The sequence below is a fragment of the Roseateles sp. So40a genome, assembly GCF_048081605.1.
Classification (GTDB): Bacteria; Pseudomonadota; Gammaproteobacteria; order Burkholderiales; family Burkholderiaceae_C; genus Roseateles.
Map to the genome: position 1 here is coordinate 5,132,728 of NZ_CP182288.1, position 452,677 is coordinate 5,585,404.

General features: G+C 68.6%; 399 protein-coding genes, 1 tRNA gene, 1 other RNA gene, 1 pseudogene and 1 riboswitch (2 of these 403 running past the window's edge). Of the genes and pseudogenes, 211 read left to right on the plus strand and 191 right to left on the minus strand.

Annotation, left to right across the window (positions count from 1 at the left end; genetic code table 11):
• Positions 1 to 1,562 carry the start of an L-glutamate gamma-semialdehyde dehydrogenase gene (locus tag ACNI65_RS23420; protein WP_416759793.1) on the minus strand. Its footprint begins 2,026 nt before the window's first position, so the window shows 1,562 of its 3,588 coding nt (coding positions 1-1,562); the start codon lies at positions 1,560 to 1,562; its stop codon lies off the left edge, out of view.
• Positions 1,563 to 1,676: 114 nt separating this feature from the next.
• On the opposite strand from ACNI65_RS23420, the gene ACNI65_RS23425 reads away from it, so the two are divergent.
• Positions 1,677 to 2,147 carry an Lrp/AsnC ligand binding domain-containing protein gene (locus ACNI65_RS23425; RefSeq protein WP_416759795.1) on the plus strand — a complete coding sequence of 157 codons (471 nt, stop codon included), beginning with the start codon at positions 1,677 to 1,679 and terminating at the stop codon, positions 2,145 to 2,147.
• 140 nt (positions 2,148 to 2,287) lie between these two features.
• The gene (locus tag ACNI65_RS23430) at positions 2,288 to 2,641 is read left to right on the plus strand and encodes a hypothetical protein (RefSeq protein ID WP_416759796.1); all 354 of its coding nucleotides are present in this window, start codon (positions 2,288 to 2,290) and stop codon (positions 2,639 to 2,641) included.
• A gap of 40 nt (positions 2,642 to 2,681) precedes the next feature.
• On the opposite strand, the gene ACNI65_RS23435 is transcribed toward ACNI65_RS23430, so the two are convergent.
• Together ACNI65_RS23435 and ACNI65_RS23440 are read right to left on the minus strand one after the other, a co-directional pair.
• Entirely contained in the window at positions 2,682 to 4,967 is a 2,286-nt protein-coding gene (locus tag ACNI65_RS23435) for an EAL domain-containing protein (protein ID WP_416759797.1), read from the minus strand.
• A 185-nt stretch (positions 4,968 to 5,152) separates the two neighbouring features.
• Complete coding sequence (locus tag ACNI65_RS23440; protein WP_416759798.1) at positions 5,153 to 7,213, minus strand: FAD-dependent oxidoreductase; 2,061 nt, start codon at positions 7,211 to 7,213, stop codon at positions 5,153 to 5,155.
• A gap of 238 nt (positions 7,214 to 7,451) precedes the next feature.
• Here ACNI65_RS23440 and ACNI65_RS23445 point away from each other — a divergent pair, with 238 nt between their 5' ends.
• On the plus strand, positions 7,452 to 8,741 hold the full coding sequence (locus tag ACNI65_RS23445) for a DUF4397 domain-containing protein (protein WP_416759799.1): 1,290 nt from the start codon (positions 7,452 to 7,454) through the stop codon (positions 8,739 to 8,741).
• Between the two features lie 145 nt (positions 8,742 to 8,886).
• On the opposite strand, the gene ACNI65_RS23450 is transcribed toward ACNI65_RS23445, so the two are convergent.
• The gene (locus ACNI65_RS23450; RefSeq protein ID WP_416759801.1) at positions 8,887 to 10,179 is read right to left on the minus strand and encodes a type II toxin-antitoxin system HipA family toxin; all 1,293 of its coding nucleotides are present in this window, start codon (positions 10,177 to 10,179) and stop codon (positions 8,887 to 8,889) included.
• A gap of 7 nt (positions 10,180 to 10,186) precedes the next feature.
• A complete protein-coding gene (locus ACNI65_RS23455) occupies positions 10,187 to 10,471 on the minus strand; it encodes a helix-turn-helix domain-containing protein (protein ID WP_416759802.1) in 285 nt (94 codons plus the stop codon).
• Positions 10,472 to 10,649: 178 nt separating this feature from the next.
• Here ACNI65_RS23455 and ACNI65_RS23460 point away from each other — a divergent pair, with 178 nt between their 5' ends.
• From ACNI65_RS23460 to ACNI65_RS23470, 3 genes are all read left to right on the plus strand, one after another.
• Positions 10,650 to 11,396: a hypothetical protein gene (locus tag ACNI65_RS23460; RefSeq protein ID WP_416759803.1), complete on the plus strand. Its 747-nt coding sequence runs from the start codon at positions 10,650 to 10,652 to the stop codon at positions 11,394 to 11,396.
• 155 nt (positions 11,397 to 11,551) lie between these two features.
• Complete coding sequence (locus ACNI65_RS23465; protein ID WP_416759804.1) at positions 11,552 to 12,040, plus strand: GFA family protein; 489 nt, start codon at positions 11,552 to 11,554, stop codon at positions 12,038 to 12,040.
• 95 nt (positions 12,041 to 12,135) lie between these two features.
• Entirely contained in the window at positions 12,136 to 13,722 is a 1,587-nt protein-coding gene (locus tag ACNI65_RS23470; RefSeq protein ID WP_416759805.1) for a thioredoxin family protein, read from the plus strand.
• 144 nt (positions 13,723 to 13,866) lie between these two features.
• Here ACNI65_RS23470 and gstA read toward each other — a convergent pair whose 3' ends face one another.
• The gene (gene gstA / locus ACNI65_RS23475) at positions 13,867 to 14,475 is read right to left on the minus strand and encodes a glutathione transferase GstA (RefSeq protein WP_416759806.1); all 609 of its coding nucleotides are present in this window, start codon (positions 14,473 to 14,475) and stop codon (positions 13,867 to 13,869) included.
• Positions 14,476 to 14,633: 158 nt separating this feature from the next.
• On the opposite strand from gstA, the gene ACNI65_RS23480 reads away from it, so the two are divergent.
• The 4 genes from ACNI65_RS23480 to ACNI65_RS23495 all read left to right on the plus strand — a co-directional run bounded on the left by ACNI65_RS23480 (position 14,634) and on the right by ACNI65_RS23495 (position 18,830).
• Complete coding sequence (locus ACNI65_RS23480) at positions 14,634 to 15,143, plus strand: MaoC family dehydratase (RefSeq protein ID WP_416759807.1); 510 nt, start codon at positions 14,634 to 14,636, stop codon at positions 15,141 to 15,143.
• Positions 15,144 to 15,208: 65 nt separating this feature from the next.
• Positions 15,209 to 16,834, plus strand: coding sequence for an alpha/beta hydrolase (locus tag ACNI65_RS23485; protein ID WP_416759808.1), 1,626 nt, complete (start codon positions 15,209 to 15,211; stop codon positions 16,832 to 16,834).
• Positions 16,831 to 17,655: an ATP-binding cassette domain-containing protein gene (locus ACNI65_RS23490; protein WP_416759809.1), complete on the plus strand. Its 825-nt coding sequence runs from the start codon at positions 16,831 to 16,833 to the stop codon at positions 17,653 to 17,655. Before ACNI65_RS23485 ends, ACNI65_RS23490 begins: the two co-directional genes overlap by 4 nt.
• Complete coding sequence (locus ACNI65_RS23495) at positions 17,652 to 18,830, plus strand: ABC transporter permease (protein ID WP_416759810.1); 1,179 nt, start codon at positions 17,652 to 17,654, stop codon at positions 18,828 to 18,830. Before ACNI65_RS23490 ends, ACNI65_RS23495 begins: the two co-directional genes overlap by 4 nt.
• Positions 18,831 to 18,835: 5 nt before the next feature.
• Here ACNI65_RS23495 and ACNI65_RS23500 read toward each other — a convergent pair whose 3' ends face one another.
• Positions 18,836 to 19,081 (minus strand): hypothetical protein, encoded by a 246-nt coding sequence (locus tag ACNI65_RS23500; protein WP_416759812.1) that lies wholly within the window; start codon positions 19,079 to 19,081, stop codon positions 18,836 to 18,838.
• 335 nt (positions 19,082 to 19,416) lie between these two features.
• Between ACNI65_RS23500 and ACNI65_RS23505 the strand changes: the two genes are divergently transcribed.
• From ACNI65_RS23505 to ACNI65_RS23520, 4 genes are all read left to right on the plus strand, one after another.
• Positions 19,417 to 20,109, plus strand: a complete 693-nt coding sequence (locus ACNI65_RS23505) for a helix-turn-helix transcriptional regulator (protein ID WP_416759813.1) — start codon at positions 19,417 to 19,419, stop codon at positions 20,107 to 20,109.
• Positions 20,110 to 20,236: 127 nt separating this feature from the next.
• Complete coding sequence (locus ACNI65_RS23510) at positions 20,237 to 20,425, plus strand: hypothetical protein (RefSeq protein WP_416759815.1); 189 nt, start codon at positions 20,237 to 20,239, stop codon at positions 20,423 to 20,425.
• 52 nt (positions 20,426 to 20,477) lie between these two features.
• Positions 20,478 to 21,725 (plus strand): HlyD family secretion protein, encoded by a 1,248-nt coding sequence (locus ACNI65_RS23515; RefSeq protein WP_416759816.1) that lies wholly within the window; start codon positions 20,478 to 20,480, stop codon positions 21,723 to 21,725.
• Entirely contained in the window at positions 21,718 to 23,901 is a 2,184-nt protein-coding gene (locus ACNI65_RS23520) for a peptidase domain-containing ABC transporter (RefSeq protein WP_416759817.1), read from the plus strand. Before ACNI65_RS23515 ends, ACNI65_RS23520 begins: the two co-directional genes overlap by 8 nt.
• Positions 23,902 to 23,916: 15 nt before the next feature.
• Here the strand turns inward: ACNI65_RS23520 and ACNI65_RS23525 are convergent, their stop codons facing one another.
• Together ACNI65_RS23525 and ACNI65_RS23530 are read right to left on the minus strand one after the other, a co-directional pair.
• A complete protein-coding gene (locus ACNI65_RS23525; protein ID WP_416759819.1) occupies positions 23,917 to 24,918 on the minus strand; it encodes a Bug family tripartite tricarboxylate transporter substrate binding protein in 1,002 nt (333 codons plus the stop codon).
• A gap of 53 nt (positions 24,919 to 24,971) precedes the next feature.
• Positions 24,972 to 25,244 (minus strand): YkgJ family cysteine cluster protein, encoded by a 273-nt coding sequence (locus ACNI65_RS23530; RefSeq protein WP_416759821.1) that lies wholly within the window; start codon positions 25,242 to 25,244, stop codon positions 24,972 to 24,974.
• On the opposite strand from ACNI65_RS23530, the gene ACNI65_RS23535 reads away from it, so the two are divergent.
• From ACNI65_RS23535 to ACNI65_RS23555, 5 genes are all read left to right on the plus strand, one after another.
• On the plus strand, positions 25,186 to 25,332 hold the full coding sequence (locus tag ACNI65_RS23535) for a hypothetical protein (protein WP_416763710.1): 147 nt from the start codon (positions 25,186 to 25,188) through the stop codon (positions 25,330 to 25,332). The genes ACNI65_RS23530 and ACNI65_RS23535 overlap by 59 nt on opposite strands.
• Before the next feature lie 94 nt (positions 25,333 to 25,426).
• Complete coding sequence (gene mnmG / locus ACNI65_RS23540; RefSeq protein WP_416759822.1) at positions 25,427 to 27,394, plus strand: tRNA uridine-5-carboxymethylaminomethyl(34) synthesis enzyme MnmG; 1,968 nt, start codon at positions 25,427 to 25,429, stop codon at positions 27,392 to 27,394.
• Positions 27,395 to 27,463: 69 nt separating this feature from the next.
• Entirely contained in the window at positions 27,464 to 28,117 is a 654-nt protein-coding gene (gene rsmG / locus ACNI65_RS23545; RefSeq protein ID WP_416759824.1) for a 16S rRNA (guanine(527)-N(7))-methyltransferase RsmG, read from the plus strand.
• 47 nt (positions 28,118 to 28,164) lie between these two features.
• Positions 28,165 to 28,938 (plus strand): ParA family protein, encoded by a 774-nt coding sequence (locus ACNI65_RS23550; protein WP_416759826.1) that lies wholly within the window; start codon positions 28,165 to 28,167, stop codon positions 28,936 to 28,938.
• Positions 28,939 to 28,951: 13 nt separating this feature from the next.
• Positions 28,952 to 29,761, plus strand: coding sequence for a GNAT family N-acetyltransferase (locus ACNI65_RS23555; RefSeq protein ID WP_416759827.1), 810 nt, complete (start codon positions 28,952 to 28,954; stop codon positions 29,759 to 29,761).
• Positions 29,762 to 29,788: 27 nt separating this feature from the next.
• Here the strand turns inward: ACNI65_RS23555 and ACNI65_RS23560 are convergent, their stop codons facing one another.
• Together ACNI65_RS23560 and argC are read right to left on the minus strand one after the other, a co-directional pair.
• Positions 29,789 to 30,232, minus strand: a complete 444-nt coding sequence (locus ACNI65_RS23560; protein ID WP_416759828.1) for a GNAT family N-acetyltransferase — start codon at positions 30,230 to 30,232, stop codon at positions 29,789 to 29,791.
• Positions 30,233 to 30,240: 8 nt separating this feature from the next.
• A complete protein-coding gene (gene argC, locus ACNI65_RS23565; protein WP_416759830.1) occupies positions 30,241 to 31,206 on the minus strand; it encodes an N-acetyl-gamma-glutamyl-phosphate reductase in 966 nt (321 codons plus the stop codon).
• Positions 31,207 to 31,285: 79 nt separating this feature from the next.
• Between argC and ACNI65_RS23570 the strand changes: the two genes are divergently transcribed.
• The 5 genes from ACNI65_RS23570 (at position 31,286) to ACNI65_RS23590 (ending at position 38,072) form a co-directional block, all read left to right on the plus strand.
• Positions 31,286 to 31,855, plus strand: coding sequence for an RBBP9/YdeN family alpha/beta hydrolase (locus ACNI65_RS23570; protein WP_416759831.1), 570 nt, complete (start codon positions 31,286 to 31,288; stop codon positions 31,853 to 31,855).
• A gap of 28 nt (positions 31,856 to 31,883) precedes the next feature.
• Positions 31,884 to 32,792 carry a ParB/RepB/Spo0J family partition protein gene (locus tag ACNI65_RS23575; protein ID WP_416759832.1) on the plus strand — a complete coding sequence of 303 codons (909 nt, stop codon included), beginning with the start codon at positions 31,884 to 31,886 and terminating at the stop codon, positions 32,790 to 32,792.
• 416 nt (positions 32,793 to 33,208) lie between these two features.
• A complete protein-coding gene (locus ACNI65_RS23580; RefSeq protein WP_416759833.1) occupies positions 33,209 to 35,131 on the plus strand; it encodes a PrkA family serine protein kinase in 1,923 nt (640 codons plus the stop codon).
• A 29-nt stretch (positions 35,132 to 35,160) separates the two neighbouring features.
• Complete coding sequence (locus tag ACNI65_RS23585) at positions 35,161 to 36,450, plus strand: YeaH/YhbH family protein (protein ID WP_416759834.1); 1,290 nt, start codon at positions 35,161 to 35,163, stop codon at positions 36,448 to 36,450.
• 113 nt (positions 36,451 to 36,563) lie between these two features.
• The gene (locus ACNI65_RS23590) at positions 36,564 to 38,072 is read left to right on the plus strand and encodes a SpoVR family protein (protein WP_416763689.1); all 1,509 of its coding nucleotides are present in this window, start codon (positions 36,564 to 36,566) and stop codon (positions 38,070 to 38,072) included.
• 11 nt (positions 38,073 to 38,083) lie between these two features.
• On the opposite strand, the gene dgt is transcribed toward ACNI65_RS23590, so the two are convergent.
• The 3 genes from dgt to ACNI65_RS23605 all read right to left on the minus strand — a co-directional run bounded on the left by dgt (position 38,084) and on the right by ACNI65_RS23605 (position 41,222).
• Complete coding sequence (gene dgt, locus ACNI65_RS23595) at positions 38,084 to 39,466, minus strand: dGTP triphosphohydrolase (protein ID WP_416759835.1); 1,383 nt, start codon at positions 39,464 to 39,466, stop codon at positions 38,084 to 38,086.
• Positions 39,467 to 39,499: 33 nt separating this feature from the next.
• A complete protein-coding gene (locus ACNI65_RS23600) occupies positions 39,500 to 39,673 on the minus strand; it encodes a hypothetical protein (protein WP_416759836.1) in 174 nt (57 codons plus the stop codon).
• 136 nt (positions 39,674 to 39,809) lie between these two features.
• Positions 39,810 to 41,222 (minus strand): FAD-binding oxidoreductase, encoded by a 1,413-nt coding sequence (locus tag ACNI65_RS23605; RefSeq protein WP_416759837.1) that lies wholly within the window; start codon positions 41,220 to 41,222, stop codon positions 39,810 to 39,812.
• 198 nt (positions 41,223 to 41,420) lie between these two features.
• Between ACNI65_RS23605 and ACNI65_RS23610 the strand changes: the two genes are divergently transcribed.
• Both ACNI65_RS23610 and ACNI65_RS23615 read left to right on the plus strand, forming a co-directional pair.
• Positions 41,421 to 41,723, plus strand: coding sequence for a hypothetical protein (locus ACNI65_RS23610; protein ID WP_416759839.1), 303 nt, complete (start codon positions 41,421 to 41,423; stop codon positions 41,721 to 41,723).
• 64 nt (positions 41,724 to 41,787) lie between these two features.
• Entirely contained in the window at positions 41,788 to 42,408 is a 621-nt protein-coding gene (locus ACNI65_RS23615) for a cob(I)yrinic acid a,c-diamide adenosyltransferase (RefSeq protein ID WP_416759840.1), read from the plus strand.
• Here the strand turns inward: ACNI65_RS23615 and ACNI65_RS23620 are convergent, their stop codons facing one another.
• Positions 42,409 to 43,389, minus strand: a complete 981-nt coding sequence (locus tag ACNI65_RS23620) for a helix-turn-helix transcriptional regulator (protein WP_416759841.1) — start codon at positions 43,387 to 43,389, stop codon at positions 42,409 to 42,411.
• 149 nt (positions 43,390 to 43,538) lie between these two features.
• Between ACNI65_RS23620 and ACNI65_RS23625 the strand changes: the two genes are divergently transcribed.
• On the plus strand, positions 43,539 to 44,624 hold the full coding sequence (locus ACNI65_RS23625) for a hypothetical protein (RefSeq protein WP_416759842.1): 1,086 nt from the start codon (positions 43,539 to 43,541) through the stop codon (positions 44,622 to 44,624).
• A gap of 36 nt (positions 44,625 to 44,660) precedes the next feature.
• Here ACNI65_RS23625 and ACNI65_RS23630 read toward each other — a convergent pair whose 3' ends face one another.
• From ACNI65_RS23630 to ACNI65_RS23665, 8 genes are all read right to left on the minus strand, one after another.
• A complete protein-coding gene (locus ACNI65_RS23630; protein WP_416759843.1) occupies positions 44,661 to 44,879 on the minus strand; it encodes a hypothetical protein in 219 nt (72 codons plus the stop codon).
• 15 nt (positions 44,880 to 44,894) lie between these two features.
• Positions 44,895 to 45,377 (minus strand): PIN domain-containing protein, encoded by a 483-nt coding sequence (locus tag ACNI65_RS23635; protein ID WP_416759844.1) that lies wholly within the window; start codon positions 45,375 to 45,377, stop codon positions 44,895 to 44,897.
• Positions 45,374 to 45,730 (minus strand): hypothetical protein, encoded by a 357-nt coding sequence (locus ACNI65_RS23640; protein ID WP_416759845.1) that lies wholly within the window; start codon positions 45,728 to 45,730, stop codon positions 45,374 to 45,376. The genes ACNI65_RS23635 and ACNI65_RS23640 overlap by 4 nt, the downstream gene beginning before the upstream one ends.
• Before the next feature lie 4 nt (positions 45,731 to 45,734).
• The gene (locus ACNI65_RS23645; RefSeq protein ID WP_416759846.1) at positions 45,735 to 46,253 is read right to left on the minus strand and encodes a GNAT family N-acetyltransferase; all 519 of its coding nucleotides are present in this window, start codon (positions 46,251 to 46,253) and stop codon (positions 45,735 to 45,737) included.
• A gap of 175 nt (positions 46,254 to 46,428) precedes the next feature.
• Positions 46,429 to 47,091, minus strand: a complete 663-nt coding sequence (locus tag ACNI65_RS23650) for a PolC-type DNA polymerase III (protein ID WP_416759848.1) — start codon at positions 47,089 to 47,091, stop codon at positions 46,429 to 46,431.
• On the minus strand, positions 47,088 to 47,402 hold the full coding sequence (locus ACNI65_RS23655; RefSeq protein ID WP_416759850.1) for a nucleotide pyrophosphohydrolase: 315 nt from the start codon (positions 47,400 to 47,402) through the stop codon (positions 47,088 to 47,090). Before ACNI65_RS23655 ends, ACNI65_RS23650 begins: the two co-directional genes overlap by 4 nt.
• Before the next feature lie 394 nt (positions 47,403 to 47,796).
• Positions 47,797 to 48,444, minus strand: a complete 648-nt coding sequence (queE, locus tag ACNI65_RS23660) for a 7-carboxy-7-deazaguanine synthase (RefSeq protein WP_416759851.1) — start codon at positions 48,442 to 48,444, stop codon at positions 47,797 to 47,799.
• On the minus strand, positions 48,441 to 49,589 hold the full coding sequence (locus tag ACNI65_RS23665) for a 6-carboxytetrahydropterin synthase (protein WP_416759853.1): 1,149 nt from the start codon (positions 49,587 to 49,589) through the stop codon (positions 48,441 to 48,443). Before ACNI65_RS23665 ends, queE begins: the two co-directional genes overlap by 4 nt.
• A gap of 214 nt (positions 49,590 to 49,803) precedes the next feature.
• Between ACNI65_RS23665 and ACNI65_RS23670 the strand changes: the two genes are divergently transcribed.
• Both ACNI65_RS23670 and ACNI65_RS23675 read left to right on the plus strand, forming a co-directional pair.
• A complete protein-coding gene (locus ACNI65_RS23670; RefSeq protein WP_416759854.1) occupies positions 49,804 to 50,325 on the plus strand; it encodes a type II toxin-antitoxin system RelE/ParE family toxin in 522 nt (173 codons plus the stop codon).
• On the plus strand, positions 50,306 to 50,638 hold the full coding sequence (locus tag ACNI65_RS23675; protein WP_416759856.1) for a helix-turn-helix domain-containing protein: 333 nt from the start codon (positions 50,306 to 50,308) through the stop codon (positions 50,636 to 50,638). The genes ACNI65_RS23670 and ACNI65_RS23675 overlap by 20 nt, the downstream gene beginning before the upstream one ends.
• A 96-nt stretch (positions 50,639 to 50,734) precedes the next feature.
• Here the strand turns inward: ACNI65_RS23675 and ACNI65_RS23680 are convergent, their stop codons facing one another.
• Positions 50,735 to 51,775, minus strand: a complete 1,041-nt coding sequence (locus tag ACNI65_RS23680; protein WP_416759857.1) for a S1/P1 nuclease — start codon at positions 51,773 to 51,775, stop codon at positions 50,735 to 50,737.
• Between the two features lie 184 nt (positions 51,776 to 51,959).
• Between ACNI65_RS23680 and ACNI65_RS23685 the strand changes: the two genes are divergently transcribed.
• From ACNI65_RS23685 to ACNI65_RS23715, 7 genes are all read left to right on the plus strand, one after another.
• Positions 51,960 to 52,178, plus strand: coding sequence for a TOBE domain-containing protein (locus ACNI65_RS23685; RefSeq protein WP_091729700.1), 219 nt, complete (start codon positions 51,960 to 51,962; stop codon positions 52,176 to 52,178).
• Positions 52,179 to 52,236: 58 nt separating this feature from the next.
• Entirely contained in the window at positions 52,237 to 52,857 is a 621-nt protein-coding gene (locus ACNI65_RS23690) for an RBBP9/YdeN family alpha/beta hydrolase (protein WP_416759858.1), read from the plus strand.
• Between the two features lie 103 nt (positions 52,858 to 52,960).
• The gene (locus ACNI65_RS23695) at positions 52,961 to 53,410 is read left to right on the plus strand and encodes an SRPBCC family protein (RefSeq protein WP_416759860.1); all 450 of its coding nucleotides are present in this window, start codon (positions 52,961 to 52,963) and stop codon (positions 53,408 to 53,410) included.
• Positions 53,411 to 53,743: 333 nt separating this feature from the next.
• The gene (locus ACNI65_RS23700; RefSeq protein WP_416759862.1) at positions 53,744 to 55,984 is read left to right on the plus strand and encodes a protein-disulfide reductase DsbD family protein; all 2,241 of its coding nucleotides are present in this window, start codon (positions 53,744 to 53,746) and stop codon (positions 55,982 to 55,984) included.
• Positions 55,985 to 56,132: 148 nt separating this feature from the next.
• Entirely contained in the window at positions 56,133 to 56,735 is a 603-nt protein-coding gene (locus tag ACNI65_RS23705; RefSeq protein ID WP_416763690.1) for a redoxin domain-containing protein, read from the plus strand.
• 113 nt (positions 56,736 to 56,848) lie between these two features.
• Complete coding sequence (locus ACNI65_RS23710; protein WP_416759863.1) at positions 56,849 to 58,081, plus strand: MFS transporter; 1,233 nt, start codon at positions 56,849 to 56,851, stop codon at positions 58,079 to 58,081.
• 157 nt (positions 58,082 to 58,238) lie between these two features.
• Positions 58,239 to 63,698, plus strand: a complete 5,460-nt coding sequence (locus ACNI65_RS23715) for a diguanylate cyclase (protein WP_416759865.1) — start codon at positions 58,239 to 58,241, stop codon at positions 63,696 to 63,698.
• A 36-nt stretch (positions 63,699 to 63,734) separates the two neighbouring features.
• On the opposite strand, the gene ACNI65_RS23720 is transcribed toward ACNI65_RS23715, so the two are convergent.
• The 4 genes from ACNI65_RS23720 to ACNI65_RS23735 all read right to left on the minus strand — a co-directional run bounded on the left by ACNI65_RS23720 (position 63,735) and on the right by ACNI65_RS23735 (position 70,400).
• Positions 63,735 to 64,628: a TIGR02285 family protein gene (locus ACNI65_RS23720; RefSeq protein WP_416759868.1), complete on the minus strand. Its 894-nt coding sequence runs from the start codon at positions 64,626 to 64,628 to the stop codon at positions 63,735 to 63,737.
• A gap of 731 nt (positions 64,629 to 65,359) precedes the next feature.
• Positions 65,360 to 66,319, minus strand: a complete 960-nt coding sequence (locus tag ACNI65_RS23725) for a sulfate ABC transporter substrate-binding protein (RefSeq protein WP_416763691.1) — start codon at positions 66,317 to 66,319, stop codon at positions 65,360 to 65,362.
• A 180-nt stretch (positions 66,320 to 66,499) separates the two neighbouring features.
• A complete protein-coding gene (locus ACNI65_RS23730; RefSeq protein ID WP_416759869.1) occupies positions 66,500 to 69,277 on the minus strand; it encodes a TonB-dependent receptor plug domain-containing protein in 2,778 nt (925 codons plus the stop codon).
• Between the two features lie 175 nt (positions 69,278 to 69,452).
• A complete protein-coding gene (locus ACNI65_RS23735; RefSeq protein ID WP_416759870.1) occupies positions 69,453 to 70,400 on the minus strand; it encodes a CysB family HTH-type transcriptional regulator in 948 nt (315 codons plus the stop codon).
• A gap of 209 nt (positions 70,401 to 70,609) precedes the next feature.
• On the opposite strand from ACNI65_RS23735, the gene ACNI65_RS23740 reads away from it, so the two are divergent.
• The gene (locus ACNI65_RS23740; protein WP_416759871.1) at positions 70,610 to 71,557 is read left to right on the plus strand and encodes a hypothetical protein; all 948 of its coding nucleotides are present in this window, start codon (positions 70,610 to 70,612) and stop codon (positions 71,555 to 71,557) included.
• Positions 71,558 to 71,598: 41 nt separating this feature from the next.
• Here ACNI65_RS23740 and ACNI65_RS23745 read toward each other — a convergent pair whose 3' ends face one another.
• The 5 genes from ACNI65_RS23745 to ACNI65_RS23765 are packed head-to-tail and all read right to left on the minus strand — an operon-like array spanning position 71,599 to position 76,465.
• Positions 71,599 to 72,522: a CysB family HTH-type transcriptional regulator gene (locus ACNI65_RS23745; protein WP_416759872.1), complete on the minus strand. Its 924-nt coding sequence runs from the start codon at positions 72,520 to 72,522 to the stop codon at positions 71,599 to 71,601.
• Between the two features lie 52 nt (positions 72,523 to 72,574).
• Positions 72,575 to 73,648 carry a sulfate/molybdate ABC transporter ATP-binding protein gene (locus ACNI65_RS23750; RefSeq protein WP_416759874.1) on the minus strand — a complete coding sequence of 358 codons (1,074 nt, stop codon included), beginning with the start codon at positions 73,646 to 73,648 and terminating at the stop codon, positions 72,575 to 72,577.
• Entirely contained in the window at positions 73,645 to 74,535 is an 891-nt protein-coding gene (gene cysW, locus ACNI65_RS23755; RefSeq protein ID WP_416759875.1) for a sulfate ABC transporter permease subunit CysW, read from the minus strand. Before cysW ends, ACNI65_RS23750 begins: the two co-directional genes overlap by 4 nt.
• Position 74,536: 1 nt before the next feature.
• Positions 74,537 to 75,418, minus strand: coding sequence for a sulfate ABC transporter permease subunit CysT (gene cysT / locus ACNI65_RS23760; protein ID WP_416759876.1), 882 nt, complete (start codon positions 75,416 to 75,418; stop codon positions 74,537 to 74,539).
• A 54-nt stretch (positions 75,419 to 75,472) separates the two neighbouring features.
• Positions 75,473 to 76,465, minus strand: coding sequence for a sulfate ABC transporter substrate-binding protein (locus ACNI65_RS23765; RefSeq protein ID WP_416763692.1), 993 nt, complete (start codon positions 76,463 to 76,465; stop codon positions 75,473 to 75,475).
• Positions 76,466 to 77,011: 546 nt separating this feature from the next.
• Here ACNI65_RS23765 and ACNI65_RS23770 point away from each other — a divergent pair.
• Together ACNI65_RS23770 and ACNI65_RS23775 are read left to right on the plus strand one after the other, a co-directional pair.
• The gene (locus ACNI65_RS23770) at positions 77,012 to 77,515 is read left to right on the plus strand and encodes a GAF domain-containing protein (protein ID WP_416759877.1); all 504 of its coding nucleotides are present in this window, start codon (positions 77,012 to 77,014) and stop codon (positions 77,513 to 77,515) included.
• Positions 77,512 to 77,910 (plus strand): response regulator, encoded by a 399-nt coding sequence (locus tag ACNI65_RS23775; protein WP_416759879.1) that lies wholly within the window; start codon positions 77,512 to 77,514, stop codon positions 77,908 to 77,910. Before ACNI65_RS23770 ends, ACNI65_RS23775 begins: the two co-directional genes overlap by 4 nt.
• Before the next feature lie 15 nt (positions 77,911 to 77,925).
• Here the strand turns inward: ACNI65_RS23775 and ACNI65_RS23780 are convergent, their stop codons facing one another.
• Entirely contained in the window at positions 77,926 to 78,720 is a 795-nt protein-coding gene (locus ACNI65_RS23780; RefSeq protein ID WP_416759881.1) for a glycosyl transferase, read from the minus strand.
• A gap of 268 nt (positions 78,721 to 78,988) precedes the next feature.
• On the opposite strand from ACNI65_RS23780, the gene ACNI65_RS23785 reads away from it, so the two are divergent.
• The 4 genes from ACNI65_RS23785 to ACNI65_RS23800 are packed head-to-tail and all read left to right on the plus strand — an operon-like array spanning position 78,989 to position 82,774.
• Positions 78,989 to 79,936: a TauD/TfdA dioxygenase family protein gene (locus tag ACNI65_RS23785; protein ID WP_416759882.1), complete on the plus strand. Its 948-nt coding sequence runs from the start codon at positions 78,989 to 78,991 to the stop codon at positions 79,934 to 79,936.
• On the plus strand, positions 79,933 to 80,949 hold the full coding sequence (locus tag ACNI65_RS23790) for an ABC transporter substrate-binding protein (RefSeq protein ID WP_416759883.1): 1,017 nt from the start codon (positions 79,933 to 79,935) through the stop codon (positions 80,947 to 80,949). Before ACNI65_RS23785 ends, ACNI65_RS23790 begins: the two co-directional genes overlap by 4 nt.
• 2 nt (positions 80,950 to 80,951) lie before the next feature.
• Positions 80,952 to 81,884: an ABC transporter ATP-binding protein gene (locus ACNI65_RS23795; protein ID WP_416759884.1), complete on the plus strand. Its 933-nt coding sequence runs from the start codon at positions 80,952 to 80,954 to the stop codon at positions 81,882 to 81,884.
• On the plus strand, positions 81,881 to 82,774 hold the full coding sequence (locus ACNI65_RS23800) for an ABC transporter permease (protein ID WP_416759885.1): 894 nt from the start codon (positions 81,881 to 81,883) through the stop codon (positions 82,772 to 82,774). Before ACNI65_RS23795 ends, ACNI65_RS23800 begins: the two co-directional genes overlap by 4 nt.
• Here the strand turns inward: ACNI65_RS23800 and ACNI65_RS23805 are convergent.
• From ACNI65_RS23805 to ACNI65_RS23825, 5 genes are all read right to left on the minus strand, one after another.
• Entirely contained in the window at positions 82,749 to 82,871 is a 123-nt protein-coding gene (locus ACNI65_RS23805; RefSeq protein ID WP_416759886.1) for a hypothetical protein, read from the minus strand. The two genes, ACNI65_RS23800 and ACNI65_RS23805, sit on opposite strands and share 26 nt — an antisense overlap.
• On the minus strand, positions 82,868 to 83,179 hold the full coding sequence (locus ACNI65_RS23810; RefSeq protein WP_416759887.1) for a hypothetical protein: 312 nt from the start codon (positions 83,177 to 83,179) through the stop codon (positions 82,868 to 82,870). The genes ACNI65_RS23805 and ACNI65_RS23810 overlap by 4 nt, the downstream gene beginning before the upstream one ends.
• Entirely contained in the window at positions 83,176 to 83,976 is an 801-nt protein-coding gene (locus ACNI65_RS23815; protein ID WP_416763693.1) for an amino acid ABC transporter permease, read from the minus strand. The genes ACNI65_RS23810 and ACNI65_RS23815 overlap by 4 nt, the downstream gene beginning before the upstream one ends.
• 25 nt (positions 83,977 to 84,001) lie before the next feature.
• Entirely contained in the window at positions 84,002 to 84,712 is a 711-nt protein-coding gene (locus tag ACNI65_RS23820) for an amino acid ABC transporter permease (RefSeq protein ID WP_416759888.1), read from the minus strand.
• Positions 84,713 to 84,802: 90 nt separating this feature from the next.
• The gene (locus ACNI65_RS23825) at positions 84,803 to 85,639 is read right to left on the minus strand and encodes an ABC transporter substrate-binding protein (RefSeq protein WP_416759890.1); all 837 of its coding nucleotides are present in this window, start codon (positions 85,637 to 85,639) and stop codon (positions 84,803 to 84,805) included.
• A gap of 164 nt (positions 85,640 to 85,803) precedes the next feature.
• On the opposite strand from ACNI65_RS23825, the gene ACNI65_RS23830 reads away from it, so the two are divergent.
• From ACNI65_RS23830 to ACNI65_RS23855, 6 genes are all read left to right on the plus strand, one after another.
• Entirely contained in the window at positions 85,804 to 86,829 is a 1,026-nt protein-coding gene (locus tag ACNI65_RS23830) for an isopenicillin N synthase family dioxygenase (protein WP_416759891.1), read from the plus strand.
• 192 nt (positions 86,830 to 87,021) lie between these two features.
• Positions 87,022 to 88,440: a pyridoxal-phosphate dependent enzyme gene (locus tag ACNI65_RS23835; RefSeq protein ID WP_416759892.1), complete on the plus strand. Its 1,419-nt coding sequence runs from the start codon at positions 87,022 to 87,024 to the stop codon at positions 88,438 to 88,440.
• A complete protein-coding gene (locus ACNI65_RS23840) occupies positions 88,437 to 89,642 on the plus strand; it encodes a trans-sulfuration enzyme family protein (protein WP_416759894.1) in 1,206 nt (401 codons plus the stop codon). Before ACNI65_RS23835 ends, ACNI65_RS23840 begins: the two co-directional genes overlap by 4 nt.
• A gap of 277 nt (positions 89,643 to 89,919) precedes the next feature.
• The gene (locus ACNI65_RS23845; RefSeq protein WP_416759895.1) at positions 89,920 to 90,864 is read left to right on the plus strand and encodes a LysR family transcriptional regulator; all 945 of its coding nucleotides are present in this window, start codon (positions 89,920 to 89,922) and stop codon (positions 90,862 to 90,864) included.
• 108 nt (positions 90,865 to 90,972) lie between these two features.
• Positions 90,973 to 91,686 carry a Bax inhibitor-1/YccA family protein gene (locus tag ACNI65_RS23850; protein ID WP_416759897.1) on the plus strand — a complete coding sequence of 238 codons (714 nt, stop codon included), beginning with the start codon at positions 90,973 to 90,975 and terminating at the stop codon, positions 91,684 to 91,686.
• A gap of 7 nt (positions 91,687 to 91,693) precedes the next feature.
• Positions 91,694 to 92,092 (plus strand): hypothetical protein, encoded by a 399-nt coding sequence (locus tag ACNI65_RS23855; RefSeq protein WP_416759898.1) that lies wholly within the window; start codon positions 91,694 to 91,696, stop codon positions 92,090 to 92,092.
• 24 nt (positions 92,093 to 92,116) lie between these two features.
• On the opposite strand, the gene ACNI65_RS23860 is transcribed toward ACNI65_RS23855, so the two are convergent.
• The 3 genes from ACNI65_RS23860 to ACNI65_RS23870 form a co-directional block, all read right to left on the minus strand.
• The gene (locus ACNI65_RS23860) at positions 92,117 to 92,758 is read right to left on the minus strand and encodes a glutathione S-transferase family protein (protein ID WP_416759899.1); all 642 of its coding nucleotides are present in this window, start codon (positions 92,756 to 92,758) and stop codon (positions 92,117 to 92,119) included.
• A 45-nt stretch (positions 92,759 to 92,803) separates the two neighbouring features.
• Positions 92,804 to 93,364 carry a GNAT family N-acetyltransferase gene (locus tag ACNI65_RS23865; protein WP_416759900.1) on the minus strand — a complete coding sequence of 187 codons (561 nt, stop codon included), beginning with the start codon at positions 93,362 to 93,364 and terminating at the stop codon, positions 92,804 to 92,806.
• Between the two features lie 64 nt (positions 93,365 to 93,428).
• The gene (locus ACNI65_RS23870; protein WP_416759901.1) at positions 93,429 to 94,481 is read right to left on the minus strand and encodes a Gfo/Idh/MocA family protein; all 1,053 of its coding nucleotides are present in this window, start codon (positions 94,479 to 94,481) and stop codon (positions 93,429 to 93,431) included.
• 200 nt (positions 94,482 to 94,681) lie between these two features.
• On the opposite strand from ACNI65_RS23870, the gene ACNI65_RS23875 reads away from it, so the two are divergent.
• A complete protein-coding gene (locus ACNI65_RS23875; protein WP_416759902.1) occupies positions 94,682 to 96,901 on the plus strand; it encodes a M3 family metallopeptidase in 2,220 nt (739 codons plus the stop codon).
• Positions 96,902 to 96,992: 91 nt separating this feature from the next.
• Here ACNI65_RS23875 and ACNI65_RS23880 read toward each other — a convergent pair whose 3' ends face one another.
• A complete protein-coding gene (locus tag ACNI65_RS23880; RefSeq protein ID WP_416759904.1) occupies positions 96,993 to 97,610 on the minus strand; it encodes a DUF2242 domain-containing protein in 618 nt (205 codons plus the stop codon).
• Between the two features lie 86 nt (positions 97,611 to 97,696).
• The gene (locus ACNI65_RS23885; protein ID WP_416759905.1) at positions 97,697 to 97,981 is read right to left on the minus strand and encodes a hypothetical protein; all 285 of its coding nucleotides are present in this window, start codon (positions 97,979 to 97,981) and stop codon (positions 97,697 to 97,699) included.
• 201 nt (positions 97,982 to 98,182) lie between these two features.
• On the opposite strand from ACNI65_RS23885, the gene ACNI65_RS23890 reads away from it, so the two are divergent.
• The 3 genes from ACNI65_RS23890 to ACNI65_RS23900 all read left to right on the plus strand — a co-directional run bounded on the left by ACNI65_RS23890 (position 98,183) and on the right by ACNI65_RS23900 (position 99,297).
• A complete protein-coding gene (locus tag ACNI65_RS23890; RefSeq protein WP_416759906.1) occupies positions 98,183 to 98,377 on the plus strand; it encodes a hypothetical protein in 195 nt (64 codons plus the stop codon).
• A 37-nt stretch (positions 98,378 to 98,414) separates the two neighbouring features.
• The gene (locus tag ACNI65_RS23895; protein ID WP_416763694.1) at positions 98,415 to 98,729 is read left to right on the plus strand and encodes a BON domain-containing protein; all 315 of its coding nucleotides are present in this window, start codon (positions 98,415 to 98,417) and stop codon (positions 98,727 to 98,729) included.
• Between the two features lie 136 nt (positions 98,730 to 98,865).
• Positions 98,866 to 99,297: a response regulator gene (locus tag ACNI65_RS23900; RefSeq protein WP_416759907.1), complete on the plus strand. Its 432-nt coding sequence runs from the start codon at positions 98,866 to 98,868 to the stop codon at positions 99,295 to 99,297.
• Here ACNI65_RS23900 and ACNI65_RS23905 read toward each other — a convergent pair.
• Positions 99,275 to 99,907, minus strand: coding sequence for a response regulator (locus ACNI65_RS23905; protein WP_416759908.1), 633 nt, complete (start codon positions 99,905 to 99,907; stop codon positions 99,275 to 99,277). The genes ACNI65_RS23900 and ACNI65_RS23905 overlap by 23 nt on opposite strands.
• A gap of 45 nt (positions 99,908 to 99,952) precedes the next feature.
• Here ACNI65_RS23905 and ACNI65_RS23910 point away from each other — a divergent pair, with 45 nt between their 5' ends.
• From ACNI65_RS23910 to ACNI65_RS23950, 9 genes are all read left to right on the plus strand, one after another.
• Positions 99,953 to 101,422: a CHASE3 domain-containing protein gene (locus tag ACNI65_RS23910; protein ID WP_416759909.1), complete on the plus strand. Its 1,470-nt coding sequence runs from the start codon at positions 99,953 to 99,955 to the stop codon at positions 101,420 to 101,422.
• Positions 101,423 to 101,624: 202 nt separating this feature from the next.
• A complete protein-coding gene (locus ACNI65_RS23915) occupies positions 101,625 to 102,071 on the plus strand; it encodes a BON domain-containing protein (protein ID WP_416759910.1) in 447 nt (148 codons plus the stop codon).
• A 199-nt stretch (positions 102,072 to 102,270) separates the two neighbouring features.
• Positions 102,271 to 104,391 (plus strand): esterase-like activity of phytase family protein, encoded by a 2,121-nt coding sequence (locus ACNI65_RS23920; protein ID WP_416759911.1) that lies wholly within the window; start codon positions 102,271 to 102,273, stop codon positions 104,389 to 104,391.
• A 90-nt stretch (positions 104,392 to 104,481) separates the two neighbouring features.
• A complete protein-coding gene (locus tag ACNI65_RS23925) occupies positions 104,482 to 105,252 on the plus strand; it encodes a hypothetical protein (RefSeq protein WP_416759912.1) in 771 nt (256 codons plus the stop codon).
• Positions 105,253 to 105,337: 85 nt separating this feature from the next.
• The gene (locus ACNI65_RS23930; RefSeq protein ID WP_416759913.1) at positions 105,338 to 105,793 is read left to right on the plus strand and encodes a universal stress protein; all 456 of its coding nucleotides are present in this window, start codon (positions 105,338 to 105,340) and stop codon (positions 105,791 to 105,793) included.
• 137 nt (positions 105,794 to 105,930) lie between these two features.
• Entirely contained in the window at positions 105,931 to 106,725 is a 795-nt protein-coding gene (locus tag ACNI65_RS23935; RefSeq protein WP_416759914.1) for a hypothetical protein, read from the plus strand.
• 135 nt (positions 106,726 to 106,860) lie between these two features.
• Entirely contained in the window at positions 106,861 to 108,987 is a 2,127-nt protein-coding gene (locus tag ACNI65_RS23940) for a M13 family metallopeptidase (protein ID WP_416759915.1), read from the plus strand.
• Between the two features lie 76 nt (positions 108,988 to 109,063).
• Positions 109,064 to 110,068 (plus strand): hypothetical protein, encoded by a 1,005-nt coding sequence (locus ACNI65_RS23945; protein ID WP_416759916.1) that lies wholly within the window; start codon positions 109,064 to 109,066, stop codon positions 110,066 to 110,068.
• 222 nt (positions 110,069 to 110,290) lie between these two features.
• Positions 110,291 to 111,010: a GntR family transcriptional regulator gene (locus tag ACNI65_RS23950; protein ID WP_416759917.1), complete on the plus strand. Its 720-nt coding sequence runs from the start codon at positions 110,291 to 110,293 to the stop codon at positions 111,008 to 111,010.
• A gap of 102 nt (positions 111,011 to 111,112) precedes the next feature.
• Here ACNI65_RS23950 and ACNI65_RS23955 read toward each other — a convergent pair whose 3' ends face one another.
• The gene (locus tag ACNI65_RS23955; protein ID WP_416763695.1) at positions 111,113 to 111,568 is read right to left on the minus strand and encodes an Lrp/AsnC family transcriptional regulator; all 456 of its coding nucleotides are present in this window, start codon (positions 111,566 to 111,568) and stop codon (positions 111,113 to 111,115) included.
• Between the two features lie 111 nt (positions 111,569 to 111,679).
• On the opposite strand from ACNI65_RS23955, the gene ilvB reads away from it, so the two are divergent.
• A complete protein-coding gene (gene ilvB / locus ACNI65_RS23960) occupies positions 111,680 to 113,476 on the plus strand; it encodes a biosynthetic-type acetolactate synthase large subunit (RefSeq protein WP_416759919.1) in 1,797 nt (598 codons plus the stop codon).
• Here the strand turns inward: ilvB and ACNI65_RS23965 are convergent.
• Both ACNI65_RS23965 and ACNI65_RS23970 read right to left on the minus strand, forming a co-directional pair.
• Entirely contained in the window at positions 113,424 to 115,988 is a 2,565-nt protein-coding gene (locus ACNI65_RS23965; protein ID WP_416759920.1) for a BACON domain-containing protein, read from the minus strand. The two genes, ilvB and ACNI65_RS23965, sit on opposite strands and share 53 nt — an antisense overlap.
• A gap of 183 nt (positions 115,989 to 116,171) precedes the next feature.
• Positions 116,172 to 117,335, minus strand: coding sequence for a mandelate racemase/muconate lactonizing enzyme family protein (locus tag ACNI65_RS23970; RefSeq protein ID WP_416759921.1), 1,164 nt, complete (start codon positions 117,333 to 117,335; stop codon positions 116,172 to 116,174).
• 116 nt (positions 117,336 to 117,451) lie between these two features.
• On the opposite strand from ACNI65_RS23970, the gene ACNI65_RS23975 reads away from it, so the two are divergent.
• From ACNI65_RS23975 to ACNI65_RS23985, 3 genes are read left to right on the plus strand one after another with little or no spacing between them, the layout of a single operon-like run.
• The gene (locus ACNI65_RS23975) at positions 117,452 to 118,384 is read left to right on the plus strand and encodes a LysR substrate-binding domain-containing protein (protein WP_416759922.1); all 933 of its coding nucleotides are present in this window, start codon (positions 117,452 to 117,454) and stop codon (positions 118,382 to 118,384) included.
• A gap of 31 nt (positions 118,385 to 118,415) precedes the next feature.
• The gene (gene pcaC / locus ACNI65_RS23980; protein ID WP_416759923.1) at positions 118,416 to 118,823 is read left to right on the plus strand and encodes a 4-carboxymuconolactone decarboxylase; all 408 of its coding nucleotides are present in this window, start codon (positions 118,416 to 118,418) and stop codon (positions 118,821 to 118,823) included.
• A 42-nt stretch (positions 118,824 to 118,865) separates the two neighbouring features.
• Positions 118,866 to 119,516: a hypothetical protein gene (locus tag ACNI65_RS23985; protein ID WP_416759924.1), complete on the plus strand. Its 651-nt coding sequence runs from the start codon at positions 118,866 to 118,868 to the stop codon at positions 119,514 to 119,516.
• A gap of 3 nt (positions 119,517 to 119,519) precedes the next feature.
• On the opposite strand, the gene ACNI65_RS23990 is transcribed toward ACNI65_RS23985, so the two are convergent.
• From ACNI65_RS23990 to dnaA, 9 genes are all read right to left on the minus strand, one after another.
• A complete protein-coding gene (locus ACNI65_RS23990; protein ID WP_416759925.1) occupies positions 119,520 to 120,221 on the minus strand; it encodes a hypothetical protein in 702 nt (233 codons plus the stop codon).
• A gap of 25 nt (positions 120,222 to 120,246) precedes the next feature.
• A complete protein-coding gene (locus ACNI65_RS23995) occupies positions 120,247 to 120,990 on the minus strand; it encodes an SH3 domain-containing protein (protein ID WP_416759926.1) in 744 nt (247 codons plus the stop codon).
• Positions 120,980 to 121,927 (minus strand): hypothetical protein, encoded by a 948-nt coding sequence (locus tag ACNI65_RS24000; RefSeq protein WP_416759927.1) that lies wholly within the window; start codon positions 121,925 to 121,927, stop codon positions 120,980 to 120,982. The genes ACNI65_RS23995 and ACNI65_RS24000 overlap by 11 nt, the downstream gene beginning before the upstream one ends.
• 159 nt (positions 121,928 to 122,086) lie before the next feature.
• Positions 122,087 to 122,653 (minus strand): DUF3617 domain-containing protein, encoded by a 567-nt coding sequence (locus ACNI65_RS24005; protein ID WP_416759929.1) that lies wholly within the window; start codon positions 122,651 to 122,653, stop codon positions 122,087 to 122,089.
• Between the two features lie 153 nt (positions 122,654 to 122,806).
• Positions 122,807 to 123,952 (minus strand): DUF3883 domain-containing protein, encoded by a 1,146-nt coding sequence (locus tag ACNI65_RS24010; protein ID WP_416759930.1) that lies wholly within the window; start codon positions 123,950 to 123,952, stop codon positions 122,807 to 122,809.
• 100 nt (positions 123,953 to 124,052) lie between these two features.
• Entirely contained in the window at positions 124,053 to 125,078 is a 1,026-nt protein-coding gene (locus ACNI65_RS24015) for a virulence RhuM family protein (protein WP_416759931.1), read from the minus strand.
• A 156-nt stretch (positions 125,079 to 125,234) separates the two neighbouring features.
• Positions 125,235 to 127,760 (minus strand): DNA topoisomerase (ATP-hydrolyzing) subunit B, encoded by a 2,526-nt coding sequence (gyrB, locus tag ACNI65_RS24020; RefSeq protein ID WP_416759933.1) that lies wholly within the window; start codon positions 127,758 to 127,760, stop codon positions 125,235 to 125,237.
• A 107-nt stretch (positions 127,761 to 127,867) separates the two neighbouring features.
• The gene (gene dnaN / locus ACNI65_RS24025) at positions 127,868 to 128,992 is read right to left on the minus strand and encodes a DNA polymerase III subunit beta (protein WP_416759934.1); all 1,125 of its coding nucleotides are present in this window, start codon (positions 128,990 to 128,992) and stop codon (positions 127,868 to 127,870) included.
• Between the two features lie 70 nt (positions 128,993 to 129,062).
• Positions 129,063 to 130,604, minus strand: coding sequence for a chromosomal replication initiator protein DnaA (dnaA, locus tag ACNI65_RS24030; protein ID WP_416759935.1), 1,542 nt, complete (start codon positions 130,602 to 130,604; stop codon positions 129,063 to 129,065).
• A gap of 295 nt (positions 130,605 to 130,899) precedes the next feature.
• Here dnaA and rpmH point away from each other — a divergent pair, with 295 nt between their 5' ends.
• The 5 genes from rpmH (at position 130,900) to mnmE (ending at position 135,270) form a co-directional block, all read left to right on the plus strand.
• A complete protein-coding gene (gene rpmH, locus ACNI65_RS24035; RefSeq protein WP_067065970.1) occupies positions 130,900 to 131,034 on the plus strand; it encodes a 50S ribosomal protein L34 in 135 nt (44 codons plus the stop codon).
• Positions 131,035 to 131,063: 29 nt separating this feature from the next.
• Positions 131,064 to 131,582, plus strand: coding sequence for a ribonuclease P protein component (locus ACNI65_RS24040; protein WP_416759936.1), 519 nt, complete (start codon positions 131,064 to 131,066; stop codon positions 131,580 to 131,582).
• Between the two features lie 27 nt (positions 131,583 to 131,609).
• Positions 131,610 to 131,939: a membrane protein insertion efficiency factor YidD gene (gene yidD, locus ACNI65_RS24045; protein ID WP_416759938.1), complete on the plus strand. Its 330-nt coding sequence runs from the start codon at positions 131,610 to 131,612 to the stop codon at positions 131,937 to 131,939.
• Positions 131,932 to 133,611, plus strand: coding sequence for a membrane protein insertase YidC (gene yidC, locus ACNI65_RS24050; RefSeq protein ID WP_416759939.1), 1,680 nt, complete (start codon positions 131,932 to 131,934; stop codon positions 133,609 to 133,611). Before yidD ends, yidC begins: the two co-directional genes overlap by 8 nt.
• Before the next feature lie 282 nt (positions 133,612 to 133,893).
• On the plus strand, positions 133,894 to 135,270 hold the full coding sequence (gene mnmE / locus ACNI65_RS24055; RefSeq protein ID WP_416759940.1) for a tRNA uridine-5-carboxymethylaminomethyl(34) synthesis GTPase MnmE: 1,377 nt from the start codon (positions 133,894 to 133,896) through the stop codon (positions 135,268 to 135,270).
• Positions 135,271 to 135,315: 45 nt separating this feature from the next.
• On the opposite strand, the gene rsmA is transcribed toward mnmE, so the two are convergent.
• The 3 genes from rsmA to ACNI65_RS24070 are packed head-to-tail and all read right to left on the minus strand — an operon-like array spanning position 135,316 to position 139,912.
• Positions 135,316 to 136,095 (minus strand): 16S rRNA (adenine(1518)-N(6)/adenine(1519)-N(6))-dimethyltransferase RsmA, encoded by a 780-nt coding sequence (rsmA, locus tag ACNI65_RS24060; RefSeq protein WP_416759942.1) that lies wholly within the window; start codon positions 136,093 to 136,095, stop codon positions 135,316 to 135,318.
• Between the two features lie 18 nt (positions 136,096 to 136,113).
• A complete protein-coding gene (locus tag ACNI65_RS24065) occupies positions 136,114 to 137,496 on the minus strand; it encodes a peptidylprolyl isomerase (protein ID WP_416759943.1) in 1,383 nt (460 codons plus the stop codon).
• Positions 137,497 to 137,506: 10 nt separating this feature from the next.
• Positions 137,507 to 139,912 carry an LPS-assembly protein LptD gene (locus tag ACNI65_RS24070; protein WP_416759944.1) on the minus strand — a complete coding sequence of 802 codons (2,406 nt, stop codon included), beginning with the start codon at positions 139,910 to 139,912 and terminating at the stop codon, positions 137,507 to 137,509.
• 231 nt (positions 139,913 to 140,143) lie between these two features.
• On the opposite strand from ACNI65_RS24070, the gene ACNI65_RS24075 reads away from it, so the two are divergent.
• Complete coding sequence (locus tag ACNI65_RS24075) at positions 140,144 to 141,313, plus strand: aminoglycoside phosphotransferase family protein (RefSeq protein WP_416759945.1); 1,170 nt, start codon at positions 140,144 to 140,146, stop codon at positions 141,311 to 141,313.
• Between the two features lie 9 nt (positions 141,314 to 141,322).
• Here ACNI65_RS24075 and ACNI65_RS24080 read toward each other — a convergent pair whose 3' ends face one another.
• The 3 genes from ACNI65_RS24080 to ACNI65_RS24090 all read right to left on the minus strand — a co-directional run bounded on the left by ACNI65_RS24080 (position 141,323) and on the right by ACNI65_RS24090 (position 144,804).
• Entirely contained in the window at positions 141,323 to 142,330 is a 1,008-nt protein-coding gene (locus ACNI65_RS24080) for a LysR family transcriptional regulator (RefSeq protein WP_416759946.1), read from the minus strand.
• Positions 142,331 to 142,387: 57 nt separating this feature from the next.
• A complete protein-coding gene (locus ACNI65_RS24085) occupies positions 142,388 to 143,863 on the minus strand; it encodes a M20 family metallopeptidase (protein ID WP_416759947.1) in 1,476 nt (491 codons plus the stop codon).
• 92 nt (positions 143,864 to 143,955) lie between these two features.
• Positions 143,956 to 144,804: a lysophospholipase gene (locus ACNI65_RS24090; RefSeq protein WP_416759948.1), complete on the minus strand. Its 849-nt coding sequence runs from the start codon at positions 144,802 to 144,804 to the stop codon at positions 143,956 to 143,958.
• A 66-nt stretch (positions 144,805 to 144,870) separates the two neighbouring features.
• Here ACNI65_RS24090 and ACNI65_RS24095 point away from each other — a divergent pair, with 66 nt between their 5' ends.
• Positions 144,871 to 145,857 (plus strand): succinylglutamate desuccinylase/aspartoacylase domain-containing protein, encoded by a 987-nt coding sequence (locus ACNI65_RS24095; RefSeq protein ID WP_416759949.1) that lies wholly within the window; start codon positions 144,871 to 144,873, stop codon positions 145,855 to 145,857.
• Between the two features lie 27 nt (positions 145,858 to 145,884).
• Here ACNI65_RS24095 and metW read toward each other — a convergent pair whose 3' ends face one another.
• The 4 genes from metW to ACNI65_RS24115 all read right to left on the minus strand — a co-directional run bounded on the left by metW (position 145,885) and on the right by ACNI65_RS24115 (position 150,548).
• Positions 145,885 to 146,469 carry a methionine biosynthesis protein MetW gene (gene metW / locus ACNI65_RS24100; protein ID WP_416759950.1) on the minus strand — a complete coding sequence of 195 codons (585 nt, stop codon included), beginning with the start codon at positions 146,467 to 146,469 and terminating at the stop codon, positions 145,885 to 145,887.
• Complete coding sequence (gene metX, locus ACNI65_RS24105) at positions 146,466 to 147,656, minus strand: homoserine O-succinyltransferase MetX (protein ID WP_416759952.1); 1,191 nt, start codon at positions 147,654 to 147,656, stop codon at positions 146,466 to 146,468. Before metX ends, metW begins: the two co-directional genes overlap by 4 nt.
• 166 nt (positions 147,657 to 147,822) lie before the next feature.
• The gene (gene sppA, locus ACNI65_RS24110; protein ID WP_416759953.1) at positions 147,823 to 149,694 is read right to left on the minus strand and encodes a signal peptide peptidase SppA; all 1,872 of its coding nucleotides are present in this window, start codon (positions 149,692 to 149,694) and stop codon (positions 147,823 to 147,825) included.
• 221 nt (positions 149,695 to 149,915) lie between these two features.
• On the minus strand, positions 149,916 to 150,548 hold the full coding sequence (locus ACNI65_RS24115) for a glutathione S-transferase family protein (protein WP_416759954.1): 633 nt from the start codon (positions 150,546 to 150,548) through the stop codon (positions 149,916 to 149,918).
• Positions 150,549 to 150,769: 221 nt separating this feature from the next.
• Between ACNI65_RS24115 and ACNI65_RS24120 the strand changes: the two genes are divergently transcribed.
• The 4 genes from ACNI65_RS24120 (at position 150,770) to ACNI65_RS24135 (ending at position 156,280) form a co-directional block, all read left to right on the plus strand.
• Positions 150,770 to 151,981 (plus strand): YjgN family protein, encoded by a 1,212-nt coding sequence (locus ACNI65_RS24120; RefSeq protein ID WP_416759956.1) that lies wholly within the window; start codon positions 150,770 to 150,772, stop codon positions 151,979 to 151,981.
• Positions 151,981 to 153,114: a M48 family metallopeptidase gene (locus tag ACNI65_RS24125; protein WP_416759958.1), complete on the plus strand. Its 1,134-nt coding sequence runs from the start codon at positions 151,981 to 151,983 to the stop codon at positions 153,112 to 153,114. Before ACNI65_RS24120 ends, ACNI65_RS24125 begins: the two co-directional genes overlap by 1 nt.
• 57 nt (positions 153,115 to 153,171) lie before the next feature.
• Positions 153,172 to 153,849, plus strand: a complete 678-nt coding sequence (locus ACNI65_RS24130) for a glutathione S-transferase family protein (protein WP_416759959.1) — start codon at positions 153,172 to 153,174, stop codon at positions 153,847 to 153,849.
• A 190-nt stretch (positions 153,850 to 154,039) separates the two neighbouring features.
• Positions 154,040 to 156,280 carry a Calx-beta domain-containing protein gene (locus ACNI65_RS24135; RefSeq protein WP_416759961.1) on the plus strand — a complete coding sequence of 747 codons (2,241 nt, stop codon included), beginning with the start codon at positions 154,040 to 154,042 and terminating at the stop codon, positions 156,278 to 156,280.
• Here the strand turns inward: ACNI65_RS24135 and ACNI65_RS24140 are convergent, their stop codons facing one another.
• Positions 156,281 to 156,790, minus strand: coding sequence for a GNAT family N-acetyltransferase (locus tag ACNI65_RS24140; protein WP_416759963.1), 510 nt, complete (start codon positions 156,788 to 156,790; stop codon positions 156,281 to 156,283).
• Positions 156,791 to 156,935: 145 nt separating this feature from the next.
• The gene (locus tag ACNI65_RS24145) at positions 156,936 to 159,806 is read right to left on the minus strand and encodes a polysaccharide deacetylase family protein (RefSeq protein ID WP_416759964.1); all 2,871 of its coding nucleotides are present in this window, start codon (positions 159,804 to 159,806) and stop codon (positions 156,936 to 156,938) included.
• Positions 159,807 to 159,915: 109 nt separating this feature from the next.
• On the opposite strand from ACNI65_RS24145, the gene purB reads away from it, so the two are divergent.
• Complete coding sequence (gene purB, locus ACNI65_RS24150; RefSeq protein WP_416759965.1) at positions 159,916 to 161,283, plus strand: adenylosuccinate lyase; 1,368 nt, start codon at positions 159,916 to 159,918, stop codon at positions 161,281 to 161,283.
• A 30-nt stretch (positions 161,284 to 161,313) separates the two neighbouring features.
• Here the strand turns inward: purB and ACNI65_RS24155 are convergent, their stop codons facing one another.
• The 5 genes from ACNI65_RS24155 to ACNI65_RS24175 form a co-directional block, all read right to left on the minus strand.
• On the minus strand, positions 161,314 to 161,610 hold the full coding sequence (locus tag ACNI65_RS24155; RefSeq protein WP_416759966.1) for a hypothetical protein: 297 nt from the start codon (positions 161,608 to 161,610) through the stop codon (positions 161,314 to 161,316).
• 220 nt (positions 161,611 to 161,830) lie between these two features.
• Complete coding sequence (locus ACNI65_RS24160) at positions 161,831 to 162,406, minus strand: outer membrane beta-barrel protein (protein WP_416759968.1); 576 nt, start codon at positions 162,404 to 162,406, stop codon at positions 161,831 to 161,833.
• Between the two features lie 174 nt (positions 162,407 to 162,580).
• Positions 162,581 to 163,906, minus strand: coding sequence for an ATP-binding protein (locus tag ACNI65_RS24165; protein ID WP_416759969.1), 1,326 nt, complete (start codon positions 163,904 to 163,906; stop codon positions 162,581 to 162,583).
• Positions 163,906 to 164,613 carry a winged helix-turn-helix domain-containing protein gene (locus tag ACNI65_RS24170; protein ID WP_416759970.1) on the minus strand — a complete coding sequence of 236 codons (708 nt, stop codon included), beginning with the start codon at positions 164,611 to 164,613 and terminating at the stop codon, positions 163,906 to 163,908. The genes ACNI65_RS24165 and ACNI65_RS24170 overlap by 1 nt, the downstream gene beginning before the upstream one ends.
• 109 nt (positions 164,614 to 164,722) lie before the next feature.
• A complete protein-coding gene (locus ACNI65_RS24175) occupies positions 164,723 to 165,490 on the minus strand; it encodes a GNAT family N-acetyltransferase (RefSeq protein WP_416759972.1) in 768 nt (255 codons plus the stop codon).
• A 70-nt stretch (positions 165,491 to 165,560) separates the two neighbouring features.
• Between ACNI65_RS24175 and pyrF the strand changes: the two genes are divergently transcribed.
• From pyrF to ACNI65_RS24190, 3 genes are all read left to right on the plus strand, one after another.
• Entirely contained in the window at positions 165,561 to 166,391 is an 831-nt protein-coding gene (gene pyrF / locus ACNI65_RS24180) for an orotidine-5'-phosphate decarboxylase (RefSeq protein ID WP_416759973.1), read from the plus strand.
• A 233-nt stretch (positions 166,392 to 166,624) separates the two neighbouring features.
• Positions 166,625 to 169,876 (plus strand): PAS domain S-box protein, encoded by a 3,252-nt coding sequence (locus ACNI65_RS24185; protein WP_416759975.1) that lies wholly within the window; start codon positions 166,625 to 166,627, stop codon positions 169,874 to 169,876.
• 111 nt (positions 169,877 to 169,987) lie between these two features.
• Positions 169,988 to 171,844 (plus strand): type II toxin-antitoxin system HipA family toxin, encoded by a 1,857-nt coding sequence (locus ACNI65_RS24190; protein WP_416759976.1) that lies wholly within the window; start codon positions 169,988 to 169,990, stop codon positions 171,842 to 171,844.
• A 33-nt stretch (positions 171,845 to 171,877) separates the two neighbouring features.
• Here ACNI65_RS24190 and ACNI65_RS24195 read toward each other — a convergent pair whose 3' ends face one another.
• Together ACNI65_RS24195 and ACNI65_RS24200 are read right to left on the minus strand one after the other, a co-directional pair.
• Positions 171,878 to 173,590: a hypothetical protein gene (locus tag ACNI65_RS24195; RefSeq protein ID WP_416759977.1), complete on the minus strand. Its 1,713-nt coding sequence runs from the start codon at positions 173,588 to 173,590 to the stop codon at positions 171,878 to 171,880.
• Positions 173,587 to 174,813 carry an SPFH domain-containing protein gene (locus ACNI65_RS24200; RefSeq protein ID WP_416759978.1) on the minus strand — a complete coding sequence of 409 codons (1,227 nt, stop codon included), beginning with the start codon at positions 174,811 to 174,813 and terminating at the stop codon, positions 173,587 to 173,589. Before ACNI65_RS24200 ends, ACNI65_RS24195 begins: the two co-directional genes overlap by 4 nt.
• Positions 174,814 to 174,978: 165 nt before the next feature.
• On the opposite strand from ACNI65_RS24200, the gene ACNI65_RS24205 reads away from it, so the two are divergent.
• The 4 genes from ACNI65_RS24205 to ypfH are packed head-to-tail and all read left to right on the plus strand — an operon-like array spanning position 174,979 to position 178,972.
• Complete coding sequence (locus tag ACNI65_RS24205; RefSeq protein ID WP_416759980.1) at positions 174,979 to 175,689, plus strand: response regulator; 711 nt, start codon at positions 174,979 to 174,981, stop codon at positions 175,687 to 175,689.
• Between the two features lie 25 nt (positions 175,690 to 175,714).
• Positions 175,715 to 177,895, plus strand: coding sequence for an ATP-binding protein (locus tag ACNI65_RS24210; RefSeq protein ID WP_416759981.1), 2,181 nt, complete (start codon positions 175,715 to 175,717; stop codon positions 177,893 to 177,895).
• A gap of 20 nt (positions 177,896 to 177,915) precedes the next feature.
• Positions 177,916 to 178,254, plus strand: coding sequence for a thioredoxin family protein (locus ACNI65_RS24215; protein ID WP_416759983.1), 339 nt, complete (start codon positions 177,916 to 177,918; stop codon positions 178,252 to 178,254).
• 16 nt (positions 178,255 to 178,270) lie between these two features.
• On the plus strand, positions 178,271 to 178,972 hold the full coding sequence (gene ypfH, locus ACNI65_RS24220) for an esterase (protein ID WP_416759984.1): 702 nt from the start codon (positions 178,271 to 178,273) through the stop codon (positions 178,970 to 178,972).
• 36 nt (positions 178,973 to 179,008) lie between these two features.
• On the opposite strand, the gene ACNI65_RS24225 is transcribed toward ypfH, so the two are convergent.
• A complete protein-coding gene (locus ACNI65_RS24225; RefSeq protein ID WP_416759985.1) occupies positions 179,009 to 180,790 on the minus strand; it encodes a M14 family metallopeptidase in 1,782 nt (593 codons plus the stop codon).
• Between the two features lie 238 nt (positions 180,791 to 181,028).
• Here ACNI65_RS24225 and ribA point away from each other — a divergent pair, with 238 nt between their 5' ends.
• The 5 genes from ribA (at position 181,029) to ACNI65_RS24250 (ending at position 185,383) form a co-directional block, all read left to right on the plus strand.
• The gene (gene ribA, locus ACNI65_RS24230; RefSeq protein WP_416759986.1) at positions 181,029 to 181,622 is read left to right on the plus strand and encodes a GTP cyclohydrolase II; all 594 of its coding nucleotides are present in this window, start codon (positions 181,029 to 181,031) and stop codon (positions 181,620 to 181,622) included.
• A gap of 115 nt (positions 181,623 to 181,737) precedes the next feature.
• Positions 181,738 to 182,907: a helix-turn-helix domain-containing protein gene (locus ACNI65_RS24235; RefSeq protein WP_416759987.1), complete on the plus strand. Its 1,170-nt coding sequence runs from the start codon at positions 181,738 to 181,740 to the stop codon at positions 182,905 to 182,907.
• Positions 182,908 to 182,913: 6 nt separating this feature from the next.
• Positions 182,914 to 183,438 carry a hypothetical protein gene (locus ACNI65_RS24240; RefSeq protein WP_416759989.1) on the plus strand — a complete coding sequence of 175 codons (525 nt, stop codon included), beginning with the start codon at positions 182,914 to 182,916 and terminating at the stop codon, positions 183,436 to 183,438.
• An 18-nt stretch (positions 183,439 to 183,456) separates the two neighbouring features.
• On the plus strand, positions 183,457 to 184,722 hold the full coding sequence (gene yjjJ, locus ACNI65_RS24245) for a type II toxin-antitoxin system HipA family toxin YjjJ (protein WP_416763696.1): 1,266 nt from the start codon (positions 183,457 to 183,459) through the stop codon (positions 184,720 to 184,722).
• 13 nt (positions 184,723 to 184,735) lie between these two features.
• On the plus strand, positions 184,736 to 185,383 hold the full coding sequence (locus ACNI65_RS24250) for an MBL fold metallo-hydrolase (protein ID WP_416759990.1): 648 nt from the start codon (positions 184,736 to 184,738) through the stop codon (positions 185,381 to 185,383).
• A 17-nt stretch (positions 185,384 to 185,400) separates the two neighbouring features.
• Here ACNI65_RS24250 and ACNI65_RS24255 read toward each other — a convergent pair whose 3' ends face one another.
• Together ACNI65_RS24255 and ACNI65_RS24260 are read right to left on the minus strand one after the other, a co-directional pair.
• On the minus strand, positions 185,401 to 187,008 hold the full coding sequence (locus ACNI65_RS24255; protein WP_416759991.1) for an ATP-binding protein: 1,608 nt from the start codon (positions 187,006 to 187,008) through the stop codon (positions 185,401 to 185,403).
• A 113-nt stretch (positions 187,009 to 187,121) separates the two neighbouring features.
• On the minus strand, positions 187,122 to 188,105 hold the full coding sequence (locus ACNI65_RS24260; protein WP_416759993.1) for a M48 family metallopeptidase: 984 nt from the start codon (positions 188,103 to 188,105) through the stop codon (positions 187,122 to 187,124).
• 35 nt (positions 188,106 to 188,140) lie between these two features.
• On the opposite strand from ACNI65_RS24260, the gene ACNI65_RS24265 reads away from it, so the two are divergent.
• Complete coding sequence (locus ACNI65_RS24265) at positions 188,141 to 188,668, plus strand: flavin reductase family protein (protein ID WP_416763697.1); 528 nt, start codon at positions 188,141 to 188,143, stop codon at positions 188,666 to 188,668.
• Between the two features lie 43 nt (positions 188,669 to 188,711).
• Here ACNI65_RS24265 and ACNI65_RS24270 read toward each other — a convergent pair whose 3' ends face one another.
• The 8 genes from ACNI65_RS24270 to ACNI65_RS24305 all read right to left on the minus strand — a co-directional run bounded on the left by ACNI65_RS24270 (position 188,712) and on the right by ACNI65_RS24305 (position 196,468).
• The gene (locus ACNI65_RS24270; protein WP_416759995.1) at positions 188,712 to 190,229 is read right to left on the minus strand and encodes a hypothetical protein; all 1,518 of its coding nucleotides are present in this window, start codon (positions 190,227 to 190,229) and stop codon (positions 188,712 to 188,714) included.
• Entirely contained in the window at positions 190,226 to 191,146 is a 921-nt protein-coding gene (locus tag ACNI65_RS24275; protein WP_416759996.1) for an ABC transporter ATP-binding protein, read from the minus strand. The genes ACNI65_RS24270 and ACNI65_RS24275 overlap by 4 nt, the downstream gene beginning before the upstream one ends.
• Positions 191,143 to 191,544, minus strand: coding sequence for a GntR family transcriptional regulator (locus ACNI65_RS24280; RefSeq protein ID WP_416759997.1), 402 nt, complete (start codon positions 191,542 to 191,544; stop codon positions 191,143 to 191,145). The genes ACNI65_RS24275 and ACNI65_RS24280 overlap by 4 nt, the downstream gene beginning before the upstream one ends.
• A gap of 139 nt (positions 191,545 to 191,683) precedes the next feature.
• Entirely contained in the window at positions 191,684 to 191,923 is a 240-nt protein-coding gene (locus ACNI65_RS24285) for a hypothetical protein (RefSeq protein ID WP_416759999.1), read from the minus strand.
• A gap of 316 nt (positions 191,924 to 192,239) precedes the next feature.
• Positions 192,240 to 193,316 carry an alkene reductase gene (locus ACNI65_RS24290; RefSeq protein WP_416760001.1) on the minus strand — a complete coding sequence of 359 codons (1,077 nt, stop codon included), beginning with the start codon at positions 193,314 to 193,316 and terminating at the stop codon, positions 192,240 to 192,242.
• A 67-nt stretch (positions 193,317 to 193,383) separates the two neighbouring features.
• Positions 193,384 to 194,385, minus strand: coding sequence for an NADP-dependent oxidoreductase (locus ACNI65_RS24295; protein ID WP_416760002.1), 1,002 nt, complete (start codon positions 194,383 to 194,385; stop codon positions 193,384 to 193,386).
• Positions 194,386 to 194,674: 289 nt separating this feature from the next.
• On the minus strand, positions 194,675 to 195,646 hold the full coding sequence (locus ACNI65_RS24300; RefSeq protein WP_416760004.1) for an alpha/beta fold hydrolase: 972 nt from the start codon (positions 195,644 to 195,646) through the stop codon (positions 194,675 to 194,677).
• A 33-nt stretch (positions 195,647 to 195,679) separates the two neighbouring features.
• Entirely contained in the window at positions 195,680 to 196,468 is a 789-nt protein-coding gene (locus ACNI65_RS24305; protein WP_416760005.1) for an SDR family NAD(P)-dependent oxidoreductase, read from the minus strand.
• 174 nt (positions 196,469 to 196,642) lie between these two features.
• Here ACNI65_RS24305 and ACNI65_RS24310 point away from each other — a divergent pair, with 174 nt between their 5' ends.
• The gene (locus tag ACNI65_RS24310) at positions 196,643 to 197,272 is read left to right on the plus strand and encodes a TetR/AcrR family transcriptional regulator (protein WP_416760006.1); all 630 of its coding nucleotides are present in this window, start codon (positions 196,643 to 196,645) and stop codon (positions 197,270 to 197,272) included.
• 146 nt (positions 197,273 to 197,418) lie between these two features.
• On the opposite strand, the gene ACNI65_RS24315 is transcribed toward ACNI65_RS24310, so the two are convergent.
• The 5 genes from ACNI65_RS24315 to ACNI65_RS24335 form a co-directional block, all read right to left on the minus strand.
• Positions 197,419 to 197,577, minus strand: a complete 159-nt coding sequence (locus ACNI65_RS24315) for a zinc-binding dehydrogenase (RefSeq protein ID WP_416763698.1) — start codon at positions 197,575 to 197,577, stop codon at positions 197,419 to 197,421.
• 125 nt (positions 197,578 to 197,702) lie between these two features.
• On the minus strand, positions 197,703 to 199,139 hold the full coding sequence (locus tag ACNI65_RS24320) for a chloride channel protein (RefSeq protein WP_416760007.1): 1,437 nt from the start codon (positions 199,137 to 199,139) through the stop codon (positions 197,703 to 197,705).
• Between the two features lie 37 nt (positions 199,140 to 199,176).
• Positions 199,177 to 200,055: a hypothetical protein gene (locus ACNI65_RS24325; RefSeq protein WP_416760008.1), complete on the minus strand. Its 879-nt coding sequence runs from the start codon at positions 200,053 to 200,055 to the stop codon at positions 199,177 to 199,179.
• 71 nt (positions 200,056 to 200,126) lie between these two features.
• On the minus strand, positions 200,127 to 202,316 hold the full coding sequence (locus ACNI65_RS24330) for a phosphocholine-specific phospholipase C (protein ID WP_416760010.1): 2,190 nt from the start codon (positions 202,314 to 202,316) through the stop codon (positions 200,127 to 200,129).
• A gap of 10 nt (positions 202,317 to 202,326) precedes the next feature.
• Positions 202,327 to 202,956, minus strand: coding sequence for a PEP-CTERM sorting domain-containing protein (locus ACNI65_RS24335; RefSeq protein ID WP_416760011.1), 630 nt, complete (start codon positions 202,954 to 202,956; stop codon positions 202,327 to 202,329).
• Positions 202,957 to 203,326: 370 nt separating this feature from the next.
• Between ACNI65_RS24335 and ACNI65_RS24340 the strand changes: the two genes are divergently transcribed.
• The gene (locus ACNI65_RS24340) at positions 203,327 to 203,755 is read left to right on the plus strand and encodes a hypothetical protein (protein WP_416760012.1); all 429 of its coding nucleotides are present in this window, start codon (positions 203,327 to 203,329) and stop codon (positions 203,753 to 203,755) included.
• A 431-nt stretch (positions 203,756 to 204,186) separates the two neighbouring features.
• On the opposite strand, the gene ACNI65_RS24345 is transcribed toward ACNI65_RS24340, so the two are convergent.
• From ACNI65_RS24345 to ACNI65_RS24360, 4 genes are all read right to left on the minus strand, one after another.
• Complete coding sequence (locus ACNI65_RS24345; protein ID WP_416760013.1) at positions 204,187 to 206,229, minus strand: acetoacetate--CoA ligase; 2,043 nt, start codon at positions 206,227 to 206,229, stop codon at positions 204,187 to 204,189.
• Between the two features lie 240 nt (positions 206,230 to 206,469).
• Complete coding sequence (locus tag ACNI65_RS24350; protein ID WP_416760015.1) at positions 206,470 to 208,344, minus strand: ABC transporter substrate-binding protein; 1,875 nt, start codon at positions 208,342 to 208,344, stop codon at positions 206,470 to 206,472.
• A 9-nt stretch (positions 208,345 to 208,353) separates the two neighbouring features.
• On the minus strand, positions 208,354 to 210,198 hold the full coding sequence (locus tag ACNI65_RS24355) for an ABC transporter substrate-binding protein (protein WP_416760016.1): 1,845 nt from the start codon (positions 210,196 to 210,198) through the stop codon (positions 208,354 to 208,356).
• 17 nt (positions 210,199 to 210,215) lie between these two features.
• Positions 210,216 to 212,075 carry an ABC transporter substrate-binding protein gene (locus tag ACNI65_RS24360; protein ID WP_416760017.1) on the minus strand — a complete coding sequence of 620 codons (1,860 nt, stop codon included), beginning with the start codon at positions 212,073 to 212,075 and terminating at the stop codon, positions 210,216 to 210,218.
• Positions 212,076 to 212,398: 323 nt separating this feature from the next.
• On the opposite strand from ACNI65_RS24360, the gene ACNI65_RS24365 reads away from it, so the two are divergent.
• The 11 genes from ACNI65_RS24365 (at position 212,399) to ACNI65_RS24415 (ending at position 223,252) form a co-directional block, all read left to right on the plus strand.
• Entirely contained in the window at positions 212,399 to 213,337 is a 939-nt protein-coding gene (locus ACNI65_RS24365; RefSeq protein WP_416760018.1) for an ABC transporter permease, read from the plus strand.
• On the plus strand, positions 213,334 to 214,386 hold the full coding sequence (locus ACNI65_RS24370; protein ID WP_416760019.1) for an ABC transporter permease: 1,053 nt from the start codon (positions 213,334 to 213,336) through the stop codon (positions 214,384 to 214,386). Before ACNI65_RS24365 ends, ACNI65_RS24370 begins: the two co-directional genes overlap by 4 nt.
• A 3-nt stretch (positions 214,387 to 214,389) precedes the next feature.
• Positions 214,390 to 216,084 carry an ABC transporter ATP-binding protein gene (locus ACNI65_RS24375; RefSeq protein WP_416760021.1) on the plus strand — a complete coding sequence of 565 codons (1,695 nt, stop codon included), beginning with the start codon at positions 214,390 to 214,392 and terminating at the stop codon, positions 216,082 to 216,084.
• A 107-nt stretch (positions 216,085 to 216,191) separates the two neighbouring features.
• Positions 216,192 to 217,271 carry a type IV toxin-antitoxin system AbiEi family antitoxin gene (locus tag ACNI65_RS24380; protein WP_416760022.1) on the plus strand — a complete coding sequence of 360 codons (1,080 nt, stop codon included), beginning with the start codon at positions 216,192 to 216,194 and terminating at the stop codon, positions 217,269 to 217,271.
• On the plus strand, positions 217,259 to 218,131 hold the full coding sequence (locus ACNI65_RS24385) for a nucleotidyl transferase AbiEii/AbiGii toxin family protein (RefSeq protein ID WP_416760023.1): 873 nt from the start codon (positions 217,259 to 217,261) through the stop codon (positions 218,129 to 218,131). The genes ACNI65_RS24380 and ACNI65_RS24385 overlap by 13 nt, the downstream gene beginning before the upstream one ends.
• Positions 218,132 to 218,277: 146 nt before the next feature.
• Positions 218,278 to 218,901 (plus strand): lipopolysaccharide transport periplasmic protein LptA, encoded by a 624-nt coding sequence (gene lptA / locus ACNI65_RS24390; RefSeq protein WP_416760024.1) that lies wholly within the window; start codon positions 218,278 to 218,280, stop codon positions 218,899 to 218,901.
• Positions 218,898 to 219,665, plus strand: coding sequence for an LPS export ABC transporter ATP-binding protein (gene lptB, locus ACNI65_RS24395; RefSeq protein WP_416760025.1), 768 nt, complete (start codon positions 218,898 to 218,900; stop codon positions 219,663 to 219,665). Before lptA ends, lptB begins: the two co-directional genes overlap by 4 nt.
• A gap of 14 nt (positions 219,666 to 219,679) precedes the next feature.
• Positions 219,680 to 221,203 (plus strand): RNA polymerase factor sigma-54, encoded by a 1,524-nt coding sequence (locus ACNI65_RS24400; protein WP_416760027.1) that lies wholly within the window; start codon positions 219,680 to 219,682, stop codon positions 221,201 to 221,203.
• Between the two features lie 124 nt (positions 221,204 to 221,327).
• The gene (locus ACNI65_RS24405; protein WP_416760028.1) at positions 221,328 to 222,614 is read left to right on the plus strand and encodes a THUMP domain-containing class I SAM-dependent RNA methyltransferase; all 1,287 of its coding nucleotides are present in this window, start codon (positions 221,328 to 221,330) and stop codon (positions 222,612 to 222,614) included.
• A 77-nt stretch (positions 222,615 to 222,691) separates the two neighbouring features.
• Positions 222,692 to 222,937, plus strand: a complete 246-nt coding sequence (locus ACNI65_RS24410) for a type II toxin-antitoxin system ParD family antitoxin (RefSeq protein WP_416760029.1) — start codon at positions 222,692 to 222,694, stop codon at positions 222,935 to 222,937.
• Positions 222,938 to 222,961: 24 nt separating this feature from the next.
• Entirely contained in the window at positions 222,962 to 223,252 is a 291-nt protein-coding gene (locus ACNI65_RS24415) for a type II toxin-antitoxin system RelE/ParE family toxin (RefSeq protein WP_416760030.1), read from the plus strand.
• A gap of 2 nt (positions 223,253 to 223,254) precedes the next feature.
• On the opposite strand, the gene ACNI65_RS24420 is transcribed toward ACNI65_RS24415, so the two are convergent.
• From ACNI65_RS24420 to ACNI65_RS24455, 8 genes are all read right to left on the minus strand, one after another.
• Entirely contained in the window at positions 223,255 to 224,001 is a 747-nt protein-coding gene (locus ACNI65_RS24420) for a 16S rRNA (uracil(1498)-N(3))-methyltransferase (protein ID WP_416760032.1), read from the minus strand.
• A 3-nt stretch (positions 224,002 to 224,004) separates the two neighbouring features.
• Positions 224,005 to 224,562, minus strand: a complete 558-nt coding sequence (locus tag ACNI65_RS24425; protein ID WP_416760033.1) for an NADPH-dependent FMN reductase — start codon at positions 224,560 to 224,562, stop codon at positions 224,005 to 224,007.
• Between the two features lie 54 nt (positions 224,563 to 224,616).
• Positions 224,617 to 225,180, minus strand: coding sequence for a hypothetical protein (locus ACNI65_RS24430; protein ID WP_416760035.1), 564 nt, complete (start codon positions 225,178 to 225,180; stop codon positions 224,617 to 224,619).
• 85 nt (positions 225,181 to 225,265) lie between these two features.
• Positions 225,266 to 226,939, minus strand: a complete 1,674-nt coding sequence (locus ACNI65_RS24435; protein WP_416760037.1) for a long-chain-fatty-acid--CoA ligase — start codon at positions 226,937 to 226,939, stop codon at positions 225,266 to 225,268.
• A gap of 195 nt (positions 226,940 to 227,134) precedes the next feature.
• The gene (locus ACNI65_RS24440; protein ID WP_416760039.1) at positions 227,135 to 229,060 is read right to left on the minus strand and encodes a sensor histidine kinase; all 1,926 of its coding nucleotides are present in this window, start codon (positions 229,058 to 229,060) and stop codon (positions 227,135 to 227,137) included.
• A gap of 49 nt (positions 229,061 to 229,109) precedes the next feature.
• The gene (locus ACNI65_RS24445; protein WP_416760041.1) at positions 229,110 to 230,531 is read right to left on the minus strand and encodes an NAD(P)(+) transhydrogenase (Re/Si-specific) subunit beta; all 1,422 of its coding nucleotides are present in this window, start codon (positions 230,529 to 230,531) and stop codon (positions 229,110 to 229,112) included.
• Positions 230,532 to 230,535: 4 nt separating this feature from the next.
• Positions 230,536 to 230,886 (minus strand): NAD(P) transhydrogenase subunit alpha, encoded by a 351-nt coding sequence (locus ACNI65_RS24450; protein WP_416760043.1) that lies wholly within the window; start codon positions 230,884 to 230,886, stop codon positions 230,536 to 230,538.
• 13 nt (positions 230,887 to 230,899) lie between these two features.
• Positions 230,900 to 232,018 carry a Re/Si-specific NAD(P)(+) transhydrogenase subunit alpha gene (locus tag ACNI65_RS24455; RefSeq protein WP_416760044.1) on the minus strand — a complete coding sequence of 373 codons (1,119 nt, stop codon included), beginning with the start codon at positions 232,016 to 232,018 and terminating at the stop codon, positions 230,900 to 230,902.
• Positions 232,019 to 232,225: 207 nt separating this feature from the next.
• On the opposite strand from ACNI65_RS24455, the gene ACNI65_RS24460 reads away from it, so the two are divergent.
• Together ACNI65_RS24460 and ACNI65_RS24465 are read left to right on the plus strand one after the other, a co-directional pair.
• On the plus strand, positions 232,226 to 232,738 hold the full coding sequence (locus ACNI65_RS24460) for a hypothetical protein (protein WP_416760045.1): 513 nt from the start codon (positions 232,226 to 232,228) through the stop codon (positions 232,736 to 232,738).
• Between the two features lie 92 nt (positions 232,739 to 232,830).
• Positions 232,831 to 233,325 (plus strand): NUDIX hydrolase, encoded by a 495-nt coding sequence (locus ACNI65_RS24465; protein WP_416760046.1) that lies wholly within the window; start codon positions 232,831 to 232,833, stop codon positions 233,323 to 233,325.
• Between the two features lie 38 nt (positions 233,326 to 233,363).
• On the opposite strand, the gene ACNI65_RS24470 is transcribed toward ACNI65_RS24465, so the two are convergent.
• A complete protein-coding gene (locus ACNI65_RS24470) occupies positions 233,364 to 234,242 on the minus strand; it encodes a response regulator (RefSeq protein WP_416760047.1) in 879 nt (292 codons plus the stop codon).
• 258 nt (positions 234,243 to 234,500) lie between these two features.
• Between ACNI65_RS24470 and mnmA the strand changes: the two genes are divergently transcribed.
• From mnmA to ACNI65_RS24485, 3 genes are all read left to right on the plus strand, one after another.
• Positions 234,501 to 235,628 carry a tRNA 2-thiouridine(34) synthase MnmA gene (mnmA, locus tag ACNI65_RS24475; protein ID WP_416760048.1) on the plus strand — a complete coding sequence of 376 codons (1,128 nt, stop codon included), beginning with the start codon at positions 234,501 to 234,503 and terminating at the stop codon, positions 235,626 to 235,628.
• A gap of 156 nt (positions 235,629 to 235,784) precedes the next feature.
• Positions 235,785 to 237,023: a sensor histidine kinase gene (locus ACNI65_RS24480; RefSeq protein ID WP_416760050.1), complete on the plus strand. Its 1,239-nt coding sequence runs from the start codon at positions 235,785 to 235,787 to the stop codon at positions 237,021 to 237,023.
• 32 nt (positions 237,024 to 237,055) lie between these two features.
• Positions 237,056 to 237,703 carry a response regulator transcription factor gene (locus ACNI65_RS24485; RefSeq protein ID WP_343641342.1) on the plus strand — a complete coding sequence of 216 codons (648 nt, stop codon included), beginning with the start codon at positions 237,056 to 237,058 and terminating at the stop codon, positions 237,701 to 237,703.
• A gap of 1 nt (position 237,704) precedes the next feature.
• Here ACNI65_RS24485 and ACNI65_RS24490 read toward each other — a convergent pair whose 3' ends face one another.
• The 3 genes from ACNI65_RS24490 to ACNI65_RS24500 form a co-directional block, all read right to left on the minus strand.
• Positions 237,705 to 238,166: a hypothetical protein gene (locus ACNI65_RS24490; protein WP_416760052.1), complete on the minus strand. Its 462-nt coding sequence runs from the start codon at positions 238,164 to 238,166 to the stop codon at positions 237,705 to 237,707.
• 80 nt (positions 238,167 to 238,246) lie between these two features.
• A complete protein-coding gene (locus ACNI65_RS24495; RefSeq protein WP_416760054.1) occupies positions 238,247 to 241,552 on the minus strand; it encodes a triple tyrosine motif-containing protein in 3,306 nt (1,101 codons plus the stop codon).
• A gap of 14 nt (positions 241,553 to 241,566) precedes the next feature.
• The gene (locus tag ACNI65_RS24500) at positions 241,567 to 242,328 is read right to left on the minus strand and encodes a response regulator transcription factor (RefSeq protein WP_416760056.1); all 762 of its coding nucleotides are present in this window, start codon (positions 242,326 to 242,328) and stop codon (positions 241,567 to 241,569) included.
• Positions 242,329 to 242,539: 211 nt separating this feature from the next.
• Here ACNI65_RS24500 and ACNI65_RS24505 point away from each other — a divergent pair, with 211 nt between their 5' ends.
• The 8 genes from ACNI65_RS24505 to ACNI65_RS24540 all read left to right on the plus strand — a co-directional run bounded on the left by ACNI65_RS24505 (position 242,540) and on the right by ACNI65_RS24540 (position 248,970).
• On the plus strand, positions 242,540 to 243,172 hold the full coding sequence (locus tag ACNI65_RS24505) for a response regulator (protein ID WP_416760057.1): 633 nt from the start codon (positions 242,540 to 242,542) through the stop codon (positions 243,170 to 243,172).
• 302 nt (positions 243,173 to 243,474) lie between these two features.
• The gene (locus ACNI65_RS24510) at positions 243,475 to 244,296 is read left to right on the plus strand and encodes an alpha/beta fold hydrolase (RefSeq protein ID WP_416763699.1); all 822 of its coding nucleotides are present in this window, start codon (positions 243,475 to 243,477) and stop codon (positions 244,294 to 244,296) included.
• Positions 244,297 to 244,392: 96 nt separating this feature from the next.
• Positions 244,393 to 245,046 (plus strand): hydrolase, encoded by a 654-nt coding sequence (locus tag ACNI65_RS24515; protein ID WP_416760059.1) that lies wholly within the window; start codon positions 244,393 to 244,395, stop codon positions 245,044 to 245,046.
• Positions 245,047 to 245,101: 55 nt separating this feature from the next.
• A complete protein-coding gene (locus ACNI65_RS24520) occupies positions 245,102 to 245,377 on the plus strand; it encodes a XapX domain-containing protein (protein WP_416760060.1) in 276 nt (91 codons plus the stop codon).
• Complete coding sequence (locus tag ACNI65_RS24525; RefSeq protein WP_416760061.1) at positions 245,370 to 247,292, plus strand: amidohydrolase; 1,923 nt, start codon at positions 245,370 to 245,372, stop codon at positions 247,290 to 247,292. Before ACNI65_RS24520 ends, ACNI65_RS24525 begins: the two co-directional genes overlap by 8 nt.
• A gap of 15 nt (positions 247,293 to 247,307) precedes the next feature.
• The gene (locus ACNI65_RS24530) at positions 247,308 to 247,760 is read left to right on the plus strand and encodes a DoxX family protein (RefSeq protein WP_416760063.1); all 453 of its coding nucleotides are present in this window, start codon (positions 247,308 to 247,310) and stop codon (positions 247,758 to 247,760) included.
• Positions 247,757 to 248,443 (plus strand): YoaK family protein, encoded by a 687-nt coding sequence (locus tag ACNI65_RS24535; RefSeq protein WP_416760065.1) that lies wholly within the window; start codon positions 247,757 to 247,759, stop codon positions 248,441 to 248,443. Before ACNI65_RS24530 ends, ACNI65_RS24535 begins: the two co-directional genes overlap by 4 nt.
• A 53-nt stretch (positions 248,444 to 248,496) precedes the next feature.
• Entirely contained in the window at positions 248,497 to 248,970 is a 474-nt protein-coding gene (locus tag ACNI65_RS24540; protein WP_416760067.1) for a RidA family protein, read from the plus strand.
• Between the two features lie 271 nt (positions 248,971 to 249,241).
• On the opposite strand, the gene ssb is transcribed toward ACNI65_RS24540, so the two are convergent.
• Positions 249,242 to 249,793, minus strand: a complete 552-nt coding sequence (gene ssb / locus ACNI65_RS24545; protein ID WP_416760069.1) for a single-stranded DNA-binding protein — start codon at positions 249,791 to 249,793, stop codon at positions 249,242 to 249,244.
• A 241-nt stretch (positions 249,794 to 250,034) separates the two neighbouring features.
• Entirely contained in the window at positions 250,035 to 251,003 is a 969-nt protein-coding gene (locus ACNI65_RS24550) for a diguanylate cyclase domain-containing protein (protein ID WP_416760070.1), read from the minus strand.
• Positions 251,004 to 251,103: 100 nt separating this feature from the next.
• Between ACNI65_RS24550 and recQ the strand changes: the two genes are divergently transcribed.
• A complete protein-coding gene (recQ, locus tag ACNI65_RS24555; RefSeq protein WP_416760071.1) occupies positions 251,104 to 252,972 on the plus strand; it encodes a DNA helicase RecQ in 1,869 nt (622 codons plus the stop codon).
• Between the two features lie 54 nt (positions 252,973 to 253,026).
• Here the strand turns inward: recQ and ACNI65_RS24560 are convergent, their stop codons facing one another.
• A complete protein-coding gene (locus ACNI65_RS24560; protein ID WP_416760073.1) occupies positions 253,027 to 255,222 on the minus strand; it encodes a malate synthase G in 2,196 nt (731 codons plus the stop codon).
• Positions 255,223 to 255,394: 172 nt separating this feature from the next.
• Here ACNI65_RS24560 and ACNI65_RS24565 point away from each other — a divergent pair, with 172 nt between their 5' ends.
• Positions 255,395 to 256,321, plus strand: coding sequence for a LysR family transcriptional regulator (locus ACNI65_RS24565; protein ID WP_416760074.1), 927 nt, complete (start codon positions 255,395 to 255,397; stop codon positions 256,319 to 256,321).
• A gap of 11 nt (positions 256,322 to 256,332) precedes the next feature.
• A complete protein-coding gene (locus ACNI65_RS24570; protein WP_416760076.1) occupies positions 256,333 to 256,788 on the plus strand; it encodes a DUF2214 family protein in 456 nt (151 codons plus the stop codon).
• Between the two features lie 23 nt (positions 256,789 to 256,811).
• Here the strand turns inward: ACNI65_RS24570 and ACNI65_RS24575 are convergent, their stop codons facing one another.
• Positions 256,812 to 257,147 (minus strand): PsiF family protein, encoded by a 336-nt coding sequence (locus tag ACNI65_RS24575; protein WP_416760077.1) that lies wholly within the window; start codon positions 257,145 to 257,147, stop codon positions 256,812 to 256,814.
• A 166-nt stretch (positions 257,148 to 257,313) separates the two neighbouring features.
• A complete protein-coding gene (locus tag ACNI65_RS24580) occupies positions 257,314 to 258,696 on the minus strand; it encodes a serine/threonine-protein kinase (RefSeq protein ID WP_416760078.1) in 1,383 nt (460 codons plus the stop codon).
• Positions 258,697 to 258,781: 85 nt separating this feature from the next.
• Between ACNI65_RS24580 and argS the strand changes: the two genes are divergently transcribed.
• The 11 genes from argS (at position 258,782) to ACNI65_RS24635 (ending at position 271,615) form a co-directional block, all read left to right on the plus strand.
• Positions 258,782 to 260,515, plus strand: a complete 1,734-nt coding sequence (gene argS / locus ACNI65_RS24585; protein WP_416760080.1) for an arginine--tRNA ligase — start codon at positions 258,782 to 258,784, stop codon at positions 260,513 to 260,515.
• The gene (locus tag ACNI65_RS24590) at positions 260,512 to 261,195 is read left to right on the plus strand and encodes an SPOR domain-containing protein (RefSeq protein ID WP_416760081.1); all 684 of its coding nucleotides are present in this window, start codon (positions 260,512 to 260,514) and stop codon (positions 261,193 to 261,195) included. Before argS ends, ACNI65_RS24590 begins: the two co-directional genes overlap by 4 nt.
• Positions 261,196 to 261,292: 97 nt before the next feature.
• Complete coding sequence (locus ACNI65_RS24595) at positions 261,293 to 261,970, plus strand: DsbA family protein (protein WP_416760082.1); 678 nt, start codon at positions 261,293 to 261,295, stop codon at positions 261,968 to 261,970.
• 199 nt (positions 261,971 to 262,169) lie between these two features.
• Positions 262,170 to 263,090 carry an SPFH domain-containing protein gene (locus ACNI65_RS24600; protein ID WP_416760083.1) on the plus strand — a complete coding sequence of 307 codons (921 nt, stop codon included), beginning with the start codon at positions 262,170 to 262,172 and terminating at the stop codon, positions 263,088 to 263,090.
• Positions 263,091 to 263,108: 18 nt separating this feature from the next.
• Complete coding sequence (locus ACNI65_RS24605; protein ID WP_416760084.1) at positions 263,109 to 263,690, plus strand: hypothetical protein; 582 nt, start codon at positions 263,109 to 263,111, stop codon at positions 263,688 to 263,690.
• Positions 263,691 to 263,708: 18 nt separating this feature from the next.
• Positions 263,709 to 263,969, plus strand: a complete 261-nt coding sequence (locus ACNI65_RS24610) for a hypothetical protein (RefSeq protein WP_416760085.1) — start codon at positions 263,709 to 263,711, stop codon at positions 263,967 to 263,969.
• A 66-nt stretch (positions 263,970 to 264,035) separates the two neighbouring features.
• Complete coding sequence (locus ACNI65_RS24615) at positions 264,036 to 264,671, plus strand: TetR/AcrR family transcriptional regulator (RefSeq protein ID WP_416760087.1); 636 nt, start codon at positions 264,036 to 264,038, stop codon at positions 264,669 to 264,671.
• Positions 264,672 to 265,000: 329 nt separating this feature from the next.
• Positions 265,001 to 266,287 carry a solute carrier family 23 protein gene (locus ACNI65_RS24620; RefSeq protein WP_416760088.1) on the plus strand — a complete coding sequence of 429 codons (1,287 nt, stop codon included), beginning with the start codon at positions 265,001 to 265,003 and terminating at the stop codon, positions 266,285 to 266,287.
• A 133-nt stretch (positions 266,288 to 266,420) separates the two neighbouring features.
• Positions 266,421 to 268,508, plus strand: coding sequence for a diguanylate cyclase domain-containing protein (locus ACNI65_RS24625; protein ID WP_416760089.1), 2,088 nt, complete (start codon positions 266,421 to 266,423; stop codon positions 268,506 to 268,508).
• A complete protein-coding gene (locus tag ACNI65_RS24630; RefSeq protein ID WP_416760090.1) occupies positions 268,505 to 270,592 on the plus strand; it encodes a diguanylate cyclase domain-containing protein in 2,088 nt (695 codons plus the stop codon). Before ACNI65_RS24625 ends, ACNI65_RS24630 begins: the two co-directional genes overlap by 4 nt.
• A gap of 42 nt (positions 270,593 to 270,634) precedes the next feature.
• Positions 270,635 to 271,615 carry a Bug family tripartite tricarboxylate transporter substrate binding protein gene (locus tag ACNI65_RS24635; RefSeq protein WP_416763700.1) on the plus strand — a complete coding sequence of 327 codons (981 nt, stop codon included), beginning with the start codon at positions 270,635 to 270,637 and terminating at the stop codon, positions 271,613 to 271,615.
• 88 nt (positions 271,616 to 271,703) lie between these two features.
• Here the strand turns inward: ACNI65_RS24635 and ACNI65_RS24640 are convergent, their stop codons facing one another.
• A complete protein-coding gene (locus ACNI65_RS24640; protein ID WP_416760092.1) occupies positions 271,704 to 272,489 on the minus strand; it encodes an exodeoxyribonuclease III in 786 nt (261 codons plus the stop codon).
• Positions 272,490 to 272,854: 365 nt separating this feature from the next.
• Between ACNI65_RS24640 and ACNI65_RS24645 the strand changes: the two genes are divergently transcribed.
• From ACNI65_RS24645 to ACNI65_RS24655, 3 genes are all read left to right on the plus strand, one after another.
• On the plus strand, positions 272,855 to 275,113 hold the full coding sequence (locus tag ACNI65_RS24645; protein ID WP_416760093.1) for a TonB-dependent receptor: 2,259 nt from the start codon (positions 272,855 to 272,857) through the stop codon (positions 275,111 to 275,113).
• A gap of 202 nt (positions 275,114 to 275,315) precedes the next feature.
• On the plus strand, positions 275,316 to 276,005 hold the full coding sequence (gene pyrE, locus ACNI65_RS24650) for an orotate phosphoribosyltransferase (protein WP_416760095.1): 690 nt from the start codon (positions 275,316 to 275,318) through the stop codon (positions 276,003 to 276,005).
• Positions 276,005 to 276,739 (plus strand): hypothetical protein, encoded by a 735-nt coding sequence (locus ACNI65_RS24655; RefSeq protein ID WP_416760097.1) that lies wholly within the window; start codon positions 276,005 to 276,007, stop codon positions 276,737 to 276,739. The genes pyrE and ACNI65_RS24655 overlap by 1 nt, the downstream gene beginning before the upstream one ends.
• A gap of 71 nt (positions 276,740 to 276,810) precedes the next feature.
• Here the strand turns inward: ACNI65_RS24655 and gatB are convergent, their stop codons facing one another.
• From gatB to gatC, 3 genes are read right to left on the minus strand one after another with little or no spacing between them, the layout of a single operon-like run.
• On the minus strand, positions 276,811 to 278,265 hold the full coding sequence (gatB, locus tag ACNI65_RS24660) for an Asp-tRNA(Asn)/Glu-tRNA(Gln) amidotransferase subunit GatB (RefSeq protein ID WP_416760098.1): 1,455 nt from the start codon (positions 278,263 to 278,265) through the stop codon (positions 276,811 to 276,813).
• A gap of 5 nt (positions 278,266 to 278,270) precedes the next feature.
• Positions 278,271 to 279,773 carry an Asp-tRNA(Asn)/Glu-tRNA(Gln) amidotransferase subunit GatA gene (gene gatA, locus ACNI65_RS24665; RefSeq protein ID WP_416760100.1) on the minus strand — a complete coding sequence of 501 codons (1,503 nt, stop codon included), beginning with the start codon at positions 279,771 to 279,773 and terminating at the stop codon, positions 278,271 to 278,273.
• On the minus strand, positions 279,770 to 280,069 hold the full coding sequence (gatC, locus tag ACNI65_RS24670; RefSeq protein WP_416760102.1) for an Asp-tRNA(Asn)/Glu-tRNA(Gln) amidotransferase subunit GatC: 300 nt from the start codon (positions 280,067 to 280,069) through the stop codon (positions 279,770 to 279,772). The genes gatA and gatC overlap by 4 nt, the downstream gene beginning before the upstream one ends.
• 359 nt (positions 280,070 to 280,428) lie before the next feature.
• Here gatC and ACNI65_RS24675 point away from each other — a divergent pair, with 359 nt between their 5' ends.
• From ACNI65_RS24675 to rodA, 6 genes are all read left to right on the plus strand, one after another.
• Entirely contained in the window at positions 280,429 to 281,472 is a 1,044-nt protein-coding gene (locus ACNI65_RS24675) for a rod shape-determining protein (RefSeq protein ID WP_091731851.1), read from the plus strand.
• Positions 281,473 to 281,526: 54 nt separating this feature from the next.
• Positions 281,527 to 281,608: non-coding RNA, sX9 sRNA (locus tag ACNI65_RS24680), on the plus strand.
• A gap of 40 nt (positions 281,609 to 281,648) precedes the next feature.
• Positions 281,649 to 282,614, plus strand: a complete 966-nt coding sequence (gene mreC, locus ACNI65_RS24685; protein WP_416760105.1) for a rod shape-determining protein MreC — start codon at positions 281,649 to 281,651, stop codon at positions 282,612 to 282,614.
• Complete coding sequence (mreD, locus tag ACNI65_RS24690) at positions 282,611 to 283,132, plus strand: rod shape-determining protein MreD (RefSeq protein ID WP_416760106.1); 522 nt, start codon at positions 282,611 to 282,613, stop codon at positions 283,130 to 283,132. The genes mreC and mreD overlap by 4 nt, the downstream gene beginning before the upstream one ends.
• A gap of 22 nt (positions 283,133 to 283,154) precedes the next feature.
• On the plus strand, positions 283,155 to 285,218 hold the full coding sequence (mrdA, locus tag ACNI65_RS24695; protein WP_416760107.1) for a penicillin-binding protein 2: 2,064 nt from the start codon (positions 283,155 to 283,157) through the stop codon (positions 285,216 to 285,218).
• Positions 285,215 to 286,369, plus strand: coding sequence for a rod shape-determining protein RodA (gene rodA / locus ACNI65_RS24700; protein ID WP_416760109.1), 1,155 nt, complete (start codon positions 285,215 to 285,217; stop codon positions 286,367 to 286,369). Before mrdA ends, rodA begins: the two co-directional genes overlap by 4 nt.
• Here the strand turns inward: rodA and ACNI65_RS24705 are convergent, their stop codons facing one another.
• Both ACNI65_RS24705 and ACNI65_RS24710 read right to left on the minus strand, forming a co-directional pair.
• A complete protein-coding gene (locus ACNI65_RS24705; RefSeq protein ID WP_416760111.1) occupies positions 286,370 to 287,875 on the minus strand; it encodes a sensor histidine kinase in 1,506 nt (501 codons plus the stop codon).
• A gap of 59 nt (positions 287,876 to 287,934) precedes the next feature.
• The gene (locus tag ACNI65_RS24710; RefSeq protein ID WP_416760112.1) at positions 287,935 to 288,606 is read right to left on the minus strand and encodes a response regulator; all 672 of its coding nucleotides are present in this window, start codon (positions 288,604 to 288,606) and stop codon (positions 287,935 to 287,937) included.
• Between the two features lie 317 nt (positions 288,607 to 288,923).
• Between ACNI65_RS24710 and recA the strand changes: the two genes are divergently transcribed.
• The 16 genes from recA to ACNI65_RS24790 all read left to right on the plus strand — a co-directional run bounded on the left by recA (position 288,924) and on the right by ACNI65_RS24790 (position 304,556).
• Positions 288,924 to 289,967, plus strand: a complete 1,044-nt coding sequence (gene recA / locus ACNI65_RS24715) for a recombinase RecA (protein WP_416760113.1) — start codon at positions 288,924 to 288,926, stop codon at positions 289,965 to 289,967.
• 18 nt (positions 289,968 to 289,985) lie between these two features.
• Positions 289,986 to 290,537: a regulatory protein RecX gene (locus ACNI65_RS24720; protein ID WP_416760114.1), complete on the plus strand. Its 552-nt coding sequence runs from the start codon at positions 289,986 to 289,988 to the stop codon at positions 290,535 to 290,537.
• Between the two features lie 419 nt (positions 290,538 to 290,956).
• Entirely contained in the window at positions 290,957 to 292,117 is a 1,161-nt protein-coding gene (gene sucC / locus ACNI65_RS24725; protein WP_416760115.1) for an ADP-forming succinate--CoA ligase subunit beta, read from the plus strand.
• Positions 292,118 to 292,144: 27 nt separating this feature from the next.
• Positions 292,145 to 293,038, plus strand: coding sequence for a succinate--CoA ligase subunit alpha (gene sucD, locus ACNI65_RS24730; protein WP_416760117.1), 894 nt, complete (start codon positions 292,145 to 292,147; stop codon positions 293,036 to 293,038).
• A gap of 196 nt (positions 293,039 to 293,234) precedes the next feature.
• On the plus strand, positions 293,235 to 293,966 hold the full coding sequence (locus ACNI65_RS24735; protein ID WP_416760118.1) for a TerC family protein: 732 nt from the start codon (positions 293,235 to 293,237) through the stop codon (positions 293,964 to 293,966).
• An 18-nt stretch (positions 293,967 to 293,984) separates the two neighbouring features.
• The gene (locus ACNI65_RS24740) at positions 293,985 to 295,055 is read left to right on the plus strand and encodes a serine/threonine-protein kinase (protein ID WP_416760119.1); all 1,071 of its coding nucleotides are present in this window, start codon (positions 293,985 to 293,987) and stop codon (positions 295,053 to 295,055) included.
• Positions 295,052 to 295,846 (plus strand): Stp1/IreP family PP2C-type Ser/Thr phosphatase, encoded by a 795-nt coding sequence (locus tag ACNI65_RS24745; protein WP_416760120.1) that lies wholly within the window; start codon positions 295,052 to 295,054, stop codon positions 295,844 to 295,846. Before ACNI65_RS24740 ends, ACNI65_RS24745 begins: the two co-directional genes overlap by 4 nt.
• A gap of 40 nt (positions 295,847 to 295,886) precedes the next feature.
• On the plus strand, positions 295,887 to 296,543 hold the full coding sequence (locus ACNI65_RS24750) for an FHA domain-containing protein (RefSeq protein ID WP_416760122.1): 657 nt from the start codon (positions 295,887 to 295,889) through the stop codon (positions 296,541 to 296,543).
• 210 nt (positions 296,544 to 296,753) lie between these two features.
• Positions 296,754 to 297,536 carry an MBL fold metallo-hydrolase gene (locus tag ACNI65_RS24755; RefSeq protein ID WP_416760124.1) on the plus strand — a complete coding sequence of 261 codons (783 nt, stop codon included), beginning with the start codon at positions 296,754 to 296,756 and terminating at the stop codon, positions 297,534 to 297,536.
• 305 nt (positions 297,537 to 297,841) lie between these two features.
• Positions 297,842 to 298,285, plus strand: coding sequence for a pilin (locus ACNI65_RS24760; protein ID WP_416760127.1), 444 nt, complete (start codon positions 297,842 to 297,844; stop codon positions 298,283 to 298,285).
• 125 nt (positions 298,286 to 298,410) lie between these two features.
• Positions 298,411 to 299,847 carry an O-antigen ligase family protein gene (locus ACNI65_RS24765; protein WP_416760129.1) on the plus strand — a complete coding sequence of 479 codons (1,437 nt, stop codon included), beginning with the start codon at positions 298,411 to 298,413 and terminating at the stop codon, positions 299,845 to 299,847.
• Positions 299,847 to 300,623 (plus strand): pilus assembly protein, encoded by a 777-nt coding sequence (locus ACNI65_RS24770; protein WP_416760131.1) that lies wholly within the window; start codon positions 299,847 to 299,849, stop codon positions 300,621 to 300,623. Before ACNI65_RS24765 ends, ACNI65_RS24770 begins: the two co-directional genes overlap by 1 nt.
• Before the next feature lie 86 nt (positions 300,624 to 300,709).
• A complete protein-coding gene (locus ACNI65_RS24775) occupies positions 300,710 to 302,524 on the plus strand; it encodes a Wzy polymerase domain-containing protein (protein ID WP_416760132.1) in 1,815 nt (604 codons plus the stop codon).
• A 352-nt stretch (positions 302,525 to 302,876) separates the two neighbouring features.
• Positions 302,877 to 303,626 carry a TIGR04255 family protein gene (locus tag ACNI65_RS24780; RefSeq protein ID WP_416760134.1) on the plus strand — a complete coding sequence of 250 codons (750 nt, stop codon included), beginning with the start codon at positions 302,877 to 302,879 and terminating at the stop codon, positions 303,624 to 303,626.
• Positions 303,623 to 304,084, plus strand: coding sequence for a hypothetical protein (locus ACNI65_RS24785; RefSeq protein ID WP_416760136.1), 462 nt, complete (start codon positions 303,623 to 303,625; stop codon positions 304,082 to 304,084). Before ACNI65_RS24780 ends, ACNI65_RS24785 begins: the two co-directional genes overlap by 4 nt.
• Entirely contained in the window at positions 304,020 to 304,556 is a 537-nt protein-coding gene (locus ACNI65_RS24790; RefSeq protein WP_416760138.1) for a hypothetical protein, read from the plus strand. The genes ACNI65_RS24785 and ACNI65_RS24790 overlap by 65 nt, the downstream gene beginning before the upstream one ends.
• A 146-nt stretch (positions 304,557 to 304,702) precedes the next feature.
• Here ACNI65_RS24790 and moaC read toward each other — a convergent pair whose 3' ends face one another.
• Entirely contained in the window at positions 304,703 to 305,185 is a 483-nt protein-coding gene (moaC, locus tag ACNI65_RS24795; protein WP_416760139.1) for a cyclic pyranopterin monophosphate synthase MoaC, read from the minus strand.
• Between the two features lie 62 nt (positions 305,186 to 305,247).
• Between moaC and ACNI65_RS24800 the strand changes: the two genes are divergently transcribed.
• A complete protein-coding gene (locus ACNI65_RS24800; protein WP_416760141.1) occupies positions 305,248 to 306,831 on the plus strand; it encodes a M48 family metalloprotease in 1,584 nt (527 codons plus the stop codon).
• Positions 306,832 to 306,960: 129 nt separating this feature from the next.
• On the opposite strand, the gene ACNI65_RS24805 is transcribed toward ACNI65_RS24800, so the two are convergent.
• The gene (locus ACNI65_RS24805) at positions 306,961 to 309,852 is read right to left on the minus strand and encodes a TonB-dependent receptor plug domain-containing protein (RefSeq protein WP_416760143.1); all 2,892 of its coding nucleotides are present in this window, start codon (positions 309,850 to 309,852) and stop codon (positions 306,961 to 306,963) included.
• Positions 309,853 to 310,528: 676 nt separating this feature from the next.
• On the opposite strand from ACNI65_RS24805, the gene ACNI65_RS24810 reads away from it, so the two are divergent.
• The 6 genes from ACNI65_RS24810 (at position 310,529) to ACNI65_RS24835 (ending at position 318,071) form a co-directional block, all read left to right on the plus strand.
• On the plus strand, positions 310,529 to 313,159 hold the full coding sequence (locus ACNI65_RS24810) for a TonB-dependent receptor (RefSeq protein WP_416760145.1): 2,631 nt from the start codon (positions 310,529 to 310,531) through the stop codon (positions 313,157 to 313,159).
• Positions 313,160 to 313,258: 99 nt separating this feature from the next.
• Positions 313,259 to 314,485 carry an NAD(P)/FAD-dependent oxidoreductase gene (locus ACNI65_RS24815; protein ID WP_416760146.1) on the plus strand — a complete coding sequence of 409 codons (1,227 nt, stop codon included), beginning with the start codon at positions 313,259 to 313,261 and terminating at the stop codon, positions 314,483 to 314,485.
• 51 nt (positions 314,486 to 314,536) lie between these two features.
• Positions 314,537 to 315,292 (plus strand): class II glutamine amidotransferase, encoded by a 756-nt coding sequence (locus ACNI65_RS24820; RefSeq protein ID WP_416760148.1) that lies wholly within the window; start codon positions 314,537 to 314,539, stop codon positions 315,290 to 315,292.
• An 87-nt stretch (positions 315,293 to 315,379) separates the two neighbouring features.
• Entirely contained in the window at positions 315,380 to 316,576 is a 1,197-nt protein-coding gene (locus tag ACNI65_RS24825; RefSeq protein ID WP_416760150.1) for a sensor histidine kinase, read from the plus strand.
• 30 nt (positions 316,577 to 316,606) lie between these two features.
• Positions 316,607 to 317,419: a LytR/AlgR family response regulator transcription factor gene (locus ACNI65_RS24830; RefSeq protein ID WP_416760152.1), complete on the plus strand. Its 813-nt coding sequence runs from the start codon at positions 316,607 to 316,609 to the stop codon at positions 317,417 to 317,419.
• 376 nt (positions 317,420 to 317,795) lie between these two features.
• Positions 317,796 to 318,071, plus strand: a complete 276-nt coding sequence (locus ACNI65_RS24835; protein WP_416763701.1) for an endonuclease domain-containing protein — start codon at positions 317,796 to 317,798, stop codon at positions 318,069 to 318,071.
• A gap of 320 nt (positions 318,072 to 318,391) precedes the next feature.
• Here the strand turns inward: ACNI65_RS24835 and ACNI65_RS24840 are convergent, their stop codons facing one another.
• The 6 genes from ACNI65_RS24840 to ACNI65_RS24865 all read right to left on the minus strand — a co-directional run bounded on the left by ACNI65_RS24840 (position 318,392) and on the right by ACNI65_RS24865 (position 329,379).
• A complete protein-coding gene (locus ACNI65_RS24840) occupies positions 318,392 to 319,831 on the minus strand; it encodes an efflux transporter outer membrane subunit (RefSeq protein WP_416760154.1) in 1,440 nt (479 codons plus the stop codon).
• Complete coding sequence (locus ACNI65_RS24845) at positions 319,828 to 323,124, minus strand: efflux RND transporter permease subunit (RefSeq protein WP_416760156.1); 3,297 nt, start codon at positions 323,122 to 323,124, stop codon at positions 319,828 to 319,830. Before ACNI65_RS24845 ends, ACNI65_RS24840 begins: the two co-directional genes overlap by 4 nt.
• A gap of 18 nt (positions 323,125 to 323,142) precedes the next feature.
• The gene (locus ACNI65_RS24850) at positions 323,143 to 324,345 is read right to left on the minus strand and encodes an efflux RND transporter periplasmic adaptor subunit (RefSeq protein WP_416760158.1); all 1,203 of its coding nucleotides are present in this window, start codon (positions 324,343 to 324,345) and stop codon (positions 323,143 to 323,145) included.
• Positions 324,346 to 324,784: 439 nt separating this feature from the next.
• Positions 324,785 to 325,057 carry a hypothetical protein gene (locus tag ACNI65_RS24855; RefSeq protein WP_416760160.1) on the minus strand — a complete coding sequence of 91 codons (273 nt, stop codon included), beginning with the start codon at positions 325,055 to 325,057 and terminating at the stop codon, positions 324,785 to 324,787.
• Between the two features lie 168 nt (positions 325,058 to 325,225).
• Entirely contained in the window at positions 325,226 to 326,767 is a 1,542-nt protein-coding gene (locus tag ACNI65_RS24860) for a peptide MFS transporter (protein ID WP_416760162.1), read from the minus strand.
• Between the two features lie 224 nt (positions 326,768 to 326,991).
• On the minus strand, positions 326,992 to 329,379 hold the full coding sequence (locus ACNI65_RS24865; protein ID WP_416760165.1) for a heavy metal translocating P-type ATPase: 2,388 nt from the start codon (positions 329,377 to 329,379) through the stop codon (positions 326,992 to 326,994).
• Positions 329,380 to 329,436: 57 nt separating this feature from the next.
• On the opposite strand from ACNI65_RS24865, the gene ACNI65_RS24870 reads away from it, so the two are divergent.
• The gene (locus tag ACNI65_RS24870; RefSeq protein WP_416760167.1) at positions 329,437 to 329,940 is read left to right on the plus strand and encodes a Cd(II)/Pb(II)-responsive transcriptional regulator; all 504 of its coding nucleotides are present in this window, start codon (positions 329,437 to 329,439) and stop codon (positions 329,938 to 329,940) included.
• Here ACNI65_RS24870 and ACNI65_RS24875 read toward each other — a convergent pair.
• Complete coding sequence (locus tag ACNI65_RS24875) at positions 329,873 to 330,349, minus strand: LysR substrate-binding domain-containing protein (RefSeq protein WP_416760169.1); 477 nt, start codon at positions 330,347 to 330,349, stop codon at positions 329,873 to 329,875. The two genes, ACNI65_RS24870 and ACNI65_RS24875, sit on opposite strands and share 68 nt — an antisense overlap.
• Before the next feature lie 106 nt (positions 330,350 to 330,455).
• On the opposite strand from ACNI65_RS24875, the gene ACNI65_RS24880 reads away from it, so the two are divergent.
• Positions 330,456 to 330,578, plus strand: a complete 123-nt coding sequence (locus ACNI65_RS24880) for a hypothetical protein (protein WP_416760170.1) — start codon at positions 330,456 to 330,458, stop codon at positions 330,576 to 330,578.
• 15 nt (positions 330,579 to 330,593) lie between these two features.
• Here ACNI65_RS24880 and ACNI65_RS24885 read toward each other — a convergent pair whose 3' ends face one another.
• Positions 330,594 to 331,505, minus strand: a complete 912-nt coding sequence (locus ACNI65_RS24885; protein ID WP_416760172.1) for a LysR family transcriptional regulator — start codon at positions 331,503 to 331,505, stop codon at positions 330,594 to 330,596.
• A 109-nt stretch (positions 331,506 to 331,614) separates the two neighbouring features.
• Between ACNI65_RS24885 and ACNI65_RS24890 the strand changes: the two genes are divergently transcribed.
• The 4 genes from ACNI65_RS24890 to ACNI65_RS24905 all read left to right on the plus strand — a co-directional run bounded on the left by ACNI65_RS24890 (position 331,615) and on the right by ACNI65_RS24905 (position 336,355).
• Positions 331,615 to 332,328, plus strand: a complete 714-nt coding sequence (locus ACNI65_RS24890; RefSeq protein WP_416760173.1) for an SDR family oxidoreductase — start codon at positions 331,615 to 331,617, stop codon at positions 332,326 to 332,328.
• A gap of 194 nt (positions 332,329 to 332,522) precedes the next feature.
• Positions 332,523 to 333,665: an HD-GYP domain-containing protein gene (locus ACNI65_RS24895; protein WP_416760175.1), complete on the plus strand. Its 1,143-nt coding sequence runs from the start codon at positions 332,523 to 332,525 to the stop codon at positions 333,663 to 333,665.
• 154 nt (positions 333,666 to 333,819) lie between these two features.
• Positions 333,820 to 334,623: a hypothetical protein gene (locus ACNI65_RS24900; RefSeq protein WP_416760177.1), complete on the plus strand. Its 804-nt coding sequence runs from the start codon at positions 333,820 to 333,822 to the stop codon at positions 334,621 to 334,623.
• 88 nt (positions 334,624 to 334,711) lie between these two features.
• Entirely contained in the window at positions 334,712 to 336,355 is a 1,644-nt protein-coding gene (locus ACNI65_RS24905; RefSeq protein ID WP_416760179.1) for a SulP family inorganic anion transporter, read from the plus strand.
• An 85-nt stretch (positions 336,356 to 336,440) separates the two neighbouring features.
• Here the strand turns inward: ACNI65_RS24905 and ACNI65_RS24910 are convergent, their stop codons facing one another.
• Together ACNI65_RS24910 and ACNI65_RS24915 are read right to left on the minus strand one after the other, a co-directional pair.
• Complete coding sequence (locus ACNI65_RS24910; protein WP_416760181.1) at positions 336,441 to 337,781, minus strand: MFS family transporter; 1,341 nt, start codon at positions 337,779 to 337,781, stop codon at positions 336,441 to 336,443.
• Between the two features lie 79 nt (positions 337,782 to 337,860).
• Positions 337,861 to 338,535, minus strand: a complete 675-nt coding sequence (locus tag ACNI65_RS24915) for a LysE family translocator (RefSeq protein WP_416760183.1) — start codon at positions 338,533 to 338,535, stop codon at positions 337,861 to 337,863.
• Positions 338,536 to 338,809: 274 nt separating this feature from the next.
• Between ACNI65_RS24915 and ACNI65_RS24920 the strand changes: the two genes are divergently transcribed.
• A complete protein-coding gene (locus ACNI65_RS24920; RefSeq protein ID WP_416760185.1) occupies positions 338,810 to 339,133 on the plus strand; it encodes a DUF4148 domain-containing protein in 324 nt (107 codons plus the stop codon).
• 404 nt (positions 339,134 to 339,537) lie between these two features.
• A complete protein-coding gene (locus ACNI65_RS24925; protein WP_416760187.1) occupies positions 339,538 to 340,452 on the plus strand; it encodes a LysR family transcriptional regulator in 915 nt (304 codons plus the stop codon).
• 2 nt (positions 340,453 to 340,454) lie between these two features.
• Here ACNI65_RS24925 and ACNI65_RS24930 read toward each other — a convergent pair whose 3' ends face one another.
• The 4 genes from ACNI65_RS24930 to asd all read right to left on the minus strand — a co-directional run bounded on the left by ACNI65_RS24930 (position 340,455) and on the right by asd (position 345,114).
• A complete protein-coding gene (locus ACNI65_RS24930) occupies positions 340,455 to 340,859 on the minus strand; it encodes a YkvA family protein (RefSeq protein WP_416760189.1) in 405 nt (134 codons plus the stop codon).
• Between the two features lie 34 nt (positions 340,860 to 340,893).
• Positions 340,894 to 342,597 (minus strand): AMP-binding protein, encoded by a 1,704-nt coding sequence (locus tag ACNI65_RS24935; RefSeq protein WP_416760191.1) that lies wholly within the window; start codon positions 342,595 to 342,597, stop codon positions 340,894 to 340,896.
• A 282-nt stretch (positions 342,598 to 342,879) separates the two neighbouring features.
• A complete protein-coding gene (locus tag ACNI65_RS24940) occupies positions 342,880 to 344,199 on the minus strand; it encodes a tryptophan--tRNA ligase (RefSeq protein ID WP_416760193.1) in 1,320 nt (439 codons plus the stop codon).
• A gap of 66 nt (positions 344,200 to 344,265) precedes the next feature.
• Positions 344,266 to 345,114: an archaetidylserine decarboxylase gene (gene asd, locus ACNI65_RS24945; RefSeq protein WP_416760195.1), complete on the minus strand. Its 849-nt coding sequence runs from the start codon at positions 345,112 to 345,114 to the stop codon at positions 344,266 to 344,268.
• A gap of 147 nt (positions 345,115 to 345,261) precedes the next feature.
• On the opposite strand from asd, the gene ACNI65_RS24950 reads away from it, so the two are divergent.
• Positions 345,262 to 346,119, plus strand: a complete 858-nt coding sequence (locus tag ACNI65_RS24950; RefSeq protein WP_416760196.1) for a rhodanese-like domain-containing protein — start codon at positions 345,262 to 345,264, stop codon at positions 346,117 to 346,119.
• A gap of 11 nt (positions 346,120 to 346,130) precedes the next feature.
• Here ACNI65_RS24950 and ACNI65_RS24955 read toward each other — a convergent pair whose 3' ends face one another.
• The gene (locus ACNI65_RS24955) at positions 346,131 to 347,144 is read right to left on the minus strand and encodes an RDD family protein (RefSeq protein WP_416760197.1); all 1,014 of its coding nucleotides are present in this window, start codon (positions 347,142 to 347,144) and stop codon (positions 346,131 to 346,133) included.
• Between the two features lie 110 nt (positions 347,145 to 347,254).
• On the opposite strand from ACNI65_RS24955, the gene ACNI65_RS24960 reads away from it, so the two are divergent.
• From ACNI65_RS24960 to ACNI65_RS24970, 3 genes are read left to right on the plus strand one after another with little or no spacing between them, the layout of a single operon-like run.
• Complete coding sequence (locus tag ACNI65_RS24960; RefSeq protein WP_416760198.1) at positions 347,255 to 348,556, plus strand: UDP-N-acetylglucosamine 1-carboxyvinyltransferase; 1,302 nt, start codon at positions 347,255 to 347,257, stop codon at positions 348,554 to 348,556.
• Complete coding sequence (locus ACNI65_RS24965) at positions 348,538 to 349,488, plus strand: hypothetical protein (protein WP_416760199.1); 951 nt, start codon at positions 348,538 to 348,540, stop codon at positions 349,486 to 349,488. The genes ACNI65_RS24960 and ACNI65_RS24965 overlap by 19 nt, the downstream gene beginning before the upstream one ends.
• A gap of 15 nt (positions 349,489 to 349,503) precedes the next feature.
• Positions 349,504 to 350,421: a pseudouridine synthase gene (locus tag ACNI65_RS24970; RefSeq protein ID WP_416760200.1), complete on the plus strand. Its 918-nt coding sequence runs from the start codon at positions 349,504 to 349,506 to the stop codon at positions 350,419 to 350,421.
• A 36-nt stretch (positions 350,422 to 350,457) separates the two neighbouring features.
• On the opposite strand, the gene ACNI65_RS24975 is transcribed toward ACNI65_RS24970, so the two are convergent.
• Positions 350,458 to 350,943 carry a 6,7-dimethyl-8-ribityllumazine synthase gene (locus ACNI65_RS24975; protein ID WP_416760201.1) on the minus strand — a complete coding sequence of 162 codons (486 nt, stop codon included), beginning with the start codon at positions 350,941 to 350,943 and terminating at the stop codon, positions 350,458 to 350,460.
• A gap of 104 nt (positions 350,944 to 351,047) precedes the next feature.
• Positions 351,048 to 351,220: riboswitch (FMN riboswitch) on the minus strand.
• Positions 351,221 to 351,275: 55 nt separating this feature from the next.
• A complete protein-coding gene (locus ACNI65_RS24980) occupies positions 351,276 to 351,965 on the minus strand; it encodes a hypothetical protein (protein WP_416760203.1) in 690 nt (229 codons plus the stop codon).
• A gap of 152 nt (positions 351,966 to 352,117) precedes the next feature.
• On the opposite strand from ACNI65_RS24980, the gene ACNI65_RS24985 reads away from it, so the two are divergent.
• Positions 352,118 to 353,410: a diguanylate cyclase domain-containing protein gene (locus ACNI65_RS24985; protein WP_416760204.1), complete on the plus strand. Its 1,293-nt coding sequence runs from the start codon at positions 352,118 to 352,120 to the stop codon at positions 353,408 to 353,410.
• Between the two features lie 65 nt (positions 353,411 to 353,475).
• Here the strand turns inward: ACNI65_RS24985 and ACNI65_RS24990 are convergent, their stop codons facing one another.
• Positions 353,476 to 354,294 (minus strand): HDOD domain-containing protein, encoded by an 819-nt coding sequence (locus ACNI65_RS24990; protein ID WP_416760205.1) that lies wholly within the window; start codon positions 354,292 to 354,294, stop codon positions 353,476 to 353,478.
• Between the two features lie 149 nt (positions 354,295 to 354,443).
• Positions 354,444 to 355,205 (minus strand): sulfite exporter TauE/SafE family protein, encoded by a 762-nt coding sequence (locus tag ACNI65_RS24995; RefSeq protein ID WP_416760206.1) that lies wholly within the window; start codon positions 355,203 to 355,205, stop codon positions 354,444 to 354,446.
• A gap of 601 nt (positions 355,206 to 355,806) precedes the next feature.
• Here ACNI65_RS24995 and ACNI65_RS25000 point away from each other — a divergent pair.
• From ACNI65_RS25000 to ACNI65_RS25015, 4 genes are read left to right on the plus strand one after another with little or no spacing between them, the layout of a single operon-like run.
• The gene (locus ACNI65_RS25000; RefSeq protein WP_416760208.1) at positions 355,807 to 356,505 is read left to right on the plus strand and encodes an RNA polymerase sigma factor; all 699 of its coding nucleotides are present in this window, start codon (positions 355,807 to 355,809) and stop codon (positions 356,503 to 356,505) included.
• On the plus strand, positions 356,502 to 357,005 hold the full coding sequence (locus ACNI65_RS25005; RefSeq protein ID WP_416760209.1) for a hypothetical protein: 504 nt from the start codon (positions 356,502 to 356,504) through the stop codon (positions 357,003 to 357,005). The genes ACNI65_RS25000 and ACNI65_RS25005 overlap by 4 nt, the downstream gene beginning before the upstream one ends.
• A 44-nt stretch (positions 357,006 to 357,049) precedes the next feature.
• Entirely contained in the window at positions 357,050 to 358,207 is a 1,158-nt protein-coding gene (locus tag ACNI65_RS25010) for a hypothetical protein (RefSeq protein ID WP_416760211.1), read from the plus strand.
• Positions 358,208 to 358,251: 44 nt separating this feature from the next.
• Entirely contained in the window at positions 358,252 to 360,570 is a 2,319-nt protein-coding gene (locus ACNI65_RS25015; RefSeq protein ID WP_416760213.1) for a DEAD/DEAH box helicase, read from the plus strand.
• A gap of 59 nt (positions 360,571 to 360,629) precedes the next feature.
• Here ACNI65_RS25015 and ACNI65_RS25020 read toward each other — a convergent pair whose 3' ends face one another.
• Positions 360,630 to 360,794, minus strand: coding sequence for a hypothetical protein (locus tag ACNI65_RS25020; RefSeq protein ID WP_416760214.1), 165 nt, complete (start codon positions 360,792 to 360,794; stop codon positions 360,630 to 360,632).
• 207 nt (positions 360,795 to 361,001) lie between these two features.
• On the opposite strand from ACNI65_RS25020, the gene ACNI65_RS25025 reads away from it, so the two are divergent.
• The gene (locus ACNI65_RS25025; RefSeq protein ID WP_416760215.1) at positions 361,002 to 361,433 is read left to right on the plus strand and encodes a thioredoxin family protein; all 432 of its coding nucleotides are present in this window, start codon (positions 361,002 to 361,004) and stop codon (positions 361,431 to 361,433) included.
• A gap of 132 nt (positions 361,434 to 361,565) precedes the next feature.
• Positions 361,566 to 362,942: a leucyl aminopeptidase family protein gene (locus ACNI65_RS25030; protein WP_416760217.1), complete on the plus strand. Its 1,377-nt coding sequence runs from the start codon at positions 361,566 to 361,568 to the stop codon at positions 362,940 to 362,942.
• Here ACNI65_RS25030 and ACNI65_RS25035 read toward each other — a convergent pair whose 3' ends face one another.
• From ACNI65_RS25035 to ACNI65_RS25055, 5 genes are all read right to left on the minus strand, one after another.
• Entirely contained in the window at positions 362,943 to 364,634 is a 1,692-nt protein-coding gene (locus ACNI65_RS25035; protein ID WP_416760219.1) for a GMC family oxidoreductase, read from the minus strand.
• 70 nt (positions 364,635 to 364,704) lie between these two features.
• Positions 364,705 to 366,114, minus strand: a complete 1,410-nt coding sequence (gene creD / locus ACNI65_RS25040; protein ID WP_416760221.1) for a cell envelope integrity protein CreD — start codon at positions 366,112 to 366,114, stop codon at positions 364,705 to 364,707.
• Between the two features lie 57 nt (positions 366,115 to 366,171).
• Positions 366,172 to 367,689: a two-component system sensor histidine kinase CreC gene (gene creC, locus ACNI65_RS25045; protein WP_416760222.1), complete on the minus strand. Its 1,518-nt coding sequence runs from the start codon at positions 367,687 to 367,689 to the stop codon at positions 366,172 to 366,174.
• 6 nt (positions 367,690 to 367,695) lie between these two features.
• Positions 367,696 to 368,397, minus strand: a complete 702-nt coding sequence (gene creB, locus ACNI65_RS25050) for a two-component system response regulator CreB (RefSeq protein ID WP_416760224.1) — start codon at positions 368,395 to 368,397, stop codon at positions 367,696 to 367,698.
• Positions 368,398 to 368,411: 14 nt separating this feature from the next.
• Positions 368,412 to 369,335, minus strand: a complete 924-nt coding sequence (locus ACNI65_RS25055) for a helical backbone metal receptor (RefSeq protein WP_416760226.1) — start codon at positions 369,333 to 369,335, stop codon at positions 368,412 to 368,414.
• Positions 369,336 to 369,656: 321 nt separating this feature from the next.
• Here ACNI65_RS25055 and ACNI65_RS25060 point away from each other — a divergent pair, with 321 nt between their 5' ends.
• Complete coding sequence (locus ACNI65_RS25060) at positions 369,657 to 370,166, plus strand: RNA recognition motif domain-containing protein (RefSeq protein ID WP_416760228.1); 510 nt, start codon at positions 369,657 to 369,659, stop codon at positions 370,164 to 370,166.
• Between the two features lie 85 nt (positions 370,167 to 370,251).
• Here the strand turns inward: ACNI65_RS25060 and ACNI65_RS25065 are convergent, their stop codons facing one another.
• The 6 genes from ACNI65_RS25065 to ACNI65_RS25090 are packed head-to-tail and all read right to left on the minus strand — an operon-like array spanning position 370,252 to position 375,392.
• Positions 370,252 to 371,028, minus strand: coding sequence for an SDR family oxidoreductase (locus ACNI65_RS25065; RefSeq protein WP_416760229.1), 777 nt, complete (start codon positions 371,026 to 371,028; stop codon positions 370,252 to 370,254).
• Positions 371,025 to 371,753, minus strand: coding sequence for an LPS export ABC transporter periplasmic protein LptC (gene lptC, locus ACNI65_RS25070; RefSeq protein ID WP_416760231.1), 729 nt, complete (start codon positions 371,751 to 371,753; stop codon positions 371,025 to 371,027). The genes ACNI65_RS25065 and lptC overlap by 4 nt, the downstream gene beginning before the upstream one ends.
• Positions 371,753 to 372,352: a KdsC family phosphatase gene (locus tag ACNI65_RS25075; protein WP_416763702.1), complete on the minus strand. Its 600-nt coding sequence runs from the start codon at positions 372,350 to 372,352 to the stop codon at positions 371,753 to 371,755. Before ACNI65_RS25075 ends, lptC begins: the two co-directional genes overlap by 1 nt.
• A gap of 44 nt (positions 372,353 to 372,396) precedes the next feature.
• Entirely contained in the window at positions 372,397 to 373,386 is a 990-nt protein-coding gene (locus tag ACNI65_RS25080) for a KpsF/GutQ family sugar-phosphate isomerase (RefSeq protein WP_416760232.1), read from the minus strand.
• A 30-nt stretch (positions 373,387 to 373,416) separates the two neighbouring features.
• Entirely contained in the window at positions 373,417 to 374,733 is a 1,317-nt protein-coding gene (locus tag ACNI65_RS25085) for a sensor histidine kinase (RefSeq protein ID WP_416760233.1), read from the minus strand.
• Positions 374,730 to 375,392, minus strand: coding sequence for a response regulator transcription factor (locus ACNI65_RS25090; protein ID WP_416760234.1), 663 nt, complete (start codon positions 375,390 to 375,392; stop codon positions 374,730 to 374,732). Before ACNI65_RS25090 ends, ACNI65_RS25085 begins: the two co-directional genes overlap by 4 nt.
• A 212-nt stretch (positions 375,393 to 375,604) precedes the next feature.
• Between ACNI65_RS25090 and ACNI65_RS25095 the strand changes: the two genes are divergently transcribed.
• The gene (locus tag ACNI65_RS25095; RefSeq protein WP_416760235.1) at positions 375,605 to 376,354 is read left to right on the plus strand and encodes a phosphatase PAP2 family protein; all 750 of its coding nucleotides are present in this window, start codon (positions 375,605 to 375,607) and stop codon (positions 376,352 to 376,354) included.
• Positions 376,355 to 376,499: 145 nt separating this feature from the next.
• Here ACNI65_RS25095 and ACNI65_RS25100 read toward each other — a convergent pair whose 3' ends face one another.
• Positions 376,500 to 377,771, minus strand: coding sequence for a Glu/Leu/Phe/Val family dehydrogenase (locus ACNI65_RS25100; protein ID WP_416760237.1), 1,272 nt, complete (start codon positions 377,769 to 377,771; stop codon positions 376,500 to 376,502).
• A 280-nt stretch (positions 377,772 to 378,051) separates the two neighbouring features.
• Here ACNI65_RS25100 and ACNI65_RS25105 point away from each other — a divergent pair, with 280 nt between their 5' ends.
• Positions 378,052 to 380,049 carry a cation:proton antiporter gene (locus ACNI65_RS25105; protein WP_416760238.1) on the plus strand — a complete coding sequence of 666 codons (1,998 nt, stop codon included), beginning with the start codon at positions 378,052 to 378,054 and terminating at the stop codon, positions 380,047 to 380,049.
• 194 nt (positions 380,050 to 380,243) lie between these two features.
• Here the strand turns inward: ACNI65_RS25105 and ACNI65_RS25110 are convergent.
• Positions 380,244 to 382,406, minus strand: a pseudogene (locus ACNI65_RS25110) (acyltransferase family protein); the annotation flags it as partial.
• On the opposite strand from ACNI65_RS25110, the gene ACNI65_RS25115 reads away from it, so the two are divergent.
• The 4 genes from ACNI65_RS25115 (at position 382,350) to ACNI65_RS25130 (ending at position 386,668) form a co-directional block, all read left to right on the plus strand.
• Positions 382,350 to 383,105: a histidine phosphatase family protein gene (locus ACNI65_RS25115; RefSeq protein WP_416760239.1), complete on the plus strand. Its 756-nt coding sequence runs from the start codon at positions 382,350 to 382,352 to the stop codon at positions 383,103 to 383,105. The pseudogene ACNI65_RS25110 and the gene ACNI65_RS25115 overlap by 57 nt on opposite strands.
• A complete protein-coding gene (locus ACNI65_RS25120) occupies positions 383,102 to 384,361 on the plus strand; it encodes an acyl-CoA dehydrogenase family protein (RefSeq protein ID WP_416760240.1) in 1,260 nt (419 codons plus the stop codon). Before ACNI65_RS25115 ends, ACNI65_RS25120 begins: the two co-directional genes overlap by 4 nt.
• A gap of 161 nt (positions 384,362 to 384,522) precedes the next feature.
• Positions 384,523 to 386,049 (plus strand): diguanylate cyclase domain-containing protein, encoded by a 1,527-nt coding sequence (locus ACNI65_RS25125; RefSeq protein ID WP_416760242.1) that lies wholly within the window; start codon positions 384,523 to 384,525, stop codon positions 386,047 to 386,049.
• 58 nt (positions 386,050 to 386,107) lie between these two features.
• Positions 386,108 to 386,668 (plus strand): adenine phosphoribosyltransferase, encoded by a 561-nt coding sequence (locus tag ACNI65_RS25130; protein WP_416760243.1) that lies wholly within the window; start codon positions 386,108 to 386,110, stop codon positions 386,666 to 386,668.
• A 261-nt stretch (positions 386,669 to 386,929) separates the two neighbouring features.
• On the opposite strand, the gene ACNI65_RS25135 is transcribed toward ACNI65_RS25130, so the two are convergent.
• Both ACNI65_RS25135 and ACNI65_RS25140 read right to left on the minus strand, forming a co-directional pair.
• Entirely contained in the window at positions 386,930 to 387,325 is a 396-nt protein-coding gene (locus ACNI65_RS25135) for a barstar family protein (RefSeq protein WP_416760245.1), read from the minus strand.
• Positions 387,326 to 387,698: 373 nt separating this feature from the next.
• Entirely contained in the window at positions 387,699 to 389,996 is a 2,298-nt protein-coding gene (locus tag ACNI65_RS25140; RefSeq protein ID WP_416760247.1) for an NADP-dependent malic enzyme, read from the minus strand.
• Positions 389,997 to 390,174: 178 nt separating this feature from the next.
• Between ACNI65_RS25140 and ACNI65_RS25145 the strand changes: the two genes are divergently transcribed.
• From ACNI65_RS25145 to ACNI65_RS25165, 5 genes are read left to right on the plus strand one after another with little or no spacing between them, the layout of a single operon-like run.
• Positions 390,175 to 392,295, plus strand: coding sequence for a two-component system sensor histidine kinase NtrB (locus ACNI65_RS25145; RefSeq protein WP_416760248.1), 2,121 nt, complete (start codon positions 390,175 to 390,177; stop codon positions 392,293 to 392,295).
• On the plus strand, positions 392,292 to 392,948 hold the full coding sequence (locus ACNI65_RS25150; RefSeq protein ID WP_416760249.1) for a response regulator transcription factor: 657 nt from the start codon (positions 392,292 to 392,294) through the stop codon (positions 392,946 to 392,948). The genes ACNI65_RS25145 and ACNI65_RS25150 overlap by 4 nt, the downstream gene beginning before the upstream one ends.
• 37 nt (positions 392,949 to 392,985) lie before the next feature.
• Positions 392,986 to 393,960, plus strand: a complete 975-nt coding sequence (gene thiL / locus ACNI65_RS25155) for a thiamine-phosphate kinase (protein WP_416763703.1) — start codon at positions 392,986 to 392,988, stop codon at positions 393,958 to 393,960.
• The gene (locus ACNI65_RS25160; RefSeq protein ID WP_416760251.1) at positions 393,957 to 394,478 is read left to right on the plus strand and encodes a phosphatidylglycerophosphatase A; all 522 of its coding nucleotides are present in this window, start codon (positions 393,957 to 393,959) and stop codon (positions 394,476 to 394,478) included. Before thiL ends, ACNI65_RS25160 begins: the two co-directional genes overlap by 4 nt.
• A 25-nt stretch (positions 394,479 to 394,503) precedes the next feature.
• Entirely contained in the window at positions 394,504 to 395,004 is a 501-nt protein-coding gene (locus ACNI65_RS25165) for a CinA family protein (protein ID WP_416760253.1), read from the plus strand.
• A gap of 83 nt (positions 395,005 to 395,087) precedes the next feature.
• Here ACNI65_RS25165 and ACNI65_RS25170 read toward each other — a convergent pair whose 3' ends face one another.
• The 10 genes from ACNI65_RS25170 to ACNI65_RS25215 all read right to left on the minus strand — a co-directional run bounded on the left by ACNI65_RS25170 (position 395,088) and on the right by ACNI65_RS25215 (position 405,785).
• Positions 395,088 to 395,345, minus strand: coding sequence for a type II toxin-antitoxin system ParD family antitoxin (locus ACNI65_RS25170; protein WP_416760255.1), 258 nt, complete (start codon positions 395,343 to 395,345; stop codon positions 395,088 to 395,090).
• 462 nt (positions 395,346 to 395,807) lie between these two features.
• On the minus strand, positions 395,808 to 398,222 hold the full coding sequence (locus ACNI65_RS25175; RefSeq protein WP_416760257.1) for a putative bifunctional diguanylate cyclase/phosphodiesterase: 2,415 nt from the start codon (positions 398,220 to 398,222) through the stop codon (positions 395,808 to 395,810).
• Between the two features lie 7 nt (positions 398,223 to 398,229).
• Positions 398,230 to 398,799 (minus strand): methylamine utilization protein, encoded by a 570-nt coding sequence (locus ACNI65_RS25180; protein WP_416760258.1) that lies wholly within the window; start codon positions 398,797 to 398,799, stop codon positions 398,230 to 398,232.
• A gap of 66 nt (positions 398,800 to 398,865) precedes the next feature.
• On the minus strand, positions 398,866 to 399,933 hold the full coding sequence (holA, locus tag ACNI65_RS25185; protein WP_416760259.1) for a DNA polymerase III subunit delta: 1,068 nt from the start codon (positions 399,931 to 399,933) through the stop codon (positions 398,866 to 398,868).
• Positions 399,934 to 399,948: 15 nt separating this feature from the next.
• Complete coding sequence (gene lptE / locus ACNI65_RS25190) at positions 399,949 to 400,458, minus strand: LPS assembly lipoprotein LptE (RefSeq protein WP_416760260.1); 510 nt, start codon at positions 400,456 to 400,458, stop codon at positions 399,949 to 399,951.
• 4 nt (positions 400,459 to 400,462) lie between these two features.
• Positions 400,463 to 403,108 carry a leucine--tRNA ligase gene (leuS, locus tag ACNI65_RS25195; protein WP_416760261.1) on the minus strand — a complete coding sequence of 882 codons (2,646 nt, stop codon included), beginning with the start codon at positions 403,106 to 403,108 and terminating at the stop codon, positions 400,463 to 400,465.
• A gap of 89 nt (positions 403,109 to 403,197) precedes the next feature.
• A complete protein-coding gene (locus ACNI65_RS25200) occupies positions 403,198 to 403,644 on the minus strand; it encodes an ExbD/TolR family protein (RefSeq protein ID WP_416760262.1) in 447 nt (148 codons plus the stop codon).
• Positions 403,645 to 403,685: 41 nt separating this feature from the next.
• Entirely contained in the window at positions 403,686 to 404,330 is a 645-nt protein-coding gene (locus tag ACNI65_RS25205; protein ID WP_416760264.1) for a MotA/TolQ/ExbB proton channel family protein, read from the minus strand.
• A 55-nt stretch (positions 404,331 to 404,385) separates the two neighbouring features.
• The gene (gene dapB, locus ACNI65_RS25210) at positions 404,386 to 405,192 is read right to left on the minus strand and encodes a 4-hydroxy-tetrahydrodipicolinate reductase (protein ID WP_416760265.1); all 807 of its coding nucleotides are present in this window, start codon (positions 405,190 to 405,192) and stop codon (positions 404,386 to 404,388) included.
• Complete coding sequence (locus ACNI65_RS25215) at positions 405,189 to 405,785, minus strand: outer membrane protein assembly factor BamE (RefSeq protein ID WP_416760266.1); 597 nt, start codon at positions 405,783 to 405,785, stop codon at positions 405,189 to 405,191. The genes dapB and ACNI65_RS25215 overlap by 4 nt, the downstream gene beginning before the upstream one ends.
• Before the next feature lie 83 nt (positions 405,786 to 405,868).
• Here ACNI65_RS25215 and fur point away from each other — a divergent pair, with 83 nt between their 5' ends.
• Positions 405,869 to 406,300 carry a ferric iron uptake transcriptional regulator gene (gene fur / locus ACNI65_RS25220; protein WP_416760267.1) on the plus strand — a complete coding sequence of 144 codons (432 nt, stop codon included), beginning with the start codon at positions 405,869 to 405,871 and terminating at the stop codon, positions 406,298 to 406,300.
• 4 nt (positions 406,301 to 406,304) lie between these two features.
• On the opposite strand, the gene hprK is transcribed toward fur, so the two are convergent.
• The 3 genes from hprK to hpf all read right to left on the minus strand — a co-directional run bounded on the left by hprK (position 406,305) and on the right by hpf (position 408,416).
• Positions 406,305 to 407,267: an HPr(Ser) kinase/phosphatase gene (gene hprK / locus ACNI65_RS25225; RefSeq protein ID WP_416760269.1), complete on the minus strand. Its 963-nt coding sequence runs from the start codon at positions 407,265 to 407,267 to the stop codon at positions 406,305 to 406,307.
• A gap of 49 nt (positions 407,268 to 407,316) precedes the next feature.
• Positions 407,317 to 407,787 (minus strand): PTS IIA-like nitrogen regulatory protein PtsN, encoded by a 471-nt coding sequence (gene ptsN, locus ACNI65_RS25230; protein ID WP_416760270.1) that lies wholly within the window; start codon positions 407,785 to 407,787, stop codon positions 407,317 to 407,319.
• 287 nt (positions 407,788 to 408,074) lie between these two features.
• Positions 408,075 to 408,416: a ribosome hibernation-promoting factor, HPF/YfiA family gene (hpf, locus tag ACNI65_RS25235; protein ID WP_416760271.1), complete on the minus strand. Its 342-nt coding sequence runs from the start codon at positions 408,414 to 408,416 to the stop codon at positions 408,075 to 408,077.
• Positions 408,417 to 409,139: 723 nt separating this feature from the next.
• On the opposite strand from hpf, the gene corA reads away from it, so the two are divergent.
• On the plus strand, positions 409,140 to 410,129 hold the full coding sequence (gene corA / locus ACNI65_RS25240) for a magnesium/cobalt transporter CorA (RefSeq protein ID WP_416760272.1): 990 nt from the start codon (positions 409,140 to 409,142) through the stop codon (positions 410,127 to 410,129).
• Between the two features lie 589 nt (positions 410,130 to 410,718).
• Here the strand turns inward: corA and ACNI65_RS25245 are convergent.
• Entirely contained in the window at positions 410,719 to 411,363 is a 645-nt protein-coding gene (locus tag ACNI65_RS25245) for a glutathione peroxidase (protein ID WP_416760273.1), read from the minus strand.
• A 173-nt stretch (positions 411,364 to 411,536) separates the two neighbouring features.
• Here ACNI65_RS25245 and ACNI65_RS25250 point away from each other — a divergent pair, with 173 nt between their 5' ends.
• From ACNI65_RS25250 to ACNI65_RS25270, 5 genes are all read left to right on the plus strand, one after another.
• A complete protein-coding gene (locus ACNI65_RS25250) occupies positions 411,537 to 412,418 on the plus strand; it encodes a ferritin-like domain-containing protein (RefSeq protein ID WP_416760274.1) in 882 nt (293 codons plus the stop codon).
• A 135-nt stretch (positions 412,419 to 412,553) separates the two neighbouring features.
• On the plus strand, positions 412,554 to 412,973 hold the full coding sequence (locus ACNI65_RS25255; RefSeq protein WP_416760275.1) for a VOC family protein: 420 nt from the start codon (positions 412,554 to 412,556) through the stop codon (positions 412,971 to 412,973).
• A gap of 55 nt (positions 412,974 to 413,028) precedes the next feature.
• Complete coding sequence (locus tag ACNI65_RS25260) at positions 413,029 to 413,886, plus strand: DUF3034 family protein (protein ID WP_416760276.1); 858 nt, start codon at positions 413,029 to 413,031, stop codon at positions 413,884 to 413,886.
• A 61-nt stretch (positions 413,887 to 413,947) separates the two neighbouring features.
• A complete protein-coding gene (locus ACNI65_RS25265) occupies positions 413,948 to 414,364 on the plus strand; it encodes a group I truncated hemoglobin (protein WP_416760278.1) in 417 nt (138 codons plus the stop codon).
• Positions 414,365 to 414,449: 85 nt separating this feature from the next.
• Positions 414,450 to 415,157: a hypothetical protein gene (locus ACNI65_RS25270; protein ID WP_416760279.1), complete on the plus strand. Its 708-nt coding sequence runs from the start codon at positions 414,450 to 414,452 to the stop codon at positions 415,155 to 415,157.
• Between the two features lie 69 nt (positions 415,158 to 415,226).
• Here the strand turns inward: ACNI65_RS25270 and ACNI65_RS25275 are convergent.
• From ACNI65_RS25275 to rsmB, 5 genes are all read right to left on the minus strand, one after another.
• A tRNA-Phe gene (locus tag ACNI65_RS25275) sits at positions 415,227 to 415,302 on the minus strand.
• Between the two features lie 75 nt (positions 415,303 to 415,377).
• Positions 415,378 to 416,109, minus strand: coding sequence for a response regulator (locus tag ACNI65_RS25280; RefSeq protein ID WP_416760280.1), 732 nt, complete (start codon positions 416,107 to 416,109; stop codon positions 415,378 to 415,380).
• Positions 416,110 to 416,122: 13 nt separating this feature from the next.
• Positions 416,123 to 418,366, minus strand: coding sequence for an ATP-binding protein (locus ACNI65_RS25285; protein ID WP_416760281.1), 2,244 nt, complete (start codon positions 418,364 to 418,366; stop codon positions 416,123 to 416,125).
• 50 nt (positions 418,367 to 418,416) lie between these two features.
• Positions 418,417 to 419,031: a DUF4390 domain-containing protein gene (locus ACNI65_RS25290; protein ID WP_416760282.1), complete on the minus strand. Its 615-nt coding sequence runs from the start codon at positions 419,029 to 419,031 to the stop codon at positions 418,417 to 418,419.
• Positions 419,032 to 419,073: 42 nt separating this feature from the next.
• On the minus strand, positions 419,074 to 420,459 hold the full coding sequence (rsmB, locus tag ACNI65_RS25295) for a 16S rRNA (cytosine(967)-C(5))-methyltransferase RsmB (RefSeq protein WP_416760284.1): 1,386 nt from the start codon (positions 420,457 to 420,459) through the stop codon (positions 419,074 to 419,076).
• Between the two features lie 34 nt (positions 420,460 to 420,493).
• Between rsmB and folE the strand changes: the two genes are divergently transcribed.
• The gene (gene folE / locus ACNI65_RS25300; RefSeq protein ID WP_416760285.1) at positions 420,494 to 421,210 is read left to right on the plus strand and encodes a GTP cyclohydrolase I; all 717 of its coding nucleotides are present in this window, start codon (positions 420,494 to 420,496) and stop codon (positions 421,208 to 421,210) included.
• Between the two features lie 28 nt (positions 421,211 to 421,238).
• Here the strand turns inward: folE and ACNI65_RS25305 are convergent, their stop codons facing one another.
• Both ACNI65_RS25305 and queC read right to left on the minus strand, forming a co-directional pair.
• The gene (locus ACNI65_RS25305; protein ID WP_416760287.1) at positions 421,239 to 421,787 is read right to left on the minus strand and encodes a LemA family protein; all 549 of its coding nucleotides are present in this window, start codon (positions 421,785 to 421,787) and stop codon (positions 421,239 to 421,241) included.
• Positions 421,788 to 421,801: 14 nt separating this feature from the next.
• Positions 421,802 to 422,584, minus strand: a complete 783-nt coding sequence (gene queC, locus ACNI65_RS25310) for a 7-cyano-7-deazaguanine synthase QueC (protein ID WP_416760288.1) — start codon at positions 422,582 to 422,584, stop codon at positions 421,802 to 421,804.
• Between the two features lie 85 nt (positions 422,585 to 422,669).
• Here queC and ACNI65_RS25315 point away from each other — a divergent pair, with 85 nt between their 5' ends.
• The gene (locus ACNI65_RS25315; protein WP_416760289.1) at positions 422,670 to 424,301 is read left to right on the plus strand and encodes a DUF4139 domain-containing protein; all 1,632 of its coding nucleotides are present in this window, start codon (positions 422,670 to 422,672) and stop codon (positions 424,299 to 424,301) included.
• Positions 424,302 to 424,388: 87 nt separating this feature from the next.
• On the opposite strand, the gene ACNI65_RS25320 is transcribed toward ACNI65_RS25315, so the two are convergent.
• Positions 424,389 to 425,663: a glutamate-5-semialdehyde dehydrogenase gene (locus ACNI65_RS25320; RefSeq protein WP_416760291.1), complete on the minus strand. Its 1,275-nt coding sequence runs from the start codon at positions 425,661 to 425,663 to the stop codon at positions 424,389 to 424,391.
• Between the two features lie 173 nt (positions 425,664 to 425,836).
• Between ACNI65_RS25320 and ACNI65_RS25325 the strand changes: the two genes are divergently transcribed.
• From ACNI65_RS25325 to ACNI65_RS25335, 3 genes are read left to right on the plus strand one after another with little or no spacing between them, the layout of a single operon-like run.
• Entirely contained in the window at positions 425,837 to 426,247 is a 411-nt protein-coding gene (locus ACNI65_RS25325; RefSeq protein ID WP_416760292.1) for a BlaI/MecI/CopY family transcriptional regulator, read from the plus strand.
• Positions 426,240 to 428,435 carry a M56 family metallopeptidase gene (locus tag ACNI65_RS25330; protein WP_416760293.1) on the plus strand — a complete coding sequence of 732 codons (2,196 nt, stop codon included), beginning with the start codon at positions 426,240 to 426,242 and terminating at the stop codon, positions 428,433 to 428,435. Before ACNI65_RS25325 ends, ACNI65_RS25330 begins: the two co-directional genes overlap by 8 nt.
• 59 nt (positions 428,436 to 428,494) lie before the next feature.
• Positions 428,495 to 429,109: a LysE family translocator gene (locus ACNI65_RS25335; protein ID WP_416760294.1), complete on the plus strand. Its 615-nt coding sequence runs from the start codon at positions 428,495 to 428,497 to the stop codon at positions 429,107 to 429,109.
• 19 nt (positions 429,110 to 429,128) lie between these two features.
• On the opposite strand, the gene ACNI65_RS25340 is transcribed toward ACNI65_RS25335, so the two are convergent.
• The 9 genes from ACNI65_RS25340 to ACNI65_RS25380 all read right to left on the minus strand — a co-directional run bounded on the left by ACNI65_RS25340 (position 429,129) and on the right by ACNI65_RS25380 (position 439,611).
• Positions 429,129 to 429,542 (minus strand): hypothetical protein, encoded by a 414-nt coding sequence (locus ACNI65_RS25340; RefSeq protein ID WP_416760295.1) that lies wholly within the window; start codon positions 429,540 to 429,542, stop codon positions 429,129 to 429,131.
• Positions 429,539 to 429,679 carry a hypothetical protein gene (locus ACNI65_RS25345; protein WP_416760296.1) on the minus strand — a complete coding sequence of 47 codons (141 nt, stop codon included), beginning with the start codon at positions 429,677 to 429,679 and terminating at the stop codon, positions 429,539 to 429,541. The genes ACNI65_RS25340 and ACNI65_RS25345 overlap by 4 nt, the downstream gene beginning before the upstream one ends.
• A gap of 526 nt (positions 429,680 to 430,205) precedes the next feature.
• Positions 430,206 to 433,094 carry a M16 family metallopeptidase gene (locus ACNI65_RS25350; protein WP_416760297.1) on the minus strand — a complete coding sequence of 963 codons (2,889 nt, stop codon included), beginning with the start codon at positions 433,092 to 433,094 and terminating at the stop codon, positions 430,206 to 430,208.
• Positions 433,095 to 433,231: 137 nt separating this feature from the next.
• Positions 433,232 to 434,128, minus strand: coding sequence for a GNAT family N-acetyltransferase (locus ACNI65_RS25355; RefSeq protein ID WP_416760298.1), 897 nt, complete (start codon positions 434,126 to 434,128; stop codon positions 433,232 to 433,234).
• A gap of 63 nt (positions 434,129 to 434,191) precedes the next feature.
• Complete coding sequence (locus ACNI65_RS25360) at positions 434,192 to 435,172, minus strand: AEC family transporter (RefSeq protein ID WP_416760299.1); 981 nt, start codon at positions 435,170 to 435,172, stop codon at positions 434,192 to 434,194.
• 170 nt (positions 435,173 to 435,342) lie between these two features.
• Positions 435,343 to 437,172 carry an ATP-binding protein gene (locus ACNI65_RS25365; protein WP_416760301.1) on the minus strand — a complete coding sequence of 610 codons (1,830 nt, stop codon included), beginning with the start codon at positions 437,170 to 437,172 and terminating at the stop codon, positions 435,343 to 435,345.
• Between the two features lie 100 nt (positions 437,173 to 437,272).
• A complete protein-coding gene (locus ACNI65_RS25370) occupies positions 437,273 to 437,878 on the minus strand; it encodes a hypothetical protein (RefSeq protein WP_416760302.1) in 606 nt (201 codons plus the stop codon).
• A 60-nt stretch (positions 437,879 to 437,938) separates the two neighbouring features.
• Positions 437,939 to 438,904, minus strand: coding sequence for a pyridoxamine 5'-phosphate oxidase family protein (locus tag ACNI65_RS25375; RefSeq protein ID WP_416760304.1), 966 nt, complete (start codon positions 438,902 to 438,904; stop codon positions 437,939 to 437,941).
• Positions 438,905 to 438,912: 8 nt separating this feature from the next.
• Positions 438,913 to 439,611, minus strand: coding sequence for a glutathione S-transferase family protein (locus tag ACNI65_RS25380; protein ID WP_416760305.1), 699 nt, complete (start codon positions 439,609 to 439,611; stop codon positions 438,913 to 438,915).
• 116 nt (positions 439,612 to 439,727) lie between these two features.
• On the opposite strand from ACNI65_RS25380, the gene ACNI65_RS25385 reads away from it, so the two are divergent.
• Positions 439,728 to 440,636, plus strand: coding sequence for a LysR substrate-binding domain-containing protein (locus tag ACNI65_RS25385; RefSeq protein WP_416760306.1), 909 nt, complete (start codon positions 439,728 to 439,730; stop codon positions 440,634 to 440,636).
• A 69-nt stretch (positions 440,637 to 440,705) separates the two neighbouring features.
• Here ACNI65_RS25385 and ACNI65_RS25390 read toward each other — a convergent pair whose 3' ends face one another.
• Positions 440,706 to 443,417, minus strand: a complete 2,712-nt coding sequence (locus ACNI65_RS25390) for a DNA topoisomerase III (protein WP_416760307.1) — start codon at positions 443,415 to 443,417, stop codon at positions 440,706 to 440,708.
• A gap of 152 nt (positions 443,418 to 443,569) precedes the next feature.
• Between ACNI65_RS25390 and ACNI65_RS25395 the strand changes: the two genes are divergently transcribed.
• The 3 genes from ACNI65_RS25395 to ACNI65_RS25405 all read left to right on the plus strand — a co-directional run bounded on the left by ACNI65_RS25395 (position 443,570) and on the right by ACNI65_RS25405 (position 445,745).
• Positions 443,570 to 444,073, plus strand: coding sequence for an SET domain-containing protein (locus ACNI65_RS25395; RefSeq protein WP_416760309.1), 504 nt, complete (start codon positions 443,570 to 443,572; stop codon positions 444,071 to 444,073).
• Positions 444,074 to 444,173: 100 nt separating this feature from the next.
• Positions 444,174 to 445,037, plus strand: a complete 864-nt coding sequence (locus ACNI65_RS25400) for a biotin--[acetyl-CoA-carboxylase] ligase (RefSeq protein ID WP_416760311.1) — start codon at positions 444,174 to 444,176, stop codon at positions 445,035 to 445,037.
• 6 nt (positions 445,038 to 445,043) lie between these two features.
• Positions 445,044 to 445,745 carry a hypothetical protein gene (locus ACNI65_RS25405; RefSeq protein ID WP_416760313.1) on the plus strand — a complete coding sequence of 234 codons (702 nt, stop codon included), beginning with the start codon at positions 445,044 to 445,046 and terminating at the stop codon, positions 445,743 to 445,745.
• Between the two features lie 54 nt (positions 445,746 to 445,799).
• Here the strand turns inward: ACNI65_RS25405 and ACNI65_RS25410 are convergent, their stop codons facing one another.
• The 3 genes from ACNI65_RS25410 to ACNI65_RS25420 all read right to left on the minus strand — a co-directional run bounded on the left by ACNI65_RS25410 (position 445,800) and on the right by ACNI65_RS25420 (position 451,504).
• Positions 445,800 to 446,387, minus strand: coding sequence for a hypothetical protein (locus ACNI65_RS25410; protein WP_416760314.1), 588 nt, complete (start codon positions 446,385 to 446,387; stop codon positions 445,800 to 445,802).
• A gap of 126 nt (positions 446,388 to 446,513) precedes the next feature.
• Entirely contained in the window at positions 446,514 to 447,368 is an 855-nt protein-coding gene (locus ACNI65_RS25415; protein ID WP_416760316.1) for a carbon-nitrogen hydrolase family protein, read from the minus strand.
• The gene (locus ACNI65_RS25420) at positions 447,365 to 451,504 is read right to left on the minus strand and encodes a YhdP family protein (RefSeq protein ID WP_416760317.1); all 4,140 of its coding nucleotides are present in this window, start codon (positions 451,502 to 451,504) and stop codon (positions 447,365 to 447,367) included. Before ACNI65_RS25420 ends, ACNI65_RS25415 begins: the two co-directional genes overlap by 4 nt.
• Positions 451,505 to 451,529: 25 nt before the next feature.
• Here ACNI65_RS25420 and glnE point away from each other — a divergent pair, with 25 nt between their 5' ends.
• Positions 451,530 to 452,677 carry the 5' portion of a bifunctional [glutamate--ammonia ligase]-adenylyl-L-tyrosine phosphorylase/[glutamate--ammonia-ligase] adenylyltransferase gene (gene glnE, locus ACNI65_RS25425; protein ID WP_416760319.1) on the plus strand. 1,624 nt of this gene lie beyond the right edge of the window, so the window shows 1,148 of its 2,772 coding nt (coding positions 1-1,148); its start codon is at positions 451,530 to 451,532; the stop codon falls past the right edge of the window.

Below are 452,677 nucleotides of genomic sequence, written 5' to 3' on the forward strand. Positions count from 1 at the left end.
GCCAGGTCCAGGCCCGACGAGTTGTCGCGGCCACGTCCCGACGCATCGCGGTACAGGTCGATGGGCAGCGGCAGCGCGGCTTCCTCGTGGATGTCGTCCAGCGGCGAGCCCAGCAGCTCCTCGGGTGCGACCGTGGGATCGGCCAGCTGATGCACGAACGACGAGTTCGCGCCGTTCTCCAGCAGGCGGCGGACCAGGTAGGCCAGCAGGTCGCGGTGCTCGCCCACCGGGGCGTACACGCGGCAGGGGATGGAGCCGTCCTTCAGCACCTCGCGGTAGACGCCCTCGCCCATGCCATGCAGGCGCTGCATCTCGAACTTGGCGCCCAGCGCGCGGGCCATCTGCAGGATGGCGGCGATGGTGCCGGCGTTGTGGCTCGCGAACTGCGGATAGATGACGTCGTGGTGCTTCAGCAGCGCCTGCGCGCAGGCGAGGTAGGAAACGTCGGTGTGCGGCTTGTGCGTGTAGACCGGATAGCACGGCAGGCCCTGCTCCTGCGCGCGCTTGATCTCGCCGTCCCAGTAGGCGCCCTTGACCAGGCGGACCATGAACTTCAGACCATGCTTGCGCGCGATCGCGGCGACCGCCTCGACCACGTCGCGGGCACGCGTCTGATACGCCTGCACCGCCAGGCCGAAGCCGCGCCATTGCGGGAAGTGCGTGGCGATGCGGGCCGCCAGCGCGTCCAGCAGCTCCAGCGAGATCTCCAGCCGATCCACTTCCTCGGCGTCGATGGTCAGGTTGATGTTGGCCTGCGCGGCCTTCTCGACCAGCTGCCACACGCGCGGCAGCAGTTCGGCGTAGACGCGCTCGCGCTGCAGCACCTCGTAGCGCGAGAACAGCGCGGACAGCTTGATCGAGATCCCGTCGCTGCCCTCGGGCGACTCGGCCTTGCGGCCCGCGGCGATGGCGGCGATCGCGTTCAGATAGGACGCCTGATAGCGCTCGGCATCGCGCTCGGTGCGGGCGCCCTCGCCCAGCATGTCGTAGGAGAAGCGCAGCTGTGCCTGCACCTTGCGGGCGGCATCGGCTTCCTTCATCGCTTCCTGGATGTTGCGGCCCAGCACGAACTGGCGGCCCAGCAGCTGGATCGCGCGCACCGTCGCGGCGACCACCGTCTGCGCGCCCAGGCGCTTCATCAGGCCGGAGTCAGCCTCGGCGTCGGGCAGGAACTTCTTGGACAGCGAGATCGCGCTGGCGGCCAGACCGGCCAGCATCTTGTGCGGGCCGTCGGAAGCGCCGTCGAAGTCCGCGCGGCCGAGCTGGTCGGCGGTCAGCGCGATCGCGGTCTCCGCGTCCGGCACGCGCAGCAGCGCCTCCGCCAGGCGCATCAGGGCGAGGCCCTCGGCGCTGGTGATCGGGTACTCGCGCAGCAGCGACTCCATGGCCCAGAACGGCGCCGGATTGGACCGCACCTGCTGCACCCAGGGACGCGCCAGGTCGATCACGGCGGGCCAGTTCAGCGATCGCAGCTCGGCGGCGAGCGCGCGCACCAGCGGCAACTCCTCGCGGTACGGGTCGGGCAGGCGGGAGGTCTCCGGCGGGAGGGGGAAGGCGGTCATGGTGTCCTCGGATGTTCGTGCGAGGGGCGTTCCCCTAGCGAATGACGGGAGTGTAAAAAGGACAGGTCCGAATTAATCTCCAATGTTTAGAGCTTCCACCGCACGGAATCCAGCATGAGCGACCTTCAGGACCTGGACAAGATCGACCGGCGCATCCTGGGCCTGCTGCAGCAGGACGGCCGGATCAGCAACCTGAAGCTGGCCGAGGAGGTGCAGATGTCCGCCACGGCGGTGCTGGAGCGGGTGCGCCGGCTCACGCGCGACGGCTTCATCCTGGGTTACGAGGCGCGGCTGAACCCGGCCAAGCTGGGCGCGCAGATGCTGGTGTTCATCGAGATCCTGCTGGACCGGACGGTGCATGACGTCATGGACAACTTCCGGGCCGCGGTCCAGGCCCGGCCGGAGATCCTGGAATGCCACCTGGTGGCGGGCGGTTTCGATTACCTGCTGAAGACGCGGGTGTCGGACATGGCGGCCTACCGGGAGTTCATCGGCGCGGTGATCTGGACGCTGCCGGGCGTGCGCGAGACGCGGACCTACGCGGTGATGGAGGAAGTGAAGCACACGACAGCGCTACCCCTGTGAGATCCGCCCACCGCCGACGTGGGCAAGCGGATTCAAGGGGGAGATGTCCTCCCCCCTCGGCCCCTCCATTTGCGGGCTGCCGTACAAGGTCCGACAGGATCACCATGGAGTGCCCCTTCCCGTGATCCCGGAGTCCCCCGATGAAGTACCGGTCCTCCCTTCCACAGCATCCGCAGCCGGCGCTCAGGCCGCTGGCGGTTGGCGGCGGATCCGACAGCCAGTATCCGAGCCATTACGGCGACAGCGATTTCAGCCACGGCGAGAGCCGCTTCGCCGACAACGGCAGCAGCTTCGGCGATTCCGACTTCGGCTTCGAGCCGCCCCGGCGGCGCGGCGCGGCCGGGCCCGTCGAGAGCTGGTATGACTCGAGCTACATCCTGCGCCGAGGCCTCGAGGTCCGCGAGCTCAGCGCCAAGGAATGGCGGCTATGGGACAGCGAGCCCTCGCCGCCGACAGCCCCGCGACGACGCGTGAACGGCGAGAACGACGGTTGACGAAGGCTGGCGACGGCTGACGCCCGCTGATGTGGGCTGATCAGGCCAGCTGCAGGCGCTTGGCCGGCGCGCGGCGCAGCGGCTCGGGCGGTGGCGTGAGCACGAAGTCCTCGGCCGGCATCGGGCGGCCGTAGTACCAGCCCTGCGCCCAGTCGCAGCCCTCGCGGCGCAGCCACTCGGCCTGCTCCATCGTCTCGACGCCCTCGGCCAGCACATCCAGGTTCAGGCTGCGCGCCAGCACGATCACGGTGCGCGCGATCGCGGCGACGTTGGCGTCGCTGCTCAGCTCGTTGACGAAGCTGCGGTCGATCTTGAGCGTGCTCACCGGCATGCGCTTCAGGTAGGCCAGCGAGGAATAACCGGTGCCGAAGTCGTCGATGGCCACGCGCACGCCGCGATTGGAGATGCGCGTCAGCAGGCTGATCGCCTGTTCGGCGTCCTCGAGCAGCAGGCTCTCGGTGACCTCCAGCTCCAGCGCGCTCGGCGGGCAGCCGGTCTCGCCCAGGATGAAGTCCAGCGTCTCGATGAAGTCCGGCTGACGCAGCTGACGCGCGGACACGTTCACGGCGACCTGCTGCGGCTTGCCTTCCTGGCCCTGCCAGCGCGCCACCTGCGCGCAGGCCTGCTCCAGCACCCAGCGGCCGATCGGGATGATCAGCCCGGTCTCCTCGGCCAGCGGGATGAAGTCCGCGGGCGAGATCGGGCCGCGCGTCGGATGACGCCAGCGCAGCAGCGCTTCCGCGCCGATCAGCTGACCGTCGCTCAGCCGCACCTGCGGTTGATATTCCAGGCGGAACTGCGCCGCCTCGTTGGCCTGGCGCAGCGCGTGCGTCAGCTCGAAGCGCTGCTGCACCGCCTGCGTCAGCTCCGGCCGGTAGGCCTGGACCGAGCCGCGCGCGTGCAGCTTGGCGCGCACCATGGCGACCTCGGCATTGCGCAGCAGCTCGTCGACGTGCGTCCCGTCGGCCGGGAACAGCGCCAGTCCGACGCTCGCGCCGACATTGAATCGGTGGTTGTCGATGACGATGGGCTCGTCCATCGCCTGGATCAGGCGATCGCCCAGCCGCATCGCGGTCTCTTCGTCGACCAGGCCCGACAGCACCACGACGAACTCGTCCGCGCCGACGCGCGCCACCGAATCGCTCAGCCGCGTGACGTTGGCGAAACGCGCCGCGGCCGTCAGCAGCACCTGGTCGCCGGCGGCATGGCCGGCGATGTCGTTGACGTCGCGGAAGCCGTCCAGGTCGATGTACAGCACCGCCACGCAGGTGTGCTCGCGCTGCGCGTTGCCCACCTGGCGCGCGATGCGGTCACGCAGCAGCGCCGCGTTGGGCAGGCCGGTCAGGCTGTCGTGGAGCGACTGGTGCAGCAGCTCGGCCTCGGTCTGCTTGATGCGGGAGATGTCGGTCAGCACGCTCAGGTACTGCACCTGGTCAGGGTCGCCCGACGGCGACGGCACCTTCACGAAGGTGGCCCACATCGGGATCGATTCGCCGTTCTTGTGGCGCTCGGTGACCTCGCCGCTCCACTTGCCCACGCTGGCGATGTCCGCCCAGAGCTGGCGCAGCTTGTCGGGATCCTGCTCGGCCTCGCGCAGCAGCAGCGGGCGCTTGCCCAGCAGCGTCTGGCGGTCATGGCCGACCATCGCCACCAGCGCCGGATTCACGTCCACGATGCGCAGGTTGTGGTCGATGACCATGATCCCCTCGCCGCAGTGCTCGTACACCGTGGCGGCGCGGCGCGCGGCATCGGTGGCCTGCTGCAGCTGGGTGACGTCGCGCGCGATGGCGACCTGGCCCAGGTACTGGTCGTCGTCGAAGACTCGCGCGCTGAGCACGTCCAGGCAGCGTCCGACGCCCTCGTCCCCCTCGCGCCAGGTCAGGCTGCGGCCATCGGACTGGGTGTCGACCCAGCCCGGCGGATTGGGCAGGTCGGCGTCGCGGCGGCCGATCAGTTCCTGCTCGGTGAGGCCCACGGCGCGCTCGAAGGCCGGATTGCAGCCCTCATAGGCGCCGTTGGCGTCCTTGAAATACATCGGGTCGGGAATCGCGTTGAGCAACGCGCTGAGCCGGGCGCGCTCGCGGCGCACGCGCTTGAGTTCCTCGCGGCGGCGCTGCAGTCGGCCGCGCTGCTGCAGGAACAGGCTGACCATCACGCCCAGCGTCAGGCCGCCGATCACGCAACCCGCGCCCAGCCAGAACACCGTCGATCCGGAATCGATCCAGGCCGGCAGGTGCGGCACCATCGACGCGGTCGCCGAAGGCACCGGCGCGGACGCATGCACCGACGCGTCCGCCCATGCCGGCGTGCTCAGGCACGCAGGCATCAACGCGGACACGGCAAAGCAGTCCCAACGACGGGGCAGGCGAAGTCGCATGGATCACCAGGCTTTTCTTGTTCGAATGGCGGGGGCAACAGCTGGCCCCGTGTCGGCGACGTGCGCGGGTGGCGGACGTTCCCTCTTGCTCGACTGCCGGAGTATCGACGTCCGGCGGAATTTGTAGCTAGGGGTTACAGCGAGGCCGCCACCTGGGTTCCCTGCAGGATTGCACGCTTTGCGTCCAATTCTTTGGCCTCCGCCGAACCGCCGATCAGATGGACCGATCGACCCGCCGCGCGCAGCGGCGCCTCGAGTTCGCGCAGCGGCTCCTGTCCCGTACACAGCACGATGGTGTCGCAGTCGATGCGCTCGGGATCGGTGCGGTCCTCGCCCTGGCTGATCCACAGGCCGTGTTCATCGATGCGTTCGTACTGCACGCCGCCGATCATGCGCACGCCGTGCGTCTTGAGCGCGGCGCGATGGATCCAGCCCGTGGTCTTGCCCAGGCCCGCGCCGAGCTTGCCCGCGCGCCGCTGCAGCAGCGTGACCTCGCGCTCGGCGGGCTCGGGCTGCGGACGCGCCAGGCCGCCGCGGGTCTCTTGCGGATCGCCCACGCCCCAGTGCTTGCGCCACGCCGGTGCGTCGAGCGCCAGCGAGTGGCCCTGCTCCAGCAGGAACTCCGCGACGTCGAAGCCGATGCCGCCCGCGCCGACCACCGCCACGCGGCGGCCCACCGGCTTCTCGCCGCGCAGCACTTCGAGGTAGGTCAAGACCTGGCCCCGCGCGACGCCGTCGGCCTGGCCAGGGATGCGCGGATCGCGCGGCGTGACGCCGGTGGCGAGCAGCACCTCGTCGTAGTCCATCAGCTCCTGCGCGCCGACGCGGCGGCCCAGCTGCGGGGTCACGCCCAGCAGCTCCAGCCGGCGCTTGAAGTAGCGCAGCGTCTCGTGGAACTCTTCCTTGCCCGGGATGCGCTTGGCCAGGTTGAACTGGCCGCCGATCTCGGTGGCGGCGTCAATCAGCGTGACCTCGTGGCCGCGCTCGGCCAGCGTGGTGGCGGCCGCCAGTCCGGCGGGTCCGGCACCGACGACTGCCACGCGCTTGCGCGGCTGACCGGCCGCGACCGGCACGATGCGCAGCAGCGTCTCGTGACCGGCGCGCGGATTCACGAGGCAGGACGCGACCTCCTGCTTGAACACGTGATCCAGGCAGGCCTGGTTGCAGGCGATGCAGGTGTTGATCTCGTCGGCGCGGCCCTGCGAGGCCTTGCGCACGAAGGCCGGATCGGCCAGCAGCGGGCGCGCCATCGAGACCATGTCGGCCGAGCCGTCGGCCAGCACCGATTCGGCGACCTCCGGCGTGTTGATGCGGTTGCTGGTGACCAGCGGCGTGCGGATGCCCTCGGCATGGAGCTGGTCGCGCAGCTTCTTCGTCACCCACGCGAAACCGGCGCGCGGCACGCTGGTGGCGATCGTGGGGATGCGGGCCTCGTGCCAGCCGATGCCGGTATTGATGATGGTGGCGCCGGCCTTGGCGACCGCGCGCGCGAGCTGCAGCACCTCGTCCCAGTTGCCGCCGTCGGGCACCAGGTCGAGCATCGACAGGCGGTAGATGATGATGAAGTCCGGGCCGACGGCCTCGCGCATGCGGGTGAGGATCTCCACCGGCAGCCGCATGCGGCGCGCGAAGTCGCCGCCCCAGGCGTCGTCGCGCTGGTTGGTCGCGGCGACGAGGAACTGGTTGATGAAGTAGCCCTCGGAGCCCATCACCTCGACGCCGTCGTAACCGGCCTCGCGCGCGAGCACGGCGCAGCGCACGAAGGCGCGGATCTGGCGCTCGACGCCGCGCTCGCTCAGCGCATGCGGCGTGAACGGCGAGATCGGCGACTTCAGCTTCGACGGCGCGACGTTGAACGGGTGGTAGCCGTAGCGGCCGGTGTGCAGGATCTGCAGCGCGATCTTGCCGCCCTCGGCATGGACGGCGCCGGTGATGGCCTGATGGCGGCGCGCGGCGCCGCCGGTCATCAGCGTGCCGGCGAAGGGCTTGGCCCAGCCGGCGATGTTGGGCGCGTAGCCGCCGGTGACGATCAGGCCGACGTCGCCGCGGGCGCGTTCGGCGAAGTACTCGGCCAGTCGGCCGATGTGCTTGCGCGAGTCCTCCAGCCCGGTGTGCATGGAGCCCATGAGCACGCGGTTCTTGAGGGTCGTGAAGCCGAGATCCAGGGGCGACAGCAGCTGCGGGTAGGCGTTCATCGCGCGGATGCTAGCGCCGTCCCTCGCGCGGGATTAGAGAGCAACGACCACGCGGGATTTCCCTGAGGCCCGCTTGCCGGGCTTGGGCGTGTCCGCGTCGCGCCCTTCATGCAAGGCACACCAAGTGGCAACCGTGTGTCGGTCTTGATATTGAAGTTCACAAACCTGGCAAGCGGCCACAAGCCGCAGCAACACGGGCCTCGTTCAATCGCCGCATCCTCAATCGGAGTGTCGGACGATGCGATTCAAGACCTGGGCCCTGGGCCTGAGCGTGGCCACCGCGGCCCTGCTGGCCGCCTGCGGCGGCGGCAGCAGCGACAGCAAGGCGCAGATGCGCCTCCTCAACGCGAGCATTGGTTATGCCTCGCTGGACATGGCGGTGGACAGCACGACGGTGAACTCCGGCGTGACCTACGCGGCGGTGGGCAGTTATGCCGACGTCAAGACCGACGCCACCGGCACCGAGGTGCAGAGCAACAACGTGGGCAGCACGCTGGTGTCGTCGACGCCGTCGCTGGCCGCGGGCAGCCATTACACGATGATCGCGTACGGCGCGGCGGGCTCGATCCGCACGACGCTGCTGCAGGAAGACCAGGAAGTGCCGGCCTCGGGCAAGTCCAAGCTGCTGGTGCTGAACCTGGCGCCGGACGCGGGCTCGATGGACGTCTACGTGACGGGCGCCGATGAGACGCTGGACGCGGCCTCGACGGTCGCGAGCAGCATCGCCACGGGCTCGGGCAGCGGCTACATCACGCTCAACAGCGGCACCTTCCGCGTGCGCATGACCGCGGCCGGCACGAAGAGCGACCTGCGGCTGGACATCCCCAGCATCACGCTGCCGTCGGCCGGTGTGTCGACGCTGATCCTGACGGGCAGCAGCGGTGGCGTGCTGGTCAACGGCATCCAGCTGGTGCAGCAGGGCGCGACGACCAACTTCCCGAACTCGACCTCGCGCGCCCGTCTGGTGGCCGCGGTGGGCGGCAGCGCGCTGGTGTCGGGCTCGATCGGCCAGACCTCGCTGATGCCCACGTCGGTGGCGCCGACGATCGGCGACTACACGACGGTGACGTCGGGTTCGGCGGATCTGGCGGTGTACGTGAATGGCACGCTGATGTCGTTCGCGAAGCCGACGCTGGCGGCGGGTGCGGACTACACGCTGATGGTGTGGGGCACGGCGGCCGATCCGAAGCTGGCGGTGCTGACCGACGACAACAAGCTGCCGACGAACTACACGACGAGCGCGAAGATCCGGCTGGTCAACGGCGTGGCGAGCGCGGCGACGGGCCTGACGCTGAACGTGGACTACAGCGCGCTGGCGTCCAACGTGGTGGCGGGCACGGGCTCGACGCCGGCGACGACGCCGGCCTCGACGTCGGCGCTGCTGACGGTGAACTCGCCGTCGTCGACGACGCCGGTGTACAGCCTGAGCGATCTGAACATCCAGGCGGGCTACGTCTACACGGTGTTCGTGATGGGCGACAGCACGGCGATGGTCGGTTCGCTGCGCCGCGAGCGCTCGTCCAACTGATGACCTGAACGACTGGGCCGGGAACAGATCCCGGCCCCGGGCGACTGAACGCCCCTGCCGAGCGCGGCGGTCCTGGCGACCGAAGCCCGGTGACACCACCTCCCTGTTGGCCACGTCCTCTCACGAGGCGTGGCCTTTTTTTCGTTCAGTTCGCCTTCACCGCTTCTCGCATCTGATCGTGATCGAAGGCGTCTTCGAAGGCCTTCAATTCGGTCTTGCTCAGACCCACGTCCGATGCAGCTCCGACCTCCCGCCAGCGCGTCACCGCTGAGGCGACCTCTCGAAGGACACGAAGCGCTTCCTGCCTCGTCAGCAAGAAGGAGCCGCACGCGTCCAGCAGTTGGGTCACGGTCTCGATGGGGCCGGCATCCTCGCTGAGCCAGGTCTTGGATTCACGCAGCTTGCCCGGCATCGGATTCAGATCGAACGCGGGTGCCAGGCGCCACTGGTCATTGGCTGCATAGAGGAAGCCGAGATTGCGCAGGTGATCGTCGGTGTTGGTGATGAGCAGGTTGAACACCAGGCGTCGCCAGAGTTGCCGGGCATCGCGTTCCGGCTCCGCGCCCTTGCGCATCAGGACGTCGACGACTTCGGTATAGGCCCGTTGGGACGGTCGTTCCGCCTGCAGCATCGAGGCGGCCGACAGATAGGGGATGCGCCCGCCTTCAAGCGTCCGGTCGAAGCGCTCGATGACCGCGACGGCCGTTCCGTTCACGTCGACAGCGCGCGCACGCGGCACATCGATGCCGGCGTCGGCGGCCAGACGAAGGGCGAGTACTTCGCCGCGCGTCACATTGGTCGAGTCCCCGATGCTCGGAAACTTTCCGATGCACAGGCGCCCCGACTCGTCCAGGATCGTGCACTTGGGTCGCATCCCGCCGAGCGAGGTGCCCTTGCCTTGCAGGTATCGCAGGTCCTCCTGCGTTTCCTTGCTGCGCTCGACGGCGCGCGTCGCCCGATAGATGCGCTCCAACTCGATGAAGGGGGGCGTGCTCCGCTCGCCCGCTGCGACGGCGCGCAATGCGGCACCGTCCTTCATCAGACGCAAGGCACCCACGCGGCTGAAATCGTCGACTGCGCACAGGTAGTCGACCTCTCGAAGCGGCCCCAAGGACGCGTCCTTCTTTCGCGCCTTCGCATGCGCGCGATCGATGACCTGCCGGCCCCACGCATCCGGCTCGGTGTCGGCCAATGCGAAGAAGAACGGTGATTCGCGATCGCCGGGCGCCTTGCGTGAGAAGAATCCCGCCTGGAGTGGCAGGTCCGGCGAGATCTCGAAACGGGCCGGGTGATCGAGCCAACTCGCGTGATACGAGAACTGCGCGAGTTCCCGACGCCCCTGCACGACGTATTTCAACTGTCCCACCGGGATGCAGGCGTCGCCGAGGCAGACCTCGAAGGTGCTCGTCGAAAGGGATTTGCTGGTCGTGGCAGGCATGAAGAGATCAGAAGGCGTTGGAACCCTTGCGAGGACGAACCCGCTTGGGGAGTTGCTCATCCATCAATGCCAACCCGATGTCATCCACGCCGGCATCCATGAGCTTGTCGAGGCGATCGATGTCGCCGAAGACGTGCAGTACGCGCGCCAGCACATGCAGTTGCATGCGGGGATCACCCGCTTCGAGCCGTCTGAGCGTGCTGATGCCCACCCCCGCGCGCTCCGCGAGGGACTGCTGTGTCAGCCCTCTGCGCCGGCGCGCGCGGCTCAGGTCCTCGCCCAGCTTCGTCATCGCCCTCGACGCTGGAAGCGGCACAGGACGTTCGACTTTAGGGGTCTGAACAGACCCTTTATTGGCTTTAACGGTTCCCATGGGAACGATTATTTGCACACGATGCCAGCGCCAGTCAAGGGCATTCTTCCTGATCCTACTGACGCCCCCCGTCAGCCCGCTGCGGCAACATGCGCGCATGTCCCCGCCCCGCCCCACCGTGATCCAGGTTCGCCGGCTGCGCCAGCTGTGGCGCTCGGCCGGGTGGCCGTGTCAGGACATGCTCGAGGTCGAACTGCTCGCGCTGGGCTGGCTCGAGCGCCAGCAGGACGCGCACGGCCGCGAGACGCTGCGGCTCACCGCACCAGGCATTGAGGTCCTCCACATCGGCTTGCAGAAGAATCGCGCCGCGCGCGATCGGCACGAGGACCTCGTCGCCCGCATGGCCACCGAGCTGCAACGCGCGGGCCGCATCGTGTGGCGCGGCCTGTCGCTGCGCGCCGGCCTGCCGCACGAGGACGACCCCGAGCGGATGCGCTGGGTCAACGCGATGCCCGATGTCTACTCGGTGCGCAACACCACCGTCGAGGACTACCTCGAACCCGCCGTTCATGAGATCAAGGTCAGCCGCTCCGACCTGCTTTCCGAATTGCGCCGCCCGGCCAAGGCGCAGGCCTACCTCGCGCTTGGCGGCCAGTGCTGGTACGTGCTGCGCGCCGGCATCGCCACCGTCGAGGAAATCCCGCCCGCCTTCGGCGTGCTCTTCGCGCATGAGCTGCCCAGAGCGACAGGCTCCGACCACGCGGCCGGCTTTCGCTTCGAGCTCGGCCGGCCGGCACCGCGCCGGGCGATGAAGCCCGACTTCAATACCTGGATGACGCTGGCGAAGGCGGCGCCCGAATCGCCACCGCTGGACGACGCTCAGGACTTGCTCGGCGAGGATTGAATACCCTCCTCGATGACCTGGCCTGCCCACGCTGCGGCACGATCGCCCGTGACCTTCGTCGTCCCCGTTGCTCGCCGCGCGCGCATGCCCTTGGTCATCGGCTCGCTGTTTCCGGACAGCTATCCTGCGCGCTCGCATCCAGGGGGAGACCGCCGATGACCGAGATCCAGGAGACCTTCGAAGGCGGCTGCGACTGCCGCCAGGTCCGCTACCGCATGACCAGCCGGCCGCTGATCGTGCATTGCTGTCATTGCCGCTGGTGCCAGCGCGCCAGCGGTGCCGCGTTCGCGCTCAACGCGATGATCGAGGCCGACCGCGTCGAGCTGCTCGCCGGCGAGCCGGTCCCGTTCATGAATCCGAGCGAGAGCGGCAAGGGTCAGAAGATCTGGCGTTGCCCGAATTGCGCGATCGCCGTCTGGAGCAACTACGCCGGCGGCGGTGACGCGGTGCGCTTCGTGCGCGTGGGCTCGCTCGACGAGCCCGACCGCCTGCCCCCGGACATCCACATCTTCACGGCCTCCAAGCAGCCGTGGGTGCAGTTGCCCGCCGAGGCGCTCGCGGTACCCGAGTACTACCGCGTGCCCGACGTCTGGTCGCCGGAAAGCCTGGCGCGCGGCGCGATCCTGCGCGGCAAGCAAGGTTAGAAGCGTCCCGCATATCGGGGAGGCCGTCTCGGCGCCACAATGCCGGCTTTCCTCGACATCGACCGGCTCACGAGGCCGCGATCCCTGCCATGACCTTGAGCACCTCGACCGCCCGGCGCCTGCGCTCGGCCGCCCGCCTGACCGTCCTTGCCGCCGCGCTGTCCACGATCGGCGCGCTCCCGGCGCTGATGCCGGTGGCCACCGCCGCGAGCGCGTCGGCCTCGGTCGCCTGGCAGGAAGCCTCCGGCGATGCCGACATCGAACGCGCGTTCACCCAGGCCCGCGGCGAGAAAAAGCCGGTCCTGCTGTACTGGGGCGCCAAGTGGTGCCCGCCGTGCAACCAGCTCAAGGCCACGCTGTTCAACCGCGCCGACTTCATCGAGCAGTCGCGCGCCTTCGTCGCGGTCCACATCGACGGCGACAACCCCGGCGCCCAGCGCCTGGGCGCGCGTTTCAAGGTGCGCGGGTATCCCACGATGATCCTGTTCGGCAACGACGGCCAGGAGATCACCCGCCTGCCCGGCGAGGTCGACGCCCCGCAGGTGCTGCGCGTGCTGCAGCTGGGCCTGGCCGGTGGCCGCCCGGTGAAGACGGTGCTCGCCGACGCGCAGGCCGGCAAGAAGCTGGCGGCCAATGAATGGAAGCTGCTGGGCTTCTATTCCTGGGAAACCGACGAGCAGCAGCTCGTGCCCGCCGCGCAACGGCCGGCGCTGCTGGCCAAGCTGGCCGCCGCGAGCCAGGGCGTCGACGAGGAAACCACCACCCGGTTGTGGCTCAAGGCGCTGGCCGCCACCGAGGGCGGCGGCGCGCTCAAGGCCGATGCGGCGCTGCGTGCCCGCGTCGAGAAGGTGCTGGCCGATCCGGCCGCCGCGCGTGCGCAGATGGACGTGCTGAGCAACAACGGCGATGACATCGTGCGCGCGCTCGCGCCGACCGCGGGTGCGGATCGTCAGGCGCTGATCGGCAAGTTCGATGCGGCGCTCAAGCGTTTCGAGGCCGATGCGAGCCTGTCGCGCGCGGATCGCCTGCAGTCGCTGCTGGCGCGGGTCGAGCTGGCGCGGCTGGACCAGAAGAAGGACGACATCGCGCCCAAACTGCCGGCGCCGCTGCTGGCCGAGGTCAAGGCCCATGCCGCCAAGGTCGACAAGGAAGTCACCGATGGGTATGAGCGCCAGGCGGTGATCACGTCGGCGGCGTTCCTGCTCGGACGCGCGGGCTTGTGGGCCGACAGCGATGCGTTGTTGAAGTCGAGTCTGGCCAAGAGCCACAGCCCGTACTACCTGATGAGCTCGCTGGGCGGCAATGCGCGCAAGCAGGGCAAGAAGGAAGAGGCGCTGAAGTGGTACGAAGAGGCCTTCAACAAGAGCGAAGGTCCGGCCACGCGTCTGCAGTGGGGATCGAATTACCTGAGCGCGCTGGTGGAGCTGTCGCCGCAGGATGCGCCGCGGATCGAGAAGGCGGCCGCGCAGTTGCTGGCCGAGGCGGAGAAGGACAAGGGGGCCTTCTATGAGCGCAGCGCGCGTTCGTTGCAGAAGGTCGGCAGCCAGCTGGTCGCGTGGAACGCGAATGGGCAGCATGACGCGGCGCTGGGTCGGCTGCGCACGCAGCTCGATGGCGTGTGCGCGAAGCAGGACGCCGGTGACAAGGGCGCTTGCGAGTCGCTGCTGAAGAAGAAAGGTTGAGGACTTCCAAGAGCCCTCACCCCCCGCCCTCTCCCGCTGCGCGGGCGAGGGGGCCTCATGGCCTCACTTCGCGAAAGCCCCTCGCCCGCGCAGCGGGAGAGGGGTTGGGGTGAGGGCTCTGAGCAGTCAAAGAACCGAGATCGATTACTTGACGAGCCCTTCGGCCTTCATCGCTTCCTGAACCGCCGGCCGCGAGCCCACGCGGGCGCGATAGGCGACGAGGTTCGGGTAGCCCGCCAGGTCGACGCCGACGTGTTGTCCCCAGTTGGAGACGGTGAACAGGTAGGCATCCGCGACCGAGAACTGATCGCCGAGCAGGTATTGCTTGCCGGCGAGTTGCTCGTCGACCCACTTGAAGCGCTCGTGGAGCTTGTTGCGGAAGACCGTCTTCGCCTCGTCGTTGATGCCGGGGTTGAACAGCGGACTGAAGGTCTTGTGCAGCTCGGTGGTGATGAAGTTGAGCCACTCCTGCAGGCGATAACGCGCCATCGTGCCGTTGGCCGGGGCGAGCTGCTTGTCGGGGGCCTGGTCGGCGATGTACTGGATGATGGCCGGGCCTTCGGAGAGGCGTTCGCCGTCGTCGAGTTCCAGCAGCGGCACGTAACCCTTGGGGTTGATGCCGTAGTAGTCGGTGCCGTCCTGGAGTTTGTGGGTCTTGGTGCTGGCGAGCACGGGCTCGAAGGCCAGGCCGGCCTCGCGCAGGACGATGTGGGGCGACAGCGAGCAGGCGCCGGGGCTGTAGTAGAGCTTCATGGGGTCTCCTTTGGGGGGGCGAAACCCGGCGACCATACGCGCCCGCGTACACCCGTGCAATGCCGGGGACATCCCGAGGGGATGTCGCGATCGCGCCAATCGATCCAGCAGGTCGCGCCTACAGTCGGCGCGTCGCGACCGCCGCATGAGGATGATCGATGAGCGCTCCTGCTTCTCCCGCCGCCCCTGCTTCAGGCAAGACCTACGCCTTCGAGGACTTCAGCGTCGGCCAGGTCCGTGAGTTCGGCTCACGCCTGGTGGATCGCGAGGAGGGCCTCGCCTTCGCCGCCGCCTACGACCCGCAACCGCTGCACCTGGACGAGGACGCCGCGAACGCCTCGGTCCTCGGCGGCCTGTCGATCAGCGGCTGGCAGACCTGCGCGCTGGTGATGCGCATGATGTGCGACGCCTATCTGCTGGACTCCACCAGCCAGGGATCGCCCGGCATCGACAACCTGCGCTGGCTCAAGCCGGTGCGGCCCGGCGACACGCTGCGCGTGCGCATGACCGTGCTGGAGATCAAGCCCAGCCGCAGCCGCCCGCAGATCGGCCTGGTGCGTTCGGGCTGGGAGGTCTTCAACCAGAAGGACGAAGCCGTGATGAGCATGGAGGGCTGGGGCATGTTCGGACGCAGGGAAAGCCCGGGCCCCGAGTCTCCCCAAAGCTGACCGAAGGCACCCTGCCGCGCGCCTCCTGCTCGCCATAATCGCCGGGCACACGGAGGAGCGATCTCATGACGATGCGTCCCGGGGCAACACCTGCCCCCCGATCCCGACCGCGCGCGGTCCGACGACCCGCCCCGCACACCGCGGCCCCTGCCGCCTTTGCCGCGCTGACCACCCTGGCGCTCCTCGGCGCCGCGCCCGCGGCGCTGGCGCAGGCTTCGTCAGCCACGAGCGCCTCCGCGGTGGCGGCCCCCACCGGAACGCCGGGCAAGCCGCTGCGCCCCTGCCGCGTCGAGGGCGTGCCGACCGAGGTCCTGTGCGGCAGCCTCCCCCGCGCGCTCGATCCCGCCCGTCCCGATGGCGTGAAGATCGACATCCAGTACGTCGTCGTGCCCGCGATGGCGCGCAACAAGTTCCCCGACCCGGTGCTATTGCTTGCCGGCGGTCCCGGCCAGAGCGCCACCGCGCTCACCGCCTCGGTGCTGCCGAGGCTCTCCCGGCTGAGCTACCGCCGCGACCTCGTCTTCATCGACCAGCGCGGCACCGGCCGCTCGGCCCCGCTGTCCTGCCCGGACAACGCCTCGCGCAGCCTGGACGACCTGCTGCAGCCCGGCGCGAAGGTGAAGCTGCTCGAGCAGTGCCGCGATTCGCTCAAGCAGCTGCCTTACGGCGACCTGCGCTTCTTCACGACGACGATCGCGATGCAGGACATGGACGCCGTGCGCGCCGCGCTCGGCGTGGAACGCTGGAACCTGATCGGCGCGTCCTACGGCACGCGCGCGGCGCTCGAGTACGAGCGCCAGTTCCCCGATCGCGTGCGCCGCAGCGTGATCGACGGCGTCGCGCCGCCGGACATGGTCCTGCCGGTGAGCTTCTCGCAGGACGGGCAACGCGCGCTCGACATGACCTTCTCCGCCTGCGCCGCCTCGCCCGACTGCAACGCCCGTTATCCCGCGCTGAAGAGCGAATGGCAGGGGCTGCTCAAGAGCATGCCGCGCAAGGTCAGCTTCACCCATCCGCTGACCGGCCGGCCCGAGGAGGCCACGCTCACGCGCGAGGGTCTGCTCAACCTGGTGCGCCCGACGCTCTACGCGCCGCACCTGGTCGCCGCGCTGCCCGCGGCCCTGCATGAAGCCTCGCTCGGCCGCTTCGGCGCCCTGGCCGGTCTGGCCGGCCAGATGGGCGGCGGATCGCGCGCGATGCGGATCTTCGAGGGCATGCACTTCTCGGTGATCTGCGCCGAGGACGGCCCGCGCATCGCCGGCGCCACCGACGCGCCCGCCGCCGACTTCGGCACCGTCGACCGCGACCTCTACGCCCGCGTGTGCTCGGGCTGGCCGCGCGGTGAGGTGCCCGCCGCGTTCTACGACATCCCCAAGGCCAAGACCCCCGTGCTGGTCACCAGCGGCGGCATCGATCCCGCCACCCCGCAGCGCCACGGCCAGCGCGTGACGGAAGCGCTGGGACCGCAGGCGCGCCATGTCGTCGTCAATGCCGCCGGACACGGCGTGGCCATGACGCTGCCGTGCATGCGCGACGTGATCTATCGCTTCATCGACGCGCCCAAGGACGCCGACGCGCTCGCCGTCGACACCAGCTGCGCCAAGGACGTGCCGCGCCCGCCGGCCTTCCTGCCCCCCACCCCGGCGACCATCGCGGCCGCCGCCTCCGCCGCCCGGGAGTCCCAGCGATGATCCGCCTGCACGCCCTCCACAAGACCTTCCAGACCCGCGGCGGCGGCAGCGGCGGAACGCTCGCCCGGCTCATGGGCAAGCGCCAGGCGGCGCGCACCGTCGTCGCCGTCGAGCAGCTCGACCTCAACGCCCCCGACGGCCGCATCACCGGCCTGCTCGGCCCCAATGGCGCGGGCAAGACCACGTCGCTGCGCATGCTCGCGGGCCTGTTTCCGCCGGACCGCGGCACGATCGATGTCGACGGCATCGACGTGCTGACCCAGCCGCGTCAGGCGCTCTCGCGCATGGGCATCCTGGGCGACGCCCACGGCCTGTATCCGCGGCTGACCGCGCGCGAGAACATCGTCTACTTCGCGCGCCTGCAGGACATGCCGATGGACCAGGCGCAAGCCCGCGCCGACGCGCTGTCGGAGCTGCTGGACATGCGCAAGATCATGGAACGCCGCGCCGACGGCTTCAGCCAGGGCGAGCGCATGAAGACCGCGCTGGCCCGCGCGCTGGTGCACGACCCGGCCAACATCGTGCTCGACGAGCCGACCAACGGCCTGGACGTCGTCGCCACGCGCGCGCTGCGCGAGGTGCTGCGCCACCTGCGCTCGCCCGCGGGCGGCGGCAAGTGCATCGTCTTCTCGAGCCACATCATGCAGGAGGTGGAACAGCTCTGCGACCAGGTCGTGGTGATGTCCCATGGCCGCTCGGTCGCCACCGGCACCGTCGACGGGCTGCTTGCCCAGACCGGCCGCGAGCGCTTCGAGGACGCCTTCGTCGACCTCGCTTTCCCTGAAGAAGCGGCGCAGGCGCGCCACCTGGAGTCCGCATGAACGGTCCCTTCCTGAAAGCCTTCCGCACGGTCTTCGCCAAGGAGATCGTCGACGCCCTGCGTGACCGGCGCACGCTGCTGCGCCTGCTGATCCCCTCGGTGCTGATGGGGCCGCTGATGCTGCTGCTGATGTCCAGCCTGGCCGCCTCGCTGCAGCAACGCGCCGAGCAGCGCGAGGTGCTCGTTGTGGGCATCGAGCATGCGCCCACGCTGCGCAACTACATCGAGCGTCAGACCTACACGATCAAGACCGCCCCGGCGGACTATGAGGAACAGCTGCGCCTGGGCAAGCTCGCCGATCCGGTACTGCTCGTGCCGGCGGACTTCGAGACGATGCTCGCCGGCGGTGAACCCGCGCGCGTGGAGGTCGTGACCGACAGCGCCAACCAGCGCGCCGAGGCCGGCGTGGGCGCGGTCAACCGGCTGCTCTCGGGCTTCGGCAACGAACGCGCGACGCTGACGCTGGCCATGCACGGCATCGGCGCGCCGCAGCTCAAGCCGGTGGACGTGCAGGAGCGCGATCTCGCCAGCCAGCAGGCGCGCTCCGTGCGGCTCACGCAGATGCTGCCGATGTTCATCATGATGGCCGTGCTCTACGGCGCCCTGACCGCCGCGCTGGACAGCACGGCCGGCGAGCGCGAACGCGGCTCGCTCGAGCCGCTGCTGGTGAATCCGGCACCGCATTCGGCCATCGTCACGGGCAAGTGGGCCGCGGTGGTGATGGCCGGCATGCTGGTCGCGGTGCTGTCCAACCTCAGCTTCCTGCCCGGCCAGATGCTGATGCGCAGCGACGCGCTGGCCGCGATGTTCCAGTTCGGCTGGGGCGAGGCGATCCGCTTCCTGCTGCTCCAGATCCCGCTGGGCATGGGGCTGTCCGCGGTGCTGATGGCGCTGGCCATCCGCACGAAGACCTTCAAGGAGGCGCAGGCCAGCACCACACTCGTGATCACCGCCATCGCGCTGACGCCGATGGTGGCGATCGTGAATCCGGGCGGGGAAGCCTCCTGGCACCTGTGGGTGCCGGGCCTCGGTCAGAACCAGCTCATGATGCTGGTGCTCAAGGGTGAGCCGCTGACCTTCGCGAAGGTGATGCCCACGGTGATCGTGGGCATCGCCCTGTCGGTCGCGGGCCTGACGCTGGTGGCGCGCTCGATGCGCGCCGCGGTGGCGCGCTGAGCGTGTCAGTGGCGGGTGGCGAGTGCGCGCTGCACTTGCTCCTGCCACGGCAGCGTATGCACGATGCCGTTGAGCTGGATCACCGATTCCATCGGCGCCAGCACCTCACCGGAGCGGTTGAGGAACTGCAGGTTGGTGACCAGGGCCATCGGGTCGACCATCGAGACCATGCCGTAAGGCATGCGTACCCAGTCCCAGGCCACCCCCGCGGCGCCGTACTCGGACTCGCCGCTCCACAGGGTTTGCCCCATGGCCGGGTGATCCTCGTCTCCCGCGACCAACACGCGCGTGCTCAAATGCGCGAACTGCAAGCGAGGTAGACGCTGTACATCACACAATATTCGCGGCCACGCGTACACAATCCAGGCTGGTGTCATTGTCAGAATTGTTGAGTTTGGATATTGCGGTTCGGCGGTTGCGCTTCTCCCCATGAGCTGAAGTGTGGACATGACCGGCGGGTCTCGCCAGCTGTAAACCCTAGCAGGGGCGTGAATGTTGCGCGGTGGGGCAGCCCCCGCGACGAGTCACCAGGGACGGCCCCCGATGGCCGGAGCGATAGATGCTGCAAGGCGGTTATCAATCAGTGTTGGAAGCGCGTTCCCGGGATGAGTTCCGGAGCGAGATCACGCGCTTCGCGCGCGGGCTCGAATTCGAGCGCTTCTCCGCGATCCTGGTCGTCGACCATGCGATCGGGAACTCCGATTTCATCGCGGTCGAGAACGCACCGGACGGCTTCTCCGACATCTTCAACGACCCGCGGCTGGGCAAGCGCGATCCGGTGATGCAGCACTGCAAGCGCCAGAGCGTCCCCATCGTGTGGAACCAGGACACCTACGTCACCAACGACGCGCCGGAGCTCTGGGAAGCGCAGGCGCCCTTCGGCTACAAGGTCGGCATCTCGCTGGCGCTGCATCTGCCCGAGGGCCGTCATTTCGTGCTCGGCGTGAATCGCGAGCAGGGCCTGCCGACCAATCCGACCGCGCTCACGCGCATGGTCGCGGACCTGCAGCTCTTCGCGGTGCACGCGGTGGATGCCGCGATGCGTCTGCTGCTGCCCGCGCCCACGATGGCCGATGTCGACGCGCCGCGGCTCACGCCGCGCGAGCTCGAATGCCTGCACTGGACGATGGAAGGCAAGACCGCCTGGGAAGTCGGGGCCATCCTCAGCATCACCGAACGCACGGCAGTGCTGCACATCAACAATGCGATGCACAAGCTGGGCTGCACGAACAAGCATCAGGCCGTGCTCAAGGCCTTGCGCCTGGGCCTGATTCGCTGATGCTGCCCGCTCGCCGCAGCTGTAAACACTGTAAGAGCTGACAGTTACAAGGCGCTGCCGGCGCTGCTTCAATTCGTTCCGTGCTCACCGAATCCGCAGCACGTCACCGAATCTGGAGCCTTTCATCATGAACGCCCAACAGAACACCGTCGCCGTCGAATCCGTCGAAGAAGGTCTGGTCGAGCTGGATCTCGAATGCCTGACCCATGTCGGCGGCGGCACGCCCAAGGGCACGTGGCTGGTCGGCGATGTGGTCAGCGAGCTGACCGTCGTCGCCACGGCCGGCGTCGAACCCACGCCCAAGGGCACGTGGTAAGCCGTTCCACTGAAGCTGCGAGCCGTCAGGTTCGCAACAAGGCGTAGCAATCGTGGTGGCGCTCTTTCGCGCCGAAGCCCAGGCCTCGCAGCAGCAGGCCTGGTTGGGATCGGTGCAGCTGCATCGGCCCGCCACCTTGCGATGGCTGAGCATCCTGGCGCTGGGCGGCGTGGTCGCCGTTGGCGCATTCCTGTTCAGCACCGAATACACCCGCAAGGCCCGCGTCAACGGCCTGCTGGTGCCCGAGCGCGGCGTGATGCGGCTGAGCGTGCCGCAAAGCGCGACCGTCGTGGCACGGCCCGTCCAGGATGGGCAGCAGGTGCGCGAAGGCGATGTGCTGTTCGTGCTGTCGCTGGACAGCGCGAACCCCACCGGCGACAGCCTGTCCCGGACCTTGCGTGAACGCGAGCAGTCGCTGGGCGCCGCGCAGGCGCAGCAGCGGGAGCTCTCGACGAGCCAGGCGGCGTCGCTGAAGGCGCGCATCGCCACGCTCACATCGACACTGCAGCAGGCGGAGACCGAGCTGCAGCTGCATGCCCAGCGCGAGGCGCTGGCGCAGCAGAGCCTGGGCCGACTCGAATCGCTGGCGAAAGACCAGTACGTGTCGAGTGCCCAGGTCCAGACCAAGCGGGAGGAGTTGCTTGGTTTGCAGGCCCAACGGCAGGCCCTCGCGCGCGAGCGCGACAACCTGCAGCGGGAGGCGTTGGGCCTGCAGGCCGAGCTGCAGGCGATCCCCCTGCGCGCTCAAGTGCAGCAGGGGGAACTCGCGCGCGACATCGCCGCGCTGCAGGCGCAGGGCGCCGAGAACGAGGCGCGCCGCCGGCTCGTGCTGCGCGCGCCCAGCGACGGCCAGATGAGCACCGTGCTCGCCGAGCCCGGCCAGGTCGTGCAGGCGGGCACCCAGCTCGCCGCGCTGCTGCCGGCCCGCACGCCGCTTCAAGCGCATCTCTACGCCCCGTCCAGCGCCGTCGGCTTCCTGCGTCCGCATCAGGCGGTGCGGCTGCGTTATCAGGCCTTCCCGTACCAGAAATTCGGTCAGCAGGATGGTGAGGTGCTGCAGGTCTCGCGCACGCCGCTGCAGGCCGCGGAGCTCGCGCAGCTGGGCCTGCCCGCCGCGATGGCGCAAGGCGAGCCGATGTACCGCATCACCGTGCAGCTGCAGCGCCAATCCGTCGAGGCCTACGGGCAGGACCAGACGCTCAGCCCCGGTATGCTGCTGGAGGCCGACGTGCTGCTCGAGCGGCGCCGTCTGATCGAATGGATCTTCGAACCGCTGCTGAGCCTCGCCCGCCGTGTCTGATGCCTCTTCCTCCGGCGCGCCGCAGGGCTCGCCGCCGCCGGTCCCCGGTCTGTCCTCGGGACTGCTCTCGCGGCTGAACCTGGGCTGGCGTCGACGCCGCCCCGTCATCCTCCAGACCGAGGCCGCCGAATGCGGCCTGGCCTGCCTGGCGATGGTGGCCGCGGCCCATGGCCAGCGCTGGACGCTGGGCGAGCTACGCGATCGATTCAACATCTCGATGCAGGGCCTGACGATGGCCACGATGGTGCGCATGGGCGCGCAGCTGGGCCTGACCGCCCGCGCGCTGCGCGCCGAGCCCCACACGCTGCACAAGCTCCACACGCCCAGCATCCTGCACTGGGACTTCAACCACTTCGTCGTGCTGGACCGCGTCGACGGCGACCGCGCGGTGATCCTGGATCCCGCGCTGGGCGAGCGCAGCGTGCCGTTGGCGGAGCTGTCCAAGCACTTCACCGGGGTCGCGCTCGAGCTGCGCCCCGGCATGGACTTCGCGCCCAAGGCCGCCGCGCCCGCGCCGAAGTGGCGCCAACTGCTGGGCCATGTGAGCGGGCTCAAGCGCTCGATCGCGCAGGTGCTGGCGCTGGCGCTCGGACTGGAACTGCTCGGCCTGCTGGCGCCCTTCCTGCTGCAATGGACGGTGGACGGCGTCATCGTCAGCGCCGACCGCGACCTGCTGGTCACGCTCGGCATCGGCTTCGCGCTGCTCGTGCTGTTGCAGGTCGGCGTGGGGGTGCTGCGCTCGTGGGCGGTGATGATCCTGTCGGCGTCGCTCAACCTGCAGTGGCTGTCCAACGTGTTCTCGCACCTGCTGCGCCTGCCGCTGTCCTGGTTCGAGAAACGCCATCTGGGCGACATCTGGTCGCGCTTCTCCAGCGTGCAGGAGATCCAGAAGACGCTGACCGGCAGCTTCATCGAGGCGATGCTCGACGGGCTGATGGTGATGCTGACGCTGGCCATGATGGCGCTGTACAGCGGCCGTCTGACCTTGATCGCGCTGACCGCGGTGGGCGGCTACGCGCTGCTGAGATGGGCCTGCTTCAAACCGCTGCGCGCCGCGCAGGAAGAAGCGCTGACCCACGAGGCGCGCCAGAACTCGCACTTCCTCGAATCGCTGCGCGGCGCGCAGGCGATCAAGCTCTTCAACGCGCAGGCCGATCGCGGCGCGCGTTTCGCCAACCTGATCGTCGAGCAGATGAACGCGTCGCTCACCGGGCGCAAGCTCGAGCTCGGCATGACGCAGGGCAACAAGCTGCTGTTCGGGCTGGAACGCGTGGCCATCGTGGGTCTGGGCGCGATGCTGGTGCTGGACAAGGAACTCTCGGTGGGGATGCTCTTCGCGTTCCTCGCCTACAAGGACCAGTTCAGCCAGCGCATCGCCGGGCTGATCGACAAGGTTGTCGCGCTGAAGATGCTGCGCCTGCAAGGCGAGCGCCTGGCCGACATCGTGCTGACCGCGCCGGAACCCGACCTCGACGCGCCCGGACGCGCCGTGCCCCGCGAGGCGGCGCTGGAACTCGACGCGCTGCGCTTCCGTTATGCCGACGGCGAACCCGAGGTCATCGCCGGCTGCACGCTGCGCATCGAGCCGGGCGAATCGGTCGCGATCGTGGGGCCGTCGGGCTGCGGCAAGACCACGCTGATGAAGCTGATGCTGGGCATCCACGCGCCGCAGCAAGGCGAGATCCGCATCGGCGGCGTCGCCCTGCCCCAGCTCGGCACGCATGCCTGGCGCGAGCGCATCGGCACGGTCATGCAGGACGATCAGCTCTTCGCCGGCAGCATCGCCGACAACATCAGCTTCTTCGACCTGCAGGTCGACCCCGAGTGGGTGCGCGAATGCGCGCGCCGCGCGTGCGTGCTCGAGGACATCGAGGCGATGCCGATGCGCTTCCAGACGCTGATCGGCGACATGGGCTCGAGCCTCTCGGGCGGTCAGCGCCAGCGCATCCTGCTCGCGCGCGCGCTGTACAAGCGGCCCCAGTTCCTGTTCCTGGACGAGGCCACCAGCGCGCTGGACATCGAGCGCGAGCGCCAGGTCAACACGAGCCTGCGCCACCTTTCGCTGACGCGCATCGTCATCGCGCATCGGCCGGAAACCATCGCGGCCGCGCAGCGTGTCGTCAGCCTGCAGGGCGGCCGCGTGGTGCAGGACCTGCGATCGGTCCAGCACCGCTGAGCCTGAACCTCGCGCTCAATCCGGCTTGATCTTGGCGCGGGTCACGACCTGCTTCCAGCGCTGCTGTTCCTGCGCGATGAACGCGGCGAACTGCGCGGGCGTGTTGCCCACGGCCTCGGCCGCATCGTGGCTCAGGCGCTCCTTGGCCGACACCGACCGGATCGCCTTGGCCGACTCCACGGCGAGCTTCTCGACGTTGGCGGGTGCGAGGTTCGCCGGCGCGCACAGCCCATACCACTGCGTCATCTCGAAGCCGGGGAAGCCCTGCTCCGCCACGGTGGGCACATCGGGCAGCTGGGGCAGGCGTTCCTTGGAACCCGTGGCCAGGCAGCGCAGCTTGCCCGCCTTGATGAACTGCATGATCGCGGGCGCGCCGACCGACGCGGCTTCGAGCCGGCCCGCCAGCAGATCGGTGAGCTGCGGCCCCGTGCCGCGGTAAGGCACGTGCAGGATGAAGAGGTCGGCGACCATCTTCAGATATTCCATCGCGAGGTGTCCGGCGCTGCCGTTGCCCGCCGATCCGTAGCTGAACTTGCCCGGGTTCTTGCGCACGAGCGCGACCCACTCCTTGAGCGTCTTCGCCGGCACGTCCGGATGGACAACGTAGAGGCTGGGCACCTTGGCCAGCAGGGTGATGGGCTTGAAGTCGCGGTTGGGGTCGTAGGGCAGCTTGTCGTAGATGTACGGGTTCACCGCCAGCGTGCCGATGTGGCCGAGGATCAGCGTGTGCTGGTCCTCCGCGCGCGCGACCTCGACCATCGCGATGTTGCCGCCGCCACCGGGCTTGTTGTCGACGTAAACCGACTGGCCGAGCGTCTTGGTGAGCTCCGCGGCGGTGGCGCGGGCGACGATCTCGCTGCTGCCGCCGGGCGCGAAGGGCACCACGAGGCGCACGTTGCGCGAGGGCCAGGCGGTCTGCGCGAAGGCGCTCATCGGCGCGCCGAACGTGGCGCCCGCGGCGCCGAGCGCGGCGGATTGGAGGAGGAAGCGGCGGCGGTCCTCGTCGGTGGGGGTCATGCGGTGTCTCCGATGTGGTCTTCTGGAAACACCGACTCTACGGCGGCGCGCTTTCAGCGCGCTGTCGGTCCGCGGGGCGCGGTCTCCTCCTCCATCCAGCCCAGCCAGCGCATGGCCTGCTCGCGGGAATCGCCGCACATGTCCTCGGAAGGCGGCAGCGAGCCGCAGACCTCGGGGCGATCCGGGTGTCCGAAGATCTTGCAGCGCAGCGCGTCGTCAAGCTGGATGCAGCGCACGCCGGCCGGTTTGCCCTGAGGCATGCCAGGGATGGGGCTGCTGATCGACGGGGCGATGCAGCAGGCGGCGCAGTGGGGGCGGCAGTTCATGGAGCCGGTGATTGTCCCGCTCTCCCATGCCCCTGAAGCAGTGACTTATCCACAGGCCCGCGTAAAATCGCGCCCTTCCCTCATCTGAACGCCAGCCGGCTGTCCATCGCCTGAACCGCGCTCCGCGCGCGTCGCCGATGGCCTCGATCGTCGAGACCGCCGAATCCGCTGGACGCCTTGCCATGCTTTATCCGAAAGAGTTCGACGTGATCGTGGTCGGTGGCGGCCATGCCGGCACCGAGGCCGCGCTGGCCGCCGCCCGCATGGGCGTCAGCACGCTGCTGCTGACCCACAACATCGAGACCCTCGGCCAGATGAGCTGCAACCCGTCCATCGGCGGCATCGGCAAGGGCCACCTCGTCAAGGAAGTCGACGCGCTGGGCGGCGCCATGGCCGCCGCCACCGACGAGAGCGGCATCCAGTTCCGCATCCTCAACGGCTCCAAGGGCCCCGCCGTGCGCGCCACCCGCGCCCAGGCCGACCGCATCCTCTACAAGGCCGCGATCCGCCATCGGCTCGAGAACCAGCCCAACCTGATGCTCTTCCAGCAGGCCGTCGATGACCTGATGGTCGAGGGCGATCGCGTCGTCGGCGCCATCACCCAGTCCGGCCTGCGCTTCCGCGCGCGTGCCGTGGTCCTCACCGCCGGCACTTTCCTCGATGGCCGCATCCACATCGGCCTGGACAACTACGCCGCCGGCCGCGCCGGCGACCCGCCCGCGGTGTCGCTGTCGGGCCGCTTGAAGGAACTCCGGCTGCCACAAGGACGCCTGAAGACCGGCACCCCGCCCCGCCTGGACGGCCGCACCATCGACTTCTCCAAGTGCGAGGCACAACCCGGCGATCTGGACCCGGTGCCGGTGTTCAGCTTCATGGGCAATGCCGCTCAGCACCCGAAGCAACTGCCCTGCTGGACGACCCACACCAACGAGCGCACGCACGCGATCATCCGCTCCGGTTTCGACCGCAGCCCGATGTTCACCGGCGTGATCGAAGGCGTCGGGCCGCGCTACTGCCCGTCCATCGAGGACAAGGTCAATCGCTTCGCCGACAAGGACTCGCACCAGATCTTCCTGGAGCCAGAGGGCCTGACCACGCACGAGTACTACCCGAACGGCATCTCGACCTCCCTGCCCTTCGACATCCAGCTCGCCGCGGTCCAGTCCATCCCCGGCCTGGAGAACGCGCACATCCTGCGCCCCGGCTACGCGATCGAGTACGACTACTTCGATCCGCGTGAACTGAAGTCCAGCTTCGAGACTCGCGCCATCGGCGGCCTGTTCTTCGCCGGACAGATCAACGGTACGACCGGATATGAAGAGGCGGCCGCCCAAGGTCTGTTCGCGGGGCTGAATGCTGCGCTTCAGGTCCAGGGCAAGGATGCCTGGCTGCCGACCCGCGACCAGGCCTACCTAGGCGTGCTGGTGGACGACCTGATCACCAAGGGCGTCACCGAGCCGTATCGCATGTTCACGAGTCGCGCCGAGTTCCGTCTGCAGCTCCGTGAAGACAACGCCGACATGCGCCTGACCGAAGCTGGCCGCCAATTGGGCCTGGTGGACGACGCGCGCTGGGGTGCCTTCAACCGCAAGCGCGATGCTGTTTCACGTGAAACACAGAAGCTGAAATCGACTTGGGTGAATCCCAACATCCTGCCTGCGGCCGATGCGGAACGTCTGGTCGGCAAGGCCTTGGAGCGCGAGTACAACCTGATCGACCTGCTGCGCCGACCGGGCGTCACCTTCGACACGATCTCGGAAGTCGCCGCGATCGCTCGGCCCGAAGCGGGCGTGTCGCGCTCGACCTTGTCGGACGCCTTGGGCACGGACCTCGCGAACGCGGTCATTGAGCAGCTCGAGGTCGGCGTGAAGTACGCCGGGTACATCAGCAAGCAGCAGGAGGACGTCGCACGCGCGTCCAACTACGAACACCTGAAGCTCCCCGAGGACCTGGACTACGGCCTGGTCACCGCCCTCTCCTTCGAGGCCCGCCAGAAGCTGAACAAGCATCGTCCGGAGACCCTGGGCCAAGCGTCCCGGATCTCGGGCATCACACCGGCGGCGATCTCGCTGCTGCTGATCCACCTGCGCAAGGGCCGCTTCAAGGGCTTCACCGAACAGGATGCCGCAGCGGAACCCTCCGCCGCCTGATCGCGCCGAGCCAGCGGACCACCGTCCGCGCGGACTCGCCTTCGCCACCGTTTCCTCGCCACTCTGTTGATGACCGACCTCCGCGCCCGACTCGCCTCCGCCGCCCAGACCCTGGACCTCGGCCTGAACGATCAGCAACTCGACCAGTTGATCGCCTACCTCGGGCTGCTGTCGAAGTGGAACAAGGTCTACAACCTGACGGCCGTCCGCGATCCGGAAGCGATGCTGACCCAGCATCTGGTCGACAGCCTCAGCCTCATTCCGCCGCTGCGCCGCCATGCGGCCGGTCAGCCGCTGCGGCTGATGGACGTCGGCAGCGGTGGTGGCCTGCCAGGCGTGGTCATCGCCATCTGCGATCCGAGCATCGACGTCACCTGCGTGGACACCGTCGGCAAGAAGGCCTTCTTCATCGCCCAGGTCGCCGCCGAGATCGGCGTGCCCAACCTGCATGCGGAGCACTCGCGGGTTGAGCAGCTCAAGACGGCACCGTTCGATGTGATCACCTCGCGGGCGTTCGCGTCGCTGGCCGACTTCACCGAATGGACCCGGATGCACCTGAAGCCGGGCGCCGTGTGGGCCGCCATGAAGGGCCAGCATCCCGCGGAAGAACTCACCGAGCTGGCGAAACGAGCACCGGATCTGTCGGTGTTTCACGTGGAACAGCTGCAAGTTCCTGGGCTCGACGCGCAACGCTGCCTGCTCTGGATCCGTCCCGTCGGTTAAGCTCCGCCCCTCTCCCCGAGCTCGTCTTCCACGTCGTCCCAGCATTCATGGCCAAGATCTTCTGCGTTGCAAACCAAAAGGGTGGCGTCGGCAAGACGACCACCACGGTGAATCTGGCCGCCGGTCTGGCGAAGGTGGGGCAACGTGTCCTGGTGGTCGACCTTGATCCGCAAGGCAACGCCACGATGGGCTCGGGCATCGACAAGCGCGCGCTGTCGCTGACCGTCTATGACGTGCTGCTGGAGTCCGCTACCATCGCCGAGGCCAAGCAGCGCAGCGAGAAGGCGGGTTACGACGTGCTGGGCGCCAACCGTGAACTCGCGGGCGCCGAGGTGGAACTCGTGGAGCTGGAACGTCGCGAGCAGCGCCTCAAGACCGCCCTCGCCTCCGCCGCCGAGGATTACGACTTCATCCTGATCGACTGCCCCCCGTCGCTGTCGATGCTGACCTTGAATGGCCTGTGCTCGGCACACGGCGTGGTTGTGCCGATGCAGTGCGAATACTTCGCGCTGGAAGGCCTGACCGACCTGGTCAACACCATCAAGCAGATCCACGCCAACCTGAATCCGGACCTGCAGATCATCGGTCTGCTGCGCGTGATGTTTGATCCGCGCATCACGCTGCAGCAGCAGGTCAGCGAGCAGCTCAAGGCGCACTTCGGCGACAAGGTGTTCGACACCGTCATCCCGCGCAATGTGCGTCTGGCCGAAGCCCCCAGCTACGGCCTGCCGGGTGTCGTCTTCGATGGTGGCTCCAAGGGCGCGCATGCCTTCATCGACTTCGCCAAGGAAATGGTGAAGCGCGTCGGCGCGATGCGCTGAGCGCCGCCGCGCGATGTCGCCGGAGCTCGAGGCCCTCGCTCGCCGTGCGGAACTGGCCGGCTTGAATGCGGCCTCGGCGCCACGTGAAGCGCGCGTAGAGGGCTGGCTGCTGCGGCTCTCCCCCGGAAAGGCGAAACGCTCCCGCTGCGTCAACGCGCTGGCGGGGGGCTCGCTTCCCCTGGAAGAACTGTTGCGCCGTTGCCGCATCAGCTTCGAGCAGGCGGGCCTGCCCCTGATCCTGCGCCTCACCCCGTTCAGCCAACCCGCAGACCTCGACGATCGCCTGGCCGCGATGGGTTGGACGAGCTTCGATCCGGCGGACGTGATGGTGCTGCCCTCGCTGGAAGCCTTCGCCGACGGACCCGGGCCCGCGACCAGCGATGAACTGACGCCGCTCTCGCCCGCCGACTACGCCGCGCTGATCGGCGCGCTGCGGGGCTCGAGTCCTGAGGAAATCGACGGCCACGCCCGGCGTCTCGCCGAGGCCAGCGTGCCGCATCAGGCTTTCAAACTGGAGCGCGACGGGGTGCTGCTCGCCTGTGGACAGGTGGCGATCGACCGGCCGTCAGCGACGCCTGGAGAAGCAGCCGCACCGATGGCCGGACTCTTCGACATCTTCACGCCCGAGGACCAGCGCGGTCAGGGCCACGGGTATCGCTTGTGCGCCGCGCTGCTGGCCCAGGCGGCCCGCCAGGGCGCCTCGACGGCGTATCTGCAGGTCGGGGCTGAGAACGCCTCCGCGCAGCGCCTGTACGCCCGTCTGGGCTTCCTGCAGGCCTATCGCTACCACTACCGCAGCGACGACCCGCGCGCCTGGAGTTGAGCGCTCGCCCGGGTGGGCCTCAGGCCATCAATCCCGCGCCTGCCAGACCTTCAGCAGCGTGTGGCGGGTGAAGCCCGGCACGTAGTCGTGCACATGGCTGATGCAGGCGTAGCCGAGGTGCTCGTAGATCTCGGCGACATCGTCGAGCAAGGTCTCGATCAGCGCATCGACGCAACCGCGCTGCAGCGCCATCGCCTCGAGCTGGCGCAGGCAGTCCCCACCCAGCCCCTGACCGCGATGGTCCGCGTCCACCCACAGGTAGTTGACGTAGAGCCGTTGGAACTCGGTGCGGCCGTAGCCGCCGGCGATCAGCGTATCGCCGTCGTAGAGCGCCACGGCGATGTCCCGCGCGTCGCTGCCCTGCGCCTGCTGGCGGCCATGGGTGGTGACGCCGTCGCGGATGGCCTCGAGATCGGCGGGAGAGACCGCGCCATCCCGGCGCCAGTCCCTGCCCTGCTGCTGGACGGGCATCCGCCGCGTCAGATGTTGTTGACGTCCGGACCGGTCAGGCCCAGCGACTCGTCCACGCCCAGATGCACGTTCATGCTCTGGACTGCGGCGCCGCTGGCGCCCTTGCCCAGGTTGTCCAGGCGAGCCATCACGAGGATCTGCTGCTCGCTGCCGAACACGAACAGGTCGACATTGTTGGTGTCGTTGCAGGCCTGCACGTCGAAGAAGCCGGTGGCCAGCGTGTCCTCGTCGCGCAGCGGTTTCACGTGGATGAAGCGCTCGCCCTCGTAATGCGCGGCCAGCGCGTCGCGGACCTGCTGTGGCGTCGTGCCGGCGCGCAGCTGGCTCAGGTGCAGCGGCACGGTGACGGCCAGGCCCTTGTAGAACTTCGCCACGATGGGCATGAACACCGGCGCGGTCTTCAGGCCGGTGTGGGCCATCATTTCCGGCAGATGCTTGTGGGCCAGGCCCAGCGCATACGGCCGCGGCGCGTCGAGCTTCGAATTTCCGCCCGCCTCGTACTCCGCGATCATCGACTTGCCGCCGCCGGAGTAGCCGGTGATCGACGTCGCGGTGATCAGCGCGTCCGGCGACAGCAGCCCGGCGTCCACCAGCGGACGCACCGCCAGGATGAAGGCGCTGGCGTGGCAGCCGGGGTTGGCGATTCGCTTGGACTCGCGGATCAGGCCGCGCTGGCCCTTGCTCAGCTCGGGCAGGCCGAAGGCCCAGCCCGGGACCGTGCGATGCGCCGTGCTGGCGTCGATCAGGCAGGTCTTGGGGTTCGTGATCATGGCCGCCGCCTCGCGCGAGGCCGCATCCGGCAGGCAAAGGAAGGCCACGTCCGCAGCATTGAGCAGGCGGGCGCGCTCGGCGGAATCCTTGCGCTTGTCGGCGTCGATGCGCAGCACCTCGATGTCGGCGCGCTGCGCCAGATATTCATTGATGCGCAGGCCGGTCGTGCCTTCCTGCCCGTCGACATACACCGCGTACTTCATCGCCGCTCCTGCAAAATCCGCTGCCGCCGGGGCCCGTCCCCGATGGCGTCCAAGAAAGCGCGAAGCATAAGGCCAACCGATGTCCAGCCCCACCATTGCGATGAATGACCGCCCCGTCTACCTGCTGCCGGGCTGGCTGAACTCCGACCCCGATCACTGGCAGAGCGAATGGGAGCGCCGCCACGGCGACGTGCGTGTCGAGCAGAACGACTGGGAATGGCCGCGCCGCGGCGACTGGATGGCGCGGCTGGACGAGGTGCTCCAGAACGACGCCCGGCTGGATGCCACGCCGGCGCTGCTCGTGGCGCACAGCCTGGGCTGCCAGCTGGTGGCGAGCTGGGCGCAGCATTCGGCGCACACGGCCCGCGTGGCGGGCGCGCTGCTGGTGGCGCCGCCCGACACCGAACGCGAGGACATGCCTCCGCAGCTGCACAACTGGCAGCCGATCCGCCGGCCCCGCCTGCCCTTCCCGGCGATCGTGGTCGCGTCCAGCGACGACCCCTTCTGCCGGCCCGAGCGCGCCGCCGGCATGGCCGCGGACTGGGGCGCGGAGTTCATGATCGCGGGCGCGCTGGGTCACCTCAACACGGCGTCAGGCCTGGGCGCCTGGCCCGAAGGCCGGGCGCTGCTCAAACGGCTGGCCGACTGAGCGCCGGAATCACGGAGAATCGCGCCCCATGGCGACAAAGAAACCCAAGGGCCTGGGCATGGGCCTGGAGGCCCTGCTCGGCCCCAAAGTGAGCGGCGCACCGGCGGTGCGCGAAGGCGAACCCGGCGTGCTGCCGCTGGCGCAGATGCAGGCCGGCAAGTACCAGCCGCGCACCCGCATGGACGAGGGCTCGCTCTACGAGCTCGCGGAGAGCATCAAGGCGCAGGGGATCATGCAGCCGATCCTGGTGCGTCCGATCGCGCCCAACGGCGCGGTCCGCTACGAGATCATCGCGGGTGAACGCCGCTTCCGCGCCGCCCGCCTGGCCGGGCTGGCCGAGGTGCCGGTGCTCGTGAAGCCGGTGCCCGACGAGGCCGCCGCGGCGATGGCGCTGATCGAGAACATCCAGCGCGAGGACCTCAACGCGCTGGAAGAAGCGCAAGGCCTGAAGCGGCTGGTCGACGAGTTCGGCCTGACCCACGACCAGGCGGCGCAGGCGGTCGGCCGCTCGCGCAGCGCGGCGTCCAACCTGCTGCGGCTGCTCAACCTGGCCGAGCCGGTGCAGAACATGCTGATGGCCGGCGACATCGACATGGGCCACGCGCGCGCGCTGCTGGCCCTGGACGGCGCCCATCAGATCACCAGCGCCACCGAGATCGCCGCCAAGAAGCTGAGCGTGCGCGACGCCGAGAAGCTCGTGCAGCGCCAGCAGGGCGCGGGTCGTCAGGCCCCCTTGTTGCGCGTGAAGGCCAACAAGAGTCGCGACGTGTTGCGGCTGGAGGAAGAGCTCTCTGATCTGCTGACCGCGCAGGTCGAGATCCGCGTGAAGAAGAAGACCAAACGCGGCGAGCAGGGCGAGCTGGCGATCAGCTTCGGCTCGCTGGACGAGTTGAACGGCTTGCTGCAAAAGCTGCGGCCGACCGGCGCCGACGAGTGATTCGTCGCAGCGGCACCGCCCGCTGATCAATTCGCAAGGATGGCACGCGGGATGCGTGCTGTCTTCTGCGTACTTCCCACAGGTGCCCCACATGCGGGGGCCGTCAACGGCAATGCTTCACAGACGTTGCCTGAGGGAGTACAACGGGGTCACGTCTTGCTATCGCGCATCGCTCTTGATGGGCGTAGCATGGACCCGCAAAGCCGCACCGCCCACGAGGTTGTCGATCGGGACCTCACACCAGACGGCGGACTTTGAGCCAGCATGGGCTGGTCGTTTGCTGATGACTTGCTGAGCCCGGAAAGCTCTGATGACGCCTTGAGTCATGGACGTCGCCAGAACTTCCTGGACGATGCGGGATCCGTGGTCGCACACGGACGCGCATCGCCTCCTCACGAACTACTCCGGAGGTCAGCATGGATGTCATCAGCCATTTCGCGGCTCGTTATGAACGCAGCAAGGTCGAGGAACTCACCCTGGAGGAGTACCTCGACGAGTGCAAGCGCAACCCCCTCGCCTACGCCACCGCCGCCGAGCGCATGCTCAAGGCCATCGGCGAGCCGCAGATGCTGGACACGCGCAACGACCCGCGGTTGTCGCGCATCTTCCAGAACAAGGTGATCAAGATCTATCCGGCCTTCGCCGAGTTCTTCGGCATGGAGGACGCGATCGAGCAGGTCGTCAGCTACTTCCGCCACGCGGCGCAGGGGCTGGAGGAAAAGAAGCAGATCCTGTATCTGCTCGGCCCGGTCGGCGGCGGCAAGAGCTCCATCGCCGAACGGCTCAAGCAGCTCATGGAGCACGTGCCCTTCTACGCGCTCAAGGACAGCCCGGTGAACGAAAGCCCGCTCGGGCTCTTCGATCCGATCGAGGACGGCCCGCTGCTGGAGCGCGAATACGGCATCCCGCGCCGGTATCTCAATCGCATCCTGAGCCCGTGGGCGGTCAAGCGGCTCGACGAGTACGGCGGCGACATCCGCAAGTTCAAGGTCGTGAAGCGGCTGCCCAGCGTGCTCAAGCAGATCGGCGTGGCCAAGACCGAGCCGGGTGACGAGAACAACCAGGACATCAGCTCGCTGGTGGGCAAGGTCGACATCCGCAAGCTCGAGACCTACGCGCAGGACGATCCCGATGCCTACAGCTATTCCGGCGGCCTGTGCCTGGCCAACCAGGGGCTGCTGGAGTTCGTCGAGATGTTCAAGGCGCCGATCAAGGTGCTGCATCCGCTGCTGACGGCGACGCAGGAAGGCAACTTCAAGGGCACCGAGGGCTTCGGCGCGATTCCCTTCGACGGCATCGTGCTGGCGCACAGCAACGAGAGCGAATGGAAGACCTTCCGCAACAACAAGAACAACGAGGCCTTCCTCGATCGCATCTACATCGTCAAGGTGCCGTACTGCCTGCGCGTCAGCGAGGAAGTGAAGATCTACGAGAAGCTCATCCGCGGCTCCTCGCTGGCCGAGGCCGCGTGCGCGCCCGGCACGCTGAAGATGATGGCCCAGTTCGCCGTGCTCACGCGGCTGAAGGATCCGGAGAACTCCAGCGCCTTCAGCAAGATGCAGATCTATGACGGCGACAACCTGAAGGACACCGACCCCAAGGCCAAGTCCCTCCAGGAATACCGCGATTACGCCGGCGTCGACGAGGGCATGTCCGGCATCTCCACACGCTTCGCGTACAAGATCCTGTCCAAGGTCTTCAACTTCGACTCGACCGAGGTCGCGGCCAATCCGGTCCACCTGATGTACGTGCTGGAGCAGCAGATCGAGCGCGAGCAGTTCCCTCAGGAAGCCGAGCAGAAATTCGTCGGCTTCATCAAGGAGGTGCTTGCGCCGAGGTACGCGGAGTTCATCGGCAAGGAGATCCAGACGGCCTACCTGGAAAGCTACAGCGAGTACGGCCAGAACATCTTCGACCGCTACGTCACCTACGCCGATTACTGGATCCAGGACCAGGAGTACCGCGACACCGACACCGGCGAGGTCTTCGATCGCTCGGCGCTGAACGCGGAGCTGGAGAAGATCGAGAAGCCCGCGGGCATCAGCAATCCGAAGGACTTCCGCAACGAGATCGTGAACTTCGTGCTGCGGGCGCGGGCCAACAACGCGGGCAAGAACCCGACGTGGACCAGCTACGAAAAGCTGCGCACGGTGATCGAGAAGAAGATGTTCTCCAACACCGAGGAGCTGCTCCCGGTGATCAGCTTCAACGCCAAGGCCAGCGCGGACGAGGCCAAGAAGCATGAGAACTTCGTGCAGCGGATGGTCGACAAGGGCTACACGCCCAAGCAGGTCCGGCTGCTCTGCGAGTGGTACCTGCGCGTGCGGAAGTCGAGCTGATCCAGCCAACGCCAGCGGAAAGGTCCCTCATGACAGGCCTCCAACAGATCATTGATCGCCGGCTGTCGGGCAAGAACAAGTCGATCGGGAATCGAGAGCGCTTCCTGCGCCGCTACAAGGATCAGATCCGCGACGCGGTGCGCCGCGCCGTGGACAAGCGCGGCATCCGCGACATGCAGCAGGGCGAGGACATCCACATCCCCAAGCGCGACTTGAGCGAGCCGGTCTTCAGCCACGGCGAAGGCGGCACCCGCGAGGTGGTGCGGCCCGGCAACACCGAGCACATCAAGGGTGACCGCATCGGCAAGCCACAAGGCGGTCAGGGCGGTGGCGGCGGCTCCCAGGCGAGCGATTCCGGCGAGGGGGAGGACGACTTCGTCTTCCATCTCAGCAAGGAGGAGTTCATGCAGGTCTTCTTCGAGGACCTGGCGCTGCCCAACCTGGCCCGCACGACGCTGGCCGAGACGCCGGAGTACAAGACGGTGCGCGCCGGCTACGTCACCGACGGCACGCCGACCAACCTGCATGTGGTGCGCTCGATGCGCGGCGCGCTGGGCCGTCGCATCGCGCTGGGCATGGACAAGCGGCGCGAACTGCATGAGCTCGAGGCGCGGCTGCAGACGCTCACGCAGGAAGAGGACACGCGCAAGCCGGAGATCCAGGCGCTGATCGCCGAGACCGAGGCGCGCATCGTGCTGCTGCGCCAGCGCCTGTCCAACATCCCCTTCCTCGATCCGATCGACCTGCGCTTCCGCAACCGCATCAAGGTGCCGCAGCCCACGACGCGCGCGGTGATGTTCTGCCTGATGGATGTGTCGGGCTCGATGGACGAGAGCCGCAAGGACCTGGCCAAGCGCTTCTTCATCCTGCTCTACCTGTTCCTGACGCGCCATTACGAGAAGATCGACGTCGTCTTCATCCGCCACCACACGCAGGCGCAGGAAGTCGACGAGCAGAACTTCTTCCATGCCACCGAGACGGGCGGCACGGTGGTGTCCTCGGCGCTGGTGATGATGGAGGAGATCATCCGCGCGCGTTACCCGGCCGGGGACTGGAACATCTACGGCGCGCAGGCCAGCGACGGCGACAACTGGCATCACGACAGCGGGCGCTGCCGCGAGCTGCTCGCCGACAAGATCCTGCCGCTGTGCCGCTACTACGCCTACGTGCAGGTGGCCGAGGCCGAGCAGAACCTGTGGGAGGAGTACGCGAAGCTGGAGGAAGACGTGCCTCACTTCGCGATGCGCAAGGCAGTGGAGGTCGCGCAGATCTATCCGGTCTTCCGCGACCTGTTCAAGAAGGAAGGGGCGACCGCATGAGCGGCGCGCCGGAGGACAGCACCATGAGCAGCCTGGAAAACCGCCGCCATGTCGGCGTGGGGGTCGGGGTCAACGAATACGGCGGCCGCCGCGTGCGGGCGCCGTTGACGGCGATGCGACCGCTGGAGAAGCGGCCCGAGCATCCGCTGCCCTCCCCCAGCGACTGGACCTTCGAGCTGGTGGAGCAGTACCACGACGTGATCCGCCAGACCGCGGAGCGCTACGGGCTGGACACGTATCCGAACCAGCTGGAGGTCATCACCGCCGAGCAGATGATGGATGCGTATGCGTCGGTGGGCATGCCGGTGAACTATCGGCACTGGAGCTACGGCAAGGAGTTCATCGCCACCGAGCGCCATTACAAGCGCGGCCAGATGGGTCTGGCCTACGAGATCGTCATCAACTCCGACCCGTGCATCGCCTACCTGATGGAGGAGAACACGATGGCGATGCAGGCGCTGGTGATCGCGCATGCCTGCTACGGCCACAACAGCTTCTTCAAGAACAACTACCTGTTCCGGATGTGGACCGATGCGTCGTCGATCATCGATTACCTGGTCTACGCGAAAAACTACGTCGCCGACTGCGAGCAGCGCCATGGCCTGGACGCGGTGGAGGCGACGCTGGACTCGTGCCACGCGCTGATGAATCACGGCGTGGACCGCTACCGGCGTCCGGCCAAGCTCTCCCTGGCGCAGGAGCAGGCGCTGCGCAAGGACCGCGAGTCCTATGCGCAGCTGCAGGTCAACGACATGTGGCGCACGCTGCCGCGTCGTCTGGAGGACGAGGCCAAGGAAGAAGAGAAGCGCCGCTTCCCCAGCGAGCCGCAGGAGAACCTGCTGTATTTCATCGAGAAGAACGCGCCGCTGCTGGAGCCCTGGCAACGGGAGATCGTGCGCATCGTGCGCAAGATCGCGCAGTACTTCTATCCGCAGCGCCAGACGCAGGTGATGAACGAGGGCTGGGCCACGTTCTGGCACCACAAGCTGCTGAACACCATGTACGACGACGGCTATCTGTCGGACGGGATGATGATCGAGTGGCTGAAGTCGCACACCAACGTGGTGGCGCAGCAGCCGATGGCGCAGATCAATCCCTATGCGCTGGGATTCGCGATGTACACGGACATCAAGCGGATCTGCGAGAAGCCCACCGACGAGGACCGCGAGTGGTTCCCTGGCATCGCGGGCAGCGACTGGCTGCCGACGCTGGATCACGCGATGCGCAACTTCAAGGACGAGAGTTTCATCGCGCAGTACCTGAGCCCGAAGATCATGCGGGACTTCCGGCTGTTCTCGATCCTGGACGACGAGCACCAGGCGGAGTACGAGATCTCCGCGATCCACGATGAACAGGGGTATCAGTACGTGAGGCAGGCGCTGTCCAGGCAGTACGACTTGTCCACACGGGAACCGAATATCCAGGTGTGGAACGTCAACCTGCGGGGCGACCGCTCATTGACGCTGCGCCATCAGCAGCACCTGGACCGGCCGCTGCACGACGACGCGCAGGAGGTGCTGAAGCACGTCGCGCGGCTGTGGGGCTTCGGCGTCCATCTGGAAAGCGTGAACGCTCGCGGGGACGTCAGCCGGCGCTGGAGCGTGCCGGCGCCGGCGCATTGATTGGCCTGCGTTCAGAACGGCTTGAAGATGGTCGTGCCGGTCTCCTTCAACCGGCTGTAGAAATCCACGGCATAGCCATCCGTCATTCCGGCCACGAAATCGCAGATCAGGCGCTTGCGGTCCCCTTCGGACACCAGGCGCCCATGCATCTCCTGTAGATCGTCTGGAAGGAGATGGTGTCCGTTCTGCTCCTCGTTCGCGAGTGTTTCGAAGATCGTCTGCACGACTTCAAATCCTCGAAACTCAACGATCTTCAACCGCGGCGACATGATCGTGAGCAGGTAGTTCAAATGCTTCACCGCCTCGATGGCCACCTTGATGTTGCGTTCGACGGCGATCTTGGCGAAACGCAGGTCCCCACTCGCTGGAACCTCGAGGCTGATGCCTCGCATGAACCGACCGATCATGGCTGACGAGAAGTCAGATCGATGGTGGCCGTCCGACGCAATCAGTTTGGACTGCGTATACATCTCGAGCGGCCCCTGGTTCAAGTCGAAGACGTTGAACACATCGCTGATGGACTCATAGAGTTCCTCGTCCCGAAGTCCATCGACTTCCTTGGCGACTTTCTCGCGAAGCCTTTCAACCAGTCGTTGATCGCCGACGACCTGAGAAAGCAATTTCATCGGATGGGTGAATCCACCCTTCATCGCATCCTCGAGGTCATACGTCGAATACGCGATATCGTCGGCGATGTCCATGATCTGACATTCCAGCGTCTTGAATGCCGTGCCGTCGGGTGGTGTGCCCACATGCCGCTTGATGGCCACCACCAGATCCTGCTCGCTCCGGTAATAGCCTTTGGCCAACTTCGCCGTGGGGAGGCGCTGCGCCTCGATTTCAGCGTCGTACTTGAGGACGGCAGCCAAGCTGCGATAGGTCGCATTGATACCGAGCCGCCGATCCTCACCGTTCCTGGCGATCCCGCAGCTGCCATCGTCAGCCTGCCCTCGCCGATAACTCTTCTTCTCGGTGCGGGACAGGATGCGGAGGGTCTGTGCATTCCCTTCGAATCCCCCGAAGCGTTTCATGCACTCGTCCAACGCGTGCTCGCCGTTGTGCCCGAAAGGTGGATGGCCGAGGTCATGCGCAAGGCCGGCGAACTCCACCAGATCCAGATCGATCTTGTGTTGATGCTTCGCGAGATCCCGGGTATTCAGCAACTGCGCCAAACCCTTCGCCACCTGCGCGACTTCCAGCGAATGGGTCAGCCGATTGCGGAAGAAGTCCGACTCGTGACCGGGAAAGAGCTGCGTCTTTCCTTGCAATCGGCGAAAGGTCGCGGAGTGTAGAAGTCGGCCGTAGTCCCGCCTGAATGGCGACCTTCCAACATCCCACTCCTCTACTTCTGTCAGCTGCCTTGCATAGTCTTGTTGGTCGTAAAGCGGGCGCATGAAACAAGAGAGCCACCTCTCGGTGGCTCTTCCTTATCGTTGCTGGCCGTTGCCAGGTGTGGGTGGCGCTTTTCGCTGGAGCATCTCCAGCGCGTTGTTCTGCTGATTCGCGGCCCCACCCATCACCTTGTAGAAGTGGCTGAATTGCGTCTGCACCGTCTGCTTGGCGTCCGCCGCAGCTTTCGATTCAGTGTTCGTATTCAACATGGCAACTCCAACGTGTTCCAGGGCAAGACCGGAATTCTACGAGTCTCCCCAGAAGCCCCGCTTTCCGCAATGCCTCAGTCAAGTCACTTCCCGGTGAGCTTCCACAACTTTGAGGAGCGCACCTGCGTCGCGGCGATCAGATCGAAACGCTGAACACCTTCCCCGGATTCATGATGTCGTTCGGGTCGAGCGCGCGCTTGAGCGCGCGCATCTGATCGACGGCGCCCTCGCCCGCTTCCTCCAGCAGGAAGCCCTGCTTGTGCAGGCCGATGCCGTGTTCCCCGGTGCAGGTGCCCTCCAGCGCGATCGCACGCGACACCATCCGCGCGCTCAGGCGCTCCGCGGTCTCGCGCTCGGCCGGAATCTCCGGATCGATCAGATACCCCATGTGGAAGTTGCCGTCGCCCACGTGACCGACGATGAAGTACGGCAACCCGCTGGCCTCGACCTCCTCCACCGACGCATTGATCGACGCCGCCAGTTGCGAGATCGGCACGCAGGTGTCCGTCGTCACCGCGCGGCAGCCCGGCTTCATCTGCAGCGCGGACAGGTAGGCGTGGTGCCGCGCCGTCCACAGGCGCGTGCGCTCCTCCGGCGTCGTCGCCCATTCGAAGTCCGTGCCGCCATGTTCGGCGGCGATGTCCTGCACCGTCGCGGCCTGCTCGGCCACGCCCGCCTCCGAGCCGTGGAACTCCATCAGCAGCATCGGCGCCTCGCGCAGCGTCAGCTTGTCATGTCGATTGACCGCCCGCACCGCATGCGCATCGAGCAACTCGCAGCGCGCGATCGGCACGCCCATCTGGATGATCGCGATCGTCGTGCGGACCGCCGCGTCGATCGTCGCGAACGAGCACACCGCCGCCGACACCGCCTCCGGGAGCGGATACAGGCGCAAGGTGATCTCGCAGATCGCGCCCAGCGTGCCCTCGCTGCCCACGTACAGCCGCGTCAGGTCGTAGCCGGCGCTGCTCTTGCGAGCCCGCGATCCAGTGCGGATCAGCCGGCCATCGGGCGTGGCGACGGTCAGCCCGAGCACGTTCTCCTTCATCGTCCCGTAGCGGACCGCGTTCGTGCCGCTCGCGCGCGTGGCCGACATCCCGCCGATCGACGCATCCGCGCCAGGATCGATCGGGAAGAACAGCCCCTGGTGACGGATCTCCGCGTTCAGTTGATTGCGCGTGACGCCGGCCTGCACCGTCACCGTCAGATCCTCGGCGTTGATGCTCAGGATGCGCTTCATCCGCGAGAGGTCCAGGCTCACCCCGCCGTGCACCGCCAGCAGGTGCCCTTCGAGCGAGGTCCCCGCGCCGTACGGAATCACCGGCACGCGGTGCGCGTTGGCCAGTGCGAGCACCGCGGCCACGTCCTCGTTGGTCTCGGCGAAGACGACCGCCTCGGGCGGCGGCACGTCGAAAGGGGACTCGTCCCGGCCATGCTGCTCGCGCACCGCCAGCGCCGTGCTGCAGCGATCACCGAAACGGGCGCGCAGCGCCTCGAGCATCTCGGCAGGCATCGGCCGTGGCGCGTGGATGGGCTGGTGCGCGGTCATCGCTGTCTCCTGGTGCCAGCGGTCCGCGCGGTGAAGACGCTGGCGGCCGATGGATCGTTGATCGGGGTGGGGGGACTGCGGTGGATTCTAGGAAGACCGCGTGTTGCCGGCGCTTGCATCCTGGCGCTTGCGCCGCGGCCCGCACAGTGACAGCATGAAGGTTCCGCGCCGCCGTGCGCGCGACTCGAGGAGGCCGCCATGTCCCACCTGTGGTTATGGGCGCTCTTTGTCCTGCTGCTGGCCTTGCTGGCCCTGGCCACGCTGCGCCTGGACTGGCTCAAGGTCTGGTGGATGGACCAGCTCCGGGCAATGCCCGGCGATGCCCCCAGCGACATCGACCCCGGCTCCCCTGCCGACACCAGCGCACCCGGCACTCGCCACGCGCATCACACGCCACGTCCGGTCGGTATCCCCCGGCATGCCGTGCACGACGTGCATGGCCACACGGGCGCGATGACGCATCACCGGCCGGCCTTCCACCGCAGCGGCAGCAGAAACTGATCTCGGGCGCCGAGATGCGGCAAGATGCCGGGTTTGCACTTCAGCAGCCCGCGCGGCATCCGCCATGGCCAATCGACTTTCCCAGATCGCGACCCGCACCGGCGACGACGGCACCACCGGCCTCGGCGACGGCACCCGCGTCCCCAAGGATCACCTGCGCGTGCAGGCCATGGGGGATGTGGATGAACTGAACTCGCAGATCGGCGTGCTGCTGGCCGAGCCGCTGCCCGACGACGTCCGCGAGCTGCTGGTCACGATCCAGCACGAGCTGTTCAACCTGGGCGGCGAGCTCTGCATGCCGGGATACAGCCTGCTCAAGGAAGCCGCCGTGCTGCACCTGGACCAGGCGCTGGCCGACCACAACGCCGCCCTGCCCCGGCTGGCCGAGTTCATCCTGCCCGCGGGCACCCGCAGCGCCGCGATCGCGCATGTGTGCCGCACCATCGCCCGCCGCGCCGAACGCGCCGTCGTGACGCTGGCCGCGCACGAGACGATCAACACCGCGCCTCGCCACTACCTGAACCGCTTGTCGGACCTGCTGTTCGTGCTGGCGCGCGTGCTCAATCGCGCCAACCTTGATGGCAAGGGCGGTGACGACGTCTACTGGAAGAGCGAGCGCCTGGCGCGCTACGCCGCCGAGGACGAGGCGGAGAGCACGTCAGCAGACAAGGCCGCGGACGCCTGATCAGACCACCGCGGCCGCGGCGAACCTGAGCCGCTTCGCGTAGGCCTCGCGCAGCGCGGGCGGCTCCACCACTTCGACCTGGCCCGCGTGCCGCAGCAGGTCCATCAGCAGCTCGGTGGCATCGACAAACGGCAGCTCCAGGCGCCAGCGGCCGTCCGGCAGCCATTCGCTGCGCTGGGACGCGTGCCATTCCTCGCTCGACACCCAGGCGGCGATCTGGTCGCTGAAGATCACCGTCGCCCATTGCGGATCCCCGCCGGCGAAGATCCCGTAGCCCTGGTCGAGTTCCCCTTCCAGCGCCTTCAGCGGCAGACTGCGCGCCGGTTGATCGTCCAGCACCGCCGCATCCTCCATCGCATCCAGCGCGAAGCGTCTGAGCCCGTCGCTGGCGTGGCACCAGGCGTCCAGATACCAGGTGTTGCGGTAATGGACCAGCCGCTGCGGGGACACCTCTCGCTCGCTGACCGAGCCGCCGCCGGGCCCCCGCTTGCGGTATCGCAGCTTGAGCCGCCGCCGCTTCACGACCGCGCTGCCCACCGTCTCGAAGTGTTCCGAGGGCACCCGGCGCCGCGCCGTGGAGATCAGCTTGATGCGCCGCGTCATCTCCTGCGCCTCGGCTTCGTCGCCGCCGAGCATGCCGGTGAGCTTGTCCAGCATCGGCTGAAGGTGGCGGCTCAGCAGGCCGTTCTCGTCGAGCCCGGCCATCATCTGATGCATGGTCAGCAGCGCGTGCAGTTCCTTCTCGCTGAACCAGACCCCCGGCAACTCATGGCGCTGGCCGCGCCACTGCTGCCCGAAGCGGTAGCCGTTCTCCGCGGCGTCGTACTCGATGGGCGCGTCCATGCGTTCGCGCAAGTACTGCAGGTCCCGCTTGAGGGTCGCCGGCGACACCTCCAGCTGCTCACGCAGCGCCGCGAAGCTCACGCAGCCGCGGCTGCGGATCAACATCTCGATCTTGTAGAAGCGCTCGGTCCGGTCCATCCAGGGCCTCCTGACAGATTTCGGTGGGTCGACCACAACTTTCTGTTGGTCGACGACAGGGTGGCTCATTCTATGAGCCACCTGCCTTGAATACTTGATCCCAAGCCTGAAGCACTTGGCCCTTTCTTCAAGTCATCAAGGAGCGCCCCATGGCCGCCAGCATCCACCGCAACGCCGACGACATCACCGTTCAGCAACTCGCCCTGCCGATGACGGCCGTCGAGGACCTGGACGAGCGCCAGGACGCCTCGGCGTCCAGCCACGAACGCGTGGGCTTCGAGCTGGGCTGGGACTACGCGCACCACGGTCAGACGCCGCCGGTGGAGCAGCTCTTCCGCCAATCGCCGCTGCAGCAGGGCTGGCAGCTGGGCCGCTCGACCTTCGGCGCGCGCACGCTGAAGTCGCAGCGCCACACCCAGCTCTGGCTCTCACTGCGCTTGCACGCCTGGCAGCGCGGACGCAGCTTCGAGACGCTGCTGGTGACGCCGAATTACCTGCAGCAGCTCGACACGACGCACTGCCCCGTCAGCCGCCTGCCCTTCAGCGACGAGGCCGACCATCCGCAGCGCCGATCCATCGACCGGGTGCGTGACGACGCGGGTTACGCCGCCGGGAACCTCGCGCTGATCAGCCACGCGGCCAACGTCGCCAAGCTGGACCGCGGTTGGCAACCATGCTGGGCGATGGCGCAGAGCCTGCGTCAGGGACCGATGACCATGGCCGGCGGCCTGAACGCGGATGCTTGGGAACGCATGGCCGTCCTGGCGAGCTTCGTCACGCCGATGCCGCATGAGCTCGCCGCGCAGCTGCCGATGCTGGTGCTGCCGCCGAACCGGCTGCGCCTGTTCAATCCGGTCCAGGCGCTGCAGGCGCTGGTCACGCGCCAGCTGGCGACGCCGGGCTGGAGCCAGCGCCTGACGCGACTCGAGGCGTTGATGGACACGCCGCTGCGCGCCGATTTCTCGAAGTTCGTGCTGGCGCTCGTGCCGCGTGTGCTGCGCTGCCAGTCGCTGACCGATCCGATGGAGATCCGGTGGGCGCTCGAGGACGCCTGGCGCGACCCGCTGCTGCAGAAGCGCTGGACCCACTTCGCGCAACAACTGACCCCGGAACAGGCCGAGCAGCTCGTGCAGCGCGCCGCGCGCAAGCAGCTGAGCAATGTCCGGGTGCAGAGCCACCTCGCCGCGACCGAGGGCTGGGCGCTGGAGCGTCAGGGGTATCGCACAGCGGACTGAACGCGCCGCTCGCAGCGGCGCCGGAAGTGCACAGGCTCAGCAGGGGATGCCGATGTGGAGCTTCTCGAGCCCGCCGTTCTGGTCCTGCAAAGCGACGTGATAGCCCTGCGTCTTGAACCACTCGGCCCACCCGCGGGCGAGCGATTTCTCCGGAAGCCAGGGTCCGGTGCGGTCAAGGTGAACACGGTTGCCGCGGCGTTCGTAGAACACCACGCGCCACATGTTCGTCGGGATGCGGTCGTGGAAGCTGCCCATATGCGACCGCGGAATCTAGCAAAGCAGCGTGTCCCTCTGGGAGGGGGGCAACACCTGGAACCATGCAGACATCGCACGAACCGTGCAGAGTTGCCGGGCCACCTGGCTGCGACTGTTCGCGGACCAATCCAGCAGCACCGTCTCGTCGCACAGCAGCAGCGACGCACCACCGTGCAGCGCGAGATCGACCAGCGCTTGCGCGTGCTCCGACAAGGCCGCGATGCGCGCGCGGCGCGAGGGCTTGACGACCTCCGCATAGGGCAGGAAATCGGCCAGCAACTCCTGCTGCTGCGCCGCGGTCAACGAGAGCTTCGGAAAGGCCAGCGCGCGCATCAGCGTCGCGGCCACGTCGGGACTGACCAGCGGACGCAGCAATCCCTGCTCCCACGCGCGACGCAGGCCGCGGGGCTCGCCCGATGAGCTGAGCAACGCCTGCAGGATCAACGCGGGATCGATGACCGCGATCGCCGGCAACGCCGGCTTGACTCGTCGGGTCATGCGGTCGTGCGGACAGTCTTGCGAGCGGTCTTGCTGGCGACCTTGCGGGCCACTTTCTGAGCGACCTTCGGGGCGACCTTGAGCGCGGGCTTCTTCGCCACCACCGCTTTCGATGCGACCTTCCCAGGCCGGGCCGCCTTGGCGGCGAACGCCATCGCCTGAGCGACGACGTCCTCGCCCAGCTCGAGTTCCGCGAGCTTGGCCCGCACCGCGTCACCGCGCTGGATGCGCACGGGCGTGAGCACGACCTGGCCCGCCTGGAGCTGGACCTCGAAGTACTGCACCGGACCGAGCTGGTCCGTCACGCTCTTCGGCAGGGTCAGCTGGTTCTTGGACGTCAGCTTCGCCAGCACGGCGTCAGACCAGCGAGCGCTGCAGGCGCAGTTGCTCCAGCGGCTTGCCTTCGACGTCGACGGCCTTGACGCTGTCGTTCTCGGCCTTGAAACCGGCGATCTCGAAGAAGCGCATCGCACGGTCGTTGTTCTTGTAGGTCCACAGCGTCACGCGCGTGCAGCCCTCTTCCTGCAGACCTTCCTGCGCGGCCTCGACCAGCGCCTGGCCCACGCCCTTGTCCCAATGCGAGGGCGCGGCGTACATGGCCCAGATCTCGCCGGTCGTCGAGGGCGTGCCCTTGTCGCGCGAACGGTCGAAGCCGACGAAGCCCATGACCTCGTTGTCCAGGTGAGCGACGAGCACCTGCGGCTCGCACATGTTGATGGCCTCGCGCCAGTAGGCCTGGCGTTGGGTGACGGACAGCCCGTTCAGGGCGGTATCGGGCCAGAACGTCTTGTACGCGTCCTGAGCGGAACTCACCTGGATCTGGGCGATGGCCTTGGCATCACGCAGCGTGGCCGGGCGAACCTGAATACTGGACATACCTGAGAACAAACGCAAATCGGGGAAAGGGCGGGATTGTCCCAGTCAATGCGGCCAAACGGGCACCTTGACAGCAAATGTTTTACGACCTTCGGATCGAGTCGATCTCGTCGCCGTGCCGGATCGCCGCAACGTCACGACATTCGAACTTCCGGGGCTGTGCTTCGGCGCTTTGTCAGACCAGGGACGCTTGCAGATGACGCCTGAAATCGCGTGCGAAACCGGTCGCCGCGCGGGACCACTGCGGCCGCGCGACGGCTTGCAATCGCAGCAGCAGCTCATGTTCGACGCTCAGTTCACCGAGAAATTCGGCCAGTTCAAGACCGATGTCGCGCTGCATGCGCTGCACGAGTTGCGCGGTGGTCATCGCATCGGCGAGCGCCCGGTGCGCGCGGCCGTTGTCCGGCAGGCGGTGGTACCGCGCGAGCGTGCCCAGCTTGCAGTTGGGTGATTCCGGATAGAGCCGACGAGCCAGCTTCACGGTACATGCGAACTCGGGCGCGATGCGTGGCGCGGCCTCCGCGCGCTGGAGCTCGTTCAACCAGAAGCCTCGATCGAAGCTCGCGTTGTGCGCGACGAAGCCACAGCCTTCGGTGAACTCGGCGACCTCGCGCATGACGCGGGCCGCGTCGGGCGCGTCCTCGACCATCTCGTTGCTGATGCCGGTCAGGCGCTCGATCATCGGCGGGATCCACGCGCCGGTGTTCATCAGGCTCTGGTACTGGCCGACGATCTCGCCGTCGCGCAGCAGCACCGCGGCGATCTCGGTGGCGCGGCCGCCGCCCTGCGGGGCGTTGCCGGTGGTCTCGAAGTCGATGACGGCGATCGTGCGCTTCATGCGGTGGGAGCGGGGTACTTCAAGGCGTTCATCGCGATCTTGCGATCGACCGCGGCGGCCAGGTCCACACCGGCACGGTCCGCGATCTGGAGCAGGTACATGAGCACGTCGGCGATCTCCTCGCCCAGGTGCTGGTGGTCCTCGGCGGACAGCTGCTGCGATTCCTCGGCGGTCTTCCACTGGAAGATCTCGACGAGCTCGGCCGCTTCCACGACCAGGGCCATGGCCAGGTTCTTGGGCGTGAGATGGGGGTCCCAGTCGCGGGCCGCGGCGAAATCGCGCAGCCGTCGCTGGAGGTCGTTGGTGTCCATGGGTCGGCAGTGTGCAAGCCAGGCGATGCCGGCTCAAGCGCCGTGTGCGAGGCAAGAGCCCCACAGCAACGCCGCGGAGAATTTTCTTGCCTCTCTTTTCAACATCAAGGTTTTATTTAAATCCTTGGTCGTCTTAGTAGAGGCGCCACTTTTTTGTGGACAAGTCGAAATTTCTCCATCCGGACAATGACTTGTGTCGATCACAACCTTGTGCGCGAAGGGCCTGTTTGGACTTGCATGGAACATCAACAACGTTGGGCGACAGGGGTCGGGCTGTGGAGAACCGGCCACTTGCCAGAAAGTTTTCCACAGCGTTGTTGGCTTTACAGCTCGGACCGGAATGCGCTAGCGCGCGTCCTGATGGGGATAACCGGACCCGGTCCGCGCTTCGGCATCAGTCGATGCCGACCACCTTGTGCATCTGGATCGACAGCTTCCATTGCGGGTGATCCATGCAATACGCGATGGCCGCCCGGGTGTTCTGCTTCTGCAGGACCGAGTCCATCGGCTGCAGGAAGAAGTGCTCGAAGTCCAGGCCGGCGAAGCGTTCGGGTTGGGCCAAAGGCTGTGGATAAACCAGCTTCAACTCGTTGCCGCGCGTGAGCACGATCTCCGCATCGGCCTTGGGGCTGACGCAGATCCAGTCCAGTCCCTCGGGGGCGGGCTGGGTGCCATTGGTCTCGACGGCGATCTCGAAACCGAGGGCCTTGAGCGCGGTGATCAGCGGGCCGTCCAGCTGCAGCAGCGGTTCGCCGCCGGTGCACACGACGTAGGGCGTGCCGGTCTTGCGGCCGTGCTCATCCCGGGGCCACTTGGCGTCGATGGCCTCGGCGAGCGCATCGGCCGAGGCGAACTTGCCGCCGCCCTGCCCGTCGGTGCCCACGAAGTCGGTGTCGCAGAAGCTGCAGACGGCGGTGGCGCGGTCCTGCTCGCGGCCCGACCAGAGGTTGCAGCCGGCAAAGCGGCAGAACACGGCCGCGCGGCCGGCCTGGGCGCCCTCGCCTTGCAGCGTGTAGAACATTTCCTTGACGGCGTAGGTCATACCGGGATCAGCTCCTCGAACGGGCCATGGCTGACGATGACGCCACTGCCGCGGGTCTCGTACAGGTCCACGCGCTCCAGGGGCGGGAGTTGCGCCTTGGCCTGGCGCAGTACCCAGGCCGCCAGGCTGGCGGTGTCGGAGTCCTCGAGACCGGCCAGCTCATGCAGCGGATGGTGGTCCATCGCCTTGAACAGCGGATCGAACAGCAGTTTCACGTCGCTGAAGTCCATCGCCCAGCCATAGACCTGGTCGAGCGCGGCGCTCAGATGCAGACGCAGCGTGAAGGTGTGGCCATGGATGCCGGCCAGCGGATGCCCGGTCGGCGCGCGCTTGAGCTTGACCGCGCTGTCCAGGGTGAACTCCTTCCAGATCCGGTAGCGCTCGCCGTCGAAGTTGGCGCCGCTGGAGCCGGTCTCATAGACCGTGACCCAGCTCAGCTCGGGCAACTGCGGCTTGAGCCGCGCCCAGAGCCAGGACGAGATGAGCTCGCTGGTCGGGTTGGACAGGCCCTCGATCTCGTTGAGGCACTGGTAGTTGAGCTGCGCATGCAGCGGGGCCCAGAGCGCGTCGAGGTGGTCGTAGTCGATGCTGAGGTCGCGCTCGCCGAGGTCCTGGTTGGCGTGCAGGATCAGCTCGAAGCCGTGGCCGTGCATGCGGCCGCACTTGTGGCCCATCGGGACGTTGGGCAGCTGGTGCGCGGCCTGGAAGCGGTATCGGCGCCAGACATGGGCGTGGCCATTGGCGTCGAGGTCCACGCCGGAGTGGGTCGTGCTCTGGATGCCGACCTGGGTGATGCCGGGCACCTGGAACTCGGATTCCAGACGCTGGCGGATCCAGCGGGCGATGTTCTCGTCGGTCGGCTGCGCGATGTGGGCGTTCAGCAGGGCGTGGTCCAGCGGGGCGATGCAGCGCTCGAGGCAGTCGCGCAGCGCGCTGACTTCCCCGCCGGGGAACGGCGCCCAGCCGGCGGGCAATTCGGCCCGGACGGTGGCGAGGTAGCTGTGGCCATGCAGACCGCGGGCGCGATGACCGGCGGGGAGTGCGTCGATCTGGCAGGCGGACTCGAATCCGGCGGAGGCGGTGTAGAGCGAGGCCGGTGCCGAAGGCGGCGCCGTGGACGCTGAGGAAGCAGGAGAAAGAGACATCCCGAGAGTGTGACACGCTCGGTTTTCTTATCTTCTTTGTATTGAATATCTCTTTGGTCGTATTGGTAGGTGTTTGGGTGTTTGTGTGGACAACCACCGTTTTGCTTGTGGTGACAAGGACTTGCGATCGGAGCAACGGTGTGGGCCGAACCCGGGTGATCGACGGGACGAAGAGACAACAACTTTTCGCGCGGTCGATCGGGTGTGGACAACCATGAAGTTGTTCAACGGCCATCCCCAGGGTTGTGCACAGGCCGAATCATCAAGACAAGAACACTGGTTTGAGCCAGAGACAGCCGCGGACCCGATCTCCAGACTATTGCACCTGGTGCTACAGTTTGGAGATCATGTGAAGCGAGTTTTCAAGACCCGGTCGTTTGATCGGTGGGCGAAGAAGCTGGTCCCGGATTGCCTACTTTGCTTGGCGGCGCGCGACATCTGCGACGGGCGTTTCGAGGCTGACTTGGGACACGGGCTCTGCAAAAAGCGGATCGCGGTGGCAGGGCGAGGGAAGCGCGGTGGGCTGCGGGCGCTAGTTGCGAAGCGACATGCCGATGCCATCTTCTTCGTGCTGGGGAGGGAGAAGAACGAATCGGAGTCAGACTTTCCTGCCTCCGTTATCGAAGTCGCGAAACAGACCGCACTGGACCTGCAGCGACTGACGATGTGTGATTTGGCCGAGACGATCCGGGACGGCCGTTTGATGGAGATCTGCCATGGCCGCAAAGGACCCTGAAGAAGCGCGCATGCTGCGCGACCTGCTCGAATTCGCTGAGGACCTCAACTCGTATGGCTTGATGTCCAAGTCGAGCATGGCCAAGATTCGCTCGCTCTGCGCTCCGCCACCCGCGTACACCTGCGAGCAGATCATGCGTATCCGGACGCGCGTCGCGAAGATGAGCCAGTCGGTCTTCGCCGGATTCCTGAATGTCAGCGTGTCGACGGTTCAGAAGTGGGAGTCGCCCAAGGCGAACAAGCAGCCCACCGGCACGGCGCTGAGACTCTTGCAGCTGGTGGAGTCCAAAGGCGTCGAAGCGCTCATCGCCTAGCCTGGCCGGCCCGCGCCAGAAACGAAGAAGCCCCGCATCGCGGGGCTTCGTCCTTCGGCCTGTTGACCGCTGTCAGCTCGAGCGGGCCGCTGACCCTCAGCGCTTGTCCGGCCAGATCGCTTCCAGCAGCTGCGCCAGGCGCGCGCCGCCCTTGATCACGTTCTGTCGGGTCTGCTCCAGGCTGCGAGCCTCGTAGCCGGCCGGGGGCGTGCCCATCCAGCGCGGACCGCGCAGGCTCTGCTGACGCGCGCCGAAGCTCATGCCCTCGAACGCATCCTTGGCGCCCAGCAGCGATTCGCTGGCCCACAGCACGGGCCAGTCATCAGGGTTGCCCGTGGCCGGAGGCACCGCCTTGGCCAGCGCGGGCATTGCCGCCAGTTGTTCAGCGCTCAGCCGACCCGGCAGACCATCCCAGTAGCTGTGCAGGTTGCCGCCCGGCGTGCCATCCGGACGCGGCATCGTGATCGCGTTGCCGCCCACCGTGTGGGTCTGCGCATCCGCACCTTGCTGATCGGGGTCGTAGGGCTTGCCCTCGCCGTCCAGGTACAGCGACCCCATGTGCAGCGGCTGATGCATGTCGCCCAACGCATGCACGACCAGCGCCAGCGCATCGCGCTCATTGAAGTCCATCGGCGGCGTCTGCTTGCCGGTTCTCAGAACCAGGATCGCGGCCTTGAGCGCCGGCACGATATCGTGATCGCTCGTGCCGATCGCCCCCGCCACGTAGCGGCCGCGCTGGATGGCGACGTTGGCGTAGTGGTACTGCTTGTTGCAGGACTCCTCGCCGGGCTTGGGCTGGCACTGCTCGAAGTTGCGCTTCACGTAATCGCGCATCCGGGCTTCTTCCTCGGCGTTGTTCTCGAACACCGCGCACTCGGCGAAGCGGCCGGTCACGGCGTACTTGAAGTCGTTGCCGGTGTCGATGCCCTTCACGCAGTCGTCCCAGACCGCGATGTCGCGCAGCGAGACCGGTCCGAGGATGCGTTTGACCTCGACTTCGGCCCGATGGCCCTTGATCAGTTGGGCGGCGATCTCGCCGACGGTGTTGTGGCCGACGGCGCCGAAGCCGAAGGCCTGACCGCAGCAGGCGGCCAGCAGCGACAACGCGGCCAGGCCGCGCGCAAACGATTTGGTCATGACATGGAACCCGTGTCGAACGATGCGCCGGCGCCTTGCGCGCCGGCAGGGGAAGCGCGAATTGTGCACGGCGGCGCATGACAACGCCCTTATGCGACCACCGCATGTGCATCGGCAAAGCGCTTCGTTCGGCAAATGAGCGCTGCTCCCTAAGCTGACCCTCACCTTTTCTGGAGACCCTCGCATGACCATCACCGCCATCAATGTCCGCAACCAGTTCCGCGGCACCATCAAGGAGATCGTGGAAGGCCCGGTCGTCTCCGAAGTCGACGTGCAGACCGCCGGTGGCCTGATCGTCACCTCGGTCATCACCACGCGCTCGGTGAAGGAACTGCAGCTGACCGTCGGCAAGGAAGTGGTGGCGCTGGTGAAGTCCACCGAGGTGTCGATCGCCACGCTGTGAGCGGGTGGACCGGCACCGGACGTACCAGCAGCGTCATCAGGACACGCAGGAGATCGCCATGGCGCTCTACCCTCTTCGCGCGACGCAGCGCAACGGCAGCGCGGAACCTCGCCTGCTGATCATCCCGGGCCTGCACGACAGCGGCCCGGCGCATTGGCAGAGCTGGCTCGAGCAGCAATATCGCGACGCCCATCGCGTGCGACAGCGCGACTTCAGCCAGCCGGATCTGGAGCGCTGGTCCGACCGCATCCACGCGCGCATCGAGAACGCCGGTCCTGGCGAATGGATCGCCGTCGCGCACAGCTTCGGCTGCCTGGCGTTGGCGCATCACCTGCAGCGTCATCCGGACTCGCCGGTGCGCGAGGCCTTGCTGGTCGCGCCGGCGGAGCCCGACAAGTTCGGCCTCGCCGAAAGCCTGCCGCATCAACGGCTGGGCCGGCCGACCGCGCTGATCGCCAGTCAGAACGACCCGTGGATGAGCGCGTCGAGCGCGCTGCGCTGGGCCACGCGCTGGGGCAGCAGCTACAGCAACATCGGCTTGGTCGGGCACATCAACTCGGAGGCCGGCTTCGGTCCCTTCCCGCTGGCCAAGCGCTGGGTGGAGGCCGCGCGTGCCCGCGCCGCGCGTGAGCGCCGACCCGATCGCGCCAGCATCCTGGAGTGGTCCTTCTCCGTCTGACCCGGGGAATCCCTGTCAGGGGCGCGGAGTCTCGCGCCCGACACGAGGGCGGGCTATGGTCGATCTCCTTCGCGCGAGACGCGCACGCCACAAGGAGACCTCAATGCCCTTCACCCTTCGCCTGCACCGCGTCCTGAAAGCCCCGCCGGAGCGCGTCTATCGCGCCTTCACCGACCCCGCGGCGATGTGCAAATGGCTGCCGCCGCACGGCTTCACCGGCACCATGCATCACATGGACCCCAAGGTCGGCGGGACCTGGCGCATGTCCTTCAACAACCTCTCCGGCGGCGGGAGTCACACCTTCGGCGGTGAATACCTCGAGCTCGAACCCGGCCGCAAGCTGCGCTACACGAGCCAGTTCGACGACCCCAACCTGCCCGGCGTCATGACGACCACCATCGACCTGAATGCTGTTTTTTGCGGCACCGAGATGCAGATCACCCAGGAAGGCATCCCCGACGTCATCCCCTCGCAGGCCTGCCACCTCGGCTGGCAAGAGTCCCTGACGCTGCTCACCCAACTCGTCGAACCTGAAATTCCGAGCGGCGCCTGAACTGCCTTTTCCTGTCAGGGGGTGTCAGGCTCTGCTGATTTTTTCGAGGCGTTTTCATCCGTTTTCAGCGGGTTGAGGCACTTTCAAAACCGCCCTCCCCCGTTTCGCCAAGCGCGGGCTCTCCACAGGGCATGGGGCATCCCGTCCGGGAACCCCAAGCCCTATTCCGGCCCCACCCGCTCTCGCTGACTTCCCTTGTCTTCCGGCATCCGTGGTGGCACGGAAGCCCCTCCTCCCGGAGTCGCGTCGTTCCGGTTTCTTCGAATCCAGGAAGTAAGGAAACAAGGCGACGATGCCTTGTGAGGGTCTTTGCCATTCCCTAGCATCGCGCCCATGCGCGTCACCACCGCCAACCCGCTTCCCTCGATGTTCTCGATGTTCTCGATGATCAAGCGATCCCTCTTCATCACCATCGCTGGAATCGCCGCGTTCCTCGTGGCCATCGGGCCCGCCGAGGCGCAGACCGATCGATCCGCCACCGATGAAGTGCAGGTCCGCCTGATCAGCGCGTCATCGCATGTCGCGCCAGGCCAGACGTTGCTGATCGCGCTCGAGCAACGCATCGCGCCGCATTGGCACACGTACTGGAAGAACCCCGGCGACTCCGGTCAACCCACCAGCATCGACTGGTCGCTGCCCAAGGGCGCTTCCTCAAGCGACATCCTCTGGCCCGCGCCCAAGCGCTTCGATGTCGGACCCATCACCAACTACGGCTACGAGAACCAGGTCCTCCTGCTCACCGAGATCCGGCTGCCGCAAGACCTGACGCCCGGATCGACCGCGGCCATCCAGGCCGAGGCGACCTGGCTGGTCTGCCGCGAGGAATGCATTCCGCAGCAGGCGACGCTCTCGCTGTCGCTGCCCGTCTCGGCCACGGCCAAGGCATCGCCCGACGCGGCGATGTTGTCCACAGCCCGCGCGGCGCTCCCGACCAAAGCGCCCTTCAACGCGAGCGCCAAGCTGGCAGGACGCGATCTCGTCGTCACCTGGCCCGCGGTCATCGGTGTCGAGGTGAGCCAGGCGCTGTTCATGCCCGACGACTGGGGCCGCATCCAGCACGCAGCCAAACCGGTGCTCGACCGCGATGGCGCGGACTGGCGCCTGCGCATGCCCGTCGGCGAGCAACCGGCCACCGCCGGTCAACCGCTGTCCGGGCTGCTGCTCATCGATGGCAAGGCGTGGCAGGTCAGCTTGCCGGTGTCCGGCGCGACGGCCACGTCGCCGTCGAACGCGACCGGTCCGGCGACAAGTCCAGCGCCGAGTCCAGCCAACAACCGCGCGCCATCGGGCGCCGAGGCGCGTGGCGATCTCACGCTGTGGACCGCCATGGCCCTCGCGCTGGTCGGCGGCCTGATCCTGAACCTGATGCCCTGCGTGTTCCCAGTGCTCGCCATCAAGGCACTCGGCTTCCTGCAAGGCAGCGCGGGCGAGCACCGCCGGCACGGCGTGGCCTACACGCTGGGTGTGCTCGCGGCATTCGCGGCACTCGGCGCCGCGCTGCTCGCGTTGCGCGGCGCGGGTGGCAGCGTCGGGTGGGGCTTCCAGTTCCACTCGCCGCTGTTCGTGCTGCTGTTGGCGTGGCTGATGTTCGTGCTGGGCCTGTCGCTGGCGGGCGTGGTGCAGATCGGCGCCGGCTTCGCCGGCCTCGGCCAGGGTCTCACGGAGAAACCGGGACTGACCGGCAGCTTCTTCACCGGCGTGCTCGCGACCGTCGTGGCCACGCCCTGCACCGCGCCGTTCATGGGCGCGGCCATGGGATATGCGCTCGCGCAGCCCGCGCCCGCGCTGATGGCGGTTTTCCTGTCGCTGGGCCTGGGCCTGGCGCTGCCCTACCTCGCGCTGTCGTGGTGGCCGGCGCTGCAGCGGCGCATGCCGCGGCCAGGACCGTGGATGGACGTGCTCAAGCAGGCGCTGGCCTTCCCGATGTTCGCCGCGGCCATCTGGCTGGTGTGGGTGATCGCGCAGCAGGCGGGTCCGATGGGCGTGCTGGTGGTGCTCGCCGGCATGGGGCTGCTCGCGCTCGCGGCCTGGCTTCGCACGGTCAGCCGATTCGCGTCGCCGCGCTGGCAGTGGACCGGCGCGGGTGCGGCGCTGATGTCGGTGCTCGCCGCAGCGTCGCTCGTGCCGGCGCTCAACGCCGTGAGCAGCGACGCAAACGCAGGCGCATCGATCGGACCCTCGTCGTCATCGGGCATTCCGGGCAGCGCTTCCACAAGCGCCAGCGTCGATCACGAGCCCTATTCGCCGGAGCGGCTGGCGCAGTTGCGAGCGCAAGGCAAGCCGGTGTTCGTGAACCTGACCGCGTCGTGGTGCATCACCTGCCTGGTCAACGAGCGCGTCGCGCTGTCCACCGACGAGGTCCGCGACGCCTTCGCGCGACAGGGCGTGACCTACCTGAAGGGCGACTGGACCCGGCAGGATCCGCGCATCACCGAGCTGCTGCGCCAACACGACCGCAGCGGCGTGCCGCTGTATCTGTTCTATCCCGCCGGGACCGGCAGCGACGCGCAGGTGCTGCCGCAACTGCTGACGCCCGGCATCGTGACGGCCGCGCTGCGCGGCGCACCCGCTTGATCTCGATGATTCCGCTGCGCTGAACGCGCCACTTTTCAACCCCGTCTCATTGCCTGTGGAGAACCTCGACATGAACACCCGGATGACTGCTTCAAGCTTCCCTGCCGCGACAACGTCCTCGCGTCGTGGCCACGTTTCGCGACGCGTGATGCTGGCCGGTGCCGCGCTGGTGGCGTCGCTGGGGATGACCGGCCTGGCCCATGCGCAGGCGCAGGTGGACCAGCCCGCGCCAGCCTTCAGCGCGACCACCGCCGAGGGCAAGACCGTCACGCTGGACAGCTACAAGGGCAAGACCGTGGTGCTGGAGTGGACCAACCACGACTGCCCCTTCGTTAAGAAGCATTACGGCAGCGGCAACATCCCCGCGCTGCAGAAGGACGCGACCGCGCAGGGCGTCGTGTGGCTGCAGGTGATCTCGTCGGCGCCGGGTCAGCAAGGCCATGTCGACGGCGCCACCGCGCTCAAGCTCAACAAGGACCGCGGCGCCGTGCCCACGCAAGTGCTGCTGGATCCGAGCGGTCAACTGGGCAAGGCCTACGGCGCGCAGACCTCGCCGCACCTGTTCATCGTCAACCCGCAAGGCGTGCTGGTCTACAAGGGCGGTATCGACAGCATCGCCACCGCGAAGGTGGACGACATCCCCAAGGCCGATCCCTACGTGAAGACGGCACTCGGCGAGCTGGCCGCCGGCAAGAAGATCACGCATGCGAGCACCAAGCCCTACGGCTGCTCGATCAAGTACGGCGGCTGATCGCCGTCCATGCGCCGATGAGACGCTGAACATCCGGCGATGAAGGGCTTTGCCGCTGCTCGCCCACGGGCAGCGGCGACCTGAGGACAATCGCGTCTTTGCGCCTGTCCTCAATGACTTCTTCCTCCTCCGCACCGACGGCGCCCGTCATCGCCGCGGCGCCCACCGCGCCGATGTCACGCGCGCTGGTGCTGCTGCTGGCGGTCGGCGCCGGCCTGTCGGTCGCGCCGCTGTATTACGCCCAGCCGATGCTGGGCCTGCTGTCCACCGAGTTCCACGCGAGCGCCTCGCAGATCGGCCTGATCCCGATGCTGACGCAGCTCGGCTACGCGGTGGCGATCCTGCTGCTCTCTCCCTTGGGCGACCGCATCGAGCGCCGCCGTCTGATCGCCTACAAGAGCGTGGCGCTGCTGCTGGCGCTGCTGACCGCGGCCGCCTCGCCCAACCTGATCGCCTTGTGCCTGGCCAGCGTGGGCATCGGCATCACGGCGTCGCTGGCGCAGGACCTCGTGCCCGCGGCCGCCACGCTCGCGCCCGACGCGCAACGCGGCCAGACCGTGGGCACCGTCATGACCGGCCTGCTGCTGGGCATCCTGCTGTCGCGCGTGGTCAGCGGGACGCTCGCGCAGACGCTGGGCTGGCGCTGGGTGTTCGGCATCGCGGCGGTCAGCATCTTGGGTCTCGGGCTGGCGCTGCAACGCGGCCTGCCGCGAATGCCGCCCACCAACCGGATGCCCTATGGCGAGCTGCTGCGCTCCATGGTCACGCTCACGCGCCGCCACGCGGCCCTGCGCACCGCGGCGGCGACGCAGCTGCTGCTGGCCGTGGGCTTCAGCGCGTTCTGGTCGACGCTGGCGGTGATGCTGCACCAGTCGATGAACCTGGGCAGCGCGGCGGCCGGCGCCTTCGGCCTGGCCGGTGCCGCCGGCGCGCTGGCCGCGCCGCTCGCGGGCCGCGTCGCCGACAAGCGCGGCGCCCGTGCGGTGATCCGGCTCGGCGCGATGCTCGTGCTGGTCTCGTTCCTGGCGATGGGCCTGATGCCCGGCAACCTGTGGGTGCTGGTGGCGGGCACGGTGCTGTTCGACCTCGGCGTGCAGTCCTGCCTCGTCGCGCATCAAAGCATCGTCTACGGCCTGGAGCCCCCGGCGCGCAGCCGGCTCAACGCGGTGCTGATCGGGGCGATGTTCATCGGCATGGCCAGCGGCGCGTGGCTGGGCGCGATGGCGCTGCAGTGGCTCGGCTGGCGCGGCGTGTGCGGCCTGGCAGTGATCACCTCGGCGCTGGCGCTGTTCCTGCGCCTGCGGGCGGACCGGGCCGATCGCGCCAACCAGGTGTCCACGGCCTGATACCCCTCACTCGGGGTGTGCCCCGGGCACCACGAAGCGGCGGGCATCTGTCGCTTTCTTCCGCTTCTCCCCGCTTTCGTCGTCGCCTTGACGGCCCCGTGACGCGGTCGCGTCAAGCTCAACCGTTACAGTCCGTGAACAACAGCGAGCGGACGGGATGACGGACAGACGAGCGTGGGAGGCGGCCGAGACCGGGGCCTGGCAGGCGGAGCGCACGCTCCACCAGGGACGTCGCAGCGAGGTGGTCCTCGTGGGCGATGGCCGTGGAGCTTCCGCGGTCCTGAAGCGGCTGCGCGACGCGCGCGCCGATCCCGCCGACGTTGCCCGGCTGCGCCGCGAATTCGAGCTCGCCCAGCGCCTGGATCCCGCCTTCGTGCTGCGCCCGCGCGCGCTGATCGAGCATGACCGCCGCCCCGCGCTGCTGCTGCCCGACCTGGGCGCGGAGACGCTGCGCCACCGCTTGCAACGCGGCACGCTGGACAACGATGAGCTGATCCAGCTGGCGCTGGACCTCGTCGAGGCGTTGCAGCACCTGCACGGCCAGGGCCTGATCCACCGCAACCTCGGTCCGGGCCAGATCCTCCTGCTGCCCGGCGCGGGCCGCGATCCCGGCCGCACGCTGATCGCCGACCTCGGCCTGGCCGCCGAGATCGAACGCGAGCGGCCGCTGGTGCAGCGCGCCGAGCTGATCGAGGCCTCGCTCGCCACGCTCGCGCCGGAGCTGACCGGCCGCATGAGCCGCGACGTCGACTACCGCGCGGACTTCTACAGCCTGGGCGCCACCTTGCTGGAGGCGCTCACCGGGGCGCCGCCGTTCAACATCGACGATCCCGCACGCGCGGTGCATGCGCATCTGGCGCTGGCGGCGCCGATGGCCACGACGCGCAACCACCAGGTCTTCGCGCCGCTGGCGCAGGTGGTCGCGCACTGCCTGCACAAGGAACCCGAGGGGCGTTATCAGAGCCACCAGGCCCTGCGCCACGACCTGCAGCTGTGCCAGGCCGCGCTGCAGCAGGGACGCGGACTGCCGGGCTTCGAGCCCGGACAGGGCGATGCGGCCGTGCGCTTCCAGCCCAGCGGCCGCCTGTACGGACGCGAGACCGCGCAGGCCCAGCTCGGCGAGTCCTTCGAGACCGCCGCGCTCGGCGACATCGATGGCGCGGGACTGGTCGCGGTGTCGGGCTTCTCCGGCATCGGCAAGACCGCGCTGGTGCTGGCAGCGCAACGCAGCCTGCTGGCGCAACGCGGCCACTTCGCCGCGGCCAAGTTCAACCAGTACGGACAGGACCGCCCGTATGGCCCGCTGCTGCAGCTGCTGCAGCAGCGCGCGGCGCAAGTGCTCGCGCAGGGCCAGGCGCATCAGGCGATCTGGCGTGAGCGGCTGCGCGAGCGCCTGGGCGCCAACGCGGCCCTGCTGGCGCAGGCGCTGCCCGAGATGGAGCCCCTGCTGACGCTGGACGCGCCGCTGATGCCGGTGGGACCGGCCGAGGCGGAGAACCGTTTCCTGCGCAGCGTCAGCCAGGGCTTCGCCGCGCTGGCGCGCGAGGGTGAGCCGCAGACGCTGTTCCTCGATGACTGGCAATGGGCGGACCGCGCCTCGCGCCGCCTGCTGCGCGAGTGCCTGCACGACGCGACGCTGCGTCACACCTTGATCGTGCTGGCCTACCGCGACAACGAGATCCCGCCCGGTCATCCGATCGCGCAGGAGCTGGCGGAGCTGCGTCAGCAGCTCGGCGAGCGCTTCGTGCCGCTGCGCGTCGGTCCGCTGGGACTGGACGACACGCGCCGCCTGATCGCCGACAGCCTGCATCGCGATGCCCAGGCGCCGGACGCCGGGCTGGATGAACTCGCCCGGCTCTGCCAGACGCGCACGGCGGGCAACCCCTTCTTCTTGCGCCGCCTGCTCGAGGATTTGGTCCGCCGCGGCCTGATCCATTACGACGCGGCGACGCAGCGCTGGGACCACGCGCTGGAACGCATCGCGGCCACGCGCACCGCGGACAACGTGGTGGCGCTGATGCTGCAGCAGCTCGAGCGCCTGCCCGATGCGACGCGGCAGGCCCTCAGCGTCGCCGCGCTGCTGGGCGCGGGCTTCGCGCTGGACAGCCTGGCCACCGCGCTGGACGTCGCGCCGGATGCGCTGGCCAATGACCTGCTGCCCGCGCTGCAGGCGCAGCTGCTGGTGCCGGCGAGCGCGCTCTACCGCTACGCGCCGCAGTTGCAGGGCCACGCCAGCGAGGCCGTGCGGTATGCCTTCGCGCACGACCGCGTGCAGGAAGCGGCGTTGCAGCGCATTCCCGCGGACCAGCGCCCGGCGCTGCAGCTGCGCATCGGGCGGTTGCTGCGCGACGGTCATCTGGCCGCGCATCCCGCTCAGCCGCTGCCCTACACGGTGCTGCACCACTTGAACGCGTCGCGGCTGCTGCTGATCGATGAACCGGACGGCGTCAGCCACGCGGCGGAGCGCGAGGCGCTCGCGATCTTCAACGCGCTGGCGTCGCGACATGCGATGGACGCCGCGGCGTTCGAGCCCGCCGCGGATTACGCGGAACTCGCGTTGGAACTCGCGCCGTGCTCGGCCGACCGCGGCGCCTGGCTGCATCACGCGGCGCGCATGGCTTATCTCGCGGGCCGTCCCGCGCGCATGGACGCGCTGCTCGATTCGGCGCTGGCCGACGCAGAGAACAACGCGCAACGCGCCCGCCTGCTGGAGGTCCGCATGGAGGCCTTCTACGCGCAGGGCCGGCTGGCCGAGACGGTGGACCTGGGGCTGGAGCTCTTCCTGTTGCTCGGGGCGGAGCTGCCACGCGCCAGCGGCGCGGACGCGATGGCGCGGGTGATGCAGCTGCTGGCCGAGCTGCAGCAGGAGATCGCGGCCATCGGCTTGGACGAGCTCGCCGAGCGCGCCCCGATGCGCGACGAGCAGCGGCTGCTGCTGATCTCGATCGCCGCGAAGATGACCGCCGCGGCCTACATCGTGCGTCCCGCGCTGCTGCCGCTGCTGACCCTGTTCCAGGTCCGGCTGATGGTCGACCACGGCCATGTGCCGCAGGCGCTCTCGGCGTATTCGGTGCTGGGCCTGATGTGCGCGGAGTTCCTCGGTGACTACCGCTTCGCCCACGACCTGGGCCGCATGTCCACGGCGCTGGTGCAGCGCCATGGCTGGATGCAGGTGTTCGCGCATGCGGGCTTCTCCTTCCACGCCTTCCTCAGCCACTGGGTGCAGGGCCTGCGCGTGAGCATGGACGGCCTGATGCAGACGCATCGCAACGGGCTGGAATTCGGCAACCTGCGTCACGCGGGCCTGGGCTTGTACGTCCATGACGCGCATGCCTTCCTCGTGGGCACGCCCTTGCGGCTGCTCGAGGAGCAGCTCGTCACGCACGGACAACGGCTGCGCGCGATGCGCCAGCCGGTCGCCGCGGACTACGAGGACGCGCTGCTCGCGCTGGTGCGCGCGCTGCAGCAGCGCCGCCTGCCCGATGAAGGATTCGAGGGACTGGACGCCTTGGCGCGCACCTACGGCGAGCGCCAGGACCAGACCGGGCTGATGTTCCTGCACGGATGGCAGGCGGTGCTCCACTTCGTCGCCGATCGGCCGGAACCCGCATTGCGCCTGGCCAAGGAGGCGCGCGCGCTCTTCGCCGCGGGCCGCGGCATGCATGCGCAGTCGCTGCTGCTGTTCATCGCGGGCTGGGCGGCGCAACGCGTCGCGCTGGCCGGCGGGCCGCGCGATCAGGCGCTGGAGGACGACGCGTTGCAACGCCTGCAGCGCTGGGTCGACGCGGGTCCGGGGCATCTGCAGGACCGCGTGTCACTGCTTCGCGCGCAGCAGGCGATGCTGGCGGGCGCGCCGGACGTGGAGATCGAACGCCTGCTGGATCGCGCGCTGGAATCGGCGCAAGGGCCGCATGGCACGCCGCTTGACGCGGCGGCGGTGTTGCGCGCGCAGGTCGACTGGTGGCGCGAGCGCGAACCGCTGCGCGCCGATCAGGCGCGGCTGCGGCTGCAGCAGGCCTGGCGGGCCTGGGGCGTGACGGCGTTGGCGGGCGATGTCGCCCTCGCAGAGTCGGAAGATGCGCTCGCGATCGGCAGCGGGGAAGCGCCCCACGGCCTGGCCGGAGATCATGGCGATCGCGGCGAGATCCGCGCCGATGCCGCCGATCTGAGCACGCTGACCAAGGCGGTGCAGGCGATCAGCAGCCAGCCGGACCTGCCGCGCCTGTTGCGCCGCCTGCTCGAGGTCGTGGCGGAGAACGCCGGGGCGCAGCGCGCGGCGATCGTGCTGGCCAGCGGCCCGACCGGCGCGTCGCGCTGGGTGCTGCAGGCCGAAGCCTCGCTGGGCGAGCTGCCCAAGCTGCATCTGATCGAGCAGATCCCGCTGGAGCGCGCCGGCCAACAGCTGCCGCTGGTGTTGATGGGGCGTGTGCTGCGCGATGGCCGGCGCGAGCTGATCGTCGATGCGCGCGGCCTGGCCACGATGGAGGACTACTTCCAGCGTCAGACCGCGCCGCCGCGCTCGGTGCTGGCGCTGCCGCTGCTCAAGCAGGGGCAGACGGTCGGCGCGCTGTATCTGGAGAACGCCGTCGCGGCGGGCGTGTTCACCGAGGCGCGGGTGAGTTTCCTGGAGCTGCTCTGCGCCAACGTCGTCAACGCGGTGGACAACGCGCGCCTGGTGGCCGAGTTGCAGGAGCTCAACGCGAGCCTGGAACGCCGCGTCGCGCAACGCACGCGTGAACTGGCGGACAGCGAGGAACGCCTGCGCGCCGTGCTGGACCACGCGCCCATCCCGATGGTGGTGACGCGGGAGCGTGACGCGCTGATCGTGTACGCCAACGGGCCGTCGGGGCTGATCGTCGGCCGGCCGCTGGACGACCTGGTCGGCAAGCCGGCGATCAGCTTCTATCGCGACCCGGGCGACCGCGAGCGCATGCAGGCCAAGTTCAAGGACGAAGGCCGGCTGCAGGGCGAGGAGGTCTGCCTGATGGCGGCCGATGGCGGCGAGCGCTGGATGCTGCTGTCGATGGTGCCGGTGATGTACGACGGAGCGTCCTCGGTGCTGAGCACGCTGGTGGACTTTACCGACCGCAAGCGGCTGGAGCTGGAGCTGCAGCGCCTGGCCACGACGGATGCGCTGACCGGCGCGGCGAATCGACGCTGCTTCCTGGAGCACGCCGAGGCGGAGCTCGCGCGTAGCCGACGTTATGGGCTGGAGATGTCGCTGGTGATGATGGACGTCGACCACTTCAAGCGCATCAACGACACGCTGGGCCATGCGCGCGGCGATGCGGCGCTGTGCCACCTGGTGCAGCTGTGCGCGCACATCGTGCGCAAGCAGGATCTGCTGGGCCGGCTTGGCGGCGAGGAATTCGCGCTGCTGCTGCCGCAGACCTCGCTCGATCACGCGACCCATCTGGTCGAGCGGCTGCGCCATCACATCGAGACCAGCGGCCTGGACCTGCAGGCGGGATCGGCGCCGACGTCGCTGACGGCGAGCTTTGGCGTGACCGCGTTGCGGCCGGAGGATCTGCGGGTCGAGGAGCTGCTCGGCCGTGCCGATCAGGCGCTGTACCGCGCCAAGGACGGCGGGCGCAACCGGGTAGAGCGTCAGGCCTGAATCAGCGATCCGCGGCGCTCGGGGCGTGGCCCCGGTTCAGGGATCGATGCGCGAGGGCTTGGCGCGCTCACGATAGAACGCGTCGAAGCGGGCGGCGTAGTGGGCCTTGGTCTCGGGCGTGAGCCAGCGCATCAGGCCCTGGCGCAGGATCGCCGCGCCCTCGGGCCGGCCGTAGGCCTTGTCGATGCCGCGGATCGCGGCGAGTCCCCACGGCGTGCGCGCGCAGGCGACGCCGGCCATGACGAGGTCGCTGGCGCCCTGGATGGGCACGCTGATCAGGTCGGGCGGGTTGTTGGCCATGACGAGGGCCATGTCCAGCTCGACGGTGTAGTCGGCGCGGTCCAGGCTGAGCATCTGCAGCAGCCGGGCGCCAAAGTCCTTCGGCGAATACCGCGAGACCGAGTTGTCCACAGGCCGGGCGGCGAGCATGTCGTCGAGCACCGGGCCGTAGCTTCGGCCGTCGATGAGCGCACCGCGCATCGCGGTGTCGGCGAGCAGCTTGGGCAGCAGCACTTCGCCGGCGGCGTTGCGTGGGAGTCGTTGGAGCTTGTCGCGTCGCACGATGAGCTGCGGCGGCGGGGTGAGCTGGGTGTTGATGAAGTAGGCCGACTTCTCGCGATCGGGGGTGCGGACCATGTTGGCGCGGCAGACGGGCTCGCCGTTCTCGATCATCTGCCAGCTGCGCTTGGCGTTGGCGAAGACGATCTCGTGCTGCACGCCGGGCCATTGCTTGCCGAGGTACTCGATGACGCGGCCGGTGACCCCGCTGGCATCGGTGCCCGACAGCTGTGGCGAGTGGTCCGAGGCGAGCCAGGTGATCTTGGTGACGGCAGGGAGCGAGCCCGGCGCGGTGGCGTTCGAGCCCGACGAACCACCTAGAGCGTGCGCCGGCGCGCCAGCCAACAGGGCCAGGCAGGCAGTCAGGGGCAACAGGACGGGCCGGCAGCGCGCGGGCAGCGAAACGGGGCACTTCACGCTGCCCAGCATACGGGGAACACCGGCGGCGCTTCTCGCCGACCGCCTCGCGTGGGACCGCAGGAGCGGTGATTGGTCACTGGCGGCGGGGATTCGGTGGGGGATGTGCTGCACCGCCAGGGCATTGCAGTGCTCAAAGCAAGTGGCCAATCAACCCGCCAATCAATCCGCCAAATTGCTCGAAATTCTCGAGCCCGAAGGCAAAAAATTCTCTGTGCAGCAGTGGCTTAGCGGCGTTGAACGGTCACGATTCATTCCGCCAAACGTCCCGCCAAAATCAATGACAGACACGTGCGATGACCCTCTGGGATTTCTTCACCGTTGACCATCCATCCGTGGTCTTCTTCGACGCGCCGGAGCCCATCCAGTTGCAGATGCGCCGCAACGGCCTACATCCCGCCAGTTATCGCGCGGCGCTGACAGACGCCCCCCACAACTACCGGCTTCGTCTCCTCGAGGACGAAGCGTTCGTGGATCACCGACACATTCAAGTCCGCTTGGGAATTGGCCGGTCTGATCGGCGGGGCGTTTCGCGCGCTCGACTGACCGACGAAAAAAAGCCCCGCCAACCAGCGTTGGCGGGGCTGCTCGCACAGAGCGAACGGTCAGGTTGCCTGATCAGGCGCTCGCGCGCCTTCCGAGACCGACCGAGGAGACAAACGTGTGTCGGGATTCGAGGCGCTGCTTCAGCGCTTCTCGTTGATCTGGTCGAAGACGCCGCCATCGTCGAAGTGCGTCTTCTGCGCGTTGCGCCAACCGCCGAAGACCTCGTCGATCGTGACCAGCTTCACCGGCGCGAACTGCTTCGCATACTTCGCCGCCACCTTCGCGTCACGCGGACGGTAGTAGTTCTTCGCGGCGATCTCCTGGCCCTCGGCCGAGTACAGGTACTCCAGATACGCCTGCGCCACCTTGCGCGTGCCCTTGCGGTCCACCGTCTTGTCCACCACCGACACCGGCGGCTCCGCCAGGATCGACAGGCTCGGCGTCACGATCTGGAACTTGTCCGGACCCAGCTCCTTCACCGCCAGGTAGGCCTCGTTCTCCCACGCGATCAGCACATCGCCGATGCCGCGCTCGACGAAGGTCGTCGTCGATCCGCGCGCACCCGAGTCCAGCACCTTCGTGTTGGCGTAGATGCGCTTGACGAAAGCCTTCGCGGAATCCGCGTTGCCGCCCGGCTGCTTGAGCGAATACGCCCAGGCCGCCAGGTAGTTCCAGCGCGCGCCGCCCGAGGTCTTCGGGTTGGGCGTGATCACGTCGATGCCGCTGCGCGCCAGGTCCGGCCAGTCGTTGATGTGCTTGGGATTGCCCTTGCGCACCAGGAACACGATCGTCGACGTGTACGGCGACGCGTTGCTCGGCAGACGCTTCTGCCAGTCCGCCGGCACCAGCTTGCCGTGGTCGTGCAGCGCGTCGATGTCGTAGGCCAGCGCCAGCGTGACGACGTCGGCGTCCAGCCCGTCGATCACCGAGCGCGCCTGCTTGCCCGAACCGCCATGCGAGTTCTTCACCGTGACGGTCTCGCCGGTCTTGGCCTTCCAGTACTTGGCGAAGGCGGCGTTGTAGTCCTGGTAGAGCTCGCGTGTCGGGTCGTAGGACACGTTGAGCAGCGTGACCGCGCCCTGCGCGTGGGCCAGGGGCATCAGCGCGCCGCCCAGCAAGGCAGCGGTGGCAAGCAGCGAGACGGTGCGTCGAATGGCGTTCACGGGATTCTTCTCATCAACGGGGGTGGAGGGGAGCGCTCAATGTAGGCAGCCGCCCTCTCCACGTGAACCAAGAAGATCTGCTTTGCTTTGCAGGATCGCCGTCGGGACCGGGGACGATCAGCCGCCGAAGCGGTGTTCCAGCTCGATCCAGCCCTGCCGACCGTGCGGCAGGTAGTAGCCCACCGGGTAATACGGCCAGGTCGCGCTCGCGTCGCGGCGGATCTTGTCGAACACGTTGTTGACGATCAGGCTCACGCGCGTGCGCTTGCCCAACTGCCACGCGGTGCTCGCGTTGAAGCTCCAGTACGGGCCGAGCCAGCCCTCGCGGTCCTCGCTGGCGATGCGGCCGTTGCGCTGCGCCGAGACCGCATGCGTCCAGTCGCCGAGCTGCCACACCAGGCTCGCGTTGAGCTTGCTGGGCCAGTCGCCGAAATCCGGCGTGCCGACCACGTTGCGGTTCTCATCCCCGGCGAACTGCTGGTACTTGAAGCTCTTCACGCGGGTGTACTTCGCGTCCGCGGTCCAACGGCCCCAACCGGCCGGCGCCCAGCTGTAGCGCGCGCCGACGTCCACGCCCCAGGTGGACTCATTGGCCGCGTTGATCGGATTGACGCGGATCTCCGACACCTCGCCCGGACGCACGACCGCGCTCAGCGGATTGCGCACCACGCGGGCGATCGCGTCCGCGCAGGTCGGCGAGCTGATGTCCTTCACGCCGGTGCGGCAGTCCGCCTCGGCGCGCAGCACGCCGTCGGCGCTCAGGTCGGTCACCAGGTCGCGGATCGCGATCTTCCACAGGTCCACCGAGACGTCGAAGGACGCCGCCGGTTGCCACACCGCGCCCAGGCCCCAGGAGCGGCCGCGCTCGGACTTCAGGTCCGCCGAGCCGGTGCGCACGAAGTTGAAGCCGGGCGAGACGCCCGCGAAATCGCAGCTCGACAGCGGTTGACCGGCCTGCGCGCAGCGGTAGTAATCCGTGGACGAGGAGTAATAGCCCTTGGTCTGCTGCGCGAAGATGTAATTCATGTCCGGCGCGCGGAAGCTCGTCGCGTGCTGCGCGCGCAGCAGCAGCGACGGCAGCGGGCGGAACTCGAGGCCGGCGTTGTAGGTCGTGCTGCCCTCGCCGCGGCCGGCGAATTCGTAGCGGTCATGGCGCGCGGCGACGGTGGCCGTGAGCTGCTTCGTGATCGGCGCGTTGAGCTCGCCACCCAGCGCCAGCCGCTCGCGCGTGCCGCGTACGGTGGGCGACGCGCTCGTGTTGTAGAAGACGCCCTGCCCCAGCCGATCGTCGGCCTCGTTGCGGAAGCCCTGCGAGCCGGCCTCGGCCACGACCGCGGCCTTCACCGGACCGCCCGGAAGCTGGAACCACTCGCCGCTGGCCGACGCGCTGAGCTGCTGATTCCAGCTCGCGTTGCGCGTCCAGCTGCGGCCGGTGACGCTGTCGATCTCCTGCGGCGTGAGCGGCCGATAGAGCCGCGCCGGATCGGCCGCGTAGACCGCCACGCCGTTGGCGTCGGTGCCCACGCGCTGGCCCAGCAGCAATTGGTCGATGCCTGCGAGCAGCCTCGGCGTCGTGGTGCGGTTCAAGTAATAAGAGCTGTTGGCCGCGACCTCGAAGGTCCAGCTGCCGCTGAGCTCGCCGCGCGCGCCGACGGCCACGTTGTGCGTCGAGTCCTGCCACTTGCGATTGAAACGGGTCACGCCACCGAGCTCCTCGGGCGCGAAGCGCCGCGTCCAGATCTCGAGCAACCCGGTGTTGGCATTGCGGAAGTAGCCCTTCCCCGCCGCGTCCGAGGTCCAGCTCGGACCGCGCGTGTTGTTCTCGGTCCTCGCCCAGCCGAACTGGCCCTCGGCGAAGAGCTCCAGCCCCGGCGTCAACTGCCAGTTCAGCGCGCCGGCCGCCTGCGCGCTGCGGTTGCCGGTCTGCGTGGTCCAGTAGGTCGGCGAGGCGCGGCCGCTGCCGCAGTAGGTGCCGGTGCGCGCGGTGTACGCGGAGGTCGATCCCTCGAAGAGCGAGCCCGCCGCGGCGCAGCCGTCGGTGGGCGTGAGGTAGGCGCCGCCGGTGGCGTTGCGCCGGCCGATGACCACGGTGGGCGCGGCGCCCTGCAGCGTGGTGTCGGCCATGAAGTCGCGCTGGCGGCTCCAGATGGGCTCACGCCCGCTGAGCTCCACGCCCCACACGCCCTGCAACGCGCCGGCATCGAAGCCGCCGGTGATCTGCGCGCGGGCGTTCTCGCCGCCGCCGCGCTGCGTGCCGCCAGCCTTGAGGTTCACGGTGACGCCATCGACGTGTTTCTTCAACACGATGTTGACGACCCCGGCGATCGCGTCCGATCCGTAGACCGACGACGCGCCGCCGCTGAGCACCTCGATGCGGTCGATCAGCGCGGAGGGGATGTTGGCGATGTTGACGAAGTTGACCGAGCCCTCGTAGGCGGTCGGGTAGTCGGCGACGCGCCGGCCGTTGACCAGCACCAGCGTGTGGTTGGGGCCCAGGCCGCGCAGGCTGATCGCGTTGGCGGCCGGCGTGAAGGTGTTGCCGAAGTCCTCGCCCTGCGTGAACCCGGTGTTCTGCGTCAGGCTGCCCAGCGCGTCGCTGACGTTCTTGTAGCCCAGCCGGTCGAGGTCCTCGGACTTGATGACGGTGACGGGGCTCGGGCCCTCGGCGTTGACGCGCGAGATGCGCGAGCCCGTGACCACGACCGACGGCAAGGGCGCGTCCTTGGCGGTGTCGGCCGCGGGCGCGGGGACCGTGGCTGAAGCGGCGCTCGCGGCTGGTATCGGCGGGGTGCCCTGCGCGAAGGCGACGGAGGCGGGGAAGGCCGCGGCGATCGCCGCGGCCACCGTGGCGGCCGATCCGGTGAGGCGGGCCGCGTGCTCGACAAACTGCTTCAAGAGACGTCCTTGTGGGAGTGAACAGGTGAGCCCGTCACTCTAGGAAGCGCCTCCCGATCGCTGAACCAAGGATTTCAGCTTTGTTAACCCGTGCAGCACGCGGATGCTCATGCGGAATTTCTTTCGGCACCCCCAGCGTCGGTGCGCGGTGCGCGGTGCGCGTCGGGGGCCTTCTTCAATCGGAGCCGTTGGGCGCGACGCGCGCCTGCTCGACGAGCTCGCGCGACAGCGGCGGCGCGAAGGTCTCGATGAACGCGTAGACGTAGTCGCGCAGGTAGGCGTCGCGCCGCACCGCCAGCCGGGTGAGGTTGTCGGCGAAGAGATGGCGCGCGTCGATCGCGCGCAGGTGGCGGTCGCGTTCCTCGTCGTAGGCGATCGCCGCGACGATGCCCACGCCCAGCCCCAGCTCGACGTAGGTCTTGATCACGTCCGCGTCCATGGCCACCAGCACCACGTTCAGATCGAGCCCCGCGCTGGCGAAGGCGTCATCGATGTGGGACCGGCCGGTGTAGCCGGTCTCGTAGGTGATGACCGGGAACTCGGCCAGACGGTCCAGCGTCAGCGGCGTGCCGGCGGCGGCCTCGACTTCCAGCGGATGCCCCGGCGGCACCAGCACCGTGTGGGTCCAGCGGTAGCAGGGCAGCGTCAACAGCTGCGGATGCAGGGCCAGCGCCTCGGTGGCGATGCCCACGTCGGCCTCGCCGTCGATCAGCAGCCGCGCGACCTGCTGCGGCGATCCCTGCGTGAACTGCAGGCTGACCTCCGGATGCGACTCGCGGAAATCGCGCACCGCCGGCGGCAGCGCGTAACGCGCCTGGCTGTGCGTGGCGGCGATGCGGAGGTGGCCGCTGTCGGCGCGGGCGAAATCCTCGCCGGCGCGGCGCAGGTTCTCGGCCTCGCGCAGCAGCCGCTCGACGATGGGCATCACGTTGCGGCCGGGTTCGGTCAGTCCGGTCAGCCGCTTGCCGGCGCGCACGAAGATATCGATGCCCAGCTCGTCCTCGAGCTCGCGGATCTGCCGGCTCACGCCGGGCTGCGAGGTGTGCAGCGCCTGCGCCACCTCGGTCAGGTTGAAGTTGCGGCGCTGGGCCTCGCGGACGGAACGGAGTTGTTGGAAGTTCATCGGGGGGAGGCGGTGAGGCCGATGCCATGGGCACCGGACAGGAATCGGCGGACTTCGGAAAAGTGCGGAGAAGTGCGGGAAAGCGGCTTGCTTATGCGGATTGATTATTCGAATCCGCGACGCCCATGTCCTCCAACAAAAACCGATAAGCAATCCCGCGCCCGATGCATGTGCATAGAAGGCCTATGCTGCGAACCTTGCCGATCACCATGCAGTTCCCAGTCTTGTTCCGCCCGTCCCTGATCGCCCTGTCGACCGCGTTCGCGCTGGTCCCGCCCGCCATGGCCCAGGCCGCCGACAAGATCGTGTGGCTGATGCCCGAGGTGGATGCGGCACCCGGTTCGGCGTCCGGTGCCGCGGCCGGTTCCGCGCCTGCGAGGCGCGGCCTGGCCCAGCCGCTGTCGGACTACCTGGCCGCGCACTGGGGCTCGCCCGCGCAGCACGAGGTGCTGATCGCCAACGTCAAGCGGAGCTGGCGCATGGTCGAGGAAGGCCAGCAGGCCTGCCACCTCGGCGTGTTGCGCACGCCCGAGCGCGAGGCCGTCGCCTATTTCGTCGACACGCATCTGATTCCGCCCCACCAGCTGATCATTCGGCGCGCCGCGCTGGCCAAGCTGCCGCGCTACACCGACGGGGACGCCGACCTGGAACGGATCTGGGCCGAGCGGCAGCTGCGTGGCGCCATCGTCGCGGGGCGCAGCTACGGCCGGGGATTGGATGCGTTGCTGGCCAAGCGGCCGGCGGGCGTGATGGACGAGTACACCACGCCGGATTTCGGCGGGAACATGCTGTCGATGATCGCCATCGGCCGCGCGGACTACACGATCGAATACGACTTCGTGCTCGCGCACCAGCAGGAACTGCGCGCCGCGGCCGGCGCCGGCGGCGGCGCGGGCAAGGTGTCGACCGCGGACCTGGTCAGCGTGCCGATCGAGGGCTTCAGCAGTCCGGTGATCTCGGGCATCGCCTGCCCGCGCACCGCGTGGGGCAAGCGCACCATCGACCAGGCCGAACGCGTGCTGGGCACGCCACAGGCGCGCCAGTTCCTGCGCGACGAGTTCTTCACCCACCTCAGCCCCGAGGCCAAGGCGCGTTACGGTCCGCGCATCGACGCCTTCTACTTCTACGCCAAGCCCGGCGCGAATCCGCCGCGTTGAGTCGCGTTGAGTGGCGGTCTTGAGCGGATGACGGAACGCCCTCAGGCGTCCGGATCCATCGCCTCGCGCACCGCGTCCTCGGTCAGCTCGGCCACGCATTCCTGCAGGAAGCGGTAGGCGAAGCCGCGCAGGTAGTGACCGCGCTTGAGCGCGATGCGCGTCGTGTTGGCGGGGAACAGGTGGCTGGCATCGATCAGCTGCAGGCCGGCGTCGCGGCCGGGCTCGAAGGCCATCGCCGCGATGACGCCCACGCCCAGGCCGATCTGCACGTAGGTCTTGATGACGTCCGCGTCCAGCGCCGACATCACCAGATCGGGCGCGAGCCCCGCGGCCGCGAAGCTCGCATCGATGCGCGCACGGCCGGTGTAGCCCTCGTGGTACGTGATCAGCGGCTGCTCGGCCAGCGTCTCCAGCGTCAGCGGCTGGCGCGTCAGCACATGGCCCTCGGGCACGACGACCGCATGGCGCCACTCGTAGAACGGGAAGGTGACGAACGCGTCGTCCTTGCCGAGCGCCTCGGTGGCGATGCCGATGTCGGCCTCACCGGACTGCAGCAGCGAGACGATCTCCGACGGGCTGCCCTGATGCAGCACCAGGTGCACGCGCGGATAGGCGGCCTTGAAGCGCGCCACCACCTGCGGCAGCGCGTAGCGCGCCTGCGTGTGCGTCGTGGCGATCGTCAGCTGGCCCTGGTCGGCGCTGCTGAACTGCTGGGCCAGGCGCTTGATGTTGCGCACGTCCTGCAGCATGCGGTCGACGACGACCGCCAGCTCCTTGCCCGGCTCGGTCAGCCCGAGCAGCCGCTTGCCGCGGCGCTGGAAGAGCTCGACGCCGAGCTCGTCCTCCAGGTCCTTGATGTGCTTGCTGACGCCGGACTGCGAGGTGAACAGCGCGGCCGCCACCTCGGTCAGGTTGAAGTTCTGCTGCACCGCCTCCCGGACGATGCGCAATTGCTGGAGGTTCATGTCGGGACTGCCCGCTCTGCGGCTTGCTGGTCGGAACGCGGTGGATCGGGGATCAGGCGGCCTGGTCGATGCCGAACAGGCTCAGGCGCGAGGCCTGCAGGCGCACGCGCTGGCCGGCGGACAACTGCAGCGCCTCGGCCTGCTCGCGGCTGAGCTCGGCTTCCAGGTGCTCGCCCTGCGCGCCGCGCAGCTCGACGCGCGCAGCGGCGCCGAATGCCAGCACGCGCTCGACGGTGGCGGGCAGGCCCGGCGCGTCCTGCGTCGGGATGATCACCAGCTCGTGCGGCCGCGCGTAGGCCTGCACCAGGCCGTGCTGCGCGCCCTCGATGGCGGCAGCGGCGCCTTGCGCCAGCGTCTGGTCGCCCACGCGCACGATGCCGCTGTCCACGCGGCCCTCGAAGCGGTTGACCGCGCCGAGGAAGCCATAGACGAAGGGCGTGGCCGGGCGCTGGTAGACCTCGGTCGGCGAGCCGACCTGCTCCACGCGGCCGTGGTCCATCAGCACGACGCGGTCAGCGACCTCGAGCGCTTCTTCCTGGTCATGCGTGACGAAGATGCTGGTGATGTGCAGCTCGTCATGCAGGCGGCGCAGCCAGCGGCGCAGCTCCTTGCGGACCTTGGCGTCCAGCGCGCCGAAGGGCTCGTCGAGCAGCAGCACGCGGGGCTCGACGGCCAGCGCGCGCGCCAGCGCGATGCGCTGACGCTGACCGCCGGACAGCTGCGGCGGATAGCGATCGGCCAGCCAGTCCAGCTGCACCAGCTGCAGCAGCTCATGGACCTTGCGCTTGATCTCGGACTCCGGCGGACGCTGCTTGCGCGGCTTCACGCGCAGGCCGAAGGCGACGTTGTCGAAGACCGTCATGTGGCGGAACAGCGCGTAGTGCTGGAAGACGAATCCGACCTCGCGCTCGCGCACGTGGGTGTCGGAGGCGTCGGCGCCATCGAGCAGCACCTGGCCGCGGTCGGCGGTCTCCAGGCCCGCGATGATGCGGAGCAGCGTGGTCTTGCCGCAGCCCGACGGGCCCAGCAGCGCGGTCAGCTCGCCGGTGGGGAAGTCCAGGCTGACGTCGCCCAGCGCGGTGAAGCTGCCGAAGGACTTGTGGATGTTGCGGACCTGGATGCTCATGCTTCTTCCTTGATCACATTGCGCGAGGCTTGCCACTCGACGAACTGCTTGAGTCCGAGCGTGACCAGCGCCAGCAGCGCGAGCAGCGATGCCACCGCGAAGGCCGCGGCGAATTGATATTCGTTGTAGAGGATCTCGACCTGCAGCGGCAGCGTGTTGGTCTGGCCGCGGATGTGGCCCGACACCACCGACACCGCGCCGAACTCGCCGAAGGCGCGCGCGTTGCACAGGATCACGCCGTACAGCAGGCCCCACTTGATGTTGGGCAGCGTCACGTACCAGAAGGTCTTGAAACCGCTGGCGCCCAGCACGGTGGCGGCCTCTTCCTCGTCGCGGCCCTGCGCCTGCATCAGCGGGATCAGCTCGCGCGCGACGAAGGGGAAGGTCACGAACACGGTGGCCAGCACGATGCCGGGCACGGCGAAGATGATCTTGACGTCGTGTTCCTGCAGCCAGGGGCCGAACCAGCCCTGCGCGCCGAAGATCAGCACGTAGATCAGGCCCGCGACCACCGGCGACACCGAGAACGGCAGGTCGATCAGCGTGATCAGCAGCTGCTTGCCGCGGAAGTCGTGTTTGGTGATGGCCCAGGCGGCGCTGACGCCGAAGACGATGTTCAGCGGCACCGAGATCACCGCGGCGATCAGCGTGAGCTTGATCGCGGAGACCGCGTCAGGCTCGATCAGCGAGGCGAGGTAGGTGTCCCAGCCCTTGCGCAGCGCCTCGGTGAAGACGGCGGCCAGCGGCAGCAGCAGGAACAGCGCGAAGAACGCGAGGCCCAGCGTCAGCAGCGTCCAGCGCACCCAGCGCTTCTCGGCGGTGGCGGGGTTGCCCTGGTAGTGACCGGCGCTGCGCGCGCGGCCGAGGGTGGCGGCGGATCCGGCCATGTCAGCGCTTCCCGTCGAGTCCGTTGCGGCGCAGGCTCCAGGCCTGCAGTCCGTTGATGCCCAGCAGCAGCACGAACGAGAACACCAGCATCACCACCGCGATCGTGGTGGCGCCGACGTAGTCGTACTGCTCGAGCTTGGTGATGATCATCAGCGGCGTGATCTCGCTGACCATCGGCATGTTGCCGGCGATGAAGATCACCGAGCCGTATTCGCCGACCGCGCGCGCGAAGGCCAGCGCGAAGCCGGTCAGCAGCGCGGGCGTGAGCATCGGCAGCACCACCAGGCGAAAGGCCTGCCAGCGGTGCGCGCCCAGCGACGCGGCGGCTTCCTCGAGCTCGGTGTCCAGGTCCTCGAGCACCGGCTGCACGGTCCGCACGACGAAGGGCAGCCCGATGAAGATCAGCGCGATCAGCACGCCCAGCGGCGTGAACGCCACCTTGATGCCCAGCGGCTCCAGCCATTGGCCCATCCAGCCGTTGGGGGCGTACAGCGCGGTCAGCGCGATGCCGGCCACGGCGGTGGGCAGCGCGAAGGGCAGGTCGATCAGCGCGTCGACGAGCTTCTTGCCGAAGAAGTCGTAACGCACCAGCGACCACGCCAGGATGAAGCCGAAGATCACGTTGATGAACGCGCCCAGCAGCGCCGCGCCGAAGCTCAGCCGGTACGACGCGAGCACCCGCGGCGAGGTGGCCGCGGCCCAGAAGGCGTCGACGCCGTGGCTGGCGGACTTCAGGAAGACCGCGCACAGCGGGATCAGCACCAGCAGCGAGAGGTAGAAGAGCGTGAAGCCCAGCGTCGGCGCGAAGCCGGGCAGCACGCGGCGTCGCTTGCGGGCAGGGGCCGGAGCGGCCTGTGTCGCGGGAAGCACGGCGGTGTTCATCGTCGGATCGGGAGCTCGAGGTCGGAGATCAGGCGGGCTGAGATAGCGAGCCGATCAGCGGCGCGCGGCCATGATCTGGTCGTAGGTGCCGCCGTCGGCGAAGTGCGTCTTGCCGACCTTGGCCCAGCCGCCCAGCGTCTGGTCCACGGTGAAGAGCTTGATCGGCGCGTAGCGCTTCTCGTGCTTCTTGAAGATGGCCGGATCGCGCGGACGGAAGTTGTTCTGCGCGATGATTTCCTGGCCCTCGGGCGTCCACAGGAAGTCCAGGTAGGCCTTGGCCAGCGCGGCCGTGCCACGCTTGGCGGCGACCTTGTCCACGACGGCCACCGGGGCGTCGGCCTCGATGGAGATGCTCGGCGCGACGACCTCGAAGTTGCCCTTGCCGAATTCGTTCTCGATGAGCTCGGCCTCGGATTCGAAAGTCAGCAGCACGTCGCCGATGCCGCGCTGGGTGAAGGTGGTGGTGGCGCCGCGGCCGCCGCCGTCCAGCACCGGCACGTTGGCCAGGACCTTGGCCACGAAGTCCTTGGCTTGCGCGTCGTTGCCGCCCTTGGCGATGACGCTGCCCCAGGCGGCCAGGTAGCCGTAGCGGCCGTTGCCGGTGACCTTGGGGTTGGGAATGATCACCGAGACGCCCGGACGCGCCAGGTCGGCCCAGTCCTTGATGCCCTTCGGGTTGCCCTTGCGCACGAGGAACAGCATCGTCGAGCTGTACGGCGCGGCGCCGTTGGGGAACTTGGCGCGCCAGTCGGCGCCGGTCAGGCCCTTCTCGGCGAGCGTGTCGACGTCGGTGGCCTGGTTCATCGTGACCACGTCGGCCTCCAGGCCGCCGATCACCGAGCCGATCTGCTTGGACGAGCCGCCGTGCGACTGGTTCACCGTGATCGTCTGGCCGGTCTTGGCCTTGTAGGCGGCGACGAAGGCCGGATTGACCTGCTTGTAGAGCTCGCGCGCCACGTCGTAGGAGACGTTCAGCAGCGTCGTGGGCTGATCGGCCGCCGAGGCCAGCATCGGCACGCCCAGCAGCGGCACCGCCGCGGCCAGCATCAGCGCCTGGCGGCGCGAGGCGGAGAACAGGGGGCGGTTCTTGGAAGCGTTGTTCTGGTTCATGGCGGACAGGGCAAGCAGGCGTGGGCCGGCGACGTTGAAGGTCGGGCTGCGAAGCTTGCCAAACAGTCCTTATTCCAGGAACGATTGTTTGAGCATTTGCTTATCTCGCATATTGAATATGCGGTGGGGACAAGCGGTGGCGAGTGGTTGAAAGGCGCCAGGACCGCGACGGGGCTCCGCCGAAAGCGCCTCCCCCAAGACCCCGAGGGCGGCGCCCGGTCGCGACCTGGGCTTTCACCATGCCTTCCCGGCGGCCGTACTGCCGCCGCCGGCGGGGGCGACATGGGCGCGCCCCGTGGAACGGAGTCTGGTCGCAGGCGCCCATCGCCGCCAATACGCATTTCGCGTGAGCAGCGTCGGCGGGCTCATATGGTGAAAGCAACGGTAGCCGTGATGACAGTGGCAGAAGCGGCATCTCCGCCGGTGGAAAGCTGCGGGCAACTCCGTTAGGCTGACAGGCCGCCGTGGTGAGGAAGCGCCTCCATGATGAATGCCCCGATTCCCGAGAACGAAGCCGAGCGGATGCAGGCCCTGCGCGAGTTGCTGATCCTGGACACGCCGCCGGAGGAGCGTTTCGACCGCATCGTCGAGTTCGCGGCCGAGGAATTCAGCGTGCCGATCGCGCTCATCAGCCTGATCGACGACAACCGCCAGTGGTTCAAGGCGCGATTCGGACTGGCCGTGTGCGAAACGGACCGCAAGTCCAGCTTCTGCGGTCACGCGATCCATGTGTCCGAGGTCATGGTGGTCAACGACGCGACGCAGGATCCGCGTTTCGTGGACAACCCGATGGTGCTGGGCGACCCGCACATCCGCTTCTACGCGGGCGCGCCGCTGGAGGTGCGTCCCGGGGTGCGCATCGGCACGCTGTGCCTGATCGACCGCCGGCGCCGCACGCTGGACGACACCGACCTCGCGATCCTGATGAGCCTGCGGGACCTCGTCATTTCGGAGCTGAAGGGGGAAACGGCGGAGTCGGCCGCATGATGCGCGCCGCCCCTCGCCAATTGCTGCTGGTCGATCCGCATTCGCTCTTCCGGCGCACGCTCGCGATGGTCGCCAGGCAGTTGCAGATCGCCGAGGTGCATGAGGCCAGCAGCCTGGAAGCCGCCCATCGGATGCTGGAACACCAGGCGATGGATGGGCTGCTGCTGGACATCGGCCAGGGGCTGGATGCGCTGGCGCTGCTGCAGAGCGTGCGGGCCGGCGCGCTGCGCTGCTCGCCAGCCACGCCGGTGGCGCTGACCGCCGAGGCCTGCGACCTGTCCACCGCGCAGCTCTACAAGGAGCTGCAGGTGCGGCGGATCATGCTCAAGCCGTTCAAGGTCAAGACCGCGCTGGAAGTGATCCAGGATCTCGCAGGCCCAGAAAAGCCCCATTGATCGGGGCTGATCGGCTTACTCCACCCAGAACTGGGCGAGCCAGGGGGGCGGCAGGACAAAACTGCGCAGATGGCGCCAACGGTGCTTCACGCCGCTGGAGAACGCCGCGCGGAAGTGATCCCAGGGCTTCTCGTGCGGCGGATCCTGCGTGTTCCAGCGACCCAGCGCGACGTCGGCCGGGTTGGGACCGCCGGGGAAGGTCACGATGCGCGAACCCGCGGGCAGACGCGCCGGCATGAAGTACCGCAGCGGGAAGGCCGGCAGGCAATGCAGGCGGAAATGGCGCGTCCACAGGTGCGGCCAGAACTTGATGCCGCCCGGCACCGAGGCCGTCACCCAATGCTGCTCGAAGCCGTGCTTGTCGGCGACGGCCTGCGGATTGGCGCGGAAGTTCTCGATGATGTGCGGGTACTTGCCCACCGGGAAACGGAAGACGGAGGTCTGACCCAGGCGCTGCATCGGCTTGGCCCAGTTGCGCGCCAGCACGACGTCGTCGGGATCACCGTGGGTGAAGTAACCGTCGATGTTGTCGACGATGACCGAATCCAGGTCGATGAACAGCACCGGGCCGGACAGGCCGGTCTTGGTCCCGAGATCGGCGCTCCACATCACCAGCTTGCGCCACTTGCCCAGGGACTTCTTGGGCCACTCGCAGCCCAGCTCTTCCAGCGGGTAGGCATCCACCTCGGGCCGCAGGCCCTCGGCGTTGTCGGTCAGGCACACGAGGCGGAAATCGCCGGTCACATGCCGACGCAACATTCCGTAAAGACGGTTGACGTATTCAGCGCCGTAGGCAGTCCCCCACTTCACACAAATCACTTGTTTCACGGGGTCCTCTGCTCCATGGCTGTTCATTGTTCGACGTCCCTTTTTCGCTTAGGGAACTACTTCACTATACGCAGCAGCATGTATCTGGATTGCTAACGGGGCTATCCCAAGTTCGGTGACCGTTGTCATCGCGCCGAACGCGCGAGGAGCGACCGGAAACAGGTGACGTCCGGCCTTATGCGCGGAGCATGCTTGGACATGCCCGGACCTTCGTTCCCGCGCGGTCGCGGGCTGCCTAGAGTCGGCCAGCATGACAGTCCTCCCCGCCCCCTCCCGGACCACTTCCCGTGCCGCGCCGCCGACCGGCGCCACCGGGGTCGCGCCCTGGTCCGACGCGCCCTCGCAGGACTTCCAGGTCCACGCCTTCGATGAGCCGCTGGGCGCCGAGGTGGTGGGGCTGGACCTGTCGCGCCCGCTCAACGACGCCGACTTCGCCCGCCTGCACCGCGCGCACCTGGATCACCACGTGCTGGTCTTCCGAGACCAGCGCATCACGCCGGCCGAGCACGTCGCCTTCAGCCGCCGGTGGGGGCCGCTGCAGATCCACGTGCTGCGCAACTTCCAGCTGCCCGGACATCCGGAGATCCTGCAGGTGTCCAACGTGCGCGACGCGCAGGGACAACCGGTCGGGCTGGGCGACGCCGGGCAGTACTGGCACTCGGACCTCTCGTACAAGGAGCGGCCCAGCCTGGGCTCGCTGCTGCATGCGCAGGAGCTGCCGGCCGAGGGCGGCGACACGCTTTTCGCCAACCAGCACCACGCCTACGACGGCCTGCCGCTGGCGCTGAAGACCGCGATCGCCGGCAAGCGCGCCGAGCACAGCTACCTGGCGAGGTACGAGGAGCTGCGCGCGCGCAATCCGTGGCGCCCCAAGCTGAGCGCCGAGCAGATCGCCGAGGTCAAGCCGGTGCCGCAGCCGGTCGTGCGCACGCATCCGGAGACGGGCCGGCGCGCCCTCTTCGTCAGCGAGCATTTCACGACCCGCATCCTCGACGTCCCCGAGGACGAGAGCCGCGACCTGCTGGCTCAACTCTTCGAGCACAGCAGCCGCAAGAGCATCGTCTACCGCCACCGCTGGTTGCCGCACGACCTGGTGTTCTGGGACAACCGCTCGCTGCTGCACCTCGCCGCCGGCTGCCCGGACCACCTGCGCCGCCACCTCCACCGCACCACCATCGAAGGCGACGTCCCGGCATGAAGCTCCTGAAACTCTCCTCCCTGCTGCTCAACGGCGCGCTGGCCGCGACCGTGGCCCTGGCGTCGACCGCCGCGCACGCCGAAGGCAAGATCCGCATCGCCGAGCAGTTCGGCATCGTCTACCTGCTGCTCAACGTGGCGCAGGACCAGCAGCTCATCGAGAAACACGGCAAGGCCGCCGGCGTCGACATCAAGGTCGAGCGCGTGCAGCTGTCGGGCGGGCCGGCGATCAACGAGGCGCTGCTGTCGGGCAGCATCGACATCGCGGGCGCGGGCGTCGGTCCGCTGCTGACGCTGTGGGACAAGACGCAGGGCAAGCAGAACGTGCGCGGCATCGCCTCGCTGGGCAACTTCCCGTATTACCTGACCAGCAGCAACCCGGCGGTGAAGTCCATCGACGACTTCAGCGACAAGGACCGCATCGCGCTGCCGGCGGTGGGCGTGTCGGTGCAGTCGCGCATCCTGCAGCTGGCCTCGGCCAAGCGCTGGGGCGACGCGCAGTTCAACAAGCTGGACCGCCTGCAGGTGGCGCTGCCGCATCCGGAAGCCACCGCCGCGCTGATCAAGGGCGGCACGGAGATCAACGCGCACTTCGGCAATCCGCCGTTCCAGGAGCAAGGCCTGGCGGGCAACGCCAACGTGCATGTGGTGCTCAACAGCTACGAGGTGCTGGGCGGTCCGGCCTCGGCGACGGTGCTGTACACGACGGAGAAGTTCCGGCGCGACAACCCCAAGACCTACCGGGCGTTCGTCGGCGCGCTGGCCGAGGCGGCGGACTTCATCGCGAAGAACCCGGAGCGCTCGGCCGACATCTACATCCGCAACGAGAACTCCAAGGTGCCCAAGGAGCTGCTGCTCAAGGTGATCAAGAACCCCGAGGTGCAGTTCAAGATCACGCCGCAGAACACCTTCGCGCTGGCGACCTTCATGCATCGCATCGGCGCCATCAAGAACAAGCCGGCGTCGGCCCAGGATTACTTCTTCGACGACGCGCACAACGCGGCCGGGAGCTGAGCATGAGCGCCGTGCTGGACGCCGTCGACACGGTGCCGGTCCCGGAGGCCTGCGAGGCATGCGGTGCCGGCGGCCAGGCGGGCGCGCGTGAGGACGTGGCCCGGGCGCGTCTGCGCGTCGAGGGCGTGAGCCTGGACTACCGCTCTGACCGCGGCGTGGTCCGCGCGACGCATCGGGTCGGTTTCGACGTGATGCCGTCGGAGCGCTTCGTGCTGCTGGGGGCGTCGGGCTGCGGCAAGTCGTCCTTGCTGAAGGCGGTCGGCGGTTTCATCGCACCGACCGAGGGGCGCATCCTCGTGGACGGCGCGCCCGTCAGCGGCCCTGGTCCGGACCGCATCGCGGTGTTCCAGGAATTTGATCAGCTGCCGCCGTGGAAAACGGTGCTGGAGAACGTCGCGTTCCCATTGATCGCGTCGGGCGCAGCATCGCGCAAGTTGGCGCTCGAGCGCGCCCGGGATTGGCTGGCGCGCGTGGGGCTGGCGGACTTCGCGTCGGCGTATCCGCATCAGCTGTCGGGTGGGATGAAGCAGCGCGTGGCGATCGCCCGTGCGCTGGCGATGAAGCCGCGCGTGCTGCTGATGGACGAGCCCTTCGCCGCGCTGGATGCGCTGACGCGCCGCCGGATGCAGGACGAACTGCTCGCGCTGTGGGAGCAGGAGCGCTTCACCTTGTTGTTCGTGACGCATTCGATCGAGGAAGCGCTGATCGTCGGCCACCGCGTGCTGGTGCTGTCGCCGCATCCGGGGCGCGTGCGCGCGGAGCTCAACGCGCAGGGATTGACGCCGTCGCAGCGCGCGCGCCAGGCCAACCGCATCGAGCAACTGCTGTTCGGCGACGACGCGACCGCGACCGTGCCCGGCTCCGAGGCGGCGCCGGCCGTCGATGAGACGGTGGCGGCGGAGCGCGTCGCCGCCTGGACCTGGACATCGCCATGACCGTCACCGTGCTGCCGACCGCTCGGCCGCTGGATCCTCCCGTGCGCGCCGAGCGCGAGTTCTCTCTGTCCGGCGCCGCGGCGCCGCCGGAGCTGGCCGTGCTCCCGCTCTGGAAGCGCGCGCTCGATTCCAGCGCGTGGCGCCAGGTGGCGCTGCTCGCGCTGTTGGCCGGGCTGTGGGAAATCGCCGCGCGCGTGGCCGACAACGACCTGCTGTTCCCGACCTTCACCTCGGCGGCTCGGGCGCTGTGGGAGGGCCTGGCTGGCGGCGAGTTGCTGGTGCGCGCGGGGATCTCGCTCAAGCTGCTGCTGCAGGGCTATGCGCTGGGCGTGGTGCTCGCGCTGGCGCTGACGGCGCTGGCGACTTCGTCGCGCTGGGGGCGGGATCTGCTGTCCAGCCTGACGGCGATGTTCAATCCGCTGCCCGCGATCGCGCTGCTGCCCTTGGCGCTGCTGTGGTTCGGGCTGGGCTCAGGCAGCCTGATCTTCGTGCTGGTGCATGCGGTGCTGTGGCCACTGGCGCTGGCGGCCTCGGCGGGGTTCGCTTCGGTTCCGGAGACGCTGCGCATGGCGGGGCGGAATTACGGCTTGAAGGGTCCGGCGTATGTCGCGCAGATCCTGCTGCCGGCGGCGCTGCCGGCCATCCTCTCGGGGCTGCGCGTGGGCTGGGCCTTTGCGTGGCGGACGCTGATCGCGGCCGAGCTCTTCTTCGGCGCGTCCTCGGGCCAGGGCGGGCTGGGTTGGTACATCTTCCAGAACCGCAACGAGCTGCAGACCGATCGGGTCTTCGCGGGTCTGGCGCTGGTGATCCTGATCGGCTGGCTCGTGGAGCGGCTGGTGTTCAGCACCGTCGAGCAGGCCACGGTCAGGCGGTGGGGGATGCAGCGGTGAGTTGATTGGCGGGCGACAGTCGCGCCAGCAGCACTGGCTTGCGCCTGCTGAAGTGGTCGATCCAGACGGACGAGTCGACAACGATCTTGTTGTTCATTCGGCAGCCCCTTCCGGATCCCAGCGGCGGCGCGGAATGTCTTCCATGTCGGGCGCACAGCCACCAAGTTCGCCCAATCGATGGGCGGCCTGGATGGCGATGTAGGTCTTCATTGCCAAAGTCACCATCTCCTCCGGACTCAGCGGTTCGTCGGAGAGTTGGAGCGCGCGGTGGTAAAGCTTCAGATCGAGCATGGCATTCCCGTTCAATGATCGCTCCGTGGCGTTGCCACCGAAGCCCTTCGGTGACTCGACACGCACATCGGATCGCGAAGCCGCAAGGTTGCTCTTGCGCACGATCTTCGTCACTGACTGGTTCTTGCTCTCCTGCTCAAGGAGCTCACTGGATTCCGTAGTCCGCCTCGCATGAATGCGCGGAAGCGGTCTGTCCACGATGACCGTGTGACCGCACGCATGGCAACACCTGGCCCTCGCGGTCCGCTGCGCCGCTCCACCGCCTGCGCGATCCGCGACAGGCCGAAGCACAGCACGAAGTAGCACCCGGCCAGCGTCCCGTACACCGCCACCGGCTGCACCAGCACCTGCGCGTTGACCTGCCCGGCGATGAACGACAGCTCCGACAAGCCGATGATCGTGCCGATGGAGGTCTCCTTGATCGTCGACGCGAATTGATTCACCAGCGACGGCAGCATGTGCCGCAGCGCCTGCGGCAGCAGCACCAGGCGCAAGGACTGGCCCCGCGTCATGCCCAATGCCTCGGCCGCCAGCCGCTGACCCGGTGGCAGCGATTGCAGCCCCGCCCGGACGATCTCGGCGAGGTAGGCCGCGTCGAAGATCACCAGCGCCGTCAGCATCGTGTTGAACTGGTCGGTCTTGTGCCCGGTCACCGCGGGCAGGAAGAAGTAGGCCCAGAACACCACCATCAGCAAGGGCGTGCCGCGCACGACGTACACCAGCGCCGTCACCGGCCGCCGCAGCCAGGCGCGACCGCTGACCCGAGCCACGCCCAGCGCGATGCCCAGCGGCAGCGCCAGCATCAGGCCCAGCGCCGCGAGCAGCACCGTCAGCGCCAGCCCGCCCAGCGGGCCGTTCGGGTACTGCCCTATCAGCACGTACAGCCAGTAGGTGTCGATCATCTCGGCGATGGACATGGCGAAGTCTCCCTGGCGCTCAATGCGCCGCCGGCCGCGCGGGGAAACGATGCTGGTACAGCGCGCCCAGCGCGGTGATCAGCAGCGACACGCCGAGGTAGGTCGCCGTCGCGAGCGCGAAGGTCTCGAAGCCGCGGAAGCTCGCCGACTCCACCCGTTGCGCCTGGTACATGAGCTCCGCCGCGCCGACGACCGTCGCGATGCTCGTGTTCTTCCACAGGTTGAGCGTCTGCGAGATCAGCGGCGGCACCGTCGCACGCAGCGCCTGCGGCAGCACGACCCACCGCAGCGCCGCGATGAATCCCAGGCCCAGCGCACGTGACGCCTCCCACTGCCCGGCCGGCACCGAGCGCAGTCCCGAGCGGATGTCCTCGGCCATGTAGGCGGCGGTGTAGACCACCAGCGCGGCCAGCGCCGCGGCCGCCTCGACGTTGCCCGCGTAGAGCCGGGCCTTGAGCCCGTCGGGCAGCAGCTCCGGCACCGCGAAGTACCAGAACAGCATGTGCGCCAGCAGCGGCACGTTGCGCACCGCCTCGATGAAGAAGGTGGCCAGCCACCGCAACGGCGCGAACGGTGCGGACGGCGCGAGTCGCGCGAGCGCCACGCCCGTCGCCAGCGGCAACGCCAGGACCAGCGCCAGCACGGTCAGCGTCAGTGACAGCCGCACGCCGGCGGCGAGCCAATCGAGGAACTGCCCGTGCAGCAGCGGTGTGAAATCGAGTTCAGGCATGACATCGGCGTCCGGAAAAAACATCGCCCCGGCCGAAGCCGGGGCGTGCTCGCATCGGATGACAAGGTGATCAGTTCATCTGGGTCGTGTTCATCCCTCCACTTGGTCGCTGTCGATCTTGAAACTGCGCGTCTGGAACTTCAGCCGCGTCGTCGGTCCGTACCACTTGTTGAAGAGCTGCGCCGCCGTGCCGTTGGCCTCGAGCTCGCGCAAGGCGCCGTCGACCTGCGCCTTGAGCTTGGTCTCGCCCTTGCGCAGGCCCAGCGCGAGCGGCTCGACGCTCAGGTTGGCCGGCAGGATCTCGTACTGCGCCGCCGCCGGGCCGAGCTTGGCGAACTGGTCCAGCAGCGAGACCTCATCGTTGACGAAGCCCACGCCCTTGCCCTGCTGCAGCGCCTGGAAGGCCTGCGGGCCGGTGTCGAAGGTGACGACCTCGACACTGGGCACGGCCTTGCGCACGTTGGGCTCCTGCGTGCCGCCCTTGACGGTCACGACCTTCTTGCCGGCGAGCTGGTTCAGCGCGGTGATGCCGCTGTCCTTCTTCACCAGCACCTTCTGGCCGGTGACGAAGGTCGTGAGCGAGAAGTCGATCACCGCCTCGCGCTCCTTGTTGTGCGTGAGGCTCGCCGCCAGCAGGTCCACGTGGCCTTGCTGGAGCTCGGGAATGCGCGCGGCCACCGCGAGCTGCTTGAGCTTGAGCTTCACGCCGAGCTTCTGCGCCACGGCCTTGGCCAGGTCCACCTCGTAGCCGACGATCTCGCGCGTCTTCGGATCGACGAAGCTGTTGGGCTCATCGGTGCCGAGCACGCCCACGACGAGCTCGCCCTTCTTGCGGATGTCGTCCAGCTGGTCCGCGTGGGCCAGGCCCATCATGGCGGCGGAGGTGGCGATCACGAGCAGCGCGCGGCGGGTCACGGTGAGGGTCATGGCGTCGGGCTCCGGGTGGGAGCGGTGGTTCTCGATGGACGCCAGCTTAGGAAAACGCCGCCTCGCGACGAACGAAGCGATGGGCATATCCAAGCGCGGATTTCGCGCGGCGGCGCACGTCCCCGATGCCGACGCGGTCTCGCGCTTGCGGCATGCTTCGCCGCATGAGCCTGCTCCACGACCACGTGCCCGTCATCGACCTGACCGGCCTGCCCGACCCAGCCTCGGCCGAGCCGCCCTCGAGCGCCGGCCGCCTCGCGGCGGCGCGCATCGGCGAGGCCTGCCGTGCGCATGGCTTCTTCTACGTGAGCCATCACGGTGTCGACCCGGCCTTGATCGCGCGGCTGGACCGGCTCGCGCGCGAGTTCTTCGCGCTGCCTGAAGCGGAGAAGCTGCGATGGCCGATGCGCGACGGCGGGCGCGCGTGGCGCGGCTACTTCCAGACCGGCGGCGAGCTGACCTCGGGCCGCCCCGACTGGAAGGAGGGGCTGTACCTCGGCACCGAACTTCCCTCGGACGATCCGCGCGTGCGCGCCAGCACGCCGCTGCACGGCGCCAACCTGTGGCCCGAGGTGCCCGGTCTGCGCGAGGCGGTGCTGAGCTATCTCGACGCAGTCACGGCCGTGGGCCAGCGCGTGCTGGGCGGCATCGCGCTGAGCCTGGACCTGCCGGCGGACTACTTCCGCAGCCGCTGGACCGCCGATCCGCTGGTGCTGCTGCGCCTGTTCAACTATCCGGCCGTCGCGCCGGACGTCGACGATGCGCAGGCGCCCTGGGGCGTGGGCGAGCACACCGACTACGGGCTGCTCACGCTGCTGTACCAGGACGACAGCGGCGGGCTGGAGGTCCGCACGCGCCGCGGCTGGATCCAGGCGCCGCCGCTGCCCGGCACGCTGGTCTGCAACATCGGAGACATGCTCGATCGCATGACCGCCGGGCTCTACCGCAGCACGCCGCATCGGGTGAAGCTCAACCGCGGCGCGCGCGACCGCCTGTCGATCCCGCTGTTCCTCGACCCCGCCTTCGACAGCCGCGTCTCGCCGATCGCCGGACTGGCGGCCGCCGAGGACGACAGCGCCTCGCGCTGGGACGCGAGCAATGTCCACGTGTTCAGCGGCACCTACGGGGAGTACCTCATGGGCAAGGTCGGCAAGGTCTTCCCCGAACTGGGCGCGGCGGTGCTGCCGTGAACGTCCCCGGAAGGCGCCGGGGTCGTTACGTTCGGCCATGGCCGCTCATGCGTTCCGCGGATAAGCTGCTGCGACAACCGCGCTTGGAGTGACCGGCTCCCGGCCCTTAGGCTGCGCGGTTTGCCCGCGTCCGGCGTGACCCTCGCCGGCCGCGACGCCCGACCCATCCCACCAGGATCACAAGGAGCGCGCATGACCGCCACGGAGACGACTGCTTCCCACCCCCCGCTGGATCGCCGCGAGCGGCCTGACCGCCCCGCCGTGCTGGACCTGATCGGCAACACGCCGCTGGTCCCCGTCCACCGGCTCGACACCGGCCCCTGCCAGCTCTTCCTCAAGCTGGAATCGCAGAACCCCGGCGGCTCGATCAAGGACCGCATCGGCCTGTCGATGATCGAGGCCGCCGAGCGCGACGGCCTGCTGCCGCCCGGCGGCACCGTCGTCGAGGCCACCGCCGGCAACACCGGGCTGGGGCTGGCGCTGGTCGCGCGCGCCAAGGGCTATCGCGTCGCGCTGGTCGTGCCCGACAAGATGTCCGCCGAGAAGGTGCTGCAGCTCAAGGCGCTCGGTGCCGAGGTGCACATCACCCGCTCCGACGTCGGCAAGGGCCACCCCGACTACTACCAGGATCGCGCCGCGCGCCTGGTCCAGGACATCCCCGGCGCCTGGTACGCCGACCAGTTCAACAACCCCAACAACCCGCTCGCCCACGAGACCACCACCGGGCCGGAGATCTGGCAGCAGATCGGCCACCGCATCGATGCGCTGGTCTGCGGCGTGGGATCGGGCGGCACGATCACCGGGCTGTCGCGCTTCTTCGCCAAGGTGCGTCCGGGCCTGGATGTGGTGCTGGCCGATCCGGCCGGATCCATCCTCAAGGACTTCATCGAGAAGGGCAGCTACGGCGACGCCGGCTCCTGGGCCGTCGAGGGCATCGGCGAGGACTTCGTGCCGCCGATCGCCGACCTCAGCGGCGTGCGCCACGCCTACTCGATCACCGATGAGGAAAGCTTCGCCACCGCGCGCGACCTCTACCGCGCCGAGGGCATCCTGGCGGGCTCGTCCACCGGCACGCTGCTGGCGGCGGCGCTGAAGTACTGCCGCGCGCAGACCACGCCCAAGCGCGTCGTCACGCTGGTGTGCGACACCGGCACGCGTTATCTGTCCAAGGTCTACAACGACCCGTGGATGTTCGACCAGGGCCTGCTCAAGCGCGCCACCAAGGGCGACCTGCGCGACCTGATCGCGCGGCTGCCCGAGGAAGGCGCCGTCGTCAGCGTCAGCCCCGAGGACACGCTGGCCACCGCCTTCTCGCGCATGCGCCAGGCCGAGGTCTCCCAACTGCCGGTGCTCAAGGACGGCAAGCTCGTCGGACTGCTGGACGAGTCCGACCTGCTCGCGCAGATGCACATGGACGCGCGCCACTTCAAGGACAGCGTGGACAGCGCGATGAGTCATGATGTGCAGACGCTGCCTCCGGGCGCGCCGCTGTCCGATCTGATCGCGCAGCTGCGCAAGGGCCTGGTGGCCGTGATCGCCGACGATCGCGGCTTCCATGGCCTCGTCACCCGATTCGACCTGTTGAACCACCTGCGAAAGGGCTTGTCATGAGCCACGCCTCCGACAACGACAAGAACCATCCCGCCGACGCCGACCTGCGCTTCGATACCCGCGCGATCCACGGCGGCCAGCACCCCGATCCGCTGACCGGCGCGGTGATGCCGCCGATCTACGCGACCTCGACCTACCGCCAGCAGAGCCCCGGCGTGCACCAGGGCTACGAGTACGGCCGCACGCACAACCCGACGCGCCAGGCCTATGAGCGCGCGATCGCCAGCCTCGAGGGCGGCGTGCAGGGCTATGCGTTCTCGTCGGGACTCGCGGCAATGGCCACGGTGCTCGACACGCTGGATGCCGGCGCGCACATCGTCGCCGGCGACGACCTCTACGGCGGCAGCTACCGGCTGTTCGAGCGCGTGCGCAAGCGCAGCGCCGGCCTGCAGGTCACCTACGTCGACAGCAGCGATCCGGAGCAGGTCCGCGCCGCCCTGCGGCCCGAGACGAAGATGATCTGGATCGAGACGCCGAGCAACCCGCTGCTCAAGCTGACCGATCTGGCCGCGGTCGCAAAGATCGCCCGCGCGCATGGCGCGCTCGCCATCGCCGACAACACCTTCGCCAGCCCCTGGGCGCAGCGCCCGCTGGAGCTGGGCTTCGACGCGGTGATGCACTCGGCGACCAAGTACCTCAACGGACACAGCGACGTGATCTCCGGTGTGGTCGTGGTCGGTGGCGAGCAGCGCCAGGCCGCGCTGCGCGAGCAGCTCGAGTTCCTGCACAACGCGGTGGGATCGATCGCCGGTCCGTTCGACAGCTTCCTCGCGCTGCGCGGGCTGAAGACGCTGGCGCTGCGCATGGCGCGCCACAACGAGAGCGCGCTGGAGCTCGCCCGCTGGCTGGAAGCGCAGCCCAAGGTGCGCCGCGTGCATTACCCGGGCCTGGAGAGCCATCCGCAGCAGGCCCTGGCGCGGCAGCAGATGCGCGGCGGCGGCGGGATGATCAGCGTGCAGCTGGACACCGACCTGGCCGGCGCCCGTCGCTTCCTGGAACGCGTGCGGATCTTCTCGCTGGCCGAGAGCCTGGGCGGCGTGGAAAGCCTGATCTCGCTGCCCGCGCTCATGACGCATGCGTCCATCCCGGTCGAGACCCGCGCCCGGCTCGGGATCACCGATTCGCTGGTGCGGATCTCCGCCGGCATCGAGGACATCGAGGACCTGCGCGACGACCTGAAGGCCGGTCTGGCCGCGATCTGACGCCCGTCCGAATCGCTTGAAAAAACGCGCCGGGGCCGGGAGGCCTCCGGCGCGTTCTGCTTTTTCGAACTGCTTTCCGCACAAGAAACGAAGCAACCCGTTAAGAATGCGTGAAGATGTGCGCTTGAATCGCGCGTCGAACTGAACCGGGAGGGGCCCCGACTCCACCCGGTCGCGTCGATGCGGCTGTCGGAAAAACCTTCGTTAGAACGTTCTTAACTTCCGTTTAAGCGAAGCGCTTCTATCATTCGGGTTCGTTTCTTTCGGAGGCCTTGCCATGTCCGCCCTCAACTATCGTCATCTGCATTACTTCTGGGTCGTCGCCAAGGAGGGCGGCTTCGCCCGGGCGGCCGACCGGTTGGGCATGGCGGTCCAGACCATCAGCGCGCAGGTGCGCGAGCTCGAGCGCTCGCTGGGCCACCAGTTGCTCAAGCCCGAGGGCCGCGGCCTGGTGCTGACCGAGGCCGGCCAAGCTGCCTTCGCCCGCGCCGAGGAGATCTTCCAGATCGGCCAGGTCGTGCCGCACGAGGTCCACGAGGCCGCCACCCAGCGCGTGCAGCGCCTGTCGGTGGGCTTGTCGGACGGACTGTCCAAGCTGGCCGCGCACGCACTGCTCGCGCCAGTGCTGGACACGCCGCAACTGCGCCTGGTCTGCCACGAGGGCGAGATGGATCAGCTGATCGGCGAGCTGGCGCTCCATCACCTGGACCTGGTGCTGACCGACCAGCCGGCGCCGGTGAATCCGACGCTGCGCATCACCAGCCAGCTGCTGGCCAGCACCTCGGTGGACTGGTACGGCCCGGCGGAGCTGGTCGAGCGCGCGCGCCGCGCGCCGAACAAGGGCTTCCCGTACGTGCTGGAGACGCTGCCCGTGCTGCTGCCCACGCGCCACGCCTCGCTGCGCGCGAGCCTGGAGCGCTGGTTCGAGCAGCACCACATCCGTCCGCAGATCGTGGGCGAGTTCGAGGACAGCGCGCTGATGAGCGTCTTCGCCGCCCGCGGCCTGGGCGTGTTCCCGGTCAGCCGCCTGGGCGCGGACGACCTCTCGATGATGGCCGGCCTGCACCTGCTGGGCCAGACCGAGGTCGTGGAGGACGTGCACGCGATCTACTCGCGCCGCGGGCAGAACCACCCGCTGGTCGCCAAGCTGATGCAGCGTCGCGGCATGCCGATGCAGATGGCGGACATCGACAGCGAATCGGAAATTGCTTCAGCAGAGTGAGGAAGATGCAGGTTTCTTCGATGTTGTGACGGCGTTAAGGTCCGCACCTCGTGCGCGCGCGAGCGCGCTTCCCGTCCAACGGCTCACTCGGATCCAGGAGAACCAGTCATGAGCGACTACCAACGACATCCGGCGTCCCCCTCGGCCTGGACGCCCGCCACCGGTCACGGCGGCGATTCGGTCTTCACCCAGCGCGCCGACGTGGCGCGCGTGCTGCGCAACACCTACGCGCTGCTGTCGATGACGCTGCTGTTCAGCGGCGCGGTCGCGGCAGCGGCGGTCGCGTACCGCCTGCCCGCCCCGGGCATGATCCTCACGCTGGTCGGCTACTTCGGCCTGCTGTTCGCGATCCACAAGACGCAGAACAGCGCCGCCTCGGTGCCGCTCGTGTTCGCGCTGACCGGCTTCATGGGCTACACGCTGGGCCCCTTGCTCAGCGCCATCCTGACGCTGCCCGGCGGCGGCAACACGATCGCGCTGGCGCTGGGCACCACCGGCGCGACCTTCCTGGTGCTGTCGGCCTACGTGCTGGCGACCAAGAAGGACTTCAGCTTCATGGGCGGCTTCCTGTTCGCCGGGATGATCATCGCGATCCTGGCGTCGCTCGCGAACCTGTTCTTCCAGCTGCCGATGCTGGCGATGGTGGTCTCGGGCGTCGTGGCGCTGCTGTCGGTGGGCATGATCCTGTTCCACACCAGCATGATCGTGAACGGCGGCGAGCGGAACTACGTGATGGCCACGGTCAGCCTGTTCGTCTCGCTGTTCAACCTGTTCACCAGCCTGCTGAGCATCTTCGGCTTCGCTGGCTCGAGCGACGACTGACGCCGCGATGAAGACCTTCCTCTGGTCCGTGACCGGGCTGCTCGCGCTGATCTGGAGCGGGCTGGCCTGGGCCGCGGCGGGGCTGGTGCGCTGGACGGTGGAGGCCCTCTCCACCGGCCGCGCGGCGGAACTGGGCAAGACCGCGGTCGAATTCAAGTTCCCCGCCTGGACCGAACCCTTCCTCGACACCGGCCTTCTGGAGGCGGTGCAGGCCCTCGTGCAGTGGTTGCTGGAAATGGCCGGCACCGGGGCGCCGATGGCGGGTACCGCGATCGGCTGGCTGGTGCCGCTGGTGTGGATCGGCTGGGCCTTGGGCCTCACCGTGCTGATCGTGATCGCGCTGGTGCTGAACTACCTGATCAAGCGCCTGCCCAGCGCGGGCACGCCGACAGCGCTCGCGCGCTGAGCGGCCCCGCCGTCAAACTCACGCTCAGCCCCCGCAGGGCTGCACGATGCCGTCCCCGTGAGGCGCGGCGCGGAACTCGGGCAGCTGCTCGACCTCGGTCGCATAGGCGATCAGCGTCGGCAGCTGCTCCGCCGGCGGCAGCAGCTCCGGCGTCAGTTCCCGCGCGAATTCCCACATCACCCCGATCGTCACGCCCGCCAGCCCGATCGCGTCGCGCTCGGCCGAGAGCGGCGCCTTGCCCATCTCCGCCTCGAGCTCGATCAGCGCCGCGCGCAGTTGGGCGCCGACGCGGTCCAGCCACGGCGCGTGCTGCTTGTCGTCGGGACGCAGCTGCTGCTCGTAGACCGCCTGCACGCTCTTGTCGGTGGCGGCCAGGGCCAGCCCCGTCAGGCGCAGCGCGCGCTTGAGCGCCGGATCGCTGGGCGGCAGCAGCGCGCGTCCGGGCGACAGCGACTGCGCGTACTGCAGGATCAGCGTCGAATCCATCAGCACCGTGCCGTCGTCGCAGACGAAGGTCGGCGCCTTCACGACCGGATTGATCCGGCTGAATTCGTCGAAGGTGCGGAACACCGACAGCGAGCGGTGCTCGAAACGCAGCCCGAGCAGCAGCATCGCGATCGCCGAGCGGCGGACGTAGGGAGAGTCGAGCATGCCGATGAGCTGCATGGCGTTTCCTTGGCGTGGGGAGGCGGTGGCGAGGCGGTGGGGCGATCAGGCGCCGGGCGGCAGCGCGACGTCGAAGCGGTAGAGGCAGCACTCGTCGCCGTGCAGCGAGCGCACCTCGCGGACGATCTCGCCGGCGGCCCGGCCGCGGATCACGCCCGGCCAGAACTGCACGGCCGGCGTGTTGGCCATCAGGTGGTAGACCTCCCAGCGACCGGGGAAACGCGCGAGCACCTCGCCCGCCGCGCGGGCGGCCAGGCCGTGGCCGCGGTAACCGCGCGCCAGGAAGAAGTAGCCCATGTTGTGGTCGGCCTCGGGATCCTCGCAGTCGCCGTCGACCACGGCGAAGCCGGCCAGTTCGTCGCCCACCGAGATCAGGAACGGGTGCACGTCCGGCTGCGCCCAGTACGGCGCCTTGGGACGCAGCAGGTAACGGCCCTCGGGCGCGAACGGGACCGGGGTCCATTCGCTGAGGTCGTAGTTGTAGAACTGCATGAGGTTCTCGATCCGCGGCAGGTCGTCGGGCGCGGCGCGCTCGATCCGCAGCGCCGGGGTGTCGGGCAGCGGCACCGGGATCGATTCGGTGAAGTCGGCGGGTTGTGTCTCCATGGCGGCTCTTCGGCTCTCGTTGGGGGTCGCGGTCCTGGGATCGGGCGGTGCGCCGGCCGCGGGGTCAGCGCGGCGGCGGGAAGTCGTCGTCGAAGGGATAGCGCACGCCGGCCAGCGCGCGGATGCGGTCCATCCAGCCCAGCACGGCCAGGGTCTCCGCGTGCGGGACGACCGGACTCTCGATCTCGCCGGCGCGCACGCAGCGCATCGTCTCGCGGATCTCGCCCTCGAAGCCGTTGATCTCGAAGGGGCGATCAAGCGTCTCCGCGTTGCCGCGCGCGGGCAGCCACTGGAGGCGCGTCGCTTCCCAGAAGGTCTCGGGCAGCACGATGGCGCCGGCATCGCCGAGGATGTGCATCGTGTTGGGCGCGAAGGTATCCACGGCGCACTGGAACTGCGACACCAGCCCATCGCCGAAGTCCAGCGTGACCGCCAGCCCCGCATCGACGCCGGTCGGCGCGAGCCGCGCCTTCACGGTCAGGTCCACCAGCGGCGGCACCTCGCCGAGCGCGTGCTGCAGCACCCAGCGGGTCGCGGTGAGGTTGTAGATGCCGACATCGAGCAGCGCGCCGCCAGCCAGCGCCGGATTGAAGATGCGGCTGTCCGGGTCGAACGGCGCCGGGAAGCAGAAGCTGGACTGCATGCCGCGCAGCGCGCCCAGGCGGCCATCGCGCAACCAGGCGGCAAGCGCCTGATAGGCCGGCAGGAAACGCGTCCACACCGCTTCCATGAGGAAGGCGCGGTGCTGGCGCGAGGCCTCGACCAGGCGCCGCCCCATCTCCTGGTTGGGCACCAGCGACTTCTCGCACAGCACGGCCTTGCCGGCCTGGAGCGCGGCCAGCACGTACTCGAAATGCTGGCCATGCGGCGTGGCGATGTAGACGCCATCGACGGCCGGATCGCTCATGACCGCGGCCGGATCGGTGTGCGCGAGCACGGCAGGCTCGCCGGGCCGGGACCATCGATCGGCAAACTGCTGCGTGCGGTGGGCGTCGCGGCCGCAGACCGCGTGCAGGCGGCAGCCCTCGAGCCGCGCGACAGCGTCGGCGAAGCGGTGCGCGATGGCGCCGGGGCCGATCAGGGCCCAGTGGAAGCTGCGGTCGGACATGGCGGCCATGCTAAACGCCCGGGTGGACGGGCGGCGGCGGGGCGATCGACGCGGGTCTCAGGGTTGTCCCGGGGCGGGTTCGCCGCAGGGGCGGACGGCGCCCGTGGCCTTCGGTTTCGGCGGCCGCATCGGCTAAGGTGACGGCCTCGCACAACCTGCCAGCGCCCGCCAACAGCCGGGCCCCGTCTCTCATGACTCCCAAGAATCCCATGAGGATCCGTCTCGTCCTGGCCGCTACCGTGGCGCTTTCCGCGAACCTCGCGACCTCCTCGACCGTCCTGGCGCAGACCGCCGCGCCCTCGGCCCAGGCCACGCCGGCGGCCGACGCCGTCAACCTGCTGCTGGCGCCGAGCACCCTGCCGCTGCAGTACCCGCCGTTCGACAAGATCCGTGATGCCGACATCGGTCCCGCGATCGACCAGGGCATGACCGAGCACCTGGCCGAGGTGGCCGCCATCGCCGGCAACACGGCGGCGCCGACCTTCGACAACACCATCGTCGCGCTGGAGCGCAGCGGCCGCACGCTGGGCCGGGCGACCACGCTGCTGATGAGCCTGACCGGCGCGGACGCCAATCCCGCGCGCCTGAAGCTGCAGGCCGATTACGCGACGAAGCTGGCCGCGCACCGCGACGCGATCCAGCTGAATCCGGTGCTGTTCGCGCGCATCGAGACGCTGTATCAGCGCCGTGCGACGCTGGGCCTGGGCGCGCAGGAGCAGCGCCTGGTCGAGCGCCAGTACAACCAGTTCCTGCGCGCGGGCGCCAAGCTCGATGACGACGGCAAGGCGCGCATGAAGGCGATCAACGCCGAGATGGCGCAGCTGGGCGCGCGCTTCAACCAGAACGTGCTGGCCGAGGTGAACGACTCGGCGGTGGTCGTGGACAGCGTGGCCGAGCTCAAGGGCCTGAGCGACGAGCAGATCTCCGCCGCCGCGGCCGCCGCCAAGGATCGCGGCCTGGAGGGCAAGTACCTGATCGCGCTGCTGAACACGACCGGACAGCCGGTGCTGTCGCAGCTCGAGAACCGCGCGCTGCGTCAGCGCATCTATGAGGCCTCCGTGGTGCGGGGCTCGCGCGGCAATGCGTACGACAACACGGCGCTGGTGTCGCGCGTGGTCACGCTGCGCGCCGAGCGCGCCAAGCTGCTGGGCTTCGCCACGCATGCGGACTTCGTGCTCAAGGACGAGACCGCCAAGAATCAGCAGGCGGTCAACGGCATGCTGCGCCAGCTGGCGCCGGCGGCGGTCGGCGCGGCGCGCCGCGAGGGCGCCGAGCTGCAGGCGATCATCGACCGCGAGCAGGCGTCGGCCAAGCAGCCGTCGTTCAAGCTGGCGGCCTGGGACTGGAGCTTCTACAGCGAGAAGCTGCGCTCGGAGAAGTACGGCTTCGACGAGTCGCAGCTCAAGCCCTACCTCGAGATGAAGAACGTGCTGGAGAACGGCGTGTTCTACGCGGCGGGCCAGCTCTACGGCCTGAAGTTCAAGGAGCGCCACGACCTGCCGGTCTACCACCCGGACGTGCTGGTCTATGACGTGTTCAACGCGGACGGATCGCAGCTGGCGATCTTCATCGCGGACATGTACGCGCGGCCGTCCAAGCGCGGCGGGGCGTGGATGAACGCGTACGTCGACCAGAGCGGTCTGCTGAACCAGAAGCCGGTGGTGGCCAATCACCTGAACATCCCCAAGCCGGCGGACGGCAAGCCGACGCTGCTGACCTGGGACGAGGTCACGACGATGTTCCATGAGTTCGGGCATGCGCTGCACGGCATGTTCTCGAACGTGAAGTACCCGAGCATGGCCGGCACGAAGGTGCCGCGCGACTTCGTGGAGTACCCGTCGCAGGTCAACGAGATGTGGGCGGACTGGCCGAGCGTGCTGGCCAACTACGCGAAGCACTACAAGACGGGCGAGCCGATGCCGCGCGCGCTGCTGGACAAGGTGCTGGCGGCCAAGCAGTTCAACCAGGGCTTCGCGACGACGGAGTACCTGAGCGCGGCGAGCCTGGACCAGCGCTGGCATCAGCTGCCGCTGGACCAGATCCCGGCGGCGGATGGCGTGATGGCCTTCGAGGCCAAGGCGCTGCGCGAGGAGGGCTACGACTATGACGCGGTGCCGCCGCGTTATCGCACGCCCTACTTCAGCCACATCATGGGCGGATACGCGGCGGGGTATTACGCCTACGTGTGGTCGGAGGTGCTGGACGCCAACACGGTGCAGTGGTTCAAGGCCAATGGCGGTCTGAAGCGCGAGCTGGGGGATGCGTTCCGCGCGAAGCTGCTGTCGCAGGGTGGCAGCCAGGACGCGCTGACGCTGTTCCGCGGGGTGGTGGGTCACGAGCCGCAGATCCAGCCGCTGCTGGAGCGCCGCGGGCTGGTGATCGAGAAGACCCGCACGGCGGGCAAGCCGCAGGCGTCGACGCCACAGTAATTCGGGGGAGAGGGACCCGCCCGAAGGTGGGTCTTCAACCGAAGTTGATCAATGGGCGCCCATCGAGGCGCCCCGCGTCATTTCAGAACCGTCACCCGCCCGCCTTCTCCGCCTCCGGCGTTTCCTCCACCCCCTGCTGCGCAATCAACCGCTGCATCAGGGCGAAGAACCGGTCGTAGAACTGGCCGGCCGGGATGGTCTCTGAAGCGACCTTCACCAGCGATTCCGATGTCGACGACAAGGGCACCGAGATCGATCCGATCGCGCTCACCCCCAGGCTCGTCGAATTCGCGCTGCGCTTGACGTTGTAGCGGTCCTGCAGCGCCGACACGTACGCCGTCGCCAGCTTCCCGCCGCCACCCTCCGGCACGCACACGATCGTGAAGCTGATCTCCACATGAACCTCGCCCTCCGGCTGGAAGCGCTTCGTGCCCGAGATCGAGTCCGGCAAGGCCGCGTTGATCACGTAACCCTGGCTCAGCAACGCGCGTCGCGCCGCCTCGCAGGTGTCCTGCACGCTCGCGTCGAACAGCCGCGAGAAAGTCTCGTCGGACGCGAAACGCTCGCTCTGATACACGGAGTTCTTGTGGGCGGGCGCACCGCCGAAGCTGCCGCAGCCCGCCATCAGCGTCGCCGCCATGGCGGCGGCGAGTACCACCCGCATCGGGCGTCGGGCAGCGGAGCAATCGGGGAAGAGGCGTCGGATCATCGTGTCGTCGGGCCGAGGTCGGCCAGCGACGGATTATCCGTGCCCTCAGTTCCGGGAACTTAGGGGCCGCTGAGCCGCCGGGGCGCTCAATGCGCCGCCTGGGCGTCCAGCAGCGTTTCCCATTCGCCGTCGATGCACACCATCAGCCGGGACGCTCGTCCCGGGCATCGATGCCAGTGCTCGCTCGCCGCGGACAGCAGCGCCGGCCAGTAGGGACGATCCCCATCGCATCGGCTGCGCGGGATCACCAGCGCCAATTCGTCCTGCGCCGCCAGGCCATCGGTGTCCAGATAGGACAGCCGCGCCCGCACGACCACCGTCAGCGGTGTCGACAGCAGGAGTTCGGCATTCACACGTTCCAGGGTTTCCATGAGCGGCATCCTAGGCAGGGGCCGTTCCCGGTGGTGTGAGGTCCCCCCGCGCCCGCGTGTAGGACAACACCTCATTCCCGCCACGGGGCACGCCATCTCCGCTTGTCCTACAAAACATCGCGGACGCGGACGACAGGCCGGACTGTTCGGCATACGTAGAGTCAATTCCAGCGCACCACGGGGTGCACAAGGAGCTGACAGATGGGCATCGCTGACCACCATTCCCTCGCATTGCACGTTCATGACATCGCCTGCCAGGTCCAGTGGACCGCGGTCGGCGACCAGGACTCGGTGCTGGGTCTGGAAGCGGCACTGCCTTATCTGCTGGACCACGCCCCCGCCACGTTCGCCGAGCCGGCCCCTGCCGTCGTGTCGACAGACCGTCACGCCGCGTGAGTCCGAGCCTTTTCATCAATCGAAGGAGATCAACATGATGATTCGAGCCACCGTTCTCGCCCTGGCCACCGCTGTGGGCGCTCTCACCCTGCTGCCGGGCTGCGCCGTGACGCGCGGTCAATCCTCGGTCGGCGAGTACGTCGACGACGCGGCCGTCACCACCGCGGTGAAGTCCAAGTTCGTCGAGGCCAAGACCGTGGACGCCAGCTCCATTCACGTGGAGACGCTGCAAGGCGAGGTGATGCTGACCGGCTTCGCCAAGAACGCCACCGAGAAGTCCGATGCCGAACGTCTGGCCCGCGAGGTCAAGGGCGTGAAGCGCGTGAAGAACGAGATCGCCATCCGCAACTGATGCGCGATTGACCGAACGCCCGGCGGCGGACTGACCCACCGCTGCCGGGCGTCCGCGCGAACGGACGGGGTGCCCCTGCATCTCGTCCGTTCGCGCGCACCCGCTTGTGGGTCCCGAGCCGTACCCGAGCCTTGTCATGGAAGTCCCGCCCGCCAGCGCCGCTCTCACCTGCTTCCTCGTCGAGGACAACGCCGTGATCCGGGAGAACCTGGTCGCGACGCTCGAGGAGATGCTGGACATGCGCGTGCTCGGCCACGCGGTGGACGAGAACGGCGCCATCCACTGGATGTCCGAATCCCACCCGGGCTGCGACCTGGTCATCATCGACCTCTTCCTGGCGCAGGGCACGGGCCTGAACGTGCTGAGGGCCGCCGGCGAGCGCATGCCCGCGGCGCGGCGGGTCGTGCTCAGCAACTACGCCACGCCCGACATGCGCCAGCGCTGCCTGGCGCTGGGCGCCGACAAGGTGTTCGACAAGTCCGCCGAGCTTGAGGACCTGCTGGCCTACTGCGGCGGTCTTGCCGATTCGGCCCAACGCGATGCGACTACTCGATCAGCCCGTTCTTGAGGGCGTAATAGGTCAGCTCGCTGTTGGTGTTCAGCGCGAGTTTCTCCAGCACCCGCGACCGGTAGGTGGACACCGTCTTCACGCTCAGCGACATGCCGTCGGCGATGTGACCGACGGTCTCGCCGCGCGCCAGCCGCAGGAAGACCTGCAGTTCGCGCTCGGACAGCGTCTCGTGCGGCGCCTGGTCCACCGGCGCGCCCAGGCCCTCGGCCAGCAACTCGGCCACGGCGGGCGTGATGTACTTGCGGCCGCGGAAGACGGTGCGGATCGCCGTGGCGATCTCCTCGGGGTCGCATTCCTTGTTGAGGTAGCCGCTGGCGCCCTGGCGCAGCAGCGTGGTCGCGTAGTGCGTCTCGGGGAAGCCGCTGAGGATCAGCACCGGCAGTTCCGGCTTGCGGGCCTTGATCGCGGCGAGCGTCTCGACGCCGCTCTGGTCGGGCAGCGACAGATCCATCAGCATCACGTCGACGTCGCCGGCGCGGACCAGGTCGAGGGCCTCGCGCCCGGAGCTGGCTTCGCCGCTGACGCGCAGATCGACCTGCTCGGAAAGAAATTGCCGAAGTCCGGCACGGACAATCGCGTGGTCGTCGACGATGGCGATTCGAATCATGGTGGCGATGGTCAAGTGAGCGAAATCGCTCGGGGAGTGTAGAGGATGAGCCTGAAGGACACCGTCACGAACCTGGGTCGCAAGACCTGGGCGATGCCGCTCGGCGTATTCGTGGCCCTGCTGATGATCCTGATCAGCGAACTGGCCTACTTCGGCGCGGTGTCGCAAATGGACCGCCTGGACACGCTGGGACGGGCCCGGATGGAGCTCCTCCGGTTGATGGCCCGCGTGACCGACGCGGAGTCAGGGCAACGGGGATACCTGATCACCCGCCGCCCCGAATACCTGGATCCCTACCGCTTCGCCGCCGAGGACGCCTCGCAGGGCCTGGACGCGCTGGAACGCATGTATGCCCAGGTCAACGCGCCGGACGCCCAGCGCCGCAGCAAGGAGATCGCCACGGCCGTCAGCGCCAAGCTCAGCGAGCTGCAGGAAGTGCTCAAGCTCTACGAAGGCGGCCGCGAGTCCGCCGGGCGCGAGCTCATGATGACCGACATCGGCCGCGACCAGATGGAGCAGATCCGGCGCCGCTCGGCCGAGCTGCTGGCCGATGAGAACCGCCGCATCGCGCTGGGCACCGGCCAGGTCTACGACACGCTGATGCTCAGCCGCATCGGCGTGGCCGGGATGACGCTGCTCAGCCTGATCGTGTTCATGCTGTTCGTGCGCAAGAGCCGCGCGCTGGATGAGCAGCGTTTCGAGCAGGCCCAGGAAGTGCGCGCCGAGCGCGACCGGCTCGAGGTCGAGGTGGCGCGGCGCACGGCCGAGCTGACCCAGCTCGCGCGCCACCTGCAGACCGCGCGCGAGGACGAGCGCGCGCGCCTGGCTCGCGACCTGCACGATGAGCTCGGCGCGCTGCTGACGGCGGCCAAGCTCGACGTCGCGCGGTTGCGTCCCAAGCTGCAGGCGGAGGCGCCGGACCTGATGCAGCGGCTGAATCACCTGACCGAGACGCTCAACAGCGGCATCGCGCTCAAGCGCCGCATCATCGAGGACCTGCGCCCGTCCACGCTGGACCAGCTCGGCCTCGTGCCGGCGCTGGAGATCCTGTGCCGGGAGAGTTCGGAACGCCTGGGCGTGCCGATCCGCGTGACGCTGGATCCCGCGGTGGAGCTGGTGCCGAGCGCGCAGCTGACCGCCTTCCGGCTCGTCCAGGAGGCCCTGACCAACATGGCCAAGTACGCGCAGGCCACCGAGGTCAGCGTGTCGCTGGAGCGCGAGTACGCGCAGGCCATGGTCACCGTGACCGACAACGGCCAGGGTTTCGATCCCGAGCGGCTGGCGCTGGGCTCGCACGGCCTGCTGGGCATGCGATTCCGCGTCGAGGCGGAACGCGGCCAGCTGCGGCTGCGCAGCGCGCCGGGACAGGGCACGGAGGTGCGGGCCTGGCTGCCGCTCAAGCGCGAGGCGCGCGATGAGGCGGAGATCCCCCGGATCGACTTCCCGATACCGGGGCACCCCGGCCAGACCGGCCCGACTGGCGGCGGTGCGCCGCCGGTGGGCGGAGGGCTCTGAGCCGAGGCGCCGGAGCGTCGCCATCACGCGCGCGGCGGGGCTGTAGGCCGGCTCCTACGACCGGCCGGGACTGCGTGGGACCCCCGCTTCCGGTGCCCGCCGACCCGGCCCGCGAGGGGGCTTGTCTAGAGTGGCTGCATGGATCCGCGGACCACCGCGGAATGTCCGCGACACCGCGATTTCCCTCGAAAGGAGCCTCGCCATGAAGCACGCTTCCCGTACCTCCCAACTCGCCCTCCTGCTGCCCGCCGTGGTGGCCGCCGTCGCCCTGACCGCCTGCGGTCGCGAGGATGATGGCCGCACCGCCGGCCAGCGCCTCGATGACGGCATCTCCAAGATGGAGCAGAAGTCCGAGGCCGCCAAGCAGGACACCCGTCAAGCCATGGACAACATGGGCCAGAAGATGGAACGCTCGGCCGACAAGGCGGGCGCGGCCATCGATGACGCGCAGATCACCACCTCCATCAAGACCGCGCTGGCCGGCGACCCCAAGCTGAGCGCGCTGGATGTGAAGGTCGACACCGACCATGGCCACGTGACGCTGGACGGCACCGCGCCGGACTTGGCGGCGCGTGACCGCGCGGGCTCGATGGCGCTGGCCGCCAAGGGCGTGCAGTCGGTCAACAACCGCATCAAGGTCAACGGCTGATCTCCTCCTCTGCAGCCGTCTGACCGGGGCCCCGGCCCGCGTCCTCGCGACGCGGTGCCGGGGCTTTCTGTCGTATTCGTGTCGATTCGTGAACCCGGGTGTCGGTGCTTAACGGCGCTGTCACGCACGGGCCCTAGCGTGCCGCCTGTCCCGAGGCGCCGCGAGGGCGGCGCCGGATCTCGAGCCACGAAAGAACGACATGAAGAAGACAAGCGCCCGTTGCACCGCGACCCTGCGTCACCTGGCCATTCCGTTGATGACCCTGAGCGCTGCCGCCGCGCTCACCGCCTGCGGCAGCGACGACGAAGCCACCCCCGCGATCCAGTCGCGCCTGGTGGACGCGCCGGTGGAAGGCGTGAGCTTCACGCTCGCGCCCAGCGGCACCAAGGGCAAGACGGCCGCGGACGGCCTCTTCATGTGCGCCAGCGGCGACACCGTGAGCTTCACCGTCGGCGGTGTCGCGCTGGGCAGCGCCAAGTGCGGCGAGACCATCGCCATCGGCGACCTGTCGGGCACGACCACGCTGACCGATGACAAGCTCGCCAACCGGCTCGTGTTCCTGCAGGCGCTGGACGAGGACGACGATCCGACCAACGGCATCAAGATCACGGCCGCGGTCCATGACGCCTTCGCCGGCAAGTCGCTGGACTTCGCCGCGGCGGCCGCCGACTTCGACAAGGCCTTCGCCGCGCTGCTGCCCGCGGGCCAGAACGACGTCTACGGCCAGGCCTACGCGGCCCGCGCGATGAGCGCCAACCGCCGCGCCGCCGCCGTCGAGCATTACGAATCGACGCTCGCCACGCTGCTGGGCAAGAGCGAGACGAGCACCGCCACGCAGACGACCGCCGGCGGCGCGGTGGCGATCACCAAGTTCCAGATCAAGGCCGCGGACAACCAGTTCGTGCCTTACGAGGGCAGCAACGCCGACGCGAAGAAGGACTTCCCCAAGGGCTTCTACCCGGCCGTGGGCTCGGGCCTGGTGTTCAAGGGCAAGAACACCGCCGGCGAACTCGAGTTCTGGGGCATCACCGACCGCGGCCCCAACGGCGACAGCCCCAGCGCGCCGCGTCCGGACAACGGCGCGGTCGTCACGACCAAGATGTTCCCGGCGCCGAGCTTCGCGCCGTCGATCGGCGTGATCACGCTGGGCAAGAACGGCGCGGTGATCTCCGCGCTCAATCCGCTGAAGAACCCCAACGGCTCGGCCGTGTCGGGCCGTCCGCTGCCCTTCGGCTCGATCGGCAGCAGCGCCGAGGTGCCGCTGTCGGACACGCTGAAGTACGACGCCACCAAGGGCGCCTTTGACGCCAACGGCCTGGACAGCGAGACGCTGGTCTATGACCAGGCCAACAAGGCCTTCTGGACCTCGGACGAGTACGGCCCCTTCATCGTCAAGATCGACGCGGCGACCTTCCAGATCGCCAAGCGCTACGCGCCGGGCACCACGGCGGGTTCGCTGCCCGAGGTGCTGAAGCACCGCCGCGCCAATCGCGGCATGGAAGGCCTGGCGATGGACACCGGCAGCGGCAAGCTGCACGGCTTCCTGCAAAGCCCGATCGATCCGGTGGACACCGCCGGCAAGAGCATCGAGGTCGTCGACAGCGCCGACATGGACCAGGATGGCAAGAACACGGACAAGGTCAAGGTGCGTGACTTCGCGCAGTTCGCGCGCTGGATCGAGTTCGATCCCAAGACCGAGACGTCCAAGCTCTACGCCTATCCGCTGAGCTACCCGCTGGCGGCCAAGAGCGAGAAGTGGGACCGCAACCGCACCGGCAGCGCCAAGCTGGGCGATCTGGTGTCGCTGGGCAACGGCAAGTTCATCGTCATCGAGCAGGGCGCCGACGCCAATGGCGTGGTGCGCAACTTCCTGATGCTGGTGGAAGTGCCGGCCACGGCCACCGACATCGCCGCCATCGGCATCGAACTGGAGAAGAACAGCATCGACGGCGTGACCGCGTCGTCGGTGACCTGGGCCAACGTGGTGAAGCTCAAGAAGACGGTGTTGCTGGACCTCAACGCCGCGGGCTGGAAGGCCGAGAAGGCCGAGGGCCTGGCGATCGTCGACGCCAACACGCTGGCGCTGATCAACGACAACGACTTCGGTCTGAAGACCACGCTGGTCGATGCCAAGGGCAAGCTCGTCGCCGGCGATCCGACCGAGTGCACGGTCGACGTCAACGGCGTGATCGCGCAGGACGGCACTTGCGCGTCGGGTGCGAGCTCGGTGCGGGTGACGCGTGGCAACGAGGTGGATCGCCTCACGCACCTGTGGCTGTTCAAGTTCCCGAAGGCGCTCGCTTCTTTCAGCGCGCAGTGACCGGAAAGCCCGGGAGGGCTTTCCCGGCTGAGCTCCACTGACGAGGCGCGCGGTTCTGTCGTTCAGACCGCGCGCCGCTTTGGAGATCACATGCTGTCTGTTCGTTCCTTCATTCCCCATACCACCGCGCCGAACGGGGACCTCTACGCCGAGGTCAGCCGCCCGGGCAACACGCCGCCCGAAAGCGGTGTGGGTGGCGCGCCTGCTGAGAGCCCGTATAGCCCGTATTCCACGCTGAACGACCATCTCCACCGCGCGCCGCAGGACGTCTACGGCATGGACTCCGCTTCCAGCCGAACGGATCTGGCCCTGGCGTTGGGCGGGAAACAACGGCCGCTTCCTCCCACGCCGCCGCTGGACTACGAGGACGTCGGCCCGAGGTCCCCACGGTTCAGGACGCCGACGTCGGATTACGAGCAGGTCGACCTGCCCAGGGACACGCGCTGCTTCGGACAAGCGCCCGCCAACCACCCGCTGCCGCAACGGCCGGTCGCCTCGCCGGACCTCGAGTGCATCTATTCGACGCCGGAGTTGCCCGGGCCGCTCCGCGACAAGACACCACCACCGCTGCCGGCCAAGCCGTCCAAGCCTGGCGTGTATTTCGAGCTGGAGCTTCAGGTCCAGACCGGCAAGACGCCACCGTCGCCGCCGGCCAAGCCGCCCAGGACCTTCGTCCATGACCAGCTGCAGCGCCCGGTTCGGCCGAGGACGCCCCCGCCGCCTCCGCCGCAGCACCTGAAGCCAGGCCGGACACAAGGCGCCACCGTGTCGCCTGTCGCTGGCGGTGACGAGAAGAAGACCCGGTTCCATTCCGTCAACAGCGAGCTGACCGCGTTCCTGGCGAAGCGGCGCGTCGATTGACGCTTCCGCCTCGCGCACGGCAGGCGGCGCGCGGCTCACCGTTACGGACTAGCATGGCCCCATCCCATTCGATGGAGCGACGACCATGTACGACAAGATCCTGGTTCCCGTCGACGGCAGCCCCACCTCCAACGCCGGTCTGGCGGAGGCGGTGCGGTTGGCCAGGCTCAGCGGCGGCGAGATCCGGCTGCTGCACGCGCTGGACCTGCAGGCCTTCGCGATGATGTCCAGTGCCGGACTCGGCATCACCGCCGACAACTTCGAGCAGATCCGCGCCGGCGGGAAGAAGGTGCTCGACGATGCGTCGGCCAGCGTCAGCGCCGTCGGCATCCGTGTGTCCACGCAGCTCAGCGAGAGCCTGTCCTCTCGCATCAGCGACCTCGTGACCGAGGAGTGCAAGGCCTGGGGCGGACAGGTCATCGTGCTGGGCACGCATGGCCGACGCGGTCTGTCGCGCGCGCTGCTGGGCAGTGACGCCGAACTCATCGTGCGATACGCCGAGGTGCCGGTGCTGCTGGTGCGGGGACCGAAGGCCGATTGAACGGCCGGAGCAGGCGCGGCGCTGATTCCCCCGAGCGGTGTTGACCGGAAAGCCGGATCGTCCGGTCCGCGTGGTCCTTCACTGAGCGACGCGCGGCCGATGTCGGCCGCGCGTCTCTTTGTCTCGAGGAACCACGCATGACCATCGGCAGCATTCCCCATTACCTGGCATCCAACGGGGCCATTTACACGGCTGTCCAGAAGCCGGGCCAGGACGAGCGTGACGACCACCTCCATGAGCGCGCAGCGTCGGAGGGCTCAGCCATCCACGGTCTCGCTTCGGCGAGCGGCGCCGTTGGCAAAGCGTCGGAATCCGCCTACGAGGACGTCGAGCTGCAAGGCGCATCCGCGGGACTCGGCGACTATGAAACCGTCGGCGTGGCGGAGCGGCCGCTCAGCATGAGAGCCCATCAGGACCAAGCCATGAAAGACTTCCTGACGTCGTCGGTGGCACGGGCCTGGGCCAATCCGAACGACGGCAAGCGCGGCGTGCATCTTGAGCAGTTCACCAAGGACCTGATCAAGGCGTTCTGCGCCGACTATCCCGCTGGACCCGCGAAGTTCATTGCCCCGGCCTTCGCCTACGGGGCCGGCAAGGCCTGCCATCAGGCGGTGTGGCTCGCCGAAGGCGCGCGGCATCGCGAGATGTTCAAGAGCCTGCAACTGGACGCTGCCGAGGCCAACCGCACATCGGGCGTCCACAAGGATGTCGCGCAGATGCTCGTGCTGAACGAGGCGCTCAAGAGCGCCTTCGTTGAACTTCCCCAGGCGGTGCAGGACAAGTGGCTCAAGCGCGCGACGGCCGGCAACGTGGCGGACTGCGGCGGAAGGATGCGTCTGGACGAGCGCGGCCAGGGCCATCCTGGCGACATGACCTTGTCCGTGCTGCTGAGCGTCGCGAACGAGGCACGACGCCAGTCCTCCGGGTCCTGAGAGGGCGCGCCGACCCCGTCGGACCGGGCGCAGGCTGGACGGATAGACGGGTCTTCCCGAGGTGTCGTCCGGCACCTCGCGCCAGCGATCGGCTGACGGAGAATCCGCGGCAGCAAGAACTCATCGCTGTCGAGCATGACCCGTCACCTCCTCGCCCGCACCGCCGCGGCCGCGCTCGTCGCGGCCGTTTCCATGAGCGCCGCCACCGTGGCCGGCGCGCAGACCGCCGTGCCCACGACCGGCGCCGGCCCGGCCGCCGGCGCCACGCCGGAACAGCCGCTGGACCAGCTGCCCTACACGCCCAGCCTGGACACCGCCGCGATGGACCGCAGCGTCGATCCCTGCGAGGACCTCTACCAGTACGCCTGCGGCGGCTGGATGGCGGCCAATCCGATCCCGCCTGACCAGGCGCGGTGGTCGGTCTACGCCAAGATGGCCAACGAGAACCAGCGCTACCTGTGGGGCATCCTGGACAAGCTCGCCGCCGCCGATCCGTCGCGCAGCGCCAACCAGGCGCGCATGGGCGACTACTTCGCCGCGTGCATGGACGAATCGGCCGCCGACCGCCACGCGCTGGCGCCGCTGCGCCCGCTGCTCTCGCGCATCGACGCGCTCAAGGACCGCCGCGAGCTGCCCGGCCTGCTGGCCGCGCTGCACCTGGCGACCAACAACGAGCGGGTGCTGTTCCACTTCAGCTCGGGCCAGGACATGGCCGACTCGACGCGCGTGATCGCGTTCGCCTACGCCGGTGGCCTGAGCCTGCCCGACCGCGAGTACTACTTCAAGAACGACGCCAAATCGAAGACGCTGCGCGACCAGTTCGTGGCCCACATCGCGCGCAGCTTCGAGCTGCTTGGCGACACGCCCGAAGCGGCGCGCGTGCAGGCCAGGCAGGTGATGGCCTTCGAGACCGCCTTGGCGCGGGCCTCGCTGAGCCGCGTCGACAAGCGCGATCCCTACAAGGGCTTCCATCCGATGAAGGCCGCGCAGCTGCAGGCGCTGACGCCCGGCTTCGACTGGACCGCGTACCAGCGCGCGCTGGGCCTGGACCCGCAGGCCGCCTACAACGTCACCGAGCCGGCGTTCTTCAAGGCGATGTCGCGCGAGCTGCGCCAGCGCGATCTGGCGCAGCTGCGCAACTACCTGCGCTGGCAGCTCGTCAGCAGCCAGGCGCCGACGCTGTCCGGCGCGGTGGTGCAGGCCAACTTCGATTTCTTCGGCCAGACGCTGCAAGGCGTGCCGCAGCTCAAGGCGCGCTGGAAGCGCTGCGTGGAGCTCGTGGACGCGCAGCTCGGCGAGGCGCTGGGTCAGGAATTCGTCAACCGCAACTTCAGCCCCGACCTGAAGGACAAGACGCTGACGATGACCCGGCAGATCGAGGACGCGATGGCCGCGCGTATCCAGTCGCTGGCCTGGATGAGCGACGCCACGAAGCAGCGCGCCGTCGAGAAGCTGCATGCGATCGTCAACAAGGTCGGGTATCCGGACCGCTGGCGCGATTACGGCGCGCTGGCCGTGACGCGTGACGACTTCGCGGGCAACGTGATGCGCGGCAACGCGTTCGAGCTCAAGCGTCAGCTGGCCAAGATCGGCCAGCCGCTGGATCGCGGCGAATGGGGCATGACGCCGCAGACGGTCAACGCGTATTACGACGCGCAGATGAACGACATCAACTTCCCGGCCGGGGTGCTGCAGCCGCCGCTGTTCGATCCGAAGATGGACGACGCGCCCAACTACGGCAACACCGGCGGGACGATCGGCCATGAGCTGATCCACGGCTTCGACGACGAGGGCCGGCAGTTCGATGCCAAGGGCAACCTGCGCGACTGGTGGACGAAGAAGGACGGCCAGGCCTTCGAGCAGCGCGCCGCCTGCGTGACCCGGCAGTACGCGAAGTACGTCGTGGTCGACGACATCCGCATCAACAGCAAGCTGACGCTGGGCGAGGACCTCGCCGACCTGGGCGGCCTGGTGCTGGCGCACGCGGCGTGGAAGGCGCAGATCGCGGACATGAAGCCGCAGCCCGCGGACCGCGATGGCCTGACGCCGGAGCAGCGCTTCTTCATCGGCTTCGCGCAGTGGGACTGCAGCCATGCGCGCCCCGAATACGCGCGCGTGCACGCGCTGACGGACCCGCATTCGCCGGGCAAGTACCGGATCAACGGCGTGGCCGTGAACATGCCGGAATTCGAACAGGCCTTCCGCTGCAAGCCCGGCCAGAAGATGGTCAAGCCGGACGTGGAGCGCTGCCGGATCTGGTGAGCGGAACCCCGGCGGACCCGTCGGAACTGAGGGCGGGCTCGACATCGCGGATGTCGGGCTTGCCCTCAACTTCCCGATGGACGCCATGTTCAGATTGCCCGCTCACCCTACCCACGTCCTCCCGCAGCCCGAAGGTCCCGAGCTGATCGAGGGCGGTCGTGCCGACCGAGACGCATCCCCGTACGCGAATCTCGAAGCGTCCGCCTACCGGCCTGATTCCAAGTCCGAGCTCAAGCCCAGGCCCCCGATCCCGCCCAAGCCAGGCGTCAAGCAGCTGATCTACGTCGAGGTGGGACCGAATAAGGACGCCAAGCAGCAGGCAGCTTCGAGAACCCCGCCGGAAGAGCAGGTGATCTACTCGTCCGTCGATCCCGACAGGACGGCCAATTACAGGGGGCCCGCGACCTTCGAGGAGCTCGCTGCGTTCCAGGAGTGCGCTGCGTACGAGGAGCCGCCCGCCGACAGGCCCCCCCCAACCCCCTGCCGGGGGCGCTCACCGTCTCCTCAGCCGCAGGTCAGGCTGGACGGCAGCACAACGGAAGCGGCAATGGACGCAGCAGCAGCGAGCGCCGTGTCCGTGTCCGAGACCGAGACTGAGTCCATCATCCCGACCCGGGTGCCCGACGAAGCCAAGCGCGCGCTTGAACGCACCGTGAGCACCATGATCCAGGACCTGGCCCGGTCTCGACCCGCGGGGCCGCTCAAGGTCTTCAAGTCCGAGGACAGCTATGGCGCTCGCCGCGCGATGCGTGAGTTCACGCAGGCGCTCGACGGCGACGGCTTCAAGAAGCAGATGCTCGAGTACGAGCGGCTGTTCCCGCGGCCGGCCCACGCCTTGCCGGGCGCACGCCAGGCGGCGACGGAGGAACTGGCGGCGATGGCGGCCATGGACGCGCTCCATCATCTTTCCAGCCGACAACGCGAGACGCTCAATCGCCACGTGACGCAGACCGGCGGCCTGCATGGCCTGACGGCGATGCTGGAGAAGAACCGTGGGAAAGCGTTGGCGAGAAGCACCTGCAAGGGATTGCGGATGGCGTTCGAGGAGTTCCTGACAGACGCTTCCGTCAATGATGCGTGAATGACACGCCCGCTCCTTGCTTCATGGGAGCGTGCCCACCGGTTCTGGTAGGTCATCGCCTCACGGATCCATCGATGAGCCAGTGATTCACCGCGAGTCGCGCGCTGTTCTTGCGCTTGGGCAAGAAGCTCGGCGACTCCCCCCATCCGCCTCAGCGTTCGCTGGGGCGGCTTCGTAGAGTGGGCCTCCCTTCCACCGCCGAATCCCGGACGGAGTGCCTCGATGGATCGTTCCCCTTACCCGATCAACGCGCCGACCTACCTGCGTCTGCGCGACCAGATCCGCACCGACATCGAAGGCGGATGCTGGCGGCTCGGACAGCATCTGACGCTGCATGAGCTGAGCGCGCATTACAACGTGAGCAATGTTCCGGTGCGCGAGGCGCTGCTGCAGTTGCAGGGTGACGGCATGGTGGACATGCGGATGAACAAGGGCGCCGTGGTCCGTGCCGTCGATGCGCGATTCATCGAGGAGTTCTTCGACATCCGCGAGGCGCTGCAGACCTTGCTGATCGTGCGGGCCTGTCGCCCGGCCGGTACGGGCCTGACGGTGTCACCCGTCCCGGCGCGCGTGCATGGCCTGCTGGCGGCGGCCGAGGACGCCGCGCGCGAGGTCCGCGTGGGCGAGCTGCTCGCCGCGGATGAGGCGCTGCAGGACGAGCTGGGCCGGCTGGGTGGCAACGATCAGGCGCATCGCCTCCAGGCTTCGCGCGGGCGGCTGCTGGAGGCCTTCCGGCGCGCGCGGCTCGAGCTGTGGGCCGCGGAGCTCGAGGTCCTGCCCGTGCAGGGCCGGGCGATGCTGGAGGCGATCACGCATGCTGATCCCGCTACCGGCATCGAGGCGGTGCGGCGCCACGTGGCCGCATCGCGGACCTACATGCTGCGGCTGCTCAAGCAGCCCGAGGTGTTGCCGCGGCAGGCGGGGCAGCAGACGCCGCGGTAGGCGCAGCGGTCGAGCATCCGGCGCCGGGAGCCCCTCGCCCGCGCAGCGGGAGAGGGGTTGGGGTGAGGGCTCGTGTGCGTGCACGGACTCTTCCCAGAGTTCTCACAGCGGCAACGCGCTGGCCTTCAGGCAGCGCAGGACGAAGCTGGACTTGCTGTGGCGCACGCCGGGGATCTTGTAGAGCTTCTCCCGCAGCAGCCGCTCGTAGTCGCGGGTGTCGCGCACCGACAGGCGCAGCACGTAGTCGTAGTCGCCCGAGACGAGGTAGGCGTCGAGGACCTCGGGGATGGCCTGCAGATGGCGCGCGAACTCGGCCATCGCGGCATCGGTGTGCTTGTTCAGCGTGAGCTGCACGATCAGCTGCTCCGGGCGTCCGACCTTCTCGGCGTTCACCTGGACGGTGTAGCCCTCGATCACGCCGGATTCCTCCAGCCGCTTGATGCGCGTCCAGCACGGCGAGGTCGTCAGGCCGACCTCGTCGCTGATCTCCTGGAGGCTGGCGCGCGCATTGCGCTGCAGGGCGCGAAGGATGGCGCGGTCGAACTTATCGAGCTTGATTTCCTGTTCCATGGCGATTCAGAAGCAAGATTTGCTGTGAAGGCGATTCTAGGAGGCAAGAACGGCAGCCTTTTCGGCGGCGGGCTCGGGATACTGGATGGCATGAATGCAATGAGCGAAGCCGTCGCCGTGCGCGCCCACGAAGCCGCACCGGTCACGCATCCCCTGCCGCGCAATGGCGCGCAAACGCTGTTGGACACGCTGGTCGCCTGCGGGGTGGACACCGTGTTCGGTTATCCCGGTGGCGCGGTGCTGCCGCTGTACGACGCGCTGCATGGCGAGCCGCGCCTGCGTCATGTGCTGGTCCGGCACGAGCAGGCGGCGGTGCACGCCGCGGAGGGCTACGCGCGCAGCACCGGCCGGCTGGGTGTGGTGCTGGTGACCTCGGGACCCGGCATGAGCAACACGACGACGGGGCTGCTCGACGCGTTGTGCGATTCGGTGCCGGTGCTGTGCATCAGCGGCCAAGTGAACAGCGCCGCCATCGGCACCGACGCGTTCCAGGAATGCGACGCGCTGGGCATCTCGCGCCCGGTGACGAAATGGAACGCGCAGTTGCGCCCCGGCGGCGATGTCGCGGCAACTGTCCGTCAGGCGGTGGACATCGCCCTGGGCGGCCGGCCGGGGCCGGTGCTGCTGGACGTGCCGAAGGACGTGCAGCTCGCGTGCGTGTCGCCCGCGCCGGGCGGCCGACCGCGGACGCGCGTCGGCGCAGCGGAGATGCCCGTGGTGGAGGCCGCTGCGATCGAGCAGGCGGCGGACTGGATCGCCGCGGCGCGTCGGCCGGTGTTCTACGGCGGGGGTGGCCTGATCAACGCGGGCGAGGCGGCCTGCGCGGAGTTCGCCGCATCGGTGGCGCTGGCCGGCGCGCCGTGCACGCTGACGCTGATGGGACTGGGCGCGCTGCCGGCGTCGTCGCCGTGTTGGCTGGGGATGCTGGGCATGCACGGCACGCTGGAGGCCAACCTGGCGATGCATCACGCTGATCTGATCGTCTGCATCGGCGCGCGTTTCGACGATCGGGTGACGGGTCGGCTGGACCAGTTCGCGCCTGGCGCTCGGGTGATCCATCTGGACATCGACCCGGGCTCGATCGACAAGGTGCGTCGCGCCGACCTGGCTCTGCGTGGCGACGCACGGGCGCTGCTGCCTCGACTGCGGCGCGCGCTGGCGCGTCGGGCCCTGCCGGTGGAACGGCTGGCGGCGTGGTGGTCGCGGATCGACGGATGGCGGGCGCAGCGTTCGCTGGATTTCGAGGACACGGCTGAAGTCATCGCGCCGCAGGCGCTGATGCGGCGGCTGGGCGCGCAACTGGCGGGCCGCGACGCGATCGTGTCAACGGACGTGGGCCAGCATCAGATGTGGGCGGCGCAGCATCTGGACTTCGAGCGTCCGCGGCGCTGGTTGACCTCGGGCGGCGCGGGGACGATGGGGTATGGCCTGCCGGCGGCGATCGGCGCGCAGGTGGCGCATCCGGGCAGGCTGGTCGTGTGCGTCAGCGGCGACGCGTCGATCCTGATGAACCTGCAGGAGATGGCGACGGCGCGACAGCACCGCGCGGCGGTGAAGGTCGTGCTGTGCAACAACGGCCACATGGGGATGGTGCGGCAGTGGCAGGAGCTGCATCACGGCGAGCGCTACAGCCACAGCTACAACGCCTGCATGCCGGACTTCGTCGCGGTGGCGCGGGGATTCGGCTGGAGCGCGGCGCGGGTGGCGCGCCGCGAGGACCTGGACGCCGCGCTGGCTGAATGCCTGGCCAGCGAGGGGCCGTACTTCCTGGACGTGGCCGTCGCGCCGGCGCAGAACTGCTTCCCGATGATCCCGGCGGGCCGGGGGCATCAGGAGGTGATGCTCAGTATCCGATCGGCATCACCACCAGCTTCAGGTCGCTGGTCAACGCGATGACGATGCCGCCGTCGGCGCTGACCATCAGTTGACGCGGCTGCAGGGTCTGGCCGGTGTCTGCGGCCCGGAAGGCCTGAAGCAGCGTGCCCGAGGCGCTGTGCACCCAGAAGTCAGCGCTCGAGGCGGCATTGGCGACGCCGCAAATCACCCGCCCATCCGCGGTGACCTCGACGTTGTTGATGCCGGAGGCGCCGCCTGCCAACGTGCCGATGAAGGCGCCCGTCGAGGCGTCGCTGACGCTGCAGAAGTGACCGGCGTCCCCGCCGTTGGACGCGGCGCCGTAGACGCGGCTGCCGTCTGCCGAGAACGCCACGTCGTTGGCGCCACCGCGATTGCGGTCCACGATGGCGGTCGACACGCCGGGCTCCAGGTAACCGCCCTGGACGTCGCTGGCATCCACCTGCGTCAGCAGGGCCGTCAACGAGGCGGCGTTGCGACCATCCAGGCTCGCCGCCAGGACGTCGACGCGGCCGCCGACCAGCGGTCCGGTGGTGCCGTCGTCGTTCACCACGCGCGTGGACGCGCCAGCGAAGAGCACCTCCTTGCCCGCGACCCGGCTGAAGGCGAGACTCGTCGGCCGGCTGGTGCCGACCGGCGCGAGGCGCGTGAGCACGCTCAGGTCGGGCAGGCGCAGCACGGTGACGGTGCCGGTGGACCTGTCCAGCAGCGCGAGCTTGCTGCCGTCCGAGGACACCGCCATCGCGCCCAGCGCGGCGCCCGACACCGAGAACGTGCCGACCGGCGCGCCGGTGTGGACGTTGGTGATGTTCCCGACGGACGTGCCGCCGTGCACATAGATCCACGGCCGGATCGGGTCCGCGGCGAGGCCTCGGAACTGACCGCTCAGCGAGTGCGGGATGTTGGAGGTGCCGCCTTTCCAGATCGCCACGCGGATGGTGGCGGGCGCGACGCCCGTGTCCGTCGAGCTGACCGTGACGTTGGCATAGCTCACGGCGTTGGACGCCAGCGTCGCGGGATTGGCGGTCAGCGTCAGCGTGTTGCCCGACACCGCGGTCGTGAGCCAGGGCACATCGGCGCTGGCGCTCCAGCTGGCCGATCCGCCGTAGCTCGTGGAGATCGTCACCGAGCGGCTGAGCACCTGGCCCATCGATGTGCTCGACAGTCCGAGGCCCCAGCGCGAGGGCAGCAGCTTTCGGGCGTCGGCGTTCACCGTGACCGGCAGGGGGGTGGTCCGCGTCTCACCGTTGACCGTGGCGGTGATGGTGGCGGTGCTCGTGGCCGTGCCGGGCGTGGCCGAGGTGCCGCTGGGCGAGAACTGCAGCGTGGTGCCGCTGCCGTTGACCGAACCGGCGGGCACGGCGACCGAGGCCGGCAGGCCGGTGACTGCGTAGGGCCAGCTGTTGGTGCCGGTGTCCAGCGCGAGCGTCGTCGAGCCTGTCAGCGGCGAGCGCCCCAGCGCGCCGCCCAGCGTGATCGACGACACGCCCGGGGTCAGCGTGGCCGGCGTGAGGTTCAACGTCACCGGGAGCGAGGCGTCCACGGCGCCGGGTGAGGTCAGGCGGACCTTCGCGGTGTAGGTGCCCGAGGCCATCCGCGTGGTGTACGGATCGGGCTTGAGCGCGATATCCGCGGGCGACACGCCGCTGGTCGGCGTGACCGACATCCAGGGCTGATCGGCGGACGCCGACCAGGCGCTGCCCGGCAGGCCTTCCAGGCTCAGGTTCACGGTCTGGGCCGGGATCGGGGCGCCGTTGATGACGTTGAACACGGCGTTGCCGTTGGAGAACGTGAACGCGGGCGGTTGCACGTCCACGGTGATGAGCTGCGACGAGGTGCTGTCGTCGCTGGTCTTGAACCCGATCTGCGCGGCGTACTTGCCGGGCGCGAGCTTGGCCGTGTCGAAGCGCAGTTGCGTGCTGATGTTGCCGGTGCCCGAGGCGGGCGTGACGGTGATCCAGCTGGACAGCGGCGTCGCCGACCAGGTGGTGCCGGCGGGCAGGTTGCCGGTCACGGTGACGACCGGCGATGACGCGCCCTGGCGCACGGTGACGATGCTCGTCGACGCGCTCGTGGAGATCGGGCGCGGATTGATGCGGATGTCGTAGGGCAGCATCACCGGCGAGCCGGGGAACTGCGAGCTGCAACTGGTGTCGCGGCACAGGCGCACCTCGAAGCTGCCGGTATAGCGGCCGGCCTTGATCGACGTGCTGGTGTAGAGGTAGGCGGTGAAGCCGCCGCTGGAGGAGAACGGACCGATCTCGACGCGGCCGTTGAGGATGCCCTTGTCGTCGATGACGACGGCGTAGACGGCGCCGGAGAACGCATTGGGGTCCAGCACCTTGCCCGACACCGAGATGCCGACGGATTGTCCGTAGGTGATGTCGGACTCGCCGATGCCGCCCAGGGCCCGGATCGGCGAGAGGCTGACGGTGGGACGCGAGGCGTCCGGTGTATCGCCGCCTCCGCCGCCGCAGCCCGTCAACGCGGCCGCGGCGAACAGCGCGCAGCCCAGCAGCGCGGACAGCCGTCCGCGCGCGATTCGAATCGTCATGAGAACCTCCCTGACGACGACCCGTCCACGCGGGCCGTCGATGTGTCGACTCCCGTCCTCGAGGGAGCGGCCAGCATCAAGGCCGGCGGGCGGATTCTGCCTGCGCCGGGCGGTGCCCGAGATGAAAGGGCGTCATCCGCCCGGCGCAACGCGGACGGAAATCACGGCGCAGGGGTCAGGTCTTCACGCCGACAGCTTCTTCATCACCGCATACAGATCCGCCTTCCCCTCGAACCCGATGCCGGGCAGATCGGGCAGCGTGACATACGAGTTCTCGACCTTCACGCCGTCGGGGAAGCCGCCGAAGGGCTGGAACAGGTCCGGATAGGACTCGTTGCCGCCCAGGCCCAGCCCCGCGGCGATGTTCAGCGACATCTGATGCCCGCCGTGCGGAATGCAGCGGCTCGCCGACCAGCCGTGTTCCTTGAGCATGTCCAGCGTGCGCAGGTACTCCACCAGCCCGTAGCTCAGCGCGCAGTCGAACTGCAGCCAGTCGCGGTCCGGCCGCATGCCGCCGTGGCGGATCAGGTTGCGCGCGTCCTGCATCGAGAACAGGTTCTCGCCCGTGGCCATCGGGTTGGCGTAGTAGTTGCGCAGCGTCGCCTGCAGCTCGAAGTCCAGCGGATCGCCCGCTTCCTCGTACCAGAACAGGTCGTACTTCGACAGCGCCTTCGCATAGGCGATCGCCGTGTCCAGGTCGAAGCGGCCGTTGGCGTCCACGCACAGCTTCTGGCCGTCGCCCAGCACGCTCAGGATCGAGTCGATGCGGCGCAGGTCCTCGTCCAGCGATGCGCCGCCGATCTTCTTCTTCACCACCGTGTAGCCGCGGTCGATGTAGCTGCGCATCTCGTCCTTGAGCTTGCCGTGGTCCTGGCCCGGGTAGTAGTAGCCGCCCGCGGCGTAGACGAAGACCTTGCGGTCCGGCGTGCCGGTGCCGTAGCGCTCGGCCAGCAACTGGAACAGCGGCTTGTCCTCGATCTTCGCGACCGCGTCCCACACCGCCATGTCGATGGTGCCGATGGCCACGGAGCGCTCGCCGTGGCCGCCCGGCTTCTCGTTCTTGAACATCGCGTCCCAGACCTTGTGCGCGTCCAGGATGCCGCGGCTGTCCAGCAGCGAATCGGGGTCGGCCTCGAGGATGCGCGGGATGAAGCGCTCGCGCATCAGCGTGCCCTGCCCGTAGCGCCCGTTGGAGTTGAAGCCGTAGCCCACGACCGGCTTGCCGTCGCGGATCACATCGGTGATGACCGCAACGAGGCTCAGGGTCATCTTGCTAAAGTCGATGTAGGCATTGCGGATGGGGCTGCTGATGGGCAGCGTCTGCTCACGGATCTCGACGATCTTCACGGGGACTCCACTTCGGGTTTGGCTGGGAATGGATCGCATGTTCCGGCCGAGACCCCGCGCAAGGCCAATTCAGTTTTCTTAGCCTTTGATGCTTTGCGAGCACCGCCTCTGACCCGATGACGCTGAACCTGAGCTGGATCGACGACTTCATGGTGCTCGCGGCCAGCGGCAACTTCTCGCGCGCCGCGGAGGAACGCCACATGACGCAGCCCGCCTTCAGCCGCCGCATCCGCGCGCTGGAGGACTGGCTGGGCGTGGAGCTCTTCGATCGCAGCTCGCAGCCCGCCCGTCTGACCGAGGCCGGGGTGTGGTTCCGCAAGGCCGCGCAGGACCTGCAGGCCCACGTCGCGCGCGTGCCTGGCGAGGCGCGCGCCGTCGCCGAGGCCAGCTCGCAGACGCTGCGCTTCGCGGCGACGCATGCGCTGTCGTTCTCGTTCATGCCGGGCTGGCTGCGCGCGCTGGAGGCGCGCACCGCGGTCGGGCCGGTGAACCTCGTCTCCGACACGCAGCAGAAGTGCGAGGCGCTGCTGCAACAGAGTCAGGTGCAGTTCGTGCTCTCGCATGGTCATCGCCAGGTGCAGGGACCGCTTGACCAGGCCGGTTTTCCCGGCGTGGTCGTCGGCCAGGACCAGCTGCTGCCGGTGTGCGCGCCCGACGCGACGGGCGCCCCCGCGCATCCGCTCACCGACGGCCGGCCCGCGCGGTCGAGCCCGGTGCCGCTGCTCGCCTACAGCTCGGAATCGGGCCTGGGCCGCATCCTGCGCGAGGTGAAGGGCCAGGCGCTGGAGCGCCTCAGCGCGCAGCCGGTGCTGACGGCGCATCTGGCGTCGGTGCTGCGCACGATGGCGCTCGATGGCCGCGGGCTGGCGTGGCTGCCGCGCATGCTGATCGGTGAGGACCTCGAGGCGGGCCGGCTGGTGCTCGCGGCCGGCGAGGACTGGCAGCTCGACCTCGACATCCGACTGCACCGCGACCGCGGCGCGATGGGCGTGGCGGCGGAGACCTTCTGGGCCGCCGCGTCGACCGCTGATCCCGACACGTCCCGATGAACCTCCATTCCATTCATTGCCGGAGCCTCTGATGACCCGTCCCTACGCCCCGAAGAACCAGGCCCTGTTCGACGAGGGCCTCGCTACGCGCCGCGAGGTGCTGGGCGATGCCTACGTCGATGCGTCGATCCGCAACGCCACCGACTTCAACATCGACATGCAGGAGCTGGTCACGCAGTACTGCTGGGGCGATGTGTGGAATCGGCCGGGGCTGGATCGCCGGTCGCGCTCGTTGCTGAACCTGGCGATGCTGACCGCGCTGAACCGGCCGCATGAACTCAAGATCCACGTGCGGGGCGCGCTCAACAACGGGCTCACGCGCGACGAGATCAAGGAGGTCTTCCTGCAGACGGCGATCTACTGCGGCGTGCCCGCCGCGATCGATGCGTTCCGCTCGGCCGCCGAGGTCTTCAAGGAGATCGACGCGGAGGCGGGCTGAGGTATCGTGCGCAGCCTCACTTCTGCTGACGGATAGCTCCTCATGACGCCTGTTTCCCGACTGCTCGCCGGCTCGCTGATGACCGGCCTGACCGTGCTGTGCGGCGCGGCGTTCGCGCAATCGGCCGAGCCCCGTCTGCCCATCGCCGAGCTGACCCGCTGCGACGCGGGCTTCTTCAACGCGCTGGGCGCGCAGGCCGAGGCGCTCCAGGCGCTGGCGCCGATGAGGAAGCGCGGCAGCACCGCGATCTTCGAGGTGAAACCGGAGGGCGATCACGTGCCGACGGTGCGGTTCTCGAGATCGGTGATGGTCGAGGGCCTCGAGGTCGTGGGCTTCTACGACGACAACAACGGTGTGCCCGGCATGCTGGACCTGCACTACTGGGGCTTCCTCGTGAAGGGCAAGCCGGCCGAGGTCGCCAAGCGCTTCAAGCCGCTGATCTGGGAAGCCTCGCGCCTGCGCGAGGGCGGACCCGCGCTGGTGCGCAGCGAGGTGTGGACGGAGAAGCGTCCCGATGACGGCTTCCGCGCGATGGTGACTGCCAACGAGGAGCCGCCGCAGCCGGGCACGGTCGAGCGGGTGCTGCTCATCGAGGAGCACGACGAGCAACTGACCGAGTTCGGCTGCAGCCTGCAGAGCCGCAAGATGCCACCGGCGATCCTGAAGGCCATCCGGCCGGATCTGGCGGGCTGAGGCTTACTGGGTGTCCAGTGAGGACGGCCCGTCGCAGGTCGTCTCCTGGATGCCGCAGATCTGGTCGAGCCAAGCGCGGAAGCGGCCCTTGGGCAGCCCGGCGCGCGCGGCCGGTTTGATCTCCAGATAGGGCAGGAGGTCCTTCGAGAGCTTCGACTCCTCGTAATCGACTAGCGCCCAGCTGCCTTTGCAATCGACCAGTCGGCCGGCCGCCATGGTGCTGCTCCCGTCGAAGTGAACGCCGTCCTTGAGTCGTACGGCGACCGGTGCCTTGGCGTCGGGGCGGGTGCGTCCAATGCCGGCTTGCGCCTTCACGACGAGCTTGCGGCCACTGACCCAGCCTTCGCCGTCGTACACCGGGCGGGCGGGATGGCCGGTGAGGGCTTCGTCCTCGAAGGCTTCGCGGACACGGAACCAGCCGTTGGCGCTGGCCGTGACCTTCACGAAGACGCGGGCACGCATGCCGTATTCATCGGTCCAGATCGGGGGAAGCGTGCCGAGGACCTTCGCCGAGGCCGATGGTTCAGCGCGCACGTTCAGTCCGGCAGGGTCGGTTTCCTCGACGAACGCCGCGAAGTTGCGGGAGGTGGGTTCTAGTGGGCCACCGGACGCATTCGCGGCGTTGCAAAGCGCGACGCCGGTCGAGAGGATCAGCGCCAGTCGAATCAGCGACGACGCGACGCGGGGGTTCCAGTCATTGGCCATCGGCCCGTAGCCTGCGCAAGCGCTGTCAGGGTTTGATGTCGATGTCGGTGTTGACGTCGTTGTCATTGGCGAGGCCGTCGCAGCTGGTTTCCTGGATCGCGCAGATCCGATTTACCCAGGCGCGGAATCGGCCGGCTGGCAGGCCGGAGCGCGCAGTCGCGTCGATCTTCAGCGTGCTCCGATCCTTAGGGGGAAAGCGCTGATCGGCGAATTCCACCTGAGCCCACTTGCCGGTGCAATCGGCGAGACGTCCGGCCTCGACGAGGATGTCGTTGTCGAAGGTCTCGTCGTCGCCGACTCGCAGCACGGGCTTCGCTTTCAAGTTTGGCTGAGCTCGTCCGACGTCAGCCTGCGACTTCACCGTCAGCTTGCTGCCGCTGACCCAGCCTTCACCCGAGTACATCGGTCGTGGGGGACTGTTGGTCAAGGCCTCGTTGTCGCGGGCGTTGCGGATCAGGAACCATCCGTTGCGCGCGCCGATGACCTCGACTTCGACGCGAACGCCGTAGCCCATGGAGGCTTCGACGATAGTGGCCGGGAGCTTGCCGAGGACCTTGGCGGTGGCGCTCGGCGCGGCGCGGACGTTCAGTCCGGCGGGATCGGTCTCGGCGACGAAGGCACCGAAGCTGCACGTGCTGGCCACCGATCCGGTGACGGAAGGCGACGAGGCTGTATGGGGCTCGCCGGCGCCCGCGCAGCTTGCCAGCGTCGCGAAGCTGGTGGTCGCGAGGAGCAGCGCGGCGTTGCGCAGGCGGTGATCAATAGCCATCGACGAGGACATAGTGGAACGACGAGATCAGGCCCATCGACGCCAGGAAGCGGGGATAGACATTGTCGGGAATGGTCTGGCAGCCGGCGGACCAGGTGTTGCCCGATGCCTGCGTGCCGCCGCGGTGGATGTACATCGTCGTGCCGACGGTGGTCGGGTCAATCCGGTAGGGGTCCATCGCGTTGAAGCGGCCGTCGCCGTCGGTGTCTCGTTCGGCCGTTTGGGCGCGAGTGGCTTGGAAGGCGCGGGCTTTCAAGTGTCCTTTGGGCTTTTCACCGAAGAAGTAGGTGCCGGCACGAAGGCGGCCGACTTCCCGAATGCCGTCGTTGTTCATATCGAAGCCTTCGGTGTGCTTGTAGATCACGTCGTTGTATCGCGCATCGACGCGACCGGTGCCCTTCGGAGCGGCGCGCTGCGAATACTGGGCGCCGGGTTCGGTGCAGGCGGGGAAGACGCGCGCCGTGCGCAGGCCGTCGCCGCCGTTGAGCACGACGATGTGGTCGTCGTAGACGCCGCGGCCTCGGTTGGCGAGGGTGGAGGTCTCGCGGCGCAGGCCGACGAGGATCATGCGTCCCTGCTTCAGCGCGTTGACGGCGGCCGAGGTGCCGCGTTGCAGGACGATGCCCGCGCAATAGGCATACGTCTGTCGGGCCGTGAGCAGGGGGAGCTGCGGGACGTACGGCGCAGTGAGGCGGTCTCTGTCCCATTCCACAAGTAGCGTGGCGCCGGAGGATGAGCCGCTGAGAGCGGCCCTCGCGCGCCAGCTGAGCTGCGAAGCAGCGAGACGCGCGGTGGTGGCGCGCTGGACGGGAGTGAGCGAGACGCTGTCGGCGCGCCACTGGCTGAGCGCCTCGTCAGGGGCGGAGGCGGCGCGGTCGGCGAAGGCGCGCGCCATGGATTCGACGTCCGGGTCGTACGGGTTGAGGCTCGTGGTCATGGAACTCCAGATCGCTCGCGAAGGCTGCATCGGCGAGCGACCATTCTGAGCTTGGGGCGGCGGCAGGGGGAACGGACGAAGGTCATACGAGGCCTTCCTCCAAGGCGCGGCGGCGGGATGCCGCCGTCATCGGGGACAGCGGCGCCGGTCCGTGGGCGATCAGCGCATGAGGTCCATGAGCGACGGGTCGATACCGGGCGGCGGGGTGGCGCAGTCGCTGCCGATCCACTTGTGGACGGAGGTGGACTCGTAGGCGATGGGCATGCCCTGGGCGGTCGAGCCCTTGAAGGCGACCTTGATGGTGGCGGAGGACTTGTCGGTGACCTGGTAGGTGCCGGTGCCCGTGCCGGAGGCGGTGGCGCTCTTGCAGCTCATGGTGAAGGAGCCGCTGGTGGCGTCGCCCGGCTTCACGGTGGTGGTGCAGTCGTCGACGGACTGGGGCTTGGGCAGGGCGAACTCGGAGGACTGCTGGCAGTCGAGGTGCGGATTGCCGCCGGTCGGGAGTCCGGCCCTGGCCATCGCGGCGGAGAGGCTGCTCTTCTGCTGCGGGGTGAGCGCGCCCTTGATGTCGAAGATGGTGGGGAGCGGCTTGCCGTTGAGCGTGTTGACGCTCGCGCTGGCCCACAGGCCGGGTTTGACGGAGATGGATTGGGCGAGCGTGGGGGACGCTGCGGCCAGGACCGCCGTGACGGCGAGCGACGTGCGAAGGATCGCGGAGAAGCGCATGGGGAGGCCTCGGGGATGTCCGCTAGGGGACGATGAGGCGAAGTCTCGATGCGGGCGCCGCTCCAAGTCGAGCGGGCTTGAAGCCTGTGGAGGGGGCACGTATGACCGAGGTCATGTGGCGGTTGTGGGGCGCCGACTGAGCGGGTATCCGCCTTACTCGCCAATGAATCTCTTGAACGAAGCGCGGAAATCGATGGGCTGCAAATGGAGATGCTTGGTCATGTCCCCGCGCAGGACATAAAGCGAAGGCTGTTCTCTGAAATTGAAGATGCGATATAGGCAATAGGCGTCTTCGCGTTCTCGCGAGACTTCGAGTTCGTTGCGACTGATCGAGAACGATGAAGCATGTCCGCGATTGGTGGTTTTCACCTCGATGAGACGAGGCGCGCCTGGCGCGTCGAAGGACTCGATGTCATAGCCAGCGCCGTCGCCGAGGTCTTCTGAAACCCACTTCAGACTTTGGACCAAGTCTTCCAATCCCTCGCGGTGAAGGCGGATGTGTTCATACCCGATGGCCCATTGCTCGCCTGCTCGTCCGAGCCGACGGTTGGCCTCGTCCCTGGCAGCGAAATCAACATGCCGTGGGAGGCGCAACTTGGTCGCCGCTTCCCCGCTGCGATCGACCATCTGCACGCTTGGCGGGTCGACCACGCGCGCATGAAACCCTTGCTGGTCTGGTGTTCTGACCTCTTCAAAGGCATCAGCGATCTGTCGGATCAAGGACTGTTGATCGCTGAGGAATTTCTGGACGACCTGTCGAAGCAGCAACTGGGAGTTGCCGCGCGGCTTGTAGCCATTGATGAACGGGAGCTCGAGCGCCCACAACACGGCGCTGATGTTCTGAAACTTGAGCTCGACAGACGCCTTGCTCCGACCGCGGAGTCGGGCACGCAGAGCTTCGTTGAATTCGGTCTTGCGAAAGGGATGCCCCAATGCCTCGAGGCGCAGCATCTCAAAGTAGGAATCGACGGTTGCCGTGACCTCGGCATCGTTCCAGTCTTCGCCGATACGGACGACCTGGAAACCAAGTCGTTCAAGCGTCGGTACGACCGTAGCCTCACCGCCGGAGAAGTCGGCTGCCTCGAGCGGCCCTTCATCAGGAAACTGATGGCCAAAAGCCGCTCCCGCAATAGCCTTCGAGTCGCATGGCGTTCCTGTGGTTGGATCCAACACCAGGAAGTCGCGCGATTTGCCGAAGCCGTACTTGGCGAGAAATGCAGCGCGTCCAAGCGACACGAATTCGTCGAGCGCGGCTTGAACTGAAGCACGACGATCGATTCGAGACAGGTCACTCGCCATGGCAAGCGACCGGCTCGCTTGAAAGCGAGTTTTCCGTTGACATCTTTTCTCCCTGGGCGGCGATTTATATCGCGAAGGCCGCAGAGAGCGTCACGGAGATTCAGTGTTTGGAGCGCTTCGACAAGGTCTTCTCGATCTGGGTCAGCTGGCTCAGCTCCACGCGGTCGGCGTCCGCAGCCTCGGCTCGACGGCGTGCATCGTCGAAGCGTTGATATCGCTCGTGCGCGATCTGGGTCATGGCTTGGTGACTGATGCTGCCGGCCCCTTGCAGCTTGGCTTGCTCATTGAACTCGAGGAAGCTGTCCACGTACTTGTGCCAATCCTCCATGCGCAGGGTCTTGCGCTGTTGGGCACGCAACTCCGCGAACTCCAGGAAAAGACTGACGATGCGATTCAGATGTTCGAGTTCGTCGCCATGCAGATAGTTCTTGGCGATCGTGACATCGGCCTTCCGGATCCGATTGCCTTGCCAGGAGGTCAATGCCATCTGCGGATGGTCAGAATCCGCGCGGTTCACCACCAGCTCCGCCGCAGTGTTTCCCGTGACGGCAAAGCACATCTTGTTCTGGACTTCGGCAAAGAACAAGCGGGTCGACTGCTCGTCGTCCGCGTAATCGATCGACAGCGAGAAGAGGTCTCGGACCTTTTGATAGAAGCGCTTCTCAGAAGACCGAATGTCCCGGATGCGCTGGAGCAACTCGTCGAAGTAGTCCGCGCTATCGGACCCCTTCAGACGTTCGTCGTCCATGACGAATCCCTTGAGCAGGTACTCCTTCAAATGGGTCGTGGCCCATTGACGGAATTGCGTGCCGCGCGGGGACTTCACGCGGTAGCCGATGGCCAGGATCATTTCAAGGTTGTGCAGCCGGATCGACCGCTTCACCTGTCGAGATCCTTCCAAACGAACTATCAAGTCTTCCTTGATAGTTGCCGCTGAAGAGAGCTCGCCCTCGTCGAGCACGTTGTTCACATGAAGATTGATGTTCTGGACGGTGGTCTCGAAGAGTTCAGCCATCTCGACCTGGGTCAGCCACACGGAGCCCGCGCTCGCGCGAAGGAAGAAGCGGGCCGTACCGTCTTCTGTTGAATACAACACCATCTCAGGTGAAACGCGTTCTGCGCTCATGTTTCGGTCTCCACGCTCATCTCTTGCGCAGCAGTCTGCTGAAACCCAGCCGATTCGACATCACCGACACAAGTAAAAATGGCCCATCCCGCCAAGGATGAGCCACTCGTTGCCGGTCGTTTTGTCAGCGACCAGCCAGATTGAACGAATCGACGCTCACACGTCAATATTCGCCGCCCTCAGCGCATTCGACTCGATGAATTCGCGGCGGGGTTCGACCTCGTCACCCATCAGCATCGTGAACACGCGGTCCGCCTCGATGGCGTCCTCGATCTGCACGCGCAGCAGGCGCCGCACCGTCGGGTCCATCGTCGTTTCCCACAGCTGCTCGGGGTTCATCTCGCCCAGGCCCTTGTAGCGCTGACGGCCCACGCTCGACTCCGCCTGCGTCATCAGCCAGGCCATCGCCGCGCGGAAGTCGCCAACCTTGCTTTCCTTGGCCCTCTCGCCCTCGCCCTTCTTGATCACGGCTTCCTCGCCCACCAGACCCTTGAAGGTCTTGCCGGCCTCGGCCAGGACTTCATAGTCCGCCCCGTGCACGAAGTCCGCCGTGATGATGCTCGAGCGCACATTGCCGTGATGACGACGGCTGATCTTCAGGAACAGCTTGTCCGTCCGCGGATCCGTCTCCGCGCTCACCACCGCGTCATGCAGCGCCGACTGCAGCGCCGTCGCCGAGATGTCCGCCGCTTCCTTCGTGTCCAGCCCCAGCGTCAGACCCGACGCCAGCAGATGCAGCGCCTCGCCGTCCATCCACGCCGACAGACGCTCGATCACGTTCTGCGCCGCCACGTACTGGCGCGCCTTCGTCTCCAGATCCTCGCCCTTGAGCACCGGACCCGTGCCCACGCCGTTCGTGTGCAGCTCGGCATCGTTCAGCGCGACCTTCAGCAGGAAACCGTCCAGCTCGTGACCGTCCTTCAGGTACTGCTCGTGCTTGCCGACCTTCACCTTGTACAGCGGCGGCTGCGCGATGTAGATGTGACCGCGCTCCACCAGCTCCGGCATCTGCCGGTAGAAGAAGGTCAGCAGCAGCGTCCGGATGTGCGCACCGTCCACGTCCGCGTCGGTCATGATGATGATGCGGTGGTAACGCAGCTTGTCCGGGTTGAAGTCGTCACTGCCCGCGCCGCGGCCAATGCCCGTCCCCAGCGCCGTGATCAGCGTGATGATTTCGTTGCTGGTCAGCAGCTTCTCGTAGCGCGCCTTCTCGACGTTCAGGATCTTGCCGCGCAGCGGCAGGATCGCCTGGAACTTCCGGTCGCGACCCTGCTTCGCCGATCCACCTGCGGAGTCACCCTCCACGATGTAGATCTCGCACAGCGCCGGATCCTTCTCCTGGCAGTCCGCCAGCTTGCCCGGCAGACCCATGCCGTCCAGCACGCCCTTGCGACGCGTCATCTCACGCGCCTTGCGCGCCGCTTCGCGCGCACGCGCCGCCTCGACGATCTTGCCGCAGATGATCTTGGCGTCCGTCGGGTTCTCCAGCAGCCAGTCCGTCAGCTTGCTCGCGACAATTTCCTCGACCGGGCCGCGCACCTCGCTCGACACCAGCTTGTCCTTCGTCTGCGAGCTGAACTTCGGCTCCGGCACCTTCACGCTGATCACGCAGGCCAGGCCTTCGCGCATGTCGTCGCCGGTGACATCGACCTTGGCCTTCTTGGCCAGCTCGTTGTCCTCGATGTACTTGTTGATCACCCGCGTCATCGCCGCGCGCAGACCCGTCAAATGGGTGCCGCCATCGCGCTGCGGGATGTTGTTGGTGAAGCAGAGCACGCTCTCGTTGAAGCCGTCGTTCCACTGCATCGAGACTTCAACACCGACGTTGGTGTTCTGCTCCGACATCTTGTCGCCTTGCGCGTGGAAGATGTTCGGGTTCAGCGGCGTCTTGCCCTTGTTGATGAACTCGACGAAACCGCGCACACCGCCCGCGAAGGCGAAGTTGTCTTCCTTGTTGTTGCGCTCGTCGACCAGGCGGATCTTCACGCCGTTGTTCAGGAACGAGAGCTCGCGCAGGCGCTTGGCCAGGATGTCGTAATGGAACTCGGAGTTCGACGTGAAGATCTCCGTGTCGGGCAGGAAGTGCACTTCCGTCCCGCGCTTGTCGGTCTCGCCGACGATCTTCATCGGGCTCGTCTCAAAGCCGTCGCGCAGCTCGATCACGCGATCCTGCGGGATGCCCTTCCTGAACTCCAGCTGATGGACCTTGCCCTCGCGGCGCACCGTCAGGCGCAGCGTCTTGGACAGCGCGTTCACGCAGGACACGCCCACGCCGTGCAGGCCGCCCGAGACCTTGTAGCTGTTCTGATTGAACTTGCCGCCCGCGTGCAGCTCCGTCAGCGCGATCTCGGCCGCCGAGCGCTTGGGCTCATGCTTGTCGTCCATCTTCACGCCGGTCGGAATGCCCCGGCCGTTGTCGATGACGGAGATCGAGTTGTCCGTGTGGATCGTGATGACGATGTCGTCGCAGTAACCCGCCAGCGCCTCGTCGATCGAGTTGTCCACAACCTCGAACACCAGGTGATGCAGACCCGTGCCGTCCGAGGTGTCGCCGATGTACATGCCCGGGCGCTTGCGCACCGCCTCCAGCCCTTCCAGGATCTGGATGCTGGACTCGCCGTACCCCGCGCCGTCGTTCTGCTGCTGAGGCTGCTGGTCGGGATTCTGCTGAGGATCGGTCATCGAAAAACTCTCTCTTCTCACTGCTGGCCGTGCTCGCCGAGGCGATGGCTCACGGGCCTTCAAAAGCGCTGAAGCGGGCCGTGGCCCGCTCGTTCAACTGGTTGGCGTCAGATACGCATCGGCATCACCACGTACTTGAAGCCCGTGTGCTCGGGGATGCTCAACAACGCGCTCGACGAGCTGTCGTTCAGGTCCACGCGCACCATGTCCTGCGACATGTTGGACAGCACGTCCATCAGGTAGGTCACGTTGAAGCCGGTCTCGATCTGGTCGCCGCCGTAATCGATCTCGAGTTCTTCCTTCGCTTCTTCCTGCTCGGCGTTGCTCGACGCGATCGACAGGAGACCCGGCTCGAAGGACAGGCGCACCGCCTTGAACTTCTCGCTGGTCAGGATCGCGGCGCGCTGCAGCGCGGCCAGCAGCGGCTGGCGGCCCAGGATCACATGGAAACGATGGTTCTTCGGGATGACGCGGTTGTAGTCGGGGAACTTGCCCTCGACCAGCTTCGTCACGAATTCCATGCCGCTGAAGCTGAACTTGGCCTGGTTGCCGGCGAAGCGCATCTCGATCGGCGCGCTCTCGTCGTCGCCCTTGCCGCCGTCCTTCAGCAGACGCATCAGCTCCAGCACCGTCTTGCGCGGCAGGATGACTTCCTGCTTGGGCATCTCGGTGTCGGTCTCGGCCTGCGCGAGCGCCAGGCGGTGACCGTCGGTCGCCACCAGCGTCAGCATCTTGCCTTCGGCCACGAACAGGATGCCGTTCAGGTAGTAGCGGATGTCATGCACCGCCATCGCGAAGTGGACCTGGTTGATCAGGCCCTTGAGCGTCTTCTGCGGCACGCTGAACACGGGGCCGAAATCGGCGGCTTCCTGCACCAGCGGGAAATCGTCCGCCGGCAGCGTCTGCAGCGTGAAACGGCTCTTGCCGCCCTGCAGCGTCATCTTGTTCTGGTTGGACGTCAGGCTCACCGTCTGGTCCGACGGCATCGAGCGCAGGATGTCGATCAGCTTGCGCGCGCCGATCGTCGTGGAGAAATCCCCGTCATCCCCGTCGAACTCGACCGTCGTGCGGACCTGGATCTCCAGGTCACTCGTGGTCAGCTCCACCTGCTTGCCCTGCTTGCGCACCAGCACGTTGGCCAGGATGGGCAGGGTGTGGCGCCGCTCCACGATGCCGGACACCGCCTGCAGCGCGGCAAGCACTTTGTCCTGGCTGTCTTTCAACACGATCATGTCAACCTCTCTCCACTGTTGGCTGTACGGGCGAACGCGGCATTTTCGCTGAAGGCGAAGGCGTTTTCTCTCATCCCTTCAGCGTTTGCTCCAGCACATGCAACTGCTGGTTCAACTCGGTGTTCTTCTGGCGCTCTCCGCCGATCTTGCGAACGGCGTGCAGCACCGTGGTGTGGTCGCGGCCGCCGAACAGCTCGCCGATCTCCGGCAGGCTCTTCTGCGTCAGTTCCTTGGCCAGGTACATCGCGATCTGCCGCGGCCGGGCGATGCTCGCCGGACGCTTTTTCGAATACATGTCCGCGACCTTGATCTTGTAGAAATCGGCCACGGTCTTCTGGATGTTCTCGACCGAGATCTGCCGGTTCTGGATCGACAGCAGGTCCTTGAGCGCCTCGCGCGCCAGCTGGATATTGATTTCCTTGTGCGAGAAGCGGCTGTACGCCAGCACCTTGCGCAGCGCGCCCTCGAGCTCGCGCACGTTCGCCCGCACGTTCTTGGCGATGAAGAAGGCCACGTCCTCGGGCATCGGCGCGCTCTCGGCCTCCGCCTTCTTGATCAGGATCGCGACCCGCATCTCCAGTTCCGGCGGCTCGATGGCCACCGTCAGGCCGGCGTCGAAACGGCTGGTCAGGCGCTCGTCGATGTCCACCAGGCCCTTCGGATACGTGTCCGAGGTCATGATGATGTGCGCCCGCTTGGCCAGCAGCGCCTCGAACGCGTTGAAGAACTCTTCCTGCGTCCGGTCCTTGCCGGCGAAGAACTGCACGTCGTCGATCAGCAGCAGGTCCAGCGAGTGGTACTTCGCCTTGAGCTCGTCGAAGGTCTTGCGCTGGTAGTTCTTGACCACGTCCGAGATGAACTGCTCGGCGTGCAGGTACAGCACGCGGGCATCGGGGCGGTCCTTGAGCAGCGCGTTGCCGACCGCGTGGATCAGGTGGGTCTTGCCCAGGCCGACGCCGCCGTAGATGAACAGCGGGTTGTACATCTGGCCCGGCGCGCCCGCGACGTGCAGCGCGGCGGTGCGCGCCATCTGGTTGGCGCGGCCCGGCACCAGCGTGTCGAAGGTCAGGCTGGTGTTGATGCGGTGGCGCGTGGCGCTGGGTGGCAGGTTCGGCGCCGCGGCGGACTGGATCAGGCTGGCGGCGGTGACCGGAGCCGCCGGCGCGGCGTGGGTCGCCGGCTGGCCAGCGGCGGCCACCGGCGCGGCGGCACGGGCGGCTGCGGGCATCGCGGGGCGGCCGGCGGCGGGCGCGCCCAGGCCGTGCTGGCTCAGCACCTGGCCCATGGTCATGCTCGAGGGCTGCGTGCGCGGCAGCGGGGCGATGGCCTCGCGCGGCGCCAGCGAGAGCTCCAGCCGCGCGGGCTTGCCGGCGAGCTCGGTCAGGATGGCCTCGATGCGGCCGGCGTACTGGCTGCGGATCCAGTCCAGCTTGAATCGGTTGGGGACGCGGAGGGACACCAGCACGGCCTCATGGCCGTTCTCGTCCTGCTGGGCGACTTCCGCGGGGGGGAGCGGTCGGATCCAGGTATTGAATTGCTGTTCAGGCAGTTCGGCGGCCAGGCGTTCGCAGCCGCGCTGCCACAGTGCCGCCCCTGACAAGTCTGCGCTCATTGTGGAAAACTTATTCTTCGAGCGGCCGGATTGTACTGATCCGAAGCCGCGAAGTCTGGGTTATCCACAGATTTTTTCCCCCGGTCAAGTGCAGGTAATCCCCGTGGCGACTTGCATCCGGATTGACCCTGACGCAAATCTTTGCTGTAATCGCGGGTTTTCCGGACGCCCGGACGTTGCTGCGTGGGCCTCCTTTTTTGAGCGGCTTCCGACATCAACCTGAGATGTCCACCGTCCGCGGCGCCAAGGTGGCGCGAGGCGACGGGAAGTACCGAAGATTTCCAAGAGGTTGAACATGAAACGCACTTATCAAGGCTCCAAGACCCGTCGCGCCCGCACCCACGGCTTCCTGGTCCGCATGAAGACGCGTGGCGGCAAGGCCGTCATCGCTGCTCGTCGCGCCAAGGGCCGCAAGCGCCTGGCCGTCTGAGCACCACGCCAGACGACTTCGCTCGCATCATGATCGGCCGCATCGTGCGATCGGCCGATTTCGAGCGCGTGCTGGGTACGCCCAGCCGCGCGCGCAGCGCGCACTTCGCCGTGCACCACCTGCTCGCCAGCCCCACGCTGCCGAAGCGCCGTCCATCCACAGGAACGGTCGACTTGTCCACAGGTGATGCACCGATTCATCCCCAGCCTGTGGATGAAACGCCCTCCGCGAATGTGGCGCCCACTCCTGCCGCAACGGTCCCCGCCGCGCCTGAACAGGCCTGGCTGGGCTATGTCGTGCCCAAGCGGCACGCCAAGCGCGCCGTCACGCGGGTGCTGCTCAAGCGGCAGATCCGCGCGGTGTTCGGGGAACTTCCCGAGCTCCCGCCCGGGTTGTGGGTGGTGAGGCTGCGCATGCCGTTCGATCGCAAGCAGTTCCCCAGCGCGTCCTCGGACGCGCTGCGCGCCGTCGCGCGCGCCGAGCTGCTGCAGTTGACGCGCAAGCTGGCCCGGCCGCCCCAGTCGCCCCCGCCGGCATCCGCCGGCTGACCGGCCCGCCGGTTCGGAAACACGATCATGGACGCCCGCCCCGGCCTGCCGACGCGCTTGCTGATGGGGCTGGTGCGTGGTTATCAGCTGCTGTTCAGCGCCTGGCTCCGCGCCGGGTGCCGCTACAGCCCGAGCTGCTCCGCTTACGCCATGCAATCGCTGCGCCAGCACGGCGCGGCCGCGGGCACCTATCTCGCGGTCGGACGGATCCTGCGCTGCAATCCTTTCTGTCTGGGCGGACACGATCCCGTGCCCGACAATCCGCCCCGCCTGTTCACCCGGTTCACCGAGCGTCCCTCCAGATGTCCGGCGGGGGCAGCCTCTTCAACCGCCAATCCAAAAGCTTCCCATGACTGATATTCGCCGCACCATCTTGTGGGTGGTGTTCACGATGTCGCTGGTCCTTCTGTGGGACGGCTGGCAGCGGCACAACGGCCAGCCGTCGATGTTCTCGCCGGCCCCGGCGAACGTCGCCAGCGCGCCGGCCGGTCCGGCCTCGGCGGCTTCCGCCGCGGCGCTGCCGGCCGTGGCCGCTTCCGGCGCGACCACCGGTGCGCCCGCTGCCCCCGTCATCAAAAATGAACTGGTCACCTTCACCACGGACGTGGTCAAGGCCACGATCGACACCCGTGGCGGCAGCCTGGTGCGCGTCGAGCTGCTCAAGCACGCCGACGACACCAACCCGAGCGGCCACGTCGTGGTCCTGGACCCGCTGCGCAACTACAGCGCCCGCTCCGGTCTGCTGAACGTCCCCAACGCCCCGAGCGACCAGACCGTGCTGACGCTGGTCGACGGCCCGCGTGAGCTCAAGGACGGCCAGGACACCCTGACCGTGCGCCTGGAAGGCGAGCAAGGCGGCGTGAAGCTGGCCAAGACCTACACCTTCAAGCGCGGCGACTACGCCGTGGCGGTCAACCACGAGGTGACCAACACCGGTGCCGCGCCGGTCACGCCGCAGCTGTACCTGCAGCTGGTGCGCGACGGCCACATCGACCACACCGGTCCGTCGTTCGCCCCGACCTCGTTCTCGGGTCCCGCGCTCTACACGGACAAGGCGAAGTACCACAAGCTCGCCTTCGACGACCTGAAGAAGGGCAAGGCCGAGTACGAGAAGAACGCCGACGACGGCTGGGTCGCGATGGTCCAGCATTACTTCGTCAGCGCGTGGATCCGCAACGAGCCGGGTCCGCGTGAGTTCAACGTCCGTCCGCTGAACCAGGACCTGTACACCGCCGGCATGGTGATGAACTTCGCCGCGGTGGCGCCGGGCGCGTCGGCCAAGCTGGACAACGTGCTGTACGTCGGTCCGCAGGAAGAGAAGAAGCTGGAAGTCCTGGCCCCGGGCCTGGAGCTGGTCAAGGACTACGGCATCTTCAAGATCCTGTCCAAGCCGCTGTTCTGGCTGCTGGACGTGCTGCACACGCTGCTGGGCAACTGGGGCTGGGCGATCATCCTGCTGGTGGTGCTGCTGAAGGCCGCGTTCTACGGCCTGAACGCCAGCGCCTACCGCAGCATGGCCAAGATGAAGGCGGTGAACCCGCGCATCCAGGAGATGCGTGAGCGCCTGAAGGACAAGCCGCAGCAGATGCAGCAGGAGATGATGCGCATCTACAAGGAAGAGAAGATCAATCCGCTGGGCAGCTGCCTGCCGATCTTCCTGCAGATGCCGTTCTTCATCGCGCTGTACTGGGTGCTGCTTTCCAGCGTCGAGATGCGTGGCGCGCCGTGGGTCATGTGGATCCACGACCTGTCCAAGCCCGACAGCCTGTTCGGTCACCTGTTCGGCGCTCCGATCGGCCCGCTGCCGCTGCTGATGACGGCGTCCAGCCTGCTGCAGGTCTGGCTGAACCCGCAACCGGCCGACCCGGTGCAGGCCAAGATGATGTGGATCATGCCGCTGGCCTTCAGCGTGATGTTCTTCTTCTTCCCGTCGGGCCTGGTGCTGTACTGGCTGGTCAACAACATCCTGTCGATCGCCCAGCAATGGATGATCAACAAGCAGATCGGCGTGACGACCGCGAAGAAGTGATCCGGTGAACCCGTGATCGAAGTGCGCCTGGCGCGCATTTCCTCACGGTCACTGCAGGAGCCCCCGCACCCCGGGGGCTTTTTTTCGTCCGTTCAAGGCGCTTAATCGAGGCATGCGGGGATCGCTTCTCCATCCGGCTCACGCCGGTGGGGGACCGGAGGCGCGAGACGCCGGCTCACGAGAGCGGGCGACAAGGCCTGCCCCGCGCCATCCACGACAACGGCGATGCGACCCCACGGCGCATCGCCGTTTTTCATGGGGGCCTGCGAGACAATCGCGCCCATGCTGTCGCGACATCAGGATCCCATCGCCGCCATCGCCACTGCCCCCGGACGCGGCGCGGTGGGCATCGTGCGGGTGTCCGCGCCCCAGGACCTCGGCGCGCTGGTGAGCGCGATCTGCGGCCGCGCGCTCAAGCCGCGCGAGGCGACCTACCTGCCCTTCCGCAGCGCCCAGGGCGAAGCCATCGATCACGGACTGGCGCTGCTGTTCCCCGCGCCGCATTCCTACACCGGCGAGCACGTGCTCGAGCTGCAGGCCCACGGCGGTCCGGTTGTGCTGCAGCTGTTGCTGGCGCGCTGTCTCGAGGCGGACCCGACGCTGCGCGTGCGCCTGGCCGAGCCGGGTGAGTTCACGCGACGCGCGTTCCTCAACGGCAAGCTCGACCTGGCGCAGGCCGAGGCGGTCGCCGACCTGATCGACGCGAGCACCGAGGCGGCCGCGCGCAGCGCGGGCCGGGCGCTCGCGGGCGCGCTGAGCGGCGAGGTCGGCGGGCTGCGCGACGCGCTGATCCAGCTGCGCATGCTGGTCGAGGCGACGTTGGACTTCCCCGAGGAAGAGATCGATTTCCTGCAGCAGGCCGACGCGCTGGGCAAGCTCCGCCGCCTGCTGGCACGCGTGGAAGCGTTGCTGGACCGCAGCCGCCAGGGCGCGATCCTGCGCGAGGGCATCAAGGTCGTGCTCGCGGGGCAGCCCAACGTGGGCAAGAGCTCGCTGCTGAACGCGCTGGCCGGCGCGGAGCTCGCGATCGTGACGCCGATCCCGGGCACGACGCGCGACAAGCTGAGCCAGACCATCCAGATCGAGGGCGTGCCGCTGCACATCAGCGACACGGCCGGGCTGCGCGACACGGACGACGAGGTCGAGCGCATCGGCGTGGCGCGCAGCTGGGACGCGATCGCGGACGCGGACGTGGTGCTGTTCCTGCACGACCTGACGCGGGTCGGGCATGCGGACTACGAGGCCGAGGACGCGGAGATCCGCGGGCGGCTCGCGAGCGTCGATCCGGCGCGGATCCTGCAGATCTACAACAAGGCGGACGCGCACGCGCCGCAGGGACTGGCGGAAGGCGCGCTGACGCTGTCGGCCAAGACCGGCGAGGGCCTGGATGCGCTGCGTCGAAGGCTGCTGGAGCAGGTGGGCTGGCACGCGGTGCCGGAGGGCCTGTTCATCGCGCGCGAGCGGCATGTGCAGGCGCTTCGCCGCACGCGCGAGCACATCGAAGGGGCGCTCGCGCAAGTGGAGATCGATCCGCCCGCGCTGGACCTGATGGCCGAGGAGCTGCGGCTGGCGCATGACGCGCTCGGCGAGATCACCGGCGCGTTCACCGCCGACGACCTGCTGGGCGAGATCTTCAGCCGGTTCTGTATCGGGAAATGAGCTCGCAGGAGGGGCTGCACGCGCTACACGCGCGGTAGCGGCCGATCAGCCCAGCGCCTGCACCGCCAACGCCAGCTCGACGAACTCCGCCACCGGGACTTCCTCGGCGCGGCGCTGCAGGTTGAACTCGCCCTGGAAGCGGCGAGCTTCCAGCCACTTGCCCAGCGAATGCCGCAGCAGCTTGCGGCGCTGCGAGAACGCCGACGCGACCAGCTCGCTCAGCAGCGCTTCGTCGACCTTCGCCGGCTGCGACAGCGGCACCATCCGCACGATCGCCGACATCACGCGCGGCGGCGGATCGAAGGCCTCGGGCGGCACGTCGAAGAGCGCCTCGACGTCATACCGCCACTGCAGCATCACGCTCAGGCGGCCATAGTCCTTGCTGCCCGGCGACGCGGCCATGCGGTCCACGACTTCCTTCTGCAGCATGAAGGTCTGATCGACCACGTGATCCACCGCGCCCAGCAGGTGGAACAGGATCGGCGACGAGATGTTGTACGGCAGGTTACCGACCACCTTCAGCTTGCGGCCGCGCTCCGCGGCCAGCGCCACGAAGTCGACCTTCAGCACGTCCGACTCGATCACCGTCACGTCGCCGCGCTTGCGCATGCGGGCCGCCAGATCGCGGTCCAGCTCGACCACCGTCAGCGGCTGGCTGGACGCCGGCAGGCGCTGCAGCAGCGGCAGCGTCATCGCGCCCAGGCCGGGGCCGATCTCCACCATCGACTGGTCCTCACCCGGCGCGATCGCGTCGATGATGCCGTCGATGATGGCCTTGTCGGTCAGGAAGTGCTGGCCGAAGCGCTTGCGCGCGACATGTCCCATGAACTCAGTCCCGGCCGCTCAATCCAGCCACTCGCGCGTCTCGATGAAGGCGCGCGCGCGCATTTCCTTCATCCAGTCGTTGTAGGCGTCCTCGTACTTGCGCTCACGCAGCGCGGTGCGGGCCTGCTCGCGCAGCTGCTTGGTGTCCAGCACCACGTCGCGGCGCTCCAGCACCTGGATCAGGTGGATGCCGAAACGCGAGGGCACCGGGTCGGAGATGCCCTGCAGCGGCAGCGCGTCCATCGCCTGCTCGAACTCGGGCACGAAACCGCCGGGCGACACCCAGCCCAGATCGCCGCCTTCGGTCGCGCTGCCGTCCTCGGAGTTGGCGCGGGCCAGCTGCTCGAAGGTGGCACGCTTGGATTCGATCGCGCGCTTGAACTCCACCAGCCGTCGCGTGGCCTGCTCGGGGCTCAGCTGCTCCGACGGGCGCAGCAGGATGTGGCGCGCATGCGTCTGCACGACCACGTTGATCGAGGCCTTGCCGGCCTGACGATCGATCAGCTTCAGCACGTGATATCCGGCTTCGGAACGCAGCAGCTCGGGACGCGTCTCGCCCGGCTTGAGGTCCTTGACCGCGTCGACGAACACATCGGGCAGCTTGTCAGCGGCGCGCAGGCCGATCTCGCCGCCGCGATTCTTGTTGGCGTCCTCGGACACCTCGCGCGCGACCTTGGCGAAGTCCTCGCCGGCCACGATGCGCGCCAGCGCCGCCTCGGCGCGCGCCTTGCGCTCGCTGACGACGACCGGGCCCGCGCCTTCAGGCACCGGCACCAGGATCTGCGCGATGTTCAGCTGCGCGCGGCCCTGCAGCGCGGCCTGGCGCTCGGCCAGGTACTTGTCGATGTCGCCGTCGGTGACGCGGATGCGGCCCTGCACCTCGCGCTCGCGCACGCGCTCGCTCAGCATCTGGTCCCGCAGGTTCTCGCGGAAGCGCTTGAAGTCGATGCCCTCGGCGGCCAGGCGCTGGCGCAGCTCCGGCATCGTCAGCTTGTTCTGCGTCGCGACGTTGCCGACCACGCGGTCCAGCTCGGGCTCATCCACGCGCGGGCCGTTCTCGCGGGCGTAGGTCACGACGACGCGCTCGTCGATCAGGCCGTCCAGCGCCTGCTTGTGCAGCAGCTCGTTGGTGACGTTCTGACCGCGCTGGCGGGCTTCCTCGCGCATGCGCTCGGTGCGCTGGACCACTTCCGAGGCCGCCACGATGTCCGTGTTGACCACGGCCGCGATGTAGTCGCCGGGTTTGAGCTGACGCTGTTCGACGGGCGGGCGGGCAGGCGCGGAGGCGGCGGCTGCCGGCTTCGCTGCTGCCGCGGGCGCGGTCTGCGCCAGGGATGCCGAGCCGGCCAGGGCGGCGCTCAGGGTCAGGAGGGTGGCCGCCACCGGCTTGAGTTGTCGCATCGAACGCAGTTCAGTCATAAGTGCCAAAGGCCGAGCGCTCGGAGCTCAGCGAACGGTAACCCGGAATATTGTCTCTCAACACCTTCAGCGCATTGGAGCCGAGCGGCGACAGGCCGACCAGCTCCAGCTGAAGGATCAGCCGGGTATTGGTTTCCGCCCGGCCGGTGGCCTGGCGTTCCGCGCCGATGCGCAGGATCCAGCAGCCCGAGTCGTACTCGGCGCCGATCACGGAGTCAGTGAAGCGCTTGTCGCGCATGCTGTACTGCAGGCGGCCCGCGCCGTACCAGGCGCCGGCGCAGCCGGGTCCTCCCGCCACGGCCTTGCGGTCCGGACCGAACAGCGGCCATTGCCAGGCCAGCTCGACCTGCTCGCTCTGGCCGCGGGCCAGCCGGTACGACGCGCTGATCGTCCGGAACGGGCCCGGCGAGTAGCGCAGCCGCAGCACGGTCCGCTCGACCTTGCCGTCCGACGAGTTCAGCTGCAGCGTGCTGTCGGTCCACCAGGCCTGGTTCAAGTGCGCCGAGGCCAGCAGCACCACGTCCGACAGGTTGTGCGTCTGCGGCGTGCCGTCCGGCGTGATGCGCTGGTTGCGGAACAGGTAGCGCTGGACCATGCCCAGGCGCAGCTGTTCCTCGCCCTTCTCGTCCTCGATCCAGCGCGTGGTCGCGCCGAAGGCCAGCATGTTGGCGTCGTTGACGCGGTCCACGCCGGAGAACTGGTTCTCGGCGAACACCGAATCGAAGTTGTAGTCGCGCGGCGCGGCGTCGAAATTGGGGATCGCGCTCTGGTCGCGGTACGGCGTGTTCACGTACAGCAGGCGCGGTTCCAGCGTCTGGCGCATCGCGTTGCCGAACAGCGTCGTGTTGCGCTCCAGGATCCAGCCGTGGTCGACGCTGAAGGTCGGAATGGTGCGGCTGATCGAGCGCTTGCCGGTGACGTCGATGGGCTGGTCCAGGTTGTAGCTGGCCGCGTTCACCGACAGCTTGGGGATCACCCACCAGGCCGCGCCGCTGAACGGCAGGCTGACATGGCCCAGCAGGTGCACGCGCTCGCCGGTTTGCGTCTGCGTGCTGAGCGCGCCACCGGGCAGGTCGAAGCGGTTGTACTCGAGCTCCAGCCCGCCCTCGAGCCGCGCGCGGCGGCCGGTGGGCAGGTAGCCGGCCAGCACCGATTCGTCGGCGCCGGTCTGCAGCCGCACGCCGATCTGCGGCGAGCGCTGATACGGTGAGGCGAAGCGGTCCTCGAGTTGCGCGACCTGCAGCGGCTGCCATTTCTGGACCCGCGCGTAGGTCTGCATCTCGCCCCAGTTGAAGCTGAATTCCCGCTGCGTGCGCAGGTCGGTGGACAGCAGGCGGGGCGTCTGCGACAGCATGCGGCTGCGCAGGTCCTTCCAGTAGTCGTCGTCGGAGACGCGCTCGGTGTGGACGTTGTAGGTCCAGTCGGGGCGGATGTCGCCGTCGGCGTTCAGGCGCAGGTCCCAGCGGGAGATGCCCGTCACGCGGTCATGTGGCAGCAGCGCGTAGTCGATCTGGCCGCGATGGCCGGGCTCGAGGTAGCGGAACTGCGTGTCCACGCCAGGACCGCGGCGCGTCATCACGTAGGGCGTGATCGTCGCGTCGCGGTTGGGCGCGATGCTCCAGTAGAAGGGCTGGCCGTATTCGAAACCGCTGCGGTTGTCGATGTTGACGTTGGGCGGCAGCAGGCCGGACTTGGGCTGGTCGCCCAGCGGGAAGCTCAGCGACGGCGCCGCCAGGATCGGCACGCCGAGGAAACGCACGACGGCGTTCTTGGCCACGCCCTCGCCGGCATCGAAGTCCAGGTTCAGGCTGCTGGTGACCAGCTCCCAATCCCGTTGACCCTTGCGGCCGTCCTTGGCGTCCTTGGCGTCCTGCTCGCCCTTCTCGGAGACCGGGCAGGTCGAGTAGGTCGCCTCATCGGCACGCATGCGCTGGTCGCCGAGGAAGTGCAGCGCCTTGGCGCTGCCGCTGCCGCCGGTGGCCGCGAAGAAATAGGTCGGACTCTGGAGCTCACCCTCGAACTTGTCGACGAACAGCTCCAGCTTCGGTCCGCGCAGCACCGCGCCGTTCTGGCTGAGCTCGACGTCACCCTCGGCGGTGGCCAGGTCCTGCGGATAGTCGTAACGCAGGGTCTTGGACTTCAGCAGCATGCCGCCGTAGCGCAGCTGGACGTCGCCCTCGGCGGTGGACGTCTGGTCCATCTCGCTGGTGATGCGGTCGGCGCTGAGCGCCATCGCGGGGCGGGCGTCCTTGCGTTTGGTCTGGTGCAGCTGCTTGACCGACTTGAGGATCAGCGGCTGGCCGGCCGATTCCTGGGCGTGCGCGGACAGCGCGGGCAGCGCCACCGCCAGTGCGGCGGCCAGGGAGATCGGGCGGGGTCGGGAAACCGAAGGGCGCATCGGGCGGGCAGCGTCTTGCAGAGGTCAGGCGGCCGCGCGTTGGTCGCGCCGCGCTGCCCGGGGTTTGTAGAATCATTATCCACGAGGCTCGCCGGCCGGCTGGACCGCCCCCGGCACCTTGTCACCGACCCCGGGGCCGCTCGCGCAGCGGCCCTTTCGCTTCCCACCCGAGCGCCGCCCGCGCCGTCCGACCGCGCGGCCCGCCCGCGATCCCTGCCCGAGCCTTCGCCGATGACCGCTCCCGCTTCCCCCGCCGCGCTCCCCCCGACCTGGCCCGACGCCGACCGGGCCGCGCGCTTCCAAGCCTGGATCGCGCCGCTGGTCGAGCCGCTGGCGCTGCGGCTCGAGACGCTCGCCGCCGCCAGCAGCGATGCGGGCTTTCGCCGCTACCTGCGCCTGGAGACGGAGGACGGCGACTCGCTGATCGTCATGGACGATCCGGCGATGCCGAATCAGCTGGCCGCCTTCCTGCACGTGGGCGCGCTGATGGCCGAGCGCGGTCTGCATGTGCCGCGGGTGATCGCCCATGACGTCGGTCTGGGATTCGCGCTGATGGAGGATCTCGGCCAGCAGTCCTACCTGGCGGCGCTGCAGGACGCGCAGCGCGCGGGCGACGAGGCCCAGCCGCGCTTGCTGATGCGCGACGCCACCGACGCGCTGCTGCGCTGGCAAACCAGCGAGACGGCCCGCGCAGACGGCGCGCTGCCGGTCTTCGACGAGGCTTTCGTGCGGCGCGAGCTGCAGATCTTCGTGGACTGGTGCGTGCAGGCCCACCACGGCAAGCAGTGGAACGACAAGCAGCGCGGCTACTGGGATCGCACGGTGGCGCTGCTCGCGACCAACATCGCGGCGCAGCCGCGGGTGCCGATGCACCGCGATTTCATGCCACGCAACCTGCTGATCTGCGGACAACCCTGGGGCCGGGACACCGATTGGAACGGCGGCGCGGAACACCCCCTGCCGTCGCCCGGCGTCATCGACTTCCAAGACGCGGTGATGGGCCCAATCACCTACGACATCGCCTCGCTGCTGCGCGACGCGTTCATCTCCTGGGAGGAAGCCGAGGAGCTGGACTGGGCGGTGCGCTATTGGGAAGGCGCCAAGCGGGCCGGCCTCTTCGGCATGGATCCCAACGGCGAGGATCCGCACGAGATGGCGTTGGACTTCGGCCTGTTCTGGCGCCGGCTCGAATGGACGGTGCTGCAGCGCCATCTGAAGATCCTGGGGATCTTCTGCCGGCTCAAGCACCGCGACGGCAAGCCGCAGTACGTGCAGGACCTGCCCCGCTTCTACGCCTACGTGGTCAAGACGGCCACGCGTTACGTGGAACTCGCCCCGCTGCTGCGCCTCATCGAGGATCTGCAACCGCAGTTCACGCAGACGGGCTTCACGCTGCGTTGAGCGGGTCCGTCAATCGCCGGCCGCGGCGGCTTTCGCCGCCTGCGCGGCGAGCAGCTCCTGCGCCGCGCGGTACGACGGGCAACCCGCGGCGGCCAGCCACGGATCCTCGTCGCGACCGCCGAAGATCTCCACCAGGAGGTCCATGAAGGCGCGGGTGCGCGCCGGGACGAACTTGCGCGTCGGCATCGCGGCCCACAGCTGGTAGCTGTAGATCCGCCACTGCGACAGCACGCGCTCCAGCGCCCCTTCCATCAGCGCGTCGCCGACGACGAAGGACGGCAGCCCCGCGATGCCCAGCCCGTGCAGCGCGCAGGCGTACTTGGTGTCCACCGAGGACGTCGTCATCACCGGCCGCGACGGGATCGCGAAGAAGCTCTCGGCGGTCAGCCCGTCCGCGCCGCAGCGCTCGAAGGTCACGCCGCGCGACAGCTCGTGGATGGGCGGCAGCATGATGTCGTGCTGCTTGAGCTCCGACGGATGCTGCGGCCGGCCTCGCCGCGCGAGGTACTCCGGCGCGGCGCACATGATGACCTCGGTGCGCGCCAGCTTGCGCGCGATGAAGTCGCCCTGCAGCGGACTGCGCGTCGAGATGACGGTGATGTCGAAGCTCTCGTCCAGCGTGTCCACCGGACCCGGTGCGACCAGCTCGACGCTGACCAGCGGATGCAGCGCGTGGAAACGCGGCATGTGACGCGCGAGCTGGTGGATCGCGATGGCCGGCGGCATCAGCACGCGCAGGTTGCCGCGCGGCTCGTTGGTCGCGGCCGAGGCCAGCGCCTCGGCTTCCTCGATGTCGCTGAGGATGCGCCGGCAGCGCTCCAGGTAGCCCTCGCCGACATCGGTCAGCGACAGCCGCCGCGTCGTGCGGTTGAGCAGCCGTGCGCCCAGGTGCTCCTCGAGGTCCGCCACCAGCCGCGTGACCACCGCGGGCGCCAGGTCCATGGCGCGGGCGGCGCCGGCGAGGCTGCCTTCGTCGATCACGCGGGTGAAGACCCGCATGGCCTTGACCTGATCCATCCCGTCTCCTCCGGGCGGCGGCCGCGACGGTGCGCGGCGGCGCGCCTCGTCATGACTTCAGGGGTGCGCGGCGATCACCTGCGCCACCGCGGCGGTCAGGCGCTTGCCGTAGGGCACGTGCAGGAACTCGTTGGGGCCGTGCGCGTTGCTCTTGGGACCCAGCACGCCGCAGACCATCATCTGCGCCGCGGGGAAGCCCTTCTGCAACATGCTCATCAGCGGGATCGTGCCGCCCTGGCCGATGTAGCCGACCGGCTGGCCGAAGTGGGCCCGGCTGGCGGCGTCCAGCGCCTGGCTCATCCAGGGCGCGAGTTCCGGCGTGTTCCAGCCGGTGGCGCCGAAGGCACCGGCGCGGCCGTCCGGCACGAAGCTGACCTTGGCGTTGTACGGCGCGTTGTCCTCGAGCAGCGTCTTGAGCTTGAGCGCGGCCTCGTTGCCGTCGATCAGCGGCGGCAGGCGCAGCGAGAGCTTGAACGCGGTGTACGGGCGCAGCACGTTGCCGGCGTTCTTCAGTTCGGGGAAGCCGTCCACGCCGACCACCGACAGCGTCGGGCGCCAGGTGCGGTTGAGCAGCACCTCGACCGGGTCCTGGGTCACCGGCAGCACCGGGCCGCCGTCGGCGCCGCAGGCCCAGGGCAGGCGCTTGTAGACCTCTTCCTTGAGGATCGCCGCGGTCGCCTGCGCCTGCTCGAAGCGCACGCCGGGGATCTCGCAGTGGAAGGACTCGGGCAGCAGGCGGCCGGTCTTGGAATCCTCCAGCCGGTCCAGCACCTGGCGCAGGATGCGGAAGGACGAGGGCACCACGCCGGACGCGTCGCCCGAGTGGATGCCTTCGGTCAGCACCTCGACCTTGAGCACGCCCGAGACCATGCCGCGCAGCGAGGTGGTCATCCAGAGGCGGTCGTAGTCGCCGGCGCCCGAATCCAGGCAGACGACCAGCGAGACGTTGCCCAGCCGCGGCTTGAGCAGGTCGATGTAGACGGGCAGGTCGTAGGAGCCGGACTCCTCGCAGGCCTCGATCAGGCCGACGCAGCGCGGGCGGGGGATGCCCTGCTGGTCCAGCGCCATCAGCGCGGTGATCGAGGCGTAGATCGCGTAGCCGTCGTCCGCGCCGCCACGGCCGTAGAGCTTGCCGTCCTCGTACTTGGGCGTCCAGGGGCCGAGGTCGGCGCGCCAGCCGTTGAATTCGGGCTGCTTGTCCAGGTGGCCGTACAGGACGACGGTGTCGGTGCTGTCGGCCTTGGTCGCGGGCAGCTCGAAGAAGATGACCGGCGTGCGGCCTTCCTGGCGGATGACCTCGAGCTTCAGGCCGGTAATGCCCTTGCTCTCGACCCATTGCGCGGCGTCGCGCACGACGCGGTCGATGTAGCCGTTGGATTCCCAATCGGCGTCGAACATCGGGCTCTTGGCGGGGATGGCGATGTAGTCGGTCAGCGCGGGGACGATCTCCTCGTCCCAGACCTTCTCGGCGAAGGCGCCCAGGGCGCTGATGTCATCGGCTTGCAGCGGGAACGACGGGTCTCGGGCGTTCATGCGGATCTCCTGCGCGGCGGGTGGGCCGCTGGGCTGGGGCCGGGGCCGATGGGCCTCCGGTCCGGGCGGATGGGGGGATGGATCGGGCGATTCTAGGAGCGTGTGCCCAGCCAGGCGCGCAGCCGGGCGAAGACCTGCTCGCGCTCAGGCTCGTTGAGGATCTCGTGTGCCAGTCCCGGGAAGGGCACGGCCTGCACCGCGCCCCCGGCGGGGGCGGCCTGGGCGAAGGCGGCGCTGCCCGCCGGCGAGACGCAGCGGTCCGCGCCCGCCCACATCAGCAGCGTGGGAATGGTCCAGCGCGGCACCAGCGGCAGGGTTTCGGGACCGAAGGTGGCGATCATCTTGGCCAGGGTCGGGGTGATGCGGTCGTGGACGAGTGGATCGTCCTTGTAGGCCTGGACGACCTCGGCGCTGCGGGAGACCCAGGACGGGTTGAGCCCGTTGCCCACGGCGAGGTGGGGCGCCAGCGGCAGCGTGGCGCCGAGCAGGCCGCGCTGGAAGGCGGAGAGGCCGGCGTCCAGCGCGGGGGAGCTGAGCACCAGGCCGTCGACGGGACGGGACCAGGGGGCGTTCTCCAGGGCGCCGGCGACGAAGCGGGCCGCGACGGCGCCGCCCATCGAGTGGCCGAGCAGGATCAGCGGGCCGCGGCCCTTGCGCTCGTCGGCGCGCAGGCTGTCGATGGCGGCGGCGAGGTCCAGCAGGAGGCTGTCGCGCTGGGGGATGTCGCCGCGCGGGCCGCCGGAGGCGCCGTGGCCGCGCTGGTCGAAGCCGGCGGCGTGCCAGCCCCAGTCGTTGAGGCGCTCGGCGACGGCTTCGTAGCGGCCGATGTGCTCGCCCAGGCCGTGGACGATCAGCACGGTCCCTCGGGTGGGCAGCGAGAGGTCGGCGCCCCATTCCCGCCAATGCAGCGGCAGGCCGTCATGGCCGGTCAGAGTCTTCATGGGGTCGAAGTGTAGGATCGCCCGACCTGTCCGCCCGCCGTGGGTACGCCCCACGTTCCGACGACGATGACGCCAGCCTTGCTCGAGTCCTTCCCCCCGTTCCACCCCGAGGTGGGCCTGCAGCCCCCGCCGATCGAGCGATGGCGGCGCGGCACCGGCACCGACGTGGAATTCGTCCATGTCCTGGACTCGGGCGAGCCCGGCCCCACCGCGATGGTGGTGGCGCTGATCCATGGCAACGAACTGTGCGGCGCGATCGCGCTCGACTGGCTGCTGGCGCAAGGCGTGAAGCCGCAGCGTGGCCGGCTGGTCCTGGCCTTCGCCAACACCGAGGCCTTCGGGCGTTTCCAGGCGCTGGACCCGTTCTCTTCGAGATGCGTCGACGAGGACATGAATCGCGTGTGGGATCCGGCGGTTCTCGACGGCGCGCGGACATCGGAAGAGCTCCGACGCGCGCGCGAGCTGGCGCCCTTCGTCGACGCCGCCGACGCGCTGCTGGACCTGCATTCGATGCAGGAGCCCGGTGCGCCGGCGCTGACGATCTGCGGCATGTCCGACAAGAGCGTGCCTCTGGCGCGGGCGCTAGGTCAACCGCAGACCCTGCTGGTGGACACCGGCCATGCGGCGGGGCTGCGGATGATCGACCGAGGCGGATTCTCCGACCCGAGGAGCGCGCGGCAGGCGGTGCTGGTCGAATGCGGCGCTCACTGGGAGCCGGCGAGCGCGGCGATGGCGATCGACGTCACGGTGCGGTTCCTTCGCCATCTCGGCATGGTGGACGCGGCGTGGGCGCAGGCGCGGCTGCGCGTGCCGGCGCCGGAGCTGCAGCGCCTGGTGCGCGTGGGCGAGGGAGTGACGGCGCAGTCGGCGGGGTTCCGCTTCCTGCTGCCGACGCATCACCTGATGGTCATCCCCGCGGCCGGCACGCCGCTGGCGGAGGACGGTGCGCGTCGCTGGGTCACGCCGCACGACGACTGCGTGCTGATCATGCCGTCGCGCCGAGCAGGCGTCGCGGGGCAGACGATGGTGAGGCTGGGGCGCTACGAGCCTTGAGGAGCGCCGTCGCGATCTCGCCCGCCCTCAATCCCGATCGAACTTGAACACCGCCATGCTCGAAAGCAGGTTGGGCAGCACGCGGACCTGACGGCCGTCCTGCACGCCGAAGCTGTCCAGCACGCGCAGCCCGCACTTGCGCGCCAGCACGTGGAAGTCGGCGTAGGTCCCGACCCGGATGTTGGGCGTGTCGTACCACTGGTACGGCAGCACGCGCGTCACCGGCATCCGGCCCGACAGCACCTGCAGCCGGTTGGGCCAGTGCGCGAAGTTGGGGAAGCTCACAATGCCGATGCGCCCCACCCGCGCGGTCTCGCGCAGCATCGCCTCGGTGTTGCGCAGGTTCTGCAGCGTCTCCAGCTGCAGCACCACGTCGAAGCTCTGGTCCTCGAAGATCGCCAGCCCCTCTTCCAGGTTGAGCTGGATCACGTTCACCCCGCGCTGCGCGCAGGCCAGCACGTTGGCGTCGTCCAGCTCCACCCCGTAGCCGGTGCAGCCCTTGGTCGCCTGCAGGTGCGCGAGCAACTCCCCCGTACCGCAGCCCAGATCCAGCACGCGCGAGCCCGCCGGCACCAGCGCGGCGATCATGTCCATCACGGCGCGGTCGCTCATACCGCCACCCCCGTGAGCCGATGCGAGCCGCCCGCTGCCCCGCTGCCCGGCAACGGCCGTTCATGCTCCCGGGCGATGCGGTCGAAGTACGCGCGCAGCACGCCGTGATAACGCGGGTCCTCCAGCAAGAAGGCGTCGTGACCATGCGGCGCATCGATCTCCGCGTAGGAGACATCGCGCTTGTTGTCCAGCAGCGCCTTGACGATCTCGCGCGAGCGCGCCGGTGAGAAGCGCCAGTCCGTCGTGAAGCTCACCACCAGGTACTTGCACAGCGCGCTGGCGAAGGTGCGGCTCAGATCACCGCCGTGCTCGCGCGCGGGATCGAAGTAGTCCAGCGCCCGCGTGATCAGCAGATAGGTGTTGGCGTCGAAGTACTCGCTGAACTTGTCGCCCTGATAGCGCAGGTAGCTCTCGATCTGGAACTCGATGTCCGAGGTCGAATAGCCCAGCTCCGCCGCGCGCATCTGACGGCCGAACTTCTCCTCCATCACGTCGTCGCTCAGGTAGGTGATGTGGCCGATCATCCGCGCCACGCGCAGGCCGCGGCGCGGGATCGCGCCGTGCTCGTAGAAGAAGCCGTCGTGGAATTCGGGGTCGGTGATGATCGCGCGCCGGGCGACCTCGTTGAACGCGATGTTCTGCGCCGACAGGTTGGGCGCCGTCGCCACCGCGATGCAGTGGCGCATGCGCTGCGGGTAGCGCAGCGACCAGTCCAGCGCCTGCATCCCGCCTAGCGATCCGCCCAGCACCGCCGCCAGCTGCTGGATGCCGAAGCGGTCCAGCACCCGCGCCTGCGCATCGACCCAGTCGTGCACGGTGACGACGGGGAAATCCTTGCCGTAGACGCGGCCGGTGTCCGGATTCAGGTGCATCGGCCCCGTGGAGCCGAAACAAGAACCGAGGTTGTTGATGCCGATGACGAAGTAGCGGTCGGTGTCCAGCGGCTTGCCCGGCCCGACCAGGTTGTCCCACCAGCCCTCGCTCTTGTCGACGCCGGCGTGCGTGCCGGCCACGTGGTGGCTCGCGTTCAGCGCGTGGCACACGAGCACCGCGTTGGACTTGTCCTCGTTGAGCCGGCCGTAGGTCTCGACCATCAACTCGTACCCGGCGATGCTCGCGCCGCTGCGCAGCTTCAGCGGCTCATCGAACAACAGCCGCTGCGGTGTGACGTCACCGACAGATCCCATGGAACACCCCAAAAAACAAAACCCGGCGCCGCTGCTGGAAGCGGAACACCGGGTCTCGATCCGTGGATCGGGTGTCCCTCTTTAGCTGCATTTCTTGGGCGCCCGCAAGCCGGACAAATCGGCGCCATGGGGCGGGAGTATACCGAGGCCTCCCGCCCAGCCCCCGTCAGGGGGCGGTACAGAGACAGTGCACGATCGCGCGCACCGGCGGCTTGGAACCCGCCGGTCCGGCCTCGGCCTGCTCGGCCAGCCAGGCCATGTCGACCTGCGCCTCGCGCAGCGGCGCCGGCATCGCCGGAATGCCGCCCAGCGCGTGCATCACCATGCCGCGCAGCGACGGGGCCGCCGCGTCGCCGACGCTGCTCAGCAGGCGGTCGACGGTGCTGCGGTCCGGCTCGACGTAACGCACCGTCGGCTCGTCGCCGAGCTTGGCGCGCTTGGCGGCGCTGGTCACCGCGTCGGCCAGCAGGCCATTGCGGTCGATCAGGCCGCGTTCGAGCGCCTGCGCGCCCGTCCACACCCGGCCCTGGCCGACGGCATCGATCTGCTGCGGCGTCTTCTTGCGGGCTTGCGCGGCCTTGCCGGTGAACTCGGCATAGATGTGCTCGATCGAGCTCTGCACCACCTGCGCCAATCTCGGATCCAGCGGACGGCGCGGGTCGTAGCCATTGACCAGCCACGTCGTCGTGTAGCCGCCGGTGTGCAGCGACAGCTTGTCCATCAGCTTCTCGCCGGTGGGCAGCATGCCGAACACGCCGATCGAGCCGGTGATCGTCGACGGATCGGCGATCACTTCGTCCGAGGACATCGAGATCCAGTAGCCGCCCGAGGCGGCGACGCCGCCCATGGACACCACCACCGGCTTGCCGACCGCGCGCGTGAGCTCCAGCTCGCGGCGCACCAGTTCCGAGGCGAAGGCGCTGCCGCCGGGCGAATTCACCCGCAGCACGACCGCCTTGATCTTGTCGTCCTCGCGGGCCTGGCGGATCAGCTTGGACATCGACTCGCCGCCGATCTTGCCCGGGCCGGCGTTGCCGTCCACGATCTCGCCTTCGGCGACGATGATGCCGACCTGGCCCTCGGGCTTGGGCAGCTTGGCCGGCAGCTGGGCGACGTAGGCACCCAGGTTGATCTGACGCAGGCGCTTCTCGTCCTTGGCGCCGCGCTTCTCGAGCAGCGCGTCGACCTGGTCCACGGTCTTCAGGCCGTCGACCAGCTTCTCGGCGAGCACGAACTTGCCGCTGTCGCCGCCGACCGCCTGCAGGCGCTGCGGCAGCTCCTCGATCGCCTTCTGGATCGAGCCTTTGGGCAGCTTGCGCGCGGTCTCGATCACGGTCTGGTAGCGGGCCCAGAGTTCGTCGTACAGATAACCCTCGGCCTCCAGCGTCGCCTTGGACGGACCGTTGGCGAAGTAGGGTTCGACGGCGTTCTTGTAGGTGCCCACGCGCATCACGTTGGGCGAGATGCCCAGGCGGTCCAGCGCGTCCTTGTAGTAATTGCGATAGCGGCCGTAGCCCTCGATCATCACGCTGCCCATCGGGTGGACGTAGACCTCGGTGGCCTGTGCCGCCAGGTAGTACGAGCGCTGGTCGAAGTTCTGACCGTAGGCGACGACCGGTTTCTTGCTCGCCTTGAAGCGCGTGATCGCGGCCTCGATCTCATGCAGCGTGGCCGGCGTCGCGCCGCCCATCTCGTCGAGGTTGAGCGAGACCTGCACGATCGCGTCATCCTTGGCCGCGGCGTCCAGCGCGCGCACGATGTCGCGCAGCCGCGTCTGGGCGCGCGCCTCGCCCTTGATCTGCGCGATCGCCTGATCGCGCGGCGATCCGGAGAACTGCTCGACGACATCGCCACGGATGTCCAGCACCAGCGTGGTCTTCTCCTGCAGCGGCTTGTTGCCGCGCGTGGCCGCCCACACGATTGCGATCACGATCAGCCAGAACAGCAGCGTGAACACCACGCGTCGCGTGCCGTCCAGGAACCACCACAGCTTGCCGAACAAGCGCCCGATCGGCGCCAACGCCCGCTTCACACCCATCCAATCCTCCCGGGATTCGTCAACGGAATGTCAGGACAGCTCGGACCCGGATCGGATCCGCAGCCGGACCCGGCGATTGTGAGCCCAGTTTTCAAGTGCAGCGAAAAGTCAACGCCGCCCTCGCCCATCAGAGGGAGGCCGGCGGTCGTCTCGAGCCCGGAGACCCCACAAGGCAGGACGCCCGGCATGGGGCCGGGCGTCGGGAAGGGAAAGTCCTGCGGTCAGGCGTTGGCCGGCGGCAGCGAGTCCTGGAAGCTGGGGCGCGTCATCAGCTTGTCGAAGTGACGGGCCAGGTTGGGATGGCCGGCGCGCCAGTCGATCTGCGGAAAGCGGAAGTCCAGGTAACCCAGCGCGCAGCCCAGCGCGACGTCCGCGAGCGTGAAGTGGTTGCCCGAGCACCAGGTCTTCTCGCCCAGGCCCAGCCCCATGGCCTGCAGCGAGGCGTGGACCTTGGTCATCTGGCGCTGGACCCACGCGTCGCTGCGCTCGGCGGGCGAGCGGCCGGACCAGGTCTCCTCGAGCCGGGCGGCCACGCAGGCGTCGATCAGGCCGTCGGCCAGCGCTTCCCAGGTCCGCACCTCGCAGCGCTCGCGGCCGCGATCCGGGATCAGGCGGCCCACCGGGGACAGCGTGTCCACGTATTCGACGATGACGCGCGAATCGAACATCGCGCCGGTGATGGAATCCTGTCCCTCCATGACCAGGCAGGGCACCTTGCCCAGCGGGTTCATCTTGAGGATGTTGTCGCTGCCCCAGACGTCCTCGAGCTCGAACTGGTAGTCGAGCTTCTTTTCCGCCATGACGATGCGGACCTTGCGGACGTAGGGGCTGGTGAGGGATCCGATGAGCTTCATGGTGTCGCGGGATTCTACCGAGTCGACTTCCGGCGACGACGCCCGGACGCCACAGGTGCGATGCCCTCATTTGGGTGGATTGCCGTCCCCTGCGCCGGTGACGCACACTTGCCGCCGCCCGACATGAGCGGGCCGCGGCCACCGGCCGACGACTGCGTGTCGAACCTTCGACGCGCGCACAACGAACACAGGCCGCATCGAGGCCACACGAGAGGGAAACCATGCATCAGCAAGAGGGAGATGCGAGCACCGGTGGATTGACCGGCTGGCCGCATTCGTCATTCCGCAAGCGCAAGCTCGAGATCCGCTTCACCGGATCGGGCAGCGAGTATTTCCGGATCTGGATCGTCAACCTGCTGTTGACGATCGTCACGGCTTCGTTGTACTGGCCGTTCGCCAAGGCGCGCCGCATCCGCTACTTCTACGCCAACACGCTCGTGGACGGTCACGCGCTGGCCTTCCACGGCGACCCGTGGAAGATGTTCCGCGGCCATGTGCTGCTGCTGGTGCTGTCGGGCGTGTACTCGGCGGCGGGGCACTTCTCGCCGGTCGCGGCGCTGGTGGCCTTCGTGCTGATGGCCCTGATCTGGCCGGCGCTGTGGCGCGCGGGCATGCAGTTCCGGCTCGGCAACACGAGCTGGCGCGGCATGAGATTCGGCTTCTCGGGCTCGCTCAAGGGCGCCTATGTGCCGATGCTGCCGCTGTGGCTCTTGTCGGGATCGCTGGTGACCCTCGGGGTCGTCATCGGCCAGCTCGCCGGCGACCGGCCGGAGGACGCCGCACGCGTCATGCAGCAGTTCTCCTACCTCCCGTTCCTGATGGGCGGCGTGGTCCTGCTGATGGTGGTGGTGATGCCGTGGGTGCTGGCCGCGATCAAGCGCTATCAGCACAACGGATACCGCATCGCCTCGCAGCAGGGCGAGCTGCGCCTGGGCAGCGGGTCGGTGTACTGGCTGTGCCTGAAGGCGCTGGGCCTGGGTCTGCTGACGATGCTCGTGACCGGGATCATCGTGGGCGTGACGGCCGGCGTGACCGCGGTGTTCGGACGCTCGGTGCTGGCCACCGCCATCACCGGCGTGGCGAGCGTGGGCCTGGGTTACCTGGTGTTCTTCGTCGTTATCGGCCCGTTCTTCACGGCGCGGCTGCAGAACATGGTCTGGAACGGCACCTCGTCCGACGAGCTGCGCTTCGACAGCCAGCTGCGCCTGGCGCCGCTGGCCTGGCTGACGCTGAAGAACTGGCTGCTGATGCTGGTCACGATCGGCCTGTACCGTCCGTTCGCCGTGGTGCACACCACGCGACTGCGCCTGGAGGCGGTCAGCCTCACCGTGGATGGCGATCCCGAAGCCTGGGTGGCCAGTGAGACCGCCGCGAACCAGGACGCCACTGGCGAGTTCGCCGGTGACTTCTTCGGCATCGACATGGGTCTGTGATGCAGGCTGAGACCGGAGCCGGCGCGCCCTCGCTGCTGGCGGACCACTTCGATGGCCGCAGCGGCCGGGCGCGGCCGGTCCGGCTGTGGCTGGACGGCGCGTCCCTGGTCGTGCATGACCAGGACCTGGACGTGGTCGAGCGCCGCTACCCGGTCCGCGACGTGTTGTGGCCGGAGCGCACACGATACGGCCAGCGACAGGCGCAACTGCCCGATGGCGGGCTGCTCGTGGCCAAGGACACCGGCGACTGGGACGCCTGGGCCGACGCGTCGACGATGGGCCGCGGGCTGGGCGGCGGCCTGGCGGTGCGCTGGTTCTCGAGCTGGCGCCACACGCTGGTGGCGCTGGCGGTGGTCGTCGCCGTGGGCGGCGCGACCTGGCAATGGGGCGTGCCCGCGGCCGCCGACGGCATCGCGCGTTACCTGCCCTCGGCCATCGAGCAGCGCATCGGCGACGAATCGCTGGAGCAGCTCGACGAGGTCATGCTCAAGCCGTCCAAGGTCAGCGCGGCGGACCAGCAGCAATGGCGCGAGCGTTTCGCCGCGATGGTGGCGAGCCAGCCCGGCGAGATGACGGCCTACACGCTGCACTTCCGCGATGCGGGCAAGCGCATCGGTCCGAACGCGTTCGCGCTGCCGGGCGGCCACATCGTCGTCACCGACGAGCTGCTCACGCTGTTGCGCGATGATCCCGACGCGGTGCTGGGCGTGCTCGCGCATGAGCTGGGCCATGTGCGCGGGCAGCACGGCATGCGGCTGACGATCCGGGCGAGCCTGGTGGGCGGCCTGCTGGGTTTCGTGCTCGGCGACTTCTCCAGCCTGTTGGCCGCGGCCCCCGCGGTGCTGCTGCACACGAGCTACTCGCGCGACTTCGAGCGCGAGGCCGATGCACAGGCCAGGCAGTTGCTGATCGACAGCGGCCGGTCCCCGCGCGTGATGATCACCCTGTTCGACCGTCTCGATGCCTGGCGCGATGAACGCGTCGCCGCGGCGCGGGCCAGGCGGGCGTCCGAACCGGCGGGTCTGGCGCGCGAGGTCGACAAGCAGGTGCGCGAGGGCGCGGGCGAGCTGATCAGCATCGCCTTCAGCACGCACCCGTCGGACGACGAGCGCAAGCGCTTCTTCGAGCGCTGAACCTCGAGGTCCTGGGCGCTCCTACACTGGCCGCTTCCTCCCACGGAGAGCGCGACCATGTCATCCCCAGCAGCTTCCGGCGCCGAGGCCGGTGACGGCTACGTCCTGTACGGCACGAAGGGCTCCGGCTCGGCGATCGTGGAGATCGGCCTGCGATGGTGCGGCCAGGACTACCGCACGGTGCACGCGTCCTCGTGGGAGGGCGGCTCGGAGCAGGAGGCGCTGCGCGTGCTCAATCCGCTGATGCAGATTCCGACGCTGCGCACGCCGGAAGGCGAGGTGCTCACCGAAAGCGGCGCCATCCTGCTGCACCTCGGCCTGCGGTTCCCGGATGCGCAGCTGCTCGGGGACAGCTCGCAACAGCGCGACCAGATCCTGCGCGGCCTCGTCTACATCGCGGCCAACTGCTACAGCTGCATCAGCGTCATCGACTATCCCGCGCGCTACACGACGAGCGCGGACAAGGCCGACCACGACGCGATCATCGACGGCACGAAGGCGCGGCTGCACAAGCATTGGGAGATCTTCGCGGACATGTTCCCCGGTCAGCCCTGGCTGAGCGGCGCGACGCCGGGCGCGCTCGATGCGATGGCGGTGATCGTCTCGAAGTGGTCGGGCTCACGCAAGCACCTCGAGCAACACCGGCCCGGGTTCTTCGCGCTGCTCCAGCGCATCGAAGCCTTGCCGGTGGTCGCCGAGGTCTGTGCCCTGCATTGGCCTCCGAAGCCGGCATGAACTTAACGCACCGGTCAAGGGGCGTGCGCGCCTGGGCTTTCGGAACGAGAACAGCACACGCAGAAAGGACTGGTGCAACCCTGCATCAGTTGGCGTCGAGCCGCGGAGCGTGGCGTCTCCTTGCGATTTCGTGAGCGCGCGTATCTGCTCACAGTAGAGGGGTGTTCAATGACTCTCTTTCATGACGCTTATGCGCACCACTGAATCGACCACCGGGATGGCCCATCGCCCGGCGCAAGGCCATGCTCGACGCCGCCGTCGTGACGGCGAGGACACACCCGCAAGCGCAACGGAGTCGCCGTCGTCGGAGGTTGCCGACGCCATCGACGCCAGCGAGTCGACCGCCGACGCGGCGGCCGGCGACCTGCTGGAGGAATGGACCGTCGCCGCGTCTGCGGACGCCGCCCCAGGCGCGGGGGCGCCGGGTCCGGACCAGCCAGCCCAGTCGTCGCCGTCCCTGATCGAGGCCGGCATCGGGCTCAGCGCCGTGGGTCTCATCGGCGCGATCGCCATCGGCACCGGCGTCAAGTCGGAACGCGACCGGACCGCCATGGAGAAGGTCACCTGGCCCCACACGACTGACAGGACGACAGAGAAAACGACGGACAGAACGACGGACAGAACGACGGACAAGGTGCCGGCGGGGACGGGCGACAGGACGACCGACAGGACGACCGACAGGACGACCGACAGGACGACCGACAAGGCGCCAGCCGGGACTGGCGACAAGACGACCGACAAGACGACCGACAAGACGACCGACAAGACGACCGACAAGACGACCGACAAGACGACCGACAAGACGACCGACAAGACGACCGACAAGACGACCGACAAGACCACCGACAAGACCACCGACAAGACCGCAACACTGGATCCGACCACCTTCTCGGTGTCCGAGGCGCACGTCATCGAAGCGAATGAGGGCACGCGGGAACTGGTCTTCCTGGTGCGGCGCTCCGGTGACACGAGCAAGAGCGGGCAGGTCGGCTACACGCTCGAGGCGAATGCCGGGACCCTCTCCAAGGAGGAGTTGGGCGGCGCCTGGCAGGGCGTCGTCGCCTTCAAGCCCGGCGAGTCTCAGCAGTTCATTCGGCTGTCGCTCAAGGGGGATCACCTGAGGGAGGCCGATGAGCAGGTGTTCATCAAGCTCCACGCGCCGCAAGGCGGGACGCTGGCGCGGTCCGAGGCCACGGGCACGATCCATGAAGTCGATGTCCATCGGCTGCAGGCGGCCTATGGTCTGCGCGATCTGAACAGCGAGCTCGACGGCGCGGCGATCCGCGTGCGCCGCTCGTCCGACAGCAAGGAACAGGACATCGGTTTCGATGTCTACGGTCAACTGAACGTCAAGCAGCTGGAGGACTTCGTCGGCAGGGGCACCGAAGCCAAGGGCTACGTGACGCGCTGGTATGACCAGTCCGGCCACCAGCGCGACCTGATGTCCTCCCTGCCCGCGGAGCAGGGCGTGATCGTCGACGGGGGCAAGCTCGTCACGCAGGCGGATGGCTCGGCCGCCATCAGCTTCAACGCCGGACGCAACGGGAAGAACTCCGACACCATGGCCGCGCTCGGCGAGTCGGCCAGCGACTGGCGAAGCGTGGTGATCCATGCCAAGGTGCAGTCAGAGGGACGCGCGCGCGGCGTGCTGTTCAACCTGGGCGGCAACGGCGATCGATTGCAGGCGTTCTACCCGTTCTCGCCGGACGGCACCTACTCCTTCGACGTCATGAATGGCGCAGGCTCCCGGCTGGACTGGCGCCCCGAGAAGCCTGAAGCGCTCACCGACGTGGCCAACCACCTGGTCTTCGAAGCTCACAGCGACAACCCGGGTGCGGGCACGCCAGAGCTCAATCACACGGACGCCCGGCAGGCCATTTTCCAGAACGGCCGCAAGCTCGCTTCCGACGGCTCGCTGCCCCATCAGTTCAGCACGACGGAGCAATGGAAACTCCCATCCACGGACGGCGGCAACAACGACGGCACCTTCCAACAGGTCATGTACAACGAGTTCCTCGTCTACCTGGCCAAGGACAACAGCACGCCCTCACCGCAGAACCTGATCGGATCCGTGCAGGACGACGTCCTGACCTATTCGGGAGAGAAGGACCTGAAGCGCATCGACGGCCTCGCGGGTCAGGACACGCTGTATGTCTCGGGCACGGCGACGCTGGACATGAGCCTGATGGACGGCGGCGTCAAGCACGTCGAGCAGCTGTGGCTGCAGAACGGTCAGGCCAACACGCTCCGGGTCACCGGTGCCGCGCTGAGCGCGATGGGCGAGAAGATGCTGACGATCCGGCTGGACGCGGATGACCGCGTCGAGATCGATCGGGTGGCCGTGCCGTTGGACAGCCTGGAGGCGCGTTTGAATCAGCTCAGTCCGACGATGCAGTTCCACGTGATCGTGGGGGGCGAAGCGGTGATCTGATCAGGCCGCCAGATACTGTGGCAGCAGCCGCACGTGGGTGTAGCGCGCGGGCCGCTCGATCAGCTCATGCTGCGCGACGACCGGCGCGAAGCCGCAACTCGACCAGAAGGTGGCGGACTCCGCGCCCTCGCAGTTCACGTGCAGGCGGCTGAAGTGCCCTTGCGCGCTGGCGAGCACCACGTTGACCAGGCGCTTGGCCAGGCCGTGATGACGCCAGTCCGGATGCACGTAGAAGCGGCGCATGCGGCCCGTGCCGGGGCGCCCCGGGGGCGGCTCGACGTTGAGCCCGCCCACCGCGATGGCCTGGCCGTTCGCGTCGAACCAGGCCCACAGCGATTCACCGGGCTGCTCGTAGCGGTTGGCGCCGCTGCGCCATTCGTCCATCAGCCGTCGCAGCATCTGCCAGCCTTCCTGCTGGCTGGCCGCGAGCAGCGGCGCCCAGGCGAGGGGGTCGATCTGATGCACACGGATCAGGCGCGGTGCGGCGCCATCGGAAGCCAGCGGGACCATCGAACGAAGCGGTAACCAAGCGTCACCCGAGCGGGAAAGGCCGGATTAAGCAGCAAGCGGGACGCCCCTCACATCAGGGACAACCCGCCTGCCGTCGGCGCTTTCCAACGCCGGCAAGCGCCGTGGCGATCGCTCGCAACCCCGATCAGAGCGGGGGTTCCGGGCGCTTGGCGCTGTCGGGACGCTCGATCCAGGCCTTCAGCTCCCCGGCGCGCGCGTGCTTGGGCGAGAGCTCGATGAACGCGCGATAGGCCACCTGCGCGCCGGCGTCGTCGCCCGCGCGCAGTAGCGCATCACCCAGGTTGAGATGGGCCAGCGCGCGAGTGCCGTCCATCTCGATGGCCTTGCGATACCAGCGCGCGGCCTCGGCCGGCTTGTCGCGCTTGTAGTAGATGAAGCCCAGGTTGTTGGCGGCCAGCGCGAACTTCGGTTGCAGCTTGAGCGCTTCGGTGAACGCGGCTTCGGCCTCGTCGTAGCGACGCTCCTTGTAGAGCTGCAGCCCGCGGTCGTTGGCGCGCTGCGCGGCCACGCGCGGCGACACCGCGGTGGGCGCGGCGCTCGTGGCGATCGCGGTGTCGTTGCCGTCCAGTCCCTTGAGCGTGACCTGCACCGCGGTCGCGCTGGCCGGGGTCGCGCCGGGCGCGGTGCCCGCGGGAGCCGGGGCCTGCGCCACCGGCTGCAGCTGCGCGTTGCGCGCGTCGTCGGCCTGCTTGGCCAGCGCGCTGGCCTTGGCGTCGAGCTGGTTGCTGTCGCCGCTGAGCGCCTGCTCCTGCGCGGAGGCGAGCTCGAAGATGAACTCGCCGCCCTCGCTGCCGGGCAGGCTGCCGAAGGCGGGCGTCTGATGCGCGATCGCGGAGACGGCGGGGGCCACGTAGGCCGCGAGCTCGGTGGCGGTGATCAGGCCGTCGCCGTTGAGGTCGGCCTTGCCGGAGAGCGCCTGCAGCAGCGTCCACGTGAAGACCGAGTGGCCGCCGGGACCGTCGTCGGCGACCTGCTGGTCGGCGCCGCCGGCCGTCATCATCTGGCGGCCCAGCCGGCGCGCGTTGTCGCGCACGAAGTTCGAGCTGCCGCCCGGCGCGCCGCCGCGTGTCAGGCCCAGTCCCGAATAGCAGGAATCGATGACGAAGAACGCGTGCTTGGCGGGCAGCGCCTCGCTGAGCTCCTGCAACTGCGGCATCGCGATGGCGTCCGTCTGCAGGTCGTCGGTGCCGGCGTCCACCGGGATGATGTAGCCGACGTCGCGCCCGCTGGGCAGCTTGCGCGTGCTGCCGTGGCCGGCGAAGAAGACGAACACGCGGTCATCGCGCTTGAGCTTGCCGTCGCCGCCCTTGCGCGCCATCGCGTTGAGCGCGCGCAGGATGTTGGCGCGCGTGGCGTCGCCGTCGGTCAGCGTGGTGACGTTCTCCGGGCGGAAGCCGAATTGCGTCTGCAGCGTCTCCTGGATGGCCTTGGCGTCGCGCACCGCGTGCTGCAGGCGCGGCCAGCTCTTGTACTGGTCGATGCCGATCACCAGCGCGACGCTGTCGCGATAGAGGTTCGCGCCGGCCAGCTCGGGCGGGGCGGCATCCGCGGCGGGCGTGTCGACGGCGACGATCTTGCCGTCCTTCCAGGCGGCGAACTTGTAGCCCTCGGCCTTGAGCTGGTCGAGCACCAGCGGCAGCGCCTCGACGGTGCGGGCGTGGATGTCGTGAAAGAGCACGATGCCGCGCTGCTGCTTGCCGAGCTCGCCCAGCACGCGCGCGGCGATCGATTTCGGAATCGGATCGGACCAGTCCAGCGAGTCGACGTTCCACATCATCGATCGCAGCTTGAGCGCCTCGATCGCGCCGAGCGCGGCATCGTTGCGCGCGCCGTAAGGGAAGCGGAACAGCGCCTGGCCATCGCGGCCGGCGGCGTCGAGCAGCGCCTCGGTGGTGCTGGCTTCCTGGCGGACCTTGTCGAGCTCGAACTTGGACATCAGCCCGTGACTGAAGCTGTGGTTGGCGATCGGGTGGCCGGCGGCGAGCACGCGCTTGGCGACCTCGCTGCCCGGGCCGGGTTTGACGTTGCCCTTGGCGTCGACGCTGCCCAGGTTGCGGCCGAGCTCGAAGAACACGGCGGGCGCCTGGTAGCGCTTGAGGATCTCCAGGATCTCGTCGGTGTAGCGCGGATGCGGGCCGTCGTCGAAGGTCAGCAGCACGGTCTTGGGCGGCAGCTGACGGCCGAAGAACTCGCGTTCCTGCTTGGACGGGCCGCGCGTGGCGGGGGCCTGCGCGTTGGCGGTTTGCGTGGCGGGCGGGGCGTCATCGCCCGCATCGGCGCTGGGGCGCGCCTGCAGGTCGGGCAGGATGGTCGCGTAGTCCTTGAGGATGCGCTCGCGGGTGTACAGCGCCTTGAGCTTGGCGACGTAGTCCGTCCACTTCTCGCGCTTGGGCACGATGCCGCGCTGGGCGAAGCGGCCGAAGGTGTCGCGCAGTTCCTGGGCGTAGGTGCCCTCGATGTCGGCCAGCACGGCGAGGTCCTCGCCGGCGCGCTTGGCGAGCTTCAGCCCGGCCAGGCTCTGCGAGGTGGAGAACTGCTGCGCGAGCTGCGTCAGGAACTCCTTGAACGCGAGCCGGTCGGCATCGAACCACGACGGTTCCTGCTCGATGCGGTCCAGCAGGGCCGACAGCGCGGCCAGTCCGGCGGGATCGCCGCTCTTGCCGGCGGTGTCGGCGAGCGCGCGGGTGCTGTCCTGCAGGTCATGGAAGAGCATCAGGCCCACGGCGTGGACGGCCTCGCGCTCGGCGGGCTTGAGCGAGGACTCGCCGTCCATCAGCACGATCATCTGGCGGTAGCGGGCGAGCAGCTCATCGCTCTGCTTGACGAGCGCGGCGCTGACGGTGGGACTGGCCGAGGCGGCCTCCAGCGGCGCCAGCTGCTTGGGCGCGTCGCCGGCGGGCTTGCAGCCGCCCAGCAACGAGATCGTGACGGCGGACGCCGTGGCGGTGAGGGCGGTCACCCAGACCGTGCCCTTGCGTTGACTTCTCTTTTGCATGCCTTCCCTCGCCCGGCCCTTTGCCGGAGCGGGCGCCATTGTGACCCGCTCTGTAGAATCCGCGGGTTTGTCCCACCCCCAGATCGGCCGGTTCCGGCCGCAGCGCGCCATGAATCTCTCCGCCCTCACCGCCCTGTCGCCCCTGGATGGCCGCTATGCGTCGCGCATGGCCGCGCTGCGCCCGCTGCTGTCGGAATTCGGCCTGATGCACCGCCGCGTGCAGGTCGAGATCGAGTGGTTCATCGCGCTGTCCGATGCCGGCCTGGCTGAGCTGAAGCCGCTGTCGGCGGGGTCGCGCGAATTCCTGCGGGCGCTGGTCGCGAATTTCTCGGAGAAGGACGCGCAGGCGATCAAGGACATCGAGAAGACGACGAACCACGACGTCAAGGCGGTCGAGTACTGGATCAAGCAGCAGTTCGCCGGCAAGGCGGAGCTGGAGGGCGCGGGCGAGTTCGTGCACTTCGCGTGCACGAGCGAGGACATCAACAACACGAGCCACGGCCTGATGCTGAAGGCCGCGCGCGATCAGGTGATCCTGCCGGCGCTGGACCGCGTGATCGGCAAGCTGACCGAGATGGCGCAGGCGATGGCGGCCAACCCGATGCTGAGCCGCACGCACGGTCAGACGGCGAGTCCGACGACGGTGGGCAAGGAGATCGCGAACGTGGTGGCGCGCCTGCGCCGCGCGCGCGTGGTGATCGCCGAGGTGAAGCTGCTGGCGAAGATGAATGGCGCGGTGGGCAACTACAACGCGCACCTGTCGGCCTATCCCGAGAAGGACTGGGAGGCGTTCAGCCAGTCGGTGATCGAGCAGCAGCTGGGTCTGACGTTCAACCCGTACACGATCCAGATCGAGCCGCATGACTACATGGCCGAGCTGTTCGATGCCGTGACGCGCGCCAACACCATCCTGGTGGACTGGTCGCGGGATGTGTGGGGTTATGTGTCGCTGGGCTACTTCAAGCAGAAGACGAAGGCGGGCGAGATCGGCTCGTCGACGATGCCGCACAAGGTGAACCCGATCGACTTCGAGAATGCCGAGGGCAACTTCGGTCTGGCCAACGCGGTGCTGACGCATCTGAGCCAGAAGCTGCCGATCTCGCGCTGGCAGCGGGACCTGACGGACTCGACGGTGCTGCGCAACATGGGCGTGGCGCTGGGGTATGCGCTGCTGGGGTATGACTCGCTGAGCAAGGGCCTGGACAAGCTGGAGCTGAACCAGGCGGCGCTGGACGCGGATCTGGACGCGTCGTGGGAAGTGCTGGCGGAGCCGATCCAGACGGTGATGCGCCGTTACGCGCTGCCCAACCCGTACGAGCGGCTGAAGGAACTGACGCGCGGCAAGACGATCACGCGCGAGTCGATCCAGCAGTTCATCCAGGGCCTGGAGCTGCCCGAGTCCGAGAAGCAACGCCTGCTGGCGATGACGCCGGGGAACTACACGGGCAAGGCGGAAGCGCTGGCGAAGAAGATCTGAGCATCGCCGTCGACCCTCGGTCGATGACGCTCAAAGGCCCGGCTCTGCCGGGCCTTTGTCGTTCTGGCGGTTCTGACGCTGATCGAGCCAGCGATCCATGCCGCGGCCGCCCACGACCATGGCGATCACCATGACGCCCATCGCGACGTACATCGCCATGAACAACGCCGGGTAGGACCACTGCGAGCAGCACGCGCGCAGCGCCAGCATGGCCGCCCCAAATGCGGCGCCGGCCAGCAGTCGCAGCAGGAGCCGAAGAAGCAGTCGAAGGGGAGATCGAGAGAGTCGCCGCATCGTCATCCGTTCCGTTCGCGAGAAAGCGGACATTCGAGCGCGTCGAGGAACGGGCGGCCATGACCTCGATTGGTCATGTCGCTTCGGGCGAACCCGAAGGAACACGCGCGGCGCGAGCCCAAACGAAAAAAGGGCAGTGCATCGCTGCACTGCCCTCGCCCTTCCGGTCTTGGGGGAATCGGGTGTCGCTCAGGAGCAGTCCCGGAAGGCGCCGGTGCCGGGGGGAATCGGCACCGGTCAACCGTGAGGTCGATCAGAACTGGTAGGCCACGCCCAGGCTCAGTCGATCGTCCTTCTTGTCGAAGCCGTTGGCTTGCGGCATGTTGTTGTAGCGCGTGGCCTCGGCACGCAGCGTGACGTTCTTCGTCAGCGCGTAGTCCGCGCCCACGCCCAGCTTCAGACCCGTCTTGTCCTTGTCGCCCAGGCCGTTGTTGAAGTCGCGCTCGGCATACGCCAGACCCACCTTGCCGTACACGCCGAAACCGGCGCCCAGCGGGGCACGCGCGATACCGTCCAGCGAGTACACCTTGTTCTTCGCGGTCACGCCGCCGAACTCGACCTTGCCCAGGTCCGCGTACGAGATCTCAGCCGCGAAGTTCTCGTTGAACTTGTAGCCGCCGAAGATGCTGTAGCTGTCCGACGTGCGCTTCTGCGAGTTGCCATCCACACGCTGCGTCGTCTTGCCCACGTCACCACCGATGTAGTACGGGGTCACCGGGTCGGCATGCGCCACACCCACACCCAGGGTCAGCGCCATCGCGGCAGCCGCCAGCAGGCCGGCCTTCTTGCCGTTGGTCGAGGTGCGAGCGGTATTGTTGTTGCGGTTCATTCGAAACTCCTTCAGAGCTGTTGATCGATGTCGTCCGGGTGTTGCCTTGGACAACCGCCAGGCTCGTTCGACATGGAGCTCATTCTGGGAATTCGACCCCGCCCTGTCTGTGGACCGAGTTGAGCGCTTCTGTGACGGTCTTTGACAGCCGTCAACAAGCCGCTTGACGAAGCTTCACGCAGCGCCCGCGCTTGACGCAGGCCAATACAGCAGCAACCGCGCACCGCCCAGCCGCGGCGCCTCGCCCAATCTCGCATGCCCGCCATGCGCGTGCGCGACGTGGCGCACGATCGCCAGCCCCAGCCCGAAGCCACGCGTCCCGCGGCCCTTGCGCTCCAAGCGCTTGAAGGGCTCGAACGCCGCTTCGCGCAGCGGCGGCGGCACGCCCTCGCCGTCATCGTCGATCGCGAGCCACAACTGCCCCGCCTCGACCCACGCGGACAGCAGGATGCGGCCCTTCGCGTAACGCGCGGCGTTGCGCAGTCCGTTGCGCACCGCGTAAGGCAGCAGGCGCTCGTCGAAGGGCAAGGCATCGGGCAGCCGCAGGTCCGTGTCCAGCGCCTTGCCGTCCAGCAGCGGCGCGAGCGACGCGGCCTCGCGGGCCAGCATCTCGCCCAGGTCGCCCTGCGCCAGGTGCGGCTGCAGCGCGCCCATGTCCAGACGCGCGAGCGTCAGGCTCGCGTCGATCAGCTCGTCGAGCTCGGCGATGTCGCGCTCGCACGCCATCACCGCCTGCTCGCGCGCGTCGCGGTCCTCTTCATCGACCAGCGCGTCGATCGCGAAACGCAGCCGCGCCAGCGGGGTGCGCAATTCGTGCGAGACCGCCCCGGTGAGCTCGCGTTGCGTGGCCATCGCCGCGGCGAGCCGCTCCAGCATCGCGCGCGTGGCCGCCGCCACCGGCGCGAAGAGCCGGCTCTTGAGCGGCGGCAGCTCGGTGTCCAGCCGTCCCGCGCTGAGGCGCTCCGCCGCGCGCTGCAAGCCGCGCAGATCGCGCCACAGCGGCCGGAGCTGCCACCACGCGATCACCGCGACCGCGAAGGCGATCACGACCGCCACGCCCAGCTGCGCCGCGAGCTCCTTGGGCAGCTCGCCCCCCCGCTTGGAGTCCAGCGGCCCGAGCAGCAGCAGCTGATCGGGCTCGCCGGGCAGCGCCGCGTAGATGCGGCGATTGAAGCCCGTGACCAGCACCTCGCCGCGCTCGACGCGGCGGCGCTGGTCGGCGCTCAGATTGGCCAGGTCCGTGCGGATCAGCCGCACCGGGTAGTCGAACTGCGCGTCGAGCTCCCGCACCCGCTCGCGCCGGGCCGGCGGATCGAGCGGCGCGAGATCGCGCACCAGCAGGTCCACCGTGCCGCGCATGAAGTTGCGCACGTAGTCGTTGGTGACCTCGGACGCGCCGATCAGCACCAGGCCCTCGACGAGCAGGATCAGCGCCAGCACCGCCAGGCCCAGCCCCAGCGCCATCCGCAGCAGCGAGGCGCGCAAGGTCATCGCGGCCATCAGTCGATCGCGAGCAGGTAGCCCTGGCCGCGCACCGTCTTGATCCGCACCGGCGCCTGCGCGTCCTCGCCGATCTTCTTGCGCAGGCGCGAGATGCGCGCGTCGATGGCGCGATCCAGGCCGTCAAACTCCAGCCCGCGCAGGCCCTGCATGATGTCGTCGCGGCTGACGACCTGCCCCGCGCGCTGCGCCAGGAAGTTCAGCAGCTCGTACTCGGCCGTCGTCAGCGCGACGGGCTCGCCGTTCAGGCGCAGTTCACGCGACTGCGGCAGCAGCGTGAGCGGACCGAAGTGCAGCGCCTCGCCGACCGGATGCGCCGCGGGCAGCGCGTCGCGCCGCAGCAGCGCCTTGAGCCGCGCCAGCAGCACGCGCGGCGCCACCGGCTTGGCGATGTAGTCGTCCGCGCCGCCTTCCAGCCCGAGCACCTGGTCGATGTCGTCGTCGCGCGCGGTCAGCATCACGATGCGGCCCGCGAAATCACGGCGCGTGTCGCGCAGCACGTCGAAGCCGTCCTTGCCGGGCAGATGGCCGTCGAGCAGCACCAGATCGAAGGGCTCCTGGCGCATCAGCGCCTCGCCGGCCAGTCCGTCGCCGCAGACCGTGACCGCGTAGTTGGCCTTGCGCAGCGCGTCGGCGACGAGTTGCGCCAGGCGCTCGTCGTCCTCGATCAACAGGATGCGCGCGGCGCTCTGAGCTGAGATGTCCATGGCCGCGAGCATAGGCGAGCCCGCCCCCGGTCGACTTCAGCCACGCTTAAAGGAACGCGCCCATGCGCGCGCGTCCAGAGTGCCGGCGATCGGCGTTCAGCGCCAGCGATCAGCGGTCCGCCGGCACATCCAGCCGCCAGCCCGCGGGCGTGCGCACCGCCCGCAGCGTGGGATCGTCGGCCAGCGGCGCCCAGCGTTGCGCCAGGTGATCGAGCGCCTGCGGCGAGAGATCGGTGCGGGCGGCCATCACGCGGTCCAGCGTCTCGGGCGTCACGCAGGCCGTCAGCGCCGCGCGCGCCGGGCCGCGCAGCGCGGCCTGCCATCTGAAGCGCAGCGCGTCGATCTCCTCGGCGTCGCCGCGCTCGACCGGGTCGTGCCAGGTGTAGACGCGCGACAGCCCCTCGTGGGCCTCGGTCTGCTGGTTGCCCTCGTCGGTCATGCCGATCGCCAGCAGCACCCGGCCCGAGGAATGGTTGTCCGGGGCCGTCGTGCCCATCACGTGGCGCATGCCCAGCACCTGGCGGCAGTAGTCGAAGGTGCCGGCCGCCGCCTCACGGGCGTAACCGTGGCCCCAGAAGCGCGCCGGGAAGCCGTAACCGATGTCGGGATGCGGCAGCCCCTCGCGGTGGATCACGCCGGCCAGGCCGAGCAGCTCGCCGTCCTCGAGCCGTTCCACGGCCCAGAAGCCGTAGCCCAGCAGCCAGTAACGCGCCTCCAGCCGCTCGCGGATCCAGACCGCCGCCTGTTCGTCGGTGCGCACCTGCGCGTCGTAGATGTTCTCGATCCAGGCCGGCTCGTTGAGCAGCCCGCGCACGAAAGCCGCGTCCGATTGCCGGAACCACCGCAGCCGCAGCCGCGCCGTCTTCAACACATCCATCCGTGACTCCCTGGGCGTCCGGGCGCCCCGCGCCGCCGGCCTCGCCAGCAAAAGCGGGAGAATACCGCCCATGAAATTCCTGTCGAAGCTGCAAGCCGCCGAGCGCCTGAACGACTCCCTGCTGTGCGTCGGGCTGGATCCCGATCCCGCGAAGTTCCCGACCCACTGGAAGGGCGATGCCGGCCGGATCTACGACTTCTGCGCCGCCATCGTCGACGCCACCAAGGACGTGGTCAGCGCCTTCAAGCCGCAGATCGCCTACTTCGCCGCCCACCGCGCCGAGGACCAGCTCGAGCAGCTGATGGCCCACATCAAGCGCAACGCGCCGCATGTGCCCGTGATCCTGGACGCCAAGCGCGGCGACATAGGCGCCACCGCCGAGCAGTACGCCCGCGAGGCCTTCGAGCGCTACCAGGCCGACGCCGTCACGCTGTCCCCGTTCATGGGCCGCGACAGCGTCGAGCCCTACCTGCGCTACCCCGACAAGGGCGCCTTCCTGCTGTGCCGCACGTCCAATCCGGGCGGCGACGACTGGCAGATGCAGCGCCTGGCGGATGTGCCGGGTCAGCCGCGGCTGTTCGAGCACCTGGCCGCGCTGGCCCAGGGCGACTGGAACGTCAACGGCCAGCTGGGCCTGGTCGTCGGGGCGACCTATCCGCAGGAGATCGAGCGCGTGCGCGCGCTGGCGCCGACGCTGCCACTGCTGATCCCGGGCGTGGGCGCCCAGGGCGGCGATGCCGCCGCCACCGTGGCCGCGGGCTGGCGCCAGGACGCCGGCACCGTGATCGTGAATTCCTCCCGGGCCGTGCTGTACGCGTCCGCCGGCGAGGACTTCGCCGCCGCCGCCCGCCGTGTGGCGCTGGCGACACGCGAAGCCCTGCGCCCGGCCGCCGGCGCCTGAGCGGCGCCCCCTGACGCCCGCCAACTAATTCGCGGAAACCCCGGGCGCGCACCGAACTGGGCGCGTTTCGGGATTCCTCGACTCTCCAGATCGGCCCCCTCTGGCCGAGACTCCGTTACCGGACGTTGCAATCCGAGGCTGTCGCGCGCCATGTAGGCACGCGCACTGCCCGGACCGGTCGCCGCAAGAGCGACGCGCAGGGTCCTCAGGCATAACGAGTTGGGCGGGGTCGAGTGAGCAAGGATTCCCAGGACGATCTGAGCAGTCTGGTGGGGCAGGAGCTGTCGCGCGGCGACAGCCTGCCCGCGAAGCTGCAATGGCGCGCCGCGCGGCTGTTCATGGCCGCGTGCGTGCTCCTGTCCGGGTTGGCCGGCCTGCTGCTGCTGGCCAGCGCCGGTGCCGCTGAACCGCTGGGCGGCCTGGTGCCGCCGGTGCTGGCGCTCGTCACCACCTCCACCGGCCTGTTGATGCTGTGGCGGCTGCCGGCGCACCGGGGCCCCTCGGCCACGCTCGCGCTGATGGGGCTGGCCATGGCCACGGCGCTGTCGCTGGCGGTGTCGCGCCAGCTCGGACTGAACGCCGCCAGCCTGGGCATCATGGGCCTGATGGTCGCGCTGGGCACCAGCATGATCGGGCTGGGCGCCGGGCTGTCGCTGTTCGGGCTGGGCCTGGCGGTGCTGGGCGGACTGGCGTCCGCCGAGCTCAGCGGCTGGTTGCACGTCAACACCGCGCCGGTCGGGCTGACCGCCCGCCTGCTCACGCAACTGCTGCTGCTCACGGCCGGGCTGGTGGTCGGACTGGGCACCGCCAAGCTGATCCGCCGCGCGATGCAGGAGGTCAACGAGCGCCACTCGCGCTTCCGCCACCTGCTCAACATGGCCGCGGACTGGTATTGGGAAATGGACCGCCAGTTCCGCTTCACGCACCTGGCCGAGCACAACCCGGGATCGTCCGGCCTGTCGATGGCCGAGCGGCTGGGCCGCGCGCCGTGGGAGATCGAGCACCTGGGGCTGTCGGACGAGGAACTCGACGCCCATCGCGCCGACCTCGAATCGCACCGACCGTTCCGTGGGCTGGTGATGCGCCGGACGTCCGAGGACGGCACGTTGCGCTACGTGTCCGTCAGCGGTGAGCCGCGTTTCGACGCCAAGGGCAATTTCCGCGGCTACTGGGGCGTGGGCCGCGACGTGACCGACGAGGTCCAGACCGAGCAGGCCATGGTGGCCACCGAGACGCGGTACCGCGAGCTGTTCCGGCGCTCGCCCTCGCCGCTGGTGCTGCACCGCTGGGGCCGGGTGATGGACGCCAATCCGGCCGCGATGGCGATGTTCGGCTACACGCAGCGCTCGTCGATGATCGGTCAGGACCTGTTCTCGCATTACGAGCCGGGCGACGAGGAGCGCGCCCGCCAGCGCGCCGCCAAGATCGAGGCGCTGCCCGTGGGCGCGATGCTGCCGATGACGGAATTCCGGCTGCGCACGCTGTCGCGCCGGCGTCGGCTCGTGCAGGCGACGAGCGTGCGCGTGGACGCGGCCACCGGGCCGGCGACGCTGTCCTTCTTCATCGACCAGACGGAGACCTCGCGCGCGCAGGACGCGTTGCGGCGCTCCGAGGCGCTGCTGTCGCACCTGTTCGCGACCAGCCCCGACGTGGTCACGCTGACCGAGACCGTCAGCGGGCGATACGTGATGGTCAACAAGACCTACGAGACGATGAGCGGCTACACCGCCGACGAGGTCCTGGGCCGCAGCGCCGAGGAAGTCGGCATCTGGCAGGACATCGGCGATCGCGAGCGCCTGATCGAGGCGCTGCAACAGCACGGCCGCGTGGCCGACATGCCGGCGACCTTCGTGAACCGGCGCGGCCAGCCCATTCCGATGCTGCTGTCGGCCGCGCCCTTCGTGCTGGATGGGGTGTCCTACCTGGTCGTCAACTCGCGCGACGTGACCGACACCGAGCGCACGCGGCTCGTGCACGCGGCGATCCTGGAGAACGCGTCCATCGGCATCGCGCTGACGCGGGATCAGCGCTTCGTGCAGGCCAACCGGCTGGTGGAGGAGATGTTCGGCTGGCCCGCGGGCGGGCTGATCGGTCAGCCGGGCGGCGTGGTGTGGCCGGGGGCCGAGGACTATGAGGCGGTCGGTCGCGAGCTGGGCCCGCGCCTGGCGGCGGGTGAGCAGGTCGAGGTCGAGCGCCTGATGCGCCGGCGCGATGGCAGCCGTTTCCTGTGCCGGATCCTGGCGCGCGCGGTCGACCCGACCCATCCGAGCCGCGGCGGCACGATCTGGATCATGGAAGACGTGACGGAGCGTCGCCGGGTCGAGGCGGCGCTCGCCCAGGCCAAGGACGAGGCCCAGGCGGCCAACCGCGCCAAGAGCGCCTTCCTGGCCAACATCAGCCATGAGATCCGCACCCCGCTCAACGGCCTGGTGGGCCTGGCGCGGCTGCTGCAGCAGCCCGACCTGGGCGGCGACACCCGCAGCCACTACCTGGACCAGATGGTGGACAGCGCGGAGAGCCTGTCGGGGCTGATGTCGGACATCCTGGACCTGTCCAAGATCGAGGCCGGCCGGCTGACGCTGGAAACCGTGCCCTTCGCGCTGCGCGACATGCTCGCCACGATGCGCATGGGCTACCTGACGCTGGCGCAGGCGCGCGGGCTGGGGTTCGGCATCGACGTCGAGGACGCGGTGCCCGCGTGGGTGATCGGCGATCCGGTGCGCACGCGCCAGATCCTGAGCAACTTCCTGAGCAACGCGCTGAAGTTCACCGAGCAGGGCAGCGTGTCGGTGCGGGTGCGGCGCCAGGACGAGCGCCGGCTGCGCATCGAGGTCAGCGACACCGGGCCCGGCATTCCGGCGGCGATGCAGGGGCGCCTGTTCGAGCCCTTCACGCAGGCGGACGAGTCCACGACGCGGCGTTACGGCGGCACGGGACTGGGCCTGTCGATCTGCCGCGAGCTGGCCACGCTGATGGGCGGGGAGGTCGGTGTCGAGAGCCAGCCCGGGGCGGGGGCCACGTTCTGGGCCGAGCTGCCGCTGCCGGCGGCGCCCGCGCCGGTGAGCGCGCAACGCCGCGCGCCGGCCGATGACGCGGAGCTGTCGGGTCGGCGGATCCTGATGGTCGAGGACAACCCGGTGAACATGCTGATCGCGGTGGCGATGCTGGAGCAGTGGGGCGCGGAGGTCTCGCAGGCGAGCGATGGCAGCCAGGCGGTGGAGGCGGTGACCGCGGCGGCCAGCATGGGCAAGCCCTTCGACGCGGTGCTGATGGATGTGCAGATGCCGGTGATGAGCGGGCATGAGGCGACGCGTCAGCTGCGCCAGCGTTATGACCACGGCCAGCTGCCGATCGTCGCGTTGACGGCCGCGGCGCTGGTCCAGGAGCGTGATGAGGCGCTGGACGCCGGCATGAACGAGTTCCTCACCAAGCCCATCGACGCACAGCGGCTGCGGCAGGTGCTGGTGAAGCTCACCGCGGGCTGATGCAATTTTCTTGCACTTGAAGTGCGGGAAAATTTTTAACATGACCTTGTCATTGCAATAGAAGCCACTGAATGGTAATTTTCACGCACTTGAAGTGCGAGAAAATTCATCATGGGCTTGTATCTGGTCGGAGAGAACCTCGACGCCGCCCGGGGTCACCGGCTGGCGTCGACCGGCGAACTGATCCCGCTGATGCGCGGCATCTATGTCGATGCCGACGACGATGCGGATGCGCTCATCCTTCGCCATGCGGTGCGCATCGCCCGCTACCTCTACCCTCGCGCCTACCTGTCGTCGGCCAGCGCCGTGCTGCTCGCGCCGACCCGGGATGGCCGCCTGTATGTCTCGGGGCAGCGCAACCAGCGCACCCGGCTACGAGGGCTGGAGATCGTCCAGAACCGCGCACCGAGTCAACCTTCCACGGTGGACGCGGTCGTGGCGGATGGATGGGGCGAGCTCACCGTGCCCGTCTCGTCCTTGCGCCAACGCTTCCTGGAGGCGTTCAGGGTCCGCAGCGAGCACGCCCAGGCCATCGATGTCGACATGCGCGCGCAACTGGCGGCGCGGCTGGTGCAGGAGTACGGGGATGCGACACGAGCCGCTGACGCGCTCTGGACGCTGGCGCGCGGCAACGACTGGTACCGCGAGGGCGAAGGCGCTGAACGCTTCCTGAAGCAGCAAAGCCCCGAGCACCTGCCGCGCAATGAAGCCGCTTTCGCCCTGGATGTGGCCTGGCACGGTCTGTTGCTCGGCGAGCTGGACCATGACGGCACCGAATGGCGCTGGAAGGCCGCCGACACCGGGCCCAGGTTGCCGCCCCTGATCCGGCAGACGACGCCCGGGCGCCTGCCGCCGTTCATCGTGTCCCTGCTTCCGGAGGGCTGGCTGGAGTCGGTGCTGAGGGAGACCAGCGATCGGGAGCTGCTGCGTCACGGCAAGCGCTACATGTCCAACATCACGATCGCGGAGCGGCAGGCGGGACTGGCCGCCTTGCCTCAAGACAAGGTGAGCACCGCGCTGGCCGACTTCACCCGAGACGGCCTGTTCATCGGCCATTACGCCGGCCCGCGGCCCGACGCGATGGACAACGGCTTCGCGCATCGGCTCGCGCAGCTCTTCGCGAACCAGGAAACGCCGCGACTGTCTGGTGTCCAGATCAAGGCGCCCATGCACCTGACCGCGGACGGCACGCTGGTGATCGCCACGCACCTGCCGTTCTCCCACATCCTCAAGCCCGCGGGCGCGTCCGGTTTCGAAGGACTGCCGGTCGCGGAGTGGCTCGGACTGACGCTGTCGCGCGCGGTCGGCTTCGAAGTGCCCGACCACGCGCTGGTCCCGATGCCCGATGGCCTGCCGCTGGCGCTGATCGTCGAGCGCTTCGACATCCGCCGCAGCACCGACCTCGCGGTGGCCGACGCTCGATGGCTCGCGATGGAGGACCTGTGCTCGGTGCTCGAGCTCGAGCCCAGGGACAAATACAAGGGGACCATGGAACGGGTCTCGCGGGCGGTGCGCGCGCTGTCGACCTCGCCCGAGGAGGACCTGCTCGTGGTGCTCCGGCGCGCCCTCTTCGCATGGCTGATCGCCGACGGCGACATGCATCTCAAGAACATGGCGATGCTCAAGTCGGCGCAAGCGGGCGACGAGGTTTTCCGCAGCGTGCGCTTCGCTCCCGTCTACGACACGCTGACCACGCGGGTGTTCCCTGGCCTGCAGCACGATGCGATGGCGTTGAAGCTCAATGGCAAGGATCAACGCCTGCGGCGTGCGGACTTCATGGCCCTTGCTGCGATCGCTGACCTGAGGGTCTCCGATGCGCAAACGGTCATTGACGGGTTGCTGAACGTGTTGCGGGTTGCCGTCGAAGGCATCGCCTTGCCTGAGGTCGTGCGGCAGGACCGCGTGGGCGCGCCGCTCGCGCAGCGGGTGCTGGACACCATCCAGACCCGGCTGCGCGAGTTCGACTGAGCGCCCCGCTCAACGCCCCGGTCGACGCAGCGCTCACCGCAAACTGAGCGACATCCCCTTCCAATCCGCCGCCTGCCACCGCTGGAAGGCGCCCAGCATCGTCACGTCGCCGGCCTGGCGTTTCGTCTCCAGCGTGTCCAGGTCCACCAGCTCGTAGCTGCGCTTGTAGCGGCCTTCGGCGCGCGACTCGCGCGCCACCAGCAGCTCCTTGCCGCCGGGCACCCAGCCGGCGAATTCCGCGTAACCCAGGCCCGGCTGAGCCGCCACCGGCGGCAGCACCGCCACGCGCCAGCCCTGCGCCGTGCGGCGCAGCACCCACAGCTCGCGCCAGCCGTCCGCCGGCACCGAGGCGATCGTGATCGCGTTGCCCTCGCGGTTGATCCGCGCCGACGCCGGCATCACCAGGCCCCAGGCGCAATGGCGCAGTTGCGCCGCGCTACCCTCACGCGCGCCGTTCAGCGCCAGCGTCACGCAGGTCTCGCCCGGCTGGCCCGAGGCAATCGTCAGCTTGAAACCGCCCAGCGTCTGCTCCGACGGGCCCGACGGCATCGCCAGCCAGCGTGCCGCGTTGCCGCGCATCGCGGCGTCGTTGTAGGCCGGCTGATCGTCGTCCGACAGCTCCGCCGGCACCACGCGCGCGAAGGCCTCCAGCGCGCGGCGCGAGGCCGCCCCCGCCGCGTCCACCTGCAACTGGGCCGATGTCGATGCCGGCATCGTGGGGGCCGCGCTGGCCGAGGCGCGCCGCGCCCGGATGAACGCCAGGCTGCTCCACACGCCGGTCTGGCGCATCAGCACCCGGTTGCGCCAGTACGTCGTCAGCAGCGGATCGCGCAGGTCGACCTTGTCCAGGACGTCCGCGCGCCATTGGTCCATCTGCTCACGCTGGGGCGGCGTGGCCACCGGGTCCAGGCAGTCGACGCGCGTCAGCGCCAGCGCCGCGCGTGCCTTCTGCTCGGCCGACGCCACCGGCATCGCCAGCACGCGGCGGAAGGCCTCGCCGTCGTAGCAGAGCTGCATCGCGCCGGCCTCGCGCTCCAGCGTGCGAAAGCGCAGGCCGTAACGCGCGGCGACGTCCAGTTGCGCGGCGACCTGCGTTTCCGCAGCCGTGGCCGCACCGTCCGGACGCGGCGTCACGCGCGAGGCGCGCTCCGCGAGACGCTCGGCCAGCGTGCCCATCGCATCGAGCGCCTCGGCGCCCTCGACGCCGTTGATCTGCGCCACGCTCGCGGCCTGCACATAGGCCGCGGCCAGGCCCACGCCCAACGACTCCATGCCCGGCTGCTGCCGCACCACCCGCAACGCGGCCAGCAGCGACGCCGGCTGGGCGGCCGCGCCGCTGAGCGGCAACAGCGCGCTCTTGCGCACGAAACCGCCGCGCTCGCGGCGGTAGTCGTAGACCTGGAAATGATCCGGACGCTCGCCGCGGATCTCCAGCGCCTCGCCGCGCCAGAGCTGGGCCTGCGCGGGCGACGAGTCCTTCGCCGCGGCGCGCATCGCGACGTTGTCCTGCACGACCATCGCCGTGCGCGGCGCGGTGTCGTCCGGTGAGACGCCCGGTCCACCCGCCTTGATCGGGGGCTTGGGCGCGGTGTCATCAGCCGCGGCATTCGCGGCGTCGGCGCCACTGGCGGCGCTGGCCGAGTGGACGCACAGCAACTGGACGGCGACGGCGGCGATGGCGGCGGCCATCACGAGCTTCATGCGGCTCATGGCGATCTCCTTGGGGATGTCCTGGACGGTCTTCATTGCGCGCCCTGTTCTTGCGCGGGTTCCTGCTTCGTGCCGAGCAGCGTCTTGCCGATGAAGCCGCCATCCGACGGGGGCGGCGCGATGATGACCTGCACCTTGTCGGAGAGCTTGTCGGCCATGGCCTTCTGGATCAGCAGCGGATGGCGGCTCAGCAACGCGCCCTCGGCGGCCATCTGGTCCACGGCCACCTTGCCGATGCGCGTCTGGCGATAGGCCTCGGCGTCGGCGAGCTTTTCGCGGGCCTTGGCTTCGCCGTCCGCCTCGATGCCGCGTGCCTGCGCGCTGCCCTCGGCCAGCTTGATGCGCGATACGCGCTCCGCCTCGGCCTCGAGCTGGCGCTGCTCCACCTGACGCTGCTTGAACGGCAGCACGTGCTTCATCGCCTCCTCCTGGCCCTTGGCGGCGATGATCTGCTCGCGGGCCGAGGCCTCGGCGGCCGTCTCGCGGCGCACCTTCTCCGCGGCCGCCTCCAGCTCGGTCTGCTTGACCTGCTTCTCCTTGAGCTCCAGCGTGTAGCGCATCTTCTCGCTGGCCAGGCCCTCGGCGAGCAGGTTCTCCAGGCCTTCGCGGTACTCCTGGGGCAGGTCCACGTTGCCGATCTCCAGGCCGCGCAGCACGATGCCGTCGACGGCCAGCTTGCGGCGCAGCTCCGACTCCAGCGCGGCCTGAATCGGGCCGCGCTGCGTCGAGAAGATCTCGCGCACCGTGTGCGTGGCGACCTGGCGATAGACGATGCCCTGCAGCGCCGGCGCGATCACGTCGCCTTCGATGTCGTCGGGCAGCGAGACGGCCAGTTGCGCCAGGCGGTTCGGGTCGACGGTCCAGCGCACGGTCAGGTCCAGTCCCAGCGACAGGCCCTCGAGCGACTGCAGCGGGGCCTCGCCGTCGGCGCGGGCGAAGCGCTTGGGGTGATAGCTGCGGTCGCGCAGCGGCAGGTCGCGCACGTCGTGCAGGCCGGGCAGCGCGAGCATCGATCCGGAACGGCCCTCGGTCACGCCGCCGGTGAGCATGTTGGTCCGCAGGCTGACGGCGCCACGCGGCACCTCGTGCACCGGGGGATGGGTGACCAGCAGGGCGACCGCGCCGGCCACGGCGCTCAGACCCGCCAGCCAGGGCAGGGCGCGCAGGACGCCGGCACTGGCGCGGCGGCGCGGGAAACCGGGCAGCCGCGCCTTGAGCCGCGCGGCGGCGTTGCGGATCGATTGCAGGCGGTCGTTCATGAAGTCCTCCGGGGTTCCCGTCGTTCGGGTGTTGGGATGTCGCTCATGGTCCGCAGCCGGGCCGGAAGCCTCAATGCGGCCGCCGGCGGGTCCCTTCACGGTCCGGAAGAAACCCTCACACGCGGGGCGCGCCGCGGTGGGCCGGGCTGTCGATAATCCGGCGCCATGGTCACCCCCAGGAACAAGGTCGCCGTCATCGAGGACGACCGCCCCACCAGCGAGCAACTGGCCGGCTGGATCCGCGCCGCGCGGCCCGAGCTGCAGGTCGACCAATGGTTCGACCGCGACGCCGCCGAGGCCGCGCTGGCCCGCGAGCGCTACGAGATGGTGGTGCTCGACATCGAGCTCGGCCGAGAGCGCAATGCCGGCATCGCGCTGATCAACGAGATCAACAAGCTGAACGCCGGCACGCCGGTGCTGGTGGTGTCGGCGATGCCCGCGGCGATCTACCGCGGGATCATGAAGGCGCTGGACGCGTGGGACTACCTGCAGAAGACCAGCTTCGACGAGTCGGAGTTCATCGACACCTTCCTCGACATCCTGCGCGCCGCCCGCTCGCGCGAGCCCGCCGAGCCCGCCCCGGCCGCGCCGGACGCGCTGCAGCTCGATCCGCTGTGGCAGCGCAGTCCGCTGTGGAAGGGCCAGCGCATCAACCTGCCGCTGACCGCGCAGCGCATCCTGGCCACGCTCTACCAGCGCGCGCCGCAGGTCGTGTCGTACGAGGAGCTCTACGACGTCGTCAAGAGCGGCCGCACGCGCGACAACGTGCGCAAGCACGTCTCCACGCTGCGCGAGGCGCTCAAGGAGGTCGATCCCGCCTTCGACGCGATCGAGAACGTGCCGATGCGCGGCTTCCGCTGGTCCGGTCCGCGATGAGCCCGCGGTCCGTGAGGGGCGGCGCATGAAGCTCGGTCCGGTCGAGCTGCCCGCGCTGGCGGTGCCAAGGCTGGGCCTGGCGGCCTTCCGCCGGCGCGCGGTCGTCCACCTGGCCTTCCTGCTGCTCGCGCTGGCCACGGTGGGCCTGGTGCTCACCGTGCTGATCGACCAGAAGCAGCGCGCCTATCAGCGCTACGCGCAGGGCTTCCGCCAGTCGCTGGCCGAGATCGTGCTGACGCTGCGCCATCCCAACGGGCAGCTCGCGCTGCTGAATCCGACAATGAACGCGGGCGATCGCGACGGCCAGGCGCCGGTGCTGCTGCCGTTCTCGGCCATCGACTTCGATGACCAGGGCAAGGCCCAGCGCGCGGTCGAGATGGCCGGCTGCGGCCTGCGCTGGCCCGATGGCGCGAGCCTGTGCGTCGCGGTCGGCGCCAATGCCTACGCGGGTGGATTCGTCTACCTGGTCGGCAGTCTGGAGAGCGGCCCGCTGATCGGGCGCGAGCACGGCGCGCTGGATCTGTCCGGCGTGCATCGGGCACGCGTGACGCTGAAGCTGCGCGGCGAGACGCAGACCTGGATCGCGCCGTTCGAGGGCGCCGCGGCGTCCGACGGCACGCAACGCGGGCGGCTGACCGGTTTCCTCGGCGGCGGGCCGCAGCTGCCCGGCAAGTCGCGCCCGGTGCGCGAGTTCCGCGGCTGGCTCTGGCGCGAAGGCCCCTGCAGCGAGGGTCGCAGCGGGCCGGACTGCCCGCGCCGCACCTTCTATTCGATCCGCCTGCCGGTGGAGGCCTTCCAGGACGCGCTGTTCGATGCCGACGGCCGGCGCGCGCGACCGGTGTGGCCGCCGCTGGACCTCGATCAGGCGCGCGTGCGGGTGGAGCTGCTGGGGCCCGCCGAGGCGGTGGAGGGGCAGGCTGAAACGCCGACGACGCCGACGACGCTCTTCGACAGCGGCCGGCCCGGCGCGTCGCTGGCGCAGTCGCTCGATCGGATCGGCGCGTCGCTGCAGCCGGGCGAGACGCTGCGCATCGAGCGCCTGGGCCGGCAGGCTCAGACCCTGGCGGAGCGGCGCGGGCCGGAGCTGTCCGAGCGCGCGCTGCCCTGGCTGATCCATGTGATGCGCCGCCTGCCGGTGCAGGGCGACATCCTGGGGGTGGGCGCGGACCGCGACGCCGCCGACGTCCGGTGGTTGACGGCCTCGGACGAGGTCCAGACCGCCAGCGGCCGGTATCGGCTGGACCTGCGCGGCGACCTGCGCAGCCTGGATCGCCAGCTCGCGCTGGAGGCGCGCCCGCTGGCGTGGCTGGCGGCGGCGATGCTCGCGGCGGTGGCGCTCGCGTGGCTGATGGTGGAGCTGGGCCTGATCCGCGGCATCGCGGTGCTGACCAAGCGCGCCGCGGCGGTCTCGTACAACATGCAGGACGCGCGCGCGGACCAGCGCATCGGCGAGCTGGACGTCGCCGACCTGCGCGGCCGGGATGAGCTCGGCATCCTGGCCGGCAGCCTCGCCGATGCGCTCAGCCGCGTGAAGGACGGCCTGCGTCGCGAGCAGCTGCGCGCCGAGCGCGAGCGCGAGATGTGGCATGCGGTGGGGCACGAGATCATGTCGCCGCTGCAGTCGCTGATGGTGCTGCACGGTGCGCCCGAGGACGCCAGCCATCGCTACGTGCAGCGCATGCAGCAGGCGGTGAAGGTGCTGTATGGCAGCGCGCCGCCGAGCGAGGCGCTGGCCTCGGCCGATCTGAATCCGCAGGCGCTGGACCTGGCGGCGTTCTGTCGCGAGATCGCGGCCAACGCGCATTACGCCGGCATCGACGATGTGAGCTTCGCCAGCGCGCTGCCCGAGCCGCTGCCGGTGCGCGCCGAGGCTTACGCGCTGGAGGACGCGGTGACGCATGTATTGCGCAACGCCGATCGCTACCGGCCCGGGGGCACGCCCATTGCCCTCACGCTGGAGGCGGGCGAGCCCGGTGTGGTGCTGCTGCGCATCCACAACCAGGGGCCGCCGATCGACGCGGCGATGCTGGAGCAGATCTTCGAGTACGGCGTGTCCGACACCGCGCCGCAGGCCAGTGGAGAGCGTCGCGGGCAGGGGCTCTTCGTGGCGAAGACCTACCTGGCCAAGATGGATGGCAGCATCCGGGCATTCAATGTGCCGGGTGGGGTGGTGTTCGAGATGAGCTTGCGCCGCACGGCGGCCTGAGCCGATCAAGGAGTGTCGACATGCCGATGAATGCCCATTACGCGTTGACTGAACCGATCCGTGACGCGGTGGATGCCTTGTCGCGGGAGCATCCGCTGCTGGTGGAGTTCGGCGCCTCGTGGTGCCCGATCTGCGAGTCCGCGCAGCCGCTGCTGGTGCGGGCCTTCGAGGGCCGGCACGAGCGCGTGCAGCACATCAAGGTCGAGGACGGCAAGGGTCAGCCGCTGGGCCGCTCGTTCAAGGTCAAGCTGTGGCCGACGCTGATCTTCATGAAGGACGGCGTGGAGGTGGAGCGGCTGGTCAGGCCCACGAACGCTGAGGACATCCGGGCCGCGCTGGAACGCATCGACGGGGCCTGACGGACAATCGCGCCCCATGACCCAAGCCCATGTGCTGCTCCCCAAGGACGGAGCGCCCGACCTGTTGTTCGTGCTGCTGCACGGTGCCGGCGCCGACATCGAGCAGATGCGCCCGCTCGCCGAGGCCCTGCATCGCCAGTACCCGCGCGCCGCGCTGGTGCTGCCCGAGGGCTTCGAGCCCTTCGATGCCATTCCGGGCGGCGGGGCGGGATTCCAGTGGTACTCCGAGCAGGGCGACGATGCGGCGAAGGCCGCGCGCCTGACCGAGGCGGTGCCGGCGCTGATCGCGCTGGTGCGCCGCTGGGCGGAGAAGCTCGAGATGAGCTGGGAGCGCGTCGCGCTGGGCGGGTTCTCGCAGGGCGCGATCCTGGCGCTGGAGGCGCTGCAGCAGGAAGAGCAGCTGGCGGGACGTGTGCTGGCGTTTGGCGGCGCGTATGCCTACTGGCCGCAGCATGCGCCCAAGGATGTGTCGATTCACCTGCTGCATGGCAAGGAGGATGCGGAGCTGCCGTATCCGGCGCTGCTGAACGCGGCGCGGGAGCTGATGTCGCTCGGCGCGGACATCACCGCGGACGTGCTGCCCAAGGTCGGGCATGAGCTGCATCCGGAACTCATCGAGCGCGCGATGGAGCAGCTCAGGACTTTCATTCCCGCGCGCCTCTGGCGCGAGGCGGTGCTTGCCGCCGCCGAGGCGGACAAGAACGAGCCCAAGCATTGAGGCACCCTCGCCCGCGGAGCGGGAGAGGGGGTCAATTCAATCGAGGGTGACCTCGGTCCTGACGGTGCCGGCGCGGTCCGCCCAGGCGACGAGGCTCAGCCGCGTCCCCTTCGGCGCTCTTACGACCCATTCGCCGTAAGCGCGATCCCCGGTGATGTCCCGCTCCGGCAGGAACGCGAGCTGCGTCTGCCTGGGCGCATGGCCTTCCAGCTGAGGCCCTTCCATCCGCGGCTTGCCGCTCACCAGCCCCACCTCCGGATCCACCGGCAGGAAGATCTCGAACATCACCCCGCGCGTCTGCTTGCGCGCCAGCGCCTGCTTGGTCAGGTAGGCCGGCAGCCAGCCGCTGTTGCCCACGGCCATCCGCACGCGCCACGTATCCGGCCCGAGCGCCCGCACCTCCGTGCGCAGCAGCTCCAATTTCGGCAGGCTCAGCGCGATCTGGTTCATCCACGCCGGGAAACGCGCGGCCTCGCGCTCGCGCAGATGCGGCGGCGGATTGCGCCAGAAGTTCATCTTGTCCCAGCCCCCGATCTCCACCGGCCCGAGCTGCGGATGCATGAACGACGTCCACTCGACATGCGCCTTGCCGTCGCAGTGCTCGTCGCTCCACTTGAGCAGCTTGAGGTCGTCCTCCACCGGGTGATCGCGGAACCAGTCGATCCACTTGTAGCCGGTGATGCCGGCCTCCTTGTTGGGCGACCACAGCTCCACCACCCAGAACAGCGCGCCCAGGTGCTCGTACACCCAGTCCTGCGTCCCGGTGATCACTTCCTTGGGGTGGTACTTGAACTCGTGCCAGATGCTCACCGCGGGATACCCGGTGTGCTGCTCGCCGAGCTTGGAGAAACGCTGGAAGGCCCAGAGGTCTTCCGGCGCCATCTCGTCGTCGCTGCGCGTGCCGCAGGGGCGCAGGATCACGCCGCTGTGCGTGTGGAAGCTGATCGCCGCGCCGATGTTGGGATGGCCGACCATGAAGTCGACCATCGCGCGCACCTCGGGCTCGCTGGTCGGATACGGACCGGCGCCGACCTGCTCGAACTCCTGGCGCCAGCCGGCGGGGAAGTTGCGGTTCAGGTCCAGGCCTTCGCTGTCCCGGTTGACCTTGATGGTCAGCCCGTCGTGGTTGACGACCAGTCCCTCGGGCATCAGCCGGTAGTACTCGCCGCCGAATTCCCCGGGCTGACGCGCGACCATCAGCCGCGGATCGTCGGCGTGCTTCTTGTAGCCGCCGTGCGGGTCGGGGATGCGCATCGTGAGGATGCGCCCGTCGCCGTCGATGTCCTCGACGCTCAGGCCCTCGACGGGCTCCTCGTCGAAGGGATAGGGGCGCGTGGAGGAGCGGATGTGCCGCGGCCGGTCGGCCAGGGCGAGCTCGGCGCCATCGGGGTTCAGGCGCGGGACCATGTAGATCGTGCGCGTGTCCAGCAGGTGCGTGGCCTGCGGGTCGGTGCCGTACTTGGAGAGCAGATCGTGCAGGTAGTACAGGCAGGTGGTGCAGGCGGTGAGCTCGGCCGCGTGGATGTTGCCGTCGACCCAGAAGGCGGGCTTCTCGACGTCGACGCCGGTGGCGGTGTTGGTCAGGATGACGACCCAGATCTCGCGTCCCTCGAAGCTCTTGCCGATGGAGCGCACCGACACCAGGTTGGGGCAGGCCTCGGCGTAGCTGAACAGCAGCTGGGTGAGCGCCTCGTAGCGCGGGAACTCGTCGAAGCGCGGGGTGGGCAGCAGGGGGACGGGGGCGGGCGCGGAAACCGGCGTGGGGATCGTCGCGGTGGTCGTCGTCGTGGTCGGGCCGGCGGGCGGGAGAGCGGTCATGGGCATCCCAGGGACGGTGTCGGTGCGGCCGATTTTGCATGCCCAGGCCCCTGCGACCGAGAGGCCTCTCCACGCTGGCACAGCGCGTTTACCCTGAGACAGGTTAAATTGCTGCCCTTGCGCGCGCGTCCGGAGCCGATCCGGGGGCGCGTCGCACGACTTCAATGACAAGGCGGTCCGCGAGGACGCCGAGGCGACTGCTGGAGAGATGGCTGTGAATCACTGCGAGAAGATCCCGTTGGGAACGCAAGGGGCGACCGAGTGGGAAGTGGTGCACCTGCCGTCGACGCTGGGCGACTTCCAGGCGCGCGCGTTCCGCAGTCCGGTGACCGGCTCGGAGCACCTGGTGCTGTCGGTGGGTCCGCTGAAGGAGCGCGGCGGCCTGCTGCGCGTGCACAGCGAGTGCCTCACCGGCGACGTCTTCCAGTCGCTGCGCTGCGATTGCGGTCCGCAGCTGCAAGGCGCGCTGGACCTGCTCAAGGACGAGGGCGGCATCGTGATCTACATGCGCGGCCATGAAGGCCGGGGCATCGGCCTGGTGGAGAAGCTGCGCGCGTACGCGCTGCAGGAAGCGGGCGCGGACACGATCGACGCCAACCTGCGCCTGGGCCACGCCGAGGACGAGCGCGATTACGCGGACGCGATCGACATCCTGTGCCTGCTGGGCGTGAAGAGCGTGCGGCTGATCACCAACAACCCGGTCAAGCGCGACGCGCTGGTCGAGGGCGGGGTGGAGGTCGAGGAACTGGTGCCGCTGCGCATCGCCGCCAACCCGCACAACGAGCGCTACCTCGAGACCAAGCGCAGGCGGATGGGGCATTACCTCGAGTGAGGATGGCTCCTCAAACAAGTGGGAGCTGACCGGAGCCCTGCTTGATTGAGCCATGGAGCGCGTGAGGGTTCACGCGCAGCATTACTGGCTTTCCACCCTGATGGGGAGCCAGCAGATGACGGTCACGCAGCAACAGATCGGTGAGCGGGTGCGCGTCGCGCGTGAGCGCTTTCACCTGAGCCAGCAGGAGCTGAGCGAGTTCACCGATCTCTCGGTCGAGGACATCGCCGCCATCGAGGGTGGCGAGCGTCCCATCGGGGCGCGTGAGATGGGGCGCCTTGCCTACGCGGTGGGGCGCAAGACCTGGGAGTTCACGGAGGACCGTTTCGTCGACGACGGCGCGCTGAGCGCGCTGTTCCGCGCGGGCCCCACGCGCATCGACAAGAGCCAGTTGAGCTGCTCGTTGCAAGAAGGCATCGCGTACGCGCTGCAATTCGCGCTGCTGGAGCAGCAGGTGGGCGCTGAGCGCAGGAACTTGCTGCGCGAGGCGTTCGACTTGCCGGAACCCGGCGATGTCGGCGAGGCGATCGAGCAGGGCGAGGCAGTCGCGGCCGCGGAGCGGATCCGCTTGAACGTCGGCGATCAGCGGCTAGAGCGTCTGCCGCATCTCTTCGAGACCCAGGGGGTCGGCAGCGTGGCGGTGGAACTGCCGGAACACGTCTGCGGGATGACGCTGTTCGATGCGCGTTTCGGCGCCTTCATCCTGTTCAACGCGCAACACGCCCGCACGCGTCGGCGGTTCGCCTTGGCGCACGAGTACGGGCACGTGCTGATGGATCGTCATCGACTGGCGTCGCTGAGCACGATGGGCTCGGTGGACGATCTGGTCGAGGTCCGAGCCAACGCGTTTGCCGCCGCCCTGCTCATGCCGGCGGCGGGTGTGCAAGACACCTTGGACATGGACCGGGTCGGCGCGCGAATCGAGGGCGGCGGCAAGCCGGTGGGCATGCTCGACATCGCGGCGGTCGCGCAGGCCTTCGATGTCAGCCGACGTTCCGCGCTCCGCCGGGCCCGGCAGCTGGGTCTGGTCGGTGATCCCGAGTACCAGACGCTGCTGGCGGCGGAACTCCGCGGAGACGGCGCGCCCTACTCGACGATGCTGGGGCTGTTCAATGCACCGGACGGGGACAGCCGACGGGAATGTCGAGGCCGCATGGTTGGGCTGGCCTTGGAGGCGTTCCGGCTGAATCAGATCTCTCACCGGAAGTTGATCGGTATCGCGGGTGCGATCGGGGTGGATGGTGAGACGGTGGAACGCATCGTCGACGTTCTTGGGCTGGAGTGATGCGTGATGACCGCCAAGACCTTTCGCCTGTCCCCTGGGGTTGTCGTCACGGACACCAACGTGCTGATCAATTTCCTTCGCATCGAACAGCTCGGGTTGCTTGGTCGGGTGCCAGAACTGCGCTTCGAGGTTCCCCAACAGGTGATGGACGAAGTGACCTGGGAGGCTCAGGCGGCAGCACTGGCGGCGGCGCTTGAAGCGGGCGAGCTTCATCCTTGCGAGGCCTCGGATGTGGAGATATCCGCGCTCTACAGCAGCTTGCTCAAGCGGATCGAATCGGGCGAGGCCGCCTGCATTGCGATTGCATGCGTGCGCGGCCAGTCCGTGGCGACCGACGAGAAGGGGAACGCGGGGCGCATCGCCCACGAGCTTCTGGGACGACATCGACTCCTTCGGACCGAGGAGCTGATCAAGCGATGCATCCAGGCCGAGCTGATCAGCGTGTCCGAGGCGGACGAGTTCAAGGCCACGCTTGCGCGGAACCGCTACGACATGAAGTTCGCGTCGTTCGCGGATCTCGCGGCGGCGTGAATGACGGAGTCACGGATGATGCCGAGCACAGCCTTCCGACCCCTGCGAGGCTCCGTCGCACCCCTGCCGCTCTGGCGTGTCGATCGGCAAGGTCAGCCGCATCGGATCGCAGACATGCGCTTGCTGCATCCCGACGGGGTCGAGATGGACTTTCTCGCCCCCTTCGGCTGGCCGCTCGATGCCGCCATGCGCGAGGGCCGCTTCGAGGGCCTGCCCTACCCGCTGCAGGACATGCGCCCACAGGGCTTTCTCGGGCGCTACTTCGCGCGCTTCTACGCCCCGGTGCTGCAGGTCAGCACCGATCCCCACCAGTGGTCCGACGACGACGCGCTGCATGCGATCTCGCTGCTGGGCAGCGACACGCCGGGCGACCTGCTCGTCGGTGAGCGTGCCTGCGCGCAATGGCTGGAGCACCTGCGCCTCTTCAACGCCGGCCAGACCCCGCCGGGGATCAGCGATGACGACGTCCCCGCCGCGTTTCCCTCGCTGGCCCGTCTCGTCCTGACAGATGGCTTGCCGGGATCCTCCGCCGGCGGCGAGTTCCCCAAGTTCACGACGATGCGCCGGATGCCGGATGGCTCGCTGCGTCACGTGCTGGTGAAGTTCACCGCCGATGACGACTCGCCAGCGACTCGCCGCTGGGCCGATCTGCTGGTCTGCGAGCACCTGGCCTCGCGCGTGCTGGTCGAGCAGCTCCGCATTCCCGCCGCGACGTCCCGGATTCATGTCCATGGCGGTCGGACCTTCCTCGAGATCGATCGCTTCGATCGCCACGGGGCGGTCGGCCGGTCCCCGGTGGTGTCGTGGTTCGCGCTCAATGCGACCTTCATCGGCACCGCGGGCCAGCCCTGGCATCAGGCCGTGAGGCCGCTGGTCGACCGGGGCTGGCTGAGCGAGGGCGATCAGTCGGTCATCGAGCAGGTCTGGCATTTCGGCCGCCTGATCGCCAACAACGACATGCACGACGGCAATCTGTCCTTCCGTCCGATCCAGCGCGATGGACACGCGGCGTTCGAGCTCGCGCCGATCTACGACATGCTGCCGATGGGGCTGGCGCCGCGTCGCGATGGCTCGCTGCCTGTCGAGCGATCGGTCAGCCTGAGCGCGGGGCAGGATGAGGCAGCGACAGATGCCACGATCCAGCGCGTCGAGGCCGCCGCACGCTGCTTCTGGCGGACCGCCGCCGAGGATGCGCGTCTGAGCCATGAATTCCGCCAGCTCTGCGAGGCTCGCGCGCATCGTCTGACGTTGGACAATCCGCCCATCGCCGATCACCGCGCATGAACCGCTTGTCCCCATGCCCCTGCGCTACCAAACCGTCCCCGTCACCCCTTTCCACCAGAACTGCTCGATCGTCTGGTGCGACGCCACGCGTGAGGCCGCCGTCATCGATCCGGGCGGTGAAGTCCCGCGGCTGCTCGCCGAGGTCGAGCGCCTGGGCCTGACGCTCAAGGCCATCTGGCTCACCCACGCGCACATCGACCATGCCGGCGGCGTCGGCGAACTTGCCCGCACTCGTGACCTGCCCATCGTCGGGCCGCATCAGGGCGACCAGTTCTGGATCACCGCGCTGCCGCAGCAGGCCGCGATGTTCGGCTTCACGCCCGCGGAGATGTTCACCCCTACCCGCTGGCTCGAGGACGGCGACACCGTCCAGATCGGCCACGAAACGCTGCAGGTCCGCCACTGCCCCGGCCACACGCCCGGTCACGTCGTCTTCCACTCGGCATCGGCGCAGCGCTGCTTCGTCGGCGACGTGCTCTTCGCCGGCAGCATCGGCCGCACCGACTTCCCCGGTGGCGATCACGACACCCTGATCCGCTCGATCAACGAGCGCCTCTGGCCGATGGGCGACGACACCGTCTTCATCCCCGGCCACGGCCCCGAGAGCAGCTTCGGCGAGGAGCGCCGCACGAATCCCTTCGTCGGTGGCCGCTGGGGCTGAGCCCCGCTCATCCCCGCTCACAAGGGCGACAGCCCCGTGTCCAGGAAGCGCGACTCCGGAAATCCGCGCAGCGCCAGCGCGGTCAGCTCCACCAGCTCCTCGAAACTGCGCTCCTTCTGCAGCACCGCCACCCCGCCCATGCGATCGGCCGCGTCGGTCAGCTCGTCGCCGATATAGCCGGTGGTGATGATCACCGGCACTCGCGGCAGCGCCGCCCGGACCGCGAGCGCCAGCTCCAGCCCGTTCATGCCGGGCATGTTGAAGTCGGTGATCAGCAACTGCATCGGCGCGCGGCCCTGCTCCACGTCGCCGAGGCACTCGGTCGGCTCGGCATAGGTCCGGACGTCGTAGCCCGCCTTCTTCAGCAGCGCCTCCACCATCAGCAGCACGATCGGGTCGTCGTCCACGTACACGACGTGTTCGCCCTCGCCCGGCTCGGCCACCTTGGTCAGCGCCGCCGTGTCCAGCGGCGCCCCCTCGCCGGCCGTCACCGGCAGGTAGATCGCGAACAGCGTGCCCATGCCGGGCCGCGACTGCACATCGATCGCGCCGCCGTGCGCGTGCACGATGCCGTTGACGATGTGCAGCCCCAGCCCCGTGCCCTGCCCCCGCGGCTTGGTCGAGAAGAAGGGCTCGAACAGGCGCTGGATCACGTCCTCGCCCATGCCGTGTCCGTCGTCGCGCACGCTCAGCTCCGCGTAGCGCGTCGGCGCCACCCGGCCGATGGTGAACGCATGCGGCACATCGAACTGCACCTCGCGCAGCGCGATGGTCAGCTGGCCGTGACCGCCCGGCATCGCCTGCCACGCGTTCGTGCACAGGTTCATCACCACCTGCTGCACCTCCGCCGGGTCCACCGTCGCCACGCTGTCGTCGTGCAGATCCACCGTGAGCCGCACCGTGGCCGGCAGCGTCGATCGCAGCAGGCCGATGCTGTCCTCGACCAGCGGGCGCAGCCGGTGCTGAGCCAGTTCGTGCGAACTGCCCCGCGCGTAGGCCAGGATGCGCTGCACGATGTCCCGCGCGCGATCACCCGCCCGCTTGATCTGCTGCATGTGACCGCGCAGCGGCGACGTCGCCGGCAATTCGTCGAGCATCATCCCCGCGTGCCCCAGGATCGCCGCGAGGATGTTGTTGAAGTCGTGCGCGACGCCGCCCGCCAGCGTGCCCAGCGATTCCATCCGCTGGATGCGCATCAGCTTCTCCTCGAGATCCACCCGGGTCAGCTCATCGGCCTTGCGCGTCGTGATGTCGATGAACAGCACCACCAGGCCGTGCTCGCAGGGAAAGGAGCGGCACTCGAACCACTTGCCCATGCGGGCGTTGAATTCCTCGTAGATGTGGGCCGTGCGCGACTGCATCGCGGCGCGGGCCTCGACATCGAAGCGGGCGCCCATCACGCCGGGCAGCGTGGCCCAGAAGTCGCGGCCGAGCACCGCCTCGCGGGAGCGCCCGCTCGCGCGTTCGAAGGCGACGTTCACGAACTCGATCTTCCAGTCGTACGCGAGCAGGATCACCGCGTCGGTGACGTAGTCCAGCGCCGCGCCGACGTGCGCGACGCCTTCATCGGGTGCGGCAGGTGCGGAGGATGCACCCGGCCCGTGCGCGGAGTCCTTGCGTGTCATGACGCCCCCTGGTGGACGAGGCGCCAGTGTGGACCTCATCGGACGCCTCGGCAATCAATGTGCCAGACACCTAACTCGTGGGAGGCCCGATGGACACGGGATTCCCGGCCCGATCAGGACTTCGCGGCGGGCGGCTGGAAGCGCTGCGCCGGCTTGGGCGCGCGGGCGTACAGGCCTTGCACCTGGGGCAGCGTGCGCTCGATGTCCTTGATCCGCGTCGGTCCTGACGGGTGCGTCGACAGGAACTGCGGCGGCGCGCCCTTGCTGGCGCGGCCCATCTTCTCCCACAGCGAGATGCCGGCCCGCGGGTCGTAGCCGGCGCGGGCCGCGAGCTCCATCCCCACGAGGTCCGCCTCGCTCTCGTCCTCGCGGCCGAAGCTCAGCGAGGCCAGCTGCCCACCGATCTGCGCGATGCCCCGTCCGACATTGCCCAGCCCGAACACGGCGGCGCCGAGCTCGATCAGGCCGTTCTTGGCCATGTCCTTGCCGATGCGCTCCCGGGCGTGTTCCCGCAGCGCATGGGCCATCTCGTGGCCCATGATCATCGCGACCTCGTCGTCGCTGAGCTGCAGCTGCTGGAGGATCCCGTAATAGAACGCGATCTTGCCGCCCGGCATGCAGAAGGCGTTGAGCTCGCGACTGGCGATCAGGTTCACCTCCCAGCGCCATTGGCGTGCGCGCGGGTTCCAGGATTCGGCGAAGGGCACGATGCGCTGCGCGATCGCGCGCAGGCGGAGGAGCTGAGGTTCGTTGGGACCGGCCAGCGCATTCTTCGCCTGGGCCTGCCTGAGCATCTGCGTGTACTGCTGCTGGGCGGCCGCCTCGATCTGTTCGGCCGAGACGAACCTGGTGAACCGGCTGGTGCGGCCGACATCGACGCCCTCGCGCGCGGGCTGCTGTTGCTGGGCCCAGGCCGGCGTCAGCGCGCCAAGTCCTCCGGCGGCCAGCAGCCCGGTGAACAGCCGCCGCGCGGGTTGTCGCGGCGCGCGGTCAGCGTCAGCGGGACCGCAGCTCCTGCAGTCGCAGCGACCGAATCCATACGTGGGCGCCGACGGCAGGTGGATGTCGGCATCGAGGGAGAAATCAGCATCAGCCATGGCGGCATTCTAGGGAGGCGACAATGGCCCCCATCATGTCCCAGCCGCCCTTGATCACGCCGTCCCCGGCCTGTGCCACCTCGCCGCTCGACCCCCAGGAGTTCCGCGCCGCGCTGGGCATGTTCGCCACCGGCGTCACCATCGTCACCGCTCGCGCCGAGGACGGCACGCTGGTCGGTCTGACGGCCAATTCGTTCAATTCCGTGTCGCTGACGCCGCCGCTGGTGCTGTGGAGCCTGGCGCGCCGCGCCGGATCGATGCCGGTGTTCAGCCGCGGCTCGCATTACGCGATCAACATCCTGGCCGCGGATCAGAAGGAGCTCGCGCAGCGCTTCGCCACGCGCGACATCGACCGCTTCGCCGGCGTGAAGTTCCGCGAGGGCTGCGGCGGCGCGCCGGTGCTGGAAGGCTGCGCGGCCGTCTTCGAATGCGCCAACCGCAGCCAGTACGAGGAAGGCGACCACGTCATCTTCGTCGGCGAGGTCGAGGCCTGCTCCCGCGCCGAGCACGCCCAGCCGCTGATCTTCCACGGCGGCCGCTACTACACCGAGCTGCCGATCTGAGCGGACGCTGAGCCGCCGCTCAGCCGCTCATTCCCGCATCCGCTCATTCACCGGCGTGCCGCCCCACGGGCCAGAAGGCCGGCAGGCGGCGCATCGCGTGCCAGCGCCACGCCGTGACGAGGGCGGTCAAGGCCGCGGAGCCCGCCACCAGCCAGATCGGCGAGAACCCCCAGAAGTTGGTCGCGGCGACGCACGCGCCCATGCCGATCAGCACGCTGAAGGTCAGCATCGCCACGCGCGCGCCGGTGGGCGGCGACTGCCGTGACCAGTCGCGCCAGACCAGCAGCCCCGCGGGCAGCGCCGCGGCGGCGAAGTGCAGGCCCAGCATCGGATGGTCCGGCGTTCCGAAGGGACTCGTGACCCCCGGCGCCAGCGCCGCCATCAGCAGGATCATGAGCACGCCCGCGCACCACGCCAGCACGAAGTGCCGCATCCAGCGCATCGCCAGGCGGCTGTTCATGGCCTCGCCGCGCGGCAGTCCCGGCACCAGTGTGAGCAGCGCCTGTTCGCGCCGCGTCTGATGAAGCGTCGACGCCAGGCCGAACAGCGGGCTCAGCATTGCGCTGATCAGGCCGATGGACAGCCCCGGCATTGCCGAGCGGATCACCCGGCCCGCCTTCTCCGGCCAGATCGCGATCAGCGCGAATTCCGCCAGCAGGAACATGGCGAACAGCAGGGCCGTCGTCGACCCGGTGGCCGACCAGTGCAGGCCGCGCAACACGGCGAGATCGGCGCGCGCGGTGACGCTCGCGGCGGTGGGGCGCGCCGTGCGCAGCAGGTGCTCGCGCCACAGCGGATGCCCCCACTGGAACAGGCGCGTGAGCGGCGCCCACGGGCCCGTCGGCGACGGCGCCTTCGCGCCGCCATGCAGGGACATCACCTGACGCATGCGCTGCGCCTGGCGCCAGGAGCGGTCATGCGTCGCGCCGCCGGCCTGGAAGAGCTGCCAGAGTCCCGCCGCGCACGCGAGCAGGATCGCGGAGGTCTGCGTGAGCGGCTGGCGCTGATGCCAGGCCCACAGCATGTCCAGCAGCGACAGCGTCAGCGGCTGATCGCGCAGCGGCGGCATCACCAGCCAGGGCAGCACCCAGAACGGGATCCACAGCATCGGCCAGCGCAGGCAGGCGGCGAAGGCCAGCATGCCGACCGCGGCGACCATGATGAACACCAGCGTGTGTCCGAAAGCCAGGCCCATCAGCGCGCCGATCGCCACCGCCAGGGCCAGGAACACGCTGACGGCGCACTCGCGCAGGCGGCGCAGCTGCCCCGGCATCAGGTGCGCGGAGATCGGATCGTTCAAGCCCATGAGCGCGCTGCCGGCGGCCCACCAGGTCAGGAAGAGCGCGATCGCGGCGGACACGCAGAAGGTCCCGGCCACTGCATCGGGACGCGCGCTGGTCGTCGCCAACGCGGTCAGGGCGAGCACCGGCAGCGCCAGCCACCAGACGCGGCCCACCTTGCGTCCCGTCGTCCGCAGCACCGCCATGTGGCCGCCGACACCGGGCAGTCCGGGTGATCGCGGCAGCCCGGGCAGGCCCGGGCGGGGCGACGCGGCGCTCATTGCGTCAGCTCCAGGAAGAGGTCCTCGAGATTGAGCGCTTCGCAGCGCAGCGTGGCATCGCCCTGCGGCAGCCGGCCATCGGGGAAGCGGGCCAGCCAGCGAGCCTGATCGCCGAGCTCACGCCGGCTCAGCACCTGGCCGCTGAAGGCGTCCACCGTGGCCTGCAGGCGCGCGGCCGGGCCGGCGAGCAGGCGGACCTCGTCCGACAGCACATCCTGCGGGGCTTGCAGCGCGATGCGGCCGCGGCTGAGGAAGGCGATGTTGAAGGCTACGCGCTCGAGGTCGGACAGGATGTGCGTCGAGAACACGACGGTCGTGCCGCGATCGATCACCTGGTCGACGAGCTCGCGCAGGAAGTCGCGGCGACCGGCGGGGTCGAGGCTGGCCACGGGCTCATCGAGCACGAGCAGGTCGGGTTCGTGGGCCAGCGCGCGCACGATGGACAGGCGTTGCTGCTGGCCTTGCGAGAGCTTCGAGATGCGTCGATCGCGCGGGATGTCCCAGCGCGACATCAGGCCGTCGACCTTGGCGTCGCTCCATCGGGGATAGAAGCTGCGGAAGTAGCGCAGCAGGTCGCCGACGACGAAGTCCTCGAACAGCGCCGCGTGCTGGGGCACGTAGCCCAGGCGCTCGCGCAGCGCGTCGTCGGGCGTGAGCGCGGACTGGCCGAAGAGGCGGACCTCGCCGGCCTGCGGTTCGCGCAGGCCGAGCAGGGTCTCGAGCAGCGTGGTCTTGCCCGCGCCGTTGCGGCCGAGCAGGCCGACGACCTGACCGGCGGCGAGCGTCCAATCGAGGCCGGCGATCACGCCGGGCTGGTCCTTGAAATCGACCCGCAGGCCGGTCGCCCGAACGGGCGGCGCCCCGAGGGCGTCGTCCACCATGGCCGGCGCCTGGCCGATCGTGATCGTCTGGTTCATCGCGTCTCTCCCGTGTCCTCGAGCAGCGCCTTGAACAGGGACAAGACCTGTTCGGGCGGCAGTTCCAACTGGCGAGCCTCGGCGGCCGCCTTCTCCAGTACCGGCCGCAACAGCTCGACGCGGCCCCGTGTCCTCATCGCGCGCTGGTGCTGCGCGGCCACCACCATGGGCAGGCCGCGGCGGCGCTCGACCAGGCCTTCGGCCTCCATCAGCCCGAAGGCCTTGGAGACCGTCATCGGATTGACCGCCAGGGCCTGCGCCAGTTCCCGCACCGAGGGGATCTCCTGCCCGGCGACCAGCTGGCCGCTGGCCACGCGCCGGCGCAGCTGCTCCACCAGCTGGCGGTAGATCGGCTCGGGGGAGCCGGGGTTGATGCTGAAAAGCAGGTCGGAGTCCATCGTGCGGCGAGTGGCGCCGAGCGGTCATCGTCGGCGTGTATCAGTACAGTAATACAGCCAGGCGGAGGACGTCAAGGGGGAGCCGGAACGGAGGATGGTGGCGCCACCCGAAGGCGTCAGGGTTGCTGGTCAATGGCCCTCAGCTCGATCGCAGGCACTGGTCCCAGCCAGCGCAGATCCACGCGCCTAGCGGGCCGCTGAAGCGACCACAGCCCCCTCGACCAGCTCGAGGGCTGGCCAGATCGACCGCGCGCCGCCTGGCGCGCTCCAGCTCATCGACGCCGCTACGGCGCCGGCGCAGCTGCTGGACCTGGCGCAGCTGAACCGGGCCGGCGCCCAGGCACGCCTGCACCTGCCGGGCAGCGAGGTCAAGCGTCATAAGGGCGTGTCTAGGACGCACCGAGGCGCGCGAGGTCGCAGCAAGCCTTCCGGCAGGCAGGCCTCACAGTCGCCTACTTCGCCCTCGGCCGGACCCTAGGGGTGCAGCCACGTACTCTTGGGTGCTATGCCATCGGGAGGAGACAGCAACCCCTGCTGAAAAGCGTCTAAGCCCGGATTCAGTTGCTAGTTCGGGATAGCTGGGCCCGCGACTTCAACGGGATCTGCATCAGATGCCACGCCGAACGGCTGCAGTTCTCGGAAGCGGTCGCACGCTGTGATCCTCCAATCCAGGATCGCCTCGTTGCATTCTTGGCTCAGGCCGTTTGGGTGGGGTAGTCGGTGTAGCCCAGCGACCCTGGCGTGTAGAAGGTCGTCGGGTCTGGGGCATTCAAAGTAGCGCCGGCCCGCATGCGCTTGACCAGGTCGGGGTTGGCGATGAAGGGGCGAGCGAATGCGATCAGGTCCGCGTGGTCAGCTTGGAGCGCGCTTTCTGCGCTGGTCTTGTCGTAGCCGCCCGCCAGAATGAAGAGGCCCTTGAATGAAGAGCGCATGCCTGCCTTGAGTTCGGCGGGAACGGCCGGCGCGCCCATGGCCGAGTGGTCCAGCACGTGCATGTAGACGAGGCCGAGTTCCGACAACTGCTGTGTCAGTGCCAAGTACTGCGCGTCGACATCAGCGAAGGGCCCTGTGCTGTTGAAAACGCCGTAGGGCGAGAGACGGATGCCGACACGCTGCGCACCGATCGCTGCCGCAGTTGCGCGAGCGACCTCGACCGCAAAGCGATTGCGGCCCTCGATGCCTTCGCCGTAGCCGTCCGTGCGGCGGTTCACGTTCGCATTAAGGAACTGTTCGATCAAATAGCCATTGGCCGCGTGTAGCTCGACGCCGTCGAAGCCTGCGTCGATGGCGAGTTGCGCGGCCTTTGCGTATTCACCGACAGCGTGAGCGATGTCGGCTGCGGACATCGCGCGAGCTGCGCTGTGCGGCTGCATGCCCTGCACATCGGTGTACATCTCCCCGGGACAGACTTCGGCCATGGGGCCAAGGACCTCGGCTCCTGCAGGCAGGTTGGCCGCATGGCTGACGCGGCCGGTGTGCATGAGCTGCACGAAGACCTTGCCACCCTTGGCATGAATCTCTTCAACGACAGACTTCCAGCCGCGCACATGCGCTTCACTGAACAGTCCGGGGATGCGCGCATAGCCGAGACCGTTGGGCGACGGCGATGTGCCCTCGGTGATGATCAGTCCGGCCGTGGCACGCTGGCCGTAGTACTCGGCCATCAGCTCGTTGGGCGTGTTGGCATCGACCGCGCGGCTGCGCGTCATCGGGGCCATGACGACGCGGTTGGCGAGTTGAAGCGACGAGGAGGTGAAAGGTTGGAGGAGCATGGTCTGACTGTTTGTGAGCCTGAAACGGCGGGTGAATAGAGTGCGAGCGGGCAGCGAGGAAGCCTCGTCACTTGATCTTGATGACGACCTTGCCCTTGGCGCGACCGAGCGCGAGGTAGTCCAGGGCTTCCTTGGCTTGGTCGAACGGGAACACTTTGTCGATGACCGGTCGGATGCGCCCCGACTCGAGCAGCGATCCGATTTCTGCAAGCTGCCGCCCATCAGGCCGCACAAAGTGGAAGGCGTAGCTGATGCCCTTTTTCGTGGCCAGCTTCCGGATCTTGCGGCTCATCATGCCGAACACGAACTTCAGGAGGAAGTTCAGCTTCTTTGCTTCAGCAAAGGCCGCGTCCAACGGGCCAATGAGAGAAACAACCCGCCCGCCCGGTTTCAGGATGTTCAGCGACTTCTCGATGGCATCGCCGCGCACCGTGCCCAGCACGGCGTCGTAGCCGCGCAGAACCTGGTCGAATTCCTGCTTTTTGTAGTCCACGATTTCATCGGCACCCAGGCCGCTGACAAGTTCGACATTGCCCGTGCTGACAGTCGTTCCCACTTTGGCGCCGAGTTCGTGAGCCAACTGGATCGCAAACGTGCCGATGCCGCCAGAGCCTGCGGGGATGAACAGCTTCTGACCGCGGCGCAGGCTGATGCGCTCCTTCAGCGCCTGCCAGGACGTCAGCGCGACCATCGGGATCGAGGCGGCCTGCACAAAGTCCAAGTTGGTCGGCTTCAGCGCGGCTGCGCTCTCTGGTACAGCGGCGAACTCTGCAATGGATCCCTTGCCCAGGTCGAAGAGACTGGCGTAGATCTCGTCACCCGGCTTGAAGCGGGTCACGCGGCTGCCAACCTCGATCACTACGCCGGCCAAGTCGCTGCCGAGGACGGCCGGCAGCTTGAAATGCAGGACGGGCTTGAACGTGCCGACCGGGACCATGTTGTCAATGGGGTTCACGCCCGCCGCGTGCACCTGGACCAGCAGTTCGTCTGGTTGCAACGTTGGGCGGTCGATGTTGGCGAACCCGATGTCGGGGGACTTGCCGTAGCGTTTGAAGGTGAGCGCTTTCATGCTTTCTTCCTTGTTCCTGGGGATGCCAGGGTAGGGGCCGTTTTTCGCGTGAGCTTGCCATCGCGTTCACGCTGAGCGCGTTTTGGGCGCTTGCTGCAAGATTCGTTGATGCAATCTTCAAGAGACAGGCGGTTTGATGAGCGGGGTGTCACCGGACGTCATTCGCCGAGTAACTGAACTCCGTGGCGGAGGAAGCGCTGCTGGGATTGGAACTGCGCGGCGTGGAGGGCCGAGCGGCGATGAAGCGGGGAGCGTGGTGTAGTGTCTGTCGCTCAGGCTGCCTCTGGACTCAGTCGGACAGGAAGGCCAGTGCCTTGGGCACGAAGTCCTTGTGGTACTGGAAGATGCCGCCGTGGCCGGCGTCCGGGTAGATGACCAACTGCGCGTTCGGTAGGCGCTTCGCCAAGTCCAAGGAATTGCGGGCGGGCACCATCCGGTCGTCATCTCCATTGACCACCAGCACCGGCTGCTTGATCACCGACAGGTCGGCAGGACGCTTCTGCCCCCAGGCGCTCAGTGCCTGCAGTTGCGACACATAGGTCCAGATGGCGATCTCGGCATCACGGTCGTCGGTGCGTTCCTGAAGGCGCCCCAGGAAGGCCTTGCCGGCTTCAATGCCGTTAGGGCTGCGCGTGAAGAACAGGTACTGCTTGGGATCCTGACCGGTGAGCTTGGCACGGATCAGGTCCTGATTTGCGACACCTGCCACCGCGCTGATGCCGTCGCCGCCTGCGGGGCCCGTGCCCGCCAGGATCATTCTGCGAACCAGCTGGGGCTCTTTGAGCACGATCTCCTGGGAGATCATGCCGCCCATGGAGAAGCCGAACAAGTCGACCTGCTTGAACCCTTTGGCCCTGATGAATCTGATCGCGTCATCGGCCATCTGCTCGATGGTGTCGGCCGGCTTGCCAGTAGAAGAGCCCACGCCCCGGTTGTCGAACGCGATCACGTGATGTTTGGCGGCCAACCCGTCCACGACGCGCGGATCCCAGTTGTCCAGCACGGCGGCCAGGTGTGCCAGCAAGATCACGGGCGTGCCGCCGTTCTGCTGCCCCAGTTCACGGTAGGAGAACGTCACGTCGCCCGCAGCGACGCTTTGGGTCCGCACGTTCTTCCACGTCACCGGCAGCGATTGCTGCGCAGGGTTCCGGGCGTCACCGGCAGCGGTGGCGGTGGCATTGGCTGCCCATGCGCTGGAAGCCGCCAGGATGCCGGCCAGCGCCAGCGCGTAAAAGGTCGATTTGATGGATGGGTTCGACATGACAAGGTTCCGAGGGGCATGGACCAGGGAAGCTCAGGCTTGGGCGCGGTAACGGTCGGCGGCGTGCGCCTGTCGAATGTCAGAAAGCAGGCCCTGGCGCGCGCCGTCCAGTGCGTCCCAGCGCTCGGCCACATGGAGCGGCGGAATCGTGACGAGTTCCCTGCGGTCGTAGCCGACTAGTGCGGCATCGACCAGTTCGTTGACGTCCATCACTTCGGAGAGGGTGTTGACGTCAATGCCGGCGCGCTCCCAGATCTCGGTGCGGGTGGCCGCCGGTAGCACAGCCTGGACATAGATGCCCTTGGGCGAGAGCTCAAGGTTCAGTCCCTGCGACAAGAACAGGACAAAAGCCTTGGTCGCGCCATACACCGTCATGCCGAACTCGGGTGCCAAGCCCACGACCGAGCCGATGTTCACGATGGCACCTGCGCCGGCCTGAACCAGGCGCGGAGCGATCGCTGCAGCCAGCCGAGTCAAGGCCGTGACGTTGAGCGTGATAAGCCGCTCGATGTCTTGCGCGCCTTGCTGGACGAATCCGCCGGACTGCGCCATGCCCGCGTTGTTGATCAGCACGCCGATCCGCGGGTCATCGCGCAAGCGGGCTTCTACGGCTGCCAGGTCACTTTGCTGCGTGAGATCTGCCCGCAGCACCTCAATCTTCACGTTGTGGGTCTTGAGCAGGCGGGCGGCCAGTGCGTCGAGCCGGCGTTCGTCGCGAGCGACGAGAACCAAGTCATGTCCGCGCTGTGCGAAGCGCTCGGCGTAGGTTGCACCAATGCCGCTGGATGCGCCGGTGATGAGGGCGGATGGGAGGGTGGTCATGTTTGTGGGTCCTGAGTGGCGCCTGCCGTTTGTCCGATGAGTTCGAACGACAGGCGGAATGCGGTTCCGGTCCATCAATGATGACGGTCATAATCCAACATGTCAACACTTTAATGATGTTCGTCATCAATATAGAATGCTGCCCAACACGTGAGAGACCAAGGCAGGCCATCGATGAGGATCACCAAGGCGCAGGCGCAGGCGAATCGGGCGCATGTGGTGGAGACAGCTTCCGAGCTGTTTCGTGAGCGCGGCTATGACGGGGTAGGTGTGGCCGACTTGATGGCCGCCGCCGGCTTCACGCACGGCGGCTTCTACAAGCAGTTCGGCTCCAAAACCGACCTGATTGCCGAATCGGCGGCTTGTGGCATCGCCCAGACAGTGGCGCTGACCGCGGATGGCATATCACCGGCCGAGTTCGTGAGGCAGTACCTGTCTCGCGAGCATCGCGACCATCGTGGCACCGGCTGCACGATGGCCGCTTTGGGTGGAGATGCGGCCCGTCAGCCCGACTCGGTCCGAGCCGCCTTTGCGGCGGGCATTGAGAACCTGGTGACGGCGTTGAGTCGCTGCGACGGCGTTGGCGCCGAGTCAGCAGACGCGAGCGAGACGCGAGCCAGGGTGCTGGCCGTGCTCTCTCACGCGGTGGGAGCGATCGTCATGTCTCGGGCTTGCCCGGACGATTCGTCGCTCGCAGAGGAGTTTCTGACGGCTGCACGAAAAGCGATTTTGGCGTCGCTGGCCTTGCCGCCGGAAGCTGAGCTGCACCTCCCCGAAACTAGTCGTGAGCTTGGAGAGACTTGACCGGGAGGCGCGGAGGATCCGGGTGTAGGTGCCGATCCGGACTTGTTGATCTCTAGAGCAGAGGCCCGGACCGCCGGAGCGAGGTAGCACCTTCCGGCCCGAGCGAGCCGGAGTCAGTTCTCCGTATCTGCGGACATGCGAATGTTTTAGTCAGCCCAGGGCTGAAGCAAAGCCTTGCGGGTCGTCCTGCGGCCTTCCAATAGGCGATGCGCCTCGGCCGGCCGTGAGAGGGAAAGCACGGTGCCGACCTGAATCTTCACCTTCCCCTCCGAGACGAGGCCTACCAACTCGCTTACCGTTGCCATGAGCAACTCGGCATCGGCCAATAGACGCAGATATAGCAGCCGCTCACCGAGTGATTCATTGATGTGAGCCGCCAAGGATCAACGAGCGCGGTCTCGCCGCTGGACTGGCCCCCGACAGGGTCAGTTCAGAGATGAACGGTTTTCGACAGGGCTCTCGCGCCGTCCGGGTTCGGATCAGGCAGCCGGGCGAGCTGGGCCTGGGCCAGCCGGTGGTAGATCGGGATGCTGATCCAGCGGGACACCACGCTGGCCAGCAGCGCCGCGGCCATGAGGCTGAGCACCATCGAGTGGCCGTCGACCATCTCCATGACGATGATGAAGGCGGTGACGGGGGCTTGCGTCACGGCAGCCAGGAACGCGGTCATGCCGATGGCGATCATGACGGCGGCGCCTTCGGTCGTATGGGTCAACTGCGCGATGTCGCTGCCGATGCCCGCGCCAATGGCCAGCGACGGGGCAAAGATGCCGCCAGGAACGCCGGACCAGACGGCCAGCCAGGTCGCGATGATGCGCAGGGTGACGTAGAGCACGGGCAGGTCGAGGTGGCCCTCGACCAGGCGCCGGGTGTACTCGTAGCCGCTGCCGTCGGTGGCGCCCTGACTGACCAATCCGATCACGGCGATGGCCACGCCGCAGGAGAAGGCAAACCGGACCGGGTACCTGGCGCGCAGTCGGCTGAATCGATCGTTCCCACCGAGCAGGCTGCGTTGCAGCAAGCGCGAGAACACGCCGCCCAGCAGCCCGCACCCGAGCGCGGTCAGCAGTCCCGGGAGCAGATGGCTCCAGGTCAGCTGGTCGACGCGCAGGCGGCCGAAGTAGCTCGCGTTGCCGAAGACCGAAACCGCCATCAGGCCCGAAAGCACGATGGCGGCGATGATCAGGCCGCTGCTGCGCTGTTCGATCTTCCGGGTCAGCTCCTCGATGGCGAACATGACGCCGGCCAGCGGCGCGTTGAAGGCGGCGGCGATCCCGGCCGCGCCCCCGGCGACCAGGAGACCGTCGTGGTTCAGCGGTGAGCGTTTCGGGAGCCAGCGCTGCGCGTGCTGCATCACCCCGGCGGCGATCTGCACGGACGGGCCCTCGCGGCCGATGGCCAGTCCGCCCAGCAGTCCGCCCGAGACCAGGAGCAGCTTGGACACGCTGAGCTTGAGCGACACGAACAAGCCCTGATGCGCGGGTCCGACGCGGGGCGACAGCGCGGCCATCACCTGGGGGATCCCCGATCCGGCGGCGCCTGGCGCGAACCGCCGGGTGATCCAGACGAGGGCGGCCGTGCAGCAAGGCGTCCAGATCAGTGGTGCCCAGGGTGACCAGGCCCTGAGCGCCGCGAATCCGTTGATCGCCACATCGCTGACCCAGGTGAAGAGCACGACGGCCAGGCCCGCGGCGACCGCGAAGGACAGCACCACCGTGCGCGCCAGCCACTGCCGCCAATCGGTCAGGTCCTCCCGCACGGCGGCGAGGAAGTCGGGCTCCGCGTGCGGATGGGCGGCCGAGGGTGGTGGCTCGGCGGGTCGGTCGGGATCGGGGGAGCGGGACGGACGCGGCGGCTCTTCGGTCATGGCGCGAGTATCCCGCGCGTGTCCCGGACCCTCGCGATCAGTTCAGCGGCACCCACCCCGACGGAGACCAGCGCAGCAGCACGTCCGACAGCGGCGTGGCGGACTTGCCCATGATCTCGCGCACCTGCGCGCGCAGCGCGTCGAGCGTGGCCGCGTCGTCGTCGCCGACGTACAGCACCGTGTCGTTCGCGGGCACCGCCACGATCAGCTTGCCGCCTTGCGCATCCGCCAGGGGCTTCCAGTCGTCGATGAAGATCAGGCGGCTGGGCTGGGGCACCGCGCCGTCCATCTTGCCGACCTCGCCCGCGGGCACCGGCTTGGCGGTCTGCAGCACCTGCGGCAGCGCGTCATAGGTGTTCTTGCGCGCGGTCTCGCGCGTCTGATCCACCGACAGCCCCAGCGTCTTGTAGTCCTGCTCGGCGATCAGGCGCGACGCGCGCATCGTGTCGAAGACCGGCACCGTCACCAGCGGGCCGACGAACGCGCGCGGGCGGAAGGTCGACGCATCGCCGCCCATGTCGCGCTGCGCCTGCTGCACCGACGCGGCCGTGCGCACCACCAGCCGCAGCGACTCGCGCTTGGCCGGGATCGTGCCCGCGCGGAACTGCTGCGCGGTGGTCTTCACGAACGCGTTCACGTCGTCGGCGCAATTGCTGCGATTGGACTCGCAGCCCGCGTAGAGCTTGTCGATGCGGGTGCGTTGGCTGGCGATGCCGATGACCAAAGGCTCGCGAACCACCACCGTCTCACCGCCCAGTTGCGGGCGAAGTTGCGTGGCGACGTACTCGGTGAAGCCGGCCGCGTCGCGCGGCACGCCGCCGGTCTGCGCGAACGCCGGGGCGACGCTCAGGGCGAGCGCCAATCCGGCCAGGAAGGTCTGTCGTTGTTGGAGTCGACGAAGACGCATGTCGGGCATGAGGACCTCCGTGAAGTCATGGGGAGGTCCCGTTTGGGCAAGAGGCGCTCCCGCCTCTTGCCCCCGCGTTATCAGCCCTGCACGCGGTACTGGTCCGCCTTGGCCACGCCTTCCATCGCCGGATCGCTGATCGACGGGGCGCCGGTCTCGATGTGGCCGGCGAAGCGGCGCAGGTAGTCCGCCTGCCCCGTCACGCGCACCGACACGTCGTACCAATGCGCCGCGATCGCCACGCCGACGCGGACCTCGCTGCTGCTGCGCGCCGGCACGTTGACCGTGCGAGCCGCGACGGACTGGTACTTGTTGTGCGACACGGTGAAGCTCGCCGCGACCGGGCCGGTGTTCACCAGCGTCAGCACCAGCTCGCCGGTCGACGGCGCGTGCCGGGCGACGACGTCCGGGTTGGGCTGACCCGCCGCGGCGGGTCGGCGCGCGTTGCCCGTCAGGTGACGATGGAAGCCGTTGGGGCCGAGGATCCACAGGTCATACGCGCCCGTGGACTGCGGCGCGAAGCTGCCACTGAGCTGCTTGCCGGCCTCGACCGTGTAGCGACGCGGGATCTCCGTCAGGCGCGTGCGGTCGTAGACATGGAAGACCGCGGCGGCCGCGCCCGTGTTCTGGAAGCTGACCGCCACCGTCGTCCCGTTCGGACCGGCGCCGGGCGTCACGGTGCTCGTCGCCTGCAGGTCGTAGGGTAGCGGGCGGGCGGGCCGCACGCCGGTGTCCTGCGAGGGCAGCTGCAGCGCGCCCGGGATCGGCGGCGTCGTCGTGCCGGGCAGCGCGCGCGCCTTGTTGGCCAGCGCGACGGTGTTGGGCAGCTTGGAGAAGAACTCGCTGTCCTCGGGATCGGCGAAGTTGAAGCACGAGCTCAGATCGCCCGCGACCGCGCGGCGCCACGGGCCGATGTTGGGCTCCATCACGCCGAAACGCGCCTCGATGAAACGCAGCACCGAGGTGTGGTCCGCCACCTGGGAGTTGACCCAGCCGCCCTTGCTCCACGGCGACACGACATACATCGGCACGCGCGGACCCATGCCGTACGGACGGTGCAGGTAGGTCGGCGAGGCGCCGTTGAGGATCTCGCAGTGCTCGCCCGTCGTGGCGACGGTGGAGCCGCCCGCGAGCGTGGCCTGCGCCGGGTCGGCGTTCCAGCTCAGATAGGACGGCGCGGCCGGCGGCGGCATGTGGTCGAAGAAGCCGTCGTTCTCGTCGAAGTTGATGAACAGGACGGTCTTGGCCCACACCTCGGGATTGGCGGTCAGCGCGTCCAGCACCTTGGCCGTGTAGTCCGCGCCCTGCGCGGGGCTCGACGGACCGGGATGCTCGGAGCCCTCGGCGGTCGCGACGATCCACGACACCTGCGGCAGGCGGTTGTTGACGACATCGTTGCGCAGCAGGTCGAGGTCACGCGTGGAGATGCCGCGATCCTTGAGCACCTGCGAGTAGCCCGGGCGGTTGTACCAGCCGTCGCGGAACACCTTGAAGCCGGCAAGCGAGTTGTCGGTGAAGTTGTCCGCCATGTTCTGGTAGACCTGCCAGCTGATGCCCGCTGATTGCAGGCGCTCGGGGTAGGTGGTCCAGGTGTAGTCGTCCAGCGGGTTGGCGTTGAACCAGTCGTGGCTGTTGTCGGTGGACGGTCCGTTGCCCAGGCGCAGCGGGTCGTTGGTGCCGGTCCACAGGAACAGACGGTTGGTGTTGGTGCCGGTCTGCGTGGCGCAGTGATAGGCGTCGCAGAGCGTGAACGCGTTGGCCAGCGCGAACTGGAACGGCAGGTCCTGGGCCTTGAAGTGGCCCATGGAATGGTTCTGCTTGGCCTTGGGCCAGTTGTTCATGCGGCCGTGGTCCCAGGCGGCCTGCGCGTCGGTCCACGAGTGCGGCGTGCCGCTGACGCGCATGAAGGCGAAGTTCTGCGCGGTGTTCAGGTGGAAGGGCGCGATGGCACCGGGCGCGGCGTTGTTGACGGTGGGCTGGACCCAGACCGAGCGGCCCTTGACGTTGGCCGAGTCGGCCACCGGTGCGGGGAAGGGATCGCCGAAGCCGCGCACGCCGTTGAGCGTGCCGAAGTAGTGGTCGAAGGAGCGGTTCTCCTGCGTGAGGATCACGATGTGCTCGACGTCGCGGATGGTGCCGGTGCGCACGTTGGCGCGGATGGACAGCGCGCGGGCGATGGCCGGCGGGAAGCTGGTCATCGCGGCGGTGGCGCCGGCCGCGCCGGCAACGGCGCGCAGGAACTGGCGGCGCGGGGTGTGGTCTTGCGTCATGGCGGGCTCCTCAGACGGCGGTGGACGACGGCGTGGCGGACGAGGCCTTGCGGCGGCGGATCACCAGCGCGGCGACGGCCAGGCCGCCCAACGCGAGCGCGCCGGAGGCGGGTTCGGGCACGGCGGAGCTGAAGGTCAGGTCGTCCATCACGAAGAAGGCGGGATCGTTGCTGCGGAAGACCAGGCGGTCGACCAGGCCCGCGTAGCCGCTGGACAGGAAGGTCGGGCTGTCGCTCAGGCCGAGCGTGGTGGTCGAGGCGACGAGCGAGCCGCCGAAGTAGAGGTCGATGGCGACGTTGACGCCGTCGAAGCCCGCGAACCACGCGCCCTGGAAGGTGCTGGGCGTCAGGAAGCCGATGGCGCTGGTGGCGCTGCTGCCGTCGAAGCCGAGCGTGGCACGGCGGTCGCCGGAGTGGGCGGTGTAGGGCGACTGCTCGCCGGAGAACTGGAACCAGGAGCTGGCGGACCAGTCGAGGCCGGCGTAGTGGGCCGGGACCAGGCCGTCGTCGGTCAGGTCGTCGAAGGTGACGACGGTGGCCGAGGCGAAGGGGGCGGCCACGGCCAGCAGCAGTGGCAGGCAGGCGCGTTGGAAGACGCGTTGGACGACGCGGTGGAAGTTGCGGGCGAAGGGCTTGCGCATGAGGGGAGCTCCAGGAATCTGCGGAAGGAAGTGCCGCGCCGACGCTGATGGGGTCAGGTTTTGTCGAAGCGAGGACGCAGGGAAACGCGGCGCATGTTCGGAGCCCGGGGTGACAGTCCGGTGAACGGTCGATGTCGAAGCCGGGCGCGTGAATTGCTCGCGCGGGTGCCGTCCCTGGAAGCGGGGGCGTGTCGCGAAACCGACGCGGGCGCGTCATGGTTTCGTGGGTGTGGCAAGGATGCGTGGGGGGACTGACTTCCCCCGATCAGGGGCCCTCTGGATTCCGCAGTTTGGAGGAAAGACAGGCGACCGTCTGAGATTGAGACTGAAGGCTTTCCGGGTTGTCATGCCCGACACGTTGGAGCTGAACATGCAAATGCACGAACAACAAGCCAGTCTCGAGGACCTGTCGATGGCGATGCGATTTCTCAAGTCGATCTTCGGCGCGATGGCCGACGCCAATCTCGAGGCGGAATGCGAGGACGGGCCCTGGGAAAGTGTCCCGGGAATGTTGCAGCAGGTGCTGCGTTTTCACGAAGCGTCGGTCGACTATCCCGCATTGATCCTGCGGCGCGCAGCGCGATTCGCGCGTCGTCACTCGCTGCGGCTCGCGGGCCCCCCTTGGTTGGACATCACCTGTGTCGAGGACGTGGCGGCTGGTGCCGTCTATGTAGTTCCCCTCGACATGACACCAGAACAGTCGCTGGTATGGGACGAGCGATTCCTGTCGCGTCTCTCTGACCAGGACCTGCTCAAAGGTTTCTTCATGGTGAACTTCTGCGGTCGTTCGATGGGGTGATCGATCCGGATCGCTTCAAAGGAGATGGACATGGGCATCAGCAGCCAGGAGTTCCTCGACATCGCGCGTTCGATGGACCGTGACATCGAGGTTTGGCGCCGAACAGCGATCAGTCGCGCCTACTATGCGGCCTTCCATCGGTGCCAGACCTGGGAGCAGGGACTACACATGAAAGGCGACGATCAAGGGCGACATGGGGTCCACGATAGGCTGATCAGTCGGCTCTTGAACCCGCATCCATCTTGCGCGCTGGAGCTGGCGGAATGCTCGCGCCGGATCGGACAGCATCTGTTGCAACAGCGATCACTTCGCGTCAAGGCGGACTACAGGCTCGAGCTACGTCTCACCGAACGGATGCTTTGCCTCCAGTTGAGGCTGGCCACCAGCGTATGGACTGACTGCAGTGCGCATCCCTCTAGGCGTCGGCGCGCTCATCCCCGCCCCATCGCGAACGCCTGATACCAAGCCACCGCGTCCGCATTCGCCATCGCGTCGCGCTTCATGACCTGCTCCGCGGCGGCGCCGAGCAGCAGCTTCTTGATCGGCAGCTCCATCTTCTTGCCCGACAGCGTGCGCGGGATCGCCTCGACCTGATGGATCTCGTCCGGCACGTGACGCGCCGACAGGGCCTTCTTGATCGACTCCCGCAGCCGCTGCTGCAGCGCCGCGTCCAGCGTCACCCCGTCGCGCAACTGCACGAACAGCAGCAGGCAGCTCGGCCGGCCCAGGTACTCCAGGTCCACCACCAGGCTGTCCAGGACTTCCTCATGCGTCTCCACCGCGCGATACAGCTCCGCCGTGCCCATGCGGATGCCATGCCGGTTGATCGTCGCGTCCGAACGGCCGTAGATGATCCCCCCACCCGTCGGGGTGATCCGCAACCAGTCGCCATGGCGCCAGATCCCCTCTCCGTGGGGGCCGCGATACATGTCGAAGTAGCTCGACAGATAACGCTCATGGTCGCGATCGCCCCAGAAGTACAGCGGCATCGACGGCATGGGCCGCGTGCAGACCAGCTCCCCGACCTCGTCGATCAGCGGATGGCCCTGCCCCTGCGCATCCGCTTCGGAGAACGCATGCACCGCCGCGCCCAGGCTGCGCACCTGCATCTGCCCGCGCACCAGCGGTTCGGTGATCAGACCGGTGAGGAAGGCCCCGGCGAAGTCGGTGCCGCCGCTGATGATGCAGATCCAGATCGGCTCGCCGCCGGGCCGCGGGCAGTTCGCCCAGATCCAGTCGTAGCTCTCGTCGGCCAGCGGGCTGCCGGTGCTGCCGATCGCGCGCAGCCGGCTCAGGTCGCCGTGCGACATCGGCGTGACGCCCGCCTTCAGGCAGCTCGCGTAGAACGCCGCGCCCGCGCCGAAGAAGGTCGCGCCGGACAGCGCCGCGAAGCGCCACAGCGTGCTCCAGTCCGGCGCGTCCTTGGGGCCGGCCGGGCTGCCGTCGAACAGGCAGATCGTCGTGCCGCCCATCAGCGCGCCGACCTGGCAGTTCCACATGATCCAGCCGGTCGAGCTGTACCAGTGGAAGCGGTCGCCCGTGTCCACCGTCGCGCCGACGTTGTTGTGGATCGAGCCCTTGAGCATCTCCAGCAACACCCCGCCGTGTCCGTGAACGATCGGCTTGGGCAGCCCGGTGGTACCGCTCGAGTACACGATCCACAGCGGATGGTCGAAGGGCACGGGCTCCGGCTCGCGCATGCGGGCGTGGGCGATCAGGTCGGTCCAGCGATGCGCGCGCCGCGCGCCCTTGCCGGCGTCCGCATGCCGCGCGAGCGAGGCTGGATCCGCGTGCGGATCGAGCTTGCCCAGCAGGACGACATCGCCCACGGTCGGCAGCTCGGCCAGCAGTTGCGCGAGCATGGCGCGGCGGTCGATGTCCTGGCCGGCGTAACGCACGCCGTCGGCAGCGATCAGCACCTTGGGTTCGATCTGGCGGAAGCGGTCCAGCACCGCCACCGGGCCCATGTCTGGCGAGCACACCGACCACACGGCGCCGAGGCTCGCCACGGCGAGGAAGGCGACGGCGGTCTCCGGCACGTTGGGCAGGTAGGCGACGACGCGATCGCCGCGCCGCACACCGAGCTCATGCAGCGACGCGGCCAGCGCGCCGACTTGTCGACGCAGCTCGGGCCAGCGCAGCTCGCCGAGCTCCCCGCGCGCGAGCATCGCCTCGTCGGCATGGACGATCGCGGGATGGCCGGCGGCCTCGGCCGCATCGGTGTGGCGCAGCGCCTGCGACGCGATGTTCAGCGTCGCGCCGCGGAACCAGACCGCGCCGGGCATGCGTTCCTCGTTGAGCGCGGCCTCGAAGGGCGTGGCCGAGCGCAGGTCGAAGTGGTCCCAGATGCTGCGCCAGAACGCGTCCAGCTCGGTCACCGACCAGCCCCACAACGAGGCGTAGTCCTCGAAGACCAGCCCGCGCTGCTCGTGCAGGAAGCGGCGGTAGTGATCGATCTGCGGCGTCGGGGTCATGCGGGGACTCCTTCTCGGGTCTCGCGACGGTAGCGGGAATCAGCGCTCCGCGTCGTCACGCACGTGACCGCTTGGCAGCTGCTGCCTGCCCACGTTCTCGGCCCACACCCCCGCCAAAAGCCCCTCGCCCGCGGAGCGGGAGAGGGGTTGGGGTGAGGGCTCGGGTGAGTGCACGGTGCCCTTCGCAGAGCCCTCACCCCCCGCCCTCTCCCGCGTTGCGGGCGAGGGGGCCAGAGAAGCTCAACGCTTGGGCAGCTTGTCCGTCTCGATATCGACGTAGGGCCAGAAGATCTGGTTGAAGAACGGGCGCCGGAAGCCGATCAGCCACGGCTGCGCGATGTCCGTGACGATGCGATGCACGCGGAACTTCTGCGGCATGTAGGCCGTGAGCAGCTTCTGCGCCTCGCGCAGCAGCGCGGCGCGCTCCGGGCCGTCGGGCAGCACCAGCATGCGGCGGTAGATCTCGTCGTAGCGGTCCAGCTTGAAGCGGCCCAGGTTCTGCCCGCCCGACGCCGGCCCGTACAGCAGCTCCAGCCCCAGCTGCGCATCGGGCGTTGAGCTGTTGAACCCCAGCTGCCAGATCATCAGCTGACCCGCGCGCGCGGACTTCAGGTTCTCCGGCCACTGCGCCATCCGGATCTTCATCTGGACGCCGAGCTTGTCCATGTCGCGCTTCCACAGCTCGTCATAGGGCTTGGAGCGCGAGTCCGGCGTCGATGCGACTTCCAGCACCAGCGGGCTGCCGTCGGGCTTGTCGCGCCAGCCGTCGCCGTCCTTGTCGACATAGCCATAGGTGTCGAGCAGGGCCTTGGCGCGTGCCAGGTCGAAATCGCTGTTCTCGCTCTTGTAGTCGTCCTGGTAACCCCAGGTCGCCGGCGCGACCACCGACTGCGCGGGCACCGCCTGATGGCGGCGCGTGGTGGCGATCTCGGTGGGCACGTCGGTCGCGAGTCCGATCGCGCGGCGCAACGCGACCTTCTCCGGCGTGTAGCCGCCGACGGTCGCGTCCTCCATGTTGAAGTAGTACATCGTGCGGTCACTGGCCAGCACGCTGTATTGCTGCATCCCCTGCCTGGCCAGGTTGGGCGCGAGCTTGCCGTGCGGGATCGCCACGTCGGCGTATTCCTCGGGCAGCAGGTAGAGCAGGTCGAACTCGCGGTTCAGGTAGGACAGCCAACGCGGCTGCCCCGCCTCGATGATGCTGATCTCCACCGTGTCGATCATCGGCAGCTTGCGGCCCTTGAAGCGCGCGAGCAGCCGTTGGCCCTCGGCATCGTCGGCCGCGGGCTGCGCATCGTAGAAGACGTCGCGATAGCTCGGGTTGCGCACCAGGCGGATCAGCGAGCCCCGCCGCCAGCGGTCGAGCATGAACGGCCCGGTGCCCACCGGGTGCTCCATCGCCTTGCCGGCGTAGGCCTCGATGACCTCGCGCGCGACCGCGCCGTAGGTGTCACCGCCGGCCAGGTTGTAGATGAATCGCGGGCGCGGTTCCGCCAGCTTGAACTGCAGCGTGTAGCGGTCCAGCGCGCGCAGGCCCTCGATGGGCTTGTCGTAGTTGAACGGTTTCTTGGTCTTGAGCGCCTCGGCGCGCAACTCCTCCAGGCCGAGGATGCCTTCCTGCTTGAACGACGAGTACAGCGGCGCCTTGGTCGCCGGGTCGTAGAAGCGCTTGAGGCTGTAGACGTAGTCCTCGGCGGTGAGCTCGCGCCGGCGGCCCTTGAAGGCGGGGTCGTCGGAGAAGTAGATGCCGGGCCGCAGCCGGATGGTCCAGGTGCGGAAGTCCTCCGAGACCTCGGGCATGTCCGCCGCGGTGTTGGGCTTGAGCTTGAACGGCCGCGCGAGGTAGTCGTAGTTGTAGAGCGACTCGAAGATGTGGGACGTGACGATGCGCGAGTACAGATCGCTGATCTGCGCCGGATCGAAGCCCGTCTCCGCCACCAGGAAGGTGTAGCGCAGCGTCTTTTCCTGCGCGGCCAACGATGCCGACGCTGGCGCCGAGCTGCCGTTCCCGGGCGCCGTCGGTTTCGCGCCCTGCGGCGGCGGCGCGGCATTCGCCGCGAGCGAGGCCGCGCCGAGGATCAGCGCGGCAAGGGAGGCAAGGCGGCTCGGACGCATCGATGGGACCTAGTGCTTGAACTTCGCGGCGGCTTCGGGATCGATGTCCACGTACTCCCACCAGTGCAGCCAGAACAGCGGACGGCGATAACCGATCAGCTGCGGCTGGGCGATGTCGGTGATGAAGCGGTGGGCGCGGTACTTGTACGGCATGTAGGCCACCGCGTAGCGCTTGGTCTCGTCGAAGATCTGCTGGCGGCGTGGGCCGTCGGGCAGGTGCGAGGCCTCGTCGTAGAGCTTGTCGACGGCGGGCAGCCGGAAGCGCGCGTAGTTCTGCGCGCCGATCTGGCCGCTGTACATGCGCGAGAGCGAGTCCTGCCCATCGGGCTTGGACGCGGACGTGCCCAGCGACCAGATCTGGTACTTGCCCGCGCGCAGCGACTTCAGGTTCTCGGGCCACTTGGCCGGCTTGAAGGCGATGCGCACGCCGATGGCGTTGAGGTTCTTCTGGACGATCTCGTCGATCTGGCGCTGGAACTGATCCGGCGTCGTGAGGCTCTCCAGCGTCAGCGGCGTGCCGTCGGGCTTGTCGCGCCAGCCGTCGCCGTCCTTGTCGACATAGCCGTACAGGTCCAGCAGCGCCTTGGCGCGCGCCGGATCGAAGCTGCTCATGTCGCTCTTGAACGCGGCGTCGTAGCCGGTGGTGCCGGGCATGTAGAGCGACTGCGCCTGCACCGCCTGGCCGCGGCGCACCAGGCGCAGCTCGCGGTCGACGTCGATGGCCAGCGAGATCGCGCGGCGCAGCGCGATGCGATCGGGCGTGTAGCCGCCCACCACCGGGTCCTCCATGTTGAACACGGTGAACAGCACGTCCGACGCGACGGTCCGGTACGCGTGCTTGCCCTGCTTCTCGAGGTTGGGCGCGATCCTGCCGTTGGGCATCGCCTGGGTGATGAAGTCTTCCGGCGTGCGCTCGATGAAGTCGTACTCGCCGTTCAGGAAGGACAGCCAGCGCGGCTGGTTCTCCTCGATGATGCTGACCTCCACGCGGTCGATCATCGGCATGCGCCGGCCCTGGAAACGCGCCTTCAGCGCCTGGCCCTCGGCGTCATCGGGCGCGGGATCCACTTCCTGGTCGTAGACGCGCACGCGGTACAGCGGGTTGCGCTCGAGCACGATCAGTGAGCTCCGCCGCCACTGCTTGAGCACGAAGGGCCCGGTGCCCACCGGATGCGCCATCGAGTCGCCGGGGTAGGCCTCGATGACCTCGCGCGCGACGGCGCCGTAGAGGTCGCCTTGCGCGAAGACCTCCATCATGCGCGGCCGCGTCTCCCTGGACTTGAACTGCAGCGTGTAGCGGTCCAGCGCGCGCAGGCCCTCGATGGGCTTGTCGTAGTCGAAGCGCTGGCCGGCCTTGCGGATCTGCTCGCGGTACTCGTTCAGGCCGATCAGCTCGAGCTCCTCGATCTCGCTCCAGGCCGGCGAGGCGACCGCCGGATCAGCGAAGCGCTTGATCGAGTAGACGTAATCCTCGGCGGTCAGCTCGCGCGGCTTGCCCTGGAACGCGGCATCGTCGGCGAAGCGGATGCCGGGGCGCAGCTTGACAGTCCACACCTTGTAGTCGTCGCTGGACTCGGGCAGCGACGCCGCGGTCAGCGGCTTCAACTTCGCGGGACGCGCGAGCTGGTCGTAGGTGTAGAGCCCCTCGAACATGTGCGGCGTGATCATGCGCGAGTAGAGATCGCTGATCTTGGCCGGATCGAACCCCGTCTCCGCGACGCGGAATGCGTAGCGAAGGACCTTCGGCTCGGCATTTGCGGCGACGGCCGTGTTCAGGCCGACGGCAGCCAGGGCGGAGGCGAGGACGGCCCCGCGCAGCATCGACAGGAGGAAACGGGCGCGGGGCTGGGTCACGATGTCAGGTCACTCGCTCACTTCTTGACATGGGCCTTGGCCAGCGCGTCCGTGTCGATGTCGACATAGGTGTAGAAGTCGCGCTGATAGAGGTTCTTGTCGTAGCCGATGACCCAGGGCTGGGTCATGTCGGTGAAGATGCGATGCACGTGGACCTTGTAGGGCATGTACGCGATCAGCAGCTTCTGCGCGCGCGTCATCACGGCGAGCCGCTCGGGACCGTCGGGCATGCCGTGCTGCTGGCGGTACAGCGCGTTGTACTCGGGCAGGTCGAAGCGGGACTTGTTGGACTGCCCCTTGCTGCCGACGTAACCCAGGCCCAGGAAGTTCTCGCCGTCCGGCACGTCGGCGCTCCAGCCCATGCCCCACATCATGAGCTTGCCGGCGTTGGCGGCCTTCAGGTTCTCGGGCCACTTGGCGATCTTGAAGCGGATGCGGATGTCCAGCGCGTCCATGTTCTTCTGCCACAGCTCGGCGAGCTGGCGGTTCTGGCCGTCGGGCTGCGTCGAATAGTCGAGAACCAGCGGGCTGCCGTCGGGCAGGTCGCGCCAGCCGTCGCCGTCCTTGTCGACGTAGCCGTACAGATCGAGCAGCGCCTTGGCGCGCGCGCGGTCGAACTGGCTCATCTCCGACTTGAAGGCGTTGTCGTAGCCGGTCACGCCGGGCGAGATGATCCCTTGCGCGGGGATGGCCTGGCCGCGGCGCGGCAGGCGGATCTCCTGGTCGAGGTCCACGCCCATCGCGATCGCGCGGCGCAGCGCGATCTTCTCGGGCGTGTAGCCGCCGACCACCGGATCTTCCATGTTGAAGTAGGAGATCGCGACGTCCGCGCGCTCGTAGCGCACGGCCTTGAGGCCGTCCTTGGCGAGGTTGGGCGCGAGCTTGTTCTGCGGCATGCCGATCGGCGCGAACTCCGACGGCAGGTCGTCCAGCATGTCGAATTCCTTGCGCAGGAAGGACAGCCAGCGCGGCTGCGCTTCCTCGATCACGGCGATCTCGACGCGATCGACCAGCGGCAGCTTGCGGCCTTGCAGGCGGCGCACGGCGTCGGCCAGCTCGGGCTTGGCGGTGGCGGCGTCCTCGTGATAACGCTCGTCGCGGAAGTTGGGATTGCGCTCGAGCACGATGCGCGAGGACCGGCGCCATTCGCCGAGCTTCCACGCGCCGGTGCCCACCGGGTGCTCCATGATGCGGTCGCCGTAGGCCTCGACGACCTCGCGCGCGACGATGCCCACCATCGGATCGGCGAAGTGGTACAGCAGACGCGGATCGCTGTTGGCGATGCGCATCTCCACGGTGTAGCGGTCGATCGCGCGCAGGCCTTCGACGGGGCGGTCGTAGTCGAACGGCGTCTTGTTCTTCAGCGACTCGGCGCGGACCTCCGACAGGCCCAGGATCTTGGCGCCCTCGAAGCGGTAGAGATGGCCGCTCTTCACGCGCGGGTCGTAGTGGCGCTTGATCGTGTAGATCAGGTCATCGGCGACGAGCTCGCGCTTCTTGCCCTTGAACGCCGGGTCGTCGCTGAACAGCACGCCGCGCTTGAGCTTGAAGACGAAACGCCGCGCGTCGTCGCTGATCTCGGGCATGCCGTCGGTGATGGCGGGCTCGAGGCGATAGGGACGGCTCAGGTAGCTGAAGCGCAGCGGCGCGTCGAAGATGCCCGCGGTGACGTTGCGCGAGTACAGGTCGGTGACCTGCGCCGGATCGAAGCCGGTCTCCGCCGCGCGGATCGCATAGCGCAGCACCTTGGGCGCGGAAGTGGCCTGTTCATCGGCAGCGCGGGCGGTCGACGGGATCACCGTGAACATCGCCAGCGCCGCGAGGGATGCCGAAAGTAAGAGCGCCTGGGATTGTGTCCCGGCCGTGCCGCGTCGCATCTGGATGCCGTCCTTGAATTCGAAAGCGCGCCAGTCTAGTGGGCGATGTCCGCGCCCGCCATGCCAACAACCCCGAGACCGCGCGCGCGATCGCGAGGGAGGGCGCATTGTGGATGGAAGGCCCTGCTTCTACCGACATGCATCATCAGTTTTCTTCGATGGATTCAGGGCAAATGCCGGTGCGGGGGGTGGGGTCGCTCACGTAGACTCGCGCGTGATTTTTCGACCCGCAGGCCCCGGCCGTCACAAGCGTCCGGGGTCTGTCTTTATCGGCCGCCGGACGCTCACGCGCACCCGGCGGCGCTTGCTTGGAGTCCCGCGGCATGGCGGCATATCTCATCAGGCGCCTGTGGCAGATGGTCCCGACGATGTTGGGCGTCGTGCTGCTGGTGTTCTTCCTCTTCAAATGGTTTGGCGGTGATCCCGCCGAGGTGCTCGGCGGCCAGAACGCCAGCCAGGACCAGATCGATGCCATCCGCGAGCAGCTCGGGCTGAACAAGCCGGTGTGGGAGCAGCTGCTGATCTTCCTGCAGCAGATCGTGACCTTCGACTGGGGCAAGAGCTGGGCGACCAACGAGTCGGTGGCCAACCTCTTCGCCACGCGCATGCCGGCCACGCTGACGGTGATGCTGCCGATCCTGGTGCTCGAGGTGATCCTGGCGATCCCGTTCGCGCTGGCCGTGGCCTACATGCGCGGCAGCCTGACGGACCGCGCGGTGATGATCCTCACCACGGTCGCGGTGTCGATCTCGCTGCTGGTCTACGTGATCGTCGCGCAGTACGTCTTCGCGTTCCGGCTGGGCTGGTTCCCGGTGCAGGGCTGGAGCGACTCGCTGTGGACCAACCTCACGACCTACGCGCCGCTGCCGGTGTTCGTGGCCGTGGCGGTGGCGCTGGCGCCCTACACGCGGCTGTACCGCACCTTCTTCCTCGACGAGATCGGCCATGAATACGTGCGCACCGCGCGGGCCAAGGGTCTGACCGAGAAGACGATCCTGCTCAAGCACGTGCTGCGCAACGCGATGATCCCGATCATGACCAACATCTCCGTGGCGCTGCCCGGCGTGTTCGTCGGCTCGTTCCTGCTGGAGGTCTTCTTCTCGATCCCGGGCCTGGGCCGCGAGATCCTGCTGGCGGTCAACCGCAACGACTATCCGGTGATCCAGGCGTTCGCGATCTACATCGCGGCGCTGACGATGGTGGTGAACCTCGTCACCGACCTTCTCTACAAGCTCGTCGATCCGCGGGTGGTCCTCAAATGAGCGCAGTGCTGTCGAATCAACCCGTGGCCGTGGCGCCCAAGCGCTCGCAGGGCGTGTGGGCCGCGTCGTGGCGGCGCCTGAAGTCCGACAAGCTCGGCGTGTTCTCGATGATCGTGGTGGCGCTGTCGCTGCTGCTGGTGCTGGCGGCGGGCGTGGGCCTGGTCGCCGGCGACTGGCAGAAGGAGACCGGCGTGCCCAACGCGCCGCCGACCTTCATGGGTCCGGCGCCGGCCGAGGACATGGGCGCGATCGCCCAGCCCAAGGGTCCCAACGTCGACCTGAGCGACATCGACCCGCTGGCGCCCAAGTACGCTGAATGGAGCGAGCGCGCCAAGCAGTACAAGACCGAGGACGCGCCGCGCGCGCAGACGCTGGCCTTCGGTGCGGACCGGCTGGGCCGCGACGTGCTGGCCAAGGCGATCAAGGGCGCGGAGATCTCGATCATGGTGGGCCTGCTGGCCGCGCTGGTGGCCACGGTCATCGGCACGGTGCTGGGCGCGCTGTCGGGCTTCTACGGCGGCAAGGTCGGCGACTTCCTGGAGTGGGTCTACAACGTCTTCACGGCGATGCCCAACATCCTGCTGATCTTCGCGTTCGCGGTCGTCTTCGGCCGGGGCGTGATGCCGGTGGTGATGATCCTGGGCCTGGCGGGCTGGACCGGCATCTACCGGCTGGTGCGCGCGGAGTTCATGAAGCACTCGGTGCGCGAGTACGTGCGCAGTGCCGAGGCCATCGGCGCGAGCAAGAACTCGCGCATGTTCAAGCACATCCTGCCCAACGTGTCGCACGTGGCGCTGGTGCAGCTGTCGCTGCACGTGGTGGGCTTCATCAAGAGCGAGGTCATCCTGTCCTACCTGGGCCTGGGCGTGAGCGTGGACCAGGTGTCCTGGGGCACGATGCTGGCCGAGGCGCAAAGCGAGCTGATCCTGGGCTACTGGTGGCAGCTGGCGGCGGTGACCGGTTTCATGGCGGTGTTCGTCACCGCGTTCGCCCTCTTCACGGATGCGCTGCGCGATGCGCTCGATCCGAAACTGCGCGGTCTGGAGTAAGCCATGCTGTTGAGCATTCAAGACCTGAAGGTCGCCTTCCGCATGGGCAAGGTCGACGGCGTCATGCAGCGCCAGCTGGCCGTCAAGGTCGTGAGCTTCGACATCCCCGAGAACAGCACCGTGGCGCTGGTGGGCGAGTCGGGCTCGGGCAAGAGCGTGACGGCGATGTCCATCCTGAACCTGCTGCCCGACAACGCCGAGCGCAGCGGTCAGATCCTGTTCCAGGGACGCGACCTGCTGAAGACCTCGCTGCGCGAGCTGCAGTCGGTGCGCGGCCGCGAGATCGCGTGCGTGTTCCAGGACCCGATGAGCTCGCTCAATCCGGTGTTCCAGGTGGCCGACCAGATCATGGAGCCGCTGATGAAGCACCTGGGCATGAGCCGGCGCCAGGCGCTGGTGCGCGCCGAGGAGCTGCTCAACGAGGTCGGCATCCCCGATCCGAAGCGCCGCCTGAAGAGCTATCCGCACGAGATGTCGGGCGGCCAGCAGCAGCGCGTGATGATCGCGGTGGCGCTGGCCTGCAATCCCAAGCTGCTGATCGCCGACGAGCCGACCACCGCGCTGGACGTGACGATCCAGCGCCAGGTGATGGAGCTGCTGGCCAAGCTCAAGGACACGCACAAGATGAGCATGCTGTTCATCTCGCATGACCTGGGCGTGGTGGGCGAGATCGCCGATCAGGTCGTGGTCATGCGCCATGGCGAGATCCGCGAGAAGGCGCCGGTGGCGGACATCTTCCACAGCCCGAAGGATGCGTACACGAAGGCGCTGCTGGCCTGCCGGCCGTCACTGACGGAGAACCCCGCGCGGCTGATGGTGATCGACGATCACATCGCCGGACGTTCGGCGCAGGGCGCGGGCAAGGCCAAGGATCCGGCCGCGCCGGTGATCCTGGAGGTCAAGGGATTGAAGAAGAGCTTCTTCTTCAAGTCCGGGCTGTTCAGCAAGACCGAGTTCAAGGCCGTCAAGGGCGTGGACTTCCAACTGCGCAAGGGCCACACGCTGGGCGTGGTGGGCGAGTCCGGCTCGGGCAAGACGACGATGGGCCTGACGCTGCTGCGGCTGCACGAGCCCACCGGCGGGCAGGTGCTCTTCGAGGGCAAGGACCTGCTGACGATGAATGGGCCGGAGTGGCAGAAGATGCGCCGGCGCATCCAGGTGGTGTTCCAGAACCCGTATGCCTCGCTGAATCCGCGCTTCACGATCGCGCAGACGCTGCTGGAGCCGATGGAGATCCACGGCATCGGCGGCAGCCATGACGAGCGTCTGGCGACGGCGAGCGCGCTGCTGCGCAAGGTCGGCCTGGACGAGACGGCGCTGCACAAGTATCCGCACGAGTTCTCCGGCGGTCAGCGCCAGCGGATCGCGATCGCGCGCTGCCTGACGCTCAAGCCGGAAGTGCTGGTGCTGGACGAGGCGGTGTCGGCGCTGGACGTGTCGGTGCAGGCGCAGGTGCTGAACCTGCTCAAGGACCTGCAGGATGAATTCGGCCTGAGCTACATCTTCATCAGCCACGACCTGGCGGTGGTGAAGTTCATCTCCGACGAGGTGCTGGTGATGCAGCACGGCGACGTCGTGGAGCAGGCGGATGCGCGCGCGCTGCTGGCCGCGCCGAAGCAGGAGTACACGAAGCGCCTGCTGGGCGCCGTGCCCCGGGGATATCAGGGGCACGACACGCCTGCCACCAGCGTGGCCTGAACGTTGGGACCGAATTTCACTGGATTTGGTGCTTTCAACACCTGTTGAAAACAACAATTTCAGTGAAATACTTTGACAGATTTCACCGGATTCGATAGTTTCAGCGAATGCTGAAATCTAATGATTCGGTGAACGTCGAGGGCCAGGCGCGGGATGCGCTGGCGCGGGTGCTTTCGGAGGTTCCCGGACTGGATCGGGTGGACATCCAGGACACGCGTGGCGGTGCGGATGCCTCGATCGACTTCCTCTGTCGACTGGTGTTCCAAGGACGCGAGCAACTCTTGGCGGGCGAGGTCAACTCGAGTGGACAGCCTCGCCATATCCAAGGAGCGCTTTTCCAGCTCAAGCGCTATCTGGAGACCCAAAGCCCCGGCGTCATCCCGCTGGTCGTCGCCCCCTACCTGTCGGAGCGGGTGCGCGACCTGTGCGTGGACAGTGGCGCGAGCTATCTGGACCTCCAAGGCAACGCGCGCATTGTGTTCCCCGGCTTCTTCCTGTTCCGGGAAACGGCCGGCAAACCGGCGAATGAGCGGCGCGAGATGCGTTCGCTGTTCAAGCCGAAGTCAGCAGCAGTGCTGCGATGCATGCTGCGCCAGCCAGCGCGGGCATGGCGTGTCTCCGAGCTTTCGAGCGAGACATCGGTCAGCCTTGGACACGTCAGCAATGTGCGGACCAGTCTTCTCGATCGGGAGTGGGCTGAGGTGTCCGAAGGCGGCCTGCGCTTGAGCCAGCCCGATGCCTTGCTGGATGCGTGGCGCGATGCCTACGAGCCTCCAGCCGCCGTGCGTCAGGAGTTCTACACGACCTTGCACGGCGCGACGTTGGATGACGTCCTGAGGGCTGAATCGACCGCGTCGTCCGCCTCAGGCCACGCGATCCTGTCGGGCTTCTCGGCGGCGAGATGGCTCGCGCCGTATGGACGAACCAGCACCTGCTCCTTCTACGCGGATGCGAAGGGTGCCGACCATCTGCGTCGCGTGCTCGGGCTGGTGGCCGCCGGGCGGGGCTCGAACGTGGAGATCGCGATCGTGGAGGACACCGGACTCTTGCGGGACGCCATCGAACCCGCGTCCGGCATTCATTGCACCAGTGTCGTTCAGACCTACCTCGACCTCTGCGCCTCCGGCGAGCGAGGCCAGGAGGCGGCGGAACATCTTCGACGAGAGAGGCTGCGATGGCAGGATTGACGCCCGGTGAGGCGCAGCACGCCGAGGCGTATGACGAGCGGACCACGGCCGCAGTGAAGTCGGTACTGGTCGAGATCGGCCAGATCCTCGGGGAGTTCAAGGGGAAGTTCGCGATCGTCGGCGGCGCAGTGCCCTGGCTCCTGCTCGATTCACGCAGCGACATGCGTCACGTCGGCACGCTGGATCTCGACCTCAGCCTGGACGCGGAAGCCCTCGGCGACGGCGCTTACGCGAGTCTCGTTGAATCGCTGATGGCGCATGGTTACGCGCAACGGTCCTCGTTGCGCCGGTTCCAACTCGTTCGACAGACTGCGCCGCGGGACGGCGGACCGGCCATTGACGTCATCGTCGATTTCCTGATGCCGCGTGACGCCGTGATCATCAAGAACCATCCGCCGCTCGTCGACGGCTTCGCCGTTCAGCGGGCCAGCGGGGCCGAACTGGCGCTCCGATACAACGAACTCGTCGCGGTGTCGGGACCCATGCCCGATGGAGGAAGCAACCGAGTCGAAGTGACGGTCTGCTCGATCCCCGCTCTGCTGGCGATGAAGGGTCACGCGATCGCGAACCGGTACAAGCAGAAGGACGCCTACGACATCTACTACTGCGTGCGCAATTACCCCGGTGGCATCGATGCGCTCGCTCAAGCTTGTCGACCGTTGCTCGATCATCAGGAGGCGCGCATCGGATTCAGCTTCATCGACGGAAAGTTCGATGTGACCGATGGATTCGGGCCGACCTGTGTTCGCCGCTTCGTCGAAGAGAGTCGAATCCTGGAAGACAGGACGCCCGAGCAATGGCAGCTTGACGCGTTCGGCCAAGTCGACGCGTGGCTGCGTGCCTTGGGCCTTCGCGCCTGAGCCCCGCGCTCTTCCCGACCCCTGCACCAAAAGGGAACTTTCCACAAGACGAAGCTTGGTCCCCGCGCACATGCGGGGACACCTCCTGTGGCTTCCGGAAGCGATGGCTAGAATGGCCAGCAAGTTTTGTGCCGTCAGGATCCCCCATGTCGCTTCGCCGCCCACTGCTGCTCTCGACCGCGCTCGCGCTGGCCTTGGCCATGCCCGGAGCGTGGGCATCGAAGGACGACCGCGCGAAGCCCCTGAATCTCGTCTTTGACCGCGAGGGCGCGATCGACAAGGTCAAGCAACGCTCCGAATTCAACGGGAACGTGATCATGACCAAGGGCTCGATGGAGCTGCGCGCCGAACGCATGGACGTGCAGGAAACGAGCGACGGCTACTACCAGGCCTACGCCAACGGCACCGCCGCCAAGCAGGTCCACTTCCGCCAGGACCGCGACACCCCCGGTGAGCGCATCGAGGGCCGCGCCGACCAGATCGAATACGACACCCGCACCGAGATGATCCGCCTCGTCGGCAACGCCGAGGCGCGCGTGATGCAGGGCGATCAGCTCAAGCAGGCCCTGTCGGGCGCCACCCTGAACTACGACAACCGGACCGAACGCCTGGTCGTCGAGACGGGCGCCACGTCGCCGCATCCCAGTGGTCGTGGCCGCGTCGTGCTGATGCCGCGCAACGCCGCGAGCGAGCCGCCGCCCGCCAGCAGCGCGCCACTGCCCCTGCGCCCGAGCATCAACCTCGCCCCCCGCCAGTCGTCCCAGCAATGAGCGAAGCCCGTACGAACTCCTCCCGGAGCCGCCTGCAGGCCTGGGGGCTGCAGAAGTCCTATGGGGTCCGCAAGGTGGTCAAGGACGTCCACCTGGATCTGCACAGCGGTGAGGTCATCGGACTGCTCGGCCCCAACGGCGCCGGCAAGACGACGAGCTTCTACATGATCGTGGGGCTGGTCCGCGCCGATGCCGGCGAGATCCAGATCGACGGTCAACCCGTGCAGAACCTGCCCATCCATCAGCGCTCGCGCATGGGCCTGAGCTACCTGCCGCAGGAAGCGTCGATCTTCCGCAAGCTCAACGTCGAGGAGAACATCCGCGCCGTGCTGGAGCTGCAACTCGACGACAAGGGCAAGGCATGGCCGTCCGCGCGCATCGACGCAGAGCTGGACAAGCTGCTCAACGAGCTCTCCATCGAGAAGCTGCGCGACACGCCCGCGCCGGCGCTGTCCGGCGGCGAGCGCCGCCGCGTCGAGATCGCCCGCGCGCTGGCCACGCAGCCGCGCTTCATCCTGCTGGACGAGCCCTTCGCTGGCGTGGACCCGATCGCGGTGCTGGAGATCCAACGGATCATCCGCTTCCTGAAGCAGCGCGGCATCGGCGTGCTGATCACCGACCACAACGTGCGCGAGACGCTGGGCATCTGCGACCGCGCCTACATCATCAGCGAAGGGGCGGTGCTCGCCGAAGGCACGCCCCAGCACATCGTCGAGCATCAGGACGTGCGCAGGGTCTATCTCGGCGAACACTTCAAGATGTAAGCCCGGGACGCGACATGAGGCCGACGCTACAGGTTCGCCTGTCCCAGCATCTTGCGCTGACGCCTCAGCTGCAGCAGTCCATCCGTCTGTTGCAGCTGTCGACGCTGGAGCTCCACCAGGAGGTGGAGCAGATGCTCGCGAGCAACCCGCTGCTGGAGACCGACGAGGAATTCGACGCCCCGCTGCCGACCGCGACGCAGGAGCGCCTGACCGAACGCGAGGAGCGCGAAGAACGCGTCGCGCAGACCGAGTCCGACAGCAGCAGCGGCGACGCGCCGGCGGGCGAGGAGATGCGGGCCGAGGAATTCGGCACCACCGAGCGCGACGACTGGGAGAACGGCACCGAGGGCGACGACTTCGACGGCATCCGCGAGACGCCGGGCAGCGCGCCCGCCTCGTCGGGCGACGACGACGACCGGCCCGAGACTGAAGCGCCGTCGGAGTCGCTGCAGGACGTGCTCAAGGCACAGATCCCCGGCATGACGCTCAGCGCGGTCGACCGCGCGGCGCTGCTCGCGCTGATCGAATCGCTCAATGACGACGGCTACCTCGAGGATCCGATCGAGGAACTGGTCGTGGCGATCCTCGGCGAGGACGCGGACCTCGAGCAGCGCGAGGACCTGCTGGACCGGTTCAAGGTCGCGCTCAGATGGCTGCAGTCGATGGAGCCGGCCGGCGTCGGCGCGCGCGACCTGGGCGAATGCCTGGAGCTGCAACTGCGCGTCCTGCCCAGATCGCCGGAACAGGCGCTGGCCATCGTTGTCTGCCGGCGCCATCTGGACCTGCTGGCCAAGCGGGACTGGCGCCGCCTGATGTCGCTGACCGGCGCGGACGAGGAGCTGCTGCGCGACGCGCAGTCGCTGATCGCGGGCCTGGAGCCCAAGCCGGGCCGCCGTTACGCGAAGAGCGACAACCGGCCGGTGATTCCGGACGTGATCGTGCAGAAGTCGGGCCGCAACTTCCGCGTGTCGATCAATCCGGAGGTGCTGCCCAAACTGCGCATCAACGACCTCTACGCACAGGCGCTGCGCGCCACGCGGGGCGGCGTCAGCAACTCGCCGCTGGGCGGGCAACTGCAGGAGGCGCGCTGGTTCATCAAGAACATCCAGCAGCGCTTCGACACCATCCAGCGCGTCAGCGAGGCGATCGTCGAGCGCCAGCGCGGGTTCTTCACCCACGGCGAGCTGGCGATGAAGCCGCTGGTGCTGCGCGAGATCGCCGATGAGCTGGGCCTGCACGAGTCCACCATCTCCCGCGTGACGACGGCCAAGTACATGGCCACGCCGTGGGGCACCTTCGAGCTCAAGTACTTCTTCGGCTCCAGTCTGTCGACCGAGGCCGGCGGCAACGCATCGAGCACGGCGGTGCGGGCGCTGATCAAGCAGTTCATCGCTGCCGAGGACACCGCGAGCCCGCTGTCGGACAGCCAGCTGTCGACGATGCTCGGCGAGCAGGGCATCACGGTGGCGCGGCGCACGGTCGCGAAGTACCGCGAGGCGCTCAAGCTCGCGCCCGCGAACCTGCGCAAGGCCCGATAAGGGTGGAACTCCCTCGCCCGCTTGCGGGAGAGGGTGGGGGTGAGGGCCAGTGGCGGTCGACGTGCGTCGGCGCCAATCGAATGGCGGTGGGACAATCCCCCGCTTGATCCTCCCTCCGCCCAAAATGTCCGATTCCGCCTATCACCTGTTCCTGCCCTGCGCCGCCGGCGTCGAAGACTGGCTGGAGGCGGAGGTGCGCGAGATCCTCGGCCCCGACGAATGCCTGGAGGGCCCCAAGGCCTTCCGGGGCGGGGTCGGCCTGTACGGCACGATGGCCGCGGTGATGCGCCTGAACCTGCACAGCCGGCTCGCGCAGCGCGTGCTGATCGAGGTCGCCCGCGAGGAATACCGCGACGAGAACGACATCTACGCGATCGCGCGCACGGTGGACTGGACGCGCTGGATCACGCCGCGCCAGACCCTGCGCGTGGACACGACGGCGCAGCGCTCGCCGCTGCACAGCCTGAACTTCGCGACGCTGCGCGTGAAGGACGCGGTCTGCGACGTGATGCGTGAGGACAGTGGCGAGCGGCCCAGTGTCGACACGCGCTGGCCGGACCTGCCGCTGCAGCTGCACCTGACGGAATACCTGGCGACCGTGTACGTCGACAGCTCGGGCGAGCCGCTGTTCAAGCGCGGCTGGCGCGAGGACAAGGGCGATGCGCCGCTCAAGGAGACGCTGGCCGCGGCGATGCTGGCGGCCGCGGGCTGGAAGGGCACGCGCGAGGCCGGCGGCGCGTTGAGCGATCCGTGCTGCGGCTCGGGGACGATCCCGGTGGAGGCCGCGACCATCGCCTGCAACATCGCGCCGGGCATCCAGCGCCGGTTCGCGTTCGAGAAGCTGCGGCCGTTCCAGCCCTTGCTGGCGGCGTGGCGCGCGATGAAGGACGAGGCGCGCGCGGCGGAACACCCGCCCGAGGTGCCGATCTTCGCGAGCGACGTGTCCTTCCGGATGGTGGACTTCGCGCGCCGCAACGCCGAGCGTGCCGGCGTGGCGCAATACATCCAGTTCAACGGCGGTGACGCGCTGGAGCGTCCGGCGCCCAAGCTGCCCGACGACGTGCCGGGCACGCTGATGCTGAACCCGCCTTACGGCGAGCGGATCGAGGTGCGCGGCAAGGCCGGTTCGCATCGGATGGACGCGGGCGCGCTGTCCGAGGAGCGCGACGCGGGCGACGACTTCTTCCCGCGGCTGTCGGCGCATTGGAAGCGCGCGTACACGCAGCACGACGCGGGATGGACCGCGTGGCTGCTGTGCCCGGAGATGAAGCTGCCGGGCAAGATGCGCCTGAAGGAATCGCGCCGCATCCCGATGTGGAACGGTCCGATTGAATGCCGCCTGTTCAGGTTCGACCTGGTGGCGGGTTCCGCGCGCAAGCAGGACGCCGCGAACGCCGACGCTGACGAGTGACTCCGCCGAAGGAGGGCCCTCCTGATGGGGAGGTGCCTCCCCCGACGATGCGATTTCCTTTTGCGGGAGCGACCGAGATGATTCACGCCGATCTAGGACCCGAGTTGGAGGCCATCGTGCTGAATCTGATCGAGAGCGGAAAGTACTCGTCTCGCGCGCAAGTGCTGCGCGAGAGCGTGGAGTTCAAGGACTGGCGAGAGACGCAGCTGCGTGCGTTCGATGCATCCATCGAGCGCGGTATCGCGGAGATCAAGGCAGGCGGAGGGATCCCAGCGGAGGAGGCCTTCGAGCGACTGTTCGAGAAGTACCCCGATCTGCGGTGACCGACCAGGATGCGAGTCAGCCTCTTGTCTGAGGCATCGGCCGATCTGGACGGCATCGCGGACTACATCCGCAAGAGCAACCCGAGTCGAGCTCGCAGCTTCATTCACGAGCTGCTGCAGAAGATCAACGGGCTGTCGTCGATGGCGGAGTCGTTCCGCGTGTTGCCTCGTTATGCGGCGAGTGGCTTGCGGAGGCGAGTCCACAAGCCTTACCAGATCTTCTACATCGCCGATGTCGCGCGGGACGTGGTCCACGTGGTGCGTGTTCTCCACACGTCTCGCGACACGGATCCGCTCTTGCTCCGATATGAGTGAGCTCAGTGACCCTCACCCAGCGCCAACCACCCCAACACCGCCAACGGTGCCGTATCCGCCCGCAGGATGCGCGGGCCGAGCTTGGCGGCGGTGAAGCCGCGTGAGCGCGCCGACTGCTCCTCGGCGTCGCTGAGGCCGCCTTCGGGGCCGCTCAGCACCGTGACGCGCTGCGCCTCGGTCGACGTCGCGGTCAGCGCCGACAGCGGTTGCGCGGCCACCGGGCTCAGCAACCAGCGCTGATCGTCAGCATCCGTCGGCAGCTCGGCCAGCCAAGCCGCCAGAGTCTTCACCGGCGCGACCTGCAAGGGCTTCGAACGCCCGCATTGCTCCGCCGCGGCGATCGCCACGCCCTGCCAGTGCGCGCGCTTCTTCTCCGCGCGATCGCCCTGCAGCCTCAGCACCGAGCGCTCGCTCATCAGCGGCTGGATCGCCACCGCGCCCAGCTCGCAGGCCTTCTCGACGATGCCGTCCATCCGATCATTGGCCGGCATCACCACCGCCAGCGTTACCGCGCGCCGCATCTCCCGATCGACCGCCTGACGCGACTTCAGCGCCACCCGCACCTCGCTGCGGCCCATCGCCGTCACGGCGGCGGTCCACTCGTCGCCGCTGCCGTCAAACAGCGTGATCTCGTCGCCGGGCTGCAGCCGCAGCACCTGCACATGGCGCGCCGCCCCGGGCGGCAACGCCAGTTCAGCCTCGAGCCCCGCCGCGTCCAGCGGCTGCTCGACATACAACCTTGCCGCCAACCTTCACCCCTTGAGCTTGTGCACCCAGGCCGCGAAGGCCGTCATCACCTTGCCCAGGAAGGCTTCGGTCTCGGGCTTGGCCAGGCTGCCGTCGGGCTTGAACATGTCGCCCGCGCCGCCCAGGTAGACCTCGGGCGACGGCAGCACCGGCGTGTTCAGGCAGGCCAGCACCTGACGCAGGTGGTGATGGGCACCGAAGGCGCCCAGCGCGCCCGGCGACAGCGTGATCACCGCAGCGGGCTTGCCGTCGAACGCGTTGTGGCCGTACGGACGCGACCCCACGTCCAGCGCGTTCTTCAGCACGCCGGGGATGGAACGGTTGTATTCGGGGCTCACGAACATCACCGCGTCGGCGGCCTTGATCGTGTTGCGGAAATCCACCCAGGCCTGCGGCGGCTCGGCCGCGTCGTCTTCGTTGTAGAACGGCAGCTGGCCGATCTCGACGATCTCCAGCTTCAGCTCGGCAGGCGCGAGCTTGGCCAGCGCGAGGGCGAGCTGACGGTTGAACGAGGCCTTGCGCAGGCTGCCGACCAGCACCGCGACACGATAGGACGAGGACATGAGAGTGCTCCCAACAAAGGAAGAACCACCCTCCGCAGCGTCAGGTGGTTCGGTTCAGTTGAAGCCCAGTGTCGCACGCAGTTCGTGAGCCGACGCATCGCCCTTGCTGGCGCGAACGCGATCGATGATGTCCAACGCCAGGGTCTGCAGCTGGTTCATGTCGGCGCATTGCTCGACCTCCAAGGCCAGCTTGTAGCCCTTGAGCAGGCCTTGCTGCTTGGCGAAGGTGCTGAGCGCGGCGTACAGCCCGGCGTAATCCAGCGAGGACGTCGGCGCGCCGGCCAGACGGGATGGCGCAGGCCGCGACAGCGAGGCGCCGCTCACGCGCGAAGCGGGGCCGCTGCTGGATCCGGGACCGGAGCCCATCGGCGTGGCGATCGAGCTGGGACCCATCGGGCGCGACAGCGGCGCACCGGCGGTCGCCTTCACCAGCGCATGCTGCAGCAGCAGTTCCAGGTCGGCGGGAGCGGCGCCCTGCACCATCCCCACCCAATCCGCGCCGGTCTTGCTGGCGTCGATCACCAGCAACAGGTTGCGGGCCACGCGTGCCTGCACCAGCGCGCGCGACTTGATCTCCGCCCTCCCGGCCTCTGTCTTTTCATAACGTTCTTCGAGCACGGCCTTGCCTCCTCAGGAGGGGCGAACTGTAGGCCGTGGCGGGCGACTTGCGCCCGCGAACATTCCCCGAAACTGCTACGGACTGCTACTTTTTGTCGCGCAATTCACGCCGCAGGACCTTGCCCACGGGCGTCTTGGGCAGCTCGTTGCGGAACTCGATGATGCGCGGACGCTTGTAACCGGTGAGGTTGGCTTCGCAGTAAGCCTTGACGTCAGCCTCGGTCAGCGCGGGGTTGCGGCGCACGATCACGACCTTCACCGCCTCGCCCGCCTTCTCGTCGGGCACGCCGACCGCCGCGCATTCGAGCACGCCCGGCATCTGCGTCAGCACGTCCTCGACCTCGTTCGGGTACACGTTGAAACCGCTGACCAGGATCATGTCCTTCTTGCGGTCCACGATGCGGAAGAAGCCGCGCTCGTCCACGGTGCCGATGTCACCGGTGCGGAAGAAGCCGTCGGCCGTCATGACCTTGGCCGTCTCGTCCGGACGCTGCCAGTAACCCGCCATCACCTGCGGGCCCTTGATCGCGATCTCGCCTGTGCCGCCGGAGGGCACCTCGTTGCCGTCGTCGTCCAGCAGCGTCACCTCGGTGCTCGACAGCGGCAGGCCGATCGAGCCGGTGTACGCGGTGCTGTCCGTCGGGTTGCAGCACGCCACCGGCGAGGTTTCGGACAAACCGTAGCCTTCGACGATGGGGCAACCGGTTTTCTCGAGCCACAGGCGCGCGGTGGCTTGCTGGACGGCCATGCCGCCGCCCACCGAGATCACCAGGCCGCTCCAGTCCACGGTGTTGAACTGCGCGTGGTTGGCCATCGCCATGAAGAGCGTGTTGACCGCGGGCAGGCTGTGGATCTTGTGGTGGCTGAGCTCCTTGAACACCGCGGGCAGATCGCGCGGATTGGGGATCAGCACGTTGCAGCCGCCCACGCGCATCGACAGCATCAGGTTCGTGGTGAAACCGAAGATGTGATACAGCGGCAGCGCGCAGACGCTCATCAGCTGCTCGTCCGCCGGCTTCTTCTTCAGCGCGGGCTGGTACCAGGCCTCGCACTGCAGCGTGTTGGCCACCAGGTTGCGATGCAGCAGCACGGCGCCCTTGGAGACACCCGTCGTGCCGCCGGTGTACTGCAGCACCGCGATGTCGTTGGGGCCGACGTCCGGGCGCGTGTAGCGCTGGCCGCGTCCCTTGGAGACGGCGTCATTGAAGCGCACCGCCGAGGGCAGCTCGAAGGCCGGCACCAGCTTCTTGACCTTGCGCACGACGTAGTTGACGACCATGCCCTTGGCGAAGCCCAGCATGTCGCCCATCGACGCGAGCACGATGTGCTTGGTCGGCACGCTCGCGAGCACCTGCTGCAGCGTGGCGGCGAAGTTCTCGATGATGACGATCGCCTTGGCGCCCGCATCCTTGAGCTGGTGCTCCAGCTCGCGCGGCGTGTACAGCGGATTCACGTTCACGACGACGAACCCCGCGCGCAACACGGCGGCGACGGCCACCGGGTACTGCGGCACGTTGGGCATCATGATCGCGACGCGATCGCCCTTCTCCAGCCCCAGGCCCTGCAGGTAGGCGGCCAGCGCGCGGGAGGCCTCGTCGATCTGCTCGAAGCTGATCGACTTGCCCAGCATCTTGTAGGCGGGACGCTCCGGAAACTGCTTGAACGCCGTCTCCATCAGCTCCACCAGCGAGGGATAGACATCCGCATCGATCTCGGCGGGCACCCCGGCCGGATAGTGCTTCAGCCAGTTCTTCTCCATTGTTCTGTCTCCAAGGTACGGCGCGGATTCTCGCTGATCGCCATGCGCCCCCCATCAGGGGATTCGATAGAGCGCACAAAGTGGAGAGATACCTCCAGAACGCACCGGGAAGGGGCTCGATGCGTCGGGTTCGCGAGGATCGCGCCGCGAACGCGAGATCGGCGAGACACAGACGACACACTGGCGAACATCGGCTCAGGCGGGCGCGTCCAGCGGCAGCCGCAGCAGCAGCTCGGTGCCGCCTTCCACCGGGGCGTCCTCGGGAATGCGCCACTCGATCTGCGCGCTGATGCGTTCGGCGCGCCGGCGCATGCCGCGCAGTCCGTTACCCTGGCGAAGGTCGGCAGCGAGGCCGCGGCCGTTGTCGACGATGGACAGCAAGACCTGGCCCCGCGCCTCGTCCACGCGCGTGGAGAAGCGCACCCGCGTCGCGCCCGCGTGGTGAATGATGTTGCTGAGCGCCTCCTGCACGATGCGGATCAGCTCGCGCCCGCCGGTGCCGCGCAGCGTGGGCAGCAGCGGCACGTCCGACAGCTGCCAGTCGAGTTCCAGCCCCGCGTCCTGCAGCCGCGGCGCCATGCGATGGCGCAGGTTGGCCAGCAGCAGCGTCAGGTCGCCATCGGTGACGGCCAGCGCGTCGACGGTCAGCCGCATCTCGCGGATGCAGTCGTCGAGCAGCCCCACCAGCGACTGCGACGTCACGCCGCGTTCCGCGCACAGCCGCGCGGTCACCAGCTGCGAGCCCAAGCCATCGTGCATCTCCTGCAGCAGCCGCTCGCGCTCCTGCGCGGCGGTGCGCTGGCGCTCGCTGTCCTGCAGGTCCTCCCAGCGGTCCTGCAGCTCCCGCGTGCGGGCGTCGAGCGCCTGCTCGAGCCGCACTCGCGCCATCGCCTCGTCCCGCAGCGAGCCCACGAAGCGCCGCTGCAAGGCCACGCCCGCCATGGTGATCAGCACGCCGTGACCGACGACGTTGATGTCCACCACGCTCATCTGGCGGGAGAGCACGAGCGCGAACCAGCTCACATACAGCCAGACCCAGCCCGACAAGGCCACCGCGCAGGCGGCCACCAGGTGCGCGCGGCGCGGGGTCGCGAGCGCCGCGCGCGCCGCCAGCACGGCCGCCGCGGCCAGCACCACAGTGCGGCTGCCCAGGGCCCACCACGGCCAGGGGTGGTGGAAGTCGGTCCAGCTCCAACCCAGGAACGCGGCGGTGCCATCGATGACGCAGCCGAGCACGAGGTAGGTCACGGCCATCTTCTCGGCCCAGCGTGCCGGGATCTCCGACAGCCGCGCCACCAGGAAGAGCAGACCCGCCTTGGACACCACGTCGGCCAGGTCCAGCGTCACGCGCCACCACGGCGCGGGGAACAGCGCGCCGTTGAGCAGGTAGGGCGACAGCAGCAGCGCGGTGCACAGGCAGAAGAGCCCGGTGACGCCGTAAAGCCATTCCTGGCGCAGCGCGAGCCACACCATCAGCATGAACAGGCCGATCACCAGGCCCGCCAGCGCGGTCGTCACGCGCAGCACCTGCCAGAAGCGCCGGCCCTCCTGCAGCGCGCGGATCTGCCCGGCCGGGCCGAGCAGCGGCGCGGACAGCCCCGCGCCCTCGAAGCCCGGCCGCGCCAGGCGCAGGCTGATGCGGTGCTCGCCGGCGGGCAGCAGCGAGGGCGGGATGCTCACCTGCAGCCGGCGTCCGGCCAGCAGCAGCCCGCGCTGCGCGAGGTCGTCCTCGTCCTCGGCCACCGAGCCGTTGCCCGGCCCGGAGTTGGCGATCAGCTGCCCGTCCAGGTAGACGCTCGCCGCCGGGCGATGCTGGATGACGAGCCAATAAGGCGACTCCGCGTGCTGGGCCAGGCGGAAGTCCAGCGCGAACCACAGCGCGCCGGGCGCGTCGGTCTCGTGGATCTGCACGGGCAGCTCGACGGGCTGCCCCACCGGCGGGCCGGCGGTGGGCAGGGCCCCGAGCACCTGCGCGGGGTCATGCGCGTCGCCCTGCAGCAGGCGCGCCTCGGTCATGCGCAGGACCTGCGAGGGCATCGCCGTGCCGTACTGCTGCGACAGCAGATGGACCGCGATCAGCAGCAGCAGCGGCAACGCGACGATCAGCGCGAGCCGGCGCATCGCGATCACCTGACTGTGGGCCCGCCTTCCCGGCCGCCTGTCCGTCCGCTTACTCGACCGCCTTGACCATGTCCTCGACGACCTTCTTCGCGTCGCCGAAGACCATCATGGTCTTGTCCATGTAGAAGAGCTCGTTGTCCAGGCCCGCGTATCCGGCGGCCATCGAGCGCTTGTTCACGATGACGGTGCGCGCCTTGTAGGCCTCCAGGATGGGCATGCCGAAGATCGGGCTGCCCTTCTGCAGCGCGGCCGGGTTCACCACGTCGTTGGCGCCCAGGATGATGGCGACGTCGGTCTGGCCGAACTCCGCGTTGATGTCCTCCATCTCGTGGACCTGGTCGTAGGGCACCTCGGCCTCGGCCAGCAGCACGTTCATGTGGCCCGGCATGCGACCCGCCACCGGATGGATGGCGTAGCGCACGGTGACGCCCTTCTCGATCAGCTTCTGCGCCAGCTCCTTGACCGCGTGCTGCGCGCGGGCCACGGCCAGGCCATAACCGGGGACGATGATCACGCTCTCCGCGTTGCCCAGGATGAAGGCGGCGTCGTCGGCGCTGCCGCTCTTGACGTTGCGCTGCTGCGCGGCGGCGGCGGTGGTCGCGCCCTCGGCGCCGAAGCCGCCCAGGATCACGTTGAAGAACGACCGGTTCATCGCCTTGCACATGATGTAGCTCAGGATCGCGCCCGAGCTGCCCACCAGCGAGCCCGCGATGATCAGCATGCTGTTGTTGAGCGAGAACCCGATGCCCGCGGCCGCCCAGCCCGAGTAGCTGTTCAGCATGGACACCACCACCGGCATGTCCGCGCCGCCGATCGGGATGATCAGCAGCACGCCCAGCGCGAAGCCCAGCAGCGCGACGAGGATGAAGTCCGTCGCGCTCTGCGAATGCCAGAAGCCGAAGATGAAGAACGCAGCGGCCAGGCCGAGGATCGCGTTCAGCCAGTGCTGCCCCGCGAAGGTGACCGGCGCGCCCTGGAACAGCCGGAACTTGTACTTGCCGCTGAGCTTGCCGAAGGCGATCACCGAGCCGGAGAAGGTCACCGCGCCGATGAAGCAGCCCAGCGCGAGCTCGACGCGGTTGCCGCCGGGGATGGGCTCGTAACGCGGGGCGATGCCGAAGGCATGGGGCTCCACGACCGCCGCGCCGGCGATGCACACCGCCGCCAGGCCGATCATGCTGTGCATGAAGGCGACCAGCTCCGGCATCTTCGTCATCTCGACGCGCTGCGCCATCACCGCGCCGATGCCGCCGCCGACGACCAGCCCGGCGAGCACATAGCCCAGCCCCAGCGTCTGCCCGCCGGCGAGCTTCAGGATCAGCGCGCCGGTGGTGAGCACGGCGATCGTCATGCCGGCCATGCCGAAGACATTGCCGCGGATGGAGGTCGTGGGATGCGACAGCCCCTTGAGCGCCTGGATGAAGCAGACGCTGGCGATCAGGTACAGCAGGGTGACCAGGTTCATCGACATGAGCTCAGCCCTTCCCGTTGCCGTTGCCGTTGCTGTTGGCGTTACCGTCGGTGGCGGCCGTCTTGCGTTCCTTCTTCTTGAACATCTCCAGCATCCGCCGCGTGACGAGGAAACCGCCGAAGACGTTGACCGCCGCGAGCGCGACGGCGAAGGTGCCCATGAACTTGCCCAGCGGCGTCTCGGTGAGCGCCGCGGCGAGCATCGCGCCCACGATGACGATCGCGGAGATCGCGTTGGTCACCGCCATCAGCGGCGTGTGCAGCGCCGGCGTCACGGTCCAGACGACGTGGTAACCGACGTAGATCGCCAGCACGAAGATCGTCAGGTTGATCAGGGTGGGAGAAACGGCGTCCATGCGGGGCTCCTCGTCAGGCCTTGCGGGTCACCTGGCCCTCGTGCGCGACGAGGCAGGCAGTGACGATGTCGTCGTCGGCGGGCAGCGCGAACCCGCGTTCCTGGGTCAGCACGAGCTTGAGGAAGTCCAGCACGTTGCGCGCGTACAGCGAAGACGAGTCCGCCGCCACCAGCGAGGGCAGGTTGATCTCGCCCACCAGCGTCACGCCGTGCTTGCGCACCGTCTGGCCGGGCTCGGTCAGCGGGCAGTTGCCGCCGGCGGGCGCCGCGATGTCGACGATCACCGACCCGGGTTTCATCGCGCGGACCATCTCCTCGGTGACCAGCACCGGCGCGGGCCGGCCCGGAATCAGCGCGGTGGTGATGACCACGTCAGCCTGCGCGACGCGCTTGGCCACCTCGACCTGCTGGCGCTGCAGCCAGCTCGGCGGCATCGGCCGGGCGTAGCCGCCCACGCCCTCGGCGGCCTGGCGTTCCTCGTCGGTCTCATAGGGCACCTCGATGAACTTGGCGCCCAGCGATTCGACCTGCTCCTTCACCGACGGCCGCACGTCGGAGGCCTCGATCACCGCGCCCAGCCGCTTGGCCGTGGCGATGGCCTGCAGGCCAGCCACCCCCACGCCCAGCACGACCACGCGCGCGGCCTTGATCGTGCCGGCGGCGGTCATCAGCATCGGAAACAGGCGCTGGTAATGGAAGGCGCCGAGCATCACCGCCTTGTAGCCGGCGATGTTGGCCTGGCTGGACAACACGTCCATGCTCTGCGCGCGCGTGGTGCGCGGCGCGGCTTCCAGCGCGAAGGCGGTCAGCCGCGCTTCGGCCAGCCGCTGCAGGCCGTCGCGGTCGAAGGGGTTGAGCATGCCGACGAGCACCGCGCCGGGCTGGAACAAGGCCAGCTCCGCCGCGTCGGGCGGCCGGACCTTGAGCACGAGCTCACAGGCGAAGGCGGCGTCTCGCGTGACGAGCTCCGCGCCGGCAGCGGCGTAGGCCTCGTCGGTCGCGCTGGCGTTCAGGCCCGCGCCATGCTGGACGCGCAGCACGTGGCCTTGCGCGACCAGCTTCTTGACGGTCTCCGGCGTCGCGGCGACGCGCGCTTCCCCCGCCGCGGTTTCCTGCGGCACACCGATCAGCATCTGGAATCCCTCCGCCTGAATCAGGGTCGGGCGAGCTTAACCGGGCCACCGCCCGGGGCGAGCCTCGCCCGCGACAGGGGTTTTCACCAGGAGAAACCCCTCGGACATGGAGGGGCAAACGTGTTTCGAATGGTGAACTAGAGTCCTCCCAGGGAGTGAAAGCGGCGTTAAATGGAGGCGTTTCATGACCCCCGAAGGAGTCACACCATGATCACGAAAATCATTCTCAGCAGTGCGTTGGCGGTGGCCGCCCTGGTGCCGATGGCATCGCAGGCCGCCGATGTGGGTGTCTCGGTCACCATCGGTGAGCCGGGCTTCTATGGACAGATCGACATCGGCAACGTTCGCCCGCAGGTGGTGTACGAGCGCCCGGTGCTGGTCGAGCGCGTGCCCGCGCCGCTGCCCGCGGTCTACCTGCGCGTGCCCCCGGGCCATCAGAAGAACTGGGCCAAGCATTGCGCGCGCTACAACGCGTGCGGCCGGCCTGTCTATTTCGTGCGGGATGGCTGGTATCGCGATGTCTACGCGCCACAGTACCGCCGCGATCACAGCGAATACCGCTGGTACGCGGACGGCCGTCGCGACTGGCGCGATGACCGCCGGGACGATCACCGCGATGACGGTCCGGGCCATGGGCACGGCCGCGGCCACGACAAGGACAAGGGCAAGGACAAGGATCGGGACCGCGACGACGACCACGGTCACGGCCGCGGACGCTGATCCCCCTCCCTCATCCAGACGACACGACCCCGGCTTGCCGGGGTTTTTCATTTTCGGCGTTCACAATGCGGCCCGCACTTCAGGAAGGACCCATGACCGAACGATTCAAGCCGAGCGTGACCGTGGCCGCCGTGATCGAGCAGGACGGCCGCTATTTGATGGTGGAGGAGCTCACCCGGGACGGTTTGCTGCTGAACAACCCGGCGGGGCATCTGGAGCAAGGCGAATCCACCATCGACGCCGTCGTGCGCGAGGTCCTCGAGGAAACCGCCCGGCCGTTCACGCCGGACGCCTTCCTCGGCGTCTACCTGTCGCGTTTCCTGCGGCCGGACCGCGGCGATGACGTCACCTACGTGCGCCTGGCCTTCACGGGCCGGGTCGGGGATCAGATTCCGGGACGGCCCTTCGACGAGCCGATCCAGCGTACGTTGTGGATGACGCTGGAGGAGATCCGCGCCAGCCGCGATCGCCATCGCAGCCCGCTGATCCTGCAATGCATCGAGGATCACGCCGCCGGGCGGAGGCTGCCGCTGGACGCGGTGCAGGCGCATTCGTCGCTGTATGCGCCGAAAGCCTGGCCCCATTGAAAGCCCCTCTCCCGCTCCGCGGGCGAGGGGGCAAAGCCTCAGAGAGTCATCGCGGCGCTGACGGCCTGCTCCAGGTGGCGCGGCAGGCGCCGGCAGGACTCCAGTTCATTGATCGCGCAGCGGGCCAGGGTCAGAAGCGATTCGCGCTGACGCTCGCGCAGCCGGCGCGGCAGGCGGTCCATCACGCACAGGCTGCCCACGATCTCGCCGGTGTTCAGCGACAGCGGCACCGACGCGTAGAAGCGCACGTACGGCGCGCCCTGCACCAGCGGATGGTCCAGGAAACGCGAGTCCTGCCAGGTGTCGGGCACTTCCTGCAGCCCGCCGTGATGCATCACGTGCGAGCAGAACCCGCGTGCCCGAGGCATGCGGCGCACGTTCAGCCCCGAGGTGCCGATCAGCTTGAGCTGGTTGCCGTCGGCCAGCGCGACAGCCGCCATCGCGCCGCCGCTGATGTCGCAGGCCAGGTCGGCCAGTTCGTCGAAGGCGCTCGGGCCGGGTTGTTCGAGGTCCAGGGCCTCGACGGCGGCCTGGCGCTCTTCCTCGTCGGATTGCAGCGGCGCCAGCCAGCTGCGCAGCAGGGCCAGCGCGTCCTCGGCCTGGCTGCCCTTGTCGAAGAAACCGGAGATGCCGTGCTCGGCGCAGGCCCGGCGCATCTCCTCGTAGTAGCTGTTGCTCAGCACGATCGCCCGGGCGCCCACGCCCAGCTGGCGCATCGCCCGCAGCACGCGCAGCCCGCTGCCGGGCTGCAGCGCGAGGTCCATCAGCACCACGTCGGGCTGGGTCTGGGCGATCACCTCGATCGCGGTCTGCTCGTCGGCGGCCTCGCCGACGACGCGGATGCGGCGCTCCCGGGCCAGCAGCGCCTGCAGTTGGGCGCGGACGGTGAAGGATCCTTCAACGATGACAACGTTCATGATCGGTTCTCCCTGTTGCATCCAGTTTCCGACGCAGCCCCAGCGCGGAGCAGTCGGCGAAAACGGCAGACGCTGTACGCCCGAGCGCAAACCCTTGTCAGCCAAGCCTTACAGGCGGGGGAGAAACGAAAGAAGCAATGGGAGAGATGGGGGAGGAGCCGGTCACCGATGCGGAATTCGTCACGCCCGGGAGGGTGTGACCTCGGGGGTGACCTCGTTCCGGACGGGTGATGCCGACCTTTGGGACAATCCCGCGCCATGAATCCCAAGAAGCAACGCATCGTCGTCGGGTTGTCCGGCGGCGTTGATTCCGCCGTGTCCGCCTGGCTGCTGAAGCAGGCGGGCCATGAGGTCGTCGGCATCTTCATGAAGAACTGGGAGGACGACGACGACAGCGAGTACTGCTCCTCCAACATCGACTTCGTCGACGCGGCCGCGGTCGCGGACGTGATCGGCATCGAGATCGAGCACGTCAACTTCGCCGCCGAGTACAAGGACCGCGTGTTCGCCGAGTTCCTGCGCGAGTACCAGGCCGGCCGCACGCCCAATCCGGACGTGTTGTGCAACGCGGAGATCAAGTTCAAGGCCTTCCTCGACCACGCGATGCGCCTGGGCGCCGAGAAGATCGCCACCGGCCATTACGCCCGGGTGCGCGAGACGCCGCAGGGCCGCACGCAGCTGCTCAAGGGCCTGGACCCGCTCAAGGACCAGAGCTATTTCCTGCACCGGCTCAACCAGGAGCAGCTGCGCAAGACGATGTTCCCGGTGGGCGATCTGCCCAAGACCGAGGTGCGCCGGCTGGCCGAGGAGATCGGCCTGCCCAACGCGAGGAAGAAGGACTCGACCGGCATCTGCTTCATCGGCGAGCGCCCGTTCCGCGAGTTCCTGAACCGCTATCTCTCCCACAAGCCCGGCCCGATCAAGGATGACCGCGGCCGCAAGCTCGGCGAGCATGTGGGGCTGTCCTTCTACACGCTGGGTCAGCGCCAGGGGCTGGGCATCGGCGGCGTCAAGGACAAGGGCGCGCCACGCGGCGGCGGCGAGCACGCGCCGTGGTTCGTCGCCCGCAAGGACCTGGAGACCAACACGCTGATCGCCGTCCAGGGCCACGACCACCCGCTGCTGCAGAGCCGCGCACTGGTGGCGCAGGACCTGAGCTGGACGGACGAGATGCCGGCTGCCACCAGTTCGACCGGTTCCGAGGGCTTCGGCGCCAAGACGCGGTATCGGCAGGCCGATGCGCCCTGCGCGCTGACGCCGGGCGAGGGCCGCATCCGGCTGGACTTCCCGCAGCCGCAATGGGCGGTGACGCCGGGCCAGAGCGCCGTGCTCTACGACGGCGAGGTCTGCCTGGGCGGCGGCGTGATCGCCGAGGCGATCGCCTGAACATCCGCGCGCGGTCCCCGGCAGCTCATCCGCGCATTCGGGGCGCTCGTCGCATGACGGGCGCGACCTGAGGGGCCTCCCATGACAATGCGCACCTCCCCTGCCGGACGTCGCCTTGTGGCACGCTGGCGGTTTGCCGTGTTGTCTGGATTCCCCTTGGATCGTCTGCTCGCCCGCATCACCCAGCCCGCCTTCGTGCTGCGCATCGCCGCGCTGGCGATCTGCCTGCTGGAGCTGGGCTCGGCCGTCTGGGGCCTGATGGGCAACGTCACGGAGCCCTACGACGGCGTGCTCGCCAGCCTGTACCGGCGCACCGGCGGCACCACGCACGACGCACCGTTCGTGCTGACCTGCCTGGCGCTGGTCATGCTCTTCGCCTGGCATTTCTGGCGGCTGGCGCGGCAGCAGTACCTGGACCTGCCGCCGCCTGACGCGCTGGCGCGGGTGGTGCTGCTCAACGGACTGGCGCTGCTGGTCACGCCGGGCCTGCCCTTCCTGGTGACGGTGCTGGCGGCGCTGCTGCTCAACGTGAGACGCGCCTTCAGCTTCGCGCTGACGCAGGTGGTGATCAACGTCGCGCTGTACTGGCTGCTGCCCAGCGAGGCCCAGCGCCTGGAGCAGGTCCAGCCGGACATGCCGTGGTGGCTGAACAGCCTGGGCCTGGCGATGTCCATGGTGGCCTTGCACGGGATGGCTTTCGGGCTGGGCCGGCTGGTGGCCGCGGAGGCCGAGCGGCGACGCTGGTTCCAGGCGATGCTGGCCGAGAAGGAATCCGGCGAGCGCCTGCAGATCGAGCAGCTACGTTATGCCGAGCGCATGCACATGGCGCGTGAGCTGCATGACGTGATGGGCCACCACCTGACGGCGCTCAACCTGCACCTGCAGCTCAGCGAGGCGCTGCTGCAGCGGCACGACGAGCCGGGCGCGGCGCAGGCGGTGGAGAAGGCCAAGCTGGGCGCGGCGGGGCTGCTGGCGGAAGTGCGCGCGGCGGTGTCGCGCGAGCGGGAGAGCCAGCGGATCAACCTCGAGGCGGCGCTGCGCACGCTGGCCGAGGGCATCGCCAGCACGCAGATCGAGCTGGCGCTGGATCCGGTGGCCCAGGACCTGACGCCGCGCTGCGCGCACGCGCTGCTGCGCTGCGTGCAGGAGGCGGTGACGAACGCGGTGCGGCATGCCGGGGCGACGCGGGTGCGCGTCAGCCTGGAGGCCGTGGAGGAATCCGGTCCGCAGGTGCGGGTGCGGGTTGACGACAATGGCCGGGGCACGCGCAAGCTGCGCGAGGGCAACGGCTTGAAGGGCATGCAGGAACGCATGGCGGAACTGGGCGGGACGATGCACGTGCTGCGGCACCACCCCGGGTTCCTGATCGAGCTGAACTGCCCGCGGCGGGCCTGAACCGGGCCGGCGCCATCCAGGAAGGAGAGGACATGAGCGAGAACACGATCAAGCTGCTGCTGGTGGAAGACCAGCAACTGGTGCGCGAGGGGCTGAAGGGCCTGCTGGCGCTGCACGACGACATCCGCCTGATCGGCGAGGCGTCGGACGGCGCGGAGGCGCTGGAGCTGCTGGCGCGCGAGCAGCCCGACGTGATCCTGTCGGACATGCGCATGCCGCGGCTGGACGGGATCGGGCTGATCCGGGCGCTGGCGGCGCGGGCGCTGAAGATCCCGGTCGTGCTGCTGACGACCTTCGACGACACCTCGGCCTTTGACGAGGCGGTGCGGGCGGGGGCGCGGGGATTCCTGCTGAAGGCGATCAGCCCGGACACGCTGGTGCAGGCGCTGCGCGACGTGGTGGGCGGATCGACGGCGCTGCGGCCCTTGCTGACCGAGCGCATGGAGCGCGCGCCGGTGGAGCGCGCCTTCGCGGCGACGCCCGAACCCGAGCCGCTGAGCCCCAAGGAGCTGCAGGTGCTGCGACTGGTGGCCAGCGGGCGCAGCAACACCGAGATCGCTGCGCTGCTGGGCAACAGCGAGGGCGTGATCAAGAACCACTGCTCCGCGGTCTTCGCGAAGATGGGCGTCCGGGACCGCACGCAGGCGGTCCTCAGAGCCATCGACCTGGGTTGGATCTAAATCAGATCCAGAGGTCGTAGTCCTGGAGGGCGCGAATGCGGCGTTCGACGCTGAGGAAGCGGGCGGCGCCCACTTCGCCGATGGCCTTCACCACGCGCGGGTGGTACTTCTTGTAGAGCTTCTGCTCCGCATCGACGTAGCCCAGGTAGCCCTTCGAGAAGTACTTCGACTGCGCGTTGTTCGGCTTGTCGCCGATCTGCACGTACTCCACCGACATGCGGGTGAACTGGCGGTTCAGCGCCGCCAGCTCGCGCTCGTAGGCCTCATAGACCGGCACGAAACGCTTGGTCTGGGCTTCGTCCAGCGACAGCGCCTTCAGCACCACCCCCTTGCGGTCGGCACGGACGGCGTCGCGCAGCGTCTGCGCCTGGGCGGAATCGGGCACCGGCGCCGGATCGGCGAAGGCGGGCAGCGCGGCGGCCAAGGACAGGCACAGCGCGGACAACGCGGCAAACTTCTTCATCTCTCATCCCTCGTGAATCGTCGAAACCTCGACTGCGCGCGGATTCTAGGGAGACGGGTTTGCCCTGACCCTCCGGGACTTCACGGGGAGACAGCGGCCCGCGACGGGCGCCAGCGCGCCAGCCAGCCGCTCGGGCGCAGGTCCGGCACCCGCAGCGTCAACGCCGTGCCGCCGCCTGGCGCGTTGCGCACCGTGAAGCTCGCGTTCATGAGCCGTGCGCGTTCCCTCATGCCGCAGATGCCGTATCGCACGACACCGCCGGCCTGCCGCTCCTCCCAGTCCGCCGCCAGCCCCACGCCGTTGTCCCGAAGCGTCATCGTCATCAGGCGCTCGGCGCGGTAGTCCAGCTCCAGCGTGACCTCGGTGGCCCGCGCATGGCGATCGGCGTTGGTCAGGCCTTCCCGGGCGATCAGCAGCAGCTGGTCCTCGATGGCGTCGGACAGGGCGCGCGCCGTGCCGTGAACACGGAGCCGGAACTGGCCCGGCGGCCGGATCAGGTCCTGGCCCGCCTTGGCGAGGCTCTCGGCCAGCCGCCGGGCCCGGCCTCCCTCGCTGCCATTGCCGCGATCACCCCCGTCGGAGCCGTCACCATCGCGATCGTCATCCCGGTCGCCACCCCTGTCGCCGCCCCTGTTGTCATCCCCGTCCGCGCCGCGACGGCGTTCCGCCGCGTCCTCGTCGTCGATGCGCTGGCGCAACTGACCGACCCGGTCGCGGCCCTCCGCGAGCAAGGCCTCCGCGCGGGTCAGGTCGCGTTCCATCTTGTGCCGCAGCGCCTGGTCGGTCACGCGCCGCACGCTGGCATCCAGCCCCAGCAGCAAACCCTGGAAGCCCTGCAGCAGCGTGTCGTGCAGGTCGCGCGCGATGCGCTCGCGCTCGCGGTGGCGCACCTCCAGCCGCATGCGCAGCCGGGCCTGCAGCGCGCGCACCCGCAGGCGGTAACCGCCCCAGATCGCCACGATCAAGGCCAGGACGATGGCCCATCGGAAGGCGGCGTATTCGTGCAGCGCCGGCGCGATGCGGAAGGACAGCGCCGTGGGCCGCCGGCTCCACAACCCGTCCGGGTTGGATGCGAGCACCTCGAAGCGGTAATCGCCCGGGCCGAGGTTGGCGTAGGTGGCCTCGCGCTGCGTGCCGGCGTCGCGCCAGTCGGCGTCCACGCCCACCAGGCGGAAGCGGTAGCGCACCTGCTCGGCCTTGCTGAGCACGCGCGCCGCGTAGCGCAGCGTCAGCGCGTTCGTGCCCTGCGGCAACTGCTGGCCTTGCGCGGCCGGATAACTCTGTCCGCCGGCCATCAGGGCCTGGACGTCGACGCCGACCTCGCGCGAGTTGCGCGGCGTGCGCGCCGGATCCAGCCACACCACGCCCAGGTTGGTGACGAACCACAGCCGGCCGCGGGCGTCGCGCACCGCCGTCGGCGTGGCCGAGGCCTGCCGCGCGATGCCGGGCAACCCGTCGGCGGCATCCAGCAGCTGGTAGCTGAGCGGGCGCGCCGATTCGACGAACAGCGCCGGCACCTCAGCGGCGGCCAGCCGCACCAGGCCGCGCCCGCCGTTGAGCCACAGGTCGCCGTCGAAGGACTCGACGATGCCCGACACCCGGCCGAAGGCCGGATCGCGGTCGATGGTGATCGTGGAGAAACGGCCGTCGTGGCCCAGCGCCACCCCGTTCTCGCCTGAGACGACCAGCCCATGCCGCGTGTTGAGCACGGCCAGCACCCGCCCCACGCGCAGGCCCTGCTCGGCACCGAAGCGCCGTTGCTGGCCGAGGTCATCGATGCCCAGCAGCACGCCGTCATGGCCGAACCAGACCGCGCCGTCGGCGTCCACCGAGAGCGCATCCGGCGCGACACCATCCAGTTCCGCGTCCTGGACCCGGACGACGCCCGCGCGCGTCGCATGGAAGACGCCGGCCTCGTGCAGCGACAGCCACAGCCCGCCGGTGGGGTCCGCCGCCATGGCGTTGGCCGGCACCTGCGTGCCCGGCGCCGGCTGGCCCGGCGGCAGCGGCCAGCGCTCCCAGCGGCCGCCGGGCGGCGAGCGCCACAGGGTCTCGTTGTCCCACAACCAGAGCGAGCCATCGGTGGCGCGCACGGCCTGCGTGGCCGGGCGGCGCGAGGCGGGACGGGGATCGACGCCGTTCTCGCGCAGCGCGCCGCCGGGCGGGTCGACGCGCCAGTTCGCCGAGGAGCTCGACAACAGCACGCCGCTGCCGTCGGGCTGCACGCTGAAGCCGGTGGAGGCGGCGTCGTCCAGCCGCGTCACGCGGCGGATGCGATGCTGGCGCAGGCTGCTGACGCCGGCGTTGGTGCCGATCCAGATCTCGCCGTCGTCGCTTTCCAGCAGCGGCACGGTGATCGACGATCCCAGCCCGTCCGCGACGGTGAACCACTGCCCGCGCGACCAGTCCAGCTGCTGGCCCGCGAGCAGCCGCGCCGCGTCGGCCGCGTCGGTGCGGAACACGCCGCGCCCGTTGACCGTCACCCACAGCCCGCCGTCGCTGGCGAAGAGCATCTGCTTGACCAGCGTCGAGGGCTGGCCGTCGCGCGCGGACACGACGCTGGGCGAGAACGGCGCTGCGGCCAGGTCGTCGACCCGCACGGGACCGGGCGCCGGCGCCGTGTCGGGCAGGCTGCTCCACGAGCGCCAGGAGCCGGGCAGGCCCAGCGGTCTCACCCCGCCGCGCCCGTCCGCGAGCCACAGGCGGTCCTGACCGTCCTGCGTCATCACGGCACTGCGCCCGACCGACACGCCGGTGGTCTCGAAGCGCTCGGCATTGGCCGCGCGCCGGTAGAGCCGCTCACCCGAGCTGACCCAGAGCGTGCCCTGGCGATCGCGGAACAGGTATTCGGCGCCGGCTTCGGGATAACCGTCGGCCTCGCCGACGCGGTGCCAGCGCTCGCCGTCGAAACGCGCCAGGCCGCGGCCCGCCGCCGCCCACAACACGCCGCCCGCGCGCACCAGGCGCAGCACGCGGCCGCCGGGCAGTCCCTGCGCCGGCCCGTAACGCACGACGCCGCTGTCGCGCAGCTGCAGCACGCCGCCTTCGTAGAGGCCGATCCACAGGCTGCGGTCGTCGTCGACCAGCAGCGCGTTGATGTTGAGCGCGGGCAGCGGTTGACCGCCCGGCCGGTAGCGCTCGAAGCGCAGGCCGTCAAAGCGGTACAGCCCCATGCCGGTGCCCAGCCACAGGACGCCCTCGCGGCCGCCGCCCAGCGTCCAGACGTCGGCCGGCGCGCCCTCGCGCACGCTCCAGCTGCGATGGGAGAAGTCGGGGAAGTCGAGGGCGGGCGCGGCGGCCGCGGCGACGGCGTGCCCGGACGTGACGGCCAGGATGATCCCGCCGACGAGCGTGCCCAGCAGGCGCGCGACGATGCGCGGAGTCACGCCTCGCGCCGCGATCAGGCGGCGACCCGCGCGTCCGCGCGCGGCGACAGCGCGCGCGCGGGCACCGGGACAGGGTCGTCACGGACGGGTTCGTCCTCGATCAGGCCGCGGCGCAGCGCCTCGGTGGCGGCCTGCGTGCGGCTGCGCGCGCCGAGCTTCTGCAGCAGCGTCTTCACATGCGTCTTGACGGTGCCCGCCGCCACGCCCAGCCGCAGGCCGATGGACTTGTTGTCCAGCCCCAGGCACAGCATCCGCAGCACGTCGTGCTCGCGCGGCGTGAGGTCGTCGCCCAGCCAGCCCTCGGCCACCGCGCCCGCCGCCGTGCGGCACAGGTAACGGCGACCCGCCGCGACGGCGCGGGCGGCGTCGCGCAGCTCCTCCAGCGCGCAGGCCGCGTGGACGTATCCCAGCACGCCCGCGGCCATCGCCTGACGGACCCGGCCGCCGTGCGTCACGGGGCTCACGACCAGCCACTGCGGGCCGGGTAGGGCGCCCGAGGCCGCGCTGCGGCGCGGCAGGCCGGACAGCGCCAGCAGCGCGCCCTCGTGGTCGGCGACGACCAGCCGCACCGGTTCCTCGCGGGCGTTGGGGCCGAGCGCCACCCGGGCCGGCCAGGTCGCGCTCGCGCCGTCCAGCGCGGCATCGGCGGTCTCGTGGGCACGGAAGAACGGCGACAGCGCGGTGGCGATGCCGGCGCGCAGCAGCGGATTGCGGTGCAGGACGACGGCGTCGAGGACGGCATCGGACGAGGCGTGGGGTCGCTCAAGCAGGGACATGGACAGCTCCCGAGGGTCGGTGAGGGGCGAGGGGGCCAGGAAGGCGACGGTGTCGCTCTCGTGGCGGTGGTGGCGCCTGGCGACTGCGCCGATCATCGGGAATCCATGCTGCAGTGCGATAGCCCCGGTCGAGTCGATGCCCACTACCCGAAAGGGTGGCGGCCCCCGGGAAGAGGGACGCCCGCCGGAGTGCCCCCCTATGATCGCGGCCATGGCGCCCACGCTCGAACCCATCCGTGTCCTGACGGTCGACGACCACCCGCTGATGCGAGAAGGCATCGCGGCGGTGCTCGAGGAGCAACCGGACATGGCCCCGGTGGGCGAGGCCGCCGACGGCTGGCAGGGCCTGCAGGCCTTCGAGCGCCTGCGCCCCGATGTCACGCTGATGGACATCCAGATGCCGGGCATGGACGGGCTGGAGGCCCTGTCGCGGGTGCGGGCGCTGAGCCCGAGCGCGCGCGTGATCGTGCTGACCACGTTCAAGGCCGACGCGCAGGCCTGGCAGGCGCTCAAGCTGGGCGCGTCGGGTTACCTGCTCAAGACGCAGCTGCGCACCGAGCTGCTCGACGCGATCCGGTCCGTGCACCGCGGCCATCGGTGGATCCCCAACGAGGTCGCGCAGGAGATCGCCGCGCACGCCGGCCAGGAACAGCTCTCGGGACGGGAGATCGACGTGCTGGAGCACATCGCGCAGGGCCTGAGCAACCGCGAGATCGGTGGACTGCTGTCGCTGTCCGAGGACACGATCAAGGCGCGCGTGAAGATGATCCTGGCCAAGCTCGACGCGCGCGACCGCACGCACGCGGTGGTGCTCGCGCTCAAGCGCGGTCTCCTGCGTCTGTGACGCCGCTGTGATGCGGCTGTGACGCCACCGCAACCAAACGTCACGCCCGTCTGCCTCTGACGGGAGAGCACCGGCTGCGCCATCGGCGGCTGTTGCGCATCGGCTGGGTTTCCTAGGATTTCGTCATCCCTCGGAGACCCTCGATGACGAATCCTTCGACCCCCTCGGACCTCACCCGGCGCGACGTGCTCGCGCTGGGCGGTCAGCTCGCGCTCGCCGCGTCGCTGCCGCTGGCCCTGGCCGACAACGCCCTGGCCAAGACCGTTTCCCCTTCTTCCACACACGCCCTACCAGGAGCCCCCATGAGCTACGTCACCACCAAGGACGGTACCCAGATCTTCTACAAGGACTGGGGCAGCGGCAAACCCGTCGTCTTCTCCCACGGCTGGCCGCTGAGCGGTGACGCCTGGGAAGACCAGATGCTCTTCCTCGGCCAGAACGGCTACCGCGTCATCGCCCATGACCGCCGCGGTCATGGCCGCTCCAGCCAGAGCTGGAACGGCAACGACATGGACACCTACGCCGACGACCTGGCCGCGGTGCTCGACAAGCTCGACATCAAGGACGCGATGCTGGTGGGCCACTCCACCGGCGGCGGCGAGGTCGCCCGCTACGTTGGCCGTCACGGCGTGAAGCGCGTGTCCAAGGTCGTGCTGGTCGGCGCCGTGCCGCCGACGATGATGAAGTCCGCCGCCTATCCGAACGGCCTGCCCAAGGAAGTCTTCGACGGCATCCGCGCCGGCGTGCAGAAGGACCGCTCGCAGTTCTACAAGGACCTGACCACGCCGTTCTTCGGCGCCAACCGTCCCGGCGCCGCCGTGACGCAGGGCATGCGCGACAGCTTCTGGCTGCAAGGCATGCAGGGCTCGCTGAAGTCGCAGTTCGACTGCATCAAGCAGTTCTCGGAAGTGGACTTCACCGAGGACCTGAAGAAGATCACCGTTCCCACGCTGATCATCCACGGCGACGACGACCAGATCGTGCCCATCGGCAACTCCGCCGAGCTGTCCGTGAAGCTGGCGCCCAAGGCCACGCTGAAGGTCTACAAGGGCGGCAGCCACGGCCTGGCCGCCACCAGCAAGGATCAGCTCAACGCCGACCTGCTCGCGTTCGCGAAGTCCTGATCCCCGCGTGACCCTTGTTGTCGCGGCATGACCCGCCTGGCGCGGATCGGCCGCGACGCCTGATTTCGATCCCTGTTTCCTGTTGAGGAGATCCCCATGAGCAAGCTCGCCAAGGCCGTTCCCGGCGCCAAGCTGTTGAACCCGAAGGACCACACGCTGGTCATGATCGACTTCCAGTCGCAGATGGCCTTCGCCACGCATTCAATCGATGCGACCAACCTGCGCACCAACGCCTCGCTGGTGGCCCAGGCGGCCGCCGGATTCGGCGTGTCGACCATCCTGACCACAGTCGCCGAGAAGAGCTTCTCGGGCCCGATGTTCGAGGAAGTCACCGCGCCCTTCCCCGGCAAGAAGATGCTGGACCGCACCTCGATGAACACGTGGGAAGACGTCGCGGTGATCGAGGAAATCAACCGCATCGGCAAGGACCGCATCGTGCTGGCCGGCCTGTGGACGAGCGTGTGCATCGTCGGACCGGCGCTGTCGGCGATCGACCAGGGCTTCGAGGTCTACGTGATCACCGACGCCTGCGGCGACGTGTCGCTGGAAGCGCACAACCGCGCGGTGGAGCGCATGGTGCAGGCCGGCGCGCAGCCGATCACCTCGCTGCAGTACCTGCTGGAACTGCAGCGCGACTGGGCCCGCGGCGAGACCTATGACATGACCACGGGCATCGCCAAGAAGGTCGGCGGCGCCTACGGCATCGGCATCAACTACGCCAAGACGATGTTCAACGCCCACGAGGGCTGAAGACGACCCGGGTGACCCGCGGGTCACCCCACCGACCCCCTGAAAGGCGGCTGTCATGAATGCATATGTGTTGTCGGCCGTCGTCGGTCTGGTCGTCGGCATCCTCTACGGCGTGCTCAACGTGCGATCGCCGGCACCGCCGGTGATCGCGCTGGTGGGTCTGCTGGGCATCCTCGCGGGCGAGCAGATCCCGCCGCTGGTGCGGCAGTGGCTGCACCGCGATCCGGCGCAGGTCAGCTGGATCGAGCAGAAGGTGCGTCCGCACATGTTTGGCGAGATGCCCGGCTGTGAGAAGTCCAAGTCGGCGAACCAGGAGCCCCGCGATGCCTGACAAGAATCTTTCCGGCACCCCCTCGGCCACCACTTCGGCCACCACCTCGGTGACGCCTGATGTGGTGCTGTTCAACGGCCGCTTCACGACGCTGGACCGCACGCGGCCGAGCGCCCAGGCGGTGGCCGTCAAGGACGGCCGATTCCTGGCCGTCGGCGCCAATGACGAGATCCTGGCGCTGGCCGGCGGCGCGACGCGCCGCATCGATCTGAAGGGCCGCGGCGTGCTGCCGGGCCTGATCGACAACCACCTGCACATCATCCGCGGCGGCTTGAACTTCAACATGGAGCTGCGCTGGGACGGCGTGCGCAGCCTGGCCGACGCAATGGCGATGCTCAAGGCGCAGGTCGACATCACGCCCGCGCCGCAGTGGGTGCGCGTGGTGGGCGGTTTCACCGAGCACCAGTTCCACGAGAAGCGCCTGCCGACGATCGACGAGCTCAATGCCGTCGCGCCGGACACGCCGGTCTTCATCCTGCACCTGTACGACCGCGCGCTGCTGAACGCGGCGGCGCTGCGCGCCGTCGGCTACACGCGCCTGACGCCGGAGCCTCCGGGCGGACAGATCCTGCGCGACGCGGCCGGCAATCCGACCGGGTTGCTGCTGGCCAAGCCCAACGCGTCCATCCTGTACGCGACGCTGGCCAAGGGCCCGAAGCTGCCGCCCGAGTACCAGCTCAACAGCACGCGCCACTTCATGCGCGAGCTCAACCGGCTGGGCGTGACCGGCGCGATCGATGCCGGCGGCGGCTTCCAGAACTATCCCGAGGACTACCAGATCATCCAGCAGCTGTCCGATGCCGGTCAGCTGACGATCCGCCTGGCCTACAACCTGTTCACCCAGAAGGCGGGGCAGGAGAAGGACGACTTCCTCAACTGGGCGAAGTCGGTCACCTACAAGCAGGGGGACGACTACTTCCGCCACAACGGCGCGGGGGAGATGCTGGTGTTCTCCGCGGCGGACTTCGAGGACTTCCGCCAGCCGCGTCCGGACATGCCCGACCAGATGGAGGGCGAGCTCGAGGAGGTGGTGCGCATCCTGGTGCAGAACCGCTGGCCGTGGCGCATGCATGCGACGTATGACGAGACGATCTCGCGCGCGCTGGATGTCTTCGAGAAGGTGCATCGCGACACGCCGATCGACGGGCTGAACTGGTTCTTCGATCACGCGGAGACGATCTCGACGCGCTCGATGGACCGGATCGCCGCGATGGGCGGCGGCGTGGCGGTGCAGCACCGCATGGCCTATCAGGGGGAGTACTTCGTCGAGCGCTACGGCGCGCGGGCCGCGGAGGCGACGCCGCCGGTGGCGGAGATGCTGCGCCGGGGCATGAAGGTCTCGGCGGGCACGGACGCGACGCGCGTGGCCTCGTACAACCCGTGGGTGTCGCTGTCGTGGATGGTGACGGGCCGCACGGTCGGCGGGCTGCAGATCACGCCGCAGCGCAACTGCCTGGACCGCGAGGCGGCGCTGCGCATGTGGACGGAGAACGTCACGTGGTTCTCCAACGAGCAGGGCAACAAGGGCCAGATCGCCGCGGGCCAGTTGGCCGACCTGGTCGTGCCGGACCGCGATTTCTTCGGCTGCCCGGAGTCGGAGATCGCCGACACGAGCGCGCTGCTGACGATGGTGGGCGGCAAGGTCGTGTGGGGCGCGGGCGATTTCGCGTCGCTGGATGAATCGGCGCCGCCGCCGGCGATGCCGGACTGGTCGCCGGTGCGTCGATATGGCGGCTACGGCGCCTGGGGCGCGGAAGGCAAGCCGCTGCAGGCGGCGATGCAGCGCGTGGCGTGCTGCGACACGTCCTGCGGGGTGCATGGCCACGCGCATGCGAATGCGTGGGCGTCGGAGGTGCCGGCGTCTGATCTCAAGAGCTTCTGGGGCGCGCTGGGTTGCGCGTGCTGGGCGGTGTGAGCGAGGAGTCCCCTGATGAGCGAATTCCGAGCGACACGACTGTTCTCCCCCGCCGCCCCGCGGTGGGTGGAGACGATCCTGCAATGGCCCACCTTTGGGGTGGTGTTGCGGGTGGGGCTGGCGTCGGCCTACCTGATCGGTGGGATCGACAAGGCGATGGACTTCCCGGGCGCGGTGGCGGAGCAGGCGCATTTCGGCCTGCAGCCGGCGGCGCTGTGGGCGGTGCTGGCGATCGCGGTGGAGCTGATCGGCGCGGTGCTGCTGATCGTCGATCGCTGGACCTGGCTGGCCGCGGGCGCGCTGGGCGTGCTGACGCTGGTGGCGATGGCGGTGGCCAACAACTTCTGGGACATGAGCGGACAGGCGAGGTTCATGGCGAAAAACGCGTTCTTCGAGCATCTCGGTCTGATCTGCGGGCTGGCGTGCGTGGCGCGCCTCTCGGTGCTGGAGAGAAAGGTGCTGGCATGACGGGCGCGAAGCGGTTGCTGGTGGCGAGCCTGGCGCTCGGGTTCATCGGCGGGTATGTCGACACGGTGGGCTTCGTGGCGCTGTTCGGGCTGTTCACGGCGCACGTGACGGGGAACTTCGTGCTGATCGGCGCGGAGCTGAGCCGCTCGAGCGGGGCGAGCGTGCTGCTGAAGCTGCTGGTGTTCCCGACGTTTGTGCTGGCGGTGGCGGCGGCGCGGATGGTGGCGTTGCGCTGCGAGCGCACGAAGACGGTGGCGAGCCGGCCCTTGCTGCTGATGCAGGCGGTGCTGCTGGTGGTGGCGCTGGTGTGCAGCGTGCCGGCGGGCGTGGCGCTGGCGCCGGATGCGCCGTGGGCGATGGCCACGGGGCTGTTCATGACGGCGGCGATGGGGGTGCAGAACGCGGCGGGCCGGCTGGCCTGGCCGGCGCTGACGCCGACGACGGTGATGACGGGCAACGTGACGCAGGTGGTGATCGACGGGGTCGACCTGCTGCGCGGCGCGGCGGGACCGGAGGTGCGGGAGCGCCTGGGCCGTTTCATCTGGCCGGTGGCGGCGTTCGCGATCGGCGCGCTGTCGGGAGCGTTCGCGTTCGTGGCGTGGAAGTTCTTGGCGCTGCTATTACCCCTGGTGATGCTTGCCGGCCTGGTCGTGATGGATGTGAGGGCGGATCACAAGGCGTGAGGCGGGGCCTGGCGTCCAGAATGGCGCCTCGACGATTTGACGAGGACGACACCATGACACGCGACCAGGCCCTGACCGATGCTGCCCAACAACTGGGCTACGACTTCGACGGCGAGATCAAGGCCGGCGGCAACTACGTGCCGATCACCCGGGAGGGGAACACGGTCTACCTGAGCGGCCAGGTGCCGCGCGTGGGCAGCACGGTGGTCGTCACCGGTCGTGTGGGCGTGGATGTGGACCTCGCCCGCGCGCAACTCGCCGCGAGGATCTGCGTGATGCGCGCGCTGGTGCTGCTGCAGCGATCGCTGGGCTCGCTCGACGCGGTGAAGCAGGTGCTGCGGATGAATGTCTTCGTGCAATGCGCCGACACGTTCACGCAGCACAGCGAGGTGGCGGACGCCGCCTCGGATCTGATCGTGCAGATCCTCGGCGAGTCCGGTCCGCATGCGCGGACCTCGGTCGGCGTGCTCTCGCTGCCCAAGGGGGCGAGCGTGGAGCTGGACCTGACGGTGGCGGTGACCGGCTGAGGCGCAGGAGTCTCCCGCCCGCCGCGTCGTCGTGTTGCTGATCGGCATTCACGGCTTCGCCGCGCCGACGTCGGTCCTGCCATGCACGAACGGATGGAAAGTGCTGGCCCGTTTACAGCCACCTCGACGACCTGACATCCGTCGTCTTCGTTGCAGCGGGTGGGAGACCTCTTCTGCTGGCAATCGGGAAGCCCGCGCCGGCCTTCGCCTCTGACCCGAAAACGAAAAAGCCCGCCGATCGGCGGGCTTCGCGCATCTGGCCGCAAGGCGATCAGAACGGAATATCGTCATCCATGTCATCGAAGCCGGTCGCCGGCTTCGGCGCGGGAGCCGGAGCGCGAGGCGCCGCGGCACGCGGGGCCGGCGCGCGCGGCGCGTCGAAATCGCCGCTGTCACGGCCGCTGCCGCCACCGCCACCACCGCTGCGCTCCTGCGAGCGCTCACGGCTGTAGCCGCCACCACCGCCACCACCCATCTCATCGCCGCCGTCACGGCCGCCCAGCAGCTGCATCTGCTCCGCGATGATCTCGGTCGTGTAGTTGTCCTTGCCTTCCTTGTCCTGCCACTTGCGCGTCTTCAGACGGCCCTCGACATACACCGGACGACCCTTCTTCAGGTACTCGCCCGCGATCTCCGCCAGGCGGTCGTAGAACACCACACGGTGCCATTCGGTCTCTTCCTGACGCTCGCCGCCCTCGCGGCTCTTCCAGTTGCGCGTCGTGGCAATGCTCACGTTGCACACCGCGCTGCCGCTCGGCGTGTAGCGCAGTTCGGGATCACGGCCCAGATTGCCGAGGATGATGACTTTGTTGACCGAGGCCATGATGGTTGCCTTCGCTTGCGTGTCGTTGAATGTTCGAAAAGGGAAACTTCGCGCCGCCAATCGCCCGATCTCGAGCTCGTTCCGGTTCGCCCGGAAACGCGGCGCAGGGGGCGGATTATGCCGCCCACCCATTCCCGCCGACATTCCTCGGAAACGCCGATCCGCTGCCTCATCCCGGGCAGCCGCTCACCGATTCCGGGGAGCGATGCCCCGTTCGCCCGGGCGTGAGGACCTCCCGGTCTCAGCCCATCTTCCGGCGGCCGAGCTTCTCCGCGTACATCGCCGCGTCGGCCTGCTGCATCAGCTCGTCCAGCGTCAGCGGCCGGTCGGCGGCCATCTCCGCGTGCCCCGCGCTGAAACCGACCTGGTAACCGCGCTGCGCCCGCAGGTTGAGCGCCTCCACCTGCGTGCGCACCCGGTCCAGCGCCGGCGCCATCTGCACGGTCGCCGTGCCGCTGAGCAGCACCACGAACTCGTCCCCGCCCGTGCGCGCGATCACGTCCGACGCCCGCAGGCAGAAACGCAGGATGTCCGCGAAGGACTTCAGCGCCCAATCGCCCTCCGCATGCCCGTAGCGGTCGTTGATCCGCTTGAACTGGTCGAGGTCGAAATACAGCATCGTCGCCGGCCACTCCTTTCTGCGGCACAGCGCCAGCACATGCCCGGCCTGCGACTCGAAACCGCGCCGGTTCGCCAGCCCCGTCAGCTCGTCCACCATCGCCATGTACATCGCGGCGAACTGCTGCTCCACCATGAACGCCAGGTCCCGCAGCGTGGCCTGGTCGTCCTCGTCGAAGCCGCGTGGCACCCGGTCGATCAGGCACAAGGTGCCTAGCCGATGGCCGCTGGGCGCGCGCACCGGGCAGCCCGCGTAGAAGCGGATGCGCGGCCCGTCCGTCACCAGCGGGTTGTCCGCGAAGCGCGGGTCGGCATGCGTGTCGGGGATCAGCAGGATGTCCTCGGCCATGATCGCGTGGCCGCAGAAGCTGATGTCGCGCGGCGTCTCGCGCACGTCCAGCCCCTGCGCGGACTTGAACCACTGCCGGTCCGCGTCCACCAGGCTCACCAGCGCGATCGGCACCTGGAACAGGCGCCGTGCCATGCGCGTCAGGCGGTCGAAACGCTCCTCGGGATCGGTGTCCAGCACCTGCAGCACGCGCAGCGTGGACAGGCGGGCGTTCTCGTCGTCGGGCAAGGGCGCAGCGATCATGTCGAACTCTCTGCCAATGCGGGGGGAACGAAGCGCTCATGAAACCGGCCAGGACCGCTGAACCGACCCCTCGCCGATGTGCGGGACAATCGAGGGCTCCATGAGTTCCTCCAAGCATCATCCCGGCCCGCTCGACATCCTGCAAGAGGTGTTCGGTTACAGCGCCTTTCGCGGCCAGCAGGCCGAGATCGTCGACCATGTGACCGGCGGCGGCGACGCCCTGGTGCTCATGCCCACCGGCGGCGGCAAGTCGCTCTGCTACCAGATCCCCGCCATCGCCCGCCAGCGCGCCGGCCATGGCGTCACCGTGGTCGTCAGTCCGCTCATCGCCCTGATGCACGACCAGGTCGGCGCCCTCGAGGAGGCCGGCGTCGATGCCGCCTTCCTCAACTCGACCCAGTCGCTGGAGGAAACCCAGCGCATCGAGCGCGAGATGCTCGCCGGGCGCCTCACGCTGCTGTACGCCGCACCGGAACGCGTCAACACCGCGCGATTCATCGCGCAGATGCAGTCGCTGTACGAGCGCGGCCTGCTCGCGCTCTTCGCGATCGACGAGGCGCATTGCGTGAGCCAGTGGGGCCACGACTTCCGCAGCGAGTACCTGTCGCTGTCGCTGCTGCACGAGCGCTTCCCCGACATCCCGCGCATCGCGCTGACCGCCACCGCCGACGACATCACCCGCGCCGACATCATCGAGCGGCTGCAGCTGGAAGAGGCCGAGGTCTTCGTCGCCTCGTTCGACCGGCCCAACATCCGCTACCTGATCGTCGAGAAGGACAGCCCGCGCGAGCAGCTGTTGCGCTTCATCCAGGACGAGCACGAGGACGAGGCCGGCGTCGTCTATTGCCAAAGCCGCAAGAAGGTCGACGAGACCGCCGAATGGCTGCGCTCCAAGGGCATCAACGCGCTGCCGTACCACGCCGGCATGGAGCAGGACCAGCGCAAGCGCCACCAGGACCGCTTCCTGCGCGAGGACGGCATCGTGATGGTCGCCACCATCGCCTTCGGCATGGGCATCGACAAGCCCGATGTGCGCTTCGTCGCCCACCTGGACCTGCCCAAGAACATCGAGGGCTACTACCAGGAGACCGGACGCGCGGGCCGCGACGGCGAACCCGCCGAGGCCTGGATGGCCTACGGGCTCGCTGACGTCGTCCAGCAGCGCCGCATGATCGACGAGAGCCCGTCCACCGACGAGTTCAAGCAGGTGCAGCGCGGCAAGCTCGATGCGCTGCTCGCGCTGGCCGAGGCCATCGACTGCCGCCGCGTGCGGCTGCTGGCCTACTTCGGCGAGGACAGCGAGCCCTGCGGCAACTGCGACAACTGCCTGAATCCGCCCGCGACCTGGGACGGCACCGAGGCGGCGCGCATGGCGCTGTCGTGCATCTACCGCTTCCATCAGGCCACGGGGTTCAGCTTCGGCTCGGGCCATCTGATCGACGTGCTGCGCGGCAAGGAGACTGACAAGGTCAACCAGTACCGCCATCAGGAGCTGTCGACCTGGGGCGTGGGCGCCGCGCTCAGCGAGCAGCAATGGCGCGCCGTGATCCGGCAGCTGATCGCGCTGGGCTACGCGGTGACCGAGGGCGAATACAACACGCTGTCGCTGGGCGAGGGCGCCAAGGCCGTGCTGCGCGGCGAGGTGCGGATGATGCTGCGTCAGCCCGCGGTGCCGACGCGGCGCGGCAAGACGAGCCGCTCCAGCGGTTCGAGCTCGCGGCGCTCGGAAGCCGAGGCCGACCTGGATGCCGCCGCCCAGGCGCGCTTCGACGCGCTCAAGGCCTGGCGCGCCGAGGTCGCGCGCGAGCACGGCCTGCCGGCCTACGTGATCTTCCAGAACGTGACGCTGGCCGAGCTGGCCCGCGCGCAGCCGCGCTCGCTCGACGAGATGTCGGGCATCAGCGGCATCGGCGCCAAGAAGCTCGAGGCCTACGGCGAGGATCTGCTGCGGGTGCTCGGCGAGGACTGAGCCTCGCCGAGGTCCTCGCGCTCAGCGAGGGTAAAGACCGCGCTCAGCGCGCGTTCAGTTCGCGCTGGCCTTCAGCTTGCGGCGCCATGCGTGCAGCAGCGGCTCGGTGTAGCCGCTGGGCTGCGACATGCCCTTGAACACGAGGTCCAGCGCGGCCTGATACGCCATGCTGTCGGGCTGGCCGGCCATCGGGCGGTACAGCGGATCGCCGGCGTTCTGACCGTCGACGACCGCGGCCATGCGCTCGAAGGTCGCGCGCACCTGCGCCTCGCTGACGATGCCGTGATGCAGCCAGTTGGCCACGTGCTGGCTGGAGATCCGCAGCGTCGCGCGGTCCTCCATCAGGCCGACGCCGTTGATGTCGGGCACCTTGGAGCAGCCCACGCCCTGATCGATCCAGCGCACCACGTAGCCGAGGATGCCCTGGATGTTGTTGTCCAGTTCCTGCTGCTTCTCGGTGTCGGACCAGTTCGGCGTGTCGGTCACCGGGATGGTCAGCAGGCGCTGCAGCAGTTCGGCGCGGTCGACGCCGGGCGCCTCCGATTCGATCTGCTGCTGCACCTGCGCGACGCTGACCTGGTGGTAATGCAGCGCATGCAGCGTGGCCGCGGTCGGGCTGGGCACCCAGGCGGTGTTGGCGCCGGCCTTGGGGTGCGCGATCTTCTGCTCCAGCATCGCGGCCATCAGGTCGGGCATGGCCCACATGCCCTTGCCGATCTGCGCGCGGCCGCGCAGTCCTGCGCTCAGGCCCACCAGCACGTTGGCGCGCTCATAGGCCTGGATCCAGGCGCTCGTCTTCATGTCGCCCTTGCGCAGCATCGGGCCAGCGAGCATCGCGGTGTGCATCTCGTCGCCGGTGCGGTCCAGGAAGCCCGTGTTGATGAAGGCCACGCGGCTGGGCGCCGAGGCGATGCTGGCGGCGAGGTTAACGCTGGTGCGGCGTTCCTCGTCCATGATCCCCAGCTTGACCGTCGAGGCCGGCAGACCCAGCAGCTGCTCGACGCGTCCGAACAGCTCATCGGCGAAGCCGACCTCGGCCGGGCCGTGCATCTTGGGCTTGACGATGTAGATCGAGCCCTGGCGCGAGTTGCGCAGGCCCGAGCCCGACAGCTGCTTGAGGTCATGCAGCGCGATCAGCGTGGTGATGACCGCGTCCATGATCCCTTCGGGGATCTCGCGGCCGCCCTCCAGCAGGATCGCCGGGTTGGTCATCAGGTGGCCGACGTTGCGCACGAACAGCAGCGAGCGGCCCGGCAGCACGACGTCGTCGCCGCCGGTGGCGGACTTGTAGACGCGGTCCGGATTGAGGCGGCGCACGAAGCTGCGGCCGCCCTTGCTGACTTCCTCGGTCAGGGTGCCGCGCAGGATGCCCAGCCAGTTGCGATAGGCGAGCAGCTTGTCCTCGGCGTCGACCGCGGCGATCGAGTCCTCGAGGTCGAGGATGGTCGACAGCGCCGATTCCATCAGCAGGTCTGACACGCCCGCCGCGTCCGTCTTGCCGATCGCGGAGGCGCGATCGATCTGGATCTCGATGTGGATGCCGTGATGACGCAGCAGCAGCGCGGTCGGCGCGGCGGCATCGCCCAGATAGCCGATGAACTGGGCCGGATCGGCCAGCGCCACCGTGCGGCCGTCCTTCAGCGACACCGCCAGCGCGGTGCCGTCCACGCGGTAGCCGGTCGAGTCCGCATGCGACGCGCCCGCCAGCGGCGCGGCCTGGTCCAGCACCTGGCGCGCGAAGGCGATGACCTTGTTGCCGCGCACCGGGTTGTAGGCGCCGCCGCGCTCGGCGCCGTCGGTCTCGGGGATCGCGTCGGTGCCATAGAGCGCGTCGTACAGCGAGCCCCACCGCGCGTTGGCCGCGTTCAGCGCGTAACGCGCGTTCAGGATGGGCACCACCAGCTGCGGGCCGGCTTGCACGGCCAGTTCGGCGTCGACGTTCGCGGTCGTGGCGCGCGGGTCGGCCGGCAGCGGCACCAGGTAGCCGATCTGCTTCAGGAAGGCCTGGTATGCGGCCATGTCGCGGATGGGGCCTGGATTGGCGCGATGCCAGCCGTCGAGCTCGGTCTGCAGCCGGTCACGTTCCGCCAGCAGCGCGGCGTTCTTCGGGGCGAGCTCATGGGCCAGCGCATCGAAGCCTTGCCAGAACGCGGCCGGTTCGATGCCTGTGCCGGGCAGCGCCTCGGTCTCGATGAAGCGGGCCAGTTCGGCGTCGACCTGGAGGCGGTGATGTTGGCTGCGTGCGCTCATGGCGGCTCCCAAAGAGGGGGATGAAGGACGGAATGCTCCGACTTTAGGGCGGGAGCCCCCGCCGATTCATGTCGGCCCTGGTCGGAGATCCCTGACTTTTTTGCACAAATAACAACGACCAGGGCCTCCATTCATTGCGTCGAACGATGCAACGGTCCAACAATCGGCGGCCATGGACCGCTTGAAACAGATCGAGTCCTTCGTGCTGGTCGCGACCAAGGGCAGCCTCACGGCCGCGGCGCAGGCGGAGGGGGTGGCCCCGGCGGTGATGGGCCGTCGGCTGGACGCGCTGGAGGCCCGCCTGGGCGTGAAGCTGCTGTTGCGCACCACGCGCAAGCTGACCCTGACGCACGAGGGCATCGCCTTCCTGGAGGATTGCCAGCGCCTGCTGGGCGAGTTCGCCAGCGCCGAAGCGAGCGTGAGCGCGGGCGGCGTGAAGGCCACGGGGCACTTGCGGATCACCGCGCCGGCGGGTTTCGGACGCCGGCACGTGGCGCCGCTGGTGCCGGTCTTCCTGTCGCGGCATCCGGAGGTGAGCGTGTCGCTCAACCTGAGCGACCGCGTCGTGGACATCGTCAACGAGGGCTTCGACTGCGCGGTGCGTGTCGGTGATCTCAGCGATTCCAGCCTGATCAGCACGCGGCTCGCGGACAACCGGCGGTTGTGCGTGGCCGCGCCGTCCTACCTGAAGCGCGCGGGCACGCCGCGCCATCCCGCCGAGCTGATGCGGCACGAATGCCTGACGCTGAGCTCCGACGCGAGCCAGACGCGCGGCTGGGCCTTCCGCATCGATGGGCAGGTGCAGCACCTGCGCCCGAGCGGGCGGCTCGACTGCAGCGACGGTCAGGTGCTGCACGACTGGTGCCGGCAAGGGCTGGGGCTGGCGTGGCGGAGCACCTGGGAGGTGGCCGCGGCGATCGGCGCGGGCGAGCTGGTCAGCGTGCTGGACGATTTCGCCGCGCCGCCGAATGGCATCTTCGCGGTGCTCCCTCAGCGCAAGCACCTGCCGTTGCGGGTGAGGCTCTGGATAGACTTCCTGAAAGAGCATTACGGCAGCGCCGATTACTGGACGCGTGCCGCCACCTGGGAACCCACATGACTGGAGACCTCATGACGCTTGAAGCCCTGCTTGCCGGCCTGCACATCGTGGCCATCCTGAGTCTGGTCGTCTTCCTGGCGAGCCAGGCGGCGCTGTGCCGCGGCGAATGGATGAACGCGGCGGTGGTGCGCCGGCTCTCGCGGCTGGACATGATCTACGGCCTGACGGCCGTGGCGGTCCTGCTGACCGGTTTCGCCCGCACGTGGTGGGGCATGAAGGGGCTGGGCTGGTACTGGCATCAGCCGCTGCTGCACTTCAAGTTCGGGATGTTCGTCGTGATCGGGCTGATCTCGATCAAGCCGACGCTGACCTATCGCCGCTGGCTCAAGGCGTTGGACGGCACGGGCGCGCTCCCGGCGGAATCCGAGATCCGCGCCACGCGCCGTCTGGTGATGGTGCAGGCGCACCTGCTGATCCTGATCCCGATCGCGGCGGTGATGCTCGCGCGCGGGGTCCTGGTCAAGTAGGGCGCCTGCCCTTCAGGCCACGATCACTTGGCGGACAAACACTCTTTCATGAACTTGTCATGCTCGGCCTTGCCGGTTTTTCCGGACGCCTTGTAGTCCGCGTTGCAGGTCTTCATCTTGGTCTGCTGCGGTGTCATGGCCGTGGGCGCCGAAGCGGCCTCGCCCTTCAGGCAGGCGCTCATGAAGGTCTTCTTCTCGTCCTTGCCCATGCCCTTGGACTGCTTGCTGCAGTCCGACATGCGCTGCTGCTGCGGCGTCAGTTCCTTCTTCGCCTTCGCGTCGTCCGCGGCATGCGCGCCCAGCGCGGCCAGGGCCAGCATCGCACCGGCGATCAACGGGATCGGGGTCAGTCGTGTCATCACTCTCTCCTACGGGGCTACAGGGGGTTAATCGAGGACCTCGCGGCCAGTGGAGCACACCAACGACCGGCTCTCAATAGCGGTTGACCGACGTCAAGCGTTTGGGTGACTCGCCCCAGTTGGCGCGAATCGGGGACGCGCTTCCTGAGACCTGTCAGCCCCTGACTCACATGATTCGGCGCGGAGAAGCCAGTGCCTCATGCGCCAGATGGAGTCGCCTGACCAGAACCTGTATGAATGCCCGGTCGAAACGGTGCTGGCACTCGGGACTGAGCTGCCCCAGCGAGTCCGGCGTGAACGACACGGTTGTGCAAAGTTGGGTCACCCGGATGTCGGTGCTGTGACGCCGCAGATCGGGATTCGGCGCGAGGTAGGCCATCTCGCCGACCGAGGTGCCCGTGCCCAGCGTGGCCACCAGCGCGCCATCGCGCCAGACCTCGACCTCGCCCTGCGTGATGATGTGGAAGGTGTTGCCTTCCTGGCCCTTCTTGAACAGCAGGTACTCCAGCGGATAACGCCGCCAGCGCGCCCGCCGCACCACTTCCCACAGCTCCACGTCGCCGAAGCCCGCGAAGAACTCCAGCCCGCGCAGCAGGTTGAAACGTTCCGAGTCCTTGACCTCGTTGAGCCGCGCCAGCGGCACGAGCTGCTTGGCCACGAGCTCCGACAGCGCCAGCCCGAAGGCCTCCCAGTCGGGGTAGCGCTCATGCGGATGCTTGGCCAGCGCCTTCTGGATCACCGCGTCGAGCTCCGACGTCACGCCGCCGCGCTGGCCGATCAGCGACTGCGGCGCCTGGTGGTAGATCTGATGCATCAGCGCCATCTGGTTGGGCGCGTCGAACGGCGGTCTGCCGCTGACCATGTGATACAGCACCGCGCCCAGCGAGTAGATGTCAGCCTGCGCGCCCACGTCGCCGCCCTCGATCTGCTCGGGCGGCATGTAGGCCAGAGATCCGACCCGATGCACCTGCGTCATGTCGGCGTTCAGGTTGAGCGCGCTGCCGAAGTCGCTGACCTTCACGTCGGTCACCTGGCCCTGGTTGTCCAGCACGGCCAGCAGGTTGGCGGGCTTGATGTCGCGATGCACGACGCCCTGGCGGAACACGTAGGACAGCGCCATCGCGCACTTGAACCCGAGTTCGACGATCTGGTCCAGCGGCAGCAGCCGGTCGTTGCGGCAGAAGTGCTTGAGGGTCACGCCATGGACGTACTCCATGACCAGATACGGCAGATCCCCGTCCTGCACCGCGTCCAGGATCTGCACGACATTGGGATGCTGGAGCCGGCCGGCGAGCGCGGCCTCGGAGGCGAAGAAGCGGATGCTGAGCGTGTCTTCCTCGGTCTGGCCGCCCGCGGTCCAGGCGCGCATGCGCTTGATGGCGACCTCCTGGCCCTTGAAGTCGTCCATGGCCAGGAAGACATCGCTGGTCGCGCCTTCGCCCAGTCTGCGCAGCACGCGGTACTTGCCGATCTGCTCCGGCAGGTCGCCCAGCCCGCCCAGCGTCGAGTCGGGGAAGCTGGCGGGTAGAGGGTCGGCGGGGGCGCTCATCGGAGGGGGATCCTGCCCCAGGGGGCGGCCCTCGACAAGGGGGGCTACGGTCTCTTACAGGGGAGGTCCCCTAAAATGCGACACCATGATCCAAGCCAAGCAGGAATTGCTCGCCGCCCTCGGCACCGTGCTCCAGGGCCTGAGCCAGGAGGCCGTCGCCGCCGGCACCATCGCCGCCGCGCCTGTGGCCGCCTTCGAGAACCCCAAGCAAGCCTCCCACGGCGACTTCGCCTGCACCGCGGCGATGCAGCTGTCCAAGGCGCTGAAGAAGAACCCGCGCGAACTGGCGCAGACGCTGATCGCCCAGTTGCAGGCGCAGCCCGCGTTCGAGCGCTGGGTGGACGCGCTGGAGATCGCCGGTCCGGGCTTCATCAACATCCGCCTCAAGCCCGCCGCCAAGCAGGCCGTGGTCGGCGAGGTCTTCGCCGACACGACGCGCTTCGGCCATCAGCCCGCGCGCGACACCTCGGTGCTGGTGGAGTTCGTCTCGGCCAACCCGACCGGTCCGCTGCACGTCGGCCACGCGCGCCAGGCCGCGCTGGGCGACTCGCTGTGCCACCTGTTCGCGACCCAGGGCTGGAAGGTCAGCCGCGAGTTCTATTACAACGACGCGGGCGTGCAGATCGGCACGCTGGCGGCGTCCACGCAGGCGCGGCTCAAGGGCTTCAAGCCCGGTGACGACGGCTGGCCCGAGTCCGCCTACAACGGCGACTACATCCAGGACATCGCCGACGCCTTCCTGCGCAAGGAGACGGTCAAGGCCGACGACCGCGAGTTCACCGCGTCGGGCGACATCGCGGACATCGACAGCATCCGCCAGTTCGCCGTGGCCTACCTGCGTCACGAGCAGGACCTGGACCTGCAAGCCTTCGGACTGCGCTTCGACAACTACTTCCTCGAGTCCTCGCTATACACCGGCGGTCAGGTCGAGGACGCGGTGGCGCGCATGGTCGCCAACGGCAAGACCTACGAGGACGGCGGCGCGCTGTGGCTGCGCTCGACCGAGTACGGCGACGACAAGGACCGCGTGATGCGCAAGTCCGACGGCACGTACACCTACTTCGTGCCGGACGTCGCGTACCACGTGAACAAGTTCAAGCGCGGCTTCTCCAAGTGCATCAACATCCAGGGCACCGACCACCACGGCACGATCGCCCGGGTGCGCGGCGGCCTGCAGGCCACCGGCGTGGGCATCCCCGAGGGCTTCCCGGACTACGTGCTGCACAAGATGGTCACGGTCATGAAGGGCGGCGAGGAGGTCAAGATCTCCAAGCGCGCCGGCAGCTACGTCACGCTGCGCGACCTGATCGAATGGACCAGCCGCGACGCGGTCCGGTTCTTCCTGATCAGCCGCAAGGCCGACACCGAGTTCATCTTCGACGTGGACCTCGCGCTCAAGGCCAACGACGAGAACCCCGTGTTCTACGTGCAGTACGCGCATGCGCGCATCTGCTCGGTGCTGCGCAAGGGCGCGGCGGAGAAGGGACATGACGAGGCCTCGCTCGCGGGTGCCGACCTGTCGCTGCTGACCGCGCCGACCGAGTTCGCGCTGATGCTCAAGCTGGCGGACTATCCGCGCATGCTGGCGTCGGCGGCACAAGACCTGGCCCCGCACGACGTGGCGTTCTACCTGCGCGACCTGTCGGGCGCGCTGCACAGCTACTATGGCGCCGAACGCGTGCTGGGCGACGACCCGGCCCTGACGCGCGCGCGCCTGGCGCTGCTGGCCGCGACGCGGCAGGTGGTGCGCAACGCGCTGGCGGTGCTGGGGGTGTCGGCCCCGGACGCGATGGAACGTGACTCGCAGGAGCAGCAATGAGCAAAGAGAAGCAGCGCGGCGGATTCGCCATGGGCCTGATCGTGGGCCTGCTGCTGGGACTGGGGATCGCCCTGGGCGTGGCGCTGTACGTGACGAAGGCCCCGGTGCCCTTCGTCAACAAACTGCCGCAGCGCACGGCCGAGCAGGATGCCCAGGAAGCGGAACGCAACCGGAACTGGGACCCGAACGCGCCGCTGGCCGGCCGCGCTGGCGCCAAGGCCGCCTCGGGTGTCGTGACTCCGGCGGTGACGCCGCCGGCGGCTCAGGCCACGCAAACCACGCAGTCGCCGCAGGTGACGGCGGGATCGACCGCCGCGCCGGCCGTCGAGGGCCGCCCGGCGGACCGCGCGCCCGCCGCGACCACGGGGGCTGCCAACACGGCCAAGCCCGAGCAGCGGGCCGCTGAGACGCGCGCCGCCGACGGCACGCGGGCCGATGGCTCCAAGGGCAGCTTCTTCGTCCAGGCCGGCGCGTACACGCGCATGGAGGACGCCGAGCAGCAGCGCGCCAAGCTGGCGATCCAGGGCTTCTCGGCCAAGGTGATGGAACGCGAGCAGTCGGGCCGCACCGTCTTCCGCGTGCGCCTGGGCCCCTTCGAGTCGCGTGACGAGGCCGAGGCGCAGCAGAAGAAGCTCGAGGGCGCCGGCATCGAGGCCAACCTCGTGGCGATCCAGCGCTGAGGCGCGGTGGCGGAGTTAATGCCGCCCTAAGTTTGACTTTCTAGGATGGCCGGCCGCCGCGGCGCCGGTTTCCCGCGGAACTACCAAGGAACAGAAGATGAAGCGTCGCGATTTCAACGCCCTCACGGCCCTGTCGACCGCCGCGGGGAGCGGCCTGCTGATCGGCGCGCCCGCGCAGGCCCAGGGCGGTCCCGTCGAGGGACGCCAGTACCAGCGCCTGACCACGGCGGTGGCGGGCTCGACGCCGGGCAAGATCGAGGTGATCGAGTTCTTCTGGTACGGCTGCCCGCACTGCTACGTCTTCGAGCCCACCATCGAGGCCTGGGCCAAGCAGTTGCCCGCCGACGTCGTCTATCGCAAGGTGCATGTGGCCTTCCGCGAGAATGTGAAGATCCACCAGCGCCTGTTCTTCACGCTCGAGGCGATGGGCAAGGAAGCGCAGGTGCGTCCGGCCATCTTCAACGCGATCCATCGCGGCGGCCAGAGCCTGACCGAGATCGACGCGATGGTGAAGTTCCTGTCGCCGCTGGGCGTGGACGCCAACAAGTTCCGCGAAACCTACAACTCGTTCACCGTGCAGACCAAGTGCCAGCAGGCGACGAAGCTGCAGGACCAGTACAACATCGACGGCGTGCCGACCGTCGCGATCGGCGGGCGCTACCTGACCTCGCCGGCGATGGCCGGTTTCGGTCAGCGCGTGAGCGAGGAAGAGCTTGGCCAGCGCTGCATCGCCGTGGCCAACTTCCTGCTGCCGCTGGCACGCAAGGGCGCCTGAGCGCTGCGACTGCCGCGAGCCCTCATCCCCACCCTCTCACGCGCTGCGGGCGAGGGAGTCCGGCGGGATCCTGCGCAAGCGCCCCTCGTGGGCGCTTTCTGCTTTCTGGCTCCCCCCGTTAGGGGAGATCGGGGGGCAGGGCTTGCACAAACCTGAGATCGGGACTTAAAGTGATATCACCTTTTTGGAGGAGTTGGTGATGAGCACGACAGTCCCGAAGACCCCCTTGTCGCGTGGCGCGACGTCGGCGCCGCTGGAGCGCCGCGCGGGGGCGGCGAACGGTTACGCCGCGCTGCTGATCGGCCTGGGCCTGCTGGTCGTGGCGGTCTGGCGCTTCGCGGTGCTGCACGAGCAGGCGATCGGCCTGGCGCAGCTCGCGCTCGTGCTGACCGGCATCATCCTGCTGTCGGGGCTGTTCATCCAGCAGCCCAACGAGGCGCGCGTTCTGACGCTGTTCGGCCGCTACGTCGGCACGGACCGCGTGTCGGGCCTGCGCTGGACGATCCCGCTGTTCATGATGAAGCGCCGGTTGTCGCTGCGCGCGCGCAACCTGGACGCGCCCACGCTCAAGGTCAACGACAAGCGCGGCAACCCCGTGGAGATCGGCGCCGCCGTGGTGTGGCGGGTGGAGGACACGGCCCGCGCGGTGTTCGAGGTCGACGACTTCGAGCAGTACGTCAGCATCCAGGCCGAGGCGGCGATCCGCCATGTGGCCTCGCAGTTCGCGTATGACGAGGGCGATGACCTCGACAGCCGCGAGATCACGCTGCGCGCCGGTGCCGACGAGGTCATGGCCGCGATGACCGCGGAGCTGGCGACCCGGCTGCAACCGGCCGGCGTGAGCGTGGAGACGGCGATGCTCACGCACCTGGCCTATGCGCCCGAGATCGCGCAGGTGATGCTGCGCCGCCAGCAGGCCGAGGCGATCATCAGCGCTCGCAAGAAGATCGTGCACGGCGCGGTCAGCATGGTCGAGGAAGCGCTCAAGGGCCTGAGCGAGCGCGAGATCGTGCAGCTCGACGACGAGCGCAAGGCAGCGATGGTGTCCAACCTGCTGGTCGTGCTGTGCTCCGACAAGGACACGCAGCCGATCGTCAACGCGGGCACGCTCTACAACTGATCGCGCGAGGCCGTCGACATGAACACGCCAAGACAAGCCGCGCACTCGACCGCGGCGGACAACGGCTGGACGCCATGGAAGGTCCTGTTCCTCGCAGCCTGGGTCGCGCAGCTGGTGTTCGTCGTGGTGTCCGCGGACTGGCTGCCGGCGGTGGTCGTCGATGAACACCATGGCGGCAAGACCTGGAGCCGCGACGCCTACCTCGCGATCACGCTCTTCCACAGCGTGCTCGCGCCGTGGATGTGCACCTGGGGCGTGGCGCTGATCGCGCGCCATCTGCAGTTCGGGCTGAACCTGCCCAACAAGGACTACTGGCTCGCCCCCGAGCGACGCGAAGCGACGCTGGCGCGTCTGACGCGCGCGCTGTGGCCGCTGGGGCTGCTGATCCTCGCGGTGCAGGCCGGCGGCCATGCGATGGTGATGGCGTCCACGCTGCACTGGGCGGTGCCGGACGCGTTGCCCATCGGGGTGGGCGTCGTGTGGGTCGCGGCGCTGACGGTGTGGGTGATCGAGCTGCGACGCAGCTTCACGCTGCCGAAGACCGCCGCGCCGGTGGCCGGCCCGAGATCGCGCGCGCCGCAACGCCGGCCCGGTCGCTGACGACGGAGCGACGCGACGATGGGCAGTCCCGGCAAGAAGCAGTTCCCGTTGCGGCTCGATCCCGCGCTGTGGGAGGAGATCGAGCGCCTGGCCGCGATCGAGCTGCGCTCATCGAATGCGCAGATCGAGCTGCTGCTGCGCGAGGCGCTCAAGCGGCGCGGCATCAAGCCGGCGCTGTCGCCGGCGCCGCGCCGTGGACGCCCGCCGGTGGCGGGCAGCGAAGGCAACGAAGGCGAGGGTGGGTTCGTCGGCGATGCGCCCGAGGAAGCCGACGAATAACCCGGCCGCCGTCCCCGCCATTGAGGCCGTCAGCGCTGTTCGCACGACCGTGCTAAATTGCGCCGCATGGAAGCCAAGACCGCCCGCAGCGAGCTGACGCAGAGCGCCATCGTCGATGTCGCGCTGGAAATGGCGCGCCTGGATGGGCTGGACAGCCTGTCCATCGGCGAGGTCGCCAAGCGGCTGAACCTGTCCAAGAGCGGCGTGTTCTCGCGCATCGGTTCGCGCGAGGCCTTGCAGGCCGCGGTGCTGGACGCTTTCGAGAAGACCTTCCAGCAGGACGTGATCCTCCCCGCGCTGCGCGAGCCGCGCGGACTGCCCCGGCTGGACGCGATGGTGCGCGCGTGGCTGCGCCGCGTCGACGGGCCGCATGGCAACTGCCTCTACGTGGCCGGCGCCTTCGAGTACGACGACCGCGACAACGACGCGATGCGCGAACGGCTGCTGGACGGCGTACGTCGCTGGCGATCGACCTTGCGGCGCACGCTCGTGCAGGCGCTGGACGCCGGTCAGCTGCGCGAGGACACCGACCTGGACCAGCTGATCTTCGAGCTCGACGGGCTGTTCACCGCGCTGGTCCGCGAGGTCCGCTTCCTGCGCACGCCGGATGCGGTCGACCGGGCCTGGACCAGCTACACCCGCCTGATGGCGCCACTGCGGCTCGGGGCCTCGTTGCCCGCCGCCCCTTCACTCACCCCCTGAGGCCGACGACATGACGTTCTTCAGCCCGCTTGTTTCCCTGTATTTCGCACGCTCGTGCGAAAGTTTGCGCCCCGCGTGCCCGATGCAGTTTTTCCTGTTGATCCTGTTGCCTGAAGGAGTTTCCCCATGACCATCCTGCTGATCCTGAGCGTGTTGACCGGCGGCGCGTTGTGGCGCGCCTGGGCCTCCTGGCGGCGTCTGCTGCGCATGCTGCCGCGGCACAACCGCGACATGGTGCTCTTCTGAGCCACCCGGTCACGGGATAAGCCGGAGTGGCGTCGCCATGCGCCCTCCGTACACTCGGCGGCTTGTCCCATTGAGGAAAGTCCATGGCGTGGTTGATGCGCTGGCGGCCCGTGACCGTCGGCCCCGAGAAGGCGATTGCTCCCGATGAACGCCTGTCCTGGCCGCAGACCGCGGCGCTCGGCCTGCAACACGTGATCGCCATGTTCGGCGCCACCGTGCTGGCGCCGCTGCTGATGGGCTTCGATCCCAACGTCGCCGTGCTGATGAGCGGCGTGGGCACGCTGCTCTTCTTCTTCCTGACCGGCGGCCGCGTGCCGAGCTACCTCGGCTCGAGCTTCGCGTTCATCGGCGTGGTCATCGCCGCGACCGGCTACACCGGCAGCGGCCCCAATCCCAACCTGCCGATGGCGCTGGGCGGGATCATCGCGTGCGGCGTGCTGTACACCGCCATCGGGCTCGTGGTCTCGGCCACCGGCAGCGGCTGGGTCGAACGGCTCATGCCGCCGGTGGTGACCGGTGCCGTCGTGGCCGTCATCGGCCTGAACCTCGCCGCGGTGCCGATCAAGAACATGGCGCCGACGCCCTTCGACGCATGGATGCAGGCCGCGACCTTCGTCAGCGTCGCCGTCGTCGCGGTCTACGCACGCGGCATGCTGCAGCGCTTGCTGATCCTGGCCGGGCTGATCCAGGCGAGCCTGATCTATGCGCTGCTCACCAACGGCTTCGGGCTGGGCACACCGATCGATCTGTCCAAGGTCGCAGCCGCGGCGTGGATCGGGCTGCCGCAGTTCCATGCGCCGGTCTTCGACGGCTCGGCGATGCTGATGATCGCGCCGGTCGCGCTGATCCTGGTCGCCGAGAACCTCGGCCACTTGAAGGCCGTCAGCGCGATGACGGGCCGCGACATGTCGCCGTACCTGGGCCGGGCTTTCGTCGGCGACGGCCTCGCCACGATCGCCAGCGGCGCGGTCGGCGGCACCGGCGTCACGACCTACGCCGAGAACATCGGCGTGATGGCCGCCACCCGGATCTACTCGACGGCGGTGTTCGTGATCGCGGCGGTGATGGCGTTGCTGCTGGGCTTCTCGCCGAAGTTCGGCGCGCTGATCCAGGCGATCCCGCTGGCCGTCATGGGCGGCGTGAGCATCGTCGTCTTCGGCCTGATCGCGATCGCGGGCGCGCGCATCTGGGTCGACCATCAGGTCGACTTCCGCGATCCGCGCAACCTGATGGTGGCGGCGATCACCCTGGTGATCGGCACGGGTGACTTCACGCTGAAGTTGGGTGGGTTTACCCTGGGCGGCATCGGGACCGCGACCTTCGGCGCCATCCTGCTGCACGCGGTGCTGAGGCCCACGCGCACGGACTGACCCCACGCCGCGTGCCCGGGCGCCAACTCGTGCACGCTTCCCGCGATCCGGTGGATCGATCAACACGTAACGAGACGTACAACACGGCATCAGCACGATGAGCATGGTTGGGTTGTCGCGAGCAAGGGATCCGTTGAAGTCGCCGCCAAGCGCGGTCGGCTTGCTTGCGCGCGCGGCGATGCTGGCCCTCGCCTGCGGTCTGGCGGCGCCGCTGCTGAGCGGCTGCGGCCCGCAGGGCGGCGACACCGAGACGCGCGCCAAGACGTCGTCCGGCGTCCAGGATCGCGCGCTGCAGGCCGAGCTCGAACAGCAGGAGCGCATCGCGCAGGCGCATCCGCGCGAGCACATCCGCGAGCTGCAGGCGATCGAATCGCGGGCGGCGCCGGGCAGCGCCGAGCGGCTCGAGGCGCTGAGCCTGCGCACCGCGCTGCTGGCGCAACTGCGCGACCGCAGCGGCCACGAGGCGGCGATCGAGACGATGAAGGCCTGGCCCGAGGCCTCGCCGGCGCGCGCGCAGGTGCCGCTCGCGCTGATGCTGGCGCGCGCGCAGTGGCTCAAGGCCAATGGCGAGCTCGGCGCCGGGGTGCGCCTGCTGGGCGGCTTGTCGGAGATCGACCTGGCGACCGCCGACAAGCGGCTGCTGTGGCGAGCCACCGAGCTGCGCGCCTACATGCAGGGCGATTACGGCGAGGTCGACGCGGCGGTGGAAAGCGGGCTCAAGGCGTTGGAGCAAGCGCGCGCGATGGACGCGCGCTGGCGCGCCGCGACGACCGAGGCGACGCTCGCGTTCAACTATTTCCGCAGCCAGCAGTTCGACCACGCGACGCGCACCGCGCGCGACGCGCTGACGGTGGCGCAGCAGGACCCGGACCCGGTGCTGATGTACACGGTCCACACGATCCTGGGCATCGTGCATTCGCAGGACGAGGACCCGCGCTTCAGCCAGCAGGCCCGCGAGCAGGCGCTGCAGTACGCGCGCGAGGCGCAGGCGCCCGGGCTGCAGGCGCTGGCGCTGGGCAACCTCGCGGACTACGAGCTGCGCAGCGGCAACTACGCGCGGGCGCTGGAGATGGCCACGCAGAGCCTGGCGCTGGCGCACGAGGGCGGCGAGATCTCCACCGAGATCCTGGCGCGGCACAACATGGGCATCGCCAAGATCGGGCTGAAGAAGCTCGACGAGGGCAAGCGCGACGTGTTCCAGGCCATCACGATGGACGCGCAGCGCGAGGCCGGCAGCTACACCGCCGAGGCGTGGCTGGAGCTGGGCGGCTACCTCGAGAAGTTCGACGACCTGGCCGGCGCGGTCGACGCCTTCCATCGCTCACGCAAGGAATTCGACGCCGTGTTGCGCGACGAGACGCGCAAGGCGGTGCTCGAGGCGCAGGCCCGTTTCGAGGATCAGCAGCGCCAGCGCGAGATCCGCCTGCTCAACCAGGACAACAGCCTGAAGGCCGAGCAGATCCTCACCCGCGACCTGCAGCTCAAGCTGTGGGCGGAAGTCGGCGGCTGCGTGCTGTTGTCGGGCGCCCTGCTGGCGCTGGCCTATCGCCGCATCCGCCGCACGAATGCGGCGCTGGCGCAGACCAACGAATCGCTGCGCGTGCAGAGCGAGCGCGACCCGCTGACCGGGCTGGCCAACCGGCGCCACTTCCAGCAGGCCATCGCGCAACGCACGCGCGAGGGCGGGCTGCGCGGCAGCCTGTTCCTGATCGACATCGACCACTTCAAGCGCGTGAACGACCAGTGGGGCCACGCGGCCGGCGACACGGTGCTCGTGGAGGTCGCACGACGGCTGCGCGGCGTGCTGCGCGAGCAGGACCTCGTCGTGCGCTGGGGCGGCGAGGAATTCCTGATCCTCGTGAACTCCGAGTCCACCGAGGATGCGCGCGTGCTCGGCCAGCGCCTGCTGGACCAGATGGGCGGGCAGCCGGTCGATCACGGCCCGCTGCGCATCCCGATCAGCGCGTCCATCGGCTTCGCCAGCTTCCCGATGTCGCCGCACGACCTGACGCTGGAATGGGAACGCGCGATCGACCTCGTCGACACCGTCATGTACATGGCCAAGGCGCATGGGCGGAACAAGGCCTATGGCGTCGCCGCCATGCAGGCCAAGGACCACGATCAGCTGCTCGCGCTGGCCGGACGCATCGAGTCTGCCTGGCATCAGGGACAGGTCCAGCTCGTGAGCCTGCTCGGCCCGGTGCAGGAAGGACGCGCATGACGCGGCGTCTGCTGTCTTCGATGAACACGTCGATCGCGGCGATCGCGTCCCGGCTCGTCTCGTCGCTCGCGGCGCTGCTCATGGCCACGGCCAGCCTGCTGCCGGCCGCTGCGCGCGCGGAGAACCCCGATCGCGCGCTGGACGCGCAGCTCGCCCAGTTGGATCGCTTCGGCTACAACGAGCCCGACAAGGTCGGGCAGCAGTTGCGCGCGTTGCTCGCCGATCCGGCGCATGCGGCGCAACGGCTGCGCATCGAATACTCGATCGGCCGCAACGAGGTCGATGCCGGTCACCCTGACGCCGCGCGCCGCATCGCCGCCGAGCTGGAGGCCAAGCCCGGTGGCCGGGTCATGTCGCGCGTGCTGCTGGCCGAGCTCCAGGATCGCCTGGGCCAGATCGGGCGCGCGGGCGAGATGGCGCAGCAGGCGCTCGACGAGATCTCGCCCGCCTGTCCGGTCCTGCCGAACCAGGCGCTGCCGCCGGAGTGCGACGCGCGCCTGGCGATCCAGGCGTTGCGCACCATCGCCCGCGCGAAGGGCGCTCGCGGCGAGTACGCCTTCGCCGAGAGCGCGTTGCGGCGCGCGCTGGCCCTGGCGCAGGCGTTGCAGGACCACAGCGCCACCAGCTCGCTGATGGGCTCGCTGGCGCTGAACAGCCAGATCCGCGATGAACCCGCGGCCGCGCAGCAGTGGCTGGCGCAGTCGTGGCAGCTGTCGCAGGGCGACGTGTCGTCGATGAGCCGCGCCAAGATGGTGGAGTCGATGGTGGCCTCGCGGCGAGGCGACCGCGGCGCGCAGATGAGCGCGCTCGAGGACGCGCTGCGACTGGCTGAGCAGTCCGGCGCGCGCCGTGACGTCGCGCTGCTGCAGAACAACCTGATCGACGCCTACATCCACACCGACCAGTCGGCCAAGGCGGTGAAGCTCGCGCGCCTGGCGCTGCCGGTCGTGCAGTCCTACAACGACCAGACGGTCGAGCGCACGTTGCGCCACAACCTGTCGGTGGCGCTGGTGCAGCAGCGGCAGTTCGAGCCCGCCAAGCGCGAGATCGCGCGCGTGCTCGAGCTCGCGCAGGGCGATGCCGACCCGGTGCGCCGCGCGCTGCAGCTGCGCGAGCTGGGCGAGGCGTACGCGTCGGTCGGGCAGTGGAAGGAATCCCTGCGGCTCTATCACGAGGAGCGCGCGCTGAGCGCCGAGACCGCGCGCCGCAACCGCGAGTCCTCGCTGCAGCAGCTGCGCCTGAAGTACGACAGCGAGGCCAAGCAGCGCGACCTCGAGTTGCTGCGCCGCGAGCAGACGCTCAAGGATCGCGAGCTCGGCAACCGGCGGCTGGCGCAGTACGTGGGCGTGGGACTGGCGGTGCTGCTGGGCCTGTCGCTGATCCTGATGTTCGTGATGCTGGCCCGCGTGCGCGAGGCCAACCGCAAGCTCAAGGCCAATCAGCATCTGTTGCGCGCGCAGAGCGAGCGCGATCCGCTGACGGACCTGGCCAATCGCCGCCACTTCCTGGCCGTGATGGACCGGCATGCGAAGGACATGTTCACCGGCGCGCTGCTGATGATCGACATCGATCACTTCAAGCACGTCAACGATCGGCACGGGCATGCGGCCGGGGACGCGGTGATCGTGGAGGTCTCGCGCCGGATCGCGCAGGCGGTCCGTTCCGAGGACCTCGTGGTGCGCTGGGGCGGTGAGGAATTCCTCGTCTTCGCGCGCAACGTCGCGCCCGACCAGCTGCAGCTGCTGGCCGAGCGCATCCTGTTCATCGTCGGCGAGCAGCCGGTGCAGACGCCCGCGGGCGCGCTGCGCGTGACGTGCTCGATCGGCTTCGCGCATTTCCCGCTCCCGCCGGCGCAGCTCGCGCTGCATTGGGAGCAGGCGGTGAACTGGGCGGACATGGCGCTCTACACGGCGAAGTCGCAGGGGCGCAACCGCGCGCGCGGCATCGTGACGGTGGCCGCGGGCGACGCGCAGGCGCTGATCCAGATCGAGGCGGACTTCGATGCCGCCTGCACGTCCGAGCGCGTGCAGCTGCAGACCATCTTGGGCCCCGAGCCCCCGGAGGTGCCTGAAGCCGCCGCCTGAGCACACAACGAAGGAGACGACATGAGCCTGAATCGACGCGCGATGCTCGCGCTTTCCTCGATGGTTTGTCTTCCGGCGCTGTCGGGCGGGGCCCGGGCGCAATCGGTGTGGCCATCACGGCCGATCCGCATCGTGGTGCCCTTCCCGCCGGCGGGAACGACCGACCTGATGGCGCGGGCGATGGCGCCGGAGCTGCAGCGGGCGCTGGGCCAGCCGGTGATCGTCGAGAACAAGCCGGGCGCGGGCGGCAACACCGGCTCGGCCGACGTGGCGCATGCGACCGACGGCCACAGCCTGCTGATGGGCACGGTGGGCACGCATGCGATCAACCAGTCGCTCTATCCGAGGATGCCCTTCGACCCGGTCAAGGACTTCAGCCCGATCACGCTGGTGGCGGCGGTGCCCAACGTGCTGGTGATGAATCCGGCCAACGCGCAGAAGTACGGCATCAACAGCGTGGCCGACCTGGCCCGCGTGGCCAAGGCCAATCCGGGCAAGCTGAACATGTGCTCCAGCGGCAACGGCACATCGATCCATCTGGCGGGGGAGCTCTTCAAGAGCCTGACCGGGACCTACATGATCCATTTCCCCTATCGGGGGTCCGGGCCGGCGCTGCTCGACCTGATGGGGGGCAACATGGATCTGATGTTCGACAACCTGCCCTCGGCGATGCCGCACATCAAGTCGGGCAAGTTGAAGGCGATCGCGGTGACGAGCGCGCGGCGCAGCGAGGCGCTGCCGGACCTGCCCACGATCGCGGAGAGCGGCGTGCCGGAGTTGAAGGGCTTCGAGGCCTCGTCGTGGTTCGGGCTGCTGGCGCCGAGCTCGCAACCGGCGGATCAGGTCGCGCGCGTGCAGCGGGAGGCGGCCAAGGCCCTGGCCACGCCGGTGATGAAGGAGCGGTTGGCCGCGCAGGGCGCGGTGCCCGGCGGCGGATCGAGCGCCGAGTTCGCCGCGCTCATCGCGAGCGAGACGGCGAAATGGGCGAAGGTGGTCAAGGCCTCGGGCGCGAAGGTGGACTGACGCGGCCGCTGGCCCTCAGACTCCCCTCGCCCGCGGAGCGGGAGAGGGGTGGGGGTGAGGGCTCGTCGACAAGCTCGCTGCCTCGACCTCAGATCTTGAAGTCGTAATCGATCGTCAGCGGCGCGTGGTCGCTGAAGCGCTGGTCGAGGTAGATCGACTCGCGCGTGGCCAGGTGCGCCATGCCGGGCGTGGCGAGGTGGTAGTCCAGCCGCCAGCCCACGTTCTTCGCCCAGGCCTGACCCCGGTTGCTCCACCACGTGTACTGGTCCGGCTTGTCGTTGAGCGTGCGGAACACGTCCACCAGGCCCACGTCCTGCTCCAGCAGCCGTGTCATCCAGGCGCGTTCCTCGGGCAGGAAGCCGCTGTTCTTCTGGTTGCCCTTCCAGTTGCGGAGGTCGATCTCCTTGTGGGCGATGTTGACGTCGGCCACCAGGATGAACTCGCGCTCGGCGCGCAGGGCCATCAGGTACGGGTACATCTCGGCCAGGAAGCGGAACTTGGCGGCCTGGCGCTCCTCGCCGCTGGAGCCGCTGGGGAAGTAGCAGCTGATCAGGCTGAGCTTGCGCCCGGGCTTGTCGAAGCGTTTCTCGATCCAGCGGCCCTCGTGATCGAACTCGCTGCTGCCGAAGCCGACGATCACGTCGCTGGGCGTCTCCCGCGTGTACAGACCCACGCCCGAGTAGCCCTTCTTCTGGGCGTAATGGAAGTGGCCGCTGAGCTTGTCGTAGCCGGCGAACTGCGACTCGACGACGTCGGCTTGCGCCTTCAGTTCCTGGACGCCGAGCACGTCGGCCTGCTGCGGCGCGAGCCAGTCGAAGGCGCCCTTGGTGGCGGCCGAGCGGATGCCGTTGAGGTTGAGGGTGATGAAGCGCATGGAGGGACCCTGAAAGAGGGCGGCAGTATCGCAAAGCCGCGTTCCCGGCTTGGCAGCAGCGGGCGAGGAGGAGCGTGCCTGGGAGCGCCTTGGCGGCGCGCCGAGGCCGGGCAGCGGCGCACCAGCTACCGCCCGCGCCGTGCGCCGTCGACGCCCATTCGGGCGACCCTCGGAAGGGTGCGGTGTTTGGGCAACACAAAACGCACCGAGCTGGTGCGCAGGGTGACGTGTTTATGACGAACTTGCTAGATTCGCGTCCACCGCGCTGACCTGCGCCCACATTTTTGCCGTCTGCGACACCGGGTCACCCCCCGAGTGCCTGGTCGGATTCCCCCCGGTTTCTCATCCTTCCCCGGAGTTTTTCCATGAATCGAATCGCCACCCAGCGCGCCGCCGTCCCGGCCCTGCGTGAGGCCGCCGCGGCCGTGTCGCTGGCCTTGCTCGCCTGGCCCGCGCTGGCCCAGGAGGCCACCGACGCCGCGCCCGCCGAGAAGGGCCAGCTGCAGACGGTGACCATCACCGCCGAGCGCCGTGTCGAGAACATCAAGGAAGTGCCGAACGCGGTCACGAAGATCTCCGGCGAGAAGCTCGACGTGCTGAACTCCAGCGGCCAGGACATCCGTTTCCTGTCCGGCCGCGTGCCCAGCCTGAACATCGAATCGTCGTTCGGCCGTGCCTTCCCGCGCTTCTACATCCGCGGCTACGGCAACACCGACTTCCGCCTGAACGCCTCGCAGCCGGTCTCGCTGGTCTATGACGACGTCGTGCAGGAGAACCCCATCCTGAAGGGCTTCCCCGCCTTCGACCTGGCCGCCGTGGAAGTCGTGGCCGGCCCGCAGGGCACGCTGTACGGCCGCAACACGCCGGCCGGCGTGGTGAAGTTCGACTCCGTGAAGCCGTCGCAGCGCCAGGAAGGCTATCTGAACGTCTCCTACGGCAACTACGGCACGATGAGCCTGGAAGGCGCCGCCAACGTGCCGCTGACCGGCGACTGGGCCGCCCGCATCTCGGCGCAGGTCCAGCACCGCGACGACTGGGTCAAGAACCAGGTCCCGACCGGCAAGACCGGCGAGATGGAAGGTTATGACGACCGCGCCCTGCGCCTGCAGGCCCTGTATCAGCCGCACAAGGACTTCAGCGCGCTGTTCAACTTCCACGGCCGTGACCTGAAGGGCAGCGCCCGCCTGTTCCGCTCGTCGATCATCAAGACCGGCACCAACGACCTCATCGACGGCTTCGACCCCGAGAAGGCCTACACCGACGGCGTCAACGAGCAGACCCTGCACGCCACCGGCGGCAGCGCGCGCCTGCGCTGGGGCCTGGGCGCGATCAACCTGTACTCGATCACCGGCTACGAGTCGGTGCGCCCGTTCAGCCGCGGCGACGTCGACGGCGGCTACGTCTACTTCGGCGCCAAGCCCTACACGCAGGAAGGCCAGGCGACCTTCCCGGCCGAGTCCTCGAGCTCGATGAGCGGCCATCGCCAGATCACGCAGGAGTTCCGCGTCGAGTCCGCCGCGGCGGGCCCGCTGCGCTGGCAAGGCGGCCTGTACTTCTTCGACGAGCGCTACACCGCGCGCAGCACCGACTACACGACCGCCACCGGCGCGGCCGCCGGCTACGTCGACACCTATCAGAAGAACACCGCCTGGGCGGCCTTCGGCTCGGTGAACTACGCCGTGACCAGCGACTTCCAGCTGCGTGGCGGCCTGCGCTTCACGCACGACAAGAAGGACGTGGCCGTCACCAGCAGCTACACCGACCTGAACACCAGCACCGGCGTCTCGGCCAACACCGGCGACTCCAAGTGGAACTGGGACGTGTCGGGCACCTACGCCGTGACCAAGGAAACCAACCTGTACGCCCGCGTGGCCACGGGCTTCCGCGCGTCGTCGGTGCAGGGCGCGTCGCGCTTCGCCGGCCAGTCGCAGGCCGCGCCTGAGAACGTCACGTCCTACGAAGTGGGCGTGAAGTCGGACTTCTGGGATCGTCGCGCGCGTTTGTCGGCCAGCGCCTTCACCTACACGGTCAAGGACCTGCAGCTGACCGCGGTCGGCGGCCAGAACAACGCCAACCGCCTGCTCAACGCCAAGAAGGCCACGGGCAACGGCGTCGAGCTGAACCTGGAGGTGCTGCCGGTCGATCAGTTGCTGATCACCGTCGGCGGCAGCCTGAACAACACCAAGATCAAGGACCCGAGCCTGTCGCTGCCCGCTTGCGGTGGTGGCTGCACGATGACGGATCCGCTGATCGCCGGGTCGACGACCAACTACAGCATCGACGGCAATCCGCTGCCGAACGCGCCGAAGTGGGTGGCCAACCTGACCGCGCGTTACTCGATCCCGACCGCCGCGGGCAACGAGTTCTACATCTACACCGACTGGGCCTACCGCTCGAAGGTCAACTTCTTCCTGTATGAGGCCAAGGAGTTCACCGGCAAGGCGCTGACCGAAGGCGGCCTGCGCGTGGGTTACGTCTGGGGCAACGGCAAGTACGAGGCCGCGACCTTCGTCCGCAACATCACGAACCAGATCCGCGTCACCGGCGCGATCGACTTCAACAACAACACGGGCTTCATCAACGATCCCCGCACGTACGGCGTGCAGTTCAAGGCGATCTTCTGATCGGCTGAGCTGACACCCTGCAGCGGCCCGCGGGCCGCCTTGCAAATTCCAGGCCTGCTTCCGGCAACGGAGCAGGCCTTCTTCTTGCTTGAATGGCTGGATTCAGGCGACATGACACGTTGTGTCACCCACGGGGTGGCCGCGACCGGCGCCCTACAATTCCGCCCCAGTTTCACTGTCACGTCTCGACGTCGCGCCGCCCATGACCACCGCCGCTTCCCGCCAGGATTCCCAGGACGCCCTGGCCCAGGACTTCGTCGCCTTCGCCGTCGACGCCGGCGTGCTGCGCTTCGGCGAGTTCAAGACCAAGGCGGGCCGCCTCAGCCCGTATTTCTTCAACGCCGGCCTGTTCGATGACGGGCTCAAGGTCGGCAAGCTGGCCGAGTTCTATGCCAAGCGCCTGCTGGCCTCGGGCGTCGAGTTCGACATGATCTTCGGCCCCGCCTACAAGGGCATCACGCTGGCCGCGGCCGTCGCGATCGAGCTCGCGCGCCTGGGCCACAACAAGCCCTTCGCCTACAACCGCAAGGAAGCCAAGGACCACGGCGAGGGCGGCACGCTGGTCGGTGCCAAGGTGCAGGGCCGCGTGCTGATCATCGATGACGTGATCTCCGCCGGCACCTCGGTGCGTGAATCGATCGCGATGATCCAGGCCGCCGGCGCCACGCCCTGCGGCGTGACCATCGCGCTGGACCGCCAGGAGAAGGCGGCCGAGAACGGACAGGACCTGCCGTGGTCGGCGGTACAGTACGTGCGTGACCAGTTGAAGCTGCCGGTGGTGGCCATCGCGGGCCTGTCCGACCTGCTCCAGTACCTGCAAACCACCAGCAGCAGCGCCGTCGCCGCTCACGCGGCGGCGGTCCATGCCTACCGAGACCGTTACGGAGTCTGATGCGTCCTCCCGTCTCTCGCCGCCAGCTGTCCCGATCGGCCGCGTCCGTCGCGGGCGCCGCCCTGCTGACCCTGACGCTCGCGCCGGTGGGCGCCGTGTGGGCGCAGGCGAAGAATCCGACGTCGGGTGGCATCTACATGTGCACGACCCCGGACGGCCGCCGCGTCACCTCCGACCGGCCGATTCCCGAGTGCCAGACCCGCGAGCAGCGCGTGCTGAACTCCGACGGCTCGATGCGCAAGACGCTGCCGCCGGCGATGTCGCCCGAGGAGCAGACCGCGGCCGACCAGCGCAAGCGTCAGGAAGACGTGCAGCGGGCCGCGCAGCAGGACGCGATGCGGCGTGACCGCAACCTGCTGCAGCGCTACCCCGATCAGGCCGCGCACCAGCGCGCGCGCGAGGCCGCGCTGGACGACATCCGCGAGGCGATGCAGCAGTCCGAGAAGCGCCTGCAGGCCCTGTCCGTCGAGCGCAAGCCGATGATGGACGAGGCCGAGTTCTACAAGGGCAAGCGGGTCCCGATGAAGCTGCAGCATCAGATCGACATGAACGACGCCGCGGCGGCCGCGCAGCGCGAATCCATCGAGAACCAGAAGGCGGAGATGGTGCGCGTGAACAGGATCTACGACGAGGAGCTGGCCAAGCTCAAGCGCCTGTGGGCGGGCGCGGCGCCGGGCTCGCTGGAGAAGCTCGACAAGCCGCCCACCCAGGCGCTGCCGGCCAGCGGACGCTGAGCCGCCGAAGACCCTGAAACGACAAACGCCGGTGGATCGCTCCACCGGCGTTGTTCATTGGGGCCTGAGGATCAGGCGCCCAGCTTCTTCTTCAGCAGCTCGTTGACGGTGGCCGGATTGGCCTTGCCCTTGGCTGCCTTCATCACCTGGCCGACCAGCGCGTTGAACGCCTTCTCCTTGCCGGCGCGGAACTCCTCGACCGACTTGGCGTTGGCCGCCAGCACCTCGTCGAGGATGCGTTCGATCTCGCCGGTGTCGTTGGACTGCTTCAGGTCCTTGGCGTCGATGATCGCGTCGACCTCGCTGCCCTGACCGGTCCACAGCGCCTCGAAGACCTGCTTGGCCGAGTTGTTGTTGATCGTGCCGTCCTGGATGCGCTGCACCAGCGTCGCGAGCTGGGCCGGACTCACCGGGGCGCTCTCGATGTCGCGCTCCTCGGTGTTGAGCCGGCGCGAGACCTCGCCCATCAGCCAGTTCGCCACGAGCTTGGGCGCGCCGCACAGCTCGCGGGCGGCTTCATAGAAGCGCGCCATCGCCAGGCTCTGCGTCATCATCGTCGCGTCGTAGGCGGGCAGCCCGTCGACGTCCTGGAAGCGCGCGGCCATCACGGTGGGCAGCTCCGGCATCTCGCCGCGCACGCGCTCCACCCAGTCCGCGCCGATCATCAGCGGCGGCAGGTCCGGGTCGGGGAAGTAGCGGTAGTCCGCCGCGTCTTCCTTCGTGCGCATCGAGCGCGTCTCGCCGGTGTCCGGGTTGTAGAGCACGGTCGCCTGCTGGATCTCCAGGCCGTCCTCGATCTGGTCGATCTGCCAGTTGACCTCGTAGTTCACCGCGTCGACCAGGTAGCGGAAGCTGTTCAGGTTCTTGATCTCGCGGCGCGTGCCGAAGGGCTCGCCGGGCTTGCGCACCGACACGTTCACGTCGCAGCGGAACGAGCCTTCCTGCATGTTGCCGTCGCAGATGCCCAGCCACATCACCAGCGCGTGCAGCGTCTTCGCGTACTCGACGGCCTCGGCGCCCGAGCGCATCTCGGGTTCGGAGACGATCTCCAGCAGCGGCGTGCCGGCGCGGTTCAGGTCGATGCCCGACTGGCCGTGGTAGTCCTCGTGCAGGCTCTTGCCGGCGTCTTCCTCGAGGTGCGCGCGCGTGAGCCGGATCGTCTTCTTCTCGTCGCCGACGAAGAACTCGATGGTGCCGCCCTGCACGACGGGGATCTCGTACTGGCTGATCTGGTAGCCCTTGGGCAGGTCCGGATAGAAGTAGTTCTTGCGGGCGAAGATCGACAGCGGCGCGACCTTCGCGCCCACGGCCAGGCCGAAGCGGATCGCGCGCTCGACGGCGCCGCGGTTGAGCACCGGCAGCGTGCCCGGCAGCGCCAGGTCCACGGCGCTGGCCTGCGTGTTGGGCGCCGCGCCGAACGCGGTCGACGAGCCGCTGAAGATCTTCGATTCGGTCGAGAGTTGGACGTGGTTCTCCAGGCCGATCACGACCTCGTAACCCCGCACCAGTTTGCTGTTCTTGCTCATGACGTTCACACCCCCACCGGCGTCTGGCGATGCCAGTCGGTGGCCTGCTGCAGCGCATGCGCGGCGTGCAGCAGCGTGCCTTCCTTGAAGTAGTTGCCCAGCAGCTGCAGGCCCACCGGCATGCCGCCGTCGCCGGTGCCCACCGGCACGCTCATGCCGGGCAGGCCGGCCAGCGAGCCCGGCAGCGTGAAGATGTCGGCCAGGTAGGCCTTGACCGGATCGTCCGCGCCCTCGCCCTGCTTCCACGCCACCGTCGGCGCGACCGGGCCGGCGATCAGGTCGCAGTGCTGGAAGGCCTGCTGGAAGTCGTCGGCGATCATGCGGCGCAGCTTCTGCGCCTGCAGGTAGTACGCGTCGTAGTAGCCATGCGAGAGCACGTAGCTGCCGATCATGATCCGGCGCTTGACCTCGGCGCCGAAGCCCTCGGCGCGGGTCTTCTCGTACATGTCGATCAGGTTGCCGTAGTCCTTGGCGCGGTGCCCGAACTTCACGCCGTCAAAGCGCGACAGGTTCGAGCTCGCCTCGGCCGGGGCGATGATGTAGTAGACCGGGATCGCGAGCTCGGTGCGCGGCAGCGACACGTCCACCAGCGTGGCGCCCAGCTTCTCCAGCTCCGCCAGACCGGCGCGCACGGCCGCGTTCACGTCCGAGGACAGCGCGGCGGGGAAGAACTCGCGCGGCAGGCCGATGCGCAGGCCCTTCAGCGGTTGCGAGGGGCTGGCGCCGTCGCGCGCGGCCAGCATCTGCGCGCCGAAGTCCTGCGGCGGTTGCTGCACGCTGGTGGCGTCGCGTTCGTCGAAGCCGCTCATCGTGGACAGCAGCAGCGCGCAATCCTCGGCCGAACGGGCGAACACGCCCGCCTGGTCCAGGCTGGACGCGAACGCGATCATTCCGTAGCGCGAGCACACGCCATAGGTCGGCTTGATGCCGGTGATGCCCGAGAAGCTGGCCGGCTGGCGGATTGAGCCGCCGGTGTCGGTGCCAGTCGTGGCGGGCACCAGGCCCGCCGCCACCGCGACGGCCGAGCCGCCCGACGAGCCGCCCGGCACGCGCGAGCGGTCCCAGGGGTTGAGCGCCTTGAAGTAGGCGCTGTTCTCGTTGGCCGAACCCATGGCGAACTCGTCGCAGTTCAGCTTGCCCAGCGACACGGTGCCCGCGGCATTGAGCCGCTCGACGACGGTGGCGTCGAACGGGCTCAGGTAACCCTCGAGCATCTTCGATCCGGCCGTGGTCGGCATGTCGCGGGTGACGAAGATGTCCTTGTGCGCGAGCGGCACGCCGATCAGCGCGCCGCCGGGCTGGTCGCCCTCGCCGGCGGCCAGGCGCGCGTCGGCGTCCTTGGCCCTGCTCAGCGCGTAGGCTTCATCGACGTGCAGGAACGCGCCGAGATCCTTCGCTGCGGCAACACGCGCAAGCAGATGTTGCGTCAGTTCGGTGCTGGAGACCGTCTTGGCGCGCAAGGCGCGGCCGAGCTCGGCCACGCCGAGGTGATGCAGGGGCGCGCTCATTCGATGACTTTCGGGACCAGGAACAGGCCGTCCTCGACGGCGGGAGCGCTGCGCTGGTTGAGCGCGCGCTGGTCGGTTTCGGTGACGCGGTCCTCGCGCAGCCGCAGGGCCACTTCCTGGACCGCCGACAGCGGCGTGTAGAGGGGATCGACGCCACTGGTGTCGACCGCGCTCATCTGCTCGACGATCGAGAAGAAGCCATTGAGCTGCGGCAGCAGGGCGGCCTGCTCGTCGCCGGAAAGTTGCAGCCGGGCCAGTTTGGCGATCCGGCTGACGTCGTCTTGGGTGAGTGCCATGGGAATGTCTTCGAAGGCCGGTCGGGCAAGCGGTCCGCCGGGCGCGCGAAACATTCGACGAACGCTGACGGAGGGCTTGCAGAGGGGCCAAACCAGGGGGTGATCAGTTATTATCCCCGCTTATCTCCATGGCGCCGGGGCTGCATTGCAGCCTCGTTGCTTATGGCAAGGAATCTCGCTCGCGCGGACGCCGCCGGTCCGCGCGGTTACCCGACCCGAATCGCCCCGAATCGCAGCCGCCCGGACAGAACGCAGACGAACGCCGCCTGATGCCGTCGAATGCCGCCGATTGCGTGTAGTTCGACGTTGACTGGCGGCTCCAGGTGCCGAAGCGTTTTGTCCTGGCCTAGCCCACACACATGCTCGCCTCCCTGCGCCGCTATTTCTCCACCGACCTCGCCATCGACCTGGGCACCGCCAACACGCTGATCTACGTCCGCGGAAAAGGCGTGGTGCTGGACGAACCGTCCGTCGTCGCCATCCGTCATGAAGGCGGTCCCAACGGCAAGAAGACGATCCAGGCCGTGGGCCACGAAGCCAAGGCCATGCTGGGCAAGGTGCCCGGCAACATCGAGGCGATCCGCCCGATGAAGGACGGCGTGATCGCCGACTTCGTGGTCACCGAGCAGATGATCAAGCAGTTCATCAAGATGGTGCACGACACCAAGCTGCTGCGTCCCTCGCCCCGGATCATCATCTGCGTGCCCTGCGGCTCGACCCAGGTCGAGAAGCGCGCCATCCGCGACGCCGCCCTGGGCGCGGGCGCCTCGGAGGTCTACCTGATCGAGGAACCGATGGCCGCGGCGATCGGCGCCGGGCTGCCGGTGTCGGAAGCGTCGGGCTCGATGGTCATCGACATCGGCGGCGGCACGACCGAGGTCGGCGTGATCTCGCTGGGCGGCATGGTCTACAAGGGCTCGGTCCGCGTCGGCGGCGACAAGTTCGACGAGGCCATCATCAACTACATCCGCCGCAACTACGGCATGCTGATCGGCGAGCCGACCGCGGAAGCGATCAAGAAGAACATCGGTTCGGCCTTCCCTGGCTCCGAGGTCAAGGAGATGGAAGTGAAGGGCCGCAACCTGAGCGAAGGCGTGCCGCGCAGCTTCACGATCTCGTCCAACGAGATCCTGGAAGCGCTGACCGACCCGCTCAACCAGATCGTCTCGGCCGTGAAGAACGCGCTGGAGCAGACCCCGCCGGAACTGGGCGCCGACATCGCCGAGCGCGGCATGATGCTGACCGGCGGCGGCGCGCTGTTGCGCGACCTGGACCGCCTGCTGGCCGAGGAAACCGGCCTGCCCGTCCTGGTCGCCGAAGACCCGCTGACCTGCGTCGTGCGCGGCTGCGGCATGGCGCTCGAACGCATGGAACGCCTCGGCTCCATCTTCACGAACGAGTAAGAGCGGGCCTACTGCGCGGGCGTCAGGCGTCGTTGGGCGGTCCTCGGAATCCTCACGTACAGGAAGTACGCTCCGGTTCCTCCGGTCCGTCCGCCTAGCCTGACACCCGCTCGCTACGGCCGATAGGTTGTCAACAAGCGTTGTCGTCGGTCTCTTGAAAGTCTGAGATCCCTCTCATGCCGCTCGGCACCCTGGATCGCAATCCGCCACCACTGTTCCGCGAAGGCCCGTCCGCGCTGACGAAACTGGCCTTCTGCGCAGCCCTGGCCGTCTTCCTCATGGTCGCGGACTCCCGCTTCCAGATCACCGCACCCGCCCGCGCCGGCCTCGCCCTCGCCCTGCATCCGCTGCAACGCGCGCTGCTCGCGCCCGTCGACGCCTGGGAACAGGCCGGCGATTACGCCCGAGGCATGGAAAAGGCCACCGAGGCGGAGAACCAGGCCCGCCAGCAGCTCGCCTCGCAAGCCGTGATCCTCAGTCGCGCCGCGCAGCTGCAGGCCGAGAACACCCGCCTGCGCGGCCTGCTCGACCTGCGCGAGGCGCTGCCCGTCAAGGGCCTCGCCGCCGAGGTCCTCTACGAGGCGCCCGATCCCTTCTCCCGCCGCATCGTGATCGACCGCGGCAGCCATCGCGGCGTCCGGCTCGGCGCGCCCGTGGTGAACGACGCCGGCGTGCTCGGCCAGGTCACTCGCGTCTATCCGCTGTCCGCCGAGGTCACGCTGCTCACCGACCGCGACGCCACCATTCCCGTGCTCAACACCCGCACCCAGCAGCGCGGCGTCGCCTATGGCGGCGAACGCGGCGTGATGGAGCTGCGCTTCATCGCCGCCAACGCCGACATCAAGGCCGGCGACGCGCTCGCCACCTCGGGCCTGGACGGCCTCTATCCGCCGGGACTGCCAGTGGCCAAGGTCGCCGAGGTCGAGCGCCGCGGCGACACCAGCTTCGCGCGCGTCGGCCTGGCGCCCGTCGCGCAGCCCGACAACGCCCGTCACGTGCTGGTGCTGGAGCCGCTCCAGGGCCAGGAGGACGCGCGCTCCGAGGCCGCGCAGGAAGCCGCCAGCGCCGCGAGCGCCGCCGCCGCCGAGGCCCGTCCGAGACGCCCGGCCGCCGCGTCCGCGCCCAAGGGAGGCAACCGATGATCATGCCCCGCGGCGCGAGCCAGCTGCTGCTGCCCGCCAACCCCCTGTTCATCGCCTTCAGCCTGATCGTCGGCCTGCTCATCGACATGGTCCCCGTCGGGCGCCAGCCCTGGATGCCGGACGTGCTGGCGCTGGTGCTCGTGTTCTGGAACGTCCATCAGCCGCGCCGCGTCGGCGTGGGCTGGGCCTTCGTGTTCGGTCTCATGATCGACGTGCACCACGGCGCGCTGCTGGGTCAGCACGCGCTGGCCTACAGCCTGCTGGCCTTCGGCGCGGTCGCGCTGCATCGCCGGCTGCTGTGGTTCTCGCTGGGCGCGCAGGCGCTGCATGTGCTGCCGCTGTTCGTGCTGGCCACCGCGATCGCGGTGATCGTGCGCCTGATGGTGGGCGGCATGTGGCCAGGCTGGGGTCTGGTGCTCGCGCCGCTGCTGCAGGCCGCGCTGTGGCCCATCGCCGCCGCCCTGCTGCTGGCGCCGCAGCGCCGCGCGCCGGATCCCGACGCGCACCGCCCGCTCTGAGCGCGCCCAGGACAGGCCCGCGATGACGGTCATCAAGAACCTCCAGGCGGAGCTGAGCCGATTCCGGCTGCGGCTGGTCGCGGCGGCGATCTTCGTCCTGTTCTGCTTCAGCCTGCTCGTGGCGCGGCTGGTCTACCTGCAGATCACGCAGCACGACGCGCTGCTCGAGCGCGCCGAGATCAACCGCGTCTCCGTCGTCCCCATCGTGCCCAACCGCGGCCTGATCGTGGACCGCAACGGCGTGGTGCTGGCGAGCAACTATTCGGCCTACACGCTGGAGATCACGCCCTCCAAGGTGCCCGACCTGGAACGCACGATCGACGCGTTGACCGCTGTCATCGACATCCAGCCGCGCGACCGCCGCCGCTTCAAGCGGCTGATGGAGGAAAGCAAGAACTTCGAGTCGCTGCCCATCCGCACGAAACTCACCGACACCGAGGTCGCCCGTTTCGCCGCGCAGCGCTTCCGCTTCCCCGGCGTCGACATCAAGGCGCGGCTGTTCCGCAGTTATCCGCTGGGCGATGTCGGCGCGCATCTGCTGGGCTACATCGGCCGCATCAACCAGGCCGAGAAGAAGGCCATGGACGACTGGTCCGAGGAGGACGTCGCCAACTACCGCGGCACCGAGTACATCGGCAAGCTCGGCCTGGAACAGGCCTATGAGCGCGAGCTGCACGGCCAGACCGGTTTCGAGGAAATGGAAACCAGCGCCGGCGGCCGCGCCGTGCGCCGGCTGCGCAACCGGCCGCCGACGCCGGGCAACACCTTGCACCTGTCCATCGACATCAAGCTGCAGGCGCTGGTGGAACGTCTCTTCGGCGAGCGCCGCGGGGCGCTCGTGGCGATGGATCCGCGCAATGGCGAGGTCCTGGCCTTCGTCTCCAAGCCGACCTTCGATCCCAACCTGTTCGTCGACGGCATCGACGCCGACAGCTGGAAGGAGCTCAACGAGGACATCGACAAGCCGCTGCTCAACCGCGCGCTGCGTGGCACCTATCCGCCGGGGTCGACCTTCAAGCCGTACATGGCGATGGCCGCGCTGAACACGGGCAAGCGCGCGGCGAACGTCGTCGTGCAGGACAACCTGACCTACAGCTTCGGCGGGCGCGTCTTCGGCAGCGCCACCGGCGACCGTGCCGGCGCGAAGGACATGCGGCTGGCGATCGTCACCTCGTCCAACGTCTACTTCTACTCGCTGGCCAACGAGATGGGCGTGGACATGATCCATGACCAGCTCGAGCCTTTCGGCTTCGGCCGCAAGACCGAGATCGACCTGCTGGGCGAGGTCACCGGCATCCTGCCCAGCACCGAGTGGAAGCGCCGCGCCTACAAGCGCCCCGAGCAGCAGAAATGGTACGCCGGCGAGACGATCTCGCTGGGCATCGGCCAGGGTTACAACAACTTCACGATGCTGCAGCTCGCCACGGCGATGTCCACGCTGGCCAGCGGCGGCGAACGGTATCGGCCGCGTCTGGTGCGTGAGATCGAGGACGTGGTCAAGCATGCCCAGCGCCGCACCGCCAGCGACGCGCTGTCGCCGCTGGCGTTGCGCAAGGCCGACGTGGACGTGATCCGCAACGCGATGCACGACGTGACGCTGGAAGGCACCTCGCGGATGGTGTTCGCGGGCGCGCAGTACCAGAGCGCGGGCAAGACCGGCACGGCGCAGGCGGTGGGCCTGCGCGCGGGTCAGACGTACAGCAGCATCAAGGCTGACGAGCGCAAGCGCGACCATTCGCTGTACATCTCGTTCGCGCCTTATCAGGCGCCGACGATCGCGTTGGCGCTGATCGTGGAGAACGCGGGCTTCGGCTCCGAATCGGCCGCGCCGATCGCGCGTCGCGTGTTCGACTACGTGCTCACGGGCACGTATCCGAGCGAGGAAGACATCGCCAAGGTGCGCGTGGGCCAGGTCGGCGCGCCGATCGGCACGCCGCGCCGCGTCGAGGACATCGCCTTGCCGGGCGCCGCCGCGAGCGCGCCGGAATCCGCGGCTTCAGGGGCTTCGAGCGCTTCGAGCGCCCCGGCGGCCACTGGCAACGCCGCAGCGTCCGCGCCGCGCCGCAACCTGGGAGCCTCACGATGAGCGCCGTCTTCAGCAAACCCAGCCTGCTGCAGCGCGTGAAGCCGCTGTTCCAGGGTTTCGACGTCCCGTTGCTGCTCGCGATGGCCTGGCTGATGGGCCTGGGCCTGATGTGCATGTATTCGGCGGGCTACGACCACGGCACGCGCTTCGTCGATCACGCGCGCAACATGGTGCTGGCGATGGGCGTGCTCTTCGTGACGGCGCAGGTGCCGCCGCAGCGCCTGATGCAGCTGGCGCTGCCGCTGTACGGGATCGGTGTCACCTTGCTGGTGGCGGTGGCCTTGTTCGGCATCAGCAAGAAGGGCGCGACGCGCTGGCTCAACATCGGTGTGGTGATCCAGCCCTCGGAAATGCTCAAGATCGCCGTGCCGCTGATGCTGGCCTGGTGGTTCCAGAAGCGCGAGGGTCAGCTGCGCCTGCCCGACTTCATCGCCGCGTTCGTGCTGCTGGTGGTACCGGTGGGGCTGATCGCCAAGCAGCCGGACCTGGGCACCTCGCTGCTGGTGCTGGGGGCGGGGCTCTACGTGATCTTCTTCGCGGGGCTGTCCTGGAAGCTGATCATTCCGGCGCTGGTGCTGGCCGGCGCGGGCATCACGGCGCTGGTCTTCAGCGAGGATCAGATCTGTCAGCCCGACGTGAAATGGGTGGTGCTGAAGGAGTACCAGAAGGACCGCGTGTGCACGCTGCTGGACCCGACGAAGGATCCGCTGGGCAAGGGCTTCCACATCATCCAGGGCGAGATCGCGATCGGCTCGGGCGGCGTGACGGGCAAGGGCTTCATGAAGGGCACGCAGACGCACCTGGAGTTCATCCCGGAACGCACGACCGACTTCATCTTCGCGGCCTATGGCGAGGAGTTCGGGCTGATCGGCGCTGCGGGGCTGCTCATCGGATTCACGGCGCTGATCCTGCGCGGACTGGCGATCGCGCATGAGGCGCCGACCTTGTTCTCGCGGCTGCTGGCGGGCGCGATCACCTTGAGCTTCTTCACCTACGTGTTCGTGAACATGGGCATGGTGACCGGCATCCTGCCGGTGGTGGGCGTGCCGCTGCCGTTCATCTCGTACGGCGGCACGGCGATGGTGACGCTGGGGCTGTCGCTGGGCATGCTGATGTCGATCGCGAAGAGCCGCGGGGGCACGCAGCGGTGATCAGCTCCCGCCGCTCGCCAGCGGATGCGCGGCGAAGCGCACCGTGAAGCGCGCGCCCGGACCGCCCCCATCGGCCTCCGCCTGACGCCGCGCGCGGGTGTCGTCCACCGAGATCTCCGCGTCGTGCTGCTGCACGATCTCGCGCACGATCGCCAGACCCAGGCCCGAGCCATCGACGTTGGTGCCCAACGCGCGATAGAACGGCTGGAACACCTGCTCGCGCTCCGCCTCCGCGATGCCCGGCCCCGAATCCTCGACCTGCAGCACGCACACCTGTCCGAACGGATCCTCGACGACACGCACCGTCACCGTCCCGTCGCTGGGCGTGTACAGCAACGCGTTGTCGACCAGGTTGCGGATCAGCTCGCGGATCAGCAGCGGATGCCCGTGGATCCGCAGCCCCGCCTGGCTCGCCTCCGGTCCCTCGTACCCGAGATCCAGCCGCTTCTCCATCGCGCGCGGCACGAAGTCGCGCACCGTCTCGATCGCCAGCACCGCGAGGTTCACCTCACTGCGCCGCGCCGCGTGCTCCTGGTCCTCGGCCCGCGCCATCGCCAGCAACTGGTTGACCATGTGCGCCGCGCGCTGGCTCGAGACCGCGATCTGCTTGAGCGAGCGGCGCAGCTCCGCCGGCGAGCTCCGGCCCTCGTCGATCTCGCGCTGGGCCAACTCGGCCTGCGTGCGCAGACCCGCCAGCGGCGTCTTGAGCTGATGCGCCGCGTCGGCCAGGAAATGCTTCTGCGCCCGGATGGACTGGTCCAGCCGCTCCAGCAGGTCGTTGATCGCCTGCACCAGCGGCGCGACCTCGTCCGGGATGCGCTGTTCATCGATGGGGCTCAGGTCGGAGCTGTCGCGCGAGCGGATCCGCCGCTGCAGGTCGTTGAGCGGCGCGATGCCGCGCGCCAGCGCCAGCCACACCAGCAGCACCGCCAGCGGGAGGATCACGAACTGCGGCAGGATCACGCCCTTGATGATCTCGTTGGTCAGCCGCGAGCGCTTGCCCAGCGTCTCCGCGACCTGCACCAGCATCATCTTGTCGCCGCCGGCCATCCCCTCGGGCACCACCCACAGGTAGGACACCCGCACCGCCTCGTTGTTCACCTCGTCGAAGCGCCGGTTGACCTCCCACGGCACGATGGGGGGCTCCACCTCGGGCACCGGCAGCAGCGCGTCGCCGCTGAGCAGTTCCCCGCGCAGACCCAGCACCTGGTAATAGACCGTGTCCGTCTCGTCGGCGCGCAGCAGCGCCGCCGCCTCGGGCGCGAGCGCATACCTCGAACGCCCCTTGCGCGTGGTCGCGTCGCCGGGCGCCGGCTCGGTCACGACCTGCAGGCCCAGCGTACGCGCCATCTCGTCCAGCTCGCGGTCATACGGCTTGTTGGCGATGCCCTGGGCCACCAGCCAGGTCAGCGCGACGCTGATCGGCCAGATGACCAGCAGCGGCGCGAGCATCCAGTCGAGGATCTCGCCGAACAGCGAGCGATGGCCGGACGATTCAGACGCCATGCCGCGTGCGGTCGTGATGCGGGGTCAGAACGGAAGGGCGCGCCAATCGCCGAGCGGGCTCAGCCCGGGATCTTCTCAAGGCAGTAACCCAGGCCGCGCACCGTCGCGATGCGGATCGGCCCCTGCTCGATCTTCTTGCGCAGCCGGTGGATGTAGACCTCGATCGCGTTGTTGCTGACCTCCTCGCCCCACTCGCACAGGCGCTCGACGAGCTGGTCCTTGCTGACGAGCCGGCCGGCGCGCTGCAGCAGCACCTCGAGCAAGGACAGCTCGCGCGCCGACAACTCCACCATCTGCTCGTTGATGTAGGCCACGCGTCCGGTGGCGTCGAAGGTCAGCGGTCCATGACGGATCACGCTGGAGGCGGTGCCCAGGCCGCGGCGCGTCAGCGCGCGCACCCGCGCCTCCAGTTCCTGCAGCGAGAACGGCTTGGCCATGTAGTCATCCGCGCCCAGGTCCAGCCCCTTGACCCGTTCCTCGATGCTGTCGGCCGCGGTCAGGATCAGCACCGGCAGCGAGGAACCCCGCGAGCGCAGCCGCCGCAGCACCTCCAGCCCGTGCAGCTTGGGCAGGCCCAGGTCCAGGATCAGCAGGTCGAACTCATGCGACGCGAGCGCCGCGTCGGCCTCGCTGCCGCTGCCGACCTGGTCCACCGCGCAGCCCGATGCGCGCAAGGAGCGCAGCAGGCCGTCGGCCAGGACTTGGTCGTCTTCGGCGATCAGGATGCGCATGTGTCGTCCCCTCTGGTTATGGAGACATTCTAGGGAGCCGCCTGCGCGTGTTCCCTAGGCGTTTCCGAGCCATGCGAGGGCACCCGTCAGGGGGCGTCGGGTCAGGCCCGCGACAGGTTCGTCGGGGGAGGTCTCCCGCTGATGGTGGAAATCGGTGGGATCGCGCCGTGCTGGCTCATCCCATGAGCCACCCGCTGCCTAAGATGGCTGCATCGGACCTCAAGCAAGCCGCCACGCGGATCGGCCCGTTCGACAAAGTACTGTACAGATATACAGATTGCGCCATAATCCGCCGCAGCCCAACAGGAGAAGATTGCATGGACGCCCCCGTGAAGAACGCCAACACCGAAAAAGCCAAGGCCCTGCAGGCCGCCCTCGCCCAGATCGAAAAGCAGTTCGGCAAGGGCTCGATCATGCGGCTGGCCGAAGGCGAGAAGATCGAGGACATCCAGGTCGTCTCCACCGGATCGCTGGGCCTGGACATCGCGCTGGGCGTCGGCGGCCTGCCGCGCGGCCGGGTGATCGAGATCTACGGGCCGGAATCCTCGGGCAAGACCACGCTGACGCTGCAGGTCATCGCCCAGATGCAGAAGCTGGACGGCGTGTGCGCGTTCATCGACGCCGAACACGCGCTGGACGTCCAGTACGCGCAGAAGCTGGGCGTGAACCTGCAGGAACTGCTGATCAGCCAGCCCGACACCGGTGAACAGGCGCTGGAGATCGTGGACTCGCTGGTGCGTTCGGGCTCGGTGGACCTGATCATCATCGACTCGGTCGCGGCGCTGACGCCCAAGGCGGAACTCGAGGGCGAGATGGGCGACGCGCTGCCCGGCCTGCAGGCCCGCCTGATGAGCCAGGCGCTGCGCAAGCTGACCGCCACCATCAAGAAGACCAACTGCACCGTCATCTTCATCAACCAGATCCGGATGAAGATCGGCGTCATGTTCGGCAGCCCGGAAACGACCACCGGCGGCAACGCGCTGAAGTTCTACGCCTCGGTCCGCCTCGACATCCGCCGCATCGGCTCGATCAAGAAGGGCGAGGAGGTCATCGGCTCCGAGACCAAGGTCAAGGTCGTGAAGAACAAGGTCGCGCCCCCGTTCAAGACGGCGGAGTTCGACATCCTGTACGGCGAAGGCATCAGCCGCGAGGGCGAGATCATCGACATGGGCGTCACCGCCAAGATCGTCGAGAAGGCCGGCTCCTGGTATGCCTACAGCGGGGAGAAGATCGGCCAGGGCAAGGACAACGCCCGCGAGTTCCTGCGTGAGAACCCGGATCTGGCGGTCGAGATCGAGAACAAGATCCGCGACTCGCTGGGCATCCCGCTGCTGGGCGGCGCGACCAGCGACGCTGAATAAGCACGGGGCACCCACGGCATGACCCCGACCGAAGGCCGGCGGGGTCGTGCCTCGCAGCCCTTGTCGCTGAAGGCGCGAGCGGTCGCGCTGCTGGCCCAGCGCGAGCACAGCGCGATGGAGTTGCGGCGCAAGCTGCTGCGCATCGCGCGAGACCGGTCGGCACAGGCCGCGGGCAGTGATGGCGTCGAGTCCAGCTCCTCGGAGGAGGACGTCCCGGATCTGGGCGAAGAAGTCGACGCCGTGATCGCCTGGCTCCTGTCCAACGGCTACCTGGACGAATCCCGGTTCGTCGAATCCCGCCTGCACGTGAGATCGCAGCGCTTCGGCCAGCGACGCATTGAACAGGAGCTGGCGCAGCACGGCCTGGCGCTCGACGCGGATCAACGCGCGGCGTTGTCAGCGGGTGAGCTCGACCGTGCCTGCGAGCTGCTGCGTCGCAGGTTCGGAGAGGGTGCGCCCGAGGACGCCTCCGCCGAGGCCAAACGCCTGCGCTTCCTGATCGGTCGCGGATTCGGTCCGGAGCTGGCCCGGCGGGCGGTTCGCCGCGTGGCCGCCGGGCCTGACACCTGAAGCGGTGACACGCGGTGATCGGCGCCCGCTAGCGCTGAAACTGCCCGTAATTTCGTGCGCCACGCGCAGCTTGCGGGCCGCTGACAAGCCTACGCCAGTGCGCGTCGCAACCGCGCCAAAGGCCTGATGCAGCGCAGCATGCTACATTTTCGGCTTCGCAAATCTGCCCGCTGACGTTGTCCGCGGGCGTGTTTTTGCGTGTTTGCACCGGTTTATGTCTTCCACCGCCTCCCCCGAGCGCCATCCGCCGCACCTCCGTCGCACCGTCGACGCGCGTGCCTATGGCCGCGAAGACGGGGGATCCGAGGCGCTGGCGTGGCTGATTCCTGCACTGCAAACCTCCTCTCTGCGCCGGCACCGCGGACTGTTCGCGGCGTTGGCGGCCTCTTCCTGATCCATCCATCAAGCGAGACCTCCCTATGAAGATTCACGAGTACCAGGGCAAGGAAATCCTGCGCCAGTTCGGCGTGCCGGTGCCGCGCGGCATTCCCGCGTTCACGGTGCAAGAAGCGGTTGAAGCCGCGCAGAAACTGGGCGGCCCGGTCTGGGTGGTCAAGGCGCAGATCCACGCGGGTGGCCGCGGCAAGGGCGGCGGCGTCAAGCTGGGCAAGAGCCTGGACGACGTGAAGGCGCTGTCCGAGCAGATCCTCGGCATGCAGCTGGTCACGCACCAGACCGGCCCGGCCGGTCAGAAGGTCCGCCGCCTGTACATCGAGGAAGGCGCGGACATCAAGAACGAGCTGTACATCTCGCTGGTGACCGACCGCGGCACCCAGAAGGTGGCCTTCATCGCGTCGAGCGAAGGCGGCATGGACATCGAGGAAGTCGCGCACTCGACCCCCGAGAAGATCATCACCGAGTACATCGATCCGCTGACCGGCATCACCACCGAGCAGTCGAAGAAGATCGCCGCGGCCATCGGCCTGACCGGCGCCTCGGTGGACCAGGCCGTCGACCTGTTCGCCAAGCTCTACAAGTGCTACATGGACACCGACGCGTCGCTGGTGGAAATCAACCCGCTGAACTGCGACTCCAAGGGGAACCTGATCGCCCTGGACGCCAAGTTCAACTTCGACGCCAACGCCCTGTTCCGTCACCCGGAAATCGTCGCCTACCGCGACCTGGACGAAGAGGATCCGGCTGAGATCGAAGCGTCCAAGTTCGACCTGGCCTACATCTCGCTGGACGGCAACATCGGCTGCCTGGTGAACGGCGCCGGTCTGGCCATGGCCACGATGGACACCATCAAGCTGTTTGGCGGCGAGCCGGCCAACTTCCTGGACGTCGGCGGCGGCGCCACGGCCGAGAAGGTCACCGAGGCCTTCAAGATCATGCTGAAGAACCCCGAGGTGAAGGGCATCCTCGTGAACATCTTCGGCGGCATCATGAAGTGCGACACCATCGCCGAAGGCGTCATCACGGCCTGCAAGGCCGTCAACCTGAATGTGCCGCTGGTCGTCCGCATGAAGGGCACCAACGAAGAGCTGGGCAAGAAGATGCTGGCCGAGTCCGGCCTGCCCATCATCGCCGCCGACACCATGGCCGAAGCCGCGACGAAGATCGTTGCCGCCGTCAAGTAAGCCGCCGACCCAGCCAAGGAATACGACATGAGCATTTACATCAACAAGGACACCAAGGTCATCACCCAGGGCATCACGGGCAAGACCGGTCAGTTCCACACCCTGGGCTGCCAGGCCTACGCGAACGGCAAGAACGCTTTCGTCGCCGGCGTGAACCCCAAGAAGGCGGGCGAGAAGTTCTCGGACATCCCCATCTACGGCACCGTCAAGGAAGCCGCGGCCCAGACCGGCGCGACGGTCTCGGTGATCTACGTGCCGCCCGCGGGCGCCGCCGCCGCGATCTGGGAAGCCGTCGAGGCCGACCTGGATCTGGCGATCTGCATCACGGAAGGCATCCCCGTCCGTGACATGCTGGAAGTGCGCAACAAGATGAAGGCCAAGGAAGCGGCCGGCGGCAAGAAGACGCTGCTGCTGGGCCCGAACTGCCCCGGCCTGATCACGCCCGACGAGATCAAGATCGGCATCATGCCCGGCCACATCCACCGCAAGGGCCGCATCGGCGTGGTCTCGCGCTCCGGCACGCTGACCTATGAAGCCGTCGCCCAACTGACCGAGATCGGCCTGGGCCAATCGTCGGCCGTCGGCATCGGTGGCGACCCGATCAACGGTCTGAAGCACATCGACGTGATGCAAGCCTTCAACGACGATCCGGATACCGACGCCGTCATCATGATCGGTGAGATCGGTGGCCCGGACGAGGCTGAAGCCGCCCGCTGGTGCAAGGCCAACATGAAGAAGCCGGTCGTCGGTTTCATCGCCGGCGTCACCGCCCCTCCCGGAAAGCGCATGGGCCACGCCGGCGCGCTGATCTCGGGTGGTGCCGACACCGCCGATGCGAAGCTCGCCATCATGGAAGAGTGCGGCTTCACCGTGACGCGCAATCCGTCCGAAATGGGCAAGCTGCTGAAGGGCCTGCTGTAAGTAGCAGGAAAAACCTGATGCTGGAGACCGCCGCTGCGTAATTTCACGCACTGCGGTTCCGGGGGGTGAAAGCGGACAATCCGTTCGCTTTCCCCGAACCGAAGAAGGGGCCCGACGGGCCCCTTCGTTCGTTCAACCCTCCAACGCTTTAGACTGGGCCCTTGTTCGCGCAAGGTCCCGGCGCGGACCCCCATCTATGGACATGCTCTCCAGCCCCGAGTTCTGGCTCGCCGTCGGCCAGATCATCCTGATCGACATCCTGCTGGGTGGCGACAACGCCGTCGTCATCGCGCTTGCCTGCCGCAAGCTCCCACCGAACCTGCGCACCAAGGGCATCCTGTGGGGCACCGCGGGTGCCATCGTCCTGCGCGTCGTGCTGATCTTCTTCGCGCTGACGCTGCTGAAGCTGCCGTTCCTGAAGCTGGTCGGCGGTGTGCTGCTGCTGTGGATCGGCATCAAGCTGCTACTGCCCGAGGCGGAGGATGACCACTCGAAGATGGAAGCCAGCGACAAGCTCTGGGGCGCCGTGAAGACGGTCATCATTGCCGACTTCGTGATGAGCCTGGACAACGTGATCGCCATCGCCGGCGCTGCCGAGGGTGCCGGTTCCCATCACCAGATGCCGCTGGTGATCTTCGGCCTGCTGGTGTCGATCCCCATCATCGTGTGGGGCAGCCAGCTCGTGATCAAGCTGATGGACAAGTTCCCCATCGTCATCACGCTGGGCGCGATGCTGCTGGGCTGGATCGCCGGGACGATGGTGGTCACCGATCCCGCGCTCAACAGCTGGGTGCCGATGCAGGCGGGCAGCAAGCCGGGCACGACCGAGGTCCTGCCGCAGGTCTATTACGCCCTGGGCGTCGGTGGCGCGCTGTTCGTGCTGGCGGTCGGCAAGCTGCTGGCCGCTCGCAAGCCGGCACAAGCCTGACGAAAGGCCCGCCATGTCATGAGCGCCTCCGGCTTCCTGAAGCGACTGCTGGGCCGGGGTGCGTCTGACGACGAAGGCTTCGCCGCGCCCGATTCATTGCCGACGACGCAGCCGATGCCGCGATCGGCGGGCGTGGCGCTCGACAACTACGAGATTGGCGAGGAAATCGGTCGCGGCGCGATGGCGGTGGTCAATCGCGCCGTCGACCGGCGCAGCGGCGTGACCGTCGCGATCAAGCGGCTGGCGCTGCAGCGCGAGTTCTCGCCGGACGATCTGGTCGATGTCCGCGACCGCTTCATGCGCGAGGCGAGCGCCGCGCGTCACCTCGATCACCCCGACATCCTGCGGGTGCTGGACGCCGGCGAATGCGCGGGCGACACCTGGATCGCGATGGAATACGTCGTGGGCCAGGACCTCAGCCACCACACCCGCCCCGGTCAGCTGCTGCCGCTGCGAGAGGTGCTGCTGCTGGGCGCGCGTCTGGCGAGAGCGCTCCAGTACGCCCATGGTCACGGGGTCGTGCATCGCGACATCAAGCCGGCCAACGTGATGCTCGAGCGCGCCTCGGGCAGCGTGAAGATCATGGATTTCGGCATCGCCCGGGTCGCCGACGGCAGCCGGACGCGGACCGGCCTGGTGCTGGGCACGCCGTCGTACATGTCGCCCGAGCAGCTCGCGGGACTGCAGGTCGATGGCCGCAGCGATCTCTATTCGCTGGGCGCCATGCTGTTCCAGTTGCTCACCGGCAATCTGCCGCATCAGTCCGAGTCCATGGCGACCCTGATGCACCAGATCATGAATCAGACCGCCGCCGATGTCCGCCAGCTCCGTCCGGAGCTGCCCGAATCGCTGGCCCTGGTGGTGGCGCTGGCGTTGGAGAAACGTCCCGAATTGCGTTACCAGCGCGGCGACGTGCTGGCACAGGACCTGGAGGCCGTGCTGAGCCAGATTCCGGTCGAACTGGCCAATAGCACTGGCGCCACACCCCCCCCACCGGCGGGACAGGCATTCGAGCAAACTTTGCGGCTACAGTCCCAGGGCGCAGTGCACAATCCCCTTCCCCCAGCCGATCCCGCCAGCAAGACATGACCCTGGAGTTCTTCAGCGCCACCGACACCGGACGTGTGCGCGACAACAATGAAGACTCGGTCGCCCTGGAGCCGGGCGTCGGGCTGGCGGTTCTCGCGGACGGAATGGGCGGCTACAACGCCGGGGAAGTCGCCAGCCAGATGCTGACGACCTTCATCAAGTCCGAACTCGGACGCTGGCTGTCGGAGGCGGGCCAGCATGCCACCGACATCGACGTGCGCCGCGCGATGGACATCTGCGTGGACAACGCCAATCGGGCGATCTTCAACGCGGCCAACACCAATCCGCGGTATGCCGGGATGGGGACGACCCTGGTGCTGGCGGTGTTCCGGGAACAGAGCCTGCTGCTGGGCCATGTCGGCGATTCGCGCGCTTACCGATATCGCGAAGGGCAACTGGTGCAACTGACCCGTGACCATTCGTTGCTGCAGGAGCAGATCGATGCGGGTCTACTGACACCTGAAGAAGCGGTGTTCAGCAGCAACAAGAATCTGGTGACACGGGCGGTCGGCGTGGAGGACACGGTGATGCTCGAGGTCCATCAGCACGAGTTGCTGCCGGGTGATCAGATCCTGCTGTGCAGTGACGGACTGTCCGACATGGTCGATGACGTCAGCGTGGCACAGGTGTTGCAAAGCCACAGTGACCTGCCCGAAGCGGCGCAGGCGCTGGTGGACGCAGCCAATGACATGGGCGGCAAGGATAATATTGCGATCGTTCTGGTTCGCGCGGAAAGTCGCACCAAGCCATGGGCGTGGTGGCCATTCAGTCGTAACAATGGGCGCCGCTGAGGCGGCCCACTACAAATAAAGACAGGACTCGAGGTCAAGCATGGGCAAGCTGGTGGTGTCGCTGGACGGCGTGGTGATCAAGGAAGTGCAGATCACCAAGGACAAGACCACGCTCGGCCGTCGGCCGTATAACGACATCGTGATCGACAACCTCGCGGTCAGCGGCGAACACGCCGTGCTGCAGATGGTTGGCGCCGATGTGTTCATCGAGGATCTGAACTCGACGAACGGCACGTACATCAACGGCAAGGCGATCAAGAAGCAGCTGCTCTCGCACAGCGATGTGATCGAGGTCGGCAAGTACAAGATCAAGTACCTGGTCGAGGACAACGCCGATTACGAGAAGACGATGATCCTGCGCCCGGGCACGGCCCCGAGCAGCGGTTTCGGTCTGCCTTCCTCGTTCGGTGGCCTCGGCCCGGCGCCGGTGGCGACCTCGCCGGCGGCGATCAAGGTGCTCAACGGCCCGGCGGCCGGCCGCGAGGTCACGCTGACCAAGGTCGTGACGACGGTCGGCAAGCCCGGCGTGCAGGTGGCTTCCATCACCAAGCGTCCCAGCGGCTACGTGTTCGCGCATGTCGAGGGCAATGCCCGGCCAGTGGTCAACGGCGCGCCGCTGACCGCGGAATCGGTCCCGCTGAAGAACGGCGATGTGATCGAGCTGGCCGGCACGCAGATGCAGTTCGTGCAGGTCTGACGACGCACGGTGACGCGCCCGATGCCCGTCGCCATGGGCCTTCCGGGCTGTCATGGATGTATCGAGATGCTTCCGTTCTGTCGGGCGATTGCCGACACGCGTGCAGGTTTTCACGGCATCCCGGCGGGGTCGCGTAAGCGACGGCAATAAGTCCCCAGTTCGAGGATTCGGCGCTTAGCGCGGTGCGGCGCTGCCTCTACAGTGCAGCGCATGAAGATTCGCGTGCTCGGTTGCGCCGGCGCCCTGGCGGCTGGCTACAGAACCACCTCATTCCTGCTGGACGACGATGTGCTCATCGACGCCGGCAGCGGTGTGGCCGAGCTCACCGTCGATGCGATGGTCCAGGTCGATCACATCCTGGTCACGCACTCCCATCTGGACCACGTGCTGGCGATCGGCCTGCTCGCGGACACCGTGCAGCGCCGTCGCGCGCAGGCGGGTCGACCGCCGGTGCGGGTTCATGCGCTGCCGGAGACCCTCGAAGCCCTGCGCGCCCATGTGTTCAACGGCGTGATCTGGCCCGATTTCACCCGGCTGCCCACGCGGGAGCGCCCCGCGCTGACCTTCCATGAATTTGCCGTCGGCGAGCGCCTGGACCTGGGCCGCGGCCGACAGGTCGAGGTGCTGAGCGCCGCGCACACGGTGCCGGCGGTGGGTTTCGCGGTCGATGGCGGCGAGAGCGGCCACTGGGTGTTCACCGGCGACACCGGCCCGAATCCGGCGCTGTGGCAGCGCCTGGCGGAGATCCGCGTGGCTCACCTGATCATCGAATGCGCGTTCGGCGACGACGAATGCGGCTTGGCGGGCATCAGCAAGCACCTGTGCCCGACGACCTTGCGCGAGGAGCTCGCCAAGCTGAACGGCGCGATCGACGTCCACATCACCCACATCAAGCCGGGCGAGCGCGCGGCGGTGATGGAGGCGGTGACGGCGATCAAGACGACGCATCGGATCTCCGCGCTGGAGAACTTCCAGGAGTTCACGCTGGGCTGACGGCTTCTTGACGATCTCCCCCGCCGCCCGCGCTGGATATCCACCGCGGGCGGTGTTGTTTTCAGCGTTGCCCTCGGACGGGGGAGTTCACCGGAATGGGGGGCGACAAACTTTGTCAGGCCGGCGGCGGGTGACAAATCTGGGCAGGTGGGCTGACAAAAAGCGTCAGTCGTCCGTGGCGATCAGCGCACGATGCCCCGATGAGGCGTGATGTCGTTCACGATTTGCAGAAGCAAACGGGCTGGCACGGGCCCTGCGTACAGAAGGCTCGTCTCTACCTCACTCTCTCTCCTAGGAGTTTTTCAATGAAGCGCGTTCAACAAGGTTTCACCCTGATCGAACTGATGATCGTCGTGGCGATCATCGGCATCCTGGCTGCCGTGGCCCTGCCGGCCTACTCGGACTACATCAAGAAGTCCAAGGTTTCGGAAGTCGTTGGCGTTGCCAGCCAGCCGAAGGCCGCCATTCAGGAATGGCTGTCGGTCAAGGGCTCGTTCCCGGCTGACCAAGCCACGCTGGGCCTGGAATTCAACCCGACCAAGTACGTGTCGGCGATGACCTACACCGGCGGCACCACCGCTGTCCTGACCGCCACGGCTCAAGCCATCGGCACCGGCGTGGACGCCAACAACATCGTCCTGACCGGCACCCGCGTCACCAACGGCGGCACGCTGACCGACCAAGTGACCTGGGCCTGCACGGGCACCATCCAGGCCAAGTACCTGCCGGCTTCGTGCAAGGGCACCTGAGCCTGAGCCTCTCGGCTGACGCCCCTCGCGGGCGTCATCAATGAATGGAGCCTCCGGGCTCCATTTTTTTTGGCGACTCGGCCGCCCGTTGGAGGCCGAGTCTCCGGCGTTACCATCTGGCCGCCTTGAACCTGCAACACGCCTCCACCCGCTCCCTCCCTCAGGCTTGGCTGGCCATCGGCCTCGCTGGCGCGCTGTGGGCCGTGCCGCTGCTCTACAACGCGATCCCCACTCGGCTGGGCCCGCACGATGTCGCGCGCATCGCGCAGCTGGTGCTGCTGGTGGCCGGCGCGGCGATCTGGGCCTTGTCTCCGACGGGTTTCTCGACGTCGCCAACCCAGCGGACAACCGGATCGCGCGCGACGCCTTCCTGGACATCGGCGGCGCTCGCCACGCTGGGGTTGCTGATCCTTGCCTCTTGCCTGACCGCGGTCCATCCGCTGATCGCGGTGCGGGAGGTGCTGCTGCTGGGCAGCGTGCTGCTGCTGGCCCGGCCTCTGGCGCTGGCGCTGTCAGACCACGCCATCCGCGACCGCTTCCTGGATGTGATCACCGTCGGTGCCGCGATCCATGGATCGATCTGGGCGGCGATGCTGGTCGCCGCCTGCTTCTCCAGCGAGCCCTTCACGCCCTGGGAGCTGGTCTTCGGTTTCGACAACCCGCGGTTCCTGAACCATGCGCAGACCATCGCGCTGCCGCTGATCGGCGTGGTGCTCATGCGGCAGGGGGGCTCGCGCTGGCTACGTGCCGCCGCCGCCATCGCCCTGATCACGGCCGGTGCGCTGCTCTCCCTGTACGTGGCACGGGCCACCACGCTGGGCCTGCTGGTGGGCGCGATCGTCGCCGCCTGCGTGCTGGGCCGGCCGGCCTGGCGTTACGTCGCGGGCACGGGCGCCGCGCTGGGCGCTGGCGCCCTGGCGATGGGATTGGCCTGGACCTTGTGGTTGCGCCACCTGACCGTGCCCATGATCGACAACGTCCTGCACACGCACCGGCGCAACGTGCTCGTGGACCAGGCCGTCGATCTGTTCCTGAGCTCGCCGTGGCTGGGCGTGGGGCCCATGCACTTCGCGCAGACCGTCAATCCGGTGGCCGCGCATCCTCACAACGTCTACCTGCAGCTGCTGTCCGAGTGCGGCGCCCCGGCCTGCGCGCTGATCGTCGTGCTGGGCGTGGTCTTCCTGCGGGGACGTTTCGCCGATCTGCGTCGAGTGGCGTCGTCGAACACCGCCCTGGCCGGCGCGCTGTTGGCCGCCACGGCCGCTATGCTGGTCGACAGCGCGTTCTCCGGCAACTGGGTCATGCCGATCTCGCAGCTCTGGATCGCGGTGCTCATCGCGCTGCTGCTCGGTCTGCGTCCCGGTGACGCGCAGCGAGCACCCCGGACGCGGACCGGTCTGGCCGCGCGGCTGGTGGTCCTCACGGCCATCGTCGTCGCGACGGGGCAGGCCTTCGTCGAGGCGGCGGACGACGTGCCCCACGTTCACACAGGCGAAGCGATGAAAATGTCCATCGGTCGAGCGGCCCTGACGCCGCGTTTCTGGTCTCACGGTTGGTTCTGATGTCGACTTCCCTGAAAGCCCCCTTCGAATGGCGCCGCCGCGCGCGCGCTGCCGGCGTCCACCTGCTGAGCTGCCTGGCCGTGGCTGCCATCGTCGCGACGGTCGTGCTGCTGGTCTGGTATCCCTGGCCCTACCGGATCATCTCCGGCGGCGAGAGCCTGCTGTTCCTCGTGATGGGCGTGGACATCGTCATGGGCCCGCTGATCACGCTGGCGATCTTCGACATCCGCAAGCCGATGCGCGAGCTCAAGCGCGACCTGGCGATCATCGTGATGCTGCAGCTGGCGGCGCTCGGATACGGGCTGCACACCGTCTACATCGCGCGTCCGGCCGTGCTGGCGCTGGAGACGCAGCGCTTCCGGCTGACCATCGCTCACGACGTCGTCGCCGAGGAACTGCCCCAGGCCGTCGAGGGCCTGCGGTCGCTGCCGTTGGACGGCCCGCGGCTGGTCGACACCGCGGAACCCACCGACGCGCAGCGCGGCGACGTGATCTTCAAGGCGCTCGAGGGCGCGGACATCGGCGCGCGGCCGCTGTTCTGGCGCCCCTGGGGCGACGAGGGCCGGCGCCACGCGCTGAAGGTGGCCCATCAGCTGGCGCCGCTGATGTCGCGCGCCACCGATCGGGCCGCGCTCGACGCCGCCATCGCCCGCACGGGTCGGCCCGTCGAGCAGCTCGCGGTGATTCCGATGATCGCGCGCCGGACCGACTGGTCCGTGCTGATCGACAAGACGACGGGCGAACCCGTCGGTTTCGCGCCGATCGACGCTTTCTGAGCGTTCCTGCTGTTTCCGATCTGACGGGCGGCAAGTGCCGGCAAGGGCGGTAGAGTTCCGCCCTGTCCTCACGACCCGGATCGTCCATGACGCTCGCCGCGACGGCGCCTGCCGCCGATTTCCCCGCCACGACCGCCGCGCCGCATCGCCAGTTCCTCACCGGACTCGGCCTGCTGCTGGGCGTGACGCTGGCACCGCTGATCGCCTACAACCAGACGCCGTCGGCCACGCTGTACAACCAGCTGATGGCCTTCGCCGGCCTGGGCCTGCTCGTCGCGGGCCTGGCCTGGGGACGCTCGCTGGTCGCGGGCCTGAAGTGGGACGGCGTGTCGCTGGGCCTGGCGCTGATGGCCGTGGTCGCCCTGGCCGCGCCGTTCACGCACGGACTGCCCTGGTCGATGTCGCTGACCAGCCTGGCCATGCTGCTGGGCGCGCTGCTGGCCGTGCAGGCCGGACAGGCCGTGTCACCGGCGCAGCGCGATCCGGTGCTGACGATGTTCTGCATCGCGCTGGTGGGTGCTGGCTTGCTGAGCGTGATCGTCAGCATCGTGCAGATGTTCTTCCCGTCGATCGCCGACGGCACGTTCATCGCTCGTTCCGGCCTGGCCGGCCGCGCCGTGGGCAACATGCGCCAACCCAACCATCTGGCCAGCCTGCTGATGTGGGCCTGCGTCGCGTCGGTCTGGCTGGCGCAGGGCGGCTGGCTGGCTCGGCGGCTGGGCAGCGCGATGCGCGGCACGATCGCGCTGCACGGGCTGCTGTTCCTGTTTGTCTTCTGCGTGCTGCTGAGCGCCTCGCGCACCGGGATGATCGGCGTGGCGATGCTCGCGGTCTGGGGCCTCGTCGACCGCCGCCTGACGCCGAGCGTGCGTTGGGCGCTGGGCTCGACGCTGGTGATGTTCGCGATCAGCTGGGCGCTGCTGGAGCTCTACACCTCGATGAGCCACCACGCCTTCGGCGCGCAGTCGCGCGTGTCCGAGGAGGGCGCCGGATCGCCGTCGCGGATCGCGATCGTGAAGAACGCGATCGGGCTGCTGCAGCGTTATCCGCTGACGGGCTCAGGCTGGGGCGACTTCAATTTCGCCTGGACGATGACGCCGTTCCCGGACCGTCCGGTCGCGTTCTTCGACCACACGCACAACCTGGAGCTGCAGTTGCTGGTCGAGATGGGCCTGCCGCTGGGCCTGGTGACGCTGGCGCTGCTGGCCGCGGGCCTGTGGCGCGCGTTCGCTGGCGCGGTGCGCGGCAGCGCGGCCACGCGCTGCGCGGCGATGCTGGTGGCGATGATCGGCCTGCACAGCCAGTTCGAGTACCCCCTCTGGTATGCCTACTTCCTGCTGCCCGCCGCATTGGCCTACGGCCTGTGCCGTGCCCGTGTGGGGGAGTCGGAGAAGCCATCCGCGGCGACCCGCGCCGCGGTTCCCCCTGAGGCGGGTATTCGTCGACCGATGCTGGCCGCCGTTGGGGTGATCGTCGCGGCGCTGGTGCCGCTGGTCGTTGCCGACTATCTGCGCATCGTGCACATCTACGCGCCGCCGGCGGGGGCGGCTTCATTGGATGACCGCATCCTCTCGGGCCAGCGCTCGCCGCTGTTCGCGCTCCAGGCCGATTACGCCGAGGCCACCGTGCAGCCGCCCGGTGCCGTGGCGTTGCTGGCGGCGCGCGAGACCGGCCACCACCTGATCGACACGCGGCTCATGATGGCGTGGGCCCGGTCGCTGAACGCGGTCGGCGAGACCGACAAGGCGCGTTACGTGGTCGCCCGCCTGCGCGAGTTCCGCAACAACGCGAGCCAGGAATGGCTGGGCGAATGCGACGAGGTCGCCGATCTCGGCGCCGCGGCCAAGCCCTTCCAGTGCGAGCCGCCGCAGCGCGAGTACAGCTTCCGCGAGCTGCGCTGAGCTGCCTTGCTGTCATCCTGGGTCCTGCGCATGAGGCAGGCACTGAGTAAGCCCACTTGGTTCCCACGAACGAACGGCAATGCGCCGAACTCAGACCCCTGTCGACGTGGATTGGACAAAAGCTGGCGATTTCGGCAGCTATGCGCACCGTGCGTGAAAACTCTTGCCCGTTCTTGTACCTGCCCGAAGAGGAAGAATGAAGAAGACCGCACACGAGGTCCATATTGCAGCTATATTCGTCTACCCACTGTTCGTGGGTCAGGAACAGCTTCAAGCTCTGCGTGATCGGTAATGTTCTTAAAGTCACGAAGTGGCTTCTACCTGCAAGACGCATTCGCCACAGAAGATTTCAATGGCAACACAACGGCATCTTCGCAACGCTCCAATCCGTGAAGCGCTGATCGACATTCGGTGCGAAACACCGAAGTCTCCAATTGATCTTGTGGTCGCCTATGCGAACAAGATTGCAGTTTCTGGCTCCCAAGTAAATGACATTTGGGATGGAGAGGTTACTTTTAAGCTTGATGCTGCGGAAGGGGAGCCAAATTCACTGCATTCCGCGACTCGCGTTGGCAAGCGGGTTGACCTACCTATTGGCAAGCATCGCGATGTCGTGCAGTTGAAGGCGCGTGAGTTGACCTTTAGCAGGCTGGCTGGATACGAAAATTGGGAAAGCATGGCCACTCCAGCATTCGAATGCTGGAGTGGGTTTGCTAGATCAGTTCCTATGGCGCGTGTCGACCAGATTGCAGTTCGATACATCAACGCCATCCAGTTGCCGTTGCCGATTGTCGATTTCAGAGAGTATTTGGTGGCGCCTCCGGATATTCCGGATGGTTTGCCTCAAATGCTTCGCGGGTACATGTCCAGAGTTAGCTTTGGACAGGATGATATGTTAGCGAATGTCACGCAGGTCCTTGAGGGGCTGACACCTGATGGCAGTGAAGCTAGCGTATTGCTCGATATTGAAGTGGCTAGTCCGTGCTCGATGGATCCTCTCGATGTTGGCGGAATTCGAGAGATTGCAGATCGATTGCGGAATTTCAAGAATGAAGTTTTTTTCCGTTATCTCACGGAAAAAACTCTTGGAAGGTACGAATGAGCACCCTTTTGATGCCAATCTTAGGCTTCTCGTCCTTTGGAATATCCAAAGGTGCAAGTGACTTCGCTAAGCGAGCAGAACGTCAAACCAATGACGTTGTGAAGAGTATAAAATGGGGTATCGCCGGCGGAGTATCCCCAGTTGCCAACGAGTTGCTCGGCCTAGCCGAGGCGGACGAAGTCAGCATGCGAGCACTGGCGAAGGCGATCCTGTTTGCACTGTTGCTCCCCCCAGATGTGCAACCTCCAGAGATTTCTGTCGACCCCGATGGGGAAATCGCTTTTGATTGGGATGGCAACGATGGCATGGTCTCAGTGAGCGTGGGACCGCAAGGGAGGATCGTCTATGCAGCTGAGATCGGTTTTAAACCGACTTCTGGGACTGTTCAGCTCAGTGCTGAACTCCCAGAAGGGATCCGAGCGAGCCTCGATTCCTTCCGTTCGATTCACGCAGTCTAATCCGGCGAATGAGAGCCAGTTTGAAAACGATGCTGGTGCGAACGTTCACATTAGCTCAACTGGTGCCGAGCCTCCCCAGCAACTGGCTCGATTCGTTTACGCCAGCGCAAACGTCAACAAGCAGACCTTGAGGCCGAAGCCGGCTTTGTTCTTCCCCGAACGCTTCCTCGACCGGCTTGAAACCTCTGTTTGCTCGCGCGATGAAGCGTCTGACGAACGCGTGTGGCATTTGGGGAGCACCGTTAGGACCGACAAGACGTTCTACGGCCGAGTGGACTTCGCGACTTCAGCCGCAATGGATGCAGGCCTCACCTGCGAAGCTGCTCCGATGGAAAACTTCAACGAGCACGCGGTTCTCTTGGGTTGGGCGGACGGCGAGGATTCGAAAGAGCAGTGGAAATTGAAGGCCGTGCAGCTTTGCAATCGCTGTCCGCCAATGGCAACGCAGCCCACCGCACCGAAGGCTGCGTGATGGCCTGCGTCGCGCCCTGTGGATTGATTCCCTAGCTATCTGCGTCAGAGTGGACTGTCCACAAGAATGTCTGCCCCCGTTGCTTGGACGGCTAGACATATCCCAACAGTCCGCTAAGAAGCAATCTGTGCACCCATGCCGACGGCTCAAACCTCCGCGTGCCAGTCGCCCGACTTGCCGCCGTGTTTCTCGAGCACGCGGATCTGCTCCATGACCATGCCGCGATCCGCGGCCTTGCACATGTCGTAGACGGTGAGCAGGCCCACTTGCACGGCGGTCAGCGCCTCCATCTCGACGCCGGTGCGTCCGTGCGTCTCCACCTGCGCGGTGCACACCACCGCCACCGCCGCCTCGTCCAGCGCGAACTCCACCGCCACGCGGGTGATCGGCAGCGGATGGCACAGCGGGATCAGGTCCGAAGTTCGCTTCGCGGCTTGAATGGCCGCGATGCGGGCGACACCGATCACATCGCCCTTCTTGGCGTTCCCATCTCGAATCAGCGCGAGCGTCTCGGGCTTCATGCGGATGCGGCCCGAGGCGCGTGCCACGCGATGCGTGACATCCTTGCCGGAGACGTCCACCATGTGGGCTTGTCCGTCGGCGTCAAAATGGGTCAGAGGCGAGCTCATGGGCGCGGCAACAATCGCGAAACCGTAGAGCCGGCATCATAGTTCTGGTCCCTGGAGATCCCTTGAACCGACCGCAACCCATCCCCTTCCGCAAACGCTGCGTCGCGGCGCTGGTCAGCGTGGCGCTGCTCGGCCAGGGCGCCTTCGTGGGCGCCTACGCGCAGGTGAACCTGCCGGCGCTGGGCGACTCGGTGTCCGCCGACGTCAGCATCGGCGCCGAGAAGAAGCTCGGTGACCAGGTCATGCGCCAGATCCGCATCGACCCCGACTACCTCGACGACCCGCTGCTGCTCGAGTACGCGCAGAACACCTGGCAGCCGCTCGTCGACGCCGCGCGCCGCCTGGGCAACATCAGCGACGACACCAGCGATCGCTTCGCCTGGGAGCTCTTCCTCGTGCGCGACAAGTCGGTCAACGCCTTCGCGCTGCCCGGCGGTTACGTCGGCCTGCACCTGGGCCTGATCGCCATGACCGGCGCCCGAGACGAGATGGCCTCGGTGCTGGGCCATGAGCTCTCGCACGTGACCCAGCGCCACATCGCGCGCAGCATCGTCGGCGACGCCCGCACCAGCCTGCTCGCCACCGCCGGCCTGCTGCTGGGCATCCTGGCCGCGGCCAAGAGCCGCAGCGTCGACGGCGCGCAGGCGGCCATCGTCACCAGCCAGGCCGCGGCCGCGCAGGCGCAGCTGAATTTCTCCCGCGACATGGAGCGCGAGGCCGACCGGGTCGGTTTCCAGGTCATGACGCAGGCGGGCTACCAGCCCGCGGGCATGGCCAGCATGTTCCAGCGCATGGAACAGGCCTATCACCTGATGGATTCGGGCGCCTACCCGTATCTGCGCAGCCACCCGCTGACCAGCGAGCGCATCGGCGAAGCCCGCGCGCGGCTGGGCACGTCCGGCGACACCAAGCTCGTGGGGACGTCCGAGCACGCGCTGATGGCCGCTCGCGCGCGTGTGCTGATGGATCAGCGCACCGACCCGTGGCGGGTGCTGCAGGGCCTGGACGCGGGATCGCGCCAGGGCGAGAAGAACATCGATCAACTCGCGGCGCGCTACACGAGCGCGTTGGCCTCGATCAAGCTGCGCGACTTCGCGCGCGCCGAGGCCACGCTCAAGACCGCCGACGCGCTTGCCGGGCTGCTGGGCGCGGACGCCGGCGCCAAACGGCTGCTGGTCTACGCGCATGCGGAGCTGGAACTGGCGCGCGGCAATTCGGCCGCGGGTTTCGCGGCGCTGGAGCCGCTGAAGAATGAGCGCTCGCGGCCGATGCTGATGCTGCGCGCGGACCTCGCGCAGGCCGATCCGCGGCCCGAGGTGAAGCGCGAGGCGGCCGAATCGCTGCAGACCTACCTGAGCCTGCACGGCCACGACGCGCTGGGCTGGCAGGAGATCTCGACGCTGTGGCAGCAGCTGGGCCAGCCGCTGCGCTCGGTGCGCGCGCAAGGCGAGTCCCGTGCCGCGCTCGGCGACATCAACGGCGCGATCGACCGGCTGCGCTCCGCGCTGCGTCAGTCGCGCGCGCGGGATTCGGATCAGATCGAGGCCTCCGTCATCGACGCGCGCCTGCGCGCGCTGGTCTACGAGCAGCGCCAGATGCTCGCCGAGATGTACCCGCGCGGCGTGCCTCCGGGCGCGGAACCCTGAGCGGATCAGGTTCCTTGAGCTCATGAAGAAGCGCGCCTCGGCGCGCTTTTTCATGTCCGCCTGAATGCGGCGCCCAATGAAGAAAGCCCCGCTTGCGCGGGGCTTTCGTGTCAGGCGTTGATCAGGAGATCAGAACGACTGGTTGTAGCGGACCCAGAAGAAGCGGTCGATCGGCAGATCCGGATCCACCAGCGAGGCGCTCGCGTCGGCATCGCCATTGAAGCGCGGCTTCTTCTTGAACGCGTTGTTGATACCGACCAGCAGCTGGCCCTTCCAAGGCGTCTTCAGGCCGACGCTGATGTCGTGGAAGATCTGCGTGCCCAGGCGGTTGTAGCCAGCACCTTCGGTGCCCTGGAAGTAGCCGTCAGGACGGTTGCACTGGTTGTCCGTCGCGCCGCAGGTGCTCTTGGTCGCGCCGTAGTAGCGAGCCGTCCAGGTGGCCGACCACTGAGCCATGCTCCAGTCGACTTGCACGTTGCCCTTGACCGGGTACACCGGGTACTCGTCGCCGTAGTCGATCCAACGCGAGGTGGCGTCGTTCGTGCTCTTGATCTTGTACTTGTCGGTGTAGCTGAAGTCAGACTTCACGCTGAACTGACCGAACGAGGTCTTGGGCAGACGATAGGCCACACCGAAGTCCCAGCCCGACACTTGCAGCTGGCCCAGGTTCGCGTTGCCGCGAGCCAGGTTGGTCAGCTGACCGGTGGACGGATCACGCTTGAGCGACGAGCAGAAGCTCTGCACGCCTTGCGTGTAGCACTGGCCCAGGATGTAGTTGGCCGACACGGCGGTGATGCGGTCCTTGATGCGGACGTCATACCAGTCCAGCGTCAGGGTCAGGCCATTGACGAACGACGGGCTGTACACCAGGCCGGCGGTCTTCGACAGCGAGGTTTCCGGCATCAGCGCGCTGTTGCCAGCGCCGCTCTGGAAGGCCGACAGACCTTGCGCGCCACCGGTCGCGGTGATCGGCGAGCCGCTCTGGTTCAGCTGGCGGAAGTTGCCGCCGGCACCGGCTGCCGCGCAGCGAGCGCGGATGGCCGTCGCGGACGCGTCCTTGGCGGCGCCGTAGACGGTGTCGCAGGGGTCCAGGATCGTGTCGAAGGTCTGGCTGCCACCACCGAAGGTGTCAGACAGCGTCGGTGCGCGGAAGCCTTCGGCGATCGTGCCGCGGGCCAGCAGGTCACGCACCGGCTTCCACATGAAGCTGAACTTGCTGTTCGTCGTGTCGCCGAAGTTGCTGTAGTCCGAGTAGCGCGAAGCCAGGTTGATGCTCAGCAGCTCGATGGCCGGCAGGTTCTTCAGCAGCGGAACGTTCAGTTCGACGTAGGCTTCCTTGACCGAGTACTTGCCGGACGTGGACTTGGCGGCCAGGTCGGTGGAGTAGCCCGATTGCTCGAACTGTCCGGGACGGTCGTAGCCCGAGACCTTGCGGTGCTCGAAGCCGCCCGCCAGGCCGACGGCGCCGGCCGGCAGGTTGAACAGCTCGCCGCCGAAGTCGGCGGTGGCGCTCTTGACCACCGAGCCGAACGTGCCTTGGCCGGTCGACATGATGTAGTTCAGCGCGTCAGCCGTGGAAGCCGACGGGCCGCCCAGGATGTCGAACGGGGTGCAATCGACCAGCGCGATCGGCGCGGCGGCGGTGCCGCACTGCACGACGCCGTTGGCGTTCTTGAACGACGGGCCCAGGGCCTTCTTCAGGTTGAGCAGGTTGATGTTGCCCGTGCTCAGGAAGGTGCCGCCGGTCTTGTTGTAGTTGTAGCCGACGTTCCAATTCCAGGCCTTGCCCAGGATGGTCACGTCGCCTTCAAGACTACCGTCCATGTGGTAGGTCTTGTTGTTGCTCGACGTCACGCGCGGCACTTCGATCGTGCGGCGCTGGAAGAACAGGTTCTGACCGTTGCCGGCGCCAACCACCGACGAACCCAGCGGGTTGTAGTAGCTGTCCTTGTCGATGTAGACCGGGTACGACGCCTGCGTCGTCGACTGCAGCGGATAGCCGGCGACCTGACGGGTCGACGAGCGGTCCGAGTACATCGCCGTGGTGTTGAAACGCACGGCGTCCGACAGATCGATACCAGCCTTGGTGAAGATCGACTTCTGTTCCGTCGGCGACGTGAACATCATCTGGCTGGTCGAGTTGAAGTTGTCGGCCGTGGTGGCACCGACGTGGTAGTTCGCGGGGTTGCGCGAATCCGTGCCCGTGCCGTCGCCCATGTAGGAGCCGGTGTGGTTCAGCACGAACGTGCTGCCCGTCGGGGCGCCCGCGGCGTTCAGCACGCGGTAACGGCCCCAGGGGCCCAGGCCCAGGCTGGCGGTCGGCGCTTCCGGACCGTAGGTCGTCGCGGTTTCCGGACGATCCTTGGCCCAGACGGTGCCTTGCTTGTTGTAGTTGAAGCCCACCATGATGGAGGCCTTGTCGTCGCCCGCGCCGACGGTGAACGAACCGGCTTCGGTCTTGCCGTCGCCCTTCGAGTTCTCACCGTAATAGACGCTGGCGTTGGCGCCCGTCATGCTCTTCTTCAGGATGAAGTTGACCACGCCGGCGATGGCGTCAGAGCCGTAGATCGACGAGGCGCCGTCCTTCAGCACTTCCACGCGCTCGATCATCGAGGCGGGGATGGTCGACACGTCGGAGTAGCCGCCCACGGTCTGCGTCCAGCGCTTGCCGTTGACCAGCACCAGCAGACGCAGCGAACCCAGGTTGCGCAGGTTGATGTACTGGCCGCCCTGCTCGCGGTTGGAGGTCAGCACGGCGCCCTTGGAGAAGTCGGGCGAACCGGCCGAGGCCAGCGCGTTCACGATGTCGCCGACGGTCGTCAGGCCGCTCTTCTGGATGTCCTCAGCCGTCACCTTCAGGACGGGCTGGGCGGTCTCGGCATCGACTTGGCGGATGCGGGTACCGGTGATCTCCACGCGTTCGATCTGCGTGGGTTGCGCTTGCTGCGCCAGGGCGGCTTCGCCGGCCAGGCTGCCGAGCGCGAGGGTTGCCGCGAGGGCAATCTTGGAACGATGGTGCATGACTTCTCCGAAGGATGCGTGGGGCTTGTAGACCTCTCCGCTGGCTCGGCTGCGGCCCCTCCAGGTCGGATAGGTCCCACGGCCGCGTCGGCGACTTGAGCGGACCGATTGTGGGGAGCCACCTCCGCCCGAATCCTTCGGGTAAGCGCCTAATGCGTCCCGCTGTTGGAAGCCCGTAAAGATACGTTTTGTGTTCGCCTGCGCCAGAGGAAAATCGTTAACGTGTTGATTTGATTAAATATTTTGTCCGCACCAACTTGAAGCATTGTTGCTTTGTAAAGATGTTTTTCCGGCCTGGGATGACCGACGACACCCGGGTGTCGTTGGTCACAAGCAACATGGATGTGGCGGTAATGTGAATGAGGGTCCGGGTTTCCCCGGAGCCGCGTCCGCATTTCGCCCCTGCCTTCAAGGGGTACCCAGGAGTCGAATTTGCCGTCGCACCTTCCCGGTGCGCTTCCGTTGCCCTGCTACCACTGTCATTCGCCTGTCGCATCGGGTTAACCCTGCTTAAACGGGAAACGACCCGCATTGCGCACGGGAGCAACATCGGGAAACACGCACCTCTGCACACTGCCCCGGCGACACCCTCACGACAGACGTGAACGGTGGACGGATCGCGGCGCCATCGCGCCGCCACGGCGCTACCCGCGCTGTTAACGCTTAGGAGTTGCAGATGTACAAGCTGAACGCGGTGAGCCTGGCAGTCGCCGCCACCCTCGCGGCCGCGTCCTTCCAGACGCTGGCACAGGAACAAGAAACCCAGCTCGAGCGCGTCGTCGTGACGGGTTCGGCGATCAAGCGACTGGACGCCGAGTCGTCGGTGCCGGTCACCACCGTCAAGATGAGCGACCTGCGCGAGCAGGGCCTCACGACCGTCGAACAGATCCTGGGCCAGCTGACGGCCAGCCAGTCGAGCCTGGGCACCAGCCAGGCCGTGGGCTCGTCCACCGGCGGCGCGTCCTTCGCGGACCTGCGCGGCATCGGCGCCAACAAGACCCTGGTCCTGCTGAACGGCCGTCGCATCGCCAACAACGCCTTCGACGGCTCGGCGCCCGACCTGAACATGATCCCGATCGCCGCCATCGAGCGCATCGAGGTCCTGCGTGACGGCGCCTCGTCGCTGTACGGCACGGACGCGATCGGCGGCGTGATCAACTTCATCACCCGCAAGGATTACACCGGCGGCTCGGTGAGCCTGGGCTTCGACTCGCCGCAGCACGCCGGCGGCAAGACCCGCAACGCCAACGCCGGCTTCGGTTACGGCGACCTGGACAAGGAAGGCTTCAACGTCTTCGGTTTCGTCGACCTGCAGAAGCAGGACTCGATCAACGGCAACCAGCGCGACTTCAACCGCCGTTACCCCGGCGGTCTGTCGGCCAGCACCTTCCCGGCCAACTACTACGTCCCGCCCAAGACCGCCGCTGACACGGTCACGGTCTACAACCCGGCCGGTCCGGCCTGCTCGGGCAACAACCTGCTGCCCGCCGGCGACAACACCTCGTGCTACATCACGACCTCGCCGTACGTGGACTACATCCCCGAGAGCGAACGCGCGTCGGGCATGATCAAGGGCACCCTGAAGCTCAACAACGATCACCAGATCGGCGCTGAATACTTCGTGACCCGCAGCGAAGTCCGCACGCAGATCGCTCCGGTGCCGTACGGCGCGCTGTCGATGAGCTCGACCAACCCGTACTACCCGAACAACCCGGCCCTGGGCGGCCAGGACATCACCGTGCGCTGGCGCGACACCGTCAACGGCCCCCGCCGTGACGAGAACGTCAACACGCAGCAGCGTTTCCTGCTGACCGCTGACGGCACCGTGCGCAACTGGGATTACTCGGTCGGCGCGAGCTACAACGTCAACAAGGTCACCGAGAAGCTGACGCACGGCTATGCCGACGGCAACATCATCACCAAGGGCGTGGCCGACGGCATCATCAACCCGTTCGGCGAGCAGACCGCTGCCGGCCTGGCCCTGGCGCAGAGCGCCGCGGCCGCGGGCACGCTGATGACCGGCAAGGGCGAGACCTGGAACATCGACGCGCACGCCAGCCGTGAAGTCGGTGACTGGTTCGGCGCCGGCCGCGCCGCCGCCATCGCCGTGGGCACCGAGTTCCGCAAGGAGAAGTTCTCGCAGGTCGCCAACACCGACTACGCCGAGATCGTCGTGGCCTCCACCGGCGTCGACCCGAACACCAACAGCCGTGGCGACCGCAAGGTCTACGCCTTCTACGGCGAGCTGAACGTGCCGGTGCTGAAGGACCTGGACCTGACCGCCGCCGTCCGCTACGACAAGTACAACGACTTCGGCAACACGACCAACCCCAAGTTCAGCTTCCGTTACCAGCCGACGAAGGAAGTCCTGGTGCGTGGTTCGTACTCGACCGGCTTCCGTGCCCCGTCGCTGTATGAGCTGAACGCCGCGCAGACCTTCACCAACTCGAGCACCGTCAGCGACCCGCAGCTGTGCCCGACCGGCACCGGCAGCCCGCTGCTGTGCAAGACGCAGTTCCAGGTCCTGAACGGCGGCAACACGCAGCTGCAGCCTGAGAAGAGCAAGAGCGCCACGCTGGGCTTCCAGTTCGCCCCGATCGCCGATGCCAGCTTCGGCATCGACTTCTGGTGGCTGCGCCTGAAGAACCTGATCGGCGTGATCGGTGATGCCTCGCTGTACGACCCGGCCAACTACGGCCAGTTCGGTCAGTACTTCCACCGCAACCCGGCCGGCCAGCTGTCCACGGACGGCACCGCCTGCCCGGGCGCGGATTGCGGCTACATCGACGTGCGTCAGCAGAACCTGGGTGGCACCAACACCAACGGCTTCGACCTGAACGGCAACTACCGCCTGCGCACCTCGTACGGCAACGTCAACTTCAGCCTGAACAGCACGTACGTCACCAAGTACGAGTTCCAGGAATACCAGAACGGTCCGTGGAACCAGAACGTGTCGGTGTACGCCGGCGCGGGCCCGGTCTTCCGCTGGCAGCACACGGTCAGCGCCGTCTGGAGCTACGCGAACAAGTACACGGTGGGCCTGACCGCCCATTACAAGACCGGCTACGCGGATGATCCGTCGACGGACGAAGGCGCCGCCAACCGCGTCGCGTCGTACACGACCTTCGACCTGTTCGGCGCCTACAAGCCGATCAAGAGCCTGTCGCTGACCGCTGGCGTGCGCAACCTGTTCGACCGTGATCCCCCGCTGTCGTACCAGCAGGCCGTCTTCCAGGCCGGCTACGACCCGCGTTACACCGACGCGGCTGGCCGTACCTTCTACGTCCGCGGCTCGTACGACTTCTGATCCGTCTCGAATTTCCGAGCACAATCCAAGGGCCCCTTCGGGGGCCCTTTTTCTTTGTCGACGTCCCTGTCACGTTGTCTGAACCGCTCTGAGCCCCGTATGTCCGAACCGCTGCGCGCCGTGCCCACCCATTGCCAGGTCCTCATCATCGGCGCGGGTCCCGCCGGCAGTGCCGCGGCGCGCTGGCTGGCCAAGGCCGGGCTGGACGTGGTGCTCGCCGACCAGCACCCGCTGGGCCGCGACAAGGTCTGCGGCGACGGCCTGATTCCCGACGCGCACAAGGCGCTGGACCGCCTGGGGCTGCTGGACCGCGTGATGGCCAAGGCCCAGCGTTCGGCGCATGTGGGCTGCGTGGGGCCGCGCGGCGGCCGCATCGACGTGCCCGGCCACCTGGCGGTGCTCCCGCGCAAGCAGCTCGACGAGGTCCTGAACCTCGGCGCCCAGGAAGCCGGCGCGCGATTCCTGGCGCCGGCGCGCTTCGAGGCGCCGCTCGAGGACGCGCAAGGCCGCGTGCGCGGCGCGCGGTTCAGCATCGACGGCGAGTCGCGCGAGATCAGCGCCGACTGGGTGATCCTGGCCACAGGCGCGGTGCCCAAGGCGCTGACGGCCGCCGGCATGTGCGAGCGCCACACGCCGAGCGGCGTGGCGCTGCGCGGCTACGTGCGCGCGCCCGCGCTGGTGGGCGAGATCAAGGCGCTGGAGGTGGTCTGGTGCAAGGCGGTGCAGCCGGGGTATGGCTGGATCTTCCCGGCGCCGGACGGCAGCTTCAACATCGGCGTGGGCGTCACCGACAGCCACCAGGACCTGGCCGGCAAGGGCCAGAAGAAGGACGTCAACCTGCGCGCCATCTTCGACGCCTTCGTCGAGCACTACCCGCCCGCCAAGCGCCTGATGACCGAGGGCGAACTGATCGGTGAGCTCAAGGGCGCGCCGCTGCGCTGCACGCTCAAGGGCGCGCGCTGGAGCCGCCCGGGGCTGATCGTCACGGGCGAGGCCGCGGGCGCGACCTACTCCTTCACCGGCGAGGGCATCGGCAAGGCGATGGAGACCGGGCTGCTGGCGGCGGAGGCCATCCTGGCGCACGGCGGCGACGACGCGAAGGCGCGCGCGCAGTACGAGCAGGGCCTGCGCGCGCTGCAGCCCAAGTACGACCTGTACGAGCGCGGCAATCGCGTGAACCGCTTCCCGTGGCTGGCCGATCTGCTGATCTGGCGCGCGAAGAAGAGCCCGCGGCTGCTGCAGCGCATGAGCGGCGTGCTCAACGAGACCAGCAACCCCGGCAACCTGGTGAGCCTGAAGGGCCTGAGCCGCCTGTTCCTCGAGTGAGCGCGCGCCCGATGGCCCGAACGACCGCCGCCTGATCCTGGAGAGACCGCGATGTGCCAGCTGATGGGCATGAACGCCCGCCGCCCCACCGATGTGATGTTCAGCTTCGCGGGCCTGGCGACGCGGGCGCACGAACACAAGGACGGCTTCGGCATTGCCTTCTTCGAGGGCCGCGGGCTGCGCCACTTCGTCGACCACCACAGCGCGCGGGTGTCGCCGCTGGCGGAGCTGGTGAAGACCTATCCGATCCGCAGCGACGTCGTCATCGCCCACATCCGCAAGGCCACCCAAGGGGTGGTGTCGCTGGAGAACACCCACCCCTTCGTGCGGGAGCTCTGGGGGCGTTACTGGGTCTTCGCCCACAACGGCGACCTGAAGGGCTTCGCGCCGCGGCTGCACGCGGCGTTCAAGCCGGTGGGGCAGACGGACAGCGAGCAGGCCTTCTGCTGGCTGATGCAGGAACTGGCCAAGGCGCATGCCGACATGCCGGCGATCGAGGAGCTGAACCACACGCTGCGCGAGCTGCTGCCGCAGCTCAACCGGCACGGCACCTTCAACATGCTGCTGTCCAATGGACAGGCGCTGTGGGCGCACGGCTCGACCAAGCTGCATTACCTGCTGCGCCAGCCGCCGTTCGGCCCGGTGACGCTGCAGGACGAGGACCTGACGATCGATCTGTCCAGCAAGACGACGGCGGACGACCGGATCGCCATCGTGGCGACCGAGCCGCTGACGCGCGACGAGGCCTGGGTGCCGATCGAACCGGGCACCTTGAAGGTCTTCGTGGGCGGCGAACCGCTCTGCTGACGCGGATTTCCACGCCAATCGTCCCCGCCAGCCGCCATTCGCCGCATCCGGCGGGTGCGTCCGGGCCGCTCGCCTAGACTCCGCCCCATGAGCACGCCCAGCGCCCCCGTCCCCGCCGAAGCCGCCGCCCGCGCCGCGGCCCCGGCGGCTCTCGAGCCTTCCGAAGACGCCAAACCGGCCGCCGGCACTGTCCCCGTCGACTGGACGCAGTGGCTGTTCCCGGGGCCGCGCCGTGTCTTCAGCGAGGCCGAGATCGAGCGCTCCGGACTGAAGACCTGGTCCACCGCCATCGACTGCTACGTGATGAGCAACGTGCTGGTGCTGGGGCTGGTGTTCTACACGATGCTGCCGCGCCATTACGCGCATGTGATCCTGATCGGCGGGCTGGCCCTGGCCTCGCTGGGCCTGAGCGTGGCGCGCTGGCTCTGGCGCCAGCCCAACCGCACGCGGTTCAACGTGGCGACGGTGGCGCTCAGCGTGCTGATGGTGCTGATCACGCTGGTGATGGTGAAGCTGGGGCTGCGCGAGCAGGCCCGGGACCTGATGCCCTACGTGGCGGGCGGCATGACGCTGATCGTGTCGTCATGGTGGTTCCTGACGCTGTACCGCACGCAGCAGCTCAGCGCGCGGCTGTCCGAGCTGGACGCGCAAGATGAACGCGTGGCGATGGCGCAGCGCCTGGCCACGGCACAGATCCAGCCGCACTTCCTGTTCAACACGCTGGCCTCGCTGCAGCACTGGGTGGACACGCGCGACGACCGGGCCGGGCCGATGCTGCGCTCGCTGACCCGCTACCTGCGCGCGACGCTGCCGATGTTCGAGCAGGACCGGCTGCCGGTGGATCAGGAACTGCAGATCGTGCGCAGCTACCTGGACATCATGCAGGCCAGACTGGGCCAGCGCCTGAGCTGGTCGCTGGAGATGGATGACGACGCGCAGCGCGCGATCGTCGGCGCGAGCCTGCCGCCGGGCACGCTGCTGACGCTGGCGGAAAACGCGATCACGCATGGCATCGAGCCCAGCCTGCGCGGCGGGCACATCGCGGTGCGGGTGCAGGCGGTGGCGGATCGCTTGCGGCTGGAGGTGCAGGACGGCGGCCAGGGGCTGATGCCCGGCGCCTGTGATGGGCTGGGGCTGGCCAACACGCGGGAGCGGCTGCAGGCGCAGTTCGGTCAACGCGCCCGCTTGGGCTTGGATCCGGCGCCCGAGCCCGGCCCGGGTTGCCTGGCCTGGATCGAGGTGCCGCGCGAGGTGCCGGCATCGGCTGCATCGGCATCGGCCTGAGCATTCAGAAGACCAACGAGGGAGAGACCCATGACGATGAAGATCCGCACGTTGATCGCGGACGACGAGGAAGGGCCGCGCGAGCAACTGCGCGCGGCGCTGGCCCGGCTGGCGCCGGAGCTGGAGATCGTGGCGGCGAGCGTCAATGGCTGCGACGCGTGGGACGACTGCCTGGAGCACGAGCCGCAGCTGTGCTTCCTGGACATCCGCATGCCGGGCATGTCGGGGCTGGAGGTCGCGCAGCGGCTGGCGCAGCTGGCCGAGCCGCCGCAGGTGGTGTTCGTGACCGCGTATGGCGATCACGCGTTGTCGGCGTTCGAGGCCGGCGCGGTCGATTACGTGATGAAGCCGGTCGAGGATGTCCGGCTCGAGCAATGCCTGCAGCGGCTGAGGCAGCGCCAGGCGGCGAACGGCGCGGGGGACATGGGTGAGGCGGGGGAATCCGATGCGTTGGTGCCGCCGGCGATGTCCGCGGCGACGCTGGACCTGCTGCGCCAGCTGCTGCCGGCCCAGCGACCGGCGATGCGGCCGATCCAGGCCAGCCAGGGGCGCGAGATCCAGCTGATCGCGCCGGAGGACGTGCTGTTCTTCCAGAGCGACAGCCGCTACACGCGGGTGGTGCATCGGGACGGCGAGGCGTGGATCCGCACGGCGCTCAAGGAACTGCTGTCGGACCTGGATCCGGACGTGTTCTGGCAGGTGCACCGCTCGGTGCTGGTGAACAGCCGCTTCATCACGAGCGCGACGCGCGTGGACGAGAACACGATGCAGCTCTCGCTCAAGGGCAGCGAGGAGAAGCTGCCCGTGTCGCGCCAGTTCCAGGGGCTGTTCAAGGGGCAGTGAGCCGAGGTACTTTCGCGAGCCCTCACCCCAACCCCTCTCCCGCTTCGCGGGCGAGGGGCTATTGGCGCCGATGAAGCTGATGAGCTGATGAGCTGATGAGCTGATGAGCTGATGAGCTGATGGGTCAAGCTGGTGAGCTTGAACCGCGACGTGGTCGAAGGGCACAAGAGGCCGGACAGGGCGCTCAACGCTGCCAATGCGGCGGCGCTTGGAGCCCCTCGCCCGCGCAGCGGGAGAGGGGTGGGGGTGAGGGCTCTGCGCATGTCCCGACTCCTCTCCCAGACACATGGTTCGATCCAAGGGTCCTCGAGCAAAAGACGCCGTCCGAGAGCTTTGACACGCTGGCACTGACGCGGAACGGGCGCTATGGACTCGCCTGCGCGATCGACGACTTCTAGGCTACAAGTTTCGACGCCAGCATCCGATTGCTGGGCATGTCGCTGACTTCGCTTGCATTGAAGCGAATCTCATCGTCGAGTTGGATGGCGGCCAGCACTTCTTCGCGGAAGGCGCGACCGCTGACGATCGACGCACGGCTGCGATGAACACGCATGGCTTCCACGTGATGCGCTTCACCGATCGAGAGGCGCTGCTTGAGACCGAGGCGGTGCTGACGGCCATCCTGCACTGGTTGGAACAGCGGCGTGCGTGAGAGGGCAGGATGCCCTTCGAAGAGCCCTCACCCCCCGCCCTCTCCCGCTTCGCGGGCGAGGGGGCCAATGTTGCCGTTCTTCCGAGCTAGACGGGAAACCAATGTCACCGCTCTGCGGAGCCAGCCAGAAAGCCCCTCGCCCGCGGAGCGGGAGAGGGGATGGGGTGAGGGCTGGTGGAAATGCGCAGTGGCCTTCGGAGAGCCCTCACCCCCCGCCCTCTCCCGCTTCGCAGGCGAGGGGGCCTGAAAGAGCCCACACTTTTCGCTTGGACCTCAGCAGTCGGTCCATTGCCGCGCCGAACGCGACGCCATCGCAGCGCTCAGCGCGACGCTGTCGTGGCGGGGGCGTCCGCCTCGATGCCGCCGGCGAGCGCCTTGTAGACGCCGACCAGCGAGGTCGCCGCCTGCGTCTGCGACTGCGCCAGCGCATTGCGAGCCGTCAGCAGCTCCCGCTCCGCGTCCAGCACGGCCAGGAAATCGCTGATGCCGACCTTGAAGCGCTCACGTGCGATGTTGGCCGCTTTCTCCGCCGACACCGCCGCGTCGAACAGCGCCTGCGCCTGCTGCTGGCTGCGGTTGTAGGTCACCAGCGCGCCCTCGGTTTCCTCCAGCGCCGCGAGCACGGTGCGCTCGTAGCTGGCGAAGGCCGCCTCGTTGCGCGCGTCCGCCGCCGCGATCTGCGCGCGGATGCGGCCGAAGTCCAGCAGGTTCCACACCAGCTGCGCGCCCAGGTTGTAGGCGTAGGCCGGACCATCGTTGAGCGCGCCCACCCGCGTCGCGTTCTGGCCGATCGTGCCGCCCAGCGTGATCTTCGGGAACATCGCCGACTTCGCCACGCCCACACGCGCCGCCGCCGCGGCGACCTGCGCCTCCGCCGCCCGCACGTCAGGACGCCGACGCAGCAGGTCCGACGGCGTGCCGATCCGGTCCAGCGCGATCGTCTGCAGACCCGGCAGCGGCCGCACATCGGCCAGCTCCACGTCCAGCGCCGTCGGCGGCTGACCCGTCAGCACCGCGATCCGGTAGCGCGTGCGCGCCAACGTCATCTCCAGCGCCGGGATCGTCGCCGCCGTGCTCTGCACCAGCGCGCGGGCGCGCTCGGTGTCGAAGCCCGTGCCGCGGCCCGCTTCCTGTCGGCCCGCCACCAGCTTCAGCGCGCCCTGCTGCGTGTCCAGCGACTGCTGCGCCACGCGCAGTTGCTCCTGCAGACCCCGCAGCTCGAAGTAGTTGCGCGCCACCTCGGCCGCGACGCTGACCTGCGCCGCGCGCAGACCCGCTTCGCCCGCCAGCAGATCCGCGGCCGCGGCCCGGCGTTCGTCGGACAGGCGGCCGAAGAGATCGGCCTCCCACCGCACGTCGAAGCCCACCGAGAACGCGTTGCTCGTCTGCGGATTACCTTGATAGTCCGGCGCCCGCACGCGGGCCGCGCCGGCGTTCACATCGACCGTCGGCAACAGCTGCGCGTCCGCCAGGCGAGACAGCGCCCGGGCTTCGCGCAGGTTGGCCGTGGCCACGCGCAGGTCGGTGTTGGCCTGCAGCGCGCGCTGCACGAGCGCATCCAGCCCGGCGTCATGGAAGCCTTGCCAGAAGCGCCCCACCGGCGCCTGCGCCAGCGTGGCCGCGTCGCCTTGCGGCGCGTTCGCGAAGCCCGGTGCCAGCGGCACCTCCGACGCCTTGGGCGCCGGGGCCGTCGAGCAGCCGCTCAGGCCCATCGTCGCGGCCGCCGCGGCGGCCATCAGAGAGACTCGGAAAAACATCATGCGCCTCCCTTCGGCGTGTGGCCCTTGGGCGGATCGGCATCGTCGATGCCCGCGTGGAACGGATGGGCCGCGGCATCGATCTGATGACGCAGCTCGACCGCATGGGCGCGCTGCTTCTCGGTGCCCTTGCGCAGCAGCGCGTAGAACACCGGCGTCAGGAAGATGCCGAACAGCGTCACGCCCACCATGCCGGAGAACACCGCGATGCCCATCGCGCGACGCATCTCGCTGCCGGCGCCGGAGCCCAGGATCAGCGGGATCACGCCCGCGCAGAACGCGATCGAGGTCATCAGGATCGGACGCAGCCGCATGCGGCAGGCGTGGATGATGGCGTCGCTCAGCGCTTCACCGCGTTCCTCGAGCTCCTTGGCGAACTCCACGATCAGGATCGCGTTCTTGCACGCCAGACCCACCAGCACCACCAACGCCACCTGCGTGAAGATGTTGAGGTCCCCGGCCTGCGCGAACGGCGGGAAGTGCGACAGCCAGACCCCGAACAGCGCCGACAGGATGCACATCGGCACGATCAGGATGATGGCCAGCGGCAGCGTCCAGCTCTCGTACTGCGCCGCGAGCACCAGCACCACCAGCAGCACCGAGATCGCCAGCACCGCGCCCAGCGTCGGGATCGAGAAACCGCCCGCCTTGATGTCGCGGGTCAGGCGGTCCTGGTAGGTCAGCTCGGTCCACTCGTAGGTCATGCCGCGAGGCAGGTTCTTGAGCCGCTGCTCCATCTCCGCCTCGGCTTGGCCGCTGGAGAAGCCCGGCTTGGCCGCGCCGTTGATGTCCGCGCTCGGGAAGCCGTTGTAGCGCGTCACGCGCGTCGGTCCGAAGGTCGGATCGACGTTCATCAGCGCGCCCAGCGGCACCATCTCGTTCTTCTCGTTGCGCGTCTTCAGGTCGGTGATCGCGGTGGCGTTGGCGCGGAAGGGCGCGTCCGCCTGCACGATGACCTGATAGGTCTTGCCGAAGCGGCTGAAGTCATTGACGTACAGCGAGCCCAGGTTGATCTGCAGCGTGTCGTAGATGTCCTGCAGCTTCACGCCCATCTGCTTGGCCTTCACGCGATCGACGTGCGCGAACAGCTGCGGCACGTTGATGTCGTAGGTCGAGTAGGGGGTGCCGATGCCCGACTTCTGGTCGCCGTAGATCGGGCCCAGCGTGCCCCAGACGGCGCCGAACAGCGCCTGCTCGCCCAGGCCGGAGCGGTCCTGCACCTGCACCTTGAAGCCGCCGGCGTTGCCCAGGCCGTCCACCGCGGGCGGCGGCACGACGAACATGCGCGCGCCCTGGATCTGCTGGATCGCGCCGTTGACCTTGCCCAGGATCGCGTCCTTGGACAGGTCGGCGGAGGTCCGGTTCTCGAAGTCGTCCAGGCCGAAGAACACGATGCCTTCGTTGGGCGCGGCGGAGAAGCCGGCGATCGACAGGCCCGGGAACGCGATCGAGTCACGGATGCCCGGCACCTTCAGCGCGATGTCGCTCATGCGCCGGATGACCTCGTCGGTGCGGTCCAGCGTGGCACCCGCGGGCAGCTGCGCGATGCCGATCAGGTACTGCTTGTCCGGCGCCGGCACGAAGCCCGACGGAATGCGCGTGAACAGCAGCGCGGTCAGTCCCAGCAGCACGGCGTAGACCACCAGCGCGCCCGACTTGCGCTTCAGGATGCCGGTCACGCCGCGGCTGTAGCCCTCGCTGCGGCGCTGGAAGAAGCAGTTGAACCAGTGGAAGAACCGGCCGAACAGCTTGTCCATCACCTTCATGATGGGGTCCTTGGGCGCGTCGTGCGGACGCAGCAGCAAGGCCGCCATCGCGGGCGACAGGGTCAGCGAGTTGAAGGCCGAGATCACCGTCGAGATCGCGATCGTGATCGCGAACTGCTTGTAGAACTGGCCCGACAGGCCCGGGACGAAGGTCAGCGGGATGAACACCGCGCACAGCACCAGCGCGATCGCGATGATGGGCCCGGAGACCTCCTGCATCGCCTTGACCGTCGCGTCGTGCGGCGTGAGTCCGTCGGCGAGGTTGCGCTCGACGTTCTCCACGACCACGATCGCGTCGTCCACCACGATGCCGATGGCCAGCACCAGCCCGAACAGCGTCAGCGTGTTGATCGAGTAGCCCAGCAGCAGCAGGATCGCGAACGTGCCCACGATGGACACCGGCACGGCCAGCAGCGGGATGATCGACGCGCGCCAGGTCTGCAGGAAGATGATCACCACCAGCACGACCAGCAGCACGGCCTCGATCAGCGTGTGGATGACCTTCTCGATGGAGGTCGCCACGAAGCGCGTCGGGTCGTAGACGATGTCGTAGGCGACGCCGGCGGGGAAGTTGGCCTTCAGGCGTTCCATCGTCGCGCGCACATCCTTGGAGATGTTGAGCGCGTTGGACTGCGGGGCCTGGAAGATGCCGATGCCGACCGCTTCCTTGTTGTTGAGCAGGCTGCGCAGCGCGTAGGTGCCGGGGCCCATCTCGACGCGGCCCACGTCGCGCACGCGCACCAGGCCGCCGGTGGCGGTGTCGGTGCGGATGATGACGTCGGCGAATTCCTCCTCGGTGACGAGGCGGCCCTGCGTGTTGATCTGCAACTGGAAGTCGGTGCCCTTGGGCGCGGGCGGCGCGCCGACGACGCCGGCGGCGACCTGCGTGTTCTGCTCACGGATCGCGTTGGTGACGTCGCTGGCGGTCAGTCCGCGGCCGGCGAGCTTGGCCGGGTCCAGCCAGACGCGCATCGCGTAGTCGCCCGAGCCGAACACCTGCACCGAGCCCATGCCCTGCACGCGCAGCAGCTCGTCGCGGACCTGCAGCTGCGCGTAGTTGCGCAGGTACAGCGCGTCACGGCTGTTGTCCGGGCTGACCATGTGCACGACCATGGTCAGGTTGGGGCTGGACTTCTCGGTCGTCACGCCGATCTGGCGGACGATGTCGGGCAGCCTGGGCAGCGCGCGGTTGATGCGGTTCTGCACCGCCGTCTCCGCGGCTTCCGGATTGGTGCCGATCTTGAAGGTGACGGTCAGGGTCATGCCGCCGTCGGCGGTGGCCTGGCTGTCGAAGTACAGGACGTTTTCCAGCCCGTTGATCTGCTCCTCGAGCGGCGTGGCGACCGTCTCGGAGATCACGCGCGGGTTGGCGCCCGGGAACTGGGCGCGCACGACGACCTGCGGCGGCGCGACCTCGGGGTACTCGGAGATGGGCAGGCGGAAGATCGCCAGCAGGCCCACCAGGAAGATGAAGATCGAGAGGACCGACGCGAAGCGCGGCCGCTCGATGAAGAAGCGGGAGATGTCCATGGATGGCCTCGCGCCGGGTTACTTCGACGCGGCCGATGCTGCGGCGGGTGCGGGGGCGGCGCCTTGCGGCGGGGCGACGGCACGGCCCTTGTCGTCGAGCTTGGCTTGCTGCGGCGTGACCGGCGCGCCGGGCATCGCATGCTGCAGGCCGTCGATGATGACGAGCTCGCCGGGCTTGATGCCCTGCACGGCGCGGTAGCCGTCGAACTGGGCGCCGACGACGACCGGACGCGGCGCGACGATGTTGTTGGCGCCGACGACCATGACGACCTTGTTGGCCTGGTCCGTGCCGATGGCGCGGTCCGGGATCAGGGTGGCGGTGTAGGAGCCGGTGCCCTCGAGCTTGACGCGCGCGAACAGGCCGGGGGTGAAGGCGCCGTCCTTGTTGTCGAAGACCGCGCGGCCGCGGATGGTGGCGGTGGCCGGGTTGAGGCGGTTGTCGACGAAGTCCATGCGGCCCTCGTGCGGGTAGCCCTGCTCGTTGGCCAGGCCGAGGTAGACCTTGTTGGCCTTCTCGCGCTGGGCGCCGCCGGCGCGGGCGGCCGCGGCGTACTTCAGGAAGGTCGCCTCGCTGGCGTCGAAGTAGGCGTAGACCTTGTCGGCGGAGACGACGGTGGTCAGCACCGGCTCGCCGACGTTGACGAGGTTGCCGGCGGTGACGTTGGCGCGCGAGCTGCGGCCGGTGACCGGGGCGCGGACCTGGGTGAACTCGACGTTCAGCTTGGCCTGCGTGACGGCGGCTTGCGCGGCGCGGATGTTGGCGTCGTTGTTGCGGACGGCGGCCTTGAGCTGGTCGATCTCCTGCTGGCTGACGCCCTGGATCGCGACGAGCTTCTCGGCGCGGCCGAGGTCGGCCTTGCTGAGGTCGGCGGCGGTGCGCGCGGCGGCGAGCTGCGCTTCAGCGCGGCTGACCTCGGCCTGGAAGGGGCGGGGGTCGATGGTGAAGAGCGGATCGCCCTTCTTGACGACCTGGCCCTCGCGGAAGTGGACCTTGTCGAGGGTGCCGGCGACGCGGGCGCGGATCTCGACGGTGTCGGGCGCCTCGAGGCGCGCGGTGAACTCATCGAAGTCCTGGACCTCGCGGGTGATCGCCGGGGCGACCGTCACGGGCGGGGGGCCGCCGTGTTGTTGTTGTTGATCCTGTGGTTTGCCACAGGCGGTCACCAGCAGCGCCATGAAGGCGGTGGCGACAGCGTTGCGATTGAAAGACGGTCCAGCCATGCATCACTCCCGAAAACGCCCACGGCATCTGTTGCACCGCAGCGTGCGGCGGAATGTACGCGGTACATGAATGACCGGCCAGTGCCGAGGGCAATACCTGTCCCTTTGACCCAGGGCTTCATTGACCGCAGGACGGGACTGTGAACAAGTCTCGCGGGAGAGGCTGCCAGAACGCGTCAGCAGGAAGGAGGATCTCCTCTGAAAAGTGGGCCCCCGTACGGGTTGGACTTTCCTAGGGATTGAAGTTGGCGATGTTCGAGGCGGGTGCGGGAATGGCGCCTCCGTGAGGCGCGTTTGAGCCGGAACGGTGCACCCGGGACTCGGCCTCAGGCATGAGGGGGGTGAACGAAGGTAGGGGGCGCGGTGGCCGTCAGGACTCGCGTGCACGCGAGGTGTTGGACTCCACGATCGCGGCGTGGAGGCGTCGCTACATGCGTCCTCACAGCAGCGAGTCCAGCACCTTGCCGCGGCGACGCGGTTCGGCCTTGGCGATTTCCTCGTGATGCTTCTTGGTCAGCGGCATGAACTTCTCCAATTCCTGATCGTTGAATATCTCGTCCCTCAGCCTGGCAAGGGCGAAGAGGATCGTCTGTGTCTCGTTGAAGCCGAGCTTCTTGGCCATCGCCTTCAGGGCATCTCTCGACACCGTGGTCAGCGTGTCTTCCTTGAAATTCAGCTTCAGCGCTTGCTGGCTCGAAACGACGGTAGGCATAACGACTCCGAAGGGTAGAGGGTCCAGGATGCATACACCATAGCTAAAGTTTATGTATCTTGCGAGTTCCCCTGAGTCTTGGGCGAGATCGCGTCGGGCAAGAAAAAACCCGGGCAACGCCCGGGTTCGTCATTCAGCGCGAAGCGCCTGTTGGGGAGGGCGGAGCCCTCAATGCACGCCGTGCATCAGCTTCTTCATCCAGGGGCTGAGCAGCATCAGCAGCACGCCCGCGCCGGCCGGGATGATCGTGAAGATCAGGAAGAACGTCGACATCGAGTACGTCGACGAGATCGCGTCGATGTACGAGCCCGTCGCGCCCGCGATCTTGTTGGCGATGGCCGCGTTCACGAACCAGACGCCGAACATCAGACCCAGCAGCCGCGCCGGCGCCAGCTTCGAGATGTAGGACAGACCCACCGGCGACAGGCACAGCTCGCCCATCGTGTGCAGCAGATACGCCAGCGTCAGGAAGATCATGCTGACCTGCGCCGTCTTCGCGCCCGCCGGAATGCCCGACGCGCCGTACGACAGCGCCGCGAAGCCCAGACCCAGCAGCACCAGGCCCACGCCGAACTTCACCGGACCGCTCGGGTTCCAGTGACGCTCCCACATCTTGCTGAACATCGGCGCCAGGATCACCAGGAAGAAGGAATTCAGCACCCCGAACCAGGTGGCCGGAATCTCCGATTGCTCCAGCGCGAACTCGCGGCCCAGCATCCACAGCGACAGGCCCCAGATCACCGCCAGCGCCACCGCCAGCAGCAGGTTGGACAGCTTGTACAGCCCTTCCGTGCTACGCGTCAGCTTGATCAGCAGCCAGCTCAGGATCGCCACCGGGATCAGCGTCATCAGCGAATTGACGATCTTGAAGATCAGGCCGCTCGTGCCCACCAGCGCGCGGTCGGTGTAGTCGGCCGCGAAGATGGTCATCGATCCGCCGGCCTGCTCGAAGGCGAACCAGAAGAAGATCGTGAAGAACGAGAACACGACGATCGCGATCAGGCGGTCACGCACGATGTGTCCGGGCGTGTCGTCCAGCTTCTCGCTGGGATCCACCATCGGCGCGTTCTTGTTGGGCACGCCGCCGATGTCGCCGAAGATGCCCTGCGCCAGCCAGAACTGCACCGCGCCCAGGATCATGAAGACCGCGGCCAGGCCGAAACCGTAATGCCAGCCGATCTTCTCGCCGATGTAGCCGCACAGCGAGATGCCGAAGAACGCGCCCGCGTTCACGCCCATGTAGAAAAGCGTGTAGCCGCCGTCGCGCTGGCCTTCGTTGTCCTTGCCGTAGAGCTGGCCCACGATCGCCGAGATGTTCGGCTTGAACAGACCCGTGCCGATGATCACCAGACCCAGGCCGATGTAGAAGGTCAGCTGCGAGTCGAAGAACAGCGAGATGTGGCCTGCCGCGATGATGAAGCCGCCCAGCACCACCGAGCGCCGCGTTCCGAGGAAGCGGTCCGCGATGTAGCCGCCGATGATCGGCGTCAGGTACACGAGCATCGTGTACGTGCCGTACAGGCTCGTGGCCTGCTCGCGCGTCCAGCCCCAACCGCCCTTGGAGGCTTCCGAGATCAGGAACAGCACGAGCAGCGCCCGCATGCCGTAATAGGAGAACCGTTCCCACATTTCGGTGAAGAACAGGACGAACAGGCTGTTGGGCTGGCCGAGGATGGTCTGCCGCGCTCCGGGAGTTTGAATTGTGTTCAAACGACGCTCCGTGATGGATCGATGACCCGCGCTCCGGGTCATGGAAAGTCGCGTTCCAGGGATCAGAACGCGTTTGCCGCTGGTTCAGGCCCCGGATCGATCGATCCCCTTGGGGCCCGCCAGCGGCAGGCGCGCCATTGTCAGCGAAAGGTCAGCTGCAACCGCCCCGGCGGGATGAGGGATCACCCTAGGTGCCGAACGCCGCCCTCAGGCGGCCGCGCACATCACGAGCGCTCCTCGCGCAGCAGCCGCAGCCCGTTGAGCACCACCAGCAGGCTCGCGCCCGCGTCGGCCAGCACGGCCAGCCACAGCGAGCCGATCCCCGCCAGCGTCAGCGCCGCCACCACCGCCTTCAGGCCCAGCGCGACGACGATGTTCTGCTTGAGCACCGTGGCGACGCGCTCCGACAGCCCGATCAGCTCCGGCAGCTTGCGCAGGTCGTCCTGCATCAGCGCGATGTCGGCGGTCTCCAGCGCCGTGGCGCTGCCGGCGGCGCCCATGGCGATCGCGATGTCGGCGCGCGCGAGCGCCGGTGCGTCGTTGACGCCGTCACCGATCATCGCGACCGGCCCCTGCTCATCGGCCAGGCGGGCGATCGCATCGAGCTTGTCCTGCGGCAGCAGCGGCGCGCGCACGGCGTCCTCGGCCAGTCCGAGCCGAGCGGCCATCGCGACAGCGCTCGCGCGCTGGTCGCCGCTGAGCATCGTCAGCGACAGCCCGCGCCCGCGCAGCGTGCGCAGCACCTCGGCGGCTTCGGGCCGGGGCGTGTCCGACAACGCCAGCAGCGCCAGCGTGCGGGACCCGCGCATCAGCCAGACCAGCGTGTGGCCCTGCGCCTGCAGCGCGCGGGCGGCGGCACGGGCGGCGTCATCGACGGCGCCGCGCTGCTCGGCCAGGCGCTCGTTGCCGAGCGCGAAGTCCTCGCCGTCGAGCCGCGCCGTGAGCCCGAGGCCCGGCAGGTTGAGCAGGTCCTCGACCGGCTCCAGCGCTGAGCCCACGCGCTGCGTGTGCGCCGCGACGATGGCCTGCGCCAGCGGATGCGTGCTGCCGGCGTCCAGGCGGGCGGCCAGGTGCAGGGCGTCATCGGCGGTGATCGCGGCCGTGGCCGTTGTCGCGCCCGCCGCGCCGGGCGCTTGATCCAGCGGCTGCACCGCGGCCAGTTGCGGCCGGCCTTCGGTCAGCGTGCCGGTCTTGTCGAAGGCGAGCGTGCGGAGCTGCCGCGCGCGTTCCAGGTAGAGCCCGCCCTTGATCAGGATGCCGCGGCGCGCGGCCGCGGCCAGTCCGCTGACCACCGTCACCGGCGTGGAGATCACCAGCGCGCACGGGCAGGCGATGACCAGCAGCACGAGGCCCTTGTAGATCCAGTCGCTCCAGCTCCCCAGACCCAGCAGCGGCGGCAGTACCGCCAGCGCGACGGCCACCAGCACCACCGCCGGCGTGTACACGCGGGCGAAGCGGTCGATGAAGGCCTGCGTCGGCGCGCGTTGCGACTGCGCCTGCTGCACGGCGGCGGCCATGCGGTCCAGCAACGTGTGGCCCTTGGCCGCGGTGACGGTCATCTCCAGCAGGCCGTCGCCGTTGATGCTGCCGGCGAGCAGCGCGTCGCCGGGTGCCTTGTCCACGGGCATGGCCTCGCCGGTCAGCGCGGCCTCGTTCAGGCTGGAACGGCCCGTCACCAGACGCCCGTCCAGCGGCACGCGCTCGCCCGGCGGCACGCGAACCGTCGCGCCGATCGCGACGTCCGCGGCCGGCACCGTGGACCAGCGGCCCTCGGCGTCGCGGACCTGCGCGGTCTCCGGCGCGAGCTGGGTCAGCGCGCGGATCGCGTCGCGGGCGCGCGCCAGGCTCAGGCTCTCCATCATCTCGGACAGCCCGAACAGCCACACCACCATCGCCGCCTCGGGCCATTGGCCGAGCACGATCGCGCCGATCACCGCCAGGCTCATCAGCAGGTGGATGTTGAGCGTGACGCTGCGCAGCGCGATCCAGCACTTGCGCAGCGTGGGCAGGCCGCCCAGCAGCATGGTGGCCAGCGCCAGTGCGATCACCAGCGGGCCGGACTCGTCGAAGCCCGAGAACGCCAGCGTCTCCGCCGCGATCGCGGCGATGCCGGCGATGGCCATCCGCCACTTCAGGCCGGTCGAGATCGCCGGCGGCGGCGCGGGCGGCGGGGCCTCGGCCTGAACAGGTTCGGCGTTCATGCCGGCCGACGCGATCGCCGCGCGCAGCGGTGCGTCGTCGTCCAGCCGGTGATGGACATCCAGCAGGCGGTTGATCAGGTCGAACTCCAGCGCGACCACTCCCGGCTTGCCCTGCAACTGCTTGCGCAACAGGCCTTCCTCGGTCGGGCAATCCATGCCGGCGATGAAGTAGCGCTGGCGCGTGGTCCCGGCGAGGGCCTCGGCGGTCGGCGCGGGCGCCTTGGCCACGGGCGCGGCGCAGCTGGCGCCGTGATCATGGTCGTGGTCGTGGTCGTGGTCGTGGCCATGAGCCTGGGCATGACCGTGCGCGGGCGAGAGCGCCACCTCGGCCGTGTGACCGCAGCAGCCGCCGCAGGATGACGTGGCCGCGTCGGGCGCGGCGGGGCGGTGATCGTGTGCCTGATGTGCCATGGAGGTGGATTGGATAGTCTGGAGCGGCTCCAAGGTCAAGCGGCTATCCTTGACCTCATGCGCATCGGCGAATTGAGCAAGTCCACCGGGGTGGACATCGACACCATCCGCTTCTACGAGAAGAGCGGCCTGCTGCCGCCGCCCGCCCGCAGCGACAACGGCTACCGCGACTACGCGCATGCCCATCTCGAGCGGCTGGCCTTCATCCGGCACTGCCGGGCGCTGGACATGTCGCTGGCCGACGTGACGCTGCTGCTCGACAGCCTGCAGACCCGCGATCCCGACGCACTCGTGCAGGTGGACGCGCTGGTGGCGTCGCAACTCGGCAAGGTGCGCGCCCGGCTCAAGAGCATGCAGGCGCTCGAAGCACAGCTGGTGGCGCTGCAGAAACGCTGCGACGCCGACCACGACCATCACGCCTGCGGCATCCTCGAGGAACTGGTGTCCGCCGCGCACGGCGAGGCCTGCGCGTGTCACCCGGGTGCGACGGACGCTACGCCGACGACGGCAGCGCGGCCCGCGACAGGCGCTCGCGCAGACGCGGCACGGCGAAATCGATGAAGGCGCGCAGCTTCAGCGGCAGCCGGCCCTGCGGGGCGTAGACCAGCTGCACCGGCCGCGGCGCGGCCTCGAAGTCCTCCAGCACCAGCTGCAGGCGGCCGGCGCGGACGTCCTCGTTGACCTGGTAGGACAACGCGCGCACCAGTCCCGCACCGGCGCGTCCGGCGTCCAGCGCGGCATCGACCGTGTTGACGCTGAGCCGCGAGCGGAACGCGCCGGTCCTCGCCACGCCGTCCTGGCGGAACGGCCAGGCGCTGCCCACGGACACGCTCTCGAACGAGATCACCCGATGGCGCGCCAGGTCGTCCGGCGTGGCCGGTGCGCCGTGCGTGGCCAGATAGGCCGGCGCGGCGCAGACCACATGCCGGACCTCGCCGACCCGCGTCGCGACCAGCCCGCTGTCGGGCAACTGGCCGATGCGCAGCGCGACGTCGATCTGGTCGTCCAGGAAGTGGGTGATGCGGTCGGTCAGCTAGAGATCGACCGCGACGTCCGGATAGGCGTCGAGGAAGCCCGTGACCGTCGGCAGCACATGCAGCCGCCCGAACATCACCGGAGATGTGATCGCGCCGGACTTCATCGGCTTCGGCCATTCGGACGCGCCGTCGCGCGACGAGTTCCGCGCGATGTTCGGCTGATCCGCCGGGCGGCGCTCAGCGCGGCATCGCCTCGGCGAAGGTCTCGAGCCGCCGCCGGAGTTCGTCCCGGACCGAGCGCAGCGCCGGCGACAGCTGCGCGCGGCCGGGCACGATCAGGTTCAGCGGCGCGAGGTCGCCCCGCCAGTGCGGATTCACATGGATCAGCTGGCCGCTGGCCAGTTCCTGGGCCACGTCCGGCCAGGACTTGTAGGCCAGCCCCAGTCCGGCGAGGGCCCAGCGCTTGACCACCTCGCCGTCATCGGCGACCCGCCGCCCGCTCAGCGGCAAGGCCACGGCGGCGCCGGCGATCTCGACTGGCCAATGCGTCGGCACCTCGTCGGCGACCAGGTATCGGAGCGCCTCGTGGCGCGACAGGTCCTCGGGCGAGGCCGGCGTGCCGCGCAACGCCAGGTAATGCGGCGCGGCCACGAGCACCCGGCGGCAGTCGGGCAACAGCGGCAACGCGACGTGCGAGCCGCCGCTGGGCGGGCCGTAACGCACGGCGGCGTCGACCGGGCGGCGCAACAGGTCGGTGAGCGGATCGCCGATCTGCAGCCGCAGCGTCAGCACGGGGTGGCGTTCCTGGAACTGCTCCAGCCACGGCAGCAGCACGTGGCGGCCGAGATCGGAAGGCACCGTGAGGTGCAGTTCACCCTCCAGCGCCTCGCGGCCGGCGAGCGCCTCGTCGCGGCCCTCGGTCAGCGCGCGCAGCGCCGCCCGGGCGTGGGGCAGGTAGCGCTGGCCTTCCGCCGACAGGCGCAGGCTGCGGGTGCTGCGCACGAACAGCGGCACGCCGAGCTGCTCCTCCATCCGCTTGAGCGCCGCGCTGGCCGCCGCGGGCGACCAGTCCAGCGCCTTGGCCGCGGCCGTGAGGTTGCCGAGATCGGCGATGCGCACCAGCAGTTCGAGGTCGGCGATCCGGGTCATTGTTCGATTTTCTTTGAAAAACCTTCGCTGACCAGCCCCGTCAAGGGCGCTCGCGGGGCTTCCAAACTTCGTTCATCAAATCACCTGGAACACAGGTTTGGAGAACGCCATGACCGCTGCCCTTTCCTCCTCCACTTCTTCGTCCCCCGTTGCCGCCTTCACGCCCGACACCGTCAGCGTCGTCATCGGCGGCAGCTCCGGCATCGGCCGCGCGGTGGCGCAAGCGCTCGGCCAACGACCTGGACGCGTGGTCGTCGCGGGGCTTTCCACGGGACTGGACGTCGCCGACGCCGACGCCGTGCGCGCGTTCTTCGACGAACTCGGCCCGGTGGACCACGTCGTCGTCACCGCGGGTTCGCAGGCACCGGGCGGCGCCGTGACGGCGGTGGACCTGGACGCCGCCAAGGCCGCGTTCGACGTGAAGTTCTGGGGCGCGATCGCCGTGGCGCAGGCCGCGGCCCCGCATCTGCGCCCGGGCGGCACGCTGACGCTGACCTCCGGCTTCCTGGCGCGCCGCACCGTGCCGGGCGCCTTCGTGAAGACGGCGATGAACGCCGCCCTCGAGGTCAGCGCCAAGCTGCTCGCCCGCGAACTGGCTCCCTTGCGCGTGAACGTGGTCAGCCCCGGCCTGACCGACACCGAGGCCTACGCCGGCCTGGCGCCCGAGGCCCGCGAGGCGATGCTCGCCAAGGCCGCCGCGTCGCTGCCCGCCGGGCGCGTGGGCCAGCCGTCCGACCTGGCCGCCGGCTATCTGTTCGCGATCGACAACGCCTTCATGACCGGGGCGGTGATCGACCTCGACGGCGGCGCGCTGATCCAGTGAATGCGCCCGGTCGCTCGCGCCCATTCGTGACGGAATGGGCGTGCCGCGGCGCGACAGGGGAGAAAAGCCGGGAAATGCCTCCCCCGCCATTCAGATCGTCATCCGAACGGACGATGTAGAGTGCGGGCCGCCCGCGTTACAAATTTCAGACAATCCCCGCGCGGTCGCCCCTTCCTTGGCTCACCGCGCCTGTCATGCGTGTCTGTTCACTGTCATCGGTCAAGAACCGCATCGTCCTCGGTCAACCGCTCGCGTTCAGCGTGCGCGACACCGACCGGACGCTGCTGCTCGCGCGCGGGCAGGTGATCGCCGACGAGGCGCAGCTCAACGCGCTGATGAACCGCGGCGCGCTGGTGGAGGTCCACGAGCTGGCCGAGGCGATGCGCCAGCCGGTCGGCCAGCCGCGGTCGGCGGCCTATCTGCGCGACCGCCTGCCCGAGGAGTGGGACCGCGGCCTGCAGGACGTGCGCAACGCGCTGTCCGCCGGCGCGGACCGCATGGCCGAGGCGCTCGACGGGGCGACGTCGCTGCTGCTGTCGCTGATCGACAGCTCGCCGGAGGTCGCACTCGCTCAGGTGGTTCGCCAACCTGAATCAGCTAGCGGGCATTACGGCGTTACCCATTCCTTGCATGCGGCCACCGCCTGCCACGCGGCGGCCCGCTATCTGGGCTGGGGGCCGGACGATCAACGGCGTGCCTTCCAGGCGGCGCTGACGATGAACCTGGGCATGCTGGACCTGCAGGCGCGGCTGTCGAGCCAGGTGTCGCCGCTGACGGCGATGCAGCGCGAGGCCATCCATGAACATCCGATCCGCAGCGTGGCGATGCTGAGCGCCGCCGGCATCGACGAGCCGGACTGGCTCGAGGCGGTGCTGCAGCATCACGAGACGCCCGATGGCCGCGGTTATCCGCATGGCCTGAGCGACATCGGCGAGCTGGCCGAGATGCTCCGTTATGCCGACATCTACACCGCGCGCCTGAGCAGCCGCGCCAACCGCCCGGCGATGAGCGCCGCGCAGGCCGGCCGCGAGCTCCACCAGATGGCCGCGCAGAGTCCGCTGGCCGCGGCGCTGATCAAGGCCTTCGGCATCTTCCCGCCGGGCAGCGTCGTGCGCCTGGCCAGCGGCGAGGTCGGGCTGGTCGTGCGCAACGGCGAGAAGGCGCATCGGCCGATGGTCTCGGTCTTGACCAACGCCAACGGCGAGCCGCGCCACACGCCTGTGCTGCGCGACAGCAGCCGCGACGACCACGCCGTGGTGGCGCTGCTGCCCACGCACGCGTCGCCGATCCGGCTGTCCGACGAGCGCATCGCCACGCTGATCGCCGCGAACTCCTGAGCCTGACGCCGGGCCTGAGCAAAGGCTTGCAGGGTCGACCCCTCCGATGCGTCAGTCCTGCGGGGAGCGGCCTTCCTTTAGGTGGGCCATGAGCGCCCGCCTCGCGCGCAGACTCCGCCCCTTTCGATGACGGGGGGTGCATGTGGGTCGCGATGTGGAACTGAAGGCTGGGCGCTGGCGCGCGGTGGTGTCACCCGACCGAGGGGGCCGGCTGAGATGGCTGGGGGAGACCAGCCCCCAAGGGCGGGAGCCCTGGCTGCGCCCGTTGCTGATCGAGCGCGGCACGGCGCTGGGCGGCGCCGGGGTGATGCTGCTCGGCCCGTCGAGCCCGCTCGCGGGCCTGGAGCAGCAGGTGCCCGATCCTGCCTGCCTGAACGCGGGCTGGCAGGTCACGCAGTGGGTGCCCGACCGCGTGACGCTGATGCTGCACCCGGGCGGCGGGGCGCCGGGGTCGTGGGGCTTCCAGGCGAGCCAGACGTTGAGGCTCGAGGAACAGCGGCTGGAGTGGTCGCTGTCGGTGCGCAACCTGAGCCGCCTGGCGCTGCCGGCGAGATTCGGATGGCAACTGCATTTCCCGGAGGACTTCGCCGGCGCCGTGTGGCTGGACGAGGGCTTCGACGCCTTGCGGCTGCCCGGGCGCGGTCATGTCGAGCACCGGGATCCGTGGTGCGGGTTGGCCTCGCTGAGCGGCGCGGGCGGCCGCATGGTGCTCGCGCGCGCTTCGGCGCCGCTGGACACGCTGGGCTACGAACGCCATGCGACGCGGTCCTGGGTGCAGCTGCGGCTGATGACGGCGGATTCGCCCCGGCTGGTGGCGCTGCCGCGCGGCGAGGAGCTGCAGTTGCAGCTGAGCCTGGACCTGATGACGCCGAGACTGCCGCCGCTGCCGCGCCTGGCGGTGGGGACGGCGGGCTCGGCGGATGGCGTCGGCGGACCGGGCGGGCCTTTGATCCTCTGACGTCACGCGTGATGCGGCCCCTGATGGCGGCCCATCATGCGCCGCCTATACTGCCGCGCGCCGCGCTGCTGCCGCGGCTTCCCTGCCCATGCCGACGTTGCCGTCCCTTGCCGCCTGCCGGCCCTATCTGCGCGACGCCTTGCGCGACGACCTCGTCGCCGCGGTGGTGGTCAGCGTGCTGCTCATTCCGCAAAGCCTGGCGTACGCGATGCTCGCCGGCCTGCCGCCGCAGGTCGGGCTCTACGCCAGCCTGCTGCCGCCGCTGGTCTACGCGGCGCTGGGCTCCAGTCCCTATCTCAACATCGGCCCGGTGGCGGTGCTCGCGCTGATGATCATGCAGACGCTGGGCCTCGCGCCCGCGGGCGTGAGCCCGAGCGAGGCCGCGCTGGTGCTTGCCGCCGAGGTGGGTATGTTCCTTGGCGCGGCAGCGCTGCTGCGGCTGCATGCGCTGGCGGCGCTGCTGTCGGTGCCGGTGCTGCATGGATTCGAGTCCGGCGCCACGATCGCGATCGCGGCGAGTCAGTTGCCGGTGCTGATCGGCTCGGCCGCGACGGGCGGCACGGTGCCGGAGCTCGCGCGCTCGCTGATGGCGCATGGCTTCGACTGGCGCGGCGTGGCGGCGCTGTTCGGCGTCGTGTCGCTCGTGGCCCTGGTCGCGGTGCGGCGGCTGCCCAAGGGGTTCATGTCGCGCATCGCGCCGCTGGCGGTGCTGTTGATCGGTGTGGGCGTCGCGTGGGGCTGGGATCCGCAGGGCCTGCCGCGCGTGGGCGAGTTGCCGCCGCTGGCGCTGGTGTTCACGCTGCCGCGGCTGGACGCGGAGCTCTGGATGGCGATGCTGCCGGGTGCGGCGCTGATCGGGCTGCTCGGCTACGTGTCGAGCCTGGCGGTGGCGGAGTCGCTGGCGCGGCGTGTGGGGCAGCGCGTCGACGCGCGCCGTGAGCTGATGGGCCTGGCCGGCGCCAACCTGGCGGCGGCGTTGTCAGGCGGCATGCCGGCAGCGGCGAGCTTCTCGCGCAGCGTGCTGATGAGCGACGCTGGCAGCCGCACCCGCATGACCGGCGTCTTCGTCGCGAGCCTGATGGGGCTCACGCTGGTGACGGCGTCGCCGCTGCTGGCCTGGGTGCCCAAGCCGGTGCTGGCAGCGAGCATCATGGTCGCGGTGCTGTCGGGGCTGAAATTCGGTCCTTATGCAGACGCGTGGCGGTATGCACGGCCGGAGGCGCTGCTGATGGCGGCGGTCACGCTGCTCGTGGTGTTCGTGGGCATCACCGCGGCGTTGGGACTCGGCGTGGCGGGGTCGATCGCGCTGCTGTTGCAACGCAGCGCGCGGCCGCATGTGGCGCTGATCGGGCGCATTCCCGGCACCGAGCATTACCGCAACGTCGAGCGCTATCAGGTCGAGCTGGACCCGCTGGTGCTGGGTCTGCGCATCGACGAGAGCCTGCTGTTCCTGAACGGGCGCAGCCTGGCGGACGTGGTGCAGGCGCATCTGGACACGCATCCGTCGACGCGGCGGGTGCTGCTGCAGATGTCGCCGGTCAACACGATCGACTTCAGCGGGCTGAGCGCGCTCAAGGAGTTGCACGAGACGCTGGAGCGGCAGGGCCGTCGGCTGGATCTCAGCGAGGTCAAGGGGCCGGTGCTGGACCGGCTCAAGGACAGCCAGTGGGAATCGTGGTTCCGCGGGCGGGTGTATCTGTCTCACCATCTGGGGATGCAGGACCAAGGCTGACCACCGTCCTGCCCCAGTTCTCAGCCCTCACCCCCGCCCTCTCCCGCAAGCGGGAGAGGGTGTTGCAGCGGCGGCTTCCATCCTCTCAATGCACCTCGTTCAGATGCCCGTGCTTGCGCAGGTCGGGGATGAGGAAGCAGACGAGGAACGCGAAGAAGCACATCACCGAGACGTACACGTAGAACGCGCTCTCGAACCCCGAGGTCTTCAGGCTCAGCGCCACGTACTCCGCCGAACCGCCGAAGATCGCATTGCCGATCGCATACGACAGCCCCACGCCCAGCGCGCGGATCTCCGGCGGGAACATCTCCGCCTTGATCAGCCCGCCGATCGACGTGTACAGCGACACGATCGCCATCGCCACGATGATCAGCCCGAACGCCGCGTACGGGCTCTGCACGCTCTTGAGCGCCGACAGGATCGGCCACGTGCACAGCGTCCCCAGGATGCCGAACCACAGCATCGAGGTCTTGCGCCCGATCCGGTCCGACAACGCGCCGAACAGCGGCTGCATGCACATGTAGACGAACAGCGCCGCCGTCATCACCGTGCTCGCCACCTTCTTGTCCATGCCCACGCTCAGCACCAGGTACTTCTGCATGTAGGTCGTGTAGGTGTAGAACGCCAGCGAGCCGCCCGCCGTGAAGCCCAGCACGATCAGGAACGCGCGCGTGTGCTTGCGGAACAGCTCCCGCATCGAGCCCGATTCCTTGGCGTCCAGCTGCTCGGCCTTGGCCGTCTCCGCCAGCGAGCGGCGCAGGTAGAACGCGATCACCGCCGTCGCCGCGCCGGCCACGAACGGAATGCGCCACCCCCACGCATGCATCTGCGCGTCGGTCAGCGTCTGCTCCAGCACCGCCACCACCAGCACCGCCAGCAACTGCCCGCCGATCAGCGTCACGTACTGGAACGACGCGTAGAAGCCGCGTTGTCCGCGCAGCGCGACCTCGCTCATGTAGGTCGCGCTGGTGCCGTACTCGCCGCCCACCGACAGCCCCTGGAACAGACGCGCCAGCAGCAGCAGTGTCGGCGCCATCACGCCGATCGTCTCGTAGGTCGGCATGCAGGCGATGGTCAAGGAACCGCCGCACATCATCAGCACCGAGATCATCATGGCCGTCTTGCGGCCCTTGCGATCGGCGATGCGGCCGAACAGCCATCCCCCGATCGGGCGCATCAGGAAGCCCGCCGCGAACACCCCGGCGGTGTTCAGTAGCTGGACCGTCGGGTCGCCCTTCGGGAAGAACGCGTGCGCGAAGTAGATCGCCGTGAACGCGTAGACGTAGAAGTCGAACCACTCGACCAGGTTGCCGGACGAGGCGCCGACGATGGCCAGGATGCGATCGCGCTTCTCGTGCGCGGTGTAGTGCCCGGGCGTGCCGGACGCCGGCGTCGCGGCGGACAGGGGAGGAGTCTTGGCAGTCATGCCCGACAGACTACTCCCGCGATGGAAAACCCGCAGACGCGGTTCGGACAAACCGAACGCCACGCGCACGTCGCGTGGGCTAGCCCATCTCGGCCATTGCCAATCGCACGCCGAAGGCCAGGAACAGCGCGCCGATGCCGCGATTCAGCCATCCGCCCACCGTGCGCGCCCAGCCGCGGCCGCGCGCGCGAGCTCCCGCCACCGCGCTGGACCACGCCAGCAGATGGCACCACAGCATGCCATTCACGTTGAACACCGCACCGAGGAACAGGAAGGCCGCGGCCTTGCTGGGCGCGTCCGCCGCGATGAACTGCGGCACGAAGGCCAGGAAGAACAGCCCCACCTTCGGGTTGAGCACGTTGGTCAGGAAGCCCTGCGCGAAGATCTTGCGCAAGGGCATCGCCGGCGGGGCCGAGGGGGGCAGACCTTCGGGGGAAGCGTCGCTCTCTTGGGTGGTCTTCGCGGCGCGACGCTTGAACAGCAGGCCGATGCCGAGGTAGACAAGGTAGGCCGCGCCCAGCAGCTTCACCACGGTGAACGCAGCGGCCGAGGCCGACAACAACGCCGACAGCCCGAGCGCCGCGGCCAGCACGTGGACGCAGGTGCCGGCGCCGATCCCGAGTGCGGCGGCCGACCCGGCGCGGAAGCCCTGCGTCGCGCTGCGGGCCATGATCAGCAGCGAATCGGGGCCGGGGGTCATGTTGAGCAGCAGGCCAGAGGCGATGAACAGGCCGAGGTCGTGGGTGCCGAGCATGGAAGGCGTCTCCGGAAAGGTCGCCATCATGCCTGTCCCGCCCGCGCCTGCGGCGCAGCGCGCGCGGCGATTGTTCCGATCTTTTCAACGGTCTGTTGCAACGGGATGGGTTTAAGGGTCAACCCTTATCGCTCATAGTTCAGCCCATCGACACATCGAAACCGCTTCCGGAAACCCCCTCCAGAAATACGGATCGACGGGCCGAATACTCACTTCGAGTCAACCCGTGCCCCTTCGCAGAATGCCCTGGGACCGAATCTGAAAGGAACCCATCATGAATGCCAAGAACATCGTTGCTTCCGTCCTGTTCGCTTCCGCCGCCCTGGTGGCCGGCTCCGCGATGGCCGAGGACAACCCCCACACCCAGCCGGTGAACACCCCGAGCCAAGTCAGCCGCGCCGAAGTGCTGGCCGACCTGCAGATCTACCGTGAATCGGGTCTGGCCGCCGTCGAGCAGTCGGAAACCTACGGCTACGACAACGCCCGCCGTGACGTCGCCAAGGCCAAGTACGCCGAGCTGCGCACCTCCCCGTACTACGCGACCCTGGTCAAGAAGTTCGGCGGCAGCGCCCCGGCCACCGCCGTCGCCGGCCGCTGAGATCCTGCAAGAGACGCCTGAATCCCCCTGAGAGAGCAAGAACTCGAACAATAGTTGAGAGCGTATTTTTGAGGTCAAGGGCGAAAGCCCTGGTCGCCGGCGGGTCCTCCGCACTCCTCCTCCTGACCGCCGACGACCGCCTATACCCCCTCGGATGAGCCACGACTCGCCGAGGGGTTTTCTTTTTCCCAGGAGGAAATCGCGATCCGGATCCGCGGACAAATCCATTCACATACCCCGAACGGGAGAGGAAATACTCTGCCGATATTCGCCCAATCCCTCCCGGGATGGGTCATTGGCGGCGAATTCGGGATGCAGCGCGCACGACCGTGCGGATTCAAAGAGAATCGCCCGGCGGCCTGTCAGCAGTTCCATTCCCCGGGCCGCGAGATCGAGGACATCGGATGGACCGGATCGTGCAAATGCGGGCGTTCGCCCGGGTGGTGGAAACCGGCAGCTTCACCAAGGCGGCCGACTCGATGGACCTGCCCAAGGCCAGCCTGACGCGTCTGGTGCAGGCGCTGGAGGCGCGGCTGCGCGTGCAACTGCTGACGCGGACCACGCGCAAGGTGACCGTCACGCAGGACGGCGCCGCGTATTACGAGCGCACGATGGCGCTGCTCAGCGAGCTCGAGGCCATCGACCAGGGCATGCTCCACGACCAGAGCAAGCCGCGCGGGCGCCTGCGCGTGGACGTCACGACGCTGACCGGCTCGCGGGTGCTGATCCCGGCGCTGGCCGACTTCCATGAGCGCTATCCCGACATCCAGATCGCGCTGGGCGTGAGCGACCGCGCGATCGACCTGCTCGTGGACAACGTCGACTTCGTGCTGCGCGTGGGCGCGGTGCAGGACGCCGGGCTGGTGGCGCGGCGCGTCGGGCAGATCCAGTTCTGCACCTGCGCGGCGCCCTCGTATCTCGAGAAACACGGCACGCCCGAAACGCCCGAGGACCTCGATCGCGAGCCGCATCAGGCGGTGGGCTACTTCTCGTCGCGCACCGGGCGCGTGTTCCCGTTCGTCTTCCATCGCGGCGACGAACGCGTCGAGATCGAGGGCCGCCGGCGACTCGACGTGAACGACAGCAATGCCTACGTCGCGGCTGGATTGGCGGGATTGGGCGTGGTGCAACTGGCCAAGTACGCGGTGCAGAACGAGCTCGAACGCGGCGAGCTCATCCCGCTGTTCCCCGGCTGGCATCACAACGCGGTGCCGGTCTACCTCGTCTATTCGCCGAATCGGTACGTGTCGGCGCGCATGCGCGTGTTCATCGAGTGGGTGGCTGAGACGCTGGCGAAGAAGGGCCTGGGCCCGGATTAAGCTCAGACGCTGCCGACCGCAGTCGCGCTGCCGCGTCCGACCAGCCACACGACCAGCAGCACCATCAGCAGCACCCACAACACGACGATCGCGCCGGCGACCTTGAGGTTGCGCGGCAGCCGGCCGCGCTGCTCGGCAGCGCGCAGCCGCGCGCGCGCGATCACCGCGGGCGGCATCAGCCGGAGCACCAGCCAGAACCCCAGCGGCACGAGGATGAGGTCGTCCAGCAGGCCCAGGACCGGGATGAAGTCCGGGATCAGGTCGATCGGGCTGAGCGCGTAGGCGGCGACCGCGATCGCGACGAAGCGCGCCAGCCAGGGCGCCTCCGGATCGCGTGCCGCGTAGAAGACGGTCAGCAGTTCGCCCTTGAGCAGGGCGGCCCAGCGCTTGAGGGATCCGCGTTTCATCCGCGCATCATGCGCCCCGCGCCGGGGGTCTGCCTCAATCAGCCCAGATGACTTTCCGGCGCTGCGCGATCCAGTTTTCCAGACGTGGGGCGTAGATCTCGTCGACGCGGTTGCGGCGCACCTTGAAGGTCGGCGTGATCAGGCCGTTGTCCACCGTCCAGGGCGTGGCCGTGACGATCAGGCATTCCAGCTGTTCATGCGGATCCAGCCGCGCGTTGACCTTGTCCAGATGGGCGGCGAGCTCGACCTCCAGCGCGGCGCGATCGCGCGCGGTGGCCTCAGGCGACAGCATCGCGATGCCCACCGGTTGCGCCAGGTTGGCGCCGGTCACGGCGCAGGCTTCGATGGCGGGGTTCGTGCCCAGGCGGTCCTCGATCGGCGCGGGCGACACGTACTTGCCCTTGCTCGTCTTGAAGAGGTCCTTGACCCGGCCGGTGATGCGCACGCAGCCCGCGAGCGAGCCCTTGTCGCTGATCTCGGCCTTGTCGCCGGTGTGCAGCCAGCCGTCGGCGGTGAGCGTCTCGGCGGTCAGCTCGGGCTGCTTGTAGTAGCCCAGCATCAGCGCCTGGCTCTTCATCTGCAGCTCGCCGGTGATCGGGTCCAGCCGCACCTGCACGCCGTCGTAGGCCGGGCCCACGCTGCCGATCTGGTTCTGGCCCGGCACGGTGATGTGCGACAGCGCCAGGTTCTCGGTCATGCCGTAGCCCTCGTTGATCGGCAGGCCCAGCGTGCGGTACCACTTGAGCAGCGCCACCGGCATCGGCGCGGCGCCGCCGGCGGCGAACTTGCATTCGTTCAGGCCCAGCGCCTTGAGGATCTTCTTGCGGACCAGGTTGCCGATGAAGGGCAGCCCGAGCAGCCGATCGAGCTTGCGCTGCGGCAGCTTGGCCTGGACGCCTTGCTGGAACTTGGTCCACAGGCGCGGGACCGAGAAGAACACGGTGGGACGCGCGCGTTGCAGGTCGGCGGCGAAGGTGTCCAGGCTCTCGGCGAAGTAGACGGTCATGCCGGTGTGCAGCCAGCCGTGCTCGACCAGCGCGCGTTCCACGACGTGCGCCAGCGGCAGGTAGGACAGCATGCGGTCGGATTCCGTCAGCGGGATGCGCTTGAGGCCGGCGTTGATCGCCCAGGCGAAGTTGCCGAACGAGTGCATCACGCCCTTGGGCGTGCCGGTCGTGCCGGAGGTGTAGATGATGGTGGCGAGCTCGTCGGCGGCGCGGGTGGGGCGGCCCTTGAGGGGCTGGGTCTCGGCGCAGATCGCGTCCCAGTGGTCGTAGGCGTCCTGGGCTTCCTCGGGCGAGACCGGATAGGAGATGCAGGGCAGGCCCAGCGGGACGCCGGGGCGCATGCCTTCCCAGCCGTCGAGCTTGCCGACGAACAGCAGCTTGGATTCGCTGTGGGAGAGGATCTGGTGGATGGTGTCGGGCGCGAGCGTCGGGTAGAGCGGCACGCTGACGTAGCCGGCCATCCAGATGGCGAGGTCGCTCATGAGCCACCAGGCGCAGTTCTTGGAGAGGATCGCGACGCGGGCGCCGGGTTCCCAGCCTTGTTCGAGGCCGAGGGTCTTCAGGTGGGCCGCCATGCGCCGGGCCTGATCGGCGACTTCCTGCCAGGTGAAGTCCTTGAGCACACCGCCGCCCATCGGTTGGCGCAGCGTGACCCGGTTCGGCGTGTCGAGCTCCCAGGCGTAGAGGCGTTGGAGCGCGAGGGAATCGGCCGGCAGGCGGGTCGTGGACATCGGGGGGTCTCCTTGTTGTTGGTGTGCTGAAACTGGACGGAATCAGCTGTGGAGACTACGCCGCCTGACGTCGGCGAACGAGCGGGTTTCTTCGATGATCGTGATCGACTTGGCACCCTACTCCAGCGTTTCCGTTGGAAACGCCGAAGCGTCCGGCAGGCGCAAAGTGTCCCGAACGGAGGGTCAGCGCGAGCGGTTGCGCGCCTGAGCCCTTGAGCGAGCGTGAGGAGCGTGGGCTCAGGCGCGCGGCCGCTTGCGCTGACGGGCTCGAGGCAGGGGGCGTCAGCCCTTGGCCGCGGCGGCTTCGAGCTCGGCGGTGACGAGCGCGTCGAGCGCGGGCAGCAGCACGGCGTCGGCGGCCTCACGCGTGACGGGCGCTTCGCTCAGCGCCGCGGCGCCTTCGCGCTTGAGGCGCGAGACCCACTGGCCGGCTTCCTTGCCCTGGGGCAGGCCGGTGCTCTGGAGCAGCAGGGTGCCGTCGGCGGCGAGCAGCTTGAAGTAGAAGAGTCCGTCGGACTCGCGGTACTGCTTGAACGCGGGCGCGGCGGACTTGGTCTTCACCGCGGTCGCGACGGGCGCGGCGAGCGGCTTGAAGCGGCGCAGGCCGACGGCCTCGCGGGCGCGGGCGAGCAGCGGGGCGGCGATGGCGCGTGCCTTGGCGGCGCCTTCGGTGAGGATCTCCTCGATCTTCTCCGGGTTGGCCATCAGCGCCTCGTACTTCGCGCGCATCGGGCCGATCTCGGCGTTGATCAGCGTGAAGAGCTGGTCCTTGGCCTCGCCCCAGGCGAGCCCCCCATGCAGCGCGTCGCGGAAGGCCTGACGCTGCGCGGGCGTGGCGAAGGCGTCGTAGATCTGCACGAGGTGCGAGCCCTCGGTCGTCTTGGGCTCACCGGGCAGGCGCGAGTCGGTGACGATCTTGGAGATCGCGTCACGCAGCGCCTTCTCACCGCCCTCGAACAGCGGGATCACGTTGTCGTAGCTCTTGGACATCTTGCGACCGTCCAGGCCGGGCAGCAGTTCCATCTCCTCGTCGATGCTGGCCTCGGGCAGCACGAAGAAGTCCTGGCCGTTGCCGAACATGTGGTTGAAGCGCTGGCCGACGTCGCGCGCCATCTCGATGTGCTGGACCTGGTCCTTGCCCACCGGCACGCGATGGGCGTTGAACATCAGGATGTCCGCGGCCATCAGGATGGGGTAGCTGTACAGACCCATCGTGATGCCGGCATCCGGGTCCTCGCCCGCGGCCAGGTTCGCGTCCACCGACGCCTTGTAGGCATGGGCGCGGTTCATCTGGCCCTTGGAGGTGACGCAGGTCAGCAGCCAGGTCAGCTCGGGGATCTCGGGAATGTCGCTCTGGCGGTAGAAGACGACCCGGCTCGTGTCCAGGCCGGCGGCCAGCCAGGTCGCGGCGATCTGCAGGCGGGAGGCTTCGATGCGGGCCGGCTCGTCGCACTTGATCAGCGCGTGGTAGTCGGCCATGAAGAAGAAGCTCTCGGCACCGGGCTCGCGGCTGGCCGCGATGGCACGGCGCACGGCGCCGACGTAGTTGCCGAGGTGCAGGGTGCCGGTCGTCGTGATGCCGGTCAGGACGCGCAAGGTCATGGGCTGGTCGGGCGCTGATCGCCGTCGTTTCGCAAAACGGCGATTGTCCCGCAAAGCCGGGGGGCGTCAGCCCGGCGAGGCCATCGGCTCGCCCAGGCGCACCGGGCCGGCGGGCAGCCAGGCCGGGTTGAACGTCATCGGCAGATCCTTGGGGAACAGCAGCACCACGGTCGAGCCGAGCAGGAAGCGGCCCATCTCGTCGCCCTTGGCGTAGCTGAAGTGTTCCTTGTCGTAATGCCAGGTGCGCGGACGGCCTGGGCGCGGCGGGTTCACCACGCCGTGCCAGACCGTGGCCATCGAGCCCACGATCGTCGCGCCCACCAGCACCAGCACCCAGGGGCCGTGCTCGCCCTCGAAGACGCAGACCACGCGCTCGTTGCGCGCGAACAGGCCCGGCACGCCGCGCGCGGTGGTCGGGTTCACCGAGAACAGCTCGCCCGGCACATGGATCATGCGCAGCAGCCGGCCGGCGCAGGGCATGTGGATGCGGTGGTAGTCGCGCGGGCTCAGGTAGATCGTCGCGAAGTGGCCGTCGCGGAACTGCGCGGCCAGCTGCTGGTCGCCGCCCACCAGCGCGGCGGTCGAGTACTGGTGGCCCTTGGCCTGGAAGATCTGGTCCGCGCGAATCGGGCCGAACTGGCTGATCGCGCCGTCGACCGGGCAGATCAGCGGCGCGTCGGCGATCGGGCGGGCGCCGGGCTTGAGCGCGCGGGTGAAGAACTCGTTGAAGGTCGCGTAGGCGGCGGGATCCGACTCGGCCGCCTCGGCCATGTTCACGCCGTAGCGGTCGATGAAGCGCTTGATCGTCCAGGTCGTGAATCCGCCGAGTTCCGAGCCCGCCAGACGGCCCGCCAGCCGGGTCATGGCCAGCTTGGGCATCAGGTACTGGGGCAGGACGGCAAGGCGATCGGACACGGTGGTGGGCCCCCGAAAGGGCGGGAAAAAGGGTGGCGGATTCTAGGCGGGCAAGTACGAGTCCCGCACCCGGGTTGCTCCCGGGCTGCCGAGGGACCTCGGTACCATCGCGCTTTCCTCTCCGTTCTGCCCCTGGCGATCCCTCTCATGGCTGCCCCCGAGCCCCCCGAGTCCCCCTTGCGCCCTGAGCCTGCTGAACATCAGCACAGCTCCTTCTACAAGTTCGTCCGCCTGGACGAGACGCCCGCGCTCGCCCAGCGGCTGCGCGAGCTCAACGTCGCGCTGGGTCACGCCGTGGGCGGCAACGTGCTGCTGGCGCCGGAAGGGATCACCGGGGCGCTGGGTGGGCCGCTCGCCGCGCTGGACGCCTTCGAGGCCGCGCTGCGCGCCGAGCTGCCCTTCGCCGATCTCCATTTCAAGCGCAGCTTCTGCGCGACGCGCCCGTTCACGCTGCTGAAGGTGCATGAGAAGCCCGAGCTGGTCGCCTTCGGGCTGGACGGCGTCACCGGCCTGGCCGACACGCGCGACACCCATGTGTCGCCGCGCGAGTGGCGCGAGCTGATCCGGCGCGAGGACGTCGTGGTGCTGGACAACCGCAACCACTTCGAATTCGAGCTCGGCCATTTCGAGGGCGCGGTCGATCCCGGCGTGCGCCATTTCCGCGACTTCCCCGCCTACATCGATGCCCACGCCGAGGCCTGGCGGCGCGAGGGCAAGACCGTGGCGATGTACTGCACCGGCGGCATCCGCTGCGAGAAGCTCTCGGGCTGGATGAGCGATCGCGGGCTGACCGTGCGGCAGCTCGACGGCGGCATCCTCAACTACTTCGAGCAGATGCCCGATGCCGACGCCGATTGGCGCGGCGAGTGCTTCGTCTTCGACAAGCGCATCGCGATCGACACGCATCGCCAGGAGACCTCGACGACCGCCGAGGACGTCTATGGCGACGATCCGGCCGAGGCCTGGCGCCTGGCTCGAGCCAAGCGCCTCGATCCGAAGGGCTGAACCCTGCGGGCTCAGCCGGTCAGATCCTCGGTCAGGCGCAGCCGGCGCGGATTGCGCGTGTCGATGACGGCGGTGTGCGCGGCCTTGTCGTGCAGGCCCTGGCGGTTGGCGTCCCACAGGATCTGCAGGAAACCCATGCCGCCCGTGGTCGCGCCGGCCGCGTAGCCACCGTAGCGGCGCACGCACAACATCGGCTTGAGCGGCTTGCCGGTCAGCTCGACGATGCGCAGTCCCATCAGCTTCTTGCCCGGGGTCTGGCCCGGCCAGATCAGCGGGAAGGCCACGAAATACGTGAAGGCCCAGGCGAGGTTCAGGCCCACCAGCTCCCACCAGTGCTTGAGCTTCTCCAGTGGCGTCTGCCTGGCTTCGTCCTTGAGCTGGCGCACCTGCGCCTCCAGCGACTTGATGCGGATCTTGTCGGCCTGACGCTGCAGCGCCTGGTCCTTCTCGAGCTGCTCGACCGCGTGCTCGATCCCGTTGGAGCCGCCGGCCGAGGCCGCGGAGGCGGCCGTCGCCACCGCCGTCTTCACCAGCGTGCGGATGTCCTCGGCGGCATCGGTCGACTCGGACGATTCATCGGGCGAGGCGTCGCGCTGCGCCTCGGACGCCGCGCTCGCCACGGCCTTGCGCGAGCGCTTGGGCGAGTCCTCCAGGTGCGACATCGTGCTGCCGTAGAGCCCGAACGCCACCAGGCACAAGGCCGGTGCCCAGCCCAGCCAGCCCTGTTCCCGGACGACCTCGCCGCGCGAGGCGCGCTGCTGCTTGTGCCACTTCAGCGCGACCCAGATGAAGCCGCCCAGCAGCGCCGTGTTGCCGAAATTCGAGAGCATCGTCACCAGCGCGATGTCCACGCCCATGGCCTTGGCGCGCTGCCAGGGCGAGGCCAGCGGCAGGCCCAGCAGCGCGGGCGCGACGTTGAGGTCCTCGGGGGTGATCCAGTCGCGCGGGTCCTGCGGCGCCTCATTGGCAGGCGTGGACGGGCGCACCGGGGCTGGCGTGGGCGACGGATCGACGGGCAGGGACATGGGCCGGGATTGTCGCGAGCCGTAACCGCGCTGGCGCCCATGTCTTCCCTAGGAACATTGATAATTCGCGCTCGTCCATCGAATCCCACTGGCGCGCTTCGCGCAAGCCCATGTCCAATCTCATCGTCCACGGCGGCTCGCCCCTGAAGGGCCGCATCGTCCCCTCGGCCAACAAGAACGCCGTCCTGCCCATCCTGTGCGCGACGCTGCTGACGCGAGAGCCCGTGCGGCTGCACGGCGTGCCCGAGATCACCGACGTCAAGAAGATCCTGGAGGTCTTCCGCAACCTCGGCAGCAGCGTGACCGTGGACTTCAAGACCGGTGTGCTGGACCTGCATCACAAGGACACCCACTTCGATCCGGCCAAGGACCACCTGCCCGAGGAGATGCGCTCCTCGATCATGCTGGTGCCCGGACTGATGGCGCGCTTCGGCGCCGCGCGCATCGAGGACGACGTCAAGGGCTGCACGCTGGGCGCGCGCGAGATCGATCCGCACGTCGAGGTCTTCCAGCGTTTCGGCGCCCAGGTCGAGCGCGCCAGCGACGGCCTGCTGGTGCAGGTCGACGGCCAGCTCAAGGCCAATGACCACTGGACCGACTATGCCTCGGTCACCACGACCGAGAACTTCGTGCTCTGCGCCGCGCTGGCGCACGGCACGTCCACGCTGATGAATGCCGCCAGCGAGCCGCACGTGCAGGAGTTCTGCCAGTTCATGCAGCTGCTGGGCGCCAAGCTGGAAGGCCTGGGCACCTCGCGCCTGACCATCCACGGCGTGAAGGAACTGGGCGGCGGCGAGTTCACCTTCGCCGAGGACTTCCACGAGATCGTCACCTTCCTCGCGCTGGGCGCGATCACCGGCGGCGACGTGCGGGTCAAGAATTCCCAGCCCGAGCAGTTCCCGCTGATCGACCGCACCTTCGCCAAGTTCGGCGTCCAGATCATTCACGAGGATGGCTGGTCGCGCTCGGTCGTCGAGGGCAAGCTCAAGGTCAAGGAGCCCTTCACCCGCAACATCCTGCAGAAGGTCGAGGCGGCGCCCTGGCCTTATCTGCCGGTGGACCTGCTGCCGATCTTCGTCGCGCTCGGCGTGAAGGCCGAAGGCAGCGTGATGTTCTGGAACAAGGTCTACGACGGCGCGATGGGCTGGACCACCGAGCTGTCCAAGTTCGGCGCCCATGCCTTCCTGTCGGACCCGCACCGCATGGTGACCTTCGGCGGCAAGACGCTGAGCCCGGCGGAAGTGGAGAGCCCGTACATCATCCGCGTGGCCATCGCGCTGCTGATGGTGGCGGCCAGTATTCCCGGCAAGTCGATCATCCGCAACGCGACTCCTGTCCGCCGCGCCCATCCGCAATTCGCCGAGAACATCACCCGCCTCGGCGCCAAGGTGGAATGGGTCGAGGGCGACTGACCCACGGCCTGGCCGCGTGGCTGCTGGCGGCGGGTTCGGCCGCCTTGGCCAGCCTTGCCGGCTCGGTCGTGGCGCAGCCGCAGCCGCAGTCGGTGCAGCCCGTCCTGCACTGGCTGGTGCAGGACATGCCGCCGCACTTCAGCTATCGCGACGGCAAGCCACCGCAACGCGCGGAGGATCTGGGCCAGGGCGAGGTCGACGGCTTCCTGCGCCTCGTCCTGGAGCGCATGCCGCAGTACCGGCACGAGTTCATCGAGCTGAGTCTGCCGCGCTTCGAGGCGCAGGTGCGCCAGGGCGAGACGATCTGCTCCGTGCTGCACGTGCGCACGCTCGAACGGCTGCAATGGCTGTACTTCACGACGCTGTTCCCGCCGATGCTGTCGCGGCAGATCCATGTGATCGTGCGCCGCGAGGACCTGGCGAAGTTCGAGTCCAACGGCCAGCCGCTGCAGCTCGCGGACCTGATGCGCCGCACCGATCTCACCGGGCTGCTGCCGCGCGATCGCAGCTTCGGGCCGCGCATCGACCGTCTGCTGGCCGCATCGCCGGATCGCGCGCCGCGCTCCATCGTCGCGGGCCGCGGCGCCAACCTGCTGCCGATGCTGCGCGCGCGGCGCATGGATTACACGCTCGAGTACCCGACCGCCGCTGACGAGTACACCGCCAATCACCCCGGCGGGCCTGAACTCGTCAAGCTGCCGCTGGCCGAGGGCCGCAGCACGCTGGTGGCGACAGCCGGCTGCAGCCGCACGCCCGAGGGCCGCCGCGCGATCGAGGCGCTCGACCAGGCGGTGCGGCAGCTCGCGGCCGATCCGCAGCGCGACGCGTGGATCCGCGCGTGGCGCAATGGCTCGCCGATCGACGCCGATGATCAGCGTCAGCTGAACCGCTTCCTCGACGAACGCGCGAAAGGTCCGGCGCAGATCGAGTGATCGGCTGGAGTTCCGATGGCCCGTCCGCCCAAGCTCGCCCTGCCGCTGCGCGACGGTGTCGCCGCCAGCGCGCTCGCCTGTCCGCCCGGACCGTGGGCGCGGGTGCTGGACTTCCTCGCTGAACGGCTGCCGCTGGTCGCGCGTGAGGACTGGGCCGAGCGCATGGCGCGGGGCGATGTCCTCGATGACGACGGGCTTGCGCTCGATCCGGACGCGCCCTATCGGGCGCAGCGCCGCCTGTACTACTGGCGCTGGCTGGCCGACGAGCCGGTCGTGCCCTTCGACGCGCGCATCGTGCATCTGGACGAGCACCTGCTCGTCGCGGACAAGCCGCACTTCCTGCCGGTGACGCCCAAGGGCCGGTATGTCCAGCAGACCCTGTTGACGCGGCTGCGGCGCGAGACGGGGCTGGCGGACCTCACGCCGGTGCATCGTCTGGATCGCGAGACGGCGGGGCTGACGATGTTTGCCGTGCAGCCGGCCACGCGTGACGCGTACCAGCGCCTGTTCCGCGAGCGCGATGTGGAGAAGGTCTACGAGGCCATCGCGCCGTGGCGCGAGGACGTGGGCGCGCGGCTGCCCTTCGAGTACGAGAGCCGGCTCGAGGAACACCCGGTGGACTTCATGCAGATGCGCACGGTGGCGGGCGAGCCGAACGCGCGCACGCGCATCGCGTTGATCGAGCGACTCGACGCCGATCGCGCGCGGTATGAATTGCGGCCGCACAGCGGCGTGAAGCATCAGCTGCGCGCGCAGCTGTGCGCGCTGGGCCTGCCCATCGAGGGCGACCGGATCTATCCTGTGTTGCAGCCAGTGGAGGAGCAGGTGGACTTCACCCGCCCGCTCCAACTGCTCGCTCGAAAGATCGCGTTCATGGACCCGGTGACCGGTCAGCCGCGGAGGTTCGTGACCTCGCTCCAGTTGGCCCGATAGCCCCTCGCCTGCGAAGCGGGAGAGGGTGACGCGAGATCAAGCCGTCAGCGCATCGAGCTTGCGCAGCGCCGTCAGCGTCGCGCGGCACGCGCTGGCGAGCTCCGTGCCCTTGGCCACGAGGTGTTCGTGGAAGAACGCGTGGTGCGTCGCGTGCTCATGGAACGCTTGCGGCGTCAGCACCGCCGAGAACACCGGCACGCCGGTGTCGAGCTGCACGCGCATCAGCCCGTCGATGACCGCATGGGCGACGAAGTCGTGGCGGTAGATGCCGCCGTCCACGACCAGCGCGCACGCGAGCACCGCGTCGAACTGTCCGCTGCGCGCGAGCTTCATCGCATGCAGCGGGATCTCGAACGCGCCGGGGACCTCGAAGGTCTCGACGCGCACGGGACCGCCGGCTTCGAGCCCGCGGATCGCGGACTCTCGACAACGGCCCACGAGATCGGTATGCCAGCTCGCGGACACGATGGCCACGCGCGGAACGGCGGCGGAGTAGGGAGAGGAGTGGGGGGTCTGATTCATGTGAACCATTTCAGGTGGAACGATGAATCAGGGCGCGCACGCACAACGCGGCCCACCTCCGGCGCAGGCGCGAACGCTTGCGCCGGCCCGCGGGCCGACGATGGACGCGATCTCTTTCATCCGGACTGTGACCGTCGGCCCTGGCCTCTCACCAGGTCTGCTGACCCCGGCACCACAAGGGCGGTGCCGGGCGCTCGCGGGCTCCCGGGGTCATCGGTCTGTGGACCGCGCCCCGGATACCGCCGGTGGGGACTTTCACCCCGCCCTGAGAACGCTGCTCGTCGCCCCTTCGAGGGAAGGCGCATCCGAGCGGGTCGGATTCTAGGTGGCGATCAAAAGCCCCATTGGAGGATGGCGCTGAGCATGTCCCCCCGGCTGCGGTAGGTGTTCCCCCAGAGGTAGGCCACCGACAGCTCGGCCCCCGCGCCGAGGTCCACCTTCACGGTGGGCCCGCCGCGCCAGGAGGCCGGTTCAGCGAAGCCCTGCACGCCGGCGCGCCATCCCGGCTGCCAGCGATACAGCGCCTGCCACTGCAGCTTGGTCTGGTTCTGCCGGCGCGAGCCCGCATCGTGGCTGAAGAACACGTTCAGGTTGAACTGGGCCAGGCCCCATTCGGTCTGGAAGATGGGGCCCACCTCGACGGCGTTCCCCTGACCCCGATTGCGGATCAGCTGCAGGTGCAGGCCGAGGTCGTAGGGCGTTTTGCCCTGCGTGAGCAGGAACTGGTTGACCCAGTTGATCGAGCTGAGCGTCTGCTCATGCAGCGTCGGACCGATCCAGCTCAGCAGCAACTCGGTGCTCCAGCGCGAGTTCACCCCGTACCGGATGCCGGCCTCGGGCCACAGCGTGGCGGGCTCGTCCGGCGACTTCACATGCCAGTAGCGCAGATCCAGCGTGGTCTGGCCGGCCTCGCTGTACGGGCGCACCAGGTAGTAGCCGGGGTCGGCGCGGGCAGACCCCACGCCGAGCGCCAACGCCGCGGCCAGTGCCGGTGCGGCGATGTGTCGTCTCTTGCGTGTCATGGCTCCCCCCGGAGGTGTGGGGGGCCATTCTGAGGGCCGCCCCGGCTTGGAGTTTCCCCGGGGAAACCAGCGAGCGCGGCTCGGCACAATGGTCCGACGGTGACTTGACGCTGTACATCGCGACTTTCGTCGCAGGCTCGGCATCCCACCCCATGACCCACAAGGCCTTGCGCATCTCGGTCGGCACCCGCCCCCTGCTGGCGCTGTTCGCGTTTGGACTGCTGCTGGTGGCACTGTCCAGCGGCTGGCAGCTCCGCGAGACCACGCAACGCCGCGCCGCCGAGACCGATGCCGAGCTCAGCGCCATCCCGCTGATGTATGCGGGTCCGCTCGCCTACAGCCTGCAGCAGCGCTTGCAGCAACCCGAGGCGCTGCATGGCTTGTTGCGCCACATCCTGACCCGTCATCAGCTGCGCCGCGTGGAGCTGCGCACGCATGACGGCCAGCAGTTCCGCGCGCTGTCGGATGACGACAGCGAGCCCGGGCAGAGCGCCGAGTTCTCGTTGGCCGACACCGGCGAGCTTCGCCTGCAGGCCGCCGCCGCGACGGTCGGTGACACGCTGCGTCGAGATCCGCTGCTGCGCTCGACGCTGATCCACCTGGCCCTGGCCACCGCGTTGGGCCTGGTTGCCGCGCTGCTGCTGGATCGTTGGCTGCTGCGGCGCCTGCATCGCCTGTCCGAGCAGGCCAGCCGCTTCGATCCCGGGCTGCCGGCGCTGGGCTGGGATGACCCCGGCGAGCCGCGCCCGCGCGAGTTGCTGCAACTCGAGCAGGCCATCGATCATGTGCGGACCTCGCTGGGCGATGAATTGCATCGCGAGCAGTCGCGCGGCCGCGAGCTCCAGGAGGAGATCGCGCGTCAGCATCGCGCGCTCCAGCAAGCGGAACGCTCGCTGGAGGCCAAGCGGCGCGAACTGGCCTCGATGGAGCGCCATGACGCGCTGACCGGCATCGGCAACCGGCGCGCGTTCGACGACGCCTTGCGGCGGGAGTTCAAGCGCGCGCAGCGGGATCAGGGCCGGCTCGCGCTGGCGATCATCGATGTGGACCACCTCAAGCCGTTCAACGAGCGCCACGGGCGTGCGGCCGGCGACGAGGTGTTGCGGCGATTGGCGCGGCGGCTCGCGGAGCATTTCCAGCGCGACACCGACGTGGTCGCGCGGCTGGGCGGCGAGGAGTTCGTCGTGCTGCTCCCAGGTTTCGACGCCGAGTCCGCGCAGGGTCTGCTGGAGGTGCTGCGCGAGGACTGGCGCGCGATGGCCGTGCCGCACGGCGCGCTGCCGGACGAGCCGCCGGGCGAAGGGATCGTGACGATCAGCGCCGGGCTGGCGGCCTCGCAGCCCGGGCATCCGTACCTGAGCTCCCAGGCGCTGATCCAGGCCGCCGACGAGGCGCTCTACCTCGCCAAGCACATGGGCCGGGACCGGCTCTGCATCGCGTCCTGAAAGCGTCTGGAGAGCGTCCCGAGAGCGCCTGGTCGGCGCGCCGAGGGCGCATCGAGAATTGGCGATCAGCGGCCGCGCGATTCCGCCTGCTGCAGCTGTTCCTCGACGCGGCGCGCGGCGCGCAGCATCAGCGTCTCGTCAAGCTGCGCCTGCGGGGCGATCTCCATGACCGTCTCGTCCAGCGATTCCGGCTTGTTCATCAGCGTCCAGGCAACCAGCGAGATCGCGCCGACGCCGCGGCGCTGCATCGCCTCGGGCATGAGCAGCTCATGCTGGACCTGCACGTGGAAACGCACGCTGGCCACGGCCGCGGGCGCGAGCCCCCAGCTCTCGCACAGCGCGGCACCCAGCGCGTCGTGGCTCACGCCGAAGGCCGTGTGCTCGAGCTGCACCAGCTCCCTGTCGCTGCCGGCCGCTCTGAGCATCGCCGGGTAATGGCCCGGCGCGTGGCGATACAGCACCGCCTTGCCGCATTCCTCGAACAGGCCCGCGGAGTGGGCGGCCCAGGGGTCCACGCCCAGCATCTGGCCCATGCGGCCCATCAGCAGGCCGCGCTTGGCCGCGCGGGCCCAGACCGGTTCGAGCTCGGCCGCCGGCGGGAAGGCCGCGCGAAGGCCCATCTCGAAGGTGATCGCGGCGACCTCGCGCATGCCCAGGTAGGTCAGCGCCTGATGCACCGTCTGCACCCGGCCGCGCAGGCCGTACAGCGACGAGTTCACCGCCTTGAGCACGGCGGCGGCCAGCGCCATGTCGGTCTCCACCAGCGCCGAGACGGCCTGCAGATCGATGTCCTCGTCCGCCATCAGCAGCGACAGTTTGACCAGCACTTCGGGCTGGGTGGGGATCTCGATGTCCAGCGCTCGGAGTTGAGGATCGACGGGCATGGTGGTGTGCGGTTGTTTGGACGGATGGTAGCCCGGCCGGCCCGGCACCGGCATCCCGCCTTTGGCGGACGCGCGGTGACGAGTTGTTCAGCGTGCGGCTGGCACGCCCGGGGGGCGGTGGGCGCCTGAAGGAGGGAGCGGCGTCAGGTTCAGCGCAGGAAGGCGTCGTAGCCGGTCTTGAGGATCAGCAGCGACACGACGATCACGAACATGCCGCGCACGAAACCGGCCCCCTTGGCCAGCGCCATGCGCGTGCCCACCAGGCTGCCGATCACGTTGGCCACGGCCATCACCGCCGCGATGTGCCACCACACGTGGCCCTTGGCGGCGAACAGCACCAGCGCGGCGAAGTTGGTGGCGGTGTTCATCAGCTTGGCGGTGGCCGACGCGTGCAGGAAGTCGAACCCGAGCAGCCGCACGAACAGGAACACGAAGAAGCTGCCGGTGCCCGGACCGAAGAAACCGTCGTAGAAGCCGATCACCACGCCGATGGCGCTGGCGATCGCGGTCTGCGTGGCGACGTCGTGGCGCGGGGCGTGGTGGCGGCCCAGGTCCTTCTTCGCCAGCGTGTACAGCAGCACGCCCAGCAGGATGAGCGGCAAGGCCTTGCGCAGGCCGCTGGGGTCGACCTGGGTCACCGCCCAGGCCCCGGCGAAACTGCCGATCAGCGCCGCCGCGGCGGCCGGCATCAGCGCCAGCCAGGGCAGGGTCACGCGCTTGGCGTATTGGTGGGTGGCCCAGGCCGTCCCCCAGATGGAGGCACCCTTGTTGGTGCCGAAGAGGGTGGCGGGGGCCGCGTTCGGGTACAGACTGAACAGCGCGGGCACCAGGATCAGCCCGCCTCCGCCGACGACGGCATCGACGAAACCAGCCAGGAGCGACGCACCGGCCGCGGTCAACAACTCGATCATCTGCAACGACTCGCAAGAACGGCCCGGGCGTCAGCCGCCGGGCCGCGGACACGGGCCGAGAACGATCGCGGGGAGCGCGCAAAACCAGGCCACGAAAACAAAACGGGCACCTGATCCAGGTGCCCGCGAATTGTGACAGTGTCACTGCATTTCGTTGGTGTTGGTTTGATCTGTTTGTCTCCTCAGCCCCCGTAGGCAACCCCCTTGTGCGCCGGTCGTGACCAGCGCGGGACGGGTGTCGCGTCGAGTGGGGTGGATGCTAGGACTCGGCCCCCATGCACGCACTTGGGGTTTTCACTCGGCGAATGCACCATTTTGGAACGGTTAGCCGGCCCTCACTTGCGCGAAATGGCCCCGACGAAAACGATTTGCGAACATCGCACGCTGCACTGACTTCGACCCTCGGGCGATGGTCGCCCGGTGTGGCGTGGAGGTGTCATTCCCCTGAAACATGGGGGGCGGTGTCCTGGTGCCGGGAACTTTTGAAGCCGCTCGCGCAATACGGTCATGCTGCGAGATGCGATCTGCGATCCCGCCGTTGAATTTCCCGGGCGACCGACCGTCAGCGCCCGCCACCGACGCCACCTTCCGCCGAACGCCGATGAGCTTCTGGACCCGCCTGGCCGGCCGTGACCGCCCGCCGCCCGCCGCAGGCGGCGAGACCGACTCGCCGCCCGCCACGAACGCCGTCACCAGCGAAGCGCTGGTGCGACGCCTGCGCGACGGCGACGCGAGCGCGCTGGAGCCGCTGTATCGCAGCGAGTCGCCCGGCGTGTTCCGTTATGCGATGGCTCTGTGCGGCCAGGGCGACTGGGCGGCCGATGCGATGCAGGAAGCCTTCGTCCAGTTCGCCGGCCGGCCCGAGGCGTGGGATGCGGGTCGAGGCACGCTCGGCGCCTATCTGGCTGGCATGGCCCGGCATCACCTGCTGGCGCGGTGGCGAGACCTACCGGTGGCGATGGACGACGCCGAGGAGGCTGGCGATCACGCCGAGGCCCCCGAGCAGCAGTTGGTCCGCGCCCAGGACCAGGCCCGGGTGTGGGCGGCGTTGCAGGCACTGCCGTGGACCTTTCGCGAGGCCGTGGTGCTGGTCGATCTGCAGGAGCGCGTCTATGTCGAGGCGGCCCGGATCGCCGGCGTCGAACTCAACACGCTGCGCACCCGCCTGCATCGGGGCCGCGCCCGGCTGCTCGCGGTGCTGCAGGCGCAAGACAGTCCCGGCGTGTCGCCCCCCGCTGCCGCCAAACCGGCTGGCGACGAACAGCCGCCCGCGTCCGAACGCTCATCGAAGTCCGCATGATGACCCACTCTGACACCTCCCCACCCCGTACCGCGCGACTGGCCGACTGGCTGTGGGCCGTCGGCCAGGACCTGCGGCAACGCCATCCCGAGCCGGACCGCGACGAAGCCGTGCTCGCGGCCATGCAGGCGCGCTTCGCCGCCCGCCAGCGATCGAGCCGGGCCGGCCGTTGGCGATGGGCCCTCGCGGGTCCCGCGCTCTGCGCCTCGGTGCTGGTGGCCTGCGTCTGGCTGCTGGGCTCGGCGCCTCCCGGCGAATCGGGCGCGACCGTGATGGGCAGTTCGGGCAGCGGCTTCATCGTGCTCGTGTCCGCCGATCGTTGGGCCGCCTACGAGAAGGCCGGTGCCAGCACCGCGTGGCTCGTTCCGACCGAGGTGCCGCGTGAACGGCTGGCCCTGCTCGGTCTGCCTTACGACCCTGCAGATGCCGCCGCGCCGGTCCGCGCCGAATTGCTGGTGCATGCCTCGGGCGACGTGCTCGCGATGCGGGTCATGCCGTGATTCCTTCCAAGTCCCTGTTCTCGAATCCCTCGCTGGAGACCGCCATGAAGACCTCGTCCACCGCACTCGTCCTGGCACTGGCCGCCGCCGCGGTCCAGGCGCAGCCGAGCCCCGAGCCCGGCGCGACGCCGCGTCCGACGCCCCCCGCCATGCCCGCGCTGGTGCCTCCCGTGCCGCCGGCGCCGCCAGCGCCCGCCGTGCCCGACGTCGCCGAGCTGATCGCCGAGTCCGGCGTGGCGACGCAGATCCTCAGCAACGAGCGGGTCGTCAAGGGCGCACCGTACTGCGCGCAGGCGGTGCACGAAACCGTGCAGCCGCTGGCGGACGGCAACCGCATCGTTCATCAGCAGACCAGCCAGCTCTGCCGGGACGGCGAAGGGCGCACGCGACAGGAGGTCGATCGCCAGGGCCGCAAGATGGTCTATCTGCGCGATGCGGTCAGCGGCGAGAACTGGCTGCTCGACCCCGACCGCAAGACCGCGCGTTACCTGGGCGGCGGCCGGCAGAGCGCGGAGGCCCAGCGCGAGTACGGTGAACGCATGCGCGAGTACCAGGAGAAGATGCGCGAGTACAACGCGAAGGTGCGCGAGTACGGTCGCAAGATGGGCGAATGGGCGCGCGAGAACTTCAGCCATGGCGAGACCGCCGCGCCCCGCGTGGACGGAACCCGGCCCGCCACGCCGCCGGCCAACCCGACCGTGCCCGCCGTGCCCAACGCGCCGCGCGCGCCGACGCCGGTCGTCATCGCTCCCGGTGAAGGCGGTCAGGAGGTACGCGTGATCCGCATCGAGACGCCGATGAGCCCCACCGCGCCCATGCCGCCGATCCCGGTGGCGCTGTCCCTGCGCCTGGAACCGCTGACCGTGCCGGGTCAGGACACGCCGCTCAACAACCTGCCGCCCAAGGAGATCGAGGGGCTGAAGGTCACCGGCGGACGGGCGGAGCGCACCATCCCGGCCGGCAAGATCGGCAACGAGAAGCCGATCGTGATCTCGCGTGAGGTCTGGACTTCGCCGGACTTGAAGGTGACGGTCAGCGCGCAGTCCAAGGATCCCAGAAGCGGTGAGCAGAACTATCAGCTGCGCAACATCCGTCGCGCCGAGCCGGACGCGGCGCTGATGCGGGTCCCCGCGGACTTCACCCGGACCGGCTTGCCCAAGCCGCGTGCGCCCAGGGACGCCAAGGAACAGAAGGAAGGCTGACGCCACGCCGACGGTCCTCGTGGCGGCGACGACAATCCCGCCCGATGACCGATTCGCCTTCGCCGCTGCCGCCCAAGCTGATCCTGCAGACGCTCACCCGCGGCGACGGACTGCTCGGTCTGCGGCCGCACGGCAAGCTCGGGCCGCGTGGCGATCGAGTGTCCTTGCTGCGACTGGCGCGTTGGCCGTCAGATCCTGAGACGCTCGCGCAGTGGCAGTCGCTGCCCCTGCACGCCGTCGACGCGGAAATGCTGCAGTGGCGCGATGCGTCTTTCGGCCACGGCCTGACGCCGTGCTGGACCTTGGCGCAGGAGGAGCTGTTCGCCGACTTCGCCGCCGATGACGTCGCTCGTCTGCGCGAGCTGGGCTGGGAGATCGAGTTCCTCCCCGGCTTCGCGCACCACAGCGTCGCCATCGACGCCTGGTCCCTGGAGATCCAGCCCGAGGACGGTTCGCCGATCGAGGAGCCGGTCAGCCCGCCCGATCGTCTGGCGCCGCTGTCGCTCTCGCGGCGCAAGGGCTCCTGGTTGTTGAGCCTGGGCGTGACGGTGCAAGGGCAGCGTGTGGACCTCGCGCCGATGATCTGGGACCTGCTGCGCAAGGATCGCCGCTGGTTGTATGCCGATGCGATCTCGCACATCGACGACGACGCGATCATCAGCCTCAAGGCGCCGGGCGGTCGCCGCCTGCACACGACGGCTGCGCCGCTGAAGCGGCTGATGCTGAACCTGCTCGATGTGCTGGTGGCGCAGCGCTCGCGGCGCGGGCCGGTGAAGCTGACCTCCTGGGAAGCGGCGCGGCTGGCAGCGCTCGACGTGCCGGACAGCCGATGGCAGGTCTACGGGGCCGAAAAGCTCCGCGCGATGTGGGTGCGCCTGCGGGATGCGGGACCGCCGGTGATTCCGACCCCGCCAGACGGTCTGGGGATTACCTTGCGGCCCTACCAGGTGCAGGGGCTCGCGTGGCTCCAGTACCTCGCGCGCCAGCAGCTCGGGGGCATCCTCGCGGACGACATGGGCCTGGGCAAGACCGCCCAGGCGCTGGCCCATCTGTGGATGGAGAAACAGGCCGGGCGGCTGGAGGCACCGGCGCTGGTCGTCGCGCCGACCTCGCTGATCTTCAACTGGACGCAGGAGGCCGCGCGGGTCGCCCCGGGTCTGCGCGTGGCGTCGCTGTCCGACCCCGAAACCCGCGCTGACGTGCTCAAGCGACTCGGGGAGATCGACCTGCTGCTGTGCAGCTACGGCCTGGCCTGGCGTGAGGTGCGCGCCCTCGCCAGGCAACGGTTCTCGGTGCTCGTGCTGGACGAGGCGCAGGCCGTGAAGAACCCGCGATCCCGGGCCGCGCGGGCGCTGCGACGTTTCCAGGCCGACCAGCGCCTTGTGCTCACCGGCACGCCGCTGGAAAACCATCTGGGCGAGCTCTGGACCCAGTTCGACTTCCTGATGCCGGGGTATCTCGGCGAGGCGCGCTCGTTCGCCCGACATTGGCGCAAGCCGATCGAACAGACCGGGGACGCCCGCCGGGCGCGTGAGCTGGCGACGCGGGTCCGCCCCTTCATCCTGCGACGTCTCAAGCAGGAGGTCGCCCGGGACCTGCCGCCGATGACCGTCCTGACCGCGCGCATCCCTCTGCATGGGCGTCAGCGTCAGCTGTACGAAAGCGTCCGGATCGGTGCCGATCACCTGGTCCGTCGGCTGCTCAAGCAGTCGGAGATCTTCGGGTCAGGGCTGATGTCGGTGCTCGATGCGATGCTCAAGCTGCGGCAGGTCTGCTGCGATCCACGCCTGGTGCCCGGCATCGAGCTGCCCGCGGGCATGGAGTCCGCCAAGCTTGACTGGATCCGGGAGAAGGTGCCCGAGATGATCGCGCAGGGGCGCACGATCCTCGTGTTCTCGCAGTTCACCGGCATGCTGGCGCTGATCGAGGACGCCATGCATCAGGCGGGCGTGCCGCTGATGAAGCTGACAGGAGAGACGCCGGAGGCGCGGCGCGGCGACGTGGTGCGGCGCTTCCAGGCTGGCGAGGCGCCGCTGATGCTGGTGAGCCTGAAGGCCGGCGGCGTCGGCTTGACGCTGACGGCGGCGGACACCGTGATCCAGGTCGATCCCTGGTGGAACCCGGCGGTCGATGCGCAGGCACATGCTCGGGCGCATCGGATCGGCCAGTCGCGGCCGGTCTTCGTGCACCAGCTGGCGATCGAGGGATCGATCGAGGAGCGGATGCTCGAACTCCAGGCCCGCAAGCGCGCGCTGGCGGAGGGTCTGCTCGGCCACGACGGCGGGGACGGTCTGGAGAAATTCAGCGCCGACGAGATCGATCGGCTGCTGGCGCCGCTCGAGTCGTCGGAAGACGAGGACTGAGCGGCGGCTCGGATCCGGCGAGGCCAGCCCCCGGACTCGGGGCGGCCTCGCGGCGCGGATCAGCGCTTGCGGTCGAAACGCAGGGCGCGAGCGACGCTGCGGCGGTCGCAGCCCAGGCTGGCGACTTCAAACGCCTCGTGCTTGCGGCCTTTGTCCTGCGACGCCAGTTCCGGCATCGGGAGGCGGCGCGGTTGAGATTCGGTGCGGGTTTGGAACTTCATCATGGTCGGGGACCTTCTGGCCTTTCAGGGGCTGAAGCGGGGGATGACCGCTTTGTGCCAGCTAACGCAGCCCCTTGGGATGCCGTTGACAGCTTGCTCACAAAAGTGAACAAAGCTCGCGCCACGCTCACGCATGCTGCACCAATGAGGTGCTTTGGACGTATTGCGAACAAAATCGTGACGGGGCCAACTCGGCTAAGCTCGCGCCCCATGCCCCCCGCGTCCTCCGTTTCCCCTGAGCCGACCCCCTCGCCTGTCGCGTCCACGCCCTCTCTGGAGGGGGCCGCCGAACTGCTGGTCGCCTGCCTGTGCGCGGACTGGTGCCGCACCTGCGACACCTACCGGGACGACTTCGCGACCCTGCGCCAGCAGTTCCCGCAGGCGCGTTTCCTGTGGGTCGACATCGAGGACGACTCGGAGTTGGTCGACGACCTGGAGGTCGAGACCTTCCCGACCCTGCTGATCGGCCAAGCCGACCGGCTCTGCTTCATCGGCCCGGTGCTGCCGAGCCCGGCCGCCGCGCAACGGCTGATCCAGGCCGCGGTGGACAACCCCTCGATGTCCGCCGCCAGCCCGACGGCACCCGCCGGCAGCACGGCCGCCGCGCAGGCGCTGCTGTCGCGCCTGCGACAGAGCTGCTGAGCGTCCGCCGACGGTCCACCGGAAGTCCGCCGAACGTCCGCTGAGCGCCCCGCCCCGGGGATGGCGAGCGAGAATGCGCCACCGCCAACCCTAGGCCGGAGGCCCGCGTCACCCGCGGCGTCCGGTGCATCGATGAACGTCCAATTCAAGAACTCGGTGGCTCGCGCCACGCCCATCCTCGCGCTGGACCGCGCCTCCTACCAGGCCCTCGCCCCCAAGCTGCCCAAGCGCACGCAACAGTGGCTGGCGACGCTGGGCTTCTCCGCGGCGCCGGACACCTTCGCGCTGGTGCCGGGCGAGGACGGCAAGCTGGCGCAGGTCTTCGCCGGCGTGGCCCACGCCGCTCACCCGTTCGCGCTGTCGGCGCTGCCGCTGGCGCTGCCCGAGGGCGACTACACGCTGTCCGCCGACGGGCTGCCGCTGCAGGACGAAGCCGCCGCGCTCTCCTGGGAACTGGGCTGCTATCAGTTCGACCTCTACAAGCCGCGCAAGCGCCAGCCCGCGCAACTGCTGATCAAGAGCAGCGCGGACGGCCAGCGCGGCCTGGCCATCGCCACCGCGATGAGCGCGGTGCGCGACCTGGTCAACACGCCGGCCGAGCACATGGGCCCGGTGGAGCTGTCCAAGGCTGCCGCCGTCGTCGGCAAGCAGCACGGCGCGAAGTTCAAGGAGATCGTCGGTGACGACCTGCTCAAGAAGAACTTCCCGGCCATCCACGCCGTGGGCCGCGCCAGCGACCGCGCGCCGCGCCTGATCGAGCTGAACTGGGGCAGCGACAAGCATCCGCGCCTGACGCTGGTCGGCAAGGGCGTGTGCTTCGACACCGGGGGCCTGGACATCAAGCCCGCCGACGGCATGCGCCAGATGAAGAAGGACATGGGCGGCGCCGCCAACGCGCTGGGCCTGGCCACGCTGATCATGGCGCTGAAGCTGCCGGTGCGCCTGCAGGTGCTGATCCCGGCGGTGGAGAACTCGATCAGCGGCAACGCCTACCGGCCGGGCGACGTCGTCAAGACGCGCGCGGGCCTGCACATCGAGATCGGCAACACCGACGCCGAAGGCCGCGTGATCCTGTGCGACGCGCTGGCCTACGCGACCGAGTTCAAGCCCGAGCTGATCATCGATCTCGCCACGCTGACCGGCGCGGCGCGCATCGCGCTGGGCGCGCAGCTGCCCGCGCTGTTCTCCAAGCACATGGACACCGCGCGTGACCTCGTGGACCTGGGCCTGAAGGTGGACGACCCGATGTGGCACATGCCGCTGTGGGCGCCCTACAAGGAAGGCATCACGTCGAGCATCGCCGACATCGTCAACACGGGTCGCAGCGCGCTGGCTGGCGCGATCAACGCGGCGCTGTTCCTGGAGGCCTTCATCCCGGCCGAGCAGGACTGGCTGCACATCGACCTGTTCGCGTGGAACGACATCGCGCGCCCGGGCCGTCCGGTGGGCGGTGAGGCGCAGACGATCCGCACGCTGCTGGCCTATCTCGAGGAACGCTTCAGCGCGTGATCACTCCCCGGCGCGCAGCCAGGCGGCCGCGCGCTCCGCGATCATCAGGGTGGGCGAGTTGGTGTTCCCGCTGGTGATCGTCGGCATGACGCTCGCGTCGATGACGCGCAGGCCGCTGACGCCGCGCACCCGCAGACGGTGGTCGACGACGGCGCCGTCGTCGTCGGCCCGGCCCATGCGGCAGGTGCCCACCGGATGGAAGATGGTCGTGGCGATGTCGCCGGCCAGCCGGGTCAGCTCCTCATCGGTCTGGAACTGCACGCCGGGCTTGACCTCGCGCGGCCGGTAACGCGACAGCGCGGGCTGCTCGACGATGCGTCGGGTCAGGCGCAGGCTGCGCGCGGCGATGTCTCGGTCCTCGGCGGTGCTGAGGTAGTTGGGCGCGATCAGCGGCGCATCGGCTGCATCGGCGCTGCGGATCGCGACCGTGCCGCGGCTCGTCGGGTTGAGGTTGCACACGCTCGCGGTGAACGCGTTGAAGGTGTGCAACGGCTCGCCGAAGGCGTCCAGCGACAGCGGTTGCACGTGGTACTGCAGATCGGGCCAGGCCTTGTCCGGACCGCTGCGCGCGAACGCGCCCAGCTGCGACGGGGCCATGCTCATCGGACCGGAGCGGCGCAATGCGTACTCGAGGCCGATACGCGCCTTGCCGAACCAGCTCGAGGCCAGCGTGTTGAGCGTGCTCACGCCATCGACCTGGAACACCGCGCGGATCTGCAGATGATCCTGCAGGTTGGCGCCGACACCGGGCAGGTCGCGCGCGACCTCGATGCCCAGGCGCTGCAGCAGCGCCGCCGGTCCGAGGCCCGACAGCTGCAGCAACTGCGGCGAGCCGATCGCGCCCGCCGCGAGCAGCACCTCGCCGCCGTCGTTCAAGCGCACCTCCTCGAGACCCTGAGGCGTGCGCACCCGCACGCCCGCGCAGCGCGTGACGCCGTCGACGGAGTCGAGCAGCAGTCGTTGCGCGTGGGCGCCGGTCCACATCTCGAAGTTGGGCCGCCGATAGCAGGTCGGTCGCAGGAAGGCCTTGGCGGTGTTCCAGCGCCAGCCGGCGCGCTGGTTGACCTCGAAGTAGCCCACGCCTTCGTTGTTGCCGCGATTGAAGTCGGGCGTCGCCGGAATGCCGGCTTCCTGCGCGGCCGACGCGAACGCGTCCAGCACTGCCCAGCGCAGCCGCTGCTTCTCGACACGCCACTCGCCGCCGTGGCCGTGCTGCGCGGCGTCGAAACCGGGCGGCCGTTCGGCATTGGCGTCCAGGCGCCAGTGGTCCTCGTGCTGACGGAAGAAGGGCAGCACCGCGTCCCAGCGCCAGGCATCGTCAACGGCCGCGGCGGCCCAGCCGTCGTAGTCGCGGGACTGGCCGCGCATGTAGATCATCCCGTTGATGCTGGAGCACCCGCCCAGCACCTTGCCGCGCGGGTAGCGCAGGCTGCGGCCGTTGAGGCCGGCGTCGGGTTCCGTCTTGAACATCCAGTCCGTGCGCGGATTGCCGATGCAATGCAGATATCCGACCGGGATATGGATCCAGTGGTAGTCGTCGCGGCCGCCGGCCTCCAGCAGCAGCACCCGCTTGTCGGGATCGGCGCTGAGCCGATTGGCCAGCAGGCAGCCGGCCGTGCCGGCGCCCACGATGATGTAGTCGAAGCCGCCGGATGCGGCCTCGCGAGGATCGATGCGCTTGTCTCCGCCCATGTCGCTCTTGTCGTGACGGGTCTGTGATGACCCATGCTGACCGAGCCATGCAGCGGCGACAAGCGCGTTGTCACGGGGTCCCCGCCGTCGCCGGTTCCGGCTGGTCCGCAGTGCGCCCGTTCGGCGCGTACCAGTCGATGCGCCGGGTCAGGGCCATGATCGCCGCCAGCACCGCGAACAGCAGCGTCGCGCCGACGAGCAGGGCCGCCTTTTCCAGGTTGAGCAGAACGAACAGCGCGCCGTACAGCACGGCCACCAGCGCGCCGAAGCCCAGTCCGCGTCGAACGGTGCCCAGCATGGACACGCCGTAGAAGCTCAGCAGCCCGATCGCCGCGCCCGCCGCCAGTCCATAGGACAGCGCGAAGCTCAGATGTTCCGACAGGCTCAGCAGCAGCAGGAAGAACAGCGTCATCGCCAGACCCACCAGCAGGTACTGCACCGGATGGACACGCCGCCGCGAGAGCAGTTCCAGCAGGCCGACGCTGACGAAGGTCAGCACGATGAACAGCAGCCCGTACTTGATCGCGCGGTCGCTCATCACGTATGGATTCACCGGGTCGATCATCGAGAACGCGAGCGTGTCGGCGATCAACGCGTTCTTCTCCTCACCCGCCTGCGGCCGCTGGTAGCCGCCCGCCTCGGGATCCCGATCGACCGCGGGCAGGCCTCGACCGGCCGCGACGTCGCGCAGCGCGGTGGTCGCGAGCTCGGAGACCTTCCAGGTCGCCTCGAAGCCGGTGTCGCGCACGCTGCTCGTGGCCGGCAGGAAGCGGCCGCCGAAGCTCGGGTGCGGCCAATCCGATCGCAGGGTCATCTGTGTCGAAGCCGCGGCCGGCACCAGGCCGAAGTCGGTCATGCCGATCACATCGAGCTGGACCGTGAGCGCGAGCGGCGCGTCCAGCGCCTGGGCAGGCAGCGCCGCATGCAGGCCGCGCGGATAGCTGTCATTGCGGGTACCCGGGCGCACCGTCAGCGCCGAGGCGCCCTGCCGGATCGTCACCTGACGCAATCCGCGCGAATCGCTGACGGCCACCACCACGCGGGGGTCATCGCATTGGACCTTGCCCTCCTTGCGGGGGGCGGGCGGCTCGAGCGCCGTCAGCGACCCCCATCGCGCCTGCAGGCCCACCTGCGCCGCGTAGGCGTTGACCTTGAACAGGCCGCGTCGGCGAGTCTCCTGATTGAGCGTGCCGTCGACCACCAGGTCCGAGGGCATCGCCGACAGGATGAAGTCGCGTCGTTGCGTGCCCGACACGCTGTTGGGCGCGATCACGGTCCACTCCTCCGAGCAGCTGCGTTGCACGACCGGCCCCAGCAGCACCTGCGGTCCGGCCTGCGCCGCGGCGACGCTCGCCTCGGCGGCGCGTTGGCGTTGCTGTCGCTCGTCGACCAGCCAGCCGATGCGCAGCAGCACGAACAGCAACAGCAGCGTCACGCCGCCCAGGATCACCAGCTTCCACCACAGCGCCTTGATCTGCATCGTTCCTCCTCCATGGGACACGTCGAGAAGGCGGCAGTCTCGTCAGGCGGGGTGAGCTCAGGACGAAGTTTGTGTGGCGACGGTGAAGTGCGGGAAGACGAGGCGCACGCGCAGGCCGGGCTCGGCCGGCGAGAAGCGGAGTTCGCCGCGATGCAGGCCCGCGATCTGGCGCACGATCGCCAGTCCCAGGCCCGAGCCCTTGCGCAGGCTGCCCGGGCGCGCGGTCGAGAAGAAACGCTCGCCCAGCTGCGTGAAGGCCGCGGCGGGCACGCCGGGTCCGTGGTCGCGCAGTTCCAGGAAAGCGATGCCAGCGCCAGCGTCGGCGTCGGCCTCCACGCCGACGGACAGATGGAGCTCGGAGCCCGCCGGTGCGAAGTCGATCGCGTTGGTCAGCAGGTTGCTGATGGCCAGCGCGAGCATCTCGGCATCGGCCTGCAGCGTGACGTCCTCGCGCCGCAGCCATCGCACGCGCAGCGACTGCTGCTCGAGCCGGTCGCCCAGTTGCGCGATCACCTCGTCGGCCGCGTCGACCAGGCCCACCCGGCGCGGGTGTTCGGGCCCGCGCCGCAACTCCAGCGTCGACAGCGCGAGCAGGCGGTCGACCAGCTCGGTCATGCGCTCGCTCTGCGACACGACCTGCGCGGCGAAGCGCTGGCGATCTGCCGCACCGAGGTCATCCTGCAGCAGCTCGCCGGCACCGCGCAGCGCCGCCAGCGGGCTCTTGAGCTCATGCGTCAGCGCCCGGGCCATGTGCTCGAGGCGCTCGCGGCCGTCGAGCCGCTCTCGCATCGCGTCCATCGCCTGCGCCAAGTCGCCGAGCTCGCCGGGGACCTTGGGCGGGGGGCGCCGCTCGCCGAGCTGCACGTCCTGCGCATAACCGCGCAGGCGTCGCACCGTCGTGATCATCCAGGCCGTCACCGCCACGCCGACCGCCAGCGACACCGCCAGCAGCGACAGCCCCGCGATCCAGATGCGGCGCTCGGCGCGGTAGATGATCTGCTGCACCGCGGCCGCCGGCTTGGCGACCGTGACCACGCCGATGGTGCGGCCGTCGGCGCGCACCGGCGCGGCCACATACATGATCGGACTGCCTTGCGCGTCCTTGCCGTTGCCCAGGTCGCCCGCGTTGCCGTAGGGCGTGAGCTGTTCCGGCGAGGTGCGCGCCCCGTATTCGCCGCGCAGCGTGCGCGCGACGTCATTCCAGCCCGAATAGTCCTGGCCCACCGCCGGCGAGGGGCTGGTGTCGAGCACGACCCGGCCATTGGCGTCCGTCACGTAGATGCGGAAGTCCAGCGTGCGCTTGCTCGCGCTGAGGATGCGCGCGTTGATCGGGCGCTCGGCGTACTCCTTGACGCGGCGCGCGAAGGGCGTGCCCACGAGTGTGCCGCCGGGCGGCATCGCCTGCAGCTCGTCGCGCGCGAGCGCGGCCACCAGGTTGGCCGTGTCGACCATCATGTCCTCCATCACCTCGCGCACGCTGGGCTTGAACTCGCCCAGCACGACCCGCAGCAGGATGAAGGCGCTCAGCCCGGCCACGAGGAAGAAGCCGAGGAACAGCCGCAGGCCCAGGCGCATGCGCGCTTACTCCAGCGAGTAGCCCATGCCGCGATGCGTGCGGATGGGATCGAGCTCGGGGCGCACCTGGCGCAGCTTGGCGCGCAGCGTCTTGATGTGCGTGTCCACGGTGCGGTCGCTGCTGTCGGCGTCCATGCCCCAGACGGCGTCCAGCAGGCTGTCGCGGCTGTGGATGCGCCCGGGTGCCTTCAGCAGGCGCAGCAGCAGGCCGAGTTCGCGCCGGGTCAGCGGCAGCAGCTCGCCATGGAAGCGCACGCGCGAGCCCTCGGCCTCGACGACGAAACCGGCGACCGCCGGCGCCGGGGGCTCGGCCGACACCTGCGCGCGGCGCAGCAGCGCCCGCACGCGCGCCACCAGCTCGCGGTTGCTGAACGGCTTGGCCAGGTAGTCGTCGGCGCCCAGCTCCAGGCCCAGCACCTTGTCGGCTTCCTCGCCGCGCGCGCTGAGCATCAATACCGGCAGCCGGGCGTGCGGACCCTGGCGCAGCTCGCGGCACAGGTCCAGGCCGTTGCCGTCGGGCAGCCCGACGTCCAGGATCGCCAGGTCCGGCGCGGTCTCGGCGAGCGCGGCGCGGGCCTCGTGCAGCCAGCCGCAGACGCGCACCCGGTACCCCTCGCGCTCGAGCACGAACCCCACGGTCTGGGCGATGGCGGGGTCGTCCTCGAGCAGCAGCACGGCCGCGGCCGGGCCGCGAGGGGAAACAGTCATCGTCATGGGCGCGATCATCGCGGAGCTTGGGCCAGTCCGCGCAGGTAACGCAGGCCCGCTGCGGCGCGCGGCCCGTACCAGCTGATCAGCTCGCCGTCGACGAGCCTCACCCGGGCGTTGGGGCACAGCGCCTGGGCCTGGGCCAGATGCTCGGGTCCGAAGCGGTAGGGCTCCGAGCTCAGCAGCAGCTCGTCGATGTCGGCGAGCCAGGGCTCGTCGCCGGTCAGCACGGGATATCGCGCCGCGCCGTGCGGGCCGCCCTCGACCGGCGGCCAGCTCATCCAGCCGACCTCGGCCAGCATGCGCGAGATGTAGGTGTCGCGCGCGATGGTCATCCAGGGGTCGCGCCAGATCAGGTAGAGCGCTCGCGGCGCGGAGGCGGACGGAGCGAGGCGTGCGCGGAAGTCCTCGCAGGCGGCGAGTGCGGCGCGAAGTTCGTCGGCGAGCGCTTCGGCGCGGTCACAGAGATCGGGGACAGACGGCAGCGCGGACGGGGCGGTCGAAGGGGAATTCGAGGAATCCCCCAAAGGGGCGATAGGGGCGGGGATGGGTTCAGACCTGACCCCCGAACCGGCGGCAAATTTCGCCACCATGTCGACGATCTGTTGAAAGAGCGACAGGTTGTCGGCCGGCGTGCAGGGGTGGGTCACCACCACTTCGGGTAGGAATTCGCGCAGGGCGTCGACGGTGTCGCGCCGGTTCTCATCGATGTTGACCACCACATGCGAGGGGGCCAGGGCCCTCACCTTGGGGAGGTTCACATCCTTCGTTCCGCCTATCTTTGATATTGCTGATACCGCCGGCGCGGGATGAATGCAAAAACCGGTGCGTCCGACGACCCAGGGGCCCAGTCCGAGGGCGAACAGCAACTCCGTCACCGAGGGCACGAGCGATACGATGCGCAGCTCGCCAGACTTGACGGAGCCCGCTTCATTCATGGGGAATTGGGCGTTTGGCAACACAAAAGGGCGATTTTCAGGAGGGTTCACCCGCATAGTGGAAAACACTGAGCGCGGGCGGCGGGTGTCGGGAGTCCGTTTTGCCCCGTCGGCAAGCCGGAGGTGCGGATTGTTGAACGCCTCCGACACTGCTCCGGGTTTGCTCGCATAAGCTGAAAAACAACAACCGGCTTGACGCGTTGCGAACCGCCAATCCTGTCACACATAATCGGATCGCCTGAATGCAGCGCCTTCGTATGAGTGGTTCACGATGGGTTGAAGCAGCACATTGGGTTATTTGGTTTTGAAAGGGCTTCCCCCATGGGAAACAAGCTATACGTGGGCAACCTCGCTTACAGCGTGCGAGATGAGTCGCTTCAGGAGTCGTTCTCGCAATTCGGTACGGTCATCTCCGCCAAGGTGATGATGGACCGCGAGACCGGCCGTTCCAAGGGCTTCGGCTTTGTGGAAATGTCTACCGACGCGGAGGCGCAAGCCGCCATCGACGGCATGAACGGTCAGCCCCTCGAGGGCCGCGCGATCGTCGTGAACGTGGCTCGTCCGCGTGAAGACCGTCCGGGCGGCGGTGGTGGTTTCGGCGGCGGCGGCCGTAGCGGTGGCGGCGGCGGTTACGGCGGTGGCCGTAGCGGCGGCGGCGGCTACGGTGGTGGCGGCGGCGGCGGTGGTTACGGCGGCGGCGGCGGCCGTAGCGGTGGCGGCGGCGGTTACGGCGGTGGCCGTAGCGGCGGCGGCGGCTACGGTGGCGGCGGCGGTGGTGGCTACGGCGGCGGCGGTGGCGGCAGCTACGGCGGCGGTCGCGGCGGCTACTGAGCCACGGCGGGGTTGATCCCCGCCTCGCAATGAAGAAAGGCGCTCCTCGGAGCGCCTTTTTCGTTGGTGTCGCGGTGGGAGCCGATCAGCTCTCGCCCTGGCGATGCTTGCGCGGGCGACCCGCCAGCAGCCGGTCGAAGACCGCGCCCGGCAGCAGCCGCATCGCGCGGGCGACCACGCCCATCTGCCAGGGAATGAAGCGCACGCGAGCCCCCGCGTCGATCGCCGCGTAGGCCTTGCGCGCGAAGTCTTCGGGCTGCATCAGGAAGGGCATGCTGTAGCGGTTCTCGCGCGTGAGCGGCGTGTCCACGTAGCCCGGCGCGATCGTCACGACCTTCACCCCATCCGGCCGGCATTCGCCGCGCAGGCTCTCGCAGTAGCTGAACACCGCGGCCTTGCTCGAGCAATACGCGCCATGTCCCGGCAAGCCGCGAATGCCCGCGACGCTGGCGATGCCCACCAGCGTGCCGCTGCGTCGCGCGCGCATCGGCGCAACGAAGGGATGGAAGGTCGCGGCCAGTCCGACGTTGTTGGTCGCGTACAGGCGCTGCATGACGGCCAGGTCCTCGTAGATCGCCGTGTCCATGCCGATGCTGATGCCGGCATTGGCGATGACGACGTCGGGCAGGCCTTGCGACGCGATGCACTGCCGGCCGGTGGCCGTGATGGCCTCGATGTCGCTGACGTCGGCGCGGTACACGCGCCAGCGCGCCGGATCGAGCTGCTGGGCCTGCGCCCAGGCGGAGAGCTCCTCGACGCGGCGCGCCACCAGCGCGAGGTGCCAGCCCTCGCGGTAGTACTGGAGCGCGAGCGCCTGCCCGATGCCGCTGGAGGCACCGGTGATGTAGACGAGTCGATTCATGGCTTGCGAGTGGCCGCGGCGGGCGTGGAGGCAGCGTGGGCCGCCGTGGCGGGCTTGGCGACGGCCGGAACGCGGGCGCCGGGTCTCGACGAGAATGTCGCGCGGCCACCGCCGCTGAAGGTCAGCCGGCCGGTTAGCTGGTCGTAGACGAAGCTCTTGACCTGCATCTCGCCGCCCATGCCGACCACCCGCGCCGGCAGGTGAGAGCGGATCTGCTGCTGCGGCACGAAGGCATGCAGGAACTCGCCGTAGAGCTCGAGATCGGGCGTCTTCGCGGGGTCGCCGTCGGGGTAGCGCTTGACCTTCACGTCGCCCAGCAACTGGACCTCGCTGCCGTCGCCGTTGGCCAGGCCGCGCGCGGCGTCGGCCACGAGCAGCTCGCCCTGCTTGCCGTAGGCCCGCAGCTGCGGCGCATCGATCTCCAGCGTGTCGTTGTCGGGGTAATGGCGCATCTCGGTGCCGATGATGCGACCCGTGAGCCGGCCGTCGCTGCTGAAGCGCTCGACCTCGAAGCCATTCATCCGGTAGTCCGGCTCATGCTTGGGCGCGGCTTTCTCGCGCGGCGCCTCGAGCTGCGGCGTGTTCTTGATCAGCCACCAGGTGAAGCCCGCGAGCATCGCCATCAACAGCAGCGGCACGTAGCTCGCGAGCATCGATTGCAGGCGCCACAGCAGGGGCTGGGCGCGGCGGCGCACGCCGACCGGCGGCGGAACGAGCGCCGCCATCAGGCGCCGCTCCCGTCCAGCGTCTCGAGGTGGCCGTGCAGCAGCCGCGCGTACTGGCCGGCCGCCATCAGCAGCAGGTCGCAGAACTCGCGCGCCGCGCCGTGGCCGCCGGCGGCCGCGGTCACGTGGTGCGCCACGGCCTTGACCTCGGCATGCGCCTGCGCCGGGGCACAGGCGAAGCCGGCGCGCACCATCAACGGCAGGTCGGGCCAGTCGTCGCCGATCGCGGCGACCTCGTCCCAGTGCAGGCCCAGTTGATCGAGCAGCGGCTGCGCCGCGGCCAGCTTGTTCTTCGCGCCGTAGACGGCGTGCGGCAGGCCGAGATCGGCCACCCGGCGCCGCACCGCCGGTGAGTCCCGGCCCGTGATCACGATGGGCACGATGCCGCCCTGTGCCAGCAGCTTCATGCCGTGGCCGTCCAGCGTGGCGAAGGCCTTGATCATCTCGCCCGCTTCGCTCAGGTAGATGCGGCCGTCGGTCAGCACGCCGTCGACGTCGAAGATCGCGGCCTTGAGGCCGAGCGCCGGCCCCTGCGCCTTCAGCAGCAGTTCGGGCGGAAAGGACAGCGCTGGTTTCAGTTCGCGCACCACGGCCGGCATGGCCGCCGCGGCGCCGCTGGGGGTGTAGGAAGGCGTGCCGCTCATCAGATCACCTTCGCGCGCATCAGGTCGTTGATGCTGATCGCGCCGACCAGACGCTGCGCGTCGTCGACAGCCAGGACCAGCGTGATGCGCGCCTGCTCCATCAGGTCGGCCGCGTCGACGGCCAGCGCGTCGGCGGAGACCGTGCGCGGATTCGCATGCATCACCTGGGCGGCGGTCAGGCCGCGCAGGTCGGTGCCGCGCTCGATCAGGCGGCGCAGGTCGCCGTCGGTGAAGATCCCGCCGACGCCGCCTTCCGCGTCGGTCAGCACCGCGCAGCCCAGGCCCTTGTCGGACATCACCCGCATCATGTCCAGCAGCGGCAGGTCCGCGGCCACGCGCGGCAACGCGTCGCCGCTGCGCATCAGGTCGCGCACATGCGTGAGCAGCCGGCGGCCCAGCGAGCCGCCCGGATGCGAGCGCGCGAAGTCCTCGGCGCGGAAGCCGCGCGCGTCCAGCAGCGACACCGCCAGCGCGTCACCCAGCGCGATCTGCGCGGTGGTGCTCGCCGTCGGCGCGAGGTTCAACGGGCAGGCTTCCTGCGCGACGCGCGAGTCCAGCACGAAATCCGAGTGACGGGCCAGCGACGATGACAGGCCGCCGGTCATGCCGATCAGCGTCACGCCCAGCCGCTTGAGCACCGGGATGATGGCGTTGAGCTCGTCGCTCTCGCCGGAGTTGGACAGCGCCAGCACGATGTCCGCGGGCGTGACCATGCCCAGGTCGCCATGGCTGGCCTCGCCGGGATGCACGAAGAAGGCCGGCGTGCCGGTGGAGGCGAGCGTGGCGGCGATCTTGCGGCCCACATGGCCGCTCTTGCCCATGCCCATCACGACGACGCGCCCCTGGCAGTCCAGGATCTTGTGGATGACCTGGACGAAGGCGTCGCCCAGGCGGGGACCGAGCGCGAGCAGCGCGTCGGCCTCGACCTGCAGGGCCTGCCGCGCGACGTCGAGCACACGGGAATGGGTAAGGGCGGCGTGAGTCGTCATAAGGGCGAAAGTGTAGCCGCCGGGGTCGATTCAGTCCGGCGCCGGACCCAGTCGCATCGCCACGCAGAAGCCCGCCGCCATCGGCGGCAGACGCAGGTCGCCGCCGTGCGCGCGAGCCACCAGGTCGGCCATCATGAGCCCCAGTCCCATGCGGCCTTCGTACTGCTGCCGCTCCAGCGCGTCATTGAGGTCCACGCGCTGCCAGTCGGCCACGCCGTCACCGTTGTCCCGCAGCTCGATCAGCCGGCCGCCGTCAGGTTGCGCCGTCAGCGCCAATGTGATGCGCGACGCGCCATGCCGGAACGCGTTGTCGATCAGGTTGAGGAGCGCCGCGGCGAGCAGGTCGGGGTCGGCATCGATGCCGTCCTGATCCTCGGGCAGGTCCAGCGCCAGGCCGTCTGGCAGCGGCAGCAGCGAGACCAGCTCGATCAGGTCGATGCGCTGCCAATGCAGGCTCATGCCGGTGCGGAACAGCGTGAGCAGCGCGGTGACCACGCGGCGCAGCCGATCCGCCGCCTCGCGCGTGCGCTGCAGGCGGCCGCGCGCCTCGGGCGGCGCCTCGCGCAAGGCCATCGCGAGTTGCGCGTCCATGCCCGCCAACGGCGTTCTCAGCGCATGCGCGGCGTGCGCGCTGAACGCGCGCTCGTTGGCCACGCGCTGCGCCAGGCGCTGACCCAGGTCCAGCACCGCGCCGCGGATCTCGGCCAGCTCGCGCCGATGCTGCTCGGGCAGCAGCTGGCGGGTGTCCAGCGGGTCGTAGTGGGCAACCGCGCCGGCCAGCTCAGCCAGCGGCGCGAGCTCGGCGCGCGCCCGGCTGGTCATCCACAACATGCACAGGCCGCCCACCAGCAGCGCCGACAACGCGCTCGCCAGCCCGACGCGGCTGCGAACCTCCTTCCGCTCGGCGCTGGTCTGCGCCACCATCAGCCAGCACTGGCCCGCCGGCGTGGGGATCGAGCGCACATGCACGCGCCAGTCGTCGCCGTCGCTGCCGTCGTCGACCCAGTCGCTGAAGCCGGGCGGCAGCTTCCAGGCCTTGACCGGCGCCAGCGGCGAGCGGTGCAGCAGCTCGCCGCGCGGGCTGACGAGCTGCCAGGCGAAATGGGTGCTCAGGTCGTCGCTGTCGGCGATCTCCGCCGGCATCGCGCTGCCCTGGCGCAGCAGCTGGCCCAGCACCTGCGAGGACGCCTGCAGGGTCTCGTCGAGCAGCTCGTCGACCTCCTCCTGCACGACGAGCCACACGCTCACGCCGGCCAGCACCGCCCAGAAGGCGGAGATCAGCAGCAGCTGGCGCGCCAGCCGCCCGGCGATGGTGGGGCGGCGCGGTCCGGGAGCCGCCGTACTCACGCGGCCTCCGGACCGAGCCGATATCCCAGTCCGCGCACGGTCTCGATGAGCTCGCGCCCGAGCTTGCGGCGCAGGCTGGACACGTGGACCTCGAGCGCGTTGCTGAGCACCTCGGCGTCATCGCCCAGGACCTGCAGCTCGAGGTCGCGCTTGGGATAGAGCCGTCCGGCGCGTTGCGCCAACGCCTCCAGCACGGCCCACTCGCGCGCGGTGAGCTCCACCGGATGACCCGCGCGCGACGCGCGCTTGGCCGCGAGGTCCAGCACGACATCGCCATGGCGGCGCTGGGAACTGCTGGCGCCGACATGGCGGCGGCTGACCGCGCGCAGCCGGGCCGCGAGTTCCTCCGGCGCGAAGGGCTTGACCAGGTAGTCGTCGGCGCCGCCATCCAGACCCTGCAGCCGGTCGGCGAGCAGGTCACGCGCGGTCAGCATCAGCGCCGGCGTCGACACGCCGCGCTGGCGCAGGCCGCGCAGCCAATCCAGGCCGGAGCCGTCGGGCAACTGCCAGTCGACCAGCAGCGCGTCGAATTCCTCGTGCTGCCGGGGCAGCACGTCCGACAGCCGCCGCGCCCAGGTGACCTGATGGCCCTCGGCGCGCAGGAAGTCGCGCAGACCCTCGCCCAGCAGTTCGTCGTCCTCGAGCAGCAGCAGTCGCATGGAATCTCTTGGGGCCCCGAGGGCCGGTTCGTCGAGCCGAAGGATGGTACCGGCACCCTTGACTCGTGCCGGGCGCTGGACGGCGTGTGAATGGACGTGAGAAGCGCCCGCGCGCTTCAGCCGGGCTTCAGCTTAGCTTCAGGAGGACTTCAGCGCCAAGGCGCCCACTGCGCGTCGTGAAGCCGAACCCCCTCTCCTCGCTGACGTCTTCCTTGTCCTCCTCCCTCTCGCCGACCCTTTCGGTGGGGGGCGGTGCCGCGTCGACGTCCACGCTTTCGCCCGCGTTGTCGCCCGTCGGGGCGATGTCGCTGCCCGACCTGCGCCGAGGCTGGATCCTCGCGCTGGCGGGCCTGGCGGCCTTGCTGTCGTGGGATGCCGCGGGCTGGGACCTCGCCGTGGTGCGGCTGTTCGGGGATTTGCACGGCTTCGCGCTGCGCGACCACTGGCTGACCTCCGGCCTGATGCATCAGGGCGGGCGCTGGCTGGCCACCGGGCTGGCCGTGATGCTGCTGATCAACGCGGTGCGTCCGCTGTGGCCCGGCCTGACCCGGCGCGAGCGCTGGGGCGCCGTGGCGCTGACGGCGGTGAGCCTGACCGTGATTCCACTGCTCAAGCAAGGCAGCACGACGAGTTGCCCCTGGGACCTGGCCGAGTTCGGCGGGGTCGCGCATTACGTGTCGCACTGGAGTTTCGGCGTGCGCGACGGCGGCCCGGGTCATTGCTTCCCGTCCGGCCATGCGAGCTCCGCGTTCGCGTTCTTCAGCCTGTTCTTCATGCTGCGCCGGGCGTATCCGACGCAGGCCCGCCTGGCGCTGGGCGCGGTGGTCGTGCTGGGCGTGATGTATGGCGTCGCGCAGATGGCGCGCGGCGCGCATTACCCCAGCCACACGATGTGGACCGCCTGGATCTGCTGGACGCTCGCGATGGTCGCGTCCCCGTGGATGCGCCCGCGCTCGCGCTGAGGCGTCCGCGAGACGTCCGCGAGGCGTCCGTCACCCCCAATGAAAATCGGGCCCCGAGGGGCCCGATGTGCTTTGCCGATCGTGCTTGATCGGCTGGTAACCGCACGAAACCCGAGGGGCTTCGCGCGGTGTCCCGAACCGTGGATCAGGGGTACAGGCCGCGCTCCTCGCGCGCTTCCAGCACCCGCGTGCAGGCCACGGTGAAGGCCGCCGTGCGCAGCGGGATCTTGTGCTGCTCGGCCGTGTCCCAGATGCCCTTGAACGCGCCGACCAGGATCTTGTCCAGACGGACGTTGATCTCGTCCTCGGTCCAGAAGAAGGACGAGAAGTCCTGCACCCATTCGAAATAGGACACCGTCACGCCGCCCGCGTTGGCGATCACGTCGGGGACGACGATGATGCCGCGGTCCGCCAGCATGGCGTCGCCGTCCGGCGTCGTCGGGCCGTTGGCGCCTTCCAGCACCAGGCGGGTCTGGACGCGCTTGGCGCGCTCACCCGACAGCTGGCCTTCCAGCGCGGCCGGGATCAGCACGTCGGACTTCACGTCCCAGAAGTTCTCGTTGTCGATGCGGTCGGCACCCTTGAAGCCGCCGACGCCGCCGGTGTGGGCGACGTGTTCCAGCAGCGAGCCCATGTCCAGGCCGTTCTCGTTCAGGATGGTGCCGGTGTGGTCCTGCACGGCGACGACCTTGGCGCCGTTGGCGCAGAACATCTTGGCCGCGACCGAGCCCACGTTGCCGAAGCCCTGCACCGCGACGCGGGCGCCTTCCATGTTGATGTTCAGACGGCGCATCGCCTCGCGACCGACGACGAACACGCCGCGGCCGGTGGCGGCCACGCGGCCCAGCGAGCCGCCCAGCGCGATGGGCTTGCCCGTGACGACGCCCGTGGCGGTGGCGCCGACGTTCATCGAGTACGTGTCCATCATCCAGGCCATGATCTGGCCGTTGGTGTTCACGTCAGGCGCGGGGATGTCCTGCGTGGGGCCGATGATCATGCCGATCTCGCTGGTGTAGCGGCGGGTGATCTTCTCCAGCTCCTTCATGGACACCGTCTTGGGGTCCAGGCGGATGCCGCCCTTGGCGCCGCCGTAGGGCAGGTTGACGGCGGCGTTCTTGACCGTCATCCAGGCCGACAGCGCCATCACTTCTTCCAGCGTGACGTCGGGGTGGTAGCGCACGCCGCCCTTGCCGGGGCCGCGGGTCAGCGAGTGCTGCACGCGATAGCCCTCGAAGTGGGCGATGGTGCCGTTGTCCAGTTCGATGGGGATGTCCACGATCAGCGCGCGCTTGGGCCGGCGCAGCGTTTCCACCCAGCGTGCCAGCTTGCCCAGGTAGGGCTCGACGGCGTCGATCTGGGACAGGTAGGTGCCCCAGGGACTGTTGCGCGTGGGGGAAACGAAAGACAGGTTGGGCATGAAATGCTCCGTAACTTTTCGGTGGCGCGAACGGTACCCCGAAGCCCTGACCGTCCGCCACGTCCGGCAAAGCCGAGTGCACATGCGGGCATGCGCCCCGTGCATAAGGCGGGTAGTTTGCGCCTGTCACGTGACCTAAGCCAAGCCCCCGATGGGCGAGACCGGGTTCCCCCGCACGTGGGCCCCGCCTCGCTCCGGAGGGGGCGCTCCGGGCGCGCGGTTGCGCAAACCCCACTGCGCCCCGGCCTGCCGGCACGCGCCGGCCAGTACTATCGCCGGCATGCTTTCCGCGCTGGACCTGACCCTCATCTACCTGATCGCCGCCGTGCTCGGCGTGGTGGTCTGCCGTTCGCTGAAGCTGCCGCCGATCCTGGGCTACCTGGTGGTGGGCGTGCTGATCGGGCCCAACGCGCTGGCGCTGGCCAGCGACGTCCCCGGGGTGCAGCACCTGGCCGAGTTCGGCGTCGTCTTCCTGATGTTCGCGATCGGTCTGGAGTTCAACCTGCCCAAGCTGCACAGCATGCGGTCCATGGTGTTCGGGCTGGGACTGCTGCAGGTCGTGGTGACCATCGGAGGCACGATGGCGGGCAACGTCTTCCTGCGCTGGCTGTTCGGCGTGATGGGCTGGCCCTGGGACCTGGGCTGGCAGGGCTCGCTGGTGCTGGGCGCGGCGATGGCGATGAGCTCCACCGCGATCGTCGTGAAGCTGATGGCCGAGCGGCTGGAGCTGGAGAGCGAGCATGGCCGGCGCGTGATCGGCGTGCTGCTGTTCCAGGATCTGGCCGTGGTGCCGCTGCTGGTGCTGATCCCGGCGCTGGGCGGCAGCGGCACGCAGATGATCGAATCGCTGGGCTGGGCGGGTCTGAAGGCCGTGGTGCTGCTGGTGCTGTTGCTGACCGGCGGCCAGCACGTGATGCGGCGCTGGCTGACGCTGGTGGCCCGGCGCAAGAGCCAGGAGCTCTTCATGCTGAACCTGCTGCTCGTCACGCTGGGCCTGGCCTGGCTGACCGAGCACGCCGGCCTGTCGCTGGCGCTGGGGGCGTTCGTGGCCGGGATGCTGATCGCGGAGACGGAATACAAGCATCAGGTGGAGCTGGACATCCGGCCCTTCCACGACGTGCTGCTCGGGCTGTTCTTCATCACCATCGGCATGCGGCTGGACTGGCAGACGCTGGTCTATCAATGGCCGCTGGTGATCATCCTGACGCTGGTGCCGACGATGGCGAAGTTCGTGCTCGTGGCGGGGCTGGCCAAGCTCTTCCGCGCGCCGACCGGGGTGGCCCTGCGCACGGGCCTGTACCTGGCGCAGGCCGGTGAATTCGGATTCGTGCTGCTGACGCTGGGCGCGCAGCACAACCTGATCGCCGCGCAGTGGGTGAGCCCGGTGCTGGCGGCGATGGTGCTGTCGATGCTGATGACGCCGCTGATCATCGAACACAGCAACCGCATCGTGATGAAGCTGTCGGCCAGCGACTGGCTGCTGCAGTCGGTGCAGTTGACGACGATCGCCAAGAAGTCGATCAAGACCGACGCGCACGTGATCATCTGCGGCTATGGCCGCAGCGGGCAGAACCTGGCCACGCTGCTGGAGGCCGAGCACATCCCCTACATGGCGCTGGACCTGGATCCCGATCGCGTGCGGCAGGCCGCGGCGGCCGGCAAGAGCGTGGTCTTCGGCGACGCCGCGCGGCTGCCCAGCCTGATGGCGGCCGGCCTGACGCGGGCCAGCGCGGTGGTCATCTCGTACCACGACACGGCGTCCGCGCTGAAGGTGCTGCACGAGGTGCGCGGACATGCGCCGCATGTGCCGGTGGTGGTCCGCACGATCGACGACACCGACCTCGAGAAGCTGCGCGCCGCCGGCGCGACCGAGGTCGTGCCCGAGGCGATCGAGGGCTCGCTGATGCTGGCCAGCCACGCGCTGGCGCTGGTCGGTGTGCCGATGCGCCGGGTGCTGCGCATCGCGCGCGATGCGCGGGACCGTCGCTACGGGCTGCTGCGCGGGTATTTCCACGGCGCGGATGACGACACCGCGGAAGAGCGCGATCAGGCGCGGCTGCAGTCGATCAGCCTGCCGCTGGCGAGCATCCTCGAAGGCCGCACGCTGGCGGACATCGGCGTCGCGACCTGGGGCGTGAGCGTGGTGTCGGTGCGCCGGCCCAACGGCGCGGTCAGAGAGGCCAGCGACGACCTCGTGCTGCAGGGCGGCGACACGCTGGTGGTCTCGGGCACCCCCGAGGCGCTAGCGCGCGCGGAACACGGGCTGCTGGTGGGCTGATCCCTCTTCCTCCCCTCGCCCGCGGAGCGGGAGAGGGGTGGGGGTGAGGGCTCGTATGAGGGCACGGTGCCCTTCGAAGAGCCCTCACCCCCCGCCCTCTCCCGCTTCGCGGGCGAGGGAGCCAAAGGGTCTCCAATCAGGGGGGCGAGTGCCACTTGTGTTTCTCCGGTCGCTTCCGACATCACCGCCGGCATGAGCAGGCGCGAACCCTCGCGACTGAGGTGGCCCTGGTCGCGGTACATCGGCACGCCGTCCCGTTCGACCTGACAGGTCGTCGCGTCGCACAGCAGCGGCTCGAAACGCAGCACGGGCAGCCGCGCATCCGACTTCGCCAGCGCGGCGATGAACGCGAGCTCCGACGCGCGGCGCCGCTCGTCGTCCTTCACATCGATCACGCAGCCCGGCGTCGCGCCTATGGTCCAGCGCCGCGCCTGGCGCCGTTCCAGGCAGCCCGCGACGTCGAAGGGCGCTGACGGCGGCGGCGCGACGACCATCACCCGCTTGCCCATCGCGCGCAGCCGCCGCACGGTCTCGGCCATGTCCGCGAGCAGGGCCTCGCGCATCGGCGCCTCGCCGCGCACGCGCATCTCGCCCACGCCACCGCGCGTGCGCTGCAACTCGTAGGTCGACGCATCGAGGTATTGCGTCAGCAGGCTGGACAACACCACGGTGTCGATCTCCGGATGACGCGCGAGCCAGCGCAGCACCGAGGCGTTGAAGTCCTGGCACTGCTCGATCCACGGGGAGGCGAAGCTGTGACCGCGGCCCAGTCCGGGCCGTACCGGCGTCAGGCCCGGGAACGGGCCGCACGAGGACTTCGTTGCCTGCACGAGTCCCTGATCGCTGGCCACGCGGACCAGCCCGGGGACGAGGTGCATCGCATACGAGTCACCCCACACCAGCCAGCGGGCGCCGGGCCGGGTGCGGCAATCCTCGCGGCCGTCGAAGGGTTCCTCGGCGTCGCAGTTGGCGGACAGGCCGTAGTTGGGCTTGCGCAGCTCGACGAAGTCGACCGCGCCCGGCGGTGGCTTGTGCAGCGCCAGCGCGATGCCGCCCGCGGCCAGCGCCACCGTGCCGCCGCCCAGGATCCAGGCACCACGAGGCCCGGTGAGCAGCGCCTTCGCCGGCCGCTCGATGCCGCGATGCAGCAGCCACGCCAGCGGGAACGCGAGCAGCGCCGCGCCGACACGCCAGGCCATCAGCCCCTGCGGATCGGCCTTCAGTCCGACCCACGCGTTGTGCAGGAACGCGATGAGCGGCCAATGCACGAGGTACAGCGCATAGGACCCATCACCGATGCGCACCAGCGGCGTGGCCACACGGGGCAGCCGGGCCGGCTCGCGCATCAGCAGCACGAGCGTGGCCAGGCCCACGATCAGCGCCGCCGGGCCCGGATGCGCGGCGCCGAACCACTGCGGCGCCGCCGGCACGATCAGCAACAAGGCCCAGGCCGGCCAGGACATCCAGCGCAGCAGCGCTTGCAGTCTCGCCGCGCCGGCCATCGTGGACGTTCCCTCGTGGTTCGCGACCAGCATCGCGCCGATCGATCCCAGGCCCAGCTCCCAGGCACGCGCGGGCAGTAGGTAGAAGGCCGCGCTGGCATCGATCGGCTGCCACAGGACCATCAGCGCGACGCTCGCCGCGGTGACCGCGACGGTCATGCCCAGGCGCCATCGCGCCGGGCTGAAAACCAGCAGGGCCGGCAACAGCAGGTAGTACTGCTCCTCCAGTGCCAGCGACCAGAAGTGCAGCAGCGGCTTGAGATCGGACGCCCCCTGGAAGTAGCCGGTCTGTTTCCACAGCACGACGTTGCTGGCGAAGCCCAGCGCGCCGAGCAGCTGACCCACGAAGTCGATCTGCTCGCTGCGGTTGAGCGCCCACGGCACGGCCAGCAGCGTCGCGCCGAGCACGACATACGCCGCGGGCAACAGGCGGCGCGCTCGCCGGCCATAGAACGCCCGGAAGCTGAAAGCGCCGCGTGCGAGCGCGCGCCGGATCAGCCCGGTGATGAGGAAACCCGAGATGACGAAGAAGATGTCCACGCCCAGGTAGCCGCCCGAGGCGCCGGGAATCTGCGCGTGATACAGCAGTACCCACAGCACGGCGATCGCGCGCAGCGCCTGGATGTCGTCGCGCAGCGGGACCTCGCCGGCCGTCTGCGGCCCATGCGGGAGATGAAAGGTGTTCGGGGCGGGGCTTGTCACCAAGGCGTCAGGTCGGGCAGGGCGGGAGAAGCGACGGATTGTGGCCTGCCGCCTGCGTGACAGTGCGCCCCGTGCCCTTGCGCCACACTGCCGCCCATGTTGGACACCCTGCCCCGCAGCCCGCAACGCCGCCGCGTCTATCTGATGCGCCACGGCGCGGTGACCTACTTCGACGGCACGACCGGCCGTCCGGTGCTGCCCGAGCAGGTCCGGCTCAACGACGACGGCATCGCGCAGGCGCGGGCCGCCGGCGACGCCTTCCGCGCCGCGGGCGTGCGCTTCGATCGCGTGATCGTCTCGGGCCTGCCGCGCACCGTGGAGACAGCGGACCTGGTGCTGCGTCACGCGGGCCAATCCGATCTCGCGCCGCAGGTCTGGCCCGAGTGGCAGGAGATCCGCGGCGGCCGCCTCGGCGACATCCCGCAAGACCAGCTCGCGCAGGCCTTCACCGGCCTGCAGCGCAGCCCGGTCGCCGAGTCCCAGCGCTTCCTCAACGGCGAGAGCATCGGCGAGCTGCTGGACCGCGTGCTCGGCGGCGTCGCCCGGCTGCAGGCCGATCCGGACTGGGACTGCGCGCTGCTCGTGCTGCACGGCGTCGTGAACGCGGCGCTGCTGTCGCACGCGGTGACCGGCGGCCAGCGTGTGATGCTGGGCAGCTGGGTCCAGTCGCCGGCCTGCATCAATGTGCTGGACGTCGCGCCGCCGGCCGGGGACCTGCCCGGTGACTGGCTGCTGCGCGTCTGCAATTTCGCCCCGACCCATCCGCTGCATGCGGAGGAGCGGTCCACCACGATGGAGGCGCTGTTCGCGCAGTACCTCCGCTATCGCAGCCAACGCGAGACCTCTTCATGAACTTCGACTACAGCCCCAAGGTGGACCAGCTGCGCGAGCGCCTGCTGGCGTTCTTCGACGAGCACATCTATCCCAACGAGCACCGCTACCACGCCGAGATCGAGGCCAACCGCCGCGCGGGCAACGCGTGGATCCCGACGAAGGTGATCGAGGAGCTCAAGCCCAAGGCCCGCGCCGCCGGACTGTGGAACCTGTTCCTGCCGCGCTCGGCGCGTGCGCCCGAAGGGCTGTCCAACCTCGAGTACGCGCCGCTGTGCGAGATCATGGGCCGCGTGTACTGGGCGCCGGAGGTCTTCAACTGCTCGGCTCCGGACACCGGCAACATGGAGACGCTGGAGCGCTACGCGAGCGAGTCGCTCAAGGACCGCTGGCTGGAGCCGCTGCTGCGCGGCGAGATCCGCTCGGCCTTCCTGATGACGGAGCCCGACGTGGCCTCGTCGGACGCGACCAACATCCAGTGCCGCATCGAACGCGACGGTGACGACTACGTCATCAACGGCACGAAGTGGTGGTCCTCGGGCGCCGGCGATCCGCGCTGCGCGCTGTATATCGTGATGGGCAAGACCAATCCGGACGCTGGCCGCCACGAGCAGCAGTCGATGGTGCTGGTGCCGGCCAACACGCCGGGCATCACCGTCAAGCGCCACCTGAGCGTCTTCGGCTACGACGATGCGCCGCACGGCCACATGGAGATTGAACTCAAGAACGTGCGCGTGCCGGTGGAGAACATCCTGCTGGGCGAGGGCCGCGGATTCGAGATCGCGCAAGGCCGCCTCGGACCGGGCCGCATCCACCACTGCATGCGCTCGATCGGCGCGGCGGAACGCGCGCTGGAGCTGATGTGCAAGCGCGCGATCTCGCGCGTGGCCTTCGGCAAGACCATCGCCCAGCAGACCGTGACGCAGGAGCGCATCGCCGAGGCGCGCTGCAGCATCGAGCAGGCGCGCCTGCTGACGCTCAAGGCCGCGTACATGATGGACACGGTGGGCAACAAGGTCGCCAAGGCCGAGATCGCGATGATCAAGATCGTGGCGCCGTCGATGGCGCTCCAGGTGATCGACTGGGCGATGCAGGTGCATGGCGGCATGGGCGTCAGCGACGACACGCCGCTGGCCTACATGTGGGCGGGCCAGCGCACGCTGCGCTTCGCCGACGGTCCGGACGAGGTGCATCGCAACTCGCTGGCCAAGCTGGAGCTGGCACGCCACATGACGCTGCCCAACGCGGGCGACATGCCCGTCACGCGCGGCGGCTGAGGACTTTCGTACACCGTCACCCCAAAAGCGTGGCATCGCTCCAACGAGGGGACGTCGCCGGAACTGGTGTCTCCCCCCGGAGAGCGGTATTCATCACGGAAACCGGTGGCTAGGATCAGCCACCTTTTTTCCTGGACGCTGCTTCAGCGCCGATGCCCGCGATGAACCGCTTCGCCGAAGTCCGCACCTGGCCCTTGCTGGCGTTCGCGCTGCTCGTGGGCCTGCAGGCGATCGTGCTCACGGTCAGCCTGGGCGGCTATGCGGTGGAGGGCTGGCTGGCGTGGATCGGGATGGCCTCGCTGGCGCTGACGGTGCTGCTGGCGGTGGCGGTGGTGTCGACACTGGCCCGGGCGCAGGCGCGCGCGAAGCTGGCCCAGCGCACGATGGAAGAAGCGATCGACGCCTTGCCCGCCAGCGTGGAGATCTTCGACGCCGACGACCGGCTGATCGCGTACAACCGGCGCCTGGTCGAGATCTACCCGCACATGCTGCGCCACTTCCAGCGCAAGTGCACGTTCGAGGACCTGGTGCGGGAGTCGCTCGCGCGCGGCGGCGTGCCGGAAGCCCGCGGCCGCGAGCCCGAGTGGCTGGAGGAGCGCAAGCAGGCGCGCGGCAAGCAGACCTCGCCGCTGCTGCAGCGCGTGCACGACGACATGTGGCTGCGGATCTACGAGTCACGCACGCCATCGGGCGGCATCGTCGGCGTGCGCATGGACGTCACCGACCTGATCCATGAGCAGCAGCACCTGGCCGCCAGCCGCGCGCAACTGCGCGCGACGATCGAGTCGGCCGCCAACGGGATCCTGACGCTGGACTCCGGCGGCCACGTGCTGGAAGCCAACCCGAGCTGCGAGCTGCTGTTCGGATTCACCGCGGCGGAGCTGCAGGGCGTGCACATCGGCATGCTGCTGGGCGCGTCCTCGGCCGCGATGCCGGATCCGAACGCGATGTCCGGCACCCCGCCGGATGCGCCGCTGGATCCGCGCGCGCTGCTGGGTCAGCCGCGCGAGTTCACCGCGCGGCATCGCAGCGGCGAAGCGCTGCACCTGCAGCTGGCGATCGCGGAAGTCCGCACCGACACGATCCACCTCTACGTCTGCATCGTCACCGACCTGACCGAACGCAAGCGTCAGGAAGAGCGGCTGCGGCGCGCCAACGAGCTGCTGGCGCGGCAGTCGACCACGGACGGGCTGACGGGCGTCGGCAATCGGCGGCTCTTCGATCAGCTGCTGCAGACCGAATGGCACCGCGCCACCCGCGCGAATCGCCCGCTGGCCTTGCTGATGGTCGACATCGATCACTTCAAACAATACAACGACGCCTACGGCCATGTCTCCGGCGACGATTGCCTGCGCCGCGTGGCCACCCTGCTGCGCAGCTGCGCGGGCCGGGGCGGGGAGTCGGTCTGCCGCTACGGGGGCGAGGAATTCGCCGTGCTGCTCGTGGACACGGATCTCGCCGGCGCTCAGGTGGTCGCGCAACGCTGCCTGGACAGCGTGCGGCTGGCCGCGATCGAGCATGTGGGTTCGCCGGTGAGACGGTCGGTCAGCCTGTCGATCGGCGTCGCGGCCTTCGTGCCGCAAACCGGCGAGGCGGCGCAACGCCTGATCCAGACCGCGGACTCTGCGCTGTACGAGGCCAAGCAGGCGGGGCGCGCCCGGCTGATCTGCCAGCAACAGACGGCCTGATCTCACGCGTTCTGAGCGCGGCGGCCAGGTCGACGCGTGGAGCGCGACAATCGCGTCCATGCAGCCCGCCGACCACACCCAAGACCCGATCGCTTTCCTGAAGCAGCAGATCCGCACCGTGCCGGACTGGCCGGAGCCGGGCGTGCAGTTCCGCGACATCACGCCATTGCTGTCCAACCCGCGCGCGTTCCGCGTGTTGATCGATCAGTTCGTGCATCGCTACTTCGATGTCCGGCCCGACGCGGTCGCGGGCCTGGACGCGCGGGGGTTCATCATCGGGTCGGTGCTCGCGTATGAGCTCAATGTCGGTTTCGTGCCCATCCGCAAGAAGGGCAAGCTGCCGTTCACGACGGTGCAGGAGACCTATGAGCTGGAATATGGCAGCGCGACCGTGGAGATGCACACCGATGCGGTGAAGGCCGGTGATCGCGTGCTGCTGATCGACGACCTGATCGCCACCGGCGGCACGATGATGGCCGGCAAGCGGCTGCTGGAGCGTCTGGGCGCCGAGGTCATCGAAGGCGCGGCGATCGTCGACCTGCCGGAGCTGGGCGGCTCGCAGCGGCTGCGCGATGGCGGCCTGAAGGTGTTCACGCTGGTGGCCTTCGACGGGCATTGAGCGGCCAAAGAAAAAGGCCCGCCGTCGCCGGAAGGCCTTTTGCATGGGGCGTCGAGCTTCAGAAGCGGACACCTCGCGGTGCCCGTCGTTCAACTCGTCAGGCGGCGCTGAGCCACATGGACGTATCGAACGCGCTGCACATCATCGGCATGTTCACGCCGAAGTTGGGGTTCGGATTCGCCTTGGTGCTCTTGATCACCGGCTTCACTTCGGGGGCCGTTTCAGTCGCCCGCTCCCAGGACACGTTGTCTTGAGAGCGGGCTACTGAAAAGAATAGAAACACCTGAATGAGATCTTCCGTTCCGCCCAGAAGTCGGCGGCCTCACGGAAGACGTCGAGCAGCTGTTCGCGGGCCTCGCGGTCGAACCTGGCATGATCCGGCAGCTGGTCGAGAACCACGACGAATCCTGGCTGCGCGCCCGACTTGTGGACCAGATTGGTCATGCAGTCGTACAGCGCGTCCATGTTCTTCCCGAAATGCGCCGGGAACAGGAAGCTGCTGGCGATCAATTCCAGTACGTCCTGTTTGGTCTCCGCTGGAGACAGGTCGGCGTACAGGAAATGTTGGCCGGCGTCCTGCGCGGCCTGCATCAAGTCCTCGACCCGGTAGGCTCTGATCGCCTGCACGATGTTGGGACGGACTGTCTGCAAAAGCATTGTCGCGTTCCTCCTAGATGGGGTATCCGAGTTCATGTCCAGCCCAAACCACGCCACCGGACAGCACCCGCTGCGGGGCCTGCAATCTTCGGGGTGTGGGTGGGTCAGAGAGGGTTAACCCTGAACTCTGAGACCGTGATGGTACAGAAACGGGCCCAAATGCTCAAGCCAGGGGCTACCACAATGCCATAAAAAGCGGCATTGTGAGCGTGTGCATACTTTTGCTGTATCGCTAGCAACTATGAGTAGTCATCCAGCAGAAATCGGCTGGTGAGCCACTACAAACTTTTTATAAAGGCCGGTTCCGGGGTCGGGATTGAAAGCCCTCCGCGGCCCGGGAATGGGGCACTGGGAGGGCTTCCCGGCTGCCGGGTCAGCGTGCGGCGTTGGCGTCCGCGACCGTCAGCGCGGTCATGTTCACGATGCGGCGAACGGTGGCCGACGGGGTGAGCACGTGGACCGGCTTGGCCGCGCCGAGCAGGACCGGGCCGATCGCGATGCCACCGCCGGCGGCCGTCTTCAGCAGGTTGTAGCTGATGTTGGCGGCGTCGATGTTGGGCATCACGAGCAGGTTGGCCTCGCCGGTCAGCGTGCTGCTGGAGACGAGCTGCTCGCGGTAGTGCGGGTCCAGCGCCGCGTCGCCATGCATTTCCCCGTCGGCTTCCAGCCAGGGTGCCTGCTCCTTGATCAGCGCCAGCGCGTCGCGCATCTTCACCGCGGACGGGCAGTTGCTCGAGCCGAAGTTGCTGTGCGACAGCAGCGCCGCCTTCGGTCGCAGGCCGAAACGCATCATTTCCTCGGCGGCCATGATGGTGATCTCGGCGATCTGGTCGGCGGTCGGGTCGTAGTTGACGTGGGTGTCGACCAGCATGACCTGGCGACCCGGCAGGATCAGCCCGTTCATGCAGGCGAAATTCTTGACGCCCGGACGCTTGCCGATGACCTGGTCGATGTACTGCAGGTGCATCGCGGTGTTGCTCCACGTGCCGCAGAGCATCCCGTCGACCTCGCCCTTGTGCAGCATCATCGCGCCGATCAGCGTGAGGCGGCGGCGCATCTCGATCTTGGCCAGCTGCTGCGTGACACCCTTGCGCTCGGTCATCGCGAGGTAGGTCTGCCAGTAGTCGCGATAGCGATGATCGAACTCGGTGTTCACGACGTCGTAATCGCGGCCTTCCTGCAGACGCAGGCCGAAACGTTCGCAACGCTGCGCGATCACCTGCGGGCGGCCGATCAGCGTCGGACGGGCGATGCCTTCGTCGACGACAACCTGCACCGCGCGCAGCACCCGTTCCTCTTCGCCTTCAGCGTAGGCGACGCGCTTGTGCTTGGCCTTCTTCGCGATCTGGAAGATCGGCTTCATCGTCGTGCCGGAGGCGTAGACGAAGCTCTGCAGCTTCTCCAGGTAGGCGGGCATGTCCTGGATCGGACGCAGCGCCACGCCAGAGGCTTCCGCCGCCTTGGCCACCGCCGGCGCGATCTTCATCATCAGGCGCGGGTCGAAGGGCTTGGGGATCAGGTACTCGGGGCCGAAGCTCAGGTTGGCGCCGGCATAGGCGGCGGCCACGACCTCGCTCTGTTCGGCTTGCGCGAGTTCAGCGATCGCGTGGACGGCGGCGATCTCCATCTCGTCGTTGATCGTGGTGGCGCCGCAATCCAGCGCTCCCCGGAAGATGTAGGGGAAGCACAGGACGTTGTTGACCTGGTTCGGATAGTCGGTCCGGCCGGTGGCCATCAGCGCGTCGTTGCGGATCGCATGGACGTCCTCGGGCTGGATCTCCGGATTCGGATTGGCCAGCGCGAAGATGATCGGGGTGGCGGCCATCGAGGCGACCATGTCCTGCTTGAGCACACCGCCCGCGGACAGGCCCAGGAACACGTCGGCGCCCTGGATGACCTCGCGCAACGAGCGCTGCTCGGTGGGCTGGGCGTAGACGGCCTTGTCCGGGTCCATCAGCTCGGTGCGGCCTTCGTAGACGACGCCGGCCAGGTCGGTGACCCAGATGTTGGACCTGGGCAGGCCCAGCTTCACCAGCAGGTTCAGGCAGGCCAGCGCGGCGGCGCCGGCGCCCGAGGTCACCAGCTTCACCGAGGCGATGTCCTTGCCCGCCACCTTCAGCCCGTTGAGCAGGCCGGCGGCCACGACGATCGCCGTGCCGTGCTGGTCGTCGTGGAAGACGGGAATCTTCATGCGCTTGCGCAGCTCGCGTTCGACGTAGAAGCAGTCCGGGGCCTTGATGTCCTCGAGGTTGATGCCGCCGAAGGTCGGCTCCAGCGCGGCGATCACGTCGACCAGCTTGTCCAGGTCCTTCTTCTCGTCGATCTCGAGGTCGAAGACGTCGATGCCGGCGAACTTCTTGAACAGGACGCCCTTGCCTTCCATCACCGGCTTGGAGGCCAGCGGACCGATGTCGCCCAGGCCCAGCACGGCGGTGCCGTTGGAGATCACCGCGACCAGGTTGCCGCGCGAGGTGTAGCGGAACGCGTTGGCCGGATCGGCCACGATCTCCTCGCACGCCGCGGCCACGCCCGGCGAATACGCCAGGGCCAGGTCACGCTGGTTGATCAGCTGCTTGGTGGCCGCGATGGCGATCTTCCCGGGGGTCGGGAACTCGTGATATTCGAGAGCGGCCTGGCGCAGCTGCGCACGTTTTTCTTCGGACGTGGACATGGGGGACTCTTCAGGTTGAAACCGGTCCGCCGTCGTGGGCCGGGTCGGCGATTGTAGGAGTCCGTCCCGACGGCGACAGTGCGGACTATGCGTATGCTGCATGTCGTCCGGGCCGCAGGGGCATACGCGAAACTGCGCACGCCGGGCCTGCCCGGCGGCGCCATACTCCTCGCCCCGCATGCCTTCTCCGACCTTCATGCTGCCCGCCGCGTCCACCCATCCCCTGACGCCGGGCGCCCGGCCGCGCCGCTGGCGCCGCGCGCTGCTCTGGGGCACGCTGGTCGGGCTGCTGCTGATCGCCCAGTCGCTGCTGCTGTCGCTGACGCTGAGCCATGAGGCGGCGCGCGCGCAGGAGGCGTCCGATCTCGCGGCCGCCGAGGTCACCGCGCGCGCCAAGCAGCTGATCGGCCGCGACCTGCAGGGCCTGCAGGGCCTGATGTGGGCCGAGGACGACGACTGGCGCGGCAACGCGGCGGCGCAACTGCGCCAGACCCGCGTGCTGCTGCGCATCGAGCTGCGCGACGCCGAGCGCCAGGTGCGCCGCGCGGTGGACACGCCGTATGCGCCGCCCTTGTTCTCGACGTTGGCGCGCGAACAACTCCAGATCGAGACCGAGCTCGCCTGCATCGCCGCGCTGAGACAGGGCACGCCGCTGTTCTCGCGCTCGTATTTCGTGCCGGGTCCGGGCGGCGAGGGCATGGAAGTGGCCGACCTCTGCCTGCCCCGCGTGCGCGCCGGGGAGCCGCGCTCCTACGTCGTGGCCACGATGGGGCTGCGGCCGCTGCTGGAGGAATCGGTGTCGCAGGATCAGGCGCGCCGCTTCGAGATGTCCTTCGTCGAGGGCGACGGCACGCGGCTGGCGCGCACCGGGCTGACGCGTGGCAGCGGCTTCTATCTGTCGGAACGCCTGCTGGACCTGCCGGGCCTGAGCCTGCAGCTGCGCGTGGACAACGCCACCGGCCGGCCGCAGCTGATTCCGAACCTGGCCACCGCGCTGGTGATCGGCTTGTCGCTGGCGCTGTTCGCGCTCGTCATCATCCTGGCGCGGGACACGCGCAAGCGCGCCCAGGCCGAGCACGCGCTGGCGGAGTCGCTCGCGTTCCGCCAGGCGATGGAGAACTCGCTGATCACCGGGCTGCGGGCGCGCGACCTGGACGGCAACATCAGCTACGTGAACCCCGCGTTCTGCGCGATGGTGGGCTATCCGGCGGAGGAACTGGTGGGCACGGGCCGGCCGCCGAACGCGCCGCCGTACTGGCCGCCGGAGTTCACCGACGAATACTGGCGCCGCCATCACGACCGCGAGGCTCGCTGGGAAGCCGGGCTGCCTCCGCGCGAGGGCTTCGAGACCGTGTTCGCGCGCAGCAGCGGCGAGCGCTTCCCGGTCATGATCTACGAGGCGCCGCTGCTCAACGCCGAGGGTCAGCAGACGGGCTGGATGAGCGCGGTGCTGGACCTGAGCGCGCAGCGCAAGGTCGAGGAGCTGTCGCGTCAGCAGTCGGACCGGCTGCAGGCGACGGCGCGCCTGGCGACGGTGGGCGAGATGGCCTCGCTGCTGAGCCATGAGCTGAACCAGCCGCTGGCGGCGATCGCGAGCTACGCGACCGCGTCGATCAACCTGATGGTGCGCGAGGCCGACGATCCGCAGACGCCGGCGATGGTGCGCCAGGCGGTGACGCGCATCGCCGAGCAGGCCGAGCGCGCGGGTCGCGTGATCAAGAGCGTGCACGACTTCGTGCGCCGTCGCGAGGCGGCGCGCGAGTGGGTCAATGTCGAGCAGCTGCTGGACGCGGTGCTGCCGCTGATCCGGCTGCAGGCCCGCAAGAGCGGGGCGCGCATCGAGATGGACGTGCCCCGCCACCTGCCGCGCGTCCGCTGCGACCGGACGATGGTCGAGCAGGTGCTGCTGAACCTCACCCGCAACGCGATCCAGGCGATGGACGGGCCCACGCCGCTGGCCGACCGGGCGCTGATCCTGCGCGTGAAGCGGTTGCAGCCCAAGTGGCTGAGTTTCGCGGTGATCGACCACGGGCCCGGCATTCCGCCCGAGGTCGCGCGTCAGCTGTTCACGCCGTTCTTCACGACACGCAGCGAGGGCATGGGCCTGGGCTTGAGCCTGTGCCGCACGGTGATCGAGCAGCACGGCGGCGCGATGGACTTCGAGAGCCGCGTGGCGCCCGCGTCGCCCACCGGCACCGAGTTCCGTTTCAGCCTGCCGTGCGAGGATGCGTCCGGCACGGCGCCGAAACCGGGCGCCGATCGCTTCCCCATCATTGGATCCGGAGAGTCCTCCACATGAAGCCGCAGTCCCTGCCGATGGTCTATCTCGTCGACGACGAGGAGGTGGTGCGCGACGCGCTCGCGTGGTTGCTGCGCTCGCGTCGGCTGCTGTCGGAAGGATTCGGCAGCGCCGAGGCCTTCGAGTCGATGCTGGATGCGCTGCCCCGCAGCGGACGGGACTGGCCCTCGGCGCCGAGCTGCCTGCTGCTGGACGTGCGCATGCCTGGCATGAGCGGGCTGGCGCTGTTCGAGCGCCTGATCGAGCGCGGCTTGCTGGACACGCTGCCGGTGATCTTCCTGACCGGTCACGGCGACGTGCCGACGGCGGTGGCCGCGGTGAAGCAGGGCGCCTACGACTTCGTCGAGAAGCCGTTCTCCGACAACGCGCTGGTGGACCGCGTCGAGCAGGCGCTGGCGCAGAGCGCGGCGGCGATCGAGGCGCGGGACTCGAAGGCGGCATTGGGCAGCCGCGTCGGCGATCTCACCGAGCGCGAGCGCGAGGTGATGCAGCTCGTCGTGCAGGGGCTGCCCAACAAGCTGATCGCCGATCAGCTCAACATCAGCGTGCGAACGGTGGAAGTGCACCGCGCGCGGGTGTTCGAGAAGATGGACGTGAAGTCCGCGGTCGAGCTGTCCAACCTGTTGCGCGGCGACAATGCCGCCCATGGGTGATTCTTCAGATCCGCGCGATCGACGGGACGGGCAGCCGCTGGGCGAGTTCGACCTGATCGCGCGCTACTTCGGCCGCACGGGGCGGGCCGGTCGCACCGAAGGGGGTGTGGTGTCGCTGGGCATCGGCGACGACTGCGCGGTGCTGACGCCGACCGCCGGGCACCAGTGGCTGGTGACGGCGGACATGCTGGTCGAGGGCCGGCACTTCCTGTCCACGGTCTCGCCGCGACGGCTGGGCCACAAGGCGCTGGCCGTGAACCTGAGCGACCTCGCCGCCTGCGGGGCGACGCCCCGGGCCTTCTTCCTGTCGCTGGCGTTGCCACGTGTGGATGAGAGCTTCCTGGCGGGATTCGCCCAGGGGCTCTTCGAACTGGCGGACGCCCATCAGATCGTGCTGGCCGGTGGCGACACCACCGCGGGGCCGCTCAATCTCAACATCACCGCGATGGGCGAGGTGCCGGCGGGGCAGGCCCTGCTGCGCTCCGGCGCTCGCGTGGGTGACGACATCTGGGTCAGCGGCACCTTGGGCGACGCGCGGCTGGCGCTGGAGGTGTTCCGCGGCACGCTGTCGCTGAGCGCCCATCAATTCGACGAAGTCCGGCTGCGCATGGAGATGCCCGAGCCGCGCGTCGCGCTCGGTCGAGCGCTGCGCGGCCTGGCGACCAGCGCGGTCGACGTGTCCGATGGACTGGCGGGTGATCTGGGCCATGTGCTGCAGCGCTCGCAGGTGGGGGCGACGCTGCGCCTGGCGGACCTGCCGCGCTCGGCGGTGCTGGGCGCGATGCCGGAGGACATCCAGCGGCTGTGCCTGCTCACGGGCGGCGACGATTACGAGCTCGTCTTCACCGCGCCGGCCGATGCGCACGCGCGGGTGCTGGAGGCGGGGCGGATGTCGGGCACGCCGGTGTACCGGGTCGGGCGCGTCGAGGACGCGCCGGGGTTGCGCGTCGTGGATGGCGCGGGCCAGCCGTTGCAGGGCACGCTGCAGAGTTTCGATCACTTCAAGTCATGAGCGCCGTTCGTCCGACCTTGGGTTTCATGCTGCGCCATCCGGCGCATTGGATCGCGATGGGCTTCGGGAGCGGGCTGTCGCCGAAGGCGCCGGGCACGGTGGGCACCTTGTGGGGCTGGGCCGCGTTCGTGGTGCTCAACCTGTGGCTCACGCCGATGCAATGGGCGCTGCTGATCGCGGCGAGCATCCCGGTGGGCTGGTGGGCGTCGACGGTGACGGCGCGGCATCTCGGGACCTGCGATCCGGGCTCGGTGGTCTGGGACGAGATCATCGCGATCTGGCTGGTGCTGTGGGTGCTGATGCCGGCGGGCTTCTGGTGGCAGCTGGCGGCGTTTGGCGTGTTCCGCTATTTCGACGCAGCCAAGCCGGGGCCGGTGCGCTGGGCCGACGCGCTGTTCAAGATCGAGCCGGGGCGGCCGGTGACGGTGTGGCAAGGCTTCGGGATCTTGTTCGACGATCTCGTGGCGGCCGGATGTACGCTCGTGGTGCTGGCGGGCGCGAGGGCGCTGCTGCATTGATCGATCCATCGACGAGGAGATCCCCATGCTGTTTCCCGACGAGTCTGAACTGATCGAACGCATCGCGTTGGCGCTGATCCAGCGCAAGGAGCGCATGGGCACGGCGGAGTCCTGCACGGGCGGGCTGATCGCGGCGGCGTGCACGAGCCTGGCGGGATCGAGCCAGTGGTTCGAGCGCGGGGTGGTGAGCTACAGCAACGAGGCGAAGACGGAGTTGCTGGGCGTGCCCGCGGCGCTGATCGGGCTGCATGGCGCAGTGAGCGGCGAGGTGGCCGAGCAGATGGCGCGGGGGCTGGTGTCGCATGCGCCGATCGACTGGGCGATCGCGGTGACGGGGGTGGCGGGTCCGGGCGGTGGCACGGACTCGAAGCCGGTGGGGACGGTGTGGCTGGCGCTGATGCATGGCCGCACGCGGATCCGCGTGTGGAAGGAACACTTCGCCGGCAATCGCCACGAGGTCCGCGCCCGCACGGTGCGCGCGGGGCTGGAGGCGCTGTGTGATGCGCTTGAGGACCGGGATAGCTGAGCGCGGCCGCTTCGGGTTGTCCCGCGCGATGTAGTCGCCAATGGCTGTCAGATCCGCTTTCGCCTTCTTCAGAAGGCGAACGATCATTTTTTCTTGTCGGCCATTGCCTGGTACTTGGCGATGAGGGGCAGGAAAACCTCCTCGACCGACTCCCCACCGCCGGAGGCGGCTTCTGCGACGCCTTCCGCGAAGGAGTCCTCGAAGGCTTTCAGCCTGGCTTCACGCCAACCCCGCAATTCCTCGCTGTCACGCAGCACCTGCGTGCGCGACGAATACTTTCCGCTCTCGATCAGATCCAGCACGATGGCCTCCAGTTCGGGTCCCAGGTCTGCGTGAATCATCTCGGTCGTGCCTGCAAAAGGAAATCACATCGTAGGGGGAGCAAGCATCCCCAACAAGCGGGGGACGCAGCTGACAACACGACAGCGCTAGCGTCGGCAATCGGCGTCATCGCGTCTGCGATCAGCGCCGGGTGTACATCGAACTCTTTCAAGTTGCGCGCTCAACTGAACTCGTCGCGCGGAGTCAGGCTCCGCAGAGATGAACCATCGACGACGAGGAACGCGTGAATGAATGACAGGCCGAACAAGCATCCCAGTACCTGGCCATCGCTGATCGGCTGGTCTGTTTTCGCCGGTTGTGGTTGTGCCATCGGGCTCATGACACTGGGAAGCATGGCGCCCGGACCGGCCATCTGGCTCGGGCTCGGAATGACCGCGTTCCACCTCGTCATCGGTGGACTTCGTATCTGGCGCCAACGCCGGAAGGGGAGACCATCCGCCACGCCTAAAGCGCGCTGAGGCTCACAACCCCGCCAGGATCGTGCTCGCGCGCGCGTCGCCGAGGTCGGGCGGTTGCCAGTCGCGGAGCCAGTCCGCGAACTGCTCGGCGGGCATCGGGCGCGACAGGAAATAGCCCTGCCCCTGATCGCATCCCAGCGTCTGCAGCAGCGTCCATTGCTTGGCCGTCTCCAGCCCCTCCGCCACCACAGACAAACCCAGGTTGTGCGCCAGCTCCACCGTCGATCGCACGATCTTCGCGTCGTCGATGTCGCGCTCCATGTTCATCACGAAACTGCGGTCGATCTTCAACTCGTCCACCGACAACTGCTTCAGATACGCCAGCGACGAGTACCCCGTGCCGAAGTCGTCGATCGACAGCTTGAACCCCAGCGCGTGCAGTTGCTCCAGCGTCTGCAGCGCCCGCTGCGGATCGTCCATGATCGCGGACTCGGTGATCTCCAGGCACAGCGCCGGCGGCGGCACCCCCGCCACCAGGTCCGCCACCTTGATCGGCAGGTCCTGATCCATCAGGTCGCGCGTCGACAGGTTCACGCTGATGGGCAGCGACAGACCCTCCCGTTGCAGCCCCATCCACGCCTGCGCCGACGCATGCAGCATCCACGCCGTGATCTGGCGGATGAAGCCCGTCTGCTCCGCGAAGGGGATGAACTCCATCGGCGGCACCAGCCCCCGCGTCGGATGCTGCCAGCGAACCAGCGCCTCCGCCCCGGCGATCTTCTGCCCGTGCAGATCCACCTTGGGCTGCAGGAACAGCCGCAGCTCCCCCGCGTCGATCGCATGCCGCAACTCGCTGAGCAGCGACAGCGACTCCTGGCTCGCCGCATCCATGCTCGCCGAATACACCTCGCAGCCGCTCTGACCGCGCTTGGCCGCGTGCATCGCCAGCTCCGCGCGCGCCAGCAGCAGCATCGGATCACGCCCATGCTGCGGATACAGCGCCACCCCCATGCCCGCGGACAGGTCCACCGTCTGATCGTCGATGCTCAGCGCGCGCTCGAAGTCGCGCTGGATGCGCTTGCAGATCGTCTCGGCGCGCGTCGCGCCGGCGCCCTCGATCAGCAGCAGGAACTCGTCGCCGCCGACCCGCGCGATCAGCCGCACCTCGTCCTTGAGCAGGTGCTGCAAGCGGTCCGCCACCGCGCGCAACAGCCGGTCGCCGAAGGCTCTGCCCAGCACATCGTTCACATGCTTGAAGCGGTCCAGGTTCAGCATCAGCAGCGAGAAACGCACGTCGCTCTCGGCCATGCGCCGCGCCAGGGCCTGATGGAACTGCTCGCGATTGGGCAGGTCGGTCAGCGGGTCCCAGAACGCCAGCCGGTTGACCTCCTCCTCGCGCGAGCGGATGCCCTGGCGCATGGCCTCGAAGGCCTCGGCCAGATCGCCGATCTCATCGCTGGACGGCCGCACCACGGGCCGCGCGTAGTCGCCCTGACCGAGGCGATGGGCCTCGCTTGCCAAGGTCTTCACCGGTCCGCTGATCCGCCGCGCGGTCAGCACCGCGCCGACCGCGAACAGCAGCACGCCCGCCGCGCTCAGTCCCAGCAGCATCCACTGCAGCCGGCGATAGGGCGCGAGCGCCTCGTCCACCGAGCGCAGCAGCAGCACCGCCACCGACTTGTCGGTGTCGCCCCCGTGCGCCAGCGGTTGCAGGCGGGCCTGGAACTGCTCTCCGTCGAGCTCCAGATGGAAGCTCCGCACCTCGTGATCCGCGGCGCCGAGCACCGGCAGCGCCTGCACTGCGCGCGCGGTGTTCTCCGGATCCAGCACCGTCGACAGGACCTGCCACTGCCCGCTCGCGGACTGCGCCAGCAACACCCCCTGGATGTGCACGATGCGCTTGAGCTCCTGCAGCTGGTCGCTCTTCATCTCGAAACCGGTGAAGATCCAGCCGCCCAGTCCCGCCGCCCGCATGCGCGCCACCACCACCTGGTAGGCCCGGCCGTCCAGCAGCAACAGCTGGCTCTGCGTGCGTCCCTGCTGCTGCCGGGTCACGCCGCGCAGCAGGGGCGTGACCTTCGCCGCGATGGGGTCGGTCGCGGTCACCAGCTTGAAGCTGTCGTCCGCGTAGCCGATGAAGGAGGCGTCCCCGCGCGCGCTCAGGTTGGCGAAGACGTCCTGCAGCATGGCCCGCAGTTCCTCGCCCTGGATCCCCGCCGCCACCAGCTGCCGCAGCCCGTAGTCCGACTGCAGCAGATCGGCCACGAGGCCGCGCTGCTCGTTGTCTTCCTCGATCAGCTGGACCAGGATGCGCTCACCGGCCTCGAGTTCCTCAGCCACCGAGGCCCGGGCGTTGCGCCCGATGCCCTCGTTGATCAGCAGCAGGTTGAGCAGCTGGACCACCAGCAGCAAGGCCAGGAACAGCGCGACGATGCGCCCTTCGAGTCGCCGCAGGTTGAGGAAGTCCGGCCAGCGCATCGCGGCGTCAGTCCTTGAAGTCCACCTTCAGCACCCCGGTCGCGGCCGACCCCACCGCCAGCGGTTGCGAGGTCGGTGCGGCATTGCCCAGCCGCGACGCCCACAGCCTCAATCGATGGTCGCCGGCCGGCAGGTTCAGCTTCACCTCGCCCTTGGCGTCAGTGATGCCAAAGGCCGGCGTGTCGACCACGACGATGCTGGCGGTCATCCGGTCATGGATGTTGCAGCCCAGTTGCGCCACGCCCGGCTTGTCGAAGACCACCGGTTCGGCCGGCGTGCCCGCGTAGAGCTTGAGCTCGAACTTCTTCGTCTGCGAGAACGAATAGACGTGGTGCCGCACGGTGTCGAAGTTGGGGAAGTTCACCGACGTGCCGGTCTGGACGACCAGCAATTGCGGCTGGAACTGCCGATCCCGCTGCGCCATCGTGGCGGTCGCCCCGACCGCCGGCTTGGCCGGCTGTCCCTTGAGCTCGACCGCCACCACCACGTTGGGCGCCGGCGCGCCGGCCGCGTCGCGGACCTGGATCGTCCAGTCCGCCGCGAGCGCCGACGTGGCGCCCAGCAGCGGAGCGATCAAGGCGGAAGTCAGGAGCGTGAAAGCACGGTGCAGGCTCATCGGCGGCGCCAGGAAGACGACATGGCGTCAACCATAGCGGGTTTTCTGGGCCGGCGGACGCAGGGCTTGCTCCAGCATCAGGGCCAATCGCCCCAGGGCCTCCCACGGATCGGTGGGCCAGTCGGGGTGTCTCAGCCCCTTGACGATGCCGTCGCAGGTCTGCGCCGCCACCACCAGGCGAGTGAGCGCCGCGCCCTGGAGCTGAGGCACGATGCGTTCGAAGAGCCGCTCCTTCGGGCCCCAGATGCGCGATTCCCGCAGGGCCATCGGCAGCGGCTTGCCGGCGGCCACGGCGTCGTGGACCCGCTTGAGCCCGCGGATGTCCTCCGCCATCGTCCAGTGCACCAGCACCGCGGCTTCGCCCTCGGCCTTCAGGCCGTCGAGCATGCGCAGCACGCGGCCGACCTTGCCGCCCAGCAGCGCCTCGCTGAGCTTGAACACGTCGAAGCGCGCCACGTCCAGCACGGCCGCCTCGATCTGCTCCAGGCTGAGCTCGCCCGGCGGATGCAGCAGCGCGAGTTTCTGCAGCTCCTGGTGCGCGGCGAGCAGGTTGCCCTCGACACGATCGGCGAAGAACTCCAGCGCCTGCTGACCCTGCGGGCCCGCGGCCACCGACTGCCCCTGCTGCTGCAGGCGCCGGGCGATCCAGGCGGGCAGCTCGCGCCGCTCCACCGGGTCGACCTTGACCGACACGCCCGCGCTGTCCAGCGCGGTGAACCAGGCGCTGCTGAGCTGCGTCTTGTCCAGCCTCGGCAGGGTGACCAGCGTCAGCACGTCCGGCGGCAGGCCGTCGACGTAGCGCTGCAGCGCCTCGGATCCGTCCTTGCCGGGCTTGCCGCCCGGGATGCGGATCTCGATCAGCTGCTTGTCGGCGAACAGGCTCATCGCCTGGGAGGCCGCGATCACCGGCGCCCAGTCAAAGTAGGCGCCGGAGACGATGAAGACCTGGCGCTCGCTGTAGCCCTGCTTGCGGGCCTCGGCGCGCAGCGCGTCGGCGGCTTCCTGCGCGAGCAGCGGCTCGTCGCCGTGCACCACGTAGACCGGCTTGAGCCCCTTGGCCAGATGGCCGGCCAGCGCATCGCCCTTGATCTGCATCGACGCGTGTCCCGCTCAGTTGGCCAGGTGGACCGCCGCCAGCCGGCGCAGCAGCAGGCCGACGGCCTCGACCTGCATCGCCTTCTGCAACGAAGCCTCTTCCTGTTCCTTGGCCAGCGCCGCGCTTTCGCTGTAGTTCATGTCGCGGGTCAGGCGCAGCTCCGTGCGCGGCAGCAGGATGTCGCCGCCCGCCGTGCGCAGCGAGTAGTCCAGCGACAGGCGCAGCTGCCATTCCGTGATCTGCCCCGCGGCCGTCGTCGCCACCGAGGTCTTGTCGCGCACCTCGCGTTCGGCCTCGATGATCACGTCGGCGCGGTTGGGATCCTCGACCAGGCGCACGGTGCTGCGCTGCACCTGCCGGCGCAGTTCCTGCGCCAGCGGCGAGTGCGGCACGAAGCCGGTCAGCGCCAGCGTCTTGAAGTGGTAGACCGGCTCCTTGCGCAGCTCGAAGCCGCAGCCCGACAACAGGCCGGCGGCGCCCAGCGCGCCCAGGGAGGCGAACGACAGCAGTTGGCGGCGCTTCATGGCGTCAGACCACCACGTTGACGAGACGGCCCGGGACGATGACGACCTTCTTCGGCGTCTTGCCCTCGGCGAACTTCTCGAACTCGGGATTGGCCAGCGCGGCGGCCTCGATCGCGGCCTTGTCCGCCGAGGCGGCGACCTTGATCGAGCCGCGCAGCTTGCCGTTGACCTGCAGCACCAGCTCGATCTGGTCCTGCACCAGCGCGGCCTCGTCGACCTGCGGCCACGCCGCGTCCAGCAGCTCGCCGAGCTCGGCGGCGAAGCCCAGCTCGTTCCACAGCGCGTGCGCGATGTGCGGGCAGGCCGGGTAGATCACGCGCAGCAGCACCGAGAAGCCCTCGCGCACCGCCGCCGACTGACCTTCCGCCTTGAAGCCTTCGAGCGCGTTCAGCAACTTCATGGCGCCGGAGACCACGGTGTTGTACTGCATGCGCTCGTAGTCGTACGAGACCTGCTTGAGCACCAGGTGCACCTCGCGGCGCAGCGCCTTGCCGTCGTCGTTCAGCGCGGCGAAGTCCGCGCCGCCGCTCTTGATCGCCTCGGCCTGCTTGGCGCCGAAGCCCCACACCCGCTTCAGGAAGCGGTGCGCGCCCTCGACGCCGGCATCGTTCCATTCCAGCGTCTGCTCCGGAGGCGACGCGAACATCACGAACAGGCGGGCCGTGTCGGCGCCGAACTCGTCGATCAGCGCCTGCGGGTCCACGCCGTTGCTCTTGGACTTCGACATCGTCGTCATCTCGTACTCGAGCGGCAGGCCGTCGGCCTTCAGCGTGCCGCCGGTGGGCTGGCCGTGCTCGTTGCGGATGACGTCGACTTCGTGTTCCCAGTAGTAGTGCTTGCCGGCGTCTTCCGGCTTGCGGAAGAAGGCGCCCTTGAGCACCATGCCCTGCGTGAGCAGGTTGGTGAACGGCTCGTTGAACTTGATCAGCTTCAGGTCACGCATGACCTTGGTCCAGAAGCGCGCGTACAGCAGGTGCAGGATCGCGTGCTCGATGCCGCCGATGTACTGGTCCATCGGCATCCAGTAGTCGGTGCCGCCGGCGACCATCTGCTCCGGATTGGTCGCGTCGCAATAACGCATGAAGTACCACGAGCTGTCCACGAAGGTGTCCATCGTGTCCGTCTCGCGCTTGGCCGCGGCGCCGCACTTCGGGCAGCTGCAGTTCAGGAAGTCCGCGCGCTTGTTCAGCGGGTTGCCGCTGCCGTCGGGGATGCAGTCCTCGGGCAGCACGACCGGCAGGTCCTTCTCGGGGACCGGCACCGGGCCGCAGCTGTCGCAATGGATGATGGGGATCGGCGTGCCCCAGTAGCGCTGGCGGCTCACGCCCCAGTCGCGCAGGCGCCAGGTCGTCTTCTTCTCGCCCAGGCCCTTGGTGCCGACCAGCTCGGCCACCTTGTCCACGGCCTGCTTGTGCGTCAGGCCGTCGAGCGCGCCGGAGTTGACGCAGACGCCGCGCTGCTTGTCGCCGTACCACTCGGCCCAGGCGTCGGTCGAGTAGGCCTCGCCGTCCACCGCCACGACCTGCTTGATCGGGATGCCGTACTTCTTCGCGAACGCGAAGTCGCGCTCGTCATGGGCCGGGACGCCCATCACCGCGCCGTCGCCATAGCTCATCAGCACGTAGTTGCCGACCCAGACCTCGACCTGCTCGCCGGTGAGCGGGTGCGTCACGAACAGGCCCGTGGCCAGGCCCTTCTTGTCCTGCGTCGCCAGTTCGGCCTCGGTCGTGCCGCCCTGCTTGCATTCCTCGATGAAGGCGGCCAGCGCGGGGTTCGTCTTCGCGGCGTGCGCGGCCAGCGGGTGCTCCGGCGCGACGGCGCAGAAGGTCACGCCCATGATCGTGTCGGCGCGCGTCGTGAAGACGTACAGCAGACCGCCCTGGATGGGCTGGCCGCCATTGCCTTCGTCTTCGCCAGTGATCGCATGCGGGAACGCGAAACGCACGCCCTCGCTCTTGCCGATCCAGTTCTCCTGCATCAGGCGCACGCGCTCGGGCCAGCCCGACAGGTAGTTCGGATCGGCCGGATCGGCCACCGCCGCGAGCAGCTCCTCGGCGTAGTCCGTGATCTTCAGGTAGTAGCCGGGGATCTCGCGCTTCTCGACCGTCGCGCCCGAGCGCCAGCCCTTGCCGTCGATGACCTGCTCGTTGGCCAGCACGGTCTGGTCGACCGGGTCCCAGTTCACCACCTGCGTGCGGCGCTCGGCGATGCCGGCCTCCAGCATCTTCAGGAACAGCCACTGGTTCCAGCGGTAGTAGTCGGGCTTGCAGGTGGCGATCTCGCGCGACCAGTCGATCGCCAGGCCCATCGCCTGCATCTGCGACTTCATGTAGGCGATGTTGTCGTAGGTCCACGCGGCCGGCGGCACCTTGTTCTTCATCGCCGCGTTCTCCGCGGGCAGGCCGAAGGCGTCCCAGCCCATCGGCATCAGCACGTTGAAACCCTTCATGCGCAGCTGACGCGTCAACATGTCGTTGATCGTGTAGTTGCGGACATGGCCCATGTGCAGCTTGCCGCTCGGGTAGGGCAGCATGGAGCAGGCATAGAACTTCGGCTTGGACGCGTCCTCGACGACGCGGTAGGCGTCGCGGGCGTTCCAGTGATCGCGGGCGGCCTGTTCGACCTCGGAGGGGGCGTATTTCTCGTTCATGGTGGCTCGGGCAACGTAGCCGCCGATTGTAGGAGGCCGCGCGCCGTCGCCCATCCTCCCGGTGGGCGCCACCCTGCGGGGGTGAGCAATCAGCGCTTCGGGGGCGTCGCCGTGTCCTCGGACTCGCCCGTCTGGGCGATGAACGCGATGCGGTTCAGCCCCGCCTGTTGAGCCCAGCCGATGAGCTGCGCCACCTTGCCGTAGGGAACCGTCTGATCCGCGCTCAGGCGCAGTTCGGCGTCGGGCTGGCGTTGTGCCAACTGGGCGAGGCGCTCGCGCAGCGCCTTCGGATCGAGCTTGTCGTCGCCCAGCAGGTAGTCGCCCTCAGGGGTGATCGCCAGGGCGATGAAACGGGCGCCGGGCGTGGGCGCGGCCGCGTCGCTCCGGGGCAGGTCCAGCTTGAGCGCGCGGCCCATCAGCGGCGCGGCGATGATGAAGATCACCAGCAGCACCAGCATGACGTCGATCAGCGGCGTCATGTTGATCTCGCCCATCGGCTTGGGCGCTTCGCGGCGTTCCAGGCGGCCGAACTTCATGGTGATCGCGTCCGGGGGCAGGGGGCAGGGGGGTAAAAGGCTCAGGCGCCGCCGAGCAGCTCGCGCAGGTCGTGCGCGAAGCCCTCGAGCTCGGCCTCGCAGCCCGCCACCCACTTGCCGAACAGGTTGTAGGCCAGCACCGCGGGGATCGCGACGGCCAGGCCAGCGGCGGTCATGATCAGCGATTCGCCGACCGGTCCCGCGACCTTGTCCAGGCTGAAATCGCCCGACGAGGAGATGCTCAGCAACGCGTGATAGATCCCCCAGACGGTCCCGAACAACCCCACGAAGGGGGCAGTCGCGCCGATGGTGGCCAGCACGACCTGACCGCGGCTCAGGCCGCCCAGCACCGCGTGCAGCGCGTCGCGCAGGCGGCGGGTCAGTTGCGAGGTCTGGCGCGCGGCCGCGGCGAGTGAGCCGGGGGCGCTGTCGCGCATGGCGGCGTCGATCAGCGGCAGCATCAGCCCACCGCGGTCCAGCGCGCGCAGCTGATCGCGTCCCTGCGCGAGGTCCGCGGCGGCCCAGAACACGGGCAGGCCGCGACCCAGGGCGGCCCGGGCGCGCGCCAGCGTCCAACTGCGCCAGAAGATCAGCACCCAGCTGCAGACGGACATCGCCAGCAGCAGCAGGGAAACGAAACGGGCGACACCGTCGCCCGCTTGCCAGAGATGGGTGAGTTCGGTCATCGCGTCGTTCAGTCGCTCGCCGGTGATCGTGCTGCAGTCCGCGCGCGGCCTGCGTTCAGGCCATGCCGAGCACGTCGTTCATGTCGAACAGGCCGGTCTTGCGCTCGCGCAGGAAGCGCGCGGCGCGCAGGCTGCCCTGGGCGAAGGTGGCGCGGCTGGAGGCCTTGTGGCTGATCTCGATGCGCTCGCCGATGCCCAGGTACATCACGGTGTGGTCACCGATGACATCGCCGCCGCGCACGGTCGCGAAACCGATCGTGGACGGATCGCGCTCACCGGTCACGCCCTCGCGGCCATAGACCGCGCAGGTCTTCAGGTCGCGGCCCAGCGCCTCGGCGACGACCTCGCCCATCTTCAGCGCGGTGCCGCTCGGGGCATCGACCTTGTGACGGTGGTGGGCCTCGACGATCTCGATGTCATAGCCGTGCGACAGCGCCTTGGACGCCTGCGCCAGCAGCTTGAGCACGACGTTGACGCCCACGCTCATGTTGGGCGCCATCATGACCGCGGCGCGTTGTGCATACTCGCCGATCTTTGCCTTCTCATCCGGGCTGAAGCCGGTGGTGCCGATGACCGTGCGCACGCCCAGCTCCGCGCACAGCGCCAGATGCGCCATCGTGCCCTCGGGGCGGGTGAAATCGATCAGCACGTCGGACCGGGAGAGCCCCGCCCGGACGTCGCTGGAGATCGCCACGCCGGTGGTCTGTCCGAGGAAGGCGCCGGCGTCCTGACCCAGCGACGGGCTGCCGTCGCGATCCAGCGCCGCGCTCAGCTCCAGGTCGTCGGCGGCCAGCACGGCCTCGACGAGCATGCGACCCATGCGGCCGGAGGCGCCGGTGATCGCGATCCGCAGACGGCTCATCGACGCGGCTCCAGCGGCGGGTACTCGCGCGTGGGGCCAACGGGTTCGGCGGCGGCGGTCGTCGCGGCCGGCCGGACCGGCGGCGGCAGCGCCTTGCGTTCTTCCTCGGTCAGCTCGAGCTTGGGTTCCTTGCCGGAGACCTTCAGCGTGTTGATCGAGGCGATGAATTCCTTCTCGGTCGGCAGGTCATCCGGCGCGTCGATCTTGGACAGCGAGTCGCCGTCGAAGGTCAGCAGGATGTGGCGGTTCTGCGGCGCGGCGCCCTGGCGGCGGATCGTGAAGACGTAGTCCCAGCGCGCCTCGTGGAAGACGTCCGTCAGCAGCGGCGAGCCGAGCACGTCACGCACTTGCGCGCGGGTCATGCCGGGCTTGATCGCGGCGAGCTGATCCTTCGTGACGACGTTGCCCTGGACGATCTCGACGCGGTAGGGCGTCACCAGGCCCAGCACCTTGTCCCCGCTGACGGAGAACGCGTCGAACTTGGGCATCTGCGAGCAACCGCCCAGCGCCAGGAGACCAACAACCAGGCCGGCCGTCGCGACGCCGGAGGCGTTCCGACGGGCGATGGAGGCAATACGGGAATTCAATGACATGGCGCGGGTCGGCCTAGGCGCTAGGGCTATGATCGCGAGATTCTAGCGGCACGCACCCACGCTCTTCCGCAGGCGCAAACCCCATGAACCGGTCAGACGAAATCAAGAACAGCGGCCTCAAGGCCACGCTGCCCCGCATCAAGATCCTCGAGATCTTCCAGAACGCCAAGCAGCGTCACATGACCGCGGAGGACGTTTACAAAGCTTTGCTCGATGAGCGCGCCGACATCGGTCTGGCGACCGTCTATCGCGTGCTCACGCAGTTCGAGCAGGCGGGGCTGCTGTCGCGCAACCACTTCGAGTCGGGCAAGGCGGTCTTCGAGCTCAACGAGGGCCATCACCACGATCACCTCGTGTGCCTGACCTGCGGCTTCGTCGAGGAGTTCTACGACCCGCAGATCGAGGAACGCCAGCATGCGATCGCGCAGGAGCGCGGCTTTCAGCTGCAGGAGCACTCGCTGGCGCTTTACGCGAACTGCGTGAAGAAGGACTGCCCGAACAAGACCGCGCGCTGAGCGCTCAGCTCCCGTCGTTCAGGCCCTGCTCGATCGCGCGCTGATGGCGCTCGACGAACTCGCGGTAGGTGTCGATGCCGCGCAGCTGCAGGATGGTGTTGCGCACCGCGGCTTCGACCAGCACGGCCAGGTTGCGGCCCGCGTCCACCGCGATGACGACCTTGCGCACCGGCATGCCCAGCACGTCCTCGTAGAGCGGCTCGTAGGGCAGGCGTTCGAAGTCGCGCTCCATCGTTTCCTTGCGGACCAGGTGGACGATCAGCTTGAGCCGCATCTTCCGGCGCACGGCCGTCTCGCCAAAGATGGCCTTGATGTCGAGCAGGCCGATGCCGCGGACTTCCAGCAGGTTCATCAGCAGCTCGGGGCAGCGGCCCTCGATGGCGGTCTGCGCGATGCGGAAGAAGTCCACGGCGTCGTCGGCCACCAGACCGTGGCCGCGGCTGATCAGTTCCAGACCCAGTTCGCTCTTGCCCAGGCCGGATTCGCCGGTCAGCAGCACGCCCAGGCCCAGGATGTCCATGAACACGCCATGGCGCGTCGTCCGGTTCGCGCAGACGTGGGCGAGGTACGCGCGCACCAGGTCGATGACGTGGCCGGCGCTCTCGGCCGTGGTGAACAGCGGGATCTCGGCGCGGTCGCACATCGCCACGAGCCGGTCCGGCGGGACTTGGTCGTCGGCGACGATGATCACCGGCGGCTCCAGCGTCACGATGCGGGAGATGCGGCGATCCAGCACGTCGCCCGAGGCCTGGCTCAGGTAGGCGACCTCGCGCCGGCCCACGATCTGGACCCGGTAGGGGTGGATGTAGTTCAGGTAACCGACCAGGTCGGCGGCCGATTGCGCGTCGCGCAGCGCGGCTTCGTCGAAGCGGCGTTCGGGATGGGCGTGGCCGGCGATCCACTCCCAACGCAAGGCTTCGCGGTGTTCCTCGAACAACCGGTCCGCGCTGATCGAGGTGGCTTTCAAGTGGGGCGGACCGTATCGGTGGAAGAGAGTGTTCCCGTCGCCGCGTCGATCAGGCGACCGACTTCAGCGGTTCCCAGTCGGCGATCAGACGATGCACCGTGGCGGCTTCGGACTCGGTCTTGAGCCGTTCACGCAGTTCGCGGTCGGACAGCATCTCGGCGATCTCGGACAGGATCTCGAGGTGTCTTTGGGTGGCCGCCTCGGGCACCAGCAGGAAGATCAGCAGTGTGACGGGCTCGTCGTCGGGCGCGTCGAAACCGATGGGCTGCTGCACGCGCAACACCGCGGCCAGCGGATTCTTCAGGCCCTTGATGCGGCCATGGGGGATCGCGACGCCATGACCCAGACCGGTCGAGCCCAGACGCTCGCGGGCGAAGAGGTTGTCCGTGACCGCGGCGCGCGAGATCGAATGGTTGTTCTCGAAAAGCAGCCCGGCCTGCTCGAAGACCCGCTTCTTGCTGGAAGCGTCCACATCGACCAGCACGTTGCTGGCGGGAAGGATGGCGGCGAGACGGTTCATCGGGCATGTGCCGGCCTGCAGGGGCCGACGGGCTGGGGAAGCAGCCTGCGCACCATCGGCGCGCAGATTCGAGGACTGAAGGTCGAGATTATAGGAATCCCGCCACCGACAGGGGGTGTGACGGATGCGACGCTCCTGTGAAAACGTCGCCCTTGGTGTTGCATTGCAACATTTGACAGCAAAAAGGCGGCCCGATGGCCGCCTTGGGGCGAGGGCCTCGGGGAAATCCCCAGGCCCGGAAGGGTCTCCGGCGGGCCGCTCGGGCCGGCACCGGAGGCCCCGGCCGGTCATCCGGCGCTCAGGTCCATGCGCTTGGCCGATTCGTGGTGATGGTTCTGCACCCGATCCTTGTGGCGGCAGACCTGGCGATCCAGCTTGTCCATCAGCTCATCGATGGCCGCGTAGAGGTCCTCGTGCGAGTTCTCGCAGAAGATTTCCCGTCCCTTCACATGCAGCGTGACTTCAGCGCGTTGGCGTCGATCCTTTTCCTTCTGCTTTTCCACGGTCAGCAGGACGTTGACGTCCACGACCTGGTCAAAGTGGCGGAGCACCCGGCTGAGCTTGTTCAGCACGTATTCGCGCAGAGCCTGTGTCACTTCGAGATGGTGGCCGCTGATGGTCAGGTTCATAAAGCCTCCTTTCACAAGGGCTTGGTCGGAAACAAGAGTCGGAGTCGGCGGGGGATCCCGCGGGGAAAAGAGCGAGTGGGGTCTTGGGGGTGTCAGGAAATCTCTGAGGGTCGAAGGACACGCCGTCAGCCGGATGCCGAAGGCGTGGAGGAAAGCGGATGGGGGATCGGATGAGGCGTGGAAGTGAGCGGTCCGCGAGGGGCCCGGAAGGCCGCGAGGGCCGATGGAATGCGGGTTCTGAGGCGAAATCAATGAAGAAGACGAACCCAGTCTGCTCCCGATCCGGAGCGTCGGCAAGTGATCAAAAGCAAGGTTTGGGGGCGAATATTCCCGCCTTGCGACATGGCGAGGTCCATGTTGGAATGCTGGATGTTGCGCGGCGGGCCCCCAGACGGGTACTTCGCCTTGTCGCTGTGAAGGGCGCGATGTGATAATCCCGCGTCCCGATTACTGGAGTCCTCCTTGGACAGCGACCACCCTCGGTGGCCGTCTTCTCCAGCGTCAATCCGCCGCAGCCCTTGAGCGTTCCGAGCGATCGCCCGTCAGCGCTGCCGTGAGGCTTGTCCGGAGCGAGACGGTCCCCTTCGACCCCCTTGGCGTCGCGCCGCAGATGGCGCCGCCTGCTCCCGATACCCACGCGCCACGACGATCCGGATGGACCCGTCAACGCGTCTCCCGGCTGGTGCGTTCGCCTGAGCGCGTCAATGCCGACGAAGGATCTGCATGCTCAATGTGTTCACGCTGGATAACGGCCGCCTCAAGGGCGGCATGGTGCAGGAAGAGATCTCGACCGCCGCCGAGCTGCATTCGGTCGCGGGCGCCGACCGCCACCCGGTCTGGGTCGACCTGCAATCCCCCAGCGCCGAGGAGAAGGACTGGATCCGCGAGCGCTTCGGCCTGGTGATCCCCGAGGACATCGTCGACGAGGACCTGGAGGAGTCGGCGCGGTTCTACGAGGAGGACAACGGCGAGCTCCACATCCGTTCCGACTTCCTGATCGACGACGCCGAGGCGCCGCGCAACGTGCGCGTGGCCTTCATCCTGTTCAACAACGTGCTGTTCTCGGTCCACAACGAGGACCTGCCCGTGTTCCGCCTGCTGCGCCTGCGGGCACGACGCATCCCGGCCCTGATCGAGGATGCCAAGGATGTGCTGCTCAAGCTCTACGACGCGGACGCGGAGTATTCCGCCGATGTGCTCGAGGGCATCTACGACAACCTCGAGAAGGTCAGCGCGCGCGTGTTGAAGAAGGACGTCAACGACAACGAGGCCGGCGAGGTGCTGTCGGCGATCGCGCGCGAGGAAGACTTGAACGGCCGCATCCGGCGCAACGTGATGGACACGCGCCGCGCGGTCAGTTTCATGATGCGCAGCCGCATGCTCAACGCGGAGCAGTTCGAGGAGTCCCGGCAGATCCTGCGCGACATCGATTCGCTCGATTCGCACACGGCCTTCCTCTTCGACAAGATCAACTTCCTGATGGACGCCACGGTCGGCTTCATCAACATCAACCAGAACAAGATCATCAAGATCTTCTCGGTGGCGAGCGTCGCGCTGCTGCCGCCGACGCTGATCGCCAGCGTCTACGGCATGAACTTCGAGGGCATGCCGGAGCTCCATTGGAAGTACGGCTATTTCTTCGCCATCGGGCTGATGGTGGCGTCGGTGGCGGCGCCGTTCATCTACTTCCGGCGCAAGGGCTGGCTGGCCTGAGCGCGGCTCTCGCGGCGACGGGAGTCGCCGTCAGCGAAGGTCTCGTCCGCGTTCCTCCGGCGCAAATACAAAGGGCTTCCGCGAAGCGGAAGCCCTGGGTAGAAAAGTAGCCTCAAGACGCCCCTGGCCAACGAGGGAGGGAGGGAGGAGGAGGAGAAAGGCCTCGGGATTGCAGCTTCACGAGGAAGCAGGTCTTGCGGCTGAAAGTGGTTGCATCGACTGTACTCCCATCAGGGATGGGACTGGTGAAAACCCGGAATGCCCTCCGACGCTGCTGCGCCATCCGGCCGATTTAAGCGTGCTCAAAGCCTGCGCTGTTAGGGCTCGATGACCTCGGGGTGAAACCCCGGCGATCTGTTGAACGAGCCCTTATGGTGCAGCGCATCGGGGCCGATGTCATCCCGCCGATGAACGAAAAAGTGAGCAACTGTCACCGCTGTCCCGGCTAGCCGGGACAGTTTTCAGCGGGATGAAGGCCCTCCGCCACAGGCGTGCCGATTGCCAACTCCCGCGCCGTTTGATTCGACTTTTCAAGCGCTGTGCGCGACATCGGAGCAGGTTTGCTCGAACCTGCCGCGCACGGCTCCGATCACTTCGGCTGAGCGAGCAGCTTGTCGACGGCCTGGGTGAAGGTGTCGCTGTCGGGGCTCACGCCGGACGCGAAGCTCATGACCTGCTTGCCGTCGCGCGAGATCAGGTACTTGTGGAAGTTCCACTTGGGCGACTGGCCCGTGCGCTTGGCCAGATCGGCAAACAGCGGATTCAGGTCGGTTTTTCCGGCCTTGACGCTGCTCTTGCTGAACATCGGGAACTTCACGTTGAACGTGTTCTCGCAGAACTCGGCGATCTCCTTGTTGCTGCCGTACTCCTGGTTGCCGAAATCACCGGACGGAAAACCCAGCACCACCAGGCCCTTGTCCGCATAGCGCGCGGAGATCGCTTCCAGCGCCTTGTACTGGGACGTGTAGCCGCAGAAGCTGGCCGTGTTGACCACCAGCACGACCTTGCCCGCGTACTGGCACAGCGCCTGCGGCTTCTCGTCCTGCAGGCGCGGCATCTGCCGGTTGAGCAGCTCGGGGCAGGCCGCACCCGACGTCGTGCCCGCCGCTTCGGCGGCAGGGGCGGCCATCGCCGTCGAGGCCGCGCCGGTGGTGAGCGTCGCGATCAGCGCGACGGCCACGGTCGCGGTGGTGGCGGCGGCGCGCCGCAGGAAGGAACCAAGGAATGGGGTCATGTCGTTGTCTCCTGGATCGGTGAATCCGTGGCGCGCGCCACTGCGCAAGAAGCGAACGCGGCGTGAGGTTCGTCGGAAGCGCGATTAGGCCAGATCGCCCTACGAGCCGACGGCGTAAGGGATTGTCATGGTGCGACCGGTAGAATCCGGCGCGCTTAACAGGACGCAGACAGATGCTTTATCCCGAACTCTTCAAGCAACTCGAGGCCGTGCGCTGGAACATGGACACGGACATTCCGTGGGACAAGTTCGACGCGTCCAAGCTGACCGACGACCAGGCGCGCACGATCAAGATGAACGCGATCACCGAGTGGTCGGCGTTGCCTGCCACCGAGATGTTCCTGCGCGACAACAAGGACGACAGCGATTTCTCGGCGTTCATGAGCGTCTGGTTCTTCGAGGAGCAGAAGCATTCGCTGGTGCTGATGGAGTACCTGCGCCGCTTCCGTCCGGACATGGTGCCGACCGAGGCCGAGCTGCACGAGGTGCGCTTCGAGTTCGATCCGGCCCCGGCGCTGGAAACGCTGATGCTGCACTTCTGCGGCGAGATCCGCCTGAACCACTGGTACCGCCGTGCCGCCGAATGGCACACCGAGCCGGTCATCAAGGCGATCTACGAGACGCTGTCGCGCGACGAGGCTCGCCATGGCGGCGCCTACCTGCGCTACATGAAGCGCGCGATGGTCAAGTTCGGTGATGAAGCCAAGGCGGCCTTCGCCAAGGTCGGCGTGCTGATGGCCAGCGCCCGCCGCACGGCGCAGGCGCTGCATCCGACCAACCTGCATGTGAACGCCAAGCTCTTCCCGCGCGACACGATCCAGAGCCGTCTGCCCGATCCGGAATGGCTGGAGCGTTGGCTCGACAAGCAGATCCAGTTCGACAGCGTCTGGGAGAACAAGGTCGTCGAGCGCATCCTGCACAACATGAGCCTGCTGATGGAGCGCAGCTTCGCCAGCGTCCAGGAGCTGAACCGCTTCCGCAAGGAGCTGACGCTGCGCCTGGCCCAGGCCGCCCAGCAGGCGCAGGGCGGCGACGCCGCGCCGCAGGCGACCTGATCGTCGGCTCGCGTTGTCCGTTCGAAGGCCCGCATCCGCGGGCCTTTTCTTTTGGCGCAGGCGCGGCCGCGCGTCGGCAGCCACAATGCGTCATTCACCCGTTCCTTCCTTTCCAACGCCATCCGCCGATCGCACATGAAGTATCTGCACACCATGGTCCGCGTGACCGACCTCGATGCCTCCCTCCAGTTCTACGGCGAGGCCCTCGGCCTGCGCGAGGTGCGCCGCAGCGAGCATGAGGCGGGCCGCTTCACGCTGGTCTACCTGGCCGCGCCCGGCGACGAGGACGCCCAGATCGAGCTGACCTACAACTGGGACCCCGAGGTCTACACGGGTGGCCGCAATTTCGGCCACGTGGCCTATGCCGTGCCCGACATCTACGCGGCCTGCCAGCGCCTGATGGACGCCGGCGTGATGATCAACCGCCCGCCGCGCGATGGCCGCATGGCCTTCGTGCGCTCGCCCGACAACATCTCCGTCGAACTGCTGCAGGACGGACCGGCGCTGCCGCCGGCCGAACCCTGGATCTCGATGCCCAACGTCGGCGCCTGGTAAGGCGTCCACCGCCGCCATGACACCAGGCCTGCCGCGACTCCTGCTTCCTGTCCTGATGGCGCTGCCGCTCGCTTGCGCCGCGCAGGCGCAGGGCAAGCTGCTGTTGACCGGCGGCGTGAGCAGCATCGACGGCGCGGCTGGTGGCGGCCTGTCGCCGTGGGCGCTGACCGGCAGCTATGCCACGAGCGGGCAGGTGGGCGCGAGCGCCTACCTCACGCGATTGCCGGTGCAGGACTACGCCCTGACCGGTTACGGCGCCGCGGTGGCCTTCGGCGAGCGCGCGGAACTCTCGATCGCTCGTCAGGACTTCAGCGCCGGCGGCACGGGCGCCGCCTTGGGGCTGCCGGGCTTGCGGCTCAAGCAGGCCATCCTCGGCGCGAAGCTGCGGCTGGGTGGCGATGCGGTGCTCGATGCCGACACGTGGATGCCGCAGGTCGCGCTGGGCGTGGAGGTCAAGCGCCTGGATGCGGGCGGTCTCGCGCCGACGCTGGACGTGCTGGGCGCCAAGCGCCATGGCGTCGATGTCTACCTGAGCGCGACCAAGCTCTTCCTGGCGCAGAGCACGTTGGTGAACGTCACCCTGCGCGCGACCAAGGCCAACCAGAACGGGTTGCTGGGTTTCGGTGGCGCGGGCAGCGGCGGCTATTCGCTGGTGCCGGAGATCTCGGTGGCCTACCTGCTGAGCAAGCAGTGGGCGATCGGCGCCGAGTATCGCGTGAAGCCCGACAAGCTCAATCCGTCGACCCTGGGCGACGCGCTGCGGGAGGACGACTGGAAGGATGTGTTCGTCGTCTGGGCGCCCACCAAGCAGGTGTCGCTGACGGCGGCCTATGTGGACCTGGGGCGGATCGTGCCGGGCATCCAGCCGCGGCGCCAGCGCGGGGTGTACGGGTCCATCCAATTCGCCTATTGATCGCGATCGCCATCGCGTCCACGAGGAGACTCTGACGATGCAAGTCATTCGACGATGGGGTGTGCGGGTCGCGCTGGCGTTGCTGATCGGTGTAGGCGGGCTGTCCACGGCTGGAGCGGACGACGACGCGCTGTATCAAGCCTTGGGCGGCGAGGCGGGCATCGCGCGCATCGTCGATGGGATGCTGTCGCGGGCTTACGCGGACGATCGCATCAAGAAGAAGTTCGACGGCGTGAAGCCACAGGCGCTCAACGAATCGATCCGCAAGCAGTTCTGTCAGCTCAGCGGCGGGCCTTGCGTGTACGACGGCGAGACGATGAAGAACTCCCACGCACAGCTGGCCTTGGACAAGGCCGACTTCAATGCGTTGGTCGAGGATTTGCAGTTGGCAATGGATGACGCGAAGGTGCCGTTCGCGGTGCAGAACCGTTTGCTGGCGCTGCTCGCGCCGATGCATCGGGACATCATCACGCGATAGGCATGTGGGAACGCGCTGGGGCTGGGGTGGAACCTCAGCGCCGAGGCGCGGTACTGGCGCATCTTCGCTTTTCCAGGAGATGTCCATGTACTCGCAGAACGTTGCTGCCGCTGGAGCGGGGGCGCCCGGCCCCGAGGTGTCCGCATCGACGGCGCAGGCAGGATTCGATTCGGCGCGGCTTCACGCGCTGCGTGATCGTCTGGCGCAAGGGCACGCCCAGCAAGTGCCTGTCGAGGAGATGGCGACCGCAGCCTTCGAGTTCCTGCTGACGGGAGGAGGCGCGGGTTTCGAGGAGGCTGCTCGGCACGCTGTGGCGCGTGGCAGCGGCCCGTCGATGCTCTTCGATGACCAGTCGCGGGCGATTCCTGAACTGGTGGCTGGGATGGTCGACCGTGGCATGCCGGTGCGTTATGTGCTCGGCATGCCGCCGGAAAGGGTGTCCGTGTTTGCCAACTGCTGGACGAGGGGCTGGAGCGACCTTCCGCCTTCGCGACGCGGGTTGTGTCCGCCGAAGATGTCCAGTGAAAGGTCCGCCGGCGAACACCGTCTGCGAGAGGCGGTGAAGCTGTTGCGACCTGGGGAGGCAGCGGTGGTCTTTCCCGCCTCGGGCGACGTCCTCATGGCGGCGCGCGATCGCGATGGCTTGCTGTTGATGGCTCGCGATGAGCGGGGTGCTCAAGGACTGAGACCGACGTTGTACCAGGGCAGGGACGCAGACAAGCGATTGGAGCAGGCGCTGCTGCTGCCGGGGCGAGGCACGTGGGGCATGGTGCAGGCGGCTGTGTCGCCATGACCTGAACCGACGCGCGCGGCGCGTCGTCCAGAAAGCAGAAAGCCCGGCAGAGCCGGGCTTTCTTGAATCTGGTGGCCAAGGGCGGAATCGAACCACCGACACGCGGATTTTCAATCCGCTGCTCTACCAACTGAGCTACTTGGCCTTGAGACTGGGTCTCCGTCTTCGCCGTTCCGAGTCTGGCGACCCGTGCTGAGCAACGAAGACCGCGACTATAACACTAAATTCCGCTGCCGCGCTTGTTTCTTGAAAGATCAACGCCCAGCTGCTTCAGCTTCCGGTACAGATGGGTGCGCTCCAGCCCCGTCTTCTCGGCCACTCGTGTCATCGAGCCGTTTTCCTTGGCCAGGTGGAATTCGAAGTAGCTCTTCTCGAACGCGTCACGCGCTTCCCGCAGCGGACGGTCCAGCTCGAACATCTGCTCCGACACCAGGCCCTGATGCGGCATCGGCACCACCGGCGCCAGTCCCGCCGTCGGCAGGGGCAGGGTGCCGGGCACCATCGGCGGCAAGGCCTCCGGACGCGGATAACTCGTGCCGATGCCCGCCACCCCCGGCACGGGCGCCGCCGGCGGCGCCGGACGCGGCGTCGTCTTCACCAGCGCCTGCTCCACCGCGCGCAGCAACTTCTGCAAGGTGATCGGCTTCTCGAGGAACGCCATCGCGCCGAACTTGGTCGCCTCGACCGCCGTGTCGATCGTCCCGTGGCCGCTCATCATGATCACGGGCATCGTCAGCTGTCCCGTGCTGCCCCATTCCTTGAGCAGCGTGATGCCGTCCACGTCAGGCATCCAGATGTCCAGCAGCACCAGATCCGGTCGGGACCGCTCGCGGCTCGCCCGCGCCTGCTGGGCGTTCTCCGCGAGTTCGATGGTGTGCCCCTCGTCGGAGAGGATTTCGGACAAGAGGGCGCGGATGCCCAATTCGTCGTCAACAACAAGAATGGTTGCCATGTATGCCTACTGTTCACGCGGGCCGAGGCGCGTCCTGCGCAGGGCTCGGTGCAGTCGCGAGTTTTGAAAATGATAACGAAACTTGTGCGCCGCTCGGCGGTAGATCCCCGCCGCTGGATGCTGGGAGATTCACCAGCCGGATCCTCGCGCCGTGTTCATCGGCGATTTTCTTCACCACCGCCAGCCCCAGTCCCGTCCCCTTGGACTTGGTTGTGACGTAAGGCTCGAAGGCTCGCTTCAACACGTTCTCCGCGAAGCCGTGACCGTTGTCGGTCACCACGAGCCGCAACGCCCGCAGCTCCCCAGCCTCGTTCAGCGACTTCTGCGTCCGCACCGTCACCCGGCCCTCGGGCGACTGGCTCACCGCGTCCAGCGCGTTCTGCACGAGGTTGTGGATCACCTGCCGCAGTTGCGGCGCGTCGCCCAGGATCTGCGGCGGATCCGCCGCCAGGTCCGCGTGCAGGCGTCCCGCCTCCTGCGCCTCGGCGTACAGCGTCAGCACCTCGCTGACCAGTCCGTTCAGATCCAGCGGCCCCAGCTTGGCCGCCGGCAGCCGCGCGTAGTCGCGGAACTCGTTGACCAGCTGCTTCATCGCCTGCACCTGGTTCACGATCGTGCCCACCGAGCGCACCAGCATCGCCTGATCCGTGCCCTCGAGCTTGGATTCGAGCTTGAACTGCAACCGCTCCGCCGACAGCTGGATCGGCGTCAGCGGGTTCTTGATCTCATGCGCCAGCCGGCGCGCGACCTCGCTCCACGCCGCCGAGCGCTGCGCCGACACGACCTCGCTGATGTCGTCGAAGACCAGCAGCCGCGCGTCCTGCGGCAAGGGCGCGCCGCGCACCAGCAGCGTCAGCGCGGTCTTCTCGTCGAGCTGCAGCTCGAAGGAATCCTGCCAGTGCTCGCGCTCGCCCGCCTCGCCGCCCTGCAGCTCGAAGCGCTGCCAGATGTCCTTGCTGAACGCCGACAGCGCCGGCAACTCGTCCAGCGTCCGGCCGACGTAGGCCGACAGCGGCAGCTTCATGATCCGCGTCGCGCCCGGGTTGACGCTCTCGATGCGACGGTCCGCGTCGAACACGATCACGCCCGCGGTCAGGTTGTCGAGGATGGTCTGCACCTGCGTGCGCGCGCGCTCGAGCTGCATCACGCTCAGCTCCACCTGCTCGCGGGCGTCCGAGAGCTGCTGCGTCATGTCGGCGAAGGACCGCGTCAGCCCGCCGAGCTCGTCGCGGGAGCGGAACACCGGCTTGGCCTTCAGGTCCCCCTGCGCCACCTCGCGCATGCCCTCGGCCAGCAGCAGCAGCGGCTGCACGAGCTGGTTGGACAGCGCCACCGCCAGCAGCAGCGCGGCGAAGACCGCCAGGATCAGCACCAGCGTCAGCGTGCCCAGGTACATGCGCCGCAGCCCGTCGCGCAGCAGCGAGCGCTGCAGGTACTCCTGGTTCGCCGCGGACACGTTCAGCGCGTTGCTGATCACCTTCCCCGAGATCTGCTTGACCACCATCAGATAACGATCGCTGTTGGTGAGCTGCAGCGCGCTGCTGGGCAGCAGCGCCAGCGAGCGGATGCGGGCCTCGCCGAGCGCCGCGGTCTGCTCGTCCTCCAGCCCCTCCAGCCGCGAGGCCACGCCGTTGTTGCGCGCCTGGGTGACCAGCGCGGCGCTCGGGCGCTCGGGCAGCTCGCTGGATTCCCCGCCCGCGGACAGCAGGACCTGCCCGTTGCCCGCGATCAGCGCCACGCTGCGCGCGCCCATCTGGTCGCGCAGCCGCTCCAGCGCCAGCGGCGCGAGCGCGCCATCCTCCCAGCGCTCCGCGGCGGCGCGCGTGCGGGTAGTCTGCTCGGTGCGAAGGTTCTCCAGCGTGTCCTGCCCCAGCGCGAGACCCGCCTCCAGCGCGCTGGCCAGCCGCTGGTCGAAGAGGCTCTCGATGCTGCGGTTCACGAACTGGTAGGACACCGTGTAGATCAGCAGCCCGGGCACCACGCCCACGATCGCGAAGATGCCGGCCAGCTTGAGCAGCAGGCCGCTGCCGAAACGGCCGCGGCGCACGCGCAGGGCCAGCCGCGTACCGGCCACGCCGATCACGATGATCAGCGCCGTGGCCACGGCGACGTTCACCCAGAACAGCCACTCGTAATGCCGCTCGAGGAAACCGCGCTGCGCGGTCGTGCTGATCGACAGCAGGAAGGCCAGCATGCCGCTGGCGCCCGCGATCGCGGCCACGGAGATCAACCACGCCAGGCGCGCCGACTTGGTCACGGGTCAGGATCCTTGCAAGGTCAGTGGGAAGTCGGGAACGAGGCGCGGCGTCAGGGCTGCGGCTTGCTGGCGGGCGGCGCGGCGGGGGACTCGAGCTGCAGCGTCAGGTTGCGGTCCACGCTCAGTGACCAGCCCTGCGCCCCGCCCAGTCCGATCTGCAGCGGACGCGGCAACTGCGCGGTGTCCAGCTTGTAGCTGAACTCCAGGTAATAGCGGCCATCGTCCTCGATCTCCTTGGCATCGGCCACGCGCCAGCCCGACACGCCGCGCAGCGACGCGATCGCCTCGCCCAGCGAATCGAAGCTCTGATGCAGGCCGCCGGTGCTGACTCTGTACTGCCGGGTCAGCGGCTGCCAGGTCAGACGCCAGGTGCGCGTGGCCTGGGCGACGCGCGCGTCGCGCCAGTACCAGCGGTTGCGCAGGACCTGCACCTCGGCCACGAAATAGATGGCCACGCCCTTGAGCAGCGCCTCCTCGGCCTGCCGGGGCAACTCGAACCGGGTGCTGAAGCTGACGGCCAGGCCGTCCTCGGCGCGCTCCGCGTTCAGCAGTTGCAGCGCCACGCCTTGCGCCATCGCCCAGCCGTGCAGGACCAGCAGCGCGCCGACCAGGGTCAGGCGCTGCCACCGGGAACGCAGCGAAACGGGACGGGATGGCGGAGACACGCGAGCAGGCAGGCGGGCAGGGTGAGGCGGGAAGTTCGATGATCAGGACTTGTGCAGCAGCGCGTAATAGAAGCCGTCGGTGACGGCGGCGGCGCCGGGTGCCAGGTCCTGTCCGGCATTCTCCGCGAGCGGCAGCAGATGCCCGGCCCCTCGGTCGAACTGACGCGCCCGCGCATCGCCATGGCGTTGCAAAAACGCGTCGATCTGGTCCTGGCCCTCGGCCTTGAAGACCGAGCAGGTCGCATACACGAGCCGGCCGCCCGGCTTGAGCAGCGGCCACAAGGCGTCCAGCAGCTCCGCCTGGATGCGGGCGAGCGCCGGGATGTCCTCCGGGCGGCGCAGCCAGCGCACGTCCGGGTGGCGGCGCACGATGCCCGACGCGCTGCAGGGCGCGTCCAGCAGGATCGCGTCGAAGGGGCGGCCATCCCACCAGTCGGCGGTGGCGCGGGCGTCCGCGGCCTTCACCGTGCCCTCCAGCGCCAGGCGCTGCAGGTTCTGCCGCACGCGCTCCAGACGCTTCGCATCGGCGTCCAATGCCAGCAGATCGAGGCGGTTGCCGGCGAGTTCCTGCAGGTGCGCGGTCTTGCCACCCGGCGCGGCGCAAGCGTCCAGCACCCGCGCGCCGGCGCCAAGCTCCGGCCAGGCCTCGTCCGGGGACAGGTCTTGCGGGCGGACCCGGCCCAGCAGCAGCGGCGCGGCCAGCTGGGCGGACGCGTCCTGCACCGACGCATGACCGCGATCGAAATCGGGCAGGGCCTGGACCGGGCGAGGCTCGTCGAGCACGACCGCCTGCGGGAACAGCGACCCGGCGGGATGGGCGCCGATGCCGGCCTCGGTCAGCCGGGCCAGGTAACTGGGGAGGTCCTCATGCGCCGGGTTGACGCGCAGCGTCATCGGCGGCTTCTGCTGGTTGGCCTGCAGCAGCGCCTGCCAGTGGTCGGGCCAGTCGGCGCGCAAGCGGTCCTGCCACCAGCGCGGATGATTGAAGCGGGCGACCGGGTCGGCCTCGGCGGCGGCGACCAGCGCGTCGCGCTCGCGCAAGAAGCGGCGCAGCACGGCGTTGGCGAAACCGGCGCTGTTGGGCGCACGCTGGCGCACCGCGTGCACCGCCTGGTCCACGAGCGTGTGATCGGCGTAGGCGGTCTCGCCGGGCCAGAGCAGCGCGAGCGCGGTGACCAGCAAGGCGTCCACGCGCGGGGGCGGGTTCTTCGGGGCGAGCGCCGCGCGCACGGCCTGGGCGGCACCCAGGCGGCGCAGCACGGTGAAGCTCAGCGCCTGCACGCCGGGGCGGATGTCGGCGGGGCAGCGGGAGAGCCAGTCGGTCAGCGAGTGGCCCTCGCGCACGGCCTGGACGGCGTCGGCGGCGTTGGCCAGCAGGCGGTGCAGCGGCGGCGCGCCGCCGGCCTTGGGGGATGAGGGGGTAGACACCGCGGGAGTTTAAAGGGCGCGACAATCCCGCCCCATGACGAGTACTCCGATCCTGAGCCCCGACGAGCTGGCCGCGCTGCCGGCGTCGGACCGTATCCGTTACCGGCTGGTCCAGGCGGGCCGCCGCCACCACGCTAACGACAACATCGCCCCCTACATCGAGGCGGGCGAGCTCGACCAGCTCCAGGCCGAGGTCCAGGCGCGCATGCAGGAGGTGCTGAAGGCGCTGGTGATCGACACCGACAGCGACCACAACACGCAGGAAACGGCCAAGCGCGTGGCCAAGATGTTCGTCAAGGAAGTCTTCGCGGGCCGCTACGCGCCGCCCCCGCCGGTTACCGAGTTCCCCAACGCGGAGCGCCTGAACGAGCTCATGATCGTCGGCCCGATCACGGTGCGCAGCGCCTGCTCGCACCACCTGTGCCCGATCATCGGCAAGGTCTGGATCGGCCTGCTGCCCAGCGAGCATTCCAACCTGATCGGCCTGTCCAAGTACGTGCGCCTGACCGAATGGATCATGAGCCGCCCGCAGATCCAGGAAGAAGCCGTGGTGATGCTGGCCAACGAGCTGCAGGACCGCGTCAAGCCCGACGGGCTGGCCATCGTGATGGACGCGGACCACTTCTGCATGCACTGGCGCGGCGTCAAGGACATGGACTCGACGATGACCAACAGCGTCATGCGCGGGTCCTTCCTCAAGGACGCGACGCTGCGCGCGGAGTTCCTCGCGCTGATGAAGAAGAAGGGCTGAGGCCCGCGCGCGGACGCCGGGTCCGCGCTCAGAGGCTGCGCGCCTCGGTGAACCCGACGAAGCTCATCAGCACGCGGGTCGGGAACTGGCGGATCGCGGCGTTGTAGGCCTCGACCGCCTGGTTGAACACCTGGCGCGAGAACGCGCGCTGGCGCTCGATCATCTTGAGCTCGTCCACCGCGGCGGCCAGGTCGGGCTCGACGATCAGCTCGACGTTGTGCTCGACCAGCGACACCAGCCGGGTCAGCGCCGCGCCGTGCACGGCGGCGGCCACGGCCAGCGTCGCCACGGGATCCGCCGCGTAGGGCCGGCCGCGCACCGCCTGCGTCGCGGCGCGGGCCTCGGTCTGCGCGGCGGCCAGCGCGTCCAGGCTGGCCTGCTCGCTGGGCAGGCGCTCGCGCAGCCGCTCCAGCAGCAGATCGCCATGGGCGAAACGCCGCGTCAGCGCGTCGTCCAGTTGCGCGAAGGCCTTGCCGATCTCATTGCGCAGCAGCATCACGCGGTTGTAGGCGCCGATGCACCAGAACACCAGCACCGCGGCCAGCGCCCACGCGCCCCAGTTCCAATGCCACTGCATGGCGTCGGCGGCGTTCAGGGTGCGGCTCCAGACCCGGGCGCCGCGACGGCTGCCTTGCCGCGCTGGAACTCGACCCAGCCCTTGGCGCGCAGCTCGCAAGCCGGGCAGTGGCCGCAGCCCCATCCCCAGGCGTGACGGGTCTTGCGCTCGCCGAGGTAGCAGGTGTGCGTGTGCTCGACGATCAAGTCGTTGAGCGCCTCGCCGCCGAGCTCCTCGGTGAGCGACCAGGTCTGCGCCTTGGTCAGGAACATCAGCGGCGTGTCGAGCGTCATCGGCGTGTCCAGACCGAGGCTGAGCGCGACCTGCAGCGCCTTGAGCGTGTTGTCGCGGCAGTCGGGGTAGCCGGAGAAATCGGTCTCGCACATGCCGCCGACCAGCACCGACGCGCCGCGGCGGTAGGCCAGCGTCGCGGCGAAGGTCAGGAACAGCAGGTTGCGCCCGGGAACGAAGGTGTTGGGCAGGCCGTTGGCCTGGAGCTCGATGGCGCGTTCCTGCGTGAGCGCGGTGTCGGAGATCTGGCCCAGCAGGCTCAGGTCGAGCAGGTGGTCCTCGCCGAGCTTGGGCGCCCAGTGCGGGAACTGCGCGGCGATCTGCTGGCGCACCGTCTGGCGACAGTCCAGTTCGACGCGATGGCGCTGACCGTAGTCGAAGCCCAGGGTCTCGACCTCGGCGAAGCGTTCCAGCGCCCAGGCCAGGCAGGCGGTGGAGTCCTGGCCGCCGGAGAACAGCACCAGCGCCTTGCGGCGGGAGGCGTGGACGGCGGGAATGGGGGCGGCGGCGGAAGCGGCGTCGGACATGGCAGACCAGCGGTAGACAAGGAAATCAGCAGGCCGGAAGTGTGCCAGCACCGTGCTACCGTCGTCGGCCTCAGGAGGAAAAGCAATGCAACGATGGTGTCTCGCGCGCGGCCGGACGGGCTCGCGCCGTGTCGTTTCCTTGATGGCGGCCGCCGCCGCGTTTGCGGTCACCGCGGGTGCCGCGACGAGTGCCGCCGCGCAGACCGGCTCGGCGGCCACCGCGTCCACGATTTCCCAGGTGCTGCTGTATCCGGGCGGCGCGCAGGTGGACCGGACGCTGGCCGTGGCGGCAGGGGCGACCCAACTGCGGCTGGCCTGCCTGCCGGCCACGCTGGAGCGCGAATCGGTGCAACTGCAGGCGCCGGCGCAGATCGCGCTCGGCGAGCTGCAGATCGAGACCGTGCCCCGCGCCCAATTGCCCGAGTGCCGACAGGTGGACCCGCGCGTGCGTGAGCTCGAGGCGCAGCGCGCGGCGCTGGAGGCGGAGCAGGGCGGCGTGGACGTGTCGCTGGGCTATCTGAAGGGACTGTCCGACAACAGCGCCAAGGGCGGCGCGGCGCTGGGCGCGACGCTGGACTCGCTGCGCCGCAACGCGCAGGAGCTCATCGCGCGGCAGCACGCGCTCAAGCTGAGGATGACCGAGCTCGACGCCCAACTCGCGGCCGCGAAGGCGGACGTCGGCCAGGTGGAAGGCGGGCAGGTGTCGGTCCTGAAGTTGCGGCTGTCCGCCACGCAGGCCGGCGAACTGCAACTGCGCTACCGCGTGCCGGACAGCGGCTGGACGCCGCAGTACCGCGCGCGGCTGGACACGAGCTCGGGGGCGCTGCAGCTGGAGCGTCTGGCCCAGATCGCGCAGAACAGCGGCGAGGACTGGACGCAGGTCCGGCTGCGGCTGTCCACGGCGCAGCCGCGCCAGCGGGTGTTGCCGCTGACCGTGTCGCCCTGGACGCTGGCCTTGCTGCCACCGGTGCAGGCGGAAGCACGCGCGCAGTTCACGCCGATGCCGATGGCGGCGCCGGCGCCGCCCGCGCCCGCGCCTCAGCGCGTGGCGGTCACCGGCAACGCGGTGCGTTTCGACGCCAGCGTCTTCGAGGGCGACTTCGCCACCGAATACGAACTGCCGCAGCGCGTGACGCTGCGCGGCAACGGCCAGGGCACGACGGTCAACCTCGGCAGTCAGACGGTGAGCGCGCGGGTGTTCTCGCGCGTCACGCCGGGCGCGGAGCCGACGGCGGCCTACCTGCTGGCTGAGTTCACGCGGCCCGAGGGCTCCTGGCCGCGCGGCCCGGTGCAGTTGTTCCGCGACGGGACGCTGGTGGGCGAGATGAACGGGCTGACGATCAACGCCAAGCCGGCGTGGTTGCCCTTCGGCAAGGACGAGCGGCTGCGCGTGCGCGTCGATCCAGAGAAGCGCGATGGCAATGACGCCGGTTTCATCGGCGCGCGCCGCGACGTGCAGATCACGCGGCCGTGGCTGGTGGAGAACCTGGGCAAGCGTCCGATCACGCTGCAGGTGCTGGAGGCGGCGCCGGTGTCGCAGCACGAGGACATCCGCGTGGAGACCCGCTTCACGCCGCCGGTGACCGAGTCCAACTGGCGCGAGCAGCCCGGCCTGCAGATGTGGGAACTGAGCCTGGCGCCGGGCGCGGCGCAGAACTTCCAGGCGGTCTACAAGATCAGCGTGCCCAAGGACGCGCGGGTCAGCGGCATGCGCTGAGCCATGGGCCGTTGGGGACCGCGTCCTGACCGGGAGCCCTCACCCCAACCCCTCTCCCGCTACGCGGGCGAGGGGCTTCCTTTCGGATCAGGTCCGGATCTCGCCCTGTCCGAGCACGACCCACTTCATCGAGGTGAGGCCTTCGAGGCCCACCGGGCCGCGGGCGTGGAACTTGTCGGTGGAGATGCCGATCTCCGCGCCCAGGCCGTACTCGAAGCCGTCGGCGAAACGCGTGCTCGCATTGACCATCACGCTGGCGGAGTCCACCTCGCGCAGGAAGCGCATCGCGTGGACGTGATTCGTCGTGAGGATCGCGTCGGTGTGGTGCGAGCCGTGCCGGTTGATGTGCGCGATGGCCTCGTCCAGCGCATCGACGACCTTGATGCTGATGACCGGGGCGAGGTACTCGGTGTCCCAGTCCTCGGGCGTCGCCGGCTTGAGCAGGTCACGCGGCACGGCCTCGAGCAGCGCCAGCGTGCGCTCGCAGCCGCGCATCTCCACGCCCTTGGCGGCGAAGACCATGCCGATGCGGGGCAGGAAGGCGGCGGCCTGCGCGCTGTGGACCAGCAGCGACTCGGTCGCGTTGCAGGGGCTGTACTTCTGCGTCTTGGCGTTGTCCACGACGGTGACGGCCAGGTCGAGGTCGACCTCGGCATCGACGTAGCTGTGGCAATTGCCGTCCAGGTGCTTGATGACGGGGACGCGGGCCTCGCGGCTGATGCGCTCGATCAGGCCCTTGCCGCCACGCGGGATGATGACGTCCACGTAGGCGGGCATCGCGATGAGCAGGCCCACGGCGGCGCGGTCGGTGGTGTTGACGAGTTGCACGGCGTCGCGCGGCAGGCCGGCTTCCTCGAGGCTGTCGGCGACGAGCGCGGCGAGGGCGAGGTTGCTGTGCAGCGCCTCGGAACCGCCGCGCAGGATGCAGGCGTTGCCGCTCTTGATGGCGAGCGAGGCGGCCTCGATGGTCACGTTGGGGCGGCTCTCGTAGATCATGCCGAAGACGCCGAGCGGCACGCGCATCTGGCCGACGCTGATGCCGGTGGGGCGGCGCTTCACGCCGGTGATCTCGCCGATGGGATCGGGCATCGCGGCGATCTGCTCGCAGCCTTCGGCGACGGTGGCCAGGACCTTGGCGGTGAGGCGCAGGCGGTCGACCATCGGCGCGTCGAGGCCGGCCTCGGTGGCGGCGGCGAGGTCGCGGTCGTTGGCCTGGGTCAGCGCGGGGCCGGCCTCGCGCAGGCGGCGCGCGAGCGCGAGCAGGGCGGCGTTCTTCGCGGCGGTCGGCGCGGCGGCCATCAGCGTCGCGGCCGCGCGGGCCGCCTCGCCGACGCCGGTCATGTAGGCGTTGAGGTCGGTCATAGACCGGAGATTCTGACTGATGCCCCGCGAGCTCCCTCCTCTCGGGGCCATCGCGAGCAGAAAGCCCACCCTTCGTGATCTGAGGGTTTGTCCCCGGAACTCGTCGCTTGCGGCTTCCCCCACTGATCTTCTACAGTCGTAGTACGACAGATGTAGAACTTCAGGATCCGGTGATGGACGAGTCGATCAACGACGACGGCAAGGGTGAGGTGTCGCTCAGCGAGCTGCAACTTGCGCTGATGCGCGTGCTGTGGACGCGCGGGCAGGCCAGCACCGCGGAGGTGGCCGAGGCGATGCGCGAGCAGCAACGCCCGCTCGCGCACACCACCGTGGCGACGCTCCTGTCGCGGCTGGAGAAACGCGGCCTGATCGCCAGCGAGCGTGACGGCCGATCGCTGGTCTACCGTGCCGCGGTCAGCGAACCCGAGGTGCAGCGCTCGATGGTGTCGGGCCTGCTGGGCAGCCTGTTCGGCGGGCAACCCGCGGCGCTGCTGAACCACCTCGTGCAAGCCGGCGAGATCGGCGATGACGACCTCGCGCAGATGCGGGCGCTCCTGAAGAAGCGGGGAGGCGGCGATGCTTGAGATCCTCACCGGCTGGTTGCTGAACTACCTGCTGCACAGCACGGTGCTGCTGGGCGGCGTGTGGCTGCTGGAGCGCGCGGGCTGGTTGACGCAGCGCACCTGGCGCGAGGCCTTCTGGCGCTGGGCCTTCTTCGGCGCGGTGCTGACCGCGAGCGCGCAGCCGCTGACGCAGGCGACGCGCATCGTGCTGCCGGAGCTCTTCCCCCCGCTGGCGCCGCTCGCTTCGGCTGCTCATGACGTTTCCGCCGAGGAAGACGCCGACGCGGCGACGTCCCCTGCAGCCGCCACAACCACGACGCTGAAGACATCGGACGACGCGTCCCACGCCGAGCCGACAACCCCGTCCCCGACGGCGCGTGACACGCCCCGCCTGGCCCTGGGCGCGGGCCACTCGATCGGCCTGACCGACGAGGCCGCCGAGCAGCGGCGCGAGACCGTGCGCGAGGCCACCGCCGCCTTGCTGCTGGCGTGGCCGCTGGTGGCGCTCGCCGGCCTGGCGATGACGCTGCTGCGCTGGCTGGCGCTGCGGCGGCAGGTGCGCGCGCTCGCGCTCTGCGAGGACGCCGAGCTGACGCAGGCAGCGACCGAGCTCGCGCGCAATGCGGGCGTCGCGGTGCCGACGCTGCGCATGAGCGCGCTGTGGCCGAGCCCGCTGGTCGCGCCCGGCGGCCAGATCTGCCTGCCCGCGGGGCTGATGCGCTCGCTGGAAGGCCAGCAGCGCGTGGCCGTGCTCGCGCATGAGATCGCGCATCTGCGTCGTCGCGACCTGGCATGGCGGCTGGCCGCGCGGCTGGTCGCGCAACTCGGCTGGCTGCAGCCGCTGAACCGGCTCGCGATGCGCCGCCTGGATCTGCTCGCCGAACTGGCCTGCGATGCCTGGGCGGCCGAGGAAGCCGGCGCGATGCCCTTGGCGCAGGGCCTGTACGTCTGCGCCCGGGACACCGCGGCCGCCGCGAGTGCCGCAGCGGCCAGCGCGACGTCCGATTCATCCACGCGACAGGAGCGCCGCGCCGCGCGCCAGCGTGCCCGTTCGATGCCGGTGCTGGCCAGCGCGATGGCCGCGGCCCGGTCCCCGTTGATGGCGCGCATGCACGCGCTGCTGGAGGAGTCCCCCATGTCCGAATCCACCCCCGCCCGCCGCCGCGCGGGCCGCATCGCGCTGGCCGCCGGGCTGTGCACCGTGGCGCTGGCCGTGCCGATGCTGGTCATCGGCAAGGTGCCGCGCATCAGCATCGACCTGGGCGCCGTGCTGGGCGAGCGCCACGTCACGCGTTTCGAGAACAACGAGAACGGCCACGTGCAGCGCGCGAGCTACGACGGCGACGTCGTCTTCAACGACGACGAGACCGACGTGGTGTCGCTGGACAAGAAGCTGGAGATCTCCGAGACGCTGCTGGGCGTGACGCGCCGCGCGGTGATCGCTTCCGACGGGAAGGGCGGCACGACGCGCCGCTACTGGGTCGACGGCGACGAGAAGCCGCTGGACGCGGAGGGTCGCAAGTGGCTCACCGGTCAGATCGGCCTGGTCGCCGAGGGGGCGCATGGCAGCGAATACCGCGCGCGCCGGCTGCTGCAGCGCGGCGGCACGGCGCTGGTGCTGGCGGACATCGAGCGCTCGCCGCATGCCTTCGTCCGGCGCAGCCGCCTGGAGGCGCTGCTGTCGACGGGCCCGCAGGACGACGCGACCTTGTCGCGCCTGATCGCGGTGGGCGCCAAGCTCGACGGCGACTTCGAGCGCCGCAGCGCGCTGGACGCGGTGATCAATCACCGGACGCTGACCCCGGCGCTGCAGCGCGAGGTGTTGACCGCGACGGCCGGCATGCAGGGCGCGTTCGAGCGCCGCGAGGTGCTGGAGGCGCTGTCGCCGCAGATGAGCCGCGAGGCGGCGGTGGTGAGCGCGTGGCAGCAGGCGGTGCAGGGCATCGAGGGTGACTTCGAGAAGCGCTCGGCGATCACGGCGCTGATCGAGGCGCAACCGGCGGTGGACCGCGACCTGGCGCTGAGCGTGCTGGGCGCGGTGGATTCGATCGGAGGCGACTTCGAGCGGGCGCAGGTGCTGGTGTCGCTGGCCGAGCGGATGCCGCCGGATGCCGCGCTGATCGCGCGTTATCGCCAGTCAGCCCGTGGCTTGTCCACGCATGAGCGCGGTCGTGTCGAGGAAGCGCTGGATCACCTGACGCCGACCTGAGGCGCGGGCGGCAGACGCAGCGACAAGGGCGGCGCGGCGAAGGCGCACAATCGCCCGCCATGGCCCTGCACACCTTCACCCTGTACTTCCTGGCCGTGATCGGCCTGTCGCTGACGCCCGGTCCGAACAGCCTGCTCGTGCTGGCGCACGGCGCGGCGCATGGCAGCCGCAAGACCTTGTGGACCATCGCGGGTGGCGCGACGGGCTTCGCGGCGTTGATCGCGTTGTCGATGCTGGGCATCGGCGCGTTGCTGCAGACGACGGCGAGCGCGCTGCTGGTGCTGAAGGTCGTGGGCGGCCTCTACCTGATCTGGCTGGGCGTGCAGCTGTGGCGCGCGCCGGCGATCCAGCTGACGGCGGCGTCGGGCTCGGCGGCGCAGGGGCGAGGCCGGGTGCTGTTCCGGCAGGGCCTGCTGTCGGCGGTGTCCAACCCGAAGGTGCTGCTGTTCTACGGCGCGTTCCTGCCGCAGTTCATTGATCCGCAGCGGGATCTGTGGGTGCAGTTCGCGTGGCTGGCGGCGACCTTCGTGATCGTCGAGGCGGTGGTGGAGTTCCTGATCGCGAGCCTCGCGCACCGCGTGCGCCCGTGGCTCGAGCGCTCCGGCAAGGGCTTCAACCGCGTGTGCGGGACGCTCTTCGCGGCGATGGGGCTGGCGTTGCCTTTGACGAGGTGAGGAGCGCGCCAGGGCGCGTTCACCCCATCCGCATTGAGAAGACGAACGGCAAGTACGGCGGGACCTTCGTCGCAATGCCCTTATAGGTCCGCTTGAAGCATTGGGCTTTCGCGCTGTCCGAGTCGGAGATCACGCGCTCGATGGTGGCGAATTGATCGCCCTTGGTGTGCGTGATCACGAGCATCAGCTCCACCGGGCCTGGCGACAGCTGATAGCAGCCGCCCTTTTCGTCCAGGTGGAAGTGGTTGTTGAACTGGACAAATTCATCGGCGTATTTTTGATACTCGGCCGAATCCTTGTGGGCTTCCCAATTCGCCCTGGCTTGGGAGAAGTCCTTCGGTGGCTCGGCCGCGAGGCTCAGCGTGATGCCAGTGGCGCTCAGCAGTGCTGCTGCGCCGAGGCGCGTGATCGCGCCGACGAGTTTGTGTTTCATCGAGAACCTCCCCAGGTTTCTGTATTGACGCTGACCAGCCCCAAAAGCTGCAAGGCCGTCAGGATGATCTGCACGAACAGCACGTAACCATAGCCGAGCAGCAGGGTGAATGCGCCGATCGAGTCGCATCGCTGCATTCAACGAATACCTGCCGAACCTGCCTCGGCTTCATCCACCAACAAGTGATAGATGCTCGGGAAGCGCGTATCCATGTCTGCCTCGTCGACCTCAGAACCTTCGATGACGAAGACCTCGTCCTCACCAGGACGTTGCACGACATCCCAGTCTTCGCTGTGATCGAGAGGAAGCCGGCCGCGTAGTCCGAGTCCCCGACGGCTGCTGCCGCGACCTCGAACCCGCCGTTGCGCGTCTTCATCCCGCCGTATCGCGAGAAGAACTCCTGCGTGACCGAGCCCAGTCGTCTGTTTGATGTCTCAAACGACACGGCGGGTACGACGAGCAACACACCTTCGGCAACCAGGTCGTCCACCAGCGCTCGAGCTTGACTGACGGACATGGGTTCGGCGATGCGACGATGGTCTTGCGGCACGCTGCTGTTCCTTGCAAGGCTGGCTTGTTGATTTGCACGCCCGGCTTCTGAGCTCGGCGGCATGAAGAACGGGCGCCGAAGCGCCCGTCTGATCGGCTGATCTCAGCGCGTCATCACGGCTTGGCCGCCGATGCCGGCATCGACGGGGCCGTCACGTCCACCGGCGCGCCTTGCGGGTCGCGGATCTCCAGCGGCTTGCGGCCCAGGGCCTCCAGTTGCGGCAGCACCTTGGCCTTGTCGCCCACCGCCACCACGATCAGCGACGCCGGCTCCACGTAGGTCTTCGTCGCCTTGTACGCGCTGCCCGCGTTCACCGCCGCGTACTTGCGCGGCAGCGACGTGATGCTGTCCGCCGGCGCACCCACTGCCCACTCGCTCGCATAACTGGACGCCACCACCCGGTTCGTGTCGAACAGCCCCGGCAGCGCCAGCAGCTGCGCGTTGCGAACCCGGTTCAGCTCGTCCGCGCCCATCGGCTTGGCGCGCATGCCGTCGATCTCCTTGAACATGTCGGTCAGCGCCGGGCCCGTCACGTCCGTGCGCACGCTGCCGCGAATGCCGAACAGACCGCTGTCCCGGTTCATCGTGTACGCCGAGTAGATCCCGTACGTGTAGCCCTTGACCTCACGCAGCTGCGTGTTGATCCGCGACGTGAAGAGCCCACCCATCGCGGCGTTCATCACCTTGATGTCCTCCGCGTCGCGCGTGCCCGCCTTCGGTCCCGGCGCCACCACGCTCAGCGCCGTCTGCGGCGCGCCCGGCTTGTCCACCAGCACCACGCGCGCGGCCACCGGCTTGGGCGGCGTCGCGTCCACCGCGGCCGCCGCGGTCTTCGGACGCTCCCAGCCGCCGAACAGCCGCTCGGCCAGCGCCTTCAGCTCGTCCGCGGAGATGTCGCCTGCGACCACCAGCGCGGCCTGGTCCGGCCGGTAATGCGTCGACCAGAACTGACGCAGCGCCGCCGCGTCCGTCGCCTTGATCGAGGCCTCGTCGCCGATCGCGGCCTTGGCCAGCGGATGGCCCTCGCCGTAGATCACGCGATTCGCGACCACGCCGGCGACCGCCGGCGCCTGCTCGCGCTGCTGCTGCAGCGCCGCCAGGCGCTGGTTCTGCATGCGCGCGATCTCGCCGTTGTCGAAGGCCGGATGCAGCGCCACGTCCGCCACCAGCGCCAGCGTCTGCGCGAAGTTGCGCTTCAGGCTGCTCGCCTCGATGCGCGCCTCGTCGCGGCCCGCGCCCGCGCTGATCGCCGCGCCCAGCGCCGCCGCCTCGTCGGCGATCTGCTGCGCCGTGCGCGTCTGCGTGCCCTGCTGCAGCATGCCCGCCGTGAAGCTCGACAGCCCCGGCTGCGTCGACGGATTCGCCGTCTGACCCGCGCGCACCACCAGCGTCGCGCTCACCAGCGGCAGACCCGGATTGGGCACATGGATCAGCGTCAGGCCATTGGCCAGCGTCAGGCGCTGGCCCTCGGGCAGCGACAGCGCCTTGGCCTTGCCGCCCTTGGGCTGCGTCTTGCGCCATGCGACGTCCGGATTCATCGATTCGCGCTCGCCCTTGGCGGCCTTCTCTGGCATCGGCGGCGTGGGGATCTCCGCGGCCAGCTTCTGCTCGCCCGGTGTGGCCACCACGACGACCCGCGCATCCTTCTTCAGCTGCTGCGCGACCACGTCACGCACCTTCTCCGACGTGACGGCCCTGTAGCGCGCCAGGTCCTTGCCGATGAAGTTGGGATCGCCCGCCTGCTGGTTGTAGTAGTTGATCTGGTCGGCCAGCGCCTGGACCTTCTCCAGCCGCGACAGCGTGCCGGTCTCGATCGAGGCGCGGGCGCGGGCCATTTCCTCGGGCGTGGGCGGATTGATCGCCAGCTCCGCGACGGCGTCGTCGACGATCTTTTGGATCTCGTCGAGCGACTTGCCCGGACGCGCGATCACCTCCACCGAGAACACCGAGCCCAGCGACAGCGAGTACTGCTGCACCTGCACCGATTGCGCGAGCTGCTTGTCGTAGACCAGCGTCTTGTACAGGCGGCTGGACTTGCCGCCGCCCAGCACGTGCGAGGCGATGTCGAGCTCGGCGTCACCCGGCTGGAACACCGCGGGCGTGTGCCACGCGATGTCCAGGCGCGGCAGCTCGATGCGGTCGGTGACCTCGACGCGCTTCTCCGACGTCAGCTTGGGCTGCGCGACGTTGACCGGCGGCACCGGATCGCCGGCCTTGAGCGGGCCGAAGTACTTCTCGACCAGCTTCTTGGCCTGCGCCGGATCGAAGTCGCCGGCCAGCACCAGCGTCGCGTTGTTGGGCCGGTAGTAGCTGCGCGCGAAGGCCTTCACGTCGTCGAGCTTGATCGACTGGATGTCGGCATGCGAGCCGATCACCGTCGCGCGGTACGGATGGCCCTCGGGGAACAGCGCCTGATAGAGCGCTTCCTCGACGATGCCGTAGGGGCGGTTCTCGACGGACTGGCGACGCTCGTTGCGCACCACGTCCTGCTGGTTGGCCAGCGACACCGAATCGACCTCGTCGATCATGTAGCCCAGCATGTCCGACTTCAGCCACAGGCCCAGCTCGAGCTGGTTGGAGGGCAACGTGAAGAAGTAGTTGGTCCGGTCGAAGTCGGTGGAGCCGTTGGAGTCGGTGCCGCCGGCGGCGTCGATGATCTTGTCGGCCTGACCGCGCGGGATGTGGCGGGTGCCGGCGAACATCAAATGCTCGAACAGGTGGGCGAAGCCGGTCTGGCCCTTGGCCTCGTTGCGCGGGCCCGCATGCACCCACAGGTTGAAGGCCACCAGGGGCAGGCGATGGTCCTCGACCAGGATGAGCTCGAAGCCGTTGGGCAGCTTCACCTTCTCGAGCTTGACGCTGAGCGCGTCGCCGGTGGCCGAGATGGCGCTGGTGCCGGCGGCGGCCGGTGCGGCCAGGGCGGAGGTGGACAGGGCAGAGCCGCCGAGGGCGGTCAGGATCGCCAGCGTGATGGCGGCGCTTGCCGCGGGCTTGAATCGCATGGTGGGATGCTTCCCTTCAAAGTTGATGCGGGGCACGCTATCCAAAGCGGGCGGGCCTCACAAGTGCCGGAACTCCGGAAGATCAAGGTTTCGCTCGCTCGCCCCCGCGAAGGGGCGGGCTGGCCGTCAAGGCCGCGTCAAAGCGGCCGCAGCATCAGTTGCTGGTGCAGCGGCTGCGGCACGGCGCCGAGCGCGCGCAGCGCGGCACCGCCGAGGTCCTCGCGTTGCAGCTGCGGCACGCGCAGGCGGCGCTCAGGATAAACGGCGACCAGCGCCCGGATGAGCGCGCGGGCGTCGGTGTCTTGCGGCGCGATCAGGCTGTGGATCATGACGGTCTCGTCGGGCAGGCTGAACACGATCTGCGCGTCGGCGGTCTGCCAGCCGCGGTAATCGACGCCATGGCGGATCACGGTCGCGGTGACCTGCAGCGGCAGGTCGGCGATGCGATGCTCGGCGGCCTCGAGCCAGCTGAGCAACTGAGGCATGTCGACGGAGCGCGGCGCGCTTTCGCCATTGCCGGTGCCAATGCCTGGGACCGACGGCGCGATCGTGCCGGCGTCGGCGACGTAGCCGAGGAGGTCGTGGATCTTGCGGAAGCCGCGTCCCTCGTAGAGCCGGCGGGCACGCTCGTTCTGGGCGAAGACCTCGAGCTCGACCGCGTGCTGGCTGGCCGCGGCGGCGCGGGCGATGAGGTCGTCGAGCAGGGCGGGCGCCGCGCCGGAGCCGCGCGCCTCCGGAGTCGCGCCCATGGTGGCGAGCCGCCAGCGGCGGGGCAGGGGGCGCGGAGCGACGAAGGCGAACGCGAGCGGCGCGCCGGCGGCGTCCATCGCGACGCGCGACAGCGCGAGGTCCACGCCCTGGCGCGCGAGGAACATCGGCCACTGCGCGACCGGGATCTGGAACGGACCGATGAGGTAATCGGCAAAGGCCCGCGTGAAGGTCGCGTGCAGCAGCTCGGGGGCGAGTTCGTCGGCGCGGAGGAAGGACAACGCGTCGAAGGTGGCCGGGGTCGAAGGAGAAGTCGGTGCCGTCATGTCGTCCTTGTCGTCCTTGTCATCCAGGTGATCCGAAGCCGAGGCGAATCAGATCAGGTCAGGTCAGGTCAGCCACGCCGGAATCGCCAGCCAGATCGGCGCCGTGGCGGCGAACAGCAGCGTGCCCAGCACGATCGCGCCGGAGGCCTCGGCCTCCAGCGTCCGGTAGCGTTGCGCGAACATCATCGCGTTGGAACCCGGCGGCAGCGCCGCCATCATCACGATCACGGCGAGCGGCATGCCCGACAGCCCGAAGCCCCAGTGCGCGATCCCCAGCACCAGCGCCGGCAGCACCAGCAGCTTCAGCGCCGCCAGCCCCAGCAGCGTGCGCATCGCCCCGCGCGGCAACCCGTAATACGACAGCGACATGCCGATCAGCACCAGGCACAACGGCACCACCGCGCTGCCCAGCATCTGCAGCACCTCGTCCAGCACCGCCGGCAACGGAATCCCCGTCAGGTGCCACGCGAAACCGCACAGCACCGGCAGCACCACCGGATGGATCACCGTGTTGCGCAGCGTCGTCAGGATCGTGCGCTTCAGGCTCACCGCGTGCGCCCCGCCCGCCGTGTGCCGAGCGAGATCCATCTCCACCAGCACCGTCGCGATCGTCAGCAACGTCAGCGCATGCAGGCTCACCACCGTGATGTGCACCGCCAGGCCGCTCTCGCCGAACACGCCCGCCACCAGCGGCACGCCGACCTGCAGCGTGTTGCCGAAACTCGCCGTGATGCTGCGCACCGCCGGTGCCGCGGGACTCTCGGGATGACGCTTGCGCTCGTACAGGTAGACCGCCACCAGCATCAGCACCACCGGCGCGAAGAACGCAGCCACCGTCAGCCACGGCAGCGCGGAGAACTCCACCCGCGCGGTCGTGCGGAACATCAGCGCCGGCACGAACAGATAGAACGCGACGTTGGACAGGATGCGCGCCGGGTCGTTCTCTCCGCCGGCCTTGCCCAGCCAGCGCATGTGGCCGACGAACCAGCCCATGCCCGCGGCAATGAAGATCGCCAGCAGCTTGTAGAACAGGACGGCAGTCATGGGCGGGGAGTATGCCGAAGCCGATCACGAGATAGGGCGCGGCCCGCACTGCGTTTGGCACTGGTCTACTGCCGCCGCCGCTGGCCCTCACCCCGGCCCTCTCCCGCAAGCGGGAGAGGGAGTTCATGAGGCGAGTGACTCGGCCCTCTCCCGCAAGCGGGAGAGGGAGTTCACGAGGCCAGTGGCAACTCGAGCGCGAAGCTGAAGCAGCTGCCCGCGTCGGGCGAGGTCTGCACCGAGATCTCACCGCCCATCAGCCGCACCAGCTGCTGGCTGATCGCGAGTCCCAATCCGGTCCCGCCCGCCCGGCGCGACAGGTCCGCCACCTGCTCGAAAGGCTGGAACAGCCGCTCCATCTGCTCGGGCGCCATGCCGATGCCGGTGTCCGACACCGTGAATCGCAGCATCAGGCTGCTGGGCCCCTGCGCGACCACGTCCACCGCGAGACCGATCCGCCCGTGATCGGTGAACTTCACCGCGTTGGACAGCAGGTTCAGCAGGACCTGCCGCAGCCGCTGTCCGTCCGCGCGCACCCGCGTGGGCAGCTGCGGATCGAGCTTTACATCGAACGCCAGGCCCTTCTCGGCCGCGCGCGGTCGCATCGACTCGCTGCAGATCTCCAGCAGCGCCCGCAGGTCCAGCGGATTCAACTGCAGCGTGAGCTTGCCCGCCTCGATGCTCGCCACGTCCAGCAGGTCGGTGATCAGCACCAGCAGGTGCTCGCCCGATTCGCGCATCAGCCGGATGCGCTGCTTCTGCGCGTCGTTCAGCGACGCGTCCATCTGCAGCAGCTGCGCGAAACCGAGGATCGCGTTCAGCGGCGTGCGGAACTCGTGGCTCATCGTCGCCAGGAAGCGGCTCTTGGCCTGGTTGGCGGCCTCCGCGCGCTGCTTGGCCTGCGACAGCTCCACGGTCCGCTCGGTGACCAGCTCCTCGAGATGGTCCCGGTGCTGCGTCAGTTCCTGCTCGGCCAGGCGGCGCAGCGTGATGTCGCTGACCAGGCCCTCGATACGCGGCGCGCCGTCGAGCACCAGATGCAGGCTGAGCTCGACCCACAGGTCGCGCCCGTCGCGCGTGGTCACCAGCAGCGGCACCTGCTGCAGCAGCCGGTGACGCTCCAGCGCGCGCGCGAGCCGCCGGTACTCGTCGCGCTCGATGCGCACCATGCGCTGCAGCGTCGCGCCCTGCGCGTCCTCGGGACGGCCCAGGCCCAGCATCTGCGCCAGCGCCTTGTTCACGCCGAGCAGCCGCCCATGACCGTCGGCCTGGAAGATGCCCTCGGCGGCGTTCTCGAACAGGCTGCGGTAACGCTGCTCGCTGCTGCGCAGTCCCTCGGCGAAGACGCGCAGCTTGGTGCTCATCGCGTTGAGCTGCTCGGTCAGGTCGCCGATCTCGTCGGCGTGCTCGGGCTCGATGTGCGCGCCCAGCTCGCCGCTGGCCACGCGCTGCGCCAGACCGCGCAGCCGCGACACCGGGCGCTCCACCAGCCGCCGCACCAGGAAGTAGCTCGTCAGCGCGATCGCCACGAGCACCGTGGCCAGCAGGCTGGCCACCAGGCGCCGGGTCTCGCCCAGCGTCTGGTCGATGTAGCTTCGGGTGTACACCAGCGTGGCGCGGCCCAGCGCGCCGGCCGGCCCCTGCGCGCCGGAGCGATGGCTGAGCTCGAACTCCAGCGTCAGCGGCCGCACCGCGGGCTCGGAGCGCGAGCGCTGCAGTGTCTCGAGGCCCGGCGCCGTCAGCGTGATCGCGTAGACCTCGGGGTCGGCCATGACGGCGTCCAGCAGCTCCGACAAGGCGGCGCTGTCCAGGTTCCACACCGGCTCGGCGAAGCCGCGCGCCACCAGCTGCGACATGCGCTGCTGGCGCTCGACCAGCGCCTCGTTGAGCTCGTGCTCGTGGCGGTCGACCCAGTACAGGCCGATCAAGCCCACCAGCACCGTGGCGCTGAGGCTCAGCGCGGCGACCAGCCGCGTCTGGATGCTCAGCGTCGATCGGCCCATGACCGCATGCCCTCTCCTGACTCGGACGTTGTTTGCGGTCGAGTGTCGCGCAAATGCGCGCCGGCCCTTGTCGTTCCGATTGGGGAGGGGCCTCAGGATTTCACGGGTTGCGGAGCCTGGGATCGGATCCCCGAGGCGCGCCCTGCCGGGCAGCGACCAGGGCGCACACCTGGTCGAGGGCGGATTGCACATCGGCGAGTGCGTCCGGCAATTGCCAGGCGTCATCCGTCGTGTCGAGCTGCCTCAAGGCCTCGGAGTAGGCGCTGAGGGCTTCCCGGGGCCACTCGTGGCGTGGCAGCCGGCGCAGCGTTTCGCGGCAACGGTCGTCCAGGGCCTCGCGCTGTTGAAGATGGTGGGTGAAGGCTTGAGGCGTGAGGCTCTCGCCGAGGGCCAGCAAGGCGTCCGATTCGTCCTGCAGCAGCGCGCCGAGGATGGGCAGCGTCGGGGAGTCGACCGCCCGAAGCTGCCTGAGCTGCTCGGCCGCATCCTTCTCCATGGCCCGGAGACGGGTCAGGCGCGGGGTCAGTTCGTGCCTGAGCGACAGGGGCGCCCGATTCGCGAATCGATCCAGGGCGACGAGGTTGACACGGGCGGCGGCCAGTTGCCGCTCGACGCGATCCCGGCGTTGATCGGCGATCGACGGCGTTTCGGCGCGAGCGGCCTCCGCGGCGTTGGCGGCGGGACGTGTGGGTGGCATGCCGAACATGGCGGTGCTCCAGAAGTGAGAGCGGCCGTAGTGCCCGGCAGCGCCCCGCGGGAGGGCTCGTCAGGCGAAGGGATCGAACTGTGGCGCGAGCAGCGCCGGGCTCCACCGCCACGCGAGCGCACCTGGACGGCGCAGTCCCGCCGTCACGCGCAGCCGCAGACCGCGCGCCTCGTCGCTCCACAGCACCGAGGCCTCGGCGGTCAGGTGCAGCAGCTCGCCGGTGTCGTAATCCGGGACCAGCAGCCCGGCGCGCGGATGCCGCAGCAGGTTGCCCAGCGTCATGAAGAAGCGGTTGCCGGGGAAGTCGGGGATCAGCAATTCGATGCCGCCGTCCAGCCGGCGATGCGCCGCCACGAACCCCGGCGGGCCGCCGCGGTGCGAGACGTCCACTCCCTCGGCGCGCCCGTCGCCGGGCACCGGCGCGGAGGCGCTCGCGATGAAGACGGTGTCCGCCGCGGCGATGCGCGCCAGCGCGGCTTCGTCGAGCGCCGCGTCCAGCGGCTGCGCCAGCGCGGGCGGGGCGTCGTCCCAGCGCAGCGGATCGCGCGCCTGGATGTACTTCGGGCAGTTGCCGAAGCTCTGCACGACACCGACCCGCAGCGCGCCGTCCGACATCGCCTCCAGCCGCCCGTTCATGCGGTTGCGACGGCGCGTGTGCGGCTCCAGCCCGAGCAGGCCGACCTGTGCGCCCGGGCCGGACGCGCGCAGCGCGGCGAGCGCGGGGTCCTGCGCGTCCAGCGTCGACGTGATCGCCATCGTGCGGGCATCGGGCGTCGCGACGAAACCCGGCCGGCCCGCCAGCATCGTGGCCCAGGGCTGGCCGCTCGCGTCCAGCGCGCCCAGCAGCATCGTGGGCAGCTTCTCGAAGAGCTCGCGATGCTGATCGGGCATGTGGTCGCGGATCACCTGCGGGCCGATCTCGGCCATGCGCTCGCGCATGCCGAGGCGTGCCTGCAGCGCCTGCTCGCCGGGGTGCCAGGTCGTGTCACCGGCGCGGGCTCCGGCGTGGGTCGGGGTCGTGTCCATGACGGTCCTCAGAGTTGATCGGTCAGCGGCACGAAGCCGGGCAGCGCCTCGATGCGCGCGAGCCAGCTCCGCAGCTGCGGATAGGTCTCCAGCGACACCCCGCCGATCGGCGCCTGCGAGGTGTAGCCGTAGAACGCGAGGTCGGCCAGCGTCGGCCGGTCGGCGATCAGGAAGGCGCTGCGCGCGAACTGGGCCTCCATCAGCGCGAACAGCCGATGGCCGATCGCCTGAGACGCCGCGTCCACCGGCTGGCCGGTCAGCGCGCGGTAGCGCGGCGAGGCCGCGCCCGGGCCGAGCAGGCTCACCGACAAGCTGAACCAGCGCTCCTGCCAGGCCGCCTCGCTCGCGTCGCGCGGCAGCCAGCCGGACTCGGGGGCGTACCGCGTGGCCAGGTAGACCAGGATGGCGTTGCTCTCGGGCAGGGCCTCGTCACCGTCCTCCAGCACTGGGACCTGCGCCAGCGGATTGAGCGTCAGGAAGTCCGGCAGGTGCTGGTCGCCGCGGCGCAGGTCGAGGTCGATCACCTCGTACGGCAGGCCCAGCATCGACAACAGCAGCTCGACACGGTGGCAATGGCCGGACGCGGCCAGCCGGTGCAGGCGGATCGGCCCGGCGGCGCGGCTGGCGGTCGACGTTGGGGTCGACGTCGCGGTCGAGTCGGCGGTCGAGTTGGCGGTGGGGATCGAGGTGGCGGCGGGGGCGTTCATCGGGGCTCCATCAGGGGGCGTCAACAAGGCCTCTACCGTAGCCATTGCAGCGCGCGACTGGAATCACCGAAGACGATCATTCAGAATTGCAGCCATTGAAATGATGAGCGCCCCTCATGGATCACCTCGACCGCTTGCGTTGTTTCGTCGCCGTGGCTGACACGCAGAGCTTCGCCGCCGCGGCGCGCCGGCTGGGCCTCTCCGCGCCGGCCGCCACGCGGGCGATCGCCGCGCTGGAGCAGCGCCTGGGCGTGCTGCTGTTCCAGCGCAGCACGCGCTCGGTGCGCATGACCGAGGCGGGCGAGCGTTTCGTGCTGGACTGCCGCCGCATCCTGGGCGACCTCGACGAGTCCGAGGCCGCGGCGGCCGGCGCGCAGGCGGAGCCGGCCGGCGTGCTGGCGATGACGGCCCCGTCGATGTTCGGGCGCATGCATGTGGCGCCGCTCGCGGCGGAGTTTCTGCAGCGCCATCCCCGCATGCGCATGAAGCTGCTGCTGGTGGACCGCGTCGTGTCCTTGCTGGAGGAGGCGCAGGACCTGGCCGTGCGCATCGCCCATCTGCCCGACTCCGGGCTGACGGCGGTGCCGGTGGGGGCGATGCGGCGCGTGATCGTGGCGTCGCCGGACTACCTCGCGCGAGCCGGCGAGCCCGAGGCACCGCGCGACCTGGTCGGGCACCGCATCGTCGCGGGTTACTTCGACGGCCAGGGGATGACGCCCTGGCGGTTCCGCGACGGGATGCAGGCGCTGACGCCGACGCTGATGGTCAACGACAGCGCGGCGGCGATCGCCGCGGTCGAGGCGGGCGTCGGGCTGGTGCGCTGCCAGGTCTACCAGGCCGCCGAGGCCGTGCAGGCGGGCCGGCTGCGCATCGTGCTGGCCGATCAGGAAATCCCCGCCGCGCCGGTGCATCTGGTGCACGCGGCAGGACGGCGCGTGCCGGCCACGCTGCGCCTGCTGATCGACCACATGGCCGAGCGCCTGCGCGCGCAGCCGGTGCTCGCCGGCGAGGCCTTCCTGCGCTGAGACCACGCGTTCCGCGCCAATGAGAAGGGGCCCCGCAGGGCCCCTCATCGTGGTGTCACCGGCTGGCGATCACTCCTTGGCGACGGCCTTCTTCACCGCGACTTTCTTCGCCGCGGCCTTCTTGGCCGGCGCCTTGGTGGCGGGCTTGTCGTCGGCGGCCTTCGCAGCAGCGGTCTTCGAAGCTGCCTTGGCGGCAGGCTTCGCGCCGGGCTTCGCGGCGCGCGGCTCGAACTCGAAGATCACCTTGCCTTCCTTCTTGTCGTAGGTCAGGAAGGCCTTGAACTTGCGGCGCGTCTTGTTGGAGACGAAGTTCTCCAGCAGGTCCGTCTTGCCGGTCGCCAGCAGCTTGCCCATCTGCTCGGGCTCGATGGGCTGCTGCAGGATGATCTTGCCGCTCTTGAAGTCGCAGGTGATCTTGTCGCCCACGGCGTGCTCGCACACGTAGTTGCTGCCGAAGTCGAACACGCGTCCGTTGCACTTGGGGCAATGGCCCAGCGAGGTCTGGCCGCTGAAGTCCACCGGCTCGCCGTTCTCCTCGGCCTTCTTGGCGTCCTCGCCGAAGTCGAACTCCAGCTTCCAGTTGTCGATCTCCGCGTCGAAGACCAGCGCCAGCTCGGCCGTGAACGGCCAGCCGGCCTTGGAGCGGAAGCCCTCCAGCGGCCCGACCTTCTTGTCGCGCAGGAAGGCCTCGACCTCGTGCAGCTCGAAGCTGCGGCCGCCCGGGATCTTGGGGATCGAGAAGCCGCACTCGTCGCCGTTGCCGACCTTGCCGGTGCAGGTGAAACGACGATAGTTCTCCTTGACCACGCCGCCGCACTTCGGGCACGGCGTCTTGAGCGTCGCGTAATCGCCGGGGATGGTGTCGCGGTCGTATTCCTTGGCCTTGCGCACGACCTTCTCGGTCATCGCGGCGATCTCGGCCATGAAGTCCTCGCGCTTGAGGCGACCCTTCTCCATCTCGGACAGCTGGAACTCCCAGTTGCCGGTCAGTTCGGGCTTGGACAACTCGTCGACGCCCAGGCCGCGCAGCAGCGTCATCAGCTGGAAGGCCTTGGCGGTGGGGATCATCTCCCGGCCTTCGCGCAGCATGTACTTCTCGGCCAGCAGGCCTTCGATGATGGCCGCGCGCGTGGCCGGCGTGCCCAGGCCCTTCTCGGCCATGGCCTCGCGCAGCTCGTCGTCGTCGACCAGCTTGCCCGCGCCTTCCATCGCCGACAGCAGCGTCGCTTCGGTGTAGCGCGCCGGCGGCTTGGTCTGCAGCGCCTTCACGTCGGTGCCCTCGGTGCGCACGACCTCACCGGCCTTCACCGGCACGAGCATCGCGCCGCTGGTGCCCGGCTCGGCGTTCTCGTCGGTGGCTTCCTTGCCGTAGACGGCCTGCCAGCCCGGCTTCACCAGCACCTTGCCGTTGGTCTGGAAGGCATACGACTTCTCCGCGGTCTTCACCGTCGAGATGCGCGTCGTGACCTGGAACTCGGCCGGCGGGAAGAACACCGCCAGGAAGCGCTTGACGACCATGTCGTAGAGCTTGGCTTCGGCATCGGTCAGGCTGCCGGGCGCCTGCAGCGTCGGGATGATGGCGAAGTGATCCGACACCTTGGTGTTGTCGAACACCTTCTTGGTCGGCTTGATGTAGCCCTTGTCCAGCGCCATGCGCGCGTGCGGCGCCAGCGCGCGCAGTGGGCCGGGCAGGTCCGCGTTGGCGATCATGCGGGCCGTGTCCTGCGCGACGATCAGGTAGTCCTCGGGCAGGTAGCGCGAGTCCGTCCGCGGGTAGGTCAGCACCTTGTGCTTCTCATACAGCGCCTGCGCCAGGCCCAGCGTCGTCTTGGCCGAGAAGCCGAAGCGCGAGTTGGCCTCGCGCTGCAGCGTGGTCAGGTCGTACAGGCCGGGGCTCGCGGTCGTGCTGGGCTTGGATTCCTCGGTCACCGTGGCGGGCTGGCCCAGCGCGGCGGCGGCGATCGCATCGGCCTCGGCCTGCGTCCAGACGCGGTCGGCGCGCTGTTCGGGATCCTCGGGGTTCTTCTTGAACGCCGTGTCGAACCACTTGCCCTCGTACTGGCCGGCCTCGGCGTCGAAGGCGCCGCGGATCTCCCAGTAATCGCGGTAGACGTGCTTGCGGATCTTCTCCTCGCGCTCCACGACGATGGACAGCGTGGGCGTCTGCACGCGGCCGACGGTGGTCAGGAAGAAGCCGCCATCGCGCGAGTTGAACGCGGTCATCGCGCGCGTGCCGTTGATGCCCACCAGCCAGTCGGCCTCGGAGCGGCAACGCGCGGCGTCGGCCAGCGGCAGCATCTGCGCGTCGGTGCGCAGGCCCTCGAAGCCGTCGCGGATCGCCTGCGGCGTCATCGACTGCAGCCACAGCCGGCTCACCGGCTTGGTCACCTGCGCCTTGGACGTGCCGGCGTACTGCACGATCAGGCGGAAGATCAGCTCCCCTTCGCGGCCCGCGTCACACGCGTTGATCAGCGAGGTCACGTCCTTGCGCTTGATCAGCTTGACCAGCGCGTTGAGCCGGCCCTTGCTCTTGTCGATCGGATTCAGATCGAAGTGCGGCGGGATCACCGGCAGGTGGGCGAAGCTCCACTTGCCGCGCTTGACGTCGAATTCCTCCGGCGCCTTGATCTCCACCAGGTGGCCCACGGCGGAACTCACGACGTAATCGTCGTTCTCGAAATACTCGTCGTGCTTCTCGAACTTGCCCGACAGCGGGGTCAACGCCTTGACGATGTCCTGCGCCACCGACGGCTTCTCCGCGATCACCAATGCCTTGCTCATTGCGCTTGTTTCTTTCGTCTCTTCGTCGTCTTCGTCCAGGCGCGCCGATTCCTCGTGAACGCCTGCCTACAATCCGGCCTCGCGCGCGCCCACGCACCTACGTACGTGTACACGCGCGCGCACCCATGAATTCAATGTACCGGACTCGCTCCATGCCGCAACAGCGTCCCGATTCGAAGGTCTTTCCCTCCACCGAGCCGGCCGGCAAGCGCGGCGCCCGCATCGCGGTGCGGGCTTCCGGGGTCCACGGACGCGGTGTCTACGCGCTGGTGCCGCTGCAGGCCGGCGACAAGCTCATCGAATACAAGGGCCAGCGCATCGACTGGGACGAGGCGCTGCGCCGTCATCCGCACGATCCGACGCAGCCGGACCACACGTTCTATTTCCACCTGGAGACCGGCGGCGTGATCGACGCCGCCGTCGACGGCAACAACGCGCGCTGGATCAACCACGCCTGCAGCCCCAACTGCGAGGCCCGCGAGAAGGACGGCCGCGTGTTCATCCACGCGTTGACGGATATTTCTCCGGGCGAGGAGCTGTTCTACGACTATGGTCTGGTGATCGATGAGCGCTATACGCCCAAGCTGAAGAAGCGTTTCGAGTGCCGGTGCGGCACGGCGGGCTGCCGCGGCACGATGCTCGCGCCCAAGCGCTGACATCCCCCCCGGCTTCCCTCTAGACTCGGGGGATTCCCACCACCGGCGCGGCGACGCGTCGGGAAGACCAAGACCGGATCGCAGGATCACATTCGCGGCGATGCAAGAACATCAGAACTGGGGCGCCGAAGCCCTCTGGCAAGACCTGGAGCCGTTGCTCCCGGGGCTCAGCATCGAGGTGCTGGCGCGCGTCGAATCGACCAACGCCACGCTGGTCGAGCGCGTGCGCCGCGACGAGGCCACGCCGCCGAGCAGCGCCGCCGCCCGGGGCGGCGATCGCCCGGGTGATCGGCCTTACGGCCGCCGCCAGCACGACCTGCACCCCTGCCTGCTGATCGCCGAGCACCAGACCCACGGCCGGGGCCGTCAGGGCCGCGCCTGGCACAGCACGGCGGGCGCGTCGCTGACCTTCTCGCTGTCGCTGCCGCTGGAGGTCGCCGACTGGTCGGGCCTGTCGCTGGTCGTGGGCGCGGCCATCGCCGAGGCGCTCGACCCCGAAGGTCGCCGCCTGGCGCTGAAGTGGCCCAACGATCTCTGGCTGGATGAGCGCAAGCTCGGCGGCATCCTGATCGAGACGGTCCCCGCGGGCAGCTCGCGCATGGCCGTCGTCGGCGTAGGCCTGAACGTGTCGGACCGGGCCCGGGTCGCCGACTCGCAACTGGGCACCGGCTTCGCCTGCCTGCAGGAACTGATCCCCGACATCACGCCGCCCGAGGCGCTGGCCCGCCTGGCGCCGGCGCTGGTGAAGGCGCTCGCGGCCTTCCCGCGCGAGGGCTTCGGCGCCTGGCGCGAGCGTTTCTCCGCCCGCGACCTGCTGCAGGGGCGCGCCCTCACCGCCGGTCTGCTGGAAGGCATCGGCGCGGGCGTCAATGAACGCGGCGAGCTGCTGATCGATACCGCGCAAGGCCGGCAGACGGTCAGCGGCGGCGAGGTCAGCGTGCGGCTCGGCGCGGGTCAGGGGTAAGCCCAGATGCTGCGCGCCGCGGTCATCCTGCTGTTCGTCGCCAACGTGCTGGTCTTCGCCTGGAACAAGGGCTGGATCGCGGGCGCGTCATCGTCCGCGCCGCGGCTGGATCAGCAGATCCATCCGGAGCGCCTGTCGCTGCTCAACCAGAAGGCGGTGACGGCGCTGGCCGCGCGGTCCTGCCTGGAGCTCGGACCGCTGATCGGGGACGAGCTGCTCAAGCGCGCGAACGCCACGCTGGCCGCGGCCGGCATCCCGTCGGCCGCGATCGAGTCGCGCTCGGTCGACACGGGCGGCGTCTGGGCACTGGCCACGATCAAGATGCCCAGCAAGGACTTCCGCGAGCGCAAGGAAGAGACCTACCGCAACGCCAAGATCGCCTTCGAGCCGCTGCAGGGCTTCCCCGACGAGCAACCCACGCTGGTGCTGAGCAAGCACGACAGCGAGGCGGCGGCACAGGCCGCGCTGGACGGCATGACCAAGCGCGCCTACAAGGGTCTGCGCGTCCTGCGGCTGCAGGAACCGCTGCAGCAGACCACGCTGAGACTCTCGCGCCTGGACGGCGTGCAGACCGGCAAGCTCAACGCGCTGGCCAATCCCCCCTGGGGCGAGAAGCGCAAGGATTGCGCCGTGGAAGCGTCCTCGGCGCCGGCCGAGGCCAGCGCGGCGGCCTCCGGATCGGCTGCGGGATCGGGCGCCAGCCGCTGAGCGCGGACGCCCGCGCCAGAGCTCGAGCGCGCAGACGTTCAGCGATTCAAGGGGTCAGGCGGGCAGCGCGAGCGAGGCCAGCTCGCGCACGAGTTCCCCGATGTTGTTGCGCAGCGCGCCCTCGGTGGCGATGCGCAGCTGTTCCGTGGGGCTGAGGCTGTCGTCGATGCCGGCCTTCTGCGAGGTGCGCAGCACCCGCTGGTACAGCACCTTGCCGCCGCCGGCCGCGCGTTCGGTCAGGGTGTAGCGGACCGACAGCGCGACTTCCGGCAGCACCGGGACATTGGGTTGCGCCAGGGCCAGCACCTCGACCTTGAGCTGATAACGCCCCGTGTCGGGCACGTCGGGCATCAGCCCCAGCCGCCGCAGCGACTCCTGATAGGTCTGGTTCAGCGTCATGCCGTTGATCCGGCTGCCCCACCAGCGCGAGGTCTCCTCGCCGCCGGTCACCGGCAGCAGATCGATGTTGCGGCGCAGCTGGGGGCTGAGCCACGAGCGCAGCTGCAGCGTCTCCATGTCCGTCAACGAGGACTCCAGCGGCCGGGCCGGCGTGCCGCAGCCCGCCATCAGCGCGCAAGCGCAGGCCGCGGCGGCCAGCGAGGCCAGCGCGGAACGGGAAGGGGCGGGGCGACGGTCGATCATGCCGGGCATCTTGCCTGGGCGCGGCGGGCGGGCATCGGGCGATGTGACCCTGAAAACCCGCTCAGAGCCGTGGATCAGAGCCGTTGATCGGAACCATGGATGAAGGCCGCCGACCAGAACCGCTGATTACAGCCGCCGATGCTGCAGCGCCGGCAGCTGCTGGCGGACCTGCGCGATGCGGGCGGGATCGATCCGGGCGACCGCCAGGCCTTCGCCCTCGGGCACGCAGGCGAGCACCTCGCCCCAGGGGTCGATGACCATGCTGTGGCCCCAGGTCCGGCGGCCGTTCTCATGCGTGCCGCCCTGCGCCGCGGCGATGACGTAGGCCTGGTTCTCGACCGCGCGGGCGCGCAGCAGCAGCTCCCAGTGCGCCTGTCCCGTCGTGTAGGTGAAGGCCGCCGGCACGCTGATCAGGTCCAGCGGCCGATCGCCGGAGAAGCTCATCGCCCGGTACAGCTCCGGGAAGCGCAGGTCGTAGCAGATGGACAGCCCGACGCGCAGCGTGGGTCCGCCCGGCAGCGCGGCGGCTAGCGTCACCGGCGCCTCGCCGGCCTGCAGCACGCGCGCCTCGTCATGGCGCTCGCGGCCGTTGTCGTAGCAGAACAGGTGCAGCTTGTCGTAACGCGCGGCCATCGAGCCATCCGGCGCGAAGACGCAGGTGGTGTTGCGCACGCGCGCGGCGGGCTCGGGCTCGCCGTCGATCGCCATCGGCAGCGTGCCGCCGAGGATCCACACGCCGTGCGCACGGGCCGCGCGGCTCAGCGCGCCCTGGATCGGCGCGTCCAGGTCGCCGGGGCGTTCCGCGAAGGGCAGCTTGTCCGTGTCGCGATGGCCCATCAGGCAGAAGTACTCGGGCAGCGAGACCAGCGTCGCGCCCTGGCGCGCCGCCTCGCCGATCCAATGGGCGGCGCGCTCGAGGTTGTCCTCGAGCCGGGTGCTCGACACCAGCTGCACCGCAGCGACGGTCACGGAGGGGCTCATTGGACGGACTCTCCTTGCGCGGTGGCGTTGTTGTAGCTGCCCTGCGGCTGCGCGCGTCGCGGCAACTGCTCGATGCGGGGATCGGACCAGGTGCCGGTGACGCGGAATTCCTCGGAGTTGGCCGCCGCCAGCGGCTTGCGCAGCAGCCACTGCGCCAGGAAGGCGCCCAGCCCGATGGCCGGGTTCACCGCGGCGTAGGCCAGCGCGGCCCCGCCCGCATTGATCTCGGGCAGCACCAGCACGTGCAGGTCCTGCGTCTCGGCGGCAAGGTCCGCGCTGCCTTCCATCAGCACCGCCGCCTGCAGGCCGCGCATGCGCAGGTTGTCGCTGCGCGCCACGCCCTTGGCGATGCGGATGTCGCCGGTGACGTTGTCGAAGGCGAAGCCCTCGGAGAACACGTCGCGGAAGTCCAGCATCAGCCGCCGCGGGATCGACTGCAGGCTGAGCACGCCCAGCAGCCGGCCCACGCCGGGCTCGGCCTTGAGGAACTGACCCGAGGCCATCTCCACGCTGAGCTGGCCGCTCATGCTGGCGTAATCCGGCGACAGCGGCGATCCCGACCAGGACACCTTGCCCGACAGCGCGCCCTTGCCCCCGCGCAGCACCTGGCCCTGGCCCAGTCGCTCCATCAGCTTGCCGCCGTCCGCGACATCGAGCTTCCAGTCCAGGTCGGTGCGGCGCACCGCCTGACCCGGCTCCGGCGCCCACTTGCCCGAGGCGCTCAGCGTCGCGTCCGCGCTCTTGAGCACCAGCTTGTTGAGCTTCCAGTCGCGCGCGTCGCTCTGCTGCTGCGCGTCGATCTCCAGCCGGCCCAGGCGCTTGCCGCGCAACTCGAAGTCCTCGACGACGATGTCCAGCGTCGGCACCGAGCGGGGCTGCTTGTCCAGCAACTGCTCGACGCCGTCGACGTCGCTGCGCGGCACCGACAGCCGCGACAGCCGCGCGTAGACGCGGCCCGGCTGATTGGGCTTGGCCGGGCGGACCTCGATCAGCCCGCTGAGCTGCTGCGCGTCCATCGACACGCGCCACCCCGCGCCGACGTCATGCGAGATGCCCGCCGTCACGCCATTGAGCGTGCGGCCCGAGACCTGCAGTGTCTGCGCCTTCAGCGTCAGCTGCGTCGGCGAGTAGCCGTCCTCGGCGCTGGCGTCGAGCTCCACGCTCTTGCCGCCGTTCAGTCCGGGCAGGGCGGTCTGCCACGCGTCGGCGTTGAACTGATCGAAGCTCGCGCGGGCGACGACGCCTTGCGCCGGCAGATCGGGGAGCTTGTCGCGCACCGCGATCGCGCCGCGCAGGACCTTGGCCTCGTGCGTGACGTCGCGCTGGTACAGCGCCTGCAGCGGGCCGGCCTCCACGCGCAGCTCGTCGCGCAGCGCGCCGGCCGGCGCGGCGATCGCGCGCGTGGCGATGCGCAGCGGCCAGGGGTCCTCGGGGGCCTTGTGCATCGGCGCAGGCAGCGTCACCGCGATGCCCTGCATCGGGCTGGTGATCGCGACCTCGGTCTGTCCCCCCTTGAGCACGCCCAGCTCGAAGCGCACCGCCGTCTGGCCTGTCATGACCGAGGCGGCCTGCTGCAGGCCGAGTTCCGGCGCGTTGCGCAGCGCCTCGGCGGTGACCGTGCCCTGCGCGGCGAAACGCATCGTGCCGTCGGGCTGGCTGCCGCCGTCGAAGGTCGCGTCACCGCCCAGCACGCGCGCCTGGCCGCCGCGGATCTGCAGGCCCTTCTGGTCGAAGCTCACCTGCGCCTTGGCCTGGCCGAGCAGCGGCGTGTCGGGGCGGATGCGGACGTCGTTGCCGGTCAGCGTGACCAGCCCCTTCACGGTGGTGTCGTCGATGTGCATCAACGGCAGCCGCAGGTTGAGCTTGAGCGCCATCGGGCCGGTGGCCGTCGTGTTGTCCAGCACGTGGCTGGTGAGCGCCGCCACCGGCGAGCTCTTCACGTAGCGCAGCGCGTCGACGAGCGCGCCTCGCGCCTGGCCGTCGATCTCCAGCACCGGGGCGTGGTGATACAGGTCGGCGATGGCGCCTTGCACGTTGACCAGGTCCACGCCCATGAGCTTGGCCTTGCCGTTGCGGATGTTCATCGCGGCGCGGTCGAAGATGAGTTCGGCGTCGAGCTGGTCCATCTGCGGCCAGGGCGACTGGAACGCGGGCAGTTCGCCCTCCGCCGGGTGGCTGGGCACATAGGCCAGCGTCAGGCCGCGCACCTGGCCCGACACGCGGAACTGGCCCTTGCTGCGGGGCGCGTCGAAGGGGAACTCGGCCAGGTCGCCCTGCAGCCGCACCTGGATCTTCTGCACGCTGCCGTCGCGGATGGCGTCGCGCACATAGCGCCGCGCGTCATGGCCCATGGACGCGGGCAGGTAGCGCAGCACGCGCGGCGCGCGGATCTCCTCGATGCGGCCCGTCAGGTCGAGCCTGCCCGCGTCATGCGGATGCTTGCCCTCGCCGCTCTGCCAGCTGCCCTGGACCTCGGCGCGCAGGTCCTCGTTGGCGATGCGCACGTCGTTGAATTGCACCGACCAGCGCGCGCGGGGGGCGGAGGCCGCCGCCGGAGCCACCGGCCGGATCGCGCGCCATTGCAGCGAGGCCTGCGCCTGCTTGAGCGGCAGGGTGGCTTCCTCGAAGACGCCCGGCAGGGTCACGTCGCCGTCCGCGATGGACACGGTGGCGGTGCCGCCCTGGTCGCTCGCCTCGAATTGCAGCGAGGCGTTGCGCACGCCAGGCCGGCCCGCGGGCGGCGCCGATCCCGGGTCGGCGGGCGCCTCGGGCGCGGCGGCGGCCAGTTGCAGGCCCTGGAGCTGGCCCTTGGCGCGGTAGGTGCGCGGCGCGTCCAGCGGGCCCTCCCAGTGGACCTGCACCGCCTGGAGCAGGCCACCGGGTTTCATGTCGGCGATCAGCTGACGCTGCGACTCCGCGAGCGGCAGGCGCGCCAGGATCTGCGAGCCCAGCGCCAGATCCAGCTGCTGGGCCTGGAAGTCGCCCCCGGTCAGCGCGCCGGTCTTGGCATCGCGCTTGATGTCCAGCGCCCAGTCCGAGCGCGGCCAGTCCAGGCCGTCGCCGGCCTGGAAGCCGAGCTGCTTCGCTTCCAGAGACAGCGATTGCGGGGTCTGCTTGAGCACCAGCCGGCCGCCGATGCGCGCCAGCGCCAGCTCGGGCAGGCCCGGCGCGACGCGCAGCTTCACCGCGCGCAGGCCCATGTCCAGCGTCAGGCTGCGCGGTTGGCCGCGGTCCAGCTCCAGCCAGGCGCGCAACGCGCCGTCGCCCTCGTTGAGCTCGAAGGGCAGGTCCACGTAGCGGCGCAGCTCGCTCACGTCGGTGCGCGGCAGGTGGCCGTAGAGCTGGCCGCTCCAGCGCTGCACCGCGCCGGGGCGGTCCAGCAGCGATTGGGTGAATTCGCCGCGCAGCGTGAAGCGCTCGCCCCAGCCGGCCGGCGGGGTGGCGTCCAGGCGCAGCGCATGGCGGCGCAGCCCGTTGCGCAGCACGAGATTCAGGTCGAAGAGCTCCAGCGGCGGCGCGCCCCGCAGCTCGTCGACCCAGCGGATGCGGCCGTGGAGGATGGCGAATTCATGCTGCTCGAAGAACCAGTCGGCGGCGGCGTCCGAGGCCTGCGTGTCCGACGGACCGTCCACGCTGAGCCCGGCGATGAAGACGCGGCCCTGGGCGTCGCGGCGCAGCAGCAGCTCGGGGCTGTCCAGCAGCAGTTGGGAGAAACGCAACTCGAAGACCAGCAGCGAGCGCGGCGAGAGCGAGGCGCTGACCCGCGGCAGGTGCAGGGCCTCGTGGCCGGCGGTGTCGATGACGCGGACGTCGCGCAGGTCCAGCGTGGGGATCCAGCCGGAGGAACTGGCATGGATCGCGCCGATCCGAACGGGTACCCCCAATGCCTGGGTGGCTTGCTTTTCGAGCTGGGGTCGCCAGTCGTCGATGTGCGGCAGAATCGCCCAGTGCAATGCAAGCCAGGCCGCGATCAGCAGGGAGAAGACCCCCAGCGAAGTCAGTCCCAGCCAGAGGGCGCAACGTGCCCACCAGCGTCGCTTCGCGACCGCGGAACCGGAGTCAGAACTGGTGACGGCGGACGAAGACATGTAAGAGGGGACGGCGGTCGCCGAATCTAGCACAGCCATTTCCGGCATGAGCCAGCGAGAGCTTTCTTTACCGATGGATTCAGTTGCCTCGGCAACCTCCGACCCGACGGGCGTTCCGACACCCGCCGCGTCCGCGGACCACAGCCGATTCGTTCAGCGCATCCGCCGCCGTTACGCGGCCGAGTTGCCCCTGCTGCCGCCGGGACTGCCGGACGACGCGGTGATGCGCGCCGTCGTCGAGCAGCTCCGGCAAGCCGGGCGCCCGCTGCCCGCCGCGCTGCGGGTGATGCGCCAGCTGGTGATGGAACGCCTGGCGGTGCTCGACGTCGAGCAGGGCGCCCCGATGACCGACGTCACCCAGGCGATGACGCACCTGGCGGAGGTCGCGCTGGACATCGGCGTCGCGCACTGCCGCGAGGAACTCGACGCGCAGTACGGCGCGCCGCGCGACGCGATCGGCCAGGACATCGATTTCTGGGTCGTCGGCATGGGCAAGCTCGGCGGGCGCGAGCTCAACGTGTCCTCCGACATCGACCTGATCTATGTCTACGAGGAAGACGGCGTCACCGAGGGGGCCGACGCCGGCCCGGGACGCCAGAAGATCTCCGCCCACGAATACTTCGCGCAGCTGTCGCGCCGCCTGTCCACGCTGATCGGCGATGTGACCGAGGACGGCCAGGTCTTCCGCGTGGACCTGGCGCTGCGGCCCAACGGCAATTCCGGGCCGCCGGCGGTCAGCATGGCGATGCTCGAGGAGTACTTCCTCGTGCAGGGCCGCGAGTGGGAGCGCTTCGCGTGGCTCAAGAGCCGCGTCGTCGCCCCGCGCGCCAGCGTCAAGAACGGCCGCGCGATGCAGCTGCGCAGCCTGGTGACGCCCTTCGTCTACCGCCGCTACCTGGATTACGGCGTCTTCGAGGGCCTGCGGCAACTGCACCGCAAGATCCGCGACGAGGCCCAGCGCCGCGCCGCCGGCCGGCCCGAGCGCGCCAACGACGTGAAGCTGTCGCGCGGCGGCATCCGGGAGATCGAATTCATCGTCCAGCTGCTGCAGGTGGTGCGCGGCGGGCAGTTCCCCGAGATCCGCACCCGGTCCACGCTCAAGGCGCTGACGCGCCTGTCCGCGCGTGGGCTGATGAAACCCGAGACCGCCGCGGCGCTGGCGCAGGGGTACGACTTCCTGCGCCGCGTCGAGCACCGCATCCAGTACCTGGACGACCAGCA

Bases quoted from the DNA above. Each gene is read 5' to 3' on its own strand.
- ACNI65_RS23425 (WP_416759795.1), top strand. From the start codon at position 1,677: ATGAGCGACCTTCAGGACCTGGACAAGATCGACCGGCGCATCCTGGGC.
- ACNI65_RS23430 (WP_416759796.1), top strand. From the start codon at position 2,288: ATGAAGTACCGGTCCTCCCTTCCACAGCATCCGCAGCCGGCGCTCAGG.
- ACNI65_RS23435 (WP_416759797.1), bottom strand. From the start codon at position 4,967: ATGCCTGCGTGCCTGAGCACGCCGGCATGGGCGGACGCGTCGGTGCAT.
- ACNI65_RS23440 (WP_416759798.1), bottom strand. From the start codon at position 7,213: ATGAACGCCTACCCGCAGCTGCTGTCGCCCCTGGATCTCGGCTTCACG.
- ACNI65_RS23445 (WP_416759799.1), top strand. From the start codon at position 7,452: ATGCGATTCAAGACCTGGGCCCTGGGCCTGAGCGTGGCCACCGCGGCC.
- ACNI65_RS23450 (WP_416759801.1), bottom strand. From the start codon at position 10,179: ATGCCTGCCACGACCAGCAAATCCCTTTCGACGAGCACCTTCGAGGTC.
- ACNI65_RS23455 (WP_416759802.1), bottom strand. From the start codon at position 10,471: ATGACGAAGCTGGGCGAGGACCTGAGCCGCGCGCGCCGGCGCAGAGGG.
- ACNI65_RS23460 (WP_416759803.1), top strand. From the start codon at position 10,650: ATGTCCCCGCCCCGCCCCACCGTGATCCAGGTTCGCCGGCTGCGCCAG.
- ACNI65_RS23465 (WP_416759804.1), top strand. From the start codon at position 11,552: ATGACCGAGATCCAGGAGACCTTCGAAGGCGGCTGCGACTGCCGCCAG.
- gstA (WP_416759806.1), bottom strand. From the start codon at position 14,475: ATGAAGCTCTACTACAGCCCCGGCGCCTGCTCGCTGTCGCCCCACATC.
- ACNI65_RS23480 (WP_416759807.1), top strand. From the start codon at position 14,634: ATGAGCGCTCCTGCTTCTCCCGCCGCCCCTGCTTCAGGCAAGACCTAC.
- ACNI65_RS23485 (WP_416759808.1), top strand. From the start codon at position 15,209: ATGACGATGCGTCCCGGGGCAACACCTGCCCCCCGATCCCGACCGCGC.
- ACNI65_RS23490 (WP_416759809.1), top strand. From the start codon at position 16,831: ATGATCCGCCTGCACGCCCTCCACAAGACCTTCCAGACCCGCGGCGGC.
- ACNI65_RS23495 (WP_416759810.1), top strand. From the start codon at position 17,652: ATGAACGGTCCCTTCCTGAAAGCCTTCCGCACGGTCTTCGCCAAGGAG.
- ACNI65_RS23500 (WP_416759812.1), bottom strand. From the start codon at position 19,081: ATGGGGCAAACCCTGTGGAGCGGCGAGTCCGAGTACGGCGCCGCGGGG.
- ACNI65_RS23510 (WP_416759815.1), top strand. From the start codon at position 20,237: ATGAACGCCCAACAGAACACCGTCGCCGTCGAATCCGTCGAAGAAGGT.
- ACNI65_RS23525 (WP_416759819.1), bottom strand. From the start codon at position 24,918: ATGACCCCCACCGACGAGGACCGCCGCCGCTTCCTCCTCCAATCCGCC.
- ACNI65_RS23535 (WP_416763710.1), top strand. From the start codon at position 25,186: ATGGGGCTGCTGATCGACGGGGCGATGCAGCAGGCGGCGCAGTGGGGG.
- ACNI65_RS23530 (WP_416759821.1), bottom strand. From the start codon at position 25,244: ATGAACTGCCGCCCCCACTGCGCCGCCTGCTGCATCGCCCCGTCGATC.
- mnmG (WP_416759822.1), top strand. From the start codon at position 25,427: ATGCTTTATCCGAAAGAGTTCGACGTGATCGTGGTCGGTGGCGGCCAT.
- rsmG (WP_416759824.1), top strand. From the start codon at position 27,464: ATGACCGACCTCCGCGCCCGACTCGCCTCCGCCGCCCAGACCCTGGAC.
- ACNI65_RS23550 (WP_416759826.1), top strand. From the start codon at position 28,165: ATGGCCAAGATCTTCTGCGTTGCAAACCAAAAGGGTGGCGTCGGCAAG.
- ACNI65_RS23555 (WP_416759827.1), top strand. From the start codon at position 28,952: ATGTCGCCGGAGCTCGAGGCCCTCGCTCGCCGTGCGGAACTGGCCGGC.
- ACNI65_RS23560 (WP_416759828.1), bottom strand. From the start codon at position 30,232: ATGCCCGTCCAGCAGCAGGGCAGGGACTGGCGCCGGGATGGCGCGGTC.
- argC (WP_416759830.1), bottom strand. From the start codon at position 31,206: ATGAAGTACGCGGTGTATGTCGACGGGCAGGAAGGCACGACCGGCCTG.
- ACNI65_RS23570 (WP_416759831.1), top strand. From the start codon at position 31,286: ATGTCCAGCCCCACCATTGCGATGAATGACCGCCCCGTCTACCTGCTG.
- ACNI65_RS23575 (WP_416759832.1), top strand. From the start codon at position 31,884: ATGGCGACAAAGAAACCCAAGGGCCTGGGCATGGGCCTGGAGGCCCTG.
- ACNI65_RS23580 (WP_416759833.1), top strand. From the start codon at position 33,209: ATGGATGTCATCAGCCATTTCGCGGCTCGTTATGAACGCAGCAAGGTC.
- ACNI65_RS23585 (WP_416759834.1), top strand. From the start codon at position 35,161: ATGACAGGCCTCCAACAGATCATTGATCGCCGGCTGTCGGGCAAGAAC.
- ACNI65_RS23590 (WP_416763689.1), top strand. From the start codon at position 36,564: ATGCGACCGCTGGAGAAGCGGCCCGAGCATCCGCTGCCCTCCCCCAGC.
- dgt (WP_416759835.1), bottom strand. From the start codon at position 39,466: ATGCGCCCGCTTTACGACCAACAAGACTATGCAAGGCAGCTGACAGAA.
- ACNI65_RS23600 (WP_416759836.1), bottom strand. From the start codon at position 39,673: ATGTTGAATACGAACACTGAATCGAAAGCTGCGGCGGACGCCAAGCAG.
- ACNI65_RS23605 (WP_416759837.1), bottom strand. From the start codon at position 41,222: ATGACCGCGCACCAGCCCATCCACGCGCCACGGCCGATGCCTGCCGAG.
- ACNI65_RS23610 (WP_416759839.1), top strand. From the start codon at position 41,421: ATGTCCCACCTGTGGTTATGGGCGCTCTTTGTCCTGCTGCTGGCCTTG.
- ACNI65_RS23615 (WP_416759840.1), top strand. From the start codon at position 41,788: ATGGCCAATCGACTTTCCCAGATCGCGACCCGCACCGGCGACGACGGC.
- ACNI65_RS23620 (WP_416759841.1), bottom strand. From the start codon at position 43,389: ATGGACCGGACCGAGCGCTTCTACAAGATCGAGATGTTGATCCGCAGC.
- ACNI65_RS23625 (WP_416759842.1), top strand. From the start codon at position 43,539: ATGGCCGCCAGCATCCACCGCAACGCCGACGACATCACCGTTCAGCAA.
- ACNI65_RS23630 (WP_416759843.1), bottom strand. From the start codon at position 44,879: ATGGGCAGCTTCCACGACCGCATCCCGACGAACATGTGGCGCGTGGTG.
- ACNI65_RS23635 (WP_416759844.1), bottom strand. From the start codon at position 45,377: ATGACCCGACGAGTCAAGCCGGCGTTGCCGGCGATCGCGGTCATCGAT.
- ACNI65_RS23645 (WP_416759846.1), bottom strand. From the start codon at position 46,253: ATGTCCAGTATTCAGGTTCGCCCGGCCACGCTGCGTGATGCCAAGGCC.
- ACNI65_RS23650 (WP_416759848.1), bottom strand. From the start codon at position 47,091: ATGAAGCGCACGATCGCCGTCATCGACTTCGAGACCACCGGCAACGCC.
- ACNI65_RS23655 (WP_416759850.1), bottom strand. From the start codon at position 47,402: ATGGACACCAACGACCTCCAGCGACGGCTGCGCGATTTCGCCGCGGCC.
- queE (WP_416759851.1), bottom strand. From the start codon at position 48,444: ATGACCTACGCCGTCAAGGAAATGTTCTACACGCTGCAAGGCGAGGGC.
- ACNI65_RS23665 (WP_416759853.1), bottom strand. From the start codon at position 49,589: ATGTCTCTTTCTCCTGCTTCCTCAGCGTCCACGGCGCCGCCTTCGGCA.
- ACNI65_RS23670 (WP_416759854.1), top strand. From the start codon at position 49,804: ATGAAGTTGTTCAACGGCCATCCCCAGGGTTGTGCACAGGCCGAATCA.
- ACNI65_RS23675 (WP_416759856.1), top strand. From the start codon at position 50,306: ATGGCCGCAAAGGACCCTGAAGAAGCGCGCATGCTGCGCGACCTGCTC.
- ACNI65_RS23680 (WP_416759857.1), bottom strand. From the start codon at position 51,775: ATGACCAAATCGTTTGCGCGCGGCCTGGCCGCGTTGTCGCTGCTGGCC.
- ACNI65_RS23685 (WP_091729700.1), top strand. From the start codon at position 51,960: ATGACCATCACCGCCATCAATGTCCGCAACCAGTTCCGCGGCACCATC.
- ACNI65_RS23690 (WP_416759858.1), top strand. From the start codon at position 52,237: ATGGCGCTCTACCCTCTTCGCGCGACGCAGCGCAACGGCAGCGCGGAA.
- ACNI65_RS23695 (WP_416759860.1), top strand. From the start codon at position 52,961: ATGCCCTTCACCCTTCGCCTGCACCGCGTCCTGAAAGCCCCGCCGGAG.
- ACNI65_RS23700 (WP_416759862.1), top strand. From the start codon at position 53,744: ATGCGCGTCACCACCGCCAACCCGCTTCCCTCGATGTTCTCGATGTTC.
- ACNI65_RS23705 (WP_416763690.1), top strand. From the start codon at position 56,133: ATGCTGGCCGGTGCCGCGCTGGTGGCGTCGCTGGGGATGACCGGCCTG.
- ACNI65_RS23710 (WP_416759863.1), top strand. From the start codon at position 56,849: ATGACTTCTTCCTCCTCCGCACCGACGGCGCCCGTCATCGCCGCGGCG.
- ACNI65_RS23715 (WP_416759865.1), top strand. From the start codon at position 58,239: ATGACGGACAGACGAGCGTGGGAGGCGGCCGAGACCGGGGCCTGGCAG.
- ACNI65_RS23725 (WP_416763691.1), bottom strand. From the start codon at position 66,319: ATGCCCCTGGCCCACGCGCAGGGCGCGGTCACGCTGCTCAACGTGTCC.
- ACNI65_RS23735 (WP_416759870.1), bottom strand. From the start codon at position 70,400: ATGAACTTCCAACAACTCCGTTCCGTCCGCGAGGCCCAGCGCCGCAAC.
- ACNI65_RS23740 (WP_416759871.1), top strand. From the start codon at position 70,610: ATGCAGTTCCCAGTCTTGTTCCGCCCGTCCCTGATCGCCCTGTCGACC.
- ACNI65_RS23745 (WP_416759872.1), bottom strand. From the start codon at position 72,522: ATGAACCTCCAGCAATTGCGCATCGTCCGGGAGGCGGTGCAGCAGAAC.
- ACNI65_RS23750 (WP_416759874.1), bottom strand. From the start codon at position 73,648: ATGAGCATCCAGGTCCGCAACATCCACAAGTCCTTCGGCAGCTTCACC.
- cysW (WP_416759875.1), bottom strand. From the start codon at position 74,535: ATGGCCGGATCCGCCGCCACCCTCGGCCGCGCGCGCAGCGCCGGTCAC.
- cysT (WP_416759876.1), bottom strand. From the start codon at position 75,418: ATGAACACCGCCGTGCTTCCCGCGACACAGGCCGCTCCGGCCCCTGCC.
- ACNI65_RS23765 (WP_416763692.1), bottom strand. From the start codon at position 76,465: ATGCTGGCCGCGGCGGTGCCGCTGCTGGGCGTGCCGATGCTGGCCTCG.
- ACNI65_RS23770 (WP_416759877.1), top strand. From the start codon at position 77,012: ATGATGAATGCCCCGATTCCCGAGAACGAAGCCGAGCGGATGCAGGCC.
- ACNI65_RS23775 (WP_416759879.1), top strand. From the start codon at position 77,512: ATGATGCGCGCCGCCCCTCGCCAATTGCTGCTGGTCGATCCGCATTCG.
- ACNI65_RS23785 (WP_416759882.1), top strand. From the start codon at position 78,989: ATGACAGTCCTCCCCGCCCCCTCCCGGACCACTTCCCGTGCCGCGCCG.
- ACNI65_RS23790 (WP_416759883.1), top strand. From the start codon at position 79,933: ATGAAGCTCCTGAAACTCTCCTCCCTGCTGCTCAACGGCGCGCTGGCC.
- ACNI65_RS23795 (WP_416759884.1), top strand. From the start codon at position 80,952: ATGAGCGCCGTGCTGGACGCCGTCGACACGGTGCCGGTCCCGGAGGCC.
- ACNI65_RS23800 (WP_416759885.1), top strand. From the start codon at position 81,881: ATGACCGTCACCGTGCTGCCGACCGCTCGGCCGCTGGATCCTCCCGTG.
- ACNI65_RS23805 (WP_416759886.1), bottom strand. From the start codon at position 82,871: ATGAACAACAAGATCGTTGTCGACTCGTCCGTCTGGATCGACCACTTC.
- ACNI65_RS23820 (WP_416759888.1), bottom strand. From the start codon at position 84,712: ATGCCTGAACTCGATTTCACACCGCTGCTGCACGGGCAGTTCCTCGAT.
- ACNI65_RS23825 (WP_416759890.1), bottom strand. From the start codon at position 85,639: ATGACCCTCACCGTGACCCGCCGCGCGCTGCTCGTGATCGCCACCTCC.
- ACNI65_RS23830 (WP_416759891.1), top strand. From the start codon at position 85,804: ATGAGCCTGCTCCACGACCACGTGCCCGTCATCGACCTGACCGGCCTG.
- ACNI65_RS23835 (WP_416759892.1), top strand. From the start codon at position 87,022: ATGACCGCCACGGAGACGACTGCTTCCCACCCCCCGCTGGATCGCCGC.
- ACNI65_RS23840 (WP_416759894.1), top strand. From the start codon at position 88,437: ATGAGCCACGCCTCCGACAACGACAAGAACCATCCCGCCGACGCCGAC.
- ACNI65_RS23845 (WP_416759895.1), top strand. From the start codon at position 89,920: ATGTCCGCCCTCAACTATCGTCATCTGCATTACTTCTGGGTCGTCGCC.
- ACNI65_RS23850 (WP_416759897.1), top strand. From the start codon at position 90,973: ATGAGCGACTACCAACGACATCCGGCGTCCCCCTCGGCCTGGACGCCC.
- ACNI65_RS23855 (WP_416759898.1), top strand. From the start codon at position 91,694: ATGAAGACCTTCCTCTGGTCCGTGACCGGGCTGCTCGCGCTGATCTGG.
- ACNI65_RS23860 (WP_416759899.1), bottom strand. From the start codon at position 92,758: ATGCAGCTCATCGGCATGCTCGACTCTCCCTACGTCCGCCGCTCGGCG.
- ACNI65_RS23865 (WP_416759900.1), bottom strand. From the start codon at position 93,364: ATGGAGACACAACCCGCCGACTTCACCGAATCGATCCCGGTGCCGCTG.
- ACNI65_RS23870 (WP_416759901.1), bottom strand. From the start codon at position 94,481: ATGGCCGCCATGTCCGACCGCAGCTTCCACTGGGCCCTGATCGGCCCC.
- ACNI65_RS23875 (WP_416759902.1), top strand. From the start codon at position 94,682: ATGAGGATCCGTCTCGTCCTGGCCGCTACCGTGGCGCTTTCCGCGAAC.
- ACNI65_RS23880 (WP_416759904.1), bottom strand. From the start codon at position 97,610: ATGATCCGACGCCTCTTCCCCGATTGCTCCGCTGCCCGACGCCCGATG.
- ACNI65_RS23885 (WP_416759905.1), bottom strand. From the start codon at position 97,981: ATGGAAACCCTGGAACGTGTGAATGCCGAACTCCTGCTGTCGACACCG.
- ACNI65_RS23890 (WP_416759906.1), top strand. From the start codon at position 98,183: ATGGGCATCGCTGACCACCATTCCCTCGCATTGCACGTTCATGACATC.
- ACNI65_RS23895 (WP_416763694.1), top strand. From the start codon at position 98,415: ATGATTCGAGCCACCGTTCTCGCCCTGGCCACCGCTGTGGGCGCTCTC.
- ACNI65_RS23900 (WP_416759907.1), top strand. From the start codon at position 98,866: ATGGAAGTCCCGCCCGCCAGCGCCGCTCTCACCTGCTTCCTCGTCGAG.
- ACNI65_RS23905 (WP_416759908.1), bottom strand. From the start codon at position 99,907: ATGATTCGAATCGCCATCGTCGACGACCACGCGATTGTCCGTGCCGGA.
- ACNI65_RS23910 (WP_416759909.1), top strand. From the start codon at position 99,953: ATGAGCCTGAAGGACACCGTCACGAACCTGGGTCGCAAGACCTGGGCG.
- ACNI65_RS23915 (WP_416759910.1), top strand. From the start codon at position 101,625: ATGAAGCACGCTTCCCGTACCTCCCAACTCGCCCTCCTGCTGCCCGCC.
- ACNI65_RS23920 (WP_416759911.1), top strand. From the start codon at position 102,271: ATGAAGAAGACAAGCGCCCGTTGCACCGCGACCCTGCGTCACCTGGCC.
- ACNI65_RS23925 (WP_416759912.1), top strand. From the start codon at position 104,482: ATGCTGTCTGTTCGTTCCTTCATTCCCCATACCACCGCGCCGAACGGG.
- ACNI65_RS23930 (WP_416759913.1), top strand. From the start codon at position 105,338: ATGTACGACAAGATCCTGGTTCCCGTCGACGGCAGCCCCACCTCCAAC.
- ACNI65_RS23935 (WP_416759914.1), top strand. From the start codon at position 105,931: ATGACCATCGGCAGCATTCCCCATTACCTGGCATCCAACGGGGCCATT.
- ACNI65_RS23940 (WP_416759915.1), top strand. From the start codon at position 106,861: ATGACCCGTCACCTCCTCGCCCGCACCGCCGCGGCCGCGCTCGTCGCG.
- ACNI65_RS23945 (WP_416759916.1), top strand. From the start codon at position 109,064: ATGGACGCCATGTTCAGATTGCCCGCTCACCCTACCCACGTCCTCCCG.
- ACNI65_RS23950 (WP_416759917.1), top strand. From the start codon at position 110,291: ATGGATCGTTCCCCTTACCCGATCAACGCGCCGACCTACCTGCGTCTG.
- ilvB (WP_416759919.1), top strand. From the start codon at position 111,680: ATGAGCGAAGCCGTCGCCGTGCGCGCCCACGAAGCCGCACCGGTCACG.
- ACNI65_RS23965 (WP_416759920.1), bottom strand. From the start codon at position 115,988: ATGACGATTCGAATCGCGCGCGGACGGCTGTCCGCGCTGCTGGGCTGC.
- ACNI65_RS23975 (WP_416759922.1), top strand. From the start codon at position 117,452: ATGACGCTGAACCTGAGCTGGATCGACGACTTCATGGTGCTCGCGGCC.
- pcaC (WP_416759923.1), top strand. From the start codon at position 118,416: ATGACCCGTCCCTACGCCCCGAAGAACCAGGCCCTGTTCGACGAGGGC.
- ACNI65_RS23985 (WP_416759924.1), top strand. From the start codon at position 118,866: ATGACGCCTGTTTCCCGACTGCTCGCCGGCTCGCTGATGACCGGCCTG.
- ACNI65_RS23990 (WP_416759925.1), bottom strand. From the start codon at position 120,221: ATGGCCAATGACTGGAACCCCCGCGTCGCGTCGTCGCTGATTCGACTG.
- ACNI65_RS23995 (WP_416759926.1), bottom strand. From the start codon at position 120,990: ATGGCTATTGATCACCGCCTGCGCAACGCCGCGCTGCTCCTCGCGACC.
- ACNI65_RS24000 (WP_416759927.1), bottom strand. From the start codon at position 121,927: ATGACCACGAGCCTCAACCCGTACGACCCGGACGTCGAATCCATGGCG.
- ACNI65_RS24005 (WP_416759929.1), bottom strand. From the start codon at position 122,653: ATGCGCTTCTCCGCGATCCTTCGCACGTCGCTCGCCGTCACGGCGGTC.
- ACNI65_RS24010 (WP_416759930.1), bottom strand. From the start codon at position 123,952: ATGGCGAGTGACCTGTCTCGAATCGATCGTCGTGCTTCAGTTCAAGCC.
- ACNI65_RS24015 (WP_416759931.1), bottom strand. From the start codon at position 125,078: ATGAGCGCAGAACGCGTTTCACCTGAGATGGTGTTGTATTCAACAGAA.
- gyrB (WP_416759933.1), bottom strand. From the start codon at position 127,760: ATGACCGATCCTCAGCAGAATCCCGACCAGCAGCCTCAGCAGCAGAAC.
- dnaN (WP_416759934.1), bottom strand. From the start codon at position 128,992: ATGATCGTGTTGAAAGACAGCCAGGACAAAGTGCTTGCCGCGCTGCAG.
- dnaA (WP_416759935.1), bottom strand. From the start codon at position 130,604: ATGAGCGCAGACTTGTCAGGGGCGGCACTGTGGCAGCGCGGCTGCGAA.
- rpmH (WP_067065970.1), top strand. From the start codon at position 130,900: ATGAAACGCACTTATCAAGGCTCCAAGACCCGTCGCGCCCGCACCCAC.
- ACNI65_RS24040 (WP_416759936.1), top strand. From the start codon at position 131,064: ATGATCGGCCGCATCGTGCGATCGGCCGATTTCGAGCGCGTGCTGGGT.
- yidD (WP_416759938.1), top strand. From the start codon at position 131,610: ATGGACGCCCGCCCCGGCCTGCCGACGCGCTTGCTGATGGGGCTGGTG.
- yidC (WP_416759939.1), top strand. From the start codon at position 131,932: ATGACTGATATTCGCCGCACCATCTTGTGGGTGGTGTTCACGATGTCG.
- mnmE (WP_416759940.1), top strand. From the start codon at position 133,894: ATGCTGTCGCGACATCAGGATCCCATCGCCGCCATCGCCACTGCCCCC.
- rsmA (WP_416759942.1), bottom strand. From the start codon at position 136,095: ATGGGACATGTCGCGCGCAAGCGCTTCGGCCAGCACTTCCTGACCGAC.
- ACNI65_RS24065 (WP_416759943.1), bottom strand. From the start codon at position 137,496: ATGCGACAACTCAAGCCGGTGGCGGCCACCCTCCTGACCCTGAGCGCC.
- ACNI65_RS24070 (WP_416759944.1), bottom strand. From the start codon at position 139,912: ATGCGCCCTTCGGTTTCCCGACCCCGCCCGATCTCCCTGGCCGCCGCA.
- ACNI65_RS24075 (WP_416759945.1), top strand. From the start codon at position 140,144: ATGACCGCTCCCGCTTCCCCCGCCGCGCTCCCCCCGACCTGGCCCGAC.
- ACNI65_RS24080 (WP_416759946.1), bottom strand. From the start codon at position 142,330: ATGGATCAGGTCAAGGCCATGCGGGTCTTCACCCGCGTGATCGACGAA.
- ACNI65_RS24085 (WP_416759947.1), bottom strand. From the start codon at position 143,863: ATGAACGCCCGAGACCCGTCGTTCCCGCTGCAAGCCGATGACATCAGC.
- ACNI65_RS24090 (WP_416759948.1), bottom strand. From the start codon at position 144,804: ATGAAGACTCTGACCGGCCATGACGGCCTGCCGCTGCATTGGCGGGAA.
- ACNI65_RS24095 (WP_416759949.1), top strand. From the start codon at position 144,871: ATGACGCCAGCCTTGCTCGAGTCCTTCCCCCCGTTCCACCCCGAGGTG.
- metW (WP_416759950.1), bottom strand. From the start codon at position 146,469: ATGAGCGACCGCGCCGTGATGGACATGATCGCCGCGCTGGTGCCGGCG.
- metX (WP_416759952.1), bottom strand. From the start codon at position 147,656: ATGGGATCTGTCGGTGACGTCACACCGCAGCGGCTGTTGTTCGATGAG.
- sppA (WP_416759953.1), bottom strand. From the start codon at position 149,694: ATGGGTGTGAAGCGGGCGTTGGCGCCGATCGGGCGCTTGTTCGGCAAG.
- ACNI65_RS24115 (WP_416759954.1), bottom strand. From the start codon at position 150,548: ATGAAGCTCATCGGATCCCTCACCAGCCCCTACGTCCGCAAGGTCCGC.
- ACNI65_RS24120 (WP_416759956.1), top strand. From the start codon at position 150,770: ATGCATCAGCAAGAGGGAGATGCGAGCACCGGTGGATTGACCGGCTGG.
- ACNI65_RS24125 (WP_416759958.1), top strand. From the start codon at position 151,981: ATGCAGGCTGAGACCGGAGCCGGCGCGCCCTCGCTGCTGGCGGACCAC.
- ACNI65_RS24130 (WP_416759959.1), top strand. From the start codon at position 153,172: ATGTCATCCCCAGCAGCTTCCGGCGCCGAGGCCGGTGACGGCTACGTC.
- ACNI65_RS24135 (WP_416759961.1), top strand. From the start codon at position 154,040: ATGCGCACCACTGAATCGACCACCGGGATGGCCCATCGCCCGGCGCAA.
- ACNI65_RS24140 (WP_416759963.1), bottom strand. From the start codon at position 156,790: ATGGTCCCGCTGGCTTCCGATGGCGCCGCACCGCGCCTGATCCGTGTG.
- ACNI65_RS24145 (WP_416759964.1), bottom strand. From the start codon at position 159,806: ATGCAAAAGAGAAGTCAACGCAAGGGCACGGTCTGGGTGACCGCCCTC.
- purB (WP_416759965.1), top strand. From the start codon at position 159,916: ATGAATCTCTCCGCCCTCACCGCCCTGTCGCCCCTGGATGGCCGCTAT.
- ACNI65_RS24155 (WP_416759966.1), bottom strand. From the start codon at position 161,610: ATGTCCGCTTTCTCGCGAACGGAACGGATGACGATGCGGCGACTCTCT.
- ACNI65_RS24160 (WP_416759968.1), bottom strand. From the start codon at position 162,406: ATGAACCGCAACAACAATACCGCTCGCACCTCGACCAACGGCAAGAAG.
- ACNI65_RS24165 (WP_416759969.1), bottom strand. From the start codon at position 163,906: ATGGCCGCGATGACCTTGCGCGCCTCGCTGCTGCGGATGGCGCTGGGG.
- ACNI65_RS24170 (WP_416759970.1), bottom strand. From the start codon at position 164,613: ATGGACATCTCAGCTCAGAGCGCCGCGCGCATCCTGTTGATCGAGGAC.
- ACNI65_RS24175 (WP_416759972.1), bottom strand. From the start codon at position 165,490: ATGGATGTGTTGAAGACGGCGCGGCTGCGGCTGCGGTGGTTCCGGCAA.
- pyrF (WP_416759973.1), top strand. From the start codon at position 165,561: ATGAAATTCCTGTCGAAGCTGCAAGCCGCCGAGCGCCTGAACGACTCC.
- ACNI65_RS24190 (WP_416759976.1), top strand. From the start codon at position 169,988: ATGGGCTTGTATCTGGTCGGAGAGAACCTCGACGCCGCCCGGGGTCAC.
- ACNI65_RS24195 (WP_416759977.1), bottom strand. From the start codon at position 173,590: ATGAAGACCGTCCAGGACATCCCCAAGGAGATCGCCATGAGCCGCATG.
- ACNI65_RS24200 (WP_416759978.1), bottom strand. From the start codon at position 174,813: ATGAACGACCGCCTGCAATCGATCCGCAACGCCGCCGCGCGGCTCAAG.
- ACNI65_RS24205 (WP_416759980.1), top strand. From the start codon at position 174,979: ATGGTCACCCCCAGGAACAAGGTCGCCGTCATCGAGGACGACCGCCCC.
- ACNI65_RS24210 (WP_416759981.1), top strand. From the start codon at position 175,715: ATGAAGCTCGGTCCGGTCGAGCTGCCCGCGCTGGCGGTGCCAAGGCTG.
- ACNI65_RS24215 (WP_416759983.1), top strand. From the start codon at position 177,916: ATGCCGATGAATGCCCATTACGCGTTGACTGAACCGATCCGTGACGCG.
- ypfH (WP_416759984.1), top strand. From the start codon at position 178,271: ATGACCCAAGCCCATGTGCTGCTCCCCAAGGACGGAGCGCCCGACCTG.
- ACNI65_RS24225 (WP_416759985.1), bottom strand. From the start codon at position 180,790: ATGACCGCTCTCCCGCCCGCCGGCCCGACCACGACGACGACCACCGCG.
- ACNI65_RS24235 (WP_416759987.1), top strand. From the start codon at position 181,738: ATGACGGTCACGCAGCAACAGATCGGTGAGCGGGTGCGCGTCGCGCGT.
- ACNI65_RS24240 (WP_416759989.1), top strand. From the start codon at position 182,914: ATGACCGCCAAGACCTTTCGCCTGTCCCCTGGGGTTGTCGTCACGGAC.
- yjjJ (WP_416763696.1), top strand. From the start codon at position 183,457: ATGCCGAGCACAGCCTTCCGACCCCTGCGAGGCTCCGTCGCACCCCTG.
- ACNI65_RS24250 (WP_416759990.1), top strand. From the start codon at position 184,736: ATGCCCCTGCGCTACCAAACCGTCCCCGTCACCCCTTTCCACCAGAAC.
- ACNI65_RS24255 (WP_416759991.1), bottom strand. From the start codon at position 187,008: ATGACACGCAAGGACTCCGCGCACGGGCCGGGTGCATCCTCCGCACCT.
- ACNI65_RS24260 (WP_416759993.1), bottom strand. From the start codon at position 188,105: ATGGCTGATGCTGATTTCTCCCTCGATGCCGACATCCACCTGCCGTCG.
- ACNI65_RS24265 (WP_416763697.1), top strand. From the start codon at position 188,141: ATGTCCCAGCCGCCCTTGATCACGCCGTCCCCGGCCTGTGCCACCTCG.
- ACNI65_RS24270 (WP_416759995.1), bottom strand. From the start codon at position 190,229: ATGAGCGCCGCGTCGCCCCGCCCGGGCCTGCCCGGGCTGCCGCGATCA.
- ACNI65_RS24275 (WP_416759996.1), bottom strand. From the start codon at position 191,146: ATGAACCAGACGATCACGATCGGCCAGGCGCCGGCCATGGTGGACGAC.
- ACNI65_RS24280 (WP_416759997.1), bottom strand. From the start codon at position 191,544: ATGGACTCCGACCTGCTTTTCAGCATCAACCCCGGCTCCCCCGAGCCG.
- ACNI65_RS24285 (WP_416759999.1), bottom strand. From the start codon at position 191,923: ATGACGCTTGACCTCGCTGCCCGGCAGGTGCAGGCGTGCCTGGGCGCC.
- ACNI65_RS24290 (WP_416760001.1), bottom strand. From the start codon at position 193,316: ATGCTCCTCCAACCTTTCACCTCCTCGTCGCTTCAACTCGCCAACCGC.
- ACNI65_RS24295 (WP_416760002.1), bottom strand. From the start codon at position 194,385: ATGAAAGCGCTCACCTTCAAACGCTACGGCAAGTCCCCCGACATCGGG.
- ACNI65_RS24300 (WP_416760004.1), bottom strand. From the start codon at position 195,646: ATGTCGAACCCATCCATCAAATCGACCTTTTACGCGCTGGCGCTGGCC.
- ACNI65_RS24305 (WP_416760005.1), bottom strand. From the start codon at position 196,468: ATGACCACCCTCCCATCCGCCCTCATCACCGGCGCATCCAGCGGCATT.
- ACNI65_RS24310 (WP_416760006.1), top strand. From the start codon at position 196,643: ATGAGGATCACCAAGGCGCAGGCGCAGGCGAATCGGGCGCATGTGGTG.
- ACNI65_RS24315 (WP_416763698.1), bottom strand. From the start codon at position 197,577: ATGGCAACGGTAAGCGAGTTGGTAGGCCTCGTCTCGGAGGGGAAGGTG.
- ACNI65_RS24320 (WP_416760007.1), bottom strand. From the start codon at position 199,139: ATGACCGAAGAGCCGCCGCGTCCGTCCCGCTCCCCCGATCCCGACCGA.
- ACNI65_RS24325 (WP_416760008.1), bottom strand. From the start codon at position 200,055: ATGCCCGACATGCGTCTTCGTCGACTCCAACAACGACAGACCTTCCTG.
- ACNI65_RS24330 (WP_416760010.1), bottom strand. From the start codon at position 202,316: ATGACGCAAGACCACACCCCGCGCCGCCAGTTCCTGCGCGCCGTTGCC.
- ACNI65_RS24335 (WP_416760011.1), bottom strand. From the start codon at position 202,956: ATGCGCAAGCCCTTCGCCCGCAACTTCCACCGCGTCGTCCAACGCGTC.
- ACNI65_RS24340 (WP_416760012.1), top strand. From the start codon at position 203,327: ATGCAAATGCACGAACAACAAGCCAGTCTCGAGGACCTGTCGATGGCG.
- ACNI65_RS24345 (WP_416760013.1), bottom strand. From the start codon at position 206,229: ATGACCCCGACGCCGCAGATCGATCACTACCGCCGCTTCCTGCACGAG.
- ACNI65_RS24350 (WP_416760015.1), bottom strand. From the start codon at position 208,344: ATGCGTCCGAGCCGCCTTGCCTCCCTTGCCGCGCTGATCCTCGGCGCG.
- ACNI65_RS24360 (WP_416760017.1), bottom strand. From the start codon at position 212,075: ATGCGACGCGGCACGGCCGGGACACAATCCCAGGCGCTCTTACTTTCG.
- ACNI65_RS24365 (WP_416760018.1), top strand. From the start codon at position 212,399: ATGGCGGCATATCTCATCAGGCGCCTGTGGCAGATGGTCCCGACGATG.
- ACNI65_RS24370 (WP_416760019.1), top strand. From the start codon at position 213,334: ATGAGCGCAGTGCTGTCGAATCAACCCGTGGCCGTGGCGCCCAAGCGC.
- ACNI65_RS24375 (WP_416760021.1), top strand. From the start codon at position 214,390: ATGCTGTTGAGCATTCAAGACCTGAAGGTCGCCTTCCGCATGGGCAAG.
- ACNI65_RS24380 (WP_416760022.1), top strand. From the start codon at position 216,192: ATGCTGAAATCTAATGATTCGGTGAACGTCGAGGGCCAGGCGCGGGAT.
- ACNI65_RS24385 (WP_416760023.1), top strand. From the start codon at position 217,259: ATGGCAGGATTGACGCCCGGTGAGGCGCAGCACGCCGAGGCGTATGAC.
- lptA (WP_416760024.1), top strand. From the start codon at position 218,278: ATGTCGCTTCGCCGCCCACTGCTGCTCTCGACCGCGCTCGCGCTGGCC.
- lptB (WP_416760025.1), top strand. From the start codon at position 218,898: ATGAGCGAAGCCCGTACGAACTCCTCCCGGAGCCGCCTGCAGGCCTGG.
- ACNI65_RS24400 (WP_416760027.1), top strand. From the start codon at position 219,680: ATGAGGCCGACGCTACAGGTTCGCCTGTCCCAGCATCTTGCGCTGACG.
- ACNI65_RS24405 (WP_416760028.1), top strand. From the start codon at position 221,328: ATGTCCGATTCCGCCTATCACCTGTTCCTGCCCTGCGCCGCCGGCGTC.
- ACNI65_RS24410 (WP_416760029.1), top strand. From the start codon at position 222,692: ATGATTCACGCCGATCTAGGACCCGAGTTGGAGGCCATCGTGCTGAAT.
- ACNI65_RS24425 (WP_416760033.1), bottom strand. From the start codon at position 224,562: ATGTCCTCGTCCTATCGTGTCGCGGTGCTGGTCGGCAGCCTGCGCAAG.
- ACNI65_RS24435 (WP_416760037.1), bottom strand. From the start codon at position 226,939: ATGGAGAAGAACTGGCTGAAGCACTATCCGGCCGGGGTGCCCGCCGAG.
- ACNI65_RS24440 (WP_416760039.1), bottom strand. From the start codon at position 229,060: ATGCGCCGGCTCGCGCTGATCGTCGCGTTGCCGCTGCTGCTGCTGATC.
- ACNI65_RS24445 (WP_416760041.1), bottom strand. From the start codon at position 230,531: ATGTCGATGAACCTGGTCACCCTGCTGTACCTGATCGCCAGCGTCTGC.
- ACNI65_RS24450 (WP_416760043.1), bottom strand. From the start codon at position 230,886: ATGGACGCCGTTTCTCCCACCCTGATCAACCTGACGATCTTCGTGCTG.
- ACNI65_RS24455 (WP_416760044.1), bottom strand. From the start codon at position 232,018: ATGCTGATCGGTGTGCCGCAGGAAACCGCGGCGGGGGAAGCGCGCGTC.
- ACNI65_RS24460 (WP_416760045.1), top strand. From the start codon at position 232,226: ATGATCACGAAAATCATTCTCAGCAGTGCGTTGGCGGTGGCCGCCCTG.
- ACNI65_RS24465 (WP_416760046.1), top strand. From the start codon at position 232,831: ATGACCGAACGATTCAAGCCGAGCGTGACCGTGGCCGCCGTGATCGAG.
- ACNI65_RS24470 (WP_416760047.1), bottom strand. From the start codon at position 234,242: ATGAACGTTGTCATCGTTGAAGGATCCTTCACCGTCCGCGCCCAACTG.
- mnmA (WP_416760048.1), top strand. From the start codon at position 234,501: ATGAATCCCAAGAAGCAACGCATCGTCGTCGGGTTGTCCGGCGGCGTT.
- ACNI65_RS24485 (WP_343641342.1), top strand. From the start codon at position 237,056: ATGAGCGAGAACACGATCAAGCTGCTGCTGGTGGAAGACCAGCAACTG.
- ACNI65_RS24490 (WP_416760052.1), bottom strand. From the start codon at position 238,166: ATGAAGAAGTTTGCCGCGTTGTCCGCGCTGTGCCTGTCCTTGGCCGCC.
- ACNI65_RS24500 (WP_416760056.1), bottom strand. From the start codon at position 242,328: ATGTCCCTGCTTGAGCGACCCCACGCCTCGTCCGATGCCGTCCTCGAC.
- ACNI65_RS24505 (WP_416760057.1), top strand. From the start codon at position 242,540: ATGGCGCCCACGCTCGAACCCATCCGTGTCCTGACGGTCGACGACCAC.
- ACNI65_RS24510 (WP_416763699.1), top strand. From the start codon at position 243,475: ATGAGCTACGTCACCACCAAGGACGGTACCCAGATCTTCTACAAGGAC.
- ACNI65_RS24515 (WP_416760059.1), top strand. From the start codon at position 244,393: ATGAGCAAGCTCGCCAAGGCCGTTCCCGGCGCCAAGCTGTTGAACCCG.
- ACNI65_RS24520 (WP_416760060.1), top strand. From the start codon at position 245,102: ATGAATGCATATGTGTTGTCGGCCGTCGTCGGTCTGGTCGTCGGCATC.
- ACNI65_RS24525 (WP_416760061.1), top strand. From the start codon at position 245,370: ATGCCTGACAAGAATCTTTCCGGCACCCCCTCGGCCACCACTTCGGCC.
- ACNI65_RS24530 (WP_416760063.1), top strand. From the start codon at position 247,308: ATGAGCGAATTCCGAGCGACACGACTGTTCTCCCCCGCCGCCCCGCGG.
- ACNI65_RS24535 (WP_416760065.1), top strand. From the start codon at position 247,757: ATGACGGGCGCGAAGCGGTTGCTGGTGGCGAGCCTGGCGCTCGGGTTC.
- ACNI65_RS24540 (WP_416760067.1), top strand. From the start codon at position 248,497: ATGACACGCGACCAGGCCCTGACCGATGCTGCCCAACAACTGGGCTAC.
- ssb (WP_416760069.1), bottom strand. From the start codon at position 249,793: ATGGCCTCGGTCAACAAAGTCATCATCCTCGGCAATCTGGGCCGTGAT.
- ACNI65_RS24550 (WP_416760070.1), bottom strand. From the start codon at position 251,003: ATGATCGCTGCGCCCTTGCCCGACGACGAGAACGCCCGCCTGTCCACG.
- recQ (WP_416760071.1), top strand. From the start codon at position 251,104: ATGAGTTCCTCCAAGCATCATCCCGGCCCGCTCGACATCCTGCAAGAG.
- ACNI65_RS24560 (WP_416760073.1), bottom strand. From the start codon at position 255,222: ATGAGCGCACGCAGCCAACATCACCGCCTCCAGGTCGACGCCGAACTG.
- ACNI65_RS24565 (WP_416760074.1), top strand. From the start codon at position 255,395: ATGGACCGCTTGAAACAGATCGAGTCCTTCGTGCTGGTCGCGACCAAG.
- ACNI65_RS24570 (WP_416760076.1), top strand. From the start codon at position 256,333: ATGACGCTTGAAGCCCTGCTTGCCGGCCTGCACATCGTGGCCATCCTG.
- ACNI65_RS24575 (WP_416760077.1), bottom strand. From the start codon at position 257,147: ATGACACGACTGACCCCGATCCCGTTGATCGCCGGTGCGATGCTGGCC.
- ACNI65_RS24580 (WP_416760078.1), bottom strand. From the start codon at position 258,696: ATGAGCGCCCCCGCCGACCCTCTACCCGCCAGCTTCCCCGACTCGACG.
- argS (WP_416760080.1), top strand. From the start codon at position 258,782: ATGATCCAAGCCAAGCAGGAATTGCTCGCCGCCCTCGGCACCGTGCTC.
- ACNI65_RS24590 (WP_416760081.1), top strand. From the start codon at position 260,512: ATGAGCAAAGAGAAGCAGCGCGGCGGATTCGCCATGGGCCTGATCGTG.
- ACNI65_RS24595 (WP_416760082.1), top strand. From the start codon at position 261,293: ATGAAGCGTCGCGATTTCAACGCCCTCACGGCCCTGTCGACCGCCGCG.
- ACNI65_RS24600 (WP_416760083.1), top strand. From the start codon at position 262,170: ATGAGCACGACAGTCCCGAAGACCCCCTTGTCGCGTGGCGCGACGTCG.
- ACNI65_RS24605 (WP_416760084.1), top strand. From the start codon at position 263,109: ATGAACACGCCAAGACAAGCCGCGCACTCGACCGCGGCGGACAACGGC.
- ACNI65_RS24610 (WP_416760085.1), top strand. From the start codon at position 263,709: ATGGGCAGTCCCGGCAAGAAGCAGTTCCCGTTGCGGCTCGATCCCGCG.
- ACNI65_RS24615 (WP_416760087.1), top strand. From the start codon at position 264,036: ATGGAAGCCAAGACCGCCCGCAGCGAGCTGACGCAGAGCGCCATCGTC.
- ACNI65_RS24620 (WP_416760088.1), top strand. From the start codon at position 265,001: ATGGCGTGGTTGATGCGCTGGCGGCCCGTGACCGTCGGCCCCGAGAAG.
- ACNI65_RS24630 (WP_416760090.1), top strand. From the start codon at position 268,505: ATGACGCGGCGTCTGCTGTCTTCGATGAACACGTCGATCGCGGCGATC.
- ACNI65_RS24635 (WP_416763700.1), top strand. From the start codon at position 270,635: ATGCTCGCGCTTTCCTCGATGGTTTGTCTTCCGGCGCTGTCGGGCGGG.
- ACNI65_RS24640 (WP_416760092.1), bottom strand. From the start codon at position 272,489: ATGCGCTTCATCACCCTCAACCTCAACGGCATCCGCTCGGCCGCCACC.
- ACNI65_RS24645 (WP_416760093.1), top strand. From the start codon at position 272,855: ATGAATCGAATCGCCACCCAGCGCGCCGCCGTCCCGGCCCTGCGTGAG.
- pyrE (WP_416760095.1), top strand. From the start codon at position 275,316: ATGACCACCGCCGCTTCCCGCCAGGATTCCCAGGACGCCCTGGCCCAG.
- ACNI65_RS24655 (WP_416760097.1), top strand. From the start codon at position 276,005: ATGCGTCCTCCCGTCTCTCGCCGCCAGCTGTCCCGATCGGCCGCGTCC.
- gatB (WP_416760098.1), bottom strand. From the start codon at position 278,265: ATGAGCAAGAACAGCAAACTGGTGCGGGGTTACGAGGTCGTGATCGGC.
- gatA (WP_416760100.1), bottom strand. From the start codon at position 279,773: ATGAGCGCGCCCCTGCATCACCTCGGCGTGGCCGAGCTCGGCCGCGCC.
- gatC (WP_416760102.1), bottom strand. From the start codon at position 280,069: ATGGCACTCACCCAAGACGACGTCAGCCGGATCGCCAAACTGGCCCGG.
- ACNI65_RS24675 (WP_091731851.1), top strand. From the start codon at position 280,429: ATGCTCGCCTCCCTGCGCCGCTATTTCTCCACCGACCTCGCCATCGAC.
- mreC (WP_416760105.1), top strand. From the start codon at position 281,649: ATGCCGCTCGGCACCCTGGATCGCAATCCGCCACCACTGTTCCGCGAA.
- mreD (WP_416760106.1), top strand. From the start codon at position 282,611: ATGATCATGCCCCGCGGCGCGAGCCAGCTGCTGCTGCCCGCCAACCCC.
- mrdA (WP_416760107.1), top strand. From the start codon at position 283,155: ATGACGGTCATCAAGAACCTCCAGGCGGAGCTGAGCCGATTCCGGCTG.
- rodA (WP_416760109.1), top strand. From the start codon at position 285,215: ATGAGCGCCGTCTTCAGCAAACCCAGCCTGCTGCAGCGCGTGAAGCCG.
- ACNI65_RS24705 (WP_416760111.1), bottom strand. From the start codon at position 287,875: ATGGCGTCTGAATCGTCCGGCCATCGCTCGCTGTTCGGCGAGATCCTC.
- ACNI65_RS24710 (WP_416760112.1), bottom strand. From the start codon at position 288,606: ATGCGCATCCTGATCGCCGAAGACGACCAAGTCCTGGCCGACGGCCTG.
- recA (WP_416760113.1), top strand. From the start codon at position 288,924: ATGGACGCCCCCGTGAAGAACGCCAACACCGAAAAAGCCAAGGCCCTG.
- ACNI65_RS24720 (WP_416760114.1), top strand. From the start codon at position 289,986: ATGACCCCGACCGAAGGCCGGCGGGGTCGTGCCTCGCAGCCCTTGTCG.
- sucC (WP_416760115.1), top strand. From the start codon at position 290,957: ATGAAGATTCACGAGTACCAGGGCAAGGAAATCCTGCGCCAGTTCGGC.
- sucD (WP_416760117.1), top strand. From the start codon at position 292,145: ATGAGCATTTACATCAACAAGGACACCAAGGTCATCACCCAGGGCATC.
- ACNI65_RS24735 (WP_416760118.1), top strand. From the start codon at position 293,235: ATGGACATGCTCTCCAGCCCCGAGTTCTGGCTCGCCGTCGGCCAGATC.
- ACNI65_RS24740 (WP_416760119.1), top strand. From the start codon at position 293,985: ATGAGCGCCTCCGGCTTCCTGAAGCGACTGCTGGGCCGGGGTGCGTCT.
- ACNI65_RS24745 (WP_416760120.1), top strand. From the start codon at position 295,052: ATGACCCTGGAGTTCTTCAGCGCCACCGACACCGGACGTGTGCGCGAC.
- ACNI65_RS24750 (WP_416760122.1), top strand. From the start codon at position 295,887: ATGGGCAAGCTGGTGGTGTCGCTGGACGGCGTGGTGATCAAGGAAGTG.
- ACNI65_RS24755 (WP_416760124.1), top strand. From the start codon at position 296,754: ATGAAGATTCGCGTGCTCGGTTGCGCCGGCGCCCTGGCGGCTGGCTAC.
- ACNI65_RS24760 (WP_416760127.1), top strand. From the start codon at position 297,842: ATGAAGCGCGTTCAACAAGGTTTCACCCTGATCGAACTGATGATCGTC.
- ACNI65_RS24770 (WP_416760131.1), top strand. From the start codon at position 299,847: ATGTCGACTTCCCTGAAAGCCCCCTTCGAATGGCGCCGCCGCGCGCGC.
- ACNI65_RS24775 (WP_416760132.1), top strand. From the start codon at position 300,710: ATGACGCTCGCCGCGACGGCGCCTGCCGCCGATTTCCCCGCCACGACC.
- ACNI65_RS24780 (WP_416760134.1), top strand. From the start codon at position 302,877: ATGGCAACACAACGGCATCTTCGCAACGCTCCAATCCGTGAAGCGCTG.
- ACNI65_RS24785 (WP_416760136.1), top strand. From the start codon at position 303,623: ATGAGCACCCTTTTGATGCCAATCTTAGGCTTCTCGTCCTTTGGAATA.
- moaC (WP_416760139.1), bottom strand. From the start codon at position 305,185: ATGAGCTCGCCTCTGACCCATTTTGACGCCGACGGACAAGCCCACATG.
- ACNI65_RS24805 (WP_416760143.1), bottom strand. From the start codon at position 309,852: ATGCACCATCGTTCCAAGATTGCCCTCGCGGCAACCCTCGCGCTCGGC.
- ACNI65_RS24810 (WP_416760145.1), top strand. From the start codon at position 310,529: ATGTACAAGCTGAACGCGGTGAGCCTGGCAGTCGCCGCCACCCTCGCG.
- ACNI65_RS24815 (WP_416760146.1), top strand. From the start codon at position 313,259: ATGTCCGAACCGCTGCGCGCCGTGCCCACCCATTGCCAGGTCCTCATC.
- ACNI65_RS24820 (WP_416760148.1), top strand. From the start codon at position 314,537: ATGTGCCAGCTGATGGGCATGAACGCCCGCCGCCCCACCGATGTGATG.
- ACNI65_RS24825 (WP_416760150.1), top strand. From the start codon at position 315,380: ATGAGCACGCCCAGCGCCCCCGTCCCCGCCGAAGCCGCCGCCCGCGCC.
- ACNI65_RS24830 (WP_416760152.1), top strand. From the start codon at position 316,607: ATGACGATGAAGATCCGCACGTTGATCGCGGACGACGAGGAAGGGCCG.
- ACNI65_RS24840 (WP_416760154.1), bottom strand. From the start codon at position 319,831: ATGATGTTTTTCCGAGTCTCTCTGATGGCCGCCGCGGCGGCCGCGACG.
- ACNI65_RS24845 (WP_416760156.1), bottom strand. From the start codon at position 323,124: ATGGACATCTCCCGCTTCTTCATCGAGCGGCCGCGCTTCGCGTCGGTC.
- ACNI65_RS24850 (WP_416760158.1), bottom strand. From the start codon at position 324,345: ATGGCTGGACCGTCTTTCAATCGCAACGCTGTCGCCACCGCCTTCATG.
- ACNI65_RS24855 (WP_416760160.1), bottom strand. From the start codon at position 325,057: ATGCCTACCGTCGTTTCGAGCCAGCAAGCGCTGAAGCTGAATTTCAAG.
- ACNI65_RS24865 (WP_416760165.1), bottom strand. From the start codon at position 329,379: ATGGCACATCAGGCACACGATCACCGCCCCGCCGCGCCCGACGCGGCC.
- ACNI65_RS24870 (WP_416760167.1), top strand. From the start codon at position 329,437: ATGCGCATCGGCGAATTGAGCAAGTCCACCGGGGTGGACATCGACACC.
- ACNI65_RS24885 (WP_416760172.1), bottom strand. From the start codon at position 331,505: ATGACCCGGATCGCCGACCTCGAACTGCTGGTGCGCATCGCCGATCTC.
- ACNI65_RS24890 (WP_416760173.1), top strand. From the start codon at position 331,615: ATGACCGCTGCCCTTTCCTCCTCCACTTCTTCGTCCCCCGTTGCCGCC.
- ACNI65_RS24895 (WP_416760175.1), top strand. From the start codon at position 332,523: ATGCGTGTCTGTTCACTGTCATCGGTCAAGAACCGCATCGTCCTCGGT.
- ACNI65_RS24905 (WP_416760179.1), top strand. From the start codon at position 334,712: ATGCCGACGTTGCCGTCCCTTGCCGCCTGCCGGCCCTATCTGCGCGAC.
- ACNI65_RS24910 (WP_416760181.1), bottom strand. From the start codon at position 337,781: ATGACTGCCAAGACTCCTCCCCTGTCCGCCGCGACGCCGGCGTCCGGC.
- ACNI65_RS24915 (WP_416760183.1), bottom strand. From the start codon at position 338,535: ATGCTCGGCACCCACGACCTCGGCCTGTTCATCGCCTCTGGCCTGCTG.
- ACNI65_RS24920 (WP_416760185.1), top strand. From the start codon at position 338,810: ATGAATGCCAAGAACATCGTTGCTTCCGTCCTGTTCGCTTCCGCCGCC.
- ACNI65_RS24925 (WP_416760187.1), top strand. From the start codon at position 339,538: ATGGACCGGATCGTGCAAATGCGGGCGTTCGCCCGGGTGGTGGAAACC.
- ACNI65_RS24930 (WP_416760189.1), bottom strand. From the start codon at position 340,859: ATGAAACGCGGATCCCTCAAGCGCTGGGCCGCCCTGCTCAAGGGCGAA.
- ACNI65_RS24935 (WP_416760191.1), bottom strand. From the start codon at position 342,597: ATGTCCACGACCCGCCTGCCGGCCGATTCCCTCGCGCTCCAACGCCTC.
- ACNI65_RS24940 (WP_416760193.1), bottom strand. From the start codon at position 344,199: ATGACCTTGCGCGTCCTGACCGGCATCACGACGACCGGCACCCTGCAC.
- ACNI65_RS24950 (WP_416760196.1), top strand. From the start codon at position 345,262: ATGGCTGCCCCCGAGCCCCCCGAGTCCCCCTTGCGCCCTGAGCCTGCT.
- ACNI65_RS24955 (WP_416760197.1), bottom strand. From the start codon at position 347,144: ATGTCCCTGCCCGTCGATCCGTCGCCCACGCCAGCCCCGGTGCGCCCG.
- ACNI65_RS24960 (WP_416760198.1), top strand. From the start codon at position 347,255: ATGTCCAATCTCATCGTCCACGGCGGCTCGCCCCTGAAGGGCCGCATC.
- ACNI65_RS24965 (WP_416760199.1), top strand. From the start codon at position 348,538: ATGGGTCGAGGGCGACTGACCCACGGCCTGGCCGCGTGGCTGCTGGCG.
- ACNI65_RS24970 (WP_416760200.1), top strand. From the start codon at position 349,504: ATGGCCCGTCCGCCCAAGCTCGCCCTGCCGCTGCGCGACGGTGTCGCC.
- ACNI65_RS24975 (WP_416760201.1), bottom strand. From the start codon at position 350,943: ATGAATCAGACCCCCCACTCCTCTCCCTACTCCGCCGCCGTTCCGCGC.
- ACNI65_RS24980 (WP_416760203.1), bottom strand. From the start codon at position 351,965: ATGACACGCAAGAGACGACACATCGCCGCACCGGCACTGGCCGCGGCG.
- ACNI65_RS24985 (WP_416760204.1), top strand. From the start codon at position 352,118: ATGACCCACAAGGCCTTGCGCATCTCGGTCGGCACCCGCCCCCTGCTG.
- ACNI65_RS24990 (WP_416760205.1), bottom strand. From the start codon at position 354,294: ATGCCCGTCGATCCTCAACTCCGAGCGCTGGACATCGAGATCCCCACC.
- ACNI65_RS24995 (WP_416760206.1), bottom strand. From the start codon at position 355,205: ATGATCGAGTTGTTGACCGCGGCCGGTGCGTCGCTCCTGGCTGGTTTC.
- ACNI65_RS25000 (WP_416760208.1), top strand. From the start codon at position 355,807: ATGAGCTTCTGGACCCGCCTGGCCGGCCGTGACCGCCCGCCGCCCGCC.
- ACNI65_RS25005 (WP_416760209.1), top strand. From the start codon at position 356,502: ATGATGACCCACTCTGACACCTCCCCACCCCGTACCGCGCGACTGGCC.
- ACNI65_RS25010 (WP_416760211.1), top strand. From the start codon at position 357,050: ATGAAGACCTCGTCCACCGCACTCGTCCTGGCACTGGCCGCCGCCGCG.
- ACNI65_RS25015 (WP_416760213.1), top strand. From the start codon at position 358,252: ATGACCGATTCGCCTTCGCCGCTGCCGCCCAAGCTGATCCTGCAGACG.
- ACNI65_RS25020 (WP_416760214.1), bottom strand. From the start codon at position 360,794: ATGATGAAGTTCCAAACCCGCACCGAATCTCAACCGCGCCGCCTCCCG.
- ACNI65_RS25025 (WP_416760215.1), top strand. From the start codon at position 361,002: ATGCCCCCCGCGTCCTCCGTTTCCCCTGAGCCGACCCCCTCGCCTGTC.
- ACNI65_RS25030 (WP_416760217.1), top strand. From the start codon at position 361,566: ATGAACGTCCAATTCAAGAACTCGGTGGCTCGCGCCACGCCCATCCTC.
- ACNI65_RS25035 (WP_416760219.1), bottom strand. From the start codon at position 364,634: ATGGGCGGAGACAAGCGCATCGATCCTCGCGAGGCCGCATCCGGCGGC.
- creD (WP_416760221.1), bottom strand. From the start codon at position 366,114: ATGCAGATCAAGGCGCTGTGGTGGAAGCTGGTGATCCTGGGCGGCGTG.
- creC (WP_416760222.1), bottom strand. From the start codon at position 367,689: ATGCGCCTGGGCCTGCGGCTGTTCCTCGGCTTCTTCCTCGTGGCCGGG.
- creB (WP_416760224.1), bottom strand. From the start codon at position 368,397: ATGACTGTTTCCCCTCGCGGCCCGGCCGCGGCCGTGCTGCTGCTCGAG.
- ACNI65_RS25055 (WP_416760226.1), bottom strand. From the start codon at position 369,335: ATGAATGAAGCGGGCTCCGTCAAGTCTGGCGAGCTGCGCATCGTATCG.
- ACNI65_RS25060 (WP_416760228.1), top strand. From the start codon at position 369,657: ATGGGAAACAAGCTATACGTGGGCAACCTCGCTTACAGCGTGCGAGAT.
- ACNI65_RS25065 (WP_416760229.1), bottom strand. From the start codon at position 371,028: ATGAATCGACTCGTCTACATCACCGGTGCCTCCAGCGGCATCGGGCAG.
- lptC (WP_416760231.1), bottom strand. From the start codon at position 371,753: ATGGCGGCGCTCGTTCCGCCGCCGGTCGGCGTGCGCCGCCGCGCCCAG.
- ACNI65_RS25075 (WP_416763702.1), bottom strand. From the start codon at position 372,352: ATGCCGGCCGTGGTGCGCGAACTGAAACCAGCGCTGTCCTTTCCGCCC.
- ACNI65_RS25080 (WP_416760232.1), bottom strand. From the start codon at position 373,386: ATGACGACTCACGCCGCCCTTACCCATTCCCGTGTGCTCGACGTCGCG.
- ACNI65_RS25090 (WP_416760234.1), bottom strand. From the start codon at position 375,392: ATGCGACTGCTGCTGCTCGAGGACGACGAACTGCTGGGCGAGGGTCTG.
- ACNI65_RS25100 (WP_416760237.1), bottom strand. From the start codon at position 377,771: ATGCCCAACCTGTCTTTCGTTTCCCCCACGCGCAACAGTCCCTGGGGC.
- ACNI65_RS25105 (WP_416760238.1), top strand. From the start codon at position 378,052: ATGCTTTCCGCGCTGGACCTGACCCTCATCTACCTGATCGCCGCCGTG.
- ACNI65_RS25115 (WP_416760239.1), top strand. From the start codon at position 382,350: ATGTTGGACACCCTGCCCCGCAGCCCGCAACGCCGCCGCGTCTATCTG.
- ACNI65_RS25120 (WP_416760240.1), top strand. From the start codon at position 383,102: ATGAACTTCGACTACAGCCCCAAGGTGGACCAGCTGCGCGAGCGCCTG.
- ACNI65_RS25125 (WP_416760242.1), top strand. From the start codon at position 384,523: ATGAACCGCTTCGCCGAAGTCCGCACCTGGCCCTTGCTGGCGTTCGCG.
- ACNI65_RS25130 (WP_416760243.1), top strand. From the start codon at position 386,108: ATGCAGCCCGCCGACCACACCCAAGACCCGATCGCTTTCCTGAAGCAG.
- ACNI65_RS25135 (WP_416760245.1), bottom strand. From the start codon at position 387,325: ATGCTTTTGCAGACAGTCCGTCCCAACATCGTGCAGGCGATCAGAGCC.
- ACNI65_RS25140 (WP_416760247.1), bottom strand. From the start codon at position 389,996: ATGTCCACGTCCGAAGAAAAACGTGCGCAGCTGCGCCAGGCCGCTCTC.
- ACNI65_RS25145 (WP_416760248.1), top strand. From the start codon at position 390,175: ATGCCTTCTCCGACCTTCATGCTGCCCGCCGCGTCCACCCATCCCCTG.
- ACNI65_RS25150 (WP_416760249.1), top strand. From the start codon at position 392,292: ATGAAGCCGCAGTCCCTGCCGATGGTCTATCTCGTCGACGACGAGGAG.
- ACNI65_RS25160 (WP_416760251.1), top strand. From the start codon at position 393,957: ATGAGCGCCGTTCGTCCGACCTTGGGTTTCATGCTGCGCCATCCGGCG.
- ACNI65_RS25165 (WP_416760253.1), top strand. From the start codon at position 394,504: ATGCTGTTTCCCGACGAGTCTGAACTGATCGAACGCATCGCGTTGGCG.
- ACNI65_RS25170 (WP_416760255.1), bottom strand. From the start codon at position 395,345: ATGATTCACGCAGACCTGGGACCCGAACTGGAGGCCATCGTGCTGGAT.
- ACNI65_RS25175 (WP_416760257.1), bottom strand. From the start codon at position 398,222: ATGCGCTGGCCGGACTTCCTCAACCTGCGGCGACTCGAAGGGCGCATC.
- holA (WP_416760259.1), bottom strand. From the start codon at position 399,933: ATGCAGATCAAGGGCGATGCGCTGGCCGGCCATCTGGCCAAGGGGCTC.
- lptE (WP_416760260.1), bottom strand. From the start codon at position 400,458: ATGAAGCGCCGCCAACTGCTGTCGTTCGCCTCCCTGGGCGCGCTGGGC.
- leuS (WP_416760261.1), bottom strand. From the start codon at position 403,108: ATGAACGAGAAATACGCCCCCTCCGAGGTCGAACAGGCCGCCCGCGAT.
- ACNI65_RS25200 (WP_416760262.1), bottom strand. From the start codon at position 403,644: ATGAAGTTCGGCCGCCTGGAACGCCGCGAAGCGCCCAAGCCGATGGGC.
- ACNI65_RS25205 (WP_416760264.1), bottom strand. From the start codon at position 404,330: ATGACCGAACTCACCCATCTCTGGCAAGCGGGCGACGGTGTCGCCCGT.
- dapB (WP_416760265.1), bottom strand. From the start codon at position 405,192: ATGAGCCGTCTGCGGATCGCGATCACCGGCGCCTCCGGCCGCATGGGT.
- ACNI65_RS25215 (WP_416760266.1), bottom strand. From the start codon at position 405,785: ATGTCATTGAATTCCCGTATTGCCTCCATCGCCCGTCGGAACGCCTCC.
- fur (WP_416760267.1), top strand. From the start codon at position 405,869: ATGAACCGGTCAGACGAAATCAAGAACAGCGGCCTCAAGGCCACGCTG.
- ptsN (WP_416760270.1), bottom strand. From the start codon at position 407,787: ATGAACCGTCTCGCCGCCATCCTTCCCGCCAGCAACGTGCTGGTCGAT.
- hpf (WP_416760271.1), bottom strand. From the start codon at position 408,416: ATGAACCTGACCATCAGCGGCCACCATCTCGAAGTGACACAGGCTCTG.
- corA (WP_416760272.1), top strand. From the start codon at position 409,140: ATGCTCAATGTGTTCACGCTGGATAACGGCCGCCTCAAGGGCGGCATG.
- ACNI65_RS25245 (WP_416760273.1), bottom strand. From the start codon at position 411,363: ATGACCCCATTCCTTGGTTCCTTCCTGCGGCGCGCCGCCGCCACCACC.
- ACNI65_RS25250 (WP_416760274.1), top strand. From the start codon at position 411,537: ATGCTTTATCCCGAACTCTTCAAGCAACTCGAGGCCGTGCGCTGGAAC.
- ACNI65_RS25255 (WP_416760275.1), top strand. From the start codon at position 412,554: ATGAAGTATCTGCACACCATGGTCCGCGTGACCGACCTCGATGCCTCC.
- ACNI65_RS25260 (WP_416760276.1), top strand. From the start codon at position 413,029: ATGGCGCTGCCGCTCGCTTGCGCCGCGCAGGCGCAGGGCAAGCTGCTG.
- ACNI65_RS25270 (WP_416760279.1), top strand. From the start codon at position 414,450: ATGTACTCGCAGAACGTTGCTGCCGCTGGAGCGGGGGCGCCCGGCCCC.
- ACNI65_RS25280 (WP_416760280.1), bottom strand. From the start codon at position 416,109: ATGGCAACCATTCTTGTTGTTGACGACGAATTGGGCATCCGCGCCCTC.
- folE (WP_416760285.1), top strand. From the start codon at position 420,494: ATGACGAGTACTCCGATCCTGAGCCCCGACGAGCTGGCCGCGCTGCCG.
- ACNI65_RS25305 (WP_416760287.1), bottom strand. From the start codon at position 421,787: ATGCAGTGGCATTGGAACTGGGGCGCGTGGGCGCTGGCCGCGGTGCTG.
- queC (WP_416760288.1), bottom strand. From the start codon at position 422,584: ATGTCCGACGCCGCTTCCGCCGCCGCCCCCATTCCCGCCGTCCACGCC.
- ACNI65_RS25315 (WP_416760289.1), top strand. From the start codon at position 422,670: ATGCAACGATGGTGTCTCGCGCGCGGCCGGACGGGCTCGCGCCGTGTC.
- ACNI65_RS25320 (WP_416760291.1), bottom strand. From the start codon at position 425,663: ATGACCGACCTCAACGCCTACATGACCGGCGTCGGCGAGGCGGCCCGC.
- ACNI65_RS25325 (WP_416760292.1), top strand. From the start codon at position 425,837: ATGGACGAGTCGATCAACGACGACGGCAAGGGTGAGGTGTCGCTCAGC.
- ACNI65_RS25330 (WP_416760293.1), top strand. From the start codon at position 426,240: ATGCTTGAGATCCTCACCGGCTGGTTGCTGAACTACCTGCTGCACAGC.
- ACNI65_RS25335 (WP_416760294.1), top strand. From the start codon at position 428,495: ATGGCCCTGCACACCTTCACCCTGTACTTCCTGGCCGTGATCGGCCTG.
- ACNI65_RS25340 (WP_416760295.1), bottom strand. From the start codon at position 429,542: ATGAAACACAAACTCGTCGGCGCGATCACGCGCCTCGGCGCAGCAGCA.
- ACNI65_RS25345 (WP_416760296.1), bottom strand. From the start codon at position 429,679: ATGCAGCGATGCGACTCGATCGGCGCATTCACCCTGCTGCTCGGCTAT.
- ACNI65_RS25350 (WP_416760297.1), bottom strand. From the start codon at position 433,094: ATGCGATTCAAGCCCGCGGCAAGCGCCGCCATCACGCTGGCGATCCTG.
- ACNI65_RS25355 (WP_416760298.1), bottom strand. From the start codon at position 434,128: ATGACGGCACCGACTTCTCCTTCGACCCCGGCCACCTTCGACGCGTTG.
- ACNI65_RS25360 (WP_416760299.1), bottom strand. From the start codon at position 435,172: ATGACTGCCGTCCTGTTCTACAAGCTGCTGGCGATCTTCATTGCCGCG.
- ACNI65_RS25365 (WP_416760301.1), bottom strand. From the start codon at position 437,172: ATGGGCCGATCGACGCTGAGCATCCAGACGCGGCTGGTCGCCGCGCTG.
- ACNI65_RS25370 (WP_416760302.1), bottom strand. From the start codon at position 437,878: ATGTTCGGCATGCCACCCACACGTCCCGCCGCCAACGCCGCGGAGGCC.
- ACNI65_RS25375 (WP_416760304.1), bottom strand. From the start codon at position 438,904: ATGGACACGACCCCGACCCACGCCGGAGCCCGCGCCGGTGACACGACC.
- ACNI65_RS25380 (WP_416760305.1), bottom strand. From the start codon at position 439,611: ATGAACGCCCCCGCCGCCACCTCGATCCCCACCGCCAACTCGACCGCC.
- ACNI65_RS25385 (WP_416760306.1), top strand. From the start codon at position 439,728: ATGGATCACCTCGACCGCTTGCGTTGTTTCGTCGCCGTGGCTGACACG.
- ACNI65_RS25390 (WP_416760307.1), bottom strand. From the start codon at position 443,417: ATGAGCAAGGCATTGGTGATCGCGGAGAAGCCGTCGGTGGCGCAGGAC.
- ACNI65_RS25395 (WP_416760309.1), top strand. From the start codon at position 443,570: ATGCCGCAACAGCGTCCCGATTCGAAGGTCTTTCCCTCCACCGAGCCG.
- ACNI65_RS25400 (WP_416760311.1), top strand. From the start codon at position 444,174: ATGCAAGAACATCAGAACTGGGGCGCCGAAGCCCTCTGGCAAGACCTG.
- ACNI65_RS25405 (WP_416760313.1), top strand. From the start codon at position 445,044: ATGCTGCGCGCCGCGGTCATCCTGCTGTTCGTCGCCAACGTGCTGGTC.
- ACNI65_RS25410 (WP_416760314.1), bottom strand. From the start codon at position 446,387: ATGATCGACCGTCGCCCCGCCCCTTCCCGTTCCGCGCTGGCCTCGCTG.
- ACNI65_RS25415 (WP_416760316.1), bottom strand. From the start codon at position 447,368: ATGAGCCCCTCCGTGACCGTCGCTGCGGTGCAGCTGGTGTCGAGCACC.
- ACNI65_RS25420 (WP_416760317.1), bottom strand. From the start codon at position 451,504: ATGCCGGAAATGGCTGTGCTAGATTCGGCGACCGCCGTCCCCTCTTAC.